This window comes from Bifidobacterium asteroides (genome assembly GCF_003202755.1).
GTDB classification, from domain to species: domain Bacteria; phylum Actinomycetota; class Actinomycetes; order Actinomycetales; family Bifidobacteriaceae; genus Bombiscardovia; species Bombiscardovia asteroides_F.
The window spans coordinates 172113-558059 of record NZ_QGLK01000005.1; the positions used below are offsets into that span (position 1 = coordinate 172113).

Annotated in this window: 288 protein-coding genes, 7 tRNA genes, 1 other RNA gene, 10 pseudogenes and 1 riboswitch (1 of these 307 cut by a window edge); of the genes and pseudogenes, 96 read left to right on the top strand and 210 right to left on the bottom strand. The window is 58.0% G+C overall.

Going from position 1 to position 385947, the window contains the following annotated elements; all coding sequences use genetic code 11:
• The 8 genes from cas7c to DKK74_RS07145 all read right to left on the bottom strand — a co-directional run.
• A protein-coding gene (gene cas7c / locus DKK74_RS07110; protein ID WP_110413424.1) for a type I-C CRISPR-associated protein Cas7/Csd2 crosses the window boundary here: on the bottom strand, positions 1-60 show its beginning. Its footprint begins 873 nt before the window's first position; the window shows 60 of its 933 coding nt (coding positions 1-60); its start codon is at positions 58-60; its stop codon lies off the left edge, out of view.
• The gene (cas8c, locus tag DKK74_RS07115) at positions 53-1846 is read right to left on the bottom strand and encodes a type I-C CRISPR-associated protein Cas8c/Csd1 (protein ID WP_110413425.1); all 1794 of its coding nucleotides are present in this window, start codon (positions 1844-1846) and stop codon (positions 53-55) included. Before cas8c ends, cas7c begins: the two co-directional genes overlap by 8 nt.
• Positions 1843-2499, bottom strand: a complete 657-nt coding sequence (gene cas5c / locus DKK74_RS07120; RefSeq protein ID WP_110413426.1) for a type I-C CRISPR-associated protein Cas5c — start codon at positions 2497-2499, stop codon at positions 1843-1845. Before cas5c ends, cas8c begins: the two co-directional genes overlap by 4 nt.
• Positions 2500-2544: 45 nt before the next feature.
• Entirely contained in the window at positions 2545-4689 is a 2145-nt protein-coding gene (gene cas3, locus DKK74_RS07125) for a CRISPR-associated helicase Cas3' (RefSeq protein WP_110413427.1), read from the bottom strand.
• Positions 4676-4924, bottom strand: coding sequence for a hypothetical protein (locus DKK74_RS07130; RefSeq protein ID WP_110413428.1), 249 nt, complete (start codon positions 4922-4924; stop codon positions 4676-4678). The genes cas3 and DKK74_RS07130 overlap by 14 nt, the downstream gene beginning before the upstream one ends.
• A gap of 563 nt (positions 4925-5487) precedes the next feature.
• Positions 5488-5727 (bottom strand): helix-turn-helix domain-containing protein, encoded by a 240-nt coding sequence (locus DKK74_RS08945; protein WP_110413429.1) that lies wholly within the window; start codon positions 5725-5727, stop codon positions 5488-5490.
• Positions 5711-6091, bottom strand: a complete 381-nt coding sequence (locus tag DKK74_RS07140) for a hypothetical protein (RefSeq protein ID WP_146210556.1) — start codon at positions 6089-6091, stop codon at positions 5711-5713. Before DKK74_RS07140 ends, DKK74_RS08945 begins: the two co-directional genes overlap by 17 nt.
• A gap of 165 nt (positions 6092-6256) precedes the next feature.
• Positions 6257-6439: a hypothetical protein gene (locus DKK74_RS07145; protein ID WP_110413431.1), complete on the bottom strand. Its 183-nt coding sequence runs from the start codon at positions 6437-6439 to the stop codon at positions 6257-6259.
• Positions 6440-7174: 735 nt separating this feature from the next.
• Here DKK74_RS07145 and DKK74_RS07150 point away from each other — a divergent pair.
• Positions 7175-8179 (top strand): hypothetical protein, encoded by a 1005-nt coding sequence (locus DKK74_RS07150; protein WP_110413432.1) that lies wholly within the window; start codon positions 7175-7177, stop codon positions 8177-8179.
• Positions 8180-8555: 376 nt separating this feature from the next.
• Here the strand turns inward: DKK74_RS07150 and DKK74_RS07155 are convergent, their stop codons facing one another.
• Positions 8556-9047: a holo-ACP synthase gene (locus DKK74_RS07155; protein ID WP_258334489.1), complete on the bottom strand. Its 492-nt coding sequence runs from the start codon at positions 9045-9047 to the stop codon at positions 8556-8558.
• Positions 9048-9690: 643 nt separating this feature from the next.
• Here DKK74_RS07155 and DKK74_RS07160 point away from each other — a divergent pair.
• The gene (locus DKK74_RS07160) at positions 9691-10092 is read left to right on the top strand and encodes an RDD family protein (RefSeq protein ID WP_110413433.1); all 402 of its coding nucleotides are present in this window, start codon (positions 9691-9693) and stop codon (positions 10090-10092) included.
• Between the two features lie 112 nt (positions 10093-10204).
• Here the strand turns inward: DKK74_RS07160 and DKK74_RS07165 are convergent, their stop codons facing one another.
• From DKK74_RS07165 to DKK74_RS07190, 7 genes and pseudogenes are all read right to left on the bottom strand, one after another.
• Positions 10205-10510 (bottom strand): hypothetical protein, encoded by a 306-nt coding sequence (locus tag DKK74_RS07165; protein WP_146210557.1) that lies wholly within the window; start codon positions 10508-10510, stop codon positions 10205-10207.
• A gap of 482 nt (positions 10511-10992) precedes the next feature.
• Positions 10993-11066, bottom strand: a tRNA-Gly gene (locus tag DKK74_RS07170).
• 2096 nt (positions 11067-13162) lie between these two features.
• Positions 13163-15178 (bottom strand): annotated as a pseudogene (locus DKK74_RS08950) (beta-ketoacyl synthase N-terminal-like domain-containing protein); the annotation flags it as partial.
• Between the two features lie 80 nt (positions 15179-15258).
• A pseudogene (locus tag DKK74_RS07175) lies at positions 15259-22522 on the bottom strand (fatty acid synthase subunit beta domain-containing protein); the annotation flags it as partial.
• 51 nt (positions 22523-22573) lie between these two features.
• Positions 22574-24145: an acyl-CoA carboxylase subunit beta gene (locus tag DKK74_RS07180; RefSeq protein WP_110413436.1), complete on the bottom strand. Its 1572-nt coding sequence runs from the start codon at positions 24143-24145 to the stop codon at positions 22574-22576.
• Positions 24142-25977 (bottom strand): acetyl/propionyl/methylcrotonyl-CoA carboxylase subunit alpha, encoded by a 1836-nt coding sequence (locus tag DKK74_RS07185; RefSeq protein WP_110413437.1) that lies wholly within the window; start codon positions 25975-25977, stop codon positions 24142-24144. Before DKK74_RS07185 ends, DKK74_RS07180 begins: the two co-directional genes overlap by 4 nt.
• Positions 25978-26042: 65 nt before the next feature.
• Positions 26043-26804: a biotin--[acetyl-CoA-carboxylase] ligase gene (locus DKK74_RS07190; protein WP_110413438.1), complete on the bottom strand. Its 762-nt coding sequence runs from the start codon at positions 26802-26804 to the stop codon at positions 26043-26045.
• Positions 26805-27326: 522 nt separating this feature from the next.
• Here DKK74_RS07190 and DKK74_RS08690 point away from each other — a divergent pair.
• Both DKK74_RS08690 and DKK74_RS07210 read left to right on the top strand, forming a co-directional pair.
• Positions 27327-29219 (top strand): DUF6020 family protein, encoded by a 1893-nt coding sequence (locus DKK74_RS08690; RefSeq protein ID WP_146210558.1) that lies wholly within the window; start codon positions 27327-27329, stop codon positions 29217-29219.
• Complete coding sequence (locus DKK74_RS07210; protein ID WP_110413442.1) at positions 29216-30448, top strand: PucR family transcriptional regulator; 1233 nt, start codon at positions 29216-29218, stop codon at positions 30446-30448. The genes DKK74_RS08690 and DKK74_RS07210 overlap by 4 nt, the downstream gene beginning before the upstream one ends.
• A gap of 503 nt (positions 30449-30951) precedes the next feature.
• Here the strand turns inward: DKK74_RS07210 and DKK74_RS07215 are convergent.
• The 15 genes from DKK74_RS07215 to dapE form a co-directional block, all read right to left on the bottom strand.
• Positions 30952-32214, bottom strand: coding sequence for an MFS transporter (locus tag DKK74_RS07215; RefSeq protein WP_110413443.1), 1263 nt, complete (start codon positions 32212-32214; stop codon positions 30952-30954).
• On the bottom strand, positions 32211-34421 hold the full coding sequence (locus tag DKK74_RS07220) for a glycoside hydrolase family 3 protein (RefSeq protein WP_258334490.1): 2211 nt from the start codon (positions 34419-34421) through the stop codon (positions 32211-32213). Before DKK74_RS07220 ends, DKK74_RS07215 begins: the two co-directional genes overlap by 4 nt.
• Before the next feature lie 177 nt (positions 34422-34598).
• Entirely contained in the window at positions 34599-35252 is a 654-nt protein-coding gene (locus tag DKK74_RS07225; protein ID WP_181414955.1) for a TetR/AcrR family transcriptional regulator, read from the bottom strand.
• 102 nt (positions 35253-35354) lie between these two features.
• Positions 35355-36044 (bottom strand): 50S ribosomal protein L1, encoded by a 690-nt coding sequence (rplA, locus tag DKK74_RS07230; RefSeq protein WP_015022450.1) that lies wholly within the window; start codon positions 36042-36044, stop codon positions 35355-35357.
• Positions 36045-36108: 64 nt separating this feature from the next.
• Positions 36109-36540 carry a 50S ribosomal protein L11 gene (gene rplK / locus DKK74_RS07235; RefSeq protein ID WP_015022451.1) on the bottom strand — a complete coding sequence of 144 codons (432 nt, stop codon included), beginning with the start codon at positions 36538-36540 and terminating at the stop codon, positions 36109-36111.
• Positions 36541-36678: 138 nt separating this feature from the next.
• Positions 36679-37494: a transcription termination/antitermination protein NusG gene (gene nusG / locus DKK74_RS07240; RefSeq protein WP_110413445.1), complete on the bottom strand. Its 816-nt coding sequence runs from the start codon at positions 37492-37494 to the stop codon at positions 36679-36681.
• 30 nt (positions 37495-37524) lie between these two features.
• Entirely contained in the window at positions 37525-37749 is a 225-nt protein-coding gene (gene secE / locus DKK74_RS07245) for a preprotein translocase subunit SecE (RefSeq protein WP_046323894.1), read from the bottom strand.
• A 44-nt stretch (positions 37750-37793) separates the two neighbouring features.
• Positions 37794-37869: transfer RNA gene (locus DKK74_RS07250), tRNA-Trp, on the bottom strand.
• Positions 37870-37989: 120 nt separating this feature from the next.
• Positions 37990-39198 (bottom strand): pyridoxal phosphate-dependent aminotransferase, encoded by a 1209-nt coding sequence (locus DKK74_RS07255; RefSeq protein ID WP_181414979.1) that lies wholly within the window; start codon positions 39196-39198, stop codon positions 37990-37992.
• Between the two features lie 43 nt (positions 39199-39241).
• Positions 39242-40384, bottom strand: coding sequence for a glutamate 5-kinase (proB, locus tag DKK74_RS07260; protein ID WP_110413447.1), 1143 nt, complete (start codon positions 40382-40384; stop codon positions 39242-39244).
• Positions 40381-42060: a GTPase ObgE gene (obgE, locus tag DKK74_RS07265; protein WP_110413448.1), complete on the bottom strand. Its 1680-nt coding sequence runs from the start codon at positions 42058-42060 to the stop codon at positions 40381-40383. Before obgE ends, proB begins: the two co-directional genes overlap by 4 nt.
• Positions 42061-42189: 129 nt before the next feature.
• A complete protein-coding gene (rpmA, locus tag DKK74_RS07270) occupies positions 42190-42441 on the bottom strand; it encodes a 50S ribosomal protein L27 (protein ID WP_015022457.1) in 252 nt (83 codons plus the stop codon).
• A 32-nt stretch (positions 42442-42473) separates the two neighbouring features.
• A complete protein-coding gene (gene rplU / locus DKK74_RS07275) occupies positions 42474-42782 on the bottom strand; it encodes a 50S ribosomal protein L21 (protein ID WP_024626855.1) in 309 nt (102 codons plus the stop codon).
• A gap of 154 nt (positions 42783-42936) precedes the next feature.
• Positions 42937-45615 carry an Rne/Rng family ribonuclease gene (locus tag DKK74_RS07280; protein ID WP_110413449.1) on the bottom strand — a complete coding sequence of 893 codons (2679 nt, stop codon included), beginning with the start codon at positions 45613-45615 and terminating at the stop codon, positions 42937-42939.
• Positions 45616-45851: 236 nt separating this feature from the next.
• Positions 45852-47081: a succinyl-diaminopimelate desuccinylase gene (gene dapE, locus DKK74_RS07285; protein WP_110413450.1), complete on the bottom strand. Its 1230-nt coding sequence runs from the start codon at positions 47079-47081 to the stop codon at positions 45852-45854.
• 143 nt (positions 47082-47224) lie between these two features.
• On the opposite strand from dapE, the gene DKK74_RS07290 reads away from it, so the two are divergent.
• Complete coding sequence (locus DKK74_RS07290) at positions 47225-48169, top strand: AEC family transporter (protein WP_110413671.1); 945 nt, start codon at positions 47225-47227, stop codon at positions 48167-48169.
• A 22-nt stretch (positions 48170-48191) separates the two neighbouring features.
• Here DKK74_RS07290 and DKK74_RS07295 read toward each other — a convergent pair whose 3' ends face one another.
• The 8 genes from DKK74_RS07295 to DKK74_RS07330 form a co-directional block, all read right to left on the bottom strand.
• Positions 48192-49541 (bottom strand): Maf family nucleotide pyrophosphatase, encoded by a 1350-nt coding sequence (locus DKK74_RS07295; RefSeq protein ID WP_110413451.1) that lies wholly within the window; start codon positions 49539-49541, stop codon positions 48192-48194.
• Positions 49531-50583, bottom strand: a complete 1053-nt coding sequence (gene thrB, locus DKK74_RS07300; RefSeq protein WP_110413452.1) for a homoserine kinase — start codon at positions 50581-50583, stop codon at positions 49531-49533. Before thrB ends, DKK74_RS07295 begins: the two co-directional genes overlap by 11 nt.
• On the bottom strand, positions 50583-51923 hold the full coding sequence (locus DKK74_RS07305) for a homoserine dehydrogenase (protein WP_181414956.1): 1341 nt from the start codon (positions 51921-51923) through the stop codon (positions 50583-50585). The genes thrB and DKK74_RS07305 overlap by 1 nt, the downstream gene beginning before the upstream one ends.
• Before the next feature lie 111 nt (positions 51924-52034).
• Positions 52035-53606, bottom strand: a complete 1572-nt coding sequence (locus DKK74_RS07310) for a diaminopimelate decarboxylase family protein (RefSeq protein WP_110413453.1) — start codon at positions 53604-53606, stop codon at positions 52035-52037.
• Between the two features lie 26 nt (positions 53607-53632).
• Positions 53633-55390 carry an arginine--tRNA ligase gene (argS, locus tag DKK74_RS07315; RefSeq protein WP_110413673.1) on the bottom strand — a complete coding sequence of 586 codons (1758 nt, stop codon included), beginning with the start codon at positions 55388-55390 and terminating at the stop codon, positions 53633-53635.
• 43 nt (positions 55391-55433) lie between these two features.
• A complete protein-coding gene (locus DKK74_RS07320) occupies positions 55434-55823 on the bottom strand; it encodes a Rid family detoxifying hydrolase (RefSeq protein WP_015022467.1) in 390 nt (129 codons plus the stop codon).
• A 103-nt stretch (positions 55824-55926) separates the two neighbouring features.
• Positions 55927-57681, bottom strand: a complete 1755-nt coding sequence (spxB, locus tag DKK74_RS07325; RefSeq protein ID WP_110413454.1) for a pyruvate oxidase — start codon at positions 57679-57681, stop codon at positions 55927-55929.
• A 288-nt stretch (positions 57682-57969) separates the two neighbouring features.
• Positions 57970-58045, bottom strand: a tRNA-Arg gene (locus DKK74_RS07330).
• A gap of 364 nt (positions 58046-58409) precedes the next feature.
• Here DKK74_RS07330 and DKK74_RS07335 point away from each other — a divergent pair.
• Complete coding sequence (locus DKK74_RS07335) at positions 58410-59039, top strand: hypothetical protein (RefSeq protein WP_110413674.1); 630 nt, start codon at positions 58410-58412, stop codon at positions 59037-59039.
• Between the two features lie 12 nt (positions 59040-59051).
• Here the strand turns inward: DKK74_RS07335 and DKK74_RS07340 are convergent, their stop codons facing one another.
• The 3 genes from DKK74_RS07340 to DKK74_RS07350 form a co-directional block, all read right to left on the bottom strand.
• Positions 59052-60017, bottom strand: coding sequence for a co-chaperone YbbN (locus DKK74_RS07340; RefSeq protein ID WP_110413455.1), 966 nt, complete (start codon positions 60015-60017; stop codon positions 59052-59054).
• 117 nt (positions 60018-60134) lie between these two features.
• Entirely contained in the window at positions 60135-61160 is a 1026-nt protein-coding gene (locus DKK74_RS07345) for a hypothetical protein (RefSeq protein WP_110413456.1), read from the bottom strand.
• A gap of 2 nt (positions 61161-61162) precedes the next feature.
• Positions 61163-62212, bottom strand: a complete 1050-nt coding sequence (locus tag DKK74_RS07350; protein ID WP_110413457.1) for a hypothetical protein — start codon at positions 62210-62212, stop codon at positions 61163-61165.
• A 112-nt stretch (positions 62213-62324) separates the two neighbouring features.
• Between DKK74_RS07350 and DKK74_RS07355 the strand changes: the two genes are divergently transcribed.
• Entirely contained in the window at positions 62325-63263 is a 939-nt protein-coding gene (locus DKK74_RS07355) for an FKBP-type peptidyl-prolyl cis-trans isomerase (RefSeq protein ID WP_181414957.1), read from the top strand.
• A 93-nt stretch (positions 63264-63356) separates the two neighbouring features.
• Here DKK74_RS07355 and DKK74_RS07360 read toward each other — a convergent pair whose 3' ends face one another.
• The 15 genes from DKK74_RS07360 to DKK74_RS07430 form a co-directional block, all read right to left on the bottom strand.
• Positions 63357-64268: a cysteine ABC transporter substrate-binding protein gene (locus DKK74_RS07360; protein WP_110413458.1), complete on the bottom strand. Its 912-nt coding sequence runs from the start codon at positions 64266-64268 to the stop codon at positions 63357-63359.
• A gap of 83 nt (positions 64269-64351) precedes the next feature.
• Positions 64352-65233 (bottom strand): amino acid ABC transporter ATP-binding protein, encoded by an 882-nt coding sequence (locus DKK74_RS07365; protein ID WP_110413459.1) that lies wholly within the window; start codon positions 65231-65233, stop codon positions 64352-64354.
• A complete protein-coding gene (locus DKK74_RS07370; RefSeq protein ID WP_110413460.1) occupies positions 65226-65900 on the bottom strand; it encodes an amino acid ABC transporter permease in 675 nt (224 codons plus the stop codon). The genes DKK74_RS07365 and DKK74_RS07370 overlap by 8 nt, the downstream gene beginning before the upstream one ends.
• Positions 65887-66540, bottom strand: coding sequence for an amino acid ABC transporter permease (locus DKK74_RS07375; protein ID WP_110413461.1), 654 nt, complete (start codon positions 66538-66540; stop codon positions 65887-65889). The genes DKK74_RS07370 and DKK74_RS07375 overlap by 14 nt, the downstream gene beginning before the upstream one ends.
• 523 nt (positions 66541-67063) lie before the next feature.
• On the bottom strand, positions 67064-67306 hold the full coding sequence (nrdH, locus tag DKK74_RS07380; protein ID WP_110413462.1) for a glutaredoxin-like protein NrdH: 243 nt from the start codon (positions 67304-67306) through the stop codon (positions 67064-67066).
• Positions 67307-67532: 226 nt separating this feature from the next.
• Positions 67533-68336: an endonuclease NucS gene (gene nucS / locus DKK74_RS07385; RefSeq protein WP_110413463.1), complete on the bottom strand. Its 804-nt coding sequence runs from the start codon at positions 68334-68336 to the stop codon at positions 67533-67535.
• Between the two features lie 89 nt (positions 68337-68425).
• Positions 68426-68722: a F0F1 ATP synthase subunit epsilon gene (locus tag DKK74_RS07390; RefSeq protein WP_110413464.1), complete on the bottom strand. Its 297-nt coding sequence runs from the start codon at positions 68720-68722 to the stop codon at positions 68426-68428.
• 2 nt (positions 68723-68724) lie between these two features.
• Positions 68725-70209 (bottom strand): F0F1 ATP synthase subunit beta, encoded by a 1485-nt coding sequence (atpD, locus tag DKK74_RS07395; RefSeq protein ID WP_110413465.1) that lies wholly within the window; start codon positions 70207-70209, stop codon positions 68725-68727.
• Positions 70210-70217: 8 nt separating this feature from the next.
• Positions 70218-71171, bottom strand: coding sequence for a F0F1 ATP synthase subunit gamma (locus DKK74_RS07400; RefSeq protein ID WP_110413466.1), 954 nt, complete (start codon positions 71169-71171; stop codon positions 70218-70220).
• Between the two features lie 3 nt (positions 71172-71174).
• Positions 71175-72833 (bottom strand): F0F1 ATP synthase subunit alpha, encoded by a 1659-nt coding sequence (gene atpA / locus DKK74_RS07405; protein ID WP_110413467.1) that lies wholly within the window; start codon positions 72831-72833, stop codon positions 71175-71177.
• A 46-nt stretch (positions 72834-72879) separates the two neighbouring features.
• A complete protein-coding gene (locus DKK74_RS07410) occupies positions 72880-73707 on the bottom strand; it encodes a F0F1 ATP synthase subunit delta (protein WP_110413468.1) in 828 nt (275 codons plus the stop codon).
• Positions 73708-73758: 51 nt separating this feature from the next.
• Entirely contained in the window at positions 73759-74301 is a 543-nt protein-coding gene (locus DKK74_RS07415; RefSeq protein WP_110413469.1) for a F0F1 ATP synthase subunit B, read from the bottom strand.
• A gap of 50 nt (positions 74302-74351) precedes the next feature.
• A complete protein-coding gene (gene atpE, locus DKK74_RS07420; RefSeq protein WP_015022486.1) occupies positions 74352-74579 on the bottom strand; it encodes an ATP synthase F0 subunit C in 228 nt (75 codons plus the stop codon).
• A gap of 131 nt (positions 74580-74710) precedes the next feature.
• Positions 74711-75526, bottom strand: a complete 816-nt coding sequence (gene atpB, locus DKK74_RS07425; protein ID WP_110413470.1) for a F0F1 ATP synthase subunit A — start codon at positions 75524-75526, stop codon at positions 74711-74713.
• 191 nt (positions 75527-75717) lie between these two features.
• A complete protein-coding gene (locus DKK74_RS07430) occupies positions 75718-76764 on the bottom strand; it encodes a homoserine O-succinyltransferase (RefSeq protein WP_110413471.1) in 1047 nt (348 codons plus the stop codon).
• A gap of 95 nt (positions 76765-76859) precedes the next feature.
• Between DKK74_RS07430 and DKK74_RS07435 the strand changes: the two genes are divergently transcribed.
• From DKK74_RS07435 to DKK74_RS07460, 5 genes and pseudogenes are all read left to right on the top strand, one after another.
• A tRNA-Met gene (locus DKK74_RS07435) sits at positions 76860-76936 on the top strand.
• 649 nt (positions 76937-77585) lie between these two features.
• Positions 77586-78569: a LacI family DNA-binding transcriptional regulator gene (locus tag DKK74_RS07440; protein WP_110413472.1), complete on the top strand. Its 984-nt coding sequence runs from the start codon at positions 77586-77588 to the stop codon at positions 78567-78569.
• Between the two features lie 109 nt (positions 78570-78678).
• Positions 78679-79164: an RpiB/LacA/LacB family sugar-phosphate isomerase gene (locus DKK74_RS07445; protein ID WP_110413473.1), complete on the top strand. Its 486-nt coding sequence runs from the start codon at positions 78679-78681 to the stop codon at positions 79162-79164.
• Complete coding sequence (locus DKK74_RS07450; RefSeq protein ID WP_110413474.1) at positions 79161-80501, top strand: MFS transporter; 1341 nt, start codon at positions 79161-79163, stop codon at positions 80499-80501. The genes DKK74_RS07445 and DKK74_RS07450 overlap by 4 nt, the downstream gene beginning before the upstream one ends.
• Before the next feature lie 1600 nt (positions 80502-82101).
• Positions 82102-83002 (top strand): annotated as a pseudogene (locus DKK74_RS07460) (aldo/keto reductase).
• A 133-nt stretch (positions 83003-83135) separates the two neighbouring features.
• Here DKK74_RS07460 and DKK74_RS07465 read toward each other — a convergent pair.
• Positions 83136-84092 carry a bacteriochlorophyll 4-vinyl reductase gene (locus DKK74_RS07465; protein ID WP_110413476.1) on the bottom strand — a complete coding sequence of 319 codons (957 nt, stop codon included), beginning with the start codon at positions 84090-84092 and terminating at the stop codon, positions 83136-83138.
• A gap of 441 nt (positions 84093-84533) precedes the next feature.
• The gene (locus DKK74_RS07470) at positions 84534-88439 is read right to left on the bottom strand and encodes an LPXTG cell wall anchor domain-containing protein (protein ID WP_110413477.1); all 3906 of its coding nucleotides are present in this window, start codon (positions 88437-88439) and stop codon (positions 84534-84536) included.
• Positions 88440-88596: 157 nt separating this feature from the next.
• On the opposite strand from DKK74_RS07470, the gene DKK74_RS07475 reads away from it, so the two are divergent.
• The 4 genes from DKK74_RS07475 to DKK74_RS07490 all read left to right on the top strand — a co-directional run bounded on the left by DKK74_RS07475 (position 88597) and on the right by DKK74_RS07490 (position 91162).
• A complete protein-coding gene (locus DKK74_RS07475; RefSeq protein ID WP_046323398.1) occupies positions 88597-89088 on the top strand; it encodes an inorganic diphosphatase in 492 nt (163 codons plus the stop codon).
• Positions 89089-89238: 150 nt separating this feature from the next.
• Entirely contained in the window at positions 89239-89685 is a 447-nt protein-coding gene (locus DKK74_RS07480; RefSeq protein WP_045924896.1) for a DUF3290 family protein, read from the top strand.
• Between the two features lie 3 nt (positions 89686-89688).
• A complete protein-coding gene (locus DKK74_RS07485; RefSeq protein WP_219997359.1) occupies positions 89689-90333 on the top strand; it encodes a DUF421 domain-containing protein in 645 nt (214 codons plus the stop codon).
• Positions 90334-90598: 265 nt separating this feature from the next.
• Positions 90599-91162, top strand: coding sequence for a manganese efflux pump MntP (locus DKK74_RS07490; protein ID WP_110413478.1), 564 nt, complete (start codon positions 90599-90601; stop codon positions 91160-91162).
• Between the two features lies 1 nt (position 91163).
• Here DKK74_RS07490 and DKK74_RS07495 read toward each other — a convergent pair whose 3' ends face one another.
• Entirely contained in the window at positions 91164-91826 is a 663-nt protein-coding gene (locus DKK74_RS07495; protein ID WP_110413479.1) for a hypothetical protein, read from the bottom strand.
• Between the two features lie 163 nt (positions 91827-91989).
• Between DKK74_RS07495 and DKK74_RS07500 the strand changes: the two genes are divergently transcribed.
• The 5 genes from DKK74_RS07500 (at position 91990) to DKK74_RS07520 (ending at position 103647) form a co-directional block, all read left to right on the top strand.
• Positions 91990-92820, top strand: coding sequence for a winged helix-turn-helix transcriptional regulator (locus DKK74_RS07500; protein WP_110413480.1), 831 nt, complete (start codon positions 91990-91992; stop codon positions 92818-92820).
• A gap of 61 nt (positions 92821-92881) precedes the next feature.
• Positions 92882-93529 (top strand): endonuclease III, encoded by a 648-nt coding sequence (gene nth, locus DKK74_RS07505; RefSeq protein ID WP_110413677.1) that lies wholly within the window; start codon positions 92882-92884, stop codon positions 93527-93529.
• Positions 93530-93539: 10 nt separating this feature from the next.
• The gene (locus DKK74_RS07510; protein WP_110413481.1) at positions 93540-95072 is read left to right on the top strand and encodes an ABC transporter substrate-binding protein; all 1533 of its coding nucleotides are present in this window, start codon (positions 93540-93542) and stop codon (positions 95070-95072) included.
• Between the two features lie 44 nt (positions 95073-95116).
• Positions 95117-97858, top strand: a complete 2742-nt coding sequence (valS, locus tag DKK74_RS07515; protein WP_110413482.1) for a valine--tRNA ligase — start codon at positions 95117-95119, stop codon at positions 97856-97858.
• A gap of 338 nt (positions 97859-98196) precedes the next feature.
• On the top strand, positions 98197-103647 hold the full coding sequence (locus DKK74_RS07520) for an RCC1 domain-containing protein (RefSeq protein ID WP_110413483.1): 5451 nt from the start codon (positions 98197-98199) through the stop codon (positions 103645-103647).
• Positions 103648-103735: 88 nt separating this feature from the next.
• Here DKK74_RS07520 and DKK74_RS07525 read toward each other — a convergent pair whose 3' ends face one another.
• The 3 genes from DKK74_RS07525 to DKK74_RS08745 form a co-directional block, all read right to left on the bottom strand.
• A complete protein-coding gene (locus tag DKK74_RS07525; RefSeq protein WP_046323407.1) occupies positions 103736-104092 on the bottom strand; it encodes a chorismate mutase in 357 nt (118 codons plus the stop codon).
• A 95-nt stretch (positions 104093-104187) separates the two neighbouring features.
• Positions 104188-104724 (bottom strand): thiamine pyrophosphate-dependent enzyme, encoded by a 537-nt coding sequence (locus tag DKK74_RS07530; RefSeq protein WP_110413484.1) that lies wholly within the window; start codon positions 104722-104724, stop codon positions 104188-104190.
• On the bottom strand, positions 104613-105023 hold the full coding sequence (locus DKK74_RS08745) for a hypothetical protein (RefSeq protein ID WP_181414958.1): 411 nt from the start codon (positions 105021-105023) through the stop codon (positions 104613-104615). The genes DKK74_RS07530 and DKK74_RS08745 overlap by 112 nt, the downstream gene beginning before the upstream one ends.
• 454 nt (positions 105024-105477) lie before the next feature.
• On the opposite strand from DKK74_RS08745, the gene DKK74_RS07535 reads away from it, so the two are divergent.
• The 6 genes from DKK74_RS07535 (at position 105478) to DKK74_RS07560 (ending at position 111187) form a co-directional block, all read left to right on the top strand.
• Positions 105478-106530, top strand: a complete 1053-nt coding sequence (locus DKK74_RS07535; protein ID WP_110413678.1) for a 3-isopropylmalate dehydrogenase — start codon at positions 105478-105480, stop codon at positions 106528-106530.
• A 200-nt stretch (positions 106531-106730) separates the two neighbouring features.
• Positions 106731-107168, top strand: a complete 438-nt coding sequence (locus tag DKK74_RS07540) for a sugar phosphate isomerase/epimerase (RefSeq protein WP_219997360.1) — start codon at positions 106731-106733, stop codon at positions 107166-107168.
• On the top strand, positions 107138-108142 hold the full coding sequence (locus DKK74_RS07545) for a sulfite exporter TauE/SafE family protein (RefSeq protein ID WP_219997361.1): 1005 nt from the start codon (positions 107138-107140) through the stop codon (positions 108140-108142). The genes DKK74_RS07540 and DKK74_RS07545 overlap by 31 nt, the downstream gene beginning before the upstream one ends.
• Positions 108143-108323: 181 nt before the next feature.
• On the top strand, positions 108324-109241 hold the full coding sequence (locus tag DKK74_RS07550) for a PEP-utilizing enzyme (RefSeq protein ID WP_110413485.1): 918 nt from the start codon (positions 108324-108326) through the stop codon (positions 109239-109241).
• A gap of 42 nt (positions 109242-109283) precedes the next feature.
• A complete protein-coding gene (locus DKK74_RS07555) occupies positions 109284-110147 on the top strand; it encodes a transketolase (protein WP_181414959.1) in 864 nt (287 codons plus the stop codon).
• A 59-nt stretch (positions 110148-110206) separates the two neighbouring features.
• Positions 110207-111187 (top strand): transketolase family protein, encoded by a 981-nt coding sequence (locus DKK74_RS07560; protein WP_110413486.1) that lies wholly within the window; start codon positions 110207-110209, stop codon positions 111185-111187.
• 140 nt (positions 111188-111327) lie between these two features.
• On the opposite strand, the gene rho is transcribed toward DKK74_RS07560, so the two are convergent.
• Positions 111328-113181, bottom strand: coding sequence for a transcription termination factor Rho (gene rho / locus DKK74_RS07565; protein WP_375537563.1), 1854 nt, complete (start codon positions 113179-113181; stop codon positions 111328-111330).
• 222 nt (positions 113182-113403) lie between these two features.
• Here rho and DKK74_RS07570 point away from each other — a divergent pair, with 222 nt between their 5' ends.
• Complete coding sequence (locus DKK74_RS07570; protein WP_110413488.1) at positions 113404-114066, top strand: TetR/AcrR family transcriptional regulator; 663 nt, start codon at positions 113404-113406, stop codon at positions 114064-114066.
• 60 nt (positions 114067-114126) lie between these two features.
• Here the strand turns inward: DKK74_RS07570 and DKK74_RS07575 are convergent, their stop codons facing one another.
• The 11 genes from DKK74_RS07575 to rmuC all read right to left on the bottom strand — a co-directional run bounded on the left by DKK74_RS07575 (position 114127) and on the right by rmuC (position 125561).
• On the bottom strand, positions 114127-115716 hold the full coding sequence (locus DKK74_RS07575; protein WP_110413681.1) for an NAD(P)/FAD-dependent oxidoreductase: 1590 nt from the start codon (positions 115714-115716) through the stop codon (positions 114127-114129).
• 139 nt (positions 115717-115855) lie between these two features.
• Positions 115856-116170 carry a DUF2469 domain-containing protein gene (locus DKK74_RS07580; protein ID WP_029678206.1) on the bottom strand — a complete coding sequence of 105 codons (315 nt, stop codon included), beginning with the start codon at positions 116168-116170 and terminating at the stop codon, positions 115856-115858.
• Entirely contained in the window at positions 116167-117192 is a 1026-nt protein-coding gene (locus tag DKK74_RS07585; RefSeq protein ID WP_258334505.1) for a GNAT family N-acetyltransferase, read from the bottom strand. Before DKK74_RS07585 ends, DKK74_RS07580 begins: the two co-directional genes overlap by 4 nt.
• A gap of 245 nt (positions 117193-117437) precedes the next feature.
• A complete protein-coding gene (gene gatB / locus DKK74_RS07590; RefSeq protein WP_110413490.1) occupies positions 117438-118940 on the bottom strand; it encodes an Asp-tRNA(Asn)/Glu-tRNA(Gln) amidotransferase subunit GatB in 1503 nt (500 codons plus the stop codon).
• A gap of 24 nt (positions 118941-118964) precedes the next feature.
• Positions 118965-120518, bottom strand: a complete 1554-nt coding sequence (gene gatA, locus DKK74_RS07595) for an Asp-tRNA(Asn)/Glu-tRNA(Gln) amidotransferase subunit GatA (RefSeq protein ID WP_110413491.1) — start codon at positions 120516-120518, stop codon at positions 118965-118967.
• Positions 120519-120522: 4 nt separating this feature from the next.
• Entirely contained in the window at positions 120523-120819 is a 297-nt protein-coding gene (gene gatC, locus DKK74_RS07600; RefSeq protein WP_015022515.1) for an Asp-tRNA(Asn)/Glu-tRNA(Gln) amidotransferase subunit GatC, read from the bottom strand.
• 43 nt (positions 120820-120862) lie between these two features.
• The gene (locus tag DKK74_RS07605; RefSeq protein WP_110413492.1) at positions 120863-121852 is read right to left on the bottom strand and encodes an ABC transporter permease; all 990 of its coding nucleotides are present in this window, start codon (positions 121850-121852) and stop codon (positions 120863-120865) included.
• Positions 121849-122796, bottom strand: a complete 948-nt coding sequence (locus tag DKK74_RS07610; protein ID WP_110413493.1) for an ATP-binding cassette domain-containing protein — start codon at positions 122794-122796, stop codon at positions 121849-121851. Before DKK74_RS07610 ends, DKK74_RS07605 begins: the two co-directional genes overlap by 4 nt.
• A complete protein-coding gene (locus DKK74_RS07615) occupies positions 122793-123497 on the bottom strand; it encodes a TrmH family RNA methyltransferase (protein WP_110413494.1) in 705 nt (234 codons plus the stop codon). The genes DKK74_RS07610 and DKK74_RS07615 overlap by 4 nt, the downstream gene beginning before the upstream one ends.
• Positions 123494-124090, bottom strand: coding sequence for an orotate phosphoribosyltransferase (locus tag DKK74_RS07620; RefSeq protein ID WP_110413682.1), 597 nt, complete (start codon positions 124088-124090; stop codon positions 123494-123496). The genes DKK74_RS07615 and DKK74_RS07620 overlap by 4 nt, the downstream gene beginning before the upstream one ends.
• A gap of 118 nt (positions 124091-124208) precedes the next feature.
• Positions 124209-125561, bottom strand: coding sequence for a DNA recombination protein RmuC (gene rmuC, locus DKK74_RS07625; protein WP_110413495.1), 1353 nt, complete (start codon positions 125559-125561; stop codon positions 124209-124211).
• A gap of 176 nt (positions 125562-125737) precedes the next feature.
• On the opposite strand from rmuC, the gene DKK74_RS07630 reads away from it, so the two are divergent.
• A complete protein-coding gene (locus DKK74_RS07630; RefSeq protein ID WP_181414960.1) occupies positions 125738-127813 on the top strand; it encodes a cation-translocating P-type ATPase in 2076 nt (691 codons plus the stop codon).
• 75 nt (positions 127814-127888) lie between these two features.
• Here DKK74_RS07630 and clpB read toward each other — a convergent pair whose 3' ends face one another.
• The 6 genes from clpB to DKK74_RS07660 form a co-directional block, all read right to left on the bottom strand.
• Entirely contained in the window at positions 127889-130660 is a 2772-nt protein-coding gene (gene clpB / locus DKK74_RS07635) for an ATP-dependent chaperone ClpB (RefSeq protein WP_110413497.1), read from the bottom strand.
• Positions 130661-130819: 159 nt separating this feature from the next.
• The gene (locus DKK74_RS07640) at positions 130820-131635 is read right to left on the bottom strand and encodes a fumarylacetoacetate hydrolase family protein (RefSeq protein WP_110413498.1); all 816 of its coding nucleotides are present in this window, start codon (positions 131633-131635) and stop codon (positions 130820-130822) included.
• A gap of 67 nt (positions 131636-131702) precedes the next feature.
• Entirely contained in the window at positions 131703-132521 is an 819-nt protein-coding gene (locus tag DKK74_RS07645; RefSeq protein WP_110413499.1) for a YggS family pyridoxal phosphate-dependent enzyme, read from the bottom strand.
• Between the two features lie 246 nt (positions 132522-132767).
• Positions 132768-133811: a tRNA glutamyl-Q(34) synthetase GluQRS gene (gene gluQRS, locus DKK74_RS07650; RefSeq protein WP_258334492.1), complete on the bottom strand. Its 1044-nt coding sequence runs from the start codon at positions 133809-133811 to the stop codon at positions 132768-132770.
• Positions 133812-133881: 70 nt separating this feature from the next.
• Positions 133882-135228 (bottom strand): metal-dependent hydrolase family protein, encoded by a 1347-nt coding sequence (locus DKK74_RS07655; protein ID WP_110413500.1) that lies wholly within the window; start codon positions 135226-135228, stop codon positions 133882-133884.
• An 882-nt stretch (positions 135229-136110) separates the two neighbouring features.
• Positions 136111-138774, bottom strand: coding sequence for an alpha-L-rhamnosidase (locus tag DKK74_RS07660; protein ID WP_110413501.1), 2664 nt, complete (start codon positions 138772-138774; stop codon positions 136111-136113).
• A gap of 373 nt (positions 138775-139147) precedes the next feature.
• On the opposite strand from DKK74_RS07660, the gene DKK74_RS07665 reads away from it, so the two are divergent.
• The 4 genes from DKK74_RS07665 (at position 139148) to DKK74_RS07680 (ending at position 144350) form a co-directional block, all read left to right on the top strand.
• The gene (locus DKK74_RS07665) at positions 139148-140419 is read left to right on the top strand and encodes an MFS transporter (protein WP_219997362.1); all 1272 of its coding nucleotides are present in this window, start codon (positions 139148-139150) and stop codon (positions 140417-140419) included.
• Between the two features lie 21 nt (positions 140420-140440).
• Positions 140441-141787 carry an MFS transporter gene (locus DKK74_RS07670; protein WP_258334493.1) on the top strand — a complete coding sequence of 449 codons (1347 nt, stop codon included), beginning with the start codon at positions 140441-140443 and terminating at the stop codon, positions 141785-141787.
• Between the two features lie 216 nt (positions 141788-142003).
• Positions 142004-143077, top strand: a complete 1074-nt coding sequence (locus DKK74_RS07675; protein ID WP_110413503.1) for a LacI family DNA-binding transcriptional regulator — start codon at positions 142004-142006, stop codon at positions 143075-143077.
• 709 nt (positions 143078-143786) lie between these two features.
• Positions 143787-144350 carry an Ltp family lipoprotein gene (locus DKK74_RS07680; protein ID WP_110413504.1) on the top strand — a complete coding sequence of 188 codons (564 nt, stop codon included), beginning with the start codon at positions 143787-143789 and terminating at the stop codon, positions 144348-144350.
• Positions 144351-144500: 150 nt separating this feature from the next.
• On the opposite strand, the gene DKK74_RS07685 is transcribed toward DKK74_RS07680, so the two are convergent.
• The 8 genes and pseudogenes from DKK74_RS07685 to DKK74_RS07720 all read right to left on the bottom strand — a co-directional run bounded on the left by DKK74_RS07685 (position 144501) and on the right by DKK74_RS07720 (position 154718).
• Positions 144501-144574, bottom strand: a tRNA-Lys gene (locus tag DKK74_RS07685).
• Positions 144575-144669: 95 nt separating this feature from the next.
• A complete protein-coding gene (locus DKK74_RS07690) occupies positions 144670-146190 on the bottom strand; it encodes a formate--tetrahydrofolate ligase (RefSeq protein WP_110413505.1) in 1521 nt (506 codons plus the stop codon).
• 39 nt (positions 146191-146229) lie between these two features.
• On the bottom strand, positions 146230-147756 hold the full coding sequence (locus DKK74_RS07695; protein ID WP_110413506.1) for a C69 family dipeptidase: 1527 nt from the start codon (positions 147754-147756) through the stop codon (positions 146230-146232).
• Between the two features lie 156 nt (positions 147757-147912).
• The gene (locus DKK74_RS07700; RefSeq protein ID WP_110413507.1) at positions 147913-148485 is read right to left on the bottom strand and encodes a YbhB/YbcL family Raf kinase inhibitor-like protein; all 573 of its coding nucleotides are present in this window, start codon (positions 148483-148485) and stop codon (positions 147913-147915) included.
• A gap of 74 nt (positions 148486-148559) precedes the next feature.
• Positions 148560-149720, bottom strand: a complete 1161-nt coding sequence (locus DKK74_RS07705; protein WP_110413508.1) for a DNA polymerase III subunit delta' — start codon at positions 149718-149720, stop codon at positions 148560-148562.
• A 323-nt stretch (positions 149721-150043) separates the two neighbouring features.
• Positions 150044-150697: pseudogene (gene tmk / locus DKK74_RS07710) on the bottom strand (dTMP kinase); the annotation flags it as partial.
• Positions 150694-153570, bottom strand: coding sequence for a type I DNA topoisomerase (topA, locus tag DKK74_RS07715; protein WP_110413510.1), 2877 nt, complete (start codon positions 153568-153570; stop codon positions 150694-150696). The gene topA and the pseudogene tmk, both read right to left, overlap by 4 nt.
• Before the next feature lie 128 nt (positions 153571-153698).
• Positions 153699-154718, bottom strand: coding sequence for a phosphatase PAP2 family protein (locus tag DKK74_RS07720; protein WP_110413511.1), 1020 nt, complete (start codon positions 154716-154718; stop codon positions 153699-153701).
• Between the two features lie 407 nt (positions 154719-155125).
• Between DKK74_RS07720 and DKK74_RS07725 the strand changes: the two genes are divergently transcribed.
• Complete coding sequence (locus tag DKK74_RS07725) at positions 155126-157408, top strand: zinc-ribbon domain-containing protein (RefSeq protein WP_110413512.1); 2283 nt, start codon at positions 155126-155128, stop codon at positions 157406-157408.
• Between the two features lie 97 nt (positions 157409-157505).
• Here DKK74_RS07725 and DKK74_RS07730 read toward each other — a convergent pair whose 3' ends face one another.
• The 4 genes and pseudogenes from DKK74_RS07730 to ffs form a co-directional block, all read right to left on the bottom strand.
• A complete protein-coding gene (locus tag DKK74_RS07730) occupies positions 157506-158987 on the bottom strand; it encodes a hypothetical protein (protein WP_258334494.1) in 1482 nt (493 codons plus the stop codon).
• A gap of 6 nt (positions 158988-158993) precedes the next feature.
• Positions 158994-159056 (bottom strand): annotated as a pseudogene (locus tag DKK74_RS08955) (zinc-ribbon domain-containing protein); the annotation flags it as partial.
• Between the two features lie 48 nt (positions 159057-159104).
• Positions 159105-160223: a zinc ribbon domain-containing protein gene (locus tag DKK74_RS07735; RefSeq protein WP_110413514.1), complete on the bottom strand. Its 1119-nt coding sequence runs from the start codon at positions 160221-160223 to the stop codon at positions 159105-159107.
• 284 nt (positions 160224-160507) lie between these two features.
• An RNA gene (ffs, locus tag DKK74_RS07740) (signal recognition particle sRNA small type) lies at positions 160508-160598 on the bottom strand.
• A gap of 223 nt (positions 160599-160821) precedes the next feature.
• On the opposite strand from ffs, the gene glf reads away from it, so the two are divergent.
• Positions 160822-162000: a UDP-galactopyranose mutase gene (gene glf, locus DKK74_RS07745; protein ID WP_110413515.1), complete on the top strand. Its 1179-nt coding sequence runs from the start codon at positions 160822-160824 to the stop codon at positions 161998-162000.
• 28 nt (positions 162001-162028) lie between these two features.
• On the opposite strand, the gene DKK74_RS07750 is transcribed toward glf, so the two are convergent.
• The gene (locus DKK74_RS07750; RefSeq protein ID WP_181414961.1) at positions 162029-162742 is read right to left on the bottom strand and encodes a TetR/AcrR family transcriptional regulator; all 714 of its coding nucleotides are present in this window, start codon (positions 162740-162742) and stop codon (positions 162029-162031) included.
• Positions 162743-162938: 196 nt separating this feature from the next.
• Here DKK74_RS07750 and DKK74_RS07755 point away from each other — a divergent pair, with 196 nt between their 5' ends.
• A complete protein-coding gene (locus tag DKK74_RS07755; RefSeq protein WP_110413517.1) occupies positions 162939-164189 on the top strand; it encodes an MFS transporter in 1251 nt (416 codons plus the stop codon).
• 12 nt (positions 164190-164201) lie between these two features.
• Positions 164202-165725, top strand: a complete 1524-nt coding sequence (locus tag DKK74_RS07760; protein ID WP_110413518.1) for an alpha-N-arabinofuranosidase — start codon at positions 164202-164204, stop codon at positions 165723-165725.
• Between the two features lie 169 nt (positions 165726-165894).
• Here the strand turns inward: DKK74_RS07760 and DKK74_RS07765 are convergent, their stop codons facing one another.
• On the bottom strand, positions 165895-167037 hold the full coding sequence (locus tag DKK74_RS07765) for an inositol-3-phosphate synthase (RefSeq protein WP_110413519.1): 1143 nt from the start codon (positions 167035-167037) through the stop codon (positions 165895-165897).
• Positions 167038-167230: 193 nt separating this feature from the next.
• Between DKK74_RS07765 and DKK74_RS07770 the strand changes: the two genes are divergently transcribed.
• Positions 167231-169492 carry a transglycosylase domain-containing protein gene (locus tag DKK74_RS07770; RefSeq protein WP_110413520.1) on the top strand — a complete coding sequence of 754 codons (2262 nt, stop codon included), beginning with the start codon at positions 167231-167233 and terminating at the stop codon, positions 169490-169492.
• A 71-nt stretch (positions 169493-169563) separates the two neighbouring features.
• On the opposite strand, the gene leuA is transcribed toward DKK74_RS07770, so the two are convergent.
• From leuA to DKK74_RS07810, 8 genes are all read right to left on the bottom strand, one after another.
• The gene (gene leuA, locus DKK74_RS07775) at positions 169564-171474 is read right to left on the bottom strand and encodes a 2-isopropylmalate synthase (protein ID WP_110413521.1); all 1911 of its coding nucleotides are present in this window, start codon (positions 171472-171474) and stop codon (positions 169564-169566) included.
• A gap of 254 nt (positions 171475-171728) precedes the next feature.
• Positions 171729-172349 carry a DUF5701 family protein gene (locus tag DKK74_RS07780; protein WP_046323454.1) on the bottom strand — a complete coding sequence of 207 codons (621 nt, stop codon included), beginning with the start codon at positions 172347-172349 and terminating at the stop codon, positions 171729-171731.
• Between the two features lie 84 nt (positions 172350-172433).
• Positions 172434-173126 (bottom strand): L-ribulose-5-phosphate 4-epimerase, encoded by a 693-nt coding sequence (locus DKK74_RS07785; RefSeq protein WP_110413685.1) that lies wholly within the window; start codon positions 173124-173126, stop codon positions 172434-172436.
• 94 nt (positions 173127-173220) lie between these two features.
• Positions 173221-174582, bottom strand: a complete 1362-nt coding sequence (locus tag DKK74_RS07790; RefSeq protein ID WP_046323455.1) for an MFS transporter — start codon at positions 174580-174582, stop codon at positions 173221-173223.
• Positions 174583-174715: 133 nt separating this feature from the next.
• Entirely contained in the window at positions 174716-175672 is a 957-nt protein-coding gene (locus DKK74_RS07795) for a sugar kinase (RefSeq protein WP_110413522.1), read from the bottom strand.
• Between the two features lie 212 nt (positions 175673-175884).
• Positions 175885-176754, bottom strand: coding sequence for an L-ribulose-5-phosphate 3-epimerase (locus DKK74_RS07800; RefSeq protein WP_110413523.1), 870 nt, complete (start codon positions 176752-176754; stop codon positions 175885-175887).
• Positions 176751-177425 carry a 3-dehydro-L-gulonate-6-phosphate decarboxylase gene (locus DKK74_RS07805; RefSeq protein ID WP_110413524.1) on the bottom strand — a complete coding sequence of 225 codons (675 nt, stop codon included), beginning with the start codon at positions 177423-177425 and terminating at the stop codon, positions 176751-176753. Before DKK74_RS07805 ends, DKK74_RS07800 begins: the two co-directional genes overlap by 4 nt.
• Before the next feature lie 5 nt (positions 177426-177430).
• Complete coding sequence (locus DKK74_RS07810) at positions 177431-178420, bottom strand: phosphotriesterase family protein (protein WP_024626968.1); 990 nt, start codon at positions 178418-178420, stop codon at positions 177431-177433.
• Positions 178421-178667: 247 nt separating this feature from the next.
• Here DKK74_RS07810 and DKK74_RS07815 point away from each other — a divergent pair, with 247 nt between their 5' ends.
• Complete coding sequence (locus tag DKK74_RS07815) at positions 178668-179708, top strand: sugar-binding transcriptional regulator (protein WP_258334495.1); 1041 nt, start codon at positions 178668-178670, stop codon at positions 179706-179708.
• Between the two features lie 61 nt (positions 179709-179769).
• Here DKK74_RS07815 and DKK74_RS07820 read toward each other — a convergent pair whose 3' ends face one another.
• The 12 genes from DKK74_RS07820 to DKK74_RS07875 form a co-directional block, all read right to left on the bottom strand.
• A complete protein-coding gene (locus tag DKK74_RS07820; protein ID WP_110413525.1) occupies positions 179770-180858 on the bottom strand; it encodes an aspartate-semialdehyde dehydrogenase in 1089 nt (362 codons plus the stop codon).
• Between the two features lie 17 nt (positions 180859-180875).
• Complete coding sequence (locus DKK74_RS07825) at positions 180876-181439, bottom strand: ACT domain-containing protein (protein ID WP_046323462.1); 564 nt, start codon at positions 181437-181439, stop codon at positions 180876-180878.
• Positions 181436-182269 carry an aspartate kinase gene (locus tag DKK74_RS07830; protein WP_110413526.1) on the bottom strand — a complete coding sequence of 278 codons (834 nt, stop codon included), beginning with the start codon at positions 182267-182269 and terminating at the stop codon, positions 181436-181438. Before DKK74_RS07830 ends, DKK74_RS07825 begins: the two co-directional genes overlap by 4 nt.
• A 157-nt stretch (positions 182270-182426) precedes the next feature.
• Positions 182427-183029, bottom strand: coding sequence for a recombination mediator RecR (recR, locus tag DKK74_RS07835; RefSeq protein ID WP_110413687.1), 603 nt, complete (start codon positions 183027-183029; stop codon positions 182427-182429).
• Positions 183029-185929 (bottom strand): DNA polymerase III subunit gamma/tau, encoded by a 2901-nt coding sequence (dnaX, locus tag DKK74_RS07840; RefSeq protein WP_110413527.1) that lies wholly within the window; start codon positions 185927-185929, stop codon positions 183029-183031. The genes recR and dnaX overlap by 1 nt, the downstream gene beginning before the upstream one ends.
• Before the next feature lie 70 nt (positions 185930-185999).
• Positions 186000-186395 carry an Rv3654c family TadE-like protein gene (locus tag DKK74_RS07845; protein ID WP_110413528.1) on the bottom strand — a complete coding sequence of 132 codons (396 nt, stop codon included), beginning with the start codon at positions 186393-186395 and terminating at the stop codon, positions 186000-186002.
• Between the two features lie 3 nt (positions 186396-186398).
• Positions 186399-186776, bottom strand: coding sequence for a TadE family protein (locus tag DKK74_RS07850; protein WP_110413529.1), 378 nt, complete (start codon positions 186774-186776; stop codon positions 186399-186401).
• Positions 186763-186999 carry a DUF4244 domain-containing protein gene (locus DKK74_RS07855; protein WP_110413530.1) on the bottom strand — a complete coding sequence of 79 codons (237 nt, stop codon included), beginning with the start codon at positions 186997-186999 and terminating at the stop codon, positions 186763-186765. The genes DKK74_RS07850 and DKK74_RS07855 overlap by 14 nt, the downstream gene beginning before the upstream one ends.
• Before the next feature lie 330 nt (positions 187000-187329).
• Positions 187330-187872, bottom strand: a complete 543-nt coding sequence (locus DKK74_RS07860) for a pilus assembly protein (RefSeq protein ID WP_110413531.1) — start codon at positions 187870-187872, stop codon at positions 187330-187332.
• Positions 187863-188525: a pilus assembly protein gene (locus tag DKK74_RS07865; RefSeq protein ID WP_110413532.1), complete on the bottom strand. Its 663-nt coding sequence runs from the start codon at positions 188523-188525 to the stop codon at positions 187863-187865. The genes DKK74_RS07860 and DKK74_RS07865 overlap by 10 nt, the downstream gene beginning before the upstream one ends.
• 12 nt (positions 188526-188537) lie before the next feature.
• A complete protein-coding gene (locus DKK74_RS07870) occupies positions 188538-189626 on the bottom strand; it encodes a CpaF family protein (RefSeq protein WP_110413533.1) in 1089 nt (362 codons plus the stop codon).
• Positions 189623-190390 carry a hypothetical protein gene (locus DKK74_RS07875; protein WP_146210560.1) on the bottom strand — a complete coding sequence of 256 codons (768 nt, stop codon included), beginning with the start codon at positions 190388-190390 and terminating at the stop codon, positions 189623-189625. The genes DKK74_RS07870 and DKK74_RS07875 overlap by 4 nt, the downstream gene beginning before the upstream one ends.
• 781 nt (positions 190391-191171) lie before the next feature.
• Between DKK74_RS07875 and DKK74_RS07880 the strand changes: the two genes are divergently transcribed.
• The 5 genes from DKK74_RS07880 to DKK74_RS07900 all read left to right on the top strand — a co-directional run bounded on the left by DKK74_RS07880 (position 191172) and on the right by DKK74_RS07900 (position 198493).
• A complete protein-coding gene (locus DKK74_RS07880) occupies positions 191172-193418 on the top strand; it encodes an RNA degradosome polyphosphate kinase (protein ID WP_110413535.1) in 2247 nt (748 codons plus the stop codon).
• Positions 193419-193479: 61 nt separating this feature from the next.
• Positions 193480-194559 carry an NUDIX hydrolase gene (locus tag DKK74_RS07885; protein ID WP_110413536.1) on the top strand — a complete coding sequence of 360 codons (1080 nt, stop codon included), beginning with the start codon at positions 193480-193482 and terminating at the stop codon, positions 194557-194559.
• 13 nt (positions 194560-194572) lie between these two features.
• Entirely contained in the window at positions 194573-195268 is a 696-nt protein-coding gene (locus DKK74_RS07890) for a thymidine phosphorylase (RefSeq protein ID WP_181414984.1), read from the top strand.
• A 248-nt stretch (positions 195269-195516) separates the two neighbouring features.
• On the top strand, positions 195517-196155 hold the full coding sequence (upp, locus tag DKK74_RS07895; protein ID WP_110413538.1) for a uracil phosphoribosyltransferase: 639 nt from the start codon (positions 195517-195519) through the stop codon (positions 196153-196155).
• Positions 196156-196417: 262 nt separating this feature from the next.
• Complete coding sequence (locus DKK74_RS07900) at positions 196418-198493, top strand: ABC transporter permease (RefSeq protein WP_110413539.1); 2076 nt, start codon at positions 196418-196420, stop codon at positions 198491-198493.
• Here the strand turns inward: DKK74_RS07900 and DKK74_RS07905 are convergent.
• On the bottom strand, positions 198462-199544 hold the full coding sequence (locus DKK74_RS07905) for a glycerophosphodiester phosphodiesterase family protein (protein WP_181414962.1): 1083 nt from the start codon (positions 199542-199544) through the stop codon (positions 198462-198464). The two genes, DKK74_RS07900 and DKK74_RS07905, sit on opposite strands and share 32 nt — an antisense overlap.
• Positions 199545-199726: 182 nt before the next feature.
• On the opposite strand from DKK74_RS07905, the gene DKK74_RS07910 reads away from it, so the two are divergent.
• The gene (locus DKK74_RS07910; RefSeq protein WP_110413541.1) at positions 199727-200587 is read left to right on the top strand and encodes an aldo/keto reductase; all 861 of its coding nucleotides are present in this window, start codon (positions 199727-199729) and stop codon (positions 200585-200587) included.
• A gap of 50 nt (positions 200588-200637) precedes the next feature.
• On the opposite strand, the gene DKK74_RS07915 is transcribed toward DKK74_RS07910, so the two are convergent.
• The 6 genes and pseudogenes from DKK74_RS07915 to DKK74_RS08960 form a co-directional block, all read right to left on the bottom strand.
• The gene (locus DKK74_RS07915; protein ID WP_110413542.1) at positions 200638-202347 is read right to left on the bottom strand and encodes an ABC1 kinase family protein; all 1710 of its coding nucleotides are present in this window, start codon (positions 202345-202347) and stop codon (positions 200638-200640) included.
• 287 nt (positions 202348-202634) lie between these two features.
• Positions 202635-202799: pseudogene (locus DKK74_RS08975) on the bottom strand (phasin family protein); the annotation flags it as partial.
• A gap of 217 nt (positions 202800-203016) precedes the next feature.
• A complete protein-coding gene (locus tag DKK74_RS07925; protein ID WP_110413544.1) occupies positions 203017-203817 on the bottom strand; it encodes a type 1 glutamine amidotransferase in 801 nt (266 codons plus the stop codon).
• Positions 203818-203843: 26 nt separating this feature from the next.
• Positions 203844-205190, bottom strand: coding sequence for a Mur ligase family protein (locus tag DKK74_RS07930; protein ID WP_110413545.1), 1347 nt, complete (start codon positions 205188-205190; stop codon positions 203844-203846).
• Between the two features lie 311 nt (positions 205191-205501).
• Positions 205502-206374: a LacI family DNA-binding transcriptional regulator gene (locus tag DKK74_RS07935; RefSeq protein ID WP_258334496.1), complete on the bottom strand. Its 873-nt coding sequence runs from the start codon at positions 206372-206374 to the stop codon at positions 205502-205504.
• A gap of 36 nt (positions 206375-206410) precedes the next feature.
• A pseudogene (locus DKK74_RS08960) lies at positions 206411-206569 on the bottom strand (LacI family DNA-binding transcriptional regulator); the annotation flags it as partial.
• A gap of 169 nt (positions 206570-206738) precedes the next feature.
• Between DKK74_RS08960 and DKK74_RS07940 the strand changes: the two are divergent.
• Both DKK74_RS07940 and DKK74_RS07945 read left to right on the top strand, forming a co-directional pair.
• Positions 206739-208508 carry a glycoside hydrolase family 13 protein gene (locus tag DKK74_RS07940; RefSeq protein WP_110413547.1) on the top strand — a complete coding sequence of 590 codons (1770 nt, stop codon included), beginning with the start codon at positions 206739-206741 and terminating at the stop codon, positions 208506-208508.
• 19 nt (positions 208509-208527) lie between these two features.
• The gene (locus tag DKK74_RS07945; RefSeq protein ID WP_110413548.1) at positions 208528-209832 is read left to right on the top strand and encodes an MFS transporter; all 1305 of its coding nucleotides are present in this window, start codon (positions 208528-208530) and stop codon (positions 209830-209832) included.
• Positions 209833-209857: 25 nt separating this feature from the next.
• Here the strand turns inward: DKK74_RS07945 and dnaB are convergent, their stop codons facing one another.
• On the bottom strand, positions 209858-211198 hold the full coding sequence (gene dnaB / locus DKK74_RS07950) for a replicative DNA helicase (protein ID WP_110413688.1): 1341 nt from the start codon (positions 211196-211198) through the stop codon (positions 209858-209860).
• Positions 211199-211614: 416 nt separating this feature from the next.
• On the opposite strand from dnaB, the gene DKK74_RS07955 reads away from it, so the two are divergent.
• Positions 211615-213006: an MATE family efflux transporter gene (locus DKK74_RS07955; RefSeq protein ID WP_375537564.1), complete on the top strand. Its 1392-nt coding sequence runs from the start codon at positions 211615-211617 to the stop codon at positions 213004-213006.
• A 116-nt stretch (positions 213007-213122) separates the two neighbouring features.
• On the opposite strand, the gene DKK74_RS07960 is transcribed toward DKK74_RS07955, so the two are convergent.
• The 11 genes from DKK74_RS07960 to DKK74_RS08010 all read right to left on the bottom strand — a co-directional run bounded on the left by DKK74_RS07960 (position 213123) and on the right by DKK74_RS08010 (position 224808).
• On the bottom strand, positions 213123-213461 hold the full coding sequence (locus DKK74_RS07960) for a P-II family nitrogen regulator (RefSeq protein ID WP_015022571.1): 339 nt from the start codon (positions 213459-213461) through the stop codon (positions 213123-213125).
• A 17-nt stretch (positions 213462-213478) separates the two neighbouring features.
• Positions 213479-214744, bottom strand: a complete 1266-nt coding sequence (locus DKK74_RS07965) for an ammonium transporter (protein WP_110413550.1) — start codon at positions 214742-214744, stop codon at positions 213479-213481.
• A gap of 197 nt (positions 214745-214941) precedes the next feature.
• Positions 214942-216264: a signal recognition particle-docking protein FtsY gene (gene ftsY / locus DKK74_RS07970; RefSeq protein ID WP_219997363.1), complete on the bottom strand. Its 1323-nt coding sequence runs from the start codon at positions 216262-216264 to the stop codon at positions 214942-214944.
• Between the two features lie 49 nt (positions 216265-216313).
• Positions 216314-216877, bottom strand: a complete 564-nt coding sequence (locus tag DKK74_RS07975) for a hypothetical protein (RefSeq protein ID WP_045924963.1) — start codon at positions 216875-216877, stop codon at positions 216314-216316.
• A 248-nt stretch (positions 216878-217125) separates the two neighbouring features.
• Positions 217126-217857 carry an ABC transporter permease gene (locus DKK74_RS07980; RefSeq protein WP_110413551.1) on the bottom strand — a complete coding sequence of 244 codons (732 nt, stop codon included), beginning with the start codon at positions 217855-217857 and terminating at the stop codon, positions 217126-217128.
• Positions 217854-218783, bottom strand: a complete 930-nt coding sequence (locus DKK74_RS07985) for an ABC transporter ATP-binding protein (protein WP_258334497.1) — start codon at positions 218781-218783, stop codon at positions 217854-217856. Before DKK74_RS07985 ends, DKK74_RS07980 begins: the two co-directional genes overlap by 4 nt.
• A gap of 1039 nt (positions 218784-219822) precedes the next feature.
• Positions 219823-220386: a GNAT family N-acetyltransferase gene (locus DKK74_RS07990; RefSeq protein WP_110413552.1), complete on the bottom strand. Its 564-nt coding sequence runs from the start codon at positions 220384-220386 to the stop codon at positions 219823-219825.
• A gap of 293 nt (positions 220387-220679) precedes the next feature.
• The gene (locus DKK74_RS07995; protein WP_110413553.1) at positions 220680-221354 is read right to left on the bottom strand and encodes a response regulator; all 675 of its coding nucleotides are present in this window, start codon (positions 221352-221354) and stop codon (positions 220680-220682) included.
• On the bottom strand, positions 221347-222612 hold the full coding sequence (locus tag DKK74_RS08000) for a sensor histidine kinase (protein ID WP_110413554.1): 1266 nt from the start codon (positions 222610-222612) through the stop codon (positions 221347-221349). The genes DKK74_RS07995 and DKK74_RS08000 overlap by 8 nt, the downstream gene beginning before the upstream one ends.
• A gap of 37 nt (positions 222613-222649) precedes the next feature.
• Positions 222650-224071: an FtsX-like permease family protein gene (locus tag DKK74_RS08005; protein ID WP_110413555.1), complete on the bottom strand. Its 1422-nt coding sequence runs from the start codon at positions 224069-224071 to the stop codon at positions 222650-222652.
• Positions 224071-224808, bottom strand: a complete 738-nt coding sequence (locus DKK74_RS08010) for an ABC transporter ATP-binding protein (RefSeq protein WP_110413556.1) — start codon at positions 224806-224808, stop codon at positions 224071-224073. The genes DKK74_RS08005 and DKK74_RS08010 overlap by 1 nt, the downstream gene beginning before the upstream one ends.
• 499 nt (positions 224809-225307) lie before the next feature.
• Between DKK74_RS08010 and DKK74_RS08015 the strand changes: the two genes are divergently transcribed.
• Positions 225308-225380 (top strand) — tRNA-Lys (locus tag DKK74_RS08015).
• Positions 225381-225488: 108 nt separating this feature from the next.
• Here DKK74_RS08015 and DKK74_RS08965 read toward each other — a convergent pair.
• The 6 genes from DKK74_RS08965 to DKK74_RS08045 form a co-directional block, all read right to left on the bottom strand.
• A complete protein-coding gene (locus tag DKK74_RS08965) occupies positions 225489-225794 on the bottom strand; it encodes a type II toxin-antitoxin system RelE/ParE family toxin (RefSeq protein WP_110413557.1) in 306 nt (101 codons plus the stop codon).
• Positions 225791-226072: a type II toxin-antitoxin system RelB/DinJ family antitoxin gene (locus tag DKK74_RS08025; RefSeq protein ID WP_181414986.1), complete on the bottom strand. Its 282-nt coding sequence runs from the start codon at positions 226070-226072 to the stop codon at positions 225791-225793. The genes DKK74_RS08965 and DKK74_RS08025 overlap by 4 nt, the downstream gene beginning before the upstream one ends.
• A gap of 700 nt (positions 226073-226772) precedes the next feature.
• The gene (locus DKK74_RS08030) at positions 226773-227807 is read right to left on the bottom strand and encodes a LacI family DNA-binding transcriptional regulator (RefSeq protein ID WP_110413559.1); all 1035 of its coding nucleotides are present in this window, start codon (positions 227805-227807) and stop codon (positions 226773-226775) included.
• A gap of 161 nt (positions 227808-227968) precedes the next feature.
• Positions 227969-228826, bottom strand: coding sequence for a carbohydrate ABC transporter permease (locus DKK74_RS08035; protein ID WP_258334498.1), 858 nt, complete (start codon positions 228824-228826; stop codon positions 227969-227971).
• Complete coding sequence (locus tag DKK74_RS08040) at positions 228823-229878, bottom strand: carbohydrate ABC transporter permease (RefSeq protein ID WP_258334499.1); 1056 nt, start codon at positions 229876-229878, stop codon at positions 228823-228825. Before DKK74_RS08040 ends, DKK74_RS08035 begins: the two co-directional genes overlap by 4 nt.
• A gap of 110 nt (positions 229879-229988) precedes the next feature.
• Positions 229989-231278: an ABC transporter substrate-binding protein gene (locus tag DKK74_RS08045; RefSeq protein WP_110413561.1), complete on the bottom strand. Its 1290-nt coding sequence runs from the start codon at positions 231276-231278 to the stop codon at positions 229989-229991.
• Positions 231279-231951: 673 nt separating this feature from the next.
• Here DKK74_RS08045 and DKK74_RS08050 point away from each other — a divergent pair.
• On the top strand, positions 231952-233316 hold the full coding sequence (locus DKK74_RS08050) for a NosD domain-containing protein (protein WP_110413562.1): 1365 nt from the start codon (positions 231952-231954) through the stop codon (positions 233314-233316).
• Between the two features lie 128 nt (positions 233317-233444).
• On the opposite strand, the gene DKK74_RS08055 is transcribed toward DKK74_RS08050, so the two are convergent.
• Positions 233445-236483 carry a cation-translocating P-type ATPase gene (locus DKK74_RS08055; protein WP_375537565.1) on the bottom strand — a complete coding sequence of 1013 codons (3039 nt, stop codon included), beginning with the start codon at positions 236481-236483 and terminating at the stop codon, positions 233445-233447.
• A 454-nt stretch (positions 236484-236937) separates the two neighbouring features.
• A complete protein-coding gene (locus tag DKK74_RS08695) occupies positions 236938-237324 on the bottom strand; it encodes a hypothetical protein (protein ID WP_146210561.1) in 387 nt (128 codons plus the stop codon).
• Positions 237325-237435: 111 nt separating this feature from the next.
• Here DKK74_RS08695 and DKK74_RS08065 point away from each other — a divergent pair, with 111 nt between their 5' ends.
• The 4 genes from DKK74_RS08065 (at position 237436) to DKK74_RS08085 (ending at position 240949) form a co-directional block, all read left to right on the top strand.
• Positions 237436-238101 (top strand): ABC transporter ATP-binding protein, encoded by a 666-nt coding sequence (locus DKK74_RS08065; RefSeq protein ID WP_229281577.1) that lies wholly within the window; start codon positions 237436-237438, stop codon positions 238099-238101.
• Positions 238098-239528, top strand: a complete 1431-nt coding sequence (locus tag DKK74_RS08070) for an ABC transporter permease (protein ID WP_110413564.1) — start codon at positions 238098-238100, stop codon at positions 239526-239528. The genes DKK74_RS08065 and DKK74_RS08070 overlap by 4 nt, the downstream gene beginning before the upstream one ends.
• Before the next feature lie 433 nt (positions 239529-239961).
• Positions 239962-240255, top strand: a complete 294-nt coding sequence (locus tag DKK74_RS08080; protein ID WP_045924970.1) for an ABC transporter transmembrane domain-containing protein — start codon at positions 239962-239964, stop codon at positions 240253-240255.
• A gap of 397 nt (positions 240256-240652) precedes the next feature.
• Complete coding sequence (locus tag DKK74_RS08085; protein ID WP_146210563.1) at positions 240653-240949, top strand: ATP-binding cassette domain-containing protein; 297 nt, start codon at positions 240653-240655, stop codon at positions 240947-240949.
• Positions 240950-241895: 946 nt separating this feature from the next.
• Here the strand turns inward: DKK74_RS08085 and DKK74_RS08095 are convergent.
• The 3 genes from DKK74_RS08095 to DKK74_RS08105 form a co-directional block, all read right to left on the bottom strand.
• The gene (locus DKK74_RS08095) at positions 241896-243221 is read right to left on the bottom strand and encodes an MFS transporter (protein ID WP_045924972.1); all 1326 of its coding nucleotides are present in this window, start codon (positions 243219-243221) and stop codon (positions 241896-241898) included.
• Between the two features lie 184 nt (positions 243222-243405).
• Positions 243406-246072: an alpha-L-rhamnosidase gene (locus tag DKK74_RS08100; protein WP_045924973.1), complete on the bottom strand. Its 2667-nt coding sequence runs from the start codon at positions 246070-246072 to the stop codon at positions 243406-243408.
• A 32-nt stretch (positions 246073-246104) separates the two neighbouring features.
• Entirely contained in the window at positions 246105-247403 is a 1299-nt protein-coding gene (locus tag DKK74_RS08105) for an MFS transporter (RefSeq protein WP_045924974.1), read from the bottom strand.
• Positions 247404-247646: 243 nt separating this feature from the next.
• Between DKK74_RS08105 and DKK74_RS08110 the strand changes: the two genes are divergently transcribed.
• A complete protein-coding gene (locus DKK74_RS08110; RefSeq protein ID WP_045924975.1) occupies positions 247647-248699 on the top strand; it encodes a LacI family DNA-binding transcriptional regulator in 1053 nt (350 codons plus the stop codon).
• An 81-nt stretch (positions 248700-248780) separates the two neighbouring features.
• On the opposite strand, the gene DKK74_RS08115 is transcribed toward DKK74_RS08110, so the two are convergent.
• The 6 genes from DKK74_RS08115 to DKK74_RS08140 form a co-directional block, all read right to left on the bottom strand.
• Positions 248781-250313, bottom strand: a complete 1533-nt coding sequence (locus DKK74_RS08115) for an ATP-binding protein (RefSeq protein ID WP_110413568.1) — start codon at positions 250311-250313, stop codon at positions 248781-248783.
• A 213-nt stretch (positions 250314-250526) separates the two neighbouring features.
• A complete protein-coding gene (locus tag DKK74_RS08120) occupies positions 250527-252035 on the bottom strand; it encodes a sensor histidine kinase (RefSeq protein ID WP_110413569.1) in 1509 nt (502 codons plus the stop codon).
• Positions 252023-252754 (bottom strand): response regulator transcription factor, encoded by a 732-nt coding sequence (locus DKK74_RS08125; RefSeq protein ID WP_110413570.1) that lies wholly within the window; start codon positions 252752-252754, stop codon positions 252023-252025. The genes DKK74_RS08120 and DKK74_RS08125 overlap by 13 nt, the downstream gene beginning before the upstream one ends.
• 150 nt (positions 252755-252904) lie before the next feature.
• Positions 252905-253729: an ABC transporter permease gene (locus DKK74_RS08130; RefSeq protein WP_110413571.1), complete on the bottom strand. Its 825-nt coding sequence runs from the start codon at positions 253727-253729 to the stop codon at positions 252905-252907.
• 1 nt (position 253730) lies between these two features.
• Positions 253731-254567: a hypothetical protein gene (locus tag DKK74_RS08135; protein ID WP_110413572.1), complete on the bottom strand. Its 837-nt coding sequence runs from the start codon at positions 254565-254567 to the stop codon at positions 253731-253733.
• Positions 254564-255259, bottom strand: coding sequence for a lantibiotic protection ABC transporter ATP-binding protein (locus DKK74_RS08140; protein WP_110413573.1), 696 nt, complete (start codon positions 255257-255259; stop codon positions 254564-254566). Before DKK74_RS08140 ends, DKK74_RS08135 begins: the two co-directional genes overlap by 4 nt.
• Positions 255260-255669: 410 nt before the next feature.
• On the opposite strand from DKK74_RS08140, the gene DKK74_RS08145 reads away from it, so the two are divergent.
• The 5 genes from DKK74_RS08145 to DKK74_RS08165 all read left to right on the top strand — a co-directional run bounded on the left by DKK74_RS08145 (position 255670) and on the right by DKK74_RS08165 (position 260907).
• Positions 255670-256740 (top strand): iron-siderophore ABC transporter substrate-binding protein, encoded by a 1071-nt coding sequence (locus DKK74_RS08145; RefSeq protein ID WP_181414965.1) that lies wholly within the window; start codon positions 255670-255672, stop codon positions 256738-256740.
• Positions 256741-256759: 19 nt separating this feature from the next.
• A complete protein-coding gene (locus DKK74_RS08150; protein WP_110413575.1) occupies positions 256760-257809 on the top strand; it encodes a FecCD family ABC transporter permease in 1050 nt (349 codons plus the stop codon).
• 44 nt (positions 257810-257853) lie between these two features.
• A complete protein-coding gene (locus tag DKK74_RS08155; protein WP_181414966.1) occupies positions 257854-258870 on the top strand; it encodes a FecCD family ABC transporter permease in 1017 nt (338 codons plus the stop codon).
• 5 nt (positions 258871-258875) lie between these two features.
• Positions 258876-259739, top strand: a complete 864-nt coding sequence (locus DKK74_RS08160; protein WP_110413577.1) for an ABC transporter ATP-binding protein — start codon at positions 258876-258878, stop codon at positions 259737-259739.
• A 187-nt stretch (positions 259740-259926) separates the two neighbouring features.
• Entirely contained in the window at positions 259927-260907 is a 981-nt protein-coding gene (locus tag DKK74_RS08165; RefSeq protein ID WP_110413578.1) for a siderophore-interacting protein, read from the top strand.
• A 257-nt stretch (positions 260908-261164) separates the two neighbouring features.
• On the opposite strand, the gene DKK74_RS08170 is transcribed toward DKK74_RS08165, so the two are convergent.
• Both DKK74_RS08170 and DKK74_RS08175 read right to left on the bottom strand, forming a co-directional pair.
• Positions 261165-261740, bottom strand: a complete 576-nt coding sequence (locus DKK74_RS08170; RefSeq protein ID WP_110413579.1) for an anthranilate synthase component II — start codon at positions 261738-261740, stop codon at positions 261165-261167.
• Positions 261721-263340 (bottom strand): anthranilate synthase component I family protein, encoded by a 1620-nt coding sequence (locus tag DKK74_RS08175; protein ID WP_219997364.1) that lies wholly within the window; start codon positions 263338-263340, stop codon positions 261721-261723. The genes DKK74_RS08170 and DKK74_RS08175 overlap by 20 nt, the downstream gene beginning before the upstream one ends.
• Positions 263341-264495: 1155 nt before the next feature.
• On the opposite strand from DKK74_RS08175, the gene DKK74_RS08180 reads away from it, so the two are divergent.
• The 5 genes from DKK74_RS08180 to DKK74_RS08200 all read left to right on the top strand — a co-directional run bounded on the left by DKK74_RS08180 (position 264496) and on the right by DKK74_RS08200 (position 270357).
• Entirely contained in the window at positions 264496-265539 is a 1044-nt protein-coding gene (locus tag DKK74_RS08180; RefSeq protein ID WP_110413580.1) for a LacI family DNA-binding transcriptional regulator, read from the top strand.
• Between the two features lie 155 nt (positions 265540-265694).
• Positions 265695-267098, top strand: coding sequence for a glycoside hydrolase family 32 protein (locus tag DKK74_RS08185; protein WP_110413581.1), 1404 nt, complete (start codon positions 265695-265697; stop codon positions 267096-267098).
• 116 nt (positions 267099-267214) lie between these two features.
• On the top strand, positions 267215-268534 hold the full coding sequence (locus tag DKK74_RS08190; protein WP_110413582.1) for an ABC transporter substrate-binding protein: 1320 nt from the start codon (positions 267215-267217) through the stop codon (positions 268532-268534).
• 135 nt (positions 268535-268669) lie between these two features.
• Complete coding sequence (locus tag DKK74_RS08195; RefSeq protein ID WP_110413583.1) at positions 268670-269524, top strand: carbohydrate ABC transporter permease; 855 nt, start codon at positions 268670-268672, stop codon at positions 269522-269524.
• Positions 269521-270357, top strand: coding sequence for a carbohydrate ABC transporter permease (locus tag DKK74_RS08200; RefSeq protein WP_110413584.1), 837 nt, complete (start codon positions 269521-269523; stop codon positions 270355-270357). The genes DKK74_RS08195 and DKK74_RS08200 overlap by 4 nt, the downstream gene beginning before the upstream one ends.
• A 283-nt stretch (positions 270358-270640) precedes the next feature.
• Here the strand turns inward: DKK74_RS08200 and DKK74_RS08205 are convergent, their stop codons facing one another.
• From DKK74_RS08205 to DKK74_RS08255, 11 genes and pseudogenes are all read right to left on the bottom strand, one after another.
• Positions 270641-272089, bottom strand: coding sequence for an MFS transporter (locus DKK74_RS08205; protein ID WP_110413585.1), 1449 nt, complete (start codon positions 272087-272089; stop codon positions 270641-270643).
• Between the two features lie 37 nt (positions 272090-272126).
• On the bottom strand, positions 272127-273050 hold the full coding sequence (locus DKK74_RS08210) for a nucleoside hydrolase (protein WP_219997365.1): 924 nt from the start codon (positions 273048-273050) through the stop codon (positions 272127-272129).
• An 88-nt stretch (positions 273051-273138) separates the two neighbouring features.
• Positions 273139-274362, bottom strand: coding sequence for an iron-containing alcohol dehydrogenase (locus tag DKK74_RS08215; RefSeq protein ID WP_110413587.1), 1224 nt, complete (start codon positions 274360-274362; stop codon positions 273139-273141).
• 1 nt (position 274363) lies between these two features.
• The gene (locus tag DKK74_RS08220) at positions 274364-275029 is read right to left on the bottom strand and encodes an HAD family hydrolase (RefSeq protein WP_146210564.1); all 666 of its coding nucleotides are present in this window, start codon (positions 275027-275029) and stop codon (positions 274364-274366) included.
• Positions 275030-275060: 31 nt separating this feature from the next.
• A complete protein-coding gene (locus DKK74_RS08225) occupies positions 275061-276038 on the bottom strand; it encodes a nucleoside hydrolase (protein ID WP_110413589.1) in 978 nt (325 codons plus the stop codon).
• Positions 276038-277009, bottom strand: coding sequence for a carbohydrate kinase family protein (locus DKK74_RS08230; RefSeq protein ID WP_110413590.1), 972 nt, complete (start codon positions 277007-277009; stop codon positions 276038-276040). The genes DKK74_RS08225 and DKK74_RS08230 overlap by 1 nt, the downstream gene beginning before the upstream one ends.
• On the bottom strand, positions 277002-277703 hold the full coding sequence (locus DKK74_RS08235; RefSeq protein WP_110413591.1) for a phosphoribosylanthranilate isomerase: 702 nt from the start codon (positions 277701-277703) through the stop codon (positions 277002-277004). The genes DKK74_RS08230 and DKK74_RS08235 overlap by 8 nt, the downstream gene beginning before the upstream one ends.
• A complete protein-coding gene (locus DKK74_RS08240; protein WP_110413592.1) occupies positions 277696-278520 on the bottom strand; it encodes an energy-coupling factor ABC transporter ATP-binding protein in 825 nt (274 codons plus the stop codon). Before DKK74_RS08240 ends, DKK74_RS08235 begins: the two co-directional genes overlap by 8 nt.
• A complete protein-coding gene (locus DKK74_RS08245; protein WP_110413593.1) occupies positions 278517-279362 on the bottom strand; it encodes an energy-coupling factor ABC transporter ATP-binding protein in 846 nt (281 codons plus the stop codon). Before DKK74_RS08245 ends, DKK74_RS08240 begins: the two co-directional genes overlap by 4 nt.
• Complete coding sequence (locus DKK74_RS08250; protein WP_110413594.1) at positions 279359-280177, bottom strand: energy-coupling factor transporter transmembrane component T; 819 nt, start codon at positions 280175-280177, stop codon at positions 279359-279361. The genes DKK74_RS08245 and DKK74_RS08250 overlap by 4 nt, the downstream gene beginning before the upstream one ends.
• A gap of 134 nt (positions 280178-280311) precedes the next feature.
• Positions 280312-280947 (bottom strand): annotated as a pseudogene (locus tag DKK74_RS08255) (ECF transporter S component); the annotation flags it as partial.
• A gap of 338 nt (positions 280948-281285) precedes the next feature.
• Between DKK74_RS08255 and DKK74_RS08260 the strand changes: the two are divergent.
• Entirely contained in the window at positions 281286-283157 is a 1872-nt protein-coding gene (locus DKK74_RS08260; RefSeq protein WP_110413595.1) for a PfkB family carbohydrate kinase, read from the top strand.
• A 287-nt stretch (positions 283158-283444) separates the two neighbouring features.
• On the opposite strand, the gene DKK74_RS08265 is transcribed toward DKK74_RS08260, so the two are convergent.
• Positions 283445-284332 carry a helix-turn-helix domain-containing protein gene (locus tag DKK74_RS08265; protein WP_110413596.1) on the bottom strand — a complete coding sequence of 296 codons (888 nt, stop codon included), beginning with the start codon at positions 284330-284332 and terminating at the stop codon, positions 283445-283447.
• Positions 284333-284550: 218 nt separating this feature from the next.
• Here DKK74_RS08265 and DKK74_RS08270 point away from each other — a divergent pair, with 218 nt between their 5' ends.
• The 4 genes from DKK74_RS08270 to DKK74_RS08285 all read left to right on the top strand — a co-directional run bounded on the left by DKK74_RS08270 (position 284551) and on the right by DKK74_RS08285 (position 289348).
• Positions 284551-285597 (top strand): NAD(P)-dependent alcohol dehydrogenase, encoded by a 1047-nt coding sequence (locus tag DKK74_RS08270; protein ID WP_110413597.1) that lies wholly within the window; start codon positions 284551-284553, stop codon positions 285595-285597.
• A 56-nt stretch (positions 285598-285653) separates the two neighbouring features.
• Positions 285654-286049 (top strand): VOC family protein, encoded by a 396-nt coding sequence (locus tag DKK74_RS08275; protein WP_254477758.1) that lies wholly within the window; start codon positions 285654-285656, stop codon positions 286047-286049.
• Between the two features lie 198 nt (positions 286050-286247).
• Positions 286248-287141 (top strand): 3-hydroxyacyl-CoA dehydrogenase, encoded by an 894-nt coding sequence (locus DKK74_RS08280; RefSeq protein ID WP_110413598.1) that lies wholly within the window; start codon positions 286248-286250, stop codon positions 287139-287141.
• Between the two features lie 563 nt (positions 287142-287704).
• Positions 287705-289348, top strand: a complete 1644-nt coding sequence (locus tag DKK74_RS08285; protein ID WP_110413599.1) for an MFS transporter — start codon at positions 287705-287707, stop codon at positions 289346-289348.
• Between the two features lie 9 nt (positions 289349-289357).
• Here the strand turns inward: DKK74_RS08285 and DKK74_RS08290 are convergent, their stop codons facing one another.
• A complete protein-coding gene (locus tag DKK74_RS08290; RefSeq protein ID WP_110413600.1) occupies positions 289358-289768 on the bottom strand; it encodes a DUF4186 domain-containing protein in 411 nt (136 codons plus the stop codon).
• Positions 289769-289956: 188 nt separating this feature from the next.
• On the opposite strand from DKK74_RS08290, the gene DKK74_RS08295 reads away from it, so the two are divergent.
• Positions 289957-291246 (top strand): class I SAM-dependent methyltransferase, encoded by a 1290-nt coding sequence (locus tag DKK74_RS08295; protein WP_110413601.1) that lies wholly within the window; start codon positions 289957-289959, stop codon positions 291244-291246.
• A gap of 91 nt (positions 291247-291337) precedes the next feature.
• Here the strand turns inward: DKK74_RS08295 and DKK74_RS08300 are convergent, their stop codons facing one another.
• The 8 genes from DKK74_RS08300 to DKK74_RS08335 form a co-directional block, all read right to left on the bottom strand.
• Positions 291338-291883, bottom strand: a complete 546-nt coding sequence (locus DKK74_RS08300) for an FMN-binding protein (protein WP_110413602.1) — start codon at positions 291881-291883, stop codon at positions 291338-291340.
• A 1-nt stretch (position 291884) separates the two neighbouring features.
• Complete coding sequence (locus DKK74_RS08305) at positions 291885-292712, bottom strand: ABC transporter ATP-binding protein (RefSeq protein ID WP_110413695.1); 828 nt, start codon at positions 292710-292712, stop codon at positions 291885-291887.
• A gap of 44 nt (positions 292713-292756) precedes the next feature.
• Positions 292757-293923, bottom strand: coding sequence for an ABC transporter permease (locus tag DKK74_RS08310; RefSeq protein ID WP_181414989.1), 1167 nt, complete (start codon positions 293921-293923; stop codon positions 292757-292759).
• A 16-nt stretch (positions 293924-293939) separates the two neighbouring features.
• Entirely contained in the window at positions 293940-295250 is a 1311-nt protein-coding gene (locus DKK74_RS08315; protein ID WP_110413604.1) for an ABC transporter permease, read from the bottom strand.
• Between the two features lie 21 nt (positions 295251-295271).
• Positions 295272-296546: a DUF2318 domain-containing protein gene (locus tag DKK74_RS08320; protein ID WP_110413605.1), complete on the bottom strand. Its 1275-nt coding sequence runs from the start codon at positions 296544-296546 to the stop codon at positions 295272-295274.
• Between the two features lie 13 nt (positions 296547-296559).
• Positions 296560-297183 carry an iron transporter gene (locus DKK74_RS08325; RefSeq protein ID WP_110413606.1) on the bottom strand — a complete coding sequence of 208 codons (624 nt, stop codon included), beginning with the start codon at positions 297181-297183 and terminating at the stop codon, positions 296560-296562.
• On the bottom strand, positions 297180-298994 hold the full coding sequence (locus DKK74_RS08330) for an FTR1 family iron permease (protein WP_110413607.1): 1815 nt from the start codon (positions 298992-298994) through the stop codon (positions 297180-297182). The genes DKK74_RS08325 and DKK74_RS08330 overlap by 4 nt, the downstream gene beginning before the upstream one ends.
• 159 nt (positions 298995-299153) lie before the next feature.
• A complete protein-coding gene (locus tag DKK74_RS08335; protein ID WP_110413608.1) occupies positions 299154-300644 on the bottom strand; it encodes an amino acid permease in 1491 nt (496 codons plus the stop codon).
• A 305-nt stretch (positions 300645-300949) separates the two neighbouring features.
• Here DKK74_RS08335 and DKK74_RS08340 point away from each other — a divergent pair, with 305 nt between their 5' ends.
• A complete protein-coding gene (locus DKK74_RS08340) occupies positions 300950-302407 on the top strand; it encodes an amino acid permease (RefSeq protein WP_110413609.1) in 1458 nt (485 codons plus the stop codon).
• Between the two features lie 82 nt (positions 302408-302489).
• Here the strand turns inward: DKK74_RS08340 and DKK74_RS08345 are convergent, their stop codons facing one another.
• The 7 genes from DKK74_RS08345 to DKK74_RS08375 all read right to left on the bottom strand — a co-directional run bounded on the left by DKK74_RS08345 (position 302490) and on the right by DKK74_RS08375 (position 314078).
• Positions 302490-305864, bottom strand: a complete 3375-nt coding sequence (locus DKK74_RS08345) for an endo-alpha-N-acetylgalactosaminidase family protein (RefSeq protein WP_110413610.1) — start codon at positions 305862-305864, stop codon at positions 302490-302492.
• Between the two features lie 39 nt (positions 305865-305903).
• Positions 305904-307376 carry a UDP-glucose--hexose-1-phosphate uridylyltransferase gene (locus DKK74_RS08350; protein WP_110413611.1) on the bottom strand — a complete coding sequence of 491 codons (1473 nt, stop codon included), beginning with the start codon at positions 307374-307376 and terminating at the stop codon, positions 305904-305906.
• Positions 307376-308461: a phosphotransferase enzyme family protein gene (locus tag DKK74_RS08355; RefSeq protein ID WP_110413612.1), complete on the bottom strand. Its 1086-nt coding sequence runs from the start codon at positions 308459-308461 to the stop codon at positions 307376-307378. The genes DKK74_RS08350 and DKK74_RS08355 overlap by 1 nt, the downstream gene beginning before the upstream one ends.
• A gap of 28 nt (positions 308462-308489) precedes the next feature.
• On the bottom strand, positions 308490-310655 hold the full coding sequence (gene gnpA, locus DKK74_RS08360; RefSeq protein WP_110413613.1) for a 1,3-beta-galactosyl-N-acetylhexosamine phosphorylase: 2166 nt from the start codon (positions 310653-310655) through the stop codon (positions 308490-308492).
• A gap of 66 nt (positions 310656-310721) precedes the next feature.
• On the bottom strand, positions 310722-311657 hold the full coding sequence (locus DKK74_RS08365) for a carbohydrate ABC transporter permease (RefSeq protein WP_024627072.1): 936 nt from the start codon (positions 311655-311657) through the stop codon (positions 310722-310724).
• Positions 311654-312610 (bottom strand): carbohydrate ABC transporter permease, encoded by a 957-nt coding sequence (locus tag DKK74_RS08370; RefSeq protein ID WP_110413614.1) that lies wholly within the window; start codon positions 312608-312610, stop codon positions 311654-311656. The genes DKK74_RS08365 and DKK74_RS08370 overlap by 4 nt, the downstream gene beginning before the upstream one ends.
• Before the next feature lie 142 nt (positions 312611-312752).
• Entirely contained in the window at positions 312753-314078 is a 1326-nt protein-coding gene (locus tag DKK74_RS08375; RefSeq protein WP_110413615.1) for an ABC transporter substrate-binding protein, read from the bottom strand.
• 312 nt (positions 314079-314390) lie between these two features.
• A riboswitch (Lysine riboswitch) is annotated at positions 314391-314569 on the top strand.
• Positions 314570-314665: 96 nt separating this feature from the next.
• Between DKK74_RS08375 and DKK74_RS08380 the strand changes: the two genes are divergently transcribed.
• Both DKK74_RS08380 and DKK74_RS08385 read left to right on the top strand, forming a co-directional pair.
• Positions 314666-316141 carry an amino acid permease gene (locus DKK74_RS08380; RefSeq protein ID WP_110413616.1) on the top strand — a complete coding sequence of 492 codons (1476 nt, stop codon included), beginning with the start codon at positions 314666-314668 and terminating at the stop codon, positions 316139-316141.
• 204 nt (positions 316142-316345) lie between these two features.
• Positions 316346-317851, top strand: a complete 1506-nt coding sequence (locus tag DKK74_RS08385) for an amino acid permease (protein ID WP_110413617.1) — start codon at positions 316346-316348, stop codon at positions 317849-317851.
• Positions 317852-318162: 311 nt separating this feature from the next.
• Here DKK74_RS08385 and ilvC read toward each other — a convergent pair whose 3' ends face one another.
• Positions 318163-319212 carry a ketol-acid reductoisomerase gene (gene ilvC / locus DKK74_RS08390; protein ID WP_015022635.1) on the bottom strand — a complete coding sequence of 350 codons (1050 nt, stop codon included), beginning with the start codon at positions 319210-319212 and terminating at the stop codon, positions 318163-318165.
• A 282-nt stretch (positions 319213-319494) separates the two neighbouring features.
• Here ilvC and DKK74_RS08395 point away from each other — a divergent pair, with 282 nt between their 5' ends.
• Positions 319495-319911, top strand: coding sequence for a hypothetical protein (locus DKK74_RS08395; RefSeq protein WP_110413618.1), 417 nt, complete (start codon positions 319495-319497; stop codon positions 319909-319911).
• Positions 319912-319967: 56 nt separating this feature from the next.
• Here DKK74_RS08395 and gtfA read toward each other — a convergent pair whose 3' ends face one another.
• On the bottom strand, positions 319968-321548 hold the full coding sequence (gene gtfA, locus DKK74_RS08400) for a sucrose phosphorylase (RefSeq protein ID WP_110413619.1): 1581 nt from the start codon (positions 321546-321548) through the stop codon (positions 319968-319970).
• A 130-nt stretch (positions 321549-321678) separates the two neighbouring features.
• On the opposite strand from gtfA, the gene DKK74_RS08405 reads away from it, so the two are divergent.
• The gene (locus DKK74_RS08405) at positions 321679-322746 is read left to right on the top strand and encodes a LacI family DNA-binding transcriptional regulator (protein ID WP_110413620.1); all 1068 of its coding nucleotides are present in this window, start codon (positions 321679-321681) and stop codon (positions 322744-322746) included.
• Here the strand turns inward: DKK74_RS08405 and DKK74_RS08410 are convergent.
• The 11 genes from DKK74_RS08410 to DKK74_RS08460 all read right to left on the bottom strand — a co-directional run bounded on the left by DKK74_RS08410 (position 322727) and on the right by DKK74_RS08460 (position 335953).
• Entirely contained in the window at positions 322727-323911 is a 1185-nt protein-coding gene (locus tag DKK74_RS08410; RefSeq protein WP_110413621.1) for a glycoside hydrolase family 1 protein, read from the bottom strand. The genes DKK74_RS08405 and DKK74_RS08410 overlap by 20 nt on opposite strands.
• Positions 323912-323953: 42 nt before the next feature.
• Complete coding sequence (locus DKK74_RS08415; protein WP_181414967.1) at positions 323954-324835, bottom strand: carbohydrate ABC transporter permease; 882 nt, start codon at positions 324833-324835, stop codon at positions 323954-323956.
• 9 nt (positions 324836-324844) lie between these two features.
• Positions 324845-325726, bottom strand: coding sequence for a carbohydrate ABC transporter permease (locus DKK74_RS08420; protein ID WP_258334500.1), 882 nt, complete (start codon positions 325724-325726; stop codon positions 324845-324847).
• Positions 325727-325796: 70 nt separating this feature from the next.
• Positions 325797-327083 (bottom strand): extracellular solute-binding protein, encoded by a 1287-nt coding sequence (locus DKK74_RS08425; protein ID WP_110413623.1) that lies wholly within the window; start codon positions 327081-327083, stop codon positions 325797-325799.
• 167 nt (positions 327084-327250) lie between these two features.
• Entirely contained in the window at positions 327251-328600 is a 1350-nt protein-coding gene (locus DKK74_RS08430; RefSeq protein WP_181414968.1) for an MFS transporter, read from the bottom strand.
• A 348-nt stretch (positions 328601-328948) separates the two neighbouring features.
• On the bottom strand, positions 328949-329968 hold the full coding sequence (locus DKK74_RS08435) for an FAD:protein FMN transferase (RefSeq protein ID WP_110413624.1): 1020 nt from the start codon (positions 329966-329968) through the stop codon (positions 328949-328951).
• A gap of 35 nt (positions 329969-330003) precedes the next feature.
• Positions 330004-331116, bottom strand: a complete 1113-nt coding sequence (locus tag DKK74_RS08440; protein ID WP_110413625.1) for a glycoside hydrolase family 172 protein — start codon at positions 331114-331116, stop codon at positions 330004-330006.
• A gap of 40 nt (positions 331117-331156) precedes the next feature.
• Positions 331157-332821, bottom strand: a complete 1665-nt coding sequence (locus DKK74_RS08445; RefSeq protein ID WP_258334501.1) for a glycoside hydrolase family 13 protein — start codon at positions 332819-332821, stop codon at positions 331157-331159.
• A 20-nt stretch (positions 332822-332841) separates the two neighbouring features.
• On the bottom strand, positions 332842-333666 hold the full coding sequence (locus tag DKK74_RS08450) for a carbohydrate ABC transporter permease (RefSeq protein WP_015022642.1): 825 nt from the start codon (positions 333664-333666) through the stop codon (positions 332842-332844).
• Positions 333663-334532, bottom strand: a complete 870-nt coding sequence (locus tag DKK74_RS08455; protein WP_110413698.1) for a carbohydrate ABC transporter permease — start codon at positions 334530-334532, stop codon at positions 333663-333665. Before DKK74_RS08455 ends, DKK74_RS08450 begins: the two co-directional genes overlap by 4 nt.
• A gap of 83 nt (positions 334533-334615) precedes the next feature.
• Positions 334616-335953 carry an ABC transporter substrate-binding protein gene (locus DKK74_RS08460; RefSeq protein WP_181414991.1) on the bottom strand — a complete coding sequence of 446 codons (1338 nt, stop codon included), beginning with the start codon at positions 335951-335953 and terminating at the stop codon, positions 334616-334618.
• A gap of 318 nt (positions 335954-336271) precedes the next feature.
• On the opposite strand from DKK74_RS08460, the gene DKK74_RS08465 reads away from it, so the two are divergent.
• On the top strand, positions 336272-337309 hold the full coding sequence (locus DKK74_RS08465) for a LacI family DNA-binding transcriptional regulator (protein WP_110413628.1): 1038 nt from the start codon (positions 336272-336274) through the stop codon (positions 337307-337309).
• 73 nt (positions 337310-337382) lie between these two features.
• Here DKK74_RS08465 and DKK74_RS08470 read toward each other — a convergent pair whose 3' ends face one another.
• From DKK74_RS08470 to fbaA, 3 genes are all read right to left on the bottom strand, one after another.
• Positions 337383-338684 (bottom strand): adenylosuccinate synthase, encoded by a 1302-nt coding sequence (locus DKK74_RS08470; RefSeq protein WP_110413629.1) that lies wholly within the window; start codon positions 338682-338684, stop codon positions 337383-337385.
• Between the two features lie 142 nt (positions 338685-338826).
• Entirely contained in the window at positions 338827-339681 is an 855-nt protein-coding gene (locus DKK74_RS08475) for a CPBP family intramembrane glutamic endopeptidase (protein WP_110413630.1), read from the bottom strand.
• Positions 339678-340742 carry a class II fructose-bisphosphate aldolase gene (gene fbaA, locus DKK74_RS08480; protein ID WP_110413631.1) on the bottom strand — a complete coding sequence of 355 codons (1065 nt, stop codon included), beginning with the start codon at positions 340740-340742 and terminating at the stop codon, positions 339678-339680. Before fbaA ends, DKK74_RS08475 begins: the two co-directional genes overlap by 4 nt.
• A gap of 273 nt (positions 340743-341015) precedes the next feature.
• Here fbaA and DKK74_RS08485 point away from each other — a divergent pair, with 273 nt between their 5' ends.
• From DKK74_RS08485 to rlmB, 5 genes are all read left to right on the top strand, one after another.
• Positions 341016-342008, top strand: coding sequence for a nucleoside hydrolase (locus DKK74_RS08485; RefSeq protein ID WP_110413632.1), 993 nt, complete (start codon positions 341016-341018; stop codon positions 342006-342008).
• A gap of 13 nt (positions 342009-342021) precedes the next feature.
• Positions 342022-343425 carry an MFS transporter gene (locus DKK74_RS08490; protein WP_110413633.1) on the top strand — a complete coding sequence of 468 codons (1404 nt, stop codon included), beginning with the start codon at positions 342022-342024 and terminating at the stop codon, positions 343423-343425.
• Between the two features lie 848 nt (positions 343426-344273).
• Positions 344274-344855 carry a dCTP deaminase gene (gene dcd, locus DKK74_RS08495; RefSeq protein WP_024627087.1) on the top strand — a complete coding sequence of 194 codons (582 nt, stop codon included), beginning with the start codon at positions 344274-344276 and terminating at the stop codon, positions 344853-344855.
• A gap of 107 nt (positions 344856-344962) precedes the next feature.
• A complete protein-coding gene (locus DKK74_RS08500) occupies positions 344963-345739 on the top strand; it encodes a carboxymuconolactone decarboxylase family protein (protein ID WP_110413634.1) in 777 nt (258 codons plus the stop codon).
• Positions 345740-345853: 114 nt separating this feature from the next.
• A complete protein-coding gene (rlmB, locus tag DKK74_RS08505; protein WP_110413635.1) occupies positions 345854-346846 on the top strand; it encodes a 23S rRNA (guanosine(2251)-2'-O)-methyltransferase RlmB in 993 nt (330 codons plus the stop codon).
• Positions 346847-347252: 406 nt separating this feature from the next.
• On the opposite strand, the pseudogene DKK74_RS08510 reads toward rlmB, so the two are convergent.
• From DKK74_RS08510 to DKK74_RS08520, 3 genes and pseudogenes are all read right to left on the bottom strand, one after another.
• Positions 347253-348614: pseudogene (locus tag DKK74_RS08510) on the bottom strand (DUF4032 domain-containing protein); the annotation flags it as partial.
• A 171-nt stretch (positions 348615-348785) separates the two neighbouring features.
• The gene (locus DKK74_RS08515) at positions 348786-349913 is read right to left on the bottom strand and encodes an ABC transporter ATP-binding protein (RefSeq protein WP_110413637.1); all 1128 of its coding nucleotides are present in this window, start codon (positions 349911-349913) and stop codon (positions 348786-348788) included.
• 202 nt (positions 349914-350115) lie between these two features.
• On the bottom strand, positions 350116-350514 hold the full coding sequence (locus DKK74_RS08520; RefSeq protein WP_046323555.1) for a carboxymuconolactone decarboxylase family protein: 399 nt from the start codon (positions 350512-350514) through the stop codon (positions 350116-350118).
• A 168-nt stretch (positions 350515-350682) separates the two neighbouring features.
• Between DKK74_RS08520 and DKK74_RS08525 the strand changes: the two genes are divergently transcribed.
• The 8 genes from DKK74_RS08525 (at position 350683) to DKK74_RS08560 (ending at position 362108) form a co-directional block, all read left to right on the top strand.
• Positions 350683-352683 carry a serine/threonine-protein kinase gene (locus DKK74_RS08525; protein ID WP_110413638.1) on the top strand — a complete coding sequence of 667 codons (2001 nt, stop codon included), beginning with the start codon at positions 350683-350685 and terminating at the stop codon, positions 352681-352683.
• A gap of 61 nt (positions 352684-352744) precedes the next feature.
• Positions 352745-353668, top strand: coding sequence for a DsbA family protein (locus tag DKK74_RS08530; RefSeq protein WP_110413639.1), 924 nt, complete (start codon positions 352745-352747; stop codon positions 353666-353668).
• 110 nt (positions 353669-353778) lie between these two features.
• Positions 353779-353852: transfer RNA gene (locus DKK74_RS08535), tRNA-Thr, on the top strand.
• A gap of 401 nt (positions 353853-354253) precedes the next feature.
• Positions 354254-355672: an aggregation-promoting factor C-terminal-like domain-containing protein gene (locus DKK74_RS08540; RefSeq protein WP_110413640.1), complete on the top strand. Its 1419-nt coding sequence runs from the start codon at positions 354254-354256 to the stop codon at positions 355670-355672.
• A gap of 33 nt (positions 355673-355705) precedes the next feature.
• The gene (rsmA, locus tag DKK74_RS08545; RefSeq protein WP_110413641.1) at positions 355706-356587 is read left to right on the top strand and encodes a 16S rRNA (adenine(1518)-N(6)/adenine(1519)-N(6))-dimethyltransferase RsmA; all 882 of its coding nucleotides are present in this window, start codon (positions 355706-355708) and stop codon (positions 356585-356587) included.
• A complete protein-coding gene (locus DKK74_RS08550) occupies positions 356584-357504 on the top strand; it encodes a 4-(cytidine 5'-diphospho)-2-C-methyl-D-erythritol kinase (RefSeq protein ID WP_110413642.1) in 921 nt (306 codons plus the stop codon). The genes rsmA and DKK74_RS08550 overlap by 4 nt, the downstream gene beginning before the upstream one ends.
• A gap of 10 nt (positions 357505-357514) precedes the next feature.
• Positions 357515-358126 (top strand): LytR C-terminal domain-containing protein, encoded by a 612-nt coding sequence (locus tag DKK74_RS08555; RefSeq protein ID WP_181414970.1) that lies wholly within the window; start codon positions 357515-357517, stop codon positions 358124-358126.
• A 235-nt stretch (positions 358127-358361) separates the two neighbouring features.
• Positions 358362-362108, top strand: coding sequence for an RCC1 domain-containing protein (locus tag DKK74_RS08560; protein ID WP_110413644.1), 3747 nt, complete (start codon positions 358362-358364; stop codon positions 362106-362108).
• 151 nt (positions 362109-362259) lie between these two features.
• Here the strand turns inward: DKK74_RS08560 and DKK74_RS08565 are convergent, their stop codons facing one another.
• Entirely contained in the window at positions 362260-363672 is a 1413-nt protein-coding gene (locus tag DKK74_RS08565; protein ID WP_110413645.1) for a CCA tRNA nucleotidyltransferase, read from the bottom strand.
• A 108-nt stretch (positions 363673-363780) separates the two neighbouring features.
• On the opposite strand from DKK74_RS08565, the gene DKK74_RS08570 reads away from it, so the two are divergent.
• From DKK74_RS08570 to DKK74_RS08590, 5 genes are all read left to right on the top strand, one after another.
• Positions 363781-364422 (top strand): NUDIX hydrolase, encoded by a 642-nt coding sequence (locus DKK74_RS08570; protein ID WP_375537560.1) that lies wholly within the window; start codon positions 363781-363783, stop codon positions 364420-364422.
• Positions 364419-366614, top strand: a complete 2196-nt coding sequence (locus DKK74_RS08575) for a DUF6049 family protein (protein WP_110413647.1) — start codon at positions 364419-364421, stop codon at positions 366612-366614. Before DKK74_RS08570 ends, DKK74_RS08575 begins: the two co-directional genes overlap by 4 nt.
• Complete coding sequence (locus tag DKK74_RS08580; RefSeq protein WP_110413648.1) at positions 366611-370837, top strand: lipid II flippase MurJ; 4227 nt, start codon at positions 366611-366613, stop codon at positions 370835-370837. The genes DKK74_RS08575 and DKK74_RS08580 overlap by 4 nt, the downstream gene beginning before the upstream one ends.
• A gap of 243 nt (positions 370838-371080) precedes the next feature.
• Positions 371081-372364, top strand: a complete 1284-nt coding sequence (locus tag DKK74_RS08585; RefSeq protein ID WP_110413649.1) for an aminotransferase-like domain-containing protein — start codon at positions 371081-371083, stop codon at positions 372362-372364.
• A 3-nt stretch (positions 372365-372367) separates the two neighbouring features.
• Positions 372368-373582 (top strand): D-alanine--D-alanine ligase family protein, encoded by a 1215-nt coding sequence (locus DKK74_RS08590; protein WP_110413650.1) that lies wholly within the window; start codon positions 372368-372370, stop codon positions 373580-373582.
• A gap of 1147 nt (positions 373583-374729) precedes the next feature.
• Here the strand turns inward: DKK74_RS08590 and DKK74_RS08700 are convergent.
• A complete protein-coding gene (locus DKK74_RS08700) occupies positions 374730-375068 on the bottom strand; it encodes a hypothetical protein (RefSeq protein ID WP_146210565.1) in 339 nt (112 codons plus the stop codon).
• A gap of 122 nt (positions 375069-375190) precedes the next feature.
• On the opposite strand from DKK74_RS08700, the gene trxB reads away from it, so the two are divergent.
• Positions 375191-376135: a thioredoxin-disulfide reductase gene (gene trxB / locus DKK74_RS08595; protein ID WP_110413651.1), complete on the top strand. Its 945-nt coding sequence runs from the start codon at positions 375191-375193 to the stop codon at positions 376133-376135.
• Positions 376136-376920: 785 nt separating this feature from the next.
• On the opposite strand, the gene DKK74_RS08600 is transcribed toward trxB, so the two are convergent.
• The 8 genes and pseudogenes from DKK74_RS08600 to rpmH form a co-directional block, all read right to left on the bottom strand.
• Positions 376921-378516 (bottom strand): ParB/RepB/Spo0J family partition protein, encoded by a 1596-nt coding sequence (locus DKK74_RS08600; protein ID WP_110413652.1) that lies wholly within the window; start codon positions 378514-378516, stop codon positions 376921-376923.
• 4 nt (positions 378517-378520) lie between these two features.
• Positions 378521-379468, bottom strand: a complete 948-nt coding sequence (locus tag DKK74_RS08605) for a ParA family protein (protein ID WP_181414992.1) — start codon at positions 379466-379468, stop codon at positions 378521-378523.
• A 2022-nt stretch (positions 379469-381490) separates the two neighbouring features.
• The gene (locus DKK74_RS08610) at positions 381491-382375 is read right to left on the bottom strand and encodes a 16S rRNA (guanine(527)-N(7))-methyltransferase RsmG (protein WP_110413654.1); all 885 of its coding nucleotides are present in this window, start codon (positions 382373-382375) and stop codon (positions 381491-381493) included.
• 424 nt (positions 382376-382799) lie between these two features.
• Complete coding sequence (locus tag DKK74_RS08615; RefSeq protein WP_110413655.1) at positions 382800-383441, bottom strand: Jag family protein; 642 nt, start codon at positions 383439-383441, stop codon at positions 382800-382802.
• Positions 383442-383618: 177 nt separating this feature from the next.
• Complete coding sequence (yidC, locus tag DKK74_RS08620; RefSeq protein ID WP_110413656.1) at positions 383619-384641, bottom strand: membrane protein insertase YidC; 1023 nt, start codon at positions 384639-384641, stop codon at positions 383619-383621.
• A 2-nt stretch (positions 384642-384643) separates the two neighbouring features.
• Positions 384644-384955, bottom strand: coding sequence for a membrane protein insertion efficiency factor YidD (gene yidD, locus DKK74_RS08625; RefSeq protein WP_110413657.1), 312 nt, complete (start codon positions 384953-384955; stop codon positions 384644-384646).
• A gap of 143 nt (positions 384956-385098) precedes the next feature.
• Positions 385099-385455, bottom strand: a pseudogene (rnpA, locus tag DKK74_RS08630) (ribonuclease P protein component); the annotation flags it as partial.
• 26 nt (positions 385456-385481) lie between these two features.
• Complete coding sequence (rpmH, locus tag DKK74_RS08635; RefSeq protein WP_015022700.1) at positions 385482-385616, bottom strand: 50S ribosomal protein L34; 135 nt, start codon at positions 385614-385616, stop codon at positions 385482-385484.
• Between the last annotated feature and the right edge of the window lie 331 nt (positions 385617-385947).

Here is a 385947-nt window from a genome sequence, read left to right on the forward strand (position 1 = left end):
GTCATAGAGAATGGAAAAATCGTACCTATTTTGGATAGCCTTGGCAGTTTGCTCACTCATTTACAATTCCTTCTTCCTTGTTAGTTTCCTTATTGTCGTCCTTGTTCTTGCCCTTGTAGCGCTCCTGAGTCTCGAAATAATATCCAAGCTGGAAAGCACCCTGTTCAGGCAGCGATAACCTCGTCGGGAAGTTCTCGCCGATTCTGTTCATCAGATCAGCGATACGCTTGGTATAGTAAATGCGCGTTCCCGTCGGCAGTTTTCGCAGGTGCTTTTTCGCCAAATCGCCCAAGTGCGGGAAAACCACGGCTGGCATGGTCGATGCATTAGTAAAGAACCGGTCACCAATCGTGGTATTGATACCAGGATTCGCAGCATGTTGTATGTCCTCATACAGGGCGAACAGCCGTCCTAGGACATAAGGCACATTGGTGCTTTCTTTGTTGATGGACACTTGCAATACCTCCTTAGGGCATTGGTTGTTTTGATGACGAAGAAAATACGCTTTGATGATTGCCGCCTTGGCGCGGGGAACTTCATGCTCAACGCCAATGCGGTTCTCGACAGCAGTCAGGAGCGACGTAGGATAGGGCGCACCTGTAAGAATGGCCTTAAATAGGTCGGAAACTGTACGGGGGGAAGCTGGAATCCTCTTTTTCCCACCAGCGGCAGATGGCACAGTTTGCGCAAGGAGCATCCACACAGGTAGATCGTGACGTTTATCAAATTTCGGTCGTTCGATATCCAAATCCGCATAATGCCGACGTACATGTTCCATGTAACTGCCATAAGTGTCCTTCAAGAAGAAGGACACCGAAAGCCTGGCCGCATTAGGGGCAAGCCCAAGGATGTAAAAATGCTCATCCGGATTAAGCCTGACACCATTGAAATCAACGGGGTTCCCCTTAGACAAGGCTGTGACAGTGGCTATTAGATCCTGTTGGTCAACCCCTGCAGCGCCTTCAATGCACAAGTTCATCTCAGCTGAGTACTCAGCCTGTCCTGACTCTGCCCAGGAAACAATCGTCAAGGAACCATCATTGACAGTTCTTGTATACTGATCGTCTTTCAGCACAGTATTTAAGGCTGTAGTATAAGCAAAGGCTTCACGTTTGCTCATAGGAGCATTTTGATCCTGCTTTTTGTTGTAGGAAAGATATGCTGGCGCGTTAAAAGACACTAGTGCTGATCCACTGGATTGTGCGTTGCGGACGCCTCTGATATTTGGATGAGTAAGAGCAGGGACGACAGCTTGGCCTGAAACAACACTTTGCATGGTTTCAGAACCAGCGGCCGTTTCACCACTGTCATCGTCATCCGAAGAGAACCATGAATCCCAGTATTTCTGCATGGTTCGGTTTTTAGATAAAGGTAAGCCGTTAAAGCAGAGGACAAAATTACCGGTTAAGGCCTTCTTCCAGTCCCCTTCGCCTAATTTCTCCTCGACAACTGCCGCTTGAGGCGTCCGGGAAAAGAAAGCGAGCACTGCACGGGCTTCATCATCTTCGGCGTTTGCAAGCACCTGACGATGCAATTCAGCAGCAGCTGCAAAGCGCTTGGCCGCCTTGTCTGTTGCACCGTTGGCATCTGCACCTAGCAGGTAAGAGGAGTTGTCGCAGAGGAAATTGGCCTGAATTTTCACCGTTCGTAATGCATGTGCCGGAACAGGCATCATACGTCTGAACTGCTTGTTCTTTGTCAATGTCCCAAACGGAATGACATGGGTTATGGCCCCGTCATCCGCTATGTCCAGTCCCCACGGAACATTTTCAACGCTGTATCCATACCGCGGTGCCTGACCAGCCTCCACCAGCCGGTCGTAAAGTCTGACTAGTTCGCCAATCATGAGCTCATCCTCGGATCAGTTGCATCCAGCACGCCGTTAATCAACTCAGCTCTGAAAAACATAGGTTGCGGGTCCGCAGGGTCTCGATAGTCCATGTCGTATAACATGTACCCCAGATCCCGATGACCATTTTCGAATCCCTTGGGCTGACCCTTATCGACATCCCAAAGCCGAAAATCGACAGGGAACTCCCGTGTTCCGAAATAAGGGTGGTGATAGTACTGCCCGTTCTGAGCTCGTCTATTGAACATGCTGATGAACTTAGCCGGCGTATCCCCTGCAGCAGCTTTGCTATTCATATCAAAATGTGCCTCAATCACATAGTGAACATCCCGCAGAATGGTGGAGGCACGCTGCTGAATGTCTGAGGAAGCATAGATCGCGCTGTCTTTGGACGGATCATTGATCATCGACCGGATAGTATCGGCCGATATCACGCTGCTGACCTCATTGCGACGAACACTGGTGAATCTGATGGGATTCATAACCACGATCCTGTCAATCCGCCAGATCATGCCCGGATGCCAGAACACAGCCTCCAGAATCCCACGTGCCGCCGATGGCGTCATCACGTCGTACGAGACTCTCTCTACTTTCATTTCTGGTCTGGTGAAGAGGGCGTACGGACCCCAGACCTCAAGTTGTACTGTCATTGGTCTCCTTTCCTGTTGCCGGTATTGCTAATTACGATTCAGCCATCAATACAGCAGCCCGTTTTGAGGCAACTGATCTTCATCGACCTGCAGACCTGTAGCACTGTCGTACATGCCCATGTCCAGCAGAACAAATGCATCGTCATCCGACCTGGCACCGTGCTCAGCCAAAGCGGATATCTTCCCAGCCTCTTTGAGTCTGTCCAGCTGTCTAGGCCAGACATTGACCGCGTACCGGCCCAATCTGCGGAACAGCCCTCGCGTATAGCAACGAGGATCAGTCAGCTGGGCACACAGGGTGCTCGCTTCTTCATTGACCGGTATATAGACGGGAACAGTTGGCGTATCAATCAGCTTGAAAAGCTCAGCAATCTGAGCGAACGGCATACGGCATCCTGATATTCCACGCTCATGAGCCTTAAGAATCTGACGCTGATCGAGACTCTCGTCCCCTCGCATTCCAAAGAGCCTGGTGAAATATTCATGAATCGCTTTTGAAGATGCCAGGTCAGCATTGCCTTTCCGTACCAACTCGAAAGCCAACATATTCTGTTTCAAAAACGAAACCTGGCCCTCATCAGTCGAAAAAACATGAACCAATGAGGCATCCGCTTCACGTCGACCTTCTCTATTGCAACGGCCAGCTGTCTGAAGAATCGAATCAAGACCAGTCTGTTCCCTATATGCCTCAGGAAAATCGACATCCACTCCGGCCTCTATCAGAGACGTGGATACGACCCTGCAAGATTCTCCCTGGGTGAGGCGATCCCGTATCTGCTTCAGAAACCGTTCCCTGTCATAGGCACATTGCAGTGTAGTCAAGCAGAAAGTACCGTCTTCAAAGCCATGCTTTCGCACCGCTCCGGAGATGTACTGCGCCTCCTTACGTGTGTTGACCACGCACAGAACCTGATTATGGCCTTCTACAGCTTCAGCCATCTCATCCATGTTCTTATGACCGTCATCGACGATTCGGTTGCGCCTGAATTCCGAGCGCTCCTTTTCGCTTAATGGTGCAATTTCAGGGATGGTCAGATTCGGGCATTGAAGAGCCTGAGCAAACAGTTCCTGCAAGGCCGGCTGTGTTGCTGTGCACAGCACCGCGGTGACGTGATAGTTGGCAACCAGTTCAGCTATGGCCTGTACACATGGTTTCAGCTGAGGCAAGGGCAAGGTCTGGGCCTCATCGAAGATCACAACAGAGTTAGCTATGTTATGAATCTTCCTGAGTTTAGAGGCCTTGTTGGCGAACAGGCTTTCGAAAAACTGCACAGCAGTGGTTACGATAACCGGCATGTTCCAGTTCTCGGCCGCAAAACTGCGATGCAAATCGTTTGCTGTAAGCTCGTCTTCCTCTTTTAATTGGAAAGCAGCATCTGCATAGTGTGGTAGAACCGCATCTGACCCAAGGAGGGTTTCGAATTCCTTTACCGTCTGGTCGATGATTGACGTGTAGGGCACGACGTAAATAACCCTATCCATATGGTGTGTTTTGGCGTGTTCAAGCGCGAACGTAAGCGAGGAATCAGTCTTGCCGCCGCCTGTGGGAGCGGTCAGCGTGTATAGACCTGGATTCCATTCAGGATCGGCCCCGTGAGTAAGGCAGTCACGCAATATGGCATTGCGTTTTTCATTCAACGACGTACTCGCCTTCGCCGACAGGAAGGACTCAGCCCTGCGCTCCATGATTTCAGCAAGCGCCTTGATTCTGATTGACTGATGCTCACGCAGCTGCCCAGCCAGCGCTTTACTGATCTCACGTAATTCCTGTGGAGGCGGCATGATCGATTTGGACAGACGATCGGGACCGAGATCCTGAAGCAGCTGCTCGAGAAATGGTGATTCATCGCGCTCTACTTTGCCATTGACAAAGAACTCAGCATCCAGCCGATCCGCATCCACTAGCGCTGATTCGTGCATACGGATACGCATCATGTCCGAGAAATGTGAGCCCAAAGAAGGAAGCGGCTTGACTTCGGGAAGAGTGATCTCATCCTTCCAATGCGATGCATCAGGGTTGGGACGCTTCATTCTGCCGACCAAGGTGCTTGAATTCTCGGTATCAATCTGATTGCCAAAATCCGGCAAACCAGCATGATGCCCTGCAATGGCAAATGTGGCTTCTTGAAGATGGAGCTTATAGGCTACTTTCATCCCGTATGAAGAGTGATTGACACTACTGCTCATCATAGGCCTCCCTAATCATCCTCTGGAATTCCGCCGAATACTTGCCTATGTCATGAAGAAGGCCTGTATCCAGACCCATATCAGCCTGATCTTGGTCATACAGATAACCAGCCAGCCTGCCGGCGAAGGCTGCATCAAGGCATCCCGTCATTACCAGATGCTGCACGCAGACCTCGAAACCATGATCTTTTGAAGTGCGGGCCAGATACTCATCTACCTCGTCGCCTTCGGTCGTCATGCGATCATCTCTTCCTGACTTGGGTCACTGTTGAGCGGTTGCGCTGTATTGACCTGAATCCAAGCCGTCAATCGCCATACGCAAACCGGCTTCCCGCATATAAACCCAGAATCCTCAACCATCGCCCCATCTCCTTCGTATAGGCGATCACTTGTGTTCTGATACAGAAATATAAACCTATTAATGAATAATGTCAATTCGGTTTTTGGTTATTTAGAAAGGACTATATATTACGTATATATATACAATTACTGAAGCTTGGTTTTATCTAGGGAAAATCTAACGAAGGTATAAAGGCTCATCAGCCTAGGCCGATGAGCCCTAGCCTTATTCTACTAAACAGCCAGAAACCATTTCAATCCACGCCTTGCGGCGACTACGTCTGTATTCTGACCACAGCATTCAGCAATGCCGATCATGCATACAAGCCAACCACAATCCAAGCATGCGCCATAGTGACGTTTTAAGTTATAGCTAGATTGCTTTGCGCTACAGACACTTTATAAGTTACTCCTCTTCAGCTACTGAATTTGCTTGGCGCAGTCATTGACCTTATCCGCTATCTACAAAGTACGGCGGCGGTACTCCATAGGAGGCATACCTACTTTGGATTTAAAAGCGCTGCAAAAGACGGACAGCTTGGAATATCCGCAATTCAGAGCAATCTGTTCGACAGGCTTGGAGGAATTGCTGAGCATACTTCGAGCCGCATTGATTCGCGCGTCCATAACATAGGCATGAGGCGTATAACCGGCTGCCTTTTTGAATACCCTAATGAAGCTAGGCTCACCGAGACCAGTCATAATGGCAAGCTGCTGATTGGCAATATATGTCCATCACCATTTGAATGTCATGGCCGCTCCTGTCAATGTCACCCTGCCCCACCGGCGCATCAACGAACCAGGTCAGAATGTCCGTCACATATTTCGCAAGCATTGTTTCGGATAAATAGGTGCCGGACCGAAATATGTTGTAACTGGTCTTTAGCGGATGCAATGCCTTTTCATCCCGCTCCAGGGCGAAGATCGGCCCTCGCTTGGCAATTATCTGCTGATAATAAAACCGGGCGGCCTGACCATCGAAGTGCATCCAAAGTATCTCTGTCGGCCCCACAGTCTGATAGTGAAAGTATTTGGCAGCAATCCGAAAGTACAAACTGACCACCATGGGCAACGCCCCGCATAGCATTGCTACGCGGTGTGAGCTCGCCTGATTTCAAATACATGATTTGAAAACTGGGATAGGTGTCACGCTAGGTGCGATTACCATTGGGCATACAGTAAGACCTTCTTGGCATTGAGACTGCGAGCAAGGGTCATGAATGCTTGGCATTTACTTATTCATGAAGCCGAGGCCCTGCAGCAGAGTGCTCAGGAATCCGGGGATTACCCTATTCAGGATGGCAAAGCCGATGATAACGACCGCTATGAAGACGACGACCCCTATTAGCTCGTCACGCTGCCGCTGACGGCGTTCAGCCTCACGCGCCGCTGCCTTCCTCTTGCGGTAAACCACCGGACACGTCGTTCCTGGACGATGACGATGTACAGGACACTCTGGATCATACTGACACACACCATTAGCATAAGTCTCCTCGCCGGATCCATGCATTGATACTTGCCCGCAAGCTCTGTTTGCTTCTTCCTTGTTTGGTCTCACCACACAACTTCAAGATTGGACACAATTCAGTCAAAAATATGTTCAGCTGGGTTATATGCTGGCCAAATCGATCGCCTGAAACTGCTTTATCTCCTGCAAAGACAAGGGTGAAGATGTAAACCCGGCTGCACTTATCGCGGTATTCCCTATGCCTGCCCTCATCGATGAGCTCAGAGACACCAGCAGCGACCCCATATATGCGAGCACTGAACTCAAAGACAAAGATGTGAAAGACATACCTGCTGCACTCCCACGCGACGACAGAACGATTCGAAATCACTCTGGTTGTTGGTTTTGAATTATCGTGGCGAACCTACCAGCCATCCGTTCTGAAATCTTTGAGCTGAGAGTAAGCGAAGAGGATTGGACCAATGACAACGATGTTCCCGTTGATGGAATCACGCCCGCGGATGCAGGGAACGCATGAAGTCCAGTCCGGCGAGCCTGCTACAAATGTGATTATTCACACGTATGCGGGGAATGCGCGTAGTATGCACAAAAAAGTTTGCATCAGTAAGGATTATCTTCGAGGATGCAAGCGTTCTGTCGCAGACCATACAAGGCCTGCACCATGAGGGAAGGGAATCAGTCATGGCATGGAAGGGGAATGCGCAGGGCGCATCGGCGAAGGCCGACCATTGGCATTTCATCGTCGGCCTCGTGGCCGTCCTGGTGGTTGCCGCGGGCCTGTTGCTAGGGGTGTGGGCTTGGTCTTCGCACGTCAAGGCGGAATCCCTGGCCGACTGCCGGTCGCAAGCGGCTTCAGCGGCTCGGAATGTGAAGGCCTACAAGACGGACCGGGCTGCGGCGCAGCGGCGGGCCCCGGCCATACCCCAGGGCGACGTGTCCGACGTCAAGGTCGTGGCCGCCGTGGACAAGGCCGCCAAGCCCTCCGTCCCCGCAGTGCCTTCGTGCAGCGTGGACGACTCGTGGAGTTCGTTGAGAGCCTTGGCACAGCAGGCCGCCCAAGTTGCCGCCAAGGCTGATGCCGCCGACCGCGGCGTCAAAGCGGCCTCGGAGAAGGTGGCCCATGACGAGGCCAGGACGGTCAAGGCGCACCTGGACAAGGCAATCGCTGACGGGGACTCGCTGCTCTCGGGCAGCGACGGCCAGGTGGCGGACAACGCTGTGCGCGACGCCCTGAAGACGGTGCTCGACCAGGCCAAGGCCGTGCAGGCCGACGCCAAGGCAGACACCAACGCGCGGCGCAAGGCCATCCAGGACCTCGCCAGCCAGATGCAGGCAGTCAATGACTCGAAGACCGCCAAGGCCAAAGCCGATCAGGAGGCCGCCGATCAGCAGGCCCAGCAGGCGGCTGTTGCAGCTCCGGCGCCTTCCTCGGGCCACACACAAGGCGGCTCTGCCAGCACTTCGGCCCGTTCCAACGGCTCCAGATATGCACGAGGCGGATCCCGCAGCGGCCAGACCGCTCGTCGGGGAGGCGGATCAGGAGGCGGCTATACCGCTCCCGCGCCTTCGTCGGGAGGTAGCGGCTCCAGCTACACTCCCGCCCCTGATCACTACACCCAGGAGCAGATCGACGGAGCTCATCACTACATGTGCGTGACGCATCCTGCGATCACTTCCGGGTGCTGAGCCCGCCGGGCATACGAAAGGGCCGTCCCCCCGAAGCCGGAGGGGCGGTCCTTTGCGTCTTCGGCCCAAATCACACCCCTGCCATGCCGCACCTGAATTCCTTGCAGACGCACAACCGAACGCTGCGACGGGATTATCTCCGCGTAAGCAGGGAACACACCTCACGAAGAGGCTGCATGTAGTCTACCCGGGAGCCGCAGTCAGCGCTTAGAACGACGCATGCAATACATAGAGCTGACCGCATCTGAAGTCTTGAACCTTGAATTCGACTCCGATACGGTCGGAGCATCGCTCCACATGCCGAAGACTTCTATTTAGCTGCTTAACGTGATAACTAGGAATTAACGCCACATGCGTCACATGTCCTTGTCTAGTTTCAGACACGCCTGCACAAAAGTACAACCGCCGAGGCCACCGGTCCGTCATGGCTGAGAGCGATGTGCCAGCACAACTGTACTCGATCGATCTGACCACCGGTCAGAGGCAAGGAATCGTAAAGCCTGGCTTCCACCGAGGACTCCAGGTTGACGCCCGGCCGACCCCGGCCGTCGTCCAGGATCTCCACCCCGCTCCAGGGAAAATCATCCAATCCATAGGGCGATGCCTCAGGTCCCAGCGCCTGCGACCAGGCCTTGAGCACCGACTCCTTGCCAGCCCAGCGCACCGCCAAGTGCGCCGTTATATCGTCACGCTTGAGCATGGACCGCTGCTCGGCCTGCCGCCGCTCCCGTGGCGAGAACAAGCTTGTCATGCGCGTGCCCGGCATGGCCAGCTGCCGGCCGAACTCCTTCAGGTCGACCAGGTCATGTCCCAACCCCAGCACTTGTCCAAACCCGGCATCATTCATAGGCCCGAGTATGCCCCTCATCGGTCACTGCAGCAAATCATCCGATCAGAAACTCGAAAACTACACAACCTGGGGTCCTAATCAACAATCACTGCAATCTTGCACAAACAGCCCTAGAAAGGGATAAACCACAAGGAATAAGAGGTTAGCAAGAAGGGAAGGTATGGATAAGAATAGATGGAGTGAGAGTCTGCCATATCTCATAGAGCGAAGTCAGCAACCTGCTTGGAAGTCAGCGGGCTGGGCCAACCGCACACAAATCATTTAGGAACATTCAGCGCAGCAACTCAGAGGCTCTTCGCAGGACCTGAAGCCACAGGAATCCAATCCAAGCGGCGATGAGCATACATTGTCCTTAGCTTGCCACGTACCTGCCAACGGAGGTACAGAAACCAGCGGCAAAAGGATCATGAGCGGCTGGACATTGATCAGGAGTTCAAATCACTCGGCCATGCTCTCATGCCTATGCTTGAATCTCGGCCAGAGTGGTTCACACCTGGGTGTTTGTTCGGGAAGCACTGCGACCTTCTCCAGCTCGGAGTGGAGTTGCTTGAGTCCTTCGTTCTCGATGCGCAGCCGAGAGAACGTCATCATAGACAATGCAGGGCTACGCTTATCGTACCGAAAATAAAAGCAAGAGGGTGGTGCTTGAAGGGAGGTAATAATGTCAGCTTTATGGTGGCGCAGAGTGGCGTCATACCTGCTTCGCATAGTATTGCCAGCGGCCTTGCTATCGCAGTTAGTGGGGAGCATTGTATTTGGAAGATCTTCGCCAGGCGGATCTGCTCAATCCTGGATCGATTGCGCTTCTGTGGCTGTTGCCTGCGTGATTTCCGCATGGTCCGCGCGCAATGGGCAATCCTGGGCGCACCGTCTCCTCAAGCTTCAGGTATGCGATCAGGATTCCAACCTGTCCATATCCGGTCTGAGAATGGGCGTGCGGGAGATAGCGCATCTTGCTGATTTCGCATCGCTCTTCATTGGTTTTCTTTGGCCTTTATGGGATGGCAGAGGGCAGACCTTCGCCGATAAGATCATGGGAACAACAGTGACCAGAAAACAATAGGCATGCCTGCAATGCCGCGACGACGCCCTGTACCCATCGTGCAGGCATGCGAAAAAGATACGGCTTCCAGCAGCAATCAAACCATGGGCATTAGTGCGCATGGCGCAGCAAACTATAGCTGGGTTTCATCTGTATACTGCTGGCCGCTATGTATCTGCTCGACAATGGCGAACGCCGACCGTATAGCCACGTATACCACCAGCAGCGCTATAGCGATAATCCAGTTAGTCATGGGAATCGAACCCTTAGGGCCACCCATGAAATGCAGGGAGACAAACCCCAGAATTATCAACGCCAGGCATAGCAGAACAACAAAGACTGCCCGGCCAGTGGTCACTCCTTTGGGGAATAGACGAGTCACACACTCGACCAGGCAGATAATTGACAGCGCAAAACCGACGGATGCCACAATACTCACTATCATCACCTTGCCAATCCCTTGAACAATGCCCAACAACCATCAACACCGAGGGCTGCCAGCAGTGTCTTTCCTAAAGTGTTCTCGAAATTCTTTCAATCCTTAAGGAAGCGGCAACTTTCTTGCCAAGCTTCATACCTCGTAATGCACCAAGCATACTTGACTGGATATAACAACTCAATTAGCTTTCCATTCTTGGCGGTCCGTTTTATTAACTGTCCAACCTGGTCATAGGGCCCAAAAATGGTTCCAGTGGAAATACCAGTAGCCTCTCCCGTCCTGGACGATTACGATACCTGTGCGACATCTGGGAGGCCTTGTTGCTGCAGTCAGCCGAGCACCTCCGCGTGTACCCTAACGTGTACCCATTCAGCCCGTAAAGTACCGAATACTGGGGAAGATTTCGCTCAGTCAGACCCGATCCTGACCGCTCCAAGTTGTTGGAAAACCCGCCGAGAATGACGGAATATCAACGATTATCATGGAGCGGGCGACGGGAATCGAACCCGCGTAATCAGTTTGGAAGACTGAGGCTCTACCATTGAGCTACGCCCGCAAAGCCGTTGGCTCGGTACAGAGCATAGCACATGGGCCGGCCGGAACATGCAGTAAATTGCTCATCCGAGGTTTAATTCAGCGCGAAACCTATGTAGACATCTCTGGACCGAATCCCTGTGCGACATGGAGACCTGCGCCGATTACCCCTCCCCCACGGATAACCGTGAAGATTCATACAGAAATTCTGGCCCTTGCCGGCCGAACTAATATCAGGCAGTTCATCCACATTGAATAAAAACCCTCTCTCGCCAGTATCGCTTCATTGGGTATGCATGGATCAATCCCGTGGATCCGAGGAACATCTTGCGTGTACCCGCGACTACCTGAGCACTGCGGGATCATTCATGCTAACGCGGTAGCCACTCATTACTGAATACTATGTATGGAAAAGAACAAATATTCCGCAAGATCTTTCATTTTTACAGAGCGAGGCGAATCGGACTGATATCGAGCCGCCATTCGATCTTGAAGAAAGAAAATAATAGGGAATTGACATTGACAGCGGCAAGTTCGCCGCGCACATCAGCCTCGTCTTTCGACGATGGAAATTCCACTATGCCCGAGCATCGATTGCAATGGCTGAAATCATGCGGAAGATAACAGTATGAGCATTAATTCTTCTGATACCATCTAAAGCAACGTCAACAGATATTTATTATGCAGTTCTCAAAAACGAGAACAGCGGGAAACAAGTAGTTGGCCACAGTTGAGAAGGGAACTATAGCCAAACATAATTGCCGAGTAGTTAGCCTAGGTTCTTCTGCTTTGATTAACGAAGAGATGAGATTTGTTTGCAGATGAGGTCAGATGTCAGCTTGTTGCTGCGGAGCTAGCATCATAGCCTATGCGACAACTTGTTCTGCTTCAGTATCGACAGATTGACCCTACCTAATTTTGGCAGCTTTTCATCTTGCAGCTCCTTCTCAAGAAAGGAAATGAAATGATATTAGCCATTAAACATTTTCTGTCATTATGTTCAGATGATCTCAAAAACAATTGGGGCGAGCCAGATTACATGAAGCACCTCGTTGGGGCTACGATATTCGGATTGTGCGGTGTAGCTTTTGGTGTCGCGATGTTCGTTTTATTTCCTTAGACATGCACGATACCTTGCTGCAATATAGTTATATCTACGAGCGCAGCAAACACCGATGAGTGCGGTGTCTTTGCGGAAACGCCGAGTCAGTACGAGCTACCATTATTCACTAGCTACCGCTTCCCATCAGGGACACCTATCCGTGGGGCAACAATAATCAGTGAGGTTTAGACGACAACATCGTGCACACACGGGGCATGCCTGTCTTTGTTCTGAAAGATAAAGCGGTACTCCTTACAAATCCCTCCAGTCAGCATAGGAACCTTCCAGTCCCTAGGCCTTGCCTCAGACATAAGGGCTCATGTCTAGGAAATCAGCTTGAACAGTCCGTTGGAAACAGGCAATCGCCTCAATGCAGTAAATCGCCCGACCCGGCACCACCATCAACCAGTACCTGTGCCAGCTTTTAAGGGTCCCGCCCACAGCATAAGGGAGAAAATACCGGCGTGGCTATGGTGGTCGGGCTTCTTGCCATGAGTATTATGGCAACAAACCTCAGCCGCAGGATCCCATAGCAGCGGCCACTAACACTTCGCACGAGTAAGAGGCCGGACGACTCCCCCAAGACAAGTTCGGCCATTCGGGTGGCCCAGCAATAATCCCAAGTAAAACCTGGGCCACCCATCTACTTTTTTATACCTTTTCATGAATGGGGTCCAATCATGTTCAGGTTGTAAGGGCCGCCTGTCCCTCAAGCAGCTTTGAAGCAACCCAATGCACGCCCTTCTTAATCGTACTGAAACCAGATACAGATCGTATGCCTGTGTGGGACAAGACAAGTGAAGGCCATAACCAAGCCTGACGTACCTAGAATCATTTCAATCCACGCTCCCGTGAAGAGAGCAATCACCCGAGTACGAGCAGTTGATGAGATCTATCCATAACAAAAGAGGAGGTGAGCCGTCTGGCCCACCTCCTTGATCAGCGCAGTGATTGAACTCTCACCGATTTCCCATCCATCACTGCAAAGATGGGGAATCGACCAATTCAGGATGCTTTCAGCTCAGGTCGTAGTAGCCGTCGGCACCCAGTCGGGCCTGGGGATCTAGCAGCATGGCCTTCTCGATCTCATGGCCCACATACCCGTGGCCGTCCTCATGGAAGCGGCGGTTGTCGATGGGCTCGTAGAGCGGGGCCCGACCCATGCGGCCCTCCTCCAAACGGCGCTGACCAGCGGCCAGGCGGTCGTTGGCCCGGCGACGCCACTGGTCCAGGGCCTCCTGGCCGGAGGTCTTGAGCACAGCCGCCTCGAAGGCTCCGGGGCTGACGATGACCCCGATGCCGGAGACATGGCCGAAGCCCAGGGAGGTGACCAGCCCGGCCTTGATTCTGCCCACCTTCAGGGGCTGTTCCAGCCAGACCAGATGGTCGTCGCGTCTCAGGACCGGATCCACGCAGTCCAGGGAGGCATTGGCCGGGATCACCCCGGACCGGAAGAGCTGGGTGAGCCCGTTGATCTGGAAGATGCAGGCGCCACCCTTGGCATGGCCGGTCAGGCTCTTCTGGGAGATGACGTAGAGCGGGTTGCCGTCCGTCCGCCCGATGGCGTGGGCCAGGGTGTTGTGCAGCTCGGACTCGTTGGGGTCGTTGGCGTTGGTGGAGGTGTCATGCTTGGAGACCACGGCGATGTCGTCGGGGCTCACGCCCAGCTTGGCCAGCGAGCACACCAGGTCCGAGTCCTTGCCGCCCATGCCGGCGGCCAGAGCCCCCAGCCCGGGTGCGGGGATAGAGGTGTGGGCACCGTCCGCGAAGGAGTGGATGTACCCGACCACGCCAGCCACGGGCAGACCCATGCGCAGGGCGATGTCCCCGCGGGTCAGCAGGATGGTCCCGCCGCCCTGGGACTCCAGGAAGCCGCCGCGCCGACGGTCGTTGGCCCGGGAGAAGAACCGAGGCTGGATGCCCTTGGAGTACATCTCGGCGGAATCGGCAGTGGCGTTCATGTTGCCGAAGCCGATGACCGACTCCACGCCGATGTCGTCGATGGCGCCCGTGACCACGAAGTCAGCCTTGCCCAGAGCGATCTTGTCAGCGCCCTCCTCAAGGGAGACCGCGGCCGTGGCGCAGGCCGAGACCGGCTGGACCATGTTGCCATAGCCGCCGATGTAGGACTGCATGACGTGCGCGGCCACCACGTTGGGCAGAGCCTCCTGAAGGATGTCCGTGGGGATCTCCTTGCCCAGGAAGCGGTCAAGGTAGAGCTTGCGCATGGAGGCCATACCACCGAAGCCGGTCCCCTGGGTGGAGGCAACCTTGGAGGGATGCACGGCCTGCAGGATCTCCACAGGGGTGAATCCGGCCGACAGGTAGGCGTCCACGGTGGTCACGATGTTCCAGAGGGCGATCTGATCCACGTCCCCGACCATGGAGGCGGGAATACCCCACTTGACCGGGTCGAAGCCCTTGGGGAACTGGCCGCCCACGGTCCTGGACATGGTGGCCCGACGCGGCACGCGGATGCGGGAGCCAGGCAGGCGGGTGACGGTCCACTCGCCGGACTCCTCGTCGCGGGCGACGCTGGTGTGGTCCGGATCCTGGGCCACGTACTCCTGAGCCATGTCCCTGGTGGGCACCGAGAAGGCCACGTCGTGATCCAGGAAGACGTCCACCTCCTCCTCGTTGGTGCCCTGGCGGTAGTCGGAGCCCATGCCGTCGTCGAAGGGACGGATGCCGGAGCGGGCCACCACCTGGTCGTGGTAGCGCTCGGCGATGTCCTGCTCGGGGACCAGCTCGCCGTCGGTGTCGTACCAGCCAGGCTTGGGGCTGTCCTGCCACTCGACCAGACCCATGTTCCAGGCCAGTTCGAGCACGGCGGCGGCACTCAGGTCGACCTGTCCATCCGAGTGGATGCCCATCTCGGCCTCGAAGCGGGTGCGGCCGGAACCCCAGGGACCCATCTCGCCGATGGAGACGATGACGATCTGATCCTCGGGTCTGGCCGTCACGCCCTGCCAATCCTGCAGATCCACCGGGGCCTGGGCGGGCACCCGGGGTGTGGGCAGGGCCTTGATGACCCGGTCTGGATCCTTGTTGGTATCTGCGGGCGCATCTCCGGGCTTTCCAGCCGGAACCGCTGTCGACGGATCGTCGTTCTGGGCAGCCTCGGCCTTCAGGGCCTTGAGGTCCAGAGGGCTGGAACCCAATCCACCGGTCAGGTCGGCCTTAAGCGGGGCCTGGAGAGCCTGCTGACGAGCCTCTACAGTGCAGAGATCCAGCAGGGAATCAGCCATCTGCCCGGTGGAGTAGGTGTGGACGCCGTGGCGCTCCACCACCTGTACCAGCGGATCGTTGCCACCCATGAGTCCGGTGCCGCGGACCCAGCCGATCAGCGGGTGGGAGAAGGTGACCCGGCCGGACCAGTCCTGCTCGGGACGGGACCGGTTGACGATGGCGTCCAGGGCGGCCTTGACCTCCCCGTAGGCTCCGTCGCCGCCGAACATGCCACGGTTGGGCGAGCCGGGCAGGACCACATGCAGACGGTGGTCGACGTCGGTATCCGCCCCGATGCCGGCGAACCCTGCAATCTGGCGTTCCAGGCTCCAGAGCATGAGCCGGGCCTGGGACTCGAAGAGCCGGCCCGAGTCGGCCATGGTCCCGTGCATGGCGGGGGCTGCGAAGGGCAACAGCAGGGTGGGCTCGTAGGCGGGCTTGAGCACGGTGGTCGTAGCCCCCGTGGTCTTGCGCTGCTCGTTGCCGACCCAGTCGACCAGGGCATCCACATCCCGGTAGCTGGACAGGTTGGCGGACACGATCCAGAGACGGGCACCGCCCACGGCATGGCGACGGTAGAGGTCGCGAGCCCAGATGACGGTCTGCGACTTCAGGGAATGGCAGACGGCGATGACCGTCGCCCCACCCTCCAGGAGGCCGGCAGTCAAAGATCCAGCGATGGACTTGGGGGCCACGCCGGTGACCACGGCCACGTCCTTGGCGAATCGTGCGGCGGTCTGGTCCGAGTCGGCAGGGGTCATGGCCTGGTCGGCGATGCCGCTGAAGACCCGGGCCAGATCCTGCTCGCCGCGTTTGCCCGCCTGCTCGGCATACCAGACGGCCTGATCGTGCACCTCGCGTCCGGCTCCTACGAAGCTCAGGCGGCTGCGGTCATCATCATGCTCGTGGTAGATGTGAGCCAGATCCTCACGGGCGCTGGCCCAGCGGTCGTCGAAGAGGACGGCGCGCGAAGCCTCGAACCTTGGCGCCACCTGCTCGGGCCAGTCGCTGCCCAGCTCGGCATCGACGGCGGCCACAACGGCGGCATCCTCATTCTCACCAGGCTGGACGACCGGAGGCTTGAGCCCCAACTTGTCCAGGAGGAAGCGGGCGGTGGAGGCCAACACACCCTCGGAGCCGGTCACCTGGGCCGCAAAGGCATCCAAGGCGGCGGAGTCAACCACGGCACCGCCAGCAGCACCGCCTGCAGAAGGCATGGAGACCGTCACGCCGTGACGCTGGGCCACCTGCTGAACGGCCTGGTCGATCAGCGCATTGGCCGCAGGCACGGTGGAGACGGCCTCGGTGGGCAGGAGGGCCAGGTCGCCGCCGCGCGAGGAGGCACCCTCGCGGGTGTCCAGGACCAAGCTGGCCACGGTGGCCGAGACCCAGCCCGCACCCAGCTGCCAGACGTCGGAGACCCGTTGCTCAACCTGCTGCAGCTTGAGGCCGGATGGGCCGAAGAGGTCGCGGATACGCTCACGCACGATGTCGGAGAGCACCGGACCGAAGGGCCGATAGTTGGGGGCCACCTTGTTCACCAGGGCGCTCAGGTCGGTCATGCTGGCCTCGGCTGCTCCGTCCACGCTGGCCACGCCCAGCTCCGAGCTGATGTCCATCAGCAGCTGGTTGCGCCTGGAGGAGACGCCGTTGGTCAGGGTGTCGGTGGTGTCGGTCTGCCCGATCTGCTCGGGGCGGATCTTGGTGGAGTAGGCCAGCAGAACGGCGATGGCGTCCGAGGCCTTGAAGGGCAGGTCGGCCACATCGGCACCCGATGGGCCACCGGTGGTCGAGGCCGGAGCAGGAGCCGAATCCTCGGCTGCCGCAGGGGCTGAGGCAGGGGCCGGAGCCGGAGCCGATGCAGGCGCGGGCGCAGCAGCCTGAGTAGGTTCAGGGCTGGAATCCTGGACCGGGGCTGTGGGCTCCTCCTCCACCGGGGCCATGGGATCGGTGTCGGTCAGATAGACCCGGCTCTCGTCCCTGCCCAGGTTGTAGACGCTTACGTGACGCTCGCGGAAGTCGGGCAGCTTCAGGGTCTTGGTGCCCAGGTTGGCCAAGGTGGGCGAATGTCCCAGCCCTACCTCGATCAGCTGCTCCACGCCCAGGCCGCCCTGCTCGGGGGCATCGAACATGATCGCCTGGGTCTCGATCCAGCGCACCGGGGAGGCGAACTGCCAGGAGAGCAGCTCGGTCAGCAGCAGACGGCCCAGCTTCTGGTCGTCGGCCGCATACTGATCCCAGACCTTGGGATCGTCCAGAGCCTGCTTGATGCGTTCGGAGGGAACCACCTCCAGGATGGAGGCCGCGAACTCCTTGGTCATCTGGAAGGGCCGTGCAACCAGGTTGGGTATGTAGCGACCCTCCAGGCGGGAGTAGTCGATGTGCTCGGGCAGCAGGGCGTCCAGGGTGTCACGGAACTCGGGCACACCCTTGCGCAGCAGGGTGGAGTGGAAGGGCACGTCGATGCCGGGCACGTACATGAAGGCCGGCTTGCCGCCCGCCTCCTTGGCCCGACGGTTGGCATCGGCTCGCAGGTACTCCAGACCGGCGATGGTCCCGGCCACGGCGTACTGCTGGCCGGCCAGGTTGTAGTTGACGATCTCCAGGAATTCGCCGCACTCCTTGGACACGGACTCCACATACTGCTTGACACCGGAGTCGCCCACGCCGAACTGGTTGGGACGCAGGGCGCCCATCCGGTAGTTGCTGCGCCCCTGCTCGTCACGTTCGATCAGGGAGTGCATGGTGGATCCGCGGTGGAAGACCAACTCCAGGACCGTCTCCAGGGACATGACCCCGGCGAAGGAGCTCAGAGCATTGTACTCACCCAGGGAGTGACCGGCGAAGTAGGCGGGCCAGATGTCCATGCCGGACTCACGCAGGCGGGCGGTCTGGGCGAAGGCCACGGTGGCCAGGGCCACCTGGGTGAACTGGGTCAGGTTGAGCAGACCCTCCGGATGGTGGTAGGTGACCCCCTTGGCCGTCAGGGTGTGGGGGTTGTCACGCACCACGGCCAGGATGGAGAACCCCAGCTTGCTGCGGGTCAGGGCATCGGCCCGTTCCCAGGTCTCACGGGCGGCCGGGGACTTGGCCCGCTCGTCCAGGACCATGCCCTGCTGCTGGATTCCCTGGCCGGGGTAGACGTAGGCGGTCCTGGGGGCGCGGGCGATCGCCGTGCCGCGGGAGACCAGCTGGCCGTCGATCCTGCAGGTGACCTCCAGGACCAGGCCGCCATGGCGGACCTTGCCCACGCGCTCCAGGCTGATCTCCACCTTGTCGCCCAGCTGGACCATGCCGTACATGTTGTAGGTCCATCCGGCGATCTCGTAGTGGACGCCCTGCTCGTCGGTGGCCTGGGCCGCGTACTGGGCGGTGGCCGACAGCCACATGCCGTGCACCAGCGGCGCAGACAGGCCGGAGACGGCTGCTCCTCGCTTGGAGGTATGGATGGGATTGAAGTCCCCGGAGGTACGTGCGAAGGCGGTCATGTCCTTGGGGGCGGTGACGGTGACGCGACGCAGCAGCCTGCGCGGCGTGTCCACCGTGTCGGCGCGGATACCGCCGTACTCGGGAGCCTCCTGGGGCAGCTGGTCGCTGTAGGCGCGGCCACGGATGGCGAAACGCTCGACCTCGCGGGCCAGCACGGTCCCGTCCTGGGCGGCGTGGACCACATGGATGGTCACCACCCGGCCGGAGGAAGATTCCTGGTAGGGCTCGGCCCAGCTGGTCAGCTCGATCCGCTGGCCGGTGTATTCCAGCAGGCGCTTCTCTCTGACCTCCAGCTCGATCAGGTGGTCCAGATGGACCGCATTGAGCAGTCCCTCGATGATGGGGAAGCCATTCACATAGACGGATCCCAGGGCTGCGTAGATGGCCGGCCAGGCCGGACCCACCAGGGCGTCCGGGGCGAAGCCGGAGGGAATCAGCGCATCGGGTAGGGCGCCTCCGGTGGCCGCCTCATGGTCGAAGCCCAGGTTGGCTGCCAGGGTGTAACCGCTGTGGGCCAGGCCGAAGGGATGCTCAGGGTCGTCATCGTCCTTCTCGATGACAGGCATGGCCTCCAGCTTATCGCCGGTGACGGAGGTGTTGCCGATGCCGGCTGTATCGGCCAGCAGGGCGTAGACGTCCTTGGGCAGGCGGCTGCGGTCGACAACCGGGAAGAGGCCGACCTGGTCGCTCTTGAGGGTCAGCGGCACGACGATGTCGCGCACCGCATGCCGGTCCAGGCCGCCGTCGGGGTCGTCGTCCCAGTAGGTGTCCAGATGGATGTCCAGATCGTAGTGCTCGCCCTGGTCGTCCTGGCCGGTGGCGGTGATGGTGTAGTTGGGGTCGTCCATGGCCGTGCCGTAGGCCGGATTGGCCATCAGGTGGCCCACCCAGGAGATGTTGGGGCTGCGGCGGATGAACTCCTGCGCGTCAGCGGCGCCTGCCAGCTGGCTGTAGGCCTTGGCAGGACCGTTGTCCAGGTCGTGCACCCGGTCTATGGCCGCCTGCTCGAACCGTCCCAGAATGGAGGCCACCGGCTCGTCCACCGTGGTGATGCCCGCCACGGAGATGGGCCCGGGAATGGCCCTGACCGAGTCGGCGCCGTAACGGGGGTCCTCGGACTGCCAGAGCTGATCCTGGCCCCACCAGCGCAGCAGATCATTGTCGATGACCGGCACGAAGGGCATGGGCTTGGGGTACTCGCGCACCAGGACGGGGAACCAGGCCACGTCGGTGGGCACCACCTTGAGCTCGGCTGCCTGGGGATAGGCCTCGTGCAGTCGGCGAAGTGCCTGCTCGGGCTCGACCACATCCTGCCTGGAGGCGAAGATGGAGTCGAACTCGCCGCTCTGACGCTCGCAGACACGGGCCTCAATGCGCCGCAGCAGGTGCAGGAAGCGGTCGATGTAGGTGTCATCGGCCCAGGGGTAGGCCAGGTCGGCGAAACGTTGGGCCCAGTCCTGGTAGGTCATGGTCTCCAGATCGCCGAAGTAGGGCTTGGCGGTCTTGTTCAGGGCCTCGATGATCTCTGCGCGACGGGTCTCCAGCTCCTCGGGGTGCTTCATGACCCGGACCAGCAGGCGGCCGCACTCGGCGGAGGAGTTCTCCATCTCGTAGATGTCGGCGTGCAGATGGCTCAGGCCGGAGCCCACACCTCCCACGGACTTGCCGCTGGGCACCCACTTCTCGCCCATGGGGGCGAAGGGGTCCGGATCGGGGGTGGAGCTGTCGATGCCGGGGGTGGCCACCAGAGCCCGCTTGATCTCAGGATTGGTGTGAGCCTCCTTGGCGGTCATGGCCGCTGTGCCGATCATGACGCCGTCCACGGGCATGTCCGGCAGGTGGTAGGCACGGGACCACTGACCGCTGATGTAGTCGGCCGCCCGCTCAGGGGTGCCGATGCCGCCGCCGGCCACCAGAACGATGTTGGGGCAGGCACGAACTTCGGCGTAGGTGGTCGAGAGCAGGTCGTCCAGGGACTCCCAGGAGTGGTGGCCGCCGGCGGCCCCGCCCTCGACCTCCATCAGAATATGGGTGGGGGCGACCTTGCGGGCGATGGCCACGACCTGGCGGATCTGGTCCACCGTGCCGGGCTTGAAGGCCACGTAGGGGAAGCCCTCCTCGTTGAGCTGACGGATCAGGGACACGGCCTCGTCCAGCTCGGGGATGCCGGCAGAGATGACCACCCCGTCGATGGGGGTGCCGGAGGCGCGCTTCTTGGGCACGATGTGCTGGCTGCCGAACTGGAGGTTCCACAGGTAGCGGTCCATGAACATGGCGTTGAACTCGACCGTGCGGCCCTCCTGCAGCTGGTCCTCCAACTGGGACACATGGCGGTCGAAGACCTCGGCGGTCACCTGGCCGCCGCCGGCCAGCTCGGCCCAGTAGCCGGCGTTGGCGGCCGCAGCCACGATCTCGGGCTCCACGGTGGTCGGGGTCATGCCGGCCAGCATGACCGGGGGCTTGCCGGTCAACCGGCTGAAGGCCGTCTCCACCCGGGGACCGGCCGGTGTCTCAAGCAGACGGGGAGCCAGCTTGGACCAGTCCTGGGTACGGACCGGATCCTCCTCCATGGTGGACAGCTGCGCGCGCCGGGCCTGGTTGGAGGCCTCGACCACGCCCACGCCGGTGCCCTGGACCAGGTTGTCCACCAGCTTGCCCAGGGTCTCGCCCGGGCCCAGATCCACCAGCCAGAGGGAGGCGGCATCCTGCTGGTCCATGACCTCGGCGATCCGGCCGGCCCAGTCGGCATGGTTGAGCAGGACCTCCTGAGCCAGAACCCTGGCACGCCCGGTGTCCAGACCGCAGCGGGAGGCCCAGTCCACGCTCAGATCCACGGCCTCCTTCATGAGCGGCGAGTGGAAGGGCAGGGTCACATCCAGGTACTCCAGAACCGGCGAGAAGGCGGTTCCGCCACGGACCTTGTCCTCGCGCAGTTGGCGCTGATGCTCGCTCTCCTTGCCCGCCTCGATGGCGAAGGCTGCCAGATCCTCCGGATAGCCGGACAGGACCAGATTGCGATCCGAATTGGTCACGGCCACGCTGATGGGGCCGCGAGCGCCAGGCACCCGGTCGATCAGGACCTCCACCTGATGGCGGGTGGCGCCGCGCACCGAAAGCATAGGGGTGGCCTCACCCTGGCGGTGGATGCCCAGACGACGGGCCTGACGGGTGCCAGCCGTTCCGATCAGCATGGCGGTGGCCAGAATCTGGTCAATGGCACCCTGAGCAGCCTTGAGGGATCCGGCAGCCTGAATCTCCTGAACCATGTGAACGCCGATGATGCCCTGGGAGTGCCCCAGCAGGGCCACTGGACGGGCCTGGGCCGCGTCGTAGCCCAGCTGGTCCATATCCATGAGTGCGCCCAGCTGCACCAGGGCGATGCCGGGCACGCTGACCGCAGCGTCGGCGGCCGGCCCCAACCTGACCGGGTCGGGCCTGTAGCCGAACATATCCAGCTGACGACCGTTGGTGGCCAGCAGGTCGGGCTTGACTGCCCTGAGCAGGTCGGTGGCCGCCGCCATGCGCTCCTTCAGGGCCTTGTCGATGTCAGGATCGCCCTGCAGATCGGCCAGGGCCACGGTCCAGGGGTTGGATTGGCCGGCGAACATAAGCGCGTGCGGCTGCTCAGCGAGACGGTTGATGAAGAATGTACTGGTCATGATGTCCTATTCATAGAGAGTTAGGGATTACTGATAATGACGAGGAAAAGTTCACAGAGGCTGGTTGCCGTGGTGCTTGTCGTTGACCCTGACGCGTTGCTTGTCTGCCAGGAGGTCCATGGCCTGGACCAGGACCGGTCTGGTCTGCTCCGGGTCGATCATGGCGTCCAGCTCGCCCATCTCCAGGGAGAGATTGGCGTTGACGGTGCTGGTCTCGTACTCCTGAGCCAGCCGGTCGCGCAGCTCATCCACGTCCCGGCCGGCCTCCTTGGCCTCCTGCAGGTCGCGCCTGTGGATGATGTTGACCGCGCCCTGGGCCCCCAGCACGGCTATCTGCGAGGAGGGCCAGGCATAGTTGAGGTCCGCGCCGATGGCCTTGGAGCCCATGACGATGTAGGAGCCGCCGAAGGCCTTGCGCAGCACAATGGTGACCATGGGCACCTGGGCGTTGGCATAGGCGTATATGACCTTAGCCCCCCGGCGGATGATGCCGGCGTGCTCCTGGTCCGAGCCAGGCTTATAGCCAGGGGTGTCCACCAGGGTGATGACCGGCAGGTTGAAGGCATCGCAAAGACGGACGAAGCGGGCCAGTTTCTCGGAGGATTCCACATCCAGGCTGCCCGCGTCCACCATGGGCTGGTTGGCCACGATCCCCACCGGCCGGCCCTCCAGGCAGGCGAAGCCCACCACGATGGACCGTGCGTAGAGTTCCTGGACCTGAACCAGCTCGCCGTAGTCGACGATGGCGTGGATGACGTCCAGCACATCGTATGGCTGCCGGTCGTTCTCGGGGATGACCGTGGCCAGTCGCTTGGCGGCCTGGCGCTCGGCATGGCCGGAGATGAAGGCGTACCGGGGAGGCTCCTGGCCGCTGTTGGCAGGCAGGTAGGCCAGCACGGTCCGGGCGTAGTCGATGGCGTCGGCCTCGTCCTCACCCAGGTAGTGGGCCACACCGGAACGGGTGTTGTGCACGTAGCCGCCGCCCAGCTGGTCCATGCTGATGGTCTCGCCGGTGGCTGCCTTGACCACGTCGGGACCGGTGACGAACATGTCCGAGTTCTCCTTGGTCATGATGATCAGGTCGGTCAGGGCCGGGCAGTAGACGGCACCGCCTGCGCAGGGTCCCAGGATCAGGGAGATCTGCGGGACGAAGCCACTGGCCTGGCAGGTCTTACGGAAGATGCGGCCATACTGGGTCAGGGCGGCCACACCCTCCTGGATGCGGGCGCCTCCCGAGTCGATCATGGCCACGATGGGAACCTTGATCCGCAGGGCCATGTCCATGAGCCGGCAGATCTTCTCGCCCTCGGCCCGGCCCAGGGTACCGCCCCTAACGGAGAAGTCCTGGGCGTAGACGCCGACCTTGCGCCCGTAGACCAGGCCGAAGCCGGTGATGACCGCAGAGCCCGCCCGGTCCCCGGCGATGTCGCCGCCGGCGAAGCGTCCCACCTCCTCGAAGGTGTCCTTGTCGAAGAGCAGATCCAGACGCTCCCGGGCGGTCTGCTTGCCCTTGGCATGCTGACGGTCGCGGGCGTGCTCCTCGGCCTGTTTGGCCAGGGCAGCAGCCCGGTGGATGCCCTGGCGCACCGGCTGGGAGCCCAAGGTGGATTCGCTGACGCTCATGCCTGCTCCTCCCCGCCCAGATCCAGGGTGACCAGGGTCTGGCCCGGATCCACCCCTTGTGCCACGGACACATCGATGGTCTTCACACGCCCCTTGGCCGGGGCATAGACGTAGTTCTCCATCTTCATGGACTCCAGAACCACCAGCAGGTCGCCCTTGTCCACCTCCTGGTCGGGGGCCACGTTGATGCGGGTGACCACCGCTTGCATGGTGGCCACGATGACGCCGGACCGGGCCGCATCCTGCCGGGGGGTGCCAGGCTCCTGATCCCGCAACCCGCGTCCACGCAAGGGCTGCCGGGGCCGGGAAATGCCGCCATGGCCGCCGACGCCGCCCATGCCGCCCAGCAGTGACTGGGGCAGAGCCAACCTGACCCGCTTGTCGTCGATCTCCACGTTGTAGGTCTCCATGGGATCGCTGTCCCGGTCCTGTTCCTGGGCGGAGGCACCGGAGACCGAGGCGGGCTGGCCGCTGCCGTTGGAGGCAGGCTCCACGTTCAGATAGACCCGTTCCAGCCATTTGGTAGACACGTCGAAGGAGTGCCCGTCCTCGGCGGTGAACTCGGGGTTGGTGAAGATCTTCTGGAAGAGCCCAGCCGGGGTGGGGACCCCACTGATGCTCATCTCGCGCAGGGCCCGGCGAACCCTGGCCACGGCGGCCGGGCGGTCCTGGGCGGTCACGATCAGCTTGCCCATCATGGAGTCGTCCCTGGGCGAGACCGTGTCGCCCACCTCGACGCCCGAGTCCACGCGGATGCCGGGGCCGGAAGGCCACTGAATCGACTCGATGGTCCCTGAGCTGGGGGTCAGGTTGGTGGCCGGGTCCTCGCTGGTGATGCGCAACTCGAAGCTGTGACCGCGGGGCGGAGGCGCCACATTCAGGGAGCCGCCGTCGGCGATCCGCAGCTGCTCGCGGACCAGGTCCAGTCCACAGACCTGCTCGCTGACCGTATGCTCCACCTGCAGCCGCGGGTTGACCTCCATGAAGTAGACATCGTCCCTGGGGGTGACCAGAAACTCGCAGGTGCCCAGGCCCACGTAGCCCACCGTGTCGAACAGGCGGCGGGAGAACCCCTCCAGCTGGGCGATCACGTCGTCGGACAGGAAGGGAGCCGGGGCCTCCTCCACCAGCTTCTGGTTGCGGCGCTGAACCGAGCAGTCCCTGGTGGAATAGACGGTGAACTGGCCGTGGCTGTCCCTGCCGGACTGGGTCTCCACGTGTCGGGCGCGGTCCACGAACTTCTCGATGAAGTAGTCGCCCAGGTCGCCGCCCTGAAGAGCGTCATGGTTCATATAGAAGGTGCGCAGCTCGTCGCTGTCATTGATCAGGGTTATCCCCCGGCCGCCGCCGCCGTCAGCCTTCTTCATCATGACCGGATAGCCGTGCTCGTCGGCGAAGTCCAGCAGGGGGCGCATGTCGGTGACGGGCTCGCTCAGGCCCGGCACCACAGGCACCCTGGCCCGCTCGGCCACCTTGCAGGCGGTGATCTTGTCGCCCAGCTCGTCCAGGACCTCCGGGGCCGGACCTACCCAGGTGATGCCCGCATCAAGCACCTTGCGGGCGAAGGAGGAGAACTCGGAAAGGAAGCCGTATCCCGGGTGAAGGGCATCAGCGCCGGCCCGGCGGGCGATGGAGACGATCAGATCCTCGTTCATGTAGGTCTCCATGTTGGTATCCCCGGGCAAGAGGTAGGCCTCGTCCGCCATCTGGGCATATGGGGCATCCCGATCCTGGTCGGCATAGACCGCCACGGTGGCGATCCCCATCTCCTGGGCTGTGCGCACAACCCGCAGGGCTATCTCGCCGCGGTTGGCGATCAGCAGTTTTTTCATTCCCCTCTCCTCACTGGTTGCTCAAGGGTGATTGGACTGACGGAAAGTATGAACAGGGTGGGACTTTAGGCCCCCACAGCGGCCACTTCAGGCAGGACGCCAACGTCTGCCGTAGATACGTCAACCTGATCGCCATCCGACAGCTGCACCCGCAAGGAGGCATCCGGGTTGATCTCCAGAGCACGGCCCTCCACGGGCTCACCGGCCACGGGGACGACCCTGACCCGCTTACCCAGCGTCCAGCTGAGCGCGGCAATCCGCGAGCGCAGCCCCTGGGGCCCGTTCAAGGTCCTGTCCAGCGACCCGTCAAGGCCAAGGGGGGCCATCTCCCCACTCAGGTGCCAGCTGATGGCGTCGACCAGGTCGTTGCGAAGAGACTGGTAGTCGGGCAGGTCCCGGTAATGGAACTGCAGGGATGTGGACTCCGCAATAGGCAGCGCCTCCCGGGGCAGGAACAGGTTGATGCCGATGCCGACAACCAAGGCCGACCAGTCCCGATCCACCCGGACCAGCTCGCAGAGAATGCCCCCCAGCTTGGCCCCGCGGCAAAACAGATCATTGGGCCATTTGAGAGTCAGGACCCTGTCAGGGTCGCCACCGTCAGCCAGCGGGCAACCGTGGTACCCAAGCACGTCCTGCAGGCCTTCCAGAGCAGCCAGCCCCGCCACCATGGGCATCCATCCGCCAAAGGGTCCAGCCAGCAGTCCAGTGGGCAGCGGCAGGGCCCAGGTGGCCAGCAGGGAGCATCGGGCCTGATTGACCCAGGTTCGGGCAAGACGACCGCGGCACCGGGACTGCGCATCGGCAACCGCTACGCTCAGCGGCATGGTGCTCCCCCCGGCGCCCGGCCATCGCCGAATACCTTTACTTGCGACTCTTCCCTCGTACCGTGTAGTCGTAGAAACACCCTGACGGGCGTTTTTTCGAGGCGTATCTTCGGCTTTTCCCCTTGTGCCAGAGGCCAGTCCCTTCACGGTCTCCGTGCTCGTTGTCGATTCACCGCCCCCAAACAGCCGCTCGACCCGGTCGCGCGCATCCGAATACGTCGAGGCTTCCAGAGCATGAGCCACGAGCGTATTGGTCGAATCGACGGTGTCGAGCACCACGATCGAGGAGAGTACGCCACTGTCCAGCGATGCCGAAGGCTGCCACTTGATATTCTGATGAGGCACGCGTTCCACTATACGGCACAAGGGGTCAGCCCCGGTAGCGAACCACCCACAAAAGCGACGGCCGGTTTTTGTATCTTTTCACAGGAGACCCTTGGATAGCTCAGAGCGCATCCTCGGATGGGCACTGGATAAAATAGGGAAGCCGTACACCAGGCATGACCCGCGAAAGGGGTTCTTTTGAGCGCAGACAGCGGACGGGCGCAAGCGAGAGAGGCGGGCGAACAACCTGTGCAGACATCTGCCTTGCAGACCGGGAGGCCTGGATCTCGTGCATCCCGGACCGTCGGCCTGGTCCTGGCTTTGCTGGCCTGCCTCTGGATTGCCTTCTGCACTGGACTGGGCCCCATCTACCGTCAGCAGGGTTCGCTGACACAGGTGGGCCTGCCCCAGGTGCTGATCATGCTGGGAACCCTGGTCCTCTGCCTGGCACTGGTCCTGGTCTGCCGCCGGATTCTGCTGGGTTGCGAACCCCTTCGGATGCCGCAACGGCTGACCGCCCTGGCGCAGCGCCCACGGATGCGTACCTACGCGGCCTTCATCACCAGACAAACCAGTGGCTGGCGACCCATCATGCGTCTGCTCCTGCTGGGCTGGGCCTGGGCCTTTTTTACCCTGCTGGCCGCCTACGGGGCCGACCTGTATGCACAGGCCCAGGAATGCGCCAACTTCCTGACTCAGCTGCAGGGCGATCAGCTCCCCTACGGCGGCAATGCCTTCACCCAGATGGACGTCTATCCCATCGGTCATTACCTGTGGCCGGGTCACCCGGCCTTCCTGACCGACCAGCACAACATAGTGCTGACCCTGTTTTACGGGATGACCATCATGGCCTCCAACCATCTGACCGGATCCTATGACGCGGGCATCGTGCTCCTAGCGGGGCTGCAGGTGATCTTCGCAGCCTTCTGCTGCGCCGTCACTGCCGACCGCTTCCTGCGTGGCAGTAAAACCGAACATTTCGGGGCCCTGGCCCGCACCCTGGTCATGATCTTCTTCCTCTTCTCCCCCTTTGTAGTCTTCAGCACCTTCAGCCTGACCAAATCCCCACTCTTCGCCTTCGCCTTCGTCTGGTGGTTCGGCATCTGGCACCAGCTGGAGTCAGCGGACAAGAACTCGCCACTGTACGCCAACCAGGCGGCCCGACTGCGGCCTGCCCTCGCCTTGAGCACCCTGACCATGCTGATCAGCGCCAAGTATGGCCTTTACATCGTCCTGGCCCAGCTGGTTCTGGCCCTGATCATCCACCGTCGCCAGTGGGCCACCATCCTGATAGGTCTCCTGCTGCCCCTGGTCCTGTTCACAGGGGTGACCGGCGCCCTGACGGCCACAGGGACGGTCATCAAGGGTGACCCCGTGGAGAGCCGCAGCATCCAGCTGCAGCAGATCGCCCGGGTGGCCCAGCGCAACCCTCAGGGGATTCCGGCCCAGGCGAGGGCCGACCTTGAGCCCATCATGGACCTGGACAATGCCGCCATCCAGTACACCCCCTGGGAGGCAGACCGGGTCAAGTCCTCGGGCAACCAGCCCAAACTGATCGTCTATCGATGGAGAACCGTCACGCCCGAGCAGCTGTCCCGGTTGAATCGGGCCTGGCTCCAGGTGGGACGGCGCAACCCGATGATCTACCTGGATGCATTCATGGCCGAATCCTACGGGTACTTCGACCCCGGCGACCCTGCCTACGTGGCCATGTCCTACTACCTCAACAACGGCTACGTGCAGAACTCGGGCTCCTGGCTGGCGGCCTGGTGCCATGACTGGCGCAATGGGGTGACCGGATTGGTCAGAACCTGGGCAGACACCCCCCTGCTGGGCCTGGTGGCACGGGCCAACTTCTGGGTGGTGGCCGCCCTGCTGCTGATCGTCGCCCGCCTGGCAGCCGGCCACTGGCGCGAGGCCCTGTGCTGGTTCCCCCTCCTGCTGATCATGGGGGTCATGATCACTGCTCCGGCCAACAACTTCGAACGGCACATGCTGCCGGTGGACATGGCAGTGCCCTTCCTGATCCTGGACATGGTCCGGCAGAGTCGCCGTGCCCGCGCCGAAAACCTGATGGACCGGCCGACATGATCGGCAAGTCGAAGCGGTCCAGACCGAAGGACGATGAACCTGCCGAGGCGCAGCAAGCTCACCGGGCACCTACTGCCTCCGATGCCGCCATGGAGCAGATTCTCCTGAAGACACTGGATCATCTGCAGGAGGCGTTGCCCTGGGCCAAGTCCTTGCCCGCTGATGGACGCAGAACCTTGGAGGGGGCCATTCAAACGGCTCTGGACGACCTGCTGTCTCGACTTGACGCACAGGGTACAGAAGACAGTGAAGTCCCCTCCCCTGTACCAGCCGAGCTCTCTCGGAGCCTGGGCCCGCACCGAGCCATGGAGCTGACCCGGGTCATTCTGGACATGCTTGAGCAAGCTGGCCGGACCATGGGAGCCGAAGAGGAACGAGCCACGCTGGTCTACACCCGCCAAGCCGCCACAGCGGCAGCCGAGCTCTACGCCGACCTGGCCGAGGCAAGGAACGGACGCAAGGCAGTAACGGAGTCGAGAATCATTCGGCATCTGATCGAGAAAACGGCAGACACACGGACGGTGGATGATCTGGCCCGTTTAGGCTGGCCGACCGAATTCGACTGCTTCGCTGTCGTTGGCGAGGCCCAGGGCAATGATGACGGGCAGGGCATGGAGAACGCCCGCCAGCCCATACACACTACAGTGGTCCGTCAAGGCGGCAGGGCTCTGGTGGGCGAGAGCGAGGGGCTCACGGTGGTCCTGATCAATCCCGACCGGTCGGGCACCCCAGCCGACTTCTGCGCATCCATCCTGCGATTCTTTACCGATGAGTCAGCTGTCTGTCTAGGACCACTCCGCCATGGGATCTCCGGTGCGGAAGCCTCCATCCGAGCCGCTTTGAGCACGCACGCGGCGGCTCCAGCAGTGGCTGACCCCATCACCGCCGCCCTTCCCAGACCACTGCACGCCGACGACCTGCTGCCCGAACGAGCCCTGAACGGAGACACGGACGCTGCCGACCAGCTCTATCAAGAGGTCTATATGAGCTTGGCCGGACAGGATCCGGACGGGCCCCTGCCGACCACGCTGCTCACCTTTCTGCGCTCGGGCAACTCGCTGGAGGTCACCGCCAAAAAGCTAGGCATCCATCCCAACACCGTGCGCTACCGGCTGAGGCGCTGTGTGGAAGTGACTGGCTGGGATGCTATGGACCCTCGAGAATCCTTCGTCCTTCAGGCGGCCCTGATCATCGGCAGAATCCGCAGGTCGCACCCCGGCGCCGACTGATGACAAATTCGGGCGAAAACATGCAAAAGGGCGAGGGGCCGAAAGGCTACCGTCCTGGAAGTGTAAGGCTAACAGAATCAGAGCATTGCGATGCCTGAGAGAACGCTCTGTCCCATAGTGTTAACAGTGGATTTGACGATGTGCACTCGCTCCTTTCACAGGACATCCATCCGGAAAGATGACCTGTCCAATCATTGCCCCTGACCAAATCTTGCTAACGCAGACATCGAGCCGAACACGCGTCACGGAACTCTGCTAGCGAAAAGAAAGTCACTTATCTACTGCGCAGCAAGCATTCCTGTGCTTCTTTTGCTCTTTTGAATGCATGATTGCTGCGCTAATACTCGTAACCTTTCAGACAAAACATCAAACATACCTAGTGATTAGCAAACAACGCATAGCAACTCAATAAATTTGAATACCAAACAGGAAAAGCCTGCAAAGAAAACCAAAATTATCAATCCTGGCTGACTTTGCAGACTTCGCTATATAACGGCCTGATATTACTTGACCGACTTAATCAGACCCACCAGAATCGCACCTCCTAGCGCACATACTGTTGATGCAGGGAATATCGCCTGATATCCGAAAGCAGAAATTAATGTCGCAGAGAGAACTGGTCCGAGAACCTGACCACCTGTATTAGCCAAATTCAGAATACCTAAGTCCTTCGCAGCAGAATCTGGATTGGGAAGCACTTCAATGTTGAGCGCTTGATCAACTGCATTGTAGGTTCCCATTCCGATGCCACCTATGACACCGTAAGCAATCATCGTCCATGGATGGTTATCAAGGAAGGGGATAAAAGCGCCAACGGCTATGAAAAGAGAAGCGATGACAACAGGCAACTTACGTCGCTGAATCCGATCCGCGATAGGCCCGGCTACGGCTGACATGACGATTGCAGTCACCATCAAACACAGAGAGATCATCGACACAAGCCGAGATGTTTGGCTCGAATCCTGCTTCATATAATCAGTCAGAATGTAAAGCTGATACCCTGATATGGCGAAATTCGCTGAGACGATCAGGAATTTGCCGCACAAGGCCAAGTAGTAATCCCTGGCATGGTGCACAGGAAAGGAAAAATGGTCAATAACCATATGCATGTCGAACCTGGATTTAGGCATATCTAGACTAGACTGCTCACGCATCCCAAGGGCTCCAACCGGTCCGGCAATCAATGTCAGCAAAGCCATAACAATAAAGCCGGCAGTTACTTTATTAAGGAACTGTGCACCAATGATCTGCCCGCCATACAGCCCGATCGAGTATCCAAGGGCATATATGGATGTAATTACGCCTCTATTCCTTGGTGCTGTCATATCAGACAGAATGGCAATTGAAGGTGCAACGATGGCATTCAAGAACAGCTGATAGATGCACCAGGCAAGCACAAGTAAAACAACCGTATTAGCCATATTGACAACTATCAGCATCACAGCACAAGCAATGGAGCCAAAAACTATCCAAGGCGTTCGCCTGCCCCATCGACTCCGAGTCAAGTCTGAAAGAGCACCGAAGACAATATTGGCCAGAGCCGCCACAATCATTGCACTCGTCGAAAGAATGGCAATGACGCTTTCCTTGGAAGATGGAGCTATCACTGCTACTTTCGATGGCAGCAGCACAGCCTGCACACCAAGATAGGGTCCAATCCATAGGAAAGAAACCAAGGCAAGAGCCACTCCTACACGGTAGGGAGGTTTTGGCTGCTCCTCATCAGTGACAGTACCGCTCCAGGCTTTTTTAGCAACTGTGCTCATAGAGTTACCTCAGCATTAGCGCTATCTGGATCGCCCCAGTATAAAGAGGCTTCCAAGCGAATCAATCCATGAGGGGCATCAACTTTGCGTGTATGCGCATTCCAACGACCCAACGCAGTATAGTCAGTATCAACCAAGATCGTCTTGCCCGCATGAGCAGGTACTTGCACAGTCGAGAAGCCCAAAAGTTCACGCTCATCTGCACGGTCACCCTCGGTCTGACTACCGTAAATCTGGACAACACACCAGCCATCCCGGTCGCCGGTATTTTCCACTTCAACTTCGACGCATCCCGTCCCTGCAACCGTGTCAGCCGAACGGCTCGTGATTCTTGCTACCTGCCATGTTGTGTACGAGAGCCCATATCCCAAGGGGAACAATGCTTTCGACCCTTTATGCTGAATGAGACGCTGCCCATAGTAACGGTCATAGGTAATCTCTGTGGCATCAATATTCAAATCAGGCAAGTCATCTTCAGACGCCGGAATCGGATAGGGAAGGTGTCCTGAAGGATTCGCTTTACCAGTGATGATGTCTGCAATTCCGTGCCCGCCTTCCATACCGGAATACCACCCAAGCAGCAGACAAGGAATCTGATCCACCCAGTCCTCCATGAGTACAGCACCAGCGCTGACAACGACCACAACGGTCCTCGGGTTATACCTTGAAACCTGAGCTATAAGATTTACATCATCCTTATGAAGATGCAGATCACGTCTATCACCACCAGTGGTTCCAGTGCCAACGACACTGGCTCCGCTACCCATAGCTTTAAGAACCTCATCACGAATTTTTTCTTCATTCTCATCATGAGGCTCCGGATATAATGCCAACAAATCATCGCGGTCGGCTATAGAACCATCCACGAATTCCCCCTCATCGGCAGCAGTGTATCCCACCACAACCACTGCAGCATCTGCACCTGCTGCACAGGCAGCAACATCCTCATCAGAACCGCCAGAAAGGTAATCAATTTTCTCCTTGCCATAGGCGTCCTGCAGCCCCTGCAGGACTGTCACCACATAGGGTGCATGCACATCGGAAGAACCATGGTCTCCAGTGTTGGCGATATCTGCGAGTCTGCCAAAGACGGCGATCTTCCTCGTCTTTTGCGGAAGGAGCGGCAGAACCGTTTCACCTTCTACCTGATCGTTTTTCAAGAGAACGACAGCTCTGTCTTCAACCTCGCGAGCCAGCTGTGTGTGTGGATCGGAGGCAAGGGTATTCTTAGGCTCATCACTCCAGCGCTGAGCATAGAATCTGAGCTGATTTTCCAATATGCGTACCCCTGAACGCCGGATATCGCCCCAAGAGAGCCTCCCCTCTCTCAAGGCCTGTTGCACTTTTTCATGTCGCTGCTGGGAGAAAGGTTCTTCTATATCAAGACCATGGGTGATTGACGCAATCGGATCGCGTAATCCCCAAATGAAATCCGAAACAGTCAGTCCTTTAAAGTTCCACTCGTCCCGAAGAACTTGGATTAGGTTGTAGCGGTTTTGGCCTCCCCATTCTCCATTTATGGAATTGTAGGAGCTCATGACCGCATAGATGCCATGTTGGGCAACATATTTGAAATGAGGTAGATACACTTCGTTGAAAGTCGCTTCGTCAACACTGACATCAACGCTGAAGCGCGCATTCTCCATTGAATTGCATGCAAAATGCTTCATGCAGGCCATAGCATTATGCTGTACACCCTTGGCCAGAGCGGCCCCCATTCTGCCGAGAATGATTGGTTGATCGGAATAGGTCTCTTGCGCCCTACCCCATGCCGGATGCCTTGGGAGGTTGATACAGACTCCACCGTAAAAGTTGCCGCCTTCTTCACGAACTTCCTCGCCGATCGCTACCCCCACCCGTTCCTCAAGAGCCACATCCCAAGTGGCACCACGTGCCATAGATACGGGAAAGGCTGTGCCCTCCCCACGGACACAGCCGCGCGGACCATCTATGAAGCGGATGCCTGGAATGCCTAATCGGTCATTTTGCCCGTGTACGTAAGGGCGGTAGTTATACCCATCCTTGATAAAACTGAGCATCCCTGGCCAGAATGGGGTATCCCCATCCAGCAGATCAAGACTCTCTTCCTCAGTCAGCTGAGCATAAAGCTTCTTTGCCTCATGTTCCGAATCAGCACCATCCTTGATACGCTCTACCGCTAATTCGAACGGTGTTTTCCTTGCAGTTTCGTCTTTCGTCTGCATCATGACCTCGTCTTCGAAATCGTAATTTTGTGATTGCCTATCATTAACTATGTAGTTAACAATAAGTGCTATCAATATATGATTGTCAGTGTTGTTTGTCAAATCAACTAATTATATAAGTGATATCAGCTTCGAAGCCTTCGCGGCTTCTAACTTCTTGTAGCAATGATCAGTTTGTTCTCATGCGAAGCGTTCTCTAAACGCTTTCCAGGATTCCACCAGATCGAAATGTCCCAAATCCCTCAACCAGCGTATCTGCATCCCATCCATTTCAGAAAGAACGAGTTGGGCTATGCGAGCTGGGTCATCGTACCCATCATGCTTTGCTGCCCTAGCAAAAAGACTGGTAGCCCATCGTTCTCGATTCTGGAAGTAGGCATAGGCTGGATGCTCCGAGTTGAGCGACTCCCCCTGCATGATGGTGTACAGACGTACTATCTCAGGCTGCTTCGAGTTCTTCTGCACAGCAGCCAAGCAGAGATCCCATAGTCCGAATTCTGTAGGATCGGCCCATAGCCGATCCAACCCAACGTGTAACTCCGATGCCATATTGTGCAGGTCAATATCGTCCCTGCGCGATAGTACGGCTACCAGTAGTTTTTCCTTGTTTTTGAAGTGATAAAGAATGGCAGGCTCAGTCAGATTGCAGGCTTCGGCTACTTGACGCACTGTAAAGCCCCAGAAGCCATTCTTTCCTATGATGTGTGTTGCAGCGTCAAGTATTTGTTCCTTGCGTTCCTCGACAGTAAAGCTTGCTTTCTTTGAGCTTTCACTATATTGATAATCACTCGGAAGAGGCACTCCAGTGCTGCTTGTTTTTGAATCCGCGCCCACGAGATTATCTACTCCCCCTACTGTCAATTCACTTTATCGCCATTATAGAAAAGGCGAGAAGCAATCGCGCTTCTCGCCCTCAACTAATTATACGGAAGAAATTCAGAGCACCGCGATGTCCAGAGGAACGCCCGGGCCCATGGTGGTGGTGACGGTGGCCTTGGTGATGTAGCGGCCCTTGACCGTGGCCGGCTTCAGACGCTTGATCTCCTCGTCAACCGCGTGGAAGTTCTCCTCCAGAGCCTGCTGTTCGAAGGAGACCTTGCCCACAGGGAAGCTCAGGTTGCCGTTCTTGTCCACACGGAACTCGATACGTCCAGCCTTGATCTCGGTGACCGCCTTGGCCACATCCATGGTCACGGTGCCGGTCTTGGGGTTGGGCATGAGGCCACGGGGACCCAGCACGCGGCCCAGACGGCCAACCTTGCCCATCATATCGGGGGTGGCCACCACGGCATCGAAGTCCAGGTAGCCGCCGGCGACCTTGGTCACCAGCTCGTCGTCGCCCACCTCGTCGGCTCCGGCCTCGGCGGCTGCAGTCGCCTGAGGGCCACGGGCGAAGACCAGGACGCGCACGGTCTTGCCGGTGCCGTTGGGCAGGCTGACAGTGCCGCGGACCAGCTGGTCGGCCTTGCGGGGATCCACGTTCAGGCGGTAGACGGCCTCCACGGTCTCGTCAAACCCGCGCTTGGGCATGCTCTTGAGCAGGGCGATGCCCTCCTCGGGGGTGTACAGGTTGGTGCGATCGACCTTCTCGGCCGCCTCGCGATACTTCTTGGAACGCTTGGTCATCTGCTTCTCCTATCAGCAGTCGCGGTGCGGGCAAGCGTATGCCCTACCGCTCACAACAAAAATTTCAGTCGGTGACGGTGATGCCCATGGAACGGGCGGTGCCTTCGATGATCTTCATCCCGGCCTCGACGTCACGGGCCGACAGATCCTCCATCTTGGTCTGGGCGATCTCGCGGACCTGGGCCTTGGTGACGGATCCCACCTTGGTGGTCAGCGGGTTGCCGGCACCTTTGGAGACGCCGGCCGCCTTGCGCAGCAAGTCGGCTGCCGGCGGGGTCTTGGTGATGAATGTGAAGGAACGATCCTCGTAGACAGTGATGATGCAGGGAATGACCTGGCCCATCTTGTCCTTGGTGGCATCGTTGTACTGCTTGCAGAAGTCCATGATGTTCACGCCATGGGAACCCAGTGCGGGGCCCAGCGGGGGCGCGGGGTTGGCCTTGCCGGCCTCTATCTGCACCTTGATCAGCGCGGTGACTTTCTTCTTTGCAGCCATATGCTGGTTCTTCTTTCTACGAAGCGGTGATGTCGGAGACCATAGGTCCCCTCCCGCAACCTGTTCTTTCCAAATGCGCTCCACAGGGGAGCACAAGCTTGACGATTATCGCATCGACCGGGGACCGGCCGACGGCGCTCAAACGATCTTTTCGACCTGGTCGAAGCCCAGTTCCACGGGGGTGTCCCTGCCGAAGATGGAGACCAGAACGGTCAGCTTCTGCGTGGTGGGCTCCACATCGGAGACCACGGCAGCCATGGTGGCGAAAGGTCCTTCGGTGACGGTGACCTGATCGCCGACGGCGTAGGAGACCTCCACGGTGCGCTTCTTGGCGGCCTCGGGTTTGTCACCAGCGGCCTTCAGGGCTTCGGAAGCGATCATGGGGGCCATCATCTGGACGACCTCCTTGCGGGTCAGCGGAGCCGGCTCCTTGCTGGGACCGACGAACCCGGTGACGCCCTCGGTGTCGCGGATGATGCGGCGGGCGTTCTCATCTGGCCACATGCGAATCAGCACATAGCCGGGCACACGCACGCGGGTGACGACCTTCTTACCCTTGTCGGTGTGCTTTTCGACCTCCTCCATGGGAATCTCCACCTGGAAGACCTTGTCCTCCAAGCCGAAGGAAGCCACGCGGGACTCCACGTTGGCCTTGACGCGCTTCTCGTAGCCGGAGTAAGTGTGCAGAACGTACCACTTACCCTCGAGTGTGCGCAGCTTCTTGGAGAACTCGTCCACGGCACGCTGACCCGGATCCTCCTGGTCGGTCTGGTCGTCAGAATCGGAAGAATCGACCTGGGTGTCCTCGGCCTGCTCAGCCTGCTCCGGAGAGGTTCCGAGCTGCTGATCCTGGACCTGGGCATCCTCCTGCGCGGGGGCGTCGACGGATGCCGACGGGACCGACTCAGTTGCCTGATCGGGGTCCAGTCCCTCTCTGGTCAGATCATCACTCATGGATCACTCCACCTTCTACCTTGTCACGGCTCAGCCGAATATCAGGAGGGCTAGTTTGCCCAGCCCGAAGTCCATCGCAGTCACGAAGATCATCAGCAGCAACACAAAGATGAAGACGGCCACGGACCAGCCCACCAGTTCCTTGCCCGTGGGGGTCACAACCTTGCGGATCTCATCGATGACCTGCTTGATGAAAAGCCCGATACGCATGAAGAAGTTCGGCTTGGCTTCCTCAGCCCCATCCTTCTGTGCCATGGTCATCCATCCTTCGTTTGTTCTGCATTATCTGCTGCAAGCCTTGGCAGGGAAGGCGGGACTCGAACCCACAACCTACGGTTTTGGAGACCGTTGCGCTACCAATTGCGCCACTTCCCTATCGGAACTTCCCACCAGCCTACTCGACAGGGAGGAAAAACCGCCAAATGGCAAGTCTAGCCTAAAGGATGGATTGCGTCCAACCGTGTTGCCACCATAGCATTTCGCTCAGGAGCCGGATCAGGCGCTGATCCAGTCCCCAAGGCGCCGCATGCCCTCGGCCAGGTCGTCATCGGCCAGCGCATAGGAGAAGCGCAGGCAGCCGGGCGCGCCGAAGGCCTCGCCTGGCACGGCCGCCACCTGGATCTGCTCCAGAATGACCTCGGCCAGCTCACTCGAGGTAGCACAGACCGTACCTTGTGGACCCACTGGCCGATTCAGCAGACCGGACACATCGGCAAAGGCATAGAAGGCACCCAGGGGTTCAGGGCAGGTCACACCCTGCATGGCGTTCAGGGCATCCACGATGGCACGCCGACGCAGGGCGAAGGCCGACCGCATGGCCTCCACGTCCTCCAAACCGCCGGTCAGGGCCGCCAGGGCCGCCTGCTGAGAGACGTTGGCCACGTTGGAAGTCATATGTCCCTGAAGCTTGGCAGCCGTCTTGGCCACCGGCAGGGGGGCAATCAGCCAGCCCACTCGCCAGCCAGTCATGGCATAGGTCTTGGCCACACCGTTGACCACAATCAGCTGATCTCGCACCTGGGGCACCAGAGCGCCCGGATAAGGGGTGTGCGCCCCCTGGTAGGTCAAATGCTCGTAGATCTCGTCGCTGATCACCCAGATCTGGTGCTCCACAGCCCAACGGCCCACGGCTGCCACCAGGTCGTCGTCCCAGACCGTCCCGGTTGGGTTGGCGGGCACGTTGAGAATGATGGCGCGCGTGCGCTCGGTCCGGGCCGCCTCCAGCTGCTCCAGGCTGGGGATATAGCCCTGGTCGGCTCCGCTGAGCACCGGGACCGGCCGGCCGCCAGCCAGCAGAACCATCTGTGGATAACTGGTCCAGTAGGGTGCGGGGATGATGACCTCATCGCCAGGATTCAACAGGATCTGGAAAGTCTCATAGACGGCCTGCTTGCCACCGTTGGTAACCACCACCTGATCCGGGTCGATCTGGTAACCCGAGTCGCGCAGGGTCTTGTCGGCGATGGCCTGCTTAAGTTGGGGCAGACCCGCCGTGGGCGTATAGCGGTGGTTGCGCGGATCCAGGCAGGCGCGGGCCGCCGCCTGCACGATGTGGTCAGGCGTGGGAAAGTTGGGTTCGCCGGCACCAAAGCTGATCACATTCATGCCCTGGGCCTTCATGGCCTTGGCTTTCGAATCCACGGCCAGAGTGGCACTGGGGGCCACCGCATCTATGCGTCTGCTCAGGGTCTGCCATTGCGCCATAGTCATGCTTTCATGCTACCGCCCGCCACCCCCAGGGCTGCGCTCAGACCAGGACCAGAGAGTCCCGATGCACCAGCGGGTGGGCATAGTGAGCGCCCAGTTGGCGGCGGAGCTCCTTGGAGGTCAGGCCCAGCATGTCCTGAGCCTCCTCGGAATCGTAGCCGGACAGGCCCTTCGCCACTTGGTTACCAGACTCATCATGGATCCAGACCGGATCCCCCGCCGAGAACTCACCCTGGACCGATCTGGCACCAGCTGCCAGCAGGCTGGCTCGACCACCGCGCAGAGCTTTGACGGCCCCCTGATCCACCAGATAACCGCCCCTGGGACGGGATGCGAACTTGATCCAGAGCCGGTGCGAGGAGCCCCGCGGACGGATGGGGGCGAAGAGGGTGCCCACCCGGTCGCCGGCCAGAGCAGGACCTGCAAGATCGGCGCGGGTCAAGACCACGGGCATGCCGGAGGCCGCAGCAATCCGCGCCGCCTCCAGCTTGGTGGACATACCCCCGGTCCCCAGCCCGGAAACAGACCCCTGGGCATCCACCTGGTCCATAATGGCCGCCACGTCCGGCACGAAGCCGATTCTGCGGGCCCCTGGCTGGGACGGAGGTTCGGTGTAGAGGGCATCCACATCGGTCAGCAAGACCAGGGCATCGGCGCTGACAATGTTTGCAATCAGGGCTGAAAGATGGTCGTTGTCGCCGAAACGGATCTCGTTGCTGGCCAGTGCATCGTTCTCATTGACGATGGGGATGACCCCCAGATCCAACAGACGGCAGAGGGTGCGCCGGGCGTTGCGGTACTGGACAGCATGGGTTGTGTCACGAGCGGTGATCAGGATCTGGCCAACCCGTAGGCCATAACGGGCGAAGGCGGTCTCGTACTGAGCCATGAGCAGACCCTGGCCCACTGAGGCCGTAGCCTGCTGGGTGGCCACGTCATCAGGGCGTTCGTTGAATCCCAGGGTGCCAAAACCAGCTGCGATGGCCCCGGAGGTGACGAGGACCAGGCGAGCGCCATTCACGGCAGCCGAGGCCAGGGCGCCCACCAGCGAACGCAGACGGCCAAGGTCCAAGTGCCCATGGGGATCGGTCAGGGAGCTGGATCCTACCTTGACCACCATGGTACGGGCCTGAGCCACCCGGGAGCGGATCTCAGCCTCATCAGATCCTTCCCGTTCGGTCATTGTCCAGCCTCCTCCGAACTGGCGGTGTCCGTATCCCCGTGCCCCAGCAGGCCCCGCCTGTCGTGGGGATCGTCGTCCACAGAGGGGTCTGCCCAGTGTCCCTGCCGCCGCTCCTGCTCCATGACCTGTCGCACCGCCTGCCGGGCATCCATCATCTGATGATACTGGCGGCGGCGTTCGCTGTTGGTGCGGCGACGGTTGAGCCCCTGGCTCTCCTCCAGGCGCAGGTCACGACCCCGAGCCACCTGGGGGGTGCCGTCCAGCATTTCGGCGCCGGCCGTCACACTCGGATCCCAGTCGAAGGCCACTGCATCGTCGCCAGGACCGATGCGGACCTCGTCCCCAGGTCTGGCTCCGGCTTTGCGCAGGGCATCTTCTACGCCCATCCGGGCCAGGCAGTCAGCCAGATAGCCCACGGCTTCTTCGTTGTCGAAGTTGGTCTGGCGAACCCAGCGCTCGGGCTTGGCTCCGCAGACCCTGAACCAGGTCTGTCCGGACCTGGTCTGATGCCGCTCAAGGGTGAAGTCCCCGGACTGGTCGCCGTTCCTGCGCCGCCGCTCCAGGGGGCGGATGACCACGCGTTCCTCCTGCCTGGCCTCTTCCTGCTGACGCAGCTGCCCGCGCAGGCGGTGCACCAGACCGGCCAAGTAGTAACCCAGTTCCTTAAGTCCCTGATGCGAGGCTGTGGAGACCACAAAGACCTTGAGACCCAGGGCCTCGAAGTCAGGCCTAACGAATTCGGCCAGTTCGCGGGCCTCCGGCAGGTCAGCCTTGTTGAGGATGATCACCCTGGGCCGCTCGGCCATGGGGATGACTCCCAGCGGAAGCTCCAGGCGGTCGGCATAATGGGAAAGCTCCTCCTCCAGGGCCCGGTAGTCGCTCATGGGGTCCCGATCAGGCTCCAAGGTGGCGCAATCGATGACATGGGCGATAATCTCGGTGCGCTCGATATGCCGCAGAAACTCCAGCCCAAGACCCTTGCCCTGGGAGGCTCCTGGAATCAGCCCTGGCACATCGGCCATAGTAAAGCGGCTTTCCCCTGCCTGGACCACGCCCAGGTTGGGCACCAGGGTAGTGAATGGATAGTCGGCGATCTTGGGCCGGGCCGCGCTCATGGCCGCCACCAGGCTGGACTTGCCCGCGCTAGGGAAACCCACCAGGGCCACGTCGGCGATGGATTTGAGCTCCAGTACCAGGTCGCGCTCCTGCCCGGGGTCCCCGAGCAGTGCGAAGCCAGGAGCCCGCCTGGCCTTGGTGGCCAGGGAGCGGTTGCCCAGGCCGCCCACGCCGCCTTGAGCTGCAACGAACCGGTCTCCCACGTGGGCCAGGTCGGCCAGTCGCTCACCAGGCTGCTTGCGCTCGCCTTGGCCCCCTTTGGCGGTGAAGACCACGGTGCCCACAGGCACCGGCAAAATCAAATCCTGGCCACGGCTGCCGTCCTTGTCGCCGCCCAGACCCATGGTGCCTGATTCGGCCTGGCGGTGCGGCAGGAAGCGGTAGTCCAGCAGGCTGGTGGCGTTGGCATCGGCCTGAAGAATGACCGAACCGCCCTGGCCGCCGTCGCCTCCATCAGGCCCGGCCAGGGGCTTGTACTTCTCGCGGCGGATGGAGGACGCCCCATTGCCGCCGTCGCCACCCTTGACATGGACGGTGACCTGATCCACAAATGCGCTCATAGGGGCCCATGGTACTCAATCCGGCCTGACATGCGGCCCCTGAGAGCTGAATGCCCTGCATCTTCATACATATGCAAAAAGGCCACCCCCACGACAGGGATGGCCTTGGCTGATGCCGATAAAGGGCAATCAGGCGGTAAGCACGTCAACGACCTTGCGGTCACGCCGATTGGCGAACCGAACGGTTCCGTCCGTCAGGGCGAAGAGGGTGTGGTCCTTGCCCAGGCCGACGTTCTGGCCAGGATGGAACTTGGTGCCACGCTGGCGAACGATGATGTTGCCGGCCACTACGGCCTCGCCGCCGAACTTCTTGACGCCCAGGTACTGTGCATTCGAATCGCGCCCGTTGCGTGAGCTGGACGCACCCTTCTTATGTGCCATGTCTGGTTCCTTTCCTACCTCGACCTAGGCCCTCAGGCGATGGCCGTGATCTTGACCACGGTCTGCTTCTGGCGGTGGCCCTTGCGGCGCGCCACGCCGGTCTTGTTCTTGAACTTCTGGATGTTGATCTTGGGGCCCTTGGCCTCGTCGTCCACAACCTCGCCCTTAACGGAGATCTTTGCCAGATCCTTGGCGGCCATGGTCACCTTGGATCCATCGACGACCAGCGCGACCGGAAACTCGACCGACTCGCCCTTCCTGGCAGCCAGACGGTTGACCGTGATCTGGTCACCGACCTCGACCTTCTCCTGATGGCCTCCGGCCTTCACAATCGCGTACATAGCCCTACCTTGCCTGTTGTCCAAAGCTGTATGCGCCCGGCATCCGGGTCTCGCCATGCGATTGACGGACCCGTCCAGACACCAGCTAACCAGTATAGAAGCAAACACACCGCGTCGTCAAATGTGCCTGCTCCGCCGACAAAACGAATTCAGTTTATGACTCCTTGGCGACATCCGCCGTCTCAGCCTGGGCATCATCCTCGTCCGACGCCGCCTGGGCCGCCGCAGCGATCCTGGCCAGCTTGGCCTTGACTGCAGGAGTCGAGCCTGTGGACAAGGTCTCCTTGGAAGAGGAGCCATGCCCATGCTTGTTGGTCTTGACGAAGGGGTCGCCTCCCTTGACTGCGTATGGGTCAGCGTAAGAGGCTGAGATGGTCGGCTTGTCGTGGAGGATGAAGCCACGGCCATGGCAGGTGGGGCATTCCTCGGAGAAGGCCTCGACCAGACCCTGGCCCACCCGCTTGCGGGTCATCTGCACCAGACCCAGGGAGGTGACCTCGGCCACCTGGTGCTTGGTGCGGTCCCGGGCCAGGCACTCGACCAAGCGGCGCAGGACCAGGTCGCGATTGGCCGGCATGACCATATCCACGTAGTCGATCATGATCATGCCGCCGATGTCGCGCAGGCGCAGCTGGCGGGCGATCTCCTCGGAAGCCTCCAGGTTGCAACGGGTCACCGTCTCCTCCAGCGACTTGCCCTTGCCGATGAAGCGGCCCGTGTTCACGTCGATGGTGGTCATAGCCTCGGTGCGGTCGATGACCAGGGAGCCGCCGGAGGGCAGGTAGACCTGGCGCTCCATGCCCTTGCGCAGTTGGCTGTCGATGCTCCAGCGATCGAAAACATCCTTGCCCTGGTGCTCGGCCGGGTCCCAGTGCTCAAGTTTCTCCTCCAGGTCGGGGGCCATGGTCTCCAGGTAGTTGCGGACCCTCTCGTAGACCCCCTCGCCCTGGACCACCAGCTTGGCGAAGTCGTCGTTGAAGATGTCTCGAACCACGCGGATTGCCACGTCCGGCTCGCCCTGCAGAAGCTTGGGACGCTTGCCGTGCAGGAACTCCTTGCGCTTGTCCTCGATCTGGCTCCACTGACGCTGCAGGTTCTCCAGGTCCTTGGTCAGGGCCTCCTCGCTGGCCCCCTCAGCCGCGGTTCGGATGATGACGCCCATGTCCTTGGGGGCCACCTTGGAGACGATGCTCTTGAGGCGGGAACGCTCGCGGTCGGGCAGCTTGCGACTGACGCCAGTCATGCCGCCCGAAGGCACCAGGACCAGGAAACGGCCGGCCAGCGTGACCTGCGAGGTCAGCCGTGCGCCCTTGTGGCCAATGGGATCCTTGGTGACCTGGACCAACACAGGGTCGCCGGACTTGAAAGCCAGCTCGATCCGGCGGGGCTGGCCCTCCAGACGGGTGGAGTCCCAGTTGACCTCGCCGGCATAGAGCACGCCGTTGCGGGCCTGGCCGATGTCCACGAAGGCGGCCTCCATGCTGGGCAGGACGTTCTGAACTCTTCCCAGGTAGATGTTGCCTACGGTGGAGACCTCCTGGATGTCGGAGACGTAGTGCTCGACCAGGATATCGTCCTCGATGACCGAAATCTGGGTGTGGTGCTCCTTCTCGCGCACTACCATCAGGCGGTTGACGTTTTCACGGCGGGCCAGGAAGTCCTGCTCGACTAGTTGAGACTGACGTGAGCGTTCGCGGCGGTTGTCCCGCCGACGCTGCTTTTTGGCCTCCAGGCGGGTGGAACCCTCCACGTCGGTGATTTCGTCAATATATTGCTGCTTGCGCGAACGGCGTGCGCCGGACTCCTCGGACTCGCCTTCAGCGGACTTGGAACCCCTGCGACGGCGGCGACGACGGGTCAGCGGGGCCTCGTCCTCGTCATCCTTGTCCTTCTCCTGCTCGTGCCCGCGACGGCGGCGACGGGTGGAAACGGACTTCTCAGAGTCCTCGTCATCGCTCTTGGCACGGCGGCGGCGAGGGGTACGGGTACCGGACTCCTGCTGATCCTCGTCCTGCTCCTGGTCCTCGTCGACCACGAAGGTGATGCCCTCGTGATCCAGATCCTCCTCGATGCGCTCCACCTCGTCGGCGGCCCTGCGCTCCTCGGCATTGAGCCTGCGGGAACGGCGTGAACCGCCCTCCGAGGTGCTCCTGGATTTGCTTCGGCGGGAGGGCTTGGATGACTGTTCGGTATCCTCGTCCTCCTCATCCCGTTCGTCGCGCTCATTCTGCTCAGGCCTGGAGACGGGTATAACGGGCTCCTGGAAGAGCAACGACGTCATAGGACGGGGACGGGCGGTGCGGGCGGCACGCGGACGCTCGTCCTGCTCCTCAGCCTTCCGGTCTGTCCTCTGGCTGAGCCCCGATGTCAGAGCCTCCACAGCCTCAAGGGCACGTTCCTGACGGTCTTGATCAGGTTCGCCCTCCTGGGCATGCTCCTCGGTGCGTCGGCGGGCAGTAGTACGGCTGCGACGACGAGTAGTCGTCCTGGTTGGCTTGGACTCGCTCTCATCCCCCTGAGCATCTTGGCTGGAGTGGTCCTGCGCGCTCTGATCGGCAGCCTGATCCTCCTTGGACTTGCGAGTGCGGCGGCGACGGGTGGTGGAGGAGGGCTTGGACTCGTCGTCCTCCTCCTTAGCCTTGCGGGAGGTCTTGCGCTTCTCGGCCTCGACCTTCACGGGCACGTCGGCACCGGCCGCGCCGGCCACCCTGACCACACGCCGTCCAGAGCGGCGACGAGTACCGGGACTTGTAGTCTCTTCAACCTGCCGCCCCTGCCCATCACTGATGGCGGGCCTATTCTCCTGGGTATCCTCATTCGTATTTTCGGGCACAATGCTCCTTGCGGCACGCCGCCTCGCGCCGCTCTCACGGTCCCGATCCGTCCTCACGCTGCACTCTCACTGCAACCGCGCACCTGCGTACGCCCGATCGAAACGCCTTGGCAAAAAGTCTTCCTGACGCAGGCGGACACCGACGCCCGCACGGATCACTGGGTCTCCGTCCGGGGGGATCAACGCCTACGCTGCAAGTGGTCAGGCAGAACCACCGTCATCTAGTATGTCACAGTTCAGCGGCCATCTGGTCCATTGAGCCACTCGACCAGTATTGCTTCCAACCGGACCAGGTCATCCAGGGGCACCTGTTCATCGGCCTTATGGGCCAGCAGGGGGTCCCCCGCGCCCAGATTGACGGCTGGTAGGCCAAGGGCTGAAAACCGCGCCACATCAGTCCATCCCAGCTTGGCGCGAGGCCGCTGACCCGTGGTCTGGGCAACCAGGTCCGCCAGCGAACGCGCCCATGGCGAATCCAGACCCGGACGGGCCGCGGGCGATTCATCGCACATGCGCACCGAGAATCCCTGGAAGACCCCGCCCAGGGCTATGTGCTCGCCATTGCCCAGCTCTGCACCTGTCCCCTGCCCCATCATCAGCTCCTTGGCCTGGGCCAGGCTCTTGTCGGGAGCGAACCGGTAGTTGACATGCACCCGGCAGCGGTCGGGAATGACGTTGGTGCCCAGGCCGCCCTCGATCATGGTGGCGTTGAGCCCCTCCCGATAGTCCAGGCCGTCAACCCGCACCGTGGCCGGACGGTACTGCTCCAGCCGATCCAGAATGGGCGCGGCCGCGTGGATGGCATTGCTACCCATCCAGGCCCGGGCGGAGTGGGCCGCCGTGCCGTGGGTGATCAGGTCGAAGCGCATGGTTCCATTGCAGCCGGCCTCGATGGTGCAGTCGGTTGGCTCGCCGATGATGGCGAAATCGCCTTGCACCCAGTCGGGGTGGGCGGCCACCACCCGGCCCAGCCCGTTCAGGTCGGCCTGGACCTCCTCATGGTCGTAGAAGACGAAGGTCAGGTCATAGACCGGCTCCTGCAGGGTGAGCGCCAGGTGAAGAAAGACGGCATCCGAGGCCTTCATGTCGGCGGAGCCCCTGCCGTACAGCACCCGGGATCCAGGGTGGGCGGCGGCCAGGTCGGCGCGGATGTCCGGGTCGCCGGGCTCCAGCCAGCGCGGGGGGAGGTTCCCATCCACGGGCACGGTGTCCAGATGACCGGCAAGGACGATGCGGTGGGGACGGCCCAGCTGGGTGGAGGCCACGACCGTGTCGCCCAACCGTCGGACCAAGAGGTCAGCCCTTGACGACAGGGCCCTCTGGACGGCATCAGCCAGGGCGCCCTCCTGGCCGCTGACCGAGTTCAGGGCGGTCATGGACTCCAGTATCCTTGCCAGGGCCTGGGCGGGTTCAGCCCCTCGGGCGCCGGCGAGAAGATCAATATCGGTCTGCGTGTTCTTGGTCATAGTGCCATGCTAGCGGGCCGGGAATCGCAGATGGACCTGCAGCCGCAAGCATGAGGTCCTGGTGGCACAATGGGGGCGACGGAAGCGGTGGCACTCCGCCTGGGAGGCCGCCGTCCACCATGCGAGACGAGGAGGATGCCGGAGTGCCTGGACTGCTCAGCGCCATGGAGGGGTTCTTCATCATCGGCGTGGTCATCGCCGTGGGCTATGTGGCCGCCCGCTTCCATGTAGGCGGTCCCACAGCCCAGCTGGTACTGAACAAGTACTCATTCTTTGTGTCAACGCCCTGCCTGATGTTCGCCATCCTCTCCAAGCAGAAGCTGTCAGTAATCTTCCACCCCAGCATCATCGTGGCCTTCCTGTCGGCGGCGGCCGTGGGTCTGCTCTTCGTGGCCCTGAATGCGACCAGCTTCCACTTGCAGGCCGCCGAAGCCACCATCGGCGCTCTCGACTCTCTTTATTTGAACTCCAATAACATCGGGCTGCCTGTGGCCACCTATATTCTGGGCAATCCCACACTGGTGGCCCCTATCCTGGTCATGCAACAGGCCCTCTTCACCCCAATCGGGCTGACCGTTCTGGACGCGACCACCTCTGGCAAGCTTTCGGTCAAGACCATCCTCAAACAGCCTCTGAAGCAGCCGATCCTCATCGGCTCCATAGGCGGCATAGTGATATCGGCCATCAGCGCCCAGGCCGGCCATTTCGTCATCCCTGACTTCGTCTACAAGCCCATCGACATGATCGGGCAGTCGGCCGTGCCCATGATCCTCATGGCCTTTGGCATGTCCCTGCGGGGTTCGCGGCCCATGGGCCAGGGCACCAACCGTCGTGCCACCCTGTGCGCGGTCATCCTGAAGAATCTGGTCATGCCTGTAATCGCCTACCTGCTGGCCCGGTTCATGATGGGCTTCAGCGGAGCTGAACTGTACGGATGCGTGGTTCTGGCGGCTCTGCCTACCGGCCAGAACGTCTACAACTACGCCGCCCGCTACGAAGTGGGAACCACCTTCGCCAGGGACGGCATCCTGCTGAGCACAATCAGCTCGCCCGTGGTCATCGCCCTGGTCGCTCTGCTCCTGAGCTGATGCACCCAGGCAGGCCTTTTGCTCAGCCTTCGGCCGCCAAAGCCTCCAGGCGTTGCCGGAAGTGCGGCCAATCCTGTCCGAAAGCCTTCAGAAGGGGCAGGTCCGCGACCTTGCCCAGGTCCACCCATTCCAGGGCAATGCTCTCATCGTCATTCATGCGGGGATCGACTTGGTGGCCGGGACGCTCGAAGGCCAGTATGGTCGTGTAACCCCAGGGGCCGTGGTCCTCCAAGTAGGAACCCACCACCTGAATGTCCTCCGGACGGATGTTGGCCTCCTCATAGCTCTCGCGCAGGCCGCCTTCCAAGGGATTTTCCCCGTCGGATATGGCGCCGCCCGGCACACCCCAGGTGCCGCCCTCAGCGCTCCAGCGGGCCCGATGCTGCAGAAGCACACTGACCGGCACACCTGTACGGGCATCACGCCGGACCAACAAAACGCCGGCAGCCCCGTTGAGCCCCCAGTGCCGCTTGCCGCAGGCGCAGTCCACCCACCCGTCGCCAGGCTGATGGACGTTCTCCACGGGAGCGACCAGTCCCTCAGGGCCGTGCGTCGATCTGGCGGTCTGCTGACGCTCGGGCATGACTCGTTCGGCCCACAGGTCAGGCCAGGAGACGCCCAACTCCTGGGCCAGGGCGCGCAGAGTGGGCATACTCAATCCCATCACTCCACTGGGATCACCCTCGATGCCCTGGATGAAGGCGCTGCCTAATCCCTCCAAGGTGAAGGATCCAGCCACCTCCAGGGGTTCGCCTGTGGCTACATAGGCCTGCATGGAGGCCCGGTCGTAGTCTCCGAAGGTCACTTGAGCGCTGCTGACCGCCCGGGCCTTTCGTCCGGTGGCCAGATCGATCAGACAGTGACCGGTGACCAGGGTACCTGTTTGGCCACGCATGGCCATCAACCGCTCCATAGCCCGGTCTGGCTTGTGAGGCTTGCCCATGACGGCCCCGTCCATGCTGAACAGCGAGTCACACCCCAACAGGAGGGGCCCGCGCCCGGCGTCGATCATCCCGCCCCAGGCCCCAATGACCTGGCTCATGGGATCCCGGGAGGATGCACCCGAATTACCCTGGCTCAGAGGCCTGAACGTGACCAGATCGCCCCGGGATCGTCTTTCGGCATCCTTGACGGCATCCAAGGTCGCTTGAACAGCCGAAGCCTTGGCCTCAGCCAAGACACTGACCCGTTCGCGCACATCCAGGTCATCCAGGCGACAACCCAGTTTACGGGCCCGTTCCGCAAGCACAGCCGGCTCATCAACCTTTGAGGGTCGAATGATGGGGTCAATGCCGGCCTGGACCAGAAGACGTCGCCTGGATGGAGAGGATGATGCCAGGATCAGCGGGATATGCCTGTCTTCAGTGTTCACGATTGCCTTCCTGGTCCCGTTCCACCTGGACCCCCCGGCAGTCCACGTCCAAGGACAGGATCCGCCAGCGACCGGAATCCAGATAATCCTTGGCAAGGGTTCGCAGCTCATTTTCGGCATCCCCATAGTGCAGGACGATAATGCAGGGTCCAGCCCCTGAGACCGCCGCCGCATAGCCCTGACGGCGCAGGAGCTGCAGGAGCTTGGTGGAGGACGGCATGAGCCCGGCCCGGTATGGCTGATGGAGTCGGTCCTGGGTAGCTACAAAGAGCAAGGAGTTAGCTTCGGCAGCCTGCCCGATCGTCTCGGCCCCCAGGTCATCCAGTGACCCTGGGTTCAGAGCGCCGGGAATCAGGGCCGCCCGAGAAAGGTTGTGGACGGCATCCGCATAAGGCACCCTGTTGGGCAGGGCCTGTCGGGCCTTCTGCGTGGACAGATGGGCGCCGGGAATGAAAACCGTGGCCTTGATGGCCGGGTCCACCTTGTAGCGCAGGGTGTGGTAGCCGCCTTCCAAGGGCGCGCCCCCGGCTATTGGCAGGGAACCCACCCCCTCGCCAGTGGCCAAATCATAGGAGACGGTCAGTCCCCCGTAAACGGCAGGCGCCACGTTGTCGGGATGCCCCTCGATCTGGGCAGCCAGTGCAAATACGGCATCACGGCGCAAGGGACCGGCGTGGGCGAAGGCAGCAGCAGCCGCAATCCCGGCCACGATGGCCTCAGCGCTGGATCCCAACCCCCTGGCCTGGGGGATACGATTGACGGCTCTCATGATGAAGCCGAACCGTGGCAGTCCAAAGACCTGGCAGGCCCGCCGGAATGCGGAAACAACCAGGTGGGTCTCGTCTCGGGGCAGGGTCCGCTCTCCCTCGCCTTTGATGACGACATAGGCGGTGGTGTCACCCGGGTCAACGGAACGGGTGAAGACGATCTCGTCATGGTAGTTCAGCGCCAGACCGACTGCATCGAAACCCGAACCCAGGTTGGCGCTGGTGGCTGGCACACGCACCCGGACAGTAGATGGACCCTCTATGGCAGTGGTCATCACTGGGCCTGCCGATCGAATACGCGCAGGATGGAGGCCTGCCCGGTGACCGAGTCGAAGGTGGAGATCCGCTCGACCACCCGCCGCAGGGTCACCTCGTCGCACAGATGGGTGACCACGCGCAGCTGCTGAATTTCGCCGCTGTAGCCCGGGTCATGCAGGGTGGGCTTGATGTCCTGGTTGACTCCGTTGATGGAAATGCCCGCCTCGGAAAAGACCTGGGCGATGGCCGCCAGCACGCCAGGCTTGTCGTGGATCAGGAAGCGGACAGCAAAGGCGGCCCGGGATGAATCAAGCGGGGCCATGGGGATGTTGGCGTACATGGGGATTCCCGGACCCATGCCATGCTGGACGATGTGGCGTGCCTCGGTGACCACATCCCCCACAACGGCTGATGCTGTGGGCGCTCCGCCGGCACCCCGGCCGTAGAACATGAGATCGTCGGCGGCTTTGGCGGTGACGAAGACCGCATTGAAGCTGCCATGGACCGAGGCCAGAGGGTGGCTGTCGGGGATCAGCGCCGGGTAGACCCGGGCGGAGATTCCCTGCTCCCCGCGTTCAGCCACAGCCAGAAGCTTGATGACCCGGTGCTCGGTCTGTGCGGCCGCGATATCGTCGGCGGTGATGGCGCGGATGCCCTCCACGGGGACATCATCCAGGCGCACATCGGTGTGGAAGGCCAGCGTGGCCATGATGGCGGCCTTGGCTGCCGCATCCAGCCCGTCCACATCGGCAGTGGGGTCCGCCTCAGCGAAGCCTTTGGCCTGGGCATCGCGCAGGGCCTGATCGAATTGAAGACCCTTGGTGGTCATCTCATCCAGAATGTAATTGGTGGTCCCGTTGACGATGCCTACCAGACTGGTGATGCCGTCGCCCACCAAGGACTCGCGCAGGGGCCGCACGATGGGGATGGCTCCGCCTACAGCCGCTTCGAAGTAGATGTCGACGCCCCGTTCTTCGGCGGCCCGGTAGAGCTCAGGACCGTGCTGGGCCAGCAAGGCCTTGTTGGCGGTGACCACGCTGGCGCCGGACTCGATGGCCTTGAGCAGCAGGGTACGGGCCGGCTCGATCCCGCCGATCAGTTCGATGACGATATCCGCTTTAGTGACTAAGTCGGCTGAGTCTGTGGTCAGCAGGGACGGATCAATCCAATCAGCCTTGACCTTGTCAGGATGGAGGACGGCGATACCTACCAGCTGCAGGGGGCGGCCCACTCGACTGGCCAGATCCTGGCTCTGCTCCACCAAGAGGCGGGCAGTCTGGGAGCCCACGGTCCCGGCCCCCAGAAGTGCTACGCGGATGGGCCTGACGGCCTCCTGCTGCTGCATGCGTTCAGGCATATGGTCCTCCATCCGCCCCAACGGGGCCTGTCACCAAGTGTTGCTCCATCTTAGAAAGCCAATCCGACACTCCTACCCACTCCAGCGGCTGGTTGCGTCCTAGGACAAGGCTCACCCCTGGTCCAAGGCCAGCAGATCATCCATGGTCTGCCGCCGCAACATCAGATGGGCACCAGACTGGTCCAGGCCCACCACAGGGGGGATCAGAGCCTGGTTGTAGTTGCTGGCCATGGTCCGTCCGTAGGCGCCGGTCACTGGTACCAAAAGCAGATCACCCCGGCGAATGTCCGCAGGCAGAGGCACATCCTGCACCAGGATATCCCCTGATTCACAGTGCTTGCCCACCACACGGGCCCGGATCCGGTCCACGCTGCCATGTCTGTTGGCAAGGACGGCAGTGTACTCGGCCCCATACAGAGCCGGACGAATGTTGTCACTCATGCCGCCGTCAACCGAAACGTAGGTGCGCACACTTCCGTCAGACAGGGGAACGGGCTTGACGGTGCCCACCCGGTACAGGCTCATGCCGCATGGGGCCACGATCCAGCGGCCGGGCTCGAAGGCGATGACCGGCATGGGCATGCCCAGGCGGCGGTTGATGGCGGCCATGTCAGCCCCCAGGCTGGTCAGGGTCTGGTCCAGGTCCATCCGATCCTCATCTGGAGTGTAGGGCACGGAGAAGCCGCCCCCCAGATCAACCTCAGGCATCAGGTATCCGTCGGTGGCCCAGAAGGTATGCCGCAGCAGCATCATTCGCCGGGCGGCCTCGATGAAGGCCGAAGAGTCATGGATCTGAGAGCCGATATGGGTATGGATGCCCACCAGCTCCAGTTCCCGCTCATAGGAACGAATCTCCTTGAGCAGGGCGATGGCCGGTCCGTCAGCCAGGGCGGACATGGCTTTGATCCGGGCAGGATCAGCAGGTTCAGCAGGCCCGTTGGCAGCCGAGTACAGTGCCGAAGACGACGGGGAGACCGCAGAATCGCCAGGAGCCAAAAAGCTGTCATTCTTCGTGACCGCCGGAGTCGCTGCCCCAGCCTGTCCGGAGGATCCAGGCTCAGTGCCCAGGTCCAACAGGCCCACGTCGGTGCCCTGGGGCAACAGGGGGATGCCGAACTTCTGATCCTCGTGTGCAGTGGAAATGTATTCATGGCCGCCGGCGTGCACACCCACGGTCACCCGAAGCATGACCTTGGCGCGACGGCCCTGTGTCCTTGCAGCAGCAGCGATTCGCGCGGGCTCGTCAGGCGCATCGATAACGATGGCCCTGTAGCCCTCCCTCACAGCCAGGTCGATCTCCTGGTCGGACTTGTTGTTGCCGTGCAGGACCAGACGACGGCCAGGGGCACCGGCAGCCTGAGCAATCAGCATCTCGCCCAGGGAGCAGGTATCGATATCCAGCCCCTGGCGCAGCATGACCCGCACAGTCTCCTTGCTGAGGAAGGCCTTGCCCGCATAGCTGACCCTGGTGGTCGCACCGCCCAGGTCTCGCAGAGCCGCCTGGCGGAAGGCCGAGGCCCGTTCCGCCATCATCGCGGTGTCCATCAGATACATGGGGGTGCCGTAACGCTTGGCCAGATCCTCCATGGAGCACCCGTGCATGGTCAGCATGCCCTCATGGTCTCGCTGCAGAGCCTCGGGCCAGAACCCATCAGACCCCAACCCGCACATCCCTGTTTCCATCAACGACCTCCCGGTGACCTTCAGGCTTACATACGGTCCGGGGCCTGGACGCCCAGCAGCTCCAGACCATTGGCGATGACCTGCTGCACAGCGTCATTGAGCCGCAGACGCGCCGCTGCACGAGCCGGCTGTGGATTCCTGTCCTCGTCAGTGTCCAGATCCGCCCGGCCAGTAGGCTCCATGGGCACCACGCGCTCCTGGTTGTACCAGCGGTGATAAACCCCAGCCAGCTGCTCCAAGTAGTGGGCCACCCGGTGGGGGGCCTTCTGGTCGCCTGCAGTCTGAATCACATTGGGATAGAGGGACAGGACGCCCAGAACATCGTTGTCGGCGGCGGTGTCCAACAGAGACAGGTCGGCCCCGGACCGGTCGATGCCCGCCTGGGCTGCGTTCCGATCCACATTCCTGGAGCGGGCGTGCGCGTACTGCACGTAGTAGACGGGGTTGTCGTTGGTGTGCGAGGCCAGCAGGTCCAGGTCGATGTCCACGCTCTGGTTGTAGTCAGTGCGGGCCAGGGAATACCGTGCGGCATCCACGCCCACGGCATCCACCAGATCGTCGATGGTGACCACGTTGCCGGCCCGCTTGCTCATGCGCACGGCCTGGCCGTCCTTGATGACGTTGACCATCTGGCCAATCAGGATTTGCATGTTCACGCCTGGGGTGTCCCCGAAGGCCGCGCAGATGGCCATCATCCGGCCGATGTAGCCATGGTGGTCGGCGCCCAGCATGTAGATGGCCTCGTCGCAGGGATCCTTGGCACGGCGGCGCTTGTTCAGGTAGTAAGCGATGTCGGCCGCCACGTATGCTGCGTGACCGTCGGACTTGATGATCACCCGGTCCTTGTCGTCGCCGTAGGTGGTGGAACGGAACCAGGTAGCCCCGTCCTTCTCGAAGATGTCGCCCTTGGCCCGCAGCTCGTCAATGGCCCGGTCCACCTGGCCGGACTCATACAGGCTGTTTTCATGGAACCAGACATCGAAGTTGACTCGGAAGTCACGCATGGACTGCTGGATCTCGGCGAACATCATAGGCACGGCCCGGGTGCGGAAGGCCTCGCGCTGCGGGCTGTCACCCTCGGCGCCGTCCTCGTCGCGCAACCTGGGCATGGCCAGGATGTCCTGCCCCTGGTCAGCTGCTTCCTTGACTACCCGCGAGGCGATCTCATCAATGTAGGAGCCCTTGTAGCCGTCAGCGGGCACAGGCTCGCCATGGGCCGCAGCTACCAGCGAGCGGGAGAAGCGGTCAATCTGCGTGCCGTGATCGTTGAAGTAGTACTCCCTGACCACCTTGGCGCCGTTGGCCTCCAGGACGCGGGCCATGGAGTCGCCCACAGCCGCCCATCGTGTGCCGCCGATATGGATGGGGCCCGTGGGGTTGGCCGAGACGAATTCCAGATTGAGTGTGCGCCCGCTCAGGTGATCGTTGCTCCCATAGGCGGATCCCGCCTGCAAGACAGCATCAACCACAGCAGCCGCCGAAGCCGAATCCAGGGCGATGTTGATGAAACCAGGACCTGCCACGTCCACATGGGCGATCCCGTCAACCTTCCGCAGGGCCTCGGCCAGGGCCTGACCCAGTTCGGCAGGCCTCATTCCGGCCTTCTTGGCCAGCTGCATGGCGATGTTGGTGGACCAGTCCCCGTGGGAGCGGTCCTTGGGGCGCATAACCGCCAGATGGTCGGCATCAGGGACCATGCCGGGCTCCAGGTTTCCCAGCCGGCCCGACTGGGCCATCTGGACGGCGGTCGAAGAGATGATACGGGCAAGTGCTTCAGGACTCATGCCCTCAAGTCTAGCGACGGCGGGGACCAGCAGCCGACCTGTCTCAGGCCAGAGCCACAACCTCGATCTCGACCAGGGCCCCCTTGGGGATGTCCGCGCCGCCGAAAGCCACTCGGGCCGGCCGCACCGAGCCGATGAAAACCTGGGAGTAGGCCTGATCCACCTGGGTAAAATCCTCCACCCGCCGCATAAGGATGGTGGCCTTGACCACCTTTTCCATACCACTGCCGGCTGCATCCAGGATGTTCTTGACATTCTTCAGGGCCTGGGTGGCCTGGTCGGCTGCAGTACCCTCCACCAGCTCGCCGGTGTCCGGGTCGATGCCCAACTGTCCGGAGACAAAGACAAAACCCCCGGCCTTCACAGCCTGACTGTAGGCTCCCAAGGCCTGGGGTGCATATGGCGTGCCGATCTCTTCCGGTCCATCTTCCATGAGTCCGTCCTTTCTTCAGGTCCGCCGCACCCATGTCGGGCCGAAGCCCCGGGCGGACACCGTCCACTATAGGAGTGCCCACCCGGCAGAAGCGCCATCAGTCTCAGCCCTTGCGAGCTTCCTGACCCATCCAGTAGGCCAGTGAGCGCAAATCGCCGGCCTCGTAGGTCTTGACGAATTTCTCGACCTGGTCCGGATCCGAGCAGGTCTCCGGGAACCGCATGTAGCGGGTATCCAGAGGGCTGGCTCCTGTCAGCTTGATGTCGATGACCGAAGACCTGTCGGCTTTGCGAGCCTCGGAGAAGGCGTGGCGCGCATCGGCCACCGTGCGCACAGTGAAGCCCAAGGCACCCATTCCCTCGCCGACCTTGGCCCAGTCGGTGTCGGGCAGGTCCACCCCGCTCAGAGGCTGATGGCTGTCATCGCGCTGCTCGGCCTCGATGTAGCCCAAGGATTGGTTGGAGAAGACCACGTTGATGACCGGGGCATGGTACTTGAGCTGGGCCAGCACCTCCTCGCCGAGCATGGCGAATCCGCCGTCACCGCTCAGGGAATAGACGGTCGATTCCGGATGCTCCAGCTTGGCAGCCAAGGCGGCCGGCACGGCATAGCCCATGGTGGCGTGCTTGCCGGAGACGGTCCAGCGGTTGGTGGGCTTCAGGTGCAGCAGACGCAGGAAGTCGATGTCCACATTGCCCACGTCGGGGATGACAATGTCATTGTCCTCAAGCTGCTGATCGATGATGTGGAAGACAGGCTCGGGCCTCAGGGGCGTGCGGGTGTCCTCGTTAAATGAGGCCAGCCACTGGTCCCAGTTCTCTTTGCTGCGCAGGCAGGCCCTGTAGAAGACGGACTCCTCTTGGTCCTGGCCGGCGGCGGTTATTGCCTTGAGGGCCTCGCGGGCATCGGCCTGGATGGCCAGGACCACGTTGGCCTGGAAGCGCTTGCCCAGCTTGACCGGGTTCAGGTCGATCTGGATGACCTTGGTGTTGGGAGTGACGAACATGGACCCGAAGGGGTTGTCCGAACCTACCCAGACCGTCAGATCCGAAGTGTAGATGGCCTCCGTGGCGGTCTTGGTGGCCACACGGCCGGCCGACTGCAGGTAGGCAGGATAGGTGTCCTCTACGATCCCCTTGGCCGGGAATGTGGAAACCATGGGCATCTTGAAACGCTCGGACATGGCGACCAGTTCATCGCGGGCCCCGGCAGCGCCCTGGCCGAAGTAGAGCAGCGGCGCCTTGGCGGACTGGATGATCTCGACTGCCTTGCTGACCTGGTCGGCCGCAGGTTTCAGCGGCTCCGGTTTGCGGAAGTTAGGCGCAGATGCCACCGGGCGGTCGTCGATCTCGGCCCAGGCCAGATCCTTGGGAATGATGACCACGGAGACCCCGTGGCTGGCATAGGCGCGGCGGATGGCCTCGTCCACCAGGGCCGGCAGCCCCTGGGCGTTGGTGGCAGCCCGGGCGAATACGGCAACATCGGTAAAGATAGGCACCTCGTCCATGGCCTGGAAGAAGTCCATGTTCATAAAAGCCTGGGGCACCTCACCCACCAGGGCCAGAACCGGCACGCCGTCCTCACGGGCATCGTAGAGGCCGTTGAGCAGGTGGACCGCACCGGGACCGGACGAACCGAAGCAGACACCAATCCGGCCAGTCAGTTTGGCCTCGCCGGCGGCAGCCAGGGCTCCGGCCTCCTCATGACGGACCTGGATGAAGTCGATGTGCTCACGCTCGTTGTGGATGGCGTTCATCATAGAGTCGAAGGAACCGCCGGGCAGGCCATAGATGCGCGGCACCCCCCACTGCTCCAGGACGTGAAGGACAGCATCCCCTGCATTGATTCGATTGGCCATGTGAACTCCTTTGCTTCACCGGGGAAAAGATGCTCCGCCACAACGCGGAAACGTCAGTCCTCCCCGACGTTCGGTCTTACCCTCTCACTATGGCACCTGAGAAGGAAGACACGAGCGGGCCAAGGGCCATGTTCCTCAAAAGCTTAGTGATTCACCACACATATCGTGACGCATAGCGTGCGCTTGTTTCATCCAGCGAGTGCCATAATCATGATCCTGTGCACGATGACAGACGGGAATCGTATAAAGAAACCCCCCACGCTCTTCCTTGCCGCAGGGATTTCATCTTGGTGGGCTCGAAGGGATTCGAACCCTCGACCTTCTGTTCCGGAGACAGACGCTCTATCCGCTGAGCTACGAACCCGACAGCCACCTTCCAGTGGACAACAGAGACCATACTAGGACACTTTGCGCATTTTCGCACCCATGCGCGTCCTAACGTGTCGGTCCGGCTCCAGCCGCTCTCGGCGTGTTGCCGCAAGATTCCGGGCGTTTCATAGGTATCGTGATGGCAAGGCCTCGTGCCACCGCCCCGGTTGCGCCATTGCATCCTCATGCGGTGGCGCGAAGCCGCCAACATTCCCGGATGATCTTCTCTCGGGATAATCTCCACTGTAGTTCCTTCACCCGGCCATCACAAGCGGCCTTCACATACCTGGACCATGAAACGGGCTGTGGACAGCAAATGGTGGCCGCAACCGGCCTACCGTACCATGGGAAGCATGGCCATGGATGAGGACGAGGACGATTTCGAGTTCGAACGCAGATTCTTCTGCCGGAACCTTCCTCGGGAGCTGCTCAGGGAGAGCCGACCGACCCTGATCGTGCAGAGCTACTACGTGCATGAGGATAACTTTGCCCTTCGTGTGCGTCTGCAGGGCCAGGTGGATCCAGTGGTACCCATGACGGCCCGGACCGATGCCCTCCACACTCTGCTTGAGGAAGGCGACCACTTCGACGCTGCCTCAATAACGGCCAAGGGGCCCTCCGTAGGAGGCACCCGCTACGAGGCAGAACGGGCCATCGATCCGGGAATCGCCCTGGAACTGATCCTGCGCGGCGGGATTCCGATCGTCAAGAACCGGTATGGGGTCTGGCTGGACGAGGACTGGTGGAACCTGGATGTCTTCGGAGACGGCAACTCCCCATTGGTGGTGGCAGAGGTGGAGCGGACCGGCCCGGTGACCGACCTGACCATTCCCGACTTCTGCGCCACGGAGATCACCGACGATCCGCGGTTCTCCAATGACGGGCTGGCTGACCACCCCTATGGCAACTGGGCGACTGACTTCGACCGAGAGTTGAAGGCCAGCGGACCGCGCTTCCTGACCAACTTCGACGGGAACCGCGAGTCCTAACCCAGGACCTGTTCAGTACATCAGCGTGGACAAACGGCGACGGGCCTTGGCCAGCCGGGGATCAGTCGGTTCAGGAATAACGAAGTACTCCAGCAGACGGCGGCGGATGGGATCGGTCTGATCCCGGTGCCCGGCCAGAAAGTCCAGCAGGCGATCGAAAGCATCCTGGATCTGGCCGCCGATCATGTCCACATCGGCCACATCCAACTGGGCCTGCAGGTCGTCAGGAGCATTGGCAGCCGCCTGACGGACCTTACGGACATCGGCCTGGGCCGACCGGGCCATCAGCAGGCACTTGGCCTGTTCGCGCTTGGCCAGGTCGTCGGTCGAGTCTGCCTGAACCAGCTTGCCGTAGGCCTCGGCTGCAGCTGCATAGTCGCCCTCCTGGGCCAGTCGGTGGGCCTCCTGATGAGCAGGAGGGATGGCATCAGCCGCTGCCTGTCCAACCTGCTCGTCCTGCTCCTGGTCGTTGGTCTCCTGGTAGGGGGCGCTGCCGGTGATGCCGGCCTTCTGCGCCATCTGCACCACCTGTGGAATAAGCTGATCGGTGATCTGGTTCATCTCCTCATCGGTGGGCAGTCCTCGCAGGATGGGCATGGGTCTGCCGGCCAGCAGGGCAAAGAGGGCCGGGGCATCCTGCACCTGGAAGGTCTGGGCGATCTGCGGATTGGTCGCGATGTCGATACGGGAGAGCTGAATGCGCCCCTCCTGGGCGTTGACAGCCTGGGCCAGACGTGTTGCCAGGGGGAAGAGGCGGTCATCGGTGGGTACCCAGAGCAGAATCAGAATGGGGAAGGTGGTTGAGGTTTGAACCATGGCCTGGAAACTGGCCTCGGTGGTATCAATTACGTAGCCGCCGGCAGCGGGTGCGCCTCCCTGCTGGCCTGGCTCGGCATCAACCTGGTGCTTGAGCGCGCCCAGGTCGACTGCTCCTGCCAGCGAGACACCCGGCTGCCCCTGACCGTTCTTGTTCGCCATGTCAGTCCTCCTTAACCTGGCGGACGCTGACTGCAGCTTCGGTCCGCCTTCGAATGCAAACTCCTGGAAGCCAATCTAGTCCAAGACCCGGGCGTTCACCCAGCGCAATCCCGCCGTTCAGACCGCTTCTACCTTGATGGGCTCGCGCTCGGCACCCACGGCCCTGATGGGCTCGTGCGAGTCCGCGGAGGGCACGTAGAGGGCAATCACGTTGACATAGGTGACTCTCATAGTGCTGGTGGGCTTGCCCTGTCCAAAGAGGGCCTTCTCGGCATCCGAGGCGGGCGAGGACTCGCGGCCCTCACCCGCCTGCCTGGTCCAGACCGAATCAATCCGGGCCACGACCAAGTCCCCCCCATCGGAAGAGTGCATGACCCGCAGCTGCCCCTGTGCCGGGGTGAAGGTCTGCGACTGGCTGCCCTTGTTGGCTTCGATTCCCTGTTGAACCACCTGAGTCAGCGTGCCCAGAGAGTTGCGGAAGTCATCCTGGGCGAACTCCTTGGCATATTTGCTGCCCTGGGGGTTCTGCAGGAGGTCGGCATAGCGGCGCACGGCCTCCACCGGCGTAGCCTTGAGACCCTGATCGTCGCCCTGCCCCATCCTGGCACCGATGGTGGCTACCGGAAACTTGGGCAGCTGGGCTCCTTGGAAGAGCCGTGCCACACCCCAGAGCTTATAGTTCTCATGGGCGGACTCCTGGTCCAGAACCAAGAGGCGCTTGGACTGCTGATCCTGCGTGGTGGTGGTAATCGAGAATACTGAGCGCGGCCAACCCGGATCGCCGGGAATGACCGTCTGGGCGATGGTGGTAGGGATGGTCGTCTTTGGATCCAGCTGCCCGGTGGCCTTGGCTATGGTCAGCTCGCTGGTGCGAATCTCCAGCTGGGGACCGCTGACTCGCTGGTCCAGCCCGGCCGGGTCCTTGGCCTCGTTGGCCTGGTCCAGAACAGCCCCGATGCTCTTGCGAATACGGGCCTCCTGGGCCGGGGTCAGGTTGGGCGCGGGAGCAGTGGTTGCAGTGCTCTGAGGCTCGGTCCGGCTGGCCTGGGGAACCTGCCCCTCACAAGCAGACAGACCTGGCAAGAGGGCCAGGGACAAGGCCAGCGCCGCTGCAACCCCTACCCTGTTCATCGGTTTGTTCATACTCATTGGCGCTCCTCCTCCCCCTCGTGGGCAAGCCTAGCCAGGTAGGAGGCCATCTCTTGGCTGCTGATGACCCTGGTAGACGACATATCATCGGCTCCCCGATCGCCGCTGACGGTACGGCTGTCGCCATCCTCCTGTTGGTCAGCGACCAGGTTCCGATTGTGCGGATCAATCACCACGGGCGGCCTGGGCGGGGGTCCTGGATCCCCCTGCCGCGCCTGTCCGCGGGCGTGACGCAGGCGCCGGCCTGAAGCCGAGCTATGCCGATTCCCCAGACCAGGCAGAATGGCGCTGCCCAGGGCCTGGACCACACTGACCTCGGGAGTCTCTTCAGCCTCTTGTTCAGGTTCGGTCTGCTTGCGGCGCTTGACCGGATCCATGGCAAAGACTGTTGCCGAAAGAACGGCCAGCAGGGCCAGAAGCCCGCCGGCAAAGTAGAAAGGCATGGCGAAGTTGGGCAGCTTGTCCCGCTGCCAGAGCATTTCCAGTCCAAGGGAACGGGAACCCTGGGGAACTGTCACCAGCAGAACTGCCTGCGGATCGTCGGTCTTCAGGGACATGGACACGTCGTTGTCGGAGCAGGTGACCTGTTTCCACATGTCCGAATCCTGAAAGGCCACGCCTTGTTCGCTTTTGACAGCCTTGCCGGGACTGGTGTCCCTGCTGACGGACAGGGTCTGCCAATCATCCAGGCCGCGCACACGGGCCACATCATGTCCAGCCGTCCAGCCAGCGGCATCCTTGGCCGTAGTCAGGGCCATACAGACGGTAGGCTTCTGTGACTTGGACGCTACGGACCCAGAGGTTCCAGTCGGCGCCGCATCCACTCGCATGGTCACTTTGCTGTCCACCAGGGGAAGCACGCCTGGATCGGTCACCACATAGGCTGCCTTCGTGCGCGCATGCGCATCCACATGAGCCGAGGGCTTCCAGACCGTGGCGTTGAGAATACCCAGCACAATGGCCGTTACAGCCAGCAGTCCGAAGATAGGGGTGACGATGCCGCGCATGATCATGCTGTGACGCGAGGGCTTGTCAGGCCGTGTCATCTCGTCTTTTTCTTCGGGTACTTGCTCCATATTATCGACATTCTACCGTCGGCACCCTATGAGATGGTTTCCGCCACCGGGAAATCACCCATAAGCCCTAAACTGGTCTTTTATGACCATCATCGCAAGAAAATCAGGCAGCAGGCGTCTGCTGGGCGCCATGACCGCTTTGGCTCTATGTCTTGGACTGTCAGCCTGCAGTGGGAAATCTGACGGGGGCGGACACTCAGGCGACACCATGCAGGGCGTATCAGCCAGCGGCAAACTTGGCAGCAAGCCCGACATCAGCTTCAAGACCCCCTTCAAGGTCGAGAACCAGACCCATCAGGTCATCCAGGAGGGCAACGGCGAGGTCATCCGCGACGGGGATCGTGTATGCACAAGGAGCCTGGCCCTGGATGCCAAGACCGGCAAGGTGCTCAATTCCACCTGGGACAAGAGCAGTCCGGAGTGCTCCATCGTCATCAGCAAGAAATCCATCCCGGCATACTATGACACCTTCAAGGGCCTCAAGGTCAACTCCACCGTGGCCGTAGGCATCGATGAGTCAAGCTCAGGCAGCGGCGGTCAGGCGGCTGACTCCTATATCATGGCTCTAACCTTCGTCTCCCGCTCCAAGAACCTGACCCGCGCCCAGGGTCAGAAGGTGACCGACCTGCCCAGCGACCTGCCCAAGATCAGCCTGGACGACAAGGGCAAGCCCTCCCTAGATCTCAACGGATACAAACCAAAGGGAGGATTGGTCGTCCAGCCCCTGATCAAGGGCAAGGGGGCCAAGGTCGGTCAACATCAGAGCGTCAGCGCTAACTACACCGGTTGGCTGGCCTCCGACGGCAAGCAGTTCGACTCCTCCTGGGACCGGGGACAGGCCAGCGACTTCAGCCTGGACCAGGTGGTCAAAGGCTGGCAGCAGGGTCTGGCGGGCCAGACGGTAGGCTCTCAGGTTCTTCTGGTCATTCCGCCCGACCTGGGCTATGGCAGCCAGCAACAGCAGAAGATCCCGGCCAATTCGACCCTGATCTTCGTGGTCGACATCCTGGCCGCCTACTGATCCGGCAATCCCACAACCCATACAGACAGGGGCCCGCACCCATCCGAATGCGACTGGATGGGTGCGGGCCCTGCCATAAGCCAGACGGCCAGGTCAGTCCTTGCCGCCCTCGACCACAATCTCGTCGGGGTTGGCTGCGCTGCCGTAGACCGGCTCCAGGGTCTTGCGATAGTCCTCATGGAAGAACCGCTCCTGGCCAAGCTTGACAAGCTCTTTGTTGATGTAGTCCAGCAAAGGCTTGTTTCCCTTCCGCACAGCCGGGGCGATGACAGCCTCATCCCCAAGCTTGGTGATACCCACCGAGAAGCCCTTGTTGGCCTTGGCCCAGGCCAGCACCTCGGTGTTGTCCGTGCTCATGGCATCGCCACGGTGGTCCAGCAGGGCGTTGTAGGCATCGGCGTACTGGTCGTACTTCTGCAGCTTGACTTCCGGGTAGTGCTGCTCGAAGTAGGGCTCAGCCGTGGTCCCCTTGGCGATGATCAGAGTCTTGCCGTTCAACTCCTTGACATCTTTGATCGGCGCCGAATCCGGGGAGACCACGCCCAGGAAGACCTTCATATAAGGCTTGGCGAAGTCCACCTTGCGAGCGCGATCATCGGTGACGGTGAAGTTGGCGAGGACCACGTCCACCTTGTTGCTGGACAGCACATCCACACGGGCAGCCGGGTCCACTGAGGTGTATTCGGGCTTGACGCCCAGATCCTTGGCCAGGCGCTCGGCCAAGACCACATCGTAACCCTGGTTCTTGCCGTCCTTGTCCACGTAGCCGAAGGGGGCCTTATCGGTGAAGACCGCCACCTTGAGCTTTCCGGACTTGGTGATCTGCTCCGGGGTGCGTGCAGACCCGGATGCTGCCGAAGAGCCGGAGCTGCTTGCCGAGCCGCTTCCAGCGTCACTGGGGGTGGCCGCCGAAGGGCCGCAGGCCGCCATGGAAGCCATCATCGCGATCGTCGCCCCCGTGGCCAGCGTCGCCCGTATTAATCGGTTCACTACCCTTGCGGTCATGATCCCTCTTTTCCTCTTATCTTTCCTATGACCGCCCCTGGAGGCGGTTCCGGCGAATACCGCCGGACGAATATGCGAAGTCCTCATCGGGACTCCTGATCCTGATCCTGGTCCTGGTCCCGCCTGCGCTCATAGGTGAAGGTGGACAGGAAGCGTTGCGCCCGGTCGGTTGCCGGGTGAGTGAAGAAGGCTTCCGGATCGTCGGACTGCTCAACCAGTGAGCCTCCATCCAAAAGGACAATGTGGTCGGCGATGCCCCTGGCGAAGGCCATCTCGTGGGTGACGATCATCATGGTCAGTCCTTGGTCGGCCAGCTCCAGAATGACCTGAAGGACCTCGCGGACCATTTCAGGGTCCAGAGCCGCTGTCACCTCGTCGAATAGCATGATTTCGGGATGGAGAATGAGCGCCCGGCAGATGGCCACCCTTTGCCGCTGGCCGCCCGAGAGCTGGCTGGGCCAGGCATCCCGGCGGTCGGCCAGACCTACCCGGTCCAGCAGCTCCAGAGCCTCCTGACGTGCCTGGTCCCGCTTGCGCTTCTGAACCAGGACGGGTGCCAAGGTCACGTTATCCAGCACAGTCCTGTTGGGGAAGAGGTCGTAGCTCTGGAAGACCATGCCGATCCTGGTGCGTAGGTCGGAGCTGCGGTTGCCCGACATAAGGCCGCCAGGACCTCCGCTGTGCTTGCCCAGGGGATGCCCGGTCTCCACCACTTGACCATCCAGAAGGATGCGGCCGCCCTGTATGGGCTCCAGTCCGGCTATGGTCCTCAACAGGGTAGACTTGCCAGAGCCCGAGGGGCCCAGGACCACAAAGACCTTGCCCTTGGGCACCTGGAAGGAGATGTCATTGAGCACAGGGCTCTGAGCCTGTGGATACTGCTTGACCAGATGCTCGACGGTCAGCACCGCCCGTTCCTCCTGATCATCCTGTGGCTGGTTCGCCGTCGTTTGCCCCTCAGTCATGAGCCCACCTCTTTTCCAGATGCCGGGCCACCAGGGACAGGGGCCAGCAGATGAAGAAATACATAAAAAAGATCACCCCGTAGATCCACAGAGTCGCCTGAGGATAGGCGAAACGGTTGGCGTCGATGATCTGCTGACCGACCTTGATGACCTCGATGACGCCCAGCAGGGCGGCCAAGGAGGTGGTCTTGACGATCCTGGTAGCCAGGTTGACGCTGGCAGGCAGCAGTCGGCGCAGGGCCTGTGGAAGTATGATTCTGGAGAAGGTCTGCCAGGACCCCAGTCCCAGGACATAGGCCGACTCTACCTGGGTGCGAGGTATGGACTCCAAAGCGCCGCGGACCAGGTCGCCCAGCTCGGCCCCGCCCCAAAGCACAAAGACCAGCAGGCAGGCGCCCGTGGCATCCAGATTCAGGTTCCATGCCCTGGACAGCCCATAGAAGGCGATGAAGAGCAGGGCCAGCTGTGGCATGATGCGGATGAAGTCCAGGTAGATCCTCATCAGGAAGCGAATCAGGGGGTTGCGCAGGGTCATCAGCCATCCGACCACCAACCCCAAGGGCAGAGAGAGCAGGACCGAGACGCCGGCTATCCAGACAGTCACCCAGAGCCCCTGGAAGAGCCTGGGCATGACCCCTGGCAGGAAGAGCACCTCAACGCCGTGCATAGTCGAACCTCCGCTCAAGAACGGTTCCGATGACCGAGATGGGCAGCAAGATGACCAGATAGGTGACGATGAGCAGAGTCAGCGACTCGTAGGTGTCATAGGACGTTCCCATCAGATCCTTGGTGACATACATGACGTCGGCCAGAGCGATGGCCGAGACCACAGATGACTCCTTAATCAGGAAGATGATGTTGGCCACCACACCCGGTATGGCGCTGCTCAGGGCCTGGGGCAGCACAATCCTAGTCAGGCTCTGGCCAGGCGTGAATCCCAGAACGCGGGCTGACTCGGTCTGCACCCGAGGCACCGCCTCCAGTCCACCACGCATGGCCTCGGCCATGTAGGAGCCGCCCAAGAAGGCCAACCCGACGATGGCGCAGGTCTGGGCGCTCCAATTGACCCCAAGCTTGGGCAGCCCGAAATACAGAAAGTAGAGCTGAACCAGGAGCGGGGTGTTTCTTGACAGCTCGATGTATATCCTGGCCACCTGCGAGAGCAGAGGGATCCTGAAGACCTCCAGCCCGGCGCAGACCAGCCCGATCAGCATGGAAAACACCACGCCGAAGACGGAGATGAAGACCGTTACATAGGCTGCATTGACGAAGAAGTGCAGATTCTGCGCCATGAAAGTCCAATTCATGCCCTCACCCCCCTAGTTGCTTGAGTCCTGTTCATCTTCTCCTCTTCACTGCTTTTCGCCCGCTTCACGCCACCTGCGGCATATAGTGCACAATCCTAGAGAGCGTGAACCGCTTTCCTCTGCTTTTCGATATACGAATACCGGATACCGCGTTATCATCAGCTCTCACAGGAACCTGGACGACGATTCGCAATCATCCTGCAACCGAGTGGCACTGATGAGAGGGCCACCAGATGACAAAGGCCGACGACACCTGCAGATCGTGCATCCTGCAACTGGCAGGTACACTGCACAAACCACAGATGATCTCTCCGTCATTGCAATACCTATCAACCAAGCAGTGCCGAATCAAACGTGGCCGACCCATTGAGCAATTGCAGAACAATAATCAGTCAATTACCTGCCTACCAAGCATCTACTAACCAAGTAGGCGCACACTGTGTTTTTCATCAACCCTGCTACTCACCAAGCTATGAAAAAAGCCCGGTCCACATATTCGTGAACCGGGCTCCGAGTACTTTGATCAGGCAAAGACCTTGGTGCTCTGTGCTACCTTCCTGATCAGATCGGGGCGATACCCGCTCCACGTCTCCTGGTCAGTGACTACAATGGGGGTCTGCTTGAATCCCTGGGCGATGAACTGGTCGATCAAGGTCTGATCCTCGGTCAAATCCACCTGCTCGAACTCCAGCCCCTGCTTGGTCAGCTGACGCTTGGTGGCATCACACTGGGGACAGTGCGCCTTGGTGTAGACCGTGATGGACATGATCGCCTCTCCCTTACATGTAGCCGTGATGTTCCAAGCTCTATAGCCCTCTACTTGGAACCTGATGATTGCACTCTACACACTCCTTGGCGCGAGCACAATACCACCTGTAGTGGCGTGTCAGGCCATCAACCCCAATATCTAGTAGCCTTTCAAGTCTTGTGGATCTAAGAGAGAATATATGTGAGCTATCTTACACACATGTCATTTAAGACCGAAAACTGCCTTAGAAGAGGGTCAGTTCGTCGCTATCGGCGCCTTTCATGGCCTCGTAGTCCAGGATCAGGCACTCGAATCCCCTGTCCTCAGCAAGAACTCTGGCTTGTGGGGTGATGGTCTGGGCCGCGAAGATCCCGCGGACAGGAGCCAGCAGGGGGTCGCGGTTGAGCAGGCGACAATAGCGGGTCAGCTGTTCCACCCCGTCGATACCCCCATGCCGCTTGATCTCGATGGCCACATGCCGTCCCTGGCCGTCCACGGCCATGATGTCCACCGGACCGATGGGCGTGGGATACTCCCTGCGCACCAGAGTTGCCCCCGGGCCGATGCGGTCGATCTGTTCGGCCAGATAGCGCTGCAGATGCGCTTCCACACCGTCCTTGACCAATCCCGGATCCACCCCCAGGTCGTAACTGTCGTCAGCATAGACCTGGTAGAGCCTGATGGTGAGCACATCGCTGGATTTGACGGCCGAAACACGCAGAACCTTACGGACGGGCCGAGTCTGGTCCTGATCCTGCTCCTGGGCGATCAGCGCATCGGGCGCGGCAGCTTCAGCTACCTCATCCGGCCCGGTTCCAGCCACGGAATCAGCCTTGACGCCCGCGCCGTCCTGGTTCGCATCCTCGGGCTCGATCTCCCTGATGGTGCAGGGAGCGCACATCCAGTTCAGAGGCTTGTATGAGCCAAGTTCCGAAAAGATCAGACAGCTCATGTCGGCCTTGATCAGCAGGACGCGCCTGGCCGGCGGCAGGCTGGCATTGAGACGCCCGGAGTATTCGGCGGAGCAGTCGGCAACAATGATTCGCACAGGTGCCAATATATCAGTCGCTGTTCCGTGGCAAAGAAGAAAAAGCCCGGCCGATGCAAGTGCACCAGCCGGGCGGAAGAGGAAGGAGGTCAGGACTGCTGTCCCTGATCAACGTCCTCCAGGTAGTGGTCCACGGCCACAGTCAGCTTGTTGCTGTCGAAGGAGGCGAATCCGCTGTCCACATGGAAGGACTGACGTCCGCCATCGGTGGCCTGAACCCGGATATTGCCCTCCTGCAGCAGGGCCAGCACCGGCTCGTGGTCGGGCATGATGCCCATGGACCCCTGGGTGCCAGGCACGGTGACCGACCGTGCCTGGCCCGACCAGATGGGCCTGTCCGCCGAGACGATGTTGACCTGCATGGAAGCCTTGCCCGTGTCTGCCATGACTACCGGTATTCCTTCTGCATATCGTGCCACTTGTGTTCAAGGTCGTCGATGCCGCCGATGCCGGAGAATGCCTGCTCGGGCACGTCGTCGTAGGCGCCGTCGCAGATCCGAGTGAAGGCCTCGATGGTCTCGTCCGCAGGCACGTAGGAACCCTTGCGACCGGTGAACTTTTCGGCCACGTAGAAGTTCTGGCCCAGGAACTGCTCAATCTTGCGGGCGCGATTAACGGTGGTCTTGTCTTCCTCGCCCAGCTCATCGATGCCGATCAGAGCGATGATGTCCTGGAGCTCCTTATTTCTCTGCAAGATGGCCTTGACCCGGTTGGCGCAGTCGTAGTGGGCCTGTCCAACATAGCGCGGGTCCAAAATCCTGGAGGTGGAAGCCAGCGGGTCCACAGCCGGGTAGATGCCCTGGGAGGCGATGTCACGGCTGAGCTCAGTGGTTGCATCCAGGTGGGCGAAGGTGGTCGCAGGAGCAGGGTCGGTGTAATCATCGGCCGGCACGTAGATGGCCTGCAGGGAGGTGATGGAGTGGCCCCTGGTGGAGGTGATCCTCTCCTGCAGGGCGCCCATCTCGTCGGCCAGATTGGGCTGGTAGCCCACGGCCGAGGGCATGCGGCCCAGCAGGGTGGAGACCTCGGAGCCGGCCTGGGTGAACCGGAAGATATTGTCGATGAAGAGCAACACATCCTGGTTCTCCACGTCGCGGAAGTACTCCGACATGGTCAGGGCGGTCAGAGGGACACGCAGTCGGGTCCCCGGAGGCTCGTCCATCTGGCCGAAGACCAGTGCGGTCTTCTCCAGCACGCCGGCTTCGTCCATCTCACCGATCAGATCGTTGCCCTCACGGGTGCGCTCGCCCACGCCCGCGAAGACGGAGACACCGCCGTGGTTCTGCGCCACGCGCTGGATCATCTCCTGGATGAGCACGGTCTTGCCCACGCCTGCGCCACCGAACAAGCCGATCTTGCCACCCTCCACGTAGGGGGTCAGCAGGTCGATGACCTTGATGCCGGTTTCGAACATCTGGGTCTTGGACTCCAGCTGATCGAAGGCAGGCGGGTTGCGATGGATTGGCCACCGCTCGGTGACCTTGATCTGTTCACCCTCCTTCTTGTTGAGGATATTGCCGGCCACATCGAAGACGTGCCCCTTGGTCACGTCACCCACGGGCACCATGATGGGCCCACCCGTATCGGTGACAGTGGCACCGCGAACCAGACCGTCGGTGGGCTTCAGAGCCACGGTACGGACCGTGGAATCGCCCAAGTGCTGCTCCACCTCCAGCATGATGGTGGTCAGCGACTCGCCCTCGGTGTTCGAGGACTTGCTCAGGTCCACGGTCAGGGCATTGTAGATGTCCGGCAGATGGCCTGCCGGGAACTCCACATCGATGACCGAACCCTGGACTCGGGTGACGCGCCCCTTGGAGGCCGAATCCGGCTTGTGGCTCGCTGTGGTCGGCTGTTCTTGCTGTGCAACCATTGGCGTTCCTACTCTTCCTCTTTGTTGAGCGCATCGGCGCTGCCGACGATCTCGGTAAGTTCCTGCGTGATGGCCGCCTGACGGGTAGCATTCAGCTTGCGGGTCAGGTCGTCGATCAGCCCCTTGGCGTTATCAGTGGCGGTGTGCATGGCGTTCTGCCTGCTGGCGGTCTCCGAGGCAGCCGAAGTGAGCAGGCATTCATGGATGCGCGACTGAATGTACTTGGGCAGAACGGCATCCAGCACCTCCTGGGGGCTGGGCTCAAAGTCGTAGAGGGCCGCATAGCGGTCGTCGCCCTGATGTCCATGCTCGTCGTCCGGCACAGGGGCATCGATGGCCTCCTCAGGCTGCTCCTGGTCAGGCCTGATCAGCTCAAGAGGCAGCATGCGCAGCACCCGAACCTTTTGCACCACCATATTGATGAATTCAGTGAAGACGATGTAGAGCTCGGAGACGCCCCCCTTGGCCGCTGGAGTCATGTAGGTTTCCAGCAGTGCCTGGGAGATCTCCCTGGCCACATCCACACCGGGCCGATCGCTGTTGCCCTCCCAGGTCTTGACGATGCTGCGGTTGCGGTAGCGGTAGTAAGAGACACCGCGACGACCGTAGACGAAGAGCTGAGGCTGTCGGCTCTGCTGATCCAGGCGAGCCAGTAGAGACTCCGTCTCACGGATGACCGAGGAGGTATAGGCCCCGGCCATGCCACGGTCGGCCGTCAACGCCAGCACAGCAACACGTGGGTTCTTCTCGTCCTTCCTGACAATGGGGTGGCGGATGTCGTCCGTGTGGGCCACCAGGGCCTGGACTGCATCAAAGATCGCATCGGAGTAAGGCTTCGCTTCCATGGCCACGGTCCTGGCCTTGGCAATATGCGAGGAGGCTATCATCTCCTGGGCATTGAAGATCTTCTCCAATGCCGAAGTGGAGGCGATCCTTGACTTGAATGCGAGTTGTGAGGCCATGGTCTACCGCTTCCCAGCCTTGCTGCCGCTCTTGCCGTCGGCCACCAGCTTCTCCTGCTGGACGTCCACCGGTTGCTCCTGATCCTGATCGGCTTTGTGGCCGTCCAGGGTCTGACCCTTGTGGGTCACGAAGGTCTTGGCGAACTCGTCCACGGCCTTGTCAAGAGCCTTTTCTGTATCGTCAGTGAAGTCCTCCGTGTCGCGGATGGTCTTGAGGATGTCAGTGTTGTGGTCCAAGTAGTCCAGGAGCCCGGACTCGAAGGGCAGGACGTCCTCCAGGTCCAGATTATCCAGCTTGCCATGGGTGCCGACCCAGACGGAAACGACCTGCTTCTCCATGGAGTAGGGCGTGAACTGAGGCTGCTTGAGCAGCTCAGTCAGTCTGGCGCCACGGGTCAACTGGGCCTTGGAGGCCGCATCCAGATCGGAGGCGAACATAGCGAAGGACTGCAGGGAGCGGTACTGGGCCAGAGAAATCTTCAGAGTCGAGGAGACCTTCTTCAGAGCCTTGGTCTGTGCAGCGCCGCCCACGCGGGAAACGGAGATGCCCACGTCCACAGCGGGACGCTGGTTGGCATTGAACAGATCGGACTGCAGGAAGATCTGGCCGTCGGTGATGGAGATCACGTTGGTCGGAATGTAGGCCGAGACGTCGTTGGCCTTGGTCTCGATGATCGGCAGACCGGTCATGGATCCGCCGCCCAGGTCATCGGAGAGCTTCGCGCAGCGCTCCAGCAGACGCGAATGCAGGTAGAAGACGTCGCCAGGGTAAGCCTCGCGCCCCGGCGGACGACGCAGAAGCAGGGAGATGGACCGATAAGCCTCGGCCTGCTTGCTCAGGTCGTCGAAGACGATCAGGACGTGCTTGCCGCCGTACATCCAATGCTGGCCGATGGCCGAACCGGTGTAGGGGGCTATGTACTTGAAACCTGCAGAATCGGAAGCCGGGGAGGCCACGATGGTGGTGTACTCCATGGCGCCGGCCTCTTCCAGGGAGGAACGGACCGAGGCAATAGTGGTGCCCTTCTGGCCAATAGCCACATAAATGCACCGCACCTGCTTCTTGGGGTCTCCGGACTCCCAGTTGCGCTTCTGGTTGATAATGGTGTCGATGGCGATGGCCGTCTTGCCGGTCTGCCGGTCGCCGATGATCAACTGACGCTGACCGCGCCCGATAGGTGTCATGGCGTCGATGGCCTTGATGCCGGTGGCCAAGGGCTCGTCAACGGGATGCCGGTGCATGACATCGGGGGCCTGAGCCTCCAGAATTCTGCGGCCCTCACTTTTGATTTCGCCTAGGCCGTCAATGGGCTCACCCAAGGGGTTGACCGTACGCCCCAGATAGCCGTCGCCGACGGGCACTGAAAGCACTTCGCCGGTCCTGTGGACTTCCTGGCCTTCTTCGACACCTGCGAAGTCGCCCAGGATGACCACGCCGATCTCTCGGGCGTCCAGGTTGAAGGCCAGACCCAACGTGCCGTCCTCGAAGGTCAGCAGCTCGTTGGCCATGCAACCAGGCAGTCCCTCCACATGCGCAATGCCGTCACCAGCCGTCCGGACATAGCCCACCTCCTGGGTGGGGGTATCCGTCGGCTTGTAGGACTCGACAAACTGGTCGAGCGCCTTGCGCACCACGGCGGGATCAATGGTCATTTCTGCCATGATCACTCCTTATTTCTGTTCTTGTTCAAGTCTGTTGGTCCCCTGCTCATCCTGCTACTGTCATTCGCCGCTTCAGGTGCTTCAGCTGGGTGGCCACCGTGCCATCGGTGGAGACCGAGCCATACTGGACCTTCATGCCACCTATGACCGAAGGGTCAACCACCGAGTTGATGTGGACCGGCTTACCCAGCTTGCGCCCGTAGACCTCCTGTAGGCGGCTGACCTGCTCGTCCTTCATGGAGACCGCCGTAGTAACGGTGACCATGATCTGGTCCATGTGCTCGGAGAAGCGGTCCACCAACCAAACGATGGTGTCAGGGAAGCGCCGCCCGCGCAGATCGATGGTGGAGTTCAGTGCCATCTGCTTGGTGACCGGATGCATATGCTGCCCATCCAGGAGCGCCCTGAGCAGGTCGGCTCGCGCCTTGGAATCGCTGTACTCGTCAGAGAGCCGGAAAAGCACCAGCGGCATGCCTAGCAGGGCTGAATGAATCTCAGCTAGCTCACCGGCCACCTGGTTGGTGATGCCCAGAGCATCGGTGTAATAGGTGGTAGCATCCACCGACATGTCCTCGGCCGCGTTGGCGATGTGCACCACACGGCTCCACTGATGATCAGTCAGATCATGGAGGATATCCACGGTCAGCGGATCAGCCTTATCAGCCAGGATGGTGTCGATCACCTGCCACTTGTCCTCAGCTGGACGGGAGGGGTCGGTCAGCGCACGCTCCAGGGGCCTATTGGCATCGAGCAGGGTCACGAAAGTATAGAGCTCCATGGCTACGCGGAGGGCATTCTTCCCCTTGCTTTTCAGCAAAGGGGCATACTTGGCCCTCGTCTCCTTGTCGGAGCTCAGTGAAGTCTCTCCTCGCATGTCACCTCCCCTTTCGCAGAATCAACGTACCCGTGGTCCGCCAATCAGTCATCATGCCTGCCGCTTGTCCGAGGATTGTTCGCCCTGGTCCGCGATGATCGAGTCGATCATGGAGGACTGCACGGCATCATCCTGAAGCTGCGAGCCCAGGATTTTGCCTGCAAGAGCCGTAGCCAGCGTGCCCACCTCGCCCTTAAGCGAGACCAGAGCCTGCTGCTGCTGGGACTTGAGGGATCTCTGGGCGTTCTCGGTGATCTGGTTGGCCTCAGTCTCTGCCCGGGTCCTGGCATCAGCCACGATCCTGGAGGCTTCAGCGCGGGCATCATCCCGAATCTGGGAAGCTTCCACACGAGCCTTGCTCAGCTGATCCTGATACTGCTTGCGGGCCTGATCCGCCTCTTCACGAGCCTTGGCGGCCTTCTGGATGTTGCCCTCAATCTTGGACGAGCGCTCATCGAAGATGGCCTGGAACTTGGGCATGAAGAACTTGTAGAAGAAGACGGCCAGGATGACCAGGATGACCAGCGACCACACAATGTCATAAACCTGGGGGATGAATAGCTGAATCCCCTTGCCTGCCGCTAGAGCGTACATTGGCTCCTCCTTTCCCTTATCGAAGCCGGATCATGCAAGAATCGCACGGCTCAGGCGATGAAGAGCGCCACGAAGCCCAGCAGGGCCAGCACCTCGATCAGAGCCAAGCCAATGAACATGGTGGTGCGCAGCTGCCCGCTGATCTCAGGCTGGCGAGCCATGCTCTCGACGGTCTTGCCGACAGCGATACCCAGACCCAATGCGGGGCCGAGAGCTGCGATGCCGTATCCCAGGATGCTCAGATTGCCGGAGACCTCAGCAAGTGTGATGATGTCCATTTATTTTCCTTTCCTCCACCGTTGCCGGTTCTTGGATTGTGGTTCAGCCCCGACCCCCGTCTACCGGTCGGAACCGACGAATATGTGGGCTGCGACCGCCTTAAGCGCCGACCGCGGCTTTTCTCTTTCGCTCAACCTTCCTCAGGGTAACTCATGGAGATGTAGACCGTGGTCAGGATGGCGAAGATATAGGCCTGAAGGGCCGCCACAAAAATTTCGAAGGCCGTCAGGGCGAAGCCCAGAACAAACCAGCCCACGCCAGCCAGGGCCAGGAGCTTGTTGCTGGCCTCGATGATGTAGAACTGGGTGAAAGCCAGGCTGACAGCCACCAGCAGATGGCCGGCGATCATGTTGGCAAAGAGTCGAATGGTCAGGGAGGCCGGCTTGACAATGACCATCTCCAGCAGCTGGATGGGTGTCAGAATGATATAGAGAGGCCAGGGCACTCCAGCCGGGAAGAGCTCCGATTTGAAATAGCCCCAGACGCCCTGCTCCCGGAATCCCGTCACCATGTACTGGCAGAAAGTCCAGATGGCGAATACCAAAGGCATGGTGATGGTCGCTGTTGCCGCAATGTTCATGCCCGGCACGATGCCGCAGAGGTTGAAGACCAGGATAGTCAGGAAGATGGTCGTAATCATGGGCACGTAACGCTTGCCCCGAATCTCGCCCAGGGTGTCGTAGACGACTGAGTCGCGGACGAACTCAATGACCCATTCAATAGCCCCCTGCCAGCGGGAGGGGATCAGCTTAGCCCTGGCGGCAGTGATTCCCAGCACCAGAAGGATAATGACCATGGCCACGAACCTGATCAGGATGATTCTGTTCATGGCGAAGGGCGTTCCCTGGAAGAGAATCTCAGGAGGCAGGAAATCTTCGATGGTGGGTAGCTCGCTCGGCTTGGCCATGGCCAGACTGAAAGCTTCACTTCCCATTGCCTCTAGCATCTATCGCCTCCTGAACGACACAGTGAACACTATAGCGCGTATGCGACCCATGGCTGCACCGTATCGGTAGTGTAGCCCACGCCAAGAGCCACGGTAACTATGGATTCATCCAGTGTGTCACAGATAGTGGCCGCAGGTCGAATCCGCCCCGCGGTGTGGACAGTTTGATAACGAATTTAATCCAAACGTCATTAACTATTAACAACGCCAGGAATAAGCCCGTACCCGTCACCAGCCAAAGGACGATACCCGTCAGCGCGTGGGCATCCAGGAGCGTGTCTGATGGATCGGTCGGTGCCTAGTTGGCCCGCTGCCCGCAGAGTCGGCACCTGGTCCAAGTCGTAAGGGGTGGTCTCGTAAACCCAATTCAGCCAGTTGCGCCAGAGCAGGTTAGCATGGGCCCGCCAGGAGAAGACTGGCTCCAATCTGGGATCGTCATGGGGGTAGTAGTTGACCGGGAAAGGAACCTGGTCCAGGCCCTTGGCCATGTCGCGCCGGTACTCGTGAGCGAGAGTGTCGCGATCATACTCCCAGTGGCCCAGCACGAAGATCTCTGAGAAATCCTGGGTGCAGATAAGCCCTGAACCCGACTGAGGACCCCAAGTCAGCACCTGCAGATCCGGACAGGCCCGCACTTGGTCCTCGTCCACCCCGGCCCAGCGGGAGTGGGGCTGCAGGGCAATCTCGTCAAAGCCATTGGTGATGAAGCAGTACTCGTCCTGCAGATACTGAGGAAAGACCCCGAAGACCTTGCAGTCCAGGTCGCGCTTGGCGATGCCGTGGCGGTAGTAGAGCCCGGCCATGGCCCCCCAGCATAGATACATAGTGGAGAAGACGTGGGTAGAGGCCCAGTCCAGAATGCGGGTCAGTTCATCCCAGTAGTCGACTTGCTCGAAGTCCATCTGCTCCACTGGAGCGCCAGTCACGACAAGACCGTCATAACAGTTGTCCTGGAAGGAGTCCAGATTCTCGTAGAACTTGACCAGGTGATCCATGCTGGTGTGCACGGCCTGATGGGTGGAAGTCTTCATGAAGTCAATCTCCACCTGAAGCGGCGACTTGGAAATCAGTCGCAACAGCTGGGTCTCGGTCTCCACCTTGGTAGGCATCAGGTTGAGGATGACCAGCCTGAGCGGACGCATCTCCTGGCGCTCCGCCTCATGGCTTTCCAGGGCGAAGATGCGCTCCGAATCCAGGATGGATCTGGCCGGCAATCCGGTGGGGATGGTGATAGGCATGACTCTATTATGGCCCAGCGCAGGCCTTCCCACACACGGACTTGACAAGTGCGCTGGAATCCGTAACATAGATAACTGCTGTGTTGCACAGCCGACGCGGGGTGGAGCAGTTCGGTAGCTCGCTGGGCTCATAACCCAGAGGTCTCAGGTTCAAATCCTGACCCCGCTACCAAATAAGGCTCGGGATCGTCTGAATTTCGGGCCTTTGTTTTTATAACATCTTATAGAGCCGAGCTGTAATTAATTATTATTGACTATAAAGTGTACTTAATCTATAAGGCAGCACGAATTCCTTTGAGATTCCTTAGTCTGCCGAACAGACTGATAAACCAATCGTTTATACGGCGAAGAGAATAAATCGACAGTTACAAACAAGCGGTAAGCGTGTCATCAAATTCGATGATCTAGCAATGAGCTCCAAGTAATAGCTTTCATACCTCTCATATTATTCTATGGCACGCGTGAAGATGCACCGAGTTGTCTCTTCTAAGTTTGGACAAAAATGATCAAAATATACACTCTCGCCAACAGAGTTAATTTACTCAATAGGATACTATTTTGCCGAACAATCGAAAATTTATTTCCATTTTACTGTTTAAAATTTAATTGTCTGAGCCAAGGAACAACACGAAATCGTCTGCCACTATCGACTTCTACGTCTACAAGTCGGCCAGCAATTATGCGTCTTTCTAAGAATCAGACGGTCTGAGTTGAGCATATCAGCTCTGTGCCTCCAACCTCAGAAATTGCCTCCGGCAAGCAGATGTGGTATTAATAGAAATTAACAAGACATGGAAACGTTTCCACGATGAGGTGACCCGATGACAACAATCAAAGATGTGGCCGCGAGGGCCGGGGTATCTCTAGGAACTGCTTCTAGAGTGCTTTCCAAGAGCCCCCATACATCGGCCGATTCTAGGGCAAAAGTCATGCAGGCAGCCAAGCAATTGGGTTACGTCGCCAATGGCCCGGCCCAATCCCTTAGGCGGGCACGGACTAACATTCTGGGCTTGCTCATATCCGATATTCGTAATCCATTTTTTGCTCGTTTAGCTCTTTCTGCGGAAAAAGAAGCCCGTAAATCTGGATACATGGTTGTCTACGGTAATGCCAACGAAGATGCAGACACTGCCGATGAAATCGTCCAGGTCTTCTCCCAGCAGCGAGTTGATGGGGTCCTTTTCTCCCCTCAAGGCATTATGACTCCTCATATTCAATCATTCTTGAAAACAGGAACTCCGTTGGTTCTACTCAACCGTCACCTTGAAGGTATAGAGGCGCCATATTTTGGTACAGACAACGTCCAAGGCATGAATCAGATCCTGCAATACCTACACGAACGCAAACATAAAAGGGTGGCATTTGTTTCAGGTCCTACTACCATATCGACGGGCTTGGAACGGTATAGAACATTTATGGAAGGCAGAGATAGTTTCGGATTCGATCCTGATCCTAGGCTGGTTCAGATAGGCAATTTCTTAGCAGAAGGTGGTTATCGTGCTGCTCAAGACATCATCCGTTCTGGCCTGAAACCATCGGCCATAATAGGCGCTAACGGCGAGACGACGGTGGGCATACTCCATGCATTACATGATTGCTTAAGTACCAAAGAAGCGAGGCGGATAGAAATCGTCTCCTTCGACGACATGGAGTGGTTTGACTTTATCAGTCCCCGCATCAGTGCTGTTCGCAACGACGCAACTTCAATTGGCAGAGAAGGGGCCAAGGGATTGATCAAGCTCATTCAGGGGAAGAGAGTGGAATCCAAGATGATCCCTACCCAGTTCATCAATCGCTCCACTTGATGTGTTTTTTTACGTGGCATATCCCTACTGTTCGCTGAAGCACAGTCTGACGAAAAGTCGTGAGGGAAGGGACTGCCTTTCTCTCAAGAGCAAAGAAAGGAAAGAAATAATGAAGGTAGCATTAGGGGCTGATCATGCTGGATTCCCTCTCAAAGATGAAGTCAGAAAGGCCATTGAGGCAGCTGGCCATCAGGTGATCGACTGCGGTACCAACAGCACTGATCCTGTTGATTTCCCGGACATTACGCAAGCGACCTGCAAGAAGGTCGTGACCGGGGAGGCAGAACGAGCCATTCTAGTCTGCGGCACCGGGCAAGGCGGTGTCATGGCAGCCAACAAGATTCCAGGTATTCGCTGTGGTTTCGCTCACGAGACCTACTCGGCTCATCAATCAGTTGAGCACGACAACGCAAATGCAATAGCTATGGGAGCCTGGCTTGTCCCTCATGCCCTGGTTCCAGATATCGTCTCCGCCTTTCTCAACGCGCGTTTCGACAATGACGAAGATACCCGCAGACGTGTAACCAAACTTAATGCCATGGATCGGATAGAGGTTACTGGGGGCCACGGAAAAGAAGAGGAGAAATCAAAGTGAAACAGGCTCCAACCGAACAAGAAGAAAAAGTCTTAGGGTCAAAAGACCGACTAGAGACATCCATCGCTGCAGGCATAGGAACATGTGTGGAAAACTATGACTTCATAGCTTACAGCACAGCAGCAGCCCTATATTTTGGCACTGATTTCTTTCCTGCAGGGAACCGTTTCATCAGCACTATGCTGGCCTTTGCAACTTTGGCAGTCGGCTTCGTCATGCGTCCCATCGGCGGAGCAGTCGGCGGTTATCTGGCCGATAAGCATGGCAGAAAACCAGTACTGGTGGGTGCCCTCTTGGTCATGGGAGGGTCTACCTTTCTGATTGGTCTAATGCCAACCTATGCGGCTATCGGTCTGGCAGCTCCAATCATCTTGACACTGATCCGCATGATACAGGGGCTTGCCTTCGGTGCCGAATGGGGAGGCGCTATAACTATGGCCTATGAGCATGCTCCTTGGAACAGGCGAGGCATGTACTCCGCAATCCCCCAATCCGGAAATCCATTAGGCATCGCTCTCGCCTCCGGGATGTTCGCTCTCTGTGCCTTTCTGCCAGGTGATTGGCGTTGGCGTATACCCTTTTTACTGAGCGCACTACTAGTCGTCGTCGGCCTTATCGTTCGGTCCAAGCTCTCAGAATCCCCTGAATTCCAAGAGGCTCAAGCAAGCGGCAAGACCGAAAAGAACCCACTGGCCACCTCAGTACATCGGGATTGGAAAGGTATTCTACGGGTGATCTCTTTGAGAATCGTAGAATCATTTGCGTACTATCTGACCGCCACATACCTTCTAAACTACATCTCGGAGCAAGAGCCCGATATGCGACCGGTTGCGCTGAATGCCATAACCATAGCCAGCATCGTAGCTATTTTTGCCACCTTTTTTGCCGGCAGTTTGACTGATCATGTCGGAAGACGACCCATCTACATTGCAGCTTGTATTGCCGCCTTAGCTTTTGCCTTCCCCATGTATTTGCTAACTAATGATCACAAGCCTGTATTGATTACGATAGTCTTTATCATAGGGATTGGGATTATCCATGCCTCATTCACAGGCGTACAGGGGTCACTCTTGACCGAACAGTTCAAAACTTCCACTCGCACTTCAGGTGCATCCCTTGGCTACCAGGTCGCTGCCGCGCTAGGAGGGTTCGCCCCCATGCTGGCGACGGCTATGGTAAATGCCTTCGGGTGGCCAGGCGCCTCCATGCTCTATATGGCCGCTGCTCTTGTGGGCTTGATCGGAATTCTCTCCACAAAGGAAACCTATGGAAAAAGCGAGCGGACAAGAGTCAATAATCTTGTGCGCCAGGCTAAAGCGAATCAAATCAATAAATAAAGGTTGGGGTTTCTGATAAAGGCAGAAACCCCAAATGTCTGAAAGCCATGGCGACGTACACACTGACTAGGAGGTGCGCCGCCACATTCATATGCAGACGTAGACATTCTAGCCCCTGTGGAATTACGGGCCACTCAGAATAATCTCAACAAGATAATGACAAACACGTCCAAGGAATCCATAAAACGCTGATGGTCACATACGGTGGGTGATCAACCAGAGAACCCTCGCGATCTCGTAAATCTGGAAACCAGAGGCTGTGTAACTAGCTAAAAATGGCAATCCTGGATAAAGCATATGAGCCAACAACGCTGATGCTCATCGGTTGCAGAAACTAATGTCATACGAATCATGTGACATTCCACTTTTATAACTGTTGAGAATGAATATATAGAACTTAGCCTATTGGATAAACCATTATTGAAGTACTTTCCATGAAATGCCTCGAATGACGCATCATTACCAGTAAGACTGCGAAAAACCGGCATATGGAAAATACCACCCAATCCATGCAATAACTTTATGAGTGAAGATATCCCCATCGCATTTAAGTGTGATATGACCGTGCATGTCACAAATCGGGTGAACTTTCCTGCTGGACCAGAAACAACTACCGTCCACATTGCATCTTATTGCTTATGCGAGAAAACAACTCACCTAGAGAAATCGAGGTATAAAGGCAATGTCACGTCACCAAGGTGAGAGAAAAAGTGCTCCAGGTGAACATCGACGTTGCTGTCGTATCTCATAATTTAATTAATAAGGTGCATACTACAAGAATTCTCCCAAGAAGAATGATGCCGACATCCATGGGACCGACAAATGGGTTTTCGTGCTTGCTATCCGATTTCTGGTTGAGCGCGCTGGAGTCGTCGTCATTTTCGTCGGTGTTCCCCTCAAACACCGGTAAGGGAGAAAATACTCTGGGCTTTGCTTGCCGTGGCTCTTGTAGCTGTTTGGAGTCAACCGTGGGTAACCCCAATTCAGCTTGTACACTGCACCTCTCCTACAAATTCATCTTGGAAATGACGGCGTGTGCTGTCGTTAGTCTGGCATACTAAGCAATCTACGGAGGTAGAGCTGCCGAGTTTTCTTCGCTGCAGCTTTTGGGATTTGGTCTTTATATTATAGGCATCCATCTGCAAGGCAGATGGATGCCTATAAAGCAGTAAGTACACTTGATTTTTTGGACCCAATGGCCGTCGGTCGACAATACTGCTTGTTCCAACTGAAAAACGGTAAGGCGAAGGAATACGAGACAGTACCTACTCAACTTAGCTCGTCCAAAAGCTCGCTGCACAAATCCAACTACGTAAGTATCGAGCCCAAACCCCAACCCTTGCTACTAATAAAACTGAAACTAAATTCACTCATATTCCGGCTCTTTTCTTATATCTGGCTAGTCAAAGTTCTTAGCAGGTAAGTGGCAAAAAGCTTGGATGCTCCTTCGCGAAGTAGACTTCTCGAACTTGCTAGCATAATTGCATCTGCACCAAGGAAGGCCAAGGGGGCTTAAATGCAATACACAAAACTGGGCGAAACGGGCATCAACATATCGAAGATCTGCGTGGGGTGCATGAGCTTCGGCAAACCAGGCACCATGCATGACTGGACACTGGATGAGGAAGGGACCGACGCGGTCGTTGCGCACGCACTGGACCTGGGCATCACCTTCTTTGATACAGCCAACGGCTACTCGGCTGGGACCAGTGAGGAATATCTGGGAAAGGCGCTTAGAAAGCATACAAGCCGCGACCGGGTGGTCATCGCCTCCAAGGTCCACTTCAATGAGGGACGGCTTTCGTCCAAGGCCATCCATCGCGAGATCGATGGAACGCTCAGGCGACTGGGCACCGACTACCTGGACCTCTATATCATCCACAGGTTCGACTATGAAACGCCAATCGAGGAGACCGTGGAAGCGCTCAACGATCTGGTCCAAGCCGGCAAGGTGCGAGCGCTGGGCGCCTCGGCCATGTACGCCAGCCAATTTCAGGATATGCAGAAAGTCGCTCGAGACAACGGCTGGACCCCTTTCAGCGCCATGGAGAACCATTACAACCTGCTTTACCGGGAGGACGAGAAAGACGGGCGTCTCACTCATGCCCTACAGCCCTCTGGCCGCCGGCCATCTGACACGGCCCACCTGGACCGCCGACACACTGCGCAGCGCCACTGATAAGGTCTCGCGCGGCAAATACGACCGGGCCGAAGACAACGACCTTGCCATCATTGACCGTGTGCAAAAGGCGGCAGAGCGGCACAACGTTCCTATGGCCCGGGTAGCCATCGCCTGGCAGTGGGCCAAAGGCGTCGCCTCACCGATCATCGGCGCCACCAAAGCCCATCATCTTGACGATGTTGTGGCTGCGCTGGATTTGGAACTCACGCCTGAGGAGATCGCCTCCATGGAGGAGCCCTACCTGCCGCATGAGACAGTGGGAGCCATCGACAGCAATCCTCCTGAAGGCGTGGTGCTGCTGGACGCGGAGGAGAATTAACGCAATCCCCCCTGGCCTGGAGCATAGGCATGTTGAATCTAATGACTTGTGATTCATTGCCAAATCATACATTTATTGCTGTGCCAGACCCGGGGAACAGCTTAAGGAAAAGTCCTGATAGACTCGGGTCGGTCTATAGTTCGACACAACCGTCCGCATCCTCCAGATCCGCTGAATCATCCGAATCCTCGCTAATTTCTAGAACAGTCAGGGCATCAGAGGTCTCAGTATCTTCAGAATCTGCTGGCGTATTCAACGTTTCCGATGCCTGTGGATTCCCGGATGTCTGCGAATTGACCATGTCTAAATCCAGTACCTTTTTATAGTCGCGATCCGCATCAGACTGTGAATAGCCAAAGTGAGCCTCATCCATAACGGAAATCAGGTGCATACCCATAGGGCGCATAGTTGTCCAGGTAATCCCTCCCGACACCACTCCACCAATTATCGGCACAGCCTTGGAAACCCCTTTGGCAAAGACGCTTTTAGTCATTTTTACGGACATGGTCTTGGCTACCGATTTGACGATCGGATAGATCACTCCTTTTGTCAAGGCCTTCTGTGGCAGATGCTTCAAGGCTGATTTCCCCAGTTGCGTGGAGATCAAACGCACCGCCGAACTGGCACCAGCGGCGCCAAGCATGACACCGAGGTATAAAAGCAATTGATTCCCGATCACCTCATCATCTGGCAGGGCACCTTCCCAGAAATCCTCCTCTCCATACAGATAGGCGATCTCTTGGGCTGTTATAAAAGCAAAACCGTAGAACTGGGCCGCATCTCCTGGAATTGTGACAGCCATGGTAATCCCTCCCGGCACTCCAGCCAAGAAAGATGCACTAGTGGATTGCCCTGTTCTTTTCAGGACGATTTGCCGTGCCATCTTATAAAGAATCTTCCGATCACAACCCGCGGCCACGGGGCCCCTCTTCACTATGTCTTCAATGACCTGCCGTGGAGCGCTAGCGAACTGCTCACGTAGAAACCGCTCACGATCTACTTTCATCCCCGGAATTCGCATAGCCTGATTCAGCACCACCATCAAGGGTTTCCCGCCATCTTTAGAGCTTTCGGTGTTTTCCTTCGCCATCGCTAACCTTCTCCACCGCCATCCTTGGCCGATATTTTACGGGGTCAATAGTATCCAAGAAACCAGACGATCACATCCATAACCGCTGCACTCAAGCGTGAGGCTGACAATTTACCAAGCAGCCGTCCGCCTCAGCCGTTGAATGTTTTAATACGGACAGCACAATCATTTGTTCAGCCAAACTTTCATTTTGCCTATTACTGATTTCTCGAGGCAGAAATGACATAAGACTCTGAAGATATCTGGGAATGGCCAAAATAACTGACGTTCGCCTGACGAATAGCCGACACACCCTGCCTTGGATCCGGAGCAGGCCGGTATCGCTCTCCCAGATCTATCTGCCCTGCGACAGGTCGAGACCGACCCTGGTCTGCCGACCAGCCTCATTAAGCCAATCGGCAGACCAAGATGCACATACGGGTCTCTGTACTTGTTCCAGGGTCACTGTCTCCTATGATTCCTGGCGGACATCTGTCTGACTAAGCGGAAGATGATAAGCCCGGTCATGACCGCTGCGGCGGCGACGGCCAAGGGAAGCACCACCGAAGATCCGGTCTTAGGCAGTGCTGCTTCCAGAGCATTCCAGTCATCACTGTTGGATTCAACAGCTTGATCAGCGCAGAGCAGGCGACCATCGACTACCACTCCGCGAGAGTCCGCTCGTCCAGTGGCTTTTTGGGCGTTCTCCATTTGCGGCAAGGAAGCCTGATCTTCCACCGGACAGGGCACCAGCGGGCTGCCAACTACTCGGGCCCTGTCGGTGTGCCGACCTGATATGCCTGTCACTGTGGCATGCACGTCCACAGACTGGCCAGGCCGTAGCATTAGGGTCGACCAGTTGTCAGGATAGCGAATCCGAGTCACACGCCCCTGACCGACGACTGTCTGATCTTCCAAATGTAGTTGCCGGGCGAGGAAAATTGCTCCGGTCCCATCGCTGGGATCGCGAGGAGAATCGTTGGTGATCCGGAAGACAATAGGGACATCATCATGAGTTCGAAGGGCCTGTTCCGGCTGATCCCGATCACCCTTAGACATACCGCCGGCCTGATCAAACTTCTCGATATGCAGTGCCGGGGTCATATCGGGCGTTCTGGTCCAGACCGTGTTGGAGACCAGAGTCTTGTCCTGATAGAACTCAGTAAATCGGTTCTCATGACGTTCCACCTTCTTCAGCCTTCTGCATTGCAGGTAAGCCCTCCAACCGACTGGGCGGTCGCCTGAAGCACTGACCAATGCCAAATATCGCGGTGTAGCCTCCACTTTGACCAGACCTACAGGGTCTGCGGCCATCGTGAACAAGGGACCGCCAGGGATATCAGCTGACATGTTCGAACCAGCCATGATCTGTCCATGATGAATCAGGATGCGTCCATTCTCGTAGAGATCCTGGTTAGCGTAGACGGCCCAATGGCCGGTGAACCGATCCACCGAGGGGTCCAACCGATCCTCAATCCGCCAGGTCCCCACCTGCGGATAGGCCCGTCCGGCCGGCAGCAGACTGGAATCCAGCCGGTAGAGGAAGATCCGGCCACGGTAGATACTGCCGCCGTGGGCGCTGTCCCCACCTACGGCCACTACCACATCCTTGGCAGGATTGAGCGGCTTGACCGGATTAGCGACCACATTGGTCGCTTTGCGCATGTCGTTGACGATCTGAGTCGCCTGGTTGCGCACCACGTGACCAGGCTCTGCACGGATGACCGTGTAAGGCAGGACCAGATCGTAGGTGCGCCCCAGCAATCCTTGGTTAATGGCCGGCTCCCTGAGGGGACTATGGCCTCGGGCAGCGGCATAGGCAGCCAAATCCGCAGGTTGAGGATCTCCTTTGAGGGTCGCACCTGTGGCCGGAACATAGGTGTCCACAGTTTTGGCGAAGACCAGAACCATACCGTTTTTTACCTGAATATTGAAAGCCTTAGTGTGATCACGACCGTCGGAGCCAAGAACCTCGATGCTCTTGGAATCGATATCCAGGTGACGAGCATCGTAGGCATCCGTCATGCCCAGCCGCCAGACCGGATAGGCGGTATCTTTGCGGCGGGCGTCCAGACTGATCCGATAGACTCCATGGTCGCCCATGAAGAGCACCTTAACGTCGATGCTGATGCCTGGATCATGCGCGCTGACATCGCTCTTTGAGGGATGGAAGTTAGCTGGCGGATTGCTCACTTGTTTGGAGGGGGTCAGTGAATTGTTCAGTGTCAGCAACCACTGATTGCCCACCCGATGATCCCTTGGGGCCTTGGAATCAACCCTGCCCTCAAAGCGCAGGCGCATTCTGGGATTGCTCCCGGCACGCCACTTGCTGATCATACCGGAATCGGTAATGGTCACCCGCAAACTGTGATCCTTGTCCTTCCACTTTGTGGCGTATCCGGTCTTGGCGATGATATCGCCGCTCTGCAGGTCAGTCACCTCAAGGGTCTGCTTGTCGGGCAAAAACCAGCGATCATACACATCCGTCAGGGTGATTGACTTGACAGGATATGCCAGATTGTCGGGCAGGCTGGGCTGGGTATCCAACTGATATTCCAGTCGCTGACCGGGGAAGACCATTTTGCCGTCAACGCTGGCCTGCTCCCCACCTTGACCAGCCTCAGAGATTACATCCTTGCGTACCGGAGGTAGGTATCCGCAAATGCCCGGCTTGTTGGTCTCCACACTCTGCGTGTTGACTGTCTGGGAACCCGAGTTGGTCAGGGGCTCGCCCTGGCTGCCATGGCTATTAGGAGCTCGGCAAAAGGTCAGCTCCTGGTCAGGTGCTCCACCCATATCCTTGCGGACCTTAGCTGCGCCGCCGCCGTTGGCAAAGTTAACCGTGAAGGGAACCAGCATGGTGACCTGCTTAGGGTCCTCCATCCCCTTAAGACCGTTCAACCATCCGCTTTTGGCTCGGGCCTGTGCCCGGGTGCCGGTCACACTGATCTCGAAACGGTCTGTCACATCCCTTCCCTTAGCCACAATGTCCTCGATGCTGCTGCGGCGGTAGTGCTCGTCTGCATCAGCCTTGGCTTTGGCCACGAAGACGCGGATGGCCCTAGCCCCATCCTGATCAACCAGATAGTCAGCACCACTCCAGTCGTCAGTCAGGGCGAAAACCTTGGGTGCCTCAATCAGATGGGCTTCGACAGCGGCGTTGACCACCGACCCCACCCGGTCTCCGTCCAGAAACGCATGCCCGTCGGCACCAGTTCCGTTACTCCATTGGGGGTCTATGACGCTCTTCCACACCCCTGTAGCTGTATCTCGCAGGATCCAGGATTTGTCGGGCCTGGGCTCCCAGGTGGGTGTACGACGCTCCGGGGTCGACTGGTCAATCTGCCGGGCGGCGCCCTTCCAACTGACTCCTCCCTGATCCAGAATTACCCCGGTCTCTGGCCGTTCGACAGTCACATCCAGCTGCCATGCCCAGCGGTGTTCCTCCGGCAGAGCACCGCCCTTCCAGGTGGCTGTGGCCCGGTCACCAGGCGGCCTAGCTCCTTCGGCAGTGTTGAAAATGAATTTGTCAGTCAGATCTTCTCCGCTGGTCTGGTCCCTGACATGCTGACCACTGATACGGTACTGCTTACCTTGAGGATTGAAGACATCACTAAAAGTTAGTTCACGCCCGCCCCGGCCGGTTCCAGTGACGATATGGGTGCGATTGGTCATTCCATCCGCGCTAGTGCCATGATCTACTTGCTTATCGGGAGCATCCGGAGGCAGATCGGCCGGCTTGGGCTCGTAGTCGTTGAGCATGATCACCACCAGGGAGATGCCCTTCTCGTCGCCTGCATACTCGTCAGCGAACTTGTCAAGATTGTCGTTGGGCTGATCCCAAAAGGAATCGCTGGTCCGATAGGTCACCCCACGATTGCTAAAGGTGCTGTTGGCCACCTGGCTGCGCCAGCTATCCATCCAAAGCTTGTGAATAGCCACAGAAATCCCGTCAAAGATGCGTTGGGATCCACGATAGCCGGCAACCACTCCCACGCCGGTTACCCGACAATGGGCCTGTCCGGACTGGTCGGCATGCGCCTCGTTAAAGCGCGCCTGACAGTTGCCATTGGCCTCGTCAAGAGCCTGCCGCTTGACCCGGGCCGTAGTGGCATTACCACCATCCACGACCCCCATCTTGGAGAAGGCCCTATCGATGCTGCCTATCTCATAACCGCCAAAAGCCCCCTGGTCGTCATCCTTGTAGGCCCAACCCTGCCAGAGCCGGAGCTTTTGGCCACCGGGAGGTACTGGTCTGCCGCCAGCATGACCTGATCCTCCGCCAGCCATAGCAGGAGCCGCCGGGCCGGCAAGGGTCGCCAAGGCGAGCAGAACCGCCAACATGCCGGTCCACCTATGCTTGTACATACTCGTCCTCACTCTTCGCCCGCTCCATTCCTTGAGTATGAACGGCTGCTGAGCATATACGTGCGTAAGAGTGAGACTGTGGTCGAATGTGCCGCGGGACGGTTATGCTGTGTATGAGACATACCTATGCTGTCCAGACCGAGAAGGAGACAGGACAATGGCAGAGACATTCGATGTGTTGGTCGAGATCCCCCGGGGCTCCCGCAACAAGTATGAGATGGACCACGATAGCGGCCATATCAGGCTGGACCGCACCCTCTTCACCTCTATGGGCTACCCCGATGACTACGGGTACATCGACGGCACCCTGGGCGAGGACGGTGATCCCTTGGATGCTCTGGTCATGATTCCCGACTCGGTCTTCCCGGGCTGCATCGTCGAATGCCGCGCCGTGGGTCTCTACCACATGGTCGACGAGGCCGGCGGGGATGACAAGGTCCTCTGCGTGCCTGCCGATGTCCGCTACGATGCCATCAAGGACATCGACGACGTCTCCGACTTCCACAAGCAGGAGATCAAGCACTTCTTCGAGCAGTACAAGGCTCTGGAACCAGGCAAGGAGGTCATGCCTGGCGACTACTGGACCAACGCCGAGGCTGCTGAGACCCAGATCAAGGCTGCACGCGAGCGCCTGGCCGCCCAGCACTGACCTCTCAAGGCCGACCAGTCGGCACAATCACCCCGGCAAGGGCCCAATCGAGCGCCCGAACCGGGGTTTTGCATGCCCAAATCCTCCCAAAACGCGTCTGGCCGTCTACGATTGCCAATTGCGGGTGCGCGCGCAAGGGCAGGAGCGGCTATGACTTTCTATACGTACCAATACCTCAAGGGCGGTCAGACCAACTGGACCATGATCAGGATCATCGTGGTCGTCGTGCTGGCCCTGGCCTTCCTCTTCTTCCTGTTTATGTACTCACGCCACCGCTGGAACCACAAGTACAAGGATCTGTCCATAATCCTGGCCACCCTGCTACTGCTGGCGGCGGCCATCCAGTACAGCGACTACACCAATCTGCGCACGGCCAGCCTGCAGAGCGGACAGCTGACCACGGTCATCGACAAATCTGCCGCCAAGCTCAAGGTCGATCCTGAGCAGATCAGCATCAACGACACCTCGCGCAACAACGACATGATCATCAAGACCCCCAAGGGCTACTACACCTTGGTATTCAACAGCTCCGGCTCCGAATTCCTGCTGCAGCGCGCCGACCTGTACCACCCAGACATCACCGTGATCGGAGAGTGACCCATGGATATCAATTTCTACGTCAACGTGGCCCTGAAGCTGATCGTCGGTCTGCTCTTCATCACCCTGCTCATCAACGTGACCGGCAAGGGGAACCTGGCGCCCACCTCGCCCATGGACCAATTGCAGAACTACGTCCTGGGCGGCATCATCGGCGGGGTCATCTACAGCGACAGCATCTCCATGGCCCAGTACATTGTCATCCTGCTGATATGGGCAGCCCTGATCCTCATCACCCGATATGCCAAGACTCACATCCATGCGGTGGGCAAGTACATCGACGGCGAACCGGTCACCATCATCAAGAACGGCAAGCTGTTGGTACAAAACTGCCTCAAGGTCAACCTAACGGCTAAGGAGGTGGACTTCAAGCTGCGCACCAAGGGCATTAACGACATTCGCGACGTCAAGCGGGGCATCGTCGAACAGAACGGCAGCTTGACCATCATCTCCGAGGGTGACAAGGACGTGCGCTATCCGGTGGTCATGGACGGGCGGGTCAATCCCGACGTGCTGGATACCATGGGACGGGACGAGGACTGGCTTGACGAGCAGCTGGCCAAGCAGGGCATCCACAAGGTCAGCGATGTGTACATGGCCCGCTTCCAGAACGGTGAGTTCTACGCCGTCACCTACCAGGACAAGTAGCGCCATCCACGCAGCGGGGGGCAGCCTGACAGTGACTATGGCTCACTAATGGGCCTGTCCGATAGCCTGTCATGCTTGATTCTCCAGCGCTGACAGGTAAAATCTATGTCCATATTGTTATGGCGTAGCATGTGAACGGCATTCAACGAATTCAAAGCCGACTCCAGTCGGCAGTTCCGCGCTCGACGCTCCCGAGGCGTAGGCGGGTTTGAGGAGACCTGGTCGAGGCCCATCCCACCGGGGATGAACCCTTTCAAGGAATGCCGTGTTCTTAAGACTGTTGTTTATCGCTTTAGGTGTATCTTCTGACGCTTTTGCCGTCTCCATCAGCAAGGGACTGTCCGTGGACAGACTGCGGGCCCGCCATCATTGGCTGGTCGGACTTTGGTTCGGCGGATTCCAGACTCTGCTGCCTCTGCTTGGCTACTTCGCAGCCTCCATGCTGCAGGACTCCCTGGCCGCTGTGGATCACTGGATTATCTTCGGCATTCTGTCGGCCATCGGGGTCAACATGATCCGCGAGGGCGTCTACGGCAAGGAAGAAGGAGCTAACGGAGAAGAGAGCTTCTCCTGGCGGCAAATGCTTCCTGCAGCCATAGCCACCAGCATCGACTCATTCGGCGTGGGTGCGGGCCTGGCCCTGCTGGGCATCAACATCTGGCTGTCCGCATTGGTCATCGGACTGGTGACGGCTACGGTCTCCATAGCGGGATTGCGCATTGGATACGTCGTCGGTTCCCGCTGGCGCAAGCCGGCCAGAATCGCCGGCGGCATCATTTTGATAGTCATGGGCATCCAGATCCTTCTGGATCACCTGATGAACGCCTAGCTCAGATCGTCGTCTGGAGGACGAGGGCCGCCAGTACCACGATGGCTCCGGACAGAAGCACCGACATCAGCGCCAGACCAATGGCTCCAGGCCGATCAGCTGCTTCTTTGGCCCAGCGATAGCCTGCGGCGATGAGCCCGATCAGCAGCAGCAAGGCCACCAACCCCACCAGAATCGGCATTAGGTCAGGTTGCAGGTCTCTGATCAGCTCTGGCAGGAAGACCCACCCCGAGGCGGCGACAGCAGTGACCCCGCCCATGGCCGTTGCGGAAATGCCTCGGATGACCATCTGCCGGTCCCGACGCAGCATCTGCCGAACGAACATGAACACGGCCAGGAGGGCAAGCAGGAATGCCGCAGTCGACAGCCAGACCCTGAAGGCGTCAGACCCCTGCACGACCAAGGCCGGAACCAGACAGGCCAAAGTCAGCAGAGCGAACATGGCCCGGTCGGGGCCGGGTCGAATGCCCCGGCCGACCAAAGGCCAGGAGGCCAACAGGGCCAATGCCAGCACCAGAACCAGGACGGCCTGCACCCATCGGGCGACCCGAGGCTCTGCCAGCAAACCCGCCGCCACGCCCGGCAGGACCAGCGCCGCCAGGGCCAGCAGCTGCGTCAGGGCGGGCGCGCGCCCATCCCGGGTTTCTTTTACGGTCTGCGCCATGGGTCCTCCTGCCTGTCCCCGTCGGGGAGCCATACGTCACATCCTAGGGCAAGGCCATCCTGTGAACTCGGAACCCCTGTGACGGGCCGATTGTACAATGATGACGGCTGTTCAACGAATCCACTCCCGCTATGGACGAACGGACAGGGAAGAAGGTACCCCCGTGACGGATCTGACCTTGATGACCTGCGCCGAGGACCCGGCATCGGTTCTGCCAGCCTTGGCCCTGCTCTCCCATCGAGTGCGCGTCCTGCCCCTGGACGCCGCCTCCCTGGTAAGAATGCCCGAGGACACAGTGCTGCTGATCGATGCCAGCGACGATCTGGCCGAGGCCAAGACACTCTGCAACCTGACCCGAGCCTCGGGTCTGTCCACGCCCATCATCCTGATTCTGAGCGAGGGCGGTTTCACCGTGGTCAATGCCAGCTGGGGCGTGGCCGACGTCATCATTCAGTCCGCATCCCCAGCCGAGGTCGAAGCCCGGCTGCGTCTGGTCTGCCAGCGCGAGACCCCGACACGCAAGCCGGATGCTCAGCCAGAAGAGGCTGAGGACCAGGTGCCCACTGGTCAGGTCCGATCAGGCGATCTCGTTGTGGACACCGAAAGCTACACGGCCCGAATCCACGGTCGTCCCATCAACCTGGCCTACAAGGAGTTCGAGCTGCTCAAATACCTGGTTCAGCATCCCGGCAGGGTCTTCACCAGGGCGCAGCTCCTCCAGGAGGTCTGGGGCTATGACTACTACGGCGGCACCAGGACGGTGGATGTGCATGTGCGGCGTCTCAGGGCCAAGCTGGGCAGCGAGTACGAGCACCTGATCGGCACGGTCCGCAATGTGGGCTACCGGTTCGACCCTCCCTCGTCAGCACGGACGGCCTCAGCCCCCAAGGCCGAGCCGGATGCCGGGACCGACCCAGACCCAGCCGAGCAAGAGGACAGCCAGTCAGAACAATCCCAGGATTCCAAGAAGAAGAAAACCGATCATAGTGACTGATGCATCATCAAATCGAAAGCGTCCCCAAGGCAGGGAAAGCAAGGCCCACCGCCTGTCCCGCATGCACGAGGAGTACCGCATCCTCTGCCAGGTCTTTCCCGAGGCGGTCTGCGCCCTGCACTTTCGCAACCCCTTCGAACTGCTGGTGGCTACTGTCCTGAGCGCCCAGACCACCGACAAGCGGGTCAACTCGGTGACCCCCGAACTCTTCGAGCGCTACCCCGATCCCGCAGCCATGGCCCAGGCCCAGCCGAACGAGCTGGAGGCCATCATCCACCCGGTGGGCTTCTACCACGCCAAGGCCCGCCACCTGCTGGGGCTTTCCCTGATGCTGACTGAAGACTACGGCGGCGAGGTCCCTCAGACCATGGAGGAGCTGACCGCTCTGCCCGGTGTGGGACGCAAGACCGCCAATGTAGTCCTTGGCAATGCCTTCAACATCCCCGGATTCCCGGTGGACACCCACGTCACCCGAGTCACCGGCCGCCTGCGCTGGCGGACCGACTGGCGCAGCACCCACCCCGATCCAGTGAAGATCGAGCATGAGATCTGCGACTGCTTCCCGCCCGAGGACTGGACCAATCTGTCGCACAGGCTGATCCTCCACGGCCGAGCCACCTGCCACGCCCGCAAGCCCGACTGCCTCCACTGCCCCTTGGCCGAAACATGTCCCAGTGCCGAACTCCTGGCCGGACCGGCCTCTCGATAGAATCAAAACCATGGCACGCGGCAGACACACACAAATCAGATCCGGGATCATCTTTCTTCTGGTACTGGCGGTCCTGACTGCGGGCACCTATATAGCCTGGCCGCTGGTGACAGGTCAGGGAAGCTGGCAGCTGCCCTGGGCCCAGGGGAGCTCGGACCAGATCGTGCGCATTCGAGCCCGCCAGGCCCCCGTCTCCCTTGACATCCGCACCGAACCCGGATTCGCCACAGACCAGGCCTTGATGGGCAACGTCTACCAGACTCTGACCAAGCCCGACGCCAAAGGCCGGCCGACGCCCGGCCTGGCCCAGAACTGGGAGGTCTCCTCAAACGGGCTGCTCTACACCTTTCATCTGCGCAATGACGCCCGCTTTGCCGACGGACGCCGCCTAACCGCGGAGGATGCCCTCTGGTCCCTGCACCAGATCATCGACCACCAGTACCAGGGTCATCGGGACCTGGATGGACTGGCCAGGGTCACCAACCCCGATGATGCCACACTGGTAATCGGCCTGAAGAGCCCGAACGCCAGGCTGCTGACCGCCCTGAGCGGTCGTGCGGGCATAGTCTACGACCGCCGGGCCCGTGTCAACTATTCCACTCGATCAGCTGGTTCAGGCCCTTACCAGGTGGATGACTGGCAGCCGGGCACCAGCCTGACCCTGACCGCCAGCAAGTCCTACCAAGGCCCGGACAAGGCCGCCATCCACAAGGTGATCTTCAGCTATACCGGCAGCCCGCAGGAGACCATCAAGGATCTGGACCAGGGACACCTGGACGCTGTAGTGGACATGGATCCCGCAACCGCCGCACAGGCCCACAAGGCGCCGACCGCCACGCCCAGCACAGACAATGTGGTCCTGGCCTTCAACAACATAGCAACCAGCCCGCTGTCCGACCAGCATATGCGCGAGGCCGTCCGCTACGCCCTGGATCGAGAAGCCATTGCCAAACTGGAGGGAGGCGGAGCCAAGGCGCTGGGCGGACCACTCAACCAGCTGAGCCCCGGCTACGATCCTGATCTGCAGGCCTTCCCCTTCGACCGGGCCCAGGCGATTCATCGGTCCTCCTACTACCGCCCCTCCTTCTTTAAGAACGGTCTGCGTCTGGTCTATCCCCGCGAATTCGGCAGTCAGGTGGGCGAGCTGATGCGCACACAGCTCAAGGCAGCAGGCATCCCCACCCAGGTCTCCATGGTGGATCAGCCCACCTTCCGCGACCAGGTGCTCAACCGCCGCGACTACGACATGGCCCTGATGGTCATGGACAATGATGAAATCGACCGCTTCGCCGACCCCGACTCCGCCATGCTCTTCGACAATGTCGATATCCAGAATTCCTGGAAGCAGGTGACGGACTGCACCGACCAGAACACCTATGCCGAGCGACTGAAAGCCTTTGCCCGACAGGTCAGCGACCTCTCCCCCAGCGACTGGCTGTATCAACGTACGCCCCTGGTCCTCACCGCCCCCCGCCTGCAGGGCATGCCCAGCTCTCTGGTGGACCGCTACCTGCCCCTGTGGAACCTGCGCATCCAAGGGTGAAAAGGCCGGTGCCCCTTGTCACTGTTCGTCCATAAAATGCTGGTATGTCTGCTGAAAACCAAGGAATCGTCAATGCCCATCTGACCCCCCTGCCCGACAGGGTGGGCGTGGATGGTCTGGAGGAAAAGTGGTGCCGCGACTGGGATGAGTCCGGCGTCTACCGCTTCCGCAACACCCGCGAGCGCTCCGGCGTCTACTCCATCGACACCCCGCCGCCCACGGTTTCGGGGCATTTGCATGTGGGACACGTCTTCTCGTACACCCATACCGACGTGATCGCCCGGTTCAAGCGGATGCAGGGCTACGACGTCTTCTACCCAATGGGCTGGGACGACAACGGCCTGCCCACCGAGCGGCGGGTCCAGAACTATTACGGGGTCCGCGTGGACACCTCGCTCAAGTACGATCCGGACTTCAAGCCCCCCTTCCACGGGACCAAGGGCAAGAAGATCAGCGCCAAGGACCAGGTGCCCGTCTCCCGGCAGAACTTCATCGAACTATGCGAGGAACTGACCGCCGAGGACGAGAAGCTCTTCGAGCAGCTCTGGCGGTCGCTGGGCCTGTCGGTGGACTGGTCGCAGACCTACCACACCATCGGCGAGCATCCCCGCCGGGTGGCACAGAAGGCTTTCCTGCGGAATCTGGCCCGGGGCGAGGCTTACCAGAAAGAGGCCCCGGGGCTCTGGGACGTGACCTTCCAGACCGCCGTGGCACAGGCCGAGCTGGAGTCGCGCGAATATGACGGCTTCTATCACCGTGTGGCCTTCCGGTTTGCGGACGGCACGCCAATTTACATCGAGACCACCAGGCCTGAGCTGTTGGCGGCCTGCGGCGCTCTGATCGCCCACCCGGACGACAAGCGCTACCAGAAGTACTTCGGACAGAAGGTCTACTCCCCCCTGTTCAAGGTGGAGGTGCCCATCCTGGCCCACCCCGCCGCAGAGATGGACAAGGGCGCCGGCATCGCCATGTGCTGCACCTTCGGCGACGTGACCGACGTGCAGTGGTGGCGGGATCTGAACCTGCCCACCAGGTCCATCATCCAGCGCAACGGACGAATCGTCATGGACGTGCCGGACTGGATCACCGATGAAGGCGGACGTCGAATCTTCGAGCAGACCGAGGGCAAGACCACCTTCTCAGCCCGCAAGATCATCGTGGATGCCCTGCGTGAGTCCGGCGACCTGGACGGCGAACCCAAACCCACCAAGCGCATGACCAACTTCTACGAGAAAGGCGACAAACCCCTGGAGATCGTCACCTCCCGTCAGTGGTACCTGCGCAATGGCGGCACCGACCAAAAACTCAACAAGGAGCTGCTGGAGCGTGGCAAGGAGCTCAACTTCCACCCGGACTTCATGCGGGTGCGCTACAACAACTGGGTCCAGGGACTCAACGGCGACTGGCTGATCTCCCGCCAGCGCTTCTTCGGAGTCCCCTTCCCTCTTTGGTACCCGGTCAAGGAAAACGGGGAGACCGACTACGCCCATCCCATCACCCCGACCGAGGACAGGCTCCCCATCGACCCCAGCAGCGATGTGCCTGAGGGCTTCGAGGAGTCCCAGCGCGACCAGCCTGGCGGCTTCACGGCCGAGAAAGACATCATGGACACCTGGGCCACCAGCTCCCTGACGCCTCAGATCGTGACCCACTGGGCCGAGCCGGGCGAACAGGACCAGGCCCTCTTCAAAGCCACCTTCCCCATGGACCTGCGCCCCCAGGGCCAGGACATCATTCGCACATGGCTCTTCAGCTCCATGGACCGCGCCCATCTGGAGAACGGCTGCCTGCCCTGGAGCGACACCACCCTGTCCGGATGGATCCTGGACCCTGACCATAAGAAGATGAGCAAGTCCAAGGGCAATGTGGTAGTTCCCGACGAACCCATCAAGAAGTATGGCGCCGATGCCGTACGCTACTGGGCATCCTGCGCCCGGCTGGGCCTGGATGCCACCTACGATGAGGGGCAGATGAAGATCGGTCGCCGCCTGGCCGTCAAGCTCCTCAACGCCGTCAAGTTCGCCTTGGCCATCGGACGGGAGGACGAGAATCATAAGGTCACCCAGGCAGCGGAGGCCACCTGGAACCCTGCCGACGTGACGGTCCCGCTGGATCGCGCGGTCCTGGCCGGACTTGCCCAGGTGATCGACCAAGCCACCAAGGCCCTGGAATCCTATGAGCACTCCAAGGCATTGGAGGTGACCGAATCATTCTTCTGGGACTTCTGTGACAACTATATCGAGCTGGCCAAGAACCGGGCCTACGGGACCGCGGATGCCACTGGCAGAACCCCTGACGAAGCACAGGTGCTGAGCGCCCGTACAACCCTGGGACTGGTCCTGGACGCTCTGGATCGTCTCCTGGCTCCCTTCCTGCCCTTCGCCACCGAGGAGGCTTGGCAGTGGATGCATCAAGGGGACGGATCGGTTCACAGGGCCTCCTGGCCACGTTCAGAATCCTACCGTGCAGCTGCCCAAGGCCAGGACCCGGATCTTTTGGCCTGGGCAGGCACGGCCTTGGCCTCACTGCGACGAATCAAGTCCGAGGCCAAGGTCTCCATGAAGACCCCCATCCTCTCCGCCTCCTTGAGCGTGGCGCCGGAGGGCCTGGAAGCCGTGAAAGCAGCCCTGGACGACATAGCCGAAGCAGGCAGGGTCACCGGAGATCTGAATCTGGTCGAAGAAACCAGCCAGCCCGATACCAAGGGAGCCGGCGAGGATGAGGAAGGCATCCGGGTAACTACCAGCCAGCTGGGTGAACCCCCGGCCAAGAAACCTCGCAAGTAGGTTTCATTCCCAATGGCAACCGGGGCGGTTCGGCCATAGGCGCCGCCCCGGTTGTCATCAGTTTGCACTGGCGACAAGGTCGTTATCAGTGCAGCTAGCATTACAGCCTGCAAGGCCAGGCGAACAATCTTCACCCGTGCAGTTTTGTAATCAAAAGCATGCCCATTACGAACTGCTCGGACCGCATTTGCCTGTGGAACGCGTGATCACAACACTCTGCGGCTCGCGAAGATTGTAATGCTAAAGTAGAGTTAGTAGCGGGATTTTACATGGTGTGCGTCGACGCAGTTATGGGGACTATGACCTGGGAAGTCAGCACGCTTGGGGAGGAAGATTAAATGGGGAATGCTCATAGCACCCGTAGACTGTTGACCTTAACGGCTATGATTGGACTGGCGCTGGTCGTAGCTTCAACCGGAGCATACGCAAACACCGACGACATGGCGCCTACACCTACAGCAGGCAGCAGCAGCGCGAACTCATTGCTCAAAACAGGTGAGCAGGCACGGGCTATGATGCCGACCGCATCACCATCGCCGCTGGCCAACAATAATCCCTCGCCGTTCAAGTCCATCCAACCATTCAATAAGCAAAAGACTGACAAGTCGCCCCAGACCAGGGATTCATCCTCATATACCCTCACCTTTGATTCGGATGGGGGCTCGCTGACGTCCGGCTCGCCGGCCTTGAGCCAGACAGTAGCCTCAGGTCATCTGGCATCTCCTCCTGCCGTCACCAAGACAGGCTACCTGTTTGACGGATGGTTCGTCAAAGCAGCCGACGGCAGCTCCAATGTGGCCTACGACTTCGGCAAGCCGGTCACCAGCACCAGCGCGAAGTCGCTGATAGCCCATTGGTCATCAGTCAAAGACTCCCAGTGGACGACAGCCAACGCCAGCGGCAACGACACAGGGGGCTCTTCAATCACCCTGACTCCCCCCAAGCCCAGAGGGGTCAGATTCGCACAGGTCAGCGCCGGCCACGACCACACCCTCGCCGTAGGCTCGGATGGTCATGTCTACGCCTGGGGCGACAACAGCAAGGGCGAGCTCGGCGATGGCTCCACAATCAACAAAAACACACCGGTGCGGATCACCGAAAATGACGCTATAAAAGGAAAGACCTTCATAGCTGTCAGCGCGGGAACCAAATTCTCCGTAGCACTGGCTTCTGACGGCAGCGTCTACACCTGGGGCGATAACGCACGCGGCGAACTCGGCAACGGTTCCATCACGGATTCCTCAGTACCAGTAAAGGCAAATCTCAACGTCACCATCACCGCCATCAGCGCCGGATATTGGCATGTCATGGCACTATCCTCAAGCGGAACGATTTACACATGGGGAGACAACCAATACGGCCAGCTCGGCAACGGGTCCACGGGGGTCAACGTCAACCCTTCACCCGCGGCAGTGGCCTCTCCATCCGGCGTCACCTTCACCACCATCAGTGCCGGATACGATTTCCAGACAGCGCTGGACAGCAATGGCTATGCCTACGCCTGGGGACGCAACCAGGGCGGCCAGCTCAGCATCGGCACCATGGACGACACCAACAGCGGTTCCAATGTCTACAAACCAACGCGCATTTACGGCGACTCGACCGGCAACCCAGACAGCACTGTCTACACCGACATCGATGCAGGGTACCTGCACGTCCTGGCACTGAGCAATTCAGGCAAGGTATATTACTGGGGTTATCCCCTGATCAAAGGAAATGACCCCAATGCCGACAGCGTTCACTCCTTCTATCCCAGTCTGGTAAGCCTGGAACCGGGAGCGGCGACGCCTGTTTCAGTCAGCGCCGGGGACTCCTCCTCTGCGATGGTCGACTCTGCGGGCAGCCTGTACATGTTCGGCAGCAATTCCAGCGGCCAGCTGGGCGACGGAACCACAAAACCTAAATCAATCATGACCAAGGTAAGCCTGACAGGCGTCACAGTCGCCGCATTCGATGTCTGCCGGCACAGTCTGGCCATCGGCTCGGACGGGCTCCCCTACAGCTGGGGAGAAGCGAAAAGCGGCAAGCTGGGACAGGGCAGCAGTGGACCTCAAAGCGGCTCACAGACCAAGCCTGCAGCGGTCAGCCCACCCCAAATAGATCTGGCCAAGGTGACCTTTGGCAAGACTGATGTTGCCAAGACCGACAGCGGCAGCCCGATCAACCGAACTTCAGCAGGTGACGACACTTGGAGTACGAATACCCCATGGACGGTCACTACCCCGCACCACACCTACGGAACCACCAAGATCAAGATCAATGAATGGACCATTGGCGGCGCAGCGCAACAAAGCCAGGCCATCGCCGACTATACATTCACACCCACTGCTCAAAAGGTCACCTTTGATTCGGACGGGGGTTCATCGGTCTCGGACCAGTCCGTCACATCAGGCAAGCAGGCTTCACCTCCCAGCGTTACCAAGGCAGGTTTCCTGTTCGACGGCTGGTTCGTCAAAGCGGCCGACGGCAGCTCCAATGTGGCTTACGACTTCAGCAACCCGGTCACCGGACCGCTGAATCTGAAAGCCCATTGGTCGTCGCCAGACACCAAATGGAAAACGTCGAACGCCCTCCATGGCGATGACACCGGTGGCTCCACGATTACTCTGACTCCTCCCAAACCCAGGGCAGTGAGGTTCGCGCAGGCCAGCGCCGGGCGCTACCACACCCTGGCTGTGGGTTCTGACGGACACGTCTACGCTTGGGGGAATCAGGCCAGCGGGAGTCTGGGGAACGACAAAACCTCAGACACGGCGACTACACCAGTACGGATCACTGAAAATGACGCCATAAAAGGAAAGATCTTCATAGCCGTCAGCGCCGGCGACGCTTACTCCATGGCCCTGACCTCGGACGGTACCGTCTACACCTGGGGCAACAACGACAAAGGCCAGCTCGGCAACGGCACCACAACAAATTCTGCCGTGCCTGTAAAGGCGAATCTCGACGCCAAAATCACCGCTATTAGTGCAGGACGGTCATACGCCATGGCCCTGGCCTCGGACGGCACGGTCTACACCTGGGGCAACAACCAGTTCGGCCAGCTCGGCATCGGAAGCTCAGACAACAGCGACCATTCCTCCCCCACCAAGGTCCCGACGCTGTCCGACATCACCGCCATCAGCGCAGGATTCACCACAGGCACCGCCCTGGACAGTCAAGGCCACGCCTGGGCCTGGGGCCACAACGAAAAAGGCCAGCTAGGCAACGGCACCAACGATAACAATCCGACGCCAAAACGTGTCCAAGACCTGGGCACCGGACAGCCTGATACGCGGTTCTATATCGCCATCAGCGCGGGCTATCAGCATGTGCTGGCGCTGGATACGGATCATAACGTCTATGGATGGGGTTCCGGCACCGCCATCGGCTCCTCGACTGATACCAATGTCAGCACGAGAGGATCCACTAAGACCAGCTTCGGAGACGACGCTGTCAACATCACCGCCATCAGCGCGGGCGACGATGGATCCGAAGCCATAGACGACAACGGAAAGCTCTACACCTGGGGCAATCAGGGTTACGGCCAGCTAGGCAACGGCAATATTGATGCATGGCAGACCAATCCGAAAGCCATCACTCTGGCCCAATCGGTGAAGGCCTGCGCGGTAGCCACCTCCGGCCATCACCAGACGGCCATAGGGTCTGACGGATTGCTCTACACCTGGGGATACAACTACTACAACCAGCTGGGGCAGAGCATATCGGCATCAAGGCCCGGCACCACACAGCCACCACAGATCACCCTGACCAAGGTGACCTTCGGCACCATGGCCAGCAGCACCAAGCCAGCCACGAACCTGACCCAGACAAGCAAAGACACCTGGGATGAAAACCGGGATTGGACCTTCGTGACGCCCGCGTACCCGTACGGCCCGTCCAGTTTCACCATCACATGGAACATTGCCGGCGATGCCGGGGACTCAACGCAAACACAGCAGTTCGACTACACCTTCGATCCGACCAACAAGCGCATAGATCTTGACCCCGTTGGAGGCGTCGGGGCTGCATGGACAAGCAAGGACATCAAGGAAGGCGAATTGGTGCCCCGACAGACTGTCACAAAAGCAGGCTTCCTATTCGACGGCTGGTTTGTCAAAGCATCCGACGGCAGCTCCGATGTGGCCTATGACTTCGGCAAGCCGGTCACTGACCCGCTGACCCTGGTCGCACACTGGACGCGTTCGTCTCCAATGACTGTCAACCCAACCATCAGTCCGTCCACCGGCGGATACCAGGTCACCATCACTCCGCCCTCGCAGCGCGGCATCCGTTTCGCCCAGGTCAGCACGGGCAAAAACCATTCTCTGGCCGTCGGCAGTGACGGCAACGCCTACGCCTGGGGAAACAACGGCAGTGGACAGCTCGGCAACGGCAGCAAAGATAGCAGCAAGACACCCGTCCGAGTGAAGAAGCCCGACAGTGTTGCCGACAAGGACAACTTCTCCTACATCCAGGTAAGCGCTGGTTATGGATTCTCGCTGGCCCTCGGCAGTGACGGCAACGCCTACGCCTGGGGAGGCAACGGCAATGGGCAGCTCGGCAACGGCAGCAAAGATAGCAGCAAGACACCCGTCCGAGTGAAGAAGCCCGACAGTGTTGCCGACAAGGACAACTTCTCCTACATCCAGGTAAGCGCAGGAGGCTATCATTCCCTGGCCATCGGCACGGATCATCAAGTCTATGCCTGGGGAGACAGGAGCAGAGGTGGACAGGTGGGCGACGGTAGTACGACTGGGAACGTCCCTACTCCAGTAGCTGTCAACGCAAGCGCCACCAGCCCCGGATTCCAAGTCAGACAGGTCAGTGCAGGATATCAGCACTCTCTGATCATCGGCATAAGCGGGCAAACCTACGCCTGGGGATTTGGCTACAACGGCAGACTGGGCAACAATTCCACAGTCTCACAAGCCAGCCCCGTATCGGTGTCGTCACCCAAGAAATACGAAGACGGATCGACAGGATTCTTCGCCACTCAGGTCAGTGCGGGAGGCTCACACTCCCTGGCCATCGGCAGAGACGGCAAGGCCTACGCCTGGGGTACGAACACCGACGGACGCCTGGGCACAGGAGACACCAATGATGCCTCAATACCGACTCTGGTGGCCGATCCTGACGGAGGCAGCGATGGATTCAAACCCACCGAGGTCAGCGCCGGAGGGTGGTTCTGCGCAGGAATCGACGACAAAGGGAAGGTATACACCTGGGGAAGCAATGGTCAAAACGCCCTGGGCAATGTCTCCATCACCGGATCAATCAGCGTATCCCCCGTTCTGGTGAGCAAAGACGGCAGCACCATACAGATTGCTGCAGGCGAGCGCCAAGTCCTGGTCATCGACTCCGACGGCAAGGCCTACGCCTGGGGCGACAATAGCGGCATGCAGCTAGGCACCAATTCCGACAACAGTTCCGTCAAGGCGACCACCTTGGTCTGCCCGCCGCAATTGACCATCAGCTCGGTCACGGTCGGCACGGACCCGGATACCGTTGCAGTTCTCCAACTGACGCGGAACGGCACGGAAGAGACTTGGGGATCCTGGAATACCTGGACTTTCTATACCCCAGCGTTCAAAGCAGGCTCGACTACGGTCAACATCACCTGGAACATTGGCCAAGGCAGCTCTCAGACCGAGAACCTGGACTTTTCCTACCGGGATGTTCTGCCCCTGACCGGCAGCCAGGGACTGCTCGCCATGCTGCTTGTCGGGCTGTTCATTACGGTGACGGTCCTGGCATCAAGGCAGCACTACCAGGAAACGGCTCATCAGACTAAAGCCAGCACTCGCTGACCAGGCGATCCCGTCATCGCTAATATCTAGTGGTCGATGGCATAGTAGTTTATCTACGCCATCGACCACTAGCGTGCTATGGATTCCCTCAGCGCGAACCCAGCTGGCTGGCCAACTGTTCGTGGCCCTGTTTAGCAGCGTCAGCCACCAGATGCAGATAAGCCTCAGCCAGATTCGGATCGAGGCCATAATTTTCAGCCTCGTCTCGCAAGGCCGCTATCTGTGAAGCCTCCCGACGTAGGTCAGCTGAGGCGAATCCCGCCTGGGCCTTGAGCAGACCGATGCGGTGGGTCACCCTGAACCGTTCGGCCAGCATGGCGACAATAGCGGCATCGATGGTGTCCACATCGGCACGCAGTTCCTCCACCTGGCGGGCGGCCTCGGCCTGGGGTCCCCCGCTCTGCGCCTGGTCATCGATCACTGTTTCCATCTTCTCAGAGCTCATGGCAACAGTGTAATCCTGCCACCAAAGTTCCGACGGCCTGGTCTAAGGGCAGAGCGCTGTTAGTGCAAATTTTGGACATTCCCGAAATCCGCAGGTTATAGATAGTTCCGCTGCAAATCGCGGATTCTCTCGTATTCCTGATGGGCCTTTATCGAGGATTCGATATGCGCCACCTCAGGAGTGGCCACCTCCCAGTAAGCGTCGGCTGCATCGTCACGTTCCACCGGTGCCACCTTTGCATAGATGGCGGTGATTTGATCACTGGCGAGCGCCTTTCGCAAAGCCTGACGCAGTTGGTCCGCATCCTCGACGGTATAGGTCTTGACCCCATACCCTTCAAGAATCTTGGGAAAATCAACCTGCAGCGGTTCCTTAAGATTCTGACGGCCGTTATCTCCCCGGTAGTAATACTTGGTCTCAAATCCTTGAGAGCCGACCTGCATGGACAGTGAATGAATCGATCCATAACCGCCGTTATCCAAGAGCAGCAATATGATTTTCTCCCGCTCCTGAATCGCCGTCAGCACATCCTGGTGGTACATGATGAAGGAGGCATCGCCGATGAAGGAGAAGATCTCCCTGCTCGGATCAGCCATTCGCATACCCAGGGCTGCAGGAATCTCATAGCCCATGCAGGAATAGCCGTATTCGACCGAGTAGCCCAGCGGACTGCCTGCCGCTGCTTGTCAGCCTTGGCCGTGGCCTCACTGCGATAATCCTCGTCCACCTGCCAATCGCCCAAAACCTCCTGCAGCTCGCTCAGCGTCTCACGGGCATCGCCAATGACCGGAATGGCTGCCTCCTTGTGCGCATCGAATGACAGGACGTTGATATTGACGAAGTGGACCTGGGGATTCTGGAACATCGTGTTGGAAGCCGAGGTGAAATCCGTATCGTTGAACTGTTCCTTCTCGACCTGCTGTAGAACCAAGCCTGTACGTCGGGTCGAGAAATAGTCACTGAGGAGCAAAAGGACCGCAGACTATTAACGGCCGCAGTGATCATATCCCACGATCTCCTTTACTCGCATCTTTGCCAGTTCAGGTCCATGAATTATGCGTTTGTTGCTTTATTCCATTCAATTGCATCGTTGAAATGTTGTCTGCTCAGTTTCCCCTTCCCCGAACGACACCCAAAGACTGATATACATGGGACAGCAGAAGGTACGGATAATCAACCTATCAGCCTACCGTCAGTTGAGCGATCCGACATATTATCATGGTATAGAGCTATTGGACAGTTCTCTACAAATTTTGATAAGCAAATCAAATAAATCGTGAACATTCGATACAACTGAGCAAATATTGATACAAAAATCCCGCATATCGGTATTTTTGAGGATTTTTTTATTGCTATATCGCTAGGCCGTCACTAACATGAAGGGCATGAATACTCAAACATCAACGAGGATATTGGACGTTGCAGTCATTCCTGGTGACGGAATCGGCCGTGAAATCGTGCCGGTCGCCCAAGCCGTACTCAAGGAAGCCGTCGGCGACAGCGTCTCCTTTAACTACACCGACTATGATCTGGGCGCAGATCGCTACCTGCGTGACGGTACCCTCATCACAGATGATCAACTCAAGGATATGGACCAAAAGGATGCCATCCTATTGGGGGCTGTCGGCGATCCACGAGTCAAGTCAGGAATCCTGGAGCGCGGCCTGCTGCTCAAGCTCCGTTTCGCATTTGACCAGGCCATCAACATGCGGCCGTCCAAACTCTACCCCGGCGTCAAATCCCCATTGGCCGACCCTGGCGACATCGACTTCGTCGTCATCAGAGAAGGCACGGAAGGCCTGTATTCCGGCATGGGCGGTCTGTTGCGCATGGGCACCGAACACGCCATAGCAACCGAGACCTCGATGAACACCGAATTCGGTATCGAGAGGGCGGTGAGGTTTGCCTTCGAACTGGCTCGCAAGCGCGGGGGCAAGAAGCACGTAACCATGGTCAACAAGACCAACGTGCTCTACTATGCCGGTCAACTCTGGCTGTGGGTCATGGACAAGGTCGGCAAGGAGTACCCTGACGTGACCTATGACTACCTGCATGCCGATGCCTGCACCATATTCCTGGTCACCGATCCCTCCCGGTTCGACGTGATTGTGACCGACAACCTCTTCGGCGACATCATCACCGACGAGGCTGGCGCTGTTGTGGGCGGAATCGGCTATTCGGCATCAGCCAACATCAATGTGACCGACGAACATCCCTCCATGTTCGAGCCCATCCACGGCTCTGCCCCCGACATTGCAGGCAAGAACATAGCCAACCCTTCGGCCACGATTCTGTCCACAGCCCTGCTCCTGCAGCACTTCGGGTATGACGGAGCGGCTGCCCGAATCGAACGAGCCGTGGAAGCGGATGCCGAGGAGAATTCCTCCCGCAGACGGAGCACTGACCAAATCGGCCAGGACATTATCGCAAGACTGTAAACAACCTACATACCTGTAAGTGATCCTGGAGGCCTGACACCCTGGTCTCCGGGATCGCTTGCCGACCCTGTCCGAAGCGAGGATGCCGACGAACAGGACGAATCAAGGGCATTCAAAAGTTCCGACAACGAGGTTAGACAATATGAAAATCGCATTGGATCCCACACCGTTCCATCCCGACCTGCCCTTCCTGCCGTTTTATGTGCACCTCTAAGGCGGACGACGAATTAGTCAAGGACTTCGCGGCCGCCTTGAAGAAGGCACGTGTTGAGTTGTGCTCGCTGCTACCGGTCTACAGGACTTCCTGGCCCGACGAACGAGAGCGACAGACAGCCGTGCGTTATTGGAAGCGGGCCATCGAAATTGCAGCTCTGCAGGATGTGCACGGCATCAACAGTCCGCCGGTCTGCGCCGTCTACGCGGCTCCTCACACCTTCCATTACAGCAATAATATGGATGGGATCACCGCCTTGGCCGGCAAACGACTCAGGTCGGTTTATGTCTCAGACAGCTATGCCCATCATCGTTCGCATGATCTACGCTACATAGCCAATCCCCCAGGAACCAACGCCCGTGTTCATCAGCATCCGAAGGTGGGTGACGCGATGTGGACTTCAAGGCCCTGTTCGCCGCCCTGAAGAAGAATGGGTTCCTGGATCGCGAAGAGTCCATCATCGTCTCCGACGTATTCGCTGAGGACGCGACCGCCCACGAAACGCCCGCCTACCAGCATGAAACCATAGAACGCCTGGTGGCGGAACCCGGACGCAACTGCCTGTTTCTTCAGGAATTGCCATGTCGGCCGGCAAGGAAGGAGCATAGCATGAGCTTCTGGCTGATCATCGGTTTGGCGGTAGCTGCTGTGCTGATAGGCCTGGACAAGTCGTTGATACCAGGCTCGGCCATCCTGGCAGTGGCCACTCTGGCATCGCTGATGCCCGCCAAAGAAGCCACCGAGCTGACGCTGATCATGGCCATTGTCGCTGACTGGACCGCTATCTGGGCCTACCGGCATGACATTGTGCTGGCCTCCCTGTTTAGACTGCTGCCGACTGTGACCATAGGCATCCTAGCCGGCGTCTGGTTCTTGTATCACGCTGACAACAACGCAACCAAAAAGACCATAGGGCTCATACTTGCCTCCTTTGTTTCACTCTACTTTCTTTCTCGCATAAGGACCGCGCTGAAAACGCGATACGGCGGCAAGAGTGAAGCCTCCCAAGACGGAACTAGAGGCAGGAACAAACAGAAGCAAGGAATAAGCGTGGCCTTCCACATGCTCTGCGGCGTTCTGGCGGGTTTTACCACCATGGTAGCCAATGCAGGGGGTCCGGTCACAACCGTGTATTTCAGCAGCGAGCAGCTGCCTGTCAAGCAATTCCTTGGCACCACGGCAGCCTTCTATCTGGTGGTGAACCTGGTGAAGCTGCCTTTTGCAGTCGGACTGAATACGATAAACAGGGAAGTTGTGCTTGCCTTCCTATGCGTTCTCCCGCTCACTCTGCTCGCTGTCATCTGCGGCAGGCTGATCGCCGGTCATGTCAACCAGACAGCCTTTTCTGCGGCAATATATTTCTTCGCAGTCATCGCCGTCATCAGCCTTCTGATATGAAAAAGCCCCATTACGGGAAGAATAACGAGTCCCGCACAATAATCGGCAGAACTTCCCGTTCTAGACTAAGCACTACGATAAATTTTAATCAGGCCGAAGATCGACTGTTTTTGCCGATGCCGTGAACGAACACGGCGCGTGTCGTCTATCCAATTGTCATCAATCCAATGAGGAAAACGCTATGCACAACACAACAGAACGATTCGTACACAAGCTGTCCGAAGGCAATGCCTCCATGCGCGACCTGCTAGTAAGCAAGCGACTCTTGGACGGCAACAATCACCTGCCAGTATTAGTCAGATCGGGAGCCCAGATCTCCACGCCCGATATGATGAATACCACTCTCAATTTGGGACTCAACGAAGAGGCAGTGCGGGCTCCTATTAGTAAGACCGGCAACCTCCACCGGGACTGGGACTCCTACCTTCGGTTCATACCGCTGTACGGTAGCGCAGTGATGGGTGTGCCTGGAAAAATCTCCGAGCGCAAAGCCGAGCAGCATGTCAGAAGAAGCACAGCGCCTAAGGATATCGAAGGCATGCACCATGCGGAAAGGGTTCTAACCTTCCTCGGAGGCATGGTTGGTCATACCGCCGCAGCAGTGGCAAAGGGGATTAGGCGCTGCTGCGTGTCGGGTCTGTCCGATTTGGGATTGATGGATGAAGACGGCTGCCGCCTGTCGAACCAGAACATAAGGGAGGGCAATTGGATCTTTCCGAATGGGGAAACCAGGAAGATCTATGCAGGAAAATTGCCCGCACGGCCCTCTTACGAGATCGGGCCCTTCACACGCGTGATGTCATGGGCCAACCGTTTCGTCACATGGAGGCCAAGGCCAACGCGGATCCGCCGGAAGACTTCCGACGCTCACAGGAGCCGGGCGATGAGAGAGTCGGGCTGTGCCGCACCGGGCACATATTCTCCCAAGGAGAACGCGGCGGAGATCCCTCGTCCATCGAATTCTGCGGCAATTGGCCTCGATTATATACCCTGCTCAACCTACCAGTCGCAGGCAACAAGACTGGGTCCGGCCCAGGCCAGTCTGGGCGGGCATGCGCTCGAGGCAAGTAAAGGAGCAATCATGAAGAACCAAGCATGACTGCAAGAACGATCCATCTACAAGAACGGTGAGGAAATCATTATGAATGAAAACATCGATATGGACAAAATCAGAGAACTCAAACGGTTCGCTGGTCGAATCAGACAGGAGACAATCAAGGAAATCTCGGCCTTTGGAACCGGCCACGTGGGTGGATCCCTGTCTATAGCCGACCTTCTTGCTGTCCTGTACGGACACGAGATGAACATCAAACCCGAGGATCCGCAGTGGGCCGACCGGGACTGGTTTGTCCTTTCCAAGGGCCACTCCGCACCAGCCTTGTACGCCACACTCGCTCTGCGCGGATACTTTCCCATGGATTGGCTGAATACCCTCAACCGCAACGGGACCAACCTTCCTAGCCATGCCGACAGACTCAAGATTCCCGGAGTGGACGTAACCGCCGGATCCCTGGGTCAAGGATCCTCAGTAGCCGCGGGTGTTGCTTTGGGACTGAAGATGGATGGCCGAAACAACAAAGTTTATCTAGTCATAGGAGACGGCGAGAGTCAAGAGGGTCAGATATGGGAGATGGCCCTCTTTGCCGCCCAGCATCGCTTGGGCAATCTGATTGCCTTCATGGACTATAACGGTCTGCAACTGGACGGATACTGCCAGGACATCTGCTCCCTGGGAGACGCTGCAGCCAAGTTCAAGGCTTTTGGATGGCAGGTCGTTGACGTCTCTGATGGCAATGACGTCCCATCCATCCTTCAAGCCTTGGAAACAATCGGCAGCAAGTCCGGAAAGGCCGACGGCCAGCCTTCTATGATCGTGCTTCACACCGTCAAGGGCCTGGGATGGTCGGAGATCGCCGGAAAACCGAAGAGCCATTCAATATCAATCAACAAGCAGGAGCGCGACCAGGCCTTGGCCGAAGTCCAAACAATGATTGATGCGGCCTAAGGCATGAGATCCACGCACACAAACCCAATTGCACAAGGATAGGTAAAGAGGAAACAGGAATGATAGAGCGTACTTTGGAAAACGAGAGACAGGAAATGCGGCAGGCCTTCTGCCAATGCCTCCTTGACCTGGCGGCCGACGACGAACGCCTGATCCTTCTGGATGCTGATTTGATGAGCGCCATAGGCACCAAGCCTTTTCAGGAAGCCTACCCAGAACGGACGGTGGACTGCGGCATTCAGGAAGCCAATATGATCGGCACTGCGGTAGGGCTCTCCCTGACCGGCAAAATACCCTTCGCGCATACCTTCGCTCCGTTCATGAGCCGAAGAGCGATGGACCAGATCTTCATTTCCGGCGGCTACAGCAAGGCCAATGTCAAGCTCGTTGGCTCCGACCCGGGAATCACGGCCATGACCAACGGGGGCACCCACATGTCCTTCGAGGATATGGGGATCATGAGGAACGTCCCTTCAATGACCGCTCTGGAAGCCACCGATATCACCATGCTTAAATGGATGATGAGTTGGCTGGCCCAAAACTACGGCATGCAATATATGCGGCTGGTGCGCAAGCAGTGCGTCAAGGTCTATCAGGAAGGAACTCATTTCCAAATAGGAAAAGCCGTACAGGTCATAAATCAGTCCGGTGCAGAGGCGACTATCATCGCCAGCGGCATCTGCGTGGCTGAATCTATTAAGGCTGCGCGCACTCTTGACGATGAAGGCATACCGGTCCGCGTCCTTGACATGTTCACATGGAAGCCGCTGGACAATCAGGCTGTAGCCGATGCAGCCCGACAAACCGGAGCCATCGTGACCGCTGAGAACCATAATGTCAATACAGGCCTGGGTGCTGCCGTCAGCGAAGCAGCGGCAGGCAGCTGCCCAGTTCCTATCGAATTCATCGGAGTTCACGACCGATTCGGCCAGGTCGGCGACCAGAACTATCTGGCTCAGGAATATGGATTGACGGCAAAGGATATAGTCCGAGCCGTAAGGAAAGTCGTCGACAGAAAACACCAATATCTTCAACGCTGACATTTGATACGTCGCCAGACCACAGAACAGGGGGCAACGTGTCGGATTGCCGACACGCTGCCCCCTGTTGGCCTGTGACTAAGCGTGAACCGTTGCGTGCAAATCTGAACCGAGGTGCGCGCATGTTCACCTGCTCGGTTCTACTTCTGAGCCAGCATGGACTGGTTGATGGCCGCCAGGAAGTCCCGGTTGGTGGCGGTCTTCTTCAGCCTGGGCACCAGTGTCTGATAAGCCTGCTCGGTCTCCATGCCGCCCAGGAGGCGACGAAGACGATAGACCACAGCCAGCTCCTCAGGCGCGGTGATCAGCTCCTCGCGCCGGGTGCCGGAGGCGTTGATGTCGATGGCGGGGAACATACGCTTGTCGGCCAGGTCCCTGGTCAATCTCAGCTCCATGTTGCCAGTGCCCTTGAACTCCTCGAAGATGACCTCGTCCATCTTGGACCCGGTCTCCACCAAGGCCGAAGAGATGATGGTAAGAGAACCACCATTCTCAATGTTGCGGGCGGCGCCAAAGAAGCGCTTAGGCGGATAAAGGGCCTGCGCGTCCACGCCGCCGGAGAGGATGCGTCCGGATGCGGGAGCCGAGATATTGTAGGCGCGAGCCAGACGGGTCATGGAATCCAGAAGGACCACCACATCCTGCCCCAGCTCCACCAGACGCTTGGCCCGTTCGATGGCCAGCTCAGCCACAGTGGTGTGATCGCTGGCAGGGCGGTCGAAGGTGGAGGAGATGACCTCACCCTGAACCGTGCGCTCCATGTCAGTGACCTCCTCGGGCCGCTCGTCCACCAGGACCACCATCAGGTGCACCTCGGGGTTGTTGGCGGTGATGGAGTTGGCGATGGACTGCAGGGTCAGGGTCTTGCCGGCCTTGGGCGGCGAAACGATCAAACCGCGCTGACCCTTGCCGATGGGAGCGACGATGTCGATCAGACGACCGGTGATGTTCTTGGGCTGGGTCTCCATCCGCATGCGCTCCTGCGGATAGAGGGGGGTCAGCTTGTTGAAGTGAGGGCGCCCTGCAGCGTCCTCCACGCTCATGCCGTTGATGGTGTCAATGGCCTGAAGAGGAACGAATTTCTGCCGCTGATTGCGATGCTCGCCCTCGCGGGGGGGACGGATGGAGCCATGCACGGCATCACCCTTACGCAGGCCGTACTTCTTGACCTGGCCCATGGAGATGTAGACATCATTAGGGCCGGGCAGGTAGCCAGAAGTGCGCACGAAGGCGTAGGAGTCCAGCACATCCACAATGCCTGCCACGGGGACCAGATCCTCGGGTTTGAAGTTCTCCCTGGGCTCATAGTCACGATCCCGGCCGCTGCTGCGATGGTTGTTGCGATTGCGCCGGTCATTGCGATCGTTGCGGTCATTGCGGTCGCCTCGATTTCGGCGATCATAGCCGTTGTGACGGTAGTCGCGCCCCTCTTCGCCGCGATCCTCATAGCTGCGCCGACGAGGTCGGTCATTCCGCGAAGGCAGTGCTGCCAGAATGTCGTCCAAATTCCGCACTGAACCTGAGCCGGAACCTTCGCGCTCCTCACCATGCTCACGCTCGCTCCGGCCGCGGTTGGTGTGGGAGCCTCGGGATGAATCCGTGCTGCGGTGACGGCGACGGGATATGACCACGTTCTCCTCGTCGGCCACGGTATGGGGGAAGCGGTTCCGGCGCTCGGTATGACCGCTCTTATGACCGTCAATGCCCAAAACATCGAAGAGGTCTCCGACAGGACTATCACCCTTGGATTCCTGGATTTCCGTGGACTCCTGTCCGCCTTCCGCGGAGGACTTCGCCTCCTGCTGCTGAACGGTGGTCTGGCCTCCCTTGGCCACGGCGGCCGCAGCCTTGGGCTTGCCAACGGTTACTCCCTCAGGGGCCTTGCCGCCCGAGCGTGCCGCCTCGATCGTCTCGATCAGGACCGGCTTGCGCATGCCGGAAATACCGCGCAACCCCAGCTGCCTGGCCAATTCCTTGAGTTCGGGCAGCTTCATGGAATGAATATCTTGGCTTGTTGCCACTGTTGTAATGCCTTTCCTTCGCTATGCCTAATTAGGCTAGGCAAATAGCTTGAGAATAGTGCGGGGGTACCGCTCATGAAAATTCGACGCCGACTCGGCTTATCGAACTTCCATAAGCCTACAACGACTGCCCGACCGGTGCAAGGAACAGCCTGCGTGTCCAAATATTCATGGGTAAACCTCTAGACTGGGCATATGAATGATCGATCATCTCTGCGTGAGCAACGGCGGAGCGAATTCGTAACCACCGCCATGCGGGTCTTCGACCGGAAAGGTGCCGCAAACACCTCCCTGCGCGACGTAATACACGCCATGAATCACGGCAAGGGCGTGGGCATGAGCGTTTTCTATTACTACTTCAAATCCAAGGACGACCTGATAGATGCCTGCGTGCGCACCTACCTGGCCTCCTACGTGGACAATGTGGTCGACATTCTGCAGAATCCTGACCTGGGCGTTCAAGAGGCGCTGGACGACATCTGTCCGCATCTGGTAAGGGCCATCTGGAAGATGGACGTCATCTTCGCTGATAAGGCCAACTGGTACAACTACCTGAGCACCAACAGCAATGTGATGGAGGGCTTCGTCAGACAGATCATCGACCCTTTGTCCAAGGCCCTGGACCGCTGGCTGGATCGGGGCGACCTGCCGCAGACCCAGCTGATCCAAACAGCCGGCACCCGCACTGTGGCCTGGCTGATGGCCGACGGGCTCTCGTCCATCGTCAGCAACGGCAGAGGAGCCGCCGGAAACCCGCAAATCAGAGAGGTGGTCCGCCAGCGTGTCCGCGAGAGCGTGGCCTTCTTCTCGCAGCTTCTCGGCCTGCCCTTGAAGCCACCAGCCATCGCCCTGTCGTAAATGACAAAGCCCCCGACCCTGCAGTCGGAGGCTTGGAAGGAAACGAAGGCAGAGGTCTGTCTACTTCTCCTCGTGATAGGACTTCTCGGTGTTGACGTTCCAGACGTTGGTCTTGTCAGTACGCCCCGATTTGATGTTGGCCACGGCTTCCATGGACGTGGCCATGGAGTGGTCCTGGTTGTTGTAGTGATGCTGCCCGTTGCGGCCCACGCAGTAGAGGTTGCCGAAGGAGTCCAGCCATTTGACCAGCTCGGGCATCTGGGCGTAGGTGTCGAAGTAGGCCGGGTAGGCCTTGACCACCCGCTCCCGGTGCGAGTCCAGCACGTCGGCAGGTCCGTTGATGATGCCCATCCGGGTCAGCTCCTTGATGGCGAAGTCAGTGGTCTGCTGATCGCTCATGCTCCAGAAGTCATCACCCTCTTTGCAGAAGTACTCCAGGCCGATCCAGACAGTCCCGTCCACGTTCTTGACCATGTAGGGGCTCCAGTTGTTGAAGATCTGGATGCGGCCCATCTTGTAGCCGGGATCCTGCACATAAATCCAGCAGTCGGGAACAATGGGCGGATCACCCAAGGTCTTGATGGAGGTGGTGTTGCGGATGCGCAGGTGGCGGACCAGCAGACCAACGGTCACGAAGTCACGGTAAGGCAGACCCTGAGCCACCCTGACCATTTCCTTGTCGGTGGACGGCTCCTCGTGGGCGATGGCCTCCACCAGGTCCTTGATGGGCATGGAGGAGATGATCTGGTCGGCTTGCAGAGTCACTTCTTTACCATCAGCGTTGCGATAGATGACACCGGTCATGTGGCCGTCATGCTGGGTCAGTCCGATTACGCGGGCATCGGTGATCACGTGGACCCCGTGCTCCACATTGCGACGCTCCACGGTCTCCCAGAGCTGGCCCGGACCCAGCTTGGGGTACCAGAACTCCTCGATCAGGCTGGTTTCGACCTGATGAGCATCGCGCTTCTTGGGCAACAGCTTCTGGAAGGCGTTCTTGAGCACGCCCATGATGCTGAGCCCCTTGACTCGCTGGGCGCCCCAGTCGGCGCTAATCTCGCGGGGATGACGACCCCAAAGCTTTTCGGTGTAGCCCTCGAAGAACATGGAGTAGAGCTTGCGGCCGAAGCGGTTGATATAGAAGTTCTCCAGGTTGTCCTCCGGCAGCTTGTGGACGACGGACTTCAGGTAGCTGAACCCGGCCTGCATGGTCAGCTTGAAGCCCATGGCCCTGAGGGTGTTGAGCGTCAAGGAGATGGGATAGTCGAAGAAGTGGTGGTTCCAGTAAATCCTGGAGACGCGGTGACGCTTGAGCATGACCCGGTCAGTCTTCTCCGGATCAGGGCCGCCGGGCTCCAGGTCGTGGTGGCGGCCAAGTTTTTTATCGTCATAGGAGGGCGCTCCCTGCAGGGGCAGGACCTCCTTCCACCAGTCCATGATCCGGTCATCCTTGGAGAAGAACCGATGGCCGCCAATATCCATGCGATTGCCGTTATGCCGGACCGTGCGGGAGATGCCGCCAAAGGCATCAGTGGCCTCCAGAACAGTGACATCATAGCGCTCGTCGCCGCCGTCCTTGACCAGTTCCCATGCCGCTGTCAAGCCGGCGGGCCCTCCACCGATGACGATCACGGACTGCTTGCGCTCCATGCCAACCTCCTGAAAACCGTATGAAATCACCACTACTGTACCTGGCTCATCCCAGGCCAGAGGCTGCCGAGGGACTTCCCACACGAATTCCCGCCATTGCGTGGAACAAACGTGATGATGCTCGCCCCTGAACGATGTTTTAGCCCAACGCATCGGGGATGTCGATGTCCGTCTTCTGCACTTCCTCCACATTGACATCTTTGAAGGTGACGATGCGGACGTTCTTGACGAACCGGCTGGACCGGTAGACATCCCAGACCCAGGCATCGGTCAGCCGGACGTCGAAGTAGACATCTTGCCCAGCGGACCGAACGTTGAAGTCCACCTTGTTGGCCAGGTAAAATCGCCGCTCGGTCTCGACCACATAGGTGAACAGCTTGATCACGTCCCGGTACTCGCGATACAGGGCCAGTTCAGCGTTGGTCTCGTAGTTGTCGAGATCCTCAGCACTCATCGACTACCTCCATTCGCGCGATCACGGCCATGGCCAAGCGTACGCCACCAGGCACGCTTGGAACGCTTGGCCTCAGTCGACCCATAGGCCCAATCAGATGCCGTATGCTCCTCGCCAGACTGCTCGGCAACAGATTCTTCGGAATCAGGCTTCTCCCCCGCAGCCGCTGCGTCCGTCTGACCAGAGTCTGCCTTCTCATCATTCCTGCTGTCAGATCCTGCATGGTCTTCAGCAGGTTTGTCCGAATGCGGACCACCTGATGCAGACGAATCCTGAGATGCCGAGGTGGATTCCTCAGGCTCGGACCCGCTTGTGCCGCCATCCTCATCCGCGGCGTATCCATGCGCAACAAGGGCTTCAGCCACACCGGGGTTTTCGCGGATGACATGCATGCCGAAAGCATTCAAAGAACGAATGGGATCATATTCGTCGACAAGTGCGTCCATGACGATCTGATCCTGATACTTGCCGTTCTCGGCATCCCAGAGCGCATCTCGGGAGGTGCCCGAGATCATGAATCCTAGGGACTGGTAGACAGAGATCGAGCGAGTGTTTTTCTCTGGCACAGCCACCCAGATCCGGTGCAGGCCCAGACCCGTAGGAGCAGCCGCGTACCCGTAGGTCATGATTCTGGGCATGGCATCCCGGGAGTAGCCGCGCCCGCGGAAGTGCCTACCCAGGACCACCTGAATCCTGGCCGAGCGAGACCAGCCATCCACGTCGATTAGAAAGATCATGCCGATGACCCCCTTGGTGGCATCGGCATCGGGCGAACCATCCTGGTCGGTATCCGCATCAGTTACCATGGCCCAAGCCAGGGTGCGGCGGGACTCGGGGTCACCCACACCCGAATCACGGGCAGCCAGACCCTTGGACCAAGCCACCGACCGACGTACCCAGGCATTGACCACGGCTCGTTCGGCACTAGGCCCCTTACCGGTGATGCCGGTGGAATTGTAAAAGGCCTCCAGCTGGTCCATTGCTGTCAGATCGGCGATGACCGCCGGGCGCAGGTGCAACATCTCGCCCCGGATATAGGGAATCTCGATCCGGTCGGGCAGCTGTCTGCTCGCCGCATCGCCTGATCCCTCGGTTTGCGTTTGCGGTCGGTCATTGCCCCTGCCGCTCATAGACATCACGTCACCTCCATGATCGCCACCCTGCGATGGCAATCAATTGTAATCCCTCGCCCCTGGGAAAACCATGAGAGGCTGGGCGGGTCCGCCGGTCCGAATCCGATGGAACCAGATCGGCGGACCGGGCGTGGTCAAGACTTAGCGATGCGCTCCATGACGATCTTGCTGACTGCCTTGGCATCGGCCTGACCCTTGGTGGCCCTCATGACCGCTCCGATAATAGCGCCCATGGGCTTCATATTGCCGCCTTTCAGCTTGGCCACGATGTCCGGGTTGTCCTTGAGGGCCTGATCGACGGCTGCATCCAAGGCCCCGTCGTCCGAAACCACCTGATAGCCGTGCTTCTTAACAACCTCGCTGGGCTTGCCCTCGCCTGCCAACACGCCAGAGACGGTCTGCTTGGCCAGCTTGTCATTGAGCTTTCCGTCAGCGATCAGCTGTTCCACATCGGCAACATCCTGAGCCGAAATGGGCAGCTCCTGCAGGCTGACCCCACGGGCGTTAGCTTCGCGGGAGATCTCGCCCAACCACCACTTGCGGGCTCCGGCAGCCGTAGCGCCGGCCTTGACCGTATCCTCGATCAGATCCACAGCATCGGCGTTGACCGCATCCTGCATTTGCCTGTCGGTGAAATCCCACTCCTTCTTGAGGCGAGCGCGGCGTTCGCGCGGCATCTCAGGCATCTGAGCCTTGAGCTCCTCGATATGATCCTTGGTCACATGGACCATGACCAGGTCAGGATCGGGGAAGTACCGGTAATCGTTGGCATCGGTCTTGACACGGCCGCCCGCCGTGGTCTGTGTGGACTCATCCCAGTGGCGGGTCTCCTGCAGCACCTCCCCGCCGGACTCCAGCAGGGCTGCCTGACGGCGAATCTCGTAGGTCAGCGTCTTCTCGATGCCCTTGAAGGTGTTGACGTTCTTGGTCTCCGACCGGGTTCCCAGAGGGGCGTCCGGCCCGGCGTGCAGGGAAACGTTGACATCGGCGCGCATGTTGCCCTGCTCCATCCGGGCGTGGGAGATGCCCAGTGCCCGGACGATGTCTCGGATGGCCCGGACGTAGGCCCCTGCCACCTCGGGGGTACGCGCCCCGGCGCCCTCGATGGGCTTGGTCACGATCTCGACCAGGGGGACACCAGCACGGTTGTAGTCCACCAGTGAGTGATCGGCGCCCTCAATGCGGCCGTCGGCCCCGCCTACGTGGGTATTCTTGCCAGCATCGTCCTCCACATGGGCACGCTCGATGGGCACGCGGAAAATGCTGCCGTCGTCCAGCTCAACGTCCAGGTAACCCTCACCGTTCAAGGGTTTGTCATACTGGGAGATCTGATAGTCGCGAGGCATGTCCGGATAGAAGTAGTTCTTTCTGGCGAACTGGCTCCACTCGTTGATCTGGCAGTGCAGGGCCAGGCCCAGCTTGACCGCATAGTCGATGGCGGTCTTGTTGACTACAGGCAGGCTGCCGGGCAGGCCCAGGGAGACCGGAGTCAGCTGGGTGTTGGGCTCGCCGCCGAACTCGATATGGGCCGGGCAGAAGAGCTTGGTGTTGGTGCAGAGCTCGACATGGACCTCCAGGCCGAACACCGGGTCGTACTTGGCCACGGCATCGGCGTACTTCATCAGTTTTTCAGCCATTGTGATTCCGTTTCCTTCCGATGCCTACTTGTTCGATCCCTGGGCCAGGCCATCCAGCCAAGGAGTGGACAACTTCTGGGAGATGGGTCCGCCCCATTGCTCCTCCAAGGCCGCCTCAAGAGCTGCAGCAGGCCGGTACATGACCTCGTCGCGCATCTGGGGGGCAAAGAACTGGAAGCCGGCAGGCAGCCCGTCGTCGCTGAGCCCGGCGGGAATCGACATGGCCGGAGTACCAGCCAGGTTGGCCGGAATAGTAGCAACATCGTTCAGGTACATGGCCAGCGGATCGTCCATCTTCTCGCCGAAACGGAAGGCCGTAGTCGGCGAAGTGGGCGATACCAGGACATCGACCTGCTCGAAGGCCTTCTCAAAGTCGCGGATGACCAGGGTGCGGACCTTCTGAGCGGAGCCGTACCAGGCATCGTAGTAACCGGCGGAGAGGGCATAGATACCCAGGATGATCCTGCGCTTGACCTCGTCGCCAAACCCGGCCTCGCGTGTGGCGGCCATCATGTTGGCTGCCGTCTGGGGGACGCCATCGGGAGGCATGACCCGCAGGCCGTAGCGCATGCCGTCGTAACGGGCCAGGTTGGAGGAGACCTCAGAGGGCATGATGATGTAGTAAGCAGCCAGCGCGTATGGGATGTGCGGGCAGGAGACCTGAACCACCTCGGCGCCCATGGATTCCAGCAGCGAGACAGCCTCGTTGAAACGTGCTTCGACACCGGGCTGGTAGCCCTCGCCGCCCAGCTCCTTGACCAGACCCACCTTGAGTCCCTTCAGATCGCGCTTCTGGCCCTGACGAGCAGCCTGTGCCAGAGGGGGAACCGGCTTGGGAATGGATGTGGAGTCTCGGCGGTCATAGCCGCCAATGACCTCCTGCAGCAGGGCCGCGTCCAGCACTGACCTGGAGACCGGACCAATCTGATCCAGGGAGGAGGCCATGGCTATGGCCCCGAACCTGGAAACACCGCCATAGGTGGGTTTGACGCCCACGGTGCCGGTCAAGGATCCGGGTTGCCGAATGGACCCACCAGTGTCAGTGCCCAGGGCCAGCGGAGCCTCAAAGGCGCCGACAGCCGAGGCCGAACCGCCGCCTGAACCGCCCGGGACCCGCTCGGTATCCCAGGGGTTGTGTGTGGGTTTGAAGGCCGAGTGCTCAGTGGAAGACCCCTGAGCGAACTCATCCAGGTTGGTCTTGCCCAGAATGGGCATGCCTGCGGCCTTGAGCTTCTTGATAACGGTGGCATCGTAAGGCGGCACCCAGCCCTCGAGGATCTTGGAGGCAGCCGTGGTGGGAATGCCCTTGGTGACGATCATGTCCTTGATGGCAATGGGAACGCCGGCCAGTTCCGGCAGCCCTTCGGCGCCTTCATGGGCCAGGCGCTTATCGAAAGCGTCAGCCTGCTCCAGGGCCTGATCAGCGCTGACCTGCAGAAATGCATCAATGCTGGGCTCGGCGGCTTCGATCACATCCAGATGAGCCTGAACCAGCTCGCGGCTGGAGACCTGCCCCGACCGCAGCTGTGCGGCCATGTCGGAGGCGGATTGCTTGACCAATTCTTCCTGTGCGCTCATCGTCTCACTCCTCACCCAGAATGCGCGGGGCCACGAACATACCGGACTCAGTTACCGGCGCCCCCGAAAGGGCAGCCTCCTGGGTCAGCGGCTCTTCAGCCTCATCGGGACGCAGATAGGCCTCCAGGGGAATGGGGTTGGCAGTGGGGGGCACATCATCGCCGGCCACCTCCTGGACCTTGGTGATGGAATCGGCGATCACGTTGAGTTCGCCCTTGAGGCGGTCGGCCTCCTGATCGGTCAAGGCAATACGGGCCAGATCGCCCAAGTGCTTGATCTCTTCACGTGTAAAAGTTGGCATACCACTTATCATATGGGTGCTCTATGACACGCAGAAGACAGGGTCAACCGATGTCTGCGCGCCGGAAGACCAGGGTTCCTAGAGCACAGCATAGGGCTGTCCATACCATCATGATCAGGCCGGCCTGCCACCAGGTAGGCCACCATCCGCGACCTGCCTCTGATGCCCGGCCCAAGTCCGAGAGGAAGGTACCTAGCAGACTGGTTGGAGTCAGCCTGAAGGGAATCTGCAGCCATCCAGCATGAGGGCTCAAACTCCGCAGGAAGCCCAGAATCAATGGCAGGATCAAGGTCAGTCCAAGAAACAGACCAATCCCGCCTGCCTTGGATCGGCTCAAGGCTCCCAGCCCCAGCCCCATCAAAGCGAAGAGGACCAGCATGAGCGGGCCACCCAGCAGATCAATCAGGGCCAGCCCGGACTTGGAGGCGGGCAAGATGCCGGATCTGACTGATAGAAGCGGGGTCGCCAGTATCCAGCTGAGCAGCAAGCCCACCTGTGCCGCCAACCAAGTCAGCAAGGCCAGAACAAAGCCCTTGGCCATAAGGACCATGCCCCGACGAGGATTGGCAGTCAGCGTGCTCTCAATGGTGGCGCCGGAAAACTCACGCGTAAGGACCAAAACCCCAAGAATGCCCACCACGATCATGGCCGGAAACAGGCCACCTGCAACGGCCGACCAGAAAACGTCACTGGAGGCAGGCAGGAGGTTGATCAAGAAGTGATTGGTCTGTTGCCCATGGCCAACCAAAACCCGGAGTGCACAAGCTATCAGGCCAGTGCTCAAAGGCTGCAAGAGCATGACGCTCAGCAGCAGGACCCAGGTCGATCGCAGGGAGAACATCTTGCGCAGCTCCCCTCGGACCGCTCCGGAAAGGGTCAACTGACCTGATGGACGACGCAAACCCAGGAAGGACAACCCCGAGGTCCGACGCAGCCGGGTAAAGGCAGAGCCATGCCGTGGAGTTCCGTAATTAGGTCCTGTGGGTACCTCTCCCCGACTCCGACGGGCCCGACTACCGTTGTCGGCACTCATGGTCGTGCCTCTGAATCACTTTTCCGTGCATCCCCTCTTCCGTGGATGATGTCCTTGTAGGCCTGTTCCAGGGAAACCTCCTCCTGCTGGAAGTCGTAGAGAACCACACCCTCCTGGGCCAGAATCGAGGCTGTGGAAGCCAAGGGCGCACCCTGAATGCGGAAGCGGGCGGCATCTGGCGGACAATTCTCGTCTGGCGGCAGACGAGTGATGCTGATTCCGGCAGCCGTGCCCAGGGCGGCCTTTAATTGGCTGGGCTGCGGCGTCACCGCATAGATGGAGTCACGGGAGTGCTCGCCAATGAACCGGGCCACGGTCGTTCTCTCCAGAATCCGTCCTTTGGCGATGATAACCAGATCATCAGCGATTTCAGCCAATTCGTTTATCTTGCGGAAGCTTAGGAGGACTGCCTTTCCCTGTGAGGCAAGGCTGCGCCAGATGTCCCTCACTCGCTCGACTTCCTCCGGATCTAGTCCTTCAAGGGGATCGTCCAGAACCATGTTGTGTGGGTCGCCCAGAAGGGCTGCGGCCAGGGACAGCCGCTGACTCATCCCTAAAGAAAAAGAACCCGTCGACCTATTGGCGACCGACTGCAGGCCGACCATCTCCAGTACCTGGTTCACCCGACGCTGATCGATGCCATTGACTGCGGCCAGGGCCAGCAGGTGGTCCTTGGCCTTGCATGCAGGATGGGCATTGCGTGGATTCAGTACTGCTCCCGCTGTCCGCATGGGCGATGAGAGCCGGACGAAAGGCTGGCCGTCGAACAGGGCTCTGCCTGCATCAGGACGAACCAGCCCTAGAGCGATGCGCAGTGTGGTCGACTTGCCAGCGCCTTTAGGCCCCACAAACCCGGTCACCCGACCGTCTCTGGCCGTAAAGGAAACACGGTCCAGTGCTTTGCGGGAGCCGAAGCGCTTGGTCAGTGAGTCAATGACAATCATGGACTCGCCACCTCCGCATGCTGGCAGATCCAGGAGTGCATGGCCACGGCAGCTGCAGCCCCCGCGTTAATGGAGCGCACCGATCCAAACTGGGAGATGTAGACCACATCGTCGGCCAACTCCAAGGCCTTCTCGGAGAGCCCCGGCCCCTCGGCGCCGAACATGAGCAGGCAGTGACGAGGGAAGCTATAGGTCTCCACGGGAACGGCCCCAGGGACGTTGTCGATGGCAATCATGCGGGGCATGGACTCCCCCTGCCCGGCTGCCTCTTCTTGCAGGGTGGTCGCCATGGTTGCTATGTCGGGGTCGTGGACCACGTGCTGGTAGAGCTCGGTCATCAGGGAGCCCTTGCGGTTCCATTTGTGAGGACCGACTATATGGACGCGGCGGGCGGCAAAGGCGTTGGCGGTTCTGACCATGGAGCCGATATTGAAGTCGTGGGTCCAGTTCTCCACAGCCACCTCAAAATCATGACGGCCCCGGCGATCCAAGTCGTCCCGAATAGCCTCGACCTTCCAGTAGCGGTACTGGTCCAGGACGTTGCGGCGGTCCCCCTGATCCAGCAGTTCACGGTCATAGCGCGGGTCTATCGGAAGGGGCTGCTCAGGATACTCTTCCTGCCAGGGACCAACCCCCACTTGCCGGAAGACCGGCTCATCTGAGGCCATGGCCGCTCGGGTCACTGGATCAGGCTCCCTCATGATCGCTCCGGCGAACTGTCGGCAGTGTCGGCGAACTGATCCTCCTGGTAGGCGCAGATGAAGGGCAGCTGCTGCCGCGACCCGTCCACCGGATCGACCACCTGAATGCTGCCGTCTGTCCGGCCACCCACCAGCGAAGCGATAGCCAACGTCTTCGCGCCCTGGCGCTGGATGATCCCACAGTCAAGATTGAGCTCGTTATCCTTGCCTAAGGTAACCAGGGATGAAGTCTGCACATAGGATTTCCGGCCCAGCCAGGCATCCAGCAGGATGACCCGCCTGCCTTCGATGGATGGGCCCTTGATGGAGGGATATACGAAGTCCATGACGAAGGCGTCCAGATCCTGCCCGCGCGAGGCTGCGGCATGAAGCATGGCATCAGCCAGTGGCACAGCAGCGGCGGTCAGGGCCCCGACCGCATCGAAGTCGTCGACTGAATAGCCTGCATCTTCCAGGGTGTCCAGAAGAACGTGCCCGGCAAGTTCGGCCCCGCGGTGGTGGAAGGTGACCCCGCTCAGCTCGGTGAAGGGACGCCCGCCGATCTCCTGGGCCAGGAGTTCGCGCAGCTGATCGACCGGCTCAGGCAGGTCCATGTCGGATTTGCGCCCGACCAGATCAGGCGACCCAGTGGGCCTGAAGGATGAACCCTCTTGTCTCTTCGATGCCTCGTTCATGCTTATCAGACTAGCGCCGGAGGCCCCTAAGCGGCACTCACTGCCCTTGGTCGGGCAAAACTTCCGGCGCGGTCAGCTCCCTGATATTGCCCTTGTCTGAATCGATCATGTCGACCGAATCGATGACCTTGGAAGGGTCCATCTGCTGCAGCTTTCGGGCGGTAACCAGAACCCGCGATTCCAAAGAGGATGCGAACTTGTTGTAAGCGGTCACTGTGGCAGTGATGGAACGGCCCAGTTTGTTGGCCCGGTCGCCCAGGACCACAAAGCGGTCATAGAGCTCGTGTGTCAACGTAAATAGGGTGCGGGCGTCCTCGGACAGGTTCTGCTGCTGCCAGGCATAGGCCACCGACTTGAGCACAGCCCAGAGGGTCACCGGCGAAGTCAGAGCCACCTTTTGGGCAAAGGCATCATCCATCAGGGTGGGGTCCACCTCCAGAGCAGCCTGCAGAAGGGAGTCGTTGGGGATGAAGGCTACCACGAAGTCCGGGGCCGTTTCAAAGGCGTTCCAGTACTCCTTGTCGGCCAGGGCCTTGACGTGCTCGCGCAGGGCACGGGCATGCGCCTTGAGCAGCTCGTCCCGGCGGCGCAGCTCGTCATCCGAAGCGGTGTCGGGGATCTCGCAGGCCCGCTGGTAGTCGGAATAGGGTGCCTTGGCGTCAATGGGAATGGTCTTGCCGCCGGGCAGATGGACCACCATGTCTGGACGCAGAACGCGGCCATCCGAGGCAGTGACCACAACCTGAGTGTCGAAGTCCACATGCTCCAAGAGCCCAGCGGACTCGACGATATTCCTGAGCTGAGCCTCTCCCCAAGCGCCGCGCACCTTGTTGTTGCGCAGTGCCGAAGCCAAGGAACTGGTCTCCTTGTCCAGCCGCCCCTGCTGCTCACCCAGACTCTTCAGCTGCTGCCCCAGGGACCCCATCTCCTGCTTGCGACCTTCCTCGATTTGGGCCACCTTATGCTGGAGGGCATCCAGATTCTTCTGCACGGGAGCCAGAGCCGAGAGCACCTTGCTCTCCTCCTCCATGCTCTGAGCCTGCCTGCGCCGCTTCTCCTCTTCCTGAGCCTGTGTACGGCGGCGCTCCTGCTCGATTCTGATTTGCTCGGCCTGCTGGGCCTGGGCCAGCTGGGACTTGACAAAGGAGAGCTCGCGGTTCAGGCCGTCCACCTTGGTCCGCGCCTCCACCAGAGCCGCCTCGGATCCATGAAGCCTGTCCTGGACCTGGTCCAGCTGCGAACGCAGCTCATCCACCTGGCCGTCAGACCCCGTGCCGACGGCCCTACGGCCCTGGGCACGACCCAGCACATATCCGGCCAATCCCCCCAGGACCATACCGATCAGCAGGAGAAGCACAACCATGACCACCGATGACATAGAATCGAACATATGTTCTAGTAAACCTCCAAGACTGGACCCGAAAGTGAGATCGGCACGGCAGATTGTCGGCGATAATTCGAGAATTCGTTTTTTCCGCAAGGAATCGGCCTTAAGACCGGTGCTGGGCCGCAATGACGGGCAGAATAGAAAATATTGAGGGGTTGGAGCAAGACCGAAGGAGATCCGTGGGTATCGATATCTTCCTGGCAATAGCCGATCTGGTCGTGGCCTGTGCGGTCACCTGGCTGATCATCTGGTACTTCCTTATGCCGTCGGCTCATGTCAGTGACCAAGATGCAGGCTCAGACTCCCTGGCCAACCACCCCTGGCGCGATCCCGAGGATTGGGGCAAATGGGGGGCCGATCTGGACTCCCGCAGCCACCGTCTGCTCAGGCCTACCATCATTAGCGCCCTGCTGACTGCACCCGTCCTCGCTCTTGATCTATTCGATCGTTTCGCCCCCGATCTGATTCCCTCCTGGCTGACCAGCCCTTGGGTCCAGGCTATTCTGATAACCCCAGTCATCTTCTATTGCGGTCGTGGAATACTCATGGACGGGTGGAAGTCCATGACCGAGCACCGTTGCAGCCCCGATCTTTTGGCCATGCTGGCCACAAGTCTGGCCTACCTGTACAGCCTGGCTACCTGCCTGGCCGGGTCCCTGCTACCGGAGGGCTCCCGATCCCCATACTTCGACCTGATCGGCGTAGTTATCACCCTCCTGTTGCTGGCCCGGGTCATCGGCACCAGAATGGAAGCCTCCCTGGTGGCCTCTTTGAACCATCTAACAGAAATCCGACCAGCCTCAGGCCTGGTGGCCGATCCCGAACATCCGCAGACAGTTCCCGCCCGGATCCTTGCACGTGACCGGATCCGCTCAGGAGATTTGCTCCTGGTACGCACAGGAGAGCGCCCAGCCGCCGACGGGATTGTGGAGTCAGGATCGGCTCTGGTGGACGACAGCGAGCTGACCGGCGGCGACCGACCTCGGCCTTGCGGGCCCGGCGACCGGATCCTGGCCTCCAGCAAGATTCTGGAGGGTCGACTGTCCATCCGCGTGGATGCCGCCGGCGACAACACCTATGCAGCCAGGCTGGTGAAGATCATCCCCCAGGCCCTGGTCGAACGCTCCCCTGACATGCGTAGGATGGATCGCATCGTCAACATAGCCATCGCCCTGATCATGATCCTGGCTGTCTGGACCTTCATGCTCTGGCTCATGCTGGGACCGCAACCCCACCTGGCCCACGCTGTAGGCAATGCCGTCTGTGTGCTGACCATTACCTGTCCCGCCGTCGCAGCCATGACCATACCCATGGCCTTCCGAACCAGCTTGGAGACGGGCCTGGCCCACGGTCTGCTTTTCACTTCGCCACGAGCCATGAACCACCTGGGCCGGGTGCGCACGCTGATTCTGGACGACTCCTCTCTGCTGGGTCCCGACGACTCGGAGAGCCAGGGTGTCCACGCGGAATCCCTGACTCGCACTGCCACCCATCTACGCGCCTTGCGAGTGAGCAGCCTGATCCTGGATGGAAGCCGCCAGCCGGACGACAGGATCGAGCGGGCAGCCCGTCAGGCGGGCGTGGATATGCTGATCACCCGGCTGACCCCCGAGCGCAAGCGCGAGTGCATGGATCGGCTCAATCACGACCTGACCCGGAGCAGCAGAGGCGTTCCAGCGGATCGGACTGGTCAAGACACCGCTTCCGCCGAGAAGCAGGGTCGAACCAGCCTGGTGGCTCTGGCAGCTGGGACCACGGCGGATCCCAAGCTGGCAGCCAGGGCTCAGGTGAGCATCACTTTGGGTCCAAAACTTCAGGCTGACACAGACGATGCCGCGGACGACATCGACCTGCCACATCCGGATCTGATCCTGCACCAAGGCGACCTGGACGGGACAGGCAGGGCCATCGAACTGAGCCGGGCCACCACCCGGGTCATCAAGCAGAACCTGACCTGGTCCACTGTCTACAACGTCATCGCTCTGGTCATTGCCACCGGAATCTGCCAACCCTTCTTGGGCTGGATGCTCAACCCCATGATTGCAGCAGTAACAGGGGCCTTATCCACCATCCTGGCCATGCTCAACGTCCGTCGTCTGCACCGGCTGCGGCACCTGCGCCGTCGCTGGCTGCACCTCGCCCTGATCGACACAGACCAGCTTCCTACTGTAGCGGCACGACGCCCCCAAGTCATCGTCGACAGCCAGTGGGAGTCCATGCAAGAGGGCAAGGATCCGACGGCCGCTATGGACTGAATCTACAGAGCACAGTACGTGGTACAAAAAGGGTCGGCACTCGGGGATTATCCCGGGTACCGACCTTAATTGATCTCAGCGAGACTGGGCCTGACCCTGATCGTCGCCACGAGCGGCATGACGGCCACGACCGCCATCGCCGGCATCAGCCTCGGCATCGCCATCAGCCGTCACATCGTTGACCGTGACCGAATCATCGACCAGATTCTCAGTGGGCCAAGCGGTCAGCTCCAGGTGGTCGCCGCCGGTCTGGTCCACCAGGACCGTGTCGCCGTCGTGAACCTTGCCAGCCAGCAGCATCCTGGCCAGCTGATCGCCCACCTCGGTCTGGACCAGCCGACGCAAGGGCCGAGCACCGAAGGCCGGGTCATATCCCATGTTGGCCAGCCATTCCCTAGCGGAGTCGGTGACATCAAGGGTGATGCGCCGGTCGGTCAGCCGCTGGGCCACCTGCTTGACCTGGATGTCCACAATGGAACCCAGCTCGTCGCGGGTCAGCGGGTGGAAGATGACCAGATCGTCCAGCCGGTTGATGAACTCAGGCTTGAAGTTGGCATGCACCGCATCCATAACGGCCTTACGCTTGCCATCCTCGTCCAGGTCGTCCCGGACCAGGAACTGCGAGCCCAGGTTGGAGGTCATGATCAGAATGGTGTTCTTGAAGTCCACCGTCCTGCCCTGGCCATCGGTCAGCCGACCGTCATCCAGAACCTGCAGCAGCAGGTCGAAGACCTCAGGGTTGGCCTTCTCGACTTCGTCGAAGAGGACCACCGAGTAGGGCCGCCTACGGACGGCTTCGGTCAGCTGGCCACCCTCCTCATAGCCCACGTAGCCGGGAGCAGCGCCGATCAGCCGGGAGACCGAGGCCTTCTCCATGTACTCTGACATGTCGATGCGGACCATGGCCTTCTCGTCGTCGAAGAGGAAGTCAGCCAAAGCCTTGGCCAGCTCCGTCTTGCCCACGCCGGTGGGGCCCAGGAACATGAAGGATCCTGTAGGCCGATCGGGATCGGCGATGCCGGCACGCGAGCGCCGGACCGCGTCGGATACCGCATGGATGGCCTCCTGCTGGCCGACCACCCGCTTGCCCAGGTAGTCCTCCATATGCAGGAGCTTCTCGTTCTCGCCCTCCATGAGCCGTCCCACAGGGATACCGGTCCAGTCCGAAACGATCTCCGCTACAGAATCCGCATCAACATGGTCAGGAACCATGGGCTCCTGGGCCGGTCCCCCGGCGATGTCAGCCCCATCGGGACCAACGTCATTGGAGGCGTTCTTGGCCTGCTCGGCCGCGTTCTCCGCCTGGGCCAGCTGCTTGCGAATGCCGGGGATCTCCCCGTAGAGGATGCGGGAAGCCTTCTCCAGGTCGCCCTCGCGGGTGGCCTTGTCAGCCTCGACCCGCTTGGCATCCAGCTGGGCACGCAGATCGCCGACCTTGTTGTGGCCGGCCTTCTCGTTCTCCCAACGAGCCTTGAGGCCACCCAGCTTCTCGCGAGAGTCCGCCAGCTCGGCCTGCAGCTTGCTCAGACGGTCCTTGGAGGCTGGGTCATCGGCCTTCTTCAGCTGCATCTCCTCCATCTCCAGACGGGTGACGCGACGTTGAAGCTCGTCGATTTCCTCAGGCTGGGAATCCAGCTCCATCCTCAGGTGGGCAGCGGCCTCGTCAACCAGGTCGATGGCCTTGTCTGGCAGCTGACGACCCGAGATATACCGGTTGGACAACGTAGCTGCCGCCACCAGGGCATCATCCCCGATGGTCACCTTGTGGTGAGCCTCGTAACGCTGCTTGAGACCACGCAGGATGGCCACGGTATCCTCCACGGAGGGCTCGCCCACGAAGACCTGCTGGAAGCGGCGCTCCAGAGCCGGGTCCTTCTCGATGTTCTCACGGTACTCGTCCAGGGTGGTGGCGCCAATCAGGCGCAGTTCTCCCCTGGCCAGCATGGGCTTGAGCATGTTGCCTGCATCCATGGATCCCTCTGCGGCACCAGCACCGACAATGGTATGAATCTCATCAATGAAGGTGATGACCTGACCGTTGGCGCTCTTGATCTCGTTGAGAACAGCCTTGAGTCGTTCCTCGAATTCGCCACGGTACTTGCTGCCAGCCACCATGGAGCTCAGATCCAGGGAGATCAGCCTCTTGCCCTGCAGGGTGGTGGGCACATCGCCGGCTACGATGCGTTCGGCCAGGCCTTCGACCACAGCTGTCTTACCCACGCCAGGCTCGCCGATAAGGACAGGGTTGTTCTTGGTCCGCCGAGACAGGATCTGCATGACACGACGAATCTCCTGATCCCTGCCGATGACCGGGTCCAGCTTGCCCTCCTTGGCCTGGGCGGTCAGATCGGTGGAGTACTTTTCCAAGGCCTTGTAAGTGCCCTCGGCATCCGGGCTGGTCACCTTGGCACCGCCGCGCACCTGGGGCACGGCCTTACGCAGGGTATCTGCCTGCAGACCGTTTCGGTTCAGAATATCGGCAGCCTGCGAAGGACCCTGGGCGATGGCGATAAGCAAATGCTCGGTGGACACGTATTCGTCCCCCATGGCCTGCATTTCCTTCTCTGCCTGAGCCAAGGCCATGCTGAGCTGACGGCTGGCATCGGGCTGCGATGCCGTGGATCCGCTGGCCGACGGCAGAGCCACCAGGGCCTGACGGACCTCGGCTCCGACCCGTTGGCTGTCACCACCAGCGGCTTGAATCAGCCCAGGCACCACGCCGGACTGCTGACGCAGCAGTGAGTCCAACAGATGGAGCACATCCACCTGAGGGTTGCCGGCCGCCGAGGCCGACTGAATAGCATCGCCGATGGCCTGCTGAGCCATGGTGGTGAAGTTTTCGTTCATAGAGCATCCTCCAACATTCTTCGACAGAGCCAGCCGAATCACTCGGACCGACCCGTCACGGGTTCATCTGTCTTCTACAACAGCGAAAGGAGGACTCCTATTCCCAAACTTGAGCCTAAACGACTCAAGTTTTTATATTGCTTGTTTTACCGCTATTCGCTACTCGTCGATGACTACATTGCGCAGGTAGCCGATCCCCTCAACCTGAACCGTGGCCTCGTCTCGGTTTTCCAGGGAACCTGTGGCGTGCGGCGTGCCGGTCATGATGACATCGCCGGGCAGCAGGGTGGCGAAGCTGGAGATGAAGGCGATCTGCTCAGGAATGGAGTGGATCAGGTTAGCGGTGGTGCCACTGGCCTCAGGCACCTCTTCCCCGTTGAGTTTGAAGGAAATCTTCGCGTCACGATAGTCCAGGTCGGTCTCGATCCAAGGCCCGAGGGGGCAGGCGGTGTCAAAGCCCTTGCAACGGGTCCACATGGGATCGTTCTTCTGCAGATCGCGCAGGGTTACGTCATTGACACAGGTGTAGCCCAGCACATAGTCCATGGCCTCGTTGACGCTCACCTTCCGAGCCATCCTGCCTATGATGACGGCAACCTCCGGCTCGTAGTTCATGTCCTTGCTGTAAGAGGGCTTGACGATGGGATCGTCAGGGCCGATGACCGAGGTGGAGGGCTTCATGAAGAGCATGAGATTCTCTGGAGGCTCCGGATCCGAGGACTGGCCATGCTCGGCCATGTAAGCGGAATGGGCGCGGTAGTTCTTGGCTGCTCCATAGATCTTGGAGGGGATGACCGGGGCCAGCAGCCGCACATCCTCGTCGTCCAATGGGTAACGCTGACCGGTGGGTTCGACCTGCTGGCCGGTCAGTGGGTAGCCGCTCAGCTCGACCAGGTAGTCCTTGCCGTCCTGCTTGTCAGTTTGGACGAAGGCGTATCGTGGGGTGTCCTTGTAGGAAAAACGCGCGATTCTCATAGGGCACAGTCTAGCCCCAGCCCGATCCTCTTAACAGAATCGGGTTCCAAAAACAGACAGTGGCTGATTAGATAAAAGCCCGCGGTCCGAAGATGGCTGTGCCTACACGGACCTCGGTCGACCCCTCAGCCACGGCATACTCCATGTCTCCGGTCATTCCCATGGACAGCATGGTGCAGGTGTCAGTGCCCGGCTCCCCCGAATCCCTGATGCGGTCGCGCAGACTACGCAGGTGGGCGAATCCACTTCTGATGACCGCCTCGTCGTCCACATGTGCACCAACAGTCATCAGACCCTTAAGCCTTATACCCTCCATACCAGCCAGCTCATAGGCCAAATCCAGAGCTTGATCGGGGGCACATCCCGACTTGGCCTGCTCGCCAGACTCGTTGACCTCCAGGAGTATGCCCACAGTTCTGCCCGCAGCCAGTGCCCGCGTGGCCAGCTTTCGAGCCAGCGAAGGCCCGTCGACTGACTCGACCGTGTCGACATATGGCAGGATCTTATTGATCTTGTTGGATTGGAGCTGCCCAATAAGGTGAAAGCCCACCCTGGCGCTTGATGAATCACTGTTTGCAGTGTCGGTGCCGAGGGACAATCCCCCGTCCCGACAGAGCTTCAGCAATCCCTGGGCCTTAGCAGTGACTTCCTGAGGACGATTCTCGCCGATCCGACGCACCCCGGCATCGATGGCTGCCATGATCTCACCCACATCGCGGGTCTTGGTGGCCGCCAGCAGAGTTACCGAGCCCTCTTTTCGACCGGCGGAGTCCTCCGCTTTGGCGATCCTTTCAGCCACACGCTTGACCCCATCTGCGATCTGCCCAGCTCGTTCCCTGCTGATCTGCCGATTGCCCAGATCCTTGTGGTCCATATAGGCGACCATGATCCGCTACCTCCTTACTTAAAATCCGGAAGCCTTGACTGAGGCCATGGTAGCCAGTGGCTCATACCGGAATTCGCTCCGATCCCGGGCCCAGATGACAATACTGACGAACCAGGATCAATGAGTCACGCTGCGCGGTCACGAATATTGCTATTCAGCAGTCGCTAAACAGTAATTCCCTCAAGTCTGAAAGTCGGCAGGTAAACATATGCCGCAAATGATCGACATGGCTCAGGACCGGAGAACTCAAAGATTCGGCTTTGCGCCGGAAACGTTCAGCTTGCTCAGATCCAGCTTTCTGTCCTTGTGCTCAGCAGCCAACATGTTCCACGTGAAACCATCCAGCAACTCCTGCACACTCACGGGTCTGGGCCGATCCAAGAGTCCCAGGAGCCATCCACAGACCCCAAGCACCTGCTTGGCCGTCCAGCCGTCTCCTCTGAGCGATCCCAAGTCCGGCGATCCGAAACGCTTGGACATTCTTCTGCCGTCCACGCCATCGATCAGAGGCAGATGCGCATACTGAACACGAGGAGCCTGCGGCTGAAGATGATTCCGGATCCACATCTGAATGGCCGTGGACCTTAGCAGGTCCCTTCCTCGCACAATCTGATTGACACCCATGGCCAGGTCGTCCACCGTCACCGCCAGCTGGTAGGAAACCAAGCCGTCCGAGCGTTGAACAACCACATCACCGACCTGCCTAGGCAAATTGAAAGACTGCGGGCCAAAGATCAAATCGTCGAAGCGACAGATGGCATCCGACTCGTCGGGCTGGTCAGGGACTGCAATCCGAAGGCTGTGTCTCTGCCCCCGGGCCAGCCTTTCATCGACTATCCGATGGGAAAGTCCTCGGCAGGTGCCCGGGTAGACAATGAACCCGTCGCCTTCATTCGGCGCCGATGCCGCGCGGATGTCAGCACGGGAGCAGAAGCAGGGGTAGACCAGAGGCTGCCCGCCGATCAATTGCTGCGATTCCAGCAATTTCAATGCCTGACTGTAAGCATCAGCGCGCTGGGACTGGTAGACCACCTCGCCATCCCAATCCAATCCCAACCATGCCAGGTCGTCCATGATCCAGCGACCGGCATCCTTGACCACACGCGGCGTATCTATGTCTTCGATGCGAAGCCGCAGAACCCCGCCGGACCCTTGCGACCTGACACCTAGCCAGGCCGCCAGACATGCATAGACATTGCCAAGGTGCATTCGCCCAGTCGGCGAAGGCGCCAACCTTCCTACGACCTTGGCCTGACCGGCCTGGTCCATTCTCGGTTCTCCCTTGTGCATACCGACATGCTTGCATACCATCAGGCAGCCAAAAACTACACGCCCCTGAATGGTCGCGCAAAGCAAATGATCAGAAGCTGTCGAGCAGGCGATCGATCTCCTCGAAGTGCTTCACCTCAGGCCGCCAGACTGGCTTGCCACGAACGATGACCAGCTTGGGATCAGCCAGAGTCCGCACATTCTTGGCAGGGTCCTCGTCAAGGACAATCAGATCCGCATCCTTGCCCGTGTCGACCGAACCAGTGACATTATCAAAGCCCAGGTTTCGGGCATTGACCTGAGTGGCAGCGTGGAAGGCCTGAGCCGGGGTGAAGCCAGCGTACCGCACCAGATAATCCAGCTCGCGCCAAGTGCCATACTGGGGCACAAAGGTCATGCCAGTGTCGGTGCCAACGCCGACGGCAATGCCGTTCTCGTGAGCCTGCTTAGCACTCTTGACCATGCCGTCGACTACCAGCTCGGAGTTGCCACGAACTATGTCGCTGATCCCGAGCTCCTGCTGGCTGATCTTGACCAGTGGCAGGCCAGCGGACAGAGTGGGATCCAAGGCAGAGAAACCACGAAGCGAGCGCGGATTGTCAAGGAAGAGACCGATCATCTCGTTATCCAGAGCGCTGCCATGCTCGATAGTATCCACACCTGCCTTGAGAGCGGCCTTGACCCCCTCGGGGCTCTGGGCGTGTGCCGCGACCAACACACCAAACTCATGGGCCTCATCGCAGACGGCGGCCATCTCCTCCTCGGTCATCTGCGGGCTGCCGGCCTCGCCAAGCTTGGTAGCATCGGTGACACCGCCGGTCGCGGCCACCTTGATGGCATTGACCCCATGATCCAGGTTCTCCCTGGTCCGACGCCTGGCCTCTTCTGGAGAGGAGCAGGACAGGGCGATGAAGGGATCGCCATGCCCTCCGGGAATCGCCAGGAGGGGGCCGGCAGCCAGCATGCGCGGGCCGGTCAGCTCGTCGGCATCAATCTTGTCGCGCAGGCGAACCGCCTCATAGCCCACATCACCCAGGGTACGAATGGTTGTTACTCCCGAGTTCAACAGCGTGGAAACGTTGCCCTTGATCTTGGCATCCATAAGGACTTTGCCGGCAGGACTGTGCACTATCTTCAAACCGGCATCGACCACACGCGGCGACAGGTCCGTACCGCCGGACAGAGGCTTACCGTCAGCAAAGAGATGGGTATGGGCATTGATGAGTCCAGGCGCCACAAACTTGCCCGTAGCGTTGATCCGGTGATATCCGGAAGGCACGTAGGCCAGAGGGGTCGGGCAGACCTGCTCGATCCGGCCATCCGCGGACACCAGAACAGACATATCCTTCTGAACCGTGCCTTTTTCATCACCGGTCGCGATACTGGCATGCTCGAGCACAAACGGCTCGCGCTCTTTCCTGCCTTGAAGACGCCCCATGGTCGTACCTGCCTTCCCATCTCCGATGCACTCATTGCGAGGAACCGGGCATATATGTTCAATACTATCCACTGCAGGACGAACCATTCAAGCTTGACATACAAGCAGGGACCCAAAGTCAACATCCCCGAACATTGGCACCGAGGGGCATCCAACAAGCAGCGATGATTCGAGAACTTCGCCAGAGACCACCCCCATCTGCCTGAACAGGAAGGCATCATCTCGACTCAGGCACGCTGTCGGTGACAACCCGACTTAAGAGTTTAAAAGAGTGTGACTAGTTATGCCGAATTCCGCCCGCGACTTGAAGACATCGAGATAAGTTGAATCTATGAAAAAATAGCCTTGCAATAGACGACGACCTAACTTCAACCAAGCCAGTATTTAACAATAACTAATATCTCATCTGTATAGAGTCCCATAAACGGGATCAACTCCTACAAATGACCAGCGATGTGCAAGTGCATCCCTGCAGCTTTTGGTCAGTTGAGTTACAACGTTCTGGTGCGGCATTGTTTCCAGGGGAATCACTTGTTCCGCAGATTACTCCTTATTTTGCATGAAATAAGCATCATATTGGATATTGGTTTATTAGGTGATGCTCAGAAAGACGAACATTTCTGGGCCTCATCAAACTTACATCTACAAATAATATAATAAACATATATAATTATTTGCTAATAAAATTCTCCACATCAATATGCTTTTATTATTGAGCCATTAAGCCTGCTGGGCTGCTAACAGTTGTCATCGGCACATTGATCCATGCAGATTTTTTCACGCTAGTTACCTACTAGCGGCTAATTCAAAACGCAACAAAAGACCACCACCCCAGACCGATAAAACGACATCCGAGGCGGTGGTTAGCAAAAAGCCAACTTTTTAACTCTTATATTCATATACCAGATGGTGCATTCCTGCATGTATGCAATCGGAATACTCACCCACTTCGACTAAAGCGGAACTGCCTTCAGGAATAGCGGCATCAATGAACAGCTTGCCCTCATCGGCCTTATATTTCCATGTCAAGTCGATAGTACCCAAAGCTGTCTTATGGACCACATGCGCATCCTTGATAGGGCCCCAAGGCTTGGGAGCGATCTTAAACCTGTGCCAACCTGGGCTGGACATCACCAAACCACCAAGAGTAGAGTACATCCATTCGGCAACAGATCCGAGAGCGTAATGGTTGAAGGAGGTCATTCCCACTCCTGAATTCACCTTTCCGTTGGGCAGCATGGAATCCCAACGCTCCCAGGTGGTGGTGGCTCCCATAGAAACTTGGTATAGCCAAGAAGGGCACTTGTCCGATAGAAAGAGACGATATGCCTCCTCGAGGTGTCCAGTTTCTGTCAGAGCAGGGAGGATGTAAGGCGTTCCAGCAAATCCAGTACCCACGGTATAGTCTCTATCCCGCACCAACTGAGCCAGACGCCGACCCGCGAACTTCTTAAGATCCGAATGATCGTCTAAAAGCCCGAAATGTATAGCCAAGGCATAGGCGCACTGAGTATCAGAAGTCATGAGGCCGTCTTCACCGACGAATCGCGAAATGAAGCCGTCCTTAACATGATCCGCCAACTCCGCATATTTGTCTTGATACTGCACCAGGCCAAGATCAGAAGCCATCTTCGAAGCCAAACGAGCGCTCCGTGCAAAGTAAGCCGTTGCCACCAATTCCTTGGCGGTGAGTGCCTTAGCCATGTCGTCAGGCGGAGCTGTTGGATCAAGCCAGTCACCAAGCTGACCATAAACAATGCCCGGCCTTCTGTCCCATACCCCATCCGGAGACAGGTACCCGGAGACCTCTTCGATCCACTTAACTACGAGATTGTACTGTTTACCCAGCATCACCTTGTCACCACTATCCATGTAGATGGCCCAAGGCACCAGTACAGCAGAGTCTCCCCAAATCGCCAAAGCCTGAACTTTGGGGGTCTGCCACTCGCCTAAGGGGAAGTACGGCACATAGTAGGGGACGCTCCCGAACTTATCGGTTTCCACATTAAGATCATGCAACCAGCTTGACAGGAAACCTTCCACGTCAAAGAGCATTGCAGCGGTTGGAGCAAAGAGCGCAATGTCTCCTGTCCAACCCAAACGCTCATCGCGCTGCGGACAATCTGTTGGGATGCTGACGAAGTTGGAATTCATGGACCTCACGATGTTGTCGTGTAGCTGATTGACCCGTTCGTCCGAGGTCTCGAGCCATCCGGTGCGTTCAAGATCAGATCCGTAGGCAATTGCAACCACATCATCTGGCTCCAGATCGCTTGGCCATCCCTCGACGAGAGCATATCTGAACCCATGAATGGTGAACCTGGGCTCCCAGAACGTATCCTCCCCATTCGAGGTATACCTATCTATCTGGTGACCGCGCCGCAATGGAGCAGTAGCCAGCTCGCCATCCTCCAATACCTCGGCATGCTGAACAGTAAACGACTGTCCAACATTGAACCCATGGATCTTGAAACGCAGACGCTGAGTACAGTTGACACCCATGTCTATCAGGTAGGCATGCGCGCCATGCTGCTGGATACTGACTGGCCGGTGCCGATCAATCTCTCTGACAGCCGGAGCGATGGGCTCAGTCAGCTTATCCACATCGAGTGGAAGTTCAGCCACCGGCTCCCAGTTCGCATCGTCAAATCCCGGTTCAGACCAACCCTGTTCCTCTAGACGCGCATCATACTCTTCGCCTTCACACAGACCACTGCTGACGATCGGTCCTTTGTGCGCCTTCCATGTCTTGTCATAGGCATTAGTGACTATCACATCTTCGCTACCATCGGCATAAGTTACGTTCAGTTGAGCATAAGCGCCTAGTCTATCGCCATAGATATTGACTTTACCTCCGCGGAAGCCCAGCCTGCCACGATACCATCCATCACCCAACCACAGGCCCAAAGCGTTGCCTTTATTCTGAAGATAATCGGTAACATCGTAAGTCCAATACAAAAGACGGTCATCGTAGGATGTCCATCCCGGGGTAAGGATATCGCTTCCGACCTTTCTGCCGTTGATCTCAGCCTCGACCAAGCCATAAGCCGTCAAGTAAAGACGGGCCGATGCCGGCTTAGCCTTGAGTTCAAACTCCTTCCTCATCAAGGGCGCATGTCGCCAGTCTGTAGTGCTCTCATACCAGCCAGGCCCCACCATGGCACCGAGACGATCCCCAGCCTCGAGAATGCCCGTTTCCAGGCTTACCTCGTCGCTCCATGCTGATGCTTGGCCCTTATCATCCACCAAGCGGACCGCAACTGAAGTTCGTTCATGTGATTCAAGAGGCTCTACAGGCCAAGCGTGCAGATGATTGCCCCGGTAATCCACCCCGATTATTTCCTCCCTGGTTTCTTCGCCGGGCTTAGCTCTACGGATCCGAATTTGTGCACCAGCGACTTTGTCTTCGTACAGCTCCTGCCGATACACCCAAGAAATCCTAGGTTCTCGTTGCCCCGATCCAAGAACGTTACCGTGCATATGCTCAAACATGACAGTTTCAATCGGTTTGCTCTCAGTGATTCGTTTTTTCGACTCAACTGGCATTTTCCTCAATCCCTTTCCTTGCCGGTCGATTTCCCATCCTTGGGAGGTCAACCAAATCTTGTTTTAGAAGAGTAAATTATTAAAGCGCTTCAATACGAACAACTAATAGTACTTATTGCCTATTTTTGCAAGCAGCTTTTGCAAACTTCCACCAGAAATACGTGAATATGAGTGCTATTTTCATTTACCTAACGTTCATCTCGGCTATATAGATGACTGCAGCATGGATCAAACACCCAAATATAGATTTGACAAACTCGTAATTACCATACATTATTAAAGCGTTCTAATAACGGATCCCAAAGAGGGGATAACAGGTTCAAAGAGAACAGCTGTCGTTCCCAGTAGCCAAACGGAAAGAGATGGTTCAACGGTGATTGAGCACAGCAAACTGGATGCCCGCTACTGGCGGTTAACCTTTAATGCAGCCATTGCCTCCTACATGGATGCAGCCCTGATCGTATCCGTAGGCATTTCCTTGTCGTCATGGCAGACGCACTTCAACCTGGATGCCTGGTGGACTGGGGCTCTGAGCACTTTCCTCACAATATCCATCGGCATAGGCTCTTTTTTTGGAGGTAGACTCTCTGACATCTTTGGAAGGATACGAGTTTTCAACCTGGATATCCTGTTCGTAGCCATAGGTTCCATACTCATCGCTCTAGCTCCGAACACGAAAACTCTGATACTTGGTCTAGTCATCGCTGGCTTGGCTTCAGGAGCAGACTTACCAACTTCACTCGCAGTTATATCTGAAAGAATACCGCCTGATCACCAAGGCAGGGTCATTTCCTCTACGCAGATCTTCTGGACTGCCGGCATTATCATCTCCCAAGGGATCGGCTTCTTGGTCTCAGGCATAGGTGAGCTGGGCATCACCATCCTATTCCTTGTGGTGACTGTCATTGCCCTTCTTACTTGGCTGGTGCGGGTATTCAGCCGATCTTTCAAGACCATGGAGATCGATCTCGCCAAGGAAGCGAAAACGAAGAATGATGTTCAGAGGAATGCAACTTCTCATGCATATCCCCTGAGCCAGCTCCTAACCAAGACCAAGTACCTGCTTCCATTAATCAGCCTTACATTATTCTATTTATTCTGGAATTTGCCCGCCAACACATACGGCTCTTTCCTAAACTACTACCTAGTTAAAGCCGGAGGCCGCAGTCAAGCCTTCTCGACAGTCATCGCATTCACAGCCAACATCGTTAGCGCCTTGGTGCTCTATTTCATCTATATGAAATTCGCCGATGGCCCACGACGGTACACCATGATGCACATAGGAATGATACTAACTATAGCTGCCCTGGCCATCTCCGCCCTCGGCAGCTCTTCCTGGCTGATCTTCACCATTTGTTATTTCGTATATGCCTGCGGTAACGTCCTGCATGGCGAACCTCTCTACAAGATTTGGAGCCAAGAACTCTTCCCGGTCAATGCCAGAGCTACGGCCACTGGATTTTCGTATGCTGTAGTTCGCACTATCACAGCCATCTTTGCTTTGGCGACCCCGGCCATCATGGAGGCATCCAAGTCGGCTCTGCTTTGGACGCTGGTCGTCTGTATGTGCTTGGCATATATTACAGCGATCGCTCTTCTCCACTTCATAAGGTCCCACGGTTTAGATTCTCCTTCTGCCCAATAGATCACCTGAATAAAGAACTCAATGCATAAAGAAGAAAGGTATGCATCAATGAACAGCACAGAAGTAAACAAAGAAAAATTCCGCAGATACGCCCCACTTGCTTATGCAGGCGGCATAGGTTCCCTGTTAGGTTCAGGCATCATTGTAGGTTTGAGCGCTACAATCACGGTCTGGCAACAAGGCCTGAAACTCGACGTAGGCCAAGTAGGCATCATTTCTGGGGCCCTAACTTTCGCTATAGCCTTTGGCTCCATCTTTGGTGGTCGTATAGCTGACTCCGTAGGACGAGTACTGATCTTTAACTGGATCAATGCCATCTACGCCATCGGCGCTTTGATCTGCGCTTTCTCAGCCAACTACTGGATGCTTCTAATAGGCGTAGTCATCACTGGAGTTGCTTCAGGAACAGATCTGCCAGTCTCTCTGGCAGTCATCTCCCATGACGCGCCTAACAGCGAAGCCCAGGCAAAGCTGGTCTCTTCCACGCAAATTTTCTGGCAGATAGGTATTTTCATCTCCTACGTTTGCGCTTTTATCGTATCAGCTATGGCAGTGAACGGCGCCCGCATCGTCTTCCTCATCCTTGCGACCTTGGCCATCATCGCTTGGATTTGGCGCACCACATCCAGAACATTTCGTCTCTTTCATAAGGAAGCCGACGAGCGCCTGCAAACTCTAGGCGAAGAGGGATCTAAAACCACCAAGGTATCAGTAGCTAAATTCCTCTTTGGTCGTAAGCGCCAATACCTGTACTTCTTCCTGTCGATCTTGGTCTTCTACTTAGCTTGGAATCTCCTAGCCAACACTTTCGGCCAGTTCCAGACTTTTATGTTCGTACAAGCTAAGGCAAGTCAAACTCTGGCAACTGGTTTGGGCATCTTCACCAACATAGTTGGTGTAATCATGTCCCTCTTTGCCACACAATGGGTTAGCGGCCCTCACAGGAAGATCTGGTTCATTACCGGGTCCATTCTGAACATGCTTGCCATCAGCATCATCGCCGCTTTCGGCAGCACTGTCTGGTTCATCCTTCTTGGTGTCACCTTGAATGCCATCGGAGGCGGCATAGCAGGAGAGGCCATGTACAAGGTATGGACTCAGGAATCTTTCCCCGTTTCAGTGCGTGCCAGTATCCAGGGCATCATCAATGGATTATCTCGTTTCCTTTGTGCGCTATTCGCTATGATCACCCCGATGCTGGTCATGCCTGAACGAATCAAGGGAACCATGTGGATGTTCGTTGGGATCATCGCAATCAGCATGGTGGCCGGGATCTTAATGATTCACTTCCAAGCCAAGTATGGAACAGATGCAGCGCGTATTGACTCCGAAAGTCTTAAGCAAGACAAGGAGGCCCTAGAAGGATAAGAGCTTCCTTTTTGATGTCCATAACCCATTCTCACGGAGAACTATAGTTAACTTTGTGACGACAACAAAAGCGGGCCTAGGACCATTTATGTATCTTGGTCCTAGGCCTGTTATGGCAATCACGGTATTGCATCGCTTTTATTTATCATTTTTATGCTATAAAAATCAGAGTTGGCACTTGATATTATCCTACAAAGGATGCGTGAATAAATACGTATGAAGCAAGCTACTATCGCCGATGTCGCGCGTCGTGCAGGTGTGTCAATCAGCACGGTATCGAATATGTTCAACCATCCGGAAAAACTGTCTCCAGACACTCGAAAAGCTGTTTCAGAGGCTATCAGTGACTTAGGATATGTTCGCAATCGTTATGCTTCTGCTTTAGCAGGACAGAAAGAACCAGTATTCGGCTTATTGGTCACTGGTCTGGATCATGGACTTCCCTTAGGTATAGCAAATGGCGCATATGAGGCTGCCAAAAAAGCGGGATTCGATTTACTCATAGCCAGTGCCGACAACGATTATGTCATCAACGACCATTACATAGATTTCTTCCAAGGCATTCAAATGAGCGGGCTGATCCTGACCCCACGGCCCAAGAATCATTGGAAACCCGGCTACAAATTATCTGTGCCGTCTGTCATAACCGATTACTTGGGTAGTCCTAACGACGGGTGCTTCGTCGGAGCAGACAACATACGAGTTGGGGTCTTGGCCATCAAGCATGCAGCTAACCTCCATCGTCATCACCTGGCAGTTGTTACATCAAGTGATGATATTCAGACACTGTATCTAAGAATGCAGGGCATGAGAGAGGAAATCCGGAACTATCCGGAGATGATTCTGGAAAGTATAGATGCTTATGATTGGCGCGATCCTAAAGCAGGATACGAAATCGGCAAACAGCTGGCTTCACGCCAGCAGCAGGATCGACCGGATTTCATCATCGGGATGACTGATGTACTCGCTGCAGGTGTCATTGAAGGAATTCTCTCTACTGGGTGCTCTGTACCCGAAGACATCGCGGTCATGGGATGTGACGGCAATCCTATGGCTTGGTGCGGATCCATGCCGCTGACCAGCATTGTCCCGACCGGTTTTGATATTGGAGTACAAGCCGTTCATCTGCTTTTGGACGAGATCAACTCAGAGCACCACCAACATTCCACTATCGTCAACCCGGTACACCTTCTCATCCGCGAAAGTACGATCGGCCGCCAAGCCCACAACGACGCGGCGAAGAACTTGGCATTGATCAACTCATCTATACATCAGCCTCTTCATCGGTAATGCCGCCACAGTCGCCACAAACCATCTGGCCTTTATGACGCTAACAATCACAAAGTACAATAGAAATAAAAATCCGTGCTTTAAAGATTGAAATGAATGAGGCATAAATCTACTACCCAACTTATCCAGGCAGATCTTTCAGTACTTGATCAATAACTTTCCATATTTCCAGTATGAAAAGCTGCATGAAAGCATGAATCGACGTCACCAGTTTCATTTGTGCAAACGCCAGCATTCAAGACTAGAACGCGGATCGACGAAAGGCACTGAAAACTCTGAAAGCAACATCAACTGTTTTAAATCCACGCCGTTAACAAATGATCATACACGGGGAACAAACACTAACTTCCCAACAGCTGACACGCATTTGGTAAGTCTGCGGTAGCGCACCGAGATCTGGCTCCTAGGTCATGCCGTCTGCGAGGCGGCTCTGCCCTGTAACTTGGACCACTGTACCGAACGCACGTGAGGTGACAAAACGATACATCAGCTGGTACTGTTGTGATCTCGACCTCTCAAACAATCTTTGAGAAGCCTTCTGTTGCCTAGCGTCAAACGATTGCTGGGTTAGACAAAATGCGTCTGCCTTCACCTCGCTTACTTTAAACGTTCGCTACATCTGAAATTCAGATAACGTCCAGGAAACTATGCAGATCATGGCTTGCTGGTAGTCTGCTGATAGTCACTGAAGACAAAAGACGGGGAAACCATGTCTCATGCCGAACAGATACCACAGCCGCCAGCGCCAATGCCAGCTCCGGAGCCAGCCAAAAAGAAAAAGCCGATCTATAAGAGGGCCTGGTTTTGGATAGTGGTCGTACTTGCCGTCATAATCGTCAGTGCCGTATCATCAACCTCTGGCGGCAGCACGGCAAGCAGCACCCCTAAATCAAGTGCTGCCACTACCTCGCAGCAGCAGAGCAAGACCGAGGACACTGCAAAGGCCTCGCAGGCTCCCGCTACGCCTGACGTGCCACAGGAGTACAAGTCGGCGCTGGCCAAGGCGAAAACCTACTCGGGAATGATGCACATGAGCAAACAGGGCATCTATGCGCAGCTGACCAGCGAGGCAGACCAGTTCAAGCCAGAGGCCGCACAGTACGCCGTGGACAACCTACAGGCAGACTACAACGCTAATGCACTTGCCAAGGCGAAGACGTATCAGCAGACAATGAACATGAGTCCTGCCGCTATCCAACAGCAGCTGACAAGCGAGGCGGACCAGTTCACCCAAGACGAAGCAGCGTACGCAGTTCAGCATCTGAATCAGTAACTACCTGTTACTGATTGGCCCCGCTTCGGCGGGGCTTTTCTTTTGCGGGTACTTTTATCCAACGAATATCCAACAAAACCGAAATCGTGGAGCTGGCGGTAGACAAAGGAAAAGCCCCGCAGCCATTACGGCTGTAGGGCTTTGACTCTGTGCCCCCACGGGGGCTCGAACCCCGGACACGCTGATTAAGAGTCAGCTGCTCTAGCCAACTGAGCTATAGGGGCAGGGCACTTTCAAGAGCCAAGTAGATACTATACACGGTTTCGGCAGACCCGCAACACGGCGCGTCACAGATCTGCCGAATCCGTGTATGGCCCACTCAGACGATCTTGGGCATGGGCGTGGTCAAAGAGGTGGTCAGGTTCACCTGCAGGAGGCCAGCACCCGTATGGGCCTCGACCTTCTTCAGGGTGACTGTGCGCTTGTCCTGATCTGCCCGGTCATCGTCAGTCATGGTGGCTGGTGATTTGACCGCCACCACCACCAGATCCTCGATGGAGATGCCTGCCTTGCCGCACAGATCGGAGGCCGCCTGGAGACTGTCCTGGAAGCCCTCACGCTCAACAACCCGATCAGCAGGCACTCCGTAGGCACTCTGGGCGATCCAGCGAATCCGATCCGGTACAGACATATCATGCAGGCTGGCCGTATCCGCCTGGGTCTTCGCGGGCTCCCGCAGGGCCTTAATCAGATCTTCTAGCTGAGGCTCGAGGGCCTTTCCCCCGTCACGGAAGAGGTTGCCTGCGATGGGTTTGCGGAAGCCCAAGCCGTTGGCGGTCTCCCGCAAGGAATCCACCTGGTCGTCCTCGCCCTCCCAGAGGTTGATCAGCGGGAAGGTGGGGATGCCAAGTCCCTCCAGACGGTGCACGTGGAAAGGATAGCGCCAGCTCAGCTTGGGATCGTCCCGCCAGGTGGTGGCACGGGTGACGACCACGGCGGCGGCCGGCCACTGGGCACCATACTCACGGGCGGCGATGTCCAGCCACTTCTGGGCACCGGCATCCGCTCCGTAGCCCGCCTCGACGACGACCACGTCGTGCCGGGCGCAGGCCATCTCCACGGACACCAGGCTGGGAATGCCGATGGAAACGTTGGCGAATGGCCCGCCATGTACATAGACCGGAGAACCCTCCAGGGTCTGAGTAAAAGCAGGCTTGACTGCATCGGTCAGGATGCCGGTGATCCGCCACAGGTCTACAAACTCTCCGAAGGTGACCGGACGGCCATCCAGGGTCCCCGCGACCATGGCAGCCACACGCTGTTCGATCTCTTCCATGCTCCGGGAGAGGACCACGATCTGCATGAGTTCGCAGGTTGGCGTCAGAACGGTCCGCTCAGGCAGGTCGCCCTTGCCTCGGTCCACGGTGATCTGCCGCAGGGACCGTGAGGGCACCTCGCTGACTCGGGGCACCAGGACGGTGTCCAACCGACCCTCGTCCACAGCCTTCTCCGCAAAGGAGACCAGCAGGTTCTGGGCGGATTCGATGGCCGCCATCTCCCCGCACAGGCCCCAATCCACCAGCTCAGGATGAGTCAGGGAGGACTTGCCGCCGCCGGAGGCGCCACCCTTGGACCCGGCAGCGGTAATGCCCATGCTGGGCTGACGCAGGACGGCGGCAGCATCCACTCCCCTGGCACGCAGAGCGTCAATCAGGGCGATGGTGGTGGTGGTCTTGCCCTCGCCACGCGATGCCTTCAGCGGGGTGTCTGCGGTAACAAGCAGCACCCGGCCATGCTTGCGCGGCATATCCGGATGATCCTGCAGATCCTTCAGGTAGCCGAAGGCATCGATCTTGTCAAACAGACCGTATGGCCTGACGTAATCGTCAAAGCCCGTCATGAGGCTCTCCTCCTTTATGATCCTTATCAATCGGATGGCTCAGTTGTCGGACAGGTGGTAGCCGTTGCGCATGCCCATGCTGGCCGTGTAGAGCACCTGGCTCAGCAGGTCGTCGGTCTCCTTGCGCAGACGGTCGGCCATGTCCTTGTTGGCAGCCTCCAGCACCTGGCGAACCTCGGGGTTGTCGGTGCCCTTAGCGGCGCCTTCCAAGCGGGCCACCTGCTCATCTGCGGAGGCGATCATGCGATGGCCCTCAGCGCCAACGCTCTGTTGGTAGCGTTCGACTGCCGGCAAAGTACCGGCAAAGGCCGAGTCGCACAAGGCGGCGATCAGTCGGTCTGACCAGTAGAGGCTGTCGGTGGAGACCTGGCCCGTAGTGTTGGCCAGATAGTCGGGCGTGCGATCCACATTGGTATAGAAGGGAACCAGGGCATTGAAGGCGTTGGACCCATATGAAATCCACTGGATGGCCCGGCAGGATTCAGGCTGGTAGGGGCGCAGCTGGATCAGGGACAGCTGGTCATTGCGATTGATGCCGATGGGGCGGTAAAGCCCCTTGGTGTGCTCGTTGCCAGTCCGCCCATAGGGATCGTAGGGTGTGCCCTGGTAGTGAGAGCTGAGCAGATACTTGACATCCTCCACGGTAATCAGCCGCTCAGGCTGACGGCACCAGGGGATGTTGTCGCTGGTGGGAGTGTGATCGGCGTCCGGCCCATCCCAGATCTCGTCATAGGGGTTGAGGAAGCGCTGCATGTACCAGGCCCGAGGCGTGTTGTACACATGATCCGAGTCGCTGTGGGATCCAAAAGCGTCACGCGGGTTGAAGGGCGAAGCCGACTCCACGGACAGATCCAGGTAGTTGTCGGCGATGAACTCCCGCAGGTCGGCCGAGCAAAGGTGATCGGTCTGGTCTCCGAAGGCGTCGTCCAGATCGAACTCGTCGATGCCCAGCTGGTTGGGCATGGTCACATAGGAATCATCAGGCACGCGCTTGGCAATCCAGTGGTGGCCACCTACAGTCTCCATCCACCAGATCTCGTCCACGTCGCTGAAAGCGATACCATTCATCTCATAGGTGCCGTAGCGCTCCAGCAGGGAACCCAGCCGCTGGACGCCCTCCCGAGCCGAGTGGATATAGGGCAGGACGATGGTGACCAAGTCCTCCTCGCCGATGCCTCCGGGCACCGCGGCCAAGTAGTCTTCATCCCCGGGATGGCCCTGGGCGGGGGTGGGCTCAACCAGCGGATCTGCACCCAGAACACGTTCGTTGGTGGTAATGGTCTCGGTGGCCGACATGGCCACATTGGCGCTGTTGACGCCTGCGGCAGCCCAGAGCCCCTGATTGTGCAAAGCATCGGGCACCGAGGTATAGCGCATGGGATCGTCGGGCAGGTCTATTTCCAGGTGGCTGATCACACTGTGGTAGTGCCGCGGCTGCTGGTCAGGAGTGACTAATACGAAGCGCTTGGGACGAAACTCTCCATTGGACGAATCCTCATCCCGAGCGATGATGGTGGACCCGTCGTAACTGGCATTCTTGCCTATCAGAAGCGTGGTGCAGGGCATATAAGCGTCTTCCTTTGTCTGATCGCGGTCAACTGTCATCACCAGTCCGGAAGTCGGGGGATGCCATTCCAACCGACTGCGTGGGCAGGCAGGGATGACGGCCGTCTGCGCACTTGGGGCATGGCCTCACTCTAGTGCTAGACCGCCCCAACCAAATCAGGCATCAGCTGGCAGCCAGGCCCGAGCTGTTGCGGCCACCGGCTGGGCGGAATGGATGGCATGGACCAGGGCATTGAGCCAGAACCCCTCCCCCAGGCCCGGCAGAGCCTCTTGTGTGGCCCAGGCCGACAGCACATAGTCATGAACCCGGTCCGGAGGCGTGGGGCCGTTGTAACGCATAAGCACGGCGGGGTCGTCAGCGATCTCCTCCTCCATAACCAGGGGCGAGGCCGCCGAGGTGCGTCCTTGGGGCACACCGGGAATCAGATTAGACAGATTTCTGGAGAAGTCCTCAGGAATCGCCAAAACGGAGCTTTCGGTCCCCTCAGGCTGCAAGGCGAGCAAAGCCTCGATGGGCAGGTTGGCCAGAGACCAGTGAATCCAGGGGAAGCCGCACACGGGCACGGAATCAGGATCCACCAGCATCCAGTGCAGGTAGCGGGCCTCCTGGGGCACATCCTCAAGCCGGAACGGGAAGGAAACTACGGGACGTCCCTTTCGGGTAAGGGACTGAGGGGCGCGCTTGGCGTACCGATCGGGAATAGTACCGAAATCAGTGATAATCCTCATGATTCGATTCTCGCCTGCCCAGCCGACGAGGTCAAGTTCATTCTTGACCGACAGTTACGGCAATTGGCTCGTACTCAGACCAGCAGGGTGCAGAAGAGGGCCTCGAAGACCAGGAGCGGCGAACCATTGGCAGCCAGCCTCCTGCGAGCCCGAGCGATCAGCTGAATGCGGTCGATGGCCCCCTGTCTGGAGAGCCTGACGGACAGATCAGCAATAGCCGCCCGATTCTCCAAATTGACCAAGCCAGCCTTCTCTTCGGCACCGTTCTGCAGGACGCCCACATCCCGGTAGACGCTGGCCAGGGTGCTCAGGTTGCGGTCCAGCACATCCCGTGTCAGTCTGGTAGCCCGCCGGCGGACCTGATCCTTGCCCCCCAATGCATGGTAGGCCCCACGCAACTGCCGGGGAATGCGTTCCTTGTCCCTGAGACCGTTGATCTGCCGAAACTCCCGCTCGTCCCTGGTCACCTCATCGTCCACGGTGGCGGTGGCCTGATCCCGGGCCGCATCAACCACCCGGCCAGCCAGGATCACAGCATCCGAAGCGCGCCGCAGGCCCAACAAACCCACCACCAGCTCATCACGGTCGGCCAGGACCTGATCCCTAGTGGCGTAGAGGCGGGCGATGCCGATGTGCCCCTGGGCCAGACGGGCGGCCTTGGCGGCCAGGGGCCGGTCCACCCCCACCTGATCAGTCAGGAAATCGGCCACTGCAGTGTTGGATGGCACCGCCAGGTTGAGGACCCTGGTCCGTGAACGGATGGTGGGCAGCACATCCTGGGCGCTGGGTGCGCACAGAAGCCAGATGGTATGCTCGGCAGGCTCCTCGATCTCTTTGAGAAGCACATTGGTGGTCCGCTCCAGCATCCGGTCTACATCTTCGATAATGATGACCCGCCAACGCGAGGTTGAAGGCATCTGCTCCGAGGTCATGATCAGCTCCCTGACCTCGTTGATGCCGATGGTGACCTTATTGGTGGACAGTATGGTCACATCCGGATGGGTTCCGGCCAGAACCTGCTGAGTGACGCGGGTAGGCTGATCGCTCAATCCCTGATCCGGACTGATTAGGGCCGCCGCAAAAGCCCGGGCCAGATTGGAGCGCCCCGATCCAGGAGGTCCGCAGATCAGCCAGGACTGCGCTACCTCGTCATGACCCTGCGCCTGAGCGGCCACTGTCCGCTTGAGTAGCTCGACCGTGGGCTGCTGGCCCACAATGGCGTCCCAGACGCTCATCGGCTCTTCCGTAGGAGCTGGGGCAGGAGCAGCCAGCGAGCGCGGGAACCTACAGGAACCGAATCATCATCTGCATCACCGCCGACTGTCCCTGCCTCCATGGACTGGTCGTCCTGGTCAGCATCAGCATCCAGTGCCTGATCAGAGGTATCCACAGCCTCGGTCCAGTCCGACTCGGCACCTTGCTCATCGTCCTCATATCCTGCCGTCGATTCATCTTCGTCGGCATCGTCCTGGGCGTCAGTGTCGTCATTGTCATCATCGACATCTGGGAGTTCATCGTCAACTTGAGGCAGATCTGGCTCGCGCCCTTCGACCAACTTGTCCAAATCGTCCTGGATGATCTGCCAGACCCGGTCGATGGATTGGGTGGCGTCGATAACCAGGAACCGGTCGGGCTCCCTCTGAGCCAGCTGCAGGAATGCCTGACGCACATGCTGCTGAAAGTCATCGCCAGCCGACTCCAGCCGATCGGGCTCATGATCCAGGCGCAACTTGGACTGAGACGGATCCGCGTCCAGCAGATAGGTGCGTCTGGGCAGAAGGCCCTGACTGGCCCACAGGCTCAGCCGACGAATCACATCCACTGACAGATCACGGCCTCCGGCCTGATAGGCCACTGAAGAGTCCAGGTAGCGGTCGCAGAGCACAATGTCTCCTCGCTCCAGAGCCGGGCGCACCACCTGGGCCACATGCTCAGCCCGATCCGCCGCATAGAGCAGGGCCTCGGTCCTGGGGGCCAGATCGTCGGAGGCATCAACCACGTCGGTACCGCCGGTCACGGCGACCGAGGGAAAGGCTGCCAAGCCGTGAAGGACAAGTTCCCGAATAGTCAATCCGACAGGGGTGCCGCCTGGCTCGCGGGTAACCAAGGATCGCAGGCCACGCCCCTGCAGATAGTTATGTGCTTGTTGGACCTGGGTAGTTTTGCCTGCACCATCCACGCCCTCGAAGGAAATAAACAAACCCTCGCTCATGCCTTATGCTCCGTAGTCTTGGCAGTCTTGGTAGTTTTAGTCTTCTTTGTGGTTTTGCGGGCGCGAGTAGCCGACTTGCCAGCTGTAGATTTGCTGGACGCCGACTTGCGAGCGGTGGACTTTCGTGCAGTCGACTTGCGGGTCGTCCGGCCGCGCCGCTTGGCGGGTCCGGCCGCGCGCTTCTCTGCCAGTAAGCGGAAGGCCACCTCCGGCTCGATGGACTGGGCCGTGTACTGCTTGGGCAGGGTCCTGTTGGTCTGTCCGTCAGTGATGTAGACACCATAGAATCCGTCCCTGATGGTGACGGGTTTGCCGCTGTCGGGGTCCGTGCCCAGCTCACGAAGAGGAGGCTTGGCCGCGCTCCGGGAACGCCGCCCGTACTTAGGCTGGTCAAAGAGGGCCTTGGCTCCGGCCAGGTCGATAGTGAAAATCTGCCCCTCGTCGGTCAGCGAACGCGTCTCGGTGCCGCCGTCGGCCTTGGTGGCCGTCAGATAGGGGCCATAGCGGCCGTTGCTGGCTGTGACGGTGGCCTGGTTGGTTTCTCCCGTTTTGGCATCGGTCAGTTCGATGCTGCCCACCGTCCTAGGCAGACTAAGCAGCTTCAGAGCATCTTCCAGGGTGACTGTGTCTGGATCCATGGTCTTGAAGAGCGATGCCATCTTGGGCTTAGGGCCAGCCTGCTTGGTTGTCCGCGCTGTCTTGCCAGTCGGCTTTTTCTGCTCGGCCACTTCCTCCTCGGGGCTGATCAGGGCCACATAGGGCCCAAATCGGCCCTTGCGCACCTCGACCCGACCGCCGGTCTGCGGATCCTTGCCCAGCTGACGGGGACCGCCGGCATTAGTGGCGATCAGTTCATGGCCCGCCGCCACTGTCAGCTCGTCCGGAGCCATGGTGGGCGGCAACGAAGCACGCTTCGGATTGCCGTCGGCATCCAGGTCAGCCGTATCCTCAAGATAGGGCCCGTAGCGGCCGACCCTCACCTGCAGGCCATCACCGATCTCGATGGTGTTGATCTTGCGGGCGTCGATGTCCCCCAACTGGGCCACCTGCTCCTGTAGGCCCTGATGGGCCTGATCAGCGTTCTGGGCGGCACCTGGGCCCGAACCGAAGTAGAACCGGGTCAGCCAGTCCTTGCCTCGCTCCTTGCCATGGGCGATCATATCCAGGCCATTCTCCATCTGCGCCGTGAACTGGTAATCCACGTACTTGGGGAAATTGGTCTCCAACAATCTGACTACCGAAAAGGCCAGCCAGGAGGGAATCAGTGCACGGCCGCGCTCGTAGACGTATCCGCGGTCGATGATGGTCGAAATGATGCTGGCATAGGTGGAAGGCCTGCCAATCTCCTTGGCCTCCAGGGTCTTGACCAGAGAGGCCTCAGTATAACGTGCAGGTGGCTGGGTCTCATGGCCCTCAGGATCGACAGAGGCAGCACGAAGCACGTCACCCTGCTGGACCGGAGGCAGAGAAGAATCCTCATCGGTCTGCTCAGAGCCTGCACCCATGGCCTTGAGGAACCCGGGGAACTTGATGACGGTGCCTGAAGCCTGGAAGAGGGCCGTACCCTCCTTGCCCGCCTGCGCCGACAGGCGGATAGTGGCTGTAGACCCGGTGGCGTCGGCCATCTGCGAAGCCAGGGTGCGCCGCCAGATCAGGGTGTAGAGCTTAAGCTGGTCAGGGGCCAGACGGTCGGCCAGGTCCTGAGGCCTGTGGAAGGTGGAACCGGCGGGCCGGATGCACTCGTGAGCCTCCTGGGCACCGGCAGTCTTGGTCACATACTGCTTGGACTCAGCCGAAAGATATTCGGCACCGTACTCACGCTCGACTCCCTTGCGAGCAGCGGCAATGGCCTCCTGGGAGAGAGTGACCGAATCGGTACGCATGTAGGTGATAAACCCGTTCTCATAAAGCCCCTGGGCAGCGCGCATGGTGGCCCGGGAACTCATGCCCAGCCGGTTGCCAGCCGTCTGCTGCAGGGTAGACGTGGTAAAGGGGGGCTGGGGACGCCGCCGATAGGGCTTGGTGTCCATACCCGTCACCGTGAAGTCCTGATCCTTCAGCGTCTCAGCCAGGTTCCGGGCATGCTGCTCATCCAGCTGCAGGACCTGCTCCTTGGCAGCCGCTTCCGTCAGCAGACCCTTTGAGGTGAAGTCCTTAGAGACCGCCAGCCGCTGCTCCCCCAAGCTAATCATCCGCGCCTGAAAACCACTCGACGACGCCGATTCCCCGGCATCCTCCTGCACCAGACGCGCCAGCAGATCCCAGTAGGAGGCCTTAACGAAAGCCATGCGCTCACGCTCGCGCTCCACAATCAGCCGAGTCGCCACAGACTGGACACGCCCTGCGCTCAGCCCCGGACCCACCTTGCGCCAGAGCACCGGTGAAAGCTCGTAACCATAGAGCCGATCCAAGACTCTGCGGGTCTCCTGGGCATCAACCATGTGGGCATCGACGTCCCTGGTGTGTTTGAGCGAATTCTTGATGGCCTCTGGGGTGATCTCATGAAAGACCATGCGCTTTACCGGCACTTTGGGTTTGAGGGTCTGGACCAGATGCCAGGCGATGGCCTCCCCTTCCCGATCCTCATCAGTGGCCAGATAGAGCTCGTCGGCATTCTTCAGCGCCTTCTTGAGCTCGGACACCGTATGCTTCTTCTTGTCATCCACAATGTAGTAAGGCTTGAAGCCATCGTTCACGTCTACGCCAAACTTGCCGTAAGCCTTCTTCTGGGAGGCCGGGATCTGCGATGGCTGGGCCAGGTCGCGAATATGGCCCACCGAGGCCATGACCGTGTAGCCCTTGCCCAGGTACCCGCCGATCTTCTTTGCCTTGGTTGGCGACTCAACAATGACGAGCTTATTGCCGGATGCCATGGCCTCTCCTTATATTGTGGTCTTTCGCACGCCATCTTACTCACGAGGTTCCGTAACCATGCAAATCAGGGGTCATGTGCACGGGTGTGGAACACTAGCTCTGATGGTGGATGAATCAGAGATCGGCCTCAGTTATTTTGGGGCGGAGCCGGTGGACGACCGACAAGGCCCATCCTGGTCAGAGGTGAGGCTGTGATCTGCCTCATCGCCAGAACCAGTCCCAACGTCAGCGACAGAGCCGAGGCCATCAGTATGACAGCCGAGCAGTGAACCCCGTAGGCTGTCCACCGAGCGCCGATCTCCAAACCAGGGCTGACCTGCCAGATGACATAGCAGGCGTAAAGAATCCCTAGGAACCCGGCTACCGACATCAAGGTGGAGACAATCTGGATCGAGGCCGAAGACATCCTGGTCCCTGGAGCATCCATGCCGGTCCCCCGAGTGGCGGCCAGAGCAATAAGACAGAGACCAGTCGGAATGAGAATGCCCATGACCACGTCTGAGGGGCGGTGCCAGCCGCCCTGCACCAGCGAGCAGCCCACGGACAGGTCAAAGGCGAACCCTGCCAAGGCAACAAAGGCCCTCCAAACCCGGGGCACCACACAGAGCAGGGCCAGGACCACCGCCAGAGCGAGGATGGTGTGTCCCGAAGGCGCAGAATTGGCAGCGGAAGCCTGAACATGGATCAGTACAGGGCGAGGCAGGAAGCGTTTGAGGATGCGCGCCGCCCCGTAGACCACCAGAGCATAAACAACGACCTGGCCAAGCAGCCACCACCTGCGTCGCACTAGAACAACCACCAGGGCGAAAAGGCCCAGCACTACACAGATCACCACAGTCGCATAAGGAATGGTGAACAGTCCCAGATAAGCCTTGACAAGGGGTGCCTGGTCGAGGAAACCACGGAAGTTGGTCAGAGCCATGTCGTCATAGGTCTGCCCAGGAACAGTCCAGACGGCCGCCCACCAGACCAAAGCCGCCAGACCTAGGCAGGCCAGGCCAGTGACCAGGCACAAAACTAAGGCTGAAATCCGAGGGCGAGACGTCAAGGGATCTCGGTCAATATGACTGCTGTCCGCTTCGTTCTGCTTATTAGGGTCCCGGTACCAGGTTGCCTGTTCTTCGCCCTGCTTGCGCTTGTTGGTCATACCTCTAGACTCTATCCAACCCCTGGGTCGACAGCCGACACCTCGTCCGGCGAATACGCTCCCTTCACGACTTCAGCCAGTTCAGGCAGTGCAATTATGGAAAACTCCCACGCAACCGCCAGAGGCCACTTGCCCTTGCCGCAGTATGCCACATGAGAGCAAGCCACCGTGATACACAGGCCAACTCCATCTGCCGTTTGGCACGCAGAATCCTCAATAATTATCAATATAGGCACCTGCAACACCTTCGACCCGAACCATCCGCTAGCATAAAAGCAGAAGGGTTACCGCGAGTTTACGGCTAGTCACTAACGAGGTCGGAGGCGAGGCGTAAACGGTTTCAGCATCATCTTTGAAGGAGATGAATAGCTAAGTCGCTGCGGAAGCGGAGAGAAGGGAATAAGAGGATGAAATACTGTACCCAATGCGGGGCGGTCAACGAGGACGACGATCAGTTCTGTAGCCAATGCGGACAGCCGCTTGACGCGGTTATAAAAACAGATAATCAATCCCCCAACCCGATCAAGGACGCTGAACAGAACGATAGACGCCAACCCAGCCAAGATGAATCAGATCAATCGGCGAGCGTCACTGGTGCCTCCGACACAGCCGAAACCTCTGCCGTTAATACCGAGTCTAGAGACTCAAACCATGTGACCGATGCAATTGATGTCGATAAAACCAGCGCAAAAACGGGCAATACGGAAGCCGCCCCTCTGTCCGTGCTCCCTGGACAGGGCCCAACATCGAGCTCAGCCCCTGCCAGCGTGGTTGCCTCCCGTAAGCGGCTTTACATCCTGATAGCAGCCTTTGTGGCGCTGGTCTTAGTAATTACGTGCGGTTTTGTCGCTTACCGGCAACTGTCGCCCAAAGCCATGCCTCATGTGCAAGCCAAGACAGCTGCGGAAGCCGTCGAACAGCTCAAGAAGGCTGGCATTCCCGCCAAGACCCAACTCCAGTTCAGCCCCAAACGCAAGGGCTCCTTCATCCGCCTGTCCGGAGCTGATAAGTCCGGCCACCTACCCAAAAACGCTCACGTCACCGTCACCGAGTCAGCTGGTCCTGGCGTTCCCAAAGGCACCATCGGTCAAAGTAAAGCCAAGGCTGTACAAACGCTCAAAGCCATGGAAGTGCCTCTCACAGTGGCTGACGTCGTCTCATCCAAGACTGGCGTCGGCCAGGTCGCAGCCTCCTCCCCGTCCGACGGACAGCCCGTACTCGACACCAAAGACGGCATCCATGTGGGCATTGCCACTGACAAGGCAGGCATTCCCATCGAGGTGGCCGGCATGGACAAGGACCAGGCTCAAAGCCAGCTGGAGGCCAAAGGCTACAGCATCACTATGCAGCCCCGCTTCTCCAGCCGCAAGAACCTCGGCAAGATCGTCGGCGCCAACCCATCCATCGGCCAACCCGCCAACACCAAAACCGCCACGCTCTACTACGGCGTAGATGCCAGCAAAAAACTCGATGTGCTCGCCAGCAAAGATGACAGTTTCCCGCAATCCGTCTATATTCTTAACAAAGAGGCAAACTTGGCCGGACAATACTGCACCGAAGACGGCGACTGTCTGAACTTGGACACAATCAGTAAGGATGAGGCCGGTAGCCAACTCGGCGCTTCATCGCAGTATTTGAAAGTACGCGGCGAAACAACCCCAGGCGGAGATCCACGAGATTACTTGAGCCTGTGCACCTTCTCCCAAGACCTATCCGGCTGCATCCCCTCCAATACGGGACTGGACGAAGGAGCTGGGTACATGAAGAACCACCTGATCTCCGGCCCCAGCGGAGCCTTCGAACTCTACGCAGGTATAGGCCTGCCCAACTGCGGGACCGTGCCTGTTGACGCTGCCTTCTGCGATAACGGCACGCCCAAGTTTGTGCCCTTGGGCGAAGACCCCGGCTTCCAAAACTCCGGTTTGAAGTGGAAGGCCAAGGACTTCTTCGTCTACATGCCGGTAGGCGCCAAGCTTGGCCAACTGGAATCGGACGAATACTTCGCAGGCAGGCCCGACTTCAAGCCGGATGCCGACCGCCCCTACCTGATCAAACGCAACAACAGCAAGTATCCAGACCGCTCAGCTGATGACAACAGGAACAAAAACCCCTATGCGCCCACTCAGTACGGCAAAGCCGAACCATTTCAGGAAGCACCTAACAAGAAGAACGTCTACTACCTGGTGGAAAATCCAATCGATTGGAAAACCATAGGTGGCAACACCGTAACCCAAAGCGAGAAATCGAATTCCGACAACAAGGTCAGCCAAGACTTTCATGCCTTGGCAGGCAAGTGGCTTTGGGCTGAATCCGGCGATGGTTCCCTGATCAGTAGAATGACCATCCAGTCAGATGGCAGTTTTACTGGCACGACTTTTGAGCGTACCGACCGGCCCAAATTTATGGATGGCAACACCGATAACTACAGCGGCCATTTTTCCAAAATTACCAATAATTCGGATGGCACCAAGACTTTGACTCTAGACCCTAAGTCGATCAAGGGTGTTTCGGATTCCTTGCGTGAATGGTCAGGCCTGACGAAGACAACATACACTTTCGTGCCCGCTGGTCAAGCCATACCGAACATGGATGAAAAAATGCAGGCTGCTGTAGCGAATTGCTGCGGGGCCCAACCCCTTGATGACGCAATCACAGCAGAGGGCATCATCTTCGTGAAAGATAACAACTGAGTCCTTGGCTGACAGGCCATAGAAAATAACAAAAGCAAGGAGTTCCCATCTTCGCCAATACAGCGATGACGGGAACTCCTTGCAGCTTATCGGCTAATCAGTAGTAGTTCTTACCAGAATCGTCGATCTTAACAGCCAGTTCACCATCTTTGATCACGAACGTGCCAGTCAGACAGTCAGATGCCGAAGATCTGCCATCCTCCCAGTCGGATTCTGAATCAAAACGATATTGGTAAGTGATATTGGTCTGAATCAAGCTGGTTTTGAACTCGCCGTTACTCAAATCCAACTCACTCAATGATGGCTGGCTACTGACAGTCCGTTTGATGTTGGTATAGCTTGGACCGCCATAATCCTCGAAAGTGCCGTTGGAGAAGGAGCAACCAGTTTTATTCGTTTCGGTAGAGGCCGTGCACTCATTGATGCGCTGCTGGACCTGGTCCAGGATTCCCTTTTCCAATGCGTCAGTGGCCTGGGGAGCGATGTAAGCGACCTTACTGGAACCATCGAGCTTGACCTGCTGGGCTTGGATGTACTTGGAATTAGGCAACTCCACCTTGGCCACACCTGGATAGACCGGCAAGGTGTATTGATCCATCGAACTGTAATGCATCTCATCGCTGCTGTCGGATGAGGACGAGTCAGAAGGAGGAGTAACAACCTCTTTGTTCATGCCAGCTTCTGCCAGCTTGACATTGATGCCGTTAACCACGAGGCTGTCCACAGTCTTTGGGGCAGCTACCTTGATGGTGGTAGTCAGGGGTGTGGCAATCCTCCAGGAGTCGAAGATCAAAAATTGCTTGCCAGCGGCTTGTATATCCAGCGGCTTGGACTGCTTGACACCGTTGACCGTATAGGAAATTCGCACCTGATAGCCTGAGCCTCGCGGGTTTCGGACCAGAGGGCCAATCTCGACGTTCTTGATGCGCGAATCCGCATTCTTAGCGTAGTCGTTTGTCAGCAGGATGCGCGAGTCGTTGGCCACGCCAGGATCGACCAATTGATTGGCACGCTTGTAATTGCCGCTTGACACGGCGGATACGTACGTTTTGATCTGCTCTGAAGGTGTGAAGACCATATTCTTGAGTATGAAATATCCGCCGATCAATATGACCGCCACACCAATGAGGATCCCCCAGATAATGACAGTCTTTCGCTGCACTTTACGTGTGACCGGGACAGCGACAGGTTGCTCTACTGATGCCGTAACATTTGGTAGGGCCTGCGTTTGAAACTGGGAATCAGCCGCAGTCGAGGGCTCCGACTCGACGCCCATATACTGCTCGTTCTGCGACAAGGTCGCAGTAGGCTGCTCCGCGTCCGCCATATCATCAGTATCTTCCTTGCTTGAGGAGACGGGCCGAGACTGATTACCATTTTCATCGGAAGAATTCGAACCCTCGGAAGCAGGATCCGCCTCCATGAAGGAATCGTCTGCATTAGTGCCAACATCTGCCTCAGGAGCCTCTTCACTAGCGAGCACGGGAGTAGTAGGCGTTGGGATGCTTTCCTTGACCTCGTTCTCCCCTTTTTCACCATCGAACCCCAGAGTCATGCTTTGATCGTCTGCCGACGTCATCAGGTGTCCGCACGACGTACAGAACTGGGCGTCAGGCTCATTCTTAGCCCCGCAATTTGTGCAAAACATAATCGTCCTCACCTTTCTGCGTTTTTCTTCTGCCTGTCACGACCACTGTCAGACCAAGGAGAAGATCGCACTTATGAACGCGGCGCCGGCAATGCTAATGAAGATGATCATCACCAGCAAGAAAATGAGGAAGGCCGCAACCAAGAAAATAAGCCAAAGCCAGAAGGAATCCAATTTGCGAGTGTTCCTGGATGTAGCAATCAAATAGGAGGGAACCGCTGACATGATGCTGACACTTATTAGGAAAATGACAGCTGCCATAACCGAGCCACCAATCAGAGAAAGCAGAACCAAGACCAGGTGGAGGATCGCGAAAGGAAGAATAATCTGTGCGAATGCGTCATGTACCTGCCGAAAACCGTCGGGGTCACCATAAATTTTCTTGCCTATGAATATAGACAAGGTCATGACGTAGAGCACAAAAGCCACAGCGATGAAGCCTCGGAAGAAGAACCCAAAATTACCCGAAGAGCCGGTTGAAGCCGACGAGGACGAATAGCCTAGCATCGATGTTACAGGGCTAAGTGCGTTCGATACAGCGGAGACAGTCCGCGATTCCCAAATCGTGACCAACAAAGAAATGATCATAGCTTCCACAAATATGGGCACGCATGCATACCAGGCTGGCTTGATCATACGTAGGCTGGGCTTCTTCAAGGCAGCAAGCATCCAGTTGAAGAAAAGTCTGGACTGAGTAGGTACAGACTGCTGAATTGGCACCATGCCAGGTCCTGCACCGGACATAGGCTGCTGGAAAGGCGGCTGGTTAGGCTGGGTTGGCTGAGCCTGCGGGAATGACTGGGTCGGCTGCCCAGTAGAATTGCGGGTATCTGGAGAAGGTTGTCCTAGTGGCGATTGCGAATCGATATTTTGTGGCAGCTGGGCGCCCGGGACTGGCATCGGATAGGCACCAGAAATGAGGTCAGGCTGGCCCGACTGCTCAACCGGATTAGATACCGGCTGAGGAAGACTAGGAGAAGGATTATTTGGAACGCCAGCATTAGCAGTCAGTCCAGCCTCTGGCTGAGTCTCGGACTGCTCATTTGAATCAGGAGTAAAGCCCGGAGCAGATGCATCCTGCTCCTGCTTTGCAAAGGGCATACCGCACTTTCTGCAGAATTTTGCACTATCCGGATTTTCGGCCTGACATGAAGTACATTTCTTCATGATTTGTCACTCTCCTCTGATTTCCCCTCCCCAGGCCGCTAATCAGCCTAGAGCAAACTCTTCATAATTCAATCACAAGACGTAAACATCAAACAAGAGAAGATCAACTGCCGATTGACACTAAAATAGCAGCGGCGTCCGTGCACACACATGCATGAATCAACAGAGCTATACTTGAATAATTACCTATGTCTGTAGAGTTAGACCCAAATACCTGCTGTCAGAACACAATTCAGTCATCAATCCAACGAGGCAGTCCACCTCTTGATCTGGCAAACATCTATGAAAAACTCCCACGCACCCGCCAGAGGCCACTTACCCTTGCTGCATTCCTGCCCTGGGGGGATTGGGTGACATAACGCCACGTGAGAGCAAGTCACCATGATAGCAGACAGGCTCCACTTGTCCACTGGCAGGCGCCGACTCATCCAGCCAGGTGTGCATTCAGTCGATATCGCCACCAGTCGCTTCCCTGAGTAGACCCGTCCGCTAGCATGTAAACAACAGGATCGCCGTACTCCGAGCGGCTGATCACGGATCATGTCGGACCCTGGACAGCCCGGCATCACAGCGACAAGGGATGGATGGCTGAAGACGAATGGCTGACATGGATGCTGATTTGGTGATTGTGGGCGCTGGCCTGTTCGGTCTGACCGTGGCTCAGCAGGCGGTCGAGCACAGCGGGGCCCGGGTGCAGATCATCGACGTACGCGACCACATCGGCGGCAATGCATACTCCTACATGGACGAGGAGACCGGGGCCGAAATCCACAAGTATGGGGCCCACCTCTTCCACACCTCCAACCGCAAGGTCTGGGAGTACGTCAATCGCTTCACCGAATTCACCGACTACACCCACCGGGTTTATACCACCCACAAGGGCGAGGTCTACCCCCTGCCCATCAACCTGGGCACCATCAACCAGTTCTTCCACGCCCACTACACCCCCCAGCAGGCCCGTGAACTGATCCGGGAACAGGCCGGCGAGCTGGCCGGGACCGACCCAGGCAACCTGAATGACCAAGGCATCTCCCTGATTGGCCGGCCCCTGTACGAGGCCTTCATCAAGAACTACACGGCCAAGCAGTGGCAAACCGATCCCTCCCAGCTGCCGGCTTCGATCATCAAACGGCTCCCGGTGCGATTCAATTACGACAACCACTACTTCAAGGACACCTGGGAGGGCCTGCCCAAGGACGGCTACACGGCCTGGTTCGAAAGGATGATCGATGACCCACGCATCCAGGTGAGCCTGAAAACCGACTTCTTCGACAACTCCCAGCCCTGGAACCGGGATGCTCTGGTGGGGCAGGTCCCCGTGGTCTACACCGGCCCGGTTGACCGCTACTTCGACTATCGTCTGGGCGAGCTCAAGTGGCGAACCGTGGACTTCAAGGAGCGCCGCTACGACGAAGACGACCACTTCGGCTGCCCGGTCATGAACTTCTCCGATCCTGACGTGCCCTACACCCGTGCCATCGAGTTCAAGAACTTCAACCCTGAACGCTACGATCGGCAGAACCATGAGCGCACCGTGGTCTGGGAGGAATACAGCCGCTTCGCCGGCAAGGGCGACGAACCCTACTACCCTATCAATACAAGCGACGACCGGGCCCTCTATACCCAGTACAAGCAACTGGCAGCCCAACAGCCGAAGGTCGTCTTCGGCGGTCGCCTGGGCACCTATGCCTACTACGACATGCACCAGGTAATCAATTCAGCCTTGGATGCCTGGGACAAGCGGATCGCCCCCCTAGTAGGCCACAACCAGGACTGAAACCCTGGGTTGAACTCCTGCCGACCTTCTAGCGGTAATCATCCCACTGGGGTGACGGGAAGAGGATGGGGTCAGCCTTTGCCCACAGGGCGATCATGTCGTCGTCGGGATTGGTCAGCGCCTGAATCTGCACACCGTCCATGGTGCAATAGACGGTTCTGATCAGCCGATGGAAAGACGACCGATCCCGATAGGGCTCAGGCAGCTTCCAATGGATCCCGTCCATGAAGTCGATCATCCGAGCATGGCGATCGCGGTAGTATTCGTGCGCTGGATGGGACGGATCGTGAGCCTCCACAGCCAAATGCATAAAGAGCATGACCAGGACCATGCGCTCGGCATTCTCCTCGACCAGACGACGCAGATAACCCGGCAGCGAATAGAGAGAATGCCCCTCCTGGTCTCGACCTATGGCCAGCTCATCACGCTCGCCGGGCTTGGACCCAAAAGTGAAGGAACCCTGGTCGTAGTAGACCTGGATGACCAAGGAGAGGAGCTCCTCGCGCGTGCGGGCATAATGACGTAACCCAGGCAGGGTCAGGCCAACGGCATCCGCGATGGCCTGCATGGAGACGCCGTAGGTACCGTAATAGGCGATCATCTGGGCGGCGACCTGGGCTATCTGCTTGCGACGCTCGTCGGGGGTCATCCGCCGTCGTGCACCGATTGGCCGCCGTGAAAAGCGTCCAATAATCTGCTCTCTGCCAGCCTTGTTCCTGGTTTTCCTGTTCGCATCGCTCATCAGGATCATCATACCGTTGGCCGTCAGACTGCCAACGGCTCTATATTGCCCCTCTCTACAGCCCGTTACCAAGATTGGAACCGCCAGAAAGGACTTGCCTGCTTGCTTATTTTATATTTTTAAGATATAAAACAATACGGGAAGCATGGCGCTTCCCCACTGTGCACAGACGCACCGAAAGAGAGGGAGTCGGACAATGACACAAGCCGATTCAGCAGGCGGGCAGGAGCTCGGCACCGCAGCTAAAAGCCGATACTGCATAGCCTTCTTCGTTTTCAATCTGTTCTGGATGATGGCTCTATCCATCGTCGCCTCGGTCCTGCTGCCCCAACGCCTGACCGACATCGCTCCGGGGTCCAAGGTGGCCATATCCGGGGTCTTCAACGCCACCACGGCCCTGACCTCACTGGTGTCCAACCTGATCGTGGGCAACCTGTCCGACAGGACCCGATCCATCTTCGGCCGCAGAACGCCCTGGGTCGTTTCCGGCGGCGTTCTGGCCGGCATCTCGCTCTTCCTCATGGGAGTCATTGCCAACGTCTGGGGCATCGGTATCTTCTACTGCCTGGCCATGGTCGGCCTGAACATGATGATCTCGCCAGTGGTCGCATCCCTGTCTGACCGTGTTCCCGAATCACAGCGGGCCACCATGTCAGCATTCATTTCGGCAGGCAATCTCGTGGGCAACTCTTTGGGCACGCTGGTCGGCGCCCGCTTCATCACCATGCAGATCCCAGGTTGGATCATGTCCGGCATAGTCATGGGCGTGGCCGGACTGGTCACAGTGGTCATCTGGCCCAAGGAGCCCTCCTCAAAGGACATGCCCGCTTTGAGCAGCAGCCTGCGCTCCATCCTGGAATCCTTCCGCCCGCCCCGCCACGCGCCCGACTTCTGGATGGCCTTCGTAGGACGTTCACTGCTCCTGTTCAGTTACTACATGATCCTCAACTATCAGCTCTTCATTCTTCAGGACTACATGGGCCAGTCCGTCAAAGACTCGGCGGCCACCATGTCGACCATGTCCCTGGTGCTGATCGTGGTCTCCATGGTCGCGGCCCTGGGAGCAGGCCCGATCTCCGACAGGATCGGTCGCAGGAAGATGCCCGTGGTCATCGCCAGCCTGCTTCTGGCCCTGGGCTATGCCATGCCATGGATCATCCACAGCCCCCTGGGCATGATTCTGTTCACCGCCATCGGCGGCTTCGGCTACGGCATGTACGGGTCGGTCGACCAGGCGCTCAACGTTGACGTTCTGCCCAATGCCGAGGAGGCCGGCAAGGACCTGGGCATCCTCAACATCGCCACCACCCTGGGCCAGATGGTGGGTCCCATGGTGACCTCGCTGATCGTCTCGGTAACCAAGTCCTACCAGCTGGTCTTCCCCACCGCCATCGTTCTGGTGTTGCTGGCCTGCATCTTCATCAGCCGCATCCGCACCATCAAGTAAGGAGTCCAAACAGTGAGCATCCACATCGACCCGCGCCTGACTATCGGCACCATCAGCCCCTACCTGCACGGCCAGTTCATCGAATTCCTGGGAGAGTGCATCGATCAGGGACTATGGGTGGGCACGGATTCCTCCATCCCCAACACAGACGGCATCCGTACGGATGCTCTCAAGGCACTCAAGGACCTCAAGCCACCCCTGCTGCGCTGGCCCGGAGGCTGCTATGCCGACACCTACCACTGGCGTCAGGGGGTCGGACCGCGCAATCAACGTCCGGTAGGATACAACGAGAACTTCGGCACCTACCAGCCTGACGGACATGGCTTCGGCACCGACGAATTTCTCCGTCTGTGCCAGGCCGTTGGAGCCGAACCCTGGATCAACGTGAACATGCTGAGTGGATCCGTGGCTGAAATGCGCGACTGGATGGAGTACTGCAACCGTCCATCGGGCACGGCCATGTCAGCCATGCGGGCCGCCAACGGTCACCCCTCCCCCTATGGCGTGAAGTTCTGGGGTCTGGGGAACGAGCCCTGGGCTGGCGGGGGAACAATGACCCCGTCCATGTACGCGGACCGCTATCGGATGTTCGCCTCAGCAATGCCTACCTTTGCCGAAAACGGGGACCAGCCCCCAATGATCCAACCCATAGCCTGCGGCCCAGACGGAAACAAGCCTATGGAACGAGTGCGCTGGACCAGGGACTTCTTCCAGGCTTTGGCCCAGTACCGCCAGCCGCCCATCGCCGCCTACGACCTGCACTTCTACAACTGGAACATCGACCACCCCGACGACACTTCCACTCAGTTTGATCAGGACGGCTGGGATCGGGTGATTCAAGGCGCCCTTGAACTCGGTGAGGTCATCGACCAGCAGTGGGATCTGATGCAGGCCTGCCTGGCCACCATGCCCCAACCTGAGAGCACCATGGATTCCAGGCTGACAAGGGTCGACCTGGTCATGGGCGAATGGGGCAACTGGCATGGCGATGCCTTCACGGCTCGTCCGGCGCTCAGGCAGCAGGTGACCATGCGCGACGCGGTCACCTCGGCTCTGACGCTGGATATCCTTCAGTCCAGATGCGACAAGGTGTCCATGGCCTGCAATGCCCAGACCCTGAACGTCCTCAACTCGCTGATCCTGACCGAGGATGACGCCACCATACTGACCCCCAACTACGACGTCTTCATGATGTACCGGCGCCACCAAGGGGCCCGGGCGATCCAAAGCCTGCCAGAGGCCGACAAGCCAGCCCTGCACGTCTTTGCCTCAGTCAAGGACGGGCACATCATGGTGGACCTGGTCAACGCCGACATGACCTCTGCCGTCGAAGCGGCACTGACCCTGCCCGAGCCTGTGCGTCCTGCGGGCATGCAGAGCCTTTCAGCACAGGATCCGCATGCCTGCAACACCCGATCCGACCCGGACCAGGTCAGGGCTCGCCAGGTCGATGTCTCGGATATCCCTGAAGGACGTGAAATTACGGTCCGCCTGGATCCGGCCTCAGTGAACGTGCTCGATCTGGCCATGGTCTGAGAGGCAACAGCAGCAATCGGCGGATTGGACACCACGCCTGCAGTCCACCGATTCAAATCTACGATCCAACCACATAAACAAACATATAAACCGCATGTGGCCGACCCCCCGAAAGAGGTCGGCCACATGCTCTTATATCAGGCGCTTGACAGCGCTCGACTGAGTCTACTCAGGCGTGCCAGACGTCCTTGCCGTTTTCCTTGGCGGCTTTGACATCGGCATCCAAGGCGCTCTCGTCGCCCTCCACCTTGCCAGCGATATAATCCTCGACCAGCTGATGGGCCTCGTTGTCCTCATGCTGGACGGCAGGAGACTTCATGAAATAGGAGCTGGGTGCCAGCACTGGGCCGGCCAGATGACGGTCCAGGGCAATCTTGGCGGCACGCAGGGCGTCGATGACGATGCCAGCTGAGTTAGGCGAATCCCAGACCTCCAGCTTGTACTCCAGGTTCAGCGGGACATCACCGAAGGTGGTGCCTTCCAGACGCACGAAGGCGAACTTGCGGTCATCCAGCCAGGCCACATAGTCGGAAGGACCGATGTGGACGTTGTGGGGATCCATGTCGTGAGGAACGATGGAGGTGACTGCACGGGTCTTGGAAACCTTCTTGGACTCCAGACGAGTACGCTGCAGCATGTTCATAAAGTCCATGTTGCCGCCCACGTTCAGCTGGTAGGTGCGGTCCAGGCGCACACCGCGATCCTCGAAGAGGCGGGCCATGACCCTGTGGGTAATGGTGGCGCCCACCTGGCTCTTGATGTCGTCACCCACAATGGGTAGGCCGGCATCGCGGAACTTCTGGGCCCACTCAGGGTCGGAGGCGATGAAGACAGGCAGGCAGTTGACGAAGGCGCACCCGGCCTCGATAGCTGCGGTGGCGTAGGCCTTGTCGGCCTGCTCAGAGCCAACGGGCAGGTAGGAGACCAGCACGTCGACCTTCTTGTCGCGCAGGACCTGGGCCACATCCACGGGTTCGGCATCCGACTCGGTGATCATCTTCTTGTAGTACTCGCCCAGCCCATCGCCGGTCGGCCCGCGCAGGACTTCCACGCCCTTGTTGGGAACGTCGCAGAACTTGTAGGTGTTGTTTTGCGAGGCGAAGATAGCCTCGCTCAGGTCCTTGCCGACCTTTAGAGAATCCACATCGAAGGCGGTCACGAACTCCACGTCACGAATGCGGTAGCCACCGAAGTTGGCGTGCATGATGCCGGGGATCTTATCATCATCCTTGGCGTCCTTGTAATACTCGACTCCCTGTACCAGCGAGGAAGCGCAGTTGCCCACGCCCGCTATAGCTACACGGATGCTCATACAAACTCCTCTGATTTACTGAGTTATTCCAACCTAAGCATACCTTCTTCCAATGGAAAGCATGAATGGAATTGAACCGTACCTTCGCACTCAGTAACAGAACTCGCTTCGAAAAGGGTGCAAACGTACGAAAATGATGAACGTTCAGCCCTAGGTCGAACAGTTTTCAGCCCTGCCGGATAGCGTGGTTGGCATGGCCAATCAGACTCGTTCAGTCAGTTCGACCTCGCCCGCACGCAGGACCCAGTCCGGAGCGCGTGGCGGCAGGAATCGCGCCGACAGGCTCACCTCGCGGCATGCCGACCGGAATCACCGGGGCGGCGGACCCCGTCGCGGGCGGCCCCACAAGTCACATCGTGTGCTTAAGTGGACCTTGGCCCTGTTGGGACTGGTGCTGGTCGCTGGGGCGGCAGCCTTCGCATACCTATATCTGACCACTGAAATCATCCCACCGGAGAAGCAAGCTCTGGCGCAAAAGACAACGGTCTACTATGCGGACGGCACCACCCCCATCGGAACCTATGCCAATCAAAACCGTGAGATCATCAACTGCGCGGTCCTGCCCAAGTATGTAGGCAATGCGGTCGTCGCCTCGGAGAACCGCACCTTCTACAAGGACAACGGCATCGATCTCAAAGGCATCAGCCGAGCGCTCTTGAACAACGTGACCAAGGGCACCCGTCAGGGCGGATCCACCATCACCCAGCAGTATGCCGAGCGCTACTATCTGGGCGAGACTACCTCCTACAAGGGCAAGCTGCGCGAGGCCATTCTTTCCTTGAAGATTTCCAGGACAGAGGATAAAGACACGGTTCTGTGCAACTATCTCAACACCATCTACTTCGGCCGTGGCGCTTACGGGATCCAGGCCGCCGCCCAAAACTACTTCGGCAAGGACGCCAAGGATCTGACCATGCCTGAGTCGGCCATGCTGGCTGGCATCATCCCGGCCCCTACCTCCTGGGATCCGGCGGTCAACCCCAAGCAGGCCGAGTCGCGCTTCCACCGCGTGCTGGCCATCATGGAGGAGGACCACTACATCAGCCATCAGGACCGAGCCGGCGCTCAAATGCCGCAGACCATCAAATACATGCCGCAGAACGTCTACCAGGGACCCAACGGCTACCTGCTGCGCATGGTCCGCAACGAGCTGTCCTCCGGCAAAAAGGCACCCTTCACCGCGGACGACCTGGACACGGGCGGCTACCGGATTATCACCACCATCCAAAAGGACAAGCAGGATCTGATGTTCCAAGTGGCCAGTCCGTCCACAGGCAACAAGCATCTGCCGCCCACCCTGCAGATCGGGGGGCTCTCGGTCGACCCTAAAACCGGGGCCATCATCTCCCTGTACGCCGGTGACGACTACCTGACCCACCAGCTCAACAACGTGGATCAAGCAACCTTCCAGGTCGGTTCGACCATGAAGGCCTACACGCTCTTGGGCGCCATCCAGGACGGGGTCAGCCTGAACACGGTCTTCAATGGCAATTCACCTCGTACCTTCTCCAGCGTAGGCAAGTCCGTCGCTAACGCCGGGAATGTCAGCTACGGGTACATCAACCTCTATTCCGCATTCGCCAACTCGGTAAACACGGTCTTCATGGACCTTGGCGAACACGTGACCTCACGCAAGGTTGCCCAAGTGGCCCACACGGCCGGCATCACCGGGAAGATCGACGATACGACCACTTTTGACACCCTGGGAGTAGACGCCCTCACGGTCTATGACGTGACCCAGGGCTACGCCACCCTGGCCAACGGGGGACAACGACCCAAGCTGCACCTGGTGGCTCAGGTCAAGGATGCCAAGGATCAGGAGCTCTATACGGCTGCAATCCAGTCGGATCAGGTCTTCAACGCCGAACAGGTGGCTCTGCTGCAGAAGGCCATGACCACCACGGTCCAGCGTGGCACTGCATCCTACGCACGTTCCCTGGGGCGGCCCATCGCCGGCAAGACCGGCACGGCCAATGACCAGACGGCCATCTCCTTCATCGGATTCACCCCCTCGCTTCTGACCACCTTCGCCATCTGGAACCAGGGACAGGACGGCAGCGCCCTGAAGGTTCCGGACCGCTATCAAAACGACTTCTATACGGTCCAGCTCTTCACCCAGTACATGAAGTCGGCCCTGGGCAACAGTCCAATAGAGCGTTTCCCAGACGCTGAGGACCATGGCAAGGTCGGTGGCCCAGAAGGCAACTGGGGCAGCGGATCCTGGAAGAGCAGCAATTCGTACAGGCCCAACCGCGAATACTCATATGGATACTCATATGCACCCCAGCAGCGCTACCAGCGCCAGAACTCCGAACAGGGGCAGTCCGGATCCGGCAGCGGCTCGGGGGCTGGTACCGGAGGCGGGACAGAGAACGACAGCAACAGCGGCACCGTGGAGGGCGGTGACAAAGGCAGTACTCAGGGCAATTCCGAGGGTGAACCATCCCAGCAATAAACCAATCCAGACAATTAGGTCCGATCCGGGCATAGCTGTGCGTCCGGATCGGACCTGGAGGACTGGAGCCTTCAGCCGCGCTGGAAGCGGTTGAGTGCCGAGATGATGGCCTTGAGGGAGCTGGTAGAGATGGACGAATCGATGCCCACGCCCCAGATCACCCGGGACCTGGCTGGTTCGCCCACCTGGCATTCCACATAGGAAGCCGCCAATGCATCGGTGCCGGCGGTCATGGCATGCTCGGCGTAGTCCAGGACCGAGACGGTCTGATCCAGGGACTTGAGCGCATTCAAGAAGGCCGCGATTGGACCATTCCCATGTCCTTGAACACGCCGCCTCACCTCTGGGTCGCCCGGGGCAAGCCCCCGATCCAGCAGGGTGGCATCAAGAACGGTGTCGGATCCGTCCTCGCCGGAGGTGACTGCAACATTCAGCAGCTTGAAGCGTCCCCACTGGCGCAGGGTCTCGTCGCGCTGATCCGCCATGGACTCGCCGCCGACCACGCTCCCGCCAGCCTCCACGGGCAGGTACTCGTCCTTGAAGAGCCGCCAGATGTCGGCATCTTTGACCTCGCGCTTGGTCCTGTCGGCATAGCTCTGGACCAGCCGTTCGAACTCCACCTGGAGACGCTTGGGCAGGTCCAGATGATGGTTGGCCTTGAGCAGGTAAGCCATGCCGCCTTTGCCCGACTGGGAGTTGACCCGGATGATGGCCTCGTAGTTGCCACCCACATCCTTGGGATCGATGGGCAGATAGGGCACCAGCCAAAGGAAGTCGTCAGGGTTGGCGTTGGCGCGCAGGGCCGCCTGCTGCCGGGCGTCCAGACCCTTCTTGATGGCATCCTGGTGGGAGCCGGAGAAGGCCGTAAAGACGAAGTTGCCGACGTAGGGGTGCCGCTCGGAGACGGCGATCTGGTTGCAGTACTCCACCGTCCGACGGATGCCGGGCATGTCGGAGAAGTCCAGTTGGGGATCGATCCCCTGGACCAGCAGGTTCAGCCCCACCGTGCAAATGTCGACGTTGCCGGTGCGCTCACCATTGCCCAGCAGGCAGCCCTCCACCCGGTCAGCCCCGGCCAGCAGACTGAGCTCGGTGGCAGCCACGGCCATACCCTCGTCGTTGTGGGGGTGCAGGGAGAGCACCACCGCATCCCGGTCCTTGAGGTTGGTGGATATGTACTCCACTTCGTCGGCGAATACGTTGGGGGTGGTCATCTCCACGGTGTTAGGCAGGTTGATGATCATGGGATGCTCAGGCGTAGGCCGGATCACATCGATGACCGCATTGCAGACCTCCAGGGAATACTCTGGCTCGGCACCGGAGAAGGACTCGGGCGAGTACTCATAGGAAAGATCAGTGCCCCCGGCATCGGCCTCCAGAGAGCGGCAGAGTTCGGCCGCGTCGGTGGCCAGCTTCTTGATCCCGGCCTTGTCCTTATGGAAGACGACCTCCCGCTGCAGAACCGAGACCGAGTTATAGAAGTGGACCACGGCCCTCTTGGCTCCACGCAGGGCCTCATAGGTGCGACGAATCAGATGTTCGCGAGCCTGGGTCAGGACCACGATAGTCACATCGTCGGGAATCAGCTCACGCTCTATCAGAAGGCGGATGAAGTCGTAATCGGTCTCGGAGGCCGAGGGGAAGCCCACCTCGATCTCCTTGAAGCCCATGGAGATCAGCAGATTCCAGAATCTCAGCTTGCGCTCGGAATCCATGGGGTCGACCAGGGCCTGGTTGCCGTCGCGAAGATCCACCGAACACCAGCGGGGCGCCCGCTTCAGGGTCTTGCCCGGCCAGGTACGCTGCGGATAGTCAAAGGGAACCTGCTTGTTGTAGGCCACATATTTGTTGTAGGGCATGGCACTGGGCTTCTGCGGCGAACCCACAAACCTGGGGGGAGGCAGCAGCAGGTCGTTGTTCCCTCCATTGGACGCAGCGGCCTGGGCCGCAAGATCAAACACGGATGCACGATCCTGATCCATCTCTCCTCCTTCTTTCGTTCGTCGGAAACCGCAATATCACCCGGCCATGGGTGCTCGGACAGGCCGAAACCGTACCGGGGGTGCCATTATTTTACCGGAGGAGAGCTAGGACATGCGGTCCGGGTCCGCATTACGACGCAGAGGAAGGCGAGGGCACACAGTCTTGCATAATTCGCAAGGTTACCCAAGTTGCAAACACCAGACGATGCAAGCACTGACAGAGTGCTCACTGCATAAGATTCAGTTGAAGAGATTCACTGGAAGAGTGAGACGCCACGACGGCCCTCGCAGTAGGCGTTGCCCAGCCAGGTGTGCCGTGAGTTGGGCCAGACCGAGCCCAGACGGGGGGCGTTCTGGCTCATCCAGATGCTGGGCACGCGTCCATCGGCGCTGTGGGAACCCAGCAGGTTGAAGCCGTTCTTGACCGCCAGCCAGTCGGGATGCTGGGTGGCTATGGCCAGGCCCTCCTCCAAGGTCAGAGGGAGACGGTCGTCTGAGTCGATCAGCTTGCGGGCCACGTCCGGCTCGCGGTTGGTGTAGCAGGTCCCGGTGTGCGGTTCCAGGACGATGTAAAAGGGTCCCTCGGGCGGCTCGAACCCGTTCTGCGGCAGGAAGCTGGCAATGTCGCGCGGAGGCATAGTGGTAAAGCCAGCCATGCGATTGATGCTGGTCCGGGCGATCAGCGACTCAGGCGAGACCAGCTCCCTTGTAGGGATGAGCAGGATCTGCTCACCCAGCTCAGTGGACTCCAACGCGGAGATCAGGGGCTGAGCCAAAGCTCTGAAGGCGGCGGCGCTGATGTCCGCCACATCCGGATAGCCCAAGGCCACGATCCGATCCAGTTGCCGCTTCACTTCTTGGGAAGATCTGGTCATGGCCTCCAGTCTAATTCGAATCTGCTACGACAAGCACCCGCACTGTCTACACCCGCATGCCGAGGCGAGGCACTGTACTCAGATTCAGTGCTGGCCGTACACGTGCTGGTATCGGTCGTTCAGACTGGCCACATCCTCGTCGGACAGGGGCACAGGCGTACCGATCTGCTCAGCGGCCCATACCGTACGCGCCACTTCCTCCGTCATCGCCGCTGCCTTCACCGCAGCTTCGGCATCCGCACCGACAGTGAAGGGGCCATGATTGCGCATGAGCACCGCGGGGCAGCCCGGATTCTCCGCCAGGGTCTCGACCACCCCACGACCTATCTGATCCGAACCGATCAAGGCGAAGGGACCCACCGGCACTGGACCGCCGAATTCGTCACCCATCATTGTCAATACGCACGGAATTGGCCGGCCCACTGCGGCAAAGGCCGTCGCATAAGTGGAATGTGTATGCACCACGCCAAACACTTCAGGCATGTGCCGGTAGATGTAGGCATGCGAAAACACATCCGAGGAGGGTGCGGCAGATCCGTCCACCACATGCCCCTCAAGATCCGTAACCACCATTGATTCCGGTGTCAACTGCTCATAGCGCACCCCGGATGGCTTGATCACCAGCAAGTCGGCTGAATGCAGACGCTGTGAGACATTCCCCGCCGTCCACACCACCAGCCCCCACTTGATCAACTGCGCATGCAGGGCAGCAACATGCTCACGGACCAGACCTACTTCGACACGTACCTCGTCAGGGAAATCAGCCAAGGACGTCATAAGAACCACCACCATTTCCAATATGGGGCCGACCCTCCCTGCGAAAAGCCGGCCCGGTTTGCTTACCTGCGCGTGCAGACCATGCTGCGCATCCTCACAGGCTTTCCAGATCCTTGCCCTTGGTCTCCTGGGCAAAAAGGTATATGACAGCGCCGATGACCAGGCAGACACCGAAGAAGGTGAATGCCGTGGTGACAACGCCGATGTTGATGTGCTGGGAGACATAGTCGCCGCCCACCAGCAGCCCCATGAATATAGGGCCTACGATCTTGGCCGTGGCGCCGATGCCGTATCCCAGCCCCAGTCCGGTAGAGCGAACATCGTTGGGGAACTGCTCGCCGCCGAAGGCATTGAGAATGCCGAAGACACCGTCAGCGAAGGTCATGATGACCAGGACGGCGATGTAGAACTGCCAGCCGGAATTGTGGAAGAAGGCCGCATAGAAGCATCCCAAGGCCCCGATGATGCCGAAGGAGAACATGGTCCAGCGCCGACCGATGATGTCAGCCAGCCAGGCAGAACCGAATCTGCCTATGCAGTCGGCCACGGAGACGCCCATGAACAGGTAGGCCACCATCTGCGTTGAAAAGCCAAAGGCATCCTTCATCAGCGTCTGACCCCAGGATTGAATGGCGAAGGAACCCAGAATGAAGCAGAAGGACCCGACCGAAATGATGACCAGCGGCTTTAGATGCTTGGACAAAAGCAGACGGTAGCTGGCCTTCTGCTCCTGCTCGACCTTGGGCAGGGCGCCGACCTGGTCCACGGGGAGCTCGAGAGCCCACGCCAAGGCCTTGCGGGCATCATCGTCACGTCCCACGCTCTGGTAGAAACGGGGGGACTCAGGCACCGTCGCCAACCAGAAGAGAAGAAGGACGGGGATAACGCCCAGGGCCACCAGCACGCGCCAATTGTCGCCGATCAGGCTCTGCGAGACGGATCCCAGGAGCAGTCCCATAGGAATGAAGACCGAAGCCAGGCCGGAGAGCATGCCGCGCTGCCTGGCCGGGACAAATTCCTGGACGTAGGGGATGGAGATGATGTTAAGACCGCCTACGCCGACACCCACGCCGATGCGCAGGATAGCCAGCAGGATCCAGGCACCGTCAGGCAGGAATACCGACAGGGCCGTAAAGACCACGAAGCAGAGAACACACCACTGGAAGGCATGCTTGCGGCCGAAGCGATCAGCCAAACGCCCCCAGAGGATGGAACCGATGACTGTGCCCAGCCCGGAGCAGGCCAGGATGATTCCAGCGGAAACCCCGGTCAGGTGCCAGGCCGAAGTCAGGAGGGAGACCACAAAACCAATCAGGAACATATCGAAGAATTCGGATATGTTGCCGGCTATGGCCAGGCCGATGATGCTTTTCTGATGTCCGGTCAGGGGACGAGCGTCTATCTGCTCGTAAGCGGTCAGTGCGTCCCCGGCCTGTGTGACATGTGTATCACTCATAATGGGTTGCTTTTCTTTCTCGGATGATCATGATGATGGTGGCCCGACCCCGGTATGGGTCTGACCGGATGGTCCGGGCCGCCTTCTCCGTCCTTGGAGAATGCTGTGGCGGGCCTGGATCATGAAGGAGATGTCAGCGATTGATATCCCCGCCCAAGGGAATATCCAGTTCTTGGGCGCGGATACGGGTCAGATCGCCCATATGTGTCAGGGCGTATTCGGCGGCCCGCTGTCCCCACCTGACACCGCACTCCACATCATCGGAGAGGAAGCCATGGAGGGTGGCGGCCACGAAGGAATCCCCGGCACCGGGGCGGTCCACCACCGGAACTGTGGTGGTGACGTACTTCTTGATTCCTTTGGAGGTTCTCAGGTAAGGACCATCCAGGTGATTGGTGGAAACGATGTACTCATTGCCGAAGCGCTGATAGAGCTGTTCGCATACCTCCTCGCCACTCCCCTCGATTCCGAAGACGCTTTTGGCATCCTTGATGGAGCAGAAGAGAATGCGGGCCTTATGAGCAATGGGCTCCAGAACCTTTCTGGCCTGGTCACCGGTCCAGAGCTTGCTGCGGAAGTTCACGTCAAGGGCAATGTCGATGCCGCGCTTCTCCGCCTGCTCGGCTGCGTAGGTCACCACCCCGGCTGTGGTATCGGTCAGGGCCGCAGTGATGCCGGTCAGGAAGAGCAGGCGGGTGTCCAGCATCCGATCCCAGTCGTAATCCTCAATCCCCGTCGACCTGAAGGGGGTGTACTCACGGTCGTAGATGACGTTGGCCGGCATCGGCGGCTCGCCCGGCTCCATGAAGTAGAGGGCGATTCGGCTCGCCGGCTTGCGGACCATGGTGCTCAGATCAACGCCCACGGACCTGTACTCGCTCAGAACGTATTCGCCCAAGTCCCCCTCCGGCAGCGAAGAGGTCCACAGGGTCCTGCGCTGAAGCTGGGCCAAAACTCCAGCCACATTCGCCTCTGAACAGGCGGGATTCATCAGGATCGACCGGGCGTTCATCAGCCGCTCCCCCCTCCTGACCGTGAGCCTGATCTGCCCCTCTCCTATGGTCGAAAGGTCATATGTATGTTCTGCCATCACTTGCTCCTTGTCTACACGGTCGCTTTCCCAGCATGGACCACGACGTCCGCTTCAGTCCGTATTACGACCTGTCACATTCAAACTCGCACCGGTCGGGTCGACCCTCCAGGGACGACCGCTGGCATCATAGCCTCCCTGCCGATGCCAAGGGGGTGGAGGACCGGCACAACCACCCCCGGGTCGCAACCGTGATGGCTGCGACCTTTACCTCAGCCTCTGGGGTCAAGCACTTCCATGCCAGCCCCGCGCAACCAGGTTTCCACTTTTCCCCTTGCATTCATGACGATCTGATCGGCCTGGTCTGAATCATCATTCCACATCTCCAGCATGATCCGCCCCGACCAGGACTGCCGGGCCAGCTCGGCGAAAGCAGTGGGAAAGTCGGCACAGCCCTCGCCCATGGTGATGCGACGCGGCTGTCCCGGGAGCACATCCTTGACGTGGATGGCCAGCATTCTGCCGACTCCAGACCTCAGCTCAGCCACGGCATCCAGCTCCTGCTCGTACAGGTTGCCGATATCCGGGTACATGCTCAGCCAGGAGGACCCGATCTGATCGCAGATGGACAGACCCTTGGTGATGGAGGTGATGTCATTGCCGTCCACATTCTCTATGCCCAACATGACACCGGCCTGGGCCGCGTACTCAGCCGCCCTGGCCAGAACCTCCACATACCTGGCGCGCTGGTCGGGATCAGGGTCCTCGTAGTAGGCGTAGTAACCGGCTACCTGGATCAGGGGAATGCCCGCCTCATGAGCCAGGTCAATCGCCTTGAGGAAGATCTCATAGGCCTGACGGCGGATAGCTGGATCGGCCGAGCCGGGGCCGACCTTGCGGTGGCAGCTCAGGCAGATCCCTCCGACCTGGACGCCCTGGCGGTCGGCAGACTGGCGGAAGGCGGAAGCCTGGGCAGCCGTCCAGTTCAGACGGGCCATTCGCTTGTCGCTTTCGTCAATGGATAGATCCATGAAGGTGAACCCATCGGCGGCGACATGGGACATGAATTCGTCCCAGTCATCCGGCTCGGCGGGGGACTTCAAGGCCTTCTCATAGATGCCCAGGGTGACGCTGCCGCTCATTGCGGCCACACCCTGCCAATGGTCTCCCGCAGTTCAGTGGCGGCGGCCAGGGGGTCATCAGCCTTGACGATGCCGCGGCCCGAGATCACCACTCCGACGGGAACTCCTTGGAAGAAGGGCAGGTCTTTAGCCGTGACCCCGCCGGTCACGGTGACCTTGAAGCCCATCTGATGTAGCTGGCAGATACGGTCCTTGTCGTTTTCTCCCCAAGTCAGTTTGCCGGCCGCTTCAGCGTCGCGAGAACGGTGGACGATGACCTGGGTGGCTCCAAGCCGCCGCCACTCGCGCGCCTGTTCGGGATCGTAGGTCTCCCCAAGCTCAATCTGGACCTCGCCGCCAAACTCCTGGGCCACCTTCACCACCTGCTCGACCGTGGTCATGCTGGCCCCGGCAACTACCGAGACCCAGCTGGCACCCGCCTCGAAGCAGGCTCGGGAGATGACCGCTCCAGCTTCAGCAATCCTGACATCCGCCAGGATTGTCTTATTGGGATAGAGGGCACGAATCTCGCGCACGGCTCTCAGCCCTTCGGCGATGATCAGGACAGTTCCGCACTCGATGACATCGACCTGGCTGATGGCTGCGTTCAGAGGTCTCAGAGCCGACGGCATGTCAAATGTGTCCAGAGCGATCTGGAGCTGAGGACGTTCCAGGGGTTTGTCTGCTGCCATTGTGCTCAGGCCTCCTTCCGGAAGGAGAAGAAGTTGTGGGCATTGCGAATGAGCAGCTTGTCCACGTAGTCAGGGTCAAAGCCTTCGGCAATCATGCGGGGGCCGTCCACTGCCGGGTTGTAATCCACGCCGCTCACAGAGCCGTAGACCTTCTGGTAGGAGCGCTTGCCGGAGTCCGTACCCAGGAGGATACGGTCTTCATAGCCGTCTTTCTTGAAAGCCTTGAGCTCCATCATCCTGTTGGAATCGGGCTGATACTTGATCCTGTTCGTGCCGTCGATCTCCAGATAGACGCCCAGGTCCAGGATCTCCTCTAGGTAGTAGACATCAGCGTTGCGCTGGATGTGGCCGATGGCGATCTGGTCGGCCGGGACCCCCAGTCCGATCAGGGTCTGGGCTTGTTCCAGACCACAGGTTCCATAAGTGGTGTGCGTATTGATGGGAGCGCCGGTTTCGATGGCCGCCTTGGCAGCAGCCTCCATGCACTTGTGTTCGAAGGGTGTGATCTCTCCGTAAGCGGTGCCGATCTTGATGACGCCTGCCTTATAAGGGCTGCGATCTACCAGAGGGCCGGTGTAATCGTTGCGGTCAATGCCCTCGCGGATATCGGCGATGACCAGGTCGGCGATTTGATCCACGCTGTAGCGGTTGATCCAGTGGGACTGGGTCTCCAGGTAGACATGCTCACGGTGGAAGCCGGTGGCTCCGATGATCTGCAGGTTCTCCACCGAGCGGGCCACCTCGGCCAGCTTCTCGATGTCACGGCCGCAGTTGATGGGGCACATATCCACCACGGTACCGCCCTGCTTGCTCCACTTCAGCGAAGCCTTGGCGAAATAGCCAGCCTCGGTCTCTGCCTTTTCGACTGAATCCAGTTGATGGTCCTTGTCCAGGTAGACCTCACCGGCTCCAACCCGGATCAGATGGTCGTGGCTGTTGACTACACCAAGCGTGCTCGGATCAACATCACCCAGAATGGTTCGTGCGAATGCCATGTGAACTCCTTTGTTGTTTATGCTCTGCGACTTCGCGGCACCGGTCTTCAGGCTCTTCCTGCCAGTGCCTTTGACAGGAGACAGATTATGCGAGCAATTACAGAACAACAAGGACTTTGATGAACATATGTACTCTAGCTATGGTTATAGATCTATGCCGATTTCATTTTTTACCTTTGAAAACGCGCATTTTCAGACCGAACAGAGTAGATAAACGGTTTTTCACTGAGCCTGATAATATGTACATATGTTCAGCGATCTACAGATGATGACTACTTCGGATGCTCGCAAGCGGGTTCAGCTGCTTCTTCGCATAGCCCGCATGTACTACCAGGATCACATGCTGCAGTCCCAGATCGCCACAGCGACAGGCTATTCCCGCCCCTCTGTCTCCCGGATGCTCAAAGAGGCCCAGGAGCGAGGACTGGTGAAGATCTCCATAGAGAATCCCTTAGAGCGGCTGGAAGAACTGGAGTCCAGGCTGATCCGACAATTCAACCTCCGTTGCGCTCGGGTCTCAGAGCCGCCACAGGGATGCACCGGGTATGACACCGTACCCCGAAGCGCAGCATCTCTTCTGGTGGAACAGACCAGGCCCGACTCTTTGATAACCGTCTCCAATGGCAACGCGGTCGCCTACACGGTTCGCGAAGTGCCCATGCAAAACTGGGGAAAGTCCAAGGTCGTACAGATGATTGGCTCCCTGTCACCAACCAATCCCATGACGGATTCACCAGAGATATGCCGCATGCTGGCCCAACGACTGGGCGGCAGCTATTCGACGCTGCCAGTGCCCATGATCCTGTCTTCAACCCCCGTGGCTGAAGCCATGCGCAAAGAACGCCAGATCGCAGACACCCTGACCCTGGGCGGACATGCCGACGTTGCGGTGGTAGGAGTCGGGTCTGTCCAGGAGGGAAGGTCCGGACACATTTTCAAAGACTACGAGAATGCCGCTTTCATTAAAGAGGTGACCAAGCTCAAAGCCGTGGGGCACATTTGCGGGCACCACATTGATGCCCAGGGTCGCCACATCCAAACCAGCCTGTGCGAACGCACTATATCGATTGAGTTCGAACGCCTGAAGCGGATCCCCCTGGTCATAGGCGTGGCCTGGGGGCCGCAAAAAGTTGCCAGCATCCTTGCCTGTTTACGGGCCGGGCTTATCTCTGCACTGGCCACCGACCGCGACACGGCCGAGGGGATACTTGAGCTGAATCAACAGCAGAGAAAAGCAGGCAGACAAGCCTCACAAGCTTCGAGCCGAACAGAGGCCAAGCAGGGCTGACCCTACATGAAGGCCATCAGGCAGACGGGGCCTGGTAGAGCCGATGAGCCCAGATGCAAAATCAGATCCTGTCGGCAAAGTGCTTGCGGGCGATCAGCTCGGCGATCTGCACGGCATTGAGGGCGGCTCCCTTGCGCAGGTTGTCATTGGCCACGAACATGGACAATCCCCTCTTGCCTTCCACGGCCTGGTCCTGGCGGATGCGGCCCACGAAGCTGGGGTCCTTGCCAGCTGCGTCCAGAGGAGTGGGTATTTCCGCCAGACTTACCCCGGGGGCCTTGGACAGTAGGTCGCGGGCCTGATCAGGAGTGACATCGTGATCAAACTCAGCATTGATGCTCATGCCGTGGGCAGTGAAGACTCCTACCCGCACGCAGGTGCAGGAGGCGGCCAGATTAGGCAGGTGGAGAATCTTGCGACTCTCATTGCGCAGCTTCTGCTCCTCGTCGGTCTCCCCGCTGCCGTCATCGACCAAGTCGCCTATAAAAGGAACGGCGTTGAAGGCTATAGTGCGCACCACCTTGGTGGGCGGGGGGAACTCAATGGCCGATCCGTCGAAGACCAAACGATCAGCACCCTGCTCCACGGCTGTTTTGGCCTCGTCGCGCAGCTGGAGGACACCGGCACGCCCAGCCCCCGACACAGCTTGGTAGGAGGAGACGATCAAGCGGCGCAGACCGTACGTCTTGGCCAAGGGACTCAGCACCGGCATGCAGGCCATGGTGGTGCAATTGGGATTGGCTACGATTCGTCGTGGTATAAGATCCAGGTCTTCGGGGTTGACCTCAGACACCACCAGGGGGACCTCGGGATCCATCCGCCAATGGGAGGAGTTATCGACCACGTAGGCTCCGGCCTCGGCAAAGCGTGGGGCCCAAGTTCCTGAGGTCGAACCGCCGGCGGAGAAGATGGCCAGATCGATTCCGCTCAGGTCGGCCTGCTCCACATCCTCGACCGTGATAGTCCTGTCACGCCAGCGCAACTGTTCGCCGGCAGACCGGGATGAGGCCATGAAGCGCAGGTCAGCTACAGGGAAGTCCCGTTCGTCCAGCATGCGGCGCATGACCATGCCTACCTGGCCGGTGGCGCCCAGAACGGCTACATTGATGCCACGGCGACCATTGTTCGCCAAATCAGCCTTATCAGTCATTGCTCTTTCCTCTCCGCTCAGCGACCTGTGCCGCCATAAACGACCGCCTCGACCTGATCGGCATCCAAATGGAAGGCCGTATGGATGGCCCGTACCGCCTCGTCCAAGTTCTGAATGGGCACCAGGGCGGAGATACGAATCTCAGAGGTCGAAATCATGAGCACGTTGATATGCCGGTCGCTCAAGGCCCGGAAGAAGGTGGCGGTAATGCCCGAGTGGGTCTTCATGCCGACCCCTACCAGGGTCACCTTGCCCACCTCAGGGTTGATGTCGACCGAGTGGAACCCCAGTTGCTCACGGGAGTCATCCAGCATGGGAACCACCTGATCTGCCTGAGCAGACGGCAACGTGAAAGAGATGTCCACGGTTCCGGTGGCCGCTCCAGCCTGGACGATCATATCTATGTTGATGCCGCCCTCGGCAAGGATAGTGAAGAGCTGTGCGGCTACGCCGGGTCGATCCGGCACGGCCCGCAGGCTGACCTGGGTCTCGCTGCGGTCGTGGGCAACCCCTGAGATGATGGGTGACTCTGGGCCGTTCAAGTCCGGGAACAAGTCGCCCATGGATTCGCCGTTGGTCATGACCTTCCTTCCGTCATATCCCGTTGCCTGTCGGTGTGTGCAGCGGGGCGGTCCGGCAGTTGGCCGGTCTCCAGATTGGGAATCTTGTCGACATCGACATCGTCGGGCATGATCAGCGTGCCAGGACGATGGGAAAATGAACTGCGCACATGAATGGGCATGCGGAAGCGCTGGGCATACTCCACGCAGCGCAGTGCCAGCACCTTGGATCCGCCGGCCGCCATCTCCAGCATCTCCTCGTATGAGATACGGGCAATTCTTCGGGCGGTGGGCACAATGCGCGGGTCGGCAGTAAAAACGCCATCCACGTCAGTATAAATCTCGCAGACATCCGCATTGAGCGCCACAGCCAGGGCCACAGCCGAGGTGTCCGAGCCGCCACGACCCAAGGTGGTAGCATCGCCGTCGGAGTTGACCCCCTGGAAGCCTGCCACAATTCCAACTTCGCCCCGGTCCAGGGCCTTCATGACTCGCTGGGGTCGGACATGGCGGATGTGGGCTGCGCCGTAGCGCGCATCAGTCATGAATCCCGCCTGCGAACCGGTGAAGGAATGGGCATGCTCGCCTTGCGCATGGATACTCATGGCCAGCAGGCTCATGGAGATGCGCTCCCCCGCCGTCATGAGCATGTCCATCTCGCGAGCCGGAGGATTGGAGTCCACATCCATGGCCTGATCGATCAGATCGTCAGTGGTGTCCCCCATGGCGGAAACCACCACTGCGATGTCATTGCCAGCGCGCTTGGTATCAATGATGCGCTTGGCCACACGCTTGATGGAGTCCGAGTCTGCCACTGAGGACCCGCCATATTTCTGAACGATAAGTGCCACTGCTGTTCCATCCCGCGACGGTTAAGCCACTAGACCATCATCTGCAACATGTTGATTACATGGATTATACGAACGACACCGTTCTATCAGACCCCCTCCACCAATATGCGAAACAACGACGGCAGCGGGGGAAACCTCGAATCAGTGACTGCGTGCCTTACAGATCGCGACGGCCGGATATTGCCCGGCCAAGGGTGATCTCGTCAGCATATTCCAGATCACTACCGACAGGCAGACCGCTGGCCAGCCTGGTGATCCGAAGATCCAGAGGCCCCAGCAGTCGTCCCAGATAGGTGGTGGTGGCCTCGCCTTCGATGTTGGGATCCAGGGCCAGCATGACCTCTTTTACCTGATCCGTGCCCAACCTCTTCAAGAGCTCGGGAATGCGCAGATCGCCTGGCCCGACGTTGGACATAGGGTCGATGGCCCCGCCCAGCACATGATATAAACCCCGGTATTCGCCGGTACGTTCGATGCTCATGACGTCCTTGGGCTCCTCGACTACGCAGATGATACTGCGGTCACGACGTGGATCCTGGCAGATGGGACATGGGCTGGTCTCGCAAACATTGCCGCAGATCTCGCAAAACCGAACCTTCTCCTTGGCGGCGACAATGGCATCAGCCAGGTCCTGAGCACTGCGCCGATCGGCTCCCAGAATATAGAAGGCGATGCGCTGCGCCCCCTTGGGGCCAATGCCCGGCAGTTGGGCAAAAGCATCAATCAGCTCTTGAATGGCTCCATCATAGGTAGCAGCCATCATTCACCTCCCTGTCGCTGCGCCTGTTCCTGCCGGCGCTTTTGGACGTTGATCGGATTCTGAGGGTCGTCAGCAGCAAAATCCTCCACCTTGGTCACGTCAAACATTTTGGTCAATTCATCCTGGTTCATGGCATTATCCGCCCCGAGACGGGCATCGTCCATGGAATAGACATCGTCCTCGGGATCCACTGAAGGCCCCAAATCCTGGGAGGCAGCTACAGCGGACGAAGCCCCATCCTGATCGAGACCACTGGAGGCCGAGCTAGCGAAGCCTGCTAGCGTCCTCCTGACCTCAGATCCAGAGACCTTTGCCGTTGCGGGCCCGTCCGAGTCACCGGCGATATCTGAACCGCGATCGTCACCCTGGGCATCTGACGAGGTTGGGATACCAGTTGCCATGGTTCCGCTATCAGCAACCGAGGCTGCACCTAATGTGTTTCCCTGACCGGACGAATCAACCGACTTTGAAACTTCAGGCCTCTGATCCGAAGCTCCGCGACCTTGGCCGCCAGAGGCTGCGGCAGTGATTCCGGAATCGGGCAGGGCCCAAGGATCCGTGTCATCGCTCATGTCCGGTAGAGCAACTTTTTTGGACTCATGGTCTTTCTGAATAGTGGACCCGTCGCTGCCCTCACCAGACTGCCAGGTCTTTTGTGGCGCATGAGTCGCTGGAATGGGGTGAGCCCAGGGATCATCGTCCGGCAACACCGTTGAAGCGGTTGAGCCAAAGCCTGCCGCCGGCAACGGTTCCGGAAACGACTGGACCGGGCCGCTGACCGGGTGGTGAGCGTCGTCGGAGTTTCCGTCGCCTGCAGCTTCTCCAGAGGTGGACCTTCCGTCCGACGCCGATGCTCCGGTCTCACCCTGATGACCAGCCGAGGCTGTCATCTCTCTAGGGGCATGCCCTTGCTCCGTGGCCGCATGAGGCATGACCGCCGCTCCAAGGTTCATGGTGGCCAAGCCAGCCCGCGCCAGAGCCACCTCCTTCTTGACCTCTGCCCGACGCTGGGGAGACATCTTGTTGACGGACTCTACCGTCTCGCCGTTGGCAGCCGTCCCCGATGGGGCGATCATAGTGGTCTGTCCGAACTCCTTGCGAGCGCGGACCATGACAATACGTGGAACTTTGGTCTCCCCGTCAACCGACTGCGCAGCCACGGCCATGGCGAAAGCATGCTGGCTGAGTGGACGGTCGAAGGTCATAGACAGTCGCTTGCGGCCGGAGGGGTCTGCTTTCATGGCCACGGTAGGCACCCGGTCCCGCACCACATATTGGCGGACCTCATCCGGCAGAGCAGCCACCAGAGCATCCCAGCGCTTATCCAGCTCTGTACCGGTCGGGATCTCTGTTTCCTGTCCTCGCGTAACCTCCGGTTGTGCAGACTGAGGCAGTTCCGCAGACCGGGCAGGCCCGGAAGGACTGGATGATCCAGCCTGCCCCGCCGGCTGCTCAGTCAACGAGGAAAGTGCTTGCTTGTGCTCGGATTGGGCAGAGTCTGAGCCGGAATGGGTGGGCCATCCTTCGCGCTCTTGCCGTCCGCCAGCAGAGAAATCGGAATGCGAACCTGCCATGTTCTGCGGCCCGGCAAAGGAAACGGGCGCTGCTGCAGACGACGAGCCTACCCTGCCAGGTTGTTCAGAGCGATCAGCCTCGTCGGCATGCCCAGACTGGGATGCTCTGGACGGCCGACCGTTCTGCTGCGATCTGTCAGCGCCGATGAACCCGCTGCGGGCGGGCGCCAGGGCCGCATCAGCAGTGGATGTCGCCCGTGGGGCCGGTCGCTCCATAGGCTCGCAGCCAATTGCCAGCAGCCTGGCAGCCAGCAGCTCCAAGCGCATCCTGGGGGAGGTGGCTCCGTTCATTCCCGCCAGTGCATCATTGATGATGTCAGCCATTCTGGTCAGGACCTGCAGATCCAGAGCATCCGCCTGCCGATGCAGATCGGCCACCTGGTCGTCGTCAGCATCCTCGCTAAGCACGCTTTCAGCCCGCTCTCCCGCCAGTTTGAGAACCAGCAGGTCGCGGACATGGGCTAGCAGATCCTCAACGAAGCGCTGGGGCTCAAACCCACCGACGACCACCTTTTGAATAACCCCGTAGAGGCCAGCCCCATCGTGAGCGATCATTGCATCAACAGCTTCGGCTATCAGTGCGGCAGGAGTAAACCCCAACAGAGCTACAGCCGCATCATAGGTAATGGTGTGCTCGTCAGCGCCTACCATGAGCTGGTCCAGCACGGAAAGGGTGTCACGCACCGATCCGCCTCCTGCTCGCATGGCCAGCTTGAGCACACCAGGCTCGGCCTTGATGTTCTCCTTTTCGCAAATGCCCTCCAAGTAAGGCCCCATGACTTCCTGGGGCACCAGACGGAAGGGGTAATGGTGGGTCCGGGAGCGGATGGTGCCGATCACCTTCTCCGGCTCTGTGGTGGCGAAGATGAACATGACGTGTTCCGGCGGCTCCTCGACGATCTTCAGCAGGGCATTGAATCCTTGCTGGGTGACCATATGAGCCTCGTCCAAAATGAAGATCTTATAACGGTCACGCACAGGGGCGAAACCTGCCCGCTCCCTAAGCTCCCTAGCATCGTCAACTCCATTGTGGCTGGCGGCGTCAATCTCCACCACATCGATGGAACCAGGGCCTCCTGTGGCCAGATCCCTGCAGCTGTCGCATTCTCCACAGGGATGGCTGGTCGGCCCCTTGGCGCAGTTGACGCAGCGGGCGAAAATCCTGGCACTGCTGGTTTTTCCGCATCCCCTGGGGCCGGAGAAGAGGTAGGCGTGGGTCAGCCGGTTCTCATCCAGAGCTCGGGTGAGAGGGACCGTGACCTGCTTCTGACCGATAATGCCGTCAAAAGTGTCAGGCCGATACCGCCGATAGAGTGCTAGTGCCATGATTCAAGGCTATCCATTTCTTTAGACACGTTCGCTTACCTTCCTATGGCTTTCGCCCCGCTTCCTTCCCTCATCCACAGGGCTCAGGGCCTGCCCGGGCAGACTGGACCAAACGGGGCATCATCGGGACTCCGGTGTCTACGCCTACCGAGACCCTCACATCACCTCCATCCACCTGACAATCCGTCAGGACGCCACGGTTGAGACGGGCGACCCGGGAGGCCAGAGTACATGGCTGAGCCTGTCCTTCGTCCAGGGCAGAAGCTGCAGCAAGAGCCGAAACATCGGCACCGGTACGTGCACGCGTCCGGCAGATCATGAGATTGCCCAGAAGCGCCGCCAGAACCAGACCCAGGCCGACCAGAGCCATCAGCATGATGCCCATAACCGTGCCGGAACCCGGATCCGAACCCCTTATCCATGAACCGGTACGCTTCAGGTGCGTCTTTCTGGCATGTCCGGGCATGACTCATTCCTCCAAGATGGCCACGGCATTGCCATGGACCTGTGCAGGCAGCACGCCCATTGGGCCGACAACCACTGGACATGACACCCTGACTGCCGTCTGTCCGGCTGATGGGCTCAGCCTAACCTGGGCATGCGGCCCAGCCATCCGGTACACCAGCTCTTGAGAATCGCTCTTGCCACGAGTGACGATCAGGTCTCTGGCAGCCGCGTTGGCCGCATCCTGACAGACCATGCCAATCCTAATCGTCTGGGTCAGCGTTAGCAGTATGAGAGCCAGGACCATGACAGCAGGAAGAACGATGGCGAACTCGGCCGTTACCGTGCCGTTATCGGATCGCCACCCTCGTCTGCGTTCATACCGTCTTTCAGCCGACAGCACTGAGTGCCTTCTTCACCAGCCCCATCAGCAAAGTGCGTGTGGAAGGGGATTTGACGATGGCCAGCAATACACCGGCCAGCGTGGCGGCCGCCACCATGATCACGGCGTATTCAGCAGTGATGGCCCCGGATTCAGGCCTAGCCAGAACCACGCTCAGCCGCGCATGCAGGGCACGCACTCCAGAATCCATAGCCTGACTGACGCGAACGTATAAAGCCACCATGAACCGGCTGGAACGCTGCCTTATTCTTTGTAACCACTGCGATCCGGCACTTGCAGCAGACCATGTCGTAGCCGGCACCAATTGGCCTCCTGCCTGCCTTGTCTGTAGATGGAAAACCGTCGCAACCTCCTGTGAATATGTCATCGTTCTCACCTTTGCCTTTCCTTGTCTTCCCCGCCCCGGCGAATGGCCGTTCCTCAAAGAATCGGCATCCGATACCTTTCACTGTGCCCGTTCCAGCACGTCTCTGTCGCCTTGTCGGATGCATGTGGACGAGTGGACCTGCATCGGCAACCTGTGGACAACTGTGCCCACAAAAACTCCACATCATCAGTACATCCCACCCGCAAAGGCCGCAATGCAAGGGATGACTCCGATCAGCACGAAGGCCGGCAGAATACACAGCCCGGTCGGCACCAGCAGCCTGACCGTGATCGTCGCCGTGGTCTGGGCCAGCGCGCTGCGGGCATGGTGATCCAGTTGACGGATGGTTGTCTCGATACGCGTCAGAGGCGATGATCCCAAACGCCAGGACGGCTCCAAACAGTCAGCCAGGACCTGGATGGACTGCCCGTAATCAGAATCGCCGATCGCCCCCGACCAGGACAGATCCCACCCGTTACCGCGTTCGAGCAGGTGAGCCACTTGAACCATCCGAAGCCCATAAGGGCCTGGCAACAGCCCGCCAATAACCCCCAGAGCTCTGGGCAGAGAAGCTCCCTGACGAACAGCGACCCCCAGCAAGGCTAATACCAGGCTCAAAGGCGGAGTTGATACCTGCTCATCGGCTAATCGCTCACCAAAGCCGTCGAATTCCATGAGCAGAAGGGCCAGCATGATCGACAGAGCGGCAATCAGCGGTTTCAAATCCACAGATCCTCCCTGCCCAGCTCGTTCATCAGCTGATGTATCCAAACCAGACCAACAACATAGAAGGCCGCTCCAAGAATCAGACATATGGTTCCCGGGCCCGGGCGACATAGGAAGGTCAACGGTCGCGCACCCATGAACTCTCCCATGATGATTGTCAACACCGGCAAGATCGACAGGAGGCGGATCGTGGCCCTGGGCACAGCAAAGGCTTTTTCCCGGGCCTCATCCAGCGCCGCCCGCCGCCTCTGCATAACCGCCACGGTCCGCAGCCCATCAGAAGCCCGGCAACCCATAATGGCGCTGAGCCCATAACAGGCCATCAGAGCCTGGGCCATAATTGTCAGAGTCGGCCCCCGTTCCTGAGGCAGGCATCGGTTCTCCAACATGGCCATGACACGTTCCCGCGTGACCTCCTGGGTGGCGAACTGCCGCCCGGATGCCTCCTCGAAAGCCTCTATCAGACCGCCTCCATTGTCTACAAAGGCAAGCAGGGAAGTGATCAGCACCGCCAGGCCGGGCCGATCCGACTGTGCAAAAGGCTTGACTGACATGGCCTTGAGCCTTGCGGCCACGTCGCCTCTATGCGGAAACAAAGCCAGACAGGCAACAGACGTTATCATCGCAGCCAACCAGGCTGCAGTCTCGCCATTCATAATCCACCTCAACTACGCAGCGTTCGCCGAGGCGCTGGTCACAATGCCCCACAGCCTGGCAAACTTCGACCAGGCCGTTCCATATGTAGCTGCCCCTCGGCCCGGCCAGGTACAGACAGCCTCCCCCAAAAGCCGACCGTCAACGGTCGTCGTTAGTCGGCCAATCTGAGCGATATGTCTATGACCTCCGGTTCGTTCCAGGTGGATAACAACGTCAAATGCCCCTTGAGCTAGAGCCGCCAAGGCCTTCGGATCCAGCCCCGCCAGCAGCCCCAAGGCCGCCAACCTGGCAGGAACGCGTTCTACATTGTCGGCATGCAGAGTGGCCATGCCACCCCGATGACCAGAATTGAAAGCTCGCAGCAGATCCGCTATCTCCTCTCCCCGGCATTCGCCCAGGATGATCCGATCGGGCCGCATGCGTAGTGTGGCCTTAACCAAATCGACTAGCCCCACACCCCCTGCCCCTTCAATGTTGGATTCTCTGGCAGCCAGGGAAACCAAGTTCCTATGACCTGCAATACGGCCTAGCTCACGGACTTCCTCTACGACGACCAGCCGCTGCTCCTGTGAACACATGCCCAGCAAGGCCCGCAGAAGTGTGGTCTTGCCGGCACCCGTGCCACCAGTCACTAGAATGGTCGCCCGATTGACCACTAGCGCCCGAAGGATAAAGAGCCAACTGGCTGGACACAGCCCGCCAGCAACCAGCTCCTCCAGACCCGGCGGGTTTCTGTTGGGCAGTCTGATGGAAATGGCAGCGCCTTCGGGAACGAGCGGGGCCAGGACGGCGTGGACCCTGATCCCCTCCCTGCTGGAAGCATCGGCCATGGGTCGAGCATCGTCCAGGCGACGCCCCAGCTGAGCGCATAACTGCACAGCAAAGTCCCTTACTGCCCGAGGGCCTGCAAACCCAGGCCGGAGCAGAACCTCCTCCATGCCCGCACCTCGGTCGATCCAGACATTGCCCTGTCCGGTCACTGCGATGTCAGTCACAGCGGGATCGCTCACCAGCCCATCCAAGTACCCGAAAGTGGGCGGCTGGGCGGAATCACCATCGGGGAATGAACCTTCGATGTTTTCCCCGCTTCTCTCGATCATTGGACAGCCTTAAACCGAGTCAATTCGCGAGAAGAGATCCGCTCTTCCCTTCTTTCGCCGACGATCATTCCTGCGATCCGCTCCACCAGGGGATGAAGAGCCCGGGCGTAAGCACGCGGCACCCGTTCCAGACCACGTCCATCCATGACGGATGCAGACAGTTTCGGTTGCGGATTGAGAACCACGTCCACCGATCGGCCCAGAAACTCTTCCGCCTGCTCCGGGTCGACGCCATGACTGACCCGGTGCTGAGTGGGCATCATCCCAATCAGAGCCATAGGGGGCCTACACGAAATCAATGGACCGTCTTGAGCTTGGTCGCCCGCACCTCTGCGGCCGTTCAGAGCATGGAGCAGTGCTTTCGCCCGTGCAAGGCCCAGCACGGTCATATCCACCATCAACAACGAAGGCAGACCCTTCAGCGAGCGCAGATTACCCAGACCACGGCCTCGACCGGCATCGATCAGCAGGAGATCAGCAAATCCAGCCATTGCGTTGACGGCTGCATCCACGTCCCACCAACCCTGTGACGGAGCACTCCAAGGATCGTTGCTGAGCAACGGGATGTCATCCCAGACCGGCAGCTCTTCACGGAGGGCCTGAGGATCCACCCGGCCCAGGGGAGCACGGATTCGTCCCAACCGCATACCAGGCGCCCCCTCGATGCCGACCAGAACATCCATCCCTCCGCCGTCCAGGTCCAGATCCACCAGAGCGCATGACGGGACCATGCCCCGAAGCTGCTTGGCCATCAAAGCTGTCATGGTTGTCAGCCCAATGCCTCCTGAAGCTGAGAGAAAGACCAATCCGGCCACAGCGGACCCATATTTGGCTTCTGGGTCGCTCCGGCCGATGCCAGTATCCTCGCCCGCCCCCCTGCCTGGTTGGTGCTCCGAGGACAACCCGACCGAACTAAGGGAGTGCAGAGTCCTTTCAGGCTCCCACCCTTTCATGCCGTCTTTTATAACTTTCGGCCGTCTGCCTATGCTCATTCCAGTCATGGCTACCAGTACATCCGCCCTCTGGCATCAGCACCAGTCCCCGGAGCTGATGTGGTCGACTACCTCATGTCTCCACATCGCTTCGCCCTCTTTGTGTATAAATGCATCAAGACCGCGACACGCGTGAAATTGCAGTGTTTTTGAGTCCAAGCCCATGAAATGCCACAGATGATCACACGGAAGCAACAGATTCCTCCAAACCTGGTGTATTTGGCCTGCCTCAATGCACGCGATCACACAAAAGACCAAGTCGGCAGCCTTCCCCCGTTCCAGCCGATGGACAGGCTTGCCATCGGCCTCAAAACTGGCATAATAGCTTATACAAGGACGGTTCAAGAGCACGGAAGCCCACAAAGTGTATGGCCACTAGGACCGATACGTTGGACGGGTGTATAAGACTTGACCGTTGCAACGATGATGTTGTGCAGAGATTCCATCTGGACCGACCTTGCGGGAACGGCCTCCTGCGGGGGGCCGTTCCTATTTATCCACAGGCTTTATCAACGATTGCAGAGGACGGCACCTGGGAATAAAGTGCTATGGTATGGTTCAGAAATTTGACGCACCCTCCAAGGCCTTGCTACGGAGCCAGATTGCGGAGCATATTGCCGAGACCGACGGCCAGGCACGGCATGTATCCAAGCACTCGGATCACCCGGTCTCGCCCTTGCCTGAGGACCGCTATTTCGACCGGGAGCTGAGCTGGCTCAAGTTCAACAAACGCGTGCTCGAACTGGCCGAAGATGAGAGTGTACCCCTGCTGGAGCGGGCCAATTTCGCCGCCATCTTTGCTAGCAATCTCGATGAGTTCTTCATGGTACGCGTGGCGGGTCTGAAGCGTCGCGTAGACACCGGCATCGCTGTAACAGCAGCCAGCGGAATGAGCCCCCGTCAGCAGCTGAGGGCCATCTCCGAGCAGGCCCACAAGCTTCAGGACGAGCATGCCCACTATGTAATCGACCACATCCTGCCGGATCTGGCCGCCGAAAGCATCATCCTGCTGAGCTGGACACAACTGAGCAGCCAGGAGCAGGAACGGCTCACCAACTTCTTCCGCAACCAGGTCTTTCCAGTCCTGACACCACTGGCCGTTGACCCGGCCCATCCCTTCCCCTATATCTCAGGCAACTCCCTGAACCTTGCGGTCCTAGTAGAGAACCCAACCTCGGGCAAGACCCACTTCGCCCGCGTTAAGATTCCCGACAATCTTTCCCGTCTGGTTCCTGTGGATGATCTGACCGACGAGGAGGGTCGGGAGGAGCGCTACGGGTTCATCACCATGGAGAACCTGATCATCGCCCACCTGGAATACCTGTTCCCAGGCATGATCATCAAGGAGGCCCGCTCCTTCCGCGTCACCCGCAACGAGGATATTGACGTCGAGGAGGACGATGCCGAAAATCTGCTCAACGCCATGGAGAAGGAGCTGCTGCAGCGGCGGTTCGGACCGCCCATCCGCCTGGAGATTTCCGACTCCGCTTCTCCCTTCCTTTCCCAGCTGTTGGCCAGCAAGCTGCGAGTCAACCAGGAGGAGGTCTATCGGCTGCCTGCTCCCCTGGACTGCACGGTCCTGTTCGAGCTGCAGTCCATCGACCGGGCCGACCTCAAGTTCCGCCCCTTCATTCCCACCACCAATCGACAGATAGCCGAGGTGGAATCCAGCCAGGCTCAGGACATCTTCGCCGCCATACGCGAGCATGACATCCTCCTTCACCACCCCTATGACTCCTTCTCCACCTCGGTTCAGGCCTTTCTGGAACAGGCGGCGGCCGATCCGCGAGTGCTGGCCATCAAACAAACCCTCTACCGAACCTCAGGCAACTCGCCCATCATCAATGCCCTGGTGGATGCCGCACACGCCGGCAAGCAGGTCCTGGCCCTGGTCGAGATCAAGGCCCGGTTCGATGAGGAGGCTAATATCGCCTGGGCTCGTCAGCTGGAACGGGCTGGCGTCCATGTGGTCTACGGAATCGTAGGGCTCAAGACCCACTGCAAACTCTCCCTGGTGGTCCGTCAGGAGCAGGACGGCCTGCGTCGGTACTGCCACGTAGGCACAGGCAACTACACCCCCAAGACCGCCCGCCAGTATACCGACCTGGGTCTGCTCACCTGCGATCCAGTAGTGGGACAAGACCTGACCAGGCTCTTCAATCAGCTGTCAGGTTATGCGCCTAAGTCCTCCTTCCACCGCCTGCTGGTAGCCCCACGCACGGTCCGCTCCGGACTTCTGCAACGGATCGCCCGCGAGGAAGAGACCGCCTTGAATGGCAAGCCTGCGTGGATACGAATCAAGGTCAACTCCTTGGTGGATGAAAAAATCATTGATGCCCTCTACCGGGCCAGCCAGGCCGGGGTCCGCATCGATATCGTGGAGCGCGGTATCTGCGCCCTGAAGCCAGGTGTGCCCGGGCTGAGCGAGAATATTCGAGTCCACTCCATCCTGGGACGGTTCCTGGAGCACAGCCGCATCTTCGCCTTTGCCAACTCCCAGGGCCCCCAGATCGGTGAGGGCCCCCTGGCCGGACCGGAGGTCTGGATAGGTTCTGCCGACCTGATGCACCGCAACCTGGATCGCCGTGTGGAAGCACTGGTCCGCATCACCGCGCCCGAGCAGGTGCAGGGACTGATCGACTACGTGGATCTGCAGATGGCCGACACCACCAGCTCCTGGCACATGCAGCCCGACGGCACCTACGTGCGCCACAGCCGCGATGACCAGGGCAAGCCTTTGGTCGACTCTCAGGAGTATCTGATCGATCGTCACGCCCGAACCCCCAGGGCCAGGCGATGATGATGTGCCTCCAGGCCGGCGAGTCCGCTGCCGAGGCGGACGATCGGGATGGCATTCGGCCATGAGCAGGACGGTCGAGGCCGCCGGAGCCATCCTCTACCGGTGGCGCACTAGCTTCCAGGGATGGATGAAATTCAGCGACGACGGCCGGGCAGCCCCAGGAGCCGACCCACGCTCCGACCTCGATGACCTGGAGCTCTGTTTGGTACATCGTCCCAAGTACGACGACTGGAGCTGGCCAAAGGGCAAGCTGGAAAACCGTGAGACCCACATGCGGGCGGCCGTGCGCGAGGTGGGCGAGGAGACAGGCTGTCTTGTCCGGCTGGGGCCATACCTGGGAGATGCCGAATATCCCCTGAACAACGAGGGCCGACGCCGGGGCGGCAAGGGCGGCAGGCTCAAACATATCTGTTACTGGATGGCCACGCTGACCGACTCGGAACACGCCGCCGGTCAGAGCGCACTGCTGGGGCCCATCCACCGGCCAGATTCCAGGGAAGTCGACCAGATACGATGGGTCGGAGCCTCCGAAGCCCGCAAACTTTTGACCCACCCCAGCGACAGAACCATACTGGATGCCTTCGTGGATCGGGTGGAGCAGGGCGGCGTCCGGGCTCGTCAGTTGATCATCGTCCGCCACGGCAAGGCAGTGGCCCGAAAGGAGTGGACAGGTAAGGACGCGAATCGTCCTCTGACCCCCAGGGGTGCCGGCACCTCTTACGCCCTGGCTCGGGAGCTAGCCTGCTTCGCGCCCGACCGCCTCCTGTCCTCCCCCTGGATCCGCTGTGTGCAGACATTGCGACCCTACGCCGATGAGGTAGGCCTGCCCATGGAGATGGTAGCCTGCCTGACGGAGTCTTCCTACCACCGACGCCCCGAACAGGCCCACAGCTGGCTGGACAGGCAGATGGCCGACCTGCTGACAGGCAACAGAACCATCATGATCTGCATGCATCGCCCGGTCCTGGGAGGTATCTTTGAAAAGCTACGCGGGCTGTGCTCCAGCGGATCGCTGTCCAAACGGCTGCCTGATGATTCTCCTTTCATGCCCACCGGCAACGCGGTCGTCCTCAGTTTGACCGGCGACCCCAACCATCCGACCATCATCGACATACAGAAGGTGACTCCCATTGTCTACTGACAGCAACTCCAGAATCGGCTCATCCTCAATCCGCTCCTCCCGTACGGGATTCGTGGCCTCTGGCACAGGAGCATCCCGGCCCTCACGCCCTGGCCAGCTGGATCCAGCCATCGCCGACCAGCTCTCCGGAGGTATGGATCCACAGCAGATCAGCGAGATGAGCCATGTATCAGCAGCCTCCCTGCTGGACCGGGTCCACCACAGTGCCGACCCCGCCATCGTCAAACGAGTCCTGACCCTGGTAGACCGCGAAGGCGTGGATATAGTGGCCGAGCTCTGGAGCGACAGTGACCCCGACTCTCTGCCGGGCATCCTTTGGCGGCTCTACATGCTTCGCAGCTGGATGCGTAAGGACGCTGATGGAATAAGTCGTCTATGGCGGCTGGGCGAGCCCACCGACACTGCTGCATCAGCCATCGCCGGTGTCGATCAGGCCCCGGAGGCCGACGACATCATCCGAACCGCCGATTCCATCCTCTCAGGAGCTTTCACCGGTGACTTCGCCATAGCTCTGGAACGGGCCGGAGCATTCTGCGACGTTATCGCCCGCGGCATCAAGACCACCATCCGGGACGCCCAGAGCAGACAGCTGGACGGTCAGGAGGCCAAGGAGGTCGACGCGGCACAGCGCACCGCCAACTCCCTCAACCAGACGGCCCGAGACTTCATGAGAGGCGCTTCACTCTGGCGGCGGGGACGGCTGGAGTAGGATCCGCCACCCTTTCAAGCCGGAAGCGTAAGCGCGTCGTGAGCACAGATCAGACCCCGGCATGCCCTACAATGGGGACTGCGTCGGACCATGGCTAAGCCCCGGGCTCCGTTTGTTGCCGCTGCGAGCGGCGTTTGCGCCGACAGGCGCTTGCATGGTTCGGCGTTTTCATTTCCACTCCCAAATCGAAGGCAGCATGGCTTGCCGGGCGCTACCAGAAGCCGACCCGCTGAGCTACGCTGAGAGGTATGGAACTTCACGTACTGGAACACCCGCTGATCGAGCACAAGCTGACCGTACTGCGGGACAAAAACACCCCTTCCAACACCTTCCGTGAGCTGATCAGCGAACTGGTCATGCTTGAGGCTTACGAGGCCACCCGCAATCTGGACATCGAGGATCACCCCATCGAGACCCCGGTCGCACCCATGGTGGGCAAGAAGCTCTGCTCCCCCCGCCCCATGGTGGTTCCCATCCTGCGCGCCGGACTGGGCATGCTTGACGGCATGACCCGGCTGCTGCCCACCGCCGAGGTCGGATTCCTCGGTCTCAAGCGCGACGAGAACACTCTGGACATCATCACCTACGCCAACCGTCTGCCAGAGGACCTCTCCGGACGTCAGTGCTTCCTGCTGGATCCCATGCTGGCCACCGGCGGCACCCTGATCGCCGCCACCAATTACCTTGCCGAGCGCGGCGCCAAGGACGTGACCTCCATCAACATTCTGGCCGCTCCCGAGGGCCTGAACCGCCTCAAGGAGGAGATGGACCCCTCCATCAACCTCAAGGTGGTGGTCTGCGCAGTCGATCAGAAGCTGAACGAGCACGCCTACATCGTGCCTGGCCTGGGCGATGCCGGCGACCGCCTTTACGGCGTCATCGACTGAGCCAATAAATTGACAGGGGCACAGACCCCAAATCTGTCGAGGATCCGAACTATGCGCAGTTCGGGTCCTTTTTCATTCGCCTTCTATGGCAGTCCCTGCTGATGGCACTTGGCAGAGTAGCCATTCCCCCCGCCAAGCGCTTAATCGCTGATCGCCACCCTGGTTCTTCCCTGGTCTGACCCTGAAAACACCCTGAAAGAGCTATCTCCCGGTGTTGCAATAAGAACAGCAGCAGCATTCAAGGGCGAGAAAGGAGCACACCATGGAGGGCAATTCCCTTTCCCTAGGTAGATCAATCACAGGAGCCGGGACCTCAGGACCGATGGGTGGGGGCGGCTCGCAAACCGCAGGTCGGACCAAGGTACGCACTCCTGGCCTGGCCTCCCTGGTGCGATCCTTTCTGCATGAACATCGGTCCTCCTACACGGTCATGGTCCTGGCGGTCATGGCCGCTTCGGTCCTTACCAGCGCCTGGGTCCAGGTAGCCATTGCCGCTCGGAAGGGCGACGGAATGCCGGATACACGCGCGATGAATTCCTACGACCGCGCTATGACCCTGTCCTTCCAAGACGGCGCTTCACAGATATCCATAGGGTACGCCTGCATATGCGGGTTCGTCTCCATCTTCCTGGTCATCACTTCTGTGGGGTTCCTGATCGAGCGCCGTCGTCGCGAGTATGCCATGATGCGGCTTTCAGGCGCCTCTCCCAGGACCGTGAGATTCATCTCCCTACTGGAATTCATGATTCCGGTAGGTTTGGCCGCCCTCTTGGGCAGTTTGGCGGGATGCCTGCTGGTGCCCGCATTCGCCAAGTCCCTAATCAACTCAGGCTTTGAAGCGCTGGAAATGACCGCGCATCCCCACCCCACGGGAATTTTCTTCACTTTCGTAGGGATACTCCTGGCAGGCCTCTTGGGAACCTGGTTCGCTGCCAGGAGGATTACCGCGATCTCTCCCATCGAGGCCCTGCAGGACTCGGGAAATCGGTCAGGGACCAAGTCAATCGGTCCTCTTCGCCTGATAATCGCCCTGGCCGGCCTGGCTGGAGGACTGGCCATGGTCTATCATCGCTTCAAGGGCATGGACATTGAAATCCAGATCATGGCCTCGACCGGCTGTCTGCTCGTCATCATCGGCGCCCTGGCCCCTGTCCTAGTTCCGGCCTGTGCCAACCTGATCGGCATCCCCTTCCAACTGGCCTTCCGAGGCGCCGGTCTCCTGGCGCGGCAAAGGGCGCGGAAGAAAACCCGGAGCTCCACCGCCGTAGCAGTGCCGATCATACTGATGCTGGTCATCGTAACCGGATTTATAGCCCTGGGACGATCCGGCTGGGCACAAGAAGCCATAAGCCGGTATAAGCCGATCGCTGCCGAAACCATGATCAACGCAGAGACCAATGATCCAAGAGACCTGGATCGCCGACTTCGGTCCATTGCAGACATCGAATCCGCAGTCACCTATAGCGAGGGATCCTGGACAACTGCGGACAAGGAAGATAATGGCGGCAATGACGAACCTTCCGTCATGGCTATGCACGTCAACAAAGCAGGCAAGAGCGTCAATACAATTAGCCCAATCTTCATCAAGGGCTCCGCTGCTGACCTGGGGCCGGGCAAGATCGCCGTTATTGCAAGTGGCCGCACCCAGGAGAAAAACCCTATTGGTCGCAAGCTGACTCTGATCGACAGGTACGACAAAGGCCATACGCTGACCACCACCGCCGTAGTCGATATGACCCCGACAGGGCAGACGGGCGAATACCTGATGACGGATGCAGACCTGTCGCAACTGGCGCCCGACAACAGTGGATCGACCACCCTGGCCAGGACCGCCCCAGGAGTTCGGACAGGCAATCTGATCAGTCAACTCAATGCTTCATGGGACAGGAAGGGCATCAAGGCCTGCACCAAGAAGGAGTACATTCGTTCCAACATCCAAAGGTCACAGAAGGTGCAACGGGCCATGCCCCAGATAGCGAACGGGGCCATCGTCCTAACGGCCATATTCCTGATCCAGGCATGCGCCATCGCAGTCAATGAACGTCGCCAGGAGAATCGGAGAATGCAGGCTGCCGGTGTTTCACGTGGAACATTAGTCTGCTCCTCGATTTGGGAGTCAGTAATCGATGCCCTTTCGGCCATCCTTCTTTCAGCCCTGGCCATGGCGGGGGTGCTTGCCGTCATCTTCCACCAGTTGTCCGGCCAGATAGACATGAGCGTTGTGCCTCTCCCCTACGGCTACTTCCTGACCATGGCACTCTGGGCGATAGGCCTGGCCGCTGCAGCCTCCGGGCTGTATAGCTGGTTCAGCTCTCGGGCAGATACGACTCGAAGATGATCCCGTCGAAGTCCGGGCTGGCCGCCTTTTCCGCACGCTCGGAACGAACCGTCCAGGCGATGGGCGTTCCACCCAGGAACCGATAGAGACGCATGGGCAGCGAATGCCCACTGTGCCACTCGCAGGCCACAAAGTCCGGCCGCCCCAGCCAATTGAAGAGGAGGGACCCGGCCATCCAGCGCACAGCCGAGGAACAGGTGTCCACCCGGCCGTGGTAAGGGGCGACCAGTTGTCCCCTAGTGACACCTGGGTGGTGAATCCGATACCAGGCAAGGGCCAGGACGTTGAATGATTCAATCACATAGGGGCCCTGGTACCTGGACAGGAGGGCATCGGTCCGATGCATAAGCTCCCGATCCAAGCCTCGGTCCATCTTGATCTCGACAACCAGGGGCACCCGGCCATCCACCAGAGCGAGTATCTCGGACAGAAGAGGCACATGCTGCACCTCGGAATCGTTGAGGTCCCGGTCCTCGCCTTCTATTTCGGGACCGCCATCGTGGTCGGCAGAGCCAGAAATCCCTTCCACGGACTCAAGAGCCTGAGCAGGGCTTGGGCACAGGGGAATCCTCCGCAGCTGATCGTAGGTCAGGTCCGCTACTGCTCTATTGACGCCAGCCACCCGCCGCAGATCTCCATCGTGGATGACCACCACCTGGCCATCACGGCTGAGATGGACGTCCAACTCAATCCCGTAGCCGGCCCTACAGGCCGCTTCGAAGGCAGCCAGCGAATTTTCGGGCGCCACTACCCGACGCGGGTTGGCCGGAGCCGAGGCATGCCTGCCCAAGGATTTACCGGACGCAACCTTCAGGCAATCATGAATACGGTGCAGGTAGGCGGACTGGCCAGGATTGGGATTGGTCGTCTCCATCCCCGAGCCAGCATCATGCAGACCCCTATGGGCATATGGATGCAGCGACAGGCCCACAGGCTTTCTTCGGCCCGCAACCACCGAAAGGCCAGGAGCCAGGGCCCAGCACCAGGCCCCCAAAAACCCGAATCCCAGACCCAGTGCGACCTTGCCGGCCAATCGTGCTTTGGACCCCATCATCGCCTCCAGCCATCAGCTACTCCACTACCCACGCTAGCATCGCAGGAGGCCGGACGCGCTTTGCCGGCTTGACTTCAAGCTGCTTCAAGGCCCTATCCTTGAACAAGCAGATCAGAGAGGCACGCTCCCGCCTTTAGCCAACTCCGTCGAGCAATCTGCCAAGAAAGAAGCGCAGTACCATGCAGAATGATTTATCCGCCTCCGTCCCGTCCGTTAAGCTCAACAACGGCGTCCTCATGCCCATGGAAGGCTTCGGCGTCTACCAGATCGCCGACCTGGACGAGTGCCGCCGCTCGGTTCTGGATGCCTTGGAGACCGGGTACCGGGCCATCGACACGGCCCAGGCCTATGGAAACGAGCAGGCCGTCGGAGATGCCCTGGCCCAGAGCGGCCTCGACCGCGACCAGGTCTTCCTGACCACCAAGGTCTGGATCACCAACTACGGATACGACAAGACCAAGGCCTCGGTCGAGGAGTCCATGAAGAAGCTGGGCACGGACCACCTGGACCTGGTCCTCCTCCACCAGCCCTTCAACGACTACTACGCAGCCTGGCATGCCCTTGAGGACCTCTATGACCAGGGTGTCCTGCGGGCCATCGGCGTCTCGAACTTCTATGCCGACCGCTATGTGGACCTGGTCAAGTTCAACAGAATCGTCCCGGCCGTCAACCAGCTGGAGACCCACATCTTCCACCAGCGCCCCCAGGAACGCACCTACATGGACAAGTACGGCACCCGAATCGAATCCTGGGGACCCTTCGCCGAGGGCCGCCAGGGCATGTTCACCAACCCGACCCTGACTGAGATCGGGCAGGCGCACGGCCGGACCGCAGCCCAGGTGGCCCTACGCTTCCTGGTCCAGGACGGGGTCATCGTCATCCCCAAGACCACCCACCGCGAGCGCATGCGCGAGAACCTCGACATCTGGGACTTCCGGCTCAGCGACCAGGAGATGGGCCGGCTGCGGGCCATGGACACCGGCAAATCCGCCTTCATGAACCACGAGGATCCTGAAACCGTGGAGGACTTCGCCGGCTGATTCAGCATCAGACAGTATCTGTATCTGTCCAGTATGGGCGGGCTCTCAGCCTAGGCTTCGCCGTTGCGTCGCCGACGCTTGAGGGCCCGATGTTTGATCAGGATATCCAGGACTATCCAGACCGAAAGGATGAAGGCCACCACGTATCCCAGCATGCTGACCACCGGGATACCGAAGACCACCGGCTTGATGCGGGCGAAGTAGACGATTGAGGAGCCCACATAGAGGCCGACGACGATCAGGGCCATGGTCAGCCTGTTGACCATGTCGGACAGCTGCTGCAGGGGTTCCTCGGAGCCAACCAGCTGCACATTGGCACGCAGCTGGCCACGGGTCAGCATCTTGGTTGCGGTCCGGGACTCAGCCAGGGCGCCCAAAAGCCCATGCAGGGCCAAGTCGCCTTGGACGCCCAGCTTCCGGGTCTCCTCCTTGAGGATGGATCCCGTGCCCTGGCTATAGGCGACATGATCGGTGATGATCTGCACGATGTTGGCCTCGGGCAGGAACTCGTCCAAGAGTCCTTCAAGGGTGACCAGGCACCGCGCCACCATGGTGACCGACCCCGGCACCTTGATGCCATGCCGGGCGGCCAGCTTCATAACGGCATTGACATATTCGGCGATGTCCAGATCTGCCAGATCCAGCTTGCCGAACCGCTGGACGACCGCATCCAGATCAGCCAGAAGGTAGGGGTAGTCCTCGGCCCTGGCCTCTCCCGTACCGGCGAAGCGGAGCAGCCCCTGGGCCAGGGCCGGTGAATCCTCGCGGCCTACTGCAAAAATCATGTCCTTCAAGGCCGATTTGGTCACCTTGTCCAGGCGGCCGACCATGCCAAGGTCTATCAGCACTATGCAGCCATCGCGGATGATGATGTTGCCGGGGTGCGGATCGGCGTGGAAGAAGCCCCGGTCCATGATCTGGGTGGCATAGTTGTCGACCAGCTTGGTGCCTATCTCCTTCAGGTCATAGCCCTGAGCCACCAGTTGGGCAGGCCGTGAGAGGGATATCCCGTCGATGTACTCCATCACCACCACATGCCTGGTGCACAGTTCGGGATAGGGCTTCGGGCAGTCGATGTAGGCGTATGAGTCGCAGAAATCCTTGAATTCAGCCAGATTGGCGGCCTCCTGCTGGAAGTCGACCTCGGACTGGAAGGTCTCCCAGAGCTCCTCGACAACCCCGCGGATGTCGATCACCTGGGTGCTGCGGACGAACCGGGAGGCCCACTTGACCATGCTGCGCAGAATGTCGATGTCCTGGGCCATGGTCTCTTGAATCCCTGGGCGTTGGACCTTGACAGCCACGCCCTCACCGCTGACCAGGCGGGCCCGATGCACCTGCGCCAGGGAAGCCGACCCCAAGGGAACAGGGTCTATGGAGGAGAAGATCTGGTCGAGCGGACGGCCGTACTCGGCGGCCAGGGTGCTGGTCACCACGGAATACGGGATGGGATCCGCGTCGGCGCGCAACTTGGAGAGCTCACGGCAAAAGGCCTCCGGCAGGATCTCCGAACGCATGGAGAGAATCTGGCCCACCTTGACGAAAGTGGGTCCGAGCGCTTCGAACAATCGGCGCATGGTGACCGGGGTCAGACCGTGGATGATGTCGAACCGGTTGGCGATGCGGATCATCTCGGCCAGTCGACGGGCCCTGCCACGCCTGTGCCGGATCCTTCCTGCCGCCCCCTGCCGCTCTCCCGTACCGACCCCGAAGAGGCCGATGGTCTGCACAGGGGCATCATGCCCGTTCATGGCATCCATACTCACCACTCACCTGCGTCCTTTATCCGCATGGCCGACCAGCGGCAGACATTCCGGCGCAGACGACCGACGCTGACAGTAATCGACCGCCTTCAGCCCTGCTGACCCACAATGGGATCATTGGATGTGATAGGGATGGACCCGGACCGACGATTCGGCATTGGCGCCAGGGGCTCGTGGTCGGGACGGCGGGGATCAGGAGCAACATGAGTCGCAGGCCTGGGCGCGCCAGCAGCTGGTGCAGGCGCGCTGTCAGCAGGAGCAGGAGCAGGAGGGTTCTGTCTGTTCCGCTTGAGCTCAGTGTTGAGAATCTTGCCCTGCTCGACCGTCAGTTCGCCCTTCTTGACCAGGTTGTCAATGACCTCCTGGCCCTTCTCCACGCCTGTGGCCAAGGCTCCGATGCCAGCCAGAAGCACCTTGTGCAATCCGTCACCGATATGCAAATCCGACATGATATGCCTCCCAGCATTCATACGCCCTTGAAGTACCGGGCTCTTTTGACCGCCAAGAGACGAGCGGCCGTCTCTCTTTACAGTCTAGCTGGTTATCATTAACCGATCCGATTCGACACCATGGCAAGAGGGACCGCAACGCCCTGTCTCCTTGACACTGCCCTCCGACCGCTGATCAGAATCTGCGCAGGACCCGCAGAGAACCGCAGGCTCCCCTTCATCTGGGCCTGGAGGCTGCGATACGGCTGGCCTGATCTGCCAGGGAGTCCAGCCGCTCCAGCTCGCTCCGACTCCTCTGATCCATGGCAGTCTTCATCTGGGCGAAGGTGCCCTGGCCGTACCGCCTTTCGGCCGCCCCCTCGATAAGGAAGTCCGTGATGGCCGGGTTCTTCGGCAGCAGCGACCCGTGCATATAGGTGCCGATGACCTTCTTCCATCGGGCCCCCTCGGTGTGGTCCTTGCCGTTGTTGCCGCGGCCATCCTCGGTCACCATGCCCAGGGGACGGGCCCCCTCCCCCAGGTAGGTCAGGCCCGAATGGTTCTCGTAGCCGACCACCCTGCCGAAGTCCTCTGCCTGCTCCACCAGGTTGCCTATCATCCGCTCGGGCTTGGCAACGGTATGCACGTCAAGGATGCCGACCCCCTCCAGGCGCTCATGGTCGGAGGTCTCGAAATAATGGCCGAAGAGCTGATAGAGCCCGCAGATCATCAGCATGGGCACATCCTGGTCGGCCAGATCATGTAGAAGCCCGCCCCGCTCCCGCAGATCGTCGATGATCCGTTCCTGGCCATGGTCCTGGCCACCGCCACCCAGAATCATATCGATCCGCTCCGGCCAGGCATCACCGGGATCGTAATAGCGGACCATGGGGCGGAACCCGTACAGCTCGGCCCTGCGGGTCACGCTGAGTATGTTCCCTGAATCCCCGTAGATGTTCATGTCACGGTGGTAGAGGGAGAGGATCTGCAGTGGCGGATGGTCTCCCACGGCCTTGGTCTTATCCTGCGGCTGCGGCATTCCTGCGCTCCTTTTGGCTCGCTCGCTCATGCGCCCACCCCGGCATCGTCCACGCTCGTGATCCTGCCGAGGGCGGACCGGAGCCGGAGCATTGACGTGTAAGTGCAGTAGATCCGCTTGGGTCGCCCTGGGTGCACCTCAAGGAAGGCTGTCAGCGCCCGATCCAGGTCGGTCTCGATCGCATCCGTGGGCACCTGGTCATAGGCCAGGCGCAGGGCCATGTCGTAGGCCCGGGTGCCGGAGACCATGGCCACACCGGTATCCCTGAGCGAGGTGAAGTCCACATCCCAGAGCCAGCTCATGTCACGCCCGTCCGCATACTCGTCGCGGATGGCGATCATGGTGTCCTGCCCGGCAGGGTCGAAGGAGGACAGGGCCAAACGGAAGCCCATGGGGTTCTTGACCAGGACCAGCTCAACCGGCGCGCCCTGGTAGGTGATGACCTCCCCGCGGCCGAAGGCGGGCGTGACCTTGGACAGGGCATCCATGAGTGCTGCATCATCAGGCTCCCTGTCCTCCAGAACGACCCTCACCAACGCCAGGGCGGCGGCCGCATTGTAGAGGTTGTAGACGCCCTCCAGACGCAGGTCGGTCTCCAGAAGCCGCCCGTCGAGGCGGAAGGCGGCCCGGTGGTCCATGACCCTTTCCAGGGTCACCTCGGCTGGCAACCGGTGACCGGGGCGGACCGGGCGGGAGGTGCTGGCCGCACCGGCACCATCGGCGTCCCGGTCCGAGGCATGCATGTCGTCATCAGTGGGGAAATAGGTCAGCAGGTCATCTGACAGACCGAAGTAGGCCACGCCGGTCCGGGCCGGCGTCTGGGCGGCCAACCTGGCGATGCGCGGATCCTCACGGTTGAGGACCACCGTGCCCGTGGTGGCCTGGGCCACCTGACCCAGCAGCCGGGCAGTAGTATCGATTTCCCCAAACCGGTCCAGCTGGTCACGCATGACATTGAGCAGGAGGGCATAGCGGGGCTTGACCTGCCGCACAAAGTGGACCGCATAGGCCTCGTCCAACTCCAGGACGGCAATATCGGCATGCAGCCGGCCGGAGAGCCCCAGAGTGGAAACCAAGGCCGAGACCACGCCACGGGTGAAGTTGGACCCGGTCGGATTGGTGAAGACCTTGAGGCCCAGGGATTCCAGCATGGAGGCGACCATTCGGGTGGTGGTGGTCTTGCCGTTGGTCCCCGAGACCAGGACCACACCACGGGGCAGCCCCGACAGGGTCCTGGCCAGGAAGCCCGGGTCGATCCGCTCCACCACCTTGCCAGGTAGGGCCGAACCGCCGTGATGGGACAGACGCGAAACGAGACGCACCGCCTTGCCGACCAGAAGGGCCAGGAGGGAGCGCCAACGTTGCCAGTTCATATTAGGCCTCCTCCCGTTGATTGCTGCAAGTCTCCATGTTTGCGTCAGTACGAGTGAGGAATACGAAGTTTCCACAACCAAAACTCATAGAATAACCTTTCGCAGGGCGACATACGAGAAGCGCACTGATCACAATCTTCGGAGGCCATAGACTTGATTCTACAAAGGACACGTGTCCTAGTACGAGCCCTCGGTCGGCGAGAGTCATATTAATTCAGGTTGTCGGACGATACGCGCTTCTGAGTCGGGCTCTAACGACTTCCCCACCAAGCATTCTGCATCTTCCTGGCCATCCCCACCACATCCGGGTCTTATTGCTGTGGTGCGCGTGCCGTGGTCCCCCGTAGGACCAAGGCGGGAGTCATTAATGAATGGGGTTCCTGGAGATGCTCTCCACGCATTAATATCAAGGCCTTAGTAGCTGCGTCTCTAGACATCTCTATTGGATTCTGATGGATCGTTGTTAAGTTCACAGCAGAAGCCACGTTGGTGTCGTCGAAGCCGATCACCGACATTTCCTCGGGAATGCGTATCCCGAAGTGCCGCAATTCGGCAACTAGGCTGATGGCGAAGTCATCTGACTCCACACATATGGCTGTCGGGCGAGCCTCTGCAGCCAACAGACGAGCCACCGCAGAGGAAACAGCCACATCCTGTGTGTAGTAGTCACTGAATTTACCCATATCGAAACGCTGAGCATCTTCGCCAACAAAACCCTGCTGATGAGCAGCCTCCATGAAATCATCAGCCCGTAACTGAGAAGTAAAATGAAAATCTCCCGGAGCCGGCTGCTCCACAAAAGCGATGCGTCGATGCCCAAGCTGCTTCAGGAGCCCGACTGCCTCCCGCATAGCACGTTTGTCATCCAAGAGAACGGAGGCATCAAATCCCGTCAGGTTGCCCGAATCAAGCCCGACCGTGGGTATGGTCAACTGACCAAGGATTTCGGATTCCACTTGTCCTAGGTTAATAGAAGTAACTATGATGGCGTCCACGTTTCCGTCTGCGGGAAGACGCTCAAAAAAGGTATTGAGCTGTTCGTGGGTACGCACTGTGTTGGGAACAACATCGTACTTGTTGCGGACTAGGACATCGTAAGCTCCTTGGAGCACAGATGAGTCAAACCATGTATTGAGGGCATTTGCAAAAACAATCGAAACCCTCATGGTTTTACCGCTTGCCAACGATGAAGCATTCCTGGCAAAGGAGAACCGCAGACGCCTAGCCGCATCCTGCACCCTCGCACGGGTCCGACCGTCCACCTTATCCAGACCACGAAGAGCACGCGAAACTGTGGAATCTGAGACACCTGCCTCAACAGCGACATCGTGCAAGGTGACCCTAGACATTTCATAACCTTTCCAGCAAGGACAGTACATCCCTCTCACAGTATATCGGAGCAAATCCTAGAAGCACACTCATAATTTGACTTTTTAATGCAAGCGCTATTATTCTTAGGAAGCAATAATCCCCTTCGAAGAATGCACGGGATTATAAGGCACAATGATGTAATACAGCAACTAATTGATCAGTGAGGATACTGAAGTTATGCAAGAAAATAACACTAATAATAAAAACGCTTTTACTAGAGCTGACCTCTGGTGGAAACAAGCGGTGATCTACCAGATTTACCCCCGCAGCTTTAAGGACTCTACAGGCTCAGGCCTGGGTGACATCAATGGGGTCACCAGTAAGATGGACTACTTAAAGGAACTGGGAGTCGATGCCATCTGGTTATCCCCCTTCTATCCCTCCGAACTGGCAGACGGCGGATATGACGTAGAAGACTACAGGAACGTTGACCCAAGGCTGGGGACCATGGACGATTTTGACATGCTGACCCAAGCGGCACATAGCAGAGGCATTAAGGTGATGGTCGACATCGTTCCCAACCACTCCTCCCATCTTCATCCTTGGTTCCAGGAAGCTCTTCACTCTGCCCCAGGGTCAGCAGCAAGGGATCGATACATCTTCCGCGACGGCAAGGGAAAACATGGCGAGTTGCCTCCAAGCAATTGGGTAGGTAACTTCGGGGACCCCGCATGGACCAGGGTCCCAGACGGTCAGTGGTATCTGCATCTGTTCACAGAACAACAACCTGACTTCAACTGGGACAATCCGGAAGTGCGCAACGACTTCATTAAGACGCTGACTTTCTGGTGTGACCACGGCACCGATGGATTCCGTATCGACGTAGCCAACGGCTTGGCCAAGGACCTCGACCGAGACGATCTAGATGACTACGACTTAGACTCCATGAATGTAACAGTAGATGATGGCACCCACCCCGTTTACGACCGTGACGAGGTCCACGAGATCTATCGCGAGTGGCGCAGCAAAGTTTTCAACAAGTACACGCCGGCACGTTTTGCCGTGGGCGAGGCTTGGGTTCCAGCCAACCGTCAATATCTCTACGCCCGCCAGGACGAACTCGGTCAGGTCTTCAACTTCGAATTCGCCAAATGCAACTGGCTCCGTGACGAAATGCACTTAGCCATCGAGGACGGAATAGCGTCCGCTGCGCGGACCGAAGGATCTACCTCGACCTGGGTGATGAGCAATCACGATATTCCCCGAAACGCCACGCGCTACGCCCTCCCTCAGGTCAAATCCGATAATGGCCAATACCATACCATTGCCAAGGACTGGCTTCTGCGTGACGGAACAACATATCACGAGGATCGAGACCTGGGATTGAAGCGGGCCAGAGCGGCCATCATGATGGAAATGGCCCTACCTGGTTCGGCCTACGTCTACCAGGGAGAAGAACTAGGCCTCTTCGATGTTGCTGATATCCCGTGGGACAAACTCGAGGACCCCTCGGCCTTCAGTGCCAAGGAATCCATGGCCAGGAAAGGCAGGGACGGAGCTCGCGTCCCCCTGCCCTGGATCGGCAAGGACAAGCATTCCTTCGGGTTCTCACCCGAGAGAAAGCCTGACGGCCAGACCTCTGAGAAGCCCCATCTGCCCCAGCCGGATTGGTTCGCCCAACACGCAGTTGATGTGGAAGAGGCTAACTCCGACTCCATGCTTTCCTTCTACCGGCAGGTAATCAGGCTCCGTCACGAGAACCAGACAGACGATACCGGCATTACCTGGTTGGAAGACTACGACAAGGCTTCTAATAGACATGATGGCGCTAACGGATACCCTGGCGGTTCAATCGCCTACCGCCGCGCTAATGGGTGGGCCAACGTCACGAATTTCAGTGAAGAGCCTCTAACGCTGCCTCACGGCAGGATTCTTCTGACTTCTGAACCACTCACAGCAGACGGTCGGCTTCCACAAGACGCCTCCGCTTGGATCAAGCTTGACTAGGCAAAGAAGGCAACGCATCATGTCAACATCCAAGCCAGCGACAGATCCGACAGCTAAAGCGACTCCAGAGTCTGGTTCAGCATCGAATCAACCCGCGAAGAAAGGTAAGGCGGAATCGCTACGCTATGTGGTAGGCCTCTTCATCTACAACCTTCTGGTCTACATAGGATTCAATGGAGCGGTTGCGGTCCTTCTTCCCCAACGTCTCAAAGACATCGGGGTAGCCAACCCCTCTGCCCTCTTGGGCACTATCAGCGGGGTTGGAGCCGTTCTCTCCATGTTCATCAACGTCTTTATCGGAAGTATGTCCGACAGGACGCGTTCACGATTTGGGCGACGAACACCGTGGATCGTTGCGGGCGCCGTAGTTGATGGCGTCTGCTTCTATGCAGTTGGCTTACCAAAGAGCGGGTCAATGGTGGGAATCATCTATTGCATCTCACTCATCGGTCTGAACATGATGACCGCACCAATCACCGCCGTCCTCTCGGACCGTGTCCCTGAAAAAGACCGCGGAACAGCAGCAGCCGCCTTTGGCGGAGGCGCAGTCATCGGCCAAGGCATAGGAACCCTCATGGATTCGGCTTTCATCAATCACACCCAAGTCGGATTCTTAGTGGCAGGCATTGCTCTTCTTCTTGCCGGATGGATTCCCATGGCAGTCATTCCACGCGAGGCCTCCAACAAGGATATCCCCAAGACGGCCGAGCCCGTCTGGAAAGTTCTAGTCCACGCCTTCACGCCACCGACTAAGGGAGCATCAGATTTTTGGAAGGCTTTCATATGCCGTACCGGCCTGCTGATCGCTTACCAGATGATCACAGCCTACCAGCTTTATATCCTTGAGGATCGCATCGGCCAGACCAAGGCACAGGCAGGGTCCGTCATCGCCACTATGTCCATGATCACCATGGTGGTTTCCCTGATAGCGACCTTCTCGTCAGGGCCCATATCCGATATGATCAAACGGCGCAAACCACCCATCATATTCGCTTGCGCCCTCTATGCTATCGGCATCGCTCTGGCATGGGCCATCCCCACTCCCACTGGAATGCTGCTTTTCGCAGGCGTAGCCGGCTTCGGGTACGGCATGTATTCCGCTATAGATCAAGCACTCAATGTTGACGTCCTGCCCAACAAGGAGAACGCAGGCAAGGACCTGGGCTTCATCAACATAGCTACTTGCGCAGGGCAAGCTATCGGTTCGGTCTTCACGTCGACCATAGTCACCGTCAGCGGAGGCTACAACTTGGTCTTCCCGGTTGCCATCACCATGACGATCTTTTCGGCCATCGCAGCCGTCATGATCAAGAAAGTGAGGTAGAGAATCTTCCAGTCGGATTCCGGTATCAGACCCCTCCCTGCTGGTAGTCCTGGGGCATGTCCTTGAACTTGGACTTCTCGCCCAGGAAGGCCAGCTTGAAGGTATCGGTGGGGCCGTTGCGGTGCTTGGCCAGGATGATGTCGGCCTCGCCCGGGCGGTCCTCCTTGTCGTAGAAGTCCGGCCGGTGGACCAGGAAGACCACGTCGGCATCCTGCTCGATGGATCCCGACTCGCGCAGGTCGGAGAGCATGGGTTTCTTGTCGTTGCGCATCTCGGGACCGCGGTTGAGCTGGCTCAACGCCACCACCGGAACCTCCAGCTCCTTGGCCAGCAGCTTCAGGGCGCGCGAGAAGTCGGAGACCTCCTGCTGGCGGGATTCGACCCGCTTGCCCGAGGTCATCAGCTGCAGGTAGTCGATGACCACCAGCTTCAGGTCGTTGGTCTGCTTGAGCCGGCGGCACTTGGCACGGATCTCCATCAGGCTCATGTTGGGCGAATCGTCCAGGAAGAGCGGGGCATCCTGGAGCCTGCTCCAGAAGGTGTTCAGTGTGTTCCAACGCTCGGGGGTGATGTCGTCCGCCCGGCGCAGGGCCACCAGGGGGATGTCGGTCTCGGCCGAGATGATGCGCTGGGCCAGCTCGGTCTTGCTCATCTCCAGGGAGAAGACCACCGTGGTCATGTTGTTGTGGAGGGCCGCGGCGCGGGCGAAGTCGATGCCCAGGGTGGACTTGCCCATGGCGGGGCGGCCTGCCACCACGATCATCTGCCCGGGCTGCAGACCCTGGGTCACGTCGTCGATGCTCTTGAAGCCGGTGGGCACGCCCCGCTCCATGTCGCCGTTCTGCAGCTTGTCCAACTGGTCCAGGGTGTCATGGACGACCGGCCCGATGGCCTCGTAATCCTGGCGGACCCTGCCCACGCTCATCTCGTAGACCTCGGCCTGGGCCAGGTTGACGATGTCCTCGGCCTGGGAGCCCTCGGCCGAGTAGCCCAGCTGGGCGATCTTGGTGCCGGCCGCGATCACATTGCGCAGGATGGCCCGCTGGTGGACGATTTCCGCATAGTAGGTGGCGTTGGCGGCTGTCGGGACCGAGGCCACCAGGGAGTGCAGATAGTCGGTGCCTCCCACCTTCTCCAGGTCGCCGAACTTGAGCAGCTCGTTGGCCACCAGGACCGCATCCACCGGCTGGGAGGCCGAGAAGAGGGTGACGATGGCCTCGTAGATGGTCTGGTGCTTGGGCTGGTAGAAGTCGGATATTTCAATCATCTGGCTGACTTCGCCGATGGCATCCTTGCTCATGAGCATGCCGCCCAGCACGGCCATCTCCGCATCGTCGTCATGCGGGGGCACCCGGTCGAAGAGCATGTCACGGCCGGTCTGGGCACGATCGGTGGGACGCTGTTCGGGATGGGTGTAGTCGGTGTAGTCATCGGAAGCCATAGCCACGATTCTACGAAGAGGACCGTCCCTGACAGCCCTAAGATGAGGATTTCACCCAAGGCATTCACCAGGGCGTGCCGACGGCACTGGACGGGCACGGGGCCGGTCCTGCATGTGTACAGAAAAATAAGTTATCCACATTCAAGGCGTGTCCTAGAGGACATGTGTGCAACTTATCCACCTCATGGGTACAACTCTGTGCAAAACTTGGGGACAGTCGTCCACATCACCAATCCAGCTTGCGCTCAGGGCTGTTTGGTGATATTGCACCTACCGGCAGGGCGTCCACGGACTGGCTTTCAGGGGTTGTGTCTTCAGTCCAGAGCATTAGCATGGCGTCCATGCGCAGCCACAGGGACATCCCCGAAACCAAGACCGGATCAATCACGCCGGAAGAACGGCGGGCGACCTACCGGACCATTGCTGGACTGGCCATACCCACATTCGGCCAGCTGATCGCCTCCCCGCTCTTCGTCATGATTGACACTGCCATCGTGGGCCACATCAGCGACTCGGCCCTAGCAGGGCTCTCCGTCGGATCCACCGTGGTGCTGACCACCGTGGGGCTCTGTATCTTTCTGGCCTACGGAACCACCTCCCAGGTGGCCCGACTCATGGGCGCAGGCCGGCGCAAAGAAGGCATGCAGGCCGGCGTAGACGGCATGTGGCTGGCCTTCGTCATCGGCCTGGTCGTCTGCGCCCTGCTCCTGGTTTTAAGTCGGCCCATCTGCAGCCTGATGGGAGCCCGCGGGCCAGTCCTGCAAGCTGCGCAGACCTATTTGAATGCCCTAGTCTTCGGCCTTCCGGCCATGCTTATGGTGTATGCGGCCAACGGCATCTTCCGGGGACTGCAAAAGGTAAAGATCACCTTGGTGGCCGCTGTGTCAGGCGCCATCCTTAACACCGCCTTGGAGGTCCTTCTGGTCTTCGGCCTGCACATGGACATTCTGGGCTCGGGCCTGGCCACGCTGATTGCCGAGTGGGCCATGGGGCTCTTTTTGACCATCCCCGCCCTGGTCTGGGCCCGTCAGGAAGGCGCCCAGCTGCGGCCCCGACTCTCAGGCATGGCGGCCAGCATGGGCGACGGTTTCCCGCTCTTCCTGCGAACCCTGGCCCTGCGAATCTGCCTGTTCATGACCGTGGTGGCTGCAGCCCACCTGGGTGAGCAGGTATTGGCTGCCTACCAGGGGGTCAACTCGGCCTGGAACTTCGGATTGAACATGCTGGATGCCGTGGGCATCGCCGGTCAGTCACTGGTGGCCACCGAGCTGGGCGCCGGACGGCGGTCACGGGCACGGGTCATGACCGACCTGTCAGCCAAGGCCGGCATGGCCATGGGAGTGCTGGTCGGATTGGTCATGATTGCCCTGGGACTCTTCGCCGCCCCCCTGTTCAGCCCCACGCCGGCCATCAGATCGCTGATCACCGTGGGCATGATCGTCCAGGGAGTCTTCATGCCCGTCGCCGGATGGATGTGGGCCCTGGACGGAATCCTGATCGGGGCCGGGGACTATCGCTACCTGGCGGCCACCTGCTCCCTGACGGCTGTAATCTACCTGATCGGCCTGCTGGGCATGACGGCCCTGGCCATGAACTGGACACCCACCTGGCGGATAGCCATGCTCTGGGCCGTCCTCAATGTCCTCTTCATCGGCGTCAGGGCCATCTGCAACGGCTTGAGAACGCGCACCGATGTCTGGATGGGGACAATAAGCCAGGTCAAGGAAGCCTGAAAAGACATAGAAAAGCAGGACCCCGACCGCTAGACCATGAAATCGGCCACAGCGGCAGGATCCTGCGAAACTGGTCAGCAGGAAGACGACCATACAGACGACAGCAGGCGGCTGCCTCAGATGGCGTCTACGCCGGTCTCCCCGGTACGAACCCTGACCACCGAATCCAGGGTCTGCACCCAGACCTTGCCGTCGCCCACGGTGTTGGTGGCGGCAGCCTGAACGATGGTGTCGACCAGCTCGTCAACCCGGCGATCCTCGGTCAGCACCTCCAGACGCACCTTGGGAACCAGGTCCACCTTGACAGTGCTGCCCCGGTAGACCTCCTTATGGCCGCCCTGCCGACCATAGCCCTGGGCAGACGAGACGGTCATGCCGTGCACGCCGACCTCGGTCAGGGCCTGCTTAATCTGATCCAGCCGCCCGGGCTGAACAATGGCGGTAATGAGTTTCATGCTGCCTTCCTTTCTGATCAGTTCAGAATGGATCCGAAGTCGTAGGCGCTCTCACCCTGATCGCTCTGATCGACGCCGATGACCTCCTGATCCTTGCTGACCCGCCAACCAATGGTCTTCTCCAGCGCAAAAGCGATCACGCCAGTTACTGCAGCCGCGTAGATGATCGCAATCAGCGCCACCAGGAACTGAACCAGCAGCTGCCGGAAATTGCCGCCGGCCAGGAAGCCCGTGCCGGTACCAAAGAAGCCTATCAGCAGAGTGCCCAAGAGACCACCCACACCGTGGATGCCTACCACATCCAAGGAGTCGTCATAGGCGAAACGGAACTTGAGCCCGCAGGCCAGGCAGCAGACGAAACCAGCCAAGAGGCCGATGACCATGGCCCAGAGCGGCGAAACCACGTCGGCCGCTGGGGTGATGGCCACCAGACCGGCAACCATGCCGGATGCGGCACCCATGGCGGTGTAATGTCCGCTACGGATCCGTTCAGTAAAGAGCCAGCCCAGGGTGGCCCCGCTAGCGGCTATGGTCGTGGAAACCCAGGCATACCCAGCCGTGCCATTGGCTGCGAAGGCAGACCCGGCATTGAAGCCGAACCAGCCGAACCAGAGCAGGAAGGCGCCCAGCATGACCATGGGCACATTGTGGGGACGCATGGATTCCTTGGGGAAGCCGATGCGCCTGCCGATGATGAGCACAATGATCAGGGCTGCCACTGCCGCGTTGATGTGGATGACCGTACCGCCTGCGAAGTCGTGCGCCTGAGCTCCGATGGCGTTGGAGATGGGTCCATCGGCAGCCAGCAGTCCGTGATTCCAGACCATGTGGGCCATGGGCGCGTAATCCAAGGTGATCCAGAGAGCCACGAAGATCATCCAGGTGCTGATTCTGACTCGCTCTGCAAGGGCTCCCGAGATCAGGGCCACGCAGATCATGGCGAAGGCGGCCTGGAAGGCGATGTCCACCGTGTGCGGGTAGGCAGCGTTTGCGGAATCAAGCGAGGTGAAGACCCCATTCTTGGCTGTGACCGTGTCCTTGAGCAGGAAGCCGGTGATGGGGTCGCCGAAGACGCCGCCGATATCCTTGCCTGCAAAGGAAATCGACCATCCCCAGAGGGCCCAAATGATCCCAGTCACGGCAATGGCCAGCGTGGACATCATCATCATGTTGAGCACAGCCTTGGCTCGGACCATACCCCCATAGAAGAAAGCCACCGCCGGAGTCATCAGGAAAACCATGGATGCCGCTACCAGCATCCAGGCAGCATTTCCAGAATCCATGCCTACACCTCTCTTTTCCCCATCCGAGCGAGCAGTCCCAATAAAGAGGACTTCCCTCCGGACAGCCTACGTCAGATTCTCTTCCACTTCCCGATTCATCAAACAGGAAGAGGATGACGGTCAGGTCACCGTCGCATTACCTCCGGGTGACTATTGGATGACCACCTTATGACCGACTGCCCGACCGACTAGCCAGACTACTCGTCTCCCAGAATGCCGTCGACAAAGGACTCGGGGTCGAAAACAGCCAAATCGTCGGGCCCCTCGCCCAACCCGACCAGCTTGACGGGCACGCCCAGCTCCCGCTGGACAGAAATGACGATGCCACCCTTGGCCGAGCCGTCCAGCTTGGTCAGGACAATGCCCGTGACCCCGATGGCCTGGGCGAAGACCTTGGCCTGGATCATCCCGTTCTGCCCGGTGGTGGCATCCAGGACCAGCAGAACCTCGTCCACGGGTAGGTTCTTCTCGATCACCCGCCGGATCTTGCCCAGCTGATCCATGAGGTTGGCCTTGTTCTGGAGGCGCCCGGCGGTGTCCACAATGAGGACATCTGCATGATCATTTTTGGCCCGTTCCGCGGCTTCAAAAGCCACCGAGGCCGGGTCGGCACCGTCACGGTCGCTGCGGACCACGGGCACACCCACCTTGCCGCCCCAGGTTTCCAGCTGGTCAGCGGCGGCGGCACGGAAGGTATCGGCGGCACCCATGACCACTGACTTGCCATCGGCCACGAAAAGCCTGGCCAGCTTGCCCGCCGTGGTAGTCTTGCCGGTGCCGTTGACGCCCACCATAATAATTACCGACGGCCTGTTGGCCTGGGGTCGGGCGGCCACAAGAGTTCGGTCCATATTGGGATCGACCAGATCGATCAAGCGCTGACGAAGACTGCGGCGTACTGCTGCGGGATCCTTCTGCCCAGTAATCCGGGCATCGTCGCGCAGCTGTTTCACCAGCTGTTCGCTGGCCTCGGCGCCCACATCCGCCATGAGCAGGGTGTCTTCCACATCCTCCCAGTCGGATTCGCTCAGATGGTCCTTGGTCAGAATGGCAAAGAGGGCCTTGCCGAAGGGGTTGGGACTCTTGGCCAGCCTGGCTTTGAGTCTGATCATACGAGATGCGGATGCCTCCGGGTGAGCCAGCTCCTGCTGCGCTGACGGTGCTCCCTGGTCGGCCGAGGAAGACTGACTGGATGCCTCTGAATCGACTGAGCCGGCTGAATCCGTAGAAACGTCCGGATTATGGGAGACGCTCGATACGGGAGAGGCAGATTGGACAGCTTGATTACCTGATGAAGCTGCTGGGGAGGCACCAGGTTGGTCTTCAGCTTGACCCTCTGCTGCAGCCGTCGCCGATTTCGGGGACAAAGAAGGGTGGCCATTATCAGGCTCTTGCGCCCTGCCGGGGCGTGCGGAATCCCGCTGGGACCGGCGTTTGTGGACCGCCACCAGAATGCCGACCACCGCCAGCACCAGGACGATCAACACCGCGATAAGAATAAGGAGCTGCTGTGTTGTCATAGATACCAGCCTAAGGGCGAAAAGGGACACGGGCGGTCATCACCAGCGGTCACTTTCCGCCTGGATGGCTCTTTTCCGTCTGCGAACCGCTCTTGACTGCAGGCATGACATCAGAGGTGGTGGTCTGAGGATCCCCCCGCTGTGGACGCGAAGGCTCGGGGCTGGATGATCGTAGGGTGGAGCTCCTAGGAGCTGGAGGCCCAGAGGCCGCGGAAGCCGGCTGCACCGCATTCTTCTTTTGTCTCGGGCTGACCGACGATGTGGAATCGCTGCTCGGTGGCGGGGGCAGATTTATCTCGTCCGTGGAATCGGATGCCAGCAGACCCCGAACCTCCATCACGGAGGAAGAGTTCACATAGACCGGATAGGGATGTTCGCTGTCTTCAGCGGTTGGCGTATCCTCGCCCGAGCCAGGGGAGAACGACAGATGCCCGCCTGCTATCCGCGGCAGCTTATTCTCTCGTTCCTGCTGACGGCGTGCAGCCCGGCGCACACGCTCATCGAGAGACTGGGAGAAGGCACGGTCCTGGGACTCGCCAAGCGCCAAGCGCATGACAAATACAACGAATGCCACCACCACCAGCACCCATACCAGGACAATCAGCCAGACCATACATGCCATTCTCTCAGAAGAACCCCACAGACGCGCTACGACACGAGGAATCTATTGGTCTCTTTCACACTGGCAGATCAGTGGATGCCCTGGACCCTTCTTATACCTACCCAAGTTATACCCAAGGCGGCCAAAGGCAAGAAGAATGGCTTTCGCGCGAATTAACCTCAGCCGAGCCCGCAACTACCATTCAGGAAACCGAGAAATTCCTCGCAATGGCAGCAAAAGGTGCATAGCCGTCAGAAGTATCATTTCCAGCGAAAACCGTATATGGAAACAAGCCCTAAGGTAATGCAGCCCACGGTCAGGTATAGGATCCCGAGCCAGGCATGAGGCCAGGTGCCCGATCCGATCAGCATCATCGATAAGGCCTCCCGCATGTGATATAGGGGCGTATACGGGGCGATGGTCTGCACCCAGGACGGCAGCATATTGACAGGCATCATAGCTCCGCCAATGAAGCCCAGGGGCAGAATAATGATGTTCGCGAGGATGGATACCCCTGCGATGGAGTAAATTATCATGGCGATGATGACACCCAGGAAAAAGAACAAGAGGTAGCCTAGGACCAGGGGAAGCAATCCCGACAAAAATGTCGGTTTCAGCACCATTCCCATAATCATTCCCAAGACGACAAGCACTACAGCTTGTGCCAGAAGAACGACGATACCCACAACAGCTTGGGAGAGGATAATCACATTCCAGGATAGAGGAAAATTGCGAACCGTCTGAAGCATGCCATTCTCACGCCAGAGAGCAAGGTGCGAAGCCCCCGCAAAAATACCCACATAGGCAGCGCCAAACGCAATGACATTGGCGCTGATTTGACTGGCAATATCAACTCCAGGAACGTAGCTCTTAAAAGACAGGACCAGGACCAGCAACAAGGCTATAGGAAAGAGAAAGGTGAAAACCAAAGTGGACCAGTCACGAATATCGTAGTGGAACATCAACTTGAATAGAGTTTTGAAGCTGTTCATTTGACGTTCTCCTTTTCGAGAAGGCGAAGGTAGACATCCTCCAGACGCCCATCCTTGACTTGCGCCTGGCTTGTATTGATCCCTGAATCAACCAATTTCGCGAAAGTAACTCCGGTATCCCTGGTGCGAACTGTTAGACCGTCGGGTGTGGCTTTTACATAGTCAGCTCCCACGAGATGGGCTACTTGATCAGCGTGATCCAAGGCATTCGGAAGAAGAATGGTCGATTCCATCTCTGCTTGCGCAATAAGCTTGCTGGGACTGGCTGTTACGAGAATATGCTTATCCGCCAAGATCGAGACCACGTTGCACAACCGCTCCGCCTCGTCCAGATGGTGCGTTGTATAAAGAACCGTGGCGGCCAATTGCTGACTGGATTTGAGCAGGCTCACAAGGTCATGGCGTGACTCAGGATCGAGGGCAGCAGTGGGTTCGTCCAAAAAGAGCAGCCGAGGATGGTGGACGACAGCCGTGGCGATGGCCAGTCTCTGCTGTTCGCCGCCGGACAATGATTCAACCTTGTTGGATGCCACATGATCCAGTTTCAATGCATCAATAAGATCGTCCACACGCGACCGGGGCACCTGGTAGATATCGGCCACTGCAGTAAGGTGCTCAAGGAGCGTCGTTTTGGGGAAGAAGGACGACTTTTGAGGCTGGATGCCTATTTGGCGCAGCAGGGCCAGGTTGCGTGGATAGGGCGTCTTGCCCAGAACGGAGACCGTTCCCTCAACCGGTTTTTGCAGTCCTTCCAAGACGGTGAACAAGGTTGTCTTTCCAGCGCCATTTGGCCCGATGACCCCATGGAAGGCTCCTTCTTCAACCTCCAATGAGAGATGAGAGAGAATCGTTTTGTTCTTTATTCGAACAGTAAGGTTCGATACGCTTACTTCGATATTGCCTATTCCAGAGCCTTTCAGCGTCAATACTGATGTGGTAAAGCGCGGGTTGTGTCGTCTATTGCTGCTTGTCTATTCATGACTATTTCAATTTGCTGAGTCTGGGCAGGCAAGGGAAAGAATCAGTCCAAATTCCGGCCCAGCATAGTATGGTGATTTTGGCTCCGATGGTCTTTTCCATGAGACCATCTGCTTCAACTACGATAGCTTATTAATCCATATTCTTTCCTCACCCATGAGCCCAGAATTTCAGGCATTTTCTAATAAAATACAAGCTGGATCAGACATAAAACCGCCACCGTCCCACAAACTATGGTGTCCAAGAGCACGTACTGACAAACACTGATTCCACTACTGGTTTACCTGCAGCTGGAACAGCATATTCCCATTTATCAAGCGGGCCACCAAGGGGCGGACGGGTACATCTACTTTGTTCCCAATCGGCACTTTGGTAAGAGAAGCCATACCAGTATCAGCAAAAGCGGATATTGAGAAAAGTGCGATGCTTGTTCCCCCGGCTCATGCTCACCAGTGGGGAGGTTGACCGCCGACAACAGTAGACCGCGCGAACGAACAACGACGGCGATGATGCGAAACTCTGCAAGTTATCGACGGAACCCACTATTTCGCCCTTTTCGCGTATTGGCTATCTCGAATGATGCTGGCCTTCACCGTTTCGCCGCCAGTGTCTTACCATCATGAAGACAATCATCATTAGCCAAGCTGCTGGGTATGTGCATAAACCCCAGAACTGTGAACCGGTGGCAAACGATATAACATGGGCGAGAATTAATGCCAGGGCAAAAAACCTGACAGCAATGACTTGCGCCTCATCGGATGGTTTCTGTGTCGAAGCTGTTTGTCTCATGGCGGTTCCTTTGCCGTCGTGCATAATGCACGGAATGTGCATAAAAACAAATATACACTAACCGGCATTCGCTCAAAATAAGCTTAAAATAAGTTCGCGTTCTGGATGCGCATATACGTCATAGCCGGAGAAAATCATTGCAGAGAGCCTAGCCAGGAAGCAATTACATGAAAGCTGCTTTTGCATCCAAGATTGCGTTTACCGATCTGTTCGTTTCGTAGACAAATCAATCCAATACCGTTCTACTGGCTGACCAGATCTGCTGGGGAGCACATTCTCCAGTTGCCCGCCACGCGAAAGGATGGTCCGGCGGCTGGCCAGATTCGACGGGGAGCAGGTAATCAGGACCCGGCTCATACCCAGAGCGGCCGCCCGCCGCAAACATTCAACCAGCATCAGCCCGGCATAGCCCCGCCGGCGACAATCCGGACGAACTGAATAGCCGATGTTGCCGCCCGTACGCAGAAGCGCCTGCGTAAGCTGCAACCTCAGCTGAATCATCCCCACCAGTTTGCCGCTGGGGTCCATGGCGGCGAACTGCAGAGCTGGCACAAATCCCGGCGGCAGATCATCGCCACGCGCCTGATGAGCCACCTCAGGCAGGCCTGACCAACGAACCCCATCCAGGCTGTGGCAGCCCTCCAAGGGGCCGAGACCAGCCGCTTCATCCTGAGGCTGAGAACGGCAGGCCTGCAGATATTCCCAGATCATTTCGGCATCCACCGCCCCCGGCCGGTCCAACCTCACCAGATGGATTCTCATGGTCCACCTCCTCTGTCGAGTGCTTGACCACCACTTTGTGTTTCAGCTTACCTGAGCAGCATTCAACGGAACTGGGGTTTTCAAAGAGGACAAGCGCCACAGGGACATCGCGCACATGGGTGAATAGTCGGAACTCAATACAGCAAGAATCACAATGTTTAACAAGGTTCTTCCAAACTTAAGTTCTGTTCTTCAGTTCCCAGCTTCATCAGGTCAACGAAAGCGTAGCTCTGGAATCTATTGTTCTTTCTGCTTTTCTCCTCGCGATGCCCTGAACAACTGATCAGGGATCGTCAGTCAGACATTCCGGCCTGAAACCATGTGATGACGATTTGTGTACGGTCTCGCAGGCCGGTCTTGTCGAGTATGCGACTTACGTAGCGCCGGATGGAGGTGATTTCGAGAGTGAGACGCTGGGCTATTTCCTGATTGGACAGCCCCTGAGCAATGAGCCCGGCTATCTCGTACTCCCTGGGGGTCAACTTATCCAGCTGCTGCCGGGCCTGCGGGTCACTGACCTTATGCCGTGCATATGCTCTGTCACGGTTGATGAGCTCTGCTGTGATACGGGGGGTGAGCACTGCGTCACCATCGGCCACTGCGTGAATGGCTCGATGCAGGTCTCTGGTGGATACGTCTTTGAGAAGAAATCCATAAGCTCCTGCGTGCAGACCAGTGAAGGCATAATCGTCTTCGTCATAGGTGGTCAGAATCAGCGTACGAATGTCGGGGAACTCCTTGGCAATGACCGCAGTGGCACTGATGCCGTCCATCACCGGCATGCGAACGTCCATGAGGATTACCCGAGGAAGTGGCTGTGCGGCTGCTTTCATCTCCCGAAGTATGGTCACTGCCTCCTGACCGTTGGAGGCTTGTCTGACGACCTGTAAATCGTGGTCGGACTCGATCATGCGTACCAACCCCTTGCGGAGGAGTGCAAGGTCATCGACCAGCATCAGGTCAATCATGGGCGTTGCCCTCTTTCTCGCCGGCGCAAGGCAGGATGGCTTCTACAGTCCATCCTCCATTCTTGCCCGGTCCGCAACTCAGACTCCCTCCCATCAGTCGGCATTGCTCGTCGATTTGTTTGAGGCCCACTCCTTGATGATCATGAATGGCCGGTTGCTGATCGCCCAAGACTTGCCCATGCTCATTCCCGTGCCCATCATCGTGAATGCTGATGCGGAGGGTACCGTCCTGCTCATAGTCGCGGGAGATGACGATGGTGCTCGGGTCTGAGGCATGTCGGAGCGTGTTGGTAATTGCCTCCCTGCTGATGATGAAGCAGAGGTTGTCCTGTCTGGGATCGTGCCGCTGATGCCCTGTTTCGGTAGACACGACAGCCAGACCAGCCGCGCGGGCATGGGCGATTACGGGGTCAAGCTCGTCGAGCGTGTGCAGCCTGGAGCCATAGCTGCGCCCATCATCATCGGACTTTTCAGGTAGCGCCTCATGCTCTTGAACAAGGGTACGGACGGCTTGTCGGGTGTCGGCCAACCCATCCCTTGCCACCTGATTGATGTCTTTGAGCACCTCTTGCAGCTCCTCGGTCTCAACCGAGTCAGCGAATCCCTGGGTCAGGGCAATGATTGTGGTAAGGTCATGGCCCACGCTATCGTGCAGCTCCCCTGCCACCTGGGCACGTGATATGGCCTGATCCCTTTGCCTGGCAAGCATCTCAGAGCGGATGCGCTCCTGCTCCTCACGCTGCTGCGTCTCGCGTCGAATCCGGTAGGACCTGACAGCTATGGCAGCGGCTACGACAGCCATGATGACAGCCATCCTGGCCGACCATTCCAGAAAGAGCATGTGCCCGGCATGCATGCTGATGGCGACCAGACTGACGGCCGCGGCTGTCTCACCAACGCCTGTCGCAATCCTGGGCACGGACGATAAACAGACGCAGAAATAGAGAGCGCCCACCAGGGGTATCAGGAAGCTATCGTCCGAAGTGGCAAATGACAGACCGATGTATATCAGGGTCTCCATGATCGTGATGAGCAGGGAAAGCTGCCTGCTCCAATACAGCAGGCAGGAACACAGGAATCCGATCAGGCCGATGACCGTCTTCCAAACGGGCAAAGGAATGTTCTCGGCCCAGACTGGTGGAAACGTAGGGGCGCTGACATAGAGAAGCGCATAAACCAGGCTCAGCACAGGCATGACAAATCTGGTCAAGCGTTGATTGCTCAACAGCTCGAATAGGTTGGTTGCTATGCCCTTCATCGCGCCCCCTCACGCCGTATGCCGAGGATGCCCAGGTTCATTCGCCAGTGTACTGTGCTATCACACAGGCAGGGGAACGACCTGCTGATTTGCGCACCGTGATCCACGAAGCCAGTGATGCCGCCAAAGTCAGAAGCAGGAAGACCAGCGCCCAGTGGACCCAAGGTATGCCGATGCTGGCAGCCCCGAAGACCTTGCGGAATCCGACAGCGTAGGCCATGACCGGCAGAAGGCTGGAGGTGAAGGATATCAGTACGGCGGTGGTTGCCATGATGAACCCTTCAAGAGCGGCCATGATTTCGAGTTGGTTCGGGTCCGCGCCAGCGATCGAGATAAGGGACAGATCCAGGCTTCGACCATGGGCTGAGATCAGGTATCCTGCGCATACTCCAGCCAGCGTGACGACCAGTGCGGGGCCCAGAAGGGTAATGAGCATGGAGAAATCAGAGCTGCTGACATCCAGGTTGGGAGGCAGCAGATGACTGGAATCGGCGCTGGTCTGGTAGAAGGAATCGGTCATCATCAGCAATGAAACCCCCACGACCAGCGGTAGGACCGTGGAGCTGAGACTACGCATGCGGGCACTGGCTTGCCGGCAAGCGATCAGCCATGAGGGCTGGCGAGGTGCGATGATCCTGGTCCAGCCGCTGGTGACCGTGCCCAGCAGGGAGGGACCTGCCAAGCAGATTGCGGCCAGCAGGAGCATGAAACCGAAAGTGCTTCCCATGGCGATAGGCAGGATGGGCGCAGCGGTGTGCAAACGGACCAGTTGCTCATCAGGGATGGTCCGCGCTTGCATAATCGGCATCAGCATGATTGCCAAGGCTGCCAACAAACACAAGGCAGCGGCAATACGACGAGCCAAACCTGTTGTTTTTGGAGGAATGTTTGCAGCACGCAGAGATTCCACGGGACTGATCCTGCTGATGGTCCCGATGGTCAGCAGCGTGCCGATCAAGGCCACCAATACCCCGCACGAGATTCCTATCGCCCAGGAAGCCAGCTGGTGACTGGCGATGAAAGGCTGCCTGCCGATCAGGAACTGGGAAGTCTCCCATGCATAGAGGGGACGGGCCAGCAGAAAAGAGGCCGCCAGCGAGACCACACTGGCCGCGAGCGCCAAGATGAATACGCGCATACAGGTCAGCGAGGTCAGTTGCCAGGGCGTTGCGCCTTGCAAGGCTAACAGGGCAAGGTTGCGCCGCCGCTGGTTGATCACCGACGAAACGACCTGCAGAACGATCAATACTGCGGCAACGAGAAGTGCGACAAAGGGGATCATCAAGTTTTGGTAGGCGGTGCGACCTTGCTCGGCCATGCCGGGAAGGTCGCCCAAGGCCTTGGCTGAAGAGAGCATCATGGCAAGCAGGCCGACCATGGTTTGCGAGGCGATCAGCACGAGGGCGACACCAGACCAGGCCAAGGGGGCATCCTTGAAATCTCGAAGAAGAAGTCGCATCAGATGCCCGCTTTCGGCACAGGAACCTTGTCGGCTGTAACTATGCGACCGTCGCACAGATGCACCAGAGTGTTGCAACGGGAGGCGACTTCCGGACTATGGGTGACCATAATCACTGCATGGCCCGGTCGACCGGCGAAGGCAGCGAGCTCATTGACGACCGCGTTGCCGGTCTCCTGGTCAAGGGCGCCAGTAGGCTCATCGGCGAAGATAATGTCGGGATCCGAAATCAGCGCACGGGCCAGGGCAACCCGCTGCTGCTCGCCGCCTGACAGGAGGGTCACATTGGTCTTGAGTAGCCCCCTGATGCCCAGTCTGCCCAGCAGCTTGAACGCCTGATCCTCCGGCCAGCGAGTCTTGCGCAGAATGAAGGGCAGTTTGAGGTTATCCTCCACGCTCATCGAAGGCACCAGATTATAGGACTGGAAAACGAAACCCAGGTGCGCACGGCGGAATCGCGCTGACGCTGCAGGCCCCATGGCAGAGATGCGCCGACCCAGGACTTCCACCTGGCCCGAGCTGACGGGTTCGAGACTAGCCAGGCAGTAGAGCAGGGTTGATTTGCCGCTGCCCGATGGCCCTATAATCCCGGTCATGGCTCTCCAAGATGCAGTGAATTCTACATTGTCCAGGAGAGTTAAGGCCTCCCCCTTCCTAGGCGACACCTGCTTGCACAGGCCAGATGCATGGATAGCGAAGGGCTCGCTCAGGTCGGAAGGATTGGCGATACGCTTCATGGCAGTATCCAGTGCTCGCAAACGGGTGAACGCCGGTATGAGCCTGTGATGCTCTGTACGTGCGGCGATGCGTATTGAACCGGTTGTTTCATCGGAGCTCCCTCCCTTAGCACACTTGCGAGGGCAAGAGATCGCCTCGCAGGGACGATTCTTTCAATCTGAGTACGGGGAATCAACGTCGGCCACCACTTCGCCATCTGCAGACGACAAAACAGTGCCCGATTCACTGCGCAACGGATAGGAAACCGCTCTACGCTTTGGCAGAAGCTTTTGGCAGACAGGTTCGTTTACTATCCGGTATGGGTCCCGTCAGCAAGTTCAGGGTTTGCCCCACCCCTCCCCCCTACAGATCCCAACAACCTTGTTAAGTGGACGGAAAGGTAGCGTTTCAAATTGATATTCTTCGTTAATCTGCATGGGTTCTCGGTCTTGCTTCGCCCGAGAACCGGCTTGCCGCGAACTGGAAAAATCCAACACAAACATGTAGTGTTGAGATGTTGCCCCTCTGGCTCAATGGTTAGAGCAGCGTCCTTTTAAGTCGTGGGTTGTGGGTTCGAGTCCCACGGGGGGCACTTTGGATTACCGATTATTTAATACCAGCCACTATGCTCCGCACAGATCATCTGCCTGCGCAACAGTGGGCCAGGTTCCTGATACAACTTTGATCTATTTGCCGAATCTCAGTATCTACCGCGCCTACCCAACACCTGATCGTGGGAACCTAGTCGTAAAATATAGGCAGCATCGCCCTCCCTATGCGACACCAGCAGCAGATCTCCAGCATTGCCCACATGGCACTCATAAACAGCCGCATAACCTTGCAGCATATACATCAGATGATGCGCTTTCAATGCCTGGAGCGACGCTTCAGAATTCTCCGCTATCAGATCTAGCACCTCCTCGACCGGCTCTAACGGGACGTGCCTGCGAGCCATGCGCTTCAGGTCTCTCGTAAAAGCACCAGTGGGAACCAGCGCAAGCCTCATCGATCCGCGCCAGCAGCTGCTAGCACGCCATCCACCAGGTCCTTTCCTGTGGCGTACCCCCTAGTCTTCCCCCTCATGGCCAGACGGCGCGATTCCTCCAAGGCCTCCTCGGTTTCGGCAGGTAGATCCAAGCTGAAGTCCAAGGGGATCCGCTGCTCCCGAATGATCTGCTTGTAAAAAGCTCTGGTGACCGTAGTCATATCCAGACCAAGCTCCTTCACGATATGATCCACCTGTTGCTTGTCCGCATCGGATATACGCACCGTAACCTGAGACATCTTCTCCATTGGAGCCCACCTTCCTCGTTGTCTGTAATTTTGCATAAAAGTACAAAATTACAGCAGATATCTTACTTTAATGCAAAATTGCAGTGCATGGTAAGGCATTAATGCGCATAGCTGACAGCAATAACACATGTCTATTGCTTCATGATGCGCTGGGCGACTCCGATTACTCATACTTCCAAGCCATCTTCGACGAAGTGGACCTCTACGGAGGCGATACCCAGAGGTCTTCCGCTACAACCAAAGTCGCCCGAACGAGAATAACGCCGAACACAGCTGCACTCGCCCCTTAGCAATAACAGCCTTGGCCCCCACACAGCTGATTGATCATGGATACACCGCGCCAGAGGTCTTCTGGGCCTATCACCATTCCGGTCCTTTCCTGGATGCCTTCAAACAAGAAGAAATAAGCAGCCAGGTCATAAGGCAAAGTCACTTTTACCTTATTAGGAGTACCTATGTCAGAAAACAAACTAGTCATCGCTGAAGAAGAGCTACACAGTTTGGAAAGCCGCAGGGTCACATTTAACATTTAGAATAGGGAAGATATCGGCCACTTCCTGACATAGTGGACTTACTTCATAAATTTCAAGTCATATGAGAACAGCTACAAACAGGTTAGGAGAGGATACAAACAACTCCAAATCCCGCATGAACTCACCACGCCAGGAGAAAAGAGGATAAGCCGTTGGGTCTAAAAAGGAAGGGAGATTCTAGGACGCACCTTGGAAGAGTGAGCGGAGCTTGGCTCTGCACCCTCTCCGTTCGCCCCCGAGATCGTCACAGGAAGCACATAAAGATGCTCGTCTAACTTTTCCCCGTTGATTTCTTTGAGCAATACATCTACGAGTGTAGAAGCCAGCCGGCGATAAGGTTGAATGACCGTAGGAAGTATTGGATACGCAATCTGGTAGACGAAAGAACCGTCATAACCGAAAACAAATAGGTCTTCGGGAATGCGCCGACCTGATTCTAGGGCTTTGCGCTGAACGGCAAGGGCCACCAGATCAGAGGCGAAGACTCCATCGACAGTAGGATTGTCCACCAGAAAATCGTTTGCGGTCGTCAAATATGTAGAGAACTCAAATTGGTTCAAATCTAGTTCATAGGTAGCGCAGGAAATGCCCTCCTCATGCATCCGCTCTGCGAAAACCTTATGCCGCTCAATCGAGGGAGTTCGGACTTTAGAAGATCCAATGAACTGAGCCACATTTCTACATCCACGGTCAATAAAAGCTTTAGCAGCCAACATGCCGCCTTGAACATGATCCGCGCTCACCACCGGTATGGCATCAGCAAGAAACCGGTCCAAAGCCACTATCGGAGCTTTGATATCGGCATAATTGATATCGATGGAATGACTGCCAATGATAATGCCGTCGACCTTATTAGCCGTGAGCATGTCAAGATATTTTCTCTCTTTATCAGAAGAATGCATAGTATTACACAGAATCATTTTGTAGCCCCTCTGATTAAGCTCATCCTCAATCCTCGATGTCATAGTAGCGAAAAATGGCTGCACTACATCAGGTATCACCAAGCCAACAATATTTGTTCTGTTCGTGTACAGGCTACGTGCGATTTGGTTCGGCTGGTAATGAAGCATGTCTATTGCTTCTTGAATCTTATTTCGAGTTCCCTGAGATATATAGCCTCGGCTGTTGAGATACCGGGATACCGTATTCTTGGAAACTCCCGCTACCCGAGCAACATCTGTTATAGTGACCATACCTATCCCCCTTCATAATTGCTATATTCAGGGAGTAGATACTCATTCGTTGACTTACTCTCCCTCACTCACCTTTTAGTGTATGTGCAAACTATCAAATCTCTGAAATAGAGACCCCGACTGATGCCGAGAAGCGGCACCAGTCGGGAATATATTGCTCATCATCCTTTGACAGAACCCGCCAACATGCCGGAAACCAGGTACCGTTGCAGGAAAAACGAGATCACAATAACGGGCAGAGAAAAGAGTACAGCGGCGCCAGTCATGGGCCCTAAGTCCAGATTGTAGGAAGTCAAAAATTCTGAAAGGGCGACCGGCACAGTCTTGGCCTGACTGCTAGTCAACAGCAGCGCAACCAGAAAATCATTCCAAGCCAAGAGGAAAGTAAATATTCCAGTAGAGATAAGGCTCGGCGTCACTACAGGAAGGATTACCTTAACAAAAGCCGTAAAAGGCCCTGCTCCATCCACCGCTGCTGCCTCGTCAAGATCCACCGGCACATCTTTGAAGAAACTGATCATCATCCATAGAACAAACGGCATATTAACCCCAGCGTAGACAACGCAGAGAACCGGCAGGTAATCATACATGCCAAATTGCTGAACCAGACTATAGATCGGAACGACGATGCTGGACATGGGAATCATTTTGAGACAAAGCACCACAATTAGTAGAATCCCGCTAAACCGCGACATAGCTGTTCGAGATATTGCATAGGATGCCAAAGAACCCAACAATAAGCAGATCAGCGTGCTGACTGCAGCCGCTATAAAGCTATTACCGAAATATAGCCCCATATCGGAGGTCTCGAATACCTTACGATAGTTTTCCAAGGACCAAGCCTTAGGGAGGAAGGTCGGATTAACAGAGATGACATCATGGGAGGGCTTGAAAGAAGAGAACAGCATGTAGAGATAGGGAAATATAAAAGCCAGCAAAAATATAATCGCCAAGACATACATGAGTATGATCCAGATGCTGTCGTCCTTATTGCGACCGAATTTCTCATGGAACATCATGAGCTCCTCTTCTGCTTGAACTGCGTGGCCAAGGTAATACCGACCAGCACGAGAATAAATATGACCGCCATAGCACTGGCATACCCAACATCCCCATAACGTTGAAGCATCTTATATATATGCACGCTCAAAACTTCGGATGAGCCCTGAGGGCCTCCCTGAGTCATGGCCCAGATGATGTCGAATGTTCTCGCTGCATCAATCACACGAATCACAAGGGCACTGAACAACACACCTCGGATATTTGGAATGATGATTTTCGTTATGATCTGCCACTTACTGGCGCCCTCGACCTCGGCGGATTCATAAAGACTATCCGGTATTGATTGAATTCCGGCCAGAAACATCAACATCATGAAAGGGGTCGTGAGCCATACATCTGCGATGATGCAAGAGATAAGAGCAAACCGTGAATCCGAGAGCCAGAGTATGCCATCAGTGGAATGCAACAGTCCTCCCTTAACTAACAGAACATTGACAATACCGAACTGTCCACTCAGCATGAATTTCCATACCAGGCCTGCTACCAAAGGTGCAATCATCAGCGGGGACAGAATAAAAGTACGAATAGCTTTAAATCCCCTATACTTATTTGTCAAAACTACAGCCAAAAGTAAGCCAAGTATTGTCTCGAAGGAAACGGCAACGACTACATAGACTGCTGTGTGCAAAGAATCTGCTTGAAACTGCCGAGAAGCCAAGGCCTTAGCATAATTCTTCAGACCGACGAATGCCCTACCCTCATAGTTGTCACCAACGTCAAAAAAACTGTCATATAGTAGCTTGAGCAGAGGGAAAAGAAGGAACACCGACATAAAAATCCCAGCAGGCAAAAAGAACTTGAACAGGGTTCGATTATCAAATGTTGAACTGATCATCTTCCTGGTGCTATGAGGGCTGAATCTAAAGCGCCGCCCTTTGAGAAGCATTGCATTCTCTCTTTTCATTATCCCTACAGATACCGTATCTTTCTCACCCTCATGCCCTGGTAATCTCTGATTTAGCCAGATTTTCCCCGAACTTTCGCGATGCCTCTCCGTTTTACGATTCATCTTTTTCTCCTACTTTCAGAGAGAACAGGGTGGGAATGCAGACTCAATTTTCCTCACTACAGCTGCTAACCTGGAACGCTGCCGCATTTCCCACCCGCACTATTGCCGACCTATTCCATCAATAGGCTTTCAATCGATTGCTGCGCCGCCTTTAGCTCCTCCTTGGCATTAGCGCCTTTAAACACTTTCTGAACCATTGGCGATAAAGTCTCGCTTTCTATTTGTGCCCAAAGTCTGGTAGCAGGGCGATTCTGGGTTTGCTTGGCCGCTAGAGTAGCCTCCAACGCCTTGATATGAGCATATTGAGGATTATTCTCGTACTTTTTGAAAACACTCCTACGGGCAGCTACGCCCAATTCCTTCATGTAACCCTCATTCTTCCCATACATGAACTTCAAATATTTCTTGGCTATATCCTGTTTCTTAGAATTTTTTAATAACACTTCATACCAAGGTCCAGGTATGGCTCCGATACCTGCCGAACCGCCTATCATTGGCGCAGCACCGACCTTGTCACCCAATTCCTTGGCCGAAGCTAGATAGAAATGACCCCATGTAAGTTGCATCGCAAGTTTGCCTTGATTGAACATATTCGATATTTCGCTGGTTCCCAGCGATAGATAATCGGAAGGAACAGAGCCATCCTTTACCAGATTCTGCATATATTGCAGGGCATCCGAGTAAGGTTTACTTTGTAGATCAGGCTTATTATTTTTGCCTAGCACAAGATTTTTGGCACCTGCCTGAGTGGCGAATTCCAGCCAACCAGTTACCGAATCAGCGCCAGTCTGCCCCACAACAGCAGTCCCGTAGTTTCCATCCTTAGTAAAGAATTTCGCCGCATCCCGATACTCTTTCCAAGAGGTGGGAACTTGTAATTCATACCCATACTGAGCCTTGAACGCTTGCCGGTTGCTCTCATTCTCGAACAGATCCTTTCTATATAACAGAATCTTCGAGTTGGTCCAAGTAGGAATACCAAGCAGTTTCCCGTTTAACGTACCGCCTTGCGCAAGTTGAGGCATCAGATCGTTCTTTTCAGCTGGAGAAAGCACCCCATCAAGAGAGGACAACCCTTTGGATAAAGCGGAAAACCATAGAACATCAATGACAGCTAAATCATGAGTGGCCTTGCCAGAATCAGTTTCAGCCTTCAATTTGTCATATAGACCCGAATAAGGCGAAGTATCTATCTTAAGTTTGTAACCCGTCTGTTTCGCAAATTCAGCCGCACTGCTACGAGCTACCTTTTCCGCCGGGCCTCCGCCCTCAACCAATAGATTCAAAGTCTTGTCATTAGGACTACCTGTAGACCCCCCAGACCCCCCGCAAGCAGTCACCGATATAAGCAGGACACCTGTAGTTACAGCCGCCAATACCTCTTTTATAGCCTTTTTCATTGTTTAACCTTTCTTCCACCTCACCGCTTGTAAACACAGGCGAAAGCAATCAATCGCGATCCATGGCCGATGAGGGTTCAGATACACCGATAACATCATCTCCACGCATTGCTACCCTTGAAGCTTCGTATGCTCGGCATATTGACTTCACTGCATTACCGCATGTTTATTCGCATTGTTCTGTATGAAAAATCTGAGAAAACAAGGCAACATCACTTTGCTCTCACGCCTATGCAATTCGCAAACGCACATTGTGTCAGGAACTGACAACATGAACGATTACAGACAAATATTCGTAAAACATCCAATGCTTAATGAAACCGTTAAGACCAAACCTCCTTTGTTTGTCATCGGGAATTTGCGCAGGGTTCTGACATCTTTGCGATACCACTGCGCCATCACCGACAAGAACAATATATGTTTTTTTAGAGTATATGTCAACCGATTAATATATAAATAGCAAGCATTCTGCCAATCACTGTAAATAAGCCATTTTTAACCATGAAATACTATATTTATCGGTTGAAATATGACAATTATTCATTTATGATTATCCTGTTGTATCTATTCACAGATGCATGGAATCCCAGAGCGCACCGCGAATAGACCCAGTACCCAGCAATGTTCAGCAGCACAGTAGCTACAAGACAACAACCGTTCAAGGAGGACATAGATGACCAGTCGTACCTATTATGATGTGACGCAATGGCCAGTCGGAGATCCCTACAAGGATATAGGCCTAGTGATCAACAGCATGATCAAAGACATCAAACGGAATCAGAGCCAAATCGACTTGGATGAAGGAGGGAAACCTGGGGCCACCATATTCATTCCCCCGGGGGATTACCATCTGGAAACACAAGTACTTATTGACATTAGTTATCTCTCTATCGTTGGCTCCGGTCACGGTTTCACATCGTCGAGTATTCGTTTCAATCTTTCACAGGCAAACGAGCAGTCATTACATGAGCTATGGCCCGGAGGAAGCCGAATACTGGTGAACCTCAAACCGAGGAAGGATGATGAAACCTCATCCGCAGCCTTTCTCATCAAAAGGGATGGAAGTCCGCGAATTAGCTCGGTCGAATTTTCCCATTTCTGCATCGATGGTCTGCATTTTGTAGACGACGGGTCGAGTGAGAAGAATCCTGAAAATACCTATATCAATGGGAAAACCGGTATTTATGTAGCATGTGCTCAAGATTCTTTCCGGGTAAATGGCATGGGGCTGGTTTACCTAGAACATGGCATAATCATCAAGCAAGCCGATGCCTTAAGCATCCATGATAATTTCATCGCTGAATGTGGAAACTGCATTGAACTAAGAGATTGGGGACAAGCGTCGAAAATAACCGACAACCTTATCGGCGCAGGCTATAAAGGGTATTCGATCTTCGCTGAGCACTTCGGTGGACTGCTAATTTCCAGCAATAATATATTCCCACGAGGTGCCAGCAGCATCTACTTCAAAAACGTTGTACGCTCAACTATCACCAGCAATAGATTACATTCCTTCTACCCCGGAATGATAGATTTGCGAGACGATTCCTCGGACAATCTGGTAGCCGCAAATCATATCTATCGAGCACATGAACCGTGGCCTCCGATGCAGGACCACGACAACGGACTGAACGATTTGTACGGCATTGTGCGTATTGATGGCAATAACAATTCACTGATTGCCAATCATTTTTCAGATATTTTGGATAGCACCAGCATTAATCCCATTGGCACTACGCCAGTCATCATTCATCTCATCAATGGTTCCGGCAATTACATTGCCAGTAACCATATTGTAGCGACTACAGAAACAGAAAATTCCTTAGAAGAGGAAGAAAAAGACAGCAGTGATTCTTGTTTCTCAACGCAGGTCACAGCGATGCTTTCTGGAGAAGCTGCCAGATCGATCAATTTCCTCGCGGTGCAGGTTGATCCTCCTTCTTCTCATAACATGATTCTCGATACTGGAACCAGTTCCCAGATCAGGATGGACAAAACCAGCAATGCATGCAGGCCATTGCCGGAGCAGCCTGTCTGATCGCGGAATCATTCATGCTCATAAAGTGACGAAATAAGTGACTTACGGTAATCAACCAACTTTCCGGTTTTTTGATATACCAACGTATTATCTGCCTTCCTAAGGGAAGGGGGAGGGGCGAGGAGAGGTCAAACCGGCAGTTGTCTGACTGTCCAGTTGAACAGTTTGCGCAGCTCCGAAGCTACCAGGACCAGGGAGGCCAAAGCGATGCACTCCAGCCAGGCCTGAGGCTGGAGGGGAACGGTGCCGAAAGCCTCACCCAGGAAGGGCACATAGATCACCAGGAGCTGGAGCAGAATCGAGATCCCTATGGCACCCCAGAGCCAGAGGTTGCTGAAGAGCCCCAGGAAGGTCGACTTGCGGGAGGAGCGGGAGGCCAGGGCGTTGAAGAGCTGGGCGAAGACCAGGATGGTGAAGCCCATGGTCCGCGCCTCCCTTATCTGCGCCTCGTGACCGATCGCCTGAACGGATCTGTCGGTGAAGAGGCCGCCGCTCAGGTGCATGTCCATGCCAATCAGGGTGACCACAGCCATGACCAGGCCTATGTAGATGATGTCAACCCACATGTCCCGGTCAATCACTCGGTCATTGACGGATCGGGGCGGGCGGTCCATCAGATCGTCGGTCTGCGGATCCACGCCCATGGCCAGCGCGGGCGCCGCGTCGGTCAGGAGGTTGATCCAGAGCAGCTGGGTGGCCAGCAGCGGCACGGTCACGCCCGCCATGCCGGGCTGCGATATGCCCAGAAGACCAGCGAAGACCACGCCGCCGAAGACCGTGAAGACCTCGCCCATGTTGGAGCTGAGCAGGTAGCGCAGGAACTTGCGAATGTTGTCGAAGATGCCCCGGCCCTCTCGCACGGCCTGGACGATGGTGGCGAAATTGTCGTCCGCCAGGATCATCTTGGCCGATTCCTTGGTGACCTCGGTCCCGGTGATGCCCATGGCCACGCCGATGTCTGCGGTCTTGACAGCAGGGGCATCATTGACGCCGTCGCCGGTCATGGCCACGACCTTGCCCTGGTCCTGGAGCGATTCGACGATCTTCAGCTTGTGCTCGGGGGCCACGCGGGCGTAGACGGAGACCTTGGAGGTGGTCTCCCGAAGCTGGTCCGAGTCCATGGCATCCAGCTGCTCGCCAGTGCAGGCCGGCTGTCCGGGCTTGATGATGCCCAGGTCCCCTGCGATTCTGGCCGCAGTGAGCGGATGGTCGCCGGTGATCATGATCGTTCTGATGCCGGCCTTGTGAGCCTGATCCACCGCATGGCGGACCTCAGTGCGGGGCGGGTCAATAATGCCGACCATGCCCGTCCAGATCAGATTGCTCTCCAGTCGGGTGCTTTCCTGGATCACCTTGTCGGCAGACAAGCGAATTGCAGGAGCATGCTGAGACTTTTCAGGCAACCGGTCCGTCTGATCCGTCCCGACCGTGCTTGACGGCCACTCCCCCGCGTCAGCTTCGGCCAGCGCCGACAGCTCCTGGTCGGATACAGGCCGGAAAGCCTGTCCCAAGGTCCTGTAGGCATCCGCCGAGAGACTGCTGACCTGAGCAAGTATCCTTTCCCGATCGGCACTGGTCATAGGTCTGACCTGGCCGCCATCGAGAATCCGGTCGCATCGGCCAAGCAGCACGTCGGGAGCGCCCTTGCAGAAGAGACGTGATTCCCTTTCGTTGTCATCATTCGGGGCAGCCAGAACCGACATGAGCTTGCGCTCGGACGTGAAAGGAATCTCGGCCAGACGACGGTAGCTATCAGCCTTGGCATCAGCGCCGACTTTACGGGCGGCAACAATCAGCGAAACCTCCGTGGGATCGCCGACGCTCTGCCAGTGACCCTGCCCGGATCCAGACTGGGCCTGGGAATCAGGTTCGGCCTCGACCGGCTGCCAATGCAGGTCTCCGTCGTTGGCGATGGCCCCGACCATCAGGGTCTCTTCCACTGCCTCAGCCAGAGATGAACCAATGGTATCTGTCAGTTGTTGATCATCTGACCCACTGGCCTCGAACGGCTGCATGGTTCCCTCCGGAGCGTACCCGGTGCCAGTGAGCCTGACCTGCCCCGAGGGGACGACCACCCGTTCAACGGTCATTTCATTGCGTGTAAGAGTTCCTGTCTTGTCGGAGCAGATGACTGATGCCGATCCCAGGGTCTCCACCGAGCTGAGCTTCTTGACGATGGCATGATGCTTGGCCATGCGCTGCACGCCCAGGGCGAGAACCACAGTCAGGATGGCCGTCAGCCCCTCCGGCACAGCAGCTACGGCCAGAGATACGGCCATGAGCAGGGAATCAATCAGATCCTGGGTTGTCTGAAAGCCTTCCATCAGGGCCAAAGCAGCCAAAACCAGGGCGGCAATCAAGCAGACGGCCAGTCCGAGGAGCTTGGAGACGCGGGCCATCTCCTTCTGTAGGGGCGTGGGTTCCTCCTGGGTATCAGCCAGCATGTCGGCGATCTTCCCGACCTGGGTGTCCATACCAGTAGAGGTGACGATCATGCGCCCGTTCCCCTGGGTCACTGCGGTGCCGTTGAAGACCATGTTGGTTCTGTCACCCAGAGCCTTGGGCTGGTCAAGCCGACCGGGCCGCTTGCCCACCGGCAGCGACTCGCCGGTCAGCGATGCCTCGGCCACGCGCAGACCCGCGGCCTGGAACAGTCTTCCGTCGGCGCCGACCGAATCGCCTTCAGCCAGGACTACTACATCACCAGGCACGATCCTGCTGGTCTCCAGGCTGACCACCCGGCCGCATCGCAGCACCGAGGCGTGCGGGGCCGTCATGCTCGCCAGAGCATCCACAGCCCGCTCGGCCTTAGCCTCCTGAGCGTACCCCAGGGCGGCATTAAGGATGAGGATGATCATGATGACGATGGCATCAAAGGGCAGGGGCTCCCCGCCTCCTGATGCCGGATGTGAGCGTTCCACCACCCAGGGCACCAACGAAATGGCCGTGGCTGCCAGAAGCAGATAGACCAAGGGGTCCTTGAACTGTTGAAGGAATTCCCTCCATGCAGGAACGGGAGGCGCTCCAGCCAGCTCATTAGGACCGAACCTGTCCAGCCGACGCGCCGCCTCGGCCTCATCCAGGCCCCGGTCGGGGTCCACATTCAGAGCAAGGGCAACCTGATCGACACCTACTATAGAAGGGTCCTTGAGGACGGGGCCATTCACTCTGCGCCTCTGCTCATGGCCCTGCCCTGCAGTCGGGATCACGCCGGTATCTGTCGATTTCTCATGCTTGGGATCGCTGGTCAACCCAGTCATGCCACTCTCCTGCTTATGCCACGGAGTAGTCAACGCTTCAGAGGCCCGTTGGAAGAAATCAGAGGCGGCCAGACCAAAACGCTGCGTGGATGCTTGCCAAGTTGAACCAATAATATACATAAACACGGCCGAAGTCGTCAAGGCCTTTGCTTCAGTATGCATTCTCAGGCCTGTCTCATGACAGAGACGGTATCTTTGCTGCACTTAACTTGGCAGCGCCCTAGTTGCCGAATCCCCCCCCCCAAAAAAAATACTAGATCTTCATTAGAAAAGCTTTAATGAATTTGGGCTCATCTGGCATAAAAACCCTTATCTGCCCTGAGAATCCTATTTAAGACCCTCTTGTGATTATTCGACAGGCTCAGCTGGCGTTATCTGAGCAGTAAATAGTCTTATAGGCCAACCATGGTAGTTCTTGCCAGCCGTCTGCCCTAACGATCCTTTCAGTGGAGACACCATTGGAAATAGCACTAAACACGAGAAAGAGAGGAGAGAGACGGACAAAATGCACAACATTATCGATCTGCAGAATAGTAATATCGCCATGAATGATGAAGCCGCTCATCATAGCGGCGTCAGCATATTTGCATGCCACGGCGGTGGGCATGATAATATCTGGAGTTGATGAACCTGCAGCTAATCCACAAAAATATGCCACTGCGATGACGCATTCATCAAAATGGCATGGGCTGTCATTTTTGCCCTGATGACGGCAGGGACAACAGTCATGTAAGTCTATGGGCGCCATCCTTGTATGGCATCCATAGCAATATTCTGATGAAGATTTATAAGTCGCGAGAACGGCGATGATGGGAGAACGGTGATGAGTGGTGCTTCAGTGAGTTCAAATGGATTGACAATGACGGTGACTCCGAGGAAGGATGATTCGATCACCATCCTCGACCATGTCGACTTCCATGCTGAGCCCGGAAGAATCACGGGGATTGTCGGCCCCTCAGGCAGCGGAAAGTCCACCTTGCTGTACTGCCTTTCGGGGTTGGAACGTGCGACATCCGGAAGCATCTCCCTTCTAGGGCATGACATCACACATATGCGAGCGTCCGCGCTCACTCGGTTTCGGCGTCGACATCTGGGATTCGTGTTTCAATCCTACAACCTGATCACGAGCATGACGGTGGAGGAGAACCTCGCGCTGCCATTCACCCTGCGCGGCCGTCGACTCCCCAAGCAAAAAGCGGATGAGATGTTGCGGTACTTCGGATTGGCAAACGAGAAAAAAAGGAGCGTGACGATGCTCTCAGGCGGAGAGCAGCAACGTGTCGCGCTTGCACGAGTGCTGCTCTCCGATGCAGATATCATTTTCGCCGACGAGCCGACTGGAGCCTTGGATCAGGAATCTGGCGCCAAGGTCATGCAGGTGTTCAAAAGCCTGGCTATGGATGCGGGCAGGACCGTAGTAATAGTGACCCACAGTGGAGAGGTAGCCGGACAGTGCGACCAGATCGTTGAGGTCCGTGATGGCCACGTGCTGAACGCTGATACGGAGAGCGGGGCCCGCATATGAGGGGCGCACTCTCTGATCTGAAAGCAGCCCCGGCCGTATGGGCCGGCGTATGGCTGTCACTAATCGTTTCCCAGACCGCTGTGTGCACTATCGTCGCCGCGCGCAGGGCTATTGATGCCGCTTACCACGGACCGGATGCCGGGTTAGGCGCCAACCTTTCCGGCCCAGCAATGCTGTTCAGCGTGGTCATAGCCGTGTTCGTGATGCTGTGGGTCGTGACCGCCGCTCTGAACCAGCGCAGGCACCAACTAGCATTGCTGGTCCTTCAAGGCGCCACGCCCTGGCAGCTGCTCTTCGGGAATCTGGCTATCATCATCGTCCTATTCATCTTGGCAGCAGTAGCGTCATCCCTCCTGACGCCGCTGGCAGCACCATATCTGTTCGACCTCCTGGCCAGAGCATTCGAGCTGAAACTGACGTATCAAGCAACCCAGCTGCTGGCATCCATCGGCACTGGGTTGGCCATTGCCGGAGTCGCCGTCCTTGCAGGCACAGTGCTGACCGTGCGCACACTATCCAAGATCAGGCCGATAGAGGCGCTTCGGCAGTCACAAACCCCGCCGAGACAAGTGAACGCATTCCGTGTTCTGCTAGGCGCATCGTTGCTCGTGGGAGCGATATGCGCGCTCATCATCCCGGGGACAGCTACACGCAAGATAGACTCTGGCGAGCTCGCCACGCACATTTCCGGCAGGAATCCCATAGAGTCCAGAGTGACAGGATTCATTGGGTTCTCCATGGGAGGCATGTTCCTCCTGATCTTCGCATTGGCTGTTCTGGCTCCCTATGTCATGCACTGGTTCACCAAAGGATGGACGCATCTTCTCCCCCTGCCATTCAGCACCTGGAAACTCGCTAGGCAGCAGGCCGTTGGGAGGATCCAACGACAGAACGCGACCATCATTCCCATGACGGCCGGCTTGTCGTTGCTCATGACTTTCTCTGGTGTGTTGCATACGCTGACCGACAGCCTCAAGAATTTCGCCAGTAACGGCCATTCCATGAACGTGAACCCACACATGCTGACGAACCTGATGGCCATGCTCGGCCCTGCGCTCATCATCGCTTTGGTGGGCGCAATCTCCGGACTGATGATCACCGCACGAGGGCGACGCCTGGATCTGGCGCTGACATACGTATCCGGTGCCAGTACCGGACAGTTGCGCATTTTGGGAGCCCTCGATGGTCTCATTTCGATGGTCACCTCGGTGCTGCTCGCCTTCGTCATCACACTGCTCAGCACCTGCGGCACCGCCTTCATGCTGCAACGATATCTGGGAAGCGCAAAGATAAGCGTTCAATGGGGATATTGGGCGGTCATCGCACTCCTCGCTATTGTCGTAGGCGCCCTCGTCACAGGCGTGCAGGCGCTGTGCGCGCGTTCCGAGGATTCTGTGAGGGTCATATCACGTGCAGTCGGTGAGTAACCACCCCCAACAAAGGACGAAAATGTCGCCACACAAGCGGAATAGTAATGAGAAAACCGCATCTTTGATAGACGTGCCCCGCCTTTTGAAATCCATAAGGGTGTTTTATTCACGGTTAGTCTGCTAAGTATAGCGAGCGCCCTCTTAAATCTGGCTCAGCCACAGCTTGTCAATGTCATTCTTGGACGCGTGCAGCATAACATGCGATCCGCAGTGCCCCTCTAATAGCGTTGGCAGGAGTGTTTCTGTCCGGCGCAGCAATCACTTCTTTTGACGCTTACCTGCTGTTGAACGATATGAGACGGTCTCTAGTAATGCATATTCTGCATTTGCCGTTCAAAGATCTGGACCAGTCGCATACAGGCAACGTAATTTCTATTATTTCATCTGATACAAATGAACTGAAGCGATTGCTGACCGATAATTGCCAGAAGTGTTTGGCACTTTACTGGTGTTCATAGGCGCGTGTGTGGGAATGGTCATAATCAGTCCCGTCATGTTCGTTATCTCTCTTTCGACCTGTCTTGTTACTGTCGGTTTACTGGTAGTCTTATCCGGAAAATTACGAGACTGCTCCAGAGGGGCTCAAACGGCCATAGGAGATATGACGTCTGCAGCCACTGATGCTTTGATGAGTTTGAAAAGGATCAGGGCCTTCAACGCCACGGAGCGTGAGACCAATAAAATCGGCGAGAAGCCAGGCAAGCGTGCACATCCGGTCGTCTAATTTCAAAGAAGCAGTCACTGATATGGCCATCAGGAATGGCCTTAATGCAGTTGTGCCTGATGGTTGTATCGGGAATCGGCGCTTTCCAAGTGGCCAAAGGAGTGATGACTGTTCAGCAACTGGTAACTTCTCTATGTACCTAGAAATGATGCCCACGCCTATGGCGACACTTTCTTCGACATATAGCAGACTGTTCAGAGCGTTGGGCGCGAACTCCAGCATTCAAGCGATAATGAGAATGCCGACCGAAGATGCGACATCAGCATGAGCAGTATCCAGTAGGGTCCAAAGGAAGGTCACCAACTCCGATCAGATTGACATCGATCTTGACCATGCTGATATTCCGTATGATGACGCACGGAACAATCGTGGCGGGCTCCAATTGAATGAAGCGGGCGTGCATATGAAAGGCGGTGTCGTCTACGCGATAGTCGGACCATCCGAAGCGGGCAAATCAACCATGCTGGCCCTTATAAGGGTATTCTATAAGCCAAATCATGGCCATGTTCTCTTTAATGGTATTGATCTTTCAACTCTCAGCTCCTCTTATGTACGTTCTCTGATCGGCTATATAGAACACGATGCCCCCATATATTCCGGTTCTTCCAGAACGAATCTGGCGATGAACAAGAACGGCGTATCCGATGAAGGCTGCTGGAATGCCTTAAATAAGGTGAACCTCACGCCAAAGTGAGAGACACCTTCGATGGATTGGATACCCCAGCAGGCAACGCGGTGTATTGCTGAGTAGCGGTGAACGCTATCGCTTGGCCCTGGCAAGGCTGTTGTCCATAAGGCGGCCGATCATGCTGCTTGACGAAACAACATACCATTTAGACGCTAAAAACGAGGAGCTCGTCGCACAAGTCATTCATGCCAATTCCCCGGAGCAGACAATAGTCATGGCGGCACAGAGAATACAATCAATCGCTTCGTCAAATAGAATCATGGTTTTGGCCAATAGAACTATCAATGGTTTCCTTTGGAAAATATTGTCTGCCAATTCTACTCTCCTATATGTATTGCTGTTAATAAACTTGATACCAATGTGAATAATTTGGCTATATATAAATATGCGCGGAAAATACGATCCACCGGCAGCAAGGTTCTCACCTCAACAAAGGAACAGACGATTCAAACTATCGTCTTGCCCTCTAAAGATATCTTTAATGACATTTATTGGCTGCTTGGTTTCCAGCATGATATGCAGTCATTACTAGACTGACCACGGGATATCTAGCAGTAAAGTTTAGCTGGGAGTACAGCACGTGAACCTTACACAGGGCACGCAGGAATAAATCTTGGAATTGCTCATTGTCAAGACATGACCCTCGCTGTTCCGCACAGTCAATCAGCTATCTGTTTTTTGATGACTATATGATCACGACGATGTTGATCGCCTACGGGCTTAAGGAGCCGGACCGGGCATCAGACCGCTGGTTAATAGCCTAAACGAGACGGAGTAGTCAACGCTTCGAGGGCCTGTTGAAAGAAATCAGAGGCGGCCAAACCAAAACGCTGCGTGGATGTTTACCAAGTTGAACCAAGAATATACATAAATCAGGCTATGCTCGTCAAGTTCTTTGCTTCAGGGCGTATCAGCCGACTTTCCATGCCGATACGCCCGAAGACAGACGACCCTACTTGACCGAGCGGATCAGCATGATGACCGCCGCGCCGATCAGCACCATGACGATGGCCACGGGGAAGATGAACACATACCCGGCACGGATCACCAGGACCGAGACCAGTACTGGGGCGATGACCTGTCCTAGGGTATTGGCCAGGTTCAGGATGCCCAGATCCTTACCAGCTTCGTTCTTGTTCGGCAGCACATCAACATTCAGGGCCTGGTCCACCGAGGTATAGATGCCATTGCCCAAGCCAGCGATGCCCGCGTAGCACATCATGCCCACTGCCGTCGGGAACACCCACGGAAGTGCAATGCCCAGGGCCAGGATGCAGGAGCTGACCGCCACGATGGCCTTGCGACGGCGAAGCTTGTCCGATATGGGACCAGAGATTATCGAAGCAAGGAAAGTGACCACCATCGAAATGACGGACATCGTAGAAATTGTACTGGCCGACTCCGCCACTGAAAGCCCGCAATACTTTTGCAGAATGTAAAGCTGATAAGTAGCGACCATCGACGAACCTATCATCATAAAGAGCCTGCCACCGAGAGCCAGGTAGAAGTCACGACTCCCCTTGGTCGGCGGAGTGAAGGAGACCCGCAGCCGGTGCCAAAGCCCTTGCTTCTGGTTACCCTTTCCATTACGCGCAGCCGTTGCTGCGGCACTTTCAACAGCGGAATGCTCACGCGGCCAAATGATGACGGTGAGAATGCCGGTGACCGCAAACAGGCAGATACCGAGGATGAAGCCCACCTGCATGTGACCAATGAATCGGGCTCCTATCAGGGTGCCTAGGGACTGCCCTACGATGCTACCGCCTCCATAGAAGGCAGAGAAAGTGCCGCGAGTGGACTCGGGTATCCGGTCCGAGAGCACCGCAACAGCCGGCGCAATCATCATGTTGACGCCCACCTGCACCAGGCACCAGCCGGCCACGATGGTAGGAATAGTCACTGCCTGTGCCGTGTAGAGATAGCCCAGCGCAGTGACAATTCCGCCGGCCACAACCCAGGGTGTGCGCTTGCCCAGCCGCGAGTGCGACATATCAGACAGGGCGCCGAATATCACATTGGACACCAAAGCGAATACGCATCCGACTGAATTCATCGTGCCCAGTATGGCCTCGGGAACGCCGATGCCAAGATCCGTGAACCGCTGCGGCAGGAGGACCTGGGAGCCGGAGGTGCCGGCGGTCATCCACAGTACTGAAAACAGGCAGAAGCCTACGCCGAAGCGGATTTTCTCTGCTCGTGTCAGAGGACGACCCGTATCCGGCGCCAATGCATCCGACGACGATGTCGCCTTCTGAACCTGCTCAACCGTATCAACCATTTCACATACTCCAATCCTTTACAGGGGAGCACCATGCTCCATCCGAGCTTCTTTGCTCTTCCGCAGACGTACAGCTGTGTTGTTGCTCCGCTTCTACGAGGATCAGCCACGACAGAATGCGTCATGCATAGCTTTCTGGGCCGACCAGTTCCAAACAGTCAGGACCTGGTCGGCCCAGCAGCAGTCAGCGTTCAACCACCAGATCGTAGGTTCCTGCAGGGTAATCCTTGCTGGATCGTTTGCCAGGGGCTGCAGGGGAACCAATCAGCACCCGCGCCACGGAACCGGCAGGGACGACCAGACGAAGCCTGACCCGGCCATCTTCTTCGAGCCGCCAGGACGATTCAGCCATGCCATGTGGCGTCAGATGGCGTGTCGAGGCTTTCGTCAACCCGCCACCGATTCGAGGATCGACCTCGAAAAGGCTCCACCCTGGTTCGAGAGCTCTTAAACCGCCGATTCGCTCGTGCATCCACTCGGCCACAGACCCCAGGGCATAGTGGTTGAAGGAGGTCATGCCGCCCGGGTTGATGGATCCGTCGGGCTGCATGGAATCCCAGCGCTCCCAAGTGGTCGTTGCTCCCATCTTCACTTGGTAGAGCCAGGAGGGGCACTCGGTCGACAGCAGCAGGGAGTATGCCTCGGCATCATGCCCGGTCTCGCTCAAAGCTGGCAGGACGAATGGAGTGCCGGCGAAACCAGTGGAGACCTTGCCGCCTGATTCGCGCACCAGTTCCGCCAGCCGTTGGCCGGCAGCCTGCTTGAGTCCAGGCTCGGCATCGAACAACCCGAAAGCAATCGAAATCGCATAGGCGCACTGAGTATCGGAGGTCATGCGCATGTCTGGGCCATCGCCGACCACAAACCGGTTCCGATAGCCGGTGACCATCCGCTCATGCAAGGAGCGGTAGTCGGCTGCCTCTGTCGGCTTCCCCAGAGCCTGGGCAATGCGGGAGGCATAGTCAACCGAACGGGCGAAGTAGGCAGTGGCCACCAGCTCCTTCTGTGTCATAGCCTGAGCAGGATCATCCGGCGGAGCGGTGGGATCCAGCCAGTCTCCAAGCTGACCCAGCACATAGTCCGGCCGACGATCCCAGACTCCGTCCGGCGATAGGTAAGCGCGCACTTCGTCTATCCATCCCCGCACCAGATCCCAGGATTCATCCAGAATATGCCGATCACCGCCCTCCATATAGAGGGTCCAAGGGACCGCTACGGCCGCATCTCCCCAGATAGCAATGGCTGACGGCTTGGCCCAGACGCCCAGCGGTACAAAGGGTACGAAGAACGGTATGGTTCCATGAGCCTCCTGCTCAATGCGCACATCCTTCAACCAAGAGGAGAGGAAAGCCTGCACATCGTACAGGTAAGCGGCCGTCGGCGCGAAAAGATCGATATCTCCGGTCCAGCCCATGCGCTCGTCCCGCTGAGGGCAGTCCGTGGGAATGGAGAGGAAATTGGAACGCATGGACCACAGGACGTTGTCGTGGAGCTTGTTCAGAAGCGGATTTGAGCTGTCGAACCAGCCGGTCCGCTCCATGGTGGAGTGGTAGACCCGGCAGTCGATGTCCTCGGCGGTCAGTTCTCCGGGCCAGCCCTCAATGCTGGCATAGCGGAAGGCATGCATGGCGAAGCGTGGCTCCCACCAAGCATCCTGACCATTCGAGATGTACTGGTCATGCTCCTGCCCCCGGCGCAGGGTCCGTGTAGCCAGGGTGCCGTCCTTCTCCAGCACCTCGGCATGGCGGATGGAGATCCGAGCCCCCTCTGCCAACCCATGCATGTGCAGGCGCATCCGCTGACTGCAGTTCTGACCGAAGTCGATCAGCCAGGAGGAGGACTTCCCCGAGCCTCCGGTACGGGTAATGGACACCGGCTGGTTCCGCCCTTGCATGCGTACGGCCTGGAGCTGTGGATTCTCAATCTTCGCCGGATCATAGGAAACCTCAGCCACTGGCCGCCATGCCGAGTCGTCGAAACCCGGACTTGACCAGCCAGGCTCCTCCAACCTGGCATCGTAGGTCTCCCCCTCATACAGGTCCGAGCACACGATCGGCCCCAGAGTGGTTTTCCAGGTGCGGTCCCAGGAGTTGGAGTAGATGTGAGTGATCGAGCCGTCCTCGCCCTCCACCTCCAGCTGGGCGAACATGCCTATCCTGTCGCCATAGAAGTTAGCCATGCCGCCGTCGAACCCCAATCGGCCACGATACCAGCCGTCGCCCAGCCAGAAGCCCATGGCATTAGCACCCTGCGACAACTGCTCTGTCACATCGTAGGTCCAGCACTCCAGACGGCGGCCATAAACAGTCCAGCCAGGCGTAAGCTCGTCTGATCCGACCCGAGCGCCGTTGATTTCAGCCTGGACCAGGCCCAGAGCAGACAGATAAAGCCTGGCGGACCTAGGCGCTGCAGGCAGCTCGAACTCCGCACGCACCAAGGGCAGATGACGATGGTCCGTTTCGGCCTCTGGCCAGGAGGGACCGACGAAGTCGGCGATGCGGTCCGTCACATCCAACCCGACATCAAAGTGGCGCTCCGGCGATGGCGCTCCAAGAGGCGCTCCGTCAGCATTGAGCATGGCAAGTGTCACAAGCGCCCGTTCCCGCGAACGCAGGGGCTCAAAAGGCCAATCCAGAAACATATTGTCGCCTGCGTCGACTTCGGCTTCCTGCTGTACAGGATCACTGCCCGGCATCCTCCTGGTTAGGTTGATCGCTACCTGTGTCCCTTGGGGCGGCTGTTCCGAGTATGTCCAGGAAAGCCTCGGCTTGTGGCTGCCGATCCCCAGTACGTCACCGTGGTAATGCTCCACCTCAGGGGCACTGATGGCGATTGTCTGATCCGTATTCATATAATTTGACCTCCTTGTCTTGTATCTGTGCATTACCGCTGGGACCGTTCCCTGCGTTCCTCATCTGTGCCATACCGTGCCTGGAGCCTGATCATGATGGTTCCGGCGATGGCCTCGATGATCACCACCCCTGCGAAGCCCCACATGGTGGTTCGAATGGCAGAAGGCACGACCAGGGCAGGTGTAACCAGGGCGAACAGGCCGCAGCACAGACGGGAGAAGCCGTTGATGAAACCCTGGATGGAGGCACGTATCTCGATGGGGAAGGATTCCTGAGTCCAGACCTTGTAGAGGGCTTCACCGGCCAGAGGGCTGCCCAGATTCATGAAGGCGGTGGCGCCGACGATTACCCACAGGTTGGTGCCGCCAAGGGAAAGAGCGACCATGGCGATGAAGGTGATGATGATGCCTGCTACGAAGGCCTTGTTGCGGTATTTACCCCCGGCGATCGAAGCGAAGACGATGTTGAGGATCAGAGTCACGAAGTTGAGGATGATGCCCATACCGGTGGCCAGGGTCTGGGAGGCATGGGCATTGACCAGCATGAAAGTCTGGAACTGACCCCAGGTGTTGGCCAGCAGATTCCATCCCACATAGAAGATCAGGATGGCAGCAAAGAAACTCAGATACATCTTTTTGTTCGCGCCCATCATCACCTTGATCACCGAGACCTTTGCCCCGGTCTCAACCCCGGGCTCGGCTGCGTCGCGGCGATCAGCGGCCTCGTGGAAGGCACGGAAGGTGGGCGAGCATGTGCGCCAGAGCCAGGCGATCACGGCAAAAACAGCTAGAATCACGAAGACCACACGGCCTCCTGCCGCCCCTTGCATTCTGGAAACCAGAAAAGCGCAGATGAAGGAGATGAACACGCCGACCTGCCAGTAGACCTGAGTGGTGGATACCAGGCGAGCCGCCAGCGAATCATTGGGAGCATCATGAGAGACGACGGTCATCGACACCGGCAGATCCGCGCCTGAGGCCACGCCTGCAATGACCACTCCGACCAGAAGCATGGCATAGGAGCCGGAGAATACGACGATGGCGGCCCCCACCGCATAGAGCAGATTGATCCAGTTGAAAAAGCGGACCCTGCCCACAGCGTCAGCGATGCGACCTCCGAAAAGGGACCCGAAGGCGATGGCGAAGGTCAAGGCACCCGACAGGACCCCCACCTGGCCATTGCTCAGCCCGAAACCCTGCTGCCAGACCGTGATGGTCGATGAGAGGCCCACAATGATGCCTGATCCCAGCATGGACCCGATGCCGGCGGCAACAGCCAGGGAGCCATAGCCTCCCAGCCCCTTGTCCGCATTAGAAGTGCTGTCTGCCATATTTTTCTCCTCTGTCATTGAGGCGAGCGCCGGGCGCGACCTTGCATATCGAAGCCCGACACCGGTCATTTTTTATTTTTCATTCCATATATAAGGCGAGAGACTGCCTTGTCATGGATTAATACTAACTCACTTTTTGAAAATTTCAATCCTTGTTTCCAAACAAGACTCGGTACTGCCGGAAGCTAAGCGTTAGGCTGGTTTTACGCGATAATCATGGTCAGCAGGAAGGAATCCGACACAATGTCGTCCGCACAAGACGCAGCCGTCCCGTCAGGCAGAGGCAAGGTGGGCGTTGCAGACATCGCCCAGAAAGCCGGAGTCTCGCTGGGCACTGTCTCTAATTATCTGAACTATCCCGACCGCGTCTCGCAGACTCTGAAAGAACGCATCAGCGCAGCAATAGACGAACTCGGCTATGTGCCCCGCCCAGCTCGTGGAGCCGCGGCCCTGACCGGACAGTCCACCATCGGCATCATCATGACCGATATCGAGCATTCCCTGTTCACCTCCGTATTCGAAGGGGCTCAGGAAATCTGCGAAGACAAGGACATGCAGCTGATAGGCACCAATGCTTATTCCGATTCGAAACGCCAGACCAGCCTGCTCAAGCTCTTCTACTCACTGGGCGTCAAGGGGGTTATTCTCTGCAGCGTAGTGGACTGCACCGCTGACTTGGAGTGGGCGGCCTCGGTCAAGCTGCCCGTAGTGCTGGTCGATCATGTGGAGCCCAGCAGCAAAACCAAAAACTGCAGCGTCCTGGAGAACAACCTCGCCGTAGGGCAGATGGCGACCAGGCATTTGCTGGAAGCTGGATGCCAACACATCGCCTTCGTATCCCACTCCTTCGACTATCAGTCCATATACGACCGCTATACGGGGGTTCAGCGGGCCATGCGAGAGCAGTCCCAGGCCAAGTTGTCAATCATCGACTCACACGGAATCATGATAGAAGACGGCTATGAGGTCGGCTGCGAGATCAGCCAGCTCCCGCCTACGACAGTCCCTGACGGCATCATTGCCGGCACCGATGTGCTCGGGGTGGGAATCATCAATGCCCTGCAGGAGAAGCACAGATATCGCGTACCCGACGACATCAAAATCATCGGCACCGAAGGTGCCCGCACGGGCAACTATCCCAAGGTCCCCTTGTCAGTCGTCGCTGCGCCCGGCGTCGACATGGGCCGCAAGGCCGCAGCCCTATTGATGGACGAGTTCAGCAACTCCCGGCATGTACACGGCTCTGTATTGATTGAACCGATTCTGGTGGAGCGGGATTCAAGCCGGGCGGCATAATCTCGAGAAAAAGACATTCACCATGTTATGACCCTGCTTCATCATGGCCGCCCGGCAATGCCTGCCCTTACGGTATGCCATTCACGGCTGCTTCCCCGAAGACACTTCAGAGAAGGAATCATTGGCCACATATCGTTGGTACTTGCTCCGGGGTCTATCGGGAAGCGTCATGGAGAGTGCATTTTCTACGAGCAGCGGCTCGATGTACCGCCTGCGGACATAGTACTTGCCTAATCCCAGCGCATGCGCAACACTCTCGAGCGATTGGGGCTCCTTGCAGAAATCGAGAATCCTGTCTCGTATTCCAATGCTCTTCTTCGCAGGATCTGATACTGCGGTTCCGGACCAAGGAACGGTTGCTTCCGCCGCACCAGCACGCTCCGGCACAGAGTAGAAGCGCACAGTGAAGGAAGCCTGCCGATCCTGAAACTCTACAGGCTTATATCCACACTGTTTGGCCTCCTCGCGGATAGCCGGAATCCCTGAGTGCCGATTCTCGGCAATACCCTCAATCTCCAGCAGACTGACCAGGGTAGGGTTCCTGGTCTGACTGTTGGCAAAGCCCAAGTCGTTGATGCTCTGACCGCCATATACACCACCAGGATTCCAGCATTCAAGACGATCGGCAAAGAGCGTCAATCTGACCGGCGTTCCGTTGCAGTATGGGCCATAGTCACGATGCATCAATGCGTTGGTCAGGATTTCCCTGACTGCGGTTTCGGGATACTCAGGAATATCAGTGCGCACCCCATCCCTGATCACCGTCCTGGTTCTGCTGTTGCGCCGCACAAAGGCCATGGCATCCTCAAGCATGCGGTCAATGGTCCCTTCAAAGCGCTGATTGTCAAGGAACCGCTCTCCCCCAAGACCAGTTCCGGCCTTGGTTCCCGGCACAACCACGGCGGTAATGCAGAGGTTCGGATACACCTGCTGCGGGTATTCGCCAAGGGTCATCAGACCTGCAAGAGTGGGAGATCCACGACGGCAGACACCTGATAGCTCCAGGATCTCGTCCTCATTCCTTCTGGCCAGGAGCGGGCGTTCCCGCTGTGCGCGACTAATGAAATCATGACGTTTTCCTGGGTTCAACATATCGGAATCGGCCTGAGGGTCTACCGATACATCGTCGCGCCGACCGTCCTTGAAAGTCTCGATCTCATACAGCTGCGTAGGCGTCATGCGGGCATCGGCATCCCCGATCCGGGTGTAGCTGCCTGCGCTGATGCCTGCTGTCTTACGGTAGACAGGCCTCTCGCCCATGGGTTTGCCGTTGATGTAAGCCGACACCACGGTCTTGCCGTCAATCAGGCTTTCGCTATAGACCGGTCTGACCTCGGGATACATCTCTTTGCCCTGTGCCGTTACCGCCTTTTCCAGCTCCTGCGCGTCATGGACGCCGACAACCTCAAATCCAAGACTTTCATCCAGCCCGAATACGATGATGCCGCCCTCGTTTTGGTTGGAAAACGACGACAGCGAGTCATACACCTTCGGAGTCCCCTGGCTGGCGGCTTTGACTTCTATCGATTGGCCTTCGCAACCCTTGCGCTGAATCGAACGCACAACCTCCTCCAGCGACAGATCGTTTTGTTCAGCGTCATCTGATTGTTGCATACAGGCCCCTACAAATTGATAATCTCTGTTATCTTTATCATACAGATTTACTAAAGAATGGCAAACTTTAGTAATTGATTACTAAAATAATCGCTAAAAATTGATGTTTTTATAATTATCAATCCATGATTAACACTATTTCCAGATCTTTATCACTGTGCAATTTTTAGTCGGACACCGAGTTGGCCGTGGCCGATATTCACCCCGCCTCATTCACTGCACCGGCAAAGATACCGTGACTACTGCGCCATTGCCATCGGTTGCATTCCCCAGGGTCAGGCGGCCTCCTGCACTCTCGACAGTTGACCGGGCGGCAGCCAGGCCGATGCCATGGTGGCCGCCGGAGCCGTGCCGACTGCTGTCAGCCTGATAGAGCCATTCCGTGGCGTGGGCCAGAGCCCGGCTGCTAAATCCTGGACCCTGGTCATGCACGGTCACGACCAAGGCTCGCCCGCCCTCCTGGCCATACTCCAGCTTCCATGTCAGCGTCACCAGACCATGGTCCGGCGAGTAGTCAGCCGCGTTGGCCACGATGTTCATGATCGCCCGGGCAAGGTCAACAGCATTACCGGAAACCTGGCCAGTCTCTGAACCCAGGCGGTCATCCCTCTCGAGTCGCAGACCCCGAGCATTGAGGTACCCCTGGGCCTGGTTGTCGACCATATCCCTCAAGGCAACTGTCGTGACCCCGGATCGCTCTGAAGCGGTGCCCATGGAACCCTGGCTGATGGCCTGGGCATAGTCGGCCATCTCACGGATGGCATCCTCAATGGAGTCCAGGTAGGACTGCTGCTCCTGGCTGAGCCCGGTCTCCCCCAGCAGGTCGGCGTTGCCTCGCATGATGGTCAGCGGCGTCTTCAAGTCGTGAGCCAGAGCCGCCACCTGCCGACGCTGGGACTCCTGGGCCGTCCAGGTCTTCTCCAGCGATTCCCTCAACGTGACGCGCATCCTGTCGAAGGACCCCAGCACCCGGTTGATCTCCAGCACGTTGCTGCAGGGCAGTGAGGCGTCCAGGTCCTGCCGCCCTATGTCGTCAGCCACCTGGTTGAAGACCTTGAGCTTGGACGATATGACATGGGCCGCCCGCAGCCCGACCAACAGGAGGGTGAGCAGCAAAGCGATCCCGTAAGACGCGAGCAGCAGGTTCTGGGGATTGGGATAGCGGTCCCGGGTCTGCCTTGACGCCCACTGCGGCTGAATCCGATAGGCCAGAACGCATGGCCGCCCATCGGCTGTGGCATAGACGACATAGGTCGCATCCGGCTTTGCGCGAGTGGCAAGGGGCCGTCCCGTCTTCTCTCTCCGCTCTTCCGATGGCTTAGATACGCTATGCGCCCGATGGTCGGCGGCCAGCTGATCGGCCTCGCTGGCCATGCCGCCCTTCATATCGCCCCCCACGGGATGCCCTTGACTGTCATAGGTTCGGTACCAGTAGGCGGCGGGAATCAGGGATTCGACAACAGTGGTCGTACGGCCAATGGAGCGCCCCACCTTCTCCAGATGCTGCTCGCCATAGTTGGCCCAGAAGAAGTCGCCCCTGGCCCCCAGGTTTATCCAGACCATATATATGCCGGCGAACAGCAGAGCCAGAATCAGCAGCACGTAGAGAAAGTATCTGATGATCAGCAGAACGATGGGCATTCCCCTGCGGCTTGGCCGGCCCCTGCCGTCGAGGCTCTGCTCCATCGGCGACTCGGGCGCGCCGTCAGTCAGGCCACCCATTGGTACCCCACTGACCAGATGGTCCTGATGGGGTCCACCCCCAGGGCTTTGAGCTTGCGCCGGGCATTGCTCAGATGCACTCTTACCGAAGCCGTGGCATCGCTGTCCGCATCGTCGGCGGCCGGATCATCCTCTGCGGCCAGGCAGGCCTCCCATATCTGCATGGGCGCGTAGGCCCGACCGGGATGTTCTGCCAGCAGGGCGCATATGCGGTATTCCGCATCCGTCAGATTGGCGTTGTGCCCGTCCACCCTGATCTGCCGCGCCTGAAGGTCCATGTCCAAGGATCCGAAATGCAAGAGCGGGCGCCCGCGCCGACTGCCCTGGGAAAGCCTCGCCCTGACCTTGGCTCGGAGCTCGGCAATGCCGAAGGGCTTGCGTATATAGTCGTCGGCACCCAGACCATAGGCCAGGACCGCACTGTCCTCATCGGTCTTGGCCGTCAGAAAGATGATCGGGCAGGACACCCGTTCCCTGATGGCAGCCAGGAGGGCAAAGCCGTCCATGTGAGGCATCATGACATCGCAGAGAATCAGGTCGACCGAGGACAGGTCCATGCTTACAACTTTCCGCGACTCGTTGACCACGGTCACGGCATAGCCGTCCTTGGACAGGGCCGCCATCAGCAGGGTGGTGATCCTTGGATCGTCATCCACCACCAGGATGGAGGCCCGATACCGATCGTCCCCGGGGGAACCTCCGGCGTGCACGTCAGCCACGATTGGCTCCTTTTCTGCGCTTAGCGACCCGGCCCAGCAACGTTTGAGAATGGACCTTTTGCAGGCCAGGATTCTTGTAAGCCTGATTTCTTGCAGGACGATTTTCTTGCAGGACAGATTCCTTACGGACCGGATGCCCTGCAATCCAGTCTAATCGCTGGCCTTTCGCCGATCCTCGAACCTGCCGATCCAGAGCAAGAGGGCCAGGCCCAAGGTCAGGGTGAGGACCAGACAGGGAACCAGATTATCCACAGCCGTCACGCCGATTGAGGCACGCAGGCCCTCCCCTCCCGGCATGGTCAAGGCCAGGGCCTGCTCGATCCCCAGGGAGCCGAACCTGGTAGGCCAGGTAAAGGGTATCCACCGGCTGATCCCGGGCGTGCTCGCGACACCGGATAAAGTACGGCTGTACAGGCCGTTGAAGAGGCCACCAAGGGAACTGATGGATACCCCGGTGCCAAGGACACCAATGGCGATGGTCGCATTCCGGCCGAAGCTCAGGGCCAGGGCGATGGAGAAAAGGTAGAGGCAGAGGGAACCGCCTGCCATGCCCAGGGTGGCGAGCGCGACGGCCGAGATTGGTGCGCCCAGTCCGCCAGCCAGAGCCATGGGCAGGCAGAATGCCAGAGCCGCCAAGGCCAGGGCCAGCAGACCCAGAAGCCAGAGCACCAGGACCTTGGCTGCCAGACCCAGACGGCGGCTGGGAATCCCCAGAAGGTTGGCCATGTCGCCGGCCTCACGCTCAGTCTCGATGTTTATGGCAACTACGATGGCAGCCATTAGGGGCATGAAAGCGCCTAGGACCTGAAAGAAGGCATCGGTCTCCAACCCGGGATCATAGGGGGCTGCGGCGAAGTAGGCACCGCAGACGAGTCCGGCCGCCAACCCGCAGACGACATGGATGGCGATAAGCACAGATCCGTGCAATCTCACGACTTCCGAGGCCACGACCCGGCCGACTGTCATCCCAGCCATGTCAGTTGGTCTCCTTCCGCGAGAACCAGATGCCCGTCAGGACGGACAGAAGCAGGAACCAGACCAGACCGGCCACCAAGGCCGTCAGGCTTTGCCCGCCGAAGACAGACAGCGCAGCCTTGATGGGACTGTTGTCTTCAGTCTCCAGGGGCACACCATCAGGCATGACCTTCATGAAGGGCACCGGCAGGTTGATCATGGCGGCGGGCGGCAGGAAGGGCCATAGCCGTTGGCTTCCCCAGAAGATGATTGAGACCAGCAGGTCCACCATGTAAGGCAGGCCAAATCCAATCAGAACACCGAACCGGGTGGTCAGTGCCAATCCCACCGGTATCATCCAGGAGCAGGCCAGGACCAGCATCAGGGCACTGACTACAAAATCGACTAGGGAGGGGCCTTGAACCCCGGAAACGGCGACCATGAGTGCCGAAAGGCCCAGAGCCAGCAGGGTGGCAATGCCGATCAGAAGCAGGCAATATACAATCTTGGCCCACCAGACCAGAACTGGCGCGGCAGGCAGGGCCAGAGTGGTCCTCCACCGCTGCTTTCCGTCGAGGTTGGCCACAGCAACGCTTATCAGGGCGGTCATGGCCGGTAGGAGCAGAACATACCAGTAGTTGACCCAGGAAGGCATCCAGATATGCAATCCGAACGCGAAGCAAGCCACGATGACAATGAGCACCAGAGGGAAAGCCAAAGCCATCCTCCTGGGCGCGGCCGACCGGCCTTTTATGATCTCCGCTACCAGGATCCTGCCGAAGGGGATGCCATTGCCCCTGGTTCCGACCCTTTCAGCCGTGTCCTGCTGAATAAGTTCGTCAGTATTCCTGCTGCTCATCGCGACCTCCTGAGCACGTCCATGAACAGCCCCTCCAGGTCCTCCCCGGTGTGCAGTTCATTCTCGTAGGCCAGGCGACCGTCGGCGATGATGCCGATGTGATCCGCCAGGATTGACACTTCTGAGAGGATATGGCTGGAGACGATCACACTCATCCCCTGCTGCGGAAAGCTGCGGATCATCCCCCTCAGCTCCTCGATTCCCAGCGGATCCAGCCCGTTGGTGGGCTCGTCCAGGATCAACAGACGGGGTTTGGTCAGGATGGCGTTGGCTATCCCCAGGCGCTGTTTCATACCCAGGGAAAACTGTCCAGCCTTCTTGGAGCCCGTATCGCTAAGTCCGGCAATGGAGAGCACCTGGTCGATCCGCTCATCGGGGAGGCCGAAGAGGGTCGTGCGCACCTTGAGGTTCTGGCGGGCCGTCAGATTGGGGTAGACGGGCGGCTGCTCGATCAGGGCGCCGATGTCGTAGAGGTCCCGGCGTGACCAGGGGTGTCCATCCAGAATCATGGATCCGCCAGTGGGGTGCAGCATGCCTGTGACCATCTTCAAAGTAGTGGATTTTCCAGCCCCGTTTGGACCCAGGAGCCCGTAGACTCCGCCCTCGGGGACATGCAGGGACACCTGGTCGACGGCCCGCTGTCCGTGGCCGAAGACCTTGGTCAGCCCCTCGGTCCGCAATATGTAACGCATGGTCAGCTCCTATTCGTTTCCGTGTGACAGGAGCCAGACTAAAGACCGAAAATAAAGAAAGATAAAGGAGCGGGCTGGACACTTCTGCAAACCAAGGAAGGCCTTGCGAAAGCTTGAGATACCTGAGACAGTCAGAGTTTGCGTCTGCCGAACCCTGATATCGGACATGACCCTCGGCGCAAAAGACCGATAGAGCAAGGACTTTGCTGGATGACCACGCCGAAAGCCATGAAGAGGCTGATCCGACCTGGCCCCTCGCCTTTTCCTCGCCTACTGCTCAACTTCGCAGCGCGCTAATTAACACACGCAACCAAGGAAATCAACTCTTTTCTTCCCGCCGGGCCGATGCTACATCTGGTACCTGGCTCTGGTGCACCATGCCAATTCGACAGCACGATCAAAGGAACCACATGCACATTCGACCACTCCTTTCCCTCACTCGATTCAAGCGCGCTATCGCAACCATCCTGGTGCTGGCAAGCGCCCTGTTCTTCCTGGGTGCCTGCGGATCGGGCTCGCAGGCAGGTCCGTCCAGCGAGTCAAAGGCCACGGAAGGGCAAGGATCCTTCCCCGTCAAGATCGATCACGTCTACGGCACCACCTCCATACCCTCCAAGCCCAAGCGCATCGCCACCGTCGGATGGGCCACTCCCGACAATCTCCTGGCCCTGGGAGTCGTGCCGGTCAGTATCCAGAAGAACGCCTTCGGCAAGACCGTGGATGGAGGATACCTGACCTGGACCAAGGATGCCTTGGACGAAATACATGTGGATAAGGCGGACATGCCCAAGCTGCATGACGAATCCGACGGCATCGATGTCGAGGCCATCGCCGCGTCCAAGCCCGATTTGATCATCGGCCTGCTCTCCGGCATGACCAAGAAGCAGTACGACACCTTGAGCAGGATCGCGCCCACCATCGCCTATCAGAAGGTTGCCTGGGGCGACCCCTGGCGCAAGGTCATCACGGCCACAGCCCAGGCCATCGGAGAACCCGAAAAGGGTAAGCGGCTGATAGCCGACCTGGAGGATCGCATAGCAAAGGCCGCCGAGGCCCATCCGGCCATCAAAGGAAAGACCGGGGCGGTCATGTATTTTGATGCCTCCAAACTCTCCAAGTTCAGCGTCTACACCACCGCCGACGCCCGGCCGCAGTTCCTGAACGACCTGGGCTTGGAGACTCCCGAATCCATTAAGGAGGATTCCAAGAGCACCAAGGACTTCTACAAGGAGATCTCCTCCGAGCACACCGACAGGTACAAGGATGTCGACATCATCGTCACCTACGGCACCCCGGACCTGCTTGAAGCAATGCGCAAGGACCCCCTCCTCTCCAAGATTCCTGCAGTGGAGCGCGGATCCGTCGTGGTCATCGACAACGACAGCGAGATGGCCAATGCCCTTGACCCCTCGGCTCTGTCCATCCAGAAGACGACCAACACATACGCAGGGCTTCTGGGCGAGGCTGCCGCCAAGGTCTGATCAGGCCGTAGGTGAGGGGATGAAAGAGGGAGAGGTGGCGCATATATGCGGTCGGCGAGCAGCCATGCATCGCAACGGAAACGGACCCATGGTCTTGTCCGGGCTGATTCTGGCCGTCTGTCTGGTCATGGTCTGCGCCCTGTCCCTGGTTTTCGGCTCCCGTTCCGTCAGCCCTTCTGACATCCTCAACGCCCTGTCGACCTCCTCGGATGACATCGCGGTCTCGGCCATCCGCCTGAGAATCCCCCGGACCGTCCTCGGCCTCCTGGTCGGTGCCGGGCTCGGGGTGGCCGGGACCCTGATGCAGGGCATATCACGCAATCCACTGGCGGACCCGTCGATTCTGGGTTTCAATACGGGGGCGGCCCTGGCGATCGTCTGCTCCATGGCCTTTTTCTCCCTATCGACACCGGCCCAGTATGTCTGGGTGGGACTGCTGGGCAGCGCGACGACCGCACTGATCGTCTGGGCCATAGGCTCCCTGGGGCCATCCGGTCCATCTCCGCTACGGCTGACCCTGGCCGGTGTCGTCATCAGTTCGGTACTGGGGTCCCTTACCTCCGCCATCCTTCTGCCGCGCGTCAATGTCATCAGCTCTTATCGCTTTTGGCAGGTGGGTGGAATCTCGGGCGCCCGGTTCGACCTCATGATGCCGGTCCTGCCTCTTCTCGCCCTTGGCCTGATGCTCGCCTTCTGCCTGACGCCTGGAATCAACGCCTTGACCATGGGGGACCAGATGGCCGAAGGACTGGGTATGCACGTCGGACGTGTCCGCAGCCTGGCCTGGCTTGCGGCGATACTCCTCTGCGCCTCCTGCACGGCACTGGCGGGTCCGATTGGCTTCGTCGGCTTGGTGGTCCCCCATGTGGCACGACTGCTCATAGGACCCGACTACAGGCGAATCATGGCCCTGAGCATCCTCATCGGCCCCCTCCTGGTGGTTGGCGCCGACGTGGTGGGCAGGATAATCACCCGTCCATCCGATGTGGAGGTCGGCATCGTCACGGCACTGATTGGGGCTCCCGTATTCGTGATTCTGGCCGGGCACAGAAGAACCGCAGAGGTATAGGCATGGATGCTTGTCTCCTTCATGATTCACAGAGGCATGATGCGATGACCGACCTGCAGCGGATAAGATGGGCCCATGCCATTCGTTCGCTGACAGTGACCATCCTGCTTGTGATACTCCTGATCGCTCTCGCATTGGCCGATCTGACCTTAGGACACCGCGTCTACCCCATGAGTGACCTGGTTGGAGCGGTCTGGGGACAGTCAGACGAAGGAACCAGGTTCGTGATTCTCCAGCTGCGCATGCCCCGGACACTGATCGGCTGTATCGCCGGCATCGCGTTTGGCATGGCTGGAATCGGCTTCCAACACCTCCTGCGTAACATGATGGCCAGCCCGGACATCATCGGCATTACTGCCGGAGCCGACACTGCTGCCATCTTCGGCATTGTCGTATTGGGTTTGTCGGGCATACCTTTGGCCTGCCTGGCGGTCATGGGCGGTCTCCTGACAGCCCTCCTGGTCATGGCCCTGGCCTGGCGCGGTTCATTTGACCCGACCCGGCTGATACTGATCGGCATCGGAGTAGCCGCAGAGTTCAACGCACTGGGCTCCTGGCTGATGATTCGTAGCGACCAGTGGGACATCCAAGCTGCGACCAGATGGCTGACAGGCAGCCTGGCCGATGCCCAGTGGACCGATCTGCCGATACTGGCAACAGCAACTCTGCTCGGCTCCATGCTCCTGCTGGCACTCGACAGGAATGTCAGCACCCTGCAACTAGGGCAGGAGATGGCCGCAGGACTGGGCGTCAGGGTAAGCTGTGTCCAGTTCCAGGTGATCATCGTAGGTGTGCTGCTTCTGGCCGTCGCGACGGCAACCACCGGCCCCATCTCCTTCGTTTCGTTCCTCTCCGGCCCCATCGCCACGGTCCTGGTCGGCCGGGGAGCATCAGCCCTTATCCAGTCAGGCCTGGTGGGAGGTTGCCTGGTTCTGGGTTCGGACATCGTCGCCCAACATCTGCCCTCGGCCCAGGTGCCTGTCGGCATCATCACCAGCATTGTGGGCGGACCCGTCCTCATCGCGATCATGGTCCTCATGACCCGCAGACAGGAGCTCTGAACATCATGACGTCACCCCCGGCAGGCGACACCTGGAGCAGCGAGCATCGGCTGGCCGCCTCGCACCTTCGCCTCACCTATGGCGGACGTACGGTCATCGAGGACCTGAGTCTTGATATACCTCCACACACGATGGGATCCATCATCGGACCCAACGGATGCGGGAAGTCGACCTTTCTCAAGGCCATGGCTAGGATTCTGAAACCGGCGTCGGGGGCCGTCACGCTGGACGGAGAACCCATCACCAGCATGCCCACCCGCAAGGTGGCGACGATTCTGGGGCTGCTGCCGCAGAACCCGTCAGCCCCCGCCGGCATCACCATCGCCGACCTGGTTGCTCGCGGCCGATATCCCCACCACCACTTCGTCGAGCGGTGGACGACCAAGGACGAAAAGGCAGTGGAACGAGCCCTCGCCCTGACCGGACTGACCGACATGGCGGGGTGCCCAATCGACCGCCTGTCCGGAGGCCAACGCCAGCGCGCCTGGATCGCCCTGACCCTGGCCCAGCAGACCGACATACTCCTGCTTGACGAGCCGACCACCTACCTGGACATCGCCTACCAGCTTGAGGTGCTTGACCTGCTGAGCACCCTGAACAGGCAGGAGGGTGTCACGGTGGTCATGGTTCTCCACGACCTGAACATGGCCGCCAGATATTCGGATTGGATCCTGGCCATCAAGGATGGCCGGATGGCCGCGCTGGGCGCTCCCTATGAGGTCATGACCGAGAATCTGGTCAGAGAGGTATTCGATATCGCATCCACTGTGGTGACCGATGAGTCCACTGGCACCCCGCTGATGACACCAGTGCCCTTCCATAGTCTTGAAGCTCACTCTGGCGGGGCTTGTAATGTACACGTACACTGAGATGACTCGGCAGGACGACACCGAACAATCCAATGATGTAAAACTCTTGAAGTAAACCCCCTCTGTCCCAACCAGAAAGCCCCAAAACCAACGATTCACGAACCATGACAACCCGGAACGGAGCCCCATCCTCAGGCAACTTGGCGTTCAGATCAACCCATAAACCTCAACTGAAAGAGAGCCAGCCATGGAACAACAAGCCACCAATCATCCTGTACCCTTGATCCCCTTCAGTGTCTCCGTAGCCAGAGCGGAAACACTCTCGCCCCACTTCAAGCGAATCGTCTTCCAGGGACCGGATCTGAAGATTTTTGCAGACGCGGGCTACGATGAACGAATCAAAATCCTCCTGCCCCTCCCCGACGGATCCGTGCCGCCCCCTTCCTTCTTCAAAGCGACCCCTGAAGATCCGCTTGCCTGGTACCAACAATGGAGGACCCTGCCCGCAGAGAGCCGCAATCCTCTGCGCACCTATACGGTTCGCAAGGCCAGGCCCGAGAGCGAGCAAATAGATGTGGACTTCGTCATCCACGATCATGCCGGACCGGCAGGAGCCTTCGCAGAGGCTGCCAGACCTGGCGACCAGGCCATCATCATCGGTCCCAACGCACAGGCGGGAGGACCAGTCGCAGGGATGGACTTTCACCCAGGCCAGTCCAGACATCTCCTTCTAGTGGGCGATGAGACGGCGGTGCCAGCCATCGCCGCCATAATGAACAGCCTGATCCGAGACCACTGGCAGGGCGACGGGGTGGCAGTGATCGAAGTCCCGACCGAAGAGGATCGTCTTCCGCTGCCCGAGCACGCAGGAATCCACGTAATTTGGACGACCTGCGACGAATCCGGACATGGACATGCCCTTATCGAAGCCATGCACAATCTCCTGGAGGACCTGCCGATCCATTCGCCTATGTCGACTACGGCCGCAGCCGCTAAATCTTCCAAGGGATTCACAGAGATCGATATCGACAAAGAGCTGCTCTGGGAGACTGCCGATGCCACCCAGGCGGACGCCTCCATCCATGCCGACGACCTGTACGCCTGGATCGCCGGAGAGGCGGCCACCGTCCGCGAACTGAGGCGCATGCTGGTCAGAGACCGGGGAATGGACCGGCGCAGTGTCTCTTTCATGGGATATTGGCGTCGGGGCCGTAGCGAGATGTCCTGACCGCCCGACCCAGTGAGTGGGCAACCTGCCATGTGCGGACAACCCACCCCCGTCTTCCTTGACCTACGAGTCAGAGAGTGATCACACGAACCCTTCTGACTATGTGAGTATCAGGTCATGGGTTGCCGAGTCGAACCTCGCCACAGCACCTTGCAGGACCGCAGAACCGATAGGGAGAAACTACAGGCCTGCTTGCTATACCGCGGATTGCATGGAAAGAAACCCTGTTCGGCCCCAATGAGTCATTCCTGGTCGAATCAGCCGCAGTACTCCTGGAAGAAATTGGCGATTACCTGGTGACCATACTGGCTACCGATGCTCTCGGGGTGGAACTGGACGCCCTCCATGAGCGACCGGTCCCGCCTCAGACCCATCACATAGCCATCCAGAAGCGAGCGCGCGCTGATTTCCAGATCGGCGACTTGATTGACCGAGGTCTCATCGGCAACCAGAGAATGGTATCTGGTCACGTCGAAAGTATCAGGCAGGCCCTTAAAGCAGCCCTTCCCGTCGTTTCTTATTCCGCTCACCTTGCCATGCTGACGACTTGAAGCCCTGACCACCTGAGCTCCGGCATGTTCGGCGATGGCTTGCATGCCCAGGCAGATGCCAAAGACCGGCTTCCGTCCTGCCACCTGGTCAAGAAGCTCCAGGTAGCCGCAGTCCTCCGGGCGACCCGGTCCGGGACCCAGAATGACCGCGTCGAAGGCGAGCGGATCCACCTGCGCAAGGTGGTTCACCCGGACGATGGTCGTATCAGCGCCCAGCAGGTCCACGTAGTTCTTGACCACATAGACGAAACTGTCAAAAGCATCAACCAGCAAGACTTTCATGGGCCAGCTCCTTTCCGGTGATGGCCAGGTAGGCCGAACTCATCTTCTTCATGGTCTCCTGCCACTCGCTCTCAGGCTGAGAGTCCTCAACGATCCCGGCCGATGCGCGCAGGTGATAGCTGCCGGAATGGTAGGAGGCCGTCCTTATGCACAGTGCAGTCAGGACCATACCGTCGAATCCGAGGAAACCCACTGCCCCGGCGTACACCCCGCGCGAACTGACCTCGGTCTCCTCGATAATCTCCACGGCACGTACCTTGGGGGTTCCTGTCATGGTACCGGCGGGGAAGGCGGCCGAGAAGACGTCGTACTTGTCCAGGCCAGGCCGGATCCGGCCGATCACATCCGAGACCATGTGAATGACGTGGGAGTAGACCTCGGTAGTCATCAGCCGGTCCACCTCCAAGGATTCGGGAGTACAGCACCTGGCTACGTCGTTGCGGCCCAGGTCCACCAGCATCAGGTGCTCGGCCCGCTCCTTGGGGTCGCCGGTCAGCTGCCTGATGGCCGCCTGGCGGGCCTCCTCACCTCCGGGATTGCCGACCGTTCCGGCGATGGGCCGCAGGGTTATGTCACCATCTGGGGTCAGCCCAATGAAAAGCTCGGGGCTGGCTCCAATGACATGCACCCCTTGGGGGGTCACGAAGTAATACATATAGGGGGATGGATCCTGCAGACGCAACCGCTGGTAGACCTGGAAGGGCGGAATGCGGGAATCCACCTGGATCTCATGCCCGAGCTGGAGCTGGTACACATCTCCCTGGGCTATGTGCTCCTTGCCCTTGGCAAACCACCGATAGAAGAGATCCCGGTCAATCGTGTCATGGGCGCTGTAAGGAAAGACCGGTCCGATATCCTTAGGCCCTGCACCAGTCCGGGCAAGGTCTTCTGCAAGGAGGGCGTCAGATTGCAGTAGGCCCAGTATGTCCGCAAACCGAGCGGACTCATGCCCAGCGCTCTCCCCCTCCGGCTGCCCGTCGGGCCTGCTGACCTCGATGCCAGCCGCGTCTTCCCCGCTTCCTAGACCACCCCGGATGCCATACCCGCCAGGGTCGCCGCTCAAATGGAGCAGCGTAGCACAGTGGCTGCCAGCCCTCAGGTCCAGGGTGATGATTCCCCGATAGAGGGTCAGCGAGATGACCGGCAGGGCCGCATCCCTAGGAATGCGCTCTTCCAGGTCCTCAATCATGAAAATAGTGTCATACCCGAAGTAGCCGAACCACCCCATCCCGAAGGGGCCTTCATGGCCGCCACTGATGGCGAAGGAAGACTCAATCCCCCTCAGTACCGCGAACACCTCCTGGATATCGGGGACCGGATGGCGAACCACCCCTTGCTCAATCCGGCCGAAGGCCTCCAAAAGTCCTGCCAACTGTACGTTATCCAGCGGATCAATGGTCATAACGTGGCCCGTCACGCTCAGGGTCAACATCGGCTCGAATCCGATCACCGAACGGTTCCTGTCCGGATCGGGACCGCTCAGGGACTCCAGGAGGAAGAGCTGGTCCTCCCGATACCTGGTGCGCAAGCGCCTGTATATGGAGAGGGCGTCGAGGTCGCTGACGAATTTGTGGGATTCCAAAGTTGCGTTGATGGTCATAAGGACACTTCCTAGGTCAAACGTTGCGGTCTGGAAAGGGCGGTGAAACCTCACTCGGTGCCGATCCGGCAGATCATGGATATGAATTTCCCTTGGCCCTATGTCCGCAAATAAAAAAGAGCAACCTCAAACACCGAGGTGAATACAGGAATCAGTAAAAGAACCGGCTAAAACATCAACGCCATCGAGCATCGACATAGAAGAAGACACCCTTGAGCAACCAAGGCTGCAGTGATGTCGTTTTCTCCATGGCCACGATGCTAGAGCACCCGGATGCATACGACCAATAGCCATCCACCATTCGGACGAAATCGGTCCATCTAAATAGATGCCGGCACCAAATCCGAAACGTGCTTGCTTAGCGACAACATGTCTTGCGTCAGGAACACCAGTTGCTGCTGATTGAAATCCCAGCCGACGAGGACTACCTTCACCTTATCTAATCCCAGCTTTGTTGAAATTCTGAAACATGACTTATGCTCCTGTCAGCGCCATTGATCCAACAAGACGCCGGAGCGGCCCCGAATAAGAATACTGAGAAGCACGACAATACTGGAATGGGGTCTTTCATAGACATTATGCAAGAGCTGACGGACAGACATCCTCGATCGAACACGTAACCAGAAGAAGATACGTACCAGGCATCTGAACAGATGCAAAAAGTTGATGATCTTTGTTTAAAAAATTAAACTTTCGCTGCGCAAACCCATTTCTGCATATTATCAGACCCTGGATCTTATACGTGGACACAGCATCCAGTGAGGTGCTGAACGTAAAAGCAAACATCAATACACCATCAATGAAGCTCCCGCATGATTCTTTCGTAGTCCAGTCATCGTACAGCGTTGTAATTACTTAATATTTTTTAAAAATGCACGATATCGCTGGTTGAATAACAACATCTTTATTTTTGCAATGTCATATGAAGCCGGCAGGTTTGGGATTCTTTCCAGACGTTTAGCTGGAACATATGGGCATCTACCTGGCAGCATGATAAAACGCTGCTAATGGTAAATTCAGAATCAGTTAAGGCCACTCATCCTCGGTCGAACATTCCTTCGCGGTATAGGCAGAGAATGGAAACCATTAATTTATCGCATGGCTTAGTTGAGGAGCTAAAAACAATCAGAACAACCGGCGTTAGGATTACTAATCATGGTTACACTTCAAGATGTCGCAAAGGCAGCGGGCGTTTCTATTGCTACAGCTTCGTGGGCTATCAACGATAACAAGGACGCAAGAATCCCCCAAGAAACGAGGCAACGAGTACGAAAGGTAGCAGTGAGCCTTGGATACAGGCAAAATGCCTTAGCAAGAGGGTTGGCCCGTGGGCAATCCGATTCAATTGGCTTCATCAGTGACGGAGTAGCGACCTCGCCCTTTGCCGGTCAGGTGATTCGTGGCGCACAAGATGAAGCCTGGCAAAATGGCAAAATTCTCCTGGTTGTAGACACTAATGGCGATAAACGCATTGAAAAAGAGACCTTTGCCTTCATGATGGAAAGACAGGTTGAAGGAATCGTATATTCAACATGGGTGCATCACGCCGTTGAACCGCCAAAAGAACTTCGCCAGGTCAATTCCGTGCTGGTGAATTGTTTTGACCGGCGCAGACAATATCCCGCTGTGGTCCCTAACGAGATCCAGGGAGGTCGATCGGCAACCGAAATCCTATTGAAAGCCGGGCATCGCCGTATTGCCTTCGTCAATGATATCGATTCTTCTCCTGCTGCCATTGGAAGGCTGGAAGGATACCGGCAGGCTCTGTCGTCCTATGGAGTGCAATTTGATCCCTCAACAATAATAAGGGCTCCAAGCAATCAGGAGGGCGGATACCGCTCCATAGAGGCAGTGCTTGCCACTAAGGCCACCGCTGTCTTCTGCCACAATGATCGCATGGCAATGGGTCTTTATGACGCCTTACATGAGAGGGGGCTCAAAGTTCCGGACGACATATCTATCGTTGGTTTTGACAATCAGGAGGTTATTTCAGCGCATTTGCATCCTGCATTAACGACAGTTGCACTTCCTCAATATGACCTAGGCGTACTAGGCATCAGGACCCTGCTCGAGAGCACCGAGCAGGAAAAGGCACAAACCGATGAAACAAGCCAAACCAAGCGCAAGATTATTCGCGTCACTTGTCCAATCATTGTGCGCGATTCAGTCTTCCCCTACAATCAGGCAATTCATCACTAGAGCAAATAGCTCTCAAAAAAAAAAGACAACGCAGATATTCCCTATTTGACAGCGCTCGGGTTCTAACATAGGATTGCTGAAGCGCTTAAACATATAGAGTCACAGCGGAGTGAACATTTTAGGTACTCGTTCATATCCACGCTAGAAAGGAATTCATGAACAAGCTCTACTACCAGTTCCCCGGTACTTGGTTCGGAGACTGCATGCCCTTTGGAAAAGGAAACACATTCTTCCTTTTCCATCAGCGCGACACAAGACAGCCCGAGCCTTTCGGTCAGCCTTTTGGCTGGTCACTAGCCACTACTGAGGACTTTGTTCACTATCAGGATTGCGGCACTGCCATTCCCAGAGGTTCTGACGACGAACAGGATCAGTTCATCTATGCCGGAAGCGTGTTCCATGGGGAGGGGCAGTACCACGCCTTTTATACGGGCTATAACAAGGATTATCCAGCTGCAGGCAAAGCCTCCCAAGTGTTGATGCATGCCGTGAGCGATGATTTGTACCACTGGAGCAAAAGCCATGAGAGCCTCAAGCTATCCCCCCAGGAAGGGTACGACGCAGACGAGTGGCGCGATCCTATGGTTATTCGCGATGAAGACCATAAGCGCTATCTGTTAATTCTGGGAGCTCGAAAGAAAGGTCCAAAAACCGCACAGACAGGCCGGACCGTCAAATTCACATCAGACGATCTGGAACACTGGAAGTTCGAAGGTGATTTTTGGGCACCAGATCTGTTTACAATGCACGAAATGCCTGATCTGTTCAAAATGGGTGATTGGTGGTATCACATCGTAACCGAATACAGCAACAAGCACGGCATGATTTATCGAATGTCCAGAAGTCTTGATGGACCATGGCTGACACCCTACGACGATGCATTCGACGGTAGCGCATATTATGCCGGCCGGACTTTCTCTCTCAACGGTCACAGAGTGCTTTTTGGATGGGTTCCGACCAAAACCGATGATGACGATACTCATAACTACGAGTGGGGAGGAACTTTTGTCCCTCATGAACTCTATCAACGCTCTGATGGCAGCCTAGGCGCCAAACCACTGGATAGCATCCGCGATGCCTTCAACCCTGCTCAGAATATCAATGAAACATACCTTCGCGGGGATGGGAAGCGAGTTGCAAAGACACTCAGTCCGTCCTGTGGCGATATCTTTTCTTTTGAAACGGATGCAGAGTTTTCTGATGGCACCCGAACCTTTGGCTTCAGGCTATATGCCGATGAGGAGACCGGACAAAGCTATCAATTTGCTTTCCATGTACAACAGGACTTCCTGCGATTCGAAGCCAACCCGAATTACCCCTGGTTTAATTACATGAACATCGGCATGGAAAGGCCCTTGCGCCTGGAACCAAATGAGCACAATCATATTCAAATCATTGTGGACGACACCATAATGACCATTTACGTCAATGGCGTAGCGCTGAACGCTCGCGTCTACCGCCACTTTGGCGATTCACTCGAGGTGTTTGTGACTGACGGGGCGCTGAAGCTGTCAAGCACCCGAATAGCAAGAGGGCTTAAAAAGGAGCGCGATAATTAATAAACCATGTAATTTTAGATCCAATGAGATTATTCAACTATTTGCTTAAGCGCTTATCCTATCTCAGGATGACCACTTTATAACAACGAAGTTATGCCCAACAAATGGAGGGAATTATGAAAAAGAGCACAACCATATTGGCTCTCGTAATGGCGCTTGCTTTATCAGGCGGGACGCTATCGGCTTGTGGCAATGAATCCAAAGCTGATGCCTCGGGGAAAGGACATGTCTATTACCACAGCATGAAAGTCGAACAAGTTGGCCAGTACAAGCAGCTGGCCAAGCGCTTCACCAAGAAGACGGGAATAACAGTCGATATCACTTCCGCATCATCAGATCAGTATGAACAGTCGCTCAAGGGAGAGCTTGCCAAGTCGAAAGCACCGACATTATTCGACGTTGATAACAACAACTTCCCGAATTGGAGTAGCTATTACGATGACATGTCCGACACGAATCCGTATAAGGACCTTACCAAGAAGGAATTTGCGTTAAAGAGCGAGGGCAAGGTCAGCGCTGTCCCCTTCATCATGGAACGGTATGGGCTGATTTACAACAAAGCCCTGCTGAAAAAGTACTTTGACTCAAGCTGGTCAACAATCAAGTCGGTGGACAAGATCAACAACTTCAAAGCGCTAAAGACCGTCGCAGACGAAATTCAGGAACATAAGAACGACCTAGGCGTCTCAGGAGCCTTCACCTCCGCAGGTTTCGACCCCAGCTCCATGCATAGGTTCAGCGATCAAACGGCCCATATTCCCGTCTATTACGAATACAAAGATCAGAAGACCGACACCATTCCTGCAAAGATCTCCGGGAAGTATATGCCTAACTTCAAAAACATTTTCGACTTGTATTTGAAGGATGCAACCGTAGCTCCCACCCAATTGGCCGGTGCCACTATGGAGGACGCTTACTCTGACTTCAATCTCAAGAAGGCGGTTTTTATTCAAACAGGGACTTGGGCGTATAAACAGCTGCGTGGTCAGGGTGTCGCAGACGAGGATATGGGTGTACTCCCCATTTATATAGGCACCAAGGGCGAGGAAAAAGAAGGCCTCACCGTTAGCTTTGAGTACTGGGCTATGAATAAGAACGCATCCGACAAGGATAAGAAAGCCACCAAGGAATGGATGGATTACATCCTCAACGACAATGATGCACGTAAATATACATCGGAGGAAATGGGCTTCGAAACCCCGTTCAAGTCATATGCAAAGGCAGGGTTTAAAACAGCGAACCCTATTCATCGCGCCAACGATGCTTATGCAAAAGCCGGCAATTATGATGTTGTCATCTATCCTCTTCCGTCTCAGCAGTGGGTCAGCACCTTGGGAAACGCCATGCTTGAATATGCTCAGGGGACCAAAGACTGGGGCAATGTAAAGACTGCTTTTGTAGATGGCTGGTCATCTGAATACAAGATAACGCACTGATTTCAGCAGGCCCTGATATCTCCTTCGTGGGTTCCCCTAGTGCTGTCAGGAGCCGACGAAGGACATTATCAGGCCTTACTTACCGCTCCTCAAAGCGGCAATTTGCGTTGAAACTGTTTCGACATTGGAGTTTATATGCTTTCTATGGCTGGAAAATCAGTCCGCAAATGGTGGGCCCTGTTCGCTTTGCCAACTTTTGCGGCCTTTGTGATTGGATTCCTTGTTCCATTCGTCATGAGCATTATCCTGAGCTTCTGCCATTTTGCCACCGTGACGGATGCGAAGTTCATAGGAATTCATAATTATGCAGCTGCGCTCAGAGATCCAGAGTTCTGGCATGCTCTGGCATTTACTGTAGCCTTTACGGTGGTCACGACCTTGATCATCAATATCCTAGGCTTCGCCGTGGCATATTTGCTGACCACCAATATTCGTGGTGCCAACATCTTCCGTTCGGTCTTTTTTATGCCTAATCTGATTGGCGGCATCATTTTGGGATACATCTGGATGCTGCTGTTGAACGGCATTCTTGCGCATTGGGGTAGATCCATCACCTATTCCGGAGTCTACGGATTCTGGGGATTGGTGATCCTATATTGCTGGCAACAGATCGGCTATATGATGATCATCTACATCTCAGGTCTTCAGAGTTTGCCTGGTGATGTTATTGAGGCAGCCCAGGTCGATGGTGCCAATGGGCGGCAAACACTCTTTCACATCACCATCCCCCTGATGATGCCTTCTATTACCGTCTGCACCTTTCTCACAGTCACCAACGGATTCAAGCTGTTTGATCAGAACCTCGCTCTGACCAATGGCGCCCCATCCAATTCGTCCGAAATGCTGGCGCTCAATATTTATAGGACATTCTACGGGCGACCTGGGTTTGAGGGCGTCGGTCAAGCTAAGGCAGTCATATTTTTTGTCATCGTGGCTGCCATCGCGATCATCCAGAATCGCCTCACCACGAGTAAAGAGGTTACAGCATGAATGGAAAAGTCAGACATCCTGCAATCTGGACAGTGTTCTTCAGCCTCGTAAGTCTATTGTGGATCTTTCCGATAGCACTGGTTGTGGTGAATGCCTTCAAGCAACGCTCTTACATAACACACGACACATTTGCCCTACCAGCTGGCAAGCTATTCGCCGGTTTTGACAACTTCAGCCGAGGCATAGAACAGACTGATTTCCTGTCGAGTTTTACCTGGACGGTCGTTGTCACAGTTGGATCGGTGCTACTGATTCTATTGTGCACCTCCATGTGTGCATGGTGGATAGTGCGCGTACACAACTGGGCTGCGAAGATACTGTATTTGCTGTTTCTCTCGAATATGGCCGTACCCTTCCAATTGGTCATGTTCACCTTGTCCAAGATCTCAGACACCCTAGGGTTGAATTCGCCTTGGGGACTGTGGATAGTGTATCTAGGATTTGGCGCAGGCTTGGCTGTATTTATGTTCACGGGTGTGGTGAAGGGAATCCCTGTCGAGCTCGAGGAATCGGCAATGATAGACGGTGCCAGCGTGCCACGCATCTTCTTCGGCATCGTGGTACCGATAATGAGGCCCTCAATCATCTCAGTGGCCATCCTTGAGGCCATGTGGATATGGAATGATTTCCTTCTCCCCTACCTAACTTTGGATCTACGGAGGTTCAGAACCTTGAGCGTGGCGATCCAGCAACTGAAAGGAAGTTTCGGATCAGTGGATATGGGAGCGATGATGGCCTGTCTGGTTTTAGCTATCATTCCCATTGTGGTGTTTTACCTTATTTGTCAGAAGTACATTATCAAGGGTGTCCTTGCAGGGGCCGTAAAAGGTTGATCCCAACCCCCGCCTTTCTTCCGTGCAATAGCGCTGCGCGTATGGAAGGGGGGGGGGTTCTGTGCTTGACCGAGCAGCACCTAAACAGATATACAGCATTCGTTGAATGCTGGTTCGCAAGGTCCAGCAGACTGGAAGAATTCAAGATCAAGCTTAAATCATCACTTGGCAACTGAATCGGTCCTAGAGTCCTTTATCTATATAGACAAGAACCGGGTAGGGGAATTCGTCCCATGCCCGGTTCTTGTTTGTGCGGTTAAGGATAGATCAGAAATTCAACAGATCAGCCCTCGTCCGCAGCCACGCGGGAGTGGCTGTAGATCATCTTCATGGAGCAGATGAAGAGCACCATGCCCAGCAGAATGATCACGCCGCCGATCATGAAGACGTTGGCGTAGGTCGATGCAAGGCCCTGCTTGGTGCCAGCCAGGCTACCCGAACCCATGGAACCGTTGGCCATGAGCTGACCGAAGAGCGCCACGCCAATGGAACCGGTTATGGCCTGGAGAAGGTCGTTGAAGCCAAGCGCACGGCCGGACTCCTCAGGCTCCACGGTCAGAGTCGCCGTGTCAACGATGGGCTGGTAGAAGAAGGAGGTGCCGAAGTAGTAGATGCAGGGCGCCACAGCCAGGGCCCAGATCTTGCCGGCTGGGATCAGGAAGGCGATGGCGATCAGGCCGCCGCCCATGCAGGCCAGAGCCAAGATGACCGAAGCCTTGCGCCCGATCTTCTGGATGATCGGCCCGGCTGCGAATCCCATGATGCCGGCCAGGATGATGGACCAGACCAACAGGTTGGAGACCTTGGAGGAGTCGATGCCGTAGACGTTCAGACCAATGGCGTTGACGCCGGCGTTCAGGGTGTAGCTGAAGAAGTAGCCGACGAAGATGACGGTCATGGTCATAGCGAAGGCCGGATTGGTCAGCATCTTCGGAGTGATGAAGGGGTTGCTGGCCTTGTTGACATAGACCAGGAAGGCCACCAGGGTCACAATGCAGGCGATGCCCCAGCCCCAGTTGATATCTGTGAAGAACATGGTCACCGAAGCGGCGAACAGTCCGATCAGCGTGAAGCCGATTCCATCGATCTTGGCGCCAGCGGCATGCTGGTCAGGCAGGTTCTTGGCCAGAACGGGAATGAAGAAGACGGCCACGATGCCCACGCCGAAGAGCCAGCGCCAGTCAAGCAGGGTCATGTAGCCAGCCAGGAAGACTCCCAAGGCAGCGGCGAAGCGGAAGACTGCAACGAAGACGCCGTACCAGAGCACGCGCTTCTTTTTCTCCACGTACTTGGAGACCAGAACCAGGAAGATAGATCCGGAAACCTGCCAACCGGCAGACTGCACCACGCGGGCGGCAATGACGATCCAGATGCTGAAGGTGCCGAAGCACCCCAGAATCGACCCAAGCACGAAGACGATCGTGCCCAGGATCATCATCTTCTTCAGGGAAACGAAGTCGCCCAGGGATCCGTAGATGACGCAGACAATTCCCAGGATGATGCCTGGCAGAGAGGTGATCAGCGGCGCCAGGTTGGCCTGGTTGAGCTGCTTGCCGATGTTCACGTAGATCATGCCGAAGGCCTGCTGCTGGAGCACACCCAGGGTGAAGATGATTAGGACCACCGGGATGGCCACACGGGCCATCTTGTTCATTTTCGCGAACTCCGGTGTCCCCTCCTCGGGAACGGGTATGCCGTTCCTTTGCTCCTCGGAGACAGTTGACTCACTCATTATCTTTTAATTTCCTTTCATTTCTCTTTGGAAAGATTTATTTTCGCTGAACACGCGATATGCGGTCCACGAAGCTCTTGCGGAAACCGTCCACATCGACATCCACACAAACATCTGAGTTCTTTTCCTCGCTGAGGATACCGTCATAGTCAACGGCTGTCGCGCCCAAAGTTATTGGACTGGAGATTTCAACATCCACGAAGGCTGAACGCATCGTAAACAGTTCCGGCTCGATCAGGACCATAGCCGCCGAAGGGTCATACATCTTGATCCCCTCTTCGATGTGGCCGCCATCGTAAGAGCGGAAGAGGGAGCCGACCATCTTGCCGACTTCGCCTGCAGCTTCCAAATCATCGAGGTCATTGGGAATCAGGTGAGCCTTTCGGCCAATATCCAGACCGACCATAGTGATAGGAAGTCCACTGCGGAAAACCATTTTGGCTGCTTCTGGATCAACAGAGATGTTGAACTCGCCGTAGACTCCGATATTCCCTCGTTCTGTTGATCCGCCCATCGAGACGATGCGCTCGATATGGCTTTTGACCTCAGGGAAAGTCGCTAGAAGAAGGGCGATATTGGTCAGGGGTCCCAGTGTCAATATGGTGACGGGTTCGGTGCTCTCCATGAGCACCTTACGTTCCTCCAAAACTGCGTTATCTTCGGTCAGCAGACTGTCGTCGGGCTCGGGAAACTCAAAAGACCCCATACCCGATTTGCCGTGCGCTTCCGTAGCAAAACGGTTGTCTCTCATAAGCGGAGCAGCCGCACCACGGGCAACAGGGATCCTCCTGCCTAAGAAAGTCAGCAGTTTGAGAGCGTTGTTGGTTGTATGTCCGATACCCACATTGCCGGATACCGAGGCAATCAACTTGATGTCAAAAGCAGGCTCATCTACCAGCAAGGTAATTGCCGCAGCATCATCAATACCAGGATCTGTATCGATAATCAGAGGTTTAGCCATCAGTTCACTCCTTTTCTTTGATGTCTAATGGAAAGCTGGTCATAAGGAATCGACTCAGTACCGCTCGAACACCGGTTCCCTCATGCTCTTATTGCGCCTGAGGAGCAACAGTGTCGGCAGTTTCGCCATGGCCCAAAGCCATTTGGAAAATCGCCCTGCAGTCGTCGCGGTTCAGCCTGACTACGGAACCTATTGCCTGGTCAGGTCCATAGAAGTCGATATTGTCCAGCATCTGCTCGATGCCATCTTCAGGAATCGAGTAATCAGCAAAGGAGATCGGCATGTTCATCGAGGTGAAGAAGTTCTCGGTTGCTGTCACGCCGCGCAAGGCCAGATCCGTAACATCCATGGTTTCATCGTGAAGGCCGAATACTTCTTGGGCATACCGGGCGAAGCGCCGAGGAGACCTTTTGATGCAATACCTCATCCACGACCCCATGATGATGGAGAGAGTGGCACCATGAGGGGTGTCATAAAGGGCACTCAGTTCGTTGGCTATGGTGTGGGTTGACCAATCCTGTTCACGACCGACCCCTAGGGTGTTGTTCTGCGCTATCGTCGAGGCCCACATTATCTGCGCACGGTATTCATAGTTTTTCCCGTCTGCTACTGACTTAGGGCCGATGGCGACCAGGGTACGCAGAGCGCCTTCAGACATACGGTCTATGAGCCCGAAAGTGTCATCCTTGGTGAAGTAGCGCTCGCAGATATGCGAGAACATATCCACAACTCCGCAAGCGGTCGGGAAAGCTGGAAGAGACTCGGAAAGCAGCGGGTCCATAAAAGCCAAAGCCGGGCGAACAACGGGATTGCTCACCAGCAACTTGCGGTGCTCATCCTCATTGTTTATTACTGCCACCTGGCTCGACTCGCTACCGGCTGCAGGGCAGGTCAGGACTGCACCTACCGGAACCGTTGCCTGGGGCTCGGCAACGCCCGTGAAGTAGTCCCAGACATCGCGGTCACTCGCCAGGCCCAGACCAATAGCCTTGGCGGAATCGATACTGCTGCCGCCGCCGATGCCCAGAACGCCTTCCACGCCCTCGCGGCGGGCGAGTTCAATGCCCTCTCGCACCTTCTTCAACCTGGGATTAGGCTGCACGCCGCCTAGCTCGACATACTTGACACCAGCCTGGTCGCAGCTCTTTTTGATCGTGTCCAGAAGACCCGTGGTTTGCAGGTAGCTGCCGTCATCATGGTGGATGAGGATCTTATGCACCCCGAGTTTTGCAAATTCCTGGCCTACTTGTTCCTCAGCACCTCGTCCAAAAATGAATCTGGTGTTAATGCAGATAGTGAAATCTTGAAACATATCATACTTCTTTCTTCAGAATCGAAGCCAAATCAATTACCTCGTGAGCCACATAAGTCGGATTCGCTTCAAGTAGAAGCTCGGTATCACCGTCGCCATAGGTCACACCGACTGACCTGACTGCATGAGTTGCAGCAGCCCTAATATCTCCCTGGCTATCACCGATCAATAGGCAGTCCTGCGCAGATAGGTGCCATCGATCCAAAACATAAGAGACCATGGCTTCCTTGGTCATCTCTCGACCGGAAGCCACTTCAGGGGTAATCCATCCTTGGAACTTGTCCTCCCAGCCCTTGGTGGTCAGCAATCGTTCAAGAGCCGGCTTCGGCTTCATGGTGACGATTACGTTTCCTATGCCTTTGCATCTCAATTCTTCAAGAATGATTGCTATACCCGGATATAGCCGAGTAGAGGGGAAGTCATTTATGGTCCGGTAGTGGGTGTTCACGTTCTTTTCGAAAGTTTCCAGCCTGTTTGGGCTAGGGCGGGGATTCACATGGTTGAAAATGGTCCTCATAGGGGCGCTCAAATTACTATTGTCCTGCATGAATGCAGCTGGGAAGCCACCGCCTTCGAGACTTGCAGCATACACAAGCGAGCGCCATACATCGCTGCTGCTGTCTGCAAGGGTCCCATCGAAGTCCCACAGCACCATGTGAATACCCACCAAAAAACTCCTAATTCCTGTCGTTTAGTTTTCAGTCATACTGACGTAGCGTCTTGTACAGCAGATCCACAAAACCAGGGAAATCCAATTCAAGCGCTGCCTCCGCATTGGGTTGCTCCCCGCGGAAATCCATCTGCGGCGTACGTTCGATGTCGACAGCTGGATCAATGCCACGCAGGTGCCGGTAATCGCATACCGTCATTCCCCTGGTCAATTCACCCTTAAGCTCGATATCAATATGCATGGGAGCCGACTTGATGAGATCAGGATTGATGATCCAGGCCGCTGCGCAAGCATCGTGAATGGTGGCTCCTGTCAATTGCGTTTCATCTTCGCAGGTTTTCAGGAAGTACTCGGTCAAATCAGCAGCGAAGTTGGCAGCCTTGGTGCCAATATTCCGGAAATCTGCAATATGCTTCTCGGTCAGACAGCACTGCCTCGTCAGATTGATCCCTGTCATCTTGACATGAATTCCAGAATTAAAGACTCGATAAGCGGCCTCGGGATCAACATAAATATTGAATTCCGCAGTAGGAGTCCAATTGCCAAAAGTCACCGATCCGCCCATGATGCAAATCTCACGGACGCGGTCGACCATGCGCGGCTCGCGATTAAGGGCAGCAGCGATATTGGTCAACGGTCCCGTGGCAATGAGGGTCACGTCATCAGTGCTCATGACCGTATCAACAATAAAGTCGACGGCATGTTTGTCCTGCGGCGAATGGGTGGGCTCAGGCAGATCGGGACCATCCAGTCCGGTTTCCCCATGGAACTGAGGGGCAGTGACCAGAGGCATGACCGTTGGCCTGCTATGACCAGGGTAAACACCAATATTGTCAGCCTGGCCGATGACTTCCAAAACCTTGATGGCATTCCGCGTTACGTTTTCCAGGGTGCAGTTGCCACCGATCGTCGTAATGCCCAGCACATCCAGGTTTTGGACCGCCAGCATCATTGCGAAAGCGTCATCATGTCCAGGATCGCAGTCCAGGATTACTTTTTTCTTCATTATTCCTCCTTGAGTAATTCGTGATTGTTGAAAAAATCGTCAAGCTGTTGAATATTGGGACAGTGCCGAGCGCCCTTATGGCTGACCTCGTAACCCGATACAGCGTTTCCCTGTCTCAACGCCCCCACGAGTTCTTCGCCGGACAGAATGGCACTGATGAAACCCGCATTGTAGGTATCTCCAGCGCCGACGGTGTCTGCTACTTCGACCTTGAAAGCAGGAACATTAATCTCCGGGTTCCCCTGAGTAAATCCGATGGAACCCCGACTGCCATCACGCGCGACCACCACACGGCCATCGCAGGCAAGCTTCCTGGCGTTCTCCCTCCAGTTATCTCGACCCAGATAGGCAAATTCTTCGGGCCCTGAACCAAGCAAATAATCCACCTGAGGCAAGATCTCATTCAATGCGCCGGCAAAGTCGGGATCCAGTTCTCCATTGTCTACGCGAAGGTTCAGGTCCAGTGAAGTACGAATCCCTCGCTCACGAGCCCAAGCGAACAAGCGGATGATGCTGTCTCGTGAACCACCCGCATAGGTCAAGCACATGCCTGAACTGTGGATCCAGGAGACCTCGGCGAGCTTCTTCATAGGAAGCTTGTCCCAATCCAGTTCTTTGAAGGATTGATGGTCCCTCGGCCAGCCCCAGAGATACCGTTCGCCGGTCTCATCGATGAAGGCGAAAACACCGACAGTATTGACCTTTCGATCAACTATCAGACCGTCAACATCCACTCCCGCCGCTATCAAGTCCTTTTTGGTAAAGCGGCCGTAAGAATCATCACCCACAGTGCCAGCGAAGAGCACATCGCGGTCCAGCTTCGCAAGAGCCACCGCCGTGTTGGCACAAGTACCCCCTCCTACGACTTCTGGAGTCGGGTATTCGACCCTGGTCCTCTCCGGATTCAAAAAACGCGGAAAAGGAACAATGATGTCCACATTGGCATCGCCTACAACTGCTACTTCAGGCATCGCGCGCCGCCTGGACGAAAGCTATGACTTTCTGGGGATCTTTGCAGTGAAGACCATCACCTCGCTCATCGGAATAGTTGGTAAAGCTGAACGAATCGACTCCATATGGATCTGTCTGCGCTATTGCCTCAGCCACATTCTGCTCATCGAGTCCGCCGGCAATGATGCAAGGGACGTCAGTAGCCTCGATGATGGCCTTGTCGATGCTGCGATCATGAGTCAGACCGGTTGCACCAATATCTCCGGCCTCAGGCGTCTTGGTGTCGATGAGGAAGAAATCCGAAACTGGCTCGTATTCCTTGACATATTCCATGACTCTTTGCTCATCCAGCGGAACGCCGGCCAATACCGGGATGGCCTGCATGATTCGCAGAGACGGGAACCGCTTGCGGAGAACCCGTATCTGATCGGGTTCGATGGCATCGATGTCACCAGAAAGATGCAGGACATCAGGTAGGGCTTCGTTGAGGTTATCGCTGATTTCGTCAATATCTTCAGCAACGGTAAGCCCGACTTTGACAGCGTCGTTACCTATGGCATCAAATATCGCCTTGGCCTGTGCACAATCGAGCTGGCCTGGGGTGCGTTTGATGCTTCCGTAGGAGACGCCAAGGTGGTCACCCCCTGCATCGATGACCATTCGTGCATCCTCAACGCTTCTGATGCCGTAGATTTGGACGATGACCTTAGCCACGTTCTTTTCCTTTCTGTCCTGCTTGTCGAATGACTTCGGTAAATGCCGCAACAGTGAAAACTGGTTTGGCTATGCCAACTTCCTGTGCCACTCGCGTGATTGGAGGAGGCGTCACATAGGCCTTCTGAAGAATCTCTTGGCGCGAAAAGACCTCTTCCCTGCTTCCCGCCAAAAGAACTTGTCCTTTTCGCATAAGAACCACACGAGGAAAATTTCTGGCGACAAACTTCATATCATGTGAAATCGTGATACACAGCTTGCCCTGATCTTTCAGCCTTGAAATGATGGTCGCCAGGCGGTCATCCCCAAGCTTGTCCTGTCCGCAAGTCGGCTCATCAAACACCAAGGCTCCGGTATTCATCATGAGTACAGAACCGATAGCGCAGAATTTCTTCTCGGTGGGGCTTAAATCGAAGGGATGGCTGTCTAGCTTTTTCTCAAGCCCGACCAATTCGGCGATCTTGGCTATCCTGTGCTCTATCTCCTCCTGGCTCACACCTAGTTGATGAGGTCCAAATTCAAATTCCTTACGCACACTATCCAGAAACAGCTGGTCATCCGGATTCTGAAAGATATACCCTACCTTTCGGGCCCATTGAGCTGTTTGCGCAGTCGCGACATCAACCCCATCGATCAATACTCGACCAGAAGTGGGCTTGAGTATTCCATTCAGATGCTTGGCCAAGGTCGTCTTGCCGGCACCGTTCTGACCAATCAAGGCCACAGGCTGGTTACCCTCAAAAGTCAGGTTGACATCCTGTAGGGCACAATAGCCATTCGGATAGGCATGCTTCAGGTGTTCGACAACAATTTTCATAGCAAACCCCTGATCGTCTGAACAGCATGACTCTCATCAATAGGCAACTCAGCAAGATCAAAACCAGCAGACTGCAGGCCTCTGCCCAACTTGACATAGTCAGGCACATCAATGCCCCAATCCGACGTACGGGGGTCAGTGAATACTTCCCTTGGCGTTCCCAGAGCGACAACCTTGCCCATTCGCATTACCATGACTTGGTCGGCATACTGGGCGACGCGTTCCATGTCATGATCAACCATGACGACAGTCACCCCATTGGAATTAAGGTCTTTGACAATATTGAATATCTCTTCGCTTCCCAAGGGATCCAACTGAGCAGTACATTCGTCAAGCACCAAGATACTGGGCTCCATGATGAACGCAGAACCGAACGCCACTCGTTGAACCTGCCCGCCCGACAAGTCCAAGGGGTTTTTGTCGAGCAGTTCTTCCAGATGCATAAGGTGCGCCACCTGGAGCACTTTTTCATGCATGATCTCCCGTGGCACTCCATAGTTGCCAAGACCGAATGCAAGTTCCTCAGCCACTGTGCCGGCTGTATACGAAAGCTGATTGAATGGGTTCTGAAAAACCAAGCCAATAGTCTTCGACAATTCAGCTATGGTCGTCTTGGCAACATCGACACCCTCAATTTGAACCAGCCCTTTAGACTTGCCCACGAAATAGTGCGGGACCAATCCGACCAGTGCGTTACAGAGGGTTGATTTTCCAGCCCCATTGGCACCGATGATGCAGAAAAAGCTGCCTTTTTCAACTGCAAAACTGACGCGCTTCAAAGCACTTGACAAGGCATTTCGATAGCGGAACGAGAAATCCTTTACCTCAATTGCTTTTCTCATGCCCGACCTCCCCACTGAATGCCAAGGGGGACGATCCCCATGCCAGACAGGATGGAACCTGCCAGGACCAGCAAAAAAAGAAGCGTGATGCATGCAGTGAACAAGGTGTCTGCCCGTCTCCACTGGACCTCGATATAACTGGTCTGGCGAATTCCCTTGATACCAAACCCTCTGGTCTCCAATGTCATGCCTCTCTCTTGAGAGTCAGTCAGGGATGAAAGAACCACCGGCCCCAGCAGCGGTATGAAAGCTCTCGCTCTGGAAATAATGTTCCCGCCTGTTTCCAACCCACGAGAGTGCTGGGATTGCTCGATAACCGTTATTCGGCGTTGCATTTGAGGGACAACGTTCAAGCTCGCCAGTATCAGGTAACCAACTTTGGACGGAACTCCAACCTGGCTTAATGCGGCTACCAAACGGCCCATGTATGTGGTCTTGGTCGTCAGATAGAAAGACCCCAGGAAAACCATAAGGGTGACCACTATCTTGGCTGCGTAAAGACTGCCTTCCAGCCCCATCTTTGCAAATCCCAAATCAAGTATGGTCTTGGTGTTCTTTGGACTGTAGCAGCCTTGGATGAAGAGCAGCATGATCGTCACCGGTATGCCGAAACCAAGCATGATCTTGGCGAACGGCCTGAGCTCATGTGCTGTTGCAGCCGTCAAGAAAAGCACGAGGATAAAAAACAACCCAAGGGTAAAGTCCGGCCATGCTATCGTGGACAAACCAAGCGAACAAATCCCTACGATTTTCGCGATGGGATGCATTCGCGCTAAGGGCGAGTCAGGTATGGCAACGGAAGCAGGCCCGGACATCAGCGCGCTCCCTGATTTCTCGAGTCATTGCTTGTCTCATCATTGCCTTCGACGGATTTCGAAGGAGTGTCCTCAACGTGATCAGTCGCTGTCTCGGTAGACTTCACAGACATTTCAGACGAATCTTCAGCCGAATCATCGTCCTCATCGATGTCGTCCAATTCGTCGTCGTCAGTATCATCAAGAGCATACTGGCTCAAGAACCGCTTGGGGATACGGCGCACTATGACATAAGCGATGAATACGGTAATTCCCTTATCTACCAAGTTCTCCAGCATTGAAGAGGAAACGACGGAAATAACGATATTCTTCATAGCGACCACCAGGGCCGCCGTCAGTACGGAAGTGCCATTGACGCCAGTTGCACCTCCGTATACAAAAACCGTCACTAAAGAAGCAGTTATGGTATTGACCAGGGCGCAAGCCAACCAAACAAGTATTACGCCCCAGATCTTCTTGAACAGTCCAGCCTTGACCATGTAGCCAACTACCAGGCCGCACAGGACACTTGATAGCGCATAAGGCAGGTAAACAGGATTAGCGACCAAAGACAGAAAGACGTTGGTCAACAACCCACATAGAGCGGCCACCCAAGGACCGGATAAGCAGGCTATGACAGTAGTGCCGATCATGTCCAGAAAGAGCGGAAGCTTCAGTGTCGAGCTCAATGTGCCGCCGATAAGATTGATCCCCACTGCGATGGGAATCAGAACCAATGATTTCGTGGAAAACTGTGCAGCGATACCTTTCAAAAACGATTTTGACTTCATCCTCTGCGCCACCTTTGGTCCTTGACTACTTTCTTTCCAGGTAATCAATGTCTCAAGTCATCTAGCCTGCTTATCTTAGGAAATTATTTTCCTAAAATGTTTTCTCAGTCAGAGAGTATCAGCCACCAGAAGGTGTGTCAAATTCGGAAGGCGCAATCTTGAAGCAACCAGAAGCTAACCGATAAGCCTGCCAAGCAAGCTATCAACCGACTCGAGAAGAGGGAAATGATAAAACTGGTGCAAGTAGCCGAGTAAACTGAAAGTCCGTCCGGATAAGACAGTATTTGCAGGCAACAACCACGCAAGGCACAGGAATACAAGATTCGGCAAGGAGATCCATGAACATTAAGGACATTGCCAAACTTGCAGGCGTCTCCACTTCAACGGTTTCAAAAATCGTAAATCACAAAGACTCGAGTATCACAGAAGCAACACGGAGTAAGGTACTCGATTTAGTAAAAAAATATCACTATACTCCTTATGCCTCATCTAAGCCCAATACAACCAGCTGGCGCATCGGCGTGCTTCTGAGCTCCTCCATCTCCCTTGACTCAACTCTGGATGGCATCATTCAGCAAGCGCAGGCAAGCGGCTATGGAACACTGGTATTCAACAGCTACTCGAGTCAGGAGCAGGAAGAACAGAATATTCAGGCTGCGATCGAGCACCGTGTGGACGGGATAATCTGGGAACCGATTGATAAAAGCAGCCTAAAGCTCAATAAAACCATCACAGCGAAAAAAATTCCCGAGCTAATCATTGGCCCTCTGGGTGACGATCGATCTGCACTGCTTCCATATGAAGAAGCGGCATATAACCTAACGCAGGAACTCATAGATCGAAACCATAGCAACATCGCCTGCCTTCTATCTCCTGGCAGACGGACGCAAAGCTTTCTGAGGGGATACCGTCGCTGCCTTTTCGAGAACAACATTGCCTTCCACAACGATATGGTGTTCTACGATATTGACGACAACCTGACCACAGTCATGGAAAACCGCCACGTTACAGGTTTCGTCGCGTCACACTACCGCCACGCCGTGGAGCTGCAACAATATGCACAATCGCTGCATTACCGCCTTCCTCAGGATTTTTCACTTGTCACCCTCAGGAACGATTCCGATGAGCCTCTGCACTATCCCGGAATACCGGAAATATCCTCCTACAACATGAGGAACGCGGACTTTGGAACTCATCTGTGCTCCAGACTGATCGACGCAATCGAGCACAACAAAACCGAACAGACAGAATTTAAACACATTTTCATTCTGGATAATGAACACACCGTAAGCCAGCCGCCTAACATGCGACATAAGAAGATCGTCGTCATCGGCAGCATCAATGTTGACACATATCTTGCTACGCCGACGCTGCCTAAGCCTGGCATGACCGTCACGACGCGCAACTTCGCCTCAACGCCCGGAGGAAAAGCCACCAACCAAGCCGTGGGTGTGGCAAAGCTAGGGCATCATGTCTCTTTGATCGGCAACGTAGGCAGCGATACCTCAGCCGACTTCATCTACCAGGCCATGAATAGATTTCATGTTGACACCACGGGTGTAATGCGAATCAAAAGAACCGATACCGGCAAAGCCTATATCTTTGTCGACAACAATGGCGAATCGATGATTTCCCTGGTATCGGGAGCCAATAGCACCTTAGCGCCTGATGACATTGACGGAAGAGAGCATATCTTCAGCAATACGGCCTACTGCCTAGTACAAACCGAAATTCCACTTGAAACAGTGAAAGAAGCTTGCATAGTGGCAAGAAAACATCATGCAATCACAATTTTGAAACCGTCATCATGCCCCCATCTCCCTGATGACATTCTAAATTTAATAGATATTCTTGTTCCGAACCAAAATGAAATAGAGGCGCTGTTTCCGGAACCCGGTTCCATAGTTGATAAAGCACGATACTCCATATCAAAAGGCGTGGGAACAGTTATAGTAACGCTGGGTGATCAAGGCTGCGTTCTGGTTACAGAGAAAACCCATACGCTTTTCCCTGCAGGACAAGCCAGGGTCATTGATGACACAGGCGCGGGCGATGCTTTCATCAGTTGTCTTGCATCCAGCCTTTTGGAGAACCGCACACTGGAAGAAGCCGCGCGCATAGCTAACCTCGCCGCGGGTTTCAGCGTTGCTCACGAAGGTGCTATCCCATCTCTGATCAGCAGGCAACAGCTGAAGTCCCTATTAGCCTGAAAGCGCTACCGCCAAATATTTCTTTGCGGGCTTCCGGCACTAAAACAAGAGGCCGTATTCAACGACTCGATGTGACATATCAAAAAACATCTTCTTATATGCATCAAAACCGACTTCGAGAGCTCTATGAGCTCGAAAAGAAAAATCACTACCTCTGCACTTACACTGCAATCTCCTCTATAGAGGTGATGATCTAGGGAAATCCTCTGTTGGTTTCTACTCCGTGACGATGGAAGATCAGAGCATCAATAGATCGGAAGTCACCGTTCACAACAAAATACCCGGTTCTAACGATAATGCGCTTGCCGGTATGCGCGAGGAGTAGTGCCTGTTTCCATTTTGAAGCGTCGGTTGAAGTTGGCCGCATTCCTGAATCCGCTCATGGTCCTAATCTGCGCAATCGTCAGGTCTGTAGTGACCAAAAGAAGCGAGGCACGAGCTGTCCTCAAACGACAGACCATTTCTGAAAAATTGATACCTGCGGCTTTTTTGAAGAACCGGGAAAATGCTGACGGATCCATTGCCACCTGAGCTGCCACCTCTTCTAGGGTGACGCGGTCTCCGATATGGGCCTTTATATAAGCAAGGGCCTGGTTGACTCGTTTCGCCATCCCAGCCGAAGCCTCAGGCTGGTAGCCTGGGGTGACCACAGTTGTCCATTCCCCTCGTGGAGCCTGTACGAAGATGCGGAAGATCTCAAGAAGATCGATTAACCGATCCAAGTCGTGATGCGCGCCCATCGCAGTCAGGATAGAGGCCACTCTGCGCGCGGATTGACCATTAAGGACAATTGCCTGGTCACCCCGTCTCAGCAGAGTCATTATTTGCATGGCCTCGGGAAAAATCTGCGCTAGGGCTTGAATCCGGTTAGGAAGCACCTGACAAGCCACATCACGATTTGGTATGCTTGTTTTCTCATTCGGCCCCATCTCGGAAATCCAATTGTGGGGGACATTACTGCCTAAGAGCGATACCTGACCTGGGCCAAAGGGAACCATTCCATCACCGGCCATCATGGTTCCCATGCTCGTGCGAATCAGGTGGATCTCTATCTCAGGATGGTAATGCCACCTGGCCAAGGCTGATGGATACCCGTGCTCGAGCCATCGGATAGACTCATTTCCCTTGGGTACAACAATTTCCAGGGACCCTGGATCGATGACATTATGATTCATGCATTCAACCGCCTTCAGCACGTGCAGGAAGGCGACACTTCAACAGCCTGTGCACGGACGCAGAAAGAACTATTTCTCTCATTCTAACAGCAAAGAATCAAAATAGTATCAAAACTCGTTATCAGAGCACGCCTTCTTACCCTCGGGCGCCCTTAAGATGAAATCAAACAACTGGTTTCTTGGTATAGAGACCTTCAATCTGGCAAAGGAGCATGATTATGAAAGCTGTCGTCCTTGAGAAGAAAGGCGTCATCAATGTTCGAGAAGTGCCGGACCCTCCGGCCCCAGGTCCTGGCGAGCTCCTCATTTCGCCCCATACCGTGGGCATTTGCGGATCCGACGCGCACTATTACCTGAACGGACGCGTCGGAAAATACGTGGTGGAAAAACCCATGATTCTTGGGCATGAGGCCTCTGGCACAGTTCTAGAGGTAGGGCCGGGAGTCAAGGGGTTCCAGGTTGGCGATAGAGTAGCCATGGAACCAGGCATTCCTGATATGAACTCCAGGGCCGCAAAACTCGGTTTGTACAATATTGACCCTTCTGTTCGCTTCTTCGCCACTCCGCCTGTGGATGGGTGTCTGAGCGAGGAAGTCGTGCATCCGGCTGCCTTTACCTATAAACTGCCCGACAACCTCACCTACGAAGACGGGGCCCTGATGGAACCGCTATCAGTAGGGATGTGGGCTGCAACGAAAGCTGGCATCAAGCCCGGAGACATTGGGGCCGTAGCAGGTGCTGGAACAATTGGCCTCCTGACAGCAGCATCAGCTATAGCCGGCGGATGTGCTAAAGTGCTGATCTCCGATATTTCACAGGATAAATTAGAGCTGGCAGCCAGCATCCCGGGAGTCATTCCCGTTAACTTGAAAGAAGAATCCTTCCTCGACAGAGTCATGGAGGAAACTGATGGCTGGGGTGCAGACCGGGTTTTCGAAGCCTCAGGAAACCTCAAGTCGTACAATGATCTTTGGAGACTGGGAGCTCCCGGCAACACTACTGTCATCATCGGCATTCCTGCCGATGGAAAGATACCCGTGGACGTCACCGAAGTCCAAGCGCGCGAGACTAGAATCGAGAATGTATTCCGCTACGCCAACGTCTATCAGAAAGCAATAGATATGGTGGCTTCCGGCAAGATCGAGCTTAAGCCATTCGTTTCCCGGATCTATCCCATGGAGCAGGCCAAGGAAGCTTTCGACAGATTTGCCGAGGGCCACCCCGAAGACGTCAAAATCCAGATCGAAGTACCTCAGAAGCATTAAAGGGCAGCCAGGAGACCTACAGATAACTGTCAACGCATATTTTCAAGGAGCAATCCATGCAACCCATGTCATCATTCACTACAGATTTCCAGCACTCGGGCATGATCGCCAAGAATCTGGACGAAACAATTGATTTCTACACCAACAAACTCGGTTTCGAAATAGCAGGGATATTCCCCAATAAAGAGAACCGCTGCGCTTTTCTTCGGTACGGGCATCTGACCATCGAGACATGGGAAGGTGACGAAGCGCCGATGACTACGGGAGCCATCAACCACTGGGCCTTAGACACCCCGGACATCAACGCCGCCTATCAGAACGCGAAAGATTTAGGGCTGGAGATCAAAGAAGACAGCATTCAATCGATACCTACATTCTGGGACAAGGGCATCCGCTACTTCAACGTCTATGGACCCAACAGGGAGACAATCGAATTCTGCCAAATCTGCTGATCCGGCCTATGGCCATTCGGGTCGGCTGTAAATGTGAGGAACAATACAAAATTATCAGTGACCCAACCTGGAGCCAACAGCCAGTTTTGGCTAAAAACCGGCATTCTTCCGGGAAACCGCCAGATTCGTGAGAACAGCGCTGTATTAGGATTGAAGTACGTATCCGACGATGGATACCAATAATGAAAGAAGTTGCGCATGACAAATATTAAGCAAGTTACCGTCGCTGGTGGTGGCGTGCTAGGAAGCCAGATTGCCTATCAGACGGCTTTTAAGGGGAAGAAAGTCACCGTATACGACATTAACGACGATGCGGTGGCAGCTGCAGAGAAGCGCGTCAACGCTCTGCGGGATTCCTACAAGCGCGATATCCAAGCAACCGATGAACAATTCGATGCCGGACTGAAGAACCTGACCTTCACCTCAGATCTCAAAACGGCTGTCGCTGACGCCGATCTGGTTATTGAAGCAATTCCCGAGAAGCCATCGATCAAGCATGACTTCTATACCAGCCTGGCCAAAGTCGCTCCCGATAAGACAATCTTCGCCAGCAACTCCTCCACCTATGTACCCAGCACCTTCGCAGGAGACACTGGTCGCCCCGAGAAATTCCTCAACCTTCACTTCGCCAACCAAATCTGGCTGATGAACACTGCGGAAATCATGGGCAGCAGTCAGACTGATTCCGCCATATACGAGGAAATTGTCGAGTTCGCCAAAGAAATCGGCATGGTACCCATTGAGCTTCACAAGGAACAACCAGGCTACGTGCTCAATTCACTCCTGATGCCCTTCATGGGCGCCGGCGGCATGCTGTGGGCCCACGACATAGCCGATCCGGAAACCATCGACAAGACCTGGATGATCGCCATGGGATCCCCCAAGGGACCCTTTGCCATCTTCGACATGGTCGGACTGCGCACTGCCTACAACATCATCAGCCAGCGCCAAGGCGACAACCCTCAGGCAAAGCCCCTACTCGAGAAGCTCAAGGCCATGATCGACGAAGGCAAGCTGGGGCAAGAATCCGGACAAGGCTTCTACCACTATCCGAATCCCGAATTCCAGGATCCCAACTTCCTGAAGGCATGATTCAGCTGAGCTGACTCCAGACGCCATATAATCCGGCCTGGCTCATCGGGCAGATTGGCGGCTTGATCACAGCGAGAATCAATAAGGGTCCAGAGGACTCCATAATGGAGTCCTCTGGACCCCGCTGTCAATCAGACGAGCAATCGGCATACACTGTCATGGAATATAGGATTCCATGTCATCTTTTTAGCAAAGCTAACCTCCTATCCGTCAGAGGCTAAGCCAGTAATTCACATATATTCATACAATAGATTCCGCCATGCAAGCAGGGATATCACCTGACTTATTCGGGATAGCCTTATTCTTGCCGCCCTTCTTCTCAGGCCAGGCTTCTGCTCACCCTTGGCAATCAGATTCACGATGTGGCTATTCAAACGACCGGCATAAGCCGAGGTGCAGCATTATTCCGGCACAGGCAGTCGACCTACCCCCAAACTATCTGCAAATAACCGAAGTGTTATAATAGATGTTTATGACATTTTTCAAAGGACACCGGACAGGAGACCACTGAGACAAACAAAGACACTCGATACGCACAACGGCCTAGAGCCCGAGAAGGAATAATGGCACAAATCGACACAAGTTCAACTGACGGATACAGCACCGACGAGAAGCAGAAACAAAAGCAGGCCAAAAAGGCTAAAGCCGTAGCTAAGCGCAAGGCCAAGAAGCGCAACCCACGTCCACATCGGGGCTGGAGCGAGCGCCTGCATCTGACCGACATCAACGTGGTGGACAGGTCAACCCTCAAGCGGGCCATCGCCGGTACCGTGGTCGGCAACTTCATGGAATGGTACGACGTGGGGGTCTACGGCTACCTGGCGGTCACCATCGGCCGCGTCTTCCTGTCTGACGCATCCGATGCCGTACAGCGACTCTTCTCATTGGGTGTCTTCGCTGTCACCTTCATCGCCCGGCCTCTGGGTGGCGTGGTCCTGGGCCAGCTGGGCGACAAGGTCGGCCGCCAGCGCATCCTGGCCTTTACACTGCTGAGCATGTCTGCAGCCACCCTGTTGATCGGCCTCCTGCCCAGCTATGCGGCCGTCGGTCCCCTGGCACCTATCCTGCTCATCCTGCTCAAACTGATCCAAGGGTTCTCCACCGGCGGCGAATACGCAGGCGCCTCGACCATGGTCACCGAATATTCTCCTGACCGGCATCGCGGCTTCTTCGCATCCTTGTTGGACGTGGGATCCTACTTGGGCTATGCCTTCGGAGCAGCCTTGGTCTCCTTATTGGAGTTCTCCATCTCCCCGCAAGCCATGCTGGCCTGGGGCTGGCGCATCCCCTTCATCATCGCCCTGCCGCTGGCCGCCATCGCTGTTTACTTCCGGGCCAAGGTCCAGGACACCCCCGCCTTCCGTCAGGCCCAGGATGCAAGCGACGAGAAGACCAAGAGCCAGCACAAGAGCCTGCTGGACCTGATCCGGGGCTATTGGCGGGAGCTGCTCATGGCCTTCATTCTGGTGGCTGCGGCCAACACCCTGAGCTACACGCTGACCGCCTACATGCCCACCTACCTGTCGGGCACCCTGCACTACAACACAGCCCAGGCCAACCTGCTCTCCCTGCCGGTCCTGCTCATGGTGGCCTGCTGCATCCCCATCACTGGAGCCCTTTCCGACCGCTTTGGGCGCAAAAAGGTGCTGTTCATGGGAGCATTCACTGGACTCTGTCTGTCCCTGCCGGCCTTCCGACTGCTGGAGCACGAGACCACGGGCGCCGTTTTCGGCGGACTGGTCCTGCTGGCCATACCAGTCATCTTCTTCGTGGCCAACCTGGCCTCCACCCTGCCGGCCCTCTTCCCCACCGCTTCCCGTTACGGAGGCATGGGACTGTCTTACAACCTGGCCGTAGCCGTTTTCGGCGGAACCGCGCCTGTCATCATGGAGGGACTGGTAACTGCGACCGGCAAGTCCCTGGCACCTGCCTACTGGATTATGTTCACCTCGACCTGCGGTCTGATCACTGTGCTCTTCCTGGCAGAGACCGCCCGGCGTCCCATGCCCGGCACACTGCCCACCGTGCTCAACCGGCAGGAGGCACGCGACCTAGTGGCCACCCAGGATCACAACCCCGACCTGGACGTGAAGACTATCATCAAGGATGCGGAAGAGAGTGGGGTGCGTAAGACGCCGAAAAAGCTGGTTGCCGAGACGCGTAAACTTCTGGGCATTCCCCGTTCCGAAGCCAAGAACAAGAAATAACGACCTCTGTCAAACCGAATGGACCGGATGGTTCACCAAATCGCGCTCGATCCAGGCCATGACCAGCCTGGCCAGGGCATCCACCTCTGCATCGGTCAGAGCCCGGCCGCGCGGAATGTGATGCCAGCGCTCGATGCATCCCCGGCAGCAGGTGGCCGTGGCATGCTGGGCCGTGAAGACCGGATGCCCGCGGTAGGGGGTCTGCTTGCCGTCCTTCAAAGGGTGGGCAGGCCCCACGCGCTTGGCCAACATCTCATGGGCGTGGCGATCGATGGTATCCTTGCCCTTGGCGCGAGCGTAGGCCCGATCCTTGGCCGACAGGGAGAAACTGGCCCGGAAGCGCGAATGCCCCAATCTGGCAAGAGTGTCCTGAACCCAGGCCTCATCTGCCCCAACCGACGCTGATCCGCTGCTGGTCATTTCCTGCTCGCCTCCATGCTCAGCCTTACCAAAGAGTCTGTACCCAGGCAAGGTTTCCCATGCGGAATAATTCCCCGAACATAGGACCAACAGGGACCAGTGTCAGGGGTAGGGTGAAGACAGTACTTGTATCCACTAACTACCAGACCCGCCATGTTCGGTCATGTCGGGTCACACAAGGGGGCTTTATGGCCAAAAGCAAGATGACTGTAGCCGAGATGATCGGGCTCTTCCTCACCCCTGACGCGCCTGTGCAGGTGACCGCCTTTGACGGGTCGGTCTTCGGACAGGAGCAAGCGCCACTGCATCTGGAAGTCAAGAATTCCCGTGCCATGTACTACATCACGGAGAATCCCAACGACCTGGGTCTGGCCCGTGCCTACCTGCAGGGCGATCTGGATTCTCCTGAGCTGCTGCCAGGCAACCCCTATCAGGTTCTCAAGGATCTGATGGGTCTTAAGCACTTCGTCAAGCATCCCAGCAAGATGGAGCTGGCCCGAGCAGCTGCAGCCGTCTTCTCACACGGGGTGAGGGTACCCGAGCCACCGGCCATCGAGGGGCCTTCCCTGGCAAAGCGACTGACCGAGGGCATCCGTCCCCACACTCGCCGGGGCGACGCAGCCACCGTCAGTTACCACTATGACCAGTCCAACGACTTCTACCGGCTCTTCCTGGGCTCCTCCATGACCTACACCTGCGCCGTCTTCGAGAAGGCGGACGGCAGCCTGGAAGACGCTCAGTGGCACAAGCTCAACATGGTCCTGGACAAGATGCACCTGAACAAGGGCGACCGTCTGCTGGACGTGGGTTGCGGCTGGGGCTCCATGGAGATTGCGGCAGCCCGCCGCGGCATCCATGTCATCGGTGTGACTTTGGCTGAGGAGCAGGTCGAGTGGGCCCAGAACTGGATCCGCCAGGAGGGCCTGCAGGATCTGGCAGAGGTCAGGCTGATGGATTATCGTGACGTTCCCGAGTCCGGCTTTGATGGAATCTGCTCCATCGGCATGATGGAGCATGTGGGTTACAAGCAGTATCCCTCCTATTTCAAGGAGATGATGGACAAGCTGCGTCCGGGCGGCATCCTGCTCAACCACCAGATCACCCGCACCAACTCCCACGACCACAAGAGAGCAGGCGGATTCATCGACCGCTACATCTTCCCCGACGGCGAGCTGGCCAGCCCGGCCGAGATCGAACTGGCCATCCAGGACACCGGCTTCGAGGTCATCACCCAAGAGAACCTGCGTCAGCACTATGCGCTGACCCTCAAGCACTGGACCGAGAACCTCCAGGAGCATTGGGACCAGGCCAAACCCATGGTGGGCGAACCCAAGGCACGACTCTGGGGCCTGTACATGGCCGGCGCGCGGCTCAACTTCGAACTCGACAACATTCAGATACACCAGTTCCAGTGCATCAAGCCTAATCCCGAGACCGGCACGGACACCTATCCGCTGCGGCCCTGGTGGGACCGGTAGCATACAGGCCCGAAAAGGGGCGGGGAGTCAAATCCTCGCCCCTTTTTTGTTTCCGCCACCCGTAAAGCCTGCTACTCGTACGGCCCGGTTCTCAGGACGACCTGTCCGCCGAAGCCTCCAGCCGGGCCAAATCCAGGGCCTTGTTGAAGGCGTCCGAGGTCCAGCTGGCCCCAGCCACCTTGTCCACCTTGAGGTCCTTGAGCGGGCGTCCCTGGACTACACCAGGCACAGCCTTGGCGAAGCGTTCCATATGACCGCGCGAAATGGGCGAGTCCGAATGCCCCTGGACCTGGACCCGGGTCACCTGGCCTCCCGACAGGTCCAGATCCACATCGATGCTGTCAGCCCCGTCATGCCCGTACTTGCCCGTCAGGGCGTAAGTGCCATCGTGATAGTTGCCCGTGTCAGCCGGAGCGGTCGGCAGTCCATCACGGGAAACAGCCGTGGGCGTGCCCTCGCCCGCAGCACCGGCTCCCGACTCTGGAGCAGAGCTGGACTCCGCGCCCGATCCGGCGAACTCGTCGTCCATAGGCTTGGCCTGCTGGCTTCCGCAACCGCCTAGGAGCGAGCCGACCGCCACCAGAGTCGCCAATGTTGCCGAAGCAGTGGCCAGCCCACGAGACTTGCTTTTGGCCATCTCAGCGCCCTCCTTCTGATTCAGCGGCCGATCCCGGCAGAGACCCACCTGTCTTGGCCATCTTAGTAGGGTCATGGAAGCCCACGGGAATATCCTGGTCCCCGGTGTCGCCAGGAGCCCCACTGAAGGCCGGCCGACCTCCAGCTGCCAGGTAGGCCCGCTTGGCCTCCTCATCATTCCACTGCTCGCCAGCCAGCACCCCATGGTTGAGCATGATCTCCCGCTGGGCGCACGAGGCCACCAAGGCATCGTGCGTGACCACGATCAGGGAGGTCCCCTGATCATGCAATTGCCTAAAGAGGTCCAGCACAATCCGCTCATTGGCCTCGTCCAAGTTGCCAGTGGGCTCGTCAGCCAGGATCAGCTTGGGCTCGTTGATCAACGCCCGGGCCACGCAGACCCGCTGCTGCTCGCCGCCTGAAAGCTGGCTGGGCAGGTGCCGGGCCCGATCCGCCAAACCCACCCGGTTCAGAGCCTTCATGGCCTGATCCTCGTCCACCACCGAGTGGTAGTACTGCGCCACCATGACGTTCTCCAGGGCGGTCAGATGCGGGACCAGGTAGAACTTCTGGAAGACCAGGCCGATCACGTTCTTGCGCACATCGGCCAGCTGGGACTGGCTCAGGTCCTCCAGCGGCCGCCCCTGCAGACGGACCGAGCCCCGGCTGGGAGTGTCCATGCAGCCCAGAATGTTCATCAGCGTGGTCTTGCCTGAGCCGGAGGACCCCACCACAGCCAGCCACTGGCCCTGCGGGACGCTCAGGTTCAGATCGTCCAGGGCATGCAGATCGCCGTAGATTTTGGAAACATGGTCCAGATCCAGCAGCATGCCACCGCCCGACTGGAACTCGCTCGCCTTTGCCTGCATCATTGTCATTCCTCCCTCAAAACCAGGGCCGGGTCGATACGCGAAGCCCGGAGGACCGGCCGGATTGATGCGATCATGGATATGGCCACGCTCAGCAGGACCGTGCCCAGAGCCAGCCACCAGTTGAAGCCCAGCGGCCGCTGGAAGACGGACAGGCAGAGCAGCCGGGCGAAGCCATAGCCTAAGGCGGTACCGATCAGACCTCCAGCCAATCCGTAGCAGGCCGATTCCGCCAGAAACTCCATGGCTATCCCCCGCGAAGAGGCCCCCAGGGCCTTGCGCAGGCCGATCTCGCTGCGCCGTTGGGAAACGATGGAGGCCATGGTGGTCCCCACGCCCACGAAGGTCAGGACCAGCACCACCACCGAAACCAGCCAGAAGAGCGACTGGAGCATGGCGATGGTATGGCTGTCGCCTGCTGTGATCCTGGTGACCGGCCGGGCCTTGACCCCCATGGAGGTCATGTCGTTGATGCTGGCAGCAATGGTCTTCAGCCCCGAGGTCATGGTGTTGACCGAGTATTCGATGACATCGGTACCCCTCTTGGCCCCGGTCAGGAGCTCCAGATCGGACAAGTCGGCGTAGATGATCCGATCCTCGGGGCCGCCGGTATCGACGATGCCTCCCACTCGAAAGTCACGTCCCTGGCTTCCGGCCTTGTCTGTGACGGTGACCTTTCCAGCGGGATAACCAATAGTTATCTGCTTGCCGGTGGTCAGCCCCAGCGAATCTGCCAAGTCCCGCCCCACCATGACTGAACCGGGCTGCGGCCAAGCTCCCTCCACGCTCCAGTGGCGGTTGAGCTGGCGCACCTGGTCGGGGTGGATGCCGGCCATCACGCGGGCGCCAGCATTGACCTGCACCGTCTCATATCGATAGGTGGCGTACCGAGTCGGGGCCTTGGCGGTCACCATGTGGGTAGTGTGGTCCACCATGCCCTGTTCGATGCCGGATCCGGACCGGTTGCCCCCCTGAATGGGCGAAACGATCAAGTTGGCCCCGTAGGAACGCATCTCCTGGTTGATCTGTCTAGGGGCCTCGATGCAGACTGCCGCCAGGCAGAAGAGGGTGGCGGCACCCACCAGGGAGGCCACCACGGCCATGAGGGCCCGGCCTCGACGACGGAAAACAGCCCCGAAGAGCATGGTCAGGAACATGCGGGTATTGGTCATATGGCTCTTATGGCGATCAGCGGCCATGAAGCACCTCCGCCGGCCGAAGCCGCAGAATCGATCTGATGGACGAGATGGATGCCAGCAGCACGGTCAGGGCCAGCAGCACGAAGACCAACACGAAGACCATAGGCCTCATGGTGATGCCTGATCCAAAGACCACCCTGCCCACGATCTGAGCCACTCCAGAACCCAGCAGGGCGCCGACCAGAGCCCCGGCCAGGGCGATCAGGGCCGTCTCGGCCAACACCAATCGGGACACAGCCCCGTCGGTGGCGCCCAAGGCCTTGAGCAGGGCGAACTCCGAGGACCGCTCGCTTATGGAGGACGCCATCAGATTGGCCACGGCGATGGCCGCCGCCAGCAGGCTGAGCATGGTCATCAGGATCATGACCGCCTGGGTCTTCTGCAGAACGTCGCCCTGCAGGGCTGCCACCTGTCTGACCTGCTTGGCCATGGACCCGGGTATGGCCTCCTCGATCTGGTAGGCGATGGATGAGGGATAGGCCGTGCAATACCAGGTCTCCCATTCGTCCTGGGAGAGAGCAGCAGGGTTTCGTGCGGCCTTTCGGGCCAGGTCGTTCTCTGGCGTGGTCAGAGCCTTGACCTCCACCTGGTCGATCTGATCGGTCAGGCCGGACATCTCCTGCAACGGCCGAGTGGGCAGGTAGAGGGAGGCGGCATCAGCATCACCGGAGTCGAAGATGCCCACAATGGTGACAGTCTGCTGTTTACCATCCAGACCCACCTTGACCTGGTCACCAACCTGACGGCCGCCCAGTCGTGCAGCCAGTTCTTTGCCCATCATGGCTTCGGTCCGGCCGCCGGATCCAGTCTCATCCTTGGGCCAGCGGCCTTGAACCTTCCACCAGGGCCGAAGACCTTTGAGACCTGCGGTGCTACTTTCGCCGCTATCGACCTTGACGGTCCGGCCGAACCAGGTGCCCACCAGGGGGGCGCCGACCTGATCCACGGTGCCACGCAAATCCAGGCGGGGGGCGAAGTCGGTGATGTTGTAGGCCCAGAAGATGGTCTTGATCTTGGGCACCTGGGACTCCTTGAGGAAGGCGGTTGGTGTTGACTCGTCGCTTGAGGGACCGCCCTCCTGGTCGCCGTAGAGGTCGGAGACCACGGCATCCGCCTTGGCCTGGACCGTGATGTTGGATCCGTAGGTGGACAGTTCCGCGTTGAGCTTGTCGCCCACGTCGAAGACCACCCCCAGCATTGCCGTAGCCACGCAGGCAGACAGACAGACTGTGACGGCGATGAGCATTCTTCGCCCGAACTGGCGGCTGAATGACCGCAGCATCATTCGCATGAAGAACATACCAACCGCTCCTTCCCTTTTTCAGCTCTTGAAGTGCGAGGACAGAGCATCCAGGTCGGCGGTGCTGATCAGTATGGCGCCCCGGCCGGTTTTGTATGGCAGGGGTACGGGATTGCAGCCGCCCTTGAACCCGATGGTGGCCAGGTTGATGGCTACGTCGCACTTCTTGCAGATGATCTTGCCGTCTTTTTCGTAATAGCCCGCATCCCCGCAGTTCTCGCAGGCATCCAGCCCGACTCCGTAGGCTGCGCCATTCTTGCGGATTATAATGAAGCGCATTTCGGTGCCGTCCTTGGCCCGATAGCTGAATCGATGCAGGTGGCCATCCTCCACCTGGGAGAAACGGATGGTAGCCGTATCGGCAGTCAGGGAATATCGTTCCGGAGGCGAAAGCACGGGCACCTGATGGGCCTTGGCCGTCCCCACCGTCAGAGCCAGGGTGACGCCGATCATGGCCACCAGGCTCCAGACCGCTGACGCCAGGGCCCTTCGGCGGAAGGCACGATGGCTGCGATCATCGGCTGTGGAGGCTCCTGTCACCGGCATACGCCAGCCTGCAACTAGACAGGCCAGGACCGGAATGATGAAGACCAGCACCTGGGCAAGGACCAGGATCAGATCGGCGTTATAGCCCAGGGCCATGACCCGGAAGGCCCAGCCGTGCAGAAGAACCAGGCCGGTGGTCTGCATCAGGGCCACCAGGGCCACGCCGTGCCGGAGCAGCAGCAGGACCACCATGAGCAGAGCGGCCAGGCGGAAGGCTATCCGAGGGCAGGAGATATGCATGGTCCGCAGAATCGCGGCCACCGTAACAGCGGCGGCCAGACCCAGCAGGAAGCCCAGGGCCCGCAGAAGCATGGCCGAGGTCAGCACCGGCTCCCCCGGTTCAACAAAGGCCGTAAGCTGCAGGATCACATCGGGTAGGGCACGGAAGGTGGTCAGGGCTATGGCCAGGGCCGCCAGGGCGTTGGCCAGATCCATGACCCAGGGGCGGCGATGCCAGTCCGAAACCAGCCGGTCGGCGGCCAGCACCACTACGATGGCCGCCAGATCGGTCAGAACGCAGGCTACCAGGGTCGGGTAGTTGACCATGGTCCGGCGGTTGATGATCACGGTGGCGCGCAGGAGGGCGAAGACCAACGCCCCCAGCACGCCGACCCCCAGGCCAATCAGTCGCCAGGAGGAGGAACGGGGCCGATCGCGGCCCTCGCCAACCCCCAGAAGCACACTGAAAACCATGACCAGGAGGGCCGGGGCCAGTGTCCCCGGCAAGACCGTGACAAATTGCTCAAGCATGGTGCATAGCAGCTTACCACTGGTGGGGCGTGTAGTCCCAGTCCCAGCTGACCACGATGGGCTCGGTCCAGAAGTGTCCCTTCACGCCGGTCTCCGGGTCGACGTGCAGCATCCAACCCTTCTTCTCGGGAGAGTCGATGGAATAGGTCAGCTTGTAGGATCCGGCCTTCTCCATCTTGATGTTGGCTCCGTAATGCGGGCCATCCGAGGCGTTCATCTGCATGAAGGTGCCGGACTGCTTGTCGTTGGGGTCGTCCTTGTTCTGGATGGTGTAGTTGACGGTCAGATCCGGAACGAACTCGCCCTTGGCATAGCCCAGGTTGTTGTTGGGCAGGGCGTGGATATCAGCCTCCAGATGCAGGCTGGCATCCGCTGCCTTCAACCCCATGGAGGCGGGCTCCATGTCGATGGGCTGGAAGAAGACCGTGCCGATGTTCAGAGGGCCCTTCTGCTGATCGTCGGGCGGGATGGGGATCTCCTCGAACCCGGCCCCCTTGCCCGCCGAGGACTGGGAGGAGCCGGAAGCCTCAGGCGCGGGGGCCTCACGGGTACCCGATCCGCCGGAGCCGCACCCCGCCAGGGCCAGGGTGCCCGAGAGCACGATCGCGACCAGGGCGGTCAATTGTCTCTTCTTCATGATTGTCCTTCGCTTTTTGGTGTTTGCATGGATGCCGTGACCTCAGAGGGCACAGCCCCTTCGGCGGTCTGATCGGCTGCCGCCTGATGGACGGTTGCCGACGATGACCCGCCGGAGTCCTGATTCGACTGCGCCTGCTCCTGCTTGTGCAGGCGGTGGGTCGACACAATTGCCAGCACGACCACGACCAGGGCCGCCAGAACCTGGGCGCCGATGGTCTGCGTGTAGGGATACAGCCCTATCCAGTCGCTGGTGGGCACACCAGGCAGATAGGTGGCCGGCACCAGGTCGCCCTCGATCAAGGCATGGACGCCACCCCCGGCGAAGATGACCACCATGACAGCCATGAGCAGGCTGGTGATGATGAAGAAGGGCCGGATGGGAATTTTGACCGAGGTGAAGCGGATGAGCACGAAGACAATGACCAGGACCACGGCGGCAGCCGCAAAACCGGTCCAAATCTCCCGTCTGCCACCGGGAGCCATGGCGAAGATGGCCTGGTAGAACATGACCGTCTCAGCACCCTCCCGGAAGACCGCCAGGAAGGAGAGCAAGGCCAGGGAGATAACGCTGCCATTCGAGATGGCCGCCACCGTCCGGCTTTGAATGTAGTGGTTCCAGGATTCCACAGAGGACTTGGACAGCATCCAGTTGCTGGTGTAGAGCAACATGAGCATGGCTACCAGCGCCACCACGCCCTCCAGAATCTCCTGTTCGGGACCGTTCCCGTTGAAGAGCAGGGTGAAGAGCAGAGCCACCAGCCCGCTGGCTACGAGGCCCGCTGCAATGCCCCAGTAGATGTGCCGAACCTTGTCTTTATGGCCGGACTTGACCAGGTAGGCGATGATGGCCGCCACCACCAGGATGGCCTCCAACCCCTCCCTCAGCAGAACCACGAAGGCCTGGCCGAAGGCGGAGGTCAGGAAAGACGTCCACCCATTGACCTGGTCTGCGGCGCCGCCGTCCAGAATGGCTGCGTCCTCGACCAGCATGCTCTTCAGGTCGTTCACCAGGGTCTTGGCAGGCTTACCCGCCACCATGGCCATCCGGGTCTCCTTGAACTGGTATTCCACCTGAGAGACCCTGTTGCCGCTGATGGCATTCATGACGTTCTTCTCGAAGCCCAGCTTTTCGTAATACTGGTAATAGGCCTTGTTGACCAGGTCGGATCCTGCCTGGCCCTGTCCCTTGGATGCCTGCGCGAGCGCCTGATCCAGGATGGGCGTCATCTCGTGGGCCACCTGGGTCCAAGTCCGGTCGCCCTTACCGTTGTTCCGATGCTTTTTGGCCGCGTCCAACCGTCGACGGTCCGCCTTGATCTGCTCCTGCTGAGCCTTGGCATAGGCACGGGGATTGGCCAGCCCTTGGGTGGCATCCAGCTGGGTGGCCGTAGCCGCCAAATCAGCCTTGAGCTTTTCACTGCCCTGAGTCAGAGCCTGCCCGGCATCCGGGGCGTAGGCCTGGTTCTGCAGGGCCTGGAATTGCCCGTCCAGGGCATTGCGCTTATCCTGCCCTAAGGTCGACTCCACGACCGAGACGAACCCGGAGCCCACGTAGCCCACGTTGTAGGCCCCCATGAATTGCGAGGCAGCCCCGGCGCGATCCCCCCGGGCATAGTCCTCACACCCTCGATCCAGCTGATGGGATACGGAACCAGCCACCTGGGTCCAGCTGTCATAATCCGTGGCCCCGCTCGCCGCCATGGCCGACTGAGGGATCTGCAAGACCAGGAATATCAGAGCCAACAGCAGGCATGAGAGCAGGGAGCCAGCGGTCCTGGCCACTCGTGACCTGCTAACCTGTGCAACCATGGGCGATGATCTCCTCCGTAAGTCCCTCGTAATCGAACCTGCGAGAAACGAAGGTCGATTTGACAACTACCGAAAATCAATCTAGCCCAAGCGCAAATGGAAAAACAGACTTGTTTATAGCGTTTTCAGGCCATATAATGCGCCCACGCTCGCAGACGGTCAGTCGACCGACAACGGCTCACCCTTATGCTTCCACAGGCAGATGCCGCCGAATACCAGCAGCCAGACCAATCCCAGTATGGCTGGATACCTGGTGTCGGGGGCCAGGAAGAGCGAGAGGTAGATCAGGACGAAGAAGGCGATGGCAACGGCTCCAGTCACCCGGTAGGCCGGCATGATGAACCCATCAGGCATGAAGTCCGGGCTGGTCCGGTAGCGGCGGTGAGCAAGCAGAGTCAGGATGTAGATGAATATGATGACCGCGCTGGAGCAGGAGGTGAACAGGACGAAGGTGTCCTCAAAGCCGGGCAGCATATGCAGCACCGGAGATAAGAGGATCAGCACTCCGGACAGGATGATGGCCCGGGCGGGCACCTTGCCGCGGCGTGAGATTGTATGCAGGCTGCGCATCACAGGAGAGCGGCCAGCGGCGGCCAACTGGAAGAGGTTGCGGCCGGCGGAGTAGAGCAGGGAATTCAGCGAGGAGCTGGCTGCTGTGATGACCACGAAGAAGACCAATGCAGCCGCCCAGTCCACTCCGGCGTAACGGAAGACCATGACGAAGGGCGAGGTGAAGCTGCCGTCAGCGTTGGGGCGGAAGGAGCGCCAGGGCACAATCAGCATAATGGCGACCAGGGCACCCACGTAGAAAATCAGTACGCGCAGGATGATCTGATTGATGGCCTTGGGCAGGACCTTGCGGGGGTTCTGGGTCTCGGATACGGTCACCCCCACGAATTCGATCATCTCGTAGGCGAAGAAGACCATTTGGAAGCTCATGAAGAAGGCCATCCACCCGTTGGGCGCCAGGCTTAGTCCAGTGGTGATGTTGTCCAGGCCTGCATGGCCGGCCGGGCTGATCCGATCCTGTCCCGGCATGTGAACGGCAGGATAGTGGAATCCCATGATGACCATGACCACAGCTGTAGCAATCATGGCCAGGATCAGGGTGATCTTGATCATGGAGAACCAGAACTCGGTCTCCCCGAAAACCCTCACGGCAATCAGGTTGATGCACACCATGGCCGTCAGGAAGCAGAGCTCGATCAGACCCCGCCAGGCGCTCAGGTCAATGCCGAAAGTGCCGAAGAAAGTGACGAAGTAGGTGCCCACGGCAGTCAGCTCGGACATGCCGATCAGGATGAGCACGATCCAGTAGGACCAGCCGGCGAAAGACCCCCACCCCTGGCCCAGGTAGCGGCTGATGAAGGCGATGAAGGTGTGCTGGACGGGGCTGCGATACATGAGCTCGCCAATGGCCCGCATGAGCAGGTACATGATCAGCCCCACGCCGATGTAGACCAGAATGATGGAGGGACCGGTCAGGGCTATGGACTTGCCCGACCCCAGGAAGAGCCCGGTGCCGATGGTGCCGCCGATGGCGATGAACTGCACATGACGGTTGCTCAGACCGCGTTCCATACCGTCGCCTGCCGAGGCGCTGTCACCTTGATTCTGCTGCGCCAAAGGGCCCTTGCCCGTACGGTTCATGCGACTGCACCTCCTTGTCTTCACAACCCATTAATCATCGCCGTCCAGGAAGGGACATCCCCTCGAGGCCGGTAGGACAGCAATACCACAGAGGTGCCGATAACCGGGAACAGGCGGCAGGCACCGACGCCCATGGTAGGACCCAACGGTCACGATTCGGTGAATTTAACGTCTCATATGGCGGACGCCTATATTCCACAATGCAAAGGCATAGTCATTCTGCATGGGTCGTCTCCGATAGGGTTGGCCCTGTCAGCCGGCGGTATCCAGTTGACAACCATCACCACCTAAGGAATGGCATTCCCATGGATCAATCCAAGGAGTCGCAGGGTAAGAACCTGCGCAAAACCCTGAAGAACAGGCACATCCAGCTCATCTCGCTGGGCGGCGCCATCGGGACGGGACTCTTCTACGGGTCCGGGGAATCCATCTCATTGGCTGGACCGGCCATCATCATCGCCTACCTGATAGGCGGTCTGGCTATCTTCATGATCGTCAGGGCCATGAGCGAAATGAGCGTGGAAGACCCCAAGTCCGGCGCTTTCAGCTACTACGCCACCCGCTACTGGTCCAAGCGTGCGGGTTTCGTGTCGGGATGGAACTACTGGATGAACTACGTCCTGGTATCCATGGTCGAACTCTCCGTGGTGGGCACCTTCGTCAACTTCTGGTTCCCGGCAATCCCCGCCTGGGTATCTGCGGCCTTCTTCCTGGTGGTCATCACGGCCGCCAATCTGATGGGAGTCAGCAAGTTCGGCGAGTTCGAGTTCTGGTTCGCCATCATCAAGATCGCGGCCATCGTCGCCATGATCATCGGCGGACTGGCCGTCGTGGTCATGGCCCTGCCCACGGCCAACGGACTGCGGGCCTCCTTCGCCAATTGGTTCACCGTGGGCGGCGGATTCCTGCCCAACGGACTTATGCGTCACGGCGCCAACGGCCAGTGGACCGGTCTGCTTATGTCGCTGGCGGTGGTCATGTTCAGCTTCGGCGGCACCGAGCTGATCGGCATCACCGCCGGGGAGGCCTCCGATCCCCGTCGGACCATCCCCAAGGCCACCAACGCCATCATCTGGAGAATACTGGTCTTCTACATCCTGACACTTGGAGTGATCATGGCCGTGGTCCCCTGGAATGCCATCGGCAAGCCCAATGCCCAAGGTATGGTCGTTAGCCCCTTCGTCCAGATCTTCGACTCGGTTGGAGTTCACGCAGCCGCAGGCATCCTCAACTTCGTCTGCCTGACCGCAGTCATGAGCGTTTACAACTCGGCCCTCTACTCCAATTCCCGCATGCTCTTCTCCCTGGCCCGGCAGGGCAATGCCCCCAAGTACCTGGGACGGCTTTCCAGGGGAGGGGTACCCTACGCAGGAGTGCTGACCTCTGCTTGCATCATCGCCCTGGCCGTGGTCGTGGTCTTCCTCTGGCCCCAGTTCGCCTTCAACTACCTGATGAGCATCGCCACGATCTCGGCCATCATCAATTGGTCCATGATCATGGTGACCGAGATGCTCTTCCGGCGCGCCGTAGCCCGAGGCGAGGGCCCCGGCGACCTGGCGGGCAAGACCGGCGAAAGAGCTCTGAACGCCCTGCACTTCAAGCTGCCCTTTGCCCGGGTGACTCCCTGGGCGGTCCTGGCCTTCCTGGCCATGATCGTGGTGCTCATGTGCTTCTCGCCCAGCTACCGGGTGGCCGTCATCGCCGGGCCCATCTGGTTGATCGTCCTTCTAGTGGCCTACCAGCTGACCCAGCGACGAGCCTGAAATTAACGATTCAATATAAGCGCGACCGGCTGTTAAGGAAATTGACCATGCAACCCTTCCTTCTTGACTAAGGAATCTTTGACTAGAGACTGGTAATCCGCAGATTGTCGAGAACCAGATCCTGGTAGCCAGCCATGTTGGCCTCCGAGCCGCTGCTGCCTTCCAGATCTGGTTTTCTGTCAGTGGAGTAAATGCCGAACCAGGTATCGCCATTCGGATCGCCAGTCAGCTCGAACTCGCATCTGGCGGTGGCCCCTAGAGCCTTGTGCAAAGGATACAGGTTCAGGTCCTCACCGGGGTATTCGCCTCTACCTATTGCCAAGGCGTATATGCCGTCTGATCCGCACTGGTAGTCGAACGAGACCCTGTAGTGCCGGCCCGGCGCAAAGGGGACGTTCTGGGGAATGGTCTGGAAGAGGAGAGCGTACCTCCCCGTCAGTCCGTTCACTTTCAGGGACCAGTCACCCTGGAGGACATCGTCCATCCTTTTGACGTCCCACCCGGCCTGCGTGAAGGGCTCATGCAACTGAGCCAGGTGGATTCGGTTGTCTTCCACCCCTTCGGCCCCAGCAACCACAAAGGGCCAAATCCCCTGGACGTTATCCTCGAAGTCACAGGTAAGCTCAGCCAGATGACCGTCCTGGTCCAGGCTGATGCCGTCATAGTCGTTCTCGACCAGGCGAATGTCGTCAAGGTAGACGACACCACCCCCTTCATGAGCCAAGGCCAGACGGGTCTGCCCACCCTTGGGCGCTGTGAAGAAGAGGTAGGCATTCTGAAAGTAGCTGCTGCCGTCAGTCGTTGGGGCATCGGTGTTGTGGGCGTAGGCCTTGACATAGTTTTCGGCAATGCTCGGGCCGCTCATATTACGAGCCAGCTGCCCACCCTGGTCCGCCTCCACACTCAGTTCGACCCGACCGCCACGGTTGTCAAGCCCTAGATAGAGGGCATACCGTCTGCCTGGCACCAGGCTGGTCAAGGGTTGCACAGCACAGACCGAGCCCTCAAGCCTGAGCATGGGATTGGCGCACTGGCCCTTGGTGATCGAGGCACGCCCGGGCCCCTTCACGGACCAGACCGACTGGAACAGCCTTTCGCCACCGTTGAACCCTGCATCAACCAGATGCTCTCCCGACCAGTCCACCTGGACTCCCTGGCCCGCATGCCGACAGACCAGGTAGGGTGTTCTGGGCTTGGCATCCAGGGTGAGGCTCCCCTGCACCACCGGAATCTCCCTTGGCTCCGATCTGCCCTGGTCGGTCAGCCGGTAGACGATGACAGTAGAGGCATCGCGCCACGATTCCGGGAGCTCCCAGGTGGTTGAGCCGCCAGCAGTATTCCAGTGGTAGAGCTTCTGCTCATCCGGATCAAGTAGGTCCCCTGTATTGGCATCCCAGACCCAGGGCAGCAGATACGCCCCTGCGCCGGTTCCAGTTTCAAGTCCAGGCTTGTCGGCCTTGGGGTCATTGGCCTCCAGATCGCCGACAAGCACCACGCGACCATTCAGCCTCATCGTGCGCTCGCGGTAGGCGGGTGATGTCTGCTCATTGGAACCCCTGGAGATGATCAGCCTGTCACCTTGATCATTAACCAGCTCGACCTGTTCGTTCCCCTGATTCCTGGTCGAGTCATGGACGGAATCGACGTTGATGGGGTCGTTGTACCAGGCCATGATTCTGAAATGCTGGATGAACTTGGTCGAGAGGTCGCAGGTGTAGAGGTTATCCATATAGGCATCGAAGTCATTGCGCCCCTGCCATCCCTCGAAGTCCTTCATGCTGTAGCCGCCCAGGAGCGGGGCGTTGGCCGCGCCTCCGAAAGCTCGGTGATCACCTATCCAGCTATCCTTCTGATGGTTGCGCAGAAAGCGCATGACCTGGGAGTTCTCACCTTTGTCGTGGGGGGATCCATAGGTCAAATCCAGAGACCAGTGTTGGAAGGTGGCGTCATACTCATTGGCCGAAGCGTACTCCGTGCCAATCCCCCACCCGTTATCGGTCAGAATCTTCGAGAGCTTTCTGGTTTGCCAGGAATCCTCCTCCCCCGAGGTCCCATCGCCCCAGACATCCACGTACACGAAGTCCATCCTGTCGCCGACCTCACGGGCGAGGGCGGCAAAGCGTTCCCTCCTGGCGCCTGAGGCCAGGTCATAGATGCCATCGATACCCACGGTCTGATCCAGCCAGTTCCAGCCATAGCAGAGGCCGCCCTTGTCGTCCCTGCGAATCATGTTTTCAGAAAAGGCCTTGGCCTCGGGAAACATCTCGTCCACATTGACATGGACGCCGAACCGGGCACCATAGGCCTTGCCCCTGTCCATCAAGGTATTCAAGTCCTGGACTCCGCCCATTCGTCGACCGATGTCGTCGTAGTCCGGATGGCCGGAGTCGTGGCCCTCGTTGCCATATCCCTTGAGAAGGACGGACTGACCTAGGCCATCGGTAGCCAAGGCCACCCGCTTGACGTTATCCAAGGTTGTCATGAAGGGATTCTGGGCCTGAGAGCCGAAGTTCATAGCTATGCGTCGTGCCACCTGGTCCGGGATGTCATCAGAACCGTACGGATTGTTCATGATGTGCCTGAAGGCGATGGCGCCGTCCTGCCAGTTGACCACCCCGTCATCGTTCAGGTCTCCGGCCAGAGCCACTGCCATGGCGGGCTTGTCCGTCTCCTCAACCGTATAAGAGCGTCCGTGGGAATCCTGAACCACCCGGTTGTATATCCAAGGTGCACTGGTCAGGCCAAGGACGGTAACTCCGTCCACTTGGTCGCGAACCGTCATAACTCTGGTGTTCTGCGCGCCACCGGTTCCCGTTTTGCTGGCAGTGGTCCCATCGTGCTCGGAGTTGCTCCAGAGGCCGGCGCTGAGGCCATCCGCGGAGAGGAAGCCATACATGTAGTCCTGCCCAATAGGGTCCTCCTCCATCTGCTCGGTGACTGCCCGGTGCACATCACCGCTGATGGAGACATCCGCAGACATGCGAGCGCCGGTAAACTCCGCATCCGCCTGAGTACTGGTCACGGAAATCAGGCATTGACCAGGGAAGGCCACCGTCTGGACTGGATGATCGGGGCCGGACTGGTTCCTAATCGAAATCACCTTATAGCTCAGAGAGGCGTCCTCGACTGAGATACGGACCGCCAAAACCGCATTGATCCCCTGGCCTGCAGCGATCGCATGAAGTCGATAGACCAGACTGGTCTGATTCTCCCGCTCCAGCTCCACCTGGGCAGAACCCAGCTCAATCTCGACGCCGTTGATGGCCACCAGACGCATATCCCGGACCTGCCCAAGCATGGTCCTTCCAGCCTGAGGCGCCTTCAGCCGATAGTCAATCACTGAAGGAAAGTCAGGCCTGAGGCGCACTTCCATTACTTCGGTGCACAGAGTCTCCCAAGAGTCCGTGGCGCCCGCCCTCGTGATCGACTGGTTTCCATCCATGCTTGTTCTGCCCATCGGTCATCCCCTGTCATTGGTGTTATTCATATACGCCACCTACCGGCAACCCAGCCCCCGCAGGAACCCCTCGGTCTGTTCGGGCCGCTTAAAGACTGCGGTGTTGCCCAAGATCTGGGTGCAGACACTACCGATTTCACTCTTAAGGGCTCCATGGACCTTGTCCGGATCATGCGATCCCTGCAGAGTCTTGGTAATTTCGTCATACTCCAAGCTGAAGTCGGCTACTTGTTCGGGAAGCCCGGCACCTGCCACCATAGCCTCTTCCAGGCAGGAAAGCTGGCCGACCAGCCTTCCGGGCAGAACGAAGAGCCCCTGGGCCTCAATCAGGCCGATGGGTTCCTGCTTGACCGGATAGAACTCCGGGTGCACATGGAAGATGCCATCCGGAAACTCCGGACTGACACCGTTATTACGCAGGATCAGGCTCATCTCGTAGCCTCGGTTAGTCTTGACCAGGCTGGGCGAAAGGGCCGATTGCCGCCCTTCTGGTCCTTGGCTGGCGATGTCTAGGTCCGGATTGTCGTAATCCACCCAGGCCTGCCTGACAGTTTCGCTGACCTCGATAATCTCCTGCCGTGATGGCGAAACCACTCTCACCACGGTCCCCGGCCAGTCCAGAATCTCGATAGGGGTATCAGGGTGGCCTCCCAAGTGCAGGGTTCGCCAAGCACCGGCCTGATGCATGGGCAGGCGCTCTCCTCCGCCCTGATAGTGGTCATGAGCCAGAACGGATCCGCCAATACGAGGCAAGGCGGCGTTACATCCTAGGAAGTAATCGGGAAAACGGTCCACAAAATCCAGCAGGTTCCCGAAGGTGTCCCGGTCCACGTGCATGGGGGTGTGATCAGCGTTGACGCAGATGCCATGCTCGCGAAAGTACCCATAGGGCGAGAACTGCCAAAACCAGCCATGGCCGCCTAGAGTCAGGGGGATGGTCCTCAATGTGCGCTTGTCACGCCCGGCGAAGCCCTCATTTTCATGGCAGATGGTGCACTTGGGGTACCCTCCTGCGGTGCTGTTGCCCGCCGCAGCCTTCTTCATGTCCTTGAATTCCGGCTTGGCCAGGTTGATGGTGACCACCACGCCCCCGGAGGAGAAACGAGGGTTCCTGTCCAGACGGGACTTCTTGATGTAGGTGTTTTTGACGCAATAGTCGTAGAACCAGTGCATGGCTGCCATACCACCCTGAGCCCTCTCCACCTGCATGAAGCGCCGCTGCAGATGGGATGGCCTGGAGGACAGGATTCCCATAACCGTATCTGCCATGGAGGGGGCGTCATCCTGAGCCATAAGCCCGGCATCGACCAAGGCCTGCATAAACGATTCCAGAAGATCATCGACGCCACCGGAGGCGGAATCAGCAGATCCATCCCCGGAATCGTAGGAGTCCAAGGAGAAAAGCGCCAAGATCTGATTGCGAGCCCAGTCGACATCGGACGGATCCAGGTCCAGACAGGCACAGGCGTACCCGATCAGAGCATCGAGGCTCCGGTAAACCCGGTTCAGCATCAGCTCCTCACCTCTTCGACCACCTGAGCGGTCATCTCCTGCATTTGGGCATCGTCAGCCTCCATCTCCTCGACCAAGCGCATCTGGGTATGGGTCCGCACCAGATTGTGCTCCGGGTAGGCGGTGGCGAAATAGGTGTCGCCCTGAAGGTAGTCGGTCAGAAAGCGCATGCCACACTCCAGGGTCATAATCCTGCAGGAAGCCGGGAAGAGGCTCAGCTCCCGGTCCATGGCCTTGCCGGCCACGGCTCCCAGGAACCCTTGGGCATAGGCACGGTAAAGATCGGGGTTGAAATGGACTTTGTCCAGATCCCGCTCGTCTTCCAAGGCAGTCGAAGCGCCGAAACGGATGGAGTCGCCGAAATCGAAGAGCATGGATCCGGGCATGATCGTGTCCAGATCAATGATGGCCCTGGCCTTCCCGGTGGCGGCATCCATCAGGATGTTGTTGAGCTTGGTGTCGTTATGGGTGACCCTGAGTGGAATGGATCCATCGGCAAGCCCCTCCATGATGACCGGGTACTGGTCAGCACGTTCCATATACCAGTCGATCTCGGCCCGGCAGGTGGATGCCCTGCCTTTGATATCTTCCTGAACGGCCCGTTTGAAGGTCTCGAACCGTTTGGGGGTGTCATGGAAGTGAGCGATGGTCTCGGTTAGCTGAGAGGCATCGAAGAGCGCCAGAGAATTCTGGAAGCGTCCGAAAGCCTGGCCCGCCTCCTTGAAAACATCTGGGCTGGGGACCAGATCGTAGGAGATCGTGTTCTCGATGAAGGCATAGACCCGCCAGGCTCCGCTTGCCAGCTCACAGTAGGTATTGCCCTCTCCATTGCGGATAATGTCCAGGGTCTCCTGGCCCTGCGAGCGCAGAAATTCGGTCACCAACTCGATGTTGCGCATCAGGGAGGCCGTATCAGGGAAAACCGAGGTATTCATTCGCTGCAGAATGTAACGACGCTTGTCTGTTTGTATCAGATAAGTCTGATTGATGTGCCCGTTGCCATAAGGCGCAATGCTCTCCACACGCCCTTCGAGTGGGTAGCGGGCGGCAACCACAGCCAGCTCCTGATCCTGAACCGTCGTCATAATAGCCCCTTTCCTGCCGAACCTGCCCTTATGCCTGCTGCCAGACCATGGCGCTGGGTTCCAGGACAATGTCCCTGACCTGGCCGTCTGCCTGACGAACCCTGGTCTCCTGGGGCAAGTCGGTGTTGTTGACGACGCAGTAGACGCCCTCCTGTGGGAAGTAGGCCACCTCGCAATGAGGATTGGTGCAGCTCCAGTCCCTGTACCGGTCCTCCTGCCCACTGGCATAGAAAAGGATCCGTTCAAGAAGCCTGGCATTGACGGCCGAATAGGGCAGTCCGGACAGGTAGACCCCACGGCCCATGCCATACTGGTTGACCGCCAGCTGCACCTGACCCTGGTCGGCCCTTAGCAGGGTGACCTCCTCGTTGATGGGGTAGGTGTTTACCACTGGCTCTCCAAAGTTCGCTTTGCCGTCCTCGGGCAGATCGGCGGTGATGAAGTGCCCCTCGGCGACCTTCGGGAAGTATTTGTCTACCGAAAGAGTGTGGAAGCGCTCCTGATCAACGCCGAAAACATCGGCCAATTGGAAGAAGCGCCCCTCTCTTTCCAAAGCGGTCGGCTGGCCTATGCCGACCAGGGCCCCTCCCCCGTTGACCCAGGACCGCAGGATCTCCAGTAGGGCAGGATTCTTCCAGACCCCGCCACCGCTGAAGGCCGTATCGGCCGGACCACCGGTGATGATCACATCCAGGTCATGATCCACGCCGCGGGCCAGAATGTCGTCGAAGCTGATGAAACGGACGTTCACCCTCATGCCCGACAGTGCCTCCAGAACCCCGTAGTAGGAGTAGGTCTGCTTGTTGGGCAGGGCGTGCGCCACCGTGTAGGCCATCCAGGAACGCATGGCGCCCCAGGAATTCAGCACTGCCACATTGAGCTGTCCCTGGGCCGCCTTCCCATTGGTCCTGTCATGCAGATCCCGGAACTCGTCTGCGATGCGGGCCACGGTCTGAACGAATTTGGGGAACTTGGCCGCCAGGGATGGGTAGCCGCCGTAGCCCATGCGCGATATGGGGCTGCGCAGGATGGCCCTACGGGCCTTGCGCCAATTGTCCAACCCCTCGATGCTGGGATCGTTGCCCTCATGGAAGGTATCAGGGAAGAAGTATGGCAGAAAACGACCTTCGGTGTAACGAACCCCGGGAATATCGGAGATCATGCGCAGGGTGGTGCCGTCGCCCACGGATCCGACCACAGCATCCAGACCCAGCTTCTCGAAGCCCGGCTTGTAGGGCTCGGTCCCGATCCATTGGTCTCCCAGGAACATCATGGCTTCCTTGCCTGCCTGGTGAGTCATGTCGACCATGGTCTTCACGTTCTCCCGCACGAAGTCCGAGAGGAAATCGATCCAATCGCGCTGTGCCCTGCCAGGAATGCAGAAGGAGGAGTTGTAACTGCCCTTGTTGATGAAGTCCTCTGGACGCAGACGGTAACCGTACCGGGTCTCGAAGTCATCCAAGGCCTGGGGGGAGACTGTGCAGGCATATCCGAACCAGTCCACCAGCTTCTCCCGGTGGAGCTGGTCGAAGATCAGCGTGAACTGGTAGAAGAAGGTGGTGAACCGGACCACGTCGGTCGCCGGGTTCTCATCCAGCCACTGCCGATAGGCATCCATGACGAACTTTCGGGTGGCAGGATGGTAGATGTCCAGGGGAATCTCGTGCTCCTTGTCGCCCCAGTCGTTGGTCAGGTGGTTGTACATCTCGACCGGATCCCAGATGATGTAGGCCAAGAAGGATGCCGTGTACTCATGCATGGGGGTGGCCTCGGTCACGCGAACCAGGTCCTGATCCGGATCCAGGCTCCACTCCGACTGGTCCAGGACCCGCCCGGAGGTGCGGTCGATGACCTCCCAGTACCGATGGGGGTCGGCATCCCTGTTGGGCCTGAGCTGCTGGTCGAAATAGCGGTCCATCAAGGGAATCTGCACTTGATCTTCGTGGGCCAGTATGCGCTCAGACATCAGGTAGACCTGTGGGGTCTCGTCCATGTGCTTGCTGATCCACTCGTTGTGGGCGCGAGTAGGGAAGTAGGCGCTGTACACCTTCATCCCCAAGTTCAGCAGCTCCTGGTCCAAACGCGTGCCGTCCGAATTGCGAATGGCATCCGCACCCCAGAGCTTGGCCAGTTCCTTGGTCTTTTCGGCAAAGTTTTCTTCGCCCGGCAGGGTAAAGCGCCCGGTCGTGGTCATTGGATCAAATCTCCTTGGAATATCTCGTAACGGAATGACTGAAAAGCTGTGTACAGCCTTGGGCTCTTACTCCTTGACCGAACCGGCGGTCAGTCCAGCCTGCCAGAACCGCTGCAGGCAGAAGAAGAGGATGATCACCGGCAGAACACCCAGCAGGGACCCCATCATCAGCGCCCCTCGATCGGTAAAGACCGGCAGAGAGACCAGACCATAGAGGCCCAGGGTCACCGGGAAGAGGTTCTCGCTGGAGAGCATCATCAGGGGCAGGAGGAAGTTATTCCAGGTGGCCACGAAGAGGAAGAGGAAGATCGTGACCATGGCAGGCGCAAGAATCCTCAGCACGATCGTGAAGAAGATCCTCGCCTCGCCAGCACCGTCGATCCTGGCCGCCTCCAGAAGCTCGGTAGGGACCGAACTCTGGGCGTACACCCTTCCCAGGAAGAAACCGAAGGGCGAGACCGAGCAGGGGATGATCACTGCCAGCATGGTGTTGCTCAGATGGAGGGCGTTGAAGATGGAGTACTGGGGGATGGTCATCAGCGCCGAGGGCATCAGCAGGGCAGACATGGCGATGGTCATGACGACGCCCCTGCCTCGGAACTGGAACTTGGCTGTGCCATACCCGGCCATGACCGAAACCACTGTGCCGATCAGGGCGGAAACCCCTGAGTAAATCAAGGAATTGAAGACCCAGTGCCAGAACTGTGAATGTGTCCAGCCTAGGAGGATCGAGTAGTTAGTGGCCACCGCCTGGGGAATCTTCTTCAGGTCGACCGCAAACCAGAGGCCGTTGCTGCTGACCAGCTGGGAGGGCGACTTGGTAGAGGCGATGATGGCCCAATAAATGGGAAAGAGGAAGTAGATCAAGGCGAAGACCAGGACCACGATGGTGGTGATCTTGACCACCTTGGTGGGCCTCATGGAGCGGGGCAGCTCATCGGCCTTCTGCTTGAGGAGCTTGTCCTGCTTTTTTGCAAGGCGTGCGGGATTGGCCGAGGTCATGATTCGTTCACCTTCCTCTCGATGTATGCGTAGAGGGCGGCAAGAACCCCAGCAATCAGCGCCATGACAATTGCGATGGCCGAAGCCGGACCGTCACCCTTGGGGGTGAGGATGCCTCGCGATGTGTTCATGGCCATCATCATGGGGGTGTAGGAGTTCGATATGCCCTTGTCGACGGTCTGCATGACCTGGGGCTCGTTGAAGAGCTGGATGCTGCCGATGATGGACAGAAGCATGGCCAGGAGAGCGGCCCCCCTTACGTTGGGGAGTTTGATCCTCATGGCGATCTGGAAACCGTTGGCTCCGTCGATTCGGGCAGCCTCATAGAGATCACGAGGAATGGCCTGGAGGGCTGCTAGGAAGATCAGCATATTGTAGCCCGTGAAGGTCCAGGTGGTGATGTTGGCCATGGAGGCGATCAGAGCGTTGGATGCGAAGAAGTTGACGTGGATTCCTATGGCTGCCAGGCCCTTGACGATGGGCGAGAACTGGTCGTTGTAAAGGAATACCCAGATGATGGCCGCGATCGCGCCCGGGATGGCATAGGGCAGGAAGTAGCCCAGCCGATAGGGGGTGACGTGCTTGACAATGAAGGAATCCAGGAGCATGGCCAGGGCCAGTGCGGCGATGATCATGACCGGGACCTGGATGACCGTGTAGATCAGGACCCTGCCGATGCCGGTCCAGAAGGCTGCGGAGGTAACTGTAAATCGGAAGTTCTCCAACCCGACGAACTTATTGATCATCTCGCCCCCGCCGTAGGCGCCACCGCCCGAGGCCACCTGCTGGAAGAAGCTCATATAGACGGCATAGGCAATAGGGATGATGAAGACAATCGCAAAGAGGATGCAGAAAGGCATCATGAATGCCCAACCCGTCCGTTCGTTGCGTTTGACGATCTCGGATCTCCCCTTCTTCTGAGCCCCTGCCTCAGCTGTTGTTCGATGGCTCATGTGAATAACCATCCTCTCGGAACCTATAAGGCGGGCAACCTTCCCGCAGGCGGGGAACACGGGCCACAGACCCGGGTTCCCCAACCTGGTGAGATTGTCAGGGAAGGCCTCCCTGCTGTATCCGCCGAAGAGCGGTTACCGATCAATCCTTGGCGATCGGAAGGCCATAATCTTTCAGTGTGGCAAGGGATGTCTTCTGTGCCGCGTCGAAGGCATCGGAGACCTTGGCTTGACCCTTCCCGGCCTTGTCGGCAGCCTCGCCGACGGCGCTGCTCACCGCGGAGAATCCGGGCATGTAGTTGAAGGAGCCCATGTTGGCGTTGGCCTTGGCGAACTCCGCCATCACGTCCTGCCCGCCGAAGAATTCGGACCAGGACTGAGGGGTCTTGGCCTTCTCGGTGGAGGCCGCGACAATCAGACCCTGAGAGGTCAGATCAGGCACCTGGGTGTTGAACCAGTCCAGGAACTCCATGGCCTCTGCCTTGTGCTTGGTGCCTTTGATGGCTGCAACGCCCGAACCGCCGTTGGGCCCGGTCTTCTCGCCGTTCTTGAACCAGTCGCCGATCTGGGTGACCCTCCACTGGCCCTTGCCGGCATCACCGATCCAGTCCATCATGATCGGGGCGTTCCAGGCGGCGTCAATGGATCCGATGATGGAGCCGTCATGGAAGGCACCAGCGAAGGAGGGGTCGGTGCTGGGGGTCAGGTTCATCGCCTTGGCATCCAGCAGCTGCTGGTAGAAGTCGGCCGTGGCCTTGGAGCCGGGCGTATCAACGTTGACGACCCACTTGCCGTCCTTGATCTCGTACCAGGGAGATGATGCGCCGGACAGGGCGGAGAAGGCCATGCCTGCACCATCGGGCTGGTAGGTCATGATGTACTTGCCCTGAGCCGCTGCTTTCTTGGCCGATTCGATGAATTCCTCGGCCGTGGTGGGGACCTTAATGCCCAGCTTGTCGAATTCAGTCTTGTTGTAGTAGTAGACCATGGGGCCGGTATCCTGAGGCAGACCGAAGACCTTGCCGTCCACGCTCATAAGCTTGCTGGGACCCTCTGCAAAGTCTTTGGAGTACTTGCCTGCCTCTGCAGTGACATCCTCGACAATGCCCTTGGTATAGACCTCAGGCAGCTCAGCGTAGCCTACCTGAGCCAGATCGGGAGCATTCCCGGCCTTGACGTCGGTCTCCAGCTTCTTGATCAGGTCACCGGGGCTGCCATTGAACTTGGTGGCCTTGACCTGGATGTTCGGGTGATCCTTGTTCCACCTGGCCACAGTGTCCTTGACCATGGTCATGCCCTGCTTGTCGGGAAGACGATGCAGGTATGTCAGTTCGACCTTGCCGCCCGACTTGGTGTCACCGCCCTTGCTGGCATCGGATCCGCCGGAGGAACCGCACCCGGCCAATGCCATGCTTAAGGCCGCCACTGCAGCCATGGCCGTCATTATACGTTTGTTGCTGGTTCTCATCTTGACTCACCCCTTCATAAAAACAACATTGTCTTAACCTCGAAGTGCACATTCAGTATAGCAGTACTTATTTGCAAGGACAGTTTATTAATTCAATTATAAGAAATGTAGATTTAGCAAAGCAGTGCTAAACCACGGGATTTTCATTTGATTACCTTCGTTCACAATTGATATCGACCTATTGGATCCAATGCGTTCTAAGCGAGAGTGGCGATTTGCGGTAGCGGCGCTTTCGACGACTTCACCCTTTGCCCTATAGGCGAGCGATCCAACCTTGTCTGAGAATCCCTCTATGCTGTCCCGTAATTGCAAAACCACTGATGAGGTCGCCGAACCTATCAGTAACCGGGATCAGACAGTGCGGTGTCGTGCATTCCCGGCGAAAGGAGGTCCGGCCGAAACGGTCCGGATCCGCCCATCCGACCCGTTGGGCCCGGGTCGAACAGGTCCGGGACTGTCGCAACCCGATGTTGCGGAGCGCTATGTGCAGTGTCACAGACAGGCAAGGCGTCTGGATTCCGCCTGAGCGGAGCCTGTCGAAACCGTCGTCATAGGGCTCTCAGGTCAGTCCAAGGAAAAGAGCAGTTATGGCGACCAGGCAGGGCGGAAAGACCAGTTCCTCCGCATCCACCGACCGGGTCCAACGCAACCTCAAAACCCGGCACGTCACCATGATCGCCCTGGGCGGCTGCATCGGCACCGGCCTGTTCATGACCTCCGGCTCCACCATCGCCAAGGCCGGACCAGGAGGCGCACTGGTGGCCTACGCAGCCATGGGCCTTATGGTCTACTTCCTGATGACCAGCCTCGGCGAACTGGCCACACACCTGCCGGTATCAGGATCCTTCGCCGCCTACAGCGCCCGCTATGTGGATCCGGCCCTGGGATTCGCCATGGGCTGGAACTACTGGCTGAACTGGGCCATCACCGTGGCTGTGGACATCTCCACCGCCGCCCTGCTGATCCAGTACTGGCTGCCCCACACCCCAGGATGGATCTGGAGCCTACTGGTCCTAGTGGTCATCTTCCTGATCAACGCCCTGACCGTGTCGGCCTTTGGCGAGGCCGAGTTCTGGCTGGCACTGATCAAGGTGGTGACGGTGATCGTCTTCCTGGCCATCGGCTTGGCCATGATCTGCGGAATCATGTTCCGTCCAGCCGTGGGCCTGAGCAATTTCACCTATAAGGACGCTCCCTTCGTGGGCGGATTCCCCGCCATTCTCAACGTCTTTCTGATTGCAGGCTTCTCCTTCCAGGGCACTGAGCTGATCGGCGTCACGGCCGGCGAGTCCGAAAACCCCGGCAAGGCGGTCCCCAAGGCCATCAACGACGTCTTCTGGCGGATCCTGCTCTTCTATGTGCTGTCCATCTTCGTCATCGCCGCGCTGATTCCCTACACCAGCCCCAATCTGCTCAGCTCCGCCGAGGGGGACATCGCCATGTCACCCTTCACCTTGGTCTTCCAGCGAGCGGGCCTGGCCTCGGCAGCCAGCGTCATGAACGCCATCATCCTGACCTCGGTCCTCTCATCCGCCAATTCAGGTGTCTACGCCTCCACCCGAATGCTCTACTCCCTTGCCAAGGACCATTACGCCCCGTCCTTCTTCGGGCACACCACCCGTCACGGCATCCCCATGGCCTCGCTGGTCGCCACGCTCGTGGTCTCCCTGGCCACCTTCGCCGCCAGTATCTTCGGCCAGCGGATCTACATGTGGCTGGTGGCCGCTTCGGGTCTGACCGGATTCATCGTCTGGATCGGTATCGCCCTGAGCCACTACCGCTTCCGCCGCGCCTGGGTGGTCCAAGGCCACCGGGTTGAGGAGTTGCGCTACCATGCCAAGCTCTTCCCCCTGGGGCCCATCCTGGCTCTGATCCTATGCGTGGTCGTCATCGGCGGGCAGAACATCGAGGCTTTCGTCAACTGGAACTGGCAGGAGATCGGCGTCACCTACATAAGCGTGCCCCTGGTGCTTGCCCTCTACCTGGGCTACAAGATCCGGTACCGTACCCGTATCGTGCGCCTGGAGGAGATGGATTTGAGCGGGGATCCGGAATCGCTATGAAAGATTTGCCAGCTAACATGACACATTGTGGCCATGGGAGCCGGAAGGCCGCACCAATGGCATAGACTCCCTAAGCAATCGAGGACCGGCTCAAGGACCCGGCCATATGAACCTTTTCCGGCATCCAGCCGGTATATCAGGAATCGCAATTTCAGCACGACCCCGGACTCCCCGGTGCGTCGCCCAGCCAAAAGGAGGAGGATCATGACGCAGAACACCAGCAATGCAGCGTCGAACATCAATCAATCCGACCGGGCCGGGCAAGAGCATCATGGCTACGGCAGCGTCAAGCGCAACCTCAAGACCCGCCACATCTCCATGATCGCCCTGGGCGGCTGCATCGGCACAGGCCTGTTCATGACCTCCGGCTCCACGATCTCCACAGCCGGACCTGGCGGCGGGCTTCTAGCCTACATAGCCATGGGCGTCATGGTCTATTTCCTGATGACCAGTCTGGGCGAGCTGGCCACACACCTGCCGGTGTCAGGATCCTTCGCCGCCTACAGCGCCCGCTACGTGGATCCAGCACTGGGATTCGCCATGGGCTGGGACTACTGGCTGAACTGGACCATCTCGGGTGCCGTGGACATCTCCACCGCCGCCCTGCTGATCCAGTACTGGCTGCCCCACACCCCAGGATGGATCTGGAGCCTGCTGGTCCTGGTCATCGTCTTCCTGATCAACGCCCTGACAGTCTCCGCATTCGGGGAGACCGAGTTCTGGCTTTCCCTGATCAAGGTGGCCACCATCATCGTCTTTCTGATCATCGGCATGGCTATGATTTGCGGAATCATGTTCCAGCCGGCGGTCGGCCTGAAGAACTTCACCTACAAGGACGCCCCCTTCGTGGGAGGTTTCCCGGCCATCATGAGCGTCTTCCTGATCGCCGGCTACTCCTTCCAGGGAACCGAGGTTGTGGGCGTGACCGCCGGCGAGTCCGAAAACCCCGGCAAGGCGGTCCCCAAGGCCATCAACGACGTCTTCTGGCGGATCCTGCTCTTCTATGTGCTGTCCATCTTCGTCATCGCCGCGCTGATCCCCTACACCAGCCCTAACCTTTTGGGAGCCTCTGACGGAAACATCGCCATGTCACCCTTCACCCTCGTCTTCCAGCGAGCCGGCCTAGCCTCGGCGGCCAGCGTCATGAACGCTGTGGTGCTGACATCCATACTCTCGGCCGTCAATACCGGGGCCTACGCCTCCAGCCGCATGCTCTACGGACTGGCCAAGGATCACTATGCTCCGGCCATCTTCGCCAGGACCACCAAGAGGGGCATCCCCCTGGCAGCCCTGGTAGCCACGGTCTGCATGTCCCTGGCCACCTTCGCCTCCAGCATCTTCGGCCAGTCCTTCTACATGTGGCTGGTGACCGCTACTGGGTTGACCGGGTTCATCGCCTGGATCGGCATCGCCCTGAGCCACTTCCGCTTCCGGAGGGCCTTCAAGCTCCAGGGGCACGACCTGAGCGAGCTCAAGTACCACTCCAAGCTCTATCCGTTCGGCCCGGTTCTGGCCATGGTGCTCTGCGTCATCGTCATCGCAGGACAGGACATCCCCTCCCTGCTCAGCCTGAACTGGTCGCACATGGCCATGACCTACTTCAGCGTGGTGCTGGTCCTGGTCCTCTACCTGGGCTTTAAGTTCGTCAACCACACCAAAATCGTGCGCCTCAAAGACATGGACGTGTCCGGTGCCGAATCCGCGCGCTGAATCAGCAGGCGCAGGGACACCCCGTAAGTAGTTCAACGTCCTTATATAACCAAATGGTGCATATAACCAATGGTGCCCCGCAGGTGGTCGTTCCATCCGTGGGGCACCGCCGCATATCCTCTGGCATTGAATATTCCACACATCCATATGGCCAATCCGATCAACGAACAATCTGACCGCGCAACTGAAATATGAATGTCAGGGATAACTAAATGGCCGTTCCCTCATCGGCATTGCATCCGGATGAGGGAACGGCCATTTGCTGAATGTTCAGTCGGACCAAGCAGGGTCCTCCTGACAGAACCTAGAGGTCACTGCACCTGGGAACGGGCGATCTTGCCGGTGAAGGACTGGGCCTCATCGGCATCCTTGACGTCCTTGTTCCAAGAGAACATGGCGCGCAGCTTGGGACCGACCTCCTCGATCTTCTCGTGGGAGTACTTCTCCTGGAGCTCCTTGAACTTGGGGGCGCCGGCATCCTGGTCGTCAATGAACTCCTTGGCGAAGGAGCCGTCCTGAATGCGCTGCAGCTGGTGACGCATCCTGTCCTTGGTGGACTCGTCCACCACGGTGGAGGTGAAATCGCCGTACTGGGCGGTGTCGGAGCAGGACCAGCGGGCCTTGTTCAGACCACCCTCGTTCATCAGGTCGACCAGCATCTTGAGCTCGTGGCAGACCTCGAAGTAGGCGATCTCCGGCTGGTAGCCAGCCTCGGTCAGCACCTCGAAGCCAGCCTCGACCAGATGGTTGACGCCGCCCATGAGCACATCCTGCTCGCCGAAGAGGTCGGTCTCGGTCTCTTCCTTGAAGGTGGTCTTGATGGCGCCGGCGCGCAGGGCGCCCAGAGCCTTGGCATAGGCCAGGGTGATGTCCCAGGCGTCGCCGCGCGGATCCTGCTCCACGGCCACGACCACGGGCACGCCACGGCCAGCGACATACTCACGACGGACGATATGGCCCGGGCCCTTGGGGGCCACCATGAAGACCGGGTGGTCAGCGCTGGGCTTGATGTAGCCGTAATGGATGTTGAACCCGTGGGCGAAGGCGACTGCCGCACCCTCCTTGATGTTGGGCTCGATGTCATCCCGCCAGATGTTGCGCTGGTACTGGTCGGGGGCCAGGATCATAACGATGTCGGCCTCCTTGGTGGCCTCGGGCACGGTCTTGACCTCCAGACCCTGCTCCTTGGCGAAGGGCACCGACTTGGAGTTGGCGCGCAGGCCGACCACAACGTCCACACCAGAATCACGCAGGTTCAGCGCATGAGCATGTCCCTGAGAACCGTAGCCGATGATGGCCACCTTCTTGCCATCCAGAACCGAAAGGTCCCCATCCTTCTCATACCAGATCTGTGCTGCCATTATCTACACTCCTTTATGTGCGGTTACAACCGCTTCACGCATAATTGTTCTACGACTTGATTCCAGTCAGTGGATGCTATTCATCGATCCCAACGCAGGATTTTGTCCGTCTGCCGAAATCGAACTGCCTGATGCACCTTCTGTGCATTCAACCATACTCGTGACATGGCTGGCATAAGTTCCACGACTCATTGTTCGGACGAAAAGCGGCTACCAGCCGCTCCGATACGCGTCATCTCCTTTCCGACAATCAATTGGTCAACATTCACGACACGAACAGGTATGGCCTCATCAGCTAACTTGAATCTCGCCATCGGCAGGATGTTGAATCTTATTGTCGGAAAATCGCGATTACGGATCCTGCCTGCGCTGACAGGATCCGAGTCTGCGTCGAATCAGCTCATCAGCGAAGACGAGCTAATAATTCGCAGCAATACCAAGAAGCAATTGAACTGTGCAGTCATCGCTGAAAGCCTCCTCTCCATTTGTTTCGCATCAATCAGCTCCCCGCAGGAGCCAAGTACTGGCACCATATCGCCATTACAGAGCGGAGCGCCGGACGGGTTCACAATATGGACTATTCACTTTCGCTTGCGAGCAATTGGACAAAATGACGCACAATTTTCCGCACTACTTTTGACCATCAAGCAACTCCGGACCAACTGGGAATACGCCTACCTTGAAGCCGCTCTGACATAACGTGACGAAAAATCAATCTCAGCCCCCTCCCCATGCCAGGAAAAGGGCTAAAAGGATTACTCGCCCAGATCTGTCAACAAATCACGACATAGGTGCGAACCCTGAGCATCCGACCAGACCAAGGTGGCGAGAGAGGGATCGTCGCCTGACGATTGGGGGTTGACACTTTTGCCGTTTTTCCCTACTGTCTCCGTCCGGTCACGCAGAGCCGGGAAGGTGCCGACAGCGGCGGATGGGCAGAAGATCAGTTCAGCCTTACTGGTCTTCCCCTGCCAGACAAGATGAAGCACGCTAGGCGCCGCATCGATTTGATAAGAGAATGTGCCATTGAAGGCATCCAGCTTATTGCGCAATCGACAGAGAGCGTTCAAGGAGCGAACGACCGGCCTAGTCAGATTCCGCTTAATCTCCTCTTCGGTGTAATAGTGCCTATTGATATCTCGTCCATTGCGGGTTCTCGCTAGCAGATCCATGTCATTGGCGCCGGCCAGCGCCCCGACATAATAAACCTGAGGCACCCCCGGAAGGAAGAGCTGAACGGCTCTTGCAGCCAGGTAGGCCCTGTCATGGCAAGCCAATGCCGAGTAATAGGTCGTATTGATTTGATACAGGTCCAGGTTGCTGGCAGCAGCTCCAGTAGCAGCTTCCGATTGGCCGTGAGTGTTACAGTGAATTATCTGGACCAGTTGGTCCACGGCCGCATCATCCACGAGCCCTTTCAGGGAACGGTCCATCTGGTCAGCGCCGATATCTATCACTCCGATCCCATCATGGGTGTCCAGGACAGTGACCGCATTGATTGGTCTGACCTCGATCCAATGGACCAGTGCCGCGATATCTCCGGTGAAGATCGTATGCAGCAGCAGAGGCGGCAGGGCGAAATCGTAAACCCTGTCGACTTTAGAGGCTATATCAATCTGCTTGTGATAATTGGAGTGGACCTCAATCAAAGTCTCCAAACCCCGAGTGGCAGCTTCCTGCTTGATACGAGTGATGAGGTCGAAAGTCTTGGGCGTCATAAAACAACTGGTGCCCGCCTGCTTGGCTCCGTATCCGACGGCGTCCAAACGGATGTAGCTGACATTGCTGGCCGCCAAACGATCAAGTATAGATGTCAGATACGCCCATCCCTGGGACGAATCGGTATCGATGTCAACTTGCTGTGGAGTAAAAGTAGTCCAGACCAGCCGGGTTTCACCTGCCCAGGTATAGTGGGTGAAAGGCAGGCCCGGGCGCGGCCGATATATGCGTGCCAGATCTTCTTCGTCAGCCCCATCAGGAAAGACTGAAGACATGGTCAAGAACATCGAATAATACGGGCTCGCCTTCCCCTTGGCCATGACCTCCCGGAACTGCTCGGACTTCGAGGACATGTGATTGACAATAGCGTCAACCATAATTTTGTGCGATCGGCTCAGCTCCGCGATGTCGTCCCAAGTGCCCAGCCTTGGATCCACCTGACGATGGTCAATGGGATCGAAGCCTGCATCAGCACCATCATAGGGAGTGAAAAAAGGCAGAATATGGACTCCCTGATACACGCCATCAAAATACGTACGCAACACTCTGGTCAAGGAGGCCAGGGTATCGCCTCCAAACCTGTTTGCATATGTAATGAGTTGAACCTTGTTGTCCATCCGTCCTCCTGAGCTCGGCAACCAACAGTGTTACCTAATCGTTTAGATAAGCCTAATATAGTATGCGGTGAGTACTTTGCATCTCTGCTCCGGAAACGATCGTTGATTCTGGGACGAAGGTGGAAATAATATGCTTGCCATTTTCGCTCGGACTACTGGAGGATTCATGAGCAGACAAGCCACAATCAAGGATGTGGCTCGGGAAGCGGGCGTGTCGACCTTCACAGTATCCAAAGCCCTGCGTAATCAGCCTCATGTCGCCCCTGAAACCCGCAAAAGGGTGTTGAGGGCTGCGGCCAGGCTCAATTACTCAGCGTCGAAATCAGCTGCCGCACTGGTCAGCGGAAAGACCAAAAGAGTCGCCCTGCTGATAGGAGAACAGATAACCGGTTGGTTCAATGGGAACATTCAGGAAGGCGTCTATGATGTGCTGAGCACCCATGGCTACGATCTGCTCATCTACCGAGCCGGAACAAGTGAGGAGCGAGCCGCTTTCTTCAGGAATCTTCCCGCCAAGCGCAACGCCGATGCCATTATCGTGGTCTCTTTCACTCTGACGCAAAAGGAGACCAAGGCCCTTCAAGAATTGGACATGCCCATCGTCGCGATCCACTCAGGTGCCACATCGTTCAGTCAGGGATCCATCCGTATAGACGATTGCGAATCCGAAATTGAAGCAGTGCAACACTTGGCATCACTGGGCCATACAAGGTTCTGCTTTCTCGACAGATTCAACCCTTTGCCTGAGTACTCCTGGGGCGCCAACCAACGCATTATCGGTTACAAGAAAGCCATCGACCGCTACCACTTGGTAGACTGCGGAGTACTCACCATGGATCCGGACAGGGAGCATCCTGCCAGGACAGCAGCGGATCGGATCGCCTCCATGACACCAGCCCCCACGGCCATCTGCGCCTGGTCTGACGATTGCGCCTTGGCTCTTCTGTCTGAACTGCGCCAGGCTGAGATCAGGGTGCCCGACGTCGTCTCGATCATGGGATTTGACTCCTCGGATGTGGCCGCTCTGGCCGGCTTGTCTTCAGTAGCCCAGCCGGCCAGAGACATAGGAGCCGAGGCCGCCAGAAAGGCCCTGCAGCTCATCAACGGCTCACCCTTAACCGAACCGCACACACAGGTCAAGACTCATATCATCGACAGAGCCACCACCGGTCCGGCTCCTAGGGACGAGGGACGTTGAGCATACCTGTCCTGGCGACCTGACCTAGCCAAGTCAAAGAAGGCTTGGGAGTTCGCTTGAATGTCTTGCGGTCCACGCTGATAAGACCAAATGTTGGATCGTATGAACCCCACTCATAGTTGTCGAGCAATGACCAGTGAAGATAACCCAAAACATCAATCCCCAGGTCCATGGCTTTCTTGAGACCCAAAAGAGCATCGTGAGTGTAGTCGATCCTGCGGGCATCATTATCAGTGGCCAGACCATTCTCAGTCACGAAGACCGGAACGCCGCCAGTCAGATTCCAGGCAGTCTGCACGCCAATGCCTAAGGCGGGAGGAAAGTATTCCCACCCGTTCTTAGTCTTTTCAGCTTCTGCAGGGACCGGCAGCGGTCCATGTTTGCCGATGAATGTACGCAGATAGGCCTGCACACCGACCCAGTCATCTCCAGCCGCATGCTCGAAGAAAAAAGTCTCGCGCCAATAGGCGTAATCGCTCGTTTCCTGCTCACAGCCCGGCATGGCGTGAAAGGCCTGAGCAGCAACTGACCAGCCCACACGTTTGGATTTGTCCTGTCTGAGCAGAGCAGAAGCCTGAAGATGGGCCTGCAGAATGATACGCGCTATCTTCTCGCTCGGCTCCGGAAGGGAGGAAGCGGCCATATCCTCTCCGGTCTCCCCTCCCTGAGTCATGGCCACCATGTTGGGCTCATTGATAGTGCAGATCCAGGTGACTCCATCCAAGATCGGAAGAACAAAACGAACGTAACGAACGAATAGGTCCGGTGCGGAGGGATTGCTCCAACCACCCTTGGCGGCAAACCACCTTGGAACGGTGAAGTGGTGAAGGGTCACCATGGGCTCCACGTCGTGAGCCCTGCAAGATTCGAGCATCCGGGCATAGTGCATCAGCTCAGCTTGGGAAAAGCAGCCCTCCTCCGGCTCAATTCGAGCCCACTCAATGGAGAAGCGATACATCTGCAAACCCGAATTCGCCAAGAGTGATATATCTTCATCATACCGATGGTAGCTATCGCAGGCATCTCCTGACGGCTCTTTGATGTCAGTCCCATCAGTATGCTCGCGAACCCACCAATTACTGTTGATATTGTTTCCTTCGACCTGATGAGCGGCCGTGGAGGCTCCCCAGATAAAGTCTTCCGGAAATTGCATGGCATCTGTCATAGGCTGCTTTCCCTCTCTGTATCTGTGACAGGTAATTGACGTTTACTTGATGCCGCTCATGGTCACACCTTGGATAAAGTATTTCTGAAGGAAGACGAACAGCAGCAGGATAGGCGTGACCACAAGGACGGCTCCAGCCAGCAGAACACTGTAGTTGGTCGCATTTTGCCCCGTGGAATACAGAGACAGAGCAACGGGCAAGGTGTACATTTTGTTGGACTGGGCAGCAACCAAGGGCCATAGGAAGTTGTTCCAAGAAGATAGGAAAGTCAAGACGGCAAGCGTGGCCAAAGGCGGCTTGCACTGCGGCAAAACTATCTGGAAGAAGATCCGCAACTCACCCGCTCCGTCTATCCGACCAGCTTCCAAGAGGGCATCAGGGATACTCTGCATGAACTGACGCATCAGGAACACACCAATAGGCTGAGTCAGGAAAGGCAGAATGAGCGCGAAATAGCTATTGAGCATATGCAGGTTCGAAATGATCACGAACAAAGGTATAAAAGTAGCGACACTCGGTACCATGAGCGTAACCATGACCAGCAGGAAGAGCACGTTCTTGCCTGCAAAGTCGATCTTCGCCAGCGCATACCCGACCATGGAGCAAAAGACCAGGTTACCCAGCATCGTCACCACGGCTACTACAAGACTGTTAATAAAATAGTTGCCAAAATGAAGCTGAGTAAACCACTGCGTGAAATTGCCCAGGGTTGGGTTTTTAGGCAAGAGTGTAGGCGGTACCGCCATAATTTCACGCTGAGTCTTGAGCGACCCCAGAACCATCCAGAAAAAGGGAAAGACCCAGATTATGCCGACCAGAGAAAGAACTACATAGGTAATGCCATGGGCCTTTCGAAATCTCGTCCACAGACTCGGTTTGTTCTCTGATATTTCCGGCGACATCGTTACTGCAGCGGTTGACATATTCCCCTCCTAATCCTCAGATTTGAGAATTCTGAACTGGAGCAGACTCACCAAGGCGATGATGGCGAAGAGCACATAGCTTGCCGCCGACGACATACCATACTGCCCGAATCCAAACTTTTCATAGATGTAATAGGAAGCCGAAAGGGTTGAATCCAAAGGACCTCCCTGGGTCATGACAAAGGATTCTTCAAAGAACTGCAGGTAAAGCACCGATTGCAGGACGGCGCCAAGAAGAAGAGTGGGCCGAAGCAGAGGAAGGGTGATGCTGCGGAACTTGCGCCATTCCGATGCGCCATCCATCTCTGCGGCTTCGAGAACCTCTTCAGGTATGGCCTGCAGACCAGCTAAAAAGATGATCATCAGGGTACCCATGTTCCGCCATAGGGTCATGACCATCAAGGCCGGCAGGGCCGTCCTGGTATCATGCAGCCAGTCAGGGCCCTGGACTCCGATAATTGCAAGAAGGGTGTTCAGCAGACCATCTTTTTGCAGGATGTAGCGCCACACCACCGAGACTGCCACAGTGCTTGCAACCACGGGAGCATAGAACAAGGCACGGAAGAAAGCGTTGACATGCCTGAGCCCCTTATTGAGCGTAACTGCGAAGGCTAGGGCAACAACCATGGTCAGCGGAAGCCCGACAACCACGAATATGCCTGTAGTCCCCAGGGAATGCAAATACCTGGGATCCCGGAACAGCTTAAAGTAATTGCTCAGCCCCATGAAGTTGACGTTGAAGGGTGTTTGGATATCCCTGGCAGTGATGTCAGTAAACGACATCACCAGCGAAGTAGCCAAAGGAATCAGCATAAATATAGCAAAGACAATCACGAACGGCAGCGAGAACCCCCAGGCGACCAGAGTCCTTCTGCGGCGAGCGAGTTTCATCGACGACCCGCTCGCCTTCATGGATTGTCTTCGTTCTGCGCGGATGCGCGACGAAGAATTCATAGCAGAACTACATTCCTGTCCCTATGGAGTCAGCCTGTTGCTGCAATTCCTTAAGACCATCCTCGACGGATACGGTTCCCCTGTTCATTTTCTCATAGATGGTATCTGCGGTTTTGCCCATCTCGCCCCATGTGAAGGTGACTGGCATGGAGTGAACATGCTTGAGCTGCTCTTCGAATGCCTGCAGCTTGGCATTACCTGCAAGTTCCTTGTCTTTCCATGCTTTGCCTGAGGCGGGAAGATCGGCAGTAGCCTTATACCAATCAACCTGGGTCTGTGGCTGTGCAAACCACTGGATGAACTTCCAGGCTGACTGCTTGTTCTTCGATGTTTTGAAAACCGCCCAATTGCAACCCCCGACAAAAGAGGTTGACGACTTCTTGGCAGGCACCACAGCCGTGGCGTACTTGTCTGCGAAGCCTGGCCCGCCAAGCTCCTCAATCTGACCAGCAGCCGTTGGGCCCTCGATCATCATCGGTGTTGCACCTGAGACGAACTGCTGCATGTTGGAACCTGGGGTAACATCAGCATTCACATCCGCCAGCCCATCCTTGAAAAGGCTGGTCGTGTACTTCAGAGCGTCTTTCAATTCGGGAGTGTCGAAGGTATAAGCCTTATTGTCCTTGCTGACAAACTGGGCCCCATCCGAGAAGGCAAAAGGCGACATGCCTTGGAAGCTGTCAGTCCCTGTAGGGAACATGAAGAATCCGTACTTCACTCCATCGGCCTTCTTCAAATCGCTAGACATAGCCTTGAGCTCATCCCAGCTCTTTGGGGCATGATCCCAGCCTGCCTGTTTGGCAATGTCAGTACGGTAATACAGCACTCGGGTGTCAACATACATGGGCACTCCAAGCTGAGTCTTGCCGACCTTGCCACTGGCCTTAAGCCCGGCATTCAGATCGCTCATGTCCAGGTCAGCCGGCACCGCGGACAATGCTTTTGAGTAGGTAGCCATGTCAGTGTTGCCCATCATGGCTACATCCGGACCAGTACCTGCTGCTATGGCCGTTTGGAACTTGTCCTTGTAACTGGACCAAGGAATGGAAGTGACGGATATCTTTACATCGGGATTCTGCTGCTCGAACTTCTTTACGAAGCCGTTCATCTTCTCACCCTCGTTGCCCATGGCCCAAATGGTCAATTGACCACTGGCCTTGGAGTCACCGATATGAGATACTGCCGTGTTGTCCTTTTCTGCTCCAGAATCAGCTGTACGGCCACATGCAGCCAAGGAAACCATAGCAGCAATGCTCGTTATTCCGGCTACCACCATCGTCAACCGCGATCTCATCTGAACCTCCTTGCTCAGGTAGCTAAACGCTTAGATAGCTTGTTCAGTATAAACGATTAGGCATTACTATGTCAATCAAGACCAGGGTGGATCGCAGAAAAGATGGCGGCCTCTTAAGGCCGCCATCTTGTTGAGATTCCCATGAATCTTACAGGAGAAAACGAAAACTACTTGGTGAAGTCCACATCCTTGGTTTCGTGGCAGGTCAGCACTGCCACCAGGCAGCAGACCGCCATGACGGCCAGGTAGAGCCCGACCGAGCGCACTCCCCAGTGGGAGGAGAGCCAGGTGGCGATGGTAGGCACGAAGGCCGCGCCCACGATGGCCGCCAAGTTATAACCGATACCGGAACCCGAGTAGCGCACATTGGCGTCAAAGAGCTCCGGCAGGAAAGCGCCGATGGGCCCGAAGGCAATGCCCATCAGGGCGAACCCGACGCAGAGGAAGACCATGACCTGGAAGGTGTTGTGATGGGCCATGAGCAGGTAGGGGAAGACCAGGCTGAAGACCACCAGCATGACGGAGCTGCCGATCAGCACCCGGCGACGGCCGATGCGGTCCGCATAGACGCAAGCCAGCACGATGAAAAGGGCGAAGACCAGGATGGAGACCATGAGCATGAGCAAGTACTCCTGGTTGGTGAAGCCCAGTCCGCCGCCGCCCTGGGATTTGGGCTTGGTACCGTAGGCCAGGGACCAAGTAGCCAGGGTATAGAAGAGGGTGTAGGTGACCGCGACCAGGAAGGTGGCCTGGAGCACCTGGCGCCAGCTCTTGCGGAAGACCTCCAACAGCGGGGTCTTGACGACCTTCTGCTGATCCAGGGCCATCTGGAAGATAGGGGTCTCCTGCATGGAGACGCGCACGGCCAGTCCTACGACCACCAGGATGGCGGAGAGCAGGAAGGGCACACGCCAGCCCCAGCTCAGCATCTGCTCGGGGGTGCAGAACATCTCCAACAGGAAGTAGGTCCCGTTGGCCAGGAAGAAGCCGATGGGGGCGCCCAGCTCCGGGAAGGAGCCGTAGAGCGCCCTCTTGCCCTCCGGGGCGTTCTCGGTGGCCACCAGGGCTGCGCCAGACCACTCGCCGCCCAGGCCTATTCCTTGGACGAACCGGCAGAGGCAGAGGACCACCACAGCCCAGAGTCCCCAGGTGGCATAGGTGGGCAGGACGCCGATCAGAACTGTGGAACAGCCCATGGTCAACAGGGAGACCACCAGCGTGGTCTTGCGTCCCTGACGGTCCCCGAAGTGTCCGAAGATCAAGGATCCCAAGGGCCGCGCGATGAAAGCGATGGCGAAGGTCAGCAGGGATGCCAGCAGGGCCACAGTCGGATCTGTCTTCGGGAAGAAAAGCTTGGGGAAATAGTTGGCCGAAGCCGTCCCGTAAGCGTAGAAATCGTAGAACTCGATGGCCGTGCCGACCATGGAGGCCCCGATGACTGTGCGGACCGAGCTACGAGAGACTGCTGGTCTACTCGCCGCGCTCGGACTCTCCACTTCATTTGTGTGTTTCTCCATCACCATCATCTCTTTCTCTCCAGCCGATTTCTTTAACTGTCTAACCGGCATTTATGAAAAGATCCCGACATGAGCAGGATCCGATGAGATGAACTTGATCTACTTAGCGGCCCTGCCTTCCGGCGGGGTCGCGCAATCCGAAGATCGACGAATCAGTCCGCCTGCGAAGACGGGCTAATAATTCGAACTGACAGGGCACTAACACTTGCCGTACTATACTTCCACGTCATCGCAGCGAACCTCCTTCCATCGTCTTCCAGCAGATGAAACCACCATCCGCAATGTCTCTGACCATAAATCCGACTACCTGAATTGGTGCCTGATAGTCCAATATGCGAAACGGCAGATTCATCGCGACGCTATAGGATGACTATCCAAGTTGGTGAACACCTCACCAGGAAATGCGGATGAGACAATGAACCGTCGATCCGAACGAAGCACAGCGCAGGAATAATCCACATGAAGCGCCAGAACCGACGGATCCATCAGGAATAGGGCCGTCGCCAGTCCATCCGCAACTGCAACGGGAAAAGAGCCAGAACCGACAAGCGTCCATGTAGCAAGAACCTGCCGCACGGGCGTACCGTCAATTGCATTAAGAATATGGTGGAGACTGATAAGACCAGCTTCACCATCCCTTTCGTAGCGAGAGGTCCAATGCCTGCGACTGGGAGCCGAAGCACACAAAGCACCCGATGACAGCGAGACGACACCCACCGCATTTGCTTGATCATCGGGATCCTCCATGGCAACAGTGATCGGAATTGACGTCTGCACCCCCATATCGCCCCCCGCATCGATCACATACTCGCCAGCATCCGCCAAGAAGGCGCCCAACAGATCAACTAGAAAGCCCTTGCCTATGGCCCCGAAGTCCAGGTGGATCGGACCTGCCGTTATCAAGGTCGCTCCGTTTCGCCGAACATCATGAGCCCAGGTTGGACGACCATGTATGCGCCCCAATTTTCCCAAAGCGCCTGCCTGCATAACGAAACTCATATCCGGACCGTAACCAAGTGCCACCAGGTCAGCACCCACGGCAGGGTCAAGCCGCCCCTCAGTCAAGGCATAAAACCGGTCATACAATTCAAAAAGAGGACAGCAGTACGAAGGAAAAACAAATTCTCCGCCATTATCAGCCCTTGCCATGGAAGCGAGCAATGAATCGTTACGAAATCGGGAAAGCGCCGACTCATAATCCTCTATCAGATCCGCCATCCTCTTACGAAGCTCGGCTGGCACCAGTTTTGCCGTATTGATGATGATTCCTGTACCCAGGGCCTGGGGAAAGCTCAGAACATATGGCAGAGATTCCAGACCGCCCAAGGAACCAGAACCATGGTCTGCAGAAGACAAAACATGTGCCATACAGCGATTCTATTCTCCAGCAGTCTTCCTTCGCGTCAACGCGGCCATCGATCACGTGCTAAGGGAAGAGCAGGAAAATCGCCATGAGGTTCCAACTGGTACCAATAGGCTACTGTGGACACATCATCGCTTCGTTCAAAAGCGCCTTGGAACCCGGACCCAATTTGTTGCCAAGTGACGCGTAGATCTTGTTCGAATCGGATCGGATCTGGTATATGCCACCGATACAACCCCCGCATTGGAGGGCAATCATCATTGTGATAGGGATTGCGAATCGAGTAATCATGGTTGCTATAGAAGGGATACCCGCAGAAGGGCGCACAGTATGTCTGCTCACTGGTCCCTTCAGCGCTTGAAACGGCAAAACTCCAAGCTCCTCCAAAATAATCTTCAGTACCAGTGCTGCATATCGTTGGATATGCCTCGTCCCCATCGATATAGAATTTAAATTCACCTTCTCCCCACCAGTAGCGTTCAAGCACACTCAAGGCCAGATAGGTTCCAATGTACTGGCCTCTGCCCCGGACCCCGTCCAGAACGACGTAGTCCTGTCCAGGAACAGTTACTTTTTGCCTGCGCCATTGGGCATGGAAATACCCCGTACTCGCTGGCAGCGGATCGTCCTGCAACGAGTAATCGATCTGGTAGAACAAGGCAGGCACAACATTCACATGCTGGTTTCCCAAAACGAGACGGGCGTGTCTGCCAAACGGCATGGGGAAGTAGGCGTTCATCCCTCCTGTCGGCACCACTTGTATGGGCAGGGAGTTGACTCGACAGACCTGGCCAAAGCCACAGCAGAAGAAATCACCCAGGGGGCACTCAACCGAGGGAGTCTGCTCATCATCCCAGTAAATCCTCAGCACAAGATCACGCAGAACATATCGATCCGCATCACTGGTTCTATCCGCCACTGTGAACCACAGATGATTAATGACCCCTGTACCTTCAATATCAGCCAATACCACAGACGAACCTGGCTCCAGATTCCTGATGCAGGGGCTGCCCTTCCTGCCTGGGCCAAGCTCTCCTGCTGACATGGCTCCCCGACCTTTCTCGCCACGGGGATTTTCAGCATTAATCGACCTGCTTACGCTGGATTTGACGAGCGCCAGCCCCAATGGATCTCCTGCCAGCTGCGAACGCATACCCATCCTTTCTATGCCGACATCCGTCATCACGTATCTGTCACTCGCATATCTTTGTCGTATACCAGACCGTGGCATCAGGCGCGAGCCAAACCGCTCCATTTGCTGATTCAACGACACTGCTATTCAACAAACACTTGGCCGAGACCGGCAACCTCACCGACGACCTACCAAAATTAGTCATGCTCCTCAAGCCGGAAGCCAAGATTAGTTCTAAGGTGTGGGTCAGCCCGTCATCGACAACGTTAACCTTCACATTCATATCATCTTCGACCCACTTGCTGCGCAAAGCCAGAGCCGTTTTAATCAGGGAACGAGCCGACTTGTCCGATCGCATTTCAGACTCTACGGAGTAGTCATCAAACCAAGCAGGCTGCGGTAGCCATGGAGCAACACCCTTATTGAAGCCGAAGGATTTGTCATGCTCGCTCGTCCATGGAATCGGCACACGACATCCATCCCTCCCTTTGATTCGGTGCCCGGATCGTTCCCACTGAGGATCGCGGATATCTGTCGACTTAAGGTCGGTGACTTCCGGCAGCCCCAACTCATCGCCTTGATAGATGTATGCGGTTCCCGGCAGAGCCAGCATGATCATCGCGGCAGACCGTGCTCTCCGTAACCCGACCTCGCGATCAACGACGGGATCAGTTCCATTCGAAGCCACCCAAGCGAGTTCATCGGCACCCTTGGGCAGAGCCAACCGCGAAGCCAGCCTTGGGACATCATGATTGCCAAGGACCCAGCTGGGCGTGGCTCCGACTTTCTTGAAACCGCGGCATGTCCTGGTTATGGCTGACGCATACTCATCCAAATTCCAAGAAGCCTTTGCTAATGAGAAATCGAAGACCGATCCAAGCTCATCCGAGCGTGCATATGCAAAGACCCGGTCAGTGATAGGAGTCCAGGACTCCCCCACGGCCATGCGGGGAGGATCGTATTGGTTCAAGACCGTCCGCCACGATCTATAAATCTCATGGACTTCATCTCTGTCGAACAATGGATCGCTGCCGTCATCGCACATAGGCGCCATGACCTCCGGATCCGGTCTGTCACGAAGAGGATCATGAAGGTCCTTGGCCAACCCATGCGATACGTCCACACGGAAACCATCGACCCCTCTGTCGCTCCAGAATCGAAGAACCGAAAGGAATTCCTCCCGTACGCTTGGATTGTCCCAGTTGAAATCAGGCTGTTCCTTGGAAAACAAATGAAGGTAATACCAGCCGGATCCGCAGGGCTCCCAGGCGCTGCCGCCGAATTCAGAACGCCAATTGGTCGGCGGCAACTCGGCATGTCTCCCACGTCCTCGCCGAAAGACGAACCTGGACCTCATGGAAGATTCAGGTCCTTCTTCCAAGGCCTGCCTGAACCAGAGATGCTGGTTCGAGCAATGATTAGGCACGATATCGATGATGACCTTGATGCCGAGGGAATGAGCATGCTCCATCATCGAATCAAAATCCGCCAGCGTGCCCAGTTGGGGATCCACATCCCTATAGTCGGCTACATCATAACCACCGTCGACCATAGGAGAGGGGTAGAAGGGACTCAGCCAGATTGCATCCACACCAAGATCAGCCAGATACTCCAGCCCACTCTCAATGCCTTGCAGGTCCCCTATGCCGTCATTGTCGGAATCTCGGAAGGACCTAGGATAAATCTGGTAGACGACGGCAGACCTCCACCAGTCCGGATCATGCATGTTATCTATTGTCACGACTCTCAGCCCTTTACCGATCCATCCAGCATGGCCTTGATGAAGTATCTTTGCAGGAAAATGAACAGTATCATTGTCGGCGCCATGATCAACAGAGAGCCCGCATTCAAAAGGACCACATCAGTGGAATACTGACCAACGAAAGACTGCAACGCACCGGCCATAGTCCGCTTGGTTGGGTCGTCAATGAGGACGACGGCAAGAAGGAATTGGTTCCATGTAGCCAAGAAGGTCAGTATGCCCAATGAAGACAGGGCAGGAACGACCAAGGGTAATTGAATACTGCGGAAGATTCTGAAATGGTTAGCACCGTCGATGCTTGCCGCCTCAATCAGATCCTTGGGCATCTGCGAGAAATAGGCTTGCATCCAGACCATGCCAAATGGCATATTGAGCCCGATCATCGGCAAGATGAGCGCCCATCTAGTATTGAGCAGCCCCATGGATTGGATTTCATAGTAAAGAGGAGTAACGAGCACTTCGAAGGGCAGAGTCAGACCGACAAAGAGCAGGCCATAGGCGATCCATCCACCCTTCACATGGAGAGAACCCATGGCGTAACCGCCCATTGCCGAGCAAATGAGCACAACCGGCACTACAACGAGGACAAGGATTGCACTAGATATCAGCAAGGGGGTGATATTCGCTACCTTCCAGGCAGCTGCAAAGTTCTCCCAATGAGGGTGTGCCGTGAATTGGATCCCGTGCGGCATGGAACCCTGCGGTTGTACGGCTGCCGAGAACATGCTGACAAAGGGCAGTATTGAGAAGATGATAGTCACGGCCAGGGTGAGGTTCCCGAGCACACGCACAGAGAGTGACTGTTTCACGCTTCCTCCTTTCCCTGCACCAGTCGCTGGAGCGGGCCCACCACAAGCAGCACGAGCACCATAAGCACCAGGGCGAGCGCAGAAGCCAGACCGACCCGGTTCTGCGTAAAGGCCAGGCGATATACCATGACGCCAGGTACCATCGTGCTGTAGCCAGGACCTCCTTGAGTGGCCATGAAGACCACGTCAAAGCTGGCCAGAGCTGCCACAACCGTCATAGTCAGGCAGACAGCGATCTGTCCGCGCAACCCAGGCAGCGTTATATGCCAGAGCTGGCTCCACCAACCTGCTCCATCAATGCTGGCCGCTTCATATAAGGATTTATCGATGCCTCCGATGCCGGCCGATAGCAGCACGATGCAGAAGCCCAGCTGCAACCAGAAACCAATAACGCCGACTGACGTCAGCGCGGTGTGCTGGTTGCCCAACCATGAGGTGGCGTGCTCCCCCAGCCCCATTGCACTGAGCATCTGATTGACGATGCCGTCCTGTGCCAACATCCAGGTCCAAGCCACGGCCGCCGCCGCTCCAGGGATGACACGAGGCAAAAACAGACAGACCTGAGCAAAAGTGCTGACAGCTTTGGCACGAATATCACGGATCAAGGATGCGATGATCATTCCCAAAACAATGGGTATCAACGAGAAGAAGATAACCAGGTAGAACGAGTGCCCTATACTTCCCAGCAACACAGGATCAGTGAAGACCTTGACGAAATTCTTCACGCCCACCCAAGTGCTGGCATCAATTCCGTTCCAGTCATAGAAGGAATACCAGGCAGTCTGGATGATCGGCCAGAACACAAAGACCAGGTAGAAGGCCAGCCCGGGAAGCAGAAACAACCAACCTGCCAGGGTGGAGCTCAGACTCCTGCCACGAGCCGGGAGGGCATCGGCAGCCCGCGAGGCCGATACCGACCTCGCGCGCCGCCGATTTGTGAGATGCGTGCTCAATGCCGCACCTCTTGGCTATACTCCTGCTGGATCTTTTCCGTAAACTGCTGAGCGGTAAGACTGTTGTCGAGCAAGAGCTGGAAGTTGGGAATGAACCCACTTGACTGGATTCCAGCTGTGGCATTGTTGATGAAGTCAGTCGATCTGCCCGAATCGAAAACATCCTTGTAATAGTCAAACATGCTGCGCTGAAGAGCACTCTGCGCCTTGGGCAGGGATTGGCCCTCGACTGTCTTCGGGTAGTACCCGCTGACATTCGCTATGATCTGCCGGGCTTCATCACTCTGCGTGTAATTGAGGAAGCAGGCTGCTGCGTCTTTGTTTCGGGAGTTCTTAGGAATTCCGAAGAAGCTTCCCGCATTGGCTGCAATGCTTGGCTGCTCATTGGCAGAATTCGCCGGGAAGGGAATGAATTGCACATCGTCACCCATGGCTTTAGCCATCGTTGCCAAATTCCAGTTTCCACTGGGGAAGAACACACCCTCGCCGGCGGTGAATCTGCTTAAGGCGGTGGAAGCATCGATGGCATTGACCCCTTGTGGCAAATACCCCTCTTTATTCCAATCCTGAAGTTTTTGCGCCGCCTCCTTTGAACCCTTGGTCCTGAAATCAGCTTTTGGCTTTTGCAATATCCAGTCCTGCACCGACTGCACCGAGTCAGTGTTGGTCATCATCGCTTGGAAAGCGAATGATGTCCCGCCGTCCTTCGCATAGGTCATCATAGGAATGAGGCCTGCGTCCTTAGCTTTGCCCATATCCGATTCAAATTCATCCAAGGTGCGGGGAAGATCGGCAATTCCTGCCTTAGCCGTCAGCTTGGTATTGACATACACGCCTGAAACCGAATAGGAATTGGGCAGCGCATATAAGTCGCCATCACCGAGTCTGCCCTTGGCATCAGCCCTATACAGTTGCGTTTGGGACTTGGGGACCTTCCATCCGTATGCTTTTACATACGGTTCGAGGGATATCACATGGTGACCGCTGACCGCAGTGTTGACATCCGTCAGGCGCGCTATATCCGGAGCATCGGTGGAAGAGATGACACGCGGTCCATTTTGAGCCGAAACATTGTCCGGATCATAGTTTGCCTTGATATGCATGTTGGGGTATTTGCTCTGGAACCCCTTGATGAGCGCATCGTCTACTGTCTTGAGCCCTGCGCCGTCCCAGAGTTTAAGCTCATACGACTTCGAGCCCAAATCCGTACTGACTGAGGACGGCTCATTGCTACTCTCGGATGAGCCAGTGGAACCTGGCCCACACGCTGCAAGCGAAAGAATCATGCCTGTTGCAAGCAGGGCCACGCCACCTTGCTTAATCACTGATTTCATCATTGTTTCTACTCCTCAAATGTTCACAACACTGATGAACATGTAAAACCGATTTTATTCATGCCAAATAAACGATAAACTGTGACCTATCCTCCTAATATTGATAGATTTGTAATATCGGTTGCACACAGTGTATAAAACACTTCCTCACATGTCAAATCGATCCTCCTGGATGCTTGCCGATGACTCACCAACCACAACAATGACTGATTGCGGCACTGGCCGGCTCAATCGTCTCTGTTCATCAGAAGTTACCGTTGTAAAATCGGTTGTACTAACACTGCGACATACTGTGACACCAACCAAGGGGCGTAAGAGATGAGAGAGCCGACTATTTATGATGTAGCCAAGGAAGCTGGGGTGTCTGCATCAACGGTTTCCAGAGCGCTCCAAGGCAAGAACCGTGTCTCAGACAACACCAGAGCCAAAGTATTTGAAGCGAGCGCAAGGCTCGGATTCACCGCTTCAAAGGAAGCATCAAGGCTCCGCAGCGGTAAGACAGGCAGAATAGCGCTGATTGTCGGTAATCACCTTTCAGGATGGTACAGTTCCGAACTTGCTGAAGGAGTCTATTCAGCACTCTGCGAAGAAGGGTATGACCTGCTGTCTTATCGGGTAGCAGATAAAAAACAACGCGCTGAATTCTTCTCTTCGATGCCAGTCAAGCGCAACGCCGATGCCATGATCATCTCGTCCTTCGCCCTTACCGACCAAGAGGGGCAGACCTTGCGCAGCACCGGCATGCCCATCGTGGGTGTCAACACCATGCATTTGGATGACCGCTACAGTAATGCATCAATCGGAGTCGATGAAGTCACCACTACCAGGGATCTAATTCGCCGCCTGATCGCCATCGGTCATACCAACATCGCATATCTCAAACGGACACAATTCAACAAGGACTTCGTCTGGGATGCCGACCAGCGCATAACTGGCTACCACCTTGGACTTGAAGAGGGAGCCATTCCCAGAAGAGACGACTACGAGATTGCAATCCCCTACCAAGGAGACATCGGCAAGCTGGCAGCCAGTGCAATTCTGGCACTGGCCCCACGCCCGACAGCAGTATGCTGCATCAGCGACGAAGTGGCCATATGCCTGGTCCATGAACTCCGCCGTTTGGGAATCCGGGTACCGGATGACATATCAGTGGTGGGGTTTGACGACAGAGAACTGGCCGGCCCCCTAGGCATTTCAACAGTGCGTCACGAGCCAAACGCCTACGGCCGGACAGCTGCACAAATGGCTATTCGCTTGGCCAATGGAAATAAACTGCCCCACCGCCGTATTACTGCTAAAGCCACATTCATACTGAGGGAGACCATGGGGCCCGCACCTAAAATCAGCGGCCAGTGACTCACGCCGCTGAACCCGACTCTTGACCGCCCCGGGAAAGGCGGGCAGACAGGGCCAAACTCATGAATCTTCCTCAGTCGATCAGAGAATGGATCTGCACGATCTGGTCGCGGCCCGGGCCTGAACCCACAGCCGAGATGCGGCAGCCGGACAGATCCTCCAGGCGATGGATGTAGTCCTTGGCCTTGGTCGGAAACTCCTCGAAGCTCTTGGCACCGGAGATGTCCTCGCGCCAGCCCGGCAGCTCTTCGTATACCGGCTGGGCGGATTGGAACTCAGCCTGGTCCACGGGCATCTGATCCATCCTGACGCGGGCGCCATCGGACCGGGTGATGTCATAGCCCACGCAGACCGGAATGGTCTCCAGGCCAGAGAGGACATCCAACTTGGTCAGCACGATGTCGGTCAGGCCATTGATCTGCACCGCATACCTGCTGACCAGCGCATCGAACCAGCCGCAGCGGCGGGAGCGGCCGGTGGTCACCCCGTACTCGTGGCCCTGACGGCGCAGCCATTCGCCCTGCTCGTTGTCCAGCTCCGTGGGGAAGGGCCCCTCTCCCACGCGGGTCACATAGGCCTTGGCCACGCCGACCACCCGGTCGATCTTGGTCGGTCCCACGCCAGTGCCGGTGCAGGCGCCCCCGGCTGTGCAGTTGGATGAGGTGACAAAGGGGTAGGTGCCATGGTCCACGTCCAGCATGGTGGCCTGTCCCCCCTCGAAGAGGACGTTCTTGCCCTGCTCCAGAGCCTGGTTGAGCATCAACGAGGTATTGGCCACGTAGGGCTTGAGCCGCTCGGCGTATCCCGCCAGTTCTTCAACGGTGGCCTCCACCTCGATGGCCCGGCGGTTGTAGAGCTTGACCAGCATCTGGTTCTTCTGGTGCAGGCTTGCTTCCACCTTGTCGCGCAGGTGGTCGACATTGAACAGATCGTGCACACGAATGCCCACACGGTTGATCTTGTCAGCATAGGCCGGGCCGATCCCGCGGCCTGTTGTACCGATCTTGTGCTTGCCCAGGAAGCGCTCGGTCACCTTGTCCAAGGTCCGATGGTAGGGAGCGATGATGTGCGCGGACTCGCTGATCCTCAGCCGGCTGCAGTCCACGCCGCGGGACTGGAGCCCATCAATCTCCTCGAAGAGGGCGGCCGGGTCAACCACGACGCCATTGCCGATGACCGGGGTAATGGCCGGGTGAATGATCCCCGAAGGCAGAAGATGGAGGGCGTATTCCTGGTCGCCCACCACCACGGTATGGCCGGCATTGTTGCCCCCGTTGAACCTGGCGACGTAGTCCATATGCTCGCCGATCAGGTCCGTTGCCTTGCCCTTGCCCTCGTCGCCCCACTGGGCCCCGACGATCACGATTCCCGGCATACGATGCTCCTTATCCACTGGTCGCCATTCAAGGAAAACAAAGGCAGACCATCCATAGACGAGCCTAACCCCATGTATGGAGCTGGAGGTCTTTCAGGCCTTTCAAATCAGCATGGGCCGATCCAAAATTGGAAAAGACTGGTCAGGTCCTGGAGCCAATCATGGTGTCCCGGCCCCGGCAGAGCAGGAAGGCCGCACTGACGAGCAGCCCTAGGATGACCGGGATCAGGGATGCTTCGATGCCGAATGTTCCACCGGTCAGCAGGGTCGGTCCCTGAACCTTCATGACCATGAAGCCGTATATATTCTGGCCGGAGACCGGAATTCCCAACAGGGCCTCAGTAAGGTTCCACCCTATATGAAAGCCTATGCAAATCCAGAGATTATGCCTGGATACCATGATGGAGCCCAGCATAAGACCGGCTTCGATGGCTATGGCCAGACACGAGAAGAGGGTAGCCCCAGGGTTGAGAGCATGCATGAACCCGAAAAGAAGCGAAGTCAAAATCAGAGCAGGTACCCATCCCAGCCAGCGATCCAAAGCATGGAGAGCCACGCCCCGCATTATGAGTTCTTCAAAAACCGACGCGCAAGCCAGAACTCCTAAGGTCAGGATCTGGGAGACACCGAATGGGCGGAAACCATCCACCCTGTAAAACCCAAGGATTATGAGGATGAAAGCCGAAAGAGCCATCAATCCGAAGCCGATGCCCAGTCCGCCCAACGAGGAGACGAAGAAACCATGAGCCGTCAACTCGGTAGGCTGACGTTCAGCCCACCTCACCATGACAACCTTGGCATAAAACCAGATGCCGAAGCCCACGAGGAGGATGGCGACCAATAGCACCAGCCATTGGGCCCATAAGGGACGGCCGATCATCGGGGTCGTTGAGGAATCAAGCATCAGCAATACACCGAACCCAAGAAGTCCCCAAGCAGCAGTCTTGTGTATTCCCTGTCTGGGCTGGCGTGGTTTGGAACGCATATGCCGTTTCATCGCATGGCCCGTCCTGCACTGCCCAGCTGCTGGCAAGCCTGGACCACGCGCGCCGCCATCTCGTCCTCGGCCTGGCGTCCCCAAGAACGGGGGTCATACTCGCTCTTTTCGCCAACCTCCCCGTCCACCTTGAGGACCTTGTCGTAGTTAGTGAACATGTGCCCTGCCACGGCCCTGGTAAAGGCGTACTGAGTGTCAGTATCCACATTCATCTTGACCACACCATGAGCGACGGCCGAGGCGATCTCCTCCGGCTGCGAGCCAGAGCCCCCGTGGAAGACCAGCAGGAAGGGCTTGTTGGCAGGGGCGCTCGGAGCGGGGATACCGCTAACCTCCCCATCGGATATGGCTCTGGCCGTCCTGGCCTGGATCTGCCCCAGCAGATCGGGCCTTAGCTTGACCACACCGGGCTTGTAGGACCCGTGCACGTTGCCGAAAGTGAAAGCCACCATGTAGCGGCCGCGCTCACCCAGACCCAGGGCATCGACCACCCTGGGGCCATCCTCGGGCGAGGAATAGAGCCGTTGGTCGATAGCCGCCGAGTGACCGTCCTCCTCGCCGCCGACTGTTCCCACTTCGATCTCCAAAACGGTGTGGGCGGCGCGGGACTGCTCCAGCAGCTCTGCCGCCGTGGCCAAATTCTCCCGCAAGGGCAGGCCAGAACCGTCCCACATGTGCGACTGGAAGAGCGGTTCCTGACAGTGAGCCACCTGCTCCTTCTCGTAGGCCAGCAGGGGCCGTACCCACTCGTCAAGATATTGCGGGGCGCAGTGGTCCGTATGCAGGGCCACGGTGATGCTTGGATAGCGGGCGATCACTTCGTGGGCGAACTTGGCAAAGGCGATGGAGCCAGCCACCCGGTCGGCCAGGCGCTGTCCGGACAGGTAGGCGGCACCTCCCACGGAGACCTGGATGATTCCGTCGGACTGGGCTTCGTCCAGCCCCTGCAAGGCCGCATTCAGAGTCTGGCTGCTGGTCACATTGATGGCGGGATAGGCGTAGGACCCCCGTCTGGCCGCATCAAGCATCGCCACATACTGTTCAGGAGTCGCTAAAGTCATACCCTCATTATCGTCGACTGCACAGAAAAACAGCCGTCAACCCGCGAATGCATGATCACCGATAGATTTGCGGGTCTCTGCCCTGATGGCGAACACCCCCCGACGCGCTTTGACAAGCCTCCTCGCCACAGGTAGGTTAACTCCGTACAGTTTGATGAAACGTTACATCAAACAGGTTGTTTGTTTCACGGCAGTAACGAATCAGCCTAGGGAAGGCACGACATAGGTAAGCAGAAGGTTGGGGCCGCCCATCCTTCTGGGAAGGAGACCAACGTGTCAGCAAACAAGGAAACCGTCCGCAAGATCATCCTGGATCTGGACACTGGCATCGACGACACGCTGGCTCTGTCCTACGTTCTGGGATCCCCGGACGCCGAACTAATTGGAATCACCGGCACCTACGGCAACGTGGTGCTCGACCGGGGCGTCGACAACGATCTGCGGCTGCTGGCCATGTACGGTAGGGAGGACATCCCGGTTTTCAAGGGGATCGATCATCCCAGCACGGCCGACTCATTCAGCGTTCCGCCGGACTCCGAGATCTTCCACGGGGCCAACGGCACCGGCAACATCGAAATCCCCGCACAGACCGACCGACAGGCCAGCCAGCAGAGCTCGGTGGACTTCATCATCGACGCAGTCCGCCGCTATCCCAAGGGCGAGCTGGTCGTGGTGCCCACCGGCGCTCTGACCACCATCGCCGCCGCCCTGGAAAAGGCCCCCGACATCGTCGACCGCATCAGCATTGTCATGATGGGCGGCACCCTGACCCAGCCGGGCAACGTGGGCCCCTTCGCAGAAGCCAACATTAACCAGGATCCTGAGGCCGCCAACCGGGTCTTCGCCACCACCGCAGACATCACCATGGTTGGCCTGGACGTGACCACCCAAGCTCTGATGAGCCGCGAGGACACTGAGGCCCTGCGTGCCACAGGCACCAGCGCCGGCCGCTTCCTGGCAGACATGACCGACTACTACATCGACATCAGCGAAAAGGAGAGCGGGGTCTACCTGGGCGGCTGCAACCTGCACGACCCCCTAGCCGCCGCCGTGGCCATCGACCCCAGCCTGGTCACGACCTTCGCCACCAACCTGATGGTCGAGACCGAAGGACCGCAACGGGCCCGTACCATCGGCGACCCCAGCAGGCTCCTGGACACGGTCAAGAACACCAAGGTGGCCCTGTCTGTCGACACCGAGCGGTTCACCCGGCGCTTCATGGACAGGCTCCTGACCCTGGTGCACAAGACCGAGAGCGAACGATAGAAGGACGGCAGTCATGAGCGAATCCATCACCACAACGGCTACCGAAGCGACCGTGGAGGAAAACCGCCGCAGCACCAAGCGGGCCCTGCCCGCCCTGCTGACCATCTTCCTGCTGGGCACACTGATGATCCAGGCCTTCAACCTGGTCTTCCAGAACGTGGGCGACTCCCTGGGGATGTCCGCCAACGCCTCGCTGATCAGCACCCTGCCCGGCATCGTCCTGGGCGTGGTCTGCATGCTCTACGGAACCCTCTGCGACTACATCTCCCCCCGTAAGATGACCCTGTTCGGAGTGGGCGCCCTGATCGTCGGCAGCCTCCTGGGCTTCTTCGGCGCATCGAACTTCTGGGCCGTGGTCCTGGCCCGCATGATCCAGACCGCGGGCGGCCAGGTGGCCGGATCGGTCTTCCTGGTCATGGCCATGAAGTACCTGAGCGACAAGGAGCGTGCCTTCTACCTGGGCATCTTCAACGCCGTCTACTACGCATCCTCTGCTGTAGGCATTTTCGCCGGCGGACTGATCACCTCCATCGACTGGCGCTACCTCTTCCTGGTGCCGCTGGTCTCCATCCTGCTGATCCCCCCGGTGCTCAAGTACACACCTGACACCGGCATCAAGGGCGAGCGCATCGATGTCTTCGGCATCGCCCTGTTCGCACTGATCGCCGGATTCGTAGCCGTCTACTTCTCCTTCCCGGCCACCTGGATGCTGGGGGTGCTGGCCGTTCTGATCCTGATCTTCGCCGGCTACGTCTGGAAGGGCGCCAACCCCTTCCTGAGCCGCGGGTTCGTGACCAACGGCGCCTACATGGCTGTCCTGCTGGCCCTCTTCGTCTTCTACTTCTTCAACTTCGCCTGCGTGCCCATCTACAACGTGATCGGCGACCGCATCTACGGGATCTCCCTGAGCCAGGTCTCCCTCTGCCTGACCATCGTCTACATCGTGGCCACTCTGGTGGGCTGCCTGTCCGGAGCCATCATGAACGCCATGGGACGCCTGCCCATGCTGATCCTGTCCGCCCTGCTCATGATCGCCGGAGCTGCCGGCTCGGCCCTGATGCTCACCTCGGGCTTCTGGGTCCTGACCGCGCTGGCCTCGGTCTTCATCGCCGGCATCACCATGTCCTACACGCCCCTCTACGACTCCTTCTCGGCCACCCTACCGGTAGACCAGAACGGACGCGGCATCGGCATCGGGGATCTGATGATGAACACCTCGGCCTCCATCGGCATGGCTGTCTACAGCGGACTCATGGCCAATCCCCAATTCGGGTCGCATGCTCTGGCGGGTGTCAAGACCGGTATCCAGGCCCAGGTGGCCAACATGTTCTGGGTCATGGCGCTGGCCGCCCTGCTGGCCCTGATCATCGTGGCCGTCTTCCACAAAGCCATGTCAGCCAAGGCTCCCCAGGAGTAAGGCTGGTGTGACCCACACATACTTGGTCGGATGGCCGCTCTGCCTGGTCCACTCTTCCTGGCCTCGGGAATGAGTCAGGCCCAGCGCCGGCACCCGGCCGCGCGAACCGGGGAGGGAGCGGAGTTCGGACTGCTTTCGGCAATGTGATAGTCCCCCTCTTCCCTCAGCCGCCGAAGGCAAGAAGATCGCCGCCCCTCCCCACGGTGAAGAACCCCTGTCATAGCCATAACTGACGGGGGTTCTTCCATATCTTCAGTTCCTGTCTTTAAATTCTGTGCCTATGATTCAGGCCGTGCCTCGAAACACAACTTTTATACATACAGACGCCGGAGAAGAAGAATTTGAACCTGAGAATGCGGCTGCGCGGAACTTTCGATCCTGTTTTGGAGATTCGCCGAACTTGAGTCTCGGATCCAAAGGAGACAGAGGCTAAACGAGCAGATAACCGTCCCAGCCTGCATTAGGCGACTCATGGGTTGCACACGCCTGACCATCCTGTAGTAGGCCTTAATGAACTCAAGCGAGCCATTGGCCATGTGGTTTCACGTGAAACGTCGGCGTACCAAAAGCCCCTCAAAATGAAGAGAACCCGGCGGTGCGTAAACACCGCCGGGCGAGAGAGAAGAAAGGGAAATCAGTTGTCGGACGGAGGTCAACCGCCCGTTCGGTTTTTAAGCCGATATCTATAGTAAAGAACAGCTACCTTATGGGGACGATAGTGTTATCTGAGAATTCTCTGTGAATCCAGCCAGGTCAAAGGCGGGTATAGGGCCAGTTAGACTGGATTTCGGATGGTTTCCCGCCTGACGAGAGACCTCGACCAATGAACCTAAAGGAGATACCTCGGCATGTTGCTCAGCGACCATGACATTCTGGATGCCCACCAGGCAGGACACCTGAATCTGGACCCGTGGACGCCCGCCATGGTTCAGCCCTCCAGCGTGGACGTGCGCCTGGACCGGTACTTCCGGGTCTTCAACAACCATCAGTACACCTACGTGGATCCGGCGGAGGACCAGGGTGCACTGACCGAGCAGTTCGAGGTACCAAAGGACGAACCCTGGATCCTGCATCCAGGCGAGTTCGTTCTTGGATCCACCTGGGAGTACGTCAAGCTGGACTCGACACTAGCGGCGCGACTAGAGGGCAAGAGCTCCCTAGGCCGTCTGGGAATCCTGACTCACTCCACTGCCGGATTCGTCGATCCCGGCTTTGAGGGGCACATTACCCTGGAGCTGTCCAACGTGAGCACCCTGCCGGTCAAACTCTGGCCAGGCATGAAAATCGGCCAGATGTGCTTCTTCCAGCTCTCCTCGCCTGCACAGTACCCCTACGGGTCCAAACACAACGGCTCCCATTACCAGGGCCAGCGCGGCCCAACCCCTTCACGCTCCTATGTCAACTTTTACAAGGCCGACGTCTCGGACTGACTGCCAACAGTCGCCTCCGCCATCATCTTGACTTCGAGCGCACTCGAAGGGGTATAGCTGAATCTGCCGGAATGACCCGGCCAAGATAATGGCAAGGAGATCAACCCATGGCAATCAAACAGACGGCGGGCCACGACCAGCTCGGTCGGTTCGCACCACAATTCGCACAACTCAATGATGATGTGCTCTTTGGCCAGGTCTGGTCCCGCGAGGATGAACTTTCGGCTCGGGACCGCAGCATGATCACCTGCGCAGGCCTGATGAGCATGGGGCTCTTCCCCCAGTTGAAGAGCCATATGGCCATGGCCAAGGGCAATGGCGTCACCCGCACTGAAATGGTGGCGCTGATCACCCACCTGGCCTTCTACGCGGGATGGCCCAAGGCATGGTCGGCCTTCGACCTGGCCAAGGAGGTCTACGGTGAGGGCGATAACGAAGACGGGAGCCGGGACACCGCTGCACCTGCAACCCCATCTAAAGCCGGGACCGAGCCGGATTCGGGGCCCTATCCCTTGGGGGATCCGGCTGACGGCCCCAACTTCACCGGCCATGTCTGGCTGCACCCCCTGACCGGTCCGGACGCGGAATGCCCAGCCAGCAATGTGACCTTCGCACCCGGATGCGTCAACCGTTGGCACACCCACCCGCATGGCCAACTGCTCATCGTCACCGCCGGGCTGGGGTGGGAGCAGGAGGAGGGCCGTCAGCCCCGCAGACTGGAACCCGGCGATGTGGTCTTCTGCCCGGCAGGCGTCAGACACTGGCACGGGGCCTCGGGCCGGTCATCCATGGCCCACATCGCCGTCACCCCGGCATCGAAGGGACAGTCCCCGGTCGAGTGGATGGAGTTCCCCGATCCTGACCAGGTGGCCGCCCTGGGATGACCCGCACGGCCGATCCGCCCGGCCTGAACGATAAAGGTAGAGCGTGTCTTCGCCCTGCAGATATTGAGGCCGACCGATATCTGACCGGTTCCCGCCTGCCTTTACACTGAAGACATGGCTAACAAGAAAGGCCCGACCAAGGGTTCGGGCGGCAAGCACCGCAACAAACTGCGCGGCAGAGGGCCCACGCCCAAGGCCGAGGATCGCGTCTACCACAAGGCCTACAAGGCCCGGCAGGCGGCCCAGCGCAGGCAGGCGGCCGACCCACGCCTGGCGGCCCGCCGCCGGGCCGACCGGTTCACCTCCGATTCCGACGACCTGGTCATCGGCCGCAACGCCGTCCTGGAAGCCCTGCGCGTAGGAGTCCCGGCCAGCCAGCTCTATCTGGCCGCCCGGATTGAACACGATGACAGGACCAGGGAGATCGTGCGGCTGGCCGGGCAGGAAGGGCTCAACCTGCTAGAAGCCGACCGCCTGGAGATGAACCGCATCGCCCGATCCAGCAACCACCAGGGTGTGGTCCTCAAGGTGCAGCCCTACCAGTACGCCTCCCTGCAGAGCCTGGTCGACAGGGCCGAAAAGCACGCAGCCGCCCTAGACGGGGCCGACCAGGCGACTAAGGTTGTCGCCCGCCCGCTGTTCATCGCTCTGGATGGAGTGACCGATCCGCAGAATCTTGGAGCCGTGATCCGTTCAGCAGCAGCCTTTGGGGCCTCGGGGGTGGTCTTGCCCGAACGCCGCAGCGCCTCGGTCACAGCTGCGGCCTGGAAAGTGTCCGCCGGAGCCGCTGCCCATCTGCCCGTTGCCCGCGTGGTCAATCTGACCAAGGCCATTCAAGGGCTCAAGGAGCGCGGCTACTACGCGGTTGGCCTGGACGGTGCAGGCACCACCACAGTAGGCGAGACAGGCTTCGAGACCGATCCTCTGGTGGTGGTCTTGGGCTCCGAGGGCAAGGGGCTAAGCCGCCTGGTCCGTGAGAGCTGCGATGCCCTGGCCTCCATCCCCATCTCTAGCTCGGTGGAATCCCTGAATGCCTCGGTCGCGGCCGGCATCAGCCTCTACGCCGTAGCTATGGCACGCCGACGGTCCGCCAGCCAAGCCGAATAAACCCAGGCAGGCGCCAACAATCTGAACGCAGACAGACCAAGCGGCAACAGCCTGCGCTCCTCACCAGACCGCCGCCGCACTAACCAAAAAGTCAACTGGAGGCCCAGACCGCGTCATCCTGATCGTCCTGATCGGCAGCCGCATCCAGGCTGCCGGGGGCGTAGACCGATCTCAGCGAGCTTCGGCCGCCATTCATATCCTCAAAGGCTGGTTGTGACGGCACTTCCCCGCCTGCCCGATCACGGTCCGTCTGGGTGTCTGCTCTAGTCTGGCCTTCAGCATTGGTTTGGTCAGTCACCCCACTGTCAGTTGTGTCTTGGCCTCCCGCTTCATGGCCATTTGCATCCTTGTCGGTCCAATCGCGGCCGGCTTGCTCACCTTGACCGGCCCGGGCATGGGCGCCCTGCCAATTCATCTCGTCGTCGACCACCCCGGCATCGGCCTCTTCGTTGATGGTCTTCATATCCTCGGAGTCCAACCGGTACTCGGGCAGAGACTCGCTGATATAGCTTTGCACAGCCTCAGCCATGGGCACATCGTGTCCGGCCTTCTCGGCCATCAGCCAGCGGTGGGTCAGCACCTCATGGAAGAACTGGGCCGGTTCGATCTGCGAGCGGTATTCCGGCGGGATCATGCGCACAGTGGGCTCGAAAACCTCGCGCATCCAGTCGGTGGCCACAATCTCCAAGTCCTCGCCCTGACGCCAGGTGGAGGCACGATAGGCATCCAAATCGTTGAGCAGCCGCCGGGCCTGGTTTTCCTGTACGTCCAGGCCGGTCAGCCGCAGCAGCTTACGGGAGGCGTAGCCGGCATCGACCACCCTGGGCCGTACCAGCACTCGGTTGCCGTCCTCCTCGGTCTTCATCTCCAGCTCGTCGACATCAAAGCCCAGATCGTTGAGCCGGTTGACACGGCGCTCGATCTTCCACATCTCATCCGGGTCGAAGCTGTCCACATCCGTCAGAGCGCTCCAGAGGGAGTGATAGCGGTCCACAAGCCGGTTGCCCACGCCGACCTCGTCCACCTCGCCGGCCAGCAGATTGCCGGAATCCAGATCCATAAGCTCGCCGATGATGTTGGTCCTGGCCAGATCAATGTCGTACTCGCGCTGGCCGTCGGTCAGGCTGGGATGCAGATCGCCGGTCTCGGCATCGACCAGGAAGGCCGAGAAGGCATCGGCATCGCGCAGGAAGAGCACGTTGGACAGGGAAACGTCGCCCCAGTAAAAACCGGCCAGATGGAGCCTCACCAGAAGGACCGCCAGCGCATCGATCAGACGCTCGGCCGTGTCCGGGCGCAGATTGCGGGCGAATAGGGCACGGTAGGGCAGTGAGAATTTGAGGTGCTGGGTGACCAGCATGGCCTCAAGAGGCTCGCCCTCACGAGTGTGTCGACCGGTGACCACGGCGATGGGATTGACCGTAGGCAGCTCCAGTTTTTTCAGCTTGCGCAGAAGTTCGTACTCACGCTCGGCCACCCTCTGGGTGATCTCCTTCATGGCGTAGACATCGTCGCCCACGTGGACAAAGCGAACCACGTGCCGGGAGATCCCTCTGGGCAGGTTGGCCAACAGATCCCGGGGCCAGGTGGCCAGCGGCCGCTCCCAGGGCAGGGTAAACATCCTGGGGTTGGAGCTGGTGGCCGTGATATGCAGGGCAGCCGGCTCCTGCTCGGAGGAAGGATCGACCGTGGTCTTTATCGAGGTGGCTTTCAGGGCACGAGGGTCCAGAGAGGAGGCCGTCGCCCGGTTGATGTTCACGCTAGTCATGCTTCATCCATCCCATCGCCGCCCATCCTATACGGGAAGAGCCCCGCACGGATGCGCCGCGCGGGGCTCCTGGTCACCCGGTTAACAAGGAAAGGAGATGATATCAATGATCGATACGGGCCCTGCGGCTCGGCGGAAAACCGTGGCCGAACCACAGGGTCACAGGAACGCTCAGTTCAGCCGCAGCTCACTGGCCGGGGAGAAGAGGTGCATCTTTTCAGGATCGATGTGGATCTTGACCACGTCGCCCACCTTGGGCAGGTCGCGCGGGTTTACACGGATGGTGGTCAGCTTGTTCTGGTCGGACATGACGATGGCCTGCTCAGCCGCGCTGTTGTCGGTCAGAATGTTGCCGTAGATGTAACCGTCAGAGCCCAAATCCTCCACGTTGGCTACCTTCAGGGAGAAGGCATCCGGCTCGGAGGGACTGGCCAGAGAGGCATTCTCGGGACGGAAGCCGACTACGATCTTGCCCTGATCCTCGGGGGTCAGCTTGTCGACCGCCTCGCGCGGCAGGCTGATGGTGTCCTCACCGATCTTGGCCTGGCCGTTGACCACGGGGTGGATGTTGATGTTCATGGAAGGCGAGCCGATGAAGCCGGCCACGAAGACATTCTCGGGCCGATCATAAAGCTCGGTGGGCGCGCCCACCTGCTGCAGGACGCCCAACTTGATGACGGCGATCCTGTCGCCCATGGTCAGAGCCTCGGTCTGATCGTGGGTCACGTACAGGGTGGTGACGTTGAGCTGACGCTGCAGGGCGGCGATCTGGGTACGGGTCTGGACACGCAGCTTGGCGTCCAGGTTGGACAGAGGCTCATCCATCAGGAAGACCTTGGGCTGACGCACAATAGCGCGGCCCATGGCCACACGCTGACGCTGACCACCGGACAGAGCCTTGGGCTTGCGGTCCAGGTACTCGGTCAGATCCAGCACCTCTGCGGCCTTCTCCACCCGCTGGCGAATCTCGTCCTTGGGGGTGCCGGCAATCTTCAGGGCGAAGCCCATGTTGTCGGCCACGGTCATATGGGGGTAAAGGGCATAGTTCTGGAAGACCATGGCGATGTCACGGTCCTTGGGCTGCATGGTCGTCACGTCCTTGTCGCCAATCATGATGCGGCCCTTGTTGACCTCTTCAAGTCCGGCCAGCATGCGCAGGGTGGTGGACTTTCCGCAGCCGGAAGGCCCAACCAGAACAAGGAATTCACCGTCTTTGATGTCCAGACTAAGGTCACTGACCGAGGGCTCATCATTGCCCGGGTAGATACGAGTGACGTGGTCGAATACCACTTCTGCCATTGTTCATCCTTTCATCGGCAGGTACGTGCCGAACGATCCGTAGTGAAGGGTTGATTTTCACTGTGGTTTCCGTCCCGGGGTCAACACCTACATCGGCATGGCCATGCGACGGTCTTCTATTTTGCGGTTAAGAGAAACTCTCCCTTGAGCCAGTGCCCACTATACACCAAGATCTGAATTCGACGTGCGTGCCCTTGCCGACTCAATCCTTGGGCTTGTCGGAATCTTCAGAGCCGCGCTCGAAGACCGTCCTTGCCACGTTAATCGCATTGATGACCCGCGGGAATCCCACATATGGAGCACATTGGAGTATGGCTTCAACCACGGCCGCCTTGCTCAGCCCCACATTCAAGGCTCCCTGTATGTGAACGGCCAACTGCGGAGCTGTGTCACCCTGCGTCACCAGGCTGCCTATGGTGACCAGCTCACGCTGCTGAAGGTCGAGTCCTTTCCGGGTGTATATGTCGCCAAAAGCGAATTCGACAATCCAACGGCCAAGGTCCGGCGCTATATCCTGAAGAGAGTCGATGACAGCCTGGCCTCCCTTGCCATCGATGGCGGCCAAGGCCTCAGATCCCTTTTCAAAACGTGAAGCTTCCATGAAGCCCCTTCTTTCAGTTGTTTTGCATATTTTCCCGCAGATAATATCGTATCAACGCCTGTTTACGTATTATCCCACCGGCGGTCGAGCCACCTATGGCAGCGGACGCGACGAAACAGCAGAGGCCGCAATCAGGTGCTTTTCAACTAGTCGGGGCACAATGGAGATATGAGCGATCTTGAGGGTTTGGACCTAGGGCCGGGACGGCTGGTCGGGGGCTACACCCTGATCGAGCCCCTAGGCGGCGGCGCCATGGGGTCCGTCTGGCGCGCACGTGATGGCGGGGGCCAAGACTACGCCATGAAAATTCTGCGTGAATCCTTGGAGGAAGACCAGGTCTCGTCAGACAGTCCCGACGAACGGGAACGTGCCTCAGCCCGCGAGCGCCTGCGACGCGAGGCTCTGGCCCTACAACGGATCCGCCATCCAGGCGTCTGCCGGATCGTGGATATGGAACTTGATGATGCCCTGGCCTTTATCGTGACTGAACTGATCGAAGGGCGCAACCTTCGCGACGACGTGGCCGTCAACGGCCCCTATCAGGGCGACGATCTGGAGCGGCTGGCACGGAAGCTGACCGATGCCGTCGCAGCCGTCCACCAGGCGGGCATCGTCCACCGGGACATCAAGCCCACCAATGTCATGATCTCGGTCTCGGGGCCGGTGCTGGTGGACTTCGGCATCGCTATGGGCCAGGGGCAGAGCCATGTGACCCGTACCGGGCTGGTCATGGGGACCCCTGGCTTCATCGCCCCGGAGATCATCGACGGAGCCGAGGCCGACCAGGGAACCGACTGGTGGAGCACGGCCGCCGTTCTGGCTTATGCAGCCACCGGACGAGCGGTCTTCGGCGACAAACCCATGATGGCGGTACTGGAACGGGAGGCTTCGGGCAATGCTGATCTGTCCGGGCTGCCCATCGGTACCATGAGAGCCCTACGCTCGGCCCTCTCCCCCGACAGGGGTGCGCGTTGCACACCCCAGGAGCTCCTGGAGGCCATTAGCCGAGATGCCATGGATCCGCAGGCCTGGCAAGGAGAGCAAGACGACCAGGAATCCAGCAAGGACAATCAGGAGACGATGCGCCCTTTTGGCGGCGGCTCTTCGGAGGCTGAGGGGCAAGCCGACTCGCCCACCATGGTTGTTGAGCCGGCCACTATGCCCATGCCACCTATTACACAGGCTGATCCGGATAGTCCGCGGACAGCCTGGTCACAGCCCCCCGTAGACAACGAAGAAGATGAGCAAACGACCCTTCTGCCCGACTCAGAGCAGCCCACCAGCCTCTTGAATCCCTTTCCTGCAGCCCAGGAGCAGCAGGAGCAGACGCAGGTCTGGCGGGACCAACAACCCTTAGCCGATCGCCAAGATCTTCAGGCCACCACCGTTCAAGGTCCGTTGCCGCCGGCACAGCCCCTGCCCAGCGGATACCGCGATGAGGCGAACGCCCACTGGCTTGGAGACCAGCCCCCCGCCCAGATGCGACGTCTGCGCTACCTGAAGGCGGGAACTCCCTGCCTGGTCATGCTGGGAATGCTCCCTGCCCTGCTGACAGGTCTGGCTCCGGTCTCGGCTCTGGCGGCCGCGGGGATCCTCCTATGGGCCCTGAGCACCGCAGGATGGAGCATAAAAGCCCAGATAGAACGCGAGCTGCGCCGCGACGGCCCTCGGCGTGGCACCGATCGTCTGCTGAACGCAGCCGCCCTTCCCTGGCACCTGCTCAAGGGTCTAGCGGCCGCCCTGCTGCGCTTGCCGGGCATAATCCTTGTCCAGGTCCTAGTCGCCATGCTGCTGACCTGGTCGGGCGCTCTCACCACCGTTCGCGCAGGCCTGGCCCTGGGCGGGCACCTGCTGACCTTCCCCCTGCCGGCGGCCAGGCCCCTGTCCGCCGGCGGACTGGCCATGGCCCTGGCGACGCTGGCCGGCTGGCTGTTGACGACTCTGCCAACGCAGGACCACTCAGCCCCCAAAGCCAACAACGGCAATATGGTCCTTCGTCTGGCGGCAGGTCGCATCCCCATGGGCCGTCAGGATCCCGAGACGCCGGACAGCCCCCGCCGCAGGTGGATCCTGCTCCTGATCTGGCTGCTGATTATTGCCGTCCTCCTGGCCGGGCTGATCACCCAGCCCTCCATGGACTGGGCACCCATCCACCTCCTGCGTGCCTAAGGTCGCGCTTCACCCCTGGCGGCTACACTATGCTCAGTATGCCAAGGAAAGGATCCAGGTCATGTCCAAGGGCAAGCAGAACCATCAGGCCGCGCTCAAGGCCCAGGAAGAAGCCCGGCGGCTCCAGGAGGCCAAGGAGCGCCGCCAGCAGACCATGATCGGCATCATCGTCACCGTGGCAATCATCGCCCTGATCGCTCTGGGCGGATTCTTCTATTGGCGCAGCCATCACCCGGTCAAGACCCAGGACCTGGAGCAGGCCCGGCAGGCCGTCGCCCGGGTCAAGGAAAAACCCTCGGCCGCCAATGACCAGGGTGGCTTCCTGATCAGCTCCCAGGGGCTGGGCAAGCCGGTGGCCAAGGCACCGACCGTGGAGATATACATGGACTTCATGTGCCCGGGCTGCGGCGCCCTGCATCGCGGGCTGGACTCCACCCTGACCGGTCTGGTGGATGCCGGGCAGGTCAACCTGGTCATCTACCCCATGAGCTTCATGGACCGACTCTCCACGGACAACTACTCGACCAGGACGGGCACGGCCACCATCTATGTGGCCCAGCACGATCCGGACCACCTGCTTCCCTTCATAGCCAATCTCTACGCCAAGGACTTCCAGCCGGACGAATCCAACTACCAACCCGTCAGCAACGACAAAATCCGCCAGCAGGCCATCAAGGCCGGTGTTGATCCCAAGGTTGCTGACCAGGCGCTTAAGGGCCACTATCGGGACTGGATCAAGGCCATGGACACCTATACCCCCTTGCGCAAGGAGCTCTGGAATCCCTCAGGGTCCAACAAGGGACAGATGACCACGCCTACGGTCCGCATCAATGGCAATTACTGGGAGCTGGGCAACCTGTCCCAGGCTGGCTTGGACTACCGCTCGGGCCTGCTCAAGGCTTTGGGCCTGGACCAGTCCAAGGTGGGCGTCAAGGGTGCCATGCCGGCCATCGGCGCCTCTGGCCAACCTCGCTCGCTGAACTGAGCCGGGCAGGTCGAGAGAAATTTCACGCCCAGCGTCCCCTTGGGGGCATGGTGATGGTAGGATATCATTTCGTACCGCGGCCCGGAATGCTGTAATGGACCACCGGGACCGCCTCCTTAGCTCAGTTGGCCAGAGCAGCCGCCTTGTAAGCGGCAGGTCGTCAGTTCGACTCTGACAGGAGGCTCTACGCCAAGAACGAACTATTAAATCCAACTATTCATTTTTCTTCTTGGCAGGCTACAATAATGGACATTGCCTGGATAACTACAAATACTTCCCTCGAGTAAGTCATTTCGGAGGCTCGTCCTCCGAAGTACGAACGGAGCTTTTCCCCAACCATCTCCGTTCGTATTCGAGGACGGGATCATTCCCCTTCATTCCCGTCCTCTTGACGTTGACCCGCCGACCAGGACCCGGGTCTGGAAAAGCCGACTGACCGATGACGGCCAAGTCGGCTTTTTTATTGCCGTCCGTCTACTACAAATGTGGATATTTGCCCGACCTTGCGAATTGTGCGGCCTTGCTCAATGCCCACACGGCTAGAATTGCCGGGTACAGACAAGGCAGATACGGGGAGGCGAGCACATGGCCAGACGCTGGACACCGCGGCGTTTCGTCGTGCTCAGAAGAATCCGCGTGGCCTCCTGCGCCCTCCTAGTCGTTCTGGCCATGATCCTGACCTTCGGCATTACCGCGCGCAAGAGCGTGGCGTTGAGCGTCAATGGACAGACCAAAATGGTGACCACTTATGCCTACAGCGTGGACGGTCTGCTACGCCAGCAGGGGATCAAGGTCAAGACCCACGACCTGGTCGATTCCACCTCCGGAGGCCAGCTACGCAACCATGCGGCGGTCACTGTGCGCTCCGCCTATCAGACCACCATCGTCATTCAGGGCCAGCGGGTGCCCTTCTGGACCACGGCAACGAGCATGGACCAGCTGCTGGGATTCTTCGAGGAGAACCGCAAGCAGGCCATGAAGGTCACCGTGGATGTGGGCAACGTCTACAACCAACTCACCGGCGGTCTGGTCATCAACCAGGCAGGGCCAGTTACGGTCGTGGCTGACGGGAAGACCTCGGTGGCCCCTGACGGCAAGCTTCCAGCCGCCTCCATCCTGGACTCCAAGGGTATCGTGCTGGGCAAAGAGGACCGGGTCAGCGTGGAGCATGACCAGGGCACCACTATACTGCGGGTCCAACGGGTCACCCATGGAAATACCCAAAGGACGATCCCCATATCCTTCGCCACGAGGACCGTGGTCGACCCGAATCTGGCGCCCGGTCAGACCCAGGTGCGGCAGGCGGGCATAGCCGGTCAACGCCTGCAGACCATCCAGGTCACCTACGTGGATGGACAGGCTGAATCGGAGCAGGTGGTCAAGGAAGAGACCGTAGCCATGCCAGTGGATCAGGTGGTGGCCGTCGGTCCCGACAAGCCAGAGGAGGGACAGAACAGCGGGCAGCCGTCCAAGGACAACACAGGCAAGGACTCCCAACAGACGCAGACGACTCCCTCTCCGAGCCCTTCGCCTAGCCAGAATTCGCAGTCTGCAACAACACCGGCCCCTACGCCAACACAGACCACGCAGCCGACACAACCAAGCAAGCCAAGCAAACCGACCACTCCAAGCAAGCCCGAGAACAAACCAGCCCCATCCCCAGCGCCGAACCCATCTCCAGATGGTCTTTGGCACGCCAGCCCAGAATTGGCTCAGGCCTATGCCGGGGGCGCCGCCGCCCAACGCGGATGGACAGGTTCGGAGTTCACGGCTCTAGTGGAACTGTGGAACAGGGAATCAGGATGGCTCTGGTATGCCGAAAATAAAAATTCAGGCGCCTATGGCATTCCCCAGGCTTACCCCGCCTCTAAGATGGCACGATTTGGAGCCAACTGGCATGACGATGCCGCTGTCCAGATTGATTGGGGCCTCAACTACATTGCGCAGCAGTACGGAAGTCCCAGTGCGGCCCTGCAATACCAAAAACAACATAATTCATACTAATCCCCGACCACACCCGCCGAGCAGCAAACCGACATGAACACTAAAACCGAAATCGATCGCCTACTGGGAGCGGCCGATATCCGACGCATCGCCGACCAGATCGACATCCACCCCACCAAACGATTGGGGCAAAACTTTGTCATCGATCCAGGAACTGTCCGCAGGATCGTACGCTTGGCCGAGGTAACACCCAATCAACCCGTTCTGGAGGTGGGTCCTGGTCTGGGATCCCTGACTCTCGGCTTGCTGGAGGCGGGCTGCCTGGTGACCGCCGACGAAATCGATCCCGTCCTGGCCCGGCAGCTGCCGCAGACCGTCCGCGAGCGCATGCCGGAGAGCCTGGACCGGCTGACCGTGATCAACCGGGACGCCTTGACCCTGACCCCCCAGCTGGCAGGCGACGCGGGTACAGCCACCGACCTGGCTATGGTGGCCAACCTGCCCTACAACGTAGCCACTCCGATCATCCTGACCCTCCTGGCCCGGTTCGCTAATCTGGGCCGGTTTCTCGTCATGGTCCAAAAAGAGGTGGCGGACCGGCTGACGGCAGCCCCGGGCTCCAAGGTCTACGGCGCTCCCAGCCTGAAGCTGGCCTGGTATGGGCATGCCGCCCAAGTAGGCAGGATCGGGCGCCATGTCTTCTGGCCAGCCCCCAACGTGGACTCAGCCCTGGTCTCCTTCATCCAGGACAAGGATGGACGCGTGCGCGGGGACGAGGAGACAAGGACCGAGGTCTTCGCCCTGATCGATGCCGCATTCGGACAGCGCCGCAAGACCCTGCACGCCGCCCTGAAGGGTCTGGTGACCGCCGAAGCCTTCCAGGCAGCAGGCATTGACCCTGCACGCCGGGGGGAAACCATGACCATTGAGGAGTTTGTCGCCCTGGAACAAGCCCGCCGCGAGGTGGCCGCGTGAGCCCGGCAGCCAGAAGGGACGGCGTGGGCCTCTACTGTCCCGCCAAAATCAATCTAAGACTTCGCGTCGGTCCTACCCGAACCGACCTTGGAGGACGACACCGCCTGGACACCATTTACAGCGCCGTGGGAATCTGGGACCATGTGGAACTGCACCCGACAGAACCTGGCAGCGGCTTCCGCCTGAGCTTGGAGGGCGAGCACCTGGGCGACCTGAACCGCCGGGATGCCGATCCACGCGCCAACCTAGCCGTCAAGGCCCTCCTGGCCATGGCCCAAGCCACCGGGCACGAGCCTGATGTGGCCATCCACATCGTCAAACGGATACCGGTGGGCGCCGGCCTGGCCGGCGGATCGGCGGATGCTGCCGGAACCATGCTGGGTCTGAACCAGCTCTGGAATCTAGGGATGGCTGCCGCCGACCTGGATCGAATCGCCGCCAGTCTGGGTGCGGATCTACCCTTCTGCCTGCATGGAGGGCTCAGCAGAGGCACAGGTTTCGGCCAGATTCTGGAACCCCTGGATCCTAATGGCCCACAGGCCCAGCGGCTGTCCCGGGCTGGGCTGACCGGACACCTTTTGATCGGGGCCTACGAGAGCCAGCTGAGCACAGCCCAGGTCTACAAGGCCTTCGATCTGATCGGACCCGGCTCCCACGATCTGAACGACCTGCAGGAGACCGCCTGCACCCTGCATCCGCGCTCGCGCCAAGCTCTGGACCTTGCCCGATGGGCAGGCATCGGACCGGCCTTCGTCTCTGGATCCGGCCCCTCGGTGGTGGTCATGGCCTCTCGATCTGAGCAGGCAATCGCACTGATAAGGCTCTGGCGAGAGCAAAATGCCGTGGACAGGATCATCGAGGCTGACTCGCCAGTCCTGCCCAGGATGGTCCCCCTGCGAGTCACCCATGGACAGTAGAGTAGGCAACATGACGAATCCCGAACCACTCGACGAACGCGAGGCCCGCAGGCAGTTCGTACGACGGCGGCAGAAGATGGTTTTCACCATAGTCGTCAGCGCCCTAGTGGCCATCCTGATCATCTGCGGTCTGATCATCTTCGGGTCCATCGGGCATAACGCCAAACACACCAGCATCGCCAAGCCCAACTATGGGGTCGCCGTGCCCTGCCCGCCTGACAAGTCCAAGCTGGTCAACCACCCCGACATCCGCGTGCGGGTGCTCAACGGAACCAACAAGTCCGGTCTGGCCACTGCCCTGGCCTCGGCCCTGCGCAATCGGGGATTCAACATGCAGGATGTGGCGGACTATCCGGGCAAGACCGAGACTGCCCGCACCGAGATACGCTTCGGGGCCTCGGCCATTGACCGTGGCTACACAGTGGGATCCCAATTCAACGATGCCGTGCTGATCATGGACGACCGCAGCGACGATCTGATTGACGTGGTCGTAGGGGCCACCTTCACCGATCTGAACGACGAGGACAGCGCTTCCGTCGTAGGCCGCAAGATCGAAGCCATCAAGGGATGCCAGGCCGACCCCTCCTCCATGAAGAACCTGCCCAAGGCTCCCAAGGCCTGACGCCGCAGCAATGTTGCCGGCCTGGCATCCCTCCCGGGAGCGCGGACCCGGCTGTTGCAGAGCCCTCAACCGGAGGCGTTTACGCGCATGGTATAGTAGCGAGTACAACATCCTTGGGTCGTGGGTGTTTGCGCGCTTGGTACAGTTTCTTAGTATAGCTTTTTAGTACAGTTTTGAGTGTTGATGTCCGGGGGGATGCTGTAGCAGGCTCTGCGAAGAGGGGAGTCAACTCATCATGCGTCAGCGTTCGGGCATGGCAGTCGCCGCCCTGGTCTTTCTCCTAGCTCTGTCCTGCACATCCGCTTTGGCCGGGAGCAACAGCAGCCCATCCGGAGCAGCCACGCCCACCACCTTAGACCAACAGCAGGAGGGAGGGGGGCTGGAGAACCCCTACGGGGATGATAGCCCGCAGGCCGCATCGCCGTCCTTCCCCCTGCCAACGTCCTCGCCCCTGAGCCACACGACTCCGACGCCTGCCTCACCCACGCGCGACACTGCCGGCGATGCTGCCGGCGTCCAGGACCGGTCTTCCGCAGCCTGGACGGTCAGCTTCGACACGGCAGGCGGCGGCAGCGTCGACAGGCAGACCATCCCCGACGGGGGCCAGGCCAGTCGGCCCAGCCCCGACCCCGCCAGGAACGGATACCTGTTCGACGGCTGGTTCCAAGGTGACGTCGCCTACGACTTCACCCAGCCCGTCACCGGCAGCATCACCCTCACCGCCCACTGGACCAAGGGAGACGGCCATTGGGCCATCAGCCCCAGCCAAGGGCCCATAGCCGGGGGCGCCAAGGTCACCCTCACACCGCCCGCGCAGCGCGGCATCAGATTCAGCCAGCTCAGCATGGGCGGCCTTCATTCCGCGGCCATCAGCTCGGACGGCAACCTCTACACATGGGGAGAAAACGGCAGCGGCGAGCTGGGCGACGGCACCAACACCAACCAGAACACGCCAGTCCAAGTCAAAAAGCCCCAAAACACGCCAGAAGGATTCACCTGGAAGCAGGTCAGCATAGGTTGGTCCCATTCTGCGGCGTTCGGCTCGGACGGCAACCTCTACACATGGGGAGAAAACGGCCGCGGCCAGCTGGGCAACGGCACCAACACCAACCAGAAAACGCCAATCCCGGTCAACAAGCCCCAAAACACGCCAGAAGGATTCACCTGGAAACAATTCACCCTAGGCGACTTGAATACCGCAGCATTCGGTTCGGACGGCAACCTCTACATCTGGGGAAACAACCAGTACGGGCAGCTGGGCAACGGCACCACCACCAACCAGAACACGCCAATCCTGGTCAACAAGCCCCAAAACACGCCAGAAGGATTCACCTGGAAACAGGTCAGCCTTAGCTGCAACCATTCCGGAGCTATAGGATCGGACGGCAACCTCTACACCTGGGGATGGAACTACACCGGCCAGCTGGGCGACGGCACCAGCACCGACCGGCACACGCCAACCCTAGTCAACAAACCCCAAGGCGCACCCGTTGGGTTCACCTGGAAGCAGGTCAGCATAGGCTGGCAACATTCCGCGGCCATCGGCTCGGACGGCAACCTCTACACCTGGGGGCAGAACTACAGAACCCAGCTGGGCGACGGCTCCAACACCGACCGGTACACGCCGACCCTGGTCAGCAAACCCCAAGGCGCACCCGTTGGGTTCACCTGGAAGCAGGTCAGCCTGGGCGACTGGCATTCCGAGGCGCTCGGCTCGGACGGCAACTTCTACATCTGGGGATGGAACATCAACGGCCAGCTGGGCGACGGCACCAACACCGACCGGAGCAGACCAATCCCGGTCAGCAAGCCCCAAGGAGCGCCCGTTGGGTTCACCTGGAAATACGCGATCCCAGGCTGTAACCATTCCGCAGCAATCGGCTCGGACGGCAACCTGTACACCTGGGGAGTTAACAGCAATGGCCAGCTGGGCAACGGCACCACCACCAACCAGAACACGCCCACCCTGGTCAACTTCCCCGGCGCCGCCGCACCCACCAGCGTCCTGTTCGGCCAGGCCAAGGCCACAGGGATTACGGCCAACCAAGACGGCACCTGGCAGGCATCCACGCCCAAGCATGAGCCGGGGGGCGTGGACGTGACAGTCGGTTGGAGCCGGAACGGGTCCCAGCCGGACGATCACCTGCAATACACGTACATCGCCCCCGAATATCAAGTCGGCTTCACTTCCAAAAACGATTCCTGCCCCGCCCCCACGGGCATGCCCCCCAGCCAGTCCGTCACCCAGGACGGGCAGGCGGAACGCCCCTACCCGGACCCGAGGGCCGAAGGCTGCCTGTTCGACGGCTGGTTCCAAGGCGACGTCGCCTACGACTTCAGCCAGCCAGTCACCCATGACACCATCCTGACCGCCCACTGGACCAGGGAGGACACGCAGCACTGGTCCATCAGCCCGAACCATGGGCCCGAGACCGGCGGCACCGAGGTGACCCTGACTCCGCCCGCACAGCGAGGCATCAGATTCAGCCAGATCAGACTGGGCTACAACTATTCCGCAGCCATCGGCTCAGACGGCAACCTGTACACCTGGGGAGGCAACGACGACGGCCAGCTGGGCAACGGCACCACCACCAACCAGAACAGGCCAGCCCAAATCGACAAGCCCCAAGGAGCACCAGAAGGATTCACCTGGAAACAGGTCATCCTCGGCGGCTGGCATTCCGCGGCAATCGGCTCGGACGGCAACCTCTACACCTGGGGGGATGACGGCAGCGGCCAACTGGGCGACGGCACCAACACCAACCAGAAAACGCCAACCCTGGTCAACAAACCCCAAGGCACGCCAGAAGGATTCACCTGGAAACAGGTCAGCCTAGGCGGTTTTCATTCCGCGGCAATCGGCTCGGACGGCAACCTGTACACCTGGGGATACAACAAGTACGGGCAGCTGGGCAACGGCACCACCACCAACCAGAACAGGCCAGCGCAAATCGACAAGCCCCAAGGAGCACCAGAAGGATTCGCCTGGAAACAGGTCATCCTCGGCGGCTGGCATTCCGCGGCAATCGGCTCGGACGGCAACCTGTACACCTGGGGAAGAAACGACGACGGACAGCTGGGCAACGGCACCACCACCAACCAGAACAGGCCAGCGCAAATCGACAAGCCCCAAGGAGCACCAGAAGGATTCACCTGGAAACTAGCCAGCCTAGGCGAACATCATTCCGCGGCAATCGGCTCGGACGGCAACCTGTACACCTGGGGAAACAACCAGTACGGGCAGCTGGGCAACGGCACCACCACCAACCAGAACACGCCAATCCTGGTCAACAAACCCCAAGGAGCACCAGAAGGGTTCACCTGGACACAAGCCAGCCTAGGAGACGGGGATTCTGCAGCTTTCGGATCCGATGGGAACCTGTACGTCTGGGGATGGAACAAATACGGCGAGCTGGGCGATGACACCACCACCGACCGGTACACGCCGACCCTGGTGGGCAAGCCCCAAGGAGCGCCCGACGGGTTCACCTGGACGCAAGCCAGCCTGGGATGGTATCATTCCGCAGCAATCGGCTCCGACGGCCAGCTCTACACCTGGGGAAGCAACAGCAACGGCCAGCTGGGGCGCGACCCCTCCAACGCCTGGCCGTCCAGCCGGCCGGGCCCGGTCGGTTTCCCCGGAAAGCCGCAGACCACCAGCGTATGCTTCGGCCAGAATCAGGAGCAGGGCACGTGCCTCGCCGCGGGCAAGGACCTCAAGCCCAGCCCCGACGGCACCTGGAAGGTGACCACTCCCCCTTACACGCCGGGGCTGGCGCCCGTGGCCATCGACTGGACCCAGGACGGCAAACAGCAGGAAACCGACAAGGGTAACACCTATCGGTACCTGTCCATCGCCAGCCTGCCCCTGACCGGAGGCGACGGCATGCTCCTCCTGCTCGCCACAGGACTACTCACCGCAGGAGCTGCCACAGCCGCCAAAAGCCGCCAAAAGCAGGCCCGCACGAGACAGACAGCATGAACACTTCACACGAGTAAGCAACAGCCCGGGCCCATAGGCGGGACCGCCATCGCACCCTCCAACCCCGAAAGCCAGAACCAAACGGCATCCGAACCCCCAGAATGCAGACCAGGAACGCTCAGCTAGGACTAGAGCCAGGCCTGACCTAGCCCTAGCCCTGGCTTTGCCACCAGTCCCGCAGCTCCTGCTCGGCTGTCTGCTGGTCGACAGGGCCCTGATCCAGGCGATAGTCCAGCATGTGCCGGTAAGCACGTCCTACCTGCGGTCCGGGCTTGAGGCCCAGAATCTGCATAATCTGTCGTCCATCCAAGTCGGGCCGGATGGCATCCAAGTCCTCCTGCTGGCGCAATTGAGCCACCCTGTCCTCCAGCTCGTCCATAGCGGAGGAGAAGACCTGAGCCTTGCGCTTGTTGCGGGTGGTGGCATCGGCCCGGGTCAGGCGATTGAGCCGCTCATAAAGCGGACCGGTCTCCCGGGCATAACGGCGGACGGCCGCATCGGTCCACCGCTCATCCACATAGCCGTGGAAACGCAGGTGCATGGAGATCAGGTCGCAGACGTCGGCAATCAGGTGGTGGTCGAAGCGCAGGGCCTTGAGGCGCTTGCGGGCCAACCTGGCTCCGACTGCATCATGATGATGGAAGCTGACCTTGCCACCGGGCTCAAAGCGTCTGGTGGCGGGCTTGCCGATGTCGTGCAGCAGGGCGGCCAGGCGCAGGGTCAGATCCGGGGCGGGCACAGGTCCGTCAGGTCCGGTCTCCAGGGCGATGGCCCGGTCCACCACCATCAGGGTGTGTTCAAAGACATCCTTGTGCCGGTGATGCTCGTCTATCTCCAGCTGCAGGGCGGGTACCTCGGGCAGAACGATGTCAGCCAGGCCGGACTGCACCAGGGCCTCGATGCCCTGGACGGGGTGGTCGGCCAGCATGAGCTTGGTAAGCTCGTCGCGAATCCGCTCGGCCGAGACAATGCTGATTCGATCGGTCATGTGGGTGATGGCCTCTGCGGTCTCCGGGGCGATGGTGAATCCCAGCTGGGCCACGAACCGCACGGCCCGCATCATCCGCAGGGGATCGTCGTCGAAGGACTGGCGGGGATCCACCGGGGTCCGCAGCACCTGCTTGGCCAGGTCGTTGGCCCCCCGGTAGGGGTCCACGAAGATCAGGTCGGGAACCCGCAGGGCCATGGCATTGACGGTGAAGTCGCGCCGTGAAAGATCGCCCTCGAGGCTGTCCCCATAGTTCACCTCGGGCTTGCGGGAGTCGGGATCGTAGGTGTCTCGCCGGTAGGTGGTCACCTCCACCTTGACCTCGGTGCCGTCAGGACGCCGCCGCAGCGCGCCCAGGGTGCCGAATTTACGCCCCATGTCCCAAAAGCCCGACCCCCAGTGACGCAGAATGGGCTCGAACTGCTCGGGTCGGGCCGAGGTGCAAAAGTCCAGGTCGTGAGAGGGCCGGTGCAGGAGCAGATCGCGTACAGGACCCCCTACCAACGCCAGTTCATATCCCTGCTCGGCGAAGAGGCGCCCGAGCTCAATGGCCTCCGGCCAGACTTGGAAATCCACGCTCACCCTTTCCTACGGAGTTGATGCGCCTACTAGCATACCGTTACCCCACCTGCACATTACCTTACGTAAAGTTGGAGTATGATTACGCCCGCGGACATGGCGCGCATGCTTGCACATAGCGCCGACTCTGCGGACACCCATGCCCGCGGCCAGCAGAGGCAGGACCATCTTGTGGAAACCGTAAGCGAACGTCTGGATCCGCAGGTCCGCGAGCGCATACAGACAGAGGATGACGCTCCCACGCCTGCCCTCATGCCCCGGCATAAGCACGCACCAGGACCTTCAACCTTTGCCTCCCTGGATGCCCAGGAGCTGCCCGTGGTACGTGAGTATTCGGCGGGCGGACTGATCTTCGACCGGCATGACCGGGTGGCCATCATCGCCCGGCACTCCCGCTCGGGCCATCTGGAATGGTGCCTGCCCAAGGGCCATATCGAGAAGGGGGAAACACCCGAGCAGACGGCGGTGCGCGAGGTTCACGAAGAGACTGGGATACTGGGCCGGGTGACCGATTCCATCGCCACCATCGACTACTGGTTCACCGGAACCAACCAGCGGGTCCACAAGCTGGTCCATCATTTCGTCCTGCGGATGATCGGCGGCTCCCTGAGTGTGGAAGGCGACCCCGATCATGAGGCCGAAGATGCCATCTGGGTGGACTTCTCCGACCTGACCTCGGTGCTCAGTTACCCCAATGAGCGTAAAATAGCCTGGCTCTACGCGAGGAAGTACAAAAAACAGCCATGATCCAGACCCCCCTGCGCCCGAGCGGGCGCACCAGCCAGCGCACCCATGCCTTCAATCGATGGACCCAGTGGGCTCGAATCCTGCTAACGATCGTCCTTCTGCTGGTCTTGGTGATAGCCCCTTGGCATCCGGCACCAGCCCTGGCTGCCACCAATCAGCAGAGCTCTGCTGAGGTGGCCCTGCGCTGGTCTACGCCAGTGGTGACCGACAAGTCCGGCTATGCTCTGCGCGCTGCGGTGACCAACACCGCCAACCAGCCCATGGAGAATGCCCATCTGAGCGTGTCCACCAGCGCCCTCTACTCTTTCAGCTCCCGAACCGACATGCAGACCTGGTCTGAAGGCCACGCCCGCATCCCCACCCCGGATCTGCTGGGCACACAGACCGTACCGACAATCCCAGCAGGGCAGAGCATCGAAGTTGCAGTCAACGTGCCGGCTGATCAGGACGCAATCAAGAAAATGGCCAGCTGGGGGCCCAAACCCGTCCGGCTTTCCCTGAGCGACGATCAGGGCCGGATCCTGGGCGACGTTTTCACTTTTCTGACCCGGACCTGGGATGGCCTGCCCACCGCAGGCACCCCCGCCCTGTCCCTGACCATGGTCCTGCCGCTGACCTCCTCGGACTGGAACATTGACGACAAAGCCATGACAGCGCTGATGACCCAGTCAGGTTCGGGCAACGATAAAAACCGGAGTGTGACGCTAACCCGCCAAGGGGCCCGCCGCCAGGAGGACCAGAGCCAGCTGCTGTCCAAACATGGGTCCCTGCAGACCTTGGGCGATCCGGTCTATCTGTCCGCCTTCGTCAATCGTCCCCAGATCCAGGGGCTGATTCAGCCAGCCGACTTCGACATCACTGGGTATGCCTCCCAGAATCAGGACCGCTATGCCCAGGCTGGGGTCACTCCCGAATCCTGGAGCGCCCAGACCGCGGCCAAGCTCTATGCCGACAGCGCGCCTGACACATACGCCTGGCAGGGTAGACGGGAGTGGACCATGGAATCCATTACCACCGCCCGTCGTGCCGGCTATCAGACGGTCATCGCCCCCCAAGGCTTTGAGGTCGGTGCCGACACCTCCGCCCACACCGGCAAATACACCATCGAAACCAAAGCTGGAAAGGTGACCGTCCTGTCGGCCCAGCGGGAGCTCAGTAACCTGGCCAGAGGCCACCCCAGCTCCACACGCGCCACCGGGGAGCAGACACAGGCCGGGCAGACGGCCCGCTTCATAGCCCAGAGCGCTTTCTATCAGATGGAACAGCCCTACGCCGAACGCTCTCTCCTGGTCTGCTTCGATACCGATGAGGACACCCAGCAGGCAGACCGGATCATGACCGAACTGGAGCATGCCCCATGGATCAGCCTTAAGTCCATGGACAACCTGATGCAGGCGCCCGACTTCACTGGCGGGTCGTCGAGTCTGCTCAAGGCCCTGGAACTCGACAGCACCAAGAGCAGCACCAAACATGGCGATGGTTCGATAGGCACCCTGGACTCCCTGACCGCCAGCCGGGCTGAGATCGACCGGTTCGCCACCACCATCCTGGCTGACGGCAAGCAGGATTCCCAACCCACTGCCAGCGCCACGGCAGGCAAGACCGACAGCCAGGCCCTGGCTCGCCAAGATGCCAACACCACTGCCCGACAACCTAAGGATCCGCATCAGTGGTTGAACCAGCTGACTGTCGCCCACGACGACCTGGCTCTGAAGTCACTGGGTGGAACCGCAGCCGCCGCTGGTTTGGCCGATCAGGCTGAGGCCATATCCCATCGACTCCTGGACGGGGTCAGCATCACGCCCAGCGAGTCTCTGAACGTCGTCAGCGAGACTGCCTCCATGCCCGTGACCGTCAGCAACAGCCACCCCTACCCTGTCCACGCCCGCATCAGCGCGCGAACCGACTCCATGGAGATCGTCACCTCACGTATGGCGGAGGCGGTCATTCCCGCCCGATCAGAAGCCCAGGTGACTTTCAAGGTCAGGGTGGCAGCAGCCGGCAGAGCCAATGTGGATATCGGCCTGCTGGACCGCCAGGGCAGACCCTTCGGCCAGGTGCGCCAGGCTCAGATCACCAGCAATCTACGGCTGAGCGACATGAGCGGCATGGTCATCATTGTCATCGCCGTGCTCCTGGGACTTTTGGGGCTCTGGCGGCAGTTCCACCGTACGAAGGACCCGGACGAATGAGTTCCGTAGGGCGCAATTCCGCCATCATGGCCACGGGCACCGCGGCCTCCCGTGTGACCGGGCAGATCCGCACCATACTGTTGGCAGCCGCCATAGGCACCACCGGAATCGCGGCTGACGCCTACCAGACCGGTGCCATGATTCCTCAGGTCATGTTCACTCTGATCTCGGGCGGCATCTTCAACGCCGTCCTGGTCCCACAGATTGTGCGCACCCTCAAGGAGCGGGACGCAGCAGACCGGCTGAACAAGCTGATCACGGTCGCCATGGTCCTCCTGGCCCTGCTGACGCTGCTGCTGATGCTGGGCACTCCGGTGCTGACCACCGTCTATCTGAACTCCAAGTGGAACCCCGCGCAGCGGGCGCTGGCCAACTCCTTTACTCTCTGGTGCATGCCCCAAGTCTTCTTCTACGGGCTCTACACGGTCCTGGGACAGATCCTGGCCGCCAAGGGCCGGTTCACCGCATACGCCTGGAGCTCGGTGGGTGCCAACGTTATCAGCTGCCTGGGCTTCCTGGTCTTCATCTTCTTGTTCGGCAACGCCCGCAATCAGCCGGTCGGCTTCTGGGACAACGGCAAGGTGGCCCTGACAGCTGGAGCCTGGACCGCGGGGGTGGCCTTCCAGGCGCTGGTCCTCTTCATCCCCCTGATCATGAGCGGTTTCCGCTATCGTCCTCGCTGGGGCCTGCGAGGAATCGGCCTGCGATCCATGGGCTCGGTGGCGGCCTGGAGCATGTGCGTGGTCATCATCAACCAGCTGGCCAACGTGGTCAATGCCCGCATCAACAACGGCGCCCCCCTGGAGGGCAACCCATTCGACATTGCCGGCAACGGCTCCTATCAGAACGCCTACACCATCTTCATACTGCCCTACTCACTGGTAGCCGTCTCAGTCAGCACGGCCCTCTTCCCCAAGCTGTCCAAGGCGGTTTCTGACGGCCGCATAGGGGATGCCCGCAATGATCTGAGCCAGGCCCTGCGCAATGTCGGACTGGTGATGTTCTTCTTCGCCGCAGTCCTCCTGGCAATTCCGGTGCCCATTACCCGAGCCCTGCTGCCCTCGGTAAGCGTCCATGAGTCTGTCCTTATCTCAGGACCGCTGATAACCCTGTCCCTAGGGCTGGTTCCCACGAGCGCCTTCCTGCTCATTCAGCGCACCTTCTACGCCTTCGAGGATGGCCGGCATCCTTTCATCTTCGCGGCCGTCTCCAACACCATCCAAGTAGCACTGGTTTTGGTATCCATACGCTTGTTACCTCCCCGTTACTGGGCGGCGATGGTAGGGCTGAGCTTGTCCCTGAGCAATCTCCTCAGCTTCCCTGTTCTGGCTCACATGCTGCGCAGCCCCTTCCAGGGGAATCTGGACGAGCGGCGGATTCTGATCACCTACGCCAAGGCTTTCCTGGCTGCAGGATTGGCCCTGGCAGCCGCCCTGACGGTCAAAACTCCAGTGACCCATCTTGTCGGTGCCTGGATTCAGGGCCAGCAGGGTCACATGAGCTGGGTGCAGGCGCTCCTCATCTGCATAGTCATTACCCTGCTGACGGCAATTATCTATACCGTGACCCTGGTAGCCCTGCGCACGGAAGAATTTATCCAGCTTCTGCTCGACCTGGCCCGTCGGCTGGGCAGGACAGCCAGGCACCCCGTCCGCAGCCTGGACGCTCTGCAAGGACGACCCTCCCGATTGGCCGACCGCTCGGTCAGGGTGGTGCACTCCTCCTCCCCCGATTCCGCCCTGCCCGGCATAGACGCAGCATTGGAGAACCTTGAGGAGGCCCCTGAGTTCGATACTGATGGAGAATCCGCGATAGCCGGACCTCCGCCGGCCCCTCCGACCCCGCAACCCGTTAGGATTGTACCTAGGAACAGCAAGGTCCACCACGGTGTCGTCGACTACAGGCGACGCCCCACTTCTGATGAGAGCTCGGCAACCATGAACGCGCATATCGGAGACACCATCCTCGGCAGATATACCCTGGTCACCCTGCTCCGCCGCGCGAACGGTCTGAGCGCCTGGCGGGCCAAGGACAAGGTCCTGGATAGGGACTGCCAGCTCTTCATCGCCGGGGATTCCACCTGCATGGACCGGATCAACGTCAACGCCTCCAGCCTGGCGCTGAGCAAAGACCGCCGTTTCACCCCGGTCTACCAACTGCACACTCGTGACAAGGTCTCCCTGATCGTCACCGCCCCCGATGCTGGCATGTCCCTGAGGGACTACATGCACGGACCCGCCGGGGAAACGCTCAGCGACCGGGCCATCGGCACCATCATGGGAGAGGTCACCGAGGCCATGCGCACCCTGCATGCCGCCGGCATGGTCGATTATGCGGTCTCCACGAGCACCATCAGGCTGGCTCCAGCCTCGATCACCCTGGCCGATGCCCCCATATCGCCCATGCTTGAACACCCGTCGGTCTCAACTGAGATGGGACTGACGGACGAGGAATATGCCATACGTGAGCTGGCCGGTGTGCTCTATGCCATGCTGACCAGACGGGCCGATCAGGACGGGCGGCAGCCCAGTCTGCAGAAACTGCCCAAGCAGACCCCGGAAGAGTTCAGAATCATCTGCATGCGTGGATTGGGGCTGGCTAATGAGCAGGGAGCCGTACCGGTCCCACTGGTCACCCTGGCGGAGCTTTCGGCCCTGCTCAGCCCCTGGGTTCCGCCTGAGGAACTGACCGACAGCGATCTGATCTGGCCCGAGCTGGACGGCCGTGCCTCCATCGAGGCTGTGGCCCTGCGCCCGGTGGATCCCAAGAACGTACTCCCGCTTCCCGCAGGTCTAACCTCCTCGGCCCTGCCTGCCGCGCAAACCGTGTCTTACCATGAGCCGCATTGGAAGACCAACCAACTGCTCTTCCCCGGCCGTAGCGAGATCGAGATGCTCAATCCAGAGGATACGGATACCGATCTCTTCTCGCTCTTTGATGAACGCCAGCGGCTGCGCTCGCTGAACAGCTCCTCCCGCAAGACGGAGGCCATGGATGTGAGCGCACTCAGGGCGACAACGGCCAGGCCCGCAGCCATGTATGAGGAAGAGTCCAAGGCTGTGACCGGACGAGTGCCGACCGTCAAAGGCAATCAGCGTAAACCCTCCGAGGCTCTCAGCGGCAACGGTGTGACTGCCAACAATCCCGTGGAACGGGGCTTCTCCCAGTGGGACTTCCACAAGTCCAGCAGCGGGGAGAACGGTCCGGCAGTCGGCAGCAACCAGGCCAAGGCAACCTCCAACCTGAACGCTTCACAGGACAGCAGAGGTTCACATACGCGCCAAACAGACGCTGCGGCCGCCAAATCTCATGTCGAAAGTGAAGGAGAACCCGCAGCCCGGAGTGAACACCCTCGCTCCTCCGCTACTTCTGAAAAGACCAAGGCCCCTACCCAGGCAGCCCGCTCCTCCAAGAACACTGATTTCGATGAGGAGGAGCAGCAGACCACAGTCATGGAGCCCCTGCCCCCCAGCTTCACACCTGAAATCCACTCCATGCCCGTGCCGGTGACTTACTCGGTACTTCCTGACGATGAGCAGGATAAGGATCTGAATGATGATACCGATATGGCTGACACCCGCCTGTTCGGTCGCTTCACAACTCGCTCAGTGGTTATTGCCATAGCGGCGGTAATCGTTGTGGTGGCCCTGGTCTGGGCCCTCTCGACCATTACTGGGTCACGATCCAAAGTCGGCAAAAGTGAGGGCGGCTGGCCGGTCATGTCTAACGTGCCCTTCCCAGGCAAGACCAATGAGAGCGAGGAAGCAACTCCCTCCAGCAATGACAACGGCGATGATCAGGCTCAGGCTGGCGCAGATGCTGATACCGATAAGGTCAGCCACGCTGATAAGGAGGCAGGAAAGGTTCCCGATCCGCCCAAGCCCAAGAACACCACGGCATATCAGACCAGTCGCCAGCTCTTCCTCAACAAGCCTGCCGGCCTTCAGGGTTATGGATGGTATATGCATCTGACCCAGCCAGAAGAGGTCTCTCGCCTGACCATCGTCGCGCCTCAGAGTGGCGGCCACGCCCAAATCTATGCGAATTCCACGGCAGCTCAGCCCAACCAGGGACAGCCGCTGGCCGACTTCAGCTTCGATGCCTCAGGAACCACCCAGGTCACCCTACGCGAGCCGGTGACGACTCAGGACCTGGTCGTCTGGGTGCCCATGGACGGCATGCCAGGAAACACCCTGCGCTTCACTTCCGTCCAAGCCTTCTGAGCATGACTATGGGTCGGCGGCAACAAGGCGAATCACCCCGACGTCGACTCACAGACCACCTGTCAACCACAATTGCCTGCAAGCTCCTTGAACCCCATCGGCCAGACATGACTGCCCACCCATCCATATGCCGATATCATGGGGTGTACCGAAATGGTAATGTGTTGGATTTTTCCTCCTACATAACGCCCGCAGGTAATACAGTTTCCTTAGACAACGGCGGCAGGAAGGCGGAAGTCAGTTATGGCGGATGATCCCAATATTGCGTCCAAGGTTATCAAGAACGATCCTTGGTATAGCTCCTATGCAACACGAGCCGAGCAGATGCGCGCATCCGAGATTCGTGCCCTCTTCGCCGTGGCCAATCGGCCTGAGGTGGTCTCACTGGCTGGCGGGATGCCCTACCTGGGCCGGATGCCCTTTGATAAGTTGGCCGACCAGCTCGGCGACATGCTGCGGAGCAAGGGCCAGGTGGCCTGGCAGTATGGGTCAGCGCAGGGCGATCCCCATCTGCGCGAAGACGTGCTGCCCATTATGGAGCTGGAAGGCATCAAGGACGCCCAGCCGGATGATGTGGTTATCGTCAACGGTTCCCAGTCTGGACTGGACCTGATTACCAGGATCATGTGCGACCCCGGCGATGTGGTGCTGGCTGAGGCGCCCAACTATGTGGGCGCTCTGGGTGTCTTCCAATCCTTCCAGGTCGATGTTGTCAACGTGGCCATGGACGGAGACGGGCTGATTCCCGAGGCTCTGGAGGAAACCATTCTGGAGCAACGCCACCAGGGCAAGGCAGTCAAGTTCCTCTACACCGTACCTAACTTCCACAATCCTGCCGGCGCCACTATGAGCGTCGAGCGGCGGCCACGAGTCATCGAGATCGCTAAAAAATACCATGTGCTCATAGTGGAGGACAATCCCTATGGACTGCTGGCCTTCGACGGCAAGACCTATCCGGCCCTGCGCTCTTACGACTCCGAGGGCATTGTCTACCTGAGCAGCTTCTCCAAGATTATCGCTCCGGGCATGCGCGTGGCCTGGATGGTTGCACCTCCCGGCATCCGACAGAAGCTGGTTTTGGCCAACGAGTCAGCCATTCTCTGCCCCTCCAACATGAGCCAGATGACCATCACCACCTATCTGGACAACTTTGACTGGAAATCGCAGATCAACGACTACCGGGGAATGTACAAGGAACGCTGCGATGCCATGGATAAGGCCTTGAAGGAATATCTGCCCTACTGTTCGTGGCTGAAGCCCAAGGGCGGCTTCTACATCTGGCTGCAGATACCCCAAGGGCTCAACGCCAAGGACATGCTGCCCAGGGCGATTACCGCCAAGGTGGCTTACGTGTCAGGCACAGCCTTCTACGATAACGGGGAGGGCGCGGACCATATGCGCCTGTCTTTCTGCTACCCCACTCCCGATCGGATCCGAGAGGGAATACGCAGACTGTCAACGGTCATCGAGAATGAACTCGCCACCGTCCGGCTGTTCGAGCCCGACAGCGGCAAGGAAAGGGGCTGAATCATGGCGGCCAAGCACAGCAAGACACCACGGCAGCAGACCGGCGGCAAAACTCCGGCAGCCGGCAAGGCCAAGACAACTGCGAGCGCGATGACAACCGCAGTCGCCAGCCCGGCCAACACCGCAACCACCACTGCGGCCACGGCTGCTGGCGAACCGGCCAAAAGAGCCAGGCGGACCTCGCATCGCTCCACTCGTGAGGCCACGCCGTTCACCATGGACGATGTCCTCTCCCTAGCGAGCAAGGCCACCAAGCGTGCCGATAAGTCCCTCCTGGTTATCTGCGGTGGCCTCAGCCATGAGCGCGATGTCTCAATCAGCTCGGGGCATCGAGTCCAGGGATTCCTGGAAGAGGCCGGATGGACGGTCCACGTCCACGACATGGACGGCTCGCTCCTGCCCTACCTGACCGATGAGTCGACCCGCCCTGATCTGGTCTGGCCTCTGCTGCACGGTGCCAACGGCGAAGACGGCTCCATCCGTGATGTCTTAGAGATGGCGGAACTGCCCTACATTGGATCCCGGGCCAAGGCCTCCCGGACCGCCTGGAGCAAACCCATCGCCAAGAATGTTGTCCGCATGGCCGGGTTGCAGACGCCACATTCCGTGACCTTGCCCGAGTCCATGTTCCGCGAGCTGGGAGTCGAACCCGTTATCGATATGCTTCTAGGTTCGCTGGGACTCCCGCTCTTCATCAAGCCCACCATGGGTGGCTCAGCCATGGGTTGCACCATGGTGACTGAACAGAGCCAGCTCACTCAGGCGTTGATCAACTGCTTCGCCTACGGTGATGTGGCTCTAATCGAACAGGCTGTCACGGGCACTGAAGTCTCCGTCTCCATCCTCGAATTCGACGGACATCCCTTGGTTCTGCCTCCGCTCGAAATCTGGACTCCTTCAGGCACCTACGACTTCGAGGCTCGTTCCACCCCCGGCCCAACGGAGTTTTATGTTCCAGCCCGACTGGACGCCAAGACCACACAGGCTGTGAGCGATGCTGCACTGACTGCCCACCAGGCTTTGGGACTCCGCGATATCTCACGCACCGACTTCATTGTTGATGCCCAAGGTCAGCCGCAATTCCTGGAGTCCAACGTGGCGCCCGGCATGACGGACACCTCGCTTCTGCCCCAATCAGCCCAGGCGGCCGGCTACAACTTGCCAGAGCTATACACGGCATTGGTTCAATCAGTTTTGAATCAAAAACGAACCGACTGAAATCCCAAAGCCTATCTGGTTCTGCCTACCATTCGGTTAGCATGAGGAAAGTCCGCATGATGCATGGTGTGTAAATTGCGCAATATGCATCACGCGGACTTGCAATATACGTAGCCTGCGAATACAGGCAGGGCAGATAGTGCGCAAGATGAGCACACTACACGGACTAACAGTTTGTACTCATTGAGCACGATGCTCTATTCTGCGTTCATTATTCTCATCATCATTCTCCTCTGGCCACCAAACGTCAGTTGTTCACCAGTCACCACTCATCGTCGGTTATTCCACTCCCTCTATCTGTTAATCTTGACCCCCACTTCTCCTTCACTGCTCAGTCAAAGCTAACACTGACTGAAAGGTCTGCTCAACCTAGTCTCGGTTTTTATATTGTCGACTAGGCTGACCTGCAGAAGAGAGGCGGTCTAATAAATAGCCGATGCCAGAATGGCCGGTCATTCTCCGGAACTCAACTCACAGTAAACTGCTGTATCGCTCCACACCCATGCATGCAATCGTGGTCGATATCGAATGTTTCACGTGAAACATTCTGGGATGATCGACTTATTTCACGGCACAACGCCTATGACCGGCAGCGAATCCCGCCAGTTAAAAGTGCGAGTCTAATAAAGCAATGGGTCAGATAAAAATGAATACAACCTTTCTAGGACAGCAATCATAGGGAGTTCTGCACCAATCGGCACGGAATGGTTTTACCAAGATGTTTATCAAGCTGACTTGACTACATATAAGGTGTAGACATCACTGCTTTTCTGCCTTCGAGAATCGAGTCATCGCTACTATGGCATCAAGAACTTCGAACGAAAGCTAAGTCCGCACCAGTAAATCGCAATTCCGTCACTGGCATTGTTGCGTCAATTCATTAACCGTAATTTGTTGGTCCTCATCGCTGAGAACACGATCTTCCTATCTGAATTCATCTTTCGCGTCATATCGCTTACGACCGGTTCGCTCCCCCGCGACCGCTCCAAAGCCATCAATAAGAGCCCATAGAGACCTTGCAGATCAGTGGATACATATTACAGGCGCATCCGTCTTTGTTGAAGGACCATACTTTCGTAAGATCAAACAAACAATTGAAACAGTACCCCACCATGATTGAGCTGCCTACGGCCTAGCTAGATATTCCTTACTTGTTTCTTTTGCTTTCCTCGCTCTTGTTTGAAGCGCGCGAAGAACTTTCAACAGTTTCTTCCTGAGTTGATGATGAACACCGGCCGGCACTCCTAGCAGTCATATCTTCATCAGCCCCAAGGCTTTTGTCTGTTGTCAGAGAATCGGCGCCCAACTCGTCGTTGTTGTCATCAGGGCTTGGAGGATTCCAAAAACGCCAGCTATGCCAGCTGTCATCCTCGCTCTTATCATCTGTTTGATGGCTGGGATGCTCCCGCAGCAATCGATCAACTCGGAGCATAAACCAGATCAGCACCAGAATCGTCCCAAGATTGGTTAGGATGGCGACTATCACAGTTTTCTCCATGGTTCAAGAATAGCCTGCCCCTGTCAGAACCGAGCTTACTGTGAGCTAACAAGCGCTCTTTTTCGCCCACCGCATGTGACTCAGTCATCCTGAATAGATACAGTAGCGTTATGAAGCAAACTGTTCATGATGCGATTGTTATAGGGTCCGGACCAGCAGGTTACACCGCTGCCATTTATCTTAGCAGGGCTGGATATGCTCCACTCGTTATTGCAGGAGCCCTAACACCTGGCGGTCAGCTTATGAACACGACGGAAGTAGAGAACTTCCCTGGATTCCCTAAAGCAGTGCTCGGCCCCGATCTTATGGATCAGATGCGTGATCAGGCCGAACATTTTGGTGCTCAGATTGAATACGATGATGTCGTCTCAGTTGACTTGAGCGGAGACGTCAAACGGATCACCACCGATGGCGGCGAAGAATATCAAGCTCGAGTCGTCGTCATCACCACTGGCTCGCAATATCGTAAATTGGATATTCCCGGCGAGCGTGAGTTCTCAGGACGAGGAGTATCCTACTGCGCCACATGCGACGGCTTCTTCTTCAAGGACAAGCCCATTGTAGTGGTTGGTGGAGGCGACTCTGCCATGGGTGACGCGGACTTCCTGACCCGTTTTGGCTCTTCTGTTACACTGATCCATCGTCGCCAGGGCTTCCGCGCTTCAAAAATCATGGTGGACCGTGCCAAGGCAAATGACAAAATCAACTTCCTTCTTGATTCGGTCGTCACTCGGATCAACGGCGACGATAGCGGCGTAACCTCTTTGGATGTCCGCAATACTGCCACTGACCAGCAGTCCACTATTCCAGCTAATGGAGTCTTCGTAGCCATTGGATTCACTCCTCAGACTGCTTTCCTTAATGGCCAAATTGATCTGGATCAGGACGGCTATATCCTGGTCGAAGGTGGGTCAACGAAGACTTCTACACCTGGGGTCTTTGCCGCTGGTGATGTCACCGACAAGATCTATCGTCAGGCCATTTCCGCTGCTGGCATGGGTTGCCGTGCTGCTTTAGATGCTCAGGAGTATCTTACGAATTTGGATAACCGATAGGGCTTGATACGCGCCTCGGCAAACAAGAATTTACGTGCCTGGCAGTTTACAATTGCCAGGCACTTCGTTTATCGATTATGCGCAGCTGCCTATACTTAGTTTCCTTTTGTTCTCCATTAATATCCACCGGACACCCTACTCAACAGGAACATTCCCTACCCTACAGCTGCTCACATTATCCTCTGCTGACACAAGCTACTTTCCACTGATGCAACTTGCCACAACAGAGGTCACCTCCTTCTAACGCCACAACTGAAAATTCTTAAGGTTGCGCTGCACGAATCTGTCACCTCATCTCAACGGCTAAGGCCAACCTCTGTAAAAAGCCGCACAAAAGCAAGGGCTTATTACCTACCAGATGACAAACGCACAAACAACAATTCCATCATGGCCGAATAGGTGGCTTGCCAACAACGACTAACTGCATATCTTTCGATTGAATGTACCCATCACACTACTGACAAGTATGAAGGCGAGAGACCGATACGACTAGATATAGCTACCCGACAAAATGACCTGAGTAACCAGGTCTGTAGCGATTCACAATCCAACTGCCTGCCGGCTGGCTATTTTCCAGCTTCATGCTGATTAATCGAACTTTTCAGCACTGATATATCTGATCAGTGAATGGAACATACCTATGATGCCCAATCATTCTGGTCCTAAGACAAATTCAGCGATTGCTCATCAGCTCAAACTAAACTCGATTGGGTTACGAACCAATCGCTCACTTTGACGGCAAAGTTTGGATAAGCAAATCCTGAAGTCTCACTTTCAGAATGGAATCAAATCCAGCCTCTATCACCTGAATGACTGTCATTGCTGGCAGATTGATTCTTTTCCAAAAGAATGGCAACGATTCGGTCCATGTCTTCAGGCGAAGAAAATACGATTTCTATTTTCCCGTGGTTTTTAGTGCCCTTAATGGCCACCTTGGTATCAAAGTGACTTTCCAGATCCTGGCGTACAGGACTATCAGCCCAGGCGTTTACCCTAGGCTTCTTTGCGCTCTTCTTCGCCTGCCCAGTCTGCAAGGCGACAAGTTCCTCAGTAGATCTTACCGACAGACCTTCAGCAATAATCTTGTCCGCCAGAGCAGTCATAGACTTTTCATCCGGCAAAGTAAGCAAGGCTCGGGCATGCCCAGCTGACAATACGCCTGAGCTTACTTTTTTCTGCACGCTCGGGGGCAACTTCAACAATCGGAGCGTGTTCGTGATCTGAGGTCTGGACTTGGAGATCGACTTAGACAAACCGTCCTGTGTCAAGCCGAACTCATCAATCATTTGCTGATAAGCGGCTGCTTCTTCCAACGGATTAAGAGCCACTCTATGGAGATTCTCAAGCAAGGCATCGCGCAACATGGTGTCGTCGCCCGTTGTTTTCACAATTGCAGGTATGGTATCCAGCCCAGCCAATCGTGTAGCACGCCAACGACGCTCACCCATTATGATTTCATAATGAGTTGTTTGTTTCGGACCCGTTTCGCCCTGATTTGAAAGCTGACTAGATTGTTCCTCACCGGTCTTACTATCAAATGCCGTGGATTTGCTTCTCGCGCCGTCAACTGAGATTGTCTTATTCTCGATAGTTCTTGGACCGTCTACAAGAGGTGATCTTCGCACCACTATGGGCTGCAATACACCAACTTCCTTGATTGAACGGGAAAGCTCCAACAGTTCATCTTCATCGAAGATTTGTCTCGGCTGCTGAGCATTTGGCCTAATATCGTCCACCTGCACCTCGGCCAAGTACCCACCTTGGACGGGTTTCAGCTCCTCTTGGCTATTGCCCTTTGTCGCATTAGTCGGCTCAGTATTATTCCCAACAATAGGTGTGCGGTTAACGCTTTGCTGAGTCTTTCTTGTCCGAGGATCGACAGCCTTACTTGATTCCATCATCGGCAATGTTTCACGTGAAACATTTGTCGTCGTAGGGCCGAAGAATAGATCACTTGGGTGTTCCAGGCTGCTGATGGACGGGACTGACCGACGCTTGGTAGTCCTCTTCGAAGCAGATGTTTCACGTGAAACATCTACGTTGAGCGACTCGGAAATGCTGACACGCTTTTGTCCCATGGTGGAACGTGTACGACCGCTCTCAGAAGACTTTACCGAAGCTGCTTGTTGAGAGCTTGCACGGCCCGAATGCGTTGTACTGCGTTCTCCTTTGGCTCCATCTTTTTCCGAGACGTCCGTCTCTGTGCGATGATGTCCGTCTGGTTCTGCACCCAAGCCTTGAAGAGTGGGCTGCTTGTTGCCGGAATTCGGTACTTTGTTATCTTGTTGCTGACCTTTGTCGGCATTGGTTTCGTCTTCTTCACCTGGCAGGGCGGGAAACAGAGCCCCCAAGCCCTTGCCTAACCGTGAACGGCTTGTCATGTCCTCACTCCCCCTGTCTTCTATTGGCAATATGTTCCAGTACTTGCTCGGATCTCTGGGCGATTTCTAACGCCGCCTCTTCATAAGCGATAGCACCAGCTCCTTTAGGGTCGTAGGTAACAACGCTTTGCTGGAAGCTGGGAGCTTCAGAGATCTTGACGGAACGCGGGATGGTCGTGTTAAGCACAATCTCTGGATAATGTTCCTTGACTTGATCAAACACTTCTTTGCTGAGCAACGTCCGCCTGTCGTACATAGTCAACAACATGGTTGAGATTACGAGATAAGGATTATAGCTTTGCTGAACAAGTCCTATGGTATGCAGCAATTGTTGCAGTCCTTCAAGAGCATAGTACTCAGCTTGCACAGGGATCAATACCTCATTAACTGAACACATGGCATTCAGAACTAATAATCCGAGACTAGGAGGGCAATCAACCAGAACATAGTCATAATGCTGGTGGCAGATTTTAAGATAGTCGGCAACCGCTTTCTTCATGAGCTGATTGCGGTTGGGCATATCCGCAACTTCCAGCTCAGCACCACTTAGATCAATAGAAGACGGGACAACCTCAAGGTTGGGGAATCCAGGGGAAACCACCTTAACGTCGTCAATACCGAGACGCCCTTCGAGCACATCATATGTTGATGGAGTCCCGGATTCATGAGCTACCCCCAATGCGGTAGAAGCGTTACCTTGTGGATCCATATCGATTACCAATACACGTTCGTTGAACTCAGCAAATGCACATGCCAAATTGACAGTTGTCGTGGTTTTCCCTACACCACCTTTTTGATTTGCAACTGCAATGAAGCGTGTTTTTGAAGGGTGAGGGAATTCAGCCTGGCGTAAGGCCTGATAGCGCGCAGAAAGATCTGCCATCTCCGCACCAGACACCGAGCCAGTCCCGTCAGCGAATATGCGAGTCAGGATATCCGTTGCCGACTCCATACCTGATGCGTTCGGCTTGGACTTCTCACCGACATCCGGGGTATTTCTAGAAACGGGTTTCACCTTCTTCGATGCGGTCACGAACCTTCCTCCTTTTGATAACCATTCAATTTTCCCGTCCTAGTTGGACATGTCAAAATAGCTGATAGTTATACACGGTCACTGTTCATAACTGTGGATAAGTGTGGATAGATCCAATCAAGTCACAGCAGCTGACCTTTCTCCTAGATTATTAGATTTACCTTGTGATCATTGACAAGTCTGACGCTTCACATCCCATGCCATCGTCTACAAACGACGATGTGGATAATTCAACCGTCAAGTCAAAATTGTGCATAACTTACTAGCAGCAAATTGATAAATGAACTACGTCACCAAATTAAACAGCACCATTCATGGCTATAGTCAATGATTTGATCCACCTGTTGGATAGCTATTATAAATGCTGCTGTAACTCTCAAATTAAACCTTTGAACTACAAACCTCATACAACTGTGCGGCAATATGCTGTTTCACGTGAAACATCTATATTGTCTGGAAGTATCGTTACCCCGTTAATTGTCGACTGACGTAATTGGGCGACTTGGTTTTGTCTATTTTATTTTCGTAGTCTGGTTCGCCTACCAGCGATAACTGCTGACGGATCAACAGAACAGAACCTAATATTCAATTTTAAGAATTAGTTTTTATGTTGTTAAACAAAAGGCTTCAATATATCAATCAGCACTATATTTACTTCGTGTGATTATGGTTGAAGAAAAGGATCTAAGAAGTAGAGCCCTTGACAACCTTTCTCTAAAGAAGATATATAAGACATTACAACATCCTTTTGCCTTAACTTCAATAACACTAATCCTGATTGCTTCATTCTGAGCTGACCGCTTCACGTGAAACATTACGATCTATCTCTACATATAAAGCATCCAATGAAAGCGCAGGCTGAATATTGTAATATTCAGAGATGCCTTAGAAGTAGTAGTTACAGATGGACGTATGTTCCTGTATAACGTACTCACAGCAGTCTACTAGGTCTTTGGGATCAGTCACATCTGCAATCAAAGAAGTCTGGTTTCATTGTTGCTGATCAAAATAAACCTACATTTTATAATGTTTCACGTGAAACATCCTTTCGTGGACACATCTGAAATTGGTGACTAGCTCTCCTATAGCTCGATCCCTTTACCTCTTTACCCCACACAGCAGAGGTATTGCCGCTCTCAGGACTATTTTAAAGACTTAGTCTTAGCTGATTAATCGATAAATCATGCAAGCTTCATGCATACGCAAGAATCTGTCATACCTCTACTAATATTAATAAGAAACCGCAAAAGTCGTCACGTAGGATAGACACAATAAACCCCTTTGGAGTAAGGGTAATACATAAATGAGTACAGCAAGAAATGCATAGTTACGACGATCTAGTACATGAAGCATATAAGCGCATGGATCCTGCAGCTTCCAAAATACAACATCTCCTGAGACGGTTAATCCAACAATAGAAAGATGGCGGTATACCTAATTCTGAGATAAAACATCCTACGAACAGTCTAATACTGCTTGGACAACAAAATCAGGATGCAATGATATCTCCGGCCCAACAAAACTAAAGAGGCAAAGTGACGTGCATAATATTCACAACGCAGGATATCTTCATTTCAAATAATATAATGAGATATACTCTATTCTATCTGTTATCTATTGCACTGTTTTAAATCTTAAGTATCAAAAAACTAGAAAGTTTCGAGCTGGAAGCACACCTAGGCAAACAATATAAATCACCAACGTGCTTGCTTCCCCCTTAGCCCAACATTCCATTCATGTCGACTGATCATCAGCTAAGCTGCTGTCTGGAAAAGACCTACTAAATCTGGTAGAGCTTAATCAGTCATCTTTACTCATGCTTTCAAGAAGGCTCTATGTTAAATACTGATGATTTATTATCTTATTTAGCCTATTCATATCTTCTGATTGGGTCGTATCTCAGACACCAAAGTTATTTAATAAAGCTATCAGCGTCGTACTTTAGTGCTTGTCCACGAGAACCACGTGAGTATCCTCAAGGCCGGGTGCGACTGGAGCTAGGCAAACCCGTGGATTCTCTCCATGACATTTTTTTATCTCTTTGGCTGCCTTATCGAGCTCCGCTTGCGCCGAACGACCCTTAAGCGCAATAAGCTGACCTCTCGATCGTAAAAGAGGTAGGGTCCATCCGGCGAGCTTAGTCATGGGGGCTACAGCTCGGCATGTCACGACATCAAAAGTCTGTGGAATTGAAAGATTGGATTGGGGGTCCGCTAAACCTGCTTCACCCGTCACCGTTGAAGAGTCATGGGCATTTACATCTTGTTGGCTGTCAGCATTCCTGGCTACGGCCGAGGTTAAAGAACCGCCACGGCTGTTATCGGAAACAGGCTGTTCCTCGATTCGACGACGACCGTGACGGCGACTCTGTAGACCCTTTTTGTTGTGCCTCATCGAAGCCTTGAAGGATTGTGGAATCAGATCCTCTGCACGCTTGCGAAGCACAACCGTATTAGTCAGGTGCAACTCATCAATGACTTCCTGCAGCCAAATTACACGCCGCTCCATTGGTTCGACAAGAACAACATTGCACTGCGGAAGGCAGGCAGCCAGCACAATACCTGGGAAGCCCCCACCAGAACCTATATCCGCCACAGTTGCCGTGTGACTGTCAGTGTTCAATCGCTCTTGCACGAAAGGCACAATAGCCGCTGAATTAAGTATGTGCCGCTCCCAAATAATGTCTTCATCGCGAGGGCCGATAATGCCCTTCTCCACACCTTCGCGTAAGAGCTTGTCGTGAAAACGCTGCATGGGTACCAGAGCATCACCGAGCACTTGCCTCAAGAGGGGACTATCATTCAGTTCATCATCCACAACGGCCATTTCAACTCCTCACGTTCACTTTCCACGTCTAGTCAGTCAAAACCAAAGTCAACGACAGATGCAGTCTCATATCCATCGGGATTTCACCATGCCAGAATCGAAAACAGCTGCATTTCTAAGACCGTTACCACCTTATAGTTTTCAACCGCAAAAGAGCGTCGAGAGTCATACACCTGTATCCTAGCGAAACAGCATGAGGGGTAGTCTCTGATAGAGAATCATCAACCAAGAGCAATTCGAATTAAGCAGCATGACAAACTAAGCACCATCATCAGCCAGACAACACTACACACCTGCCAAAAAACAAAGCACTGGAAGATAGCACAATAGATTTCGACAGTCTGACCGCGCCAGACAGTGGACCAATCCAAAAGGCCAACGTCATAAATACTTCATCGACGCATAACCCTGTGTGGCTTCCCAGTCACTTCCTATCAGCATCCGCAGGATCGTCATCAGCCTCGTAGTCAACCGAATCGTCGACCTGATCAGTTTCATCCACGTCCAGCGGAGCATCATACCCGACTGGCTCGTCCACAACATCGTCAGGCAGGTCTTCATCTTCGCTCTTGGCTTTCAGGTAGATGGTGACGTAACGGTGGGGTTCCTCACCATGGGAGCGTGACTTCAGCCCCTCCTCGCGAACCATGTCATGAACGATTTTGCGCTCAAAGGAGTTCATAGGCTTCATATTGACTGGATCGCCGGTCTCTCGAACCTCGTCAATCACATCCAGGGCCTGCTCGCGAAGATGTTCGCGCTTGCGCCGCAGGAAGCCGTCTACATCCACGATCAGATGGGAGCGCTCCCCTATCTTCTGTTGGACGGCCAAGCGTGTCAGCTGTTGAAGAGCATCGACCACCTCGCCATCCTTGCCGATCAGATGCTTAATGTCCGTATCGTCGTCAGCCACAATCTGCACGGTTGGACGGTGGTTGCGCACCCCCATCTCGATATCGCCCTCGTAATCGACGATGTCCAGCAACCCCTCCAGATAGTCGGCGGCGACATCCGCTTCCTCATTGAGTTGCTCGATGGTCTTTCCCTGGTCCAGAGACTGAGACATCTATGCTCTCCTTACACGCGTTTACATCCGATTCATAACCTCAGGTCCACTGGATTCCTGGTCACCAATCGAGTGTCCAGTATTGAGGATACACGGACGTGATGATTGCAGATTACTCCAGTATTCGCCCGACCGAAAGCCGGATCACCACGCCGGCCGCCACTGCCAGTAGCCGCATCAACGGCCGCGACGTTTGCGATGGGGCTGGGAACGCTGGTGGGAGATGTTCTTGTTGTTGCGGGCTTCCTCTTCCAACCTCTTGGCCTCCATCAACTGCTCCTCCTCCAACGAGGGCAGCCCCTGGCGCTTGCGGCGGGCATTCTCATGGCGGTGATCTCGCTCTTCCTTGCTCTCTGCGGCCGGCGAACCAGGAGTGGGCATATGGCGGACCTGGAAGAGGGTTCGGCCCAGATTCCAAAGATTGTTGGTCAGCCAGTAGATCAGCACGGCGAAGGGGAAGTAGATGCCGGAAAAAATGTACATGACCGGGAAGATGAAGGCCATCATCTGCTGCATCTTGTATTGCTGCCCCTGCATGGCCGATCTAGGCATGTTCCGCCGGACGTTGTGGAACTGTGAATAGAACATGGCCAGGCACATGAGCACGATAAAGACCACAATGACTATGCGGCCCGCACCCTGGGCGGACATGAAGTTGTCCGAAATCCGCAGCCCGAAAAAGGTGGTCTCTTCGAATTCTCGCGCCACCTGTCGATTGAAGGCTCCAAGGGGTGCCCGCTTACCCCGGGCGATGAAGGGCACAGCCGAAAGCACGTAGAACATGGTCATGAAGACCGGCCCCTGGACCAGCATTGGCAGACAGGACCCCATGGGGTTGGCATGATTATCCTGGTAGACCTTCATTGTTTCCCGGCTCATAGCCTCTCGGCTGGCTGGATCCTTCTTGTTGCGGTACTTGTTCTGGATCTTCATCAGCTTGGGCTGCAGAGCCTGCATCTTTTGCATGGATCGCAGCTGCTTGATGAAGAGCGGCAGCACGCACAGGTTGACGACAAGCACCAGCATCACTACCGAGAGCGCCCAGGCCACGCCGGGACCCTTATGGAACCCGATCAGGGTCAGGAACTTGTGGCAGTAGGTCATGATGTAGGTCATGAGCCATTCGATCGGGTACAGGATCTTGTAGAAGAAGCCGTATATGCCCGTATCGAAAGTGAAAGTGTCGTTGTTTTGGAACATTGTCAGGCCGTCTCCTTGTCTGGGGCCATGGGGGTCAGCCGGGCCTCCTCATGAGCCTTGGACCACGAGAACCGATAGAAGATGGAAAACCTTTGGGGCACGTCATCGATTCCGCCGTTGTTAAAGGGCGTGCAACGCAATAACCGCAGGACGGCCAGGATGGTTCCACGCAAGGCCCCGAACCGCCTCAGAGCGGTCAAAGCGTACTGGGAACAAGTCGGGTAGTAGCGGCACATCGGCGGCGACAAGGGTGAAATGTGGTGCTGATACCAGCGGACTGCATTCTGCAGAGCCCGGGAAGCCAGGCCGCTCATGCTCGGCATCCTTCTGTAACTTCCGGCCCTTGAACCGGTTGACGCTTGGACCCGGTGGACTGCGGATCTGACTGTCCCTGTATATAGAGACCGCTGGCAGTCTTTCCGGTCTTGAGCATAAGGTCACGGAAGAGCCTGTCCACTTGCTCCTCCAACTGCTTGTAGGTGGCTTTAGCAGCGCTGGGTTTGGCACGCATGACCAAATCACAAGAGGATGGCAGCAGGTCCTCCTTGGATCCGGCAAGTTGCCTGAATCTGCGCTTGACCTTGTTCCTGGTCACGGCCTTGCCCACATTTTTGGATACAGCGAGCCCCATGCGGCGTCTGCCTGTAGGCAGGATGTCATGCCGCCCTTCGCTCGCAGCCGATGTCGCCGACAGTGAGGTCACCGTCCGGTCAGATCCGGGTACCAAATAATGTATGACCAGATCCCGGCTGCTGACCCGATGGCGTCGCCTGAGCACCGCCGTGAACTCCCGGTGGCTCCTCAGCCGTTCCATCTTCTGAAAAGGAATTAGGATCCGATTCAGGCGGAGAGAGTCCGACGGCCCTTGGCCCGACGGCGGTTGATCAGGGCGCGACCGGAGCGGGTGCGCATGCGAGCGCGGAATCCGTGCTTCATGTGACGACGGCGATTGTTGGGCTGGAATGTCCTCTTCATAATTCGTTGCTCCCGTGTGTAGACATACTCGAGTACGGCTCGTTATGAGTCAAGCTATATCACGGTACACATGAGCCGGGACGGAGTCAAACGAGCCCCCGCCATCCAGCTGGCGAGAACCGCTCCATACCCTGTGCAAACCCTGTCATAGAGGGAGAAAGAGCATCTTTACTTATCCACAAATTACATCACTGTTATTCACATTCGGCGCAGATACAACACGCTATCCTGTGGATAACCGCGCAAAGTCGGTGTAACAATGGGCTACTGTCTACTTTGAGAGAAGCAGGAAGACCGGGAAATCCGTCGTCGAGAAGAGAGGAGCACACTG

Coding starts and splice junctions, on each gene's coding strand:
- cas8c (WP_110413425.1), bottom strand. CDS start 1,846: ATGATTGGCGAACTAGTCAGACTTTACGACCGGCTGGTGGAGGCTGGT.
- cas5c (WP_110413426.1), bottom strand. CDS start 2,499: ATGACAGTACAACTTGAGGTCTGGGGTCCGTACGCCCTCTTCACCAGA.
- cas3 (WP_110413427.1), bottom strand. CDS start 4,689: ATGATGAGCAGTAGTGTCAATCACTCTTCATACGGGATGAAAGTAGCC.
- DKK74_RS07130 (WP_110413428.1), bottom strand. CDS start 4,924: ATGACGACCGAAGGCGACGAGGTAGATGAGTATCTGGCCCGCACTTCA.
- DKK74_RS08945 (WP_110413429.1), bottom strand. CDS start 5,727: ATGACTGGTCTCGGTGAGCCTAGCTTCATTAGGGTATTCAAAAAGGCA.
- DKK74_RS07140 (WP_146210556.1), bottom strand. CDS start 6,091: ATGGTGGTCAGTTTGTACTTTCGGATTGCTGCCAAATACTTTCACTAT.
- DKK74_RS07150 (WP_110413432.1), top strand. CDS start 7,175: ATGGCATGGAAGGGGAATGCGCAGGGCGCATCGGCGAAGGCCGACCAT.
- DKK74_RS07155 (WP_258334489.1), bottom strand. CDS start 9,047: ATGAGGGGCATACTCGGGCCTATGAATGATGCCGGGTTTGGACAAGTG.
- DKK74_RS07160 (WP_110413433.1), top strand. CDS start 9,691: ATGTCAGCTTTATGGTGGCGCAGAGTGGCGTCATACCTGCTTCGCATA.
- DKK74_RS07180 (WP_110413436.1), bottom strand. CDS start 24,145: ATGAGCGTCAGCGAATCCACCTTGGGCTCCCAGCCGGTGCGCCAGGGC.
- DKK74_RS07185 (WP_110413437.1), bottom strand. CDS start 25,977: ATGAAAAAACTGCTGATCGCCAACCGCGGCGAGATAGCCCTGCGGGTT.
- DKK74_RS07190 (WP_110413438.1), bottom strand. CDS start 26,804: ATGCCGCTGAGCGTAGCGGTTGCCGATGCGCAGTCCCGGTGCCGCGGT.
- DKK74_RS07210 (WP_110413442.1), top strand. CDS start 29,216: ATGATCGGCAAGTCGAAGCGGTCCAGACCGAAGGACGATGAACCTGCC.
- DKK74_RS07215 (WP_110413443.1), bottom strand. CDS start 32,214: ATGAGCACAGTTGCTAAAAAAGCCTGGAGCGGTACTGTCACTGATGAG.
- DKK74_RS07220 (WP_258334490.1), bottom strand. CDS start 34,421: ATGATGCAGACGAAAGACGAAACTGCAAGGAAAACACCGTTCGAATTA.
- rplA (WP_015022450.1), bottom strand. CDS start 36,044: ATGACCAAGCGTTCCAAGAAGTATCGCGAGGCGGCCGAGAAGGTCGAT.
- rplK (WP_015022451.1), bottom strand. CDS start 36,540: ATGGCTGCAAAGAAGAAAGTCACCGCGCTGATCAAGGTGCAGATAGAG.
- nusG (WP_110413445.1), bottom strand. CDS start 37,494: ATGAGTGATGATCTGACCAGAGAGGGACTGGACCCCGATCAGGCAACT.
- secE (WP_046323894.1), bottom strand. CDS start 37,749: ATGGCACAGAAGGATGGGGCTGAGGAAGCCAAGCCGAACTTCTTCATG.
- DKK74_RS07255 (WP_181414979.1), bottom strand. CDS start 39,198: ATGGCGCAATGGCAGACCCTGAGCAGACGCATAGATGCGGTGGCCCCC.
- proB (WP_110413447.1), bottom strand. CDS start 40,384: ATGACCGAACGGGAAGGATCTGATGAGGCTGAGATCCGCTCCCGGGTG.
- obgE (WP_110413448.1), bottom strand. CDS start 42,060: ATGAGCGCATTTGTGGATCAGGTCACCGTCCATGTCAAGGGTGGCGAC.
- rpmA (WP_015022457.1), bottom strand. CDS start 42,441: ATGGCACATAAGAAGGGTGCGTCCAGCTCACGCAACGGGCGCGATTCG.
- rplU (WP_024626855.1), bottom strand. CDS start 42,782: ATGTACGCGATTGTGAAGGCCGGAGGCCATCAGGAGAAGGTCGAGGTC.
- dapE (WP_110413450.1), bottom strand. CDS start 47,081: ATGACCAAGAACACGCAGACCGATATTGATCTTCTCGCCGGCGCCCGA.
- thrB (WP_110413452.1), bottom strand. CDS start 50,583: ATGACCACTGCCATAGAGGGTCCATCTACTGTCCGGGTGCGTGTGCCA.
- DKK74_RS07305 (WP_181414956.1), bottom strand. CDS start 51,923: ATGCCTGAACGCATGCAGCAGCAGGAGGCCGTCAGGCCCATCCGCGTA.
- DKK74_RS07310 (WP_110413453.1), bottom strand. CDS start 53,606: ATGGAAACAGGGATGTGCGGGTTGGGGTCTGATGGGTTCTGGCCCGAG.
- argS (WP_110413673.1), bottom strand. CDS start 55,390: ATGAGTCCTGAAGCACTTGCCCGTATCATCTCTTCGACCGCCGTCCAG.
- DKK74_RS07320 (WP_015022467.1), bottom strand. CDS start 55,823: ATGGAAGATGGACCGGAAGAGATCGGCACGCCATATGCACCCCAGGCC.
- spxB (WP_110413454.1), bottom strand. CDS start 57,681: ATGGCCAATCGAATCAATGCAGGGGATGCTGTCCTTCACGTCCTGGAG.
- DKK74_RS07335 (WP_110413674.1), top strand. CDS start 58,410: ATGGATGAGGACGAGGACGATTTCGAGTTCGAACGCAGATTCTTCTGC.
- DKK74_RS07340 (WP_110413455.1), bottom strand. CDS start 60,017: ATGGCGAACAAGAACGGTCAGGGGCAGCCGGGTGTCTCGCTGGCAGGA.
- DKK74_RS07345 (WP_110413456.1), bottom strand. CDS start 61,160: ATGAACAAACCGATGAACAGGGTAGGGGTTGCAGCGGCGCTGGCCTTG.
- DKK74_RS07350 (WP_110413457.1), bottom strand. CDS start 62,212: ATGACACGGCCTGACAAGCCCTCGCGTCACAGCATGATCATGCGCGGC.
- DKK74_RS07355 (WP_181414957.1), top strand. CDS start 62,325: ATGACCATCATCGCAAGAAAATCAGGCAGCAGGCGTCTGCTGGGCGCC.
- DKK74_RS07360 (WP_110413458.1), bottom strand. CDS start 64,268: ATGACCGCAAGGGTAGTGAACCGATTAATACGGGCGACGCTGGCCACG.
- DKK74_RS07365 (WP_110413459.1), bottom strand. CDS start 65,233: ATGACTGAGGGGCAAACGACGGCGAACCAGCCACAGGATGATCAGGAG.
- DKK74_RS07370 (WP_110413460.1), bottom strand. CDS start 65,900: ATGCACGGCGTTGAGGTGCTCTTCCTGCCAGGGGTCATGCCCAGGCTC.
- DKK74_RS07375 (WP_110413461.1), bottom strand. CDS start 66,540: ATGAATTGGACTTTCATGGCGCAGAATCTGCACTTCTTCGTCAATGCA.
- nrdH (WP_110413462.1), bottom strand. CDS start 67,306: ATGTCCATCACGGTCTACACCAAGGCGCACTGTCCCCAGTGTGATGCC.
- DKK74_RS07390 (WP_110413464.1), bottom strand. CDS start 68,722: ATGGCAGACACGGGCAAGGCTTCCATGCAGGTCAACATCGTCTCGGCG.
- atpD (WP_110413465.1), bottom strand. CDS start 70,209: ATGGTTGCACAGCAAGAACAGCCGACCACAGCGAGCCACAAGCCGGAT.
- DKK74_RS07400 (WP_110413466.1), bottom strand. CDS start 71,171: ATGGCCTCACAACTCGCATTCAAGTCAAGGATCGCCTCCACTTCGGCA.
- atpA (WP_110413467.1), bottom strand. CDS start 72,833: ATGGCAGAAATGACCATTGATCCCGCCGTGGTGCGCAAGGCGCTCGAC.
- DKK74_RS07410 (WP_110413468.1), bottom strand. CDS start 73,707: ATGCGAGGAGAGACTTCACTGAGCTCCGACAAGGAGACGAGGGCCAAG.
- DKK74_RS07415 (WP_110413469.1), bottom strand. CDS start 74,301: ATGTACGCTCTAGCGGCAGGCAAGGGGATTCAGCTATTCATCCCCCAG.
- atpE (WP_015022486.1), bottom strand. CDS start 74,579: ATGGACATCATCACACTTGCTGAGGTCTCCGGCAATCTGAGCATCCTG.
- atpB (WP_110413470.1), bottom strand. CDS start 75,526: ATGCTAGAGGCAATGGGAAGTGAAGCTTTCAGTCTGGCCATGGCCAAG.
- DKK74_RS07430 (WP_110413471.1), bottom strand. CDS start 76,764: ATGCCTATCACCATCCCCACCGGATTGCCGGCCAGATCCATCCTGGAT.
- DKK74_RS07440 (WP_110413472.1), top strand. CDS start 77,586: ATGACAACAATCAAAGATGTGGCCGCGAGGGCCGGGGTATCTCTAGGA.
- DKK74_RS07445 (WP_110413473.1), top strand. CDS start 78,679: ATGAAGGTAGCATTAGGGGCTGATCATGCTGGATTCCCTCTCAAAGAT.
- DKK74_RS07465 (WP_110413476.1), bottom strand. CDS start 84,092: ATGGCGAAGGAAAACACCGAAAGCTCTAAAGATGGCGGGAAACCCTTG.
- DKK74_RS07470 (WP_110413477.1), bottom strand. CDS start 88,439: ATGTACAAGCATAGGTGGACCGGCATGTTGGCGGTTCTGCTCGCCTTG.
- DKK74_RS07475 (WP_046323398.1), top strand. CDS start 88,597: ATGGCAGAGACATTCGATGTGTTGGTCGAGATCCCCCGGGGCTCCCGC.
- DKK74_RS07480 (WP_045924896.1), top strand. CDS start 89,239: ATGACTTTCTATACGTACCAATACCTCAAGGGCGGTCAGACCAACTGG.
- DKK74_RS07485 (WP_219997359.1), top strand. CDS start 89,689: ATGGATATCAATTTCTACGTCAACGTGGCCCTGAAGCTGATCGTCGGT.
- DKK74_RS07495 (WP_110413479.1), bottom strand. CDS start 91,826: ATGGCGCAGACCGTAAAAGAAACCCGGGATGGGCGCGCGCCCGCCCTG.
- nth (WP_110413677.1), top strand. CDS start 92,882: ATGCACGAGGAGTACCGCATCCTCTGCCAGGTCTTTCCCGAGGCGGTC.
- DKK74_RS07510 (WP_110413481.1), top strand. CDS start 93,540: ATGGCACGCGGCAGACACACACAAATCAGATCCGGGATCATCTTTCTT.
- valS (WP_110413482.1), top strand. CDS start 95,117: ATGTCTGCTGAAAACCAAGGAATCGTCAATGCCCATCTGACCCCCCTG.
- DKK74_RS07520 (WP_110413483.1), top strand. CDS start 98,197: ATGGGGAATGCTCATAGCACCCGTAGACTGTTGACCTTAACGGCTATG.
- DKK74_RS07525 (WP_046323407.1), bottom strand. CDS start 104,092: ATGAGCTCTGAGAAGATGGAAACAGTGATCGATGACCAGGCGCAGAGC.
- DKK74_RS07530 (WP_110413484.1), bottom strand. CDS start 104,724: ATGGGCTATGAGATTCCTGCAGCCCTGGGTATGCGAATGGCTGATCCG.
- DKK74_RS07535 (WP_110413678.1), top strand. CDS start 105,478: ATGAATACTCAAACATCAACGAGGATATTGGACGTTGCAGTCATTCCT.
- DKK74_RS07540 (WP_219997360.1), top strand. CDS start 106,731: ATGTGCACCTCTAAGGCGGACGACGAATTAGTCAAGGACTTCGCGGCC.
- DKK74_RS07550 (WP_110413485.1), top strand. CDS start 108,324: ATGCACAACACAACAGAACGATTCGTACACAAGCTGTCCGAAGGCAAT.
- DKK74_RS07555 (WP_181414959.1), top strand. CDS start 109,284: ATGAATGAAAACATCGATATGGACAAAATCAGAGAACTCAAACGGTTC.
- DKK74_RS07560 (WP_110413486.1), top strand. CDS start 110,207: ATGATAGAGCGTACTTTGGAAAACGAGAGACAGGAAATGCGGCAGGCC.
- rho (WP_375537563.1), bottom strand. CDS start 113,181: ATGAAGCTGCCCGAACTCAAGGAATTGGCCAGGCAGCTGGGGTTGCGC.
- DKK74_RS07570 (WP_110413488.1), top strand. CDS start 113,404: ATGAATGATCGATCATCTCTGCGTGAGCAACGGCGGAGCGAATTCGTA.
- DKK74_RS07575 (WP_110413681.1), bottom strand. CDS start 115,716: ATGGAGCGCAAGCAGTCCGTGATCGTCATCGGTGGAGGGCCCGCCGGC.
- DKK74_RS07580 (WP_029678206.1), bottom strand. CDS start 116,170: ATGAGTGCTGAGGATCTCGACAACTACGAGACCAACGCTGAACTGGCC.
- DKK74_RS07585 (WP_258334505.1), bottom strand. CDS start 117,192: ATGTTGCACCTGCGCCCGGCGGTCATCGCCGATCTGACAGCAATGGAC.
- gatB (WP_110413490.1), bottom strand. CDS start 118,940: ATGGCTGAAAAACTGATGAAGTACGCCGATGCCGTGGCCAAGTACGAC.
- gatA (WP_110413491.1), bottom strand. CDS start 120,518: ATGAGCGCACAGGAAGAATTGGTCAAGCAATCCGCCTCCGACATGGCC.
- gatC (WP_015022515.1), bottom strand. CDS start 120,819: ATGCCAACTTTTACACGTGAAGAGATCAAGCACTTGGGCGATCTGGCC.
- DKK74_RS07605 (WP_110413492.1), bottom strand. CDS start 121,852: ATGAGTGCCGACAACGGTAGTCGGGCCCGTCGGAGTCGGGGAGAGGTA.
- DKK74_RS07610 (WP_110413493.1), bottom strand. CDS start 122,796: ATGATTGTCATTGACTCACTGACCAAGCGCTTCGGCTCCCGCAAAGCA.
- DKK74_RS07615 (WP_110413494.1), bottom strand. CDS start 123,497: ATGAGGGAGCCTGATCCAGTGACCCGAGCGGCCATGGCCTCAGATGAG.
- DKK74_RS07620 (WP_110413682.1), bottom strand. CDS start 124,090: ATGGACCTGCCTGAGCCGGTCGATCAGCTGCGCGAACTCCTGGCCCAG.
- rmuC (WP_110413495.1), bottom strand. CDS start 125,561: ATGTTCGATTCTATGTCATCGGTGGTCATGGTTGTGCTTCTCCTGCTG.
- clpB (WP_110413497.1), bottom strand. CDS start 130,660: ATGAACGAAAACTTCACCACCATGGCTCAGCAGGCCATCGGCGATGCT.
- DKK74_RS07640 (WP_110413498.1), bottom strand. CDS start 131,635: ATGAGAATCGCGCGTTTTTCCTACAAGGACACCCCACGATACGCCTTC.
- DKK74_RS07645 (WP_110413499.1), bottom strand. CDS start 132,521: ATGGTCGCCTATATGGACCACAAGGATCTGGGCAATCGGCAGATCAGC.
- gluQRS (WP_258334492.1), bottom strand. CDS start 133,811: ATGCACAAGGGAGAACCGAGAATGGACCAGGCCGGTCAGGCCAAGGTC.
- DKK74_RS07655 (WP_110413500.1), bottom strand. CDS start 135,228: ATGGGGCGTCTTCAAGGCAGGAAAGAGCGCGAGCCGTTTGTGCTCGAG.
- DKK74_RS07660 (WP_110413501.1), bottom strand. CDS start 138,774: ATGCCAGTTGAGTCGAAAAAACGAATCACTGAGAGCAAACCGATTGAA.
- DKK74_RS07670 (WP_258334493.1), top strand. CDS start 140,441: ATGCATAAAGAAGAAAGGTATGCATCAATGAACAGCACAGAAGTAAAC.
- DKK74_RS07675 (WP_110413503.1), top strand. CDS start 142,004: ATGAAGCAAGCTACTATCGCCGATGTCGCGCGTCGTGCAGGTGTGTCA.
- DKK74_RS07680 (WP_110413504.1), top strand. CDS start 143,787: ATGTCTCATGCCGAACAGATACCACAGCCGCCAGCGCCAATGCCAGCT.
- DKK74_RS07690 (WP_110413505.1), bottom strand. CDS start 146,190: ATGACGGGCTTTGACGATTACGTCAGGCCATACGGTCTGTTTGACAAG.
- DKK74_RS07695 (WP_110413506.1), bottom strand. CDS start 147,756: ATGCCCTGCACCACGCTTCTGATAGGCAAGAATGCCAGTTACGACGGG.
- DKK74_RS07700 (WP_110413507.1), bottom strand. CDS start 148,485: ATGAGGATTATCACTGATTTCGGTACTATTCCCGATCGGTACGCCAAG.
- DKK74_RS07705 (WP_110413508.1), bottom strand. CDS start 149,720: ATGAGCGTCTGGGACGCCATTGTGGGCCAGCAGCCCACGGTCGAGCTA.
- topA (WP_110413510.1), bottom strand. CDS start 153,570: ATGGCATCCGGCAATAAGCTCGTCATTGTTGAGTCGCCAACCAAGGCA.
- DKK74_RS07720 (WP_110413511.1), bottom strand. CDS start 154,718: ATGACCAACAAGCGCAAGCAGGGCGAAGAACAGGCAACCTGGTACCGG.
- DKK74_RS07725 (WP_110413512.1), top strand. CDS start 155,126: ATGAAATACTGTACCCAATGCGGGGCGGTCAACGAGGACGACGATCAG.
- DKK74_RS07730 (WP_258334494.1), bottom strand. CDS start 158,987: ATGACGTCGGCAGACGATCAAAGCATGACTCTGGGGTTCGATGGTGAA.
- DKK74_RS07735 (WP_110413514.1), bottom strand. CDS start 160,223: ATGAAGAAATGTACTTCATGTCAGGCCGAAAATCCGGATAGTGCAAAA.
- glf (WP_110413515.1), top strand. CDS start 160,822: ATGGCTGACATGGATGCTGATTTGGTGATTGTGGGCGCTGGCCTGTTC.
- DKK74_RS07750 (WP_181414961.1), bottom strand. CDS start 162,742: ATGAGCGATGCGAACAGGAAAACCAGGAACAAGGCTGGCAGAGAGCAG.
- DKK74_RS07755 (WP_110413517.1), top strand. CDS start 162,939: ATGACACAAGCCGATTCAGCAGGCGGGCAGGAGCTCGGCACCGCAGCT.
- DKK74_RS07765 (WP_110413519.1), bottom strand. CDS start 167,037: ATGAGCATCCGTGTAGCTATAGCGGGCGTGGGCAACTGCGCTTCCTCG.
- DKK74_RS07770 (WP_110413520.1), top strand. CDS start 167,231: ATGGCCAATCAGACTCGTTCAGTCAGTTCGACCTCGCCCGCACGCAGG.
- leuA (WP_110413521.1), bottom strand. CDS start 171,474: ATGGATCAGGATCGTGCATCCGTGTTTGATCTTGCGGCCCAGGCCGCT.
- DKK74_RS07780 (WP_046323454.1), bottom strand. CDS start 172,349: ATGACCAGATCTTCCCAAGAAGTGAAGCGGCAACTGGATCGGATCGTG.
- DKK74_RS07785 (WP_110413685.1), bottom strand. CDS start 173,126: ATGACGTCCTTGGCTGATTTCCCTGACGAGGTACGTGTCGAAGTAGGT.
- DKK74_RS07790 (WP_046323455.1), bottom strand. CDS start 174,582: ATGAGTGATACACATGTCACACAGGCCGGGGACGCACTGACCGCTTAC.
- DKK74_RS07795 (WP_110413522.1), bottom strand. CDS start 175,672: ATGGCAGAACATACATATGACCTTTCGACCATAGGAGAGGGGCAGATC.
- DKK74_RS07800 (WP_110413523.1), bottom strand. CDS start 176,754: ATGAGCGGCAGCGTCACCCTGGGCATCTATGAGAAGGCCTTGAAGTCC.
- DKK74_RS07805 (WP_110413524.1), bottom strand. CDS start 177,425: ATGGCAGCAGACAAACCCCTGGAACGTCCTCAGCTCCAGATCGCTCTG.
- DKK74_RS07810 (WP_024626968.1), bottom strand. CDS start 178,420: ATGGCATTCGCACGAACCATTCTGGGTGATGTTGATCCGAGCACGCTT.
- DKK74_RS07815 (WP_258334495.1), top strand. CDS start 178,668: ATGTTCAGCGATCTACAGATGATGACTACTTCGGATGCTCGCAAGCGG.
- DKK74_RS07820 (WP_110413525.1), bottom strand. CDS start 180,858: ATGACTGATAAGGCTGATTTGGCGAACAATGGTCGCCGTGGCATCAAT.
- DKK74_RS07825 (WP_046323462.1), bottom strand. CDS start 181,439: ATGACCAACGGCGAATCCATGGGCGACTTGTTCCCGGACTTGAACGGC.
- recR (WP_110413687.1), bottom strand. CDS start 183,029: ATGGCTGCTACCTATGATGGAGCCATTCAAGAGCTGATTGATGCTTTT.
- dnaX (WP_110413527.1), bottom strand. CDS start 185,929: ATGGCACTAGCACTCTATCGGCGGTATCGGCCTGACACTTTTGACGGC.
- DKK74_RS07845 (WP_110413528.1), bottom strand. CDS start 186,395: ATGCCCGGACATGCCAGAAAGACGCACCTGAAGCGTACCGGTTCATGG.
- DKK74_RS07855 (WP_110413530.1), bottom strand. CDS start 186,999: ATGGTGGCTTTATACGTTCGCGTCAGTCAGGCTATGGATTCTGGAGTG.
- DKK74_RS07865 (WP_110413532.1), bottom strand. CDS start 188,525: ATGAATGGCGAGACTGCAGCCTGGTTGGCTGCGATGATAACGTCTGTT.
- DKK74_RS07870 (WP_110413533.1), bottom strand. CDS start 189,626: ATGATCGAGAGAAGCGGGGAAAACATCGAAGGTTCATTCCCCGATGGT.
- DKK74_RS07875 (WP_146210560.1), bottom strand. CDS start 190,390: ATGACAGCTTTGATGGCCAAGCAGCTTCGGGGCATGGTCCCGTCATGC.
- DKK74_RS07880 (WP_110413535.1), top strand. CDS start 191,172: ATGGTTCAGAAATTTGACGCACCCTCCAAGGCCTTGCTACGGAGCCAG.
- DKK74_RS07885 (WP_110413536.1), top strand. CDS start 193,480: ATGAGCAGGACGGTCGAGGCCGCCGGAGCCATCCTCTACCGGTGGCGC.
- upp (WP_110413538.1), top strand. CDS start 195,517: ATGGAACTTCACGTACTGGAACACCCGCTGATCGAGCACAAGCTGACC.
- DKK74_RS07900 (WP_110413539.1), top strand. CDS start 196,418: ATGGAGGGCAATTCCCTTTCCCTAGGTAGATCAATCACAGGAGCCGGG.
- DKK74_RS07905 (WP_181414962.1), bottom strand. CDS start 199,544: ATGGGGTCCAAAGCACGATTGGCCGGCAAGGTCGCACTGGGTCTGGGA.
- DKK74_RS07910 (WP_110413541.1), top strand. CDS start 199,727: ATGCAGAATGATTTATCCGCCTCCGTCCCGTCCGTTAAGCTCAACAAC.
- DKK74_RS07915 (WP_110413542.1), bottom strand. CDS start 202,347: ATGGATGCCATGAACGGGCATGATGCCCCTGTGCAGACCATCGGCCTC.
- DKK74_RS07925 (WP_110413544.1), bottom strand. CDS start 203,817: ATGCCGCAGCCGCAGGATAAGACCAAGGCCGTGGGAGACCATCCGCCA.
- DKK74_RS07930 (WP_110413545.1), bottom strand. CDS start 205,190: ATGAACTGGCAACGTTGGCGCTCCCTCCTGGCCCTTCTGGTCGGCAAG.
- DKK74_RS07940 (WP_110413547.1), top strand. CDS start 206,739: ATGCAAGAAAATAACACTAATAATAAAAACGCTTTTACTAGAGCTGAC.
- DKK74_RS07945 (WP_110413548.1), top strand. CDS start 208,528: ATGTCAACATCCAAGCCAGCGACAGATCCGACAGCTAAAGCGACTCCA.
- dnaB (WP_110413688.1), bottom strand. CDS start 211,198: ATGCTCTTCGACCGGGTGCCCCCGCATGACGACGATGCGGAGATGGCC.
- DKK74_RS07955 (WP_375537564.1), top strand. CDS start 211,615: ATGCGCAGCCACAGGGACATCCCCGAAACCAAGACCGGATCAATCACG.
- DKK74_RS07960 (WP_015022571.1), bottom strand. CDS start 213,461: ATGAAACTCATTACCGCCATTGTTCAGCCCGGGCGGCTGGATCAGATT.
- DKK74_RS07965 (WP_110413550.1), bottom strand. CDS start 214,744: ATGGATTCTGGAAATGCTGCCTGGATGCTGGTAGCGGCATCCATGGTT.
- ftsY (WP_219997363.1), bottom strand. CDS start 216,264: ATGACAACACAGCAGCTCCTTATTCTTATCGCGGTGTTGATCGTCCTG.
- DKK74_RS07975 (WP_045924963.1), bottom strand. CDS start 216,877: ATGGTCTGGCTGATTGTCCTGGTATGGGTGCTGGTGGTGGTGGCATTC.
- DKK74_RS07980 (WP_110413551.1), bottom strand. CDS start 217,857: ATGAACAGCTTCAAAACTCTATTCAAGTTGATGTTCCACTACGATATT.
- DKK74_RS07990 (WP_110413552.1), bottom strand. CDS start 220,386: ATGAGAATCCATCTGGTGAGGTTGGACCGGCCGGGGGCGGTGGATGCC.
- DKK74_RS07995 (WP_110413553.1), bottom strand. CDS start 221,354: ATGATTGACCTGATGCTGGTCGATGACCTTGCACTCCTCCGCAAGGGG.
- DKK74_RS08000 (WP_110413554.1), bottom strand. CDS start 222,612: ATGAAGGGCATAGCAACCAACCTATTCGAGCTGTTGAGCAATCAACGC.
- DKK74_RS08005 (WP_110413555.1), bottom strand. CDS start 224,071: ATGCGACTTCTTCTTCGAGATTTCAAGGATGCCCCCTTGGCCTGGTCT.
- DKK74_RS08010 (WP_110413556.1), bottom strand. CDS start 224,808: ATGAAGCGTATCGCCAATCCTTCCGACCTGAGCGAGCCCTTCGCTATC.
- DKK74_RS08965 (WP_110413557.1), bottom strand. CDS start 225,794: ATGAGGCTTGCGCTGGTTCCCACTGGTGCTTTTACGAGAGACCTGAAG.
- DKK74_RS08025 (WP_181414986.1), bottom strand. CDS start 226,072: ATGTCTCAGGTTACGGTGCGTATATCCGATGCGGACAAGCAACAGGTG.
- DKK74_RS08030 (WP_110413559.1), bottom strand. CDS start 227,807: ATGGTCACTATAACAGATGTTGCTCGGGTAGCGGGAGTTTCCAAGAAT.
- DKK74_RS08035 (WP_258334498.1), bottom strand. CDS start 228,826: ATGATGTTCCATGAGAAATTCGGTCGCAATAAGGACGACAGCATCTGG.
- DKK74_RS08040 (WP_258334499.1), bottom strand. CDS start 229,878: ATGAATCGTAAAACGGAGAGGCATCGCGAAAGTTCGGGGAAAATCTGG.
- DKK74_RS08045 (WP_110413561.1), bottom strand. CDS start 231,278: ATGAAAAAGGCTATAAAAGAGGTATTGGCGGCTGTAACTACAGGTGTC.
- DKK74_RS08050 (WP_110413562.1), top strand. CDS start 231,952: ATGACCAGTCGTACCTATTATGATGTGACGCAATGGCCAGTCGGAGAT.
- DKK74_RS08695 (WP_146210561.1), bottom strand. CDS start 237,324: ATGGCGCCCATAGACTTACATGACTGTTGTCCCTGCCGTCATCAGGGC.
- DKK74_RS08065 (WP_229281577.1), top strand. CDS start 237,436: ATGACGGTGACTCCGAGGAAGGATGATTCGATCACCATCCTCGACCAT.
- DKK74_RS08070 (WP_110413564.1), top strand. CDS start 238,098: ATGAGGGGCGCACTCTCTGATCTGAAAGCAGCCCCGGCCGTATGGGCC.
- DKK74_RS08095 (WP_045924972.1), bottom strand. CDS start 243,221: ATGGTTGATACGGTTGAGCAGGTTCAGAAGGCGACATCGTCGTCGGAT.
- DKK74_RS08100 (WP_045924973.1), bottom strand. CDS start 246,072: ATGAATACGGATCAGACAATCGCCATCAGTGCCCCTGAGGTGGAGCAT.
- DKK74_RS08105 (WP_045924974.1), bottom strand. CDS start 247,403: ATGGCAGACAGCACTTCTAATGCGGACAAGGGGCTGGGAGGCTATGGC.
- DKK74_RS08110 (WP_045924975.1), top strand. CDS start 247,647: ATGTCGTCCGCACAAGACGCAGCCGTCCCGTCAGGCAGAGGCAAGGTG.
- DKK74_RS08115 (WP_110413568.1), bottom strand. CDS start 250,313: ATGCAACAATCAGATGACGCTGAACAAAACGATCTGTCGCTGGAGGAG.
- DKK74_RS08120 (WP_110413569.1), bottom strand. CDS start 252,035: ATGGGTGGCCTGACTGACGGCGCGCCCGAGTCGCCGATGGAGCAGAGC.
- DKK74_RS08130 (WP_110413571.1), bottom strand. CDS start 253,729: ATGGCTGGGATGACAGTCGGCCGGGTCGTGGCCTCGGAAGTCGTGAGA.
- DKK74_RS08135 (WP_110413572.1), bottom strand. CDS start 254,567: ATGAGCAGCAGGAATACTGACGAACTTATTCAGCAGGACACGGCTGAA.
- DKK74_RS08140 (WP_110413573.1), bottom strand. CDS start 255,259: ATGCGTTACATATTGCGGACCGAGGGGCTGACCAAGGTCTTCGGCCAC.
- DKK74_RS08145 (WP_181414965.1), top strand. CDS start 255,670: ATGCACATTCGACCACTCCTTTCCCTCACTCGATTCAAGCGCGCTATC.
- DKK74_RS08150 (WP_110413575.1), top strand. CDS start 256,760: ATGAAAGAGGGAGAGGTGGCGCATATATGCGGTCGGCGAGCAGCCATG.
- DKK74_RS08155 (WP_181414966.1), top strand. CDS start 257,854: ATGACCGACCTGCAGCGGATAAGATGGGCCCATGCCATTCGTTCGCTG.
- DKK74_RS08160 (WP_110413577.1), top strand. CDS start 258,876: ATGACGTCACCCCCGGCAGGCGACACCTGGAGCAGCGAGCATCGGCTG.
- DKK74_RS08165 (WP_110413578.1), top strand. CDS start 259,927: ATGGAACAACAAGCCACCAATCATCCTGTACCCTTGATCCCCTTCAGT.
- DKK74_RS08170 (WP_110413579.1), bottom strand. CDS start 261,740: ATGAAAGTCTTGCTGGTTGATGCTTTTGACAGTTTCGTCTATGTGGTC.
- DKK74_RS08175 (WP_219997364.1), bottom strand. CDS start 263,340: ATGACCATCAACGCAACTTTGGAATCCCACAAATTCGTCAGCGACCTC.
- DKK74_RS08180 (WP_110413580.1), top strand. CDS start 264,496: ATGGTTACACTTCAAGATGTCGCAAAGGCAGCGGGCGTTTCTATTGCT.
- DKK74_RS08185 (WP_110413581.1), top strand. CDS start 265,695: ATGAACAAGCTCTACTACCAGTTCCCCGGTACTTGGTTCGGAGACTGC.
- DKK74_RS08190 (WP_110413582.1), top strand. CDS start 267,215: ATGAAAAAGAGCACAACCATATTGGCTCTCGTAATGGCGCTTGCTTTA.
- DKK74_RS08195 (WP_110413583.1), top strand. CDS start 268,670: ATGCTTTCTATGGCTGGAAAATCAGTCCGCAAATGGTGGGCCCTGTTC.
- DKK74_RS08200 (WP_110413584.1), top strand. CDS start 269,521: ATGAATGGAAAAGTCAGACATCCTGCAATCTGGACAGTGTTCTTCAGC.
- DKK74_RS08205 (WP_110413585.1), bottom strand. CDS start 272,089: ATGAGTGAGTCAACTGTCTCCGAGGAGCAAAGGAACGGCATACCCGTT.
- DKK74_RS08210 (WP_219997365.1), bottom strand. CDS start 273,050: ATGGCTAAACCTCTGATTATCGATACAGATCCTGGTATTGATGATGCT.
- DKK74_RS08215 (WP_110413587.1), bottom strand. CDS start 274,362: ATGTTTCAAGATTTCACTATCTGCATTAACACCAGATTCATTTTTGGA.
- DKK74_RS08225 (WP_110413589.1), bottom strand. CDS start 276,038: ATGAAGAAAAAAGTAATCCTGGACTGCGATCCTGGACATGATGACGCT.
- DKK74_RS08230 (WP_110413590.1), bottom strand. CDS start 277,009: ATGCCTGAAGTAGCAGTTGTAGGCGATGCCAATGTGGACATCATTGTT.
- DKK74_RS08240 (WP_110413592.1), bottom strand. CDS start 278,520: ATGAAAATTGTTGTCGAACACCTGAAGCATGCCTATCCGAATGGCTAT.
- DKK74_RS08245 (WP_110413593.1), bottom strand. CDS start 279,362: ATGAGAAAAGCAATTGAGGTAAAGGATTTCTCGTTCCGCTATCGAAAT.
- DKK74_RS08250 (WP_110413594.1), bottom strand. CDS start 280,177: ATGTCCGGGCCTGCTTCCGTTGCCATACCTGACTCGCCCTTAGCGCGA.
- DKK74_RS08260 (WP_110413595.1), top strand. CDS start 281,286: ATGAACATTAAGGACATTGCCAAACTTGCAGGCGTCTCCACTTCAACG.
- DKK74_RS08265 (WP_110413596.1), bottom strand. CDS start 284,332: ATGAATCATAATGTCATCGATCCAGGGTCCCTGGAAATTGTTGTACCC.
- DKK74_RS08270 (WP_110413597.1), top strand. CDS start 284,551: ATGAAAGCTGTCGTCCTTGAGAAGAAAGGCGTCATCAATGTTCGAGAA.
- DKK74_RS08275 (WP_254477758.1), top strand. CDS start 285,654: ATGCAACCCATGTCATCATTCACTACAGATTTCCAGCACTCGGGCATG.
- DKK74_RS08280 (WP_110413598.1), top strand. CDS start 286,248: ATGACAAATATTAAGCAAGTTACCGTCGCTGGTGGTGGCGTGCTAGGA.
- DKK74_RS08285 (WP_110413599.1), top strand. CDS start 287,705: ATGGCACAAATCGACACAAGTTCAACTGACGGATACAGCACCGACGAG.
- DKK74_RS08290 (WP_110413600.1), bottom strand. CDS start 289,768: ATGACCAGCAGCGGATCAGCGTCGGTTGGGGCAGATGAGGCCTGGGTT.
- DKK74_RS08295 (WP_110413601.1), top strand. CDS start 289,957: ATGGCCAAAAGCAAGATGACTGTAGCCGAGATGATCGGGCTCTTCCTC.
- DKK74_RS08300 (WP_110413602.1), bottom strand. CDS start 291,883: ATGGCCAAAAGCAAGTCTCGTGGGCTGGCCACTGCTTCGGCAACATTG.
- DKK74_RS08305 (WP_110413695.1), bottom strand. CDS start 292,712: ATGCTGCTGGATCTGGACCATGTTTCCAAAATCTACGGCGATCTGCAT.
- DKK74_RS08310 (WP_181414989.1), bottom strand. CDS start 293,923: ATGACCAATACCCGCATGTTCCTGACCATGCTCTTCGGGGCTGTTTTC.
- DKK74_RS08315 (WP_110413604.1), bottom strand. CDS start 295,250: ATGTTCTTCATGCGAATGATGCTGCGGTCATTCAGCCGCCAGTTCGGG.
- DKK74_RS08320 (WP_110413605.1), bottom strand. CDS start 296,546: ATGCTTGAGCAATTTGTCACGGTCTTGCCGGGGACACTGGCCCCGGCC.
- DKK74_RS08325 (WP_110413606.1), bottom strand. CDS start 297,183: ATGAAGAAGAGACAATTGACCGCCCTGGTCGCGATCGTGCTCTCGGGC.
- DKK74_RS08330 (WP_110413607.1), bottom strand. CDS start 298,994: ATGGTTGCACAGGTTAGCAGGTCACGAGTGGCCAGGACCGCTGGCTCC.
- DKK74_RS08335 (WP_110413608.1), bottom strand. CDS start 300,644: ATGAACCGTACGGGCAAGGGCCCTTTGGCGCAGCAGAATCAAGGTGAC.
- DKK74_RS08340 (WP_110413609.1), top strand. CDS start 300,950: ATGGATCAATCCAAGGAGTCGCAGGGTAAGAACCTGCGCAAAACCCTG.
- DKK74_RS08345 (WP_110413610.1), bottom strand. CDS start 305,864: ATGGGCAGAACAAGCATGGATGGAAACCAGTCGATCACGAGGGCGGGC.
- DKK74_RS08350 (WP_110413611.1), bottom strand. CDS start 307,376: ATGCTGAACCGGGTTTACCGGAGCCTCGATGCTCTGATCGGGTACGCC.
- DKK74_RS08355 (WP_110413612.1), bottom strand. CDS start 308,461: ATGACGACGGTTCAGGATCAGGAGCTGGCTGTGGTTGCCGCCCGCTAC.
- gnpA (WP_110413613.1), bottom strand. CDS start 310,655: ATGACCACGACCGGGCGCTTTACCCTGCCGGGCGAAGAAAACTTTGCC.
- DKK74_RS08365 (WP_024627072.1), bottom strand. CDS start 311,657: ATGACCTCGGCCAATCCCGCACGCCTTGCAAAAAAGCAGGACAAGCTC.
- DKK74_RS08370 (WP_110413614.1), bottom strand. CDS start 312,610: ATGAGCCATCGAACAACAGCTGAGGCAGGGGCTCAGAAGAAGGGGAGA.
- DKK74_RS08375 (WP_110413615.1), bottom strand. CDS start 314,078: ATGAGAACCAGCAACAAACGTATAATGACGGCCATGGCTGCAGTGGCG.
- DKK74_RS08380 (WP_110413616.1), top strand. CDS start 314,666: ATGGCGACCAGGCAGGGCGGAAAGACCAGTTCCTCCGCATCCACCGAC.
- DKK74_RS08385 (WP_110413617.1), top strand. CDS start 316,346: ATGACGCAGAACACCAGCAATGCAGCGTCGAACATCAATCAATCCGAC.
- ilvC (WP_015022635.1), bottom strand. CDS start 319,212: ATGGCAGCACAGATCTGGTATGAGAAGGATGGGGACCTTTCGGTTCTG.
- DKK74_RS08395 (WP_110413618.1), top strand. CDS start 319,495: ATGGCCTCATCAGCTAACTTGAATCTCGCCATCGGCAGGATGTTGAAT.
- gtfA (WP_110413619.1), bottom strand. CDS start 321,548: ATGGACAACAAGGTTCAACTCATTACATATGCAAACAGGTTTGGAGGC.
- DKK74_RS08405 (WP_110413620.1), top strand. CDS start 321,679: ATGCTTGCCATTTTCGCTCGGACTACTGGAGGATTCATGAGCAGACAA.
- DKK74_RS08410 (WP_110413621.1), bottom strand. CDS start 323,911: ATGACAGATGCCATGCAATTTCCGGAAGACTTTATCTGGGGAGCCTCC.
- DKK74_RS08415 (WP_181414967.1), bottom strand. CDS start 324,835: ATGTCAACCGCTGCAGTAACGATGTCGCCGGAAATATCAGAGAACAAA.
- DKK74_RS08420 (WP_258334500.1), bottom strand. CDS start 325,726: ATGAAACTCGCTCGCCGCAGAAGGACTCTGGTCGCCTGGGGGTTCTCG.
- DKK74_RS08425 (WP_110413623.1), bottom strand. CDS start 327,083: ATGAGATCGCGGTTGACGATGGTGGTAGCCGGAATAACGAGCATTGCT.
- DKK74_RS08430 (WP_181414968.1), bottom strand. CDS start 328,600: ATGGAGAAACACACAAATGAAGTGGAGAGTCCGAGCGCGGCGAGTAGA.
- DKK74_RS08435 (WP_110413624.1), bottom strand. CDS start 329,968: ATGGCACATGTTTTGTCTTCTGCAGACCATGGTTCTGGTTCCTTGGGC.
- DKK74_RS08440 (WP_110413625.1), bottom strand. CDS start 331,116: ATGCGTTCGCAGCTGGCAGGAGATCCATTGGGGCTGGCGCTCGTCAAA.
- DKK74_RS08445 (WP_258334501.1), bottom strand. CDS start 332,821: ATGCATGATCCGGACTGGTGGAGGTCTGCCGTCGTCTACCAGATTTAT.
- DKK74_RS08460 (WP_181414991.1), bottom strand. CDS start 335,953: ATGAAATCAGTGATTAAGCAAGGTGGCGTGGCCCTGCTTGCAACAGGC.
- DKK74_RS08465 (WP_110413628.1), top strand. CDS start 336,272: ATGAGAGAGCCGACTATTTATGATGTAGCCAAGGAAGCTGGGGTGTCT.
- DKK74_RS08470 (WP_110413629.1), bottom strand. CDS start 338,684: ATGCCGGGAATCGTGATCGTCGGGGCCCAGTGGGGCGACGAGGGCAAG.
- DKK74_RS08475 (WP_110413630.1), bottom strand. CDS start 339,681: ATGAAACGGCATATGCGTTCCAAACCACGCCAGCCCAGACAGGGAATA.
- fbaA (WP_110413631.1), bottom strand. CDS start 340,742: ATGACTTTAGCGACTCCTGAACAGTATGTGGCGATGCTTGATGCGGCC.
- DKK74_RS08490 (WP_110413633.1), top strand. CDS start 342,022: ATGAGCGAATCCATCACCACAACGGCTACCGAAGCGACCGTGGAGGAA.
- dcd (WP_024627087.1), top strand. CDS start 344,274: ATGTTGCTCAGCGACCATGACATTCTGGATGCCCACCAGGCAGGACAC.
- DKK74_RS08500 (WP_110413634.1), top strand. CDS start 344,963: ATGGCAATCAAACAGACGGCGGGCCACGACCAGCTCGGTCGGTTCGCA.
- rlmB (WP_110413635.1), top strand. CDS start 345,854: ATGGCTAACAAGAAAGGCCCGACCAAGGGTTCGGGCGGCAAGCACCGC.
- DKK74_RS08515 (WP_110413637.1), bottom strand. CDS start 349,913: ATGGCAGAAGTGGTATTCGACCACGTCACTCGTATCTACCCGGGCAAT.
- DKK74_RS08520 (WP_046323555.1), bottom strand. CDS start 350,514: ATGGAAGCTTCACGTTTTGAAAAGGGATCTGAGGCCTTGGCCGCCATC.
- DKK74_RS08525 (WP_110413638.1), top strand. CDS start 350,683: ATGAGCGATCTTGAGGGTTTGGACCTAGGGCCGGGACGGCTGGTCGGG.
- DKK74_RS08530 (WP_110413639.1), top strand. CDS start 352,745: ATGTCCAAGGGCAAGCAGAACCATCAGGCCGCGCTCAAGGCCCAGGAA.
- DKK74_RS08540 (WP_110413640.1), top strand. CDS start 354,254: ATGGCCAGACGCTGGACACCGCGGCGTTTCGTCGTGCTCAGAAGAATC.
- rsmA (WP_110413641.1), top strand. CDS start 355,706: ATGAACACTAAAACCGAAATCGATCGCCTACTGGGAGCGGCCGATATC.
- DKK74_RS08555 (WP_181414970.1), top strand. CDS start 357,515: ATGACGAATCCCGAACCACTCGACGAACGCGAGGCCCGCAGGCAGTTC.
- DKK74_RS08560 (WP_110413644.1), top strand. CDS start 358,362: ATGCGTCAGCGTTCGGGCATGGCAGTCGCCGCCCTGGTCTTTCTCCTA.
- DKK74_RS08570 (WP_375537560.1), top strand. CDS start 363,781: ATGCTTGCACATAGCGCCGACTCTGCGGACACCCATGCCCGCGGCCAG.
- DKK74_RS08575 (WP_110413647.1), top strand. CDS start 364,419: ATGATCCAGACCCCCCTGCGCCCGAGCGGGCGCACCAGCCAGCGCACC.
- DKK74_RS08580 (WP_110413648.1), top strand. CDS start 366,611: ATGAGTTCCGTAGGGCGCAATTCCGCCATCATGGCCACGGGCACCGCG.
- DKK74_RS08585 (WP_110413649.1), top strand. CDS start 371,081: ATGGCGGATGATCCCAATATTGCGTCCAAGGTTATCAAGAACGATCCT.
- DKK74_RS08590 (WP_110413650.1), top strand. CDS start 372,368: ATGGCGGCCAAGCACAGCAAGACACCACGGCAGCAGACCGGCGGCAAA.
- trxB (WP_110413651.1), top strand. CDS start 375,191: ATGAAGCAAACTGTTCATGATGCGATTGTTATAGGGTCCGGACCAGCA.
- DKK74_RS08600 (WP_110413652.1), bottom strand. CDS start 378,516: ATGACAAGCCGTTCACGGTTAGGCAAGGGCTTGGGGGCTCTGTTTCCC.
- DKK74_RS08605 (WP_181414992.1), bottom strand. CDS start 379,468: ATGGAGTCGGCAACGGATATCCTGACTCGCATATTCGCTGACGGGACT.
- DKK74_RS08610 (WP_110413654.1), bottom strand. CDS start 382,375: ATGGCCGTTGTGGATGATGAACTGAATGATAGTCCCCTCTTGAGGCAA.
- DKK74_RS08615 (WP_110413655.1), bottom strand. CDS start 383,441: ATGTCTCAGTCTCTGGACCAGGGAAAGACCATCGAGCAACTCAATGAG.
- yidC (WP_110413656.1), bottom strand. CDS start 384,641: ATGTTCCAAAACAACGACACTTTCACTTTCGATACGGGCATATACGGC.
- yidD (WP_110413657.1), bottom strand. CDS start 384,955: ATGAGCGGCCTGGCTTCCCGGGCTCTGCAGAATGCAGTCCGCTGGTAT.
- rpmH (WP_015022700.1), bottom strand. CDS start 385,616: ATGAAGAGGACATTCCAGCCCAACAATCGCCGTCGTCACATGAAGCAC.